Below are 451901 nucleotides of genomic sequence, written 5' to 3'. Positions count from 1 at the left end.
CTGGCGGTGCTGGCCGCAGTCGAGGCGGTGGGCGGCGATCTGGGCGCGGCGGGCCTTGCCCTTGCCGAAATGCCGGGCCTGCCGGGGCGTGGCGAGCGGTTGCGGGTGAAGGCGCGGGGCGGCGAGGCGCTGCTGATCGACGAAAGTTACAACGCCAATCCATTGTCGATGGCGGCGACGCTGCGGCAACTGGGTCGGGAGCAGGCCGACCGGCGGATCGCGGTGCTGGGCGCTATGCGCGAACTGGGCGATCAGGGCGCGGCGCTGCACGCGGGCCTTGCGCCGCTGTTGGCTGAGGGGCAGGTGGATTTCGCCATTTTGGTGGGTGCGGAAATGGGGCCTCTGGCCGATGCGCTGGACGGTCGGACCAGCTTCGTCCATGTGGAGGACAGGGATGCGGCGACGCAGGCCCTGCGGGCGGAAATGCGCGGCGGCGACGCCATATTGGTGAAGGGTTCGAACGGCGTTGGCCTTTCGCGCCTGGTGGCGGCGTTGCGCGACGGAGATAGTGACTGATGTTGTACTGGCTGGCGGACGCGCTGGATTTTGAGGGTGCTTTCAACCTTGTCCGCTATCTGAGCTTCCGGGCGGGCGCGGCGATCGCGACCGCGCTGGTCATCGGGCTGGTCATCGGCCCGCGCTTCATCGGCTGGCTGCGCGTGCGCCAGGGCAAGGGGCAGCCGATCCGCAGCGACGGCCCGCAAAGCCACCTCGCCAAGCGGGGGACGCCGACCATGGGCGGGCTGATGATCCTGACCGCGATGATCGTGTCGGTGCTGCTGTGGATGAACCTGTCGTCGCTTTATGTGTGGGCCTGCATTTTCGTGACGCTGGGTTTTGGCGCCATCGGTTTCCTCGACGATTATGACAAGGTGACCAAGGCCAGCCACAAGGGGCTGTCGGGCAAGGTGCGCCTGCTCTTCGAATTCCTGATCGCGGGCTTCGCCGCCTGGATGATCGTGCAGCAGCATGGCAATACCGCGCTTTACGTGCCTTTCTATAATGGTCCGGCGATCAACCTCGGGCCGTTCTACTTCCTGTTCGCCGCCTTCGTGATTGTGGCGTTCGGCAACGCGGTGAATCTGACCGATGGGCTCGATGGCCTCGCCACCATGCCGGTCATCATCGCCAGCCTCGCTTTCATGGCCATCGTCTACCTCGTCGGTCGCGCCGACTTCGCCAACTATCTGGGCATTCCCCATGTGCAGGGCGCGGGCGACCTGACTATATTATGTGGCGCGATCATCGGCGCGGGGCTGGCTTTCCTGTGGTTCAACGCGCCGCCCGCCGCCGTGTTCATGGGCGACACCGGATCGCTGGCGTTGGGCGGCACCATTGGCGTGATCGCGGTCGCCACCCACCATGAAATCGTGCTGGGCATTATCGGCGGCTTGTTCGTGGTGGAGGCGATGTCGGTCATCATCCAGGTCTTCTTCTACAAGCGGACCGGCCGTCGCGTGTTCAAGATGGCGCCCATCCACCATCATTTCGAACAGATCGGCTGGGCGGAACCGACCGTCGTCATCCGTTTCTGGATCATATCCTTCGTGCTGGCGCTTGCCGGCCTCGCCACGCTGAAGCTGAGGTAAGCGGATGATCGTTTCGAGCGCCTTTGCCGGAAAACGCTATGCGGTGCTGGGCCTCGCCCGGTCGGGGCTGGCGACCGTCGATTGCCTGTCGGCGAGCGGCGCGCAGGTCGTCGCCTGGGACAGCCGCGAAGAAGCGCGCGAGGCGGTGGCGGGCAAGGCGGAGATTGGCGACCCGCTGGAGATCGACCTGCGCGGTTTCGACGGCGTGGTGGTGTCGCCGGGCGTGCCGCTGAACCGTCATCCCATCGCCATGAAGGCGAAGCTGGCGGGCGTGCCGATCATCGGCGATATCGAACTGTTTGCGCTGGCGCGGCCGACCTTGCCCGCGCACCGCGTGGTCGGCATCACCGGCACCAACGGCAAGTCGACGACCACGGCGCTGATTCACCACATCCTCGAAAAGGCGGGCATCCCCACCCGCATGGGCGGCAATATCGGCCTGCCCATATTGGGGCAGGAGCCGCTGTCCGATGGCGGCGTCTATGTTCTGGAACTGTCAAGCTACCAGATCGACCTGACCCACAGCCTCGACTGCGACGTCGCGGTGCTGCTCAACATCACGCCCGATCATCTCGATCGCTATAATGGCTTTGAAGGCTATGTGGCGTCGAAGGCCCGCCTCTTCGCCATGCAGTCGGCAGAGCATGTTGCTGTCATCGCCGCGGAAGATGAGCCAAGCCGGTCCATCGTCGATCAGGCCAGCGGCTTGCCGGTGCTTGTGCGGTCGTCGGACATTGACCCCTCCGCCCAACTGGGATGGCCAGCGCTGCAGGGGCCGCACAACGCCCAGAATGCGGCGGTCGCCATGGCCGTCGCCCGTGCGCTCGGCATAGCGGATGACATGATCTTTTCCGCACTCGCCAGCTATGCCAGCCTGCCCCACCGGATGCAGGCGGTGGCGACACGCGACGGCGTGCTGTTCGTCAACGACAGCAAGGCGACCAATCCCGCCTCCACCGCGCCCGCGCTCGCGGCATGGCCGCCGGTGGACGGTAGGCCGCGCATCCACTGGATCGTCGGCGGCCTCGCCAAGACCGACAATCTGGACGAATGCGCGCCCCATTTCGGCAATATCGCCCATGCCTATACGATAGGCGAGGCGGGCCATATGTTCGCCGACCTGCTGCGCCCGCACATGGCCGTCGATGACAGCGAGATGCTGTCCGCCGCCGTCCGCCGCGCCGCGCGCTTTGCCCGGTCGGGAGACATCGTGCTGTTGTCGCCCGCCTGCGCCAGTTTCGACCAGTTCCGCGATTTCGAGGCGCGCGGCGGCGCGTTCGTCGCGGCGGTCGAGGCGCTGGACGAGAAGGAATAAAGGGATGCACAAGCAGGGACCGATCCGGACGTCGCGCGCGGGCAAGCTGGTTCAGGGGTTCAAGGGCGCGACCGTGCCGCGCGAACGCACCGCGCTCGCCATCTGGTTCTGGGAAATCGACCGGGTGCTGTTGTCGCTGATCGTCGCGTTGATGGCGATCGGGCTGGTCGCGGTCGCCGCCGCATCGCCCGTCGCCGCCATTGATCGTTCGACCGCCGAGGTTGCGGTCAACCCGCTCATCTATTTCTATCGCCAGCTTATCTGGGTGGTCATCGGCCTGCCGGTGATGCTGGTCATTTCCATGTTGCCACGCACGCAGGCGCGGCGGCTGGCGCTGTTCATGGCGGCTTTTTTCCTGGTCATGCTGCTGTTCGTGCCGGTGCTGGGCAGCACGATCAACGGCGCGAAACGCTGGATCGACCTGCCGGGGATGCGGTTTCAGCCGTCCGAGTTCCTGAAGCCTGTCTTTGTCGTGTCGGTCGCCTGGCTGCTGTCGTTGCGCGCGCGCGACCCCAATCTGCCGGTCATCCCGCTGACCGGGGTGCTGACCGCGCTCATCGCGGTGCTGCTGATGCGCCAGCCCGACTTTGGCCAGACGGTCATTTTTTGCGCCTGCTGGGGCGCGCTGCTGCTGCTGTCGGGCGTGGCGATGCGTTGGATCGCGGCGATGGGCGTGGCGGCGCTCGGCCTGCTGGTCGCGGTCTACATGTTCTATGAAAACGGGCGGCAGCGGATCAACGACTTCCTGGGCATCGGCGTCGACCACAGCGCCGGGCCGGACCAGAGCGACCTTGCCTTTCGCACCATCACCAATGGCGGCTTTACCGGCGTCGGGCCGGGCGGCGGGCAACAGAAATTCCGCCTGCCCGAAGCGCATACCGACTATATCTTCTCCGTCATCGGGGAGGAGTTCGGCCTGCTTGCCTGCATCGCCATCGCCATCGTGTATCTTGCCATCGTCGTGCGGGTGATGTTGCGCCTGCTCGATGAGGAGGATCATTTCACCCTGTTGGCGGCCGCAGGCCTGACCACCGAATTCGGGCTTCAGGCGATCATCAACATGGGCGTCAATGCCCAGATTTTTCCGTCCAAGGGCATGACGCTGCCCTTTATCAGCTATGGTGGCTCCTCTATGCTGGCGCTGTGCATCGGGGTCGGCCTGTTGCTCGCCTTCACCCGGCGCAATCCCTTCATGGGCCGACATACCGTCGTCAAATGGAGTGGTCGATGAGCATTTCCCGTCACTTCGTTCTCGCCGCCGGCGGGACGGGGGGTCATATGATTCCGGCCCATGCGGTGGCGCAGGAATTGATGGCGCGCGGCCATCATGTTGCGCTGGTGACCGATGATCGCGGCGCGAAAATTCCGGGCATATTCGACAAGGCGCAGGTCCATATCCTGCCCGCCGGGCGCATCACCGGCCATCCGCGCAGCTGGCTGTCGGGGGTGAGGGGCGTGCTGGCGGGCCGGGCAATGGCCCGGCGCCTGAACGAGGTGTTCCGCCCGACCGCCGTGGTCGGCTTTGGCGGCTATCCCGCCATGCCGGCGCTGCTCGCCGCGATGGCGGACGGCGTTCCCACCGTCATCCATGAACAGAACGCCGTGCTGGGCAGGGTCAACCGACTGCTCGCGGGGCGGGTGGCGGCCATCGCCACCGCTTACCCACAGGTCGAGCGGCTGAAACCCAAATATGTCGACAAGGTTCACCTGATCGGCAATCCGGTGCGGGAAGAAGTGCGCGAACTGCGCGATGAGGAGTTCCCCGCGCTGACCGACGAAAGCGTGTTCCGCGTGCTGGTGATCGGTGGCAGCCAGGGCGCGACCGTGCTGTCCAGCGTCGTGCCCGAAGGGCTGTCGATGCTGCCCGTCAGCCTGCGCCGCCGCTTGCAGGTGACGCAGCAATGCCGCGCGGAGGACATCGAGCGCGTTCGCAAAACCTATGCCGAGATGGAGATTCCCGCCGACCTTGCCACCTATTTCAACGATGTCCCCGAAAAGCTGGGCTGGTCGCATCTGGTGATCGCGCGGGCGGGCGCTTCGACGCTGGCGGAGCTGACCTGCGCCGGGCGGCCCGCCATATTGGTGCCGTTGCCCAGCGCCATGGACGACCACCAGACCGCCAATGTGCGCGAGATGGTAGAGGCGGGCGGCGCGCGCTCCATCCCGCAGACGAAGTTCACCGCCGTCGAACTGGCCAAGCAGATCCAAAAAATGGCGATCGAGCCGGGCGCCCTGCAAAACGCCGCAAAGCGCGCCCGCGCCTGTGGCCGACCGGACGCCGCGCGCGACATGGCCGACCTTCTGGAAAGCATCGGCCATGCGCCGATCGTTAACGATCCCGTGCGCGTGGCCCCGACGCCCGCCACGCTCAATCTTCAGGGAGTTCCCGCATGAAAGGTGTCGGCACCGACATCGGCACGATCCATTTCATCGGCATTGGCGGCATCGGCATGTCCGGCATCGCCGAAGTCATGCACAATCTGGGTTATTCGGTTCAGGGCAGCGACGTGGCGGAGGGCTATGTCGTCGAAGGGCTGCGCGCCAAGGGGATCAGGGTGATGATCGGCCACAAGGCCGAAAATCTGGGCGACGCCGCCGTCGTGGTCACCTCCACCGCGATCAAGCGCGGCAATCCGGAGGTGGAGCTGGCGCTGGAAAACCGCGTGCCGGTCATTCGCCGGGCGGAAATGCTGGCCGAACTGATGCGGCTGAAATCCACCGTCGCCATCGCGGGCACCCATGGCAAGACGACGACGACCTCGATGGTCGCGGCGCTGCTGGATGCGGGCGGGGTGGACCCGACCGTCATCAATGGCGGCATCATCAACAGCTATGGCTCCAACGCGCGGCTGGGCAACAGCGACTGGATGGTGGTGGAGGCCGACGAGAGCGACGGGAGCTTCCTGCGTCTCGACGGCACCATCGCGGTCGTCACCAACATCGATCCCGAACATCTCGACCATTATGGCAGTTTCGACCGGGTGAAGGACGCCTTTGTCGAATTTGTCGGCAATGTCCCCTTTTACGGCGCGGCCTTGCTGTGCCTGGACCATCCCGAAGTGCAGGCGATTTTGCCGCGCGTGCAGGACCGGCGGATCGTCACTTATGGTTTTTCCGCGCAGGCCGACATTCGCGGCGACAATGTCCAGCCCATCCCCGGCGGCAACCGTTTCGACGTGCAGATCCGCGAGCGTGACGGGTCGACTCGCCGGATCGACGGCATCGAAATGCCCATGCCCGGCCGCCATAATGTGCTCAACGCCATGGCGGCGATCGGCGTGGCGCTGCACATGGGCATTGACGACGCGACCATCCAGACCGGCTTCGCCAAGTTCGGCGGTGTGAAGCGCCGTTTTACCAAGGTCGGCGAGATCGCGGTGGGCGAGGGCAGCGCGACCGTCATAGACGATTATGGCCATCACCCGGTCGAAATCCGCGCCGTGCTCGCCGCCGCGCGAGAGGGGGCTAAAGGGCGCGTCATCGCTGTCGTCCAGCCGCACCGTTTCACGCGTCTCCATGACCTGATGGACGAGTTCCAGCAGGCGTTCAACGACGCCGACATCGTCTATGCCGCGCCCGTCTATCCGGCGGGCGAGCAGCCGATGGAGGGCGTGGACAGCGCCGCGCTGGTCGCGGGCCTCAAGCGCCGGGGCCATCGCGCCGCCGCAACCATAGAGGGGCCGGATGCGCTGGCCGCCGCCATCGCCGCCGATGTGCAGGCCGACGATATGATCATCTGCCTGGGCGCGGGCGACATCACCAAATGGGCGGCGGGCCTCGCCGATGCGGTGGCGCAGAAGGCGAAGGAAACCGCCTGAGATGATGCGCGCGCCTTTCCTCCATCCCGACCATGAACCGGTTTCAGCATCCATGCAGTCCCATGCGCCCTCGCGCGGTCGGGAGAAATGGACCCTGAAACAAGGTCAGGGTGACGATGCTGGACAGGGTGGAGCCTGATGAGCGGCGCCGCCCCCGCATTCGACACGATCATGCCGCCGGTGCGCGGCAAGATGACGGCGCGCGCGCCGCTGGCGCCGCTGGTCTGGTTCAAGAGCGGGGGCGCGGCGCAATGGCTGTTCGAACCGGCCGATGCCGATGATCTGTCGGCGTTTCTGGCCGCGCTTGACCCAAGCGCGCCGGTGATGGCGCTGGGTCTGGGATCGAACATGATCGTGCGTGACGGCGGCGTGCCGGGCGTGGTCGTGCGGCTGGGCAAGCCTTTTGCGAAGGTCGAGGCGGTGGACGCCACCACCCTGCGCTGCGGCGGCGGGGCATCGGGCATCCTCGTTTCCTCCACGGCGCGCGACGCCGGGGTGGCGGGCCTCGAGTTTCTGCGCTCCATCCCCGGCACGGTCGGCGGCTTCGTGCGGATGAACGGCGGGGCCTATGGCCGCGAAACCTGCGACATATTGGTCGAATGCGATGTCATTCTGCGTTCGGGCGAGCAGGTGACGCTGCCGGCGGACGCGCTGGGCTACACCTATCGCCACAGCAGCCTGCCCGAAGGATCGGTGGTCGTGTCGGCGCTGTTTCGCGGCGAACCGGGCGAACCCGCCGCGATCCAGGCGGAAATGGACCGCATCGCCGCCGCGCGCGAGGAAAGCCAGCCGCTGCGCAGCAAGACGGGTGGATCGACCTTCAAGAACCCGGACGGGCACAGGGCCTGGCAACTTGTGGACGAGGCGGGCTGTCGCGGGCTGCAACTGGGCGGCGCGCAGGTAAGCGAGAAGCACACCAATTTCCTGCTCAACATCGACAATGCGACCAGCGCCGACATCGAGGCGCTGGGCGAAGAGGTGCGGCGGCGCGTGAAGGCGAAGAGTGGAATTGAACTCGAGTGGGAAATTCAACGGGTGGGCTTGAGCAAATGACCCGCGGTCCCTGGCATGTCGCCGTCCTGATGGGCGGCTGGTCGGCGGAGCGGCCGGTGTCGCTGTCTTCAGGCGAGGGCGTCGCCAAGGCGCTGGAATCGCGCGGGCACAAGGTCACGCGCATCGATATGGACCGCAATGTCGCCGCGCGGCTTGCCGAAGCGAAGGCTGACGTCGTGTTCAACGCGCTGCACGGCGTGCCGGGCGAGGATGGCACGGTGCAGGGGATGATGGACCTGATGGGCATCACCTACACCCATTCGGGCATGGCGACTTCGGTCATCGCCATCGACAAGCAACTGACCAAGCAGGCGCTGGTCCCCCATGGCATTCCCATGCCGGGCGGCCATATCGTGCAGAGCGAAAGCCTGTATGAAGCCGACCCGCTGCCGCGCCCCTATGTTCTGAAGCCCGTGAATGAAGGCAGCTCGGTCGGTGTCGCCATCGTCATGCCGGACGGCAATTACGGCAACCCCATCGCCCGCGATAGCGCAGGCCCGTGGCGGGATTTCCCCGAACTGCTCGCCGAACCCTATATCCGGGGCCGCGAACTGACGACCGCCGTGCTGGGCGATGAGGCGCTGCTGGTCACCGAATTGCGGCCGAAAAGCGGCTTTTACGATTTCGACGCCAAATATACCGACGGGATGACCGACCATATCTGTCCCGCCGACATCCCCGATGCAATCATGCAGGCGTGCAAGGATATTGCGCTGCGCGCCCATCGGCTGCTCGGTTGCCGGGGCGCTTCGCGGTCCGATTTCCGCTGGGATGACGAGCGCGGCATGGACGGACTGTTCCTGCTGGAGGTCAATACCCAGCCGGGGATGACCCCGCTCAGCCTGGTGCCGGAGCAGGCCAAGAAGCTGGGCATCGATTATGCCGAACTGGTCGAGCGCATTTGCGAGGAAGCGATCAGCCGGGGGCAGGGCGGTAGCGGGCAGGGCGGCAGGGGGCAGGGCGATGGCTGACACACGGATCAAACGGGGCAGCGCGGCGCGCCCGGCGGCGGCGCGGGGCAAGGCGCGGGCAAAGGCGACGGTCAGCAGCGGCCGGACGCTCAAGCGCCAGTCGCGGCTCGACCGCATTCTCGACATGTTGCCGGTGAGCGACACGACGCTTCAGAAAGTGGCGAGCTGGACGATCGTGGCCGTCGTTGCCGGCTTTCTGGGGTTGACCGCGATGTTCCTGGGCCTGCCCGGCATGGCCTGGCAACAGGCGGAAGCGCTGGCGTCGCGCGCGGGTTTCGAGGTCGGGAAGGTCGAGGTCCGCGGCGTCGAGCGGATGGACGAACTGCCCGTCTACAATATCGCGCTGGGGCAGGTGGACCGGTCCATGCTGGCGCTGGACCTGCCCAAGGTGCGGGGCGAGATGCTCAAGCTCGGCTGGGTGAAGGATGCGCGGATTTCCCGCCGCCTGCCCGACACGCTGGTGGTCGACATTGTCGAGCGCGAGCCGGTGGCGATCTGGCAGCATCAGGGCAGGCTGGCGCTGATCGACGTTTCGGGCGCGGTGTTGCAGGCGGTGTCGCCCAGCGCCATGCCCGACCTGCCGCTGGTTGTCGGCCCCAATGCGAACCGCCAGACGGCGGGACTCAACCGGTTGATGGATAATGCCCCGGCATTGAAGCCCATGCTGGCGGGCGCGACCTGGGTGGGCAATCGCCGCTGGGATCTGCGCTTCCAGTCTGGCGAAACGCTGTCCCTGCCCGAAGGGGACAAGGCGTCGGCGGGCGCTCTTGTCAATTTCGCGCGGATGGACGGGGTCAACCGGCTGCTGGGCCGGGGCATCGTGAAATTCGACATGCGCGATCCCGATCGTTTCGTCCTGCGGCTGCCCGAAAAGGAGGCGGTGAAGACAGGCGCGCCATCGGATGCGGCAAAGGTGGAACCATCGGGCGAGGAGGGCTGACATCATGCCGCAACCCAGAGTCGAAAAGCTGATCACCGCGATCGACATCGGATCGTGGAAGGTTTCCGCCATGATCGCGGGGCGCACGGATACCGGCGAACTGGCGATCCTGGGCACCGGGCAGCGCGAAAGCCGGGGCGTGCGGCGCGGCTTCATCGTCGACATGGAGCGCACCGAACTGGCCGTCCGCGAGACGGTGGAGCAGGCCGAACGGGTCGCGGGCACCAATATCGAGGATGTGTGGGTCAGCTTTTCGGGCGGCAGCCTGGTCAGCGACGTCGTCACGGTCGAGCGCGACATGGGCGGCGACCGGGTCGAACAGGCCGACATCGACGACCTGCTGGCGACCGGGCGGCAGGGGATCGACCCCGATGGCCGCATCGTCCTCCACGCCCAGCCGACCTGCTTCACCTTGAATAACAAGGTGAATGTGAAGAAGCCGCTGGGCATGCACGCCGATACGCTGAGCGTCGACATCCATGTCGTGCTGGCCGATGGCGCGCCGCTCGCCAATCTCGACCTGTGCGTCCGTGGCGCCTATCTGAACGTCAATTCCATCGTCGCCGCGCCGACCGCGACGGGCCTTGCCTGCCTGTCGGAAGAGGAACGCGACCTGGGCGTGGCCCTGATTGAACTGGGCGCGGGCGTCACCAATGTCTCGCTCTATGCGGGCGGGATGCTGGTGGGGCTGCACAGCATTCCCATCGGCGCGTCCGACATCACCGACGACATCGCGTCGGCCTTCGGCATTCGCCGCAGCCAGGCGGAGCGGATCAAATGCTTTTATGGTTCGGCGATGCAGAACCGCCGCGATTTCCGCGAGATGATCGAGATCGCGCCGGTCGGCGGGGCGGATACCGCGATGAGCCAGGCGGCGGGCCCCAATGCCGATGGTGGGCGCATCACCCGCGCGGCGCTGGTCGGGGTGATTTGCGAACGATTGAATCAGATCATGGCTGAAGTGAACGGCGTGCTGGCGGGCATGGGTTTCAATTCGCCCACCGGGCGGCAGGTGGTGTTGACCGGCGGCGGCGCGGAAATGAAGGGGATTGCCGATTATGCGCAGGGCGCGCTGGGCCGGGCGGTGCGCATCGGCCGCCCGCGCGGCTTGACCGCGCTGCCCGAAGCGCATAGCGGCCCGGCCTTTGCGACGCTGGCGGGATTGGCGCTTTATGGCGCATCCAACCCGGTTGATCTCCGCACCATGGCGCCCGCGCACCAGACGGTGCATCGTGTCGGCGCACCGATGTGGTGGCAACGGATGATGCGGGCGATCAGGGCCAATTATTGACCCGAAAGATCATGGAACGAAATTAACTGGTGAAATACACCAATATTTGCTGTTAACATTTGATGACGGTTCGCTTCGCCGCACAGGAAGCTGAAGGAGCAGAGTTTATGAGCATCGAGATCAGCCCGCCGCATGTGGACGAACTGAAGCCGCGCATCGCGGTGATCGGCGTCGGCGGGGCGGGCGGCAACGCCATCGCCAACATGATCGCGGCGAGCGTCGAAGGCGTGGATTTCATCGTCGCCAATACCGATGCCCAGGCGCTCAACAGCTCGCCCGCTGAACGGCGCATTCAGCTTGGGCCGCAGATCACCGAAGGGCTGGGCGCCGGTTCGCGCCCCGAAATCGGGAAGGCCGCGGCGGAAGAAACCATCGCGTCGGTCGAAAATGCGCTGGAAGGCGCGCATATGTGCTTCATCACCGCCGGCATGGGCGGCGGCACCGGCACGGGTGCGGCCCCCGTCATCGCCAAGGCGGCGCGTGATCGCGGCATATTGACCGTCGGCGTGGTGACCAAGCCCTTCACCTTCGAGGGTAATCGCCGCATGAAGTCGGCCGAGGCGGGGATCGAGGAGCTGCAAAAGCATGTCGATACCCTGATCGTCATCCCGAACCAGAATCTGTTCCTGATCGCCAACCCCAACACCACCTTCAAGGAAGCCTTCCAGATGGCTGACGAGGTGTTGCAGCAGGGCGTCCGGTCGATCACCGACCTGATGATCATGCCGGGCCTCATCAACCTCGACTTTGCCGACGTGCGATCGGTGATGGGCGAAATGGGCAAGGCGATGATGGGAACCGGCGAAGCCGAAGGCGACGGCCGTGCGCTCCAGGCGGCGGAAAAGGCGATCGCCAACCCGCTGCTGGACGGCGTGTCGATGCGCGGCGCGAAGGGCGTGATCGTGTCCATCGTCGGCGGCGAGGACATGCGCCTGATGGAGGTGGATGAGGCCGCCAACCATATTCGCGAACTGGTGGATCCGGACGCGAACATCATCTGGGGCAGCGCCTTCAACGATAATCTGAACGGCAAGATCCGCGTTTCGGTCGTCGCCACCGGCATCGACAGCGAAGTCGGCGTGGCCGCGCCCGCTTCGCAGCCGTTCAGCTTCGCCAACCGCCCGGCGGTGTCGGTTCCCGCCGCCGCTCCTGCGCCTGCCGCTGCCGCTCCGGTGGCGCCGCCCGCTCCGGTCGAAGAGCCGCTGGAACTGGACGTGCCCGCCGCACCTGCGGCGGCTGCGCCGGTCGAAGCGCCGCAGCCTGCGCCCATGGCGCCGTCGCGCCCGGCCGCCGTCTTTTCCGATGATGGCGACGATGAACTGGTGCTTGGCGCCGACAGCGCCGCGCCCGAACCCGCACCGATCGCCGCGCCTGCGCCGCGCGTCGCCACGGGTGGCGGCACGCTGTTCGAACGGATGGCGGGCCTGACGCGCGGCGTCGACAAGCCGGCCGACGCCGATGGCGCGCCCGGTGTCGAAATCCCGCGCTTCCTCAACCGTCAGAGCAACCAGTAATCCATTGGCCAGCGGGTCGTGCGGCATGATGCCGGTCGACCCGCTGGCCTTCTGCCATCGTTGCGGTCCCTTTACGATCAACGGATCGGAAAATGCGGCGACCTCTCGCATGGGCATTTCCGCCGGGGGGCAAAAGGCTCTAAGGCGTCGTGGTGACAAAAGCGCCTTTCTGGATTCTCGTCGCCGCGTTCGCCGGCGCCCCCGCCATGGCTCAATTCAGCCAGGCTGAACTGGTTCGCCCTGCCGAAGCGCAGGACTTGAACGGCCATCTCGCCCGCCTTGCCGCCAATCCGCGCGACGTGAACGCGCTGATCGGTGCGGGCGAAGCGGCGCTGGCGCTGGACGATCCGCAGGCGGCGGCCGGTTTCTTCGCCCGCGCCGATGCGATCGAAAGCGGCAACGGCCGGATCAAGGCCGGGCAGGGCCGGGTGATGCTGGCCATGCAGAACCCGGCGCAGGCGCTGACCCTGTTCGATCAGGCGTCGCGCATCGGCTATAACGCGGCCAATTTCGCGCCCTACCGCGCGCTGGCCCGCGACCTGACGGGGGATCAGGCGGGCGCGCAGGAGGATTATCGCACCGCGTTGAAGGCGACCCCGGACGACCCCGAACTGATCCGGCGCTATGCCGCGTCGCTGGGCATATCGGGGCAGGTCGACGCCGCCGAACAGGTGCTCAAGCCCCTGCTCTACAAGAGCGACCGGGCGGCCTGGCGCTATCGCGCCTTCATCCTGGCGATGAACAACCGTCAGGACGATGCGCGCAAGATCGCCGAGCAGACATTGCCCGCCCAACTGGCGACCGGCCTTGTCCCCTATTTGCAGAAGATGCCCTATCTGACCGGCGCGCAAAAGGCGGCGGCGGTGCATCTGGGGCATTTTCCAGCGCGGATCGGGACGCAGATCGCGGCGATCACCCCGACCACGGCCGCGCCATCGGCCAATGGCGCGCCAGCCCCGGCCACCAAGGTTGCCGAGACCGCGCCCGTGGCCCCGGAAACTGGTCCGATCCGTCGCGCGGGCGTCCGCCGTTCGTCCGGCGATGGATCGCCCCGCCGGGCGGGTGATCGCCGTCGTAAGCGCGATACGCAGTTGGCCGTCAACGATGCTCCTGCGATGCCCGTCGCTCCGGCCGAGCCGGAGCCGGTTCCGCCACCCCCTCCCGCGCCGCAGCCCACCATTCCGCTGCCGTCGGCCGCAACTGCCGTGGTACAGCCTCTGCCCGAAAAGCCTGCGCCGAAGCCGGTTGCCCCGCCTGAGGTCAAAATCGCGGCCAGGGACGCCGCGCCGGGACTGTCCGCCAATAGCGCGCCTGTGCCGGCGTCGACCCCCGCCTCCGCTGAGGCAAAGGCCGATCCGGCCAAGGTCGCGGTCGCGCCTGCGCCGCTTGAGCCCGAAACGGCTGCGCCCAAACCCTCTGTGGCGACGCTCACGCCGGGCTCGTCTGCGGTTCGTGCCCCTTCGCTGGCGCCTGCCGTGCAGGTCGCGATGGCGCCCCGCCGCGAGGTGGTGCCAGGGCCGCCTGCGCCGGTCGTGGAGAAACCTGCCCCTGCGACCGAAACGCCGGCGCCGCAGGCCGCATCCTCGCCAGCGCCTGCCCCTGTGGACGCGACATCGGCGGGGGCGGTCGAACCTGCGCCAGCAACGCCAGCGGACAGCGCCACCGCTGCGCCGCCGCCCGATCCCCAAGCGACGCGCACCCTGGCCGACATCATCCGCGCCATCGACGTGCCGGATTCGGAACTGCGCCATGATGTCGCGCCGGTGGATCTGACCGAGATCGAGAAGATCCAGGCCGCGCGCCGCGCCGCGCAGGAGGCCGCCGCCGAGAAAGCGAAGAAGGTCGCCGCCGCCAGGGCCAAGGCGGAAGCCGACGCCAGGGCGAAGGCGGAAGCCGCCGAGAAGAAGCGGCTGGCGGACAATCCGTCGCGCAACTGGGTCCAGGTCGGCGTCGGCCAGAGCCGGTCGGCGCTGGGCTTCACCATGAAGAAATTGCGCGCCCGCTATTCGGTTCTGGCGCCGCAGGATGCCTGGGCGGCGAGTTGGGGCCGGACCAATCGGCTGCTCGTCGGCCCCTTCGCCAGCTTCGCCCGCGCCAAGGCGGTCGAGGAAGAGCTGAAGGCCAAGGGCGCGGATGTCTTCGCCTGGCAGAGCAAGGCGGGCGAGGAAGTCGACCGGATCGGCAACTGATCCGAACGATGCTTTATTCCTTCCTCTTTGGGCGGTAGAGGCGGGGCGATGACGAGGCCCTTCCTTGCCCCCTATGCCTGCCACCCCGACCGGAGCCGGGGTCGCCAGCACCCGGAGCCGGGCGGCGAGACGCGCGGCCCGCGCGACATGTTCCAGCGCGACCGCGACCGCATCATCCATTCCATCGCCTTTCGCCGTTTGCGCCACAAGACGCAGGTTTTCGTCGCCCCCGATGGCGACCATTATCGCGTTCGCCTGACCCACAGCCTGGAGGTCGCGCAGATCGGCCGCACGGTCGCGCGCACGCTGGCGCTGAACGAGGATCTGACCGAGGCGCTGTGCCTGGCCCATGACATCGGCCATCCGCCCTTCGGCCATGCAGGCGAAGATGCGCTGGAGCAGGCCCTCGAAGCGCATGGCGGCTTTGACCATAACGCCCATACGTTGCGGACGTTGATGCTGCTCGAATGTCCCTATCCCCGCCATCCCGGCCTCAATCTGAGCTGGGACATGCTGGAGGGGCTGGCCAAGCATAATGGCCCGGTCATCCATCCCGGCTGGGCCATGCGCGAAGTCGACGCGCTCTTCCCGCTCGACCTGTCCACCCACGCCAGTCTGGAGGCGCAGGTCGCGGCCATCGCCGACGACATCGCCTATGACAATCACGACATCGACGACGGGCTGCGCGCGGGCCTGCTGACGCTCGATCAGTTGCTGACTGTGCCGCTGGTGGCGAAAAGCTGGGAACGGGTGCGAAGCCGCTATCCCGACCTGCCCGCCGACCGGTTGCTGCGCGAACTGGTGCGCGAACAGATCGGCCTGATGGTCATGGACCTGATCGACAACAGCCGGGCGGCCATCGCGGCGGCGGGTGTAGATCGCGCCGATGACGTTCGCCACGCCGGGCGGCCGTTGATCGGCTTTTCGCCGGGGATGGCGGCGATGGAGCGGGAACTAAAACGCTTCATGTATGCCTCGCTCTATCATCACCCCTCGCAACTGGCGGCCGCCGACCGGGCGCGGGTGGTGGTGACCGACCTTTTTAACGCCTATCAGGCCGACCCCAGGCTGATGCCGGTCGAATGGGCCGCCCAGTGCGGCGGAGCGGAGCCGGAGCGCAGCCGCCACATTGCTGACTTCATCGCCGGCATGACCGATCGTTATGCCCAGAACCGCCATGCCGAACTCTTTGCATCGAGCGATTGACGCGAGCCCGTGATTCTCGCATGGCGGTGACAGTCTCCGGCTTCGAGGATTCGGCGCCGGGCATGATGCGGGAGAGCATGGCGGGCCTTTCAGGCCGAACGCCGTCGCCGAAGGAGCAACCGCCCCGGAATCTCTCAGGCCAAAGGACCGCATCATGGGCAGGCGCTCTGGAAAGCGGACGGGCGCGCCCGTCCCACCGAAGGGGTAAGCCATGCGGTCGCAAGGCCGCTGGTCAAAGCTCTCAGGTTCCGTGACAGAGGGGGTGGCAAAGGGCATGGCGGCCGTTTCGGCCTCCATTCGTTTGTCGCCATTGACCCCCTACGGAAAGGCCGCCCGATGACCGTCAACGACGACGTCGCCACATTGGAAGAAGAACTGCCCCTGATGGCGCTGCCGCTCGACGGCTGGCACCGGGAAAAGGGCGCGCGGATGGTGGGCTTTGCCGGCTATCACATGCCGATCCAGTATGAAGGCATCATGGCCGAACATGGCTGGACCCGCGAACATGCCGGGCTGTTCGACGTCAGCCATATGGGCCAGATCGCCTTTTCGGGTGAGGGCGTGGACGCGGCGTTGGAGGCGCTTTTGCCCGCCGACATCAAGGGGCTGAAACCCTTTCGTCAGCGTTATTCGATGCTGATGGACGCCGATGGCGGCATCCTCGACGACCTGATGGTGTCGCGGCCGGGCGACGGCGCGTTCGACGGCGCGGCCATTTACATGGTGGTGAACGGCGCGACCAAATATGACGACATCGGCTGGATGATCGAACATCTGCCCGACGAAGTGACCATGAACCATATGGACGAGCAGGCGCTGCTCGCGCTGCAAGGGCCGGAGGCGGGCGAGGCGCTGGCCAGCCTGATCCCCGGTGCCGCCGATCTGTTCTTCATGCAATCGGGCCTGTTCGCCTGGCGCGGCGCGCCGTTGTGGATCAGCCGGTCGGGCTATACCGGCGAGGATGGCTTTGAAATCAGCGTGCCCGCCGACTCCGTGACGCTGCTGGCCGATGCGCTGTGCGCCCTGCCGCAGGTCAAACCTATCGGTCTTGGCGCGCGCGATTCGTTGCGACTGGAGGCGGGTTTGCCGCTTTATGGGCATGATCTGACCCCCGACGTCAGCGCCATCGGCGCTGACCTGGGTTTTGCCATCGGCAAGCGCCGCCGGGCGGAAGGCGGCTTTTTCGGTCATGGCCGGGTGATGCGGGAATTGAGCGAAGGCCCGGTGCAGCGCCGCGTCGGCCTGACCATCGAAGGGCGCCTGCCCGCGCGCGAAGGCGCGCCGGTGCTGGCGGGCGACAAGCAGGTCGGCACGGTGACGTCGGGCGGCTTTGCCCCGACCGTGGGCGCCCCCATCGCCATGGCGTGGATCGACAATGATCTGGCGACCGTTGGCACTGCGCTCGCCATCGAGGTGCGCGGCAAGCGGATTGCCGCAACGGTTGCGCCCATGCCGTTCGTGCCGCACCGTTATCGCAGGGCCAGGGCCTGATCTTTCTTTGAGGGGAGCACAAAGATGAGCCGTTATTTCACTGACGAACATGAATGGATCGATGTCGAAGGCGACATCGCCACCGTGGGCATTACCGATTATGCGCAGGAACAACTGGGCGACATCGTGTTCGTCGAACTGCCCGATGAAGGCGCGACCTTCGAAAAGGGCGACGACGCCGCCGTGGTCGAATCGGTCAAGGCCGCGTCGGACGTCTACGCCCCGATTGCGGGCGAAGTCGTCGAAACCAACGGCGCGCTGGAGGATGAACCCGCGCTCGTCAACAGCGACCCCGAAGAGGATGGCTGGTTCTTCAAGCTGCGCATCGCCGATGCCGAGGAACTCAAGGGCCTGATGAACGAGGCCGCCTACAAGACGTTCGTGGCCAGCCTGTGAGAAACCCATAATAGCCCCTCCCCTTCAGGGGAGGGGTTGGGTTGGGGCTTCTCTTCCGGGCACCGCCCCACCCCCGGCCCCTCCCCTGAAGGGGAGGGGAGAAGGAGTCAGAATGCGCTACCTACCCCTTACCGACACCGACCGGCAGGAGATGCTGTCCGTCATCGGCGCCGAGACGATCGACGACCTGTTCATCGACGTGCCCGCCGAAGCCCGCCTGAGCGGCACCATCGCCGGCCTGCCCGATCATGCCAGCGAACTGGCGGTCGAGCGCCATATGGGCGCACTCGCTCGCAAGAATCTGTCGGCAGGGGAAGCGCCCTTCTTCCTGGGCGCCGGCGCCTACAAGCATCATGTGCCCGCCAGCGTCGATCATCTGATCCAGCGCGGCGAGTTCCTGACCGCCTACACGCCCTATCAGCCGGAAATCGCGCAGGGCACGCTGCAGGTGCTGTTCGAGTTCCAGACGCAGGTTGCGCGCCTGCTGGGCTGCGACGTCGCCAATGCGTCCATGTATGACGGGTCGACCGCCTGCTGGGAAGCGATCGGCATGGCGCGGCGCATCACCAGGCGCGGCAAGGCGCTGTTGTCGTCGGGCCTGCATCCCCATTATGTCTCGGTCGCGCAGACCATGGCGAAATTCACCGGCGACGCGCTGGTGCATCACGCGCCGACGCTGGACGCCGCGACCGACATCGACGCGCTGATCGCGGGTATCGACGAGGATACGTCCTGCGTCGTCGTGCAATATCCCGACATCCTCGGGCGCATAGCCGACCTGACGCCGCTCGCCGACGCCGCCCATGCGGCGGGCGCGCTGCTGGTCGCGGTGGTGACGGAGCCGGTGGCGCTGGGCGCGATAAAGGCGCCGGGCCATATGGGCGCGGACATCGTGGTGGGCGAAGGCCAGTCGATCGGAGTCGGCCTCCAGTTCGGCGGGCCCTATCTCGGTCTGTTCGCCTGCAAACAGAAATATGTCCGCCAGATGCCGGGCCGCCTGTGCGGCGAGACGGTGGACGCGGCGGGCAAGCGCGGTTTCGTGCTGACGCTGTCGACGCGCGAACAGCATATCCGCCGCGAGAAGGCGACCTCGAACATCTGCACCAATTCGGGCCTGTGCGCGCTGGCGTTCAGCATTCACATGACTTTGCTGGGCGAGAAGGGCCTGCGGGAACTGGCGACCCTCAACCATGCGATGGCCTGTCAGGCGGCCGACCGTCTGGCGAAGGTGCCGGGCGTCACGCTGCTCAACGACAGCTTCTTCAACGAATTCACGCTGGTCCTGTCGAAGGACGCGCGCGAGGTCGTCCGCAATCTGGCCGACAGGGGCGTGCTGGCGGGCGTGTCGCTGGGCCGTCTGTTCCCGGATGCGTCGCAGATCGGTCATGGTCTGGTGGTCGCTGTCACCGAAACCGTGACGCCCGAGGATATTGAAGCGCTGGCCGCCGCGCTGGAGGAGGAACTGGCATGACCATGTTGAAGGAAGGCCGCCCGACCGCGCCCCAGGCCGTCGCCACCGGCCATATGCTGCCCGCGACCGCCACGGGCAACCGCGCGCTGATGCTGGAGGAAGCGCTGATTTTCGAGATTGGCTCCACAGACACGACCGGTGTAGACTTTGCCGACGCGCCGCAGGTGGCGAGCCGCCTCGGCAGCCTCACCCGAACCGACGCCATCGGCCTGCCCGGCCTTTCGGAACAGGAAACGGTGCGCCATTATACCCGCCTGTCGCGGCAGAATTACGCCATTGACCTTGGCCTCTTTCCGCTGGGCAGTTGCACGATGAAGCATAACCCGCGCCTGAATGAAAAGGTCGCGCGGATGCCCGGTTTTGCCGACATCCATCCCTTGCAGCCGCAGTCCACGGTGCAGGGCGCGCTGGCCGTTATCCATGAACTGGCCCGGTGGCTGGTGACGCTGACCGGGATGCATTCTGTCGCCATGTCGCCCAAGGCGGGCGCCCATGGCGAATTGTGCGGGCTGCTGGCGATCCGCGCCGCGCTGGAAGCGCGTGGCGACGCGCGCAGCGTGGTCCTGGTCCCCGAAAGCGCGCATGGCACCAACCCTGCCACGGCGGCCTTTTGTGGCTACAAGGTGGAGGATATTCCCGCGACCCCCGACGGCCGCGTTGATCTGGAGGCGCTCAAAGCGCGGCTGGGGGCTGATGTAGCGGCGGTGATGATCACCAACCCCAATACCTGCGGCCTGTTCGAACGCGACATGAAGGTGATTTCGGACGCGGTTCACGCCGCCGGCGCCTTCGTCTATTGCGACGGCGCGAACTTCAACGCCATTGTCGGCCGGGTCCGCCCCGGCGATCTGGGCGTCGACGCGATGCACATCAACCTGCACAAGACTTTCTCCACGCCCCATGGCGGCGGCGGCCCCGGTTCCGGGCCGGTGGTGTTGTCGGCGGCGCTCGCGCCCTTCGCGCCCTTGCCCTTCGTCGAAAAGCAGGACGACCAGTTCATACTGGTGGAGGAGGAAACGGCGCAGGATCATCACGGCCAGACCTTCGGCCGTATGGTCGCCTTCCACGGCCAGATGGGCATGTTCACCCGCGCGCTGACCTATATCCTCAGCCACGGCGCGGACGGCCTGCGCCAGGTGGCGGGCGATGCGGTGCTGAACGCCAACTATATCCTGCGCAGCCTGGAAGACGTGCTCGACGCGCCCTTCGGCGGCAGCGGCCCGTGCATGCATGAGGCGCTGTTCAGCGACAAGGGCCTGGCCGAAGGCTTCACCACGCTCGACATCGCCAAGGGGCTGATCGACGAGGGTTTTCACCCGATGACCATGTATTTCCCGCTGGTCGTCCATGGCGCGATGCTGGTCGAACCGACCGAGACGGAGAGCAAGGTCGCGCTCGACCAGTTCATCATGGCGCTGCGCAGCCTGGCCGAACGCGCAAAGGCGGGTGACGAGGCGCTCAAGGGCGCGCCCTATCACGCGCCGCGCCGCCGCCTCGACGAAACGCTGGCCGCGCGCAAGCCGGTGCTGAGCTGGACCGATCCGGCGCTGGCGGTCGCGGCCGAATGACGGCAAGGGTTCCCGGCGAGGCGGCGGCGGCGCAGGGGCGCGACGCCCGCCGCCATGCCCCCGCCACGGCGCGGAACCGCGATGCGATATTGGCGGTGCTCCTGGAGGTTCTGCCGCCCTCCGGCCTTGTGCTGGAGGTGGCGAGCGGCAGCGGCGAACATGTCGTCCATTTCGCGCAGGCGCTGCCCTTGCTCGCATGGCAGCCGACCGATCCCGATCCGGCGGCGATCGCTTCTGTTGCGGCGTGGGCGGGCCACGCAAAACGGGCCAATATTCGTGCGCCATTGACGCTGGACGCAGCTTCGCCCGACTGGCCCGTGCAGGCAGCCGATGCGATAATGTGCATCAACATGACGCATATCAGCCCATGGGCCGCGACGGTCGGGCTGTTCACGCAAGGCGCAAGGCTCCTGCCAAAGGGCGCGCCGCTGATCCTTTACGGACCCTATTTTCGGGAAGGTTGCGAGCCCGCGCCCAGCAACCTGGCCTTTGACGAGAGTCTGCGCGCGCGCAATGCGGAATGGGGCATTCGCTGGCTGGAGGATGTGAGCGAACTGGCGCAAGGGCAGGGCTTTGCGCTCGAAGCGGTTCACGAAATGCCCGCCAACAATCTGACGCTGGTTTATCGGCGGGGCTGAGCCCGCAGCCTGAAAAAAATCAGCCTGGCCGTGCGCGACCAGGCTGTCGAGGCTTCCATCCCGTCCCGCGGGGAGTGCGCCCCCGCGGGAAGGCTCGTGAAGCGGCGCGGATGGGCCGCTAAACTGTCAAGCGGCGGCGAACTGGTTCATGGTGTTGTGGGCGCCGCCCGCCTTCAGCGCGGCTTCGCCGGCGAAATATTCCTTGTGATCGTCGCCAATATCCGAACCGGCCATGTTCTGGTGCTTGACGCAGGCGATGCCCTGGCGGATTTCCTGGCGCTGCACGCCCTTGACATAGCCCAGCATGCCCTGTTCGCCGAAATATTCCCTGGCGAGGTTGTCGGTGCTCAGCGCGGCCGTGTGATAGGTCGGCAGGGTGATGAGGTGGTGGAAGATGCCGGCCTGCGCCGCCGCGTCCCGCTGGAAGGTGCGGATGCGTTCGTCGGCTTCGATCGCGAGGTCGGTGGCGTCATAATCGACGCTCATCAGACGGGCGCGATCATAGGCGGAAACATCCTTGCCCGCTTCGGCCCAGGCGTCGAACACCTGTTGACGGAAGTTCAGCGTCCAGTTGAAGCTGGGCGAGTTGTTGTAGACCAGCTTGGCGTTGGGGATGACTTCGCGGATGCGGCTGACCATCCCGCCGATCTGGCCGATATGCGGCTTTTCGGTTTCGATCCACAGCAGGTCGGCGCCGTTCTGCAGCGCGGTGATGCAGTCTAGGACGCAGCGGTCCTCGCCCGTGCCGGCGCGGAACTGGAAAAGGTTGCTGGGCAGGCGTTTGGGCTTCACCAGTTGCCCGTTGCGGGTGATGATGACGTCGCCATGGCCCAGATTGGCCGCATCGACCGGTTCGCAGTCGAGGAAACTGTTATACTGGTCGCCAATGTCGCCCGCTTCACGCACATAGGCGATCTGCTTGGTGAGGCCAGCGCCCAGGCTGTCGGTGCGCGCCACGATGACGCCGTCGTCGACGCCCAGTTCGAGAAAGGCGTACCGGATCGCGCGGATCTTCGCCAGAAAGTCCTCATGCGGAACAGTGACCTTGCCGTCCTGGTGGCCGCACTGTTTTTCGTCGGAAACCTGATTTTCGATCTGAATGCAGCAGGCGCCCGCTTCGATAAACTTCCTGGCGAGCAGATAGGTCGCTTCGGCATTGCCGAAGCCCGCGTCGATGTCGGCGACGATGGGGACGACATGGGTTTCGTGATTGTCGATGGCGTGCTGGATCTTGGCGGCCCTGATTTCGTCACCGGCTTCGCGGGCGGCGTCGAGGTCGCGGAACATCATGCCCAGTTCGCGGGCGTCGGCCTGACGCAGAAAGGTGTAGAGTTCTTCGATCAGCGCGGGAACGCTGGTCTTTTCATGCATCGACTGGTCGGGCAGGGGGCCGAATTCGCTGCGCAGCGCGGCGACCATCCAGCCGGACAGATACAGGTAGCGGCCCTTGGTGGTGCCGAAATGCTTCTTGATCGAAATGAGCTTCTGCTGACCGATGAAACCGTGCCAGCAGCCCAGCGACTGGGTGTAGTTGGCCGGATCGGCATCATAGGCGGCCATGTCGGCGCGCATGATCTTCGCGGTGTAGCGCGCGATGTCGAGGCCGGTGTGGAAACGGTTCTGGAGGCGCATGCGCGCAACCGATTCCGGGGCGATGCCGTCCCATGCGCTCTGGCCGCTGATCAGTGCATCGGCGGTCGCGATTTCCTGCTGGTAGGTCATGTGTCGATCCTTGGTGGCTTTGAAGGGGATGGGTGCGCCCTAAACCCCGATTGTGCATTGCGGCAGGGTGCGTGAAGTTCAGTTGTCGATCTTTACAAAAATCTGGTGTAAAGTTGTAAAGGCAACACAAAGGGAGTCGCGCCATGGCCAAGGACCGGCCGGTTTATATGGGGCCAAGGCTGCGCCGGTTGCGCCGCGAACTGGGCCTGACACAGGCGGATATGGCGTCCGACCTGGAGATTTCGGCCAGCTATGTCGCGTTGCTGGAGCGCAACCAGCGGCCGTTGACCGCCGACATGCTGTTGCGGCTGGCGCGCACATACAAGATGGACATGAGCGAACTGGCCGGGGATGGCGGCGCGGAGCAGACGGCGCGGTTGCAGGCGGTTCTGAAAGACCCGATGTTTGCGGATATCGACCTGCCGCAACTGGCGACGGGGGATGTGGCGGTCAACTATCCGGGCGTGACCGAGGCGCTCATTCGCCTGCACACCGCCTATCGCGAGGAGCAGCTGGCGCTGGCCGACAAGGATGCGCAGGGCGGGCAGAATGAAGAACCGGGCGATGCCGCCGATCCGGTCGCCGAGTCGCGTCGCTTCATCGCTGCGAGGCGCAACAGCTTCCCAACGCTGGACGATGCCGCCGAACGGCTGGCGGCGCAGGTCGAGGAGACGGGCGGTTTCGCCGGATGGCTGCGCGCGCGGCATAATCTGCGCGTTCGCCGCCTGCCAACCGATGTCATGGCCGGTTCCATGCGGCGGCTGGACCGGCACCGCGACGCCGTGCTGCTGGACGATGCGCTGGACGGGGCGAGCACCCAGTTTCAGCTGGCCCTGCAAATCGCCTATCTGGAGATGCGCAAGGATGTCGACGCCATATTGAAGGACGGCCAATTCGCCAGCGAAAGCGGGCGGCGGCTGACCCGGCGGGCGCTGGCCAGCTATGGCGCGGCGGCGATATTGATGCCCTATACCCCCTTTGCCAGGGCGGTGGAGGCGCGCCGTTATGATGTCGAGGCGCTGGCCCGGCAGTTCGGCACGAGTTTTGAGCAGACCGCTCATCGGCTGACCACGCTACAAAAACCGGGGCAGGAACGGGTGCCGTTTTTCTTCCTGCGGGTCGATCCGGCGGGCAATGTGTCCAAGCGGCTGGACGGCGCGGGCTTTCCCTTTGCCCGCCATGGCGGGTCATGCCCGCTCTGGTCGGTGCATCGCGCTTTTGAACGGCCGCGCGAGGTGATTACCCAATGGCTGGAATTGCCCGACGGACAGCGTTTCTTTTCGATCGCGCGCACGGTGACGGCGGGCGGCGGCGGTTGGGGGGCCTCGCGCGTGGAGCGGGCGATTGCGTTGTGCTGCGCGGCGGAGCATGCCGACCGGCTGATCTACACCCAGGGGCAGCCGCCCGTCGAGCCGACGCCCATCGGCGTCACCTGTCGCCTGTGCCATCGCGGCCGGTGCATGGCCCGGTCGGCCCCGCCCATCGGGCGCGACATGCTGCCCGACGATTATCGCCGCAGCCACGCGCCCTTCGGGTTCAGTGATGGCTAGGATCAGGCCGGGAGGGCGGGCGCTCCGCCGGCATAGGCGGCCTCGTCCAATATCCCCTCTCGTTTGGCGACGATGGTGGCGACCAGCACCTGGCCCGCGACATTCACCGCCGTGCGGCCCATGTCGAGGATCGGGTCGATGGCGAGCAGCAGTCCCGCGCCCTCCATCGGCAGGCCAAGGGTCGACAGGGTGAGCGTCAGCATCACCACCGCGCCGGTCAAGCCAGCCGTCGCCGCCGATCCGATGACCGATACGAAGGCGATCAGCGCATAGTCCGCGATCCCCAGCGGAATGCCATAGAAGCCCGCGACGAAGATTGCGGCGATGGCGGGGTAGATCGACGCGCAGCCGTCCATCTTGGTGGTGGAGGCAAGCGGGATGGCGAAGGCGGCATAGGCGCGGTCGACGCCCATGCGCTCCGTCACCGTTTCGGTCATCGGCAGCGTGCCGACCGAGGAGCGGGAGACGAAACCAAGCTGGATGGCGGGCCATGCCTTGGCGAAGAAGGGCAGGGGCTTGAGGCCATGGAGCAGCAGCAGCGCGGGATAGACGCCCAAAAGCACGATGGCGAGACCTAGATAAACGGCGGCGGTGAAGCCGCCCAGTTGCGCCAGCGCTCCCCAGCCATAGGTGGCGATGGCCGTGCCAATCAGCGCCGCCGAACCGATGGGCGTCAGGCGGATGATCCAGCCGAGCAGCGCGCGGACGACGGCCAGCATGGAGCGGACGAAGGCGAGGAAGGGTTCGGCCCGTTCCCCGACCTTGATCGTGGCGAGACCGACGGCGATGGAAATGACCAGCAATTGCAGGATGTTGAAGGACAGGCTGGTGGTGGCGACGCCGGTGTCGGCGGCGATCTTTGTGCTGGCCGACAGGGCCAGGGCATTGGCGGGCACGAGCCCCTTGAGAAAATCGAGCCAGCCGCCGAAGGATGTCGGCTCCTCCACCGGGATCGCTGCGCCCGACAGGCCGACGCCCGGCTGCGCGACGATGCCGATGGCGAGGCCGATGACGACCGCGATCAGCGCGGTGATGGCGAACCACAGCAGGGTCTGCCCCGCCAGCCGCGCGGCATTGTCGAGCGCGCGCAGATTGGCGATGCTGGCGACGATGGCCAGGAACACCAGCGGCGCGACAATGGCCTTCAGCAGCGAGACGAAGATGGCGCCGACCGTCTTGAGCGTCGTCGCCAGCATGTTGAGTTCGCCATCTGGCCCCGCGCCGATGGACCGGGCGAGCAGACCGAGCGCCAGTCCGGCGACCATGCCGACGAGAACCTGAAAACCGAAATTGCGATAGGGGATGGTCATGGGATGATCCGCCGCTGGTTTGGATCGACTATATCGTGAACTTGAAACATCATTGCGCGATAGGCTTTCTTGCGCCCCTGCAAGCGCCGATAGCGGCGGCGGCGAAATGGCGCATTGGCGAGGGGCTGCGACCATGCCAGAAGCGGGCGATGTTCCAATGGATCGGAGTTGCCCCTCGATGACCTTCAAGCGCGTGTTGGCTGGCGCCGTCGCTGCCCTGGCCCTGTGCCCTGCGCTGGCCAATGCCGCGCCCGACCCGGCATTGGGGAAGGATGTGCTGATGCGCTCCATCGCCTTTCGCACGGTCGAGGGTGGGGGGCAGGTGCCTGCGCTGGCGGCCTATTATGCGTCGGTTTTGAAGGCCGCCGGTTTCGCCGATGCCGACATCGTCATCACGCCGATGGAGGGGACGGCGACATTTGCCGCGACGATTCCGGGCAGCGACCCTTCGCTCAGGCCGCTGCTGATGCTGGGCCATATGGATGTGGTGGAGGCGAAGCGCGAGGACTGGACCCGCGATCCCTTCGTCCCGGTCGAGGAAAATGGCTATATTTTCGGGCGCGGGTCGGAAGACAACAAATATGACGTCGCCATGATGGTGACGGTGCTCGCGGGCCTGAAAAAGGACGGGTGGAAGCCGCGCCGGACGGTGAAGCTGCTGCTGTCGGGGGATGAGGAAACCGCGATGCGCACGACCCGCGCGCTGGCGGCGCAGTATAAGGAGGCCGAACTGGCGCTGAATGGCGATGGCGGCGGCGGCCTGCTGGGCGAGGATGGCGCGCCGGTGCTCTACCTGCTCCAGGCGGGCGAGAAGACCTATGCCGATTTCGACATCGCCTTCACCGATCCGGGTGGCCATAGCAGCGCGCCGACGGCGACCAATCCGCTGTATCGCCTAGCCAAAGCCATCGACCGCATCGCCGATTACGAGTTTGCGCCGATGATCAACGAACTGACCCGCGCGTCGCTGACGCTGACGGCGCAGCGGATCGGCGGGGAGGCGGGCGAGGCGATGCGCCGCTATGTCGCGACGCAGGACAAGGATGCCGCCGCGCTGCTGTCCACCTATCCCGAATTTGTCGGGCAGATCCGCACGACGTGCGTCGCGACGATGGCGCAGGCGGGCCATGCGCTCAACGCCCTGCCGCAAAGCGCGCGGGCGCAGGTCAATTGTCGCATCTTCCCCGGCGTCGCCATCGACGCGGTGAAGGCGGAACTGACCCGGATCGTCGCCGATCCGACCGCCGCCATCACCCAGGTCGGCGACGCGACCGCCAGTGACGCCTCACCCCTGCGCCGCGACGTGACGAGCGCGGTGGAGGCGGCGGTGCGGGCGCGCTTCCCCGGCCTGTCGGTGACCCCGTCCATGTCGGCGGGGGCGACCGACAGCCTCTATTTCCGGGCGCTGGGCGTGCCCAGCTATGGCGTGTCCACCCTGTTCACCAAGGCGAGCGACGGTTTTGCCCATGGCCTGAACGAGCGCGTGCCCGCCGGTGGCATCGCGGCGTCGCAACGGCAGTGGGAGGCCATGCTGAAGGCGCTCGCCAAATAAGCAGGGCTTATCAATCAGGCGGCAAAACCGGCTGTTGCCGGAAGGGCTTCCCGACTATGCCGTGCCTGCCAGAACCGGGAGAAAAGCCATGGCCTATACGCTGATTACCGCGAACCGGAATTATTCGAGCTGGTCGCTGCGGCCATGGGTTTTGATGACCGTGCTGGGCATTCCCTTTGTCGACAGGATCGAGCCTTTTGCCGCGCCGGTCAATTATGACGCCTTCCGATCCTTCTCCCCCACCGGGCAGGTGCCCGCGCTGATCGACGGTGAGCGGACGGTGTGGGATTCGCTGGGCATCGGCCTGTACCTCGCTGACCGGCATCAGGGGGTGTGGCCGCTGGGCGAGGCGCAGCGCGCCTATGCGCAGTGCGCCACGGCGGAAATGCATTCTGGCTTCTCGACGCTGCGTAACGATTGCACCATGAATGTCGGTGTTCGCGTCGAGCCGCATGAGCATTCGCCCGCCCTGCGTCGCGACATCGCGCGGCTGGCGGAATTGTGGGGGCAGGGGCTGGACGGCTTTGGCGGGCCGTTCCTGGCCGGGCCGGAATTCTCGCTGGTCGACGCCTTCTTTGCTCCCGTGGCTTTTCGTGTGCGGACCTATCGGCTGGATGTCGGCCCGGCGGGAACGGCCTGGGTCGAGCATATGCTGGCGCTGCCCGCGATGCGCGAATGGGAAAGGCAGGCGCTGGCCGAAACCTGGCGGGAAGACAGCCATGAGGCCGAGATCGGTGCGGCGGGCCGCATCATCGCCGATTATCGCGCGGTCTGAGCCTTGGCGGGCTGTTTCCGCTGTTCCGCCACGAAATCGCTGATCGCCTGCCCGCTGGCGTTGAGCAGCGGGAAGGTGCGCGAGGTTGCCAGCCATTCGGGCCGGGCTGCGCCGCTGCCATAAAGCGTGTCGTAAACCAGCGTGAAGGCGAGGAAGAGCAGGGTCGCGCCGATCAGCCCCTTGACCGCGCCGAAGCCGCCGCCCAGCACCCGGTCGATCGGCCCCAGCACCGATTGGCGGGTCCGCTGGCCAATGGCGCGGGCGATGAGCTTGCCCGCCGTGAAGGTGACGCCGAAGACCAGCGCCAGCGCCAGGATCGCCGCGCCGCCCGCCGTCCCGACAAAGGGGGTCAGCAGGTCCGCGACCGATGCGTGGAACAGCCGCACGGCGAAAATCCCCGCCACCCAGGCGATGAGCGAAAGCGTTTCGGTGACGAAGCCGCGCAGCAGGCCGAAAATGGCGCCGCCGCCGATCAGCAGCAGCAGCACGAAGATGTCGAGCGCGGTCATGCCCCGTGCGCTATCCGCGACCGAGCATCTGGTCAACCAGCGCCGCCAAAGTCCGGTATCCCGACAGCGAAATCCCTTTCACCCCGTCGCTGACGGCGGCGGGCACGAAGGCGCGGCCAAAGCCGAGCTTCGCCGATTCGCGCAGGCGCAGCGGCGCGTGGGCGACCGGGCGGATCTCGCCCGACAGGGCGACTTCGCCGAACAGCACGACATCGGCGGGCAAGGGCCGCTCCGACAGCGCGGAAATGAGCGCCGCTGCGACGGCAAGGTCGGCGGCCGGGTCCGACAGGCGGTATCCGCCCGCGACGTTCAGATAGACTTCGCAGGTCGAGAAACTCAGCCCGCAGCGCGCCTCCAGCACGGCCAGGATCATTGCCAGCCGCCCGTTGTCCCACCCGACCACCGCGCGTCGGGGGGTCGCCCCGCTCGCCAGCCGCACGACCAGCGCCTGGATTTCGACCAGCACCGGCCGCGTGCCCTCCAGCGCGGGAAACACGGTGGCGCCCGTCACATTCTCGTCGCGATGGGTGAGGAACAGGGCGGAGGGGTTGGCGACTTCCTCCAGCCCCTCGGCCACCATCGAAAAGACGCCGATTTCGTCGGTGCCGCCAAAGCGGTTCTTGATCGCGCGCAGGATGCGATATTGGTGGCTGCGTTCCCCTTCGAAACTCAGCACCGTGTCGACCATATGTTCGAGCACGCGGGGCCCCGCGATGCTGCCATCCTTGGTCACATGGCCGACGAGCACCAGCGCGGTGCCGCGCTGCTTGGCGAAACGCACCAGTTCCTGGGCGCAGGCGCGCACCTGGCTGACCGTGCCCGGCGCCCCCTCAATGAGGTCGCTGTGCATCGTCTGGATGGAATCGATGACCAGCAAGGCGGGCGGCGGGCCTTCGCCCAGCGTTGTCAATATGTCGCGCACCGACGTGGCGCTGGCCAGTTGCACCGGCGCATTGCCGAGGCCCAGCCGCCGGGCGCGCAGGCGCACCTGATCGGCGGCTTCCTCTCCGCTGATATAGGCGACGCTCCGGCCACGCTGCGCCACCTGCGCCGACGCCTGAAGCAGTAGGGTCGATTTGCCGATGCCCGGATCGCCGCCGATCAGCGTCGCCGACCCGGCGACCAGACCGCCGCCCAGCGCCCGGTCGAATTCGGCGATGCCGGTGCTTGTTCGGTCGGGCAGGGTGACGGTGCTGTCGACCGCGGTCAGGGTGATGGCGCGGCCGCCGCCCTGAAGATCATGTCTGGCGGAAAAGGTGGTTTCGCCCGCTTCCTCGACAATGCTGTTCCATGCGCCGCAATCCTCGCATTGGCCCTGCCACCGGCTGGAGACCGATCCACAGTCCTGACAGACGAATTTGCGCTTTGCCTTGGCCATGTTGCCGTCATAAAGGAACATAGAGGGAACGCAAGGGGGCTGATGACAGCGCCCCCGCTGTCATAATTCCCACGCATTCCCGTCATCCCCACTGCATCGACCTGTCACCGCCCTGACGTTCCGTAGCGTTAATGGATAGACCCGGATCGGAAGGGCGTTGGGGGCGCTGGTTGCAGGCGTTCGCCCTTCTCGTAAGGGAGGGTCCAATGTTGAACCGCAAGCGTCTGGCGGCGCTGGCTCTGGGGGCGGTTGCGCTCGCCGGATTTTCGCCCGCCATTTCCGATACGATACCGCAGCCAGTGCGCTTTGCCGCCGCGCCAAGCCGCCTGCCCGCCGGGCAACTGGCGGTGTTGACCTACAATGTGAACGGCCTGCCTTTTCCAGCCGCATTCGACCGGCCAAGGGCGCTGGCCGCGATCGGCGATTCGCTGGCGCGGATGCGCGCGAACGGCACCGCGCCGCAAGTGGTCGTGTTGCAGGAAGCGTTTACTCCCGAAGCGCGCGCCATCGCCGCGCGGGCGGGCTATCGCTATGCCGCCTTCGGCCCGGAGAGCGGCGACGCTCAGCCTGAACTGGCCGGATTTTCGCCCGATCGCTCGTTCTGGAAGGGGGAGGCTTTCGGCCCCGCCATGTCATCGGGCCTTGTGCTGCTGTCCGATTACAGACTGAGCGCCGTCCGCCACACGCCCTTCCCGCGCGGTGCGTGCGCGGGATATGACTGCCTGGCCAACAAGGGCATATTGGCCGCGCGGGTCGATGTGCCCGGCGTGTCCGCGCCCGTGCAGGTGGTCGCCACCCACCTCAACAGCGGCAATCCGTCCGGCCAGCCCGAAGCGGTCAACCGCGTCGCCTATGCCCGTCAGATCGACGCGCTGGCCGATTTCACCGACCGGCCGGACTATCAGCGCACCGTCAGCATCTATGCCGGCGATTTCAACATGGGCCATTCGCCCGCGCGGCTCGAACTGCTGATGGGCTATATCCGCCACAAGAAGGCGAAGGTGGCGACCGCCATGGGGCGCGACAAATATGCGCCGCTGTGCCGCGAGACGCCGGACGAGTGCGACGGGCCGGCGGCGATTCCCGCCAATGTGCCGCTGCGCCACGCCAATGACTGGCAATTTTTCTCCGCGCCTGCGGGCGTGCATCTGGACGTCGTCGGGCGCGAAGTGATGTTCAAGCCGGGGCAGGGCAAAAAGCCGCTATCCGACCATATGGGGTTGAAGGTCGTCTACCGCTTTCAATGACATAGGGGAAAGGATGCACTGGAATCCGCGCGGCGGCTGGCGCATGGATGGGGGATGCCCAAGCCCCGGATTCGCGTCGCCAGCTATAATATGCGCAAGGCCATCGGCACCGACCGCCGCCGCATGCCCGAAAGGATATTGGAGGTGCTGGCGGAGGTCGACGCCGACGTCGTGGCCTTGCAGGAGGCGGACCGCCGTTTCGGCGTACGTTCCGCCGCCATCCCGCCCTGGCTGATGGAGGCGAAAAGCGATTATCGGCCGGTGCCGCTGAATATCCAGCTCGATTCCATGGGGTGGCATGGCAACGCCATATTGGTGCGCAAGGATGTCGAGATCGACGCCTTTGACGTCATTCACCTCCCCTGTCTGGAGCCGCGCGGCGCGACCATGGCGCAGGTGCGGGTGAAGGGCGTCGCCATGCGCGCATTCGGGATGCACCTTGATTTGTCGGGCCTGTGGCGGCGGCGACAGGCGGCGGCCATCGTCCATGCGGCGGCGCAGGGCGAAGCGATGCCGACCGTGCTGATGGGCGACCTCAACGAATGGAGCGCGCAGCGCGGCTGTCTGGCCGATTTTGCCCGCCATTACCGCTTTGCGGCCTGTGGGCGCAGTTTCCATGCGCGGCGACCGGTCGCGCGGCTCGACCGCATCATGCATTGCGCCCGGCTGACCCTGATCGACAGCGGTGTGCATGAAAGCGCCGCCGCCCGGCGCGCGTCGGACCATCTGCCGGTATGGGCGGACTTTGCCACCGCCTGATCCCGCTCGACAATCGCGCCGGCCTCTGCGACGTTCTGTTCCATGAGAGAGAGGGAATTGAGGCTGGCGCTGGTCTGTTATGGCGGCATCAGCCTGGCCGTCTACATGCACGGCATCACCAAAGAGATATGGCGGCTGGCCCGCGCCAGTCGCGCCTTTCACGAGGGCGAGGCCCCCGCCAGCGGCAGCCAGGGCGTCTATCATCAGTTGCTGGCCGTGATGGAGAAAGAGAGCGGGACGCGGCTGCGCATCATGCCCGACATCATCGCCGGGGCCAGCGCAGGCGGCATCAACGGCATTTTCCTGGCGCAGGCGATCGAAACCGGCCAGTCGCTCGATCCGCTGACGGACATGTGGCTGGAACGGGCCGATGTCGAACAGTTGCTTGACCCCGATGCGCGGCCGACGCGGCGCTTCACCAAATTCTGGGCGCAGCCTCTGGTCTGGATGGCGGCGCGGCGGCCGGGCGACACGGTGGAGCGCACGGTGTCGCCCGAAACGCGCGAGGAGGTGCGGCGCAAGCTGTCCAGCTTCATCCGCTCACGCTGGTTCGAACCGCCCTTTGGCGGCGAAGGCTTGCTGGCGATGCTGCTCGACGCATTCGACGCCATGGCGGGCGCGCCATGCGGGCCGCCGCTGTTGCCCGATGGGCATCCGCTCGACCTGTTCGTCACCGTCACCGATTTTGACGGCCATCCCGAAAGGCTGAACCTCAACAGCCCGCCGCAGGTGCTGGAGACGGAGCACCGGTTGTCGATCAGTTTCCAGGGACGGGGGCGGGGTGAGAGGCATTTCGCCGACCCGGTCGAACTGGCCTTCGCCGCGCGGGCGACATCCAGTTTCCCCGGCGCTTTCCCGCCCTTTACCGCGCGCGAAATGGATGGGGTGCTGCTGCGCCGCCATCGCGCATGGCCGGGGCGCGACGCATTTCTGCGCCGCATCCTGCCGCGCCGCGCGGCCGACGGGCTGGCGGACGACGCGGCGCTGATCGACGGATCGGTGCTGGCCAACGCGCCCTTTGCGCCCGCGATCGGAGCCTTGCGCAATCGTCCGGCCCGGCGCGAGGTCGACCGGCGCTTCGTCTATATCGACCCCAAGCCCGGTCGCCGCTCCATCCAGCTCAACCGCGCCGACAAGGGCGGCGCTCCTGCTGGTCCCGGTTTCCTGCGAACGCTGCTGGGCGCGATGAGCGACATTCCGCGCGAACAGCCCATCCGCGACAATCTGGAGGCCATAGATCGACATTCGGCCCAGATCCGGCGGATGCGGCGGATCATTGCCGCGCTGCGCCCGACCATCGAGGCCGACGTGGAAGCGGCCATCGGGGGGATGTTGTTCCTCGACCGGCCGACGACGCAGCGCCTGTCGAACTGGCGCGCCAAGGCGCAGCAGCGCGCCGCCGACGCCGCCGGTTTCGCCTATCCCGCTTATGGTCATTTGAAGCTGTCGGGCATCGTCGAGGGGCTCAGTCGGCTGGTCTGCGGTCTGGGCGAGGAGAAGGGCGGCGGGAATCGCGAACAGGTGCGGCGCGCCCTATGGGATCATGTGCGCGCCATCGGGGCCGATAATCTGTCTGGCGACCTGTCGCCGACTTCCCCCCCGGTCCTGTTTTTCCGGTTGCAGGATCTGGCCTTTCGCATTCGCCGCTTGCGCTTTCTGGCGCGGCGCCTGGCCGAAACGCTGGAGATCAGCAGCGCAGCCGATGAAACCGCGATCGAAGCGGTGCATGACGCCATCTATGCCGGGCTGGCCCTTTATGCCGAATGCGAGGGCACGGCCTTTTACGGCGAAGACGTGAGGGCGGCGTGCCGCGATGCGCTGAATGATCCGGCGGCGGCGATGGCCGCAGTGGCCGCCGCGCGCGATCTGCGCCAGCGCGATCAGGCGGCGGACGCCCTGTTGTGCGACGCCCTGCGCGATTTGCCGAAGGAGGATCGGCGGACGATGCTGTTCGCCTATCTCGGCTTTCCCTTTTACGATATCGCCACCCTGCCGCTGCTTCAGGGCGAGGCGCTGGACGAATATGATCCGGTGAAGGTTGACCGGATTTCGCCCGACGACTGTTTCGCGATTCGGTCTGGCGGCGCGGAGGCGACGCTGAAGGGCATCGAGTTCAACAATTTCGGCGCCTTCTTCAGCCGGGCTTATCGCGAAAATGACTATCTGTGGGGGCGTTTGCACGGAGTGGAGCGACTTCTGGACATCGTGATTTCGGCAATGCCCGCAGCAAGTCGCCTTCCACCCGACGCCGTTGACGGTTATAGGCGAAAGGCGTTCCATGCGGTGCTGGATGAGGAGGAGGAAAGGCTGCGCCATGCGGCCGACCTGATCGCCAGCCTGCGAAGGGAGATCGGGTGAAGCGTCTGTTGATCCTCGCCGCCATGTTGTCGCCCCTGCTTGTCGGGGGATGCGACGATTCGTCGGTCGAGCAGGCGGAGCAACAGAGCGGCCCGGAACGGCCGGAGGTAGCGGCGGCTCCGGTTGAAAGCAGCGTCGCGCCCGCGCCGCCCAGGCCAAGGGCGGAGGTTCGGGTCATCCCGGCCATCGCGTCCGACATCGCCCACAACGCCGCGACGCCTATCGCGCCCGTCGCCGTGGTCGATTTGCCCGCGTCGAATATCGTCGAGCCAGTCATGCCCTTTCCAGCCGAGGTGACCGCCTTCATGGTCGACCGCGACGGTTGCGATCATTTCCGGGGCGAGGAGCCATTCGATGCGGAGCGCAGGGCCTATCTGAACGAGAGCATTCGCGAATTGTGCAGCGGCACCGATGCGCGGCTGGCCCGGTTGCGCCAGCGTTATGCGGCAGACCCCGACGTGATCGCGGCGCTCGCCCCTTATGAAAGCCAGATAGAAACCGCGCTCCGCCCCTGATCGCCGGTCGCTTCCGGCACAGGCGGTTCCGACGCGCGCGATGCGGGGTTGGCGGATGCCGGAGCATCGCCAATACTGGTCAGCGATCAGGGTCGGGCGGGTCGCCCGGCGACGCGTCGACCCAGGCGCGGGCGGTGGCGTGGCTGTGCCCGGCGCGCAGGAAGGCCGCGATCATCCTTTCGCGCTGGTCGCGGTCGGGCGGCGACGCCGCATAGGGACCGATCCGCTTTCGTCGGGCAAAGGCGTCGGCGGCGGCCCAGATGGCGGCGCTTGCCTCCTCCTCCGCCTCCGCCCGGTCGGCGCCGACGATCCCGGCGCCGGTCAGCGCCTGGGCGATGCGGCGGGGGCCATAGCCGCGCCGCGAGAGCGACGCGCCCTTCATCCGCGCGAAACCGGCATCGTCGACATAGCCCAGATCGGCCATGCGCTGGACCAGCGCATCGGGATCGGCCGCCTCTTCCCCTTCCCACCCGCGTTCCTTCAGCTTGCGGCGCAGATAGGCGGTCAACCGGGCCTTGCTGGTGGCGTAGCGCGCGGCATAATGGAGCGCGAGCTCGCGGAACGACGCATCATTCAGCGGTGGACGGGGCCATTTTGTTGTCATGTCGTTCCGTTCCCGTCCGCGCGCCATGTTTATGCCACAGTCGGGCCGGATTTTGAACGCGCCTTATGCGCTAGAAGCGTCCCCTTATTAATCCGTGCGCCGCGCAGGCAAAGATGCTAGCGGGCCGCGCACAAGATATGAAGACCATTGGGTGACACCAATATGACGGGTTCGCTGACCATGACCAACGCCGAAATTCTGCCCACGCCGACCGAAGATGCGCTGCCCCGGCGCTTTTCGGATTTCGAGACATTGGGCGAGGCGCTGGATTATGCGGCGCAGGGCGCGCGCGGGCTGAATTTCCATGATGCGCGCGGCAATCTGACGCGGCCCTATCCGTTCAGCGAACTGCGGGCCGACGCCATTGCCTGCGCCCATCGCCTGATCGCCCATGGCGTGAAGCCGCAGGACCGCGTTGCCCTGGTGGCTGAAACCGGCCCGGATTTCGCGCAGCTTTTCTTCGGGATCGTCTATGCGGGCGGCTGGCCCGTCCCGCTGCCGCTGCCGACCAGCTTTGGCGGCAAGGAAAGCTATATCGACCAGTTGAACGTCCAGTTGTCGAGCTGCGACCCGATGCTGTTCCTGTTTCCGAAGGAACTAGCCGAAATGGCCGGGGAGTCCGGGCGCCAGAAGAATGTCGAGAGCATCGCGTTCGAGGATTTCATCGCGCGCGAAGCCGCGCCATGCGCGCTGCCGCAGGCGAAAGGCGATGAAATCTGCTATCTTCAATATAGCAGCGGGTCGACCCGCTTTCCCCATGGCGTCGCCGTCACCCATCATGCGCTGCTCAGCAATCTGGGCGCACACAGCCATGGCATGGAAGTGGTGGAGAGCGACCGCTGCATAAGCTGGCTGCCCTGGTATCACGACATGGGCCTTGTCGGCTGCTTCCTGTCGCCGGTCGCCAACCAGGTGTCGGCCGATTATATGAAGACCGAAGATTTCGCCCGGCGTCCCCTCGCCTGGCTGGACCTGATCAGCCGCAATCAGGGCACCTCGATCAGCTACTCCCCGACATTCGGCTATGACATTTGCGCGCGGCGCATGTCGAGCCAGACCAAGGCGGCCGACCGTTTCGACCTGTCGCGCTGGCGGCTGGCGGGCAATGGCGCCGACATGATCCGCCCCGACGTGATGCAGAGCTTCGTCGACGCCTTTGCCGACGCGGGTTTCAGCCCCAAGGCGTTCCTGCCCAGCTATGGCCTGGCTGAAGCGACGCTGGCCGTCACCATCATGCCGCCGGGCGAGGGGATCATCGTCGAACTGGTCGAGGAAACCGACCTGTCGGGCGGCCATGCCGCCGAGGGGCGTCCGCAGCGTTTCCGCTCCATCGTCAATTGCGGCAAGCCCGCGCGCGACATGATCGTCGAGATCCGCGACGAGGATGGCAGCCCGTTGGGCGAAGGCCGCATCGGCAAGGTGTGGACCACCGGTCCGTCGCTGATGGTCGGTTATTTCCGCGATCAGGAGGCGACCGACGCCTGTATGGCCGATGGCTGGCTGGATACCGGCGACATGGGTTATCTGTCCGACGGCTATCTCTATATTGTCGGCCGCGCCAAGGACATGATCATCATCAACGGCAAGAACCATTGGCCCCAGGACATTGAATGGGCGGTGGAGCAATTGCCGGGATTTAAGCAGGGCGATATCGCCGCCTTCGCCATCACCACGCCGGGGGGCGAGGAAGCGCCCGCCGTGCTGGTCCATTGCCGCACGTCCGACAATGTCGAGCGTTCGCGGCTGCGCGACCAGATCCGCGAGCGGGTGCGGGCGATCACCGGCATGAATTGCGTCGTCGAACTGGTGCCGCCGCGCACATTGCCGCGCACCAGCTCGGGCAAGCTGAGCCGATCGAAGGCGCGCAATCTTTACCTGTCGGGCGAAATTCGTCCCTATGACATCGCCGCCTGAGTTCAGAAAGGCGCAAAATTCTGCCTTAACGGTCGGCTAAGGTTACGGATTGCTAACGGCTTGCTTCTATAGGCCAGAGCATGTCGCGCGCAGAATTGAATCGAAAGGCCCAGGCAACGGCTGAGGTTGTCCAGGACAGGATCACCCTGTGGGACATGATGGGATTTCAGGCGCCGTCAAATGATGCGGGCCAGCGGATATTGGCGGCGCAACTGCGCTTTTCGGATCGCGTCGCGCCATTGCGCCAGTTCATCAATATCATTGGTCTGCTGTTCATCTGGCGGGTGTTCGATGATTCCGTCTCGGGCGTGGTCCTGATCGGGTGGACGGGCCTGATGCTGGCGGCGACGGTTGCGCCCATATTCATTGGCCGTCGGCGTCACGTCGACGATTATGCCCGGGCGTCGACGCGCGATCTTCATGGGCTGGCGCTGTCGGGACTGATTTTCGGCGTCCTGTGGGCCATTGCGATGGTCGCCTTTCCCCATGCCGACAGGCCCGGCGAAGTCATGGCGCTTTGGACCCTGCTCAGTTGCGTGATGCTGTGCGCCGCGGTCGCCTTCACGACCGCGCCGATGGGCGCGATGGGCGCTCTTATTCCCATGGCGGCGGCGTCGCCCTGGATGTTTCTGGGCGACAATCGTGATGAACTGGTCGCGCTGGTTGCGGGTTTCACGGTCGCCCTGCTCGTCGGCGTTCTTCTGGCGGCCCGCGCTTTCCTGCGCCAGCAGCAGACGAGCGAGCAGCTGGAGGAAAAGTCCGAGGTCGTCAGCTTGTTGCTGCGCGAGCATGAAGATAGCGGCGCGGACTGGCTGTGGCAGACCGATGCCGCGCGCCGGATCAGCGGCGTTTCCCCGCGCTTTGCGGAATTGCTGGGCGCTGAACCCCAGGTGCTGGAGGGAGCGCCGCTGGTTCAGGTGCTGGCCGGGGCATCGTGGGATACCGGGCGGTTCGCACCGGGCCTGCACATGCTGGCCGAAAAACTCAAGCTCAAGGAAATCTTCAGCGACCTTGTTCTGCCGATCGAAATCAACGGCAAAAGGCGCTGGTGGGAATTGTCCGCTTCGCCCCGCTATGACGAACGGGGCGCGTTCATCGGCTTTCGCGGCGTCGGGTCCGACGTAACCGAACAGCGGGAGTCGGCCGAAAAGATCGCGCAACTGGCCCGTTTCGATCCGCTGACCAGCCTACCCAACCGCGCTCATCTTTACGAAGCGCTGGAATTGGCCATGGAACGCCTGGATGTTCGCGGGCGGGGATGCGCGTTTCTGATGATCGACCTTGACCGGTTCAAGGCGATCAATGACACGCTGGGTCATCAGACGGGCGACAAGTTGCTGGTGCAGGTCGCCGGGCGATTGCGCCAGATCTGCGCGGGCGGCGAATTTTGCGGACGGATCGGCGGCGATGAATTCGGCGTCGTCATTGCCCAGCCGGTCAGCGAGCATCAGGTCGCCAACCTGGCCCAGGCGATTATCGCCGGGCTTTCGCGACCCTATCAGGTCGGGGACGATACGCTCTATGTCGGGGCCTGTGTCGGGTCCGCCATGACCCCGGCCGATGGCCGCTCATCCGAGGCGATCATCCGCAGCGCCGACCTGGCGCTCTATCGCGCCAAGGGTGAGGGCGGGGGGATGCATTGCGCCTATGAGCCGCAATTGCACGCGAAAGCCGAGGAGCGGCGCCAACTGGAACTGGCGCTGCGCGAGGCGCTGGAAAAGGACCAGTTGCACGTCGTCTATCAGCCGGTGGTGCGGGTGGAGGGTGGCGGTATTTCAGGCTTTGAGGCGCTGGTGCGCTGGACTCACCCTGAAATGGGGCCGATTTCGCCGGCCAAGTTCATTCCGGTGGCGGAGGATGCGCGGCTGATCGCGCCGATCGGCGAATGGGTGTTGCGCACCGCCTGCCGCGAGGCGGCCGGATGGCCCGGCGATGTACGCGTGGCCGTCAATGTGTCGCCTGAACAATTGACCAACCCGCAATTCCCGACGGTGGTCGCCCAGACGCTGGCGCAGAGCGGGCTGTCGGCCGATCGGCTGGAGCTGGAGGTCACCGAAAGCGTTTTCATCAATGAGGATGCCGGGGCGATCAAGGTGCTCAACCAGGTGCTGGCGCTGGGCATCCGGCTGTCGCTCGACGATTTCGGGACCGGCTATTCCTCGCTCGGTTATCTTAGCCGCACGAAGTTCAGCACGATCAAGATCGACCGCAGCTTCGTGGTCGGCGCGGCCAACAATGTCGCCGAGAGCCTGGCGATCATCCGCGCGGTGGTGACGCTGGCGCAGAGTCTGGGCATGGCGACCACGGCGGAAGGCGTCGAGACGGAGGCGGAACTGGCGATGGTCCGGAGCCTGGGCTGCAACAAGGTGCAGGGCTTCTATTATGGGCGGCCCATGTCCGCTGGCGACGCCGCCATGCTGTTTGCGCCACCCCGACGGGCGCTCGGCTGAACCGGCAGGATCGGCCCGCCGGTCAGGCCCCGATCAATTGCCGTTCGATATTTGTCCACAATTGCGAAAAGGCGCGCGCGGAGGGGGACGATGGCGCAAAGGCGCCCAGCGGCTTGCGGCGCACCGTCATCTGTTCGATCGTGCTCGCCATCGGGATGGCCGACCAGCTCGCCTGTTCCTCCAGCGCCTTGCGGTGCAGGCTGCGACGGCGGTCGACCATGGAATAGACCGGCATGATCGGCGCATGACTGCCGCCGCGCTGGACCAGATAGCGGGCGACTTCGCCCATCGCCCGTTGCGACAGCGGCGAAGGGATGACCGGAATGACGATCAGGTCGGCGGCGCGCAGCACCTGTTCGCTGGTTTCGGTGAGGCCCGGCGGACAATCGAGGATGATCCGCTCATAATCCTTCGACAGCCGTTCGATCAGCTTGGCCAAGCGCTTCTTTTTGTCCATCTCGCGGAACAGATGGTCGAGGCTGCGCAGCGAGGTGTCGGCGGCGATCAGGTCCAGCCCCGGCACGGTCGAAGGCTGGATCAGCTTGCGAACATCGACATCCTTGCTGAAGATCGCCTGCGCCGCGTCGCGGCTGGCGCTGTCGGTCGAAATCAGCCAGCTCGACGCCGCTTGCGGGTCGAGATCCCACAACAGGGTTCGTCGCTTGGAAATGCTGGCCGACGCCCAGGCAAGGTTGATGGCGAAGGTGGTTTTGCCGACGCCCCCCTTCAGGCTGTAAACGGCGATCGTCGCCAATGACGGTTCCTTTACCATGGGGGCAGAGGCTAAGTCCTCCAGCCCCCTTATGGCAAGCGAACAATCACGCCATTGTTACGATTGCGTGACGCAGCGGTGATGAATGCGCGACAGGCGCCCAATCAGAGGATTTCGAGCAGCTTTTCCGGCGGCCGGGCGATCACGGCGCCTTTTTCGGTTATCACGATGGCCCGTTCGATCAGGATCGGGTGGGCGGCCATGGCGTCCAGGATCGCGGCGTCATCGCCAGTGTCGAGGCCGATCTGCTTCACCACATCCTCGCCCTTGCGCAGCGCGTCGCGCGGGGCGATCCCGGCTTTGGCGAAGATGGCCTCCAGCTCCGCGCGGGAGGGCGGGGTCTTGAGATATTCGACCACCTCGACCTCAACGCCGGCCGAATCCTGAAGCAAGGCCAGCGCCGCGCGCGACTTGGAGCAGCGGGGATTATGCCAGATGGTGGCTTTCATTGTAATTCCTCGATGGGGGCGCAAATGTCGATAATATAGCGGGCTAGCGGATGCCGGGAACCAAGGCCCATGACATGCCACATCACCTGATAGGCGGCAGCCCATTCCCGTTGCGTGCGAGGCCCCGCCATCTCTTCGTCGCCGACGAAATTGACCAGAACCAGCCATGCCGGAACATCACGTGACCGGAAAAAGTGCAGGTGCGCAAGACGGTTTGCCATCTGATAAAAATGCTTGCTCCATGGCGCGCGATTTGCGCTCGCACCAAGCGCCTCTGCGGTTTCATCAAGCGCCCTCATGATCTTGGCGAGGGAGCCGGGAGAGGCTTGCGATGCTGGAGAGTACATCTCGCGAATATGTGCCTTGGCCTCCACCAACAATATGTCTCCACGGTCGGTCCGCGCCAAGGCGTCCCATTGCGGTCCATGCGATGGCCAGAACTCCTGAAGAGGCGCCGTCAATGACACCATGCCCAATCGTTCAAGGAAGGCTGCATCACGATATTCGGCAAATTCATCCTCGGCGAGCGGAGAGCGCCAATCAACGAATACTGCCCCGGTCCGGTCGAGGATGGGAGCCTCGAGCGATGCAGCACGACTGTTGACCGCGCGCTGTATCCATTTGAGGCTCCCCTTCTTTCCTTCCGGCTGAACGCTGCGCAACGCTTAATCGCCCTGCTGCGCCAGCCAATCCTCCAGCCATTTGATCGTATAGTCGCCGTTGAGGAAATCGGGGTCTTCCAGCAGCGCCTGATGCAGGGGGATGGTGGTTTTCATGCCCTCGATCACATATTCCTGCAACGCGCGGCGCAGGCGCATGATCGCGCCTTCGCGGGTGCGGCCATAGACGATCAGCTTGCCGATCATGCTGTCATAATAGGGCGGCACCCGGTAACCCTGATACAGACCGCTGTCGACGCGGACATGCATGCCGCCGGGGACATGATAGCGCGTGACGGTGCCGGGCGACGGCGCGAACGTCCGGGGGTCTTCGGCGTTGATCCGGCATTCGATGGCGTGGCCGGTGAATTTGAGGTCTTTCTGTTCGACCGACAGCGGCTTGCCCTCCGCCACCCGGATCTGTTCGCGGACCAGATCGACGCCGGTGATCATTTCCGTCACCGGATGCTCCACCTGAAGCCGGGTGTTCATTTCGATGAAGTAGAATTCGCCGTCTTCCCACAGGAATTCAATGGTGCCAGCGCCGCGATAGCCCATATCCGCCATCGCCTTGCGGACGATTTCGCCCATGCGCTCGCGCTCGGCGGCGGACAGGACGGGGGAGGGGGCTTCCTCCAGCACCTTCTGGTGGCGGCGCTGGAGCGAGCAGTCGCGTTCGCCCAGGTGAATGGCATTGCCATTGCCGTCGCCGAAAATCTGGAATTCGATATGGCGAGGATTGCCCAGATATTTTTCGATATAGACGGTGGCGTCGCCAAAGGCGGCCTTGGCTTCCGATCCGGCCTGCTGCATCAGCGTCTCAAGCTGGTCCGGCGAAGTGCATACCTTCATGCCGCGCCCGCCGCCGCCCGACGCCGCCTTGATGATGACGGGATAGCCCGCCTTTTCCGCGATGGCCTTTGCCTCCTCGACATCGCTGACCGCGCCGTCGGAGCCGGGGACGAGCGGCAGGCCGAGCGCGCCCGCCGTCTTCTTCGCTTCGATCTTGTCGCCCATGATGCGGATATGTTCGGGTTTCGGCCCGACAAAGGCGATGCCATGGGCTTCGACGATTTCGGCGAACTGGGCGTTTTCGGACAGGAAGCCATAGCCCGGATGGATGGCGTCGGCGCCGCTGATTTCGGCCGCCGAAATGATCGCCGCTATGTTCAGATAGCTGTCGCGCGCGGCGGGCGGCCCGATGCAGATCGCTTCGTCGGCAAGGCGCACATGCATGGCGTCGGCGTCGGCGGTGGAGTGCACCGCGACCGTCTTGATCCCCATTTCATGGCAGGCGCGATGAATACGCAGGGCGATCTCGCCGCGATTGGCGATCAGCAGCTTTTCGATGCTCATGGCGTCATCGCCCCCGTTCAGCCGATCACGACCAGCGGCTGGTCATATTCGACCGGCTGACCATTATCGACCAGGATCGCCACGATCTTGCCGGAAGCGGGCGAAGGGATGGCGTTCATCACCTTCATCGCCTCGACGATCAGCAGCGTGTCGCCTTCCTTCACCTGTGCGCCGATCCGCACGAACGGGGCGGCGCCCGGTTCGGCCGACAGATAGGCGGTGCCGACGATCGGCGACTTGACCGGCGTTCCGGCGGGGGCGGCGGCCTCTTCAGCGGCGGGCGCTGCGGCAGCCGGGGCGGCGACAGGCGCGGCAGCGACCGGCGCGGGGATATAGGCGGGCGCGGCCTGACCCCCGCCAGCCTTGCGGGCGACGCGGATCTTGCGGTCGCCATCCTCGACCTCGATCTCGGTCAGGTTGGTGTCGTCAAGCAGTGCCGCGAGATCGCGCACCAACTGAACATCGACCTGCATTGCGCCCTTTTCTTGTTTATCGCTCATTTTTTTCGCCCCTGATGGGTTGATCCCTGGAAACCTGCGCCCGCGACTATGCGTATTTGTGCCGCAGTGCAATGTTCAAAGCTCCAGCGCGGCCTCCAGCGCCAGCATGTAGGACAGGGGGCCAAAGCCCGCGATGGCGCCCTTCGCCGCCATGCCGACATAGCTTTTGTGGCGGAAAGGCTCGCGCGCATGGGGGTTGGACAGGTGGATTTCGATCACCGGCACGCTGATGGACTTGATCGCGTCGTGCAGCGCCACCGACGTATGGGTCAGGCCGCCCGGATTGATGATGACGGCATGGGCGCCCTCCGCATGGGCTTCATGCAGCCAGTCGATCAGATGGCCTTCATGGTTGGACTGGCGAAAGTCGATTTCCACATGCGCGCGGCCCGCCGCATCGTCCATCCGCTCGGCAATGTCGTCCAGCGTGTCGTAACCGTAAATTTCCGGTTCGCGCGTGCCCAGCAGATTGAGATTGGGGCCGTTCAATACGAAAATCCTGCGCGGGTTCGTCATCCCCTGTTCCCTTGCCAGTTGCGGTCGGGGCGATCGCGCCCCTATATGCGCCCGATCTTTAGCCCTTCGCGTCCCGCAAAGTCGAGACGGGTTGTGGCCTTATCCTCCAGGGGAAGGCGCATTGTGAGAACCGACGGCACCATTTCCATCCATCTGAACGGCGAACATCGCCGCGTGCGCGCGGGCATCACGTTGGCGGAACTCGCGGGCGAACTGGGGCTGGCGCCGGAAAAGGTGGCTGTGGAGCGCAATCTGGAGGTGGTGCCGCGCTCGACGCTGGCCGCAGTCGTCGTGGAGGACGGCGACGAATTGGAAATCGTGCATTTCGTCGGCGGCGGCGACGCGGCGGCGCGCGATGACGACTGGACCGTGGCGGGCAGGACGTTCCGCTCGCGCCTGATCGTGGGCACGGGCAAATATAAGAATTTCGAGCAGAATGCGGCGGCGCTGGCGGCGTCGGGCGCGGAAATCGTGACCGTGGCGGTGCGCCGCGTGAATGTGAGCGACCCCAAGGCGCCGATGCTGACCGACTATATCGACCCCAAAAAAGTCACCTACCTGCCGAACACCGCCGGCTGCTTCACAGGGGAGGAGGCGATCCGCACCCTGCGGCTGGCCCGCGAGGCGGGCGGATGGGATCTGGTGAAGCTGGAGGTGCTGGGCGAGGCGCGCACTCTCTATCCCGACATGGTCGAAACGCTGCGCGCGACCGAGGTGCTGGCGAAGGAAGGTTTCAAGCCGATGGTCTATTGCGTCGACGATCCGATCGCGGCCAAGCGGCTGGAGGATGCGGGCGCGGTGGCGATCATGCCCCTGGGCGCGCCGATCGGATCTGGCCTCGGCATCCAGAACCGGGTGACGATCCGCCTGATCGTGGAGGGCACCAAGCTGCCCGTGCTGGTCGATGCGGGCGTCGGCACCGCGTCGGAGGCGGCGGAGGCGATGGAGCTGGGCTGCACCGGCGTCCTCATGAACACCGCCATTGCCGAGGCGAAAGACCCGGTGCTGATGGCCGCGGCGATGAAGGCGGGCGTGGAAGCGGGCCGCATGGCCTATCGCGCCGGGCGCATGGGCAAGCGCATGTATGCCGATCCGTCCAGCCCGCTGGCGGGGCTGATTTAGGGCTGAGGCGCTCGTGACGCTCGTTCTTCCTTGAGGGAGGGGATGAACATTTTCACGCGCCCTTATCGCCCCCCAACTCCAGCCTGCTCGCCCGGTCGAAAATCGCCAGCACCAGCGGGTCGCTTTCCGCAGCGCGGATGGCGGCGTGGAAGTCGATGGCGGGCATGGTCGGCGCGCCCGGCACGGGGATCAGGCGGCGATCGGCCATCTCTTGACGCGCCATCGGTCGGGGGAAGATGCCGATGCCGCCGCCTTCCACCACGAAATCCATCATCGCGCGGACATTGTTGCACAAGTTGAGCGGGCAATCGGCCAGATGCGACGCGGCGATGGCGTCCTTCATCAGGCGATAGAGCGGCGAGAGGTTGGAGAGCGACCAGATAGGCGGGCGGTCGGCGTCCATCTCCGCCACTGTCGCGGGGCTGGCCAGCCAGAGCAGGTCGACGCTGCCGATCGGTGCGGTGCGCAGCATCGGGTGGGCGATCCGCCCGGCGGCGAAGGCGATGTCGCTGTGGCCGGAAGCGAGTTGCTGGATCAGGTCGGCGGTCAGCGCGATGTCGATTTCCAGGCTGACATGGGGCAGGTCGCGCCCCAGTTCCGCAACGAAGCCGGGCAGGCAACTGGCCGCCGCGATCTCGCCCGCGCCGATGCGGATGACGCCGCTGGCCCCGGCGATGTCGCCGCAGGCCATCAGCACGCCCTGAAACCGCGCCCACAGCGGTTCGCTCTCGCGCACCAGCTCGCGCCCCGCCGGGGTCAGCGCCATGGCGCGCCCCTCGCGCCGGAAAAGTGCGGCGCCAAGGTGATTTTCCAGTTCCCGCACGCGCGCGGAAATGGCAGGCTGGGACGTGTTCAATCGCTCGGCCGCCGCCGCGAAGGTGCCCAGCCGCGCGATCCACAACAGGGTTTCCAGATGATAGAAGGCGATGCGATTGATAGCCATCATTTGGATATAACCGAAAAAATAAATCATTGGTATTGATGAGTTGGCGCGCCTAATCTGGCGGAAACTGGGAAAGGATGAATGCTGATGGCCAGAAAACTCTACCCCGATGCCGCGAGCGCGCTGGAAGGATTGCTGTTCGACGGAATGCATCTGTGCGCGGGCGGCTTTGGCCTGTGCGGCATTCCCGAACGGCTGATCGACGCGATCCGCGATTCGGGGGTCAAGGATCTGACCATCGCCTCCAACAATGCCGGGATCGACGGTGAGGGGCTGGGCAAGCTGCTGCGCACCCGGCAGGTCAAGAAGATGATCTCCAGCTATGTCGGCGAGAACAAGGAGTTCGAGCGCCAATATCTGGCAGGCGAGCTGGAGGTGGAGTTCTGCCCCCAGGGGACGCTGGCCGAACGCTGCCGCGCCGGCGGGGCGGGCATTCCCGGCTTCTACACCAAGACCGGCGTCGGCACAGCGGTGGCCGAGGGCAAGGAGGTCAAGAATTTCGATGGCCAGGATTATATCCTGGAACGCGGCATTTTTGCCGATGTCGCGATCATCAAGGGCTGGAAGGCCGATGAGAGCGGCAACCTGATTTTCCGCAAGACCGCCCGCAACTTCAACCAGCCGATGGCGACCGCCGCCAAAATCTGCGTCGCCGAAGTCGAGGAAGTGGTGCCGACCGGCACCTTCGACCCCGACGCCATCCACCTGCCCGGCATTTACGTGAAGCGCATGATCGTCGGCGCGCCCTATGACAAGAAGATCGAGTTCCGCACCGTTCGCCAGAAGGAAGCCGCATAATGCCCTGGACACGTGATGAAATGGCTGCGCGCGCGGCGAAGGAATTGCAGGATGGCTTCTATGTGAACCTGGGCATCGGCATTCCGACGCTGGTGGCGAACCATATCCCTGAAGGCGTGGAAGTGACGCTGCAATCGGAAAACGGGATGCTGGGCATCGGGCCTTTCCCCTATGAAGGGGAGGAGGACGCCGACCTCATCAACGCGGGCAAGCAAACGATCAGCGAACTGCCGCAGTCGGCCTATTTCTCCAGCGCCGACAGTTTCGCCATGATCCGCGGCGGGCATATCGACCTGACCGTGCTGGGCGCGATGGAGGTCGCGGAAAATGGCGACATCGCCAACTGGATGATCCCCGGCAAGATGATCAAGGGCATGGGCGGGGCGATGGACCTGGTCGCGGGCGTCAAGAAGATCATCGTGGTGATGGAGCATACTTCCAAGGACGGCAGCCCCAAGTTCATCCCGGGCTGCACCCTGCCGCTGACCGGCAAGAATGTGGTTGACATGATCGTCACCGACCTGTGCGTGTTCCAGCGGCCCGACCATGACAGCCCGTTCCGTTTGATCGAAATGGCCCCCGGCGTGACCGCCGAGGAAGTGGCGGCCAAGACCACCGCCCATTATGTGAGCTGAAAAGGGCGCGGTGCGATGAGCCTTGACGGCGCCTATGATGAGGGCAATCCCTTTGCCCTCATCCTGGCAGGGAAAATTCCCTCGGCGAAGCTGTATGAGGACGAGCATACTTATGCCTTCCTCGACATCATGCCCCAGTCGAAGGGGCACAGCTTGGTTATTTCCAAATGGTCGAAGGCGCGTAACCTGCTGGAAATGGAGGACGACGCGCTGGCTCAGGTGATGGCGACGGCGAAGAAGGTGGCGATCGCGCTCCGCCAGGCGCTGAACCCCGATGGCATCCATATCGCCCAGTTCAACGGATCGGCTGCGGGCCAGACCGTCTTTCACCTGCATGTCCATATCGTCCCGCGCTGGGAAGGCGGGCCGGTCGGCTTTTCCACCCATGGTCAGGGCGGCATGGCCGATGCGGAAGAGTTGCGGGCTCTCGCGGAAAGCGTTCGCGCGTTTCTGTAAGTCAGCCAGACGTTTACAAGCCGGTGCTACTGGTCCACAGACAGGGACCGAAAAGCATAGGTTGGCGATTTTGTTGCTGAAGCCGTTCAAGGTGCCGGGCGTCGGGCTGGCCCTGCGATCAAAGCCCAGGGGGGCGCCATTCATCCGATCGGGGCAGCCGGCCGAAGTGGTGCTGGACCTCTCGCGCCTGCTGTGGCGCAGCTTCTATGCCGCGCCCACCGGCATCGACCGGGTGGAATATGTGTTCGCCCGCGAACTGCTCGCTCGGCTGGGCGACTTGCTGCATTTTTCGGCTGTCCATCCGGCAGGCGGCTTTTATGGCCGGCTGGACCGGGATGCGGTGCGCCGCTTCCTCGATTTCACGGCGGAACGCTGGCGATCTTCCGACACCACCGACGGCCGCAGCCGCAAGGGCGCGGTCGTCCGCCACCTGATCGCCATGCGCCCGCGCCCGGTGCCGCGCGCCACGCGCCCGCGCCTGTATGTTCAGGTGTCGCCCCATCATCTGGACGACCATGAACAGGTTGGCGGCATATTGCGGTGCGAGGGCGCCCGCTTCGTCACCCTGATCCACGATGTCATTCCCATCACCCACCCGGAATTCGTCCGGCCGCAGGGGGCGGAGGAACATGCGCGGCGCGTCCATGCGATCGACAGTTTCGCGGCGGGCATATTGGGCAACAGCCAGGCGACGCTGGACGCACTGACGCCGCATCTGGCCCATGGCCTTGCCGGGCGGCAACTGGCGGTGGCGCATTTCGGCGCGGACCCGCCCGATCCCAGCCACGCCAGCGACTTTCCGATCCCCTCGCGGCCCTATTTCCTGTATCTGGCGACCATCGAACCGCGCAAGAACCACCAGTTGCTGTTGCACATCTGGCGGCGGCTGGTGGAGCGATATGGCGACGCGGCGCCGATGCTGGTGCTGATCGGCAAGCGCGGCTGGGAGAATGAGAATGTTATCGACATATTGGAGCGATGCCATGTCACGCGCGGCCATGTGGTGGAGGCGGGGCAGCTTTCCGACCGGCAGATCGCGGCGCTGATGGCGGGCGCGCGGGCGATGCTGATGCCCTCCTTTGCCGAAGGGTTCGGGATGCCGGTGATGGAGGCGCTGTCGGCGGGCGTGCCGGTGATATGCAGCGACATTCCGCCGCATCGGGAAGTGGGCGGCGACGCGCCCGACTATATCGATCCTCTGGACGGCGCGGCATGGTTGCGCGCCATCGACGCCTATACCGTAGCGGACTCGGCCCCGCGCGCCGCGCAGATTGATCGCATCGGCCAATGGCTGGCGCCGACATGGCCCGCCTATTTCGATATTGTCATGGACCTGCTCGACCGCGTGGCGGCCGATGGCGGCGATGACTGAACCGGCGCGGGCAAGCGGCGGCGGGGAGGGGCCGCCCTTCCTGCGGTCGCCCCCGTTCCCCGGCGTTGCGGCCAGTATCGCTGCGATCAGCCTCCCCATCGGTCCCGATGATCCGCGCGAGCCGGTGGAGGACGCCTTGCTTGACCGCATCACGCAGGCGCGGGTCGGCGGCGCCTTCTGGCGGGACGACCCCTGGGCGCGGATTGCCGTGGCCGATTGCATCCATGCCTGCGCGCAGGATGATGACGCGATCATCGCGGGCTTGCTGGGCGTGCCGGTCATCGGTCCGGATGGCGCGCCGGTCCCGGCCGATGCGTTGCGCGAAGCGGCCAGAGCGCGGATCGGCGCGGCGCGCTATCGCGACTGTTTCACGGGTCAAATGGTGGATGCGGCGGCCGCCGTCGAGCAACTGGCGCTGTGGCGCAATCTGTTCGACCGCAACCGGCGCATCGCCGCCGTTTCGGGCATGACCTGGTGGAAAAGGCGCAGGATCCGCCAGTTCCTTTGGGACGGACGGCGATCGCCGCCCTCTCTGTCGCCCGCCGCCGCGCTGGACCGAGCGGCGGCGCAGGGCGGGGCGGTCGCCGTGTGGCCCTCGCGCGTGCCGGCGGCGATGATGTCGCAGGCGCAGGACCGCGGCGTTCCCTTTATCCGTGTGGAGGACGGCTTTCTGCGGTCACGCGGGCTGGGCGCCGCTCTGCACCCGCCCAGTTCCATCGTCGTCGATAGGGCTGGCCTCTATTATGATGCGCGATCGGCGAGCGACCTGGAAATGCTGCTGGCGACCACCGAATTTTCCGATGCGTTGCTGGCGCGGGCTGAGCGGCTTCGCCAGCGGATCGTGGCGACCGGCGCCAACAAATATGGCCTGACCGGCGATCAACTGACGCTGTCCTTGCCCGCCGGGCGCAGGATCGTGCTGGCGGTCGGGCAGGTGGAAGACGATCTGTCCGTCCGTTTCGGTGGGGCTGGCATTGCGGGCAATCTCGATTTTCTGCGCCGGGTGCGCGCGGTCGAGCCCGACGCCTATATCATCTATCGCCCGCACCCCGATGTGGTGGCGGGCTATCGCCGGGGGCATGTGGAGCAGGGGGCCGCGCTGGCGCTGGCCGATTGCGTGGATGCGGACGCGCCGCTGATGCCGTTGCTGAACGCGGTCGACACCGTTCACGTCCTGTCGTCATTGACGGGCTTCGAAGCGTTGCTGCGGGGGCGGGACGTGGCGGTGCACGGCCAGCCCTTCTTTGCCGGATGGGGGCTGACGCGGGATTTCGCCCCGTTATTGGAACGGCGCGTCAGAAAATTGGGGCTGGATCAACTTGTCGCTGGGACGTTGATTCTTTACCCACGCTATATTGATCCCGTCACCGATATTCCCTGTTCGCCGGAAATATTGGTGGGCCGAATAGGTGATGGCCATATGCCATCGCCCAACTGGCTTTCACGGGTTCGGGGAATGCAGGGGGCATTGCAGCGAATGTGGACCGTGGCGTCGGAGAAGCTGCGTGGCTGACACGGAGCCGAGACGCTTTCTGTTTCTTCAGGGGCCGCACGGACCCTATTTCTTCATGCTGGGGCAAGCCCTGCGCGAGCGCGGTCACGATACGTTTCGCATCAACCTCAATGGTGGCGACCGGCACGACTGGCCGGGCGAAGCGACCGATTATCGGCATAGTTTTCGCAACTGGCCGCTGTTTTTCGACGACTATGTCGTCCAGCACGGCATTACCGACCTCATTCTTTATGGCGATTGCCGCCCCTATCACGCCAGCGCGCATGGCATGGCCCGGCTGCGCGGCTTGCGCGTCCATGTGATGGAGGAGGGCTATATCCGGCCCGACTTTATGACACTCGAGGCGGACGGGGTTAACGGCAATTCCACCCTGCCGACCGATCCGCAATGGTATCTGGATCAGGCGCGCGCCTTGCCCGACGTCGAGACGCTGGCCACGCCGATCTCCTCCGACTTCAGGCGACGCGCCCAGAACACCATGCGCAACGGGCTCGCATCCACCATGGGGCGTTTGCGCTTCCCCTATTATCGCACCCACAGGCCCGACAGCTTCCTGATCGAATCCTTTGGCTGGGCTGGGCGCCTGCTGATGCGCAAGCGCGACAGGGCCGAATCGGGCAAGGCGTGGGACCAGGTCAGGGACAGGCCCTATTTCACGCTCCCGCTCCAATTGAACTCCGACTATCAGATCCGCGTCCATTCGCCTTTCGGCGACATGCGCGCCGCCTTGCGCTTCGTGATCAAGAGCTTTGCCAGCGCGGCGCCCGACACTGTCAATCTGGTGGTCAAGCGCCATCCGCTCGATGCCGGGCTGATCGGGTGGGGGCGACACACGCGGAAGCTGGCGGCGCAATATGGCGTTGCCGACCGGGTATTTTATCTGTCTGACTGGGATATCGCCGAAGTTGTCGCCCATTCGCTGGGCGTCGTGACGGTGAACAGCACTGTCGGCACTCTGGCGCTCAATAGCGGCAAGCCGGTGACGGTGCTGGGCCATGCGGTCTACAAGGTGCCCGGCATCGTTTATGAAGGCGCACTGGACGGGTTCTGGCGATCGCCGCCGGCGCCGGACATGCGCCTCTACTCGGCTTTCCGCCGGGTGCTGGAGGATCGCTGCCTTGTGAGGGGCGGCCTTTTAAGCGACGAAGGGCTGGCGATGCTGGTCGCCAATGCCGTCGAACGATTGACGGGCGCACGTGGCCTTGCCAGATCGGCGGGAGAGGACGGCGCGCCGGGCGGCATCTTTGCCCTGTCGCGACGGGCGTTGGGTCGCCAGGGGGATTGGGACGTTTGATGGCCTTGCGGGTCATCGCGCGGGATGGAATGAAGATTTTTCGGGGAGACAGAGTCGGTGGCTACTGAAATGAAGGCGTTTCCGGTCATTCTTTCGGGCGGTTCGGGAACGCGTCTGTGGCCCCTGTCGCGGGCCGAACGGCCCAAACAGTTTCTGCCCGTGGTGACCGACCGGTCGATGATGCAGGAAACGGCGCTGCGCACCGCCGTGCTGGCGCAGTTTTGCGGCCCCATCGTCGTGTCCAGCGAAGCCCATGGCGACATGGTCGGCGAACAGATGGCGCAGATCGGCGTGCAACCCTCGGCTATTCTGCTGGAGCCCCAGGGGCGCAACACCGCTGTGGCGATCGCCATCGCCGCGCACTGGATTGCGCGGGCGGAGGGCGACGGCCTGATGCTGGTAATGCCGTCCGATCACGTCATCAATGATCTGCCCGCCTTTCACGCCGCGATCGAAACGGCCATCCCTGCGGCCGTCGACGGTCGTCTGGTCACTTTCGGCATAACGCCCGACCGGCCGGAAACTGGCTATGGCTATATCGAGGCGGGATCGGCCATGGCGGGTCTGGACGGCGTGCTCGCTGCGGTGCAGTTCGTCGAAAAGCCTGAACTCGCGCGGGCGCAGGCCTATGTCGAGGGCGGGCGCCATTACTGGAATGGCGGCATATTCCTGTTCACGGCGCGCGCCTATCTCGCCGCGCTGGACGATCATGCGCCTGACATCGCCCGCGCAGCCGCCCTTTCGATGCAGAAAGCCGCGCACGAGGGCGTTGTCGTCCGGCCGGAGGCGGAGGCGTTCTGCGCCTCGCCCGATCGCTCCATCGATTATGCCGTGATGGAGCCGACCGAAAACAAGGTGGTGGTGCCGGTCGACATGGGCTGGTCCGACGTTGGATCCTGGGATGCGCTGTGGGCGATCCGCGGCCATGACGCCGATCAGAACAGCCTGCACAATGGCGCGGTGACCATCGATAGCACCGGCAACCTTATCTATGTCGACGGCGGACCGCCGGTGGCCGCTATTGGCGTGCATGATTCCGTCATCGTATCGACCAGCGTCGGCGTCCTCGTCATGCCGCGCGATCGCTCCCAGGATGTGAAGGCGGTGGTGGAAATGGTGAAGCGCGGCGCGTTTCAGCCTCCGGTCGTGCAGGCGGCGGAATAGGAACGTCGGCCCGTTCCCACCCGGCGGCGGAGATCGGGAATTGTTTTGACGGTCGCTATGGGGCGTCGTAGAGAATGCGGCTGATGATGCATTGCAGCAGATATTTCGGGCCTGCCCCCCGCCGTCCTGATCGACGCACAGTCGCGGGCCAGGTGCTTTGATGACCGCAGCAACAGCATCGCAACGCCGGGTGATCGGAGAATTTTTCCGCGGCCTGCGCGTACAGGCGAATGTCATCGGCGCTCTCATCATGCGCGAGATTCACACGCGCTATGGCCGCAAGGGGCTGGGCTTTTTCTGGATCATCGGTGAACCGATGATTCTGGCCTTGCTGGTCATGTCCATTCGTGGAACGCACGCGGCCCGTGGTCACAGCGGCATGGACCCGCTGGTGTTCATCGTGCTGGGCTACACCATGTACATGCTCTTCCGCAGCCTGTGGAACCGGGCGGATGGCGCGCTCGAATCCAATATGACATTGCTTTACCACCGCATGGTGACGATATTCGACATTCTGTTCGCGCGCGGCATATTGGATGCATTCGGGGCGGTGGGGGCGTTTCTGGTCATCGTGACAGTGCTCATCATCATGGGGATCGCCGATTTCCCGGCCCGTCCCATGGAGTTTGTGATCGGTATATTGCTGCTCTTCTGGTGGTCGTTCTCGCTGTCGATGATTATCTGCGCTGCGTCCTATGAAAACCCCGTCGTTCAGAAATTCGTGCATCCGATCAGCTATATCTTGCTGCCCCTGTCCGGCGCGTTCTTCGCAGCGGAGTGGTTCCCCTATTCCGTCCACCAATATCTCGAATGGTGGCCGATGCTGATCATTTTCGAGGAAATCCGCTACGGCTGGTTCGAAGGGGCGTCCGACAAGTTCTGTTTCATCGGCTACACCTCTCTTGTCTGTATGATTTTGACCTTTATCGGATTGCAGTCGATCCGTGCGGTCCGCAATAGGATCCATCTGTGATGCAAGAATTGTCCGCCCCATTGGGCCATGAAGGCGCGCAGTCCCGCCGGATTAGATCGGTCATCGTCCGCCGGCTTTGGCGCCTGCGCTATTTCCTGATGGTGGTGATGCTGCCGACGCTGATCGTCGGCGCTTATTTCGCCTTTTTCGCCGCCGATCAGTATGAATCCGAAGCGCATCTGCTCGTTCGTTCGGGCAGCGGCGATCGAGGCGGTTCGGGCGGCATCGAATCCATGCTCCGCTCGGTCGGCGGATCGGGGTTGGAGGGCGCGGTTCAGGCGATCCCGTTGGCCGATTATATGCGCTCGCATGATGTGGTCGCATCGCTGCGCAAGAACAACAATCTGGTCGAGCGTTATCGCAGGCCCGAAGCGGACATGATTGCGCGCCTCAATGGCGAAGACCCCGCATCGGAGACGCTGCTGAAATATTATCGCAGCCGCACCGACGTTGAACTGAACACCGATACCGGCATCCTGACGGTTCGTGTGCGCACGTTCCGCCCGAAGGATTCGTTCGAGTTGATGAACGCTCTGCTCGATCTGGGTGAGGAGCGCGTCAACGCGCTGAACGAGAGGGCCTATGAAGTGGCCATCCGCCAGGCGAAGCGGCAACTGGGTGACGCAGAGGCCGGATTGCGCAAGGCGCAGTCCGCTCTGACGGCATTCCGCAAGGGGCAAAGCGACATTGATCCCGAGGGCAGCGGTGAGGCGCAGTTGCGCCTGGTGACCGAATTGCGCAAGGATCAGGCGCTGGCCGAAGCCGAGATGCAGGCGATCGCATCGCAGATCGGCACCAACAATCCGCAATATCAGGCGCTCAGGTCGAGAGCGTCGGCGATTTCCGAGCAGCTCAATTCCCAGCAGAGCATGTTGGTCGGGAACAGCAAGTCGATTGCATCGCGCCTGGGCGACTATCAGGAACTGCAATTGAGGCAGGAATTTGAATCCAAGCGCTATTCTTCGGCGGCGGCGTCGCTGGAAGGTGCGCGCGAACAGGCGTTGCGCCAACAATTGTTCGTCGTGCGGCTGGTCCAGCCGAGCTACCCGGTCAAGGCGACCTATCCCAAGGGGCTGCGCGGCACCGTGGCGGTGTTTCTGGTGCTGATGCTGAGCTATGGCATCGCCTGGCTGCTGATTGCGGGCGTGCGCGAACACGCCGCCTGAATTTGGCGGACAGGACGGGTTGGTTAGTTGGGGGGCTACGACCATTTCGGGACCGATGCGCAAGGCCAGGGCATTGTTCAATCGCCTGCGCGGACGATATCGTTCGGCCGGCGTGTCGGTTTCGGCCGAGGTTTACCGGCTGATTTCGGCGGGCAACGCCGCGCGTTCGGCCGAGCAATGGGCCAAGGCGGCGCGGCACTATCAGGCCGCGCTGGAAATTCAGCCCTCGCTGACCCACATCTGGATCCAGCTTGGCCATATGCTCAAGGAGGAGCGGCGGCTGGACGAGGCGATGGCGGCCTATGCCAGGGCCGAGGAAAATGATCCGACCGCCAGCGAAGCGGCGGTCCATCAGGGCCATGTCGCCAAGCTGATGAAGGACGGCGCCGCCGCCACGGCCCATTTTCTGCGCGCCTATCAGCATGGGCGGGACGACCCTGACGCGCTACGCGAACTTCTGGAGTTGCTGGAACGCGGCGATTCTCGACTGTCGGACCAGCTTCTGGCGGTTCTCAAGCCCACCGCTGGACCAGCGGCTGTATCGGCTGCACCCGCCGATATCGTGGTTGAGGATGGCGTGAGCGTCGTCGTGTTCGATGCGTCCGACCTGATTTCCTATTTCGGCAATGCGCGTTTGCCCACCGGCATTCAGCGCGTGCAGATCGCCACGATCACCGGGGCGCTGGAAAACCGGCCAAAGGGCAGCGTGCGGATCTGCTGCTTCTCCGACCGCGGCGACAATTGGCGGGAAGTGCCGGTCGCCAATTTTCTGGAACTGGCGGGGCTGGCCGTCCTCAGCGGCGACCGCAGGGATCCCGAATGGATCGACGCCTATATGCGGTTGAAGGTGGAGGTGCTGCTCGCCCCGCCGCTGGTTTTCCCGCAGGGCGCCTTTCTGGTCAATCTGGGCACGTCCTGGTGGTTGCAGAATTATTTCATGTTCGTGCGCGAGGCCAAGCGCCTGCACAACATCCGCTATGTGCCCTTCGTCCATGATTTCATCCCGATCATGACGCCGGAACATTGCATCAAGCAATTGACGCAGGACTTCATAAGCTGGGCGCTGGGCGTTTACCAGCACGCCGACTTTTTCCTGGTCAACAGCCAGGCGACCAAGAAGGACCTGCTGAAGGTAGCCGACATTCTGGGCCATCAGGTGTCGCCCGATGCGGTGTCCGTGATCCCGCTCAACGCGCGTTTCGGGTCGCCCGATGCCCCGCGCGCTTCCCTTGAAAAGCTGCACAAGTGGAAAATCGAGCCTGGCAAGTTCGTGCTGTTCGTGTCGACCATCGAATCGCGCAAAAATCATATCGGCGCGCTCGATGCCTGGCTGGACATGATCCAGCGCCATGGCGCGGCGAACATCCCCAAGCTGGTCTGTGTGGGCAATCGCGGCTGGCTGAACGATGCCGTCTATTCCCGGATCGAAAATTCGCCCGCGCTGCGCAAGCATGTGGTGATGTTGCAGGGTCTGTCCGACGAAGAGCTGACGCTGCTCTATCGCCAGTGCCGCTTCACCCTCTATCCCAGCAATTATGAAGGCTGGGGCCTGCCCGTCACCGAATCGCTTTGTTACGGCAAGGTGCCGCTGCTGTCCGATTCATCGTCCCTGCCTGAAGCGGGTGGCGACTTTGCCGTCTATTTCGAAGCCGGATCGACGCCCGAGCTGATCGAGAAGGCGGAGCGGCTGATCTTCGACGATGCCGAACTGGCGCGGCTGGAGGCGAAGATCGCAACCGAGTTCCGGCCGCGCGGCTGGGAAGACATTGCGGCGCAGATCGTCGAGGAAGTTGAAGCGTTCGTAAGGCGCGCCAAAGCCGAACCGGGTCTGGATGAAAAATCGGATGCGGCCCAGCCGGTCGAACTGGGAGCCTGGTATCCGATCACGCGCAATTATGAGATGCGGATATGGCGTGGCCTGGCGCAGGCGGAGATCTATCGCCGGGGCACGGGCTGGTGGTGGCCCGATGAATGGGGATGCTGGACCAAGCCCAATGGCGGCGAGTTGGCCTTTCGCTTTCCCGACCAGGACGGGCCGCTGCGCTGTTTCCTGCGGATCCATGCGCCGGCGGGCGGGGTGACGCGCTTCACCCTGACGTCGGAGGATTTCGACCTGTCCATCGCGGGGACGATGAAGCCCGACGAATATCGCTGGATCAGTTTCGAAATGCCCGCAAACCTGCCGACTGACGGGGTCTCCATCAGGCTCCAGGGGTCGCACGCCGATGACCTGAACGACCGTAGCGGAGGCGTCGACAAGCGGATCATCGCGGCGGGCGTGGCCGGCTTCTTTTTCTGCCGGGCCGATGACATGATGGCGCGCTTCAACTTTGTCGAAATGGCCGCTTTGAATTCGCTGTCGGCGATCGCCTTCAATCAAGAGGCGCTGCCATAAGCGACGACAGATCCCTGATCGGAACCGGGTCCAGCGCCGAAGTGTGGGCGATTGATGATGACCGGGTTCTGAAACTCTATCATGCCCATGCCAATGCGATTCCGGTTGCGCTGGAGGAGGCGGCGGCGCGCGCGGCCCATGCGCTCGGGCTGAAGGTGGCTCTTCCCCTCGGCCGCGTCGAGGAGGGCGGTCGTTTGGGCATCATGTTCGAGCGCATATACGGCCCGACCATGCTGGCGCAGATGGTGCGCGATCCAGGTCGAATGTGGACGCTGGTCCGCTCGCTCGCGCTGTATCAGGCGCGTCTGCATCGCGATGCGCCGGCCTGGCCTTCAACCACGATCCCCAAGGTGCACACGGTGCTTGCGCACCGGATCGGGCTTTCCGCCGCGAGTGCGCGGGCGAAGGCGAAGGCTCTGGCGCGGCTGGATAGTCTGTCGACCGGCGACAGGTTGTGCCATGGCGATCTGCACCCGGACAATATGCTGATCGCGTCCAGCGGACCTGTGGCGATCGACTGGTCCAAGGCGATGATTGGCGATCCGGCGGCCGATGCGGCGCGGACGGCGCTCCTGATCCGTTATGGCGCGAGCGGCGCGAAAGGCGGCGCATGGGTGTGGCGTCTGGGCGCGGCGATGTCTGCGGGCTGGTATCTGTTCTGCTATTGCAGGGCGTCGGGGATGGCTGTGCGATCGATCCGCGACTGGCGCTTGCCGGTTGCGGTGGCATGGTATCGCGGCCAACCGGAACTAAACCGGTCCGGCATCGCCGCCTGGATCGAGCGGGAAGCGGCGCGATAGCTCGATTGCGGCCGGTCAGCTCAGCCGGTCAATGGCTTCCATATCAAGGCCGCCGGGAATGACCATGACGGGACAGGGCAGGGCGCCCGCATCGGCCCCCGCGAAATGCGCCACTAACGGTCCCGGCGGGCCGGAGGCCGCCGCGCCGAGCACCAATGCCGCCGTTTCATGCTCCTGAAGCATTTCCAGCACGATCTCTACCGGGTCGCCTTGTCGCACGATGGTGGTCGGACGCAGGCCGGCTTCCTCCATCAACGTGCCGGCGGCGCCGACAACCAGCGCCTCGGCGCGTTGCCGGGCTTCGTCTTCCATGGTTGCCTGAACGCTGCCCCACTGAACGAATTCGGTGGGGGGGACGAGGGCGAGGATGCGCACCGCTCCGCCCGTCTTGGCGGCGCGGCGAGCGGCAAAGCGCAGGGCGGTTTCCGCCTCGGGGCTTTCATCGAGCACCACCATATATGTCCGCATTGATCGCGCCCCTCTTCCTGACGTGAATTGTGAGGGAGAAAAGGCGGCTGCGCAAGGGCGCGGCCTTGACCATGACGCCCAAAGCGTGAAAACGAAGCCAGAAAAGACATATATGCCATCCCGCAAAAGAAAGGCCGCGAGCGCATGAGCAAGAACATTCAGATGCCCGCCCTGTCCCCTACGATGGAGGAGGGGACGCTGGCCAAGTGGCTGGTCAAGGAGGGCGATGTTGTCGCCTCCGGCGATCTTCTGGCCGAGATCGAGACAGACAAGGCGACAATGGAGTTCGAGGCGGTGGATGAAGGCACGATCGGCAAGATCATGGTGGCCGAGGGCACCGAAGGCGTGAAGGTCGGCGCGGTGATCGCGATCCTGGTGGAGGAAGGCGAGGATGCCGCATCCGTGCCCGCCGCCGCGCAGGTCGCGCCCGAGCCCGCCAAGGCGACCACGCCCAAGGCCGACCCGGTGCCCGCCAAGCCTGCCGCGCCGACCGCCGTGCCCGCGGCCGCTTCGGGCGACCGGGTGAAGGCCAGTCCGCTGGCCCGTCGCCTGGCGCTGGGCAAGGGGGTGAATTTGTCGGGTATAGAGGGCAGCGGTCCGGGCGGGCGCATTGTGAAGGCCGACGTGGAACAGGCGAAGGGCGGCGCAGCTCAACCGGCCGCGACTCCGGCCGTCGCGCCTGCTTCCTCAGCCCCGCCTGCTCCAGCCCCGGTCGCCGTCGCGGCGCAGGATTTCGGCATTCCGCACGATGCGGTCAAGCTCAGCAACATGCGCAAAACGATTGCGCGTCGCCTGACCGAATCCAAGCAGCAGGTTCCGCACATCTACCTGACGGTTGACATCCGACTGGACAGGCTGCTGAAGCTGCGCGGGGAACTGAATGCCGGGTTGCAGGGACGCGGCGTCAAGCTGTCGGTCAACGACCTGCTGATCAAGGCGCTGGGCGTGTCGCTGATGCAGGTGCCCGAATGCAATGTGCAGTTTGCGGGCGACCAGTTGCTGAAATTCCACCGCGCCGACATCTCCGTCGCCGTGTCCATCCCCGGCGGCCTCATCACGCCGATCATCGAAGGGGCCGATGGCAAGGGCGTTGCCGCCATTTCGCAGCAGATGAAGGACCTGGCCAATCGCGCCAAGGACGGCAAGCTGCAACCCCATGAATATCAGGGCGGCACTGCGTCGCTTTCCAACATGGGCATGTTCGGCATCAAGCAGTTCGAGGCGGTCATCAACCCGCCCCAGGCGATGATCATGGCCATCGGCGCCGGCGAAAAACGGCCCTATGTCATCGACGACGCTTTGCAGGTGGCGACGGTGATGAGCGCAACCGGCAGTTTCGACCACCGCGCCATCGATGGCGCTGACGGCGCCCGGTTGATGGCGGCGTTCAAGGATCTGGTCGAAAGCCCGCTGGGTATGCTGGCCTGATGGGTTCGCCCGATGAGCAGCCGCCGGCCCAGAGCCCGGCGGTTCGCGTCATCGCCATGCCCGCCGACACCAACCCCCATGGGGATATATTCGGCGGCTGGCTGATGAGCCTGATGGATGCGGCGGCGGGTTCGGTCGCCGCCCGCCACAGCCACGGCCGCGCCGTCACCATTTCCGTGGAGGGCATGTCCTTCCTGCGGCCGGTCATCGTCGGCGATGAAGTATCGGTGTTCGCAACCCTCAAATCCGTTGGGCGCACATCGATGAAGATCGACGTAGAAGCATGGCGCCGTGCGCGCCACGACGACCGCAGTTATCGCGTCACCCGCGCGACCTTTACCTTCGTGGCGATCGGAGAGGATCGCCAGCCCCGTTCCGTGCCGCCGCTGGCGGTTCAAGCATAGAGAGACTGACCATGGCAGAAAATTACGATGTCATCGTTCTGGGGTCCGGCCCTGGCGGTTATGTGGCGGCGATCCGTTGCGCGCAACTGGGCCTGAAGACCGCGATCGTGGAGCGGGAGAATCTGGGCGGCATCTGCCTCAACTGGGGCTGCATCCCGACCAAGGCGCTGCTGCGTTCGGCGGAAATCTTCCACTATATGAACCATGCCAAGGATTATGGCCTGGCCGCCGAGAAGATCAGCGCCGACATAGAGGCGGTGGTGAAACGGTCGCGCGGCGTGGCCAAACAGCTCAATCAGGGCGTCACCCACCTGATGAAGAAGAACAAGATCACCGTCCATATGGGCGAGGGCAAGCTGGTCGCGAAAGGCAAGCTGAGCGTCACCAGGGACGGCAAGACCGAGGAATTGGCCGCCAAGGACATCATCGTCGCCACCGGCGCGCGCGCGCGCGACCTGCCTTTCGCGCCGGCCGATGGCAAGCGGGTGTGGACCTATCGCCACGCCATGACGCCGGCGGAAATGCCCAGCAAGCTGCTGGTCATCGGGTCGGGCGCCATCGGCATCGAATTTGCCAGCTTCTATAACGACATGGGCGCTGACGTGACGGTCGTCGAAATGATGGATCGCATCGTGCCCGTGGAGGATGTCGATGTGTCGGCCTTCCTGGAAAAGGCGCTCAAGAAACAGGGCATGACCATTATGACCGGCGCGGGCGTCGAAAAGATCGATGTCGGCGTAAACGGGATCAAGGCGGCGATCAAAGGCAAGGACGGCAAGGTGACGCAGGGCGATTTCAGCCATGTCATCGTCGCCATCGGCATCCTGCCCAATACCGAGAATATCGGGCTGGAGACGCTGGGCGTGAAGACCGAGCGCGGTCATATCGCCACTGACGGCGCCTGCCGCACCAATGTCGAGGGCGTCTGGGCGATCGGCGACGTCACCGCGCCGCCATGGCTGGCGCACAAGGCCAGCCATGAAGGTGTGATCGTGGCGGAAGCGATTGCGGGCGGCCACCCCCATGCGATGGACCCGCGCAACATCCCCGGCTGCACCTATTGCCATCCGCAGATCGCCAGCGTCGGCCTGACCGAAGCCAGGGCGAAGGAAGCGGGTTATGAGGTGAAGGTCGGCATGTTCCCCTTCATCGGCAATGGCAAGGCGATTGCGCTGGGCGAGGCGGAAGGCTTCACCAAGACGGTGTTCGACGCCAAGACCGGTGAACTGCTGGGCGCACATATGGTGGGCGCGGAAGTCACCGAAATGATTCAGGGCTTTGTCGTGGGTAAGACGCTGGAGACGACCGAGGCCGAACTGATGGAAACGGTGTTCCCGCACCCGACCATTTCGGAATCGATGCACGAAAGCGTGCTGGCCGCCTATGGCCGGGCGCTGCACATCTGATGTTGTTTTCGTCCGGGCGGGCGCGGCCCGCGCACCGCCCGGACTCCACCGGGGATAGGCAAAGCGCCGTTCCCGTATTGAGCCCTGGCACGCGAAGCGGATCGGGTAACAGGCAGAAGGGGAGCGGGGCGTGAAGACGCAGAGCCAGTTGCGCACGGTTGTAGGCGCCAGCCTGATCGGAACCACAATCGAATGGTTCGATTTCTTCATCTATGGCGTCGCCGCCGCGCTGGTGTTCAACAAGCTGTTCTTCCCGGCTTTTGATCCGCTGACCGGCACGTTGATCGCCTTTTCCACCTATGCGCTGGGCTTTTTCGCGCGCCCGGTGGGCGGTATCGTCTTTGGTCATTTCGGCGACCGGATCGGTCGCAAGACATTGCTGATGATCTCGCTGCTGATGATGGGCCTGTCGACCACGGCCATCGGCCTGCTGCCCACATATGATCAGGTCGGGGCGCTGGCCCCCGCTTTGCTGATCCTGTTGCGATTGGTGCAGGGCTTTGCCGTGGGCGGCGAATGGGGCGGGGCGGTGCTGATCGTGGCGGAGGAAGCGCCATCTGCATCGCGTGGGTTCTGGACCAGTTGGCCGCAGGTCGGGGCGCCGGCCGGCAATTTGCTGGCGGCGGGGGTGTTCGCGCTGTCGTCCGCCTTGCTGAGCGATGCCGATTTTCTCGCCTGGGGATGGCGTATCCCCTTTCTGCTGTCGATCACGTTGGTGCTGATTGGCTACTGGCTGCGGCAGGCGGTTGAAGAAAGTCGCATCTTTGCCGAGGAGGCGGAACAGGCCCATGCCTTCCCGGCGGTCGAAGTGCTGCGCCGCAAGGGGCGGGCGCTGCTGGTCGGGGGCGGCCTGCGCTTTGGCGAGAATATCTGTTATTATGTCGCGACCACCTTTTCGCTGACATATTTCACCGAAATAAGGGGTGGGGACCGTTCGCTGGTGCTGAACGCGGTGTTGATCGGCGCGGCGCTGGAAATGGTGACGATGCCGATGTTCGCCGCGCTTTCCGACCGGGTGGGCCGCCGTTGGGTCTATGGCGCGGGCGCGGCCTTTCTGGTGGCCTGGTTCCTGGCCTTCTTCGCTTTGCTGGATACCGCCGACCCGCTGCTGGTGGGGCTGGCGATCACGGTCGCGATGATCGCCCATGGCGCGATGTATGGCCCGCAGGCCGCCTTCATCGCTGAGCTATTTCCGACCCAGTTGCGCTATTCGGGCGCGTCCATCGCCTATCAGGCGACATCGATCCTGGCTGGATCGCTGGCGCCGATCATCGCGCTGTCGCTATATCAGCTCTATCATTCGATCACCCCGGTCGCGGCCTATGTCGCAATGGGCATGGTGGTGAGCGTGATCGCGGTGTTCTTTGCGCATGAAACAAAAGGCATCGACCTGCGCGATATTGATTGAAGGCGCGAACGACTTTGCCCCGCGCGCGCGGCCACGCTATGGCTGAATGATGGCGGGCGCAGTCTATCCAGTCGAGGGGCGATCGCCCGACCCGCAGGCCGGAAAACCCCCATTGCCGCCCATCTGCGTCGATGGACGGCTGCTTGATGAACCCCGTTCGGGGGTTGCCCATTATGGCGACCGGCTGGTCCGCGCATTGGCCGCCCATGGCGATGCGCCTTGGCGGCTGGACGCACGCCTGCCCGAAGGGGATCGGCACGGATCGGACCCACGCCGTTTTCTGAAGGCGCTGCGCCCTTGGCCGCGCCCTGCGCTGGCCGAGCCGGGCACCGCGCAGGCCGGGGCGTGGCGCGGGCGGATGGAAGGGGCGGACCTGTTCCGCGAGGCCTATCTCCACTTCAAGCTGCTCGGCCGCCTGATGCCGGTGCGGACGGGGGAAGCGCCGGGCATCATGCATTGGACCTACCCGCTGCCGCTGCGCATGGCGGGATGGCGCAACATTTACACCATCCACGATCTGATCCCGCTCACGACGCCGGATCTGTCGCCGGTGAAGGGCGACCGGCTGGCCCGGCTGGTTCGCGCGATCGCGGCCAGCGCCGACCGGATCGTCACCGTGACGCAAGCGGTGCGGCGGGAGGTGATTGCCGCAACCGGCTGCGCGCCGGAACTGGTGGTCGCCTGTCATCAGGCGGTGGACGAGGGGTTGACGCCCGCGCCGCCGCCGGAAGCGGACGCGCCCTTCTTCTTCTGCGGATCAATCGAGCCGCGCAAGAATCTGGTCCGCCTGGTGGAGGCCTATCGGCTGAGCGGGAGCCGCCGCGCCCTTGTCATCGCGGGCGAGGATGGCTGGCGCGCGGACGCGGTGCGCGCCGCGATTGGCGATGCGCCGGGCGTCACCTTCAAGCCCTTTCTGGATCGGGCCGCGTTGCTGGCGCAGATGTGCGCGGCCAGGGCGCTTTTGTTCCCGTCGCTGGCGGAGGGTTTCGGCCTGCCGGTGGCGGAGGCCATGACCATGGGCGTGCCGGTGATGACATCGGCCCTGCCCGCGCTGGCGGAGGTGGCGGGGAATGCCGCCTTGCTGGTCGACCCGGCCGATGCGGGGGCGATCGCAACTGCGATTGGCGCTCTCGACCAAGACGACGCGCTGTGCGCCCGATTGCGGCAGGCGGGGCTTGCCAAAGCGGTCGACTATGGCCCGCGCGCCTATTATGACAGGCTTGAACGGATATATGCCGATGTGGCGCAATATCCCCGATCGGCGATGGCAGGGGCGTGACGGCGAACCGACTGACAATAGGCGTTGACGGCTATAATATGGCGCTGCCCGGCGGCACCGGGGTCGCCAGCTATGGCCGGGCGCTGTGCCGGGCGATCCGGGGTCTGGGCCATGGACTCGACCTGATTTACGGCGTGTCCGTGCCGTCCTCGACGCCGCCCGAAATGCGCGAGACGCAATTTTATTCGGCGCTGGGCCATGCGTTGGCGCTGGGAGAAAAGCCGCGCATGACGATGAAGCGGCGGTTGGTCCGCGCGATGTTGTTGCCCAAGGTGCGGCGGCCGCTGGCCGTGCCGATCGAGGGACGCGTCAACGCCAGCCATTTCGCCAATGCCGTGCCGCCCGCCGACCGGCTGTTCACGCGCAGCGGCCTGTTCGACACGGCGGTCAAGCATTTCCGGCGCTATGGCCGCCCGCTGCGGCTGCGCATCCCCGATCCGCCCGCGATCATGCACTGGACCTATCCGGTGCCGGTCGAACTGGAAGGATCGGCCAATATCTATACGATGCACGACATTGTGCCGCTGGTCATGCCCTATGCCAGCCTTGAGGATAAGCGCTATTACGCCGATGTGCTGCGCTGGCAGATCGAGAATGCGGCGGGCGTCTGCACGGTTTCCGAGGCTTCGGCGGCCGATATCACCCGCATGTTCGGGCTGGCGCCGGACCGGGTCGTCAACCTCTATCAAGCGGCGGACATGGCCGACGCCCGGCCCGATGAGGATCAGGCGCATCTCGCCCAATGGCTGGACACGATCTTCGATCTGGAGCGCGACGGCTATTTCCTGTTCGCTGGCGCTATCGAGCCCAAGAAGAATGTCGGTCGCCTGATCGAAGCCTATCTGCAATCGGGGGTCGAGACGCCGCTGGTGATCGTCGGCCGCGAAGGCTGGCGGGCGGAGGCGGAACTGCGGCTGCTGCGCGGCGGGGCGGGGACGGTGCTGAAGGGCGCGTCGCGCATCCGCCGGGTCGACTATCTGCCGCGCGCGGCCCTGATGCGGCTGGTGCACGGCGCGCGGGGCGTGTTTTTCCCTTCGCTTTATGAAGGCTTTGGCCTGCCGGTGCTGGAGGCGATGACCCTGGGGCGGCCGGTGATGACCACCAATGTCAGTTCTCTGCCCGAAGTCGCGGGCGATGGCGCATTGCTGGTCGACCCCTATGATGTCGACGCAATGGCTGCCGCGATCCGTCGCATGGATGGAGATTCCGCTTTGCGTCAAAGCCTGGGTGCATTAGGCCGCAGCCGGTCCGACATATTCTCGGCGGCGCGCTTTGAACAGCGGATCGACGCCTATTATCGGCATGTGCTTGAGGGAAAAGGCAGAAAATGAAGACTAGCTTTGGCTTTTCGCGCTTTGCCGCGGGTTTTTCGAACCGGAAGCCCGCCCTTGGACTGACCGCGATGGCGGGCATCGCCCTGTTGGGCGGCTGCGCCAGCCTGCCCAATAGCGGCCCGACCGCCAATGAGGTGATCAACAGCGAGCGCGAACAGGTCGCCAAGATGGGATTCACCCTGGTCGACGTCACCGCCGACACCGTGCCCGTGTCGGAGCGCGCCGCGCTGATGCAGACCGGCGGGCTGGAGGCGCTGGCGCGCGATGGCCGCGTCGACCTGCTGGGGCCGGGCGATGTGCTGTCGGTCAGCATCTTCGAAGTCGGCGTATCCCTGTTCGGCGGATCGGCCAATATCGGGGAGGGCGACACGCGCGTGTTCGATCCGACCGCCAAGACGGAGGCGATGCGTGGCGTGGTGGTCGATGATGCGGGCTACATCACCCTGCCCTATATCGGCCGGATCAAGGCGGCGGGACGCACCACCGAAGACGTGCGCCAGCAGGTCATTCGCGGTTTGCGCGGCAAGTCGCAGGCGCCGCAGGCGTTGGTCAGCATCAGCGAAAATGTGACCAACACCATATTGGTGGGGGGGCTGGTCGCCGATCCGGGCCGCCAGCGCCTTTCGCTGGGCCGGGAACGGCTGCTCGACGCGATTGCCGGCGCCGGGGGCGTGAAATCGCCCGCCAGTTGGCAGAATGCGGTGGTGCGCTTCACCCGCGACGGCAAGACCGCCGAAGCCTATTACAACCAGATCACGCCGGGATCGGCCGCGGACCTGCCATTGTTGCCGGGCGACCGGCTGGACATCGTGCATATGGAGCGCACCTTCACCGTGTTCGGCGCGGCCGGCAAGGTCGCGGAAGTGCCGTTCGAAACGGAGAATGTCTCGCTGGCCGATGCGGTCGCGCGCGCGGGCGGACCCAATTCGCAGGAGGCCGACCCGACCGGCGTCTTCGTTTTCCGCTTCGTGCCTGATGCCACCGCGCCCAATGGCGAACGGCCGGTCATCTATCGGATCAACCTGCTCAAGCCGTCCAGCTATTTCCTGGCGCAGCGGTTCATGATGCGGGACAAGGACGTGATCTATATCGCCAATGCGCGATTCAACAAGACGCGGCAGGTGGTGCAGGTCATCAACATGCTGTTCTCGCCCGTGCTTCAGGGCATGATCCTGGCGGATCGGGTCAACCGGGCGAACAACTGATCCGGCCGGGTGGCGGACTCAATCGGCCGCCACCGCCACCTCTATTGCAGCGGCGGCGATCCGCACATCAGCGGGGGTGCGCGTCAGCACTTCGCCGTCGATGGAGATGCGAAGGCGCGGGCGGGTGTCGATGCGAAAGGCGGAGGCGACAAATTCCTGCGTATGGGCGTCGCGGTCGCGCAATTTGAAGAATTTGGCGTACCAGTCGGCGCAGAGCCGCATCAGGCTGCGCCCCGTCACCGCCTGAATCATGATCCGGCCGCTGTCCACTTCGGCTGTTTCCGACAATTCGACGCCGCCGTGGAAACGGCCGTTCAGGATGCGTACTTCGGTTGACCAAAGCCGGTGTTCGACGTTGCCGTCGTCGATGACGAGGCGGAAGGGGCGCAGGTTGAAGAAGCAACGGACCGCCCAGATCAGATAGCCCAGCCGCCCCAGATAGCGTTTGAGGCCGTGGGGGACGGTCGCGCCGATCAGCGGCGACAGGCCGATGGAGGCGGAATTGACGAAATAATCGCCGTTGATGACGCCCAGGTCCACACGCCGCCGCCGTCCGTTGGCGATGGCGGCGACCGCTGCCTCCAGGTCAAGCGGCAGGCCCAGCGTGCGGGCGAAGCTGTTGGCGGTGCCCAGCGGCAGGACGGCGAAGACGCAGTCGCTGCCGACCAGTTCGTCCACCGTCCCCGACAGCGATCCATCGCCGCCGCCCACGATCACCATGGGGGCGCCCGCCTGCACGGACCGGCGCACTGTAGGCGCCATATGGGAAGGGTCGCGCAGCCCGTGCGCGGCGATCAGGCGCACGCCCGCCGCCTCCAGCGCGTCGCGCGCGCGCTTGAACATCGCCTCTCCCCTGCGCGACCGGGCGTTGACGACCAGAACGGCCTCGCGGGGCAGGGGCGTGTCATCCATCACATCGGGACAAAGCCTAAAAGCCGCTGGCCGTCCAACGGATTTTCGCTGTCAGCCGGTCAATTCCACCACATGGTCCGCCAGCCGGTCGACCTCTGCGCGGTCATGGCTCACATAAAGGATGGGGAGAGGGCTGGCGTCGCGCACTCGCTCGATGAGCGTCAATATCTCCTCGCGCCGGGCCGGGTCGACCGATGATAGCGGTTCATCCATCAGCAGCAGGCGCGGGGACGACAGCAGCGCACGGCCGATCGCCACCCGCTGGGCCTCGCCGCCCGACAGGCTGGCTGGCCAGCGGTGGAGAAGATGCGCGATGCCCAGCATGGCGACGATCCGGTCAAAATCCATATTGCCGCCGTTTCGTCCAGCGCCGAACATCAGGTTGGCGCGCACGCGCAGATGAGGGAAGAGACGCCCGTCCTGAAAGACATAGCCCGCGCGGCGACGGGACGGCGGCAGGTCAATGCGGCGGGCGGCGTCGAACAGCGTTGTCCCCGCGACGCCGATATGCCCCTCATCCGGCCGCAGCAGCCCGGCGACCATGTTGAGGATGCTGGTCTTGCCCACGCCCGACGGCCCGACCAGCGCCGTAACGCCCGGGCCGCCTGTCAGCCGCAGGGCGATGGCGCGGTCGCCCAGTCGTCTGCGCACATCGATGTCAAAGCCCATGGCCGCGCCACCCCTTGCCGGCGCGGCGCGCCAGCAGTTCCGACGCCAGCAACGCGCCGAGCGACAACAGCACCGACATGATGGCCAGCCGCGTCACTTCCGCCTCGGCCCCCGGCATTTGCAGCGCGCCATAGATCGCTATGGGCAAGGTCCGGGTTTCGCCGGGAATGTTGGATACGAAAGTGATGGTGGCCCCGAATTCGCCGATCGACCGGGCGAAGCCCAGCACCATGGCGGCTGCGATGCCGGGCAGCGACAGGGGCAGGGTGATCGTGCGGAACACCCGCCAGCGCCCTGCACCCAGCGTCGCCGCCGCGTCCTCCAGCCGCCGGTCGACCGATTCGATCGACAAGCGCATGGCGCGCACCATCAGCGGCATGGCCATGATGGCGGCGGCGATGGCGGCCCCGGTCCAGCGGAACAGCACGCTGACCCCGAACCAGCTTTCCAGCCACAGACCAACGGGCCCGCTGGCCCCGAACAGCAGCAGCAGCAGCCAGCCGGTGACCACCGGGGGCACGACCAGCGGCAGATGCACGAGGGCGTCGAGCAGCAGTAGCCCCGGAAAGCGGCCGCGCGCCAATATATAGGCCAGCGCCAGCGATATGGGCAGCATCGCCGCCACGGCGGTCAGGCCGATTTTCAGCGACAGGCCGATGACGCTCCATTCGTCGGCGCTCAGCATCGGCAGGGTCAAGGCGCGGTGAAGCCGTAGCGGGCGATGATCCCCCGGCCGCGTGCGGAGAGCAGGAACCGGCGAAACGGCTCGGCATCGCCATGGGTGCTGCGCGCCAGCCGGGCGATGGGATAGCGGATCGGCGGATGGCTGCCGGCAGGGAAAAGGGCGACGACACGCACGAGCCGCGAGGCGCGCGCATCGGTGGCGTAGACGATGCCCAGCGGGGCCGCCCCGCTTTCGACCAGGGCAAGGGCGGCGCGGACATTGTCGGCGCGGGCGACGCGCGGCTCCACTGCGCCCCACACGCCCAGCCGGGCCAGGGCGGCCTTGCCATAACGGCCCGCGGGCACGCTGTCGGGGTCGGCCATCGCCAGCCGTCCGTCGCCAATCGCGCGGGCCAGCGGGAAGCGCGGGGCTATGGCCAGGCGAACGGCGCTTTTGGCGGGGGCGATCAGGACCAGTCGGTTGCCCGCCCATGTCGCGCGGCTGCCGCGCGCCACGAAGCCCGCCTTTTCGACGCTGTCCATCCATGTCTGATCGGCGGAAATGAAAAGATCGGCCGGGGAGCCCGCCAATATCTGTCGCGCCAGCGCCGACGAGCCCGCAAAGGACAGCAGCGGCCGGGGATGGCCGCGCGCCGCCCAGTCATCGGCCGCCGCGTTCAGCGCCTCCTGCATGGACGCTGCGGCCAGCACCAGAGGCCCCCGGTCGGCGGCATGGGCGGTGGCGCCGAAAAACAGCATCAGGGCGAGGAGCGGGCGAAGGAATCGGACCATGGCGTCCTTGTGCCGCAAAGCGGCATGGCGGCACAAGCGCGCGACACAGGCACGCGGTGCAGCCGCGCTGGCTATCGACCTGCGCGGCGGGAGCATGATAGAGGCCGCGTTTGCTGGTTCATTGCGCTGGCTCGCGGGCAGGAGCGATCAGGGAAAGGGTGGCTGTCGGGCATGTATTCGGTTCGCACCACTTGCCCCCATTGCGCTGTCGGCTGCGGCATCCGCGCCATACGGGACGGCGACCGCCATGTCCTGATCGAAGGCGATCGCACCCATCCGGCGAATCAGGGCCGGCTGTGCCATCGCGGCGCGGGCATTCGCGACGAGCTGGATCTGGAAGGGCGCTTGCTGGAACCCAGGAAGGGCGGCAATGTGATCGACTGGGATCGCGCCGCCGGCCATATCGCCCGCCGCCTGTCGGGACTGGCGTCGCGCCATGGCGCCGACGCCATCGGCTTCATCCTGTCGGACGGCCTGCTGACCGAGGATTATTACGCCGCCAACAAGCTGATGAAGGGCTATATCGGCGGGGCCAATATCGACATGGATGCGGGCGGCTGGGCGGTCGCGGCACGCGCGCATGGCGATGCGCTGGGCGAAATGGTCGTGCCTGCGACCTATGAGGACGTCGACCGGGCCGACATGATCGTCGTCGCCGGGGTCGACCTGCCCGCCGCCTATCCGGTGCTGCACCGGCGGATCATGGCGGCGCGGGAGGAGCGGGGCATGGCGCTGGCCTGGCTGCATCTCCATATGCCCCCCGGCACGGAGGCGGAGCGCGGCGCGCACCTGCCGGTCGGGCCGGACCGCATCGCCATGCTGATGAACGGCCTGCTCGCCCATTGCGATCAGGCGGGGGCGGTCGATGCCGACTATCTGGACAATCATGTCGCCGCGCCCCTGGGCTTCTGGGACCATATCCGCACCGGGCACGACATCTGGTCGGTGGCGCGCGCCTGCGACCTGTCGCCCGCGCAGGTGAAGCAATATTATGAGGGCTTTGCCGCCAGTCCGCGCGCGCTGACCCTGTTCGCGAACGATCTGGGCGACGCGGCGACGCGGGCCATATTGAACGTGCATCTGGCGACCGGACGGATCGGCAAGCCGGGCGCGGCTCCTTTTCTGCTGGCCGGTTCGGCCAACGCCATGGGCGCGTCGGAGGTCGGCAGCCTGCCGGGCGAACTGGCCGCCCATCATCGCTTTGGCGATCAGGCGGCGGCGGTCGTGCAGCGATTATGGGGATCGCCGACCATGGCGCAGGGGCCGGGGCTGGACATGGCCGGGATGCTGGAGGGGCTGGAGGCGGGCCGGATCAGGGCGATCTGGCTGATGGAGGTCGATCCGGTGGCCGATCCCGTGCTGGGCGAACGCTGGCGCGCGGCGCTGACCGCCTGTCCGCTGGTCGTGCTGTCGACCGCATGGAGCGGCGCGGCGACGGCGCCGCTTGCCCATGTGCTGCTGCCCGCGGCTCCCTGGGGCGAGCGGGACGGCACGACCACCAATGCGGACCGGCTGGTCAGCCGCCATCGGGCGATTTTCCCCTGGACGGGGCAGGCGCGCCCGCATTGGTGGATGGTGACGCGCGTCGCGCGGGCGATGGGGTGGTGGGATGGTTTCACGTTCGAACGGCCGGTCGACATTTATCGCGAACATGCGCGCCTGTCGGCCTATCGCAACGATGGCGAGCGGTTGTTCAACCTGAAGCGCCACGGATCGCTTTCCAACCCCGCCTATGACGAGCTGACGCCCTGGCGATGGGGCGAGGTGCCGTTCGACCATGGCCAATTCCCGACCGGCGACGGCCGGGCCCGGCTGTCCATCGTGAAAGCCTAAACCCCCGCAATCGCGCGCAGATGGGCGACCAGCGTGTCGCCATTGGCGGCCCAGGTGAAGCGCAGCGCGGTTTCGCGCACCGCGTTTCGGTCCGGCGGGTCGGCCAGGATGGCGCGAATCGCCTCTGCAATGGCCTGCGGCGTGCGTTCGACGATCCGGCCCGCGAACGGCCGGTCGACCAGTTCGCGCGCGCCGCCGACATCGCTGATGACGATGGGCGTGCCGCAGGCCAGCGCCTCCACCCAGGCATTGGCCAGACCCTCCGACGCGGAGGGCAGCGCCATCACATCGGCGGCGGCGAACAGCCGGGGCAGGCCGCCATGCGCTACCCCGCCGAGCAGGCCGAGCCGATCCTCCACCTTGAGGTCCACCGAGAGCTTTTCCAGCGTGGTGCGATCCTGCCCCTGTCCCGCCAGCAACAGCACCGCATCGGGCAGTTCTGGCAGCGCGCGGACCAGCAGTTCCTGCCCCTTGCGCGGGATCAGCGCGCCCACCGACAGGATCACCGGCCGCCCGGCAAAACCCAGCGCCGCCTTGGCCTCGTCGCGATCCGCGATCTGAAAGCGGTCAAGGTCGACACCGGTATAATGGACGCGGATCTTGTCGCCGTCGATGCCCATGGCGATCATCGACTGGCGCATGGCTTCGGAGACGGCGAGCAGGCCGGCCGCGCCGTCGGCGGCCTTCTTGACAAGCCTGCGTGTGCCCCGGCGCTCGCCCCAATAGTGGATGTCGGCCCCCCGCGCCTTCACCGAATAGGGGATGCCCAGCGCCTTCGACAATCGCTGCGCCACCGGGCCGTCGGGGAAGAAGAAGCTGGCGTCGATGACGTCGAACGGCGTTTCCCGGTGCAGGCGGCGGACCAGCGGCAATAGGGCGCGGGTCATGGTCGTCACATTGGCGCGGCCGCCAAATTTGGGGATGATGGGAAAGCGCGGGCGATGGACGGACAGGTCTTTCCATTGTTCCTGCCGGGGCAGGGCGCGCAGCGCGGCATAATGGGGCGCGCGCGACAGCGGCCATGGCGGCAGGCCGACAGGCGCGACTACGGTGACGCTCACCCCTTCGCGGCTGGCCAGTTCGCGCGCCTGCCGTTCCACGAACACGCCGAAATTGGGGCGGCTCATGTCCGGGAACAGGGTGGAGAGCATGAGGACGTTCAGCGCCATAAATGCTGCCTATAGGCCAGGGGTTACGCGATTGTTAGCGCACGGTCACAGGGAACGGACGAGCCGTGCGGCGACCGCCATCCATGGCGGTTCGTCGATCACCTGCCTGCGGCTGCCGCTGTCGGGTGGCAATATAGCGAGCCGCCCATTCGCCCGGTCGATCAGGCGGCCGAAAAGGAATCGCCCGGCGGGGAGGGGGACAAGCACATCGCGGTCGAGCGCGCCGCCAAAGGATTCGGGCGCCAGTCGCTCGCACCAGAGCTGATCCCCGGCGCGATAATCGCCGGTGCTGGCGCCGACCTCCACGCCGATCATCGCGCCCGAAGCGACGGGCGCCGTCCAGCGGAGCGCGCGGGTCGGCGCGCGCGCGCCCTCCGGCCCGATGATCGCGGCGACGTCGATATGGTCCTGCCCCGGCATGTCGACCAGATCGGCGCTGGGCACATTCAGGGCGGCGGCGATACGGTTAAGCCATTTGACCGACACGGTGCGGACGCCGGTTTCCAGCCGCCCGATGGTCTGGGCGGTGGTCGGCGGATCGCACAGGGCGGCGACCTCCTCCAATGTCAGGCCTTTGGCCCGGCGGACGTCGCGGATTCGGGTTATCATGGGGCGTTCATAACCTATTTGGTTGTTTACCCTGTCCTACAGATGGATGGCCATGGCAAGGCTTCCCTTCCTCCATCAGCGAAGGAGTTTTGCCCATGGTCCGACGCCCCCACGCCTATGTCCAGCAGATGATCGAAGACCCCGATGGCCGGCCGCAGAGCCTGTCCGTCCATATCGGCGAATCGCCGCTGGGCTGGCTCCATGCGCGCGGGCTGCTCAGCGACCGTCACTATCATGCGGGCGACGCGCTGCGCCGCGACTGGGAGCGGGCGGGGCTGGGCGCGCGCGTCACCATGTGCTGGGACGGTGCGCCGCTGGCCGGGCGGGGCGGGCGGAACGCGGCGCGGGCGCATGATCCTTCGCTGTCGCAAATGGCGGCGCGGGAGCGGTTCGACGGCGCCATCCGGGCGGCGGGGCCGGGGCTGGCCGACATTTTGTGGCGGGTCGCCTGCGCCGGGGAGGGACTCGCGGCGGCGGAAAAGGCGCTGGGCTGGCCGACGCGGGCGGGCAAGCTGGTGCTGACGCTGGCGCTCGACCGGGTGGCGGACTGGTATAAGGTGCCGTCCTGACGATCAGCGGGGCAGGATGCCCGCGCCGAGCAACAGGAGCAATTTCACGTCCATCGCATAGCCTTCGCTACGCCAGTGGGCGATCTGCGCTTCGAGGCGCGCCAGCGGCACGCGGTGGACGATGATGTCCTCTCCCGCCACGCCCCCGCCGTCGCCGACGCGGATCAGCTCATGGGCGCGAAACAGGGTGAAGCTCTCCGACACCATGCCGGGCGAGGAAAAAAATTCGCCCAGATCCTCCATCCGCCCGGCGCGATAGCCGCTTTCCTCCTCCAGCTCGCGGGCGGCGGCGATGGCGGCCGGTTCATCGGCATCATCGTCCCCGACAAGGCCCGCTGGCAATTCGATGCAGCGGCGGCCGAGCGGCACGCGATACTGGTCGACCAGGATGACATGCGGCCCTTCCGCCGCCTGCTCCACCGCCAGGATCACGGCGGCGCGGATGCCGCGCGCGCGACCGACATATTCCCACCGGCCCCGGCGCTTCGCGGTGATGAAGCGGCCCTGCCACATGATTTCTTCAGCTTCGGTCATAATTCGATCAGCCGGTCAGGGAGTTCGTTGCTGTCGTCGGCGCTGCGCGGGAAATGCCGGGCCAGCACCGCGCCGACGCGCTGGACGGCATCCTCCATGCCGCGCGCCGGATCGCCCGCGCGCACACCGTCGATCAGCGCCGCCATCGCCTCGCCCCACACTTCGGGCGCGACCTGATCGTTGATCGCGGCGTCGGCGACCAGTTCGGCGCGATGTTCGTCGAGGGAAAGGTAGATGAGCACGCCCGTCTTCGCCCGCGTGCGCCCCTGCACCATGGCGCGGAACAGGGCGATGGCGCGCCGCCGCACGCGCCGCGATTTGGTCGCGCGCGGGGTCAGCGCCATGCGGAGCGGCATGATGGCGAGGATGTAGCGGGTAGCGAGAAATTTGACGATCAGCGCGCAGAGCAGGACCGTCAGGAACGTGCGTTCGGACAACGCATGGTCCCACCCGCCCATCACCTGCAGGATGAGGCCGCGATAAAAGTCGGGGAAGGCGGCGAAGACCGACATGGCGAGGAAGGTGACGCCGACCGCCCAATGCAGCCCGACATCATGATAGCTGTCGGACCGGCGGGTGACGATGGTGACGATTTCGCCGTCCGTGCCCGCTTCGGCGGCGGCGACTGCGCGCGTCACCCGGCCATGGTCGGCTTCGGTCAGTTCCCTGAATTGCGCCATCACCAGTCCCCCGAAGCGCCGCCGCCACCGAAGCTGCCGCCGCCGCCGGAAAATCCGCCGCCACCGCCCCAGCCCGATCCGCCGCCGCCGCCCCAGGACGAGCCGCCGCCCCAGTTGCTGTCGCCCGGCCCCCAGAGGATCACCGGCCCGCCGCCGCTGCGATAACGGCGGCCGCGCCGACCCGACCGCAGGCTCGAAAGAACGATGATGAGGATGACGACCAGCCAGAAGATGACGACGAAGGGCACTTCGCCGTCGCCCTTTTTGGCCTCCTGCTCGGCCGCCTTGGCGCGGGCGGCGGCTTCCTCCGGCGGCAGGGTGAGCAGCATGCCGATTTCATCGACCCCCGCGTTGATGCCGCCGGGATAATCGCCCGCCTTGAACCGGGGCGTGATGGCGTTGCGGAGGATGCGGGAGGACAGCGCGTCGGTCAGTATGCCCTCCAGCCCGTAACCGACCTCTATCCGCAGCTTGCGGTCGTTGGGCGCGACGATCAGCAGCGCGCCGTCATCCTTGTCCTTGGCCCCGATGCCCCATTCGCGGCCCAGCCGATAGCCATAATCGGCGATGTCATAGCCCTGAAGATCGGGAATGGTGGCGACCACCAGTTGCCGCCCGCTCTGCGTCTCCAGCGCCGCCAGCTTCTGGGTCAGCACGCTTTCCTGCGCCGGATCGAGCAGGTTGGCCGCATCCACCACCCGCCCGGTCAGTTTCGGGAAGGTCTGGCCCTGCGCCGCCGGCGCAAGCGCCAGCAGCGCGAGGAACAGGAACAGCCGGGCGATCATCGGGTCAGTTGCCGAAATCGACCTTTGGCGCTTCTTCCGCCCCCGGCGTCGTCGCCTGATAGGGGGTCATGGGCTTGGCCCCGTGGATCAGCTTGGCGCCGATCGCGTCGGGGAAGGTGCGAATGCGGGTGTTATAGGCGCGCACCGCTTCGTTATAGTCGCGGATGGCGACGGCGATGCGGTTTTCCGTGCCCTCAAGCTGCGATTGCAGTTCCAGGAAATTCTGGTTCGACTTGAGTTCGGGATAGGCCTCGACCGAAGCGAGCAGGCGGCCGAGCCCCTGGCTCAGTTGGGCCTGCGCTTCCTGAAACTGGGCGACCTTGGCCGGATCGGACAGGTCTTCGGCGCTGACCTGCACCGATGTCGCCTTCGCCCGCGCCTCGGTCACGCGGACCAGCGTATCCTGTTCCTGCTTGGCCGCGCCCTTCACCGTCGCCACAAGGTTGCCGATCAGGTTCGATCGGCGCTGATATTGCGCCTGGACATCGGCCCATTTGGCCTTGGCCTCTTCCTCTGCCGTGGGCACGCTGTTGATGCCGCAGGCCGACAGGACGAGCGCGCCCATGACGGGCAGCAGGATGGAACGAAAGCGACGCAGAAGCGACATGGGAAAAACTCCGCCTGATGATGGGAGTGGAAATAGGCGGTTGATGATGCAGGCGCAACGGGCCATGGATAATCGTCTGCATCCATTGGCATGTTCAACAGGCAAGGGACCGGGCATGGGACTGATTTCCGAATTCAAGACGTTCATCAATCGCGGCAATGTGCTGGACCTGGCCGTCGGCGTCATCATCGGCGGGGCCTTCGCCACCATCACCAAGTCGCTGACCGACGACATGATCATGCCGGTGGTCGGCTATCTTTTCGGCGGCGCTGATTTTTCCGGCTATTTCATCCGGCTGGGGGACATTCCCGATGGGTTCAAGGGCAATGCGGCCAGCTATGCCGACCTGAAGGCGGCGGGCGTCGCCATGCTGGGCTGGGGCGAATTCCTGACCGTTCTGGTCAATTTCCTGATCCTGGCCTTCATCATCTTCCTGCTGGTCAAACTGGTGAACAAGGTGATGGCGGAACCGGAAGCCGCGCCTGCGCCTGCCGAACCCGCGCCGACGCCAGAGGACATCGTGCTGCTGCGCGAAATCCGGGATTCGCTGAAGAAATAACGCCACCAAACGGGGCGCGGCCGGACGGGAACCGGCGTGCGCTCCATCGGTTCTGGATAGGGTGGGCGTCGGCGCGGACCGGCCCCATCGGCCTGGACGCCGCGATTGGCGGGCCGGGCGGGAGGAAGCGCCATGGACAAGAAATTGCTGCTCATCGGCCTGATCGCGGCGCTTGCCGGATGCGACGCGCGGCAGGCGGTCGGCAACGGGCAGGCCTATGAAAATGGCGCCGACGCCCTCGACAATCAGGCGGCGGACCTTGATGCGCGGGCCGACAATCTGGCCGCTGCGGCCGAACGCGCGGCCGAGAATGCGGCGGCGGAAATGCGGGCGAAGGCCGACGCCGACTATGCCGCCGGGGCTGGCGGCAATGCAGTGGCGCAGAACGGCAATTGAACCGAGCCGCGCTTAAAGTAGCCCCTTGGCCCGCATGCTGCTGTGCCCCTGCGCGCCGATGATGATATGATCGTGCACTGAAATGCCCAGCCTTTTACCCGCCTCGACGATCTGGCGGGTGATGTCGATATCCTGCCGGCTGGGGTCCGGCGCGCCGCTGGGGTGGTTGTGGACGAGGATCAGCGCGGCGGAGCCGAGGTCGATGGCGCGACGGATAACCTCGCGCACATAGATCGCCGCCTGGTCGATGGAGCCGTCGCCCATATGATCGTCCATGATGAGCATGTTGCGGCTGTTGAGGTGCAGCACCCGCACGCGCTCGATCGACAAAAAGGCCATGTCCGCGCGCAGATAATCGAGCAGCGCCTGCCAGCTCGCCAGCACCGGGCGCTGCGTCACCGGCTCCTTCAGCATCCGCAGGGCCGCCGCCTGCACGATCTTGATCGCCGCCGTGCTGGTGTCGCCCATGCCCGGCATTTTGGCGATGGCCCGCCAGTCGGCGGTCATCAGGCCGCCCAGGCCCCCGAAACGGTGCAACAGCGCCTTGGCCAGCGGCTTGGTGTCGCGGCGCGGGATGGCCAGCGCCAGCAGATATTCGACCAGTTCATGGTCGAGCAGCGCGTCCGGCCCCTGCGACAGGCGCTGGCGCAGGCGCGCGCGATGGCCGGTCCCGCCATGGTCGTTGCTGCCTGCGTCATCGGCCATGTTTTCTGGCTAGGCGTTGCACTTCGGCGGGGCAAGGATATTTAAGGGGCTTGGCACGTTGTGCGCCTGTCGCGCGTCGCGCGATGCGGGACCGTCAAAGCCGGGGTTGGCCATAAGCATGGATGAAGAAATCGGCGAACAGAATAATCGCCGGGGTTGGCTGCGCTGGCTGGGCATCGGCGTCGGCATGGTTCCGCTCGTGCTGGCGGGACTGTGGACGCAACGCGCGCCGATCGCTGAAAATTTCATCAACCGTGAATTCAACAAACGCGGGGTCAGGGGCAGTTATGACCTGATCGACATCGGCCTGCGCACCCAGCGGATCGAGAATATCGTGCTGGGCGACCCCAATAATCCCGATCTGACGGCGCGCTGGGTGGAGGTCGACATCAGCTTCACCGACCTGACGCCCACGGTCGCGGCGATCCGGGCGGGCGGCGTGCGGATGCGCGGGGCCTTGCGCGACAATGTGCTGACGCTGGGCGAGCTGGACAAGTTCCGGGGGGCGGCATCGACGGAACCCTTTGCGCTGCCCGATCTGGTCGTCGCGCTGAAGGACGCGCGGATGGGGCTGACCACCGATTATGGCGCGGTCGGAATCGCTCTCGACGGCCGGGGCAATCTGCAATCGGGTTTCAGCGGGCGTGTCGGCGCGGCCATGCCGCGGGGCAGGATCGCCGGATGCGGCATGACCGATGCGCGCGGCTTTTTCGACCTGTCGATCGCGGCGGGGCGGCCCCATATCGCGGGGCCGGTCAGCGCCGCTGCCCTGGGTTGCCCGCAGGCCGTTCTGGCGCGGCCGGGCGGCGCCATCGACCTGACGCTGGGCGAGGCGCTGGATCGCTGGAACGGTCGGGCGGCGTTGCGGGCCGATGCCGTGCGCGCGCAGGGCGTGGTGATGTCGCGGCCCGACCTGAAGGTGGATTTTGACGGCCACGGGCAGGACATGACGGCCAACGTCCGGCTCACGGGGCAGGCGTTTCGCGGCGGCGGCGTGCTGGCGGAAGGGGTGGCGCTCGATTCGCGCTGGTCGCTGGGCGGGGGGATGGAAGGGCGGGGCGCTCTGACCGCCCGCAATGTGCGGATGGCTAGCGCCGATCCGCTGGCGTCGCTGCGCCAATCGACGGCGGCTACGCCCGTCGGGCCGCTGATGCAAAGGCTGGCGCAGGCGGTGCGCGACGCCGGGCGCGACAATGGCCTGCGCGGGCGCTTCGCCCTGGCGCGGAGGGGCGCGGGCGGCAGCATCGTCATCGACGAAGCCGCCCTGTCCGCGCGCAGCGGGGCGCGGGTGCAACTGGCGCCGGGCGGCCGGATGCAGATCAGTTGGCCCGGCCCGGCGGGCGTCCCCATCGACTGGGCGCTGAACGGCAGCCTGACGAGCGAGGGCGGCGGCCTGCCGCGCGCGGCCCTGCGGCTGGCGCGGCGCGCGGGCGGCGGCTTTGGCGGGCAGTTGTTCGTCGATCCCTATGCGGCGGGCGATGCGCGGCTGGCGCTGGAGCCGGTGCGCTTTGTCGCCGGGGCGGACGGGCGCACCCATTTCGCAACGCATCTGCAAATGGATGGGCCGCTGGCCGACGGCGGCTTGCGGGGGCTTTCGCTTCCGCTGGAGGGCGATGTCGCGCCGGGCGGCGCGGTGCGGGTCAATCCGCGCTGCGTGCCGCTGTCGTTCGATTCGGTCCGCTATGCCGGTTTCGCGCTGGGACGCACGCGGCAGACCTTATGCCCGGCAGAGGGCGGCGCGTTGCTGGCCTATGGCCCCGGCGGCCTGCGCGGCGGGGCGGAAGTCGCCAAGCTCGACCTGCAAGGGACGAGCGGCGACAGCCCGATGCGCCTGACCGCCGACCGGGCGCGCATGGCCCTGTCTGACGGGGCCTTCGCGCTGAACGGCGCGCAATGGCTGATCGGGCCGCAGGACGCGCCCGTGCGGCTGGCCGCCGCGCGCCTGGACGGCCGGTTCGGCGCGGATGGCATCGGCGGAACGATGGCGGGCGGCGAGGGCCGAATCGGCACCGTTCCGCTGCTGATCGAAAAAGCTGAAGGGCCGTGGCGATTCGACAAGGGCGTGCTCAGCCTGAAGGCCGGTCTGACGGTGAAGGATGCGCAGACGCCGGGCCGGTTCAATCCGCTCGACGCGCGCGATTTCTCGCTGTCGATGCGCGACGGGCGAATCGTCGCCTCCGCCAGCCTGACCGCGCCGCGCAATGGCGCGACGGTTGCGGCGGTGGTGATTGGCCATGATCTGGGCAGCGGCGAGGGGCAGGCGGACCTGAAGGTTCCGGGCCTCGTCTTTGGCGAGGGCTTGCGGCCCGAAGATGTGACCGGGCTCGCCCGGGGCGTCGTCGCCAACGTCAAGGCGACCGTGACAGGCGAAGGCCAGGTCCGCTGGAAAGGCGACAAGGTGACGAGCGACGGCGTTTTCCGCACCGACAACGCTTCGCTGGCTGCGGCTTTTGGTCCTGTCGACGGGCTGAGCGGCGAATTGCGCTTCACCGACCTGATCGGCCTGGTCAGCGCGCCCGGGCAGGAAGTGCGAATCGCGTCCACCAATCCGGGCGTCGCGGTGCGCGACGGCGTCGTCAAATATCAGTTGCTGCCCGGACAGAAGGTGCGGCTGGAGGGGGGCGAGTGGCCCTTTGCCGGGGGGCGGTTGCTGTTGCTGCCCACGGTGATGGATTTCAGCGCCGATTCGGAACGCTATATGACGTTCCGCGTCATCGGGCTGGATGCGGGCGCGTTCATCCAGACGCTGGAGCTGGAGAATATATCGGCCACCGGCACGTTCGACGGCATCATGCCGCTGATCTTCAACCAGCAGGGCGGGCGTGTGGCGGGCGGCGTTCTGGTCGCGCGGCAACAGGGTATGCCGCCGCTCATCATGCCCGAAGGCGTGCTGCCGACCATCCCCTGCGACCCCAAGCGCCAGTCTGGCACATTGTCCTATGTCGGCCCGGTGTCGAACGAACAGGTCGGCGCCATGGGCAAGCTGGCCTTCGATGCGCTCAAGGATTTGCAGTATAAATGCCTCACCATATTGATGGATGGCGCGCTGGACGGGGAAATGGTGACGAACGTCGTCTTCAACGGCGTCAACCGGGGCCAGCTGGGCGGCGCGCCGGCGGGGCTGGCGGGCAATTTCACCGGCCTGCCCTTCATCTTCAACGTCCGCATTTCCGCGCCTTTCCGGGGCCTGATGGGCACCCCCCAGTCGTTGGTCGACCCCAATGCGCTGATCCGCAACAGCCTGGGCGACGATTATCAGGACAAATTGCGCGAAGGGGTTGCGGTTCAGCCTTCTGAAAGCGAAACAATGCCAAACGGGGAGCGTAAATGAGAAAATTGACCATCCTGACCGCCGGTTGCGCCGGCCTTGCCTTGAGCGGATGCATACAGGTGAAGGCCCCCGACAAGCCGATCGAAATCAACCTGAACGTCAAGGTTCAGCAGGAAGTGGTCGTGCGCCTGCAACGCGACGCGCAGGACCTGATCCAGAATAACCCGGAGTTGTTCCCGCAATGACACGCAAGTTCACGATGATCGCCGCCGGCGCGGCTCTGGCCATGGCCGGGATGCTGACGATGACCGCGCCCGTCCGCGCGCAGAGCGCAGACCTGACCGCCGCCATCGCGGCTGGCACGGTGGGCGAACAGGCCGATGGCTATATGGGCATTGCCGGGACCGTCAGCGACGCGGTGCGCGCCGCGGTCGATTCGATCAATATCAAGCGCCGGGCGGCCTATACCGACCTTGCCACCAAGCGCGGCGTAACGGTTCAAGACGCCGCCGCCGCCACCGGGTGCCAGACATTGAGCCAGCGGGTGAAGCCGGGTCAGGTCTATCGCATCGGCGCTGGCGCCTGGCAAACCAAGGGCGCGGCCCCCATCGCCCTGCCATCCTACTGCGCCACGGCGGGGTAATATCGGGCGACGAATGGCACCTTTGGCCGAGTTGGTCCGAGGTGGTTGACTATCCCGCATCCCCTTTCTAAACGGGCCGCGCCTTGACGGGTGCAGCCGCTTGAGGCCATGCCGCTCGCCAGCGACATTTTTGTCGAACTGGAGAGCGTGATGGCCAAGGATGGACCCGGGCAGGACCCGGCGGGGGAAGATGCGCGGATCACCGCTCTGCAGGAGCGGATTGCGCGCGCTGAACAAGCCGAACAGGTCAGGACTGGCACGACGCGACAGTCGGCGGACGATGGAACCCGCCTTGGCAATCGCGTGCTGGCCGAACTGATCGGGGGTCTTGCCGGTGGTGCCGTGGTGGGTGGGACATTGGACTACTTCCTGCGGACATCGCCCTGGCTTCTGCTGGTCTTCCTCGGTCTTGGCATCGTGGCGGCCTTCAGGAACATCATCAGGCTGACGACCAGGCGTTCCGAGTGAAGAACGGGACGCTTTTGTCATAGAGTAAAGAATAACGGTCAGGGGTGAACGTGGCGGAATCCGGCAAAATTGATCCGATGCACCAGTTTGCGATCGAGCCCCTGTTCGGGACCGATCATCTGGCGATTGGCGGCTTCAATATCGCCTTTACCAATAGCGCCCTCTACATGGTGCTGACGGCGGTCGTGCTGTGGATTTTCGTGATCGGCGGCATGAAGGGGCAGCAGGTGCCCGGCCGCTGGCAGATGGCCGTCGAAACCATGATCGGCTTCGTCAAGAATCTGTTGATTTCCAATGTCGGCGAAGCGGGGAAGAAATATATCCCCTATGTCTTCTCGCTGTTCATGTTCATCCTGCTCGCCAACCTGCTCGGCCTGTTGCCGCTGGGTCTGGTCGGCGTCCATCCCTTCACCTTCACCAGCCATTTCACCGCGACCGGCATCCTTGCCATCATGAGCTTCGCGATCGTGCTGGGCGTGGGTTTCTGGAAGCATGGGCTGCACTTCTTCTCGCTGTTCGTGCCGCATGGCACCCCGGTCGCGATGGTCGTGCCCCTCTTCTTCATCGAGCTTGTTTCCTTCATGGTCCGCCCGTTCAGCCTTGGCCTGCGACTGTTCGTCGCGATGACCGCCGGGCACGTGCTGCTGAAGGTTCTGGCCGGTTTCGTCATCAACAGCGCCAATGCCAGCCCGCTGCTGGGCCTGACCGTGGGGTCGGCCAGCTTCATCCTGATGATCGGGATCAGCGCGCTGGAAATGCTGGTGGCCGTCATTCAGGCCTATGTGTTCGCGCTGTTGACATCGGTGTACATCAACGACGCCGAAAACCTGCACTAAGAGATTTTCGTTCACCATTTAGACGAGTTTGGAAAAGGAGTTTACGACATGGACGCAGAAGCCGCAAAGCTGCTCGGTGCTGGCCTGGCCGCCATTGGTGCGGGCATCGCCGCCCTGGGTGTGGGCAACGTCTTCGCTTCGTTCCTGGAAGGCGCGCTGCGTAACCCCGGCGCCGCCGACGGCCAGCAGGGCCGCCTGTTCATCGGCTTCGCGGCCGCCGAACTTCTGGGTCTGCTCGCATTCGTTATCGCCATGATCCTGGTGTTCGTGGCCTGACAATGACTTGACCGGCCGGGTGGGCGGGGCAATCCGCCAACCCGGTCGATCCATTTAGCGGACGCAGACAACCATGCCTCAAATCGCGCAAATCGCCGAAACCTACTCATCCCAGATTTTCTGGTTGCTGGTCACGTTCGGCTTCGTCTTCTTCGTCGTCGGCCTGGGCATGGTGCCCAAGGTGCAGGCGACCGTCGATGCGCGCGACGGCAAGATTTCCGGCGACCTCGACGCGGCCAAGGCGGCTTTCGCTCGCGCCGACGAAGTGGAAGCGGAATATCGCGCCCGCGATACCGAAAGCCGCACCGCAGCCCAGGCGCGCGTCGCCCAGGCCAAGGCGGAAGCCGCCAAGGCTTCCGAAGCGAAGCTGGCCGCCGCCGACGCCCAGGTGGCGCAGGTGATCGGCGCCGCCGAAGCCCGAATCAAGGCGGCGAGCGACGCCGCCATGAGCGAGATCGAAACCGTCGCCGCGCAGGCCGCGCGCGACCTGGTGGTCAAGATTTCCGGCGTGGAAGCGTCGGAAGAGGCCGCCCGCAACGCAGTAAAGGCAGCACTGGCCCATGGCTGAGGCAGCACATAACAGCAGCGAAGTCCCGCATCTGGACCAGGCGATCCACGCCGAAGGCATGGAGCCGGTGGGCACCGTCGCCCATGAAGGCGTTGAGCCGCACACCGACCCCAGGGCCGTTGGCATGGACGCCACCGCCTGGGTCAGCCTGGCGATGGCGGTGTTCATCATCATCCTGCTGGTCAAGAAAGTGCCCGCCCTGATCGGCGGCGCTCTCGACGGCAAGATCGCCCAGATTAGGGCGCAGCTCGACGAAGCGTCGAAACTGCGCGCCGAGGCCGAAAAGCTGAAGGCGGAATATGAGGCCAAGATGGCCGCCGCCGCCGGTGAAGCCGAAGCGATGCGCCAACATGCCGAGCATGAGGCCGAAACCCTGATCGCCGACGCGCAGGCCAACGCCGAGGCGCTGGTCGCCCGCCGCCAGAAGATGGCGGAGGACAAGATCGGCGCGGCCGAACGCGCCGCCATCGCCGACATCCGCGCCAAGGCGGTCAATGCCGCCACCAGCGCGGCGGCAAGCCTGATCGCCAATGGCCATGACGCCACCGCCGACAAGGCGCTGGTCGACAGTGCGATCAAGGGGCTGGCCCCGACGGCCTGATCGGTCGATCCTTTGCGCATTGACGAGGAAGGCCGGGGGCGACCCTGGCCTTTTCTTTTTGCGGTCCCCCAGCCGCCAGTCCATTTGCCGTAATCCGGTCGTTGGCGCTCGCGCGCTGGCGCCTAGAGCATATGGAAATGCAACGGAGTGAAGAGGGGCATCATGCAGGTCGCGGTTCTGACATTTGACGGGTTCAACGAACTGGACAGTTTTGTCGCGGCCGCCATCGTCAACCGGCTGCGCGATCATGGCTGGCGGGCGCATATCACCGCACCGGCCGAGCAGATCACGTCGATGAACGGCGTGACCGCGCACCGGCAGAAGCCGATGGCGTTTCTGGCGGAGGCGGACGCCGTCCTGATCGGCAGCGGCGTCCGAACGCGCGAGATCGCCGCCGATCCTGCAATGATGGGGCAGATCCGCCTCGACCCCGCGCGCCAGACCATCGGCGCGCAATGTTCAGGCACGTTATTGCTCGCAAAGCTCGGCCTGTTGGGTGACCTGCCCGCCTGCACAGACCTGACGACGAAGCCCTGGGTCGTGGAGGCTGGCGTAGAGGTGGTGGAGGCCCCGTTCATCGCCCATGGCAACGTCGCCACGGCGGGCGGTTGTCTGGCCGCGCCCTATCTCGCAGCCTGGCTGATTGCGCGCCATGCGGGGCTCGCCGCCGCGCGCGACGCGCTCCATTATGTCGCCCCGGTCGGGGAAAAGCTCTCCTTCGTCGACCGGGCGATGGGCGCGATCATGCCCTATCTGCCGCTGGAGGCTGCGGCTCAGGCGGGGTAGGGCGGGCTGCCGGGGCGACCCGCCCGGCCGTCAAAGCACATATTTGCTGAGGTCGGTGTTGCGCGCGATGGCGCTCAATTGCCGCTCGACATAGGCCTGGTTGATCAGCAGCGTTTCCCCGGCGCGATCCTCCGCATCGAAGCTGACATCCTCCAGCAGCTTTTCCATCACCGTCTGAAGGCGACGGGCGCCGATATTTTCGACCTGCTCGTTCACTTCGGCGGCGATGCGCGCGATGGAACGTATGCCGTCGGGCGTCAGGTCGATGGTGACATTCTCCGTCGCCAGCAACGCCTTATACTGGGTGACGAGGCTCGCCTTGGTATCCGACAGGATCGCGACGAAATCATCCTCGGTCAGGCCTTTGAGTTCGACCCGGATCGGCAGGCGCCCCTGCAATTCGGGCAGCAGGTCGCTGGGCTTCGCGACATGGAATGCGCCCGACGCGATGAACAGGATATGGTCGGTCTTGAGCGGGCCATATTTGGTCGAGACGGTGGTGCCCTCGATCAGCGGCAGCAGGTCGCGCTGCACGCCTTCACGGCTGACGGAGCCGCCGCGCACGTCGCTGACCGCGATCTTGTCGATCTCGTCCAGAAAGACGATGCCGTTCTGCTCCGCGCTGGCGATGGCGACGCGGGCGACATCATCCTGATCCAGCCTCTTGTCCTGTTCCTCCTCGACCAGCTTGTCCCATGCCTGCGCCACCGTCATCCTGCGGCGCTTCCTGTGCTGCTGGCCAAAGGCTTTCGACATCATGTCGGACAGGTTGATCATGCCGACCTGACCCCCCATGCCGGGGATTTCCATGGGCATGGAGGGGCTGTCGGCGACTTCCACCTCCACCTCGACGCTGTTCATCTGGTCCGCCTCGATCCGCTGGCGGAAGGACAGGCGGGTAGCCTCGCTCGATTCCTTGCCGGTCAGCGCGTCGAGCAAGCGGCCCATGGCGGCTTCCGAAGCGGCTTCGCGCACCGCTTCGCGGCGACGGTCGCGTTCCAGCCGCACGGCTTCCTCGACCAGATCGCGGACAATCTGTTCCACGTCGCGGCCGACATAGCCGACCTCGGTGAATTTGGTCGCCTCCACCTTCACGAAAGGCGCGTCGGCGAGCTTGGCCAGACGGCGGCTGATCTCGGTCTTGCCGCAGCCCGTGGGGCCTATCATCAGGATATTCTTGGGCGTCACTTCCTCGCGCAGGTCGGCGCTCAGCTTCTGCCGACGCCAGCGGTTGCGCAGCGCCACCGCGACCGCGCGCTTGGCGTCCGTCTGGCCGATGATATGGGCGTCGAGCGCGGCGACGATGGCTTTGGGGGTCAGGTTGTCGTTCATGTCGGTCCTTGTGCCTTTCCGGGGGTGGACGGAAAGGGCGCTCAGGCGGCGCTGTCGAGGGTTTCGATGGTGATCTGGTCGTTGGTGTAGACGCAGATGTCGGCGGCGACGGCCATCGCCTTGCGCGCCAGCACTTCGGCGTCCTGTTCATAATCGGCCAGCGCACGGGCGGCCGACAGGGCGAAATTGCCGCCCGACCCGATCGCCGCGATGCCGCCCACCGGTTCCAGCACGTCGCCATTGCCGGTCAGGATCAATGTCACATCCTTGTCCGCGACGATCATCATCGCTTCCAGATTGCGCAGATATTTGTCGGTGCGCCAGTCCTTGGCCAGTTCGACCGCTGCGCGCATCAACTGGCCGTTATGGCGCTCCAGCTTGGCTTCGAGCCGTTCGAACAGGGTGAAGGCGTCGGCCGTCGCCCCGGCAAAGCCGCCGATTACCGATCCGTCATGCAGGCGGCGAACCTTGCGGGCGTTGGGCTTCATCACCGTCTGGCCCATGGACACCTGTCCATCGCCGACGACGACGACTTTGCCGTTGCGGCGGGCGGACAGGATGGTGGTGCCGTGCCAGACCGGCATGGCGTGGGGATCATGCGTGCTCATCGTTCAGCCATATGGTGGCGCGGTCGACATCGCGCAAGCTGTAGGGCGGTGCGACAGATTGTGGCATTTTGCCGATGGTTTTTGTGACAATGATCGTCATGCCAGGTTCGCGCGATTGACATTGTGCGATGCAGCATGAACTATGAGCGTCTGTGACCCGATTAAAAGGACTCGCGATGACGTTGAAGGCCATGGCCCAGGAGAAGGTCGAGCGCGCTGGAATCGCGAACTATTCTTTCGATCAGGACGTTCTGGTCATGTGCGGCGTTCGCTATTCGATCGAAGCCTGCACTTGCGGCGCCGCTGATTGCGATGGTGTGCGCCTGCGCAAAATCCTGCCGCCCCGCCTGCGCGCGATGCAATAAGCAGGTCTTCACTCACTTCAACTTTGCCTGCGTCCGGATTAGACGCTTAATGCATCACGTCCTTGCCCGCGCGGCCAACCGATTCGATGTCGCGGCCAACGCCCTGAACCGTATTGCAGGCGCTCAGTTGCACGATGGTGACGGCGGCGAAGGCAAGGCAGATGATGCGACGCATGACTTTTCCCGTTATTTTGCTGTTGCTTCGTCAACATAGCGAGCGCGGCGGCGGTTGGAACAGGCTTTTTCCCCGGCCATCGCCGGCGCTTGCTTGACAGGATCGCGCCGGGGTGCCAATGGGCCTCTCCTTCCCTTCAGGGGGCGCGTAGCTCAGCGGTAGAGCACACCCTTCACACGGGTGGGGTCACAGGTTCAATCCCTGTCGCGCCCACCATGTCCACCCGGTGGTCATGGTCCTATCTTCCTCCATTTCCGCCATCGGATTGATTTGCGACCGGAACGCGGTCTAGACTTTGCCTCATGATGACGGCGCTGCGCCGACCCGAGACAAGGACAAGCATGTTCCCGATCCTGAAAACCGGCGCCGCCATAGGCGCGCTGATCGCCCTTGCGCTGGCCCCCGCCGCGCTCGCCCAACAGACTTTGACGCTGGAGCGTGTGTTCGCCAGCCCCGACCTGTCGGGGCCGCAGCCGCGCGCGCTGCAATTGTCGCCCGACGGCAGCCTGGTCACGGTGCTGAAAAACCGCGCCGATGAACGCGACCGGCTCGACCTGTGGGCCATCGACACCCGCACCGGGGCGGAACGGATGCTGGTCGATTCGAAAAAGGCGGGCAGTGGGGCGGAACTGTCGGAAGCCGAAAAGATGCAGCGCGAACGCGACCGCAGCGTCGCGGGCAGCGTCGGCATCACCAGCTATGATTGGTCGCCCGATGGCAAGTCGATCCTGGTGCCGGTGGACGGCGATCTTTATCTCGCCGCGCTGGATGGCAAGGTGACGCGGCTGACCGACACGCCGGGCGGGGAACTGAACGGCGTCGTGAGCCCGAAGGGCGGCTATGTCTCTTTCGTGCGCGACGGCAATCTGTTCGCCCAGCCCTTGGGCGGCTTGGAGAAGCAGTTGACGCAGGGGGCCAGCGACACAGTCAGTTGGGGCGTGGCGGAATTCGTCGCGCAGGAGGAAATGGACCGGCGCACCGGATATTGGTGGTCGCCCGACGACGCGATGATCGCGGTCGCGCGGGTCGATGAAAGTCCGGTCGGCATCGTCACCCGCACCGCCATCGGCGGAGAAGGGGCGAAAGTCTATCAACAGCGTTATCCCGCCGCCGGCACGCCCAACGCCATCGTCGACCTCTATGTGATGAAGCCTGACGGGTCGGGGCAGGTGAAGGTCGATCTGGGGGCAGACAGCGACATCTATCTGGCGCGGGTGGACTGGGCGAAGGATGGCAAGACGCTCTATGTCCAGCGCGAAAACCGCGATCAGACCCGGCTTGACCTGCTCGCCGTCGATCCCGCCACCGGCAAGGCGCGGGTGGTGCTGACCGAAACGGCGAAAAGCTGGATCAACCTCAGCAATAATTTCAAGCCGCTCAAGGACGGCGCTTTTCTGTGGTGGTCCGAAAAGACCGGCCATGGCCATCTTTATCATGTGAAGGCGGGCAAGTGGACGGCGCTGACCACTGGGGACTGGGACGTGCGCGACATTGTCGGCGTGGATGAGGCGCGCGGCCGCGTCTATTTCACCGCCAATCGCGACACGCCGCTGGAGCAGCAGCTTTACGCCGGATCGCTGGCCAAGCGCGGGCCGCTCACCCCGTTGACAAAAAGTGGCTGGTGGAATGACGCGGTGATGGACAAGGCGGCGACCCGCATCGTCGTCGCGCGCAGCAATAGCGATCAGCCGCGCCAGCTCTACCTCGCCGACAGCGGCGGCCGGCAGTTGCAATGGCTGTCCGAAAATGCGCTGACCGGCGACCATCCCTATGCCCCCTATGTCGCCAGCCATGTGAAGAGCCAGTTCGGCACGATCCGGGCGAAGGACGGCAGTACCCTTTATACCAAGATGCTGACCCCGGTGATGGAGCCGGGCAAACGCTATCCGGTGTTCATGATCCATTATGGCGGGCCGGGCGGTGGGCGGCAGGTGACCAACCAGTGGGGCGGGGCGCTGAACCAGTATCTGGTCGATCGCGGCTGGATCGTATTTGCCATCGACAATCGCGGCACGCCCGACCGCGGCAAGGCGTTCGAGGACCAGATCCACCGCGCCATGGGCACGGTGGAGGTCGAGGACCAGTTGGCCGGGCTGGACTGGTTGAAGGCGCAGCCCTTTGTCGATGCGGGCAGGATCGCCACCTATGGCTGGTCCTATGGCGGTTACATGACCCTGAAATTGCTGGAAAAGGCGCCCGGCGCCTTTGCCGCGGGCATTGCGGGCGCGCCGGTGACGAAGTGGGAGCTTTACGACACCCATTATACCGAGCGCTATCTGGGCAAGCCGCAGGACAAGCCCAGCGCCTATCCAGCGTCCGGGGCGCTGGACGATGCGCTGAAGATCAGCGATCCCATGCTGCTGATCCACGGCATGTCCGACGACAATGTCGTGTTCGACAACGCCACCGCGCTGATGGCGAAGATGCAGGCGGGGGCGGTTCCGTTCGAACTGATGGTCTATCCGGGCCAGACCCACCGGGTCGGCGGGCCGGGCGTCAGCGTCCATCTGTGGCGCACGATCGAGGATTTCCTGGCGCGGCGGGGCGTGTCGCCCATGCCATGAGATAGCCGCCCGGCTCTGTGTCGCAGGCCCGGCTTGACCGGCGCAAAGCCCTTATTTCTGGACAAACGCCACAGTCGCGCTATGGCGCGCTCCCGCAATCATGCGTGTTAGTGGAGTTCTGTGTCATGGGTTACAAGGTCGTCGTCGTCGGAGCCACCGGTAATGTGGGCCGCGAGATGCTGACCATTCTCGCCGAACGCGAGTTCCCGATTGACGAGATTGCGGCGGTCGCCTCGCCGCGGTCGCAGGGCACCACTATCGATTTTGGGGAAACCGGCAAGACCCTGAAATGCCAGAATATCGAGCATTTCGACTTTGCCGGGTGGGACATCGCCCTGTTCGCGGCGGGCAGCGGCCCGACCAAGGAATATGCGCCCAAGGCGGCGGCGGCCGGTTGTGTGGTGATCGACAATTCGTCGCTCTACCGCATGGACCCGGACGTGCCCCTGATCGTGCCGGAAGTGAACCCGGACGCGATCGACGGTTACAAGAAGAAGAACATCATCGCCAACCCCAACTGCTCGACCGCGCAGATGGTCGTTGCCTTGAAGCCCCTGCATGACGCCGCGAAGATCAAGCGCGTCGTCGTCGCCACCTATCAGTCGGTGTCGGGCGCGGGCAAGGCGGGGATGGACGAACTGTTCGAACAGTCGCGCAACATCTTCGTCGGCGATCCGGCGGAAGCGAAGAAATTCACCAAGCAGATCGCCTTCAACGTGATCCCGCACATCGACGTCTTCCTGGACGATGGTTCCACCAAGGAAGAATGGAAGATGGTCGCGGAAACGAAGAAGATCCTCGATCCGAAGATCAAGCTGACCGCGACCTGCGTGCGCGTGCCGGTGTTCGTGGGCCACTCCGAGGCGCTGAACATCGAGTTCGAGAACGAGATTTCGGCTAGGCAAGCGCAGGACATATTGCGCGAGGCGCCCGGCGTCATGCTGGTCGACAAGCGCGAGGATGGCGGTTACGTCACCCCGGTCGAATGCGTGGGCGATTACGCCACCTTCGTCAGCCGCGTGCGCGAGGATTCGACCGTGGACAACGGCCTGTCGCTGTGGTGCGTCAGCGACAATCTGCGCAAGGGCGCGGCGCTCAACGCTGTGCAGATCGCGGAACTGCTGGGTCGTCGTCACCTCAAGAAGGGCTGAGCGAGCTCTTAAAGGCAATAGAGAAGGGCGCTTTCCCGGTTGGACGAGCGCCCTTTTTCATGGCCCTGCCGTCTCGACGGCGTCGGGCGGACCCTTTATCGCGCGGCAAGACCTGTTTTTAGAAGGATTGCATCGCTTGACCCAGCTTCCGACCGAAAAGATCGAGATCAAGGGCTTCGACGGTCAGCCCATCGCCGTGCATGTGATGGGCGAGGGGCGGGACGTGGTGCTGATCCACGGCTATTTCTCCAACGCCTGGACCAACTGGGTGCGTTATGGCCATGCCGCGCAACTGGTGGCGGCGGGTTTCCGCCTGATCCTGCCCGACCTGCGCGGCCATGGCGACAGCGCCAAGCCGCATGACGCGGCGGCCTATCCTCCCGATGCGCTGACCAGCGACAATCTGGCCGTGATCGAGCAGATGGGTCTTACCGACTATGATCTGGGCGGCTATTCGCTGGGCGCGCGCACGACGTCGCGGATGCTGGCGCGGGGAGCCAAGCCCCGGCGCGTGATCCTGAGCGGGATGGGGCTGGACGGGTTGACCCGCACCCACGGCAATGTCGGCTATTACAGGAATGTGCTCACCCATCTGGGCACGTTCGAGCGCGGGACATCGGAATGGATGACCGAGGCCTTCCTGAAAACGACCAAGGGCGATCCGGTGGCGATGCTGCACATATTGGGCGCGTTCGCGGACACGCCGATGGAGGTGATCGAGGCGCTGGAGCAGCCGGTCGCCGTCATCTGCGGCGCGGATGACCGGGAAAATGGCAATGCGCAGCAACTGGCCGATGCGCTGCCCCATGGCCGCTATATCGAAATTCCCGGCAATCACATGAATGCGGTGACGCGCAAGGAACTGGGCGCGGCGATGGTCGATTTCCTGACTGCTTGACTGTGTCGCTGCCCTAAGTCACTTTTGCCCCATATCGAAAATACAGGGGCTGTTCCCATGAAAATTGCCGTTTCTCTGGCCGCCATCGCGGCTTCGCTGGCCTTTACCCCCGTTCTCGCGCAGCAGGCGCCTCCCGCGCCCAAGGCGGCGCCCACCGCTGCGGACGCCGAAGCCTTTTTGTCCACGGCCCAGCAGGCGATGTTCGATCATTCGCTGATCGCGTCGCGCGCCGACTGGGTCAATTCCACATATATCACTGACGATACCGATGCGCTGGCCGCCTATTTCGGGGCGATCCGCACGGAAATGAATGTGAATTACGCGCTGGAGGCGGCGCGCCTTGCGACCGCGCCCGGCCTGAGCGCGGAAACGAAGCGGCAACTCGACATGCTGCGCGGGCAACTGGTGCTGCCCGCGCCGACCACCGCCGGGGCGGCGAAGGAGCTCAATGACCTGTCGACCAGCCTCCAATCCGCCTATGGCAAGGGCAAGGGAACGCTGAAGGGCGAGCCGATCCGGGGTAGCGACATCGAGGAAAAAATGGGGGTGGACCGCAACCCCGAAGAGTTGAAGGAAATGTGGCTGAGCTGGCACGACAATGTCGGCGCGCCGATGCGGGCCGATTATGCCCGGCTGGTTTCCATCGCCAACGCGGGGGCCAAGGAACTGGGCTATGCCGACACGGGCGCGATGTGGCGGTCGAAATATGACATGCCGGCCGATGATTTCGCGGCGCTGACCGACAAGCTGTGGGCGGAGGTGAAGCCGCTTTACGACGAACTGCATTGCTATACCCGGGCCAAGCTCAACGAAAAATATGGCGACGCCGTGCAGCCCAAGGCCGGGCCGATCCGTGCCGACCTGCTGGGCAATATGTGGGCGCAGGAATGGGGCAATATCTATGACATCGTCGCGCCTGCGGGGGCGGGCGACCTGGGTTATGACATTGGCGACCTGCTGGTGGCCAAAGGCTATGACCCAGTGAAGATGGTGAAGGCGGGCGAGGGCTTTTATTCCTCGCTCGGCCTTGCGCCCTTGCCCCAGACATTCTGGGAACGGTCGCAGATCGTTGCGCCGCGCGACCGTGAAGTGGTGTGCCACGCTTCCGCCTGGGACATCGACAACAAGGACGATATCCGCATCAAGATGTGCACGAAGGTCAATGGCGACGATTTCGTGACCATCCACCATGAACTGGGCCATAATTATTATCAGCGCGCCTATCAGAAGCACCCCTATCTCTATCTGGACGGGGCGAACGACGGTTTCCATGAGGCCATCGGCGATTTCATCGCGCTGTCGATCACGCCCGATTATCTGGTGAAGATCGGCCTGCTTGATCCCGCCAAGGCGCCCGGCGCCGACAAGGATCTGGGCCTGTTGCTGCGGCAGGCGATGGACAAGGTCGCCTTCCTGCCCTTTGGCCTGCTGATCGACAAATGGCGCTGGGGCGTGTTCAACGGCAGCATCGGCGAGGGCGCATATCAAAAGGGCTGGGACGACCTGCGCCTGCGTTATCAGGGCATTGTGCCGCCCGCGCCGCGCGACGAAACGAAATTCGATCCGGGCGGCAAATATCATATCCCCGGCAACACGCCCTACACCCGCTATTTCCTCGCCCGGATCCTGCAATTCCAATTCTATGAGGCTGCATGCAAACAGGCCGGATGGACCGGACCACTGCACCGCTGTTCCTTCTATGGCGACAAGGCGGTGGGCGAGAAGCTGAACGCCATGCTGGAAATGGGCGCCTCGAAGCCATGGCCCGATGCGCTGGAAGCCTTTACCGGAAAGAGAGACATTTCGGGCAAATCCATGATTGCCTATTTCGCGCCATTGCAGCAGTGGCTGAAAAAACAGAATAAGGGCAAGCAGTGCGGATGGTGATGACGGCCATGCCGTAAGGGAGAGTGCAGCGTTGAATCCGGCCTTTATCATATTGGCGCTGCTGTTTTTCACCAGCGTGGTGATGATGATCGCCATGGGCGTTGCGTGGGTCCATTTCGGTCGCAAGCGCCATGTCCTCACCTGGACGGCATCCTATGCGGTTTCGGCCATCCAATGGGTGCTGAACGCGGCCGGACTGGCGTTGCACAGCGGCATATTGATGGCGCTGGCGGCGATGACGATCATTTTCAGCAGCGTGCTGGTGCTGGTCGGCGTTCGCCAGAGGGCCGGGCGCACGGCCGGCCTGGCATGGCTGGGCCCGGTCAGCGCGCTGGCCGGGCTGGTGGCGTCCTACGCCGCTCTCAGCGAGAACCGACCGCTTCTCGGCATATTCGGGCCAGGTTATGTCGGTGTGCTGATAGCGATTTCGGCGTTGGAACTGACAAGGGTCGACCGCCGTCTGACGCCGCCCGAGCGCATGTTCGTGGCGATCCTGTCGCTTCTGGCGCTGTTTCAGATCGGCCTGGTGGTCAATTCGGCCCGCGACCTGTTCATGGCGGGCGATGCGGGATTGCAGGCCTATCGCGCCATGCTGGGCCTGGGCTTGCCGTCCATCTATGTGGCGAGTTGCGTCGCGGGCGTGATGGTCGTGGCTGGCGATCTGGCCGAACAGTTGCGGGAACAACTCGACCGCGACCCGCTTACCAACGTGCTCAACCGGCGCGGACTGGAAAGCGCGGCGCGGCGGGCGATCGCCAACGCGCATCGGCACAAGCGGCCTTTGACCATGGTCATTTGCGACATTGACGATTTCAAGTCGCTGAACGACGGGCATGGCCATATTGCAGGCGACGCCGCGTTGCGCGGCTTTGCGCAACTGCTGCATGACGGCGTGCGCCGGGGCGACGTTGTCGGCCGCCTGGGCGGCGACGAATTCGGCATTTTGCTGGTCGACACCCCTGTCGAGGCGGCGATCGAGGTGATGGAACGCATCCGCCGCAGCGTAGCGGAAGCCGACCTGCGCATCACCCTGCCACGGGCGTTGCGCGCCAGTTTCGGCCTGTCGGAACTGTTGCCGGAAGACAGCCATATGGATGATCTGGTCCACCGCGCGGACAAGGCGCTCTATGAGGCGAAAAACGCCGGGCGCGATCGTGTTATCCCATGGCGGGGCGCGGCCTGATGGGCTAGCAGAGGGCTTGCTTTATCCCAGCGAGGCCTTTCCCGTCCGTGTCCGACATGCCCCATTATGAAGACCAGTATCTGGACCTGATGCGCCATATCTGGCGGCACGGGGATGAACGGGTGGACCGCACCGGCGTCGGCACCCGGTCGATCATGGGCGCGCAGATGCGCTTTTCGCTGGCTGACGACGCCGTCCCGCTGCTGACCACCAAGCGCGTCTACTGGAAAGTCGCGGCGCGCGAGATGCTGTGGTTCCTGACCGGCGACACCAATATCCGCGAACTGGTGAAGCAGGGCGTCCATATCTGGACCGACTGGCCGCTCGACGTCTATCGCCGGGCGACGGGCGAAGACATTGATCGCGATGCGTTCGAGGCGCGGATCATCGCCGACGCCGATTTTGCGGCGCGCTGGGGCGATCTGGGCCCGGTCTATGGCGCGCAATGGGTGAACTGGCCGATCTATGAGCCTGCCGGTGACGGCCTCTATCGCAAGCGCGATAGGGGGCATAACCAGATCGCCGAACTGGTCGACAATATCCGCCGCAATCCGGGCAGCCGCCGCCTGCTCTTTACGGGCTGGAATGTGGCCGAGGTGCCGGACATGGCGTTGCCGCCCTGTCACATGACCTATCAGTTCCATGTTGCCGGCAATCGGCTGAACGGCCTGCTGTTCCAGCGCAGTTGCGATCTTGGCCTGGGCTTTGCCTTCAACATATTCGGCCTGACCATGGTGACGCGGATGCTGGCGCAGCAATGCGATCTGGAGCCGGGCGAGGTCGTCTGGCAGGGGGGCGACGTCCACCTGTACCTGAACCATGCCGACCTGGTGGAGGCGCAACTGGCGCGCAAGCCGGCCGGGGCGCCGCGCCTGAGAATCGCCCGGCGGCCGGAGAGCATTTTCGACTATCGGATCGAGGATTTCGCGGTCGAGGATTATGCGCCGCAAAGCCATATCGCCGCGCCCGTCGCCGTCTGAACCGCCGCTAAATCGCTGAAAAAATCCGGTGATCCGCGGAACGGCGGAGGGGTTCTTGCGTTCTTCAAGCATTGTAATATAATAACCGCCACAAGCAACAATAATGCAATGCAGCAAAATGGAGTCGTTGGTGACCCAGACCGGTGAGAGGACAGGCGACGCGTCCGAAATGGCGCGGCCCAATATGCCGCCCCCCAACCTGCCCCCCCTTTCGCTTCACGTGCCCGAACCGCGTTTCCGGCCGGGCGATGAGGCCGATTTTTCCGACTTCGACATCCCCGCGCCCGGCGCTACGCCGCGCCCCGACGAAAGCGCCGCGCCCGCCGACATGCGCGATCTGGCCTATGGCCTGGTCCGCGTGCTCGGTGATGACGGTCAGGCGGCGGGCCCCTGGAACCCCCGGCTTCCCGCCGAAACGCTGCTCAAGATGCTGCGCGCCATGGCGCTGACCCGCGCCTTTGACGAACGCATGTTCCGCGCCCAGCGGCAGGGCAAGACCAGTTTCTACATGAAGTCGACGGGGGAGGAGGCGGTGTCGGTCGGCGCGGCCCACGCGCTGCAGCGCGACGACATGTGTTTCCCCAGCTATCGCCAGCAGGGCATATTGATCGCGCGCGACTGGCCGATCATCGACATGATGAACCAGATTTACTCGAACAAGGGCGACCGGCTGAAGGGGCGGCAACTGCCGATCATGTATTCGGCGCGGGAGGCGGGGTTCTTCTCGATTTCCGGCAACCTCACCACCCAATATCCGCAGGCGGTGGGATGGGCGATGGCGAGCGCCGCGCGCGGCGACACGCGCATCGCGGCGGCATGGTGCGGCGAAGGGTCGACGGCGGAGGGGGATTTCCATTCCGCCTGCACCTTCGCCAGCGTCTATCGTGTTCCGGTGATCCTGAACGTCGTCAATAACCAATGGGCCATCAGCAGCTTTTCGGGCTTTGCCGGGGCCGAGGCGACAACCTTCGCCGCGCGCGCCGTGGGCTATGGCATTGCCGGACTGCGCGTCGACGGCAACGACATATTGGCCGTTCACGCCGCCACACGCTGGGCCGCCGACCGGGCGCGGGCCAATGCCGGGCCGACTCTGATCGAACATTTCACCTATCGCGCCGAGGGGCACAGCACGTCCGACGACCCCGGCGCCTATCGTTCCGCCAATGAAGGCAGCCACTGGCCGCTGGGCGACCCCATCGCCCGGTTGAAGCGGCATTGCATCGCCATCGGCATATGGGACGAGGATCGCCAGGCGGCGATGGACCGCGACCTGGCCGAAATGGTGCGCGACACCGCGCGCCAGGCGGAAAAGAACGGCATATTGGGCCATGGCCTGCACCATCCGATGGAGAGCATGTTCGAGGATGTGTTCGAGGAGATGCCCTGGCATCTGAAGGAACAGCAGCAGCAGATGCTGGACGAACAGAAGGCGGCGGGATTGTGAGGGATTTGGCGATCAAACCTTCTCCCTTGACGGGAGAAGGATACGAAGCCTTGGCGACGAAGGAGCCTAGGCGCGGTTGGATGGGGGTGATGCGCCCCGACGATAGGACGCTACCCCCTCACCAAGCTATGCTAGCCAGCAAGCTGGCAAGCTTCGCTATCCTCTCCCCCAAGGGGAGAGGGGAAGGATGGCTTCATGACTGACACTCTCATCGATCCCGAAGCCACTGCCCAGATGACGATGATCCAGGCGATCAACAGCGCGCTGGACGTGATGATGGGCCGCGACCCCGATGTCATCGTCATGGGCGAGGATGTCGGCTTTTTCGGCGGCGTATTCCGCGCCACGGCGGGCCTGCAACAGAAATATGGCAAGAACCGGGTGTTCGACACGCCGATCACCGAATGCGGCATCATCGGCGTGGCCGTCGGCATGGGCGCCTATGGCCTGCGCCCGGTGCCCGAAATCCAGTTCGCCGACTATATCTATCCCGCGCTCGACCAGTTGGTGAGCGAGGCGGCGCGGCTGCGTTACCGGTCGGCGGGCGAGTTCATCGCGCCGATGACGGTGCGCTCCCCCTTTGGCGGCGGCATTTTCGGCGGCCAGACGCACAGCCAGTCGCCCGAAGGCATCTTCACCCATGTGTCGGGTATCAAGACGGTCATCCCGTCCACCCCCTATGACGCCAAGGGGCTGTTGATCGCGGCGATCGAGGATAGTGATCCGACGATCTTCTTCGAACCCAAGCGCATCTATAACGGTCCGTTTGACGGCCATTATGATACGCCCGCGCGCAGTTGGGCCGGGCACCGCGATGCCCAGGTTCCGACCGGCCATTACCGCATTCCGCTGGGCAAGGCGCGGACGGTGCGGGCGGGCGAGGCGCTGACGATCCTGTGCTATGGCACGATGGTGCATGTGGTGGAGGGCGTGGCCGCCGCCATGGGCGTGGACGCGGAGATCATCGACCTGCGTACGCTGGTGCCGCTGGACATCGACGCCATCGAGGCGTCGGTGCGGAAAACCGGCCGCTGCCTGATCGTGCATGAAGCCACGCGGACCAGCGGCTTTGGCGCGGAGTTGCTATCCCTGGTTCAGGAACGCTGTTTCTATCATCTCGAAGCGCCGATCGCGCGGGTAACGGGATTTGACACCCCTTATCCCCACAGCCTGGAATGGGCCTATTTCCCCGGCCCGGTGCGCATCCGCGAAGCGATCAGCAAGATATTGAAGGATTGACCGGTCATGGCCCTCTTCACATTCCGCCTGCCCGACATTGGCGAGGGCATTTCATCGGCCGAAATCGTCGGCTGGCGCGTCAAGGTTGGCGACCGGGTCGAGGAAGACCAGCCCATCGCCGACATGATGACCGACAAGGCGACGGTGGAGATGGAAAGCCCGGTCGCGGGCACCATCGTCGAGCTGGCGGCACAGGAGGGGCAGGATGTCGCCATCGGCGCGATGCTGGTGGTGATCGAGGTCGAGGGCGAAGAGGCAGCCGCGCCGCCGCCGTCTGTGGAAACGATCGAAGCGGAGACGCCGGGCGAGGCGATGCTGGAGGCGGCGGCGGATGCGCCGCAGGCCAGTGCTCCTGCGGAGGCAGGAGCCCATGGCGATAACGCACAATCTGGCCCTGGGCTCCTGCCTTTGCAGGAGCACGCCGTTGCCGAACAGCCCGTCCTCGCTTCCCCCGCCGTGCGGGCGCGGGCGAAGGAATTGGGGATCGACCTGGCCCAGGTGAAGGCGGCGGGCGACCGCATCCGCCATGCCGATCTCGACGCCTATCTTCTCTATGGGGCGGGGCAGGGCTATCGCCCCGCCGGGCGCAGCGCCAAGCGTGCGGACGAGGCGGTGAAGGTGATCGGCCTGCGGCGTCGCATCGCCGAGAATATGGCGGCGGCCAAGCGGCACATTCCCCATTTCACCTATGTCGAGGAAATCGACGTCACCCTGTTGGAGGATTTGCGCGCGCAATTGAACGCCGGGCGCGGGGATCGGCCGAAACTGACGCTGTTGCCGCTGCTGATCGTCGCCATTTGCAAGACGCTGCCCGATTTCCCCATGCTCAACGCCCGCTATGATGACGAGGCGGGCGTGGTGACGCGCCATGGCGCCGTCCATATGGGGCTGGCGACGCAGACCGATGCGGGGCTGATGGTGCCGGTGATCCGCGACGCGCAGGATCGCAATATCTGGCAACTGGCGGCCGAGATCGGGCGGCTGGCTGAAGCGGCGCGCACGGGCAAGGCGAAGTCGGAGGAGCTTTCGGGCTCCACCCTCACCATCACGTCGCTGGGGCCGCTGGGTGGGATTGCGACGACGCCGGTCATCAACCGGCCGGAAGTGGCGATCATCGGCCCCAACCGCATCGTCGAGCGGCCGGTGTTCCGGGGCAGGGACGTGGTCGCGGCGAAGCTGATGAACCTGTCGATCAGTTGCGACCATCGCGTCGTCGACGGTTGGGACGCGGCGAGCTTCGTTCAGGCGCTCAAGCGCAGCCTGGAAAATCCGGTGATGCTGTTCGCTGACTGACCGCCGTTCAGCGAACCGTGGCGCGATAGGCGATGCGGCCGCCCTGGCCCGGCGCGATGGTGCCGGGCATGGGCCAGCGTATGTGGGTCACATCCTCCGCCGTGGCGCGGCGCGTGCCGCCCAGCGGCGTCGGTAGCCAGAGCTGATCGAGCCGCCCCCAGTTCGCGCCGCCATCCACCGAAACCAGCATGGCGGGATCGGCAGGATCGATTCGCAACCGGCCGGGAATGGCGTTGGTCACCGCGATGCCGGACATCGCCCGGTCCGCACGGTTGCGCCAGTTGACCACCACGACCAGCGTGTCGCCGGGCGACAGGCGATCAGCGGCGCGCAGCACCCGGCGGGCGCGACCGTTGATGTCGGTCGTCACATGTTCGACGAACATCTGGGTGTTGAGCGAGATCGGCGCGGCATGAACTGCGGTCAGTGGCGCGGTCACGCCCAGCGTCGCGGCGGCGATCGCCCCCATAAGCCCGATCATTCGTTGAAACCGCATGTCCGCCCCGTTCATGGTCTCGTGTCGGCTGTTTAGAACGGTCGCCCCAATATTTGGTTAAATCGCTATTATCCGTGAAGCGCCCGCCAACGATGATGGCCGATTGACGGCCGCCCCCGCGCCGGTGCACAGCCATGGCACAGGCGGCAACGGAGCGGCGCGGCGTGACCCAGAGGGACCAGCAGGAAGTGGATCGGCGGCGGGACCGGCTGCTGGCGTCCATCGCCCTGTCGTCTGGCCTCGGCCTGTTGCTGGCCATGCCCTTCGCCCTGCGGGCGGGCGCGGAATTCTTCCTGCCGTTGACGGCGGCGCTGGTGGTGGCGATCGCGCTCGTGCCCCTGCTGGAGTGGCTGGAGCGGCGGCATGTGCCATCGGGGCTGGCGGCGATGCTGGCGGTGGTCGGCTTTCTGGCGGTGGCCAATACGGCGCTGGTGCTGATCGTCGTGCCGGCGACCGACTGGTTCCGCATCCTGCCCGAACGCATCCCGCAAATTCAGGCCAATCTGGCGCCGGTCATCAATTTCTATTCCCAGCTTCAGCACTTCGTCGACGAAACCGTGCAGATGCTGGCGAGCGGCCCCGTGGCGGCGGCGCAGACGGCGGCGGTGGAGGCGCCCCATTCGCTGCTGCAACTGGCCGCCACATCCGCGCCCGCGGCGATCATCCAGATGGTGTTCGGCCTGCTCATCATCTACTTCTTCCTGGCGGGCTGGACCCGGTTGCGGCGACGCACGATCAACAGCCGGGGCAGTTTTGACGGCGCGCTGGCGGTGGCGCGCGTCATCCAGAATGTGGTCGATGCGACCAGCGCCTATGTCATCACCATCGCCACCATCAATTTCGGTCTGGGCGTGGCGGTGGGCGTCGCCCTGTGGCTGATCGGGATGCCTTCGCCCTGGATGTGGGGCGGCATTGTCGCGCTGCTGAACTTCATCCCTTATTTCGGGCCGATGCTGGCCGCCGTGCTGATGGGGTTGGGCGGTTTGATGGTGTTCAACGACATCTGGCTGGCCTTGCTGCCCGCCGCTATCCAGATCGGCTTTCACCTGGTCGAGGCGAATATGGTGACGCCGATGGTGCTGGGACGGCGGCTGACGATGAATCCCTTGCTGATCTTGGTGTCGATCACATTCTGGGGATGGGTGTGGGGCACGCCGGGCGCGCTGTTGGGCGTGCCGCTGCTCATCATCATCCAGACTGTGGTCGCCGCCGCCGGAACGCCGGATATCGCCGGTTTCCTGTTCGAACGGGGCACTTTGACGGTCGCGCCGCGCCAGGAAAACGACAATAATATCGACAGTCGGAAAACGGACGGTTGACAGGTGAGGCTGTGGCGCATATTCGGCCGCTCCACACCGAACGCGGGTGTAGCTCAGTTGGTTAGAGCGCCGGCCTGTCACGCCGGAGGTCGCGGGTTCGAGCCCCGTCACTCGCGCCATTTTTGCGGTTGTTTTGCGTCCCTTCACGGGGCGCTTGATCGCCGGGAATGGCGCTCCGCTGCCGCTTCGGCTGGAAAGCCCCCTCCGAAATATCGCAAGCGATGACGGTCCTGTCGGGGCCTTGTCGTAGCGCGTTGATCGCCGCGGCCAGCTTGGGGGTCCTCGCGGGATCGCCCCGGCTAGACAGCGCCTTCTCAGCCGCCGCCGGGCGCATTATGCCCGCCTGCGGGCACCGGGCCGCCGCTGGGCGCATGGCCATGGTCGGGATTGCTGTCCCATTCGATATGGTAGAGGTCGAAACGGCGGTCGCGCAGGTTGCGCACGGTGCCTTCGGCGCGGGCCCAGCTGAGGTCGGCGAGGTTCACGTCCGCCATGGTCAGCGTTTCGACATTTTCCGTCGATTCAGCGGCGATGCCATCGCGCGCGAAGGGCAGGTCGCATGGCGTCAGGATCGCGCTCTGGGCGTACTGGATGTCCATATTGTCGACGTTTGGCAGGTTGCCGACATTGCCCGACAGCACGACATAGCACTGGTTCTCGATGGCGCGGGCCTGCGCGCAATAGCGCACGCGCATATAGCCCAAGCGTGAATCGGTGCAGAAGGGCACGAAGATGATGCGCGCGCCCTGATCCACCAGTCGCCGCGCGAGTTCGGGAAATTCGCTGTCATAGCAGATGAGCACGCCGATCGGGCCGCAATCGGTCTGGATCACGTCGAGCGAATCGCCGCCCTTGATGTTCCACCAAAAGGCTTCGTTGGGCGTCGGATGGATTTTTTCCTGCGTGTGGATGGAGCCGTCGCGGAGCGCGACATAGGCGATATTGTGGATGTCGCCATCCTCTGTCTGGGTCGGGTGCGACCCGCCGATGATGTTGATATTATATTCCAGCGCCATGCGCGCCAGTTCCTTGGTCACCAGCGGCGTATAGTCGGTCAGCCGGTCGATCGCCTCCATCGGCGTCAGCTTCTTCGTTTCGAAGGATAGCAGGGGCAGGGTGAAGAGTTCGGGGAAGATGATGAAGTCCGACCGGTAATCGGCGGCGACATCGACGAAATATTCGATATTGCCGATAAATTCGGCAAAATCCTTCACCGCGCGCGCCTGGAGCTGGCAGGTGGCGATACGCACGCTTTCGACGCCGCGCGGCACCCGCATTTCGGGCGCTTCATCCGGATCGACATAGGGGTTGCGCCAGACGAGATGGGCGGCATGGCCGGCCGACGCCTTGTCTTCGGGCAGGTAGTTTTCAAGGACGCCGATGGGTTCGAACTGGTTTTTGAGCTGAAAGCTGACGACCTGGTCGCGGATCCTGCCCGACACGACCTTGTCCAGATAATCCTTCGGCCCGTCGACCCGGCGGCGCGCGCGGGAAAAGCCTGGCATCCGGCCCGCGATGACGATGCCGTGCAGGTCCAGTTCCTCGGCCAGTTCCTTGCGCTCGTCATAAAGGCGCTGGCCGATGCGCAAGCCCCGCAGCTTGGGGTCGACGGCCATTTCATAGCCGTACAGCCATTCGCCCGCCGCGCTGTGGCGCGTGCCGAAACCGTTGGCGGTGATCTCGTCCCAGTCGTGGACGGCAAAGGCCATGGACTTGCTGACCCGCATGGTCGCGCAATATCCGACCACCTTGTTGTCATAGAGGGCGACGAAACAGCCCTGGGGGAAATTGTTGATCTGGCCCCGGATGGTGGCCAGCGAATAATTGGGCATCCCCGGATAGACGCGGGCGATGAGCCGCTGGATTGCGCGCACATCGGTGGGCACGGCCACGCGCACTTCCAGCCTTTTCCTTGCTGTGGTCGTCATGGCGCTATCCCCTTCGCAGTGTGTGGCGCAATGTCTGGCATAAGCAAAAGGCGGCGCCGATGCACGGCGCCGCCCTTCGTTCCGTTACCGATTTGAAATGCCCGGAAGGCAGATCGGTTCCCTTGTCAGGCCCACTGGCCCATTTCGGTTTCCAGGTTGACGCGGATCGCCTCGAAGAACTGCTCCGTGGTCATCCATGCCTGTTCCGGACCGATCAGCAGCGCCAGATCCTTGGTCATCGCGCCATCCTCGACGGTCTTGATGCAGACCTTCTCCAGCGTTTCGGCAAAGCGGGTGACGTCGGGCGTGTCGTCGAACTTGCCGCGATAGGCCAGACCCTGCGTCCAGGCGAAGATCGACGCGATCGGATTGGTCGACGTCGCCTTGCCCTGCTGGTGCTGGCGATAATGGCGGGTGACGGTGCCGTGGGCGGCTTCCGCCTCGACCGTCTTGCCATCGGGCGAGAGCAGGACCGAGGTCATCAGGCCCAGGCTGCCAAAGCCCTGCGCCACGGTGTCGGACTGGACGTCGCCGTCATAATTCTTGCACGCCCAGACGAACTTGCCGCTCCATTTGAGCGCCGAGGCGACCATGTCGTCGATCAGGCGATGTTCGTAAACGATGCCCAACGCCTTGAACTGGTCGGCGAACTCCTCGTCGAACACCTGCTGGAACAGATCCTTGAAGCGGCCGTCATAGGCCTTGAGGATGGTGTTCTTGGTCGACAGATACAGCGGCCAGCCGCGGCCCAGCGCATAGTTCATGCTGGCGCGGGCGAAATCGCGGATCGAATCGTCCAGATTGTACATGCCCATGGCGACGCCCGCGCTGGGGAAGTCGAACACGTCCTTTTCGATCTTCTCGCCATTCTCGCCGTCCCACACCATGCGCAGCTTGCCGGGGCCGGGGACGAGGAAGTCGGTGGCGCGATACTGGTCGCCAAAGGCGTGGCGGCCGATGACGATCGGGTCGGTCCAGCCGGGGACCAGACGGGGCACGTTGCGGATGACGATGGGTTCGCGGAACACCACGCCGCCCAGGATGTTGCGGATGGTGCCGTTGGGCGACTTCCACATCGATTTGAGTTTGAATTCCTCGACCCGGGCTTCGTCGGGCGTGATCGTGGCGCACTTCACGCCGACGCCATATTCCCTGATTGCGTTGGCGCTGTCGATCGTGATCTGGTCGTTCGTCTCGTCGCGCTTTTCGACGCTGAGGTCGTAATATTTGAGGTCGACGTCGAGATAGGGGAGGATGAGGCGTTCACGGATCCATTGCCAGATGATCCGTGTCATCTCGTCGCCGTCGATCTCCACGACTGGGTTTTTGACCTTGATCTTCGCCATGCGCCTGGTTCGCTTTCTTTTCGCGTGAGTGGGATGGAATGCCCGAAAGCCACTAGGCAAAGCGTCGCCAATGTTCAACCTTTGACCAAGGTGGAAGGGCGCGCGCGCCCCGCCATTTTTGATCGGTCGTTGTCAGCGCGCGGCGCGCGCCCTAAAGACGGGTCATGCAAAATGATGACATCAGCGTCGCGCAGGGCGGCAATGTGAAATGGCGCTTCCCCCCGGTCCATCGCGAGGGGGTGAAATTCGGCCTGATCGCAGCGGCGATAACCGGCCTCTTCTTCATCATGCACTGGTCTGTCATGGGCTGGCTGATGCTGGGCGTCACCATCTGGGTTCTGGCGTTTTTCCGCGATCCCGCGCGCGCCGTGCCGCAGGATGACCGGGCGATCATCGCGCCGGCCGACGGCCTGGTGACTTTGATCCAGAAGGTGCCGCCGCCGCGCGAAATGGCGGGCGAGGCGGGGCTGGGCGACCAGCCGATGATCCGCGTGTCGATTTTCATGTCGGTGTTCGACGTGCATATCAACCGCACCCCCATTGGCGGCACGGTGAAGGCGGTCGTTTATATTTCCGGCAAGTTCCTGAACGCCGATCTCGACAAGGCGAGCGAGGAAAATGAGCGCCAGCATATTTTGGTCGAACGGCATGACGGGGTGCGAATCGGCTTCACGCAGATTGCCGGGCTTGTCGCGCGGCGCATCGTGCCCTTCGTAAAGCCGGGCGACATGGTCGCGGCGGGGCAGCGCATCGGCCTGATCCGTTTCGGCAGCAGGGTGGACGTCTATCTACCCGCGGGCACGGCGCCCCGCGTCGTGCTGGGCCAGCGGACGGTGGCGGGCGAGACGATCCTGGGCCGGATGGGTGACGCGGAGCCGGTGACGGGCATCATCCAATGAGCCGTCGGCGCGCTGTGCCCCGCGGCTTGCGGCGCGGTATCACCTTGCGGATGCTGGCGCCCAATGCGGTGACGGCGATGGCGCTGTGCTTTGGCCTGACCGGTGTTCGGTACGGCATATCGGGCGACTGGGAGCGGGCGGTGCTGTCCATCCTTTTCGCCGGTGTGCTGGATGGGCTGGACGGGCGCATCGCCCGTTTGCTGCGCGGGGAAAGCCGGTTTGGCGCGGAACTGGATTCATTGTCCGATTCGATTGCCTTCGGGGTGGCACCGGCGCTGATCCTCTATCTCTGGTCGCTGCACGCCATGCCGAAATTCGGCTGGATCATTGCGCTGGCCCATGCCTTGACCTGCGCGTTGCGGCTGGCGCGGTTCAACGCCAATATTGACGTCAAGGAACAGCCGCACAAATCGGCGGGTTACCTGACCGGCGTTCCGGCGCCTGCGGGGGCCGGCATCGGCTTTGTGCCGCTCTATTTGTGGCTGGTGACGGGCGAGGATATTTTCCGCCAATGGTATGTGGTGGCGCCCTGGACCGCCTTTACCGCCTTCCTGATGATTTCCAGCATCGCGACCTATAGCTGGTCGGCGCTGCGGCTGCGCAAGCGCATCAGGCTGGAGGTGATCGCGTTCGCTGGCCTGCTGGCGGCGCTGCTGGTGACCGATCCCTGGCTGACGCTGCTGGCGATCTGCACCGTCTATATCCTGCTCATCCCCTTTGGCATGATGAGCTATGCGCGCACCCGGCGTCAGCAAGCCGCCGCCCCGAACGAATAGACAGGATCAGGCGGCGAAGGCGACCGGGCGGGCGAGGGCATGGCTCCGACGCCGCGCCGCGACGCGCGGGCGACGGACTATCACGCGATAGGCGACGGGTTCGCGCGGCATCGGCTCGAACAGCAGGGCGGCGGCGATACGGTCGCGATAGGCGTCGAACATCAGCACGATCACGCCCAGCGCGAAGAGGAAGGAGAGCGAGAAGACCAGACCGGCAAGGAGAGTGAACATAGCGCGAACTTTCATCTTGCCGTTTGCACGGCTTGCCCTAAACTGACGACACGAACGCCGGAAAACCGCATTTCGTTCCGTATGTTCTCTTTATGTTCTCATTTGATCGGGCTGTCAACCCTTGCCTTTCGCGGCCGCTGTCGTTAAAGGCGCGCCCATTCCACATGGGAATCGACATATCCGGTGGCGTTCCGGCCTTTAAGGCCATCCGCTTCCTGATTCCCAGAGGTTCAACCGGAAGGAGAAAGACTCATGGCGGCCCCTGTCGTCACCATTCAGCAATTGATCGAGGCTGGCGCCCATTTCGGCCACCAGACCCACCGCTGGAACCCGCGGATGAAGCCGTATATCTTCGGCGACCGCAACGGCATCCACATTCTTGACCTGTCGCAGACCGTGCCCCTGTTCGCGCGCGCGCTCGATTTCGTGTCGGCGACCGTCGCCGCCGGCGGCAAGGTGCTGTTCGTCGGCACCAAGCGCCAGGCGCAGGATCCGATCGCCGAAGCCGCCCGCAAATCGGGCCAGCATTTCGTCAACCATCGCTGGCTGGGCGGCATGCTGACCAACTGGAAGACCATTTCCGGTTCGATCAAGCGCCTCAAGACCCTGGAGGAAAAGCTGTCGGGCGACACCCACGGCCTGACCAAGAAGGAAGTGCTTCAGATGACGCGCGAGCGCGACAAGCTGGAGCTGTCGCTGGGCGGCATCCGCGACATGGGCGGCATTCCCGACATCATGTTCGTGATCGACGCGAACAAGGAAGAACTGGCGATCAAGGAAGCCAACACGCTGGGCATTCCGGTCGTCGCGATCCTCGATTCGAACGTGTCGCCCGACGGCATCGCCTTCCCGGTGCCGGCGAACGATGACGCCAGCCGCGCCATCCGCCTCTATTGCGACGCTGTCGCCGCCGCCGCCACCAAGGGCAGCCGTGGCGCGCAGCAGGCCGCCGGCGTCGACCTCGGCGCGCTGGACGAGCCGGTCGCCGAAGAGGTTGCCGCACAGGCCTGATCCGCGGTCTTCGAACTGCAAGAATGACAGGCTAGGGCGCGCTCCATCAGGACCGCGCCCTAATGCCTTTAAAAGACCCTTATATCTAGACCCCTCTCAGAATTAGGAGCCTTAAACATGGCCGAAATTACCGCTGCCGCCGTCAAGGAACTGCGCGACCGTTCGGGCGCGGGCATGATGGATTGCAAGAAGGCGCTGTCCGAAGCCAATGGCGACATGGAAGCCGCCGTCGACTGGCTGCGCGCCAAGGGCCTGGCCGCCGCGCAGAAGAAGTCGAGCCGCACCGCCGCCGAAGGCCTGGTCGGCGTCGCCGTCGCCGGGACCAAGGGCGTCGCCGTCGAAGTGAACAGCGAAACCGACTTCGTCGCCAAGAACGACCAGTTCCAGGACTTCGTCCGCACCGCGGCCGACATTGCCCTGTCGAGCGGCGCCGCCGATGCCGAAACGCTGTCGGCGCAGGCTTACCCGGCTGGCGGCACCGTCGCTGAAAAGCTGGTCGCCAACATCGCCACCATCGGTGAAAACCAGAATCTGCGCCGCGTCGCCCAGTTGGAAGTGAGCCAGGGCGTGGTCGTCCCCTATGTCCACAACGCCGCTGCGCCGGGCCTGGGCAAGATCGGCGTGCTGGTCGCGCTGGAAGGCGACGCCCCCGCCGACGTGCTGGAGCCGCTGGGCAAGCAGCTCGCCATGCACATCGCCGCCGCTTTCCCGCTGGCGCTGTCGGCCGCCGACATCGACCCCGCGCTGCTGGAGCGTGAACGCGCCATTGCGACCGAAAAGGCCGCCGAAAGCGGCAAGCCCGCCGAAATCGTCGCCAAGATGGTCGACGGCGCGGTCGCCAAGTTCGCCAAGGAACAGGCGTTGCTGTCGCAGCTGTTCGTGATGGACAACAAGACCCCGGTCGCCGACGTCGTCGCCAAGGCGGCGAAGGAAGCGGGCGCTTCGATCACGCTGAAAAACTATGTCCGCTTCCAGCTGGGCGAAGGCATCGAAAAGGAAGTCAGCGACTTCGCGGCGGAAGTCGCGGCGGCTGCTGGCGTCTGATCGCTCGCGACAGACTATGCAAATCGGAGGGGCGTCTCGCGGGGCGCCCCTTTTTTTGGGCGCTGCTGCGCTGAATATGTAGGCCGGGAGTCGACGTGCGCTGATGTGCCACCCGTCCTGGCCTTACCTGTTCTACATTCCGAACAATTTCATCACAGCGTCCATCAACCCTTCCATGCCCCGCCGCGCATGTCCGCCGCGTTCCGCCGACAACGGGGCTTCCTCGATCACGAGCACGCCTTCGCCAGCGCGGATATGATCCTTGAACAGCGAGGTGCGGCCCAGAAAATAGGGCCAGAATGTTTCCGCACGGGTCACGGAATAGGCAAGATCGGCAGAAAATCCGATCAACTGGTCCTGTTCGAAGATGCGCCCTTGTTCGGCAAGTTCCACCCGGACGCCACGGCCACCCTTTATCACCAGCCGGGCGGGACCGTGAAAGACGACATAGCGCAGTTGCAGGGTCAGCCATGCGCTGAGCGAGGCGATGCGCCAGTGGGTGACGATGCGCAGCGGGCGGCCGCGCGGCTGCGCCACCGCTGCCAGCGCGCGAGGGCGCAGTACGCACGATGCGCCCGCCGGCAGGGTCAGGACGGAGACTTCGGCAAAGGGATCGCGCACGGCCGATACAGTGGTCAACTGGCCGACCCCGCGGATCCGGGTGAGGAAGGAGAGGCCGGTCGCGATGCTGGTGATCGGGTGTCGCCAGTCGAGGAACCACTGGGTCCCCTTTGCCCCTTCATGGCTGCTGGTCTGGAGATAATCCTGCCTCACGAGTAATTCTTCGTCATCCTCCAGCCGGATTCCGACCGAGGTTGCTGACCGCGCGGTCAGGGGAATGGCGCGACCCGCACCGCCCGGTATGTTCAGACGGATGGCCGGACGCCGCATGGCGATGGGCGCGACGCCATAATAGCAGAACAGGCGGATCAGAAAGGGGCTGATAGTGATGATGAGCAAGGCGACACCGGCCTTCCACAACAGCGCGCGGAGGCCGACCTGCGCTGACCATATGCGCAGTTTGGCCCGCCAGGAGCCTTTCCATTCGGTTGTCGCGCGCTGGGCGTCCTGCCTAAGGCCGGCGTCGGCATGGCGGACGGCGCTCGCTGCGTCGGTGATGCTACGGCTGTAGGCTTCATCCATCCGGTAGCGAGTCAGATCGGCGGCCTTATGGGCATCGGCCAGGCGTTTGAGTGTCTGTTCAGCGGATCGGGCCGTGTCGCATTGAGCCCTTTGGTTCGCAACGATCCGGCGATGTTCGGCGTTTTCCCACCAAGACCGCCATTTCCAGCGCCAGCGATTTTCATAATCCTGTCTTTTCTTCGTCGCGGCGCTGCACTGGGCCTTTGCTCGTTTTAAGTCCCTTGCCTGTCGGTCCTTATCGGCTGCGGCGGTCAGAGCCGCACCATTGCTGACTACCAGCTTGCGTGCGGCGCGAAGGCCGACAAGCTCCTGCTCCGCGACGGCCAGTTGCAGACGTAACTGTTCGACCCTTAATACAGCCTCGCTGCCCTCCAGCGCCAATCGCCATCGCGGCGGAGCGGCGTCGATCTGGCGCCGCAGTTGGATAGCCTTGTTCTGTCGGGCCCGGACCCACCCGTCGATCTCGCGAAGGCTGGCCCCTTTCCAGCGCGCCCCGTCGGCTTGCAGCGTGGCGGTGGCGGCCTCGCGCTCGCGCGTCATTTGATCGACGGCCGTAGCAAGAGCGACCTGTCGTCGCTCAGCATGGGCGCCGCCATGCCATAACTGCATCATCCAGGGTTGTGCCATGCTGGCCGCCCATATCGCCAACACCAGGATGGTATAGAGAACCGCCTTCCGCCCAAACCATCCGAAAAGACGTCGAACCGCTGCCATCCATGCCCCCTAACTGACGCTCATGCAGCAGAGCATCGATGAGTTAAAGAGGTAAAGCGGGCTTTCGTTCATGCCGCAGGGCGGGCGTCGCGCGCAAACGCACAATCGCCCTTCCCATTGCGCCCTTGCCCCTCTAATGTCCCGGCCGCTTCCCGCCCACCTGCAAGGATGATCCAAAGCCTATGACCCGGCCCGCCTTCAAGCGCATATTGCTGAAACTGTCGGGCGAGGTGTTGATGGGGCAGGGGCAGTTTGGCATCGAGCCTGAAACGGTGGCGCGTGTCGCGGGGGAAATCGCGGCGGCCAAGGATGCGGGGTTCGAACTGTGCATCGTCGTTGGCGGCGGCAACATCTTTCGCGGGCTGGCTGGCGCCGCCGCCGGGTTCGACCGGGCGAGCGCCGATTATATGGGCATGCTGGCGACGGTGATGAACGCGCTGGCGGTGCAGAATGCGCTGGAAAAACTGGGTTATGACACGCGCGTCCAGTCGGCCATTCCGATGGCGTCGGTCTGCGAGCCCTATATCAGGCGCAAGGCGGTGCGACACATGGAAAAGGGCCGGATCGTCATCTTCGCCGCCGGCACCGGCAGCCCCTTCTTCACCACCGACACCACCGCGGCGTTGCGCGCGGCGGAAATGAACTGCGACGCGCTGTTCAAGGGCACCAGCGTCGATGGCGTTTACGACGCCGATCCCAAGAAGGTGACAGGCGCCGTGCGTTATGACCGGATCAGCTTCGACAAGGTGCTGAACGATAACCTGAAGGTCATGGACGCCAGCGCCATCGCGCTGTGTCGCGAAAACAATATCCCCATCGTCGTCTTCAACATCCGCGAAACCGGCAATCTGGCCACCGTGCTGGCCGGGCAGGGCGTGGCGACGGTCGTTCAAAATCAGGAGTCCTGAACATCATGCCCCAATATGACAAAGCCGACCTGGAACGCCGCATGGCGGGCGCGCTCGAATCGCTGCGCGGCGACCTTACCGGCCTGCGCACTGGCCGCGCCAATGTGCAGCTGCTCGATCCGGTGACTGTCGAGGTCTATGGCGCGCACATGCCCTTGAATCAGGTGGCGACCGTATCCGCGCCCGAACCGCGCATGTTGTCGGTGCAGGTGTGGGACAAGACCAATGTCGGCCCGGTCGACAAGGCGATTCGCTCCGCTGGCCTGGGCCTCAACCCCATTGTCGACGGCCAGACGCTGCGCCTGCCCATCCCCGACCTGACCGAGGAACGCCGCAAGGAACTGGCGAAGCTGGCCGGCAAATATGCCGAAGGCGCGCGCGTCGCCGTCCGCAATGTCCGCCGCGACGGCATGGACAGCCTGAAGGCCGACGAGAAGAAGGGGGAGATCAGCGAGGACGAGCGCAAGCGCAAGGAAACCGAGGTCCAGAAGCTGACTGACGCCATCATCGCCGACATCGACACGCTGACTGCCTCGAAGGAAAAGGAAATCATGGGCCAGTAATTTAGGCCTGGTCCATGATGACGATCTTCGTTCACCCCAAGCACAGGGCCTGATATGGCCAGCCGGATGCAGGCTTCCTTTCCCAAGGCCGCGACCGACCAAGGCGCGCGCCATGTCGATGGCTCCGGATCAGGCTCCCCCGGAGCCCGCCATGTCGCCATAATCATGGACGGCAATGGCCGCTGGGCGAAGAAGCGGCTGTTGCCGCGCATCGCCGGGCATCGCGCCGGGGTGGAGGCGGTGCGCCGGGTGGCGCGCGCCGCCCGCGAACTGGGGCTGGAATGCCTGACGCTCTATGCCTTTTCTTCCGAAAACTGGAAAAGGCCCGCAAGCGAGGTCGCCGACCTGATGGGCCTTCTGCGTCATTTCATTCAGGCTGATCTGGATGAATTTCACGCCAATGGCGTGCGGTTGCGGGTGATCGGCGATTATCGCGCGCTTGACCCCGCGCTGGTCGGGATGATCGATGGCGCCATCGCCCGCACCGCCGAAAACAGCGGCCCGGTGATCGCCATCGCGCTCAACTATGGCGCGCAGGATGAAATGGTGCGCGCGGCGCAGCGGCTGGCGCGCCGGGTGGCGGATGGCGAACTTGATCCGGCGGCGATTGACCCGGCTGCGATTGAAGGCGCGCTGGATACCGCCGACCTGCCGCCGCTCGACCTGCTCATCCGCACGTCGGGCGAACAGCGGCTCAGCAATTTCATGCTGTGGCAGGCGGCCTATGCCGAGCTGTATTTCACCGACATTCTGTGGCCCGATTTTGACGCCGACGCATTGGCGCGGGCGCTGGCCAGCTTCAACCGGCGCGATCGCCGCTTCGGCGGGCTGTAGGCGATGTCGGAGGAACTGAAAAAGCGGATCGTCGTCGGCCTGATCCTGATCGCGGTCGCCATCGCGGCTTTGCTGGCGGGGGGCATCGCCTTCTGGATGCTGCTGTCGGTCGCGGGCGTGCTGATGATGGGCGAATGGGGCGCGCTCGTCGGGGCTGACGCCAACTGGCGAAAGCTCGCCATGTATGCGGTTTCGATTCCCCTGGCGCTGCTGTGTCCGGTGGCGGCGGGGCTTGCCTGGATCGTGCTGGCGGCGGTCATTGGCGCTTTCGCTTTCCTGTTGGCGACGACCCGGTCGCTGCCGCTGGCGATGGGCGTCGTCTATATCTGCGCGCCAGTGGTGGCGCTCAGCTTCCTGCGGGGGCAGGAGCCGGGCGGGCTGCTGCTGGCGCTGTGGGCGCTGGCGCTGGTGTGGGCGACGGATATTGGCGCCTATTTCGCCGGGCGCGCCATTGGCGGGCCGAAGCTGGCCCCACGCGTCAGCCCGTCCAAAACCTGGTCGGGGCTGGCGGGTGGCGTGGCTGCCGCGCTGGCGCTGGGCTTTGCGCTGCACCTCTGGGCCGGGCTGCCGGTGCGGCTGGCGGCGGCCAGTGGCCTGCTGGCGGTGGCGGCGCAATTGGGCGACCTGCTGGAAAGCGCGATGAAGCGGCGCGCGGGCGTGAAGGACAGCGGCTCATTGCTGCCCGGCCATGGCGGCGTGATGGACCGGCTGGACGGGGTGGTGGCCGCCGCGCCGCTGGCCGCCATCATTTTTTGGACCGGGGCGGGCGCATGAGGACGGTCAGCATATTCGGCGCGACCGGATCGGTCGGCACGTCCACGCTGGACCTGATCGCGCGGGAGCCCGATGCGTTCGAGGTGGTGGCGCTGACCGCGAACGGCGATGTCGACAAGCTGGCCGCGATTGCCCGCGCAACGAACGCGCAGATCGCGGTGATCGCCGACGAGAGCCGCTATGCCGCGCTGCGCGACGCCCTGGCGGGCTCGGGCACGGAGGCGGCGGCGGGCGAAGCCGCGCTGGTCGACGCGGCGCGGGCCGGGGCCGACTGGACCATGGCGGCGATCGTCGGCTGTGCGGGGCTCGCCCCCACCATGGCGGCGCTGGCTGCGGGCGGCACGGTGGCGCTGGCCAACAAGGAATCCCTGGTGTCGGCCGGCGCGCTGATGATGGGCGCGGCGACGGCATCGGGCGCGACCCTGTTGCCGGTCGACAGCGAGCATAACGCCATATTCCAGTGTCTGGCGGGCAGCGACCTGAGCGAAGTCGCCCGGATCATCCTGACCGCCAGCGGCGGGCCGTTCCGCACCCGGTCGCGTGAGGATATGCGCGCGATGACGCCCGAACAGGCGGTGGCTCACCCCAATTGGTCGATGGGGGCCAAGATCAGCGTCGACAGCGCGACGATGATGAACAAGGGGCTGGAACTGATCGAGGCGGCGCATCTGTTCCCCGTCGGGCTCGACCGCATTGAAATATTGGTGCATCCGCAGTCGGTGATCCATTCGCTGGTCGAATATCGCGACCGTTCGACGCTGGCGCAACTGGGTTCTCCCGACATGCGGATTCCCATCGCCAGCGCGCTCGCCTGGCCCCGGCGCATGGATACGCCGTGCCAGCCGCTCGACCTCGCCCGCATCGGCAGGCTGGATTTCGAGGCGCCCGACCTTGATCGCTTTCCCGCGCTGCGGCTGGCGCGCGCGGCGGCGGCGGCGGGCGGGGCGGCTCCGGCGATCCTGAACGCGGCCAATGAAGTGGCGGTCGCCGCCTTTTTGGCCCGGCGCATCGGCTTCCTTGATATTGCCATGATTGTCGAGGATGTTCTGGAACGCTATACCGCGCCCATGCCCGACCGGATCGAAGATGTTCTGGAGGCTGACGCCAGGGCGCGGGGTGAGGCGCGGCACGTGATGGAAAGATTGGCTGCTTGATCGAAACTCCCGGTTTCCTGTTCACTTTGGTAGCCTTTGTCGCGGCCATCGGCCCTCTGGTCTTTGTCCACGAACTGGGCCACTATCTGGTCGGCCGCTGGTGCGGGGTGAAGGCGGAGGTTTTCTCCATCGGCTTTGGCCATGAACTGGCGGCATGGACCGACAGGCGCGGCACGCGCTGGCGCATCGGCGCGTTTCCGCTGGGCGGCTATGTAAGGTTCAAGGGCGACATGAACGCCGCCAGCCAGACCGATCCGGCCTGGCTGCAACTGCCCGCCTCGGAACGGGCCGAGAGCTTCCCGGCCAAGCCGCTTTGGCAACGCGCGCTGATTGTGGCGGCCGGCCCAGCGATCAATTTCCTGTTTGCTATCTTGTTGCTTGGCGGACTTGCCTGGCTCAACGGAGAACCGATCAGTCAGCCGGTGGTTCATACCGTTGAGGAAGGATCGGCCGCGGCGAGGGCAGGCCTGCGGCAGGGTGATCGTATCGTTTCCATCATGGGACGACGCATCGAGAGCTTTGCCGAAATTGCATACATTGTGCGGTTGCGCCCGGCCGAACCACTGGCCTACGAAATCCATCGTGACGGCAGAGTTGTGTCGATGACGATTGCTGCGGGCGTGCATGTTGAGAAAGACCGGTTTGGCAATGTCTTTCGCCTTGGTCAGCTCGGCGTCAGGTCCAACACCGTCACCTTGCGCGAGGTGGCATTTTGGGAAATCCCAGTTGTCGGCGCGCGCCGCACGGGACAGATTTTTGTGTCGGCCATCGACGGCTTGGGTCAGATCGTTACCGGACGCCGTTCGATTAAGGAAATGGGCGGTCCGTTGAAGATTGCCCAGATTTCGGGGCAGGCGGCCACTTTGGGCGTCCAAAGCTTCGTCTTCTTCGTCGCTTTCGTATCGATTAACTTGGGGTTCATCAACCTGTTGCCAATCCCCATGCTGGATGGCGGGCATCTGCTGTTTTACGGGATCGAGGCGGTGCAGCGGCGGCCGGTCAGCCCGCGCGCGCAGGAATGGGCGTTCCGGTCGGGGCTGGCGGTGCTGATGACCATGATGGTGCTGGTGACTTTCAACGATTTGTCGTCTTTCGGGTTGTGGAAAAGCCTGTCCGGCTTGATCGGCTGACGCGCTTGGGGCAGGGAAGCCCGGTTCGACGTCGTCTGTTGCGGCGGAAACAATTTTTTTCGAGGGTGGAGCGGTGACAGCGATGAACAGCAGCAACAGGCAGCGCCAGATTGTCGTGGCCCTGATGGCCGGCACGATGATCGCGGGCCTTGCCGCCGCGCCCGGCGTCGCGCTGGCGCAGGCGACGGCCGCCGCGCCGCCGCCCGCCGCCCTCGCGACCGGCCCGTCCGCGACGGAAGGGGCGATCCGCTCCATCGCCGTCACCGGGCAGCAGCGCCTGGAGCCGGACACCATCATGTCCTACACCAAACTGCGTATCGGCCAGCCGTTCAGCCAGGAATCGCTGGATCAGGCGCTGCGCGACCTGTTCGAGACGGAATTGTTCGCGGACGTGCAGATCCGCAACGACAATGGCGCGCTCACCATCGAGGTGAAGGAAAATCCGGTCATCAACCGCATCGTGCTGGAAGGCAATAAGCGGTTGAAGGAAGACAAGATCCGCCCGGAAATCAAGCTGGCGCCGCGCCAGATCTATACAAGGTCCAAGGTGCGCGCCGACGTCGCCCGCATCATCGAACTCTATCGCCGCCAGGGCCGTTTCGCCGCTACGGTCGAGCCCAAGATGGTGCAACTCGACCAGAACCGCGTCGACATCGTGTTCGAAATCAGCGAAGGCCCCAAGTCCAAGGTCCGCCAGATCAACATCATCGGCAACGACAAGTTCAAGGACAGCCGCCTGCGCAGCGAGATGGTGACCAAGCAATCGCGCTGGTTCCGCCTGTTTTCGTCCGGCACCAGCTATGATCCCGACCGTCTGGCCTATGACCAGCAGAAGCTGCGCCAATTCTACCTGACCGAAGGCTATGCCGACTTCCGCGTCATTTCCGCCGTCGCGGAGCTGACCCCGGACAAGCAGGACTTCATCATCACCTATGTGGTGGAGGAAGGCGACCGGTATAAATTCGGCCCGGTGAAGGTCGAATCGGACATTCGCGACCTGTCGGGCGAAAGCCTGACCAAGCGCCTGCCGATGAAGCAGGGCGACTGGTATAACGCCAAGCTGGTCGAGGATACGGTCGACACGCTGTCGGAAACGGCGGGCCTGTTCGGCTATGCCTTTGCCGATGTGCAGCCCGATTTCAACAGGTCGAAGGATGACCTGACGATGGGCATCAATTTCCGCATCGGCAACGCCCCGCGCGTCTATGTCGAACGGGTCGACATCAACGGCAACACGCTGACGCAGGACAAGGTGATCCGCCGCGAGTTTCGTCTGGCCGAAGGCGATGCGTTCAACAGCTTCCTGGTCAAGCGGTCGAAGGACCGCATCAATTCGCTCGGCTTCTTCCAGGAAAAGCTGGACATCGAACAAAAGCCCGGCTCCGCGCCCGACCGCATCGTGCTCGAAACCAATGTGCAGGAAAAATCGACCGGCGAACTGTCGCTGTCGGCCGGTTTCTCTTCGCTGGAACGCTTCATCGTCGCGGCGTCCGTCACCCAGCGCAATTTCCGCGGCAAGGGCCAGGAACTGCGCACCAGCATCAATTATTCGGCCTATTCCAAGTCGGTGGAAGTCGGGTTCACCGAACCCTATTTCATGGACAAGAATATCGCGCTGGGCGGCGACATCTATCGCCGCGACATGAACAGCTTCCGTTACCTTAACAACACCAACAACCGCGACACCACCTATGAGCAGACAACGACCGGCTTCCAGCTGCGCGCCGGTGTTCCGCTCACCGAATATATGTCGCTGGCGCTGCGCTACACGCTCAACTTCGATGACGTAACGCTGGACAGGAACACCTATTATACCGACATCGGTAATGACGGCATATTGGGCAACAACCCCGCCGACACCTGCGATCCGATCCGCGCCGGCCGCTATCTGTGCGACGCCATCGGCAAGCGGACGACGTCCTCGCTCGGCTACTCGCTGATCTACGACAATCGCGACAACCGCATCCGCCCGACGCGCGGCCACAATATCGTGCTGAGCCAGGATTTCGCCGGTCTGGGGGGCAGCGTCCGCTATGTCCGCACGCGCCTCAACGGCGGGCAATATTTCCCGCTGGGCAGCGGCTTCATCCTGGGGCTGACGGGCGAGGCGGGCTATATCCACTCGCTGGAGAAGCAGCGGCTGGACGCGGCGGGCGACCCGGTCGAGAAAATCCGCCTGGTCGACCGCTTCTTCCTGGGCGAACCCAATATGCGCGGCTTCGACATTCGCGGCATCGGCCCGCGCGTGAAGCGTTATTATCTGGTGGCGGAAAAGGATGCCGATGGCGATCCCACCGGTGAATATATCCGCGCGACCGGCAACAACCGGGCGCTCGACGACGCGCTGGGCGGCCGCATCTATTATATGGCGCGGGCCGAGGTGGAAATTCCGCTGGGTTCGGGCGCGCGTGAAATGGGCCTGCGTCCGTCGGTCTATGTCGATGTCGGCGCCGTGGCGGGGATCAAGGATCCCAAGCTGACGCCCTTTCCGGGCAGCTGCTCCGTAACGACAGGAACCGGGGAAACCGCCACGACGACCACCGTGCAGGCGGAATCGCTGGGCGTCTGCGCAACGCCCCCGGCCGGCTCCACGGCGACCTATCTCGACGGGTCCGGTTTCGAGGAAGTCTATCTGGGCGATACGTTGAAGCCGCGTGTTTCGGTCGGATTCGGCGTCAACTGGAACTCGCCGTTCGGCCCATTCCGCATCGACGTCGCCCGCGCATTGCTCAAGGAACCGGGCGACGACGACAAGCTCATCACCTTCAACGTAGGGACACAATTCTGATGAAGACGATTTTCAAGGCCGCGGCGATCGCCCTGGCCCCCATGACCGCCATCCCCCTCGCCACCACCGCTCCGGCCGTGGCGCAGACCAAGTCCGGCATCGCCGTCGTCGACCTGGAAGAAGCTGTCGCCAAGAGCGCGGCCTACACCACCGCGATCACGCAGATGCAGACCACCTACAAGCCCCAGATCGACACGATGAACACGCGCCGCAATGCGCTGGAAGCCGATCTCAAGACCAAGGGCGACGCGCTGCAGGCCGCCTTCAAGGCCGCCGGCAACAAGCCGACCCCGGCCATCGAGACGCAGGCCCAGCAATATCAGCAGGCCCAGCAGGCCGCCCAGGCCGAATTGCAGCGCCTGAGCCAGCCCATCGGCCTTGCCCGCGCCTATGTCGAGGAACAGATCGTCGCCAAGCTGGATCAGGCGCTGACCTCCGCAACCGCCAAGACCAAGTCGGAGATCGTCTTCAAGAAGGCGGCGACCGAAAGCTTCGGCGCCGGCGCCGACATCACCGACGAAGTGACCGCCGAACTCAACACGCTGGTCCCCAGCGTCGGCATCGTGCCGCCGGCCGGCTGGCAGCCGGGCCGTCAGGGTCAGGCCGCCGCACCGGCTCCCGCCGCCGCGCCCGCCAATCCGCAGCAGCCCAAGTCGCGCTGACCCGCGATGACCGCCGAAGTTGAAGGCAGCGGCGTCATCGGCCCCATGGACATCCGTGGGGTCATGGCGGCGCTGCCGCATCGTTATCCGATGCTGCTCGTCGACCGGGTGGAAACGCTGATCCCGCACAAGTTCATTCATGCGGTCAAGGCGGTCACCATCAATGAAAGCTTTTTCCAGGGGCATTTCCCCGGTCGGCCGATCATGCCCGGCGTTCTGGTGGTGGAAGCCATGGCGCAGGCCGCAGGCGTGCTGGCGTCGGTTTCCATGGAGTTGGTGGGATCGGGCAAGCTGGTTTACTTCATGAGCATCGACGGGGCGAAATTCCGTTCGCCGGTCGAGCCGGGCTGCCTGCTCGACCTCAAGATCGATTTCACCCAGGTGCGCGGCCGGGTGTGCAAGTTCGATGGCAAGGCGTTCATCGGCGATCGACTGGCCGCCGAGGCGCAGTTCGTGGCGATGATTGCCGATCCGCCCAAGGATTGACCGGCTTTTCCCGCCCGGCCAGACGGGAATGTCGCGGTGGGCAATGGCCCTTGCCTTGCGCACGAAAAGCCGGTAACGGCCCCCTTCGCTTTATCCGCATCCCAGGCCGGTCGGAAACCGGCCACTATTGGAGCACGAAACGCCATGAAGGCCAACACCCACCCCGACTACCACTTCATCACCGTCCAGATGACCGATGGCACGACTTTCCAGACCCGTTCGACCTGGGGCAAGGAAGGCGACACCATGGCGCTCGACATTGATCCCAAGTCGCACCCGGCGTGGACCGGCGGCACCCGCCAGCTCGACACTGGCGGCCAGGTGGCGCGCTTCAACAAGCGTTTCGGCGGTCTGACGCTGAAGAAATAAGCCGAACGCCTTTGCGCGGCTTCATGAAAAGGGCGTCCGTTCGCGGGCGCCCTTTTTCGTCGCTCTTGACAGCGGCCGGGCCTTCTTCCCGGATGCTCAATCCTCGACGATGCGCAGCAGCTTGCGTTCCACCGGGGCGAGCACCGCCTGCAATTCCTGCCCGCGTTTGAGCACCATGCCCGCTTCCCCGATCAGCGCCCACATGCCCTGGCGATGGCGCAGGGCGGGGCGTTTTTCGATACGATATTCGGGGCGTTCGGCGGTGCGGCGAAAGGCGGAAAAGGCGGCGACGTCGCGGTGTAGGTCGATGGCGTAATCGCGCCAGTGCCCGGCGGCGACCATGCGGCCATACAGATCCATGATGCGCATGAGTTCGAGACGTTCAAACCCGGTCTGCGTCGCGCCTGCGGCCTGACCGGGAAAAGGCGTCACATCCCCCATCAGGCGCGGTCACGCTCCCTGAAGAGCGGCCCGTCATCGCGACCGGCGCGTTCTTCCAGCAGGGCGTTCAGCCTTTGCTGCAACTGTTCCATTTCGGTCTGCAACGCCTCGATCTTCTGCTTGTCGGGGTCGGGGCAATCGCTGCACGGGGTGCCATAGGGCAGGAATTCGCGCTGATAGGCGGTGACGTCGACCAGCATCTGGCGGGCCGGGATGCCGACCATGGTCGCGCCCTTGGGCACCGTCTTCGTCACCACCGCATTGGCGCCGATTCGCGCGCCTTCACCCACGACAATGGGGCCGAGCACCTGCGCGCCCGAACCGACGATGACGCCGTCGTTCAGGGTCGGGTGGCGCTTGCCCGCGATGCCGTTCGCCGGATCGGTGCCGCCCAGCGTGACATTCTGATATAGCGTCACATCATCGCCGATCTCGGCGGTTTCGCCAATGACGGTAAAGCCGTGGTCGATGAAGAATCGTTTGCCGATTCGCGCGCCGGGATGGATGTCGTTGCCGGTCAGGAAGCGCGAGAGGTGATTGACGGCGCGCGCCAGGAAGAAGAGCCGCCGCCGGTAGAGCCGATGTGCGATCCGGTGAAACGCCAGCGACCAGACGCCGGGATAAAGCAGGATTTCCGCGCGGGATCGCGGCGCGGGATCGCGCGATTTGACCGAATCCAGATAGGACAGAAGGTTGTGCAGCATCAAAAAGCCCTGAAGCACTCCATCGTGCGATGCACCATATAGGCGAGCGGCGAAAAAATTTCCAGATCAGGCCTTTCGGGGGGTCGTTTCGGTGCGATGACAAAGGTGCTTGACGGCGGCATAAATTATCATCAGATCGGTAGACAAATAAATTGAAAGGCCTTCTCTCAATGATTGACCTGTTGACCCAACATGCGGGCGACATCTGGCCGTTCATCCTGATCGGCTTCGGCGCGCAGATGATCGATGGCGCGCTGGGCATGGCCTATGGCGTTATATCCAGCACACTGTTGCTGGCGCTCGGCGTGCCGCCCAGCCGGGCGTCGGCCAGCGTCCACGCGGCAGAGACCTTCACCACCGGCGCGTCGGCGATCAGTCATATCCTGCACAAGAATGTCGACTGGAGCCTGTTCGCCCGGCTCATCATTCCCGGCGTCATTGGCGGCTGCGCGGGCGCCTATCTGCTGTCGAACATCGATGGCGGTATCATCAAGCCCTATGTCCAGACCTATCTGGCGGCCATCGGCGCCTATCTGATCTGGCGCGGTTTCCACTTTCCGCCGCAGTCGCGCAATCCCAAGCTGGTAGCGCCGCTGGGTCTTCTGGGCGGCTTTGTCGATGCGTCTGGCGGCGGCGGCTGGGGGCCTGTGGTCACGTCCAACCTGCTGATCCAGGGGGCAAGCCCGCGCCACACGATCGGCACGGTCAACACGGTCGAATTTTTCCTGACCCTGTCGATCAGCCTGACATTCCTGTTCAATCTGGGATGGCAGACCTTCACCGTCTATACCGTCGGCCTGCTGGTCGGGGGCGTGGTCGCGGCGCCCTTTGGCGCGATGCTCGCCCGCCATGTCGCGCCCAAGGTGCTGATGATCGCGGTGGGCACGATCTTGACGCTGACATCGGCCTTTGGCGTCGCCAAGCAATTTGGCGTTTTCGGATAATTCGCTTATATTCGCTCCACTGATCGAAAGGGGCGATAAATGTCGAGTTACCTGCCAACGCTCAAGCAACTCCAATATCTGGTGGCGCTTAAAGAGCATGGCCATTTCGGCAAGGCGGCCGACAGTTGTTTCGTGACCCAATCGACACTGTCGGCCGGCATCCGAGAACTCGAAACGCTGATCGATGTGGTGCTGGTGGAGCGCACCCGCCGCGTGGTGCGCTTTACCGCGCTGGGCGACCGGATCGTGGAAAAGGCGCATCGCGTGCTGCGCGAGGCCGAGGAACTGGCCGCAATCGCGCAGGCTTCGGCCAAGCCGCTGACCGGCGAGTTGCGGATGGGCGTGATCCCGACCATCGCGCCCTTTCTGCTGCCGCGCCTGCTGCCCCGGTTGCGTCGCGACCGGCCCGAACTCAAGCTTTATCTGCGCGAGGAGACCAGCCATGCGGCGGTCGATTCGTTGCGCCACGGTCATGTCGATTGCGTGCTGCTGGCGCTGCCCTATGCGACGGGGGAGGTGGACAGCGAGATGCTGTTCCGCGACCGGCTGTTCGTCGCCTTTCCCAAGGATGACCCGCGCGATCCGCCGGCCTATATCGGGCCGGAGATGATCGATGAGAGCCGCCTGTTGTTGCTGGAGGACGGCCATTGTCTGAAAGACCATGCGCTGGCCGCGTGCAACCGGCCTGAAATGCGGGCGGAAGCGACGATGATGGGCACGTCGCTCCATACGCTGGTGCAGATGGTCGACAACGGACTGGGGCTGACGATGTTGCCGGAAATGGCGATTGATGGCGGGATATTGAACCATACCGACATCGTCGCGCGGCCGTTGCGGTCGGATCACCCCTGGCGCGACATCGCTCTCATCTGGCGGCGCAACAGCCCGCGTGAAAAGGAATTTCGCCTGCTTGCCGGAATATTGCGCGACGCCGCGCAGGAAAATCGTCAGTTGCCCGACGTGGCCTGATCGTTCCAGGCGGCGGCGCGGGCGTCATCCTCCACCCGCGCCTCGACCCAGCGGGTGGACCCGTCGGCGAAATGCTCCTGCTTCCAGAACGGGGCATGGCTTTTCAGCCAGTCGATCAGGAAGGCGCAGCTTTCCAGCGCGGCGGTGCGGTGGCGTGACGCGGTGCCGACGAAGACGATCCGCGCGCCCGGTTCCAGCCGCCCGACGCGATGGATGACGCGCACGCCCAGCAACGGCCAGCGCGCCTGCGCCTGTGCGACGATGCGTTCGACCTGCGCCTTCGTCATCGCCGGATAATGATCGAGTTGGAGGGCGATGAGGCCATTGTCGCCCCGGACGATGCCGGTGAAGGTCGCCACCGCGCCGCCGCCCATCGCCTCCAGCGCGGCGCATTGCGCGGCCGCGTCGAAATCATCCGGGCCGATGACGACGGCGCTCATCCTCCGGTGACCGGCGGAAAAAGCGCCAGTTCGCGGGCATTTCCGATGGGGGTATCCAGGGCCACGAAATTCTGGTCGAGCGCGGCGCGCAGCTTTTCGGGTCGGGCCATGGCCTGCGCATAGCCGCCGCCACGCGCGGCGAGCAGGGCGATGACATCGGCGACGCTGGCGCCGGGGGGCGGGGCGACCATGTCTTCGTCCCGGCCGATCATTTCACGCACCCAGGCGAAATAGAGGATGGAAAGCTCCGCCATTGCCCCGGTCAATCCATATGCTTCAGGCCGACGCGCAGATAGTCCCAGCCCGTCACCAGTGTCAGGATCGCCGCCGCCCACAGGGTGACGAGGCCGACCGCCTGGACAAAGGGGAATTGCGGCACCGCTCCGGCCAGGATCAGCGCGCCCAGCGCAATGATCTGAAACGTCGTTTTCCATTTCGCCAGCTTCGACACCGGCACCGAAACCTGCAACCCCGCCAGAAATTCGCGCAGGCCCGATACGGCGATTTCACGCAGCAGGATAATCATCGCCGCCACGATGTGCATCCCGGCAATGTCGCGGGTGGCGGCGAGCATCAGGATGACCGCGCCGACCATGATCTTGTCGGCGATGGGATCGAGGAAAATGCCCAATTTCGACACCGTACCCTGTGCGCGGGCCAGGTAACCGTCGAAATAGTCGGTCACGCCCATCAGGCAATAAAGTCCGAAGGCCAGCATATAGCCTGTCGTCCAGCGCGCGCCAAGTTCGGCCGGCCACAGCAGGGCGACCAGCAGCGGCACGGTGACGATACGCGACAGCGTCAGCAAATTGGGCAGCGTCAGCATGGCCGAACGCCTGCCACAGTCCCGGCCGTTGCACAACATCCGATGGGGTTGGACAGAGCCGCCGCCAGCCGCTAGACCCGCCGCAGAATTTTCACAGCGAAAAGATCCACGCGCTTATGCAAGCCTCCTTCAGGCTCCTTCAGAAGCGACGCTTCCTGCCTCTCTTCGTCACCCAGCTGCTCGGCGCGTTCAACGACAATCTGTTCAAGAACGCGATGGTGCTGTTCGTCGTCTATTCGGTTTACAACGACGAAGCGTCGGAGACCTGGTTCAGCGCCGTGGCGACGGGCGTGTTCATCCTGCCCTTCTTCCTGCTGTCCGCGCTGTCGGGTCAGTTGGCCGACCAGCGCGACAAGGCGGCGATCATCCGGGTGGTGAAGGCGGCCGAAATCCTGATCATGCTGGTCGGGGCCGCCGGCCTTGCCCTGATCTGGAGCGGGCAATGGGTGCAGACGCTGGCCATTCCCCTGTTGTTGCTGGCGCTGTTCGCCATGGGCATCCATTCGACATTTTTCGGACCGATCAAATATGCGATCCTGCCCCAGCATCTGCATGACGATGAAGTGCTGGGCGGCACCGGGCTGGTCGAGGCGGGCACCTATATCGCGATATTGGCGGGCACGATCCTGGCCGGGATCATCCCCATCGAAATCGCCGCCTGTGCGGTCGTCGTCACCGCCATCATCGGCTATCTGGCGGGGCGGCGGGTGCCCCCCGCGCCGTCGCTGATGGTGTCGCAGCCGATCGACCTGCACATCATCCGGGCCTCCACGACGCTGGTGCGGGGCACCATGCATATTCCCCGCCTGTTCCTGGCGATCATGTCGATCAGCCTGTTCTGGGCGATCGGGTCGGTGCTGTTCATCCAGTTCCCGCCGCTGGTCAAAAATGTGCTGACCGCAGACAAGGCGGTGGCCAGCCTGTTCCTGGCGATCTTTTCCATCGGCATCGCGATCGGGTCGGTGGCGATCAACCGGCTGCTGGGCGGGCATGTGTCGGCCCGATACGCCCCGGCGTCGGTCGTCGGCATGGGCGTGTGCGTCATCGGTTTTCACATCGTGTGCCGCATGTGGACGCCCGCGCCATCGGGCGAGATGCTGATGCTGATGGATTTCATTGAACATCCCATGGCGATCCCGCTGGGGTTGAGCCTGCTGGGCGTGGCGACCTTTGGCGGCATGTTCGTGGTGCCGCTTTACGCCTTCCTGACGACCACGGTGGAAAAATGCGAGGCGGCGCGGACCGTCGCCGCCAACAACATCGTTAATTCGGGCGCGATGGTGGTGGGGTCGGTGATCGCCATCGGCCTGTCGGTCGCGGGGTTGCCCGTTATCGACCAGTTGCTGCTGGTGGCGGCGATGACGGTGCCCTGCGCCTGGCTCGCCTGGCGGCTGCACTGCGCCTGCGATTGAGGCCCGAGGCCGACTTTCAGGCGATGAAGCTGTAGAAGGCCGTGAAAAAGGCCGAGAAGCTCAGCGCGAATAATTTCCAGTCCTGATCGTCGTTGCGCGTCGCCGGCATCTTGCCGACCGCCGCCTTCGCTTCGGGCTCTTCCCAGCGCAGGACATGGGCGGGCAGGCTGCGCCGAAAGGGGTGGCGGGCCGATTCCGTGGAGAGGACAAGGGTTCTTTTCAGCATGGCGACAGGGTTAACGCATAATTTACCATTTCGGCCATGGCGAAAGAAGGTTAACGGCAGGCTGTCCCGCCACGGGACAGGCTTGACTGTATCGTTTATATAATACAGCTTTAACGGAACCGATGAGCGACAGCCTTTCCCCCGAATCGCCTGCGCCCGGCGCTATGCCCCCAGCGGCCGAAGCGCCCTTTGGCGCCGGACCGCCCAGTTCCTTTCCCCCGCCCATGCCGTGGCGGCGCAAGCTGAAGATCGCCGGGTGGATCGTGGCGGCCTTTCTGGCGCTGTTCATGGCGCTGATAGCCTGGCTGGCGATCACGGCGCCGTTGTCCCGGTCGCTCCAGCCCATCGCACCGCCCAGCATCAGCCTGATGTCGGCCGACGGAAAGCTGATCGCGCGGCGCGGGGCGATCATCGACAAGCCGGTGACGATGGCGGACCTGCCCGCCCATGTGCCGCAGGCGTTCATGGCGATCGAGGACCGCCGGTTCCAGACCCATTGGGGCATCGATCCGCGCGGCATCGCCCGCGCCCTGTGGCACAATATCTGGTCCGACGGCGCGTCGCAGGGCGGCAGCACGATCACCCAGCAACTGGCGAAGGGCGTGTTCCTGTCATCCGACCGCACCTTCGGGCGCAAGGCGCGCGAGGCGATGATCGCGCTGTGGCTGGAAGCCTGGCTGACCAAGGACCAGATCATGGAGAGATACCTCTCCAACGTCTATTTCGGCGACAATGTCTATGGCCTGCGCGCGGCATCGCTCCACTATTTCAACCGCCGCCCGGAACGGCTGACGGTGGCGCAGGCGGCGATGCTGGCGGGGCTGCTGAAAGCGCCGTCGCGGCTGGCCCCGACCAGCAATCTGAAGGGCGCGCGTGCGCGTGCCGACCTTGTGACGCAGGCGATGGTGGAGGCGGGCTACCTGACGCAGGCGGAGCGCAACGCGCTGCGCCCCGTGCGGCTTGACCTGCGGGCGGAGGCGGAGGCGACCAGCGGCACCTATTTCGCGGACTGGGTGCTGCCGCAGGCGCGCGACCGGGCGGGGGCCGTCTATGGCGCGCAGGAGGTTGCGACGACGCTGGACAGCCGGATGCAGCGATTTGCCGAGGGGGCGGTGCGACGCGCCGGACTGGGCGGGGCGCAGGCGGCGCTGGTCGCGATGAAGCCGGACGGCAGCGTGGTCGCCATGGTCGGCGGCAAGAATTACGAGAAGAGCAGCTTCAACCGCGCGGTGCAGGCCCGGCGCCAGCCCGGATCGACATTCAAGCTGTTCGTCTATCTGGCCGCGTTCCGATCAGGGATGACGCCCGACGACATGATCGACGACACACCGATCACGACGGGCGCATATCGCCCGGCCAATCATGGCGGCCAATATCGCGGGCGCATCACCCTGCGACAGGCCTTCGCCATTTCCTCCAATGTCGCCGCCGTAAGGCTGACGCAGAAAGTCGGCGTCGACGCGGTTATCAAGGTCGCCCGCGACCTGGGCGTCACCGCGCCGCTGACGCAGGATCTGAGCCTGGCGCTGGGGACGTCGGAAATCCCGCTGATCGAACTGGCGCAGGCCTATGCGGCGGTGGCGGCGGGGGAGTGGCCGGTCATGGCCCATGGCCTGCCGCCCGAAGAGCGCGGCTGGTTCGAAAGCCTGATGGACCGGCAGCGCAAGTTCGACAGCAGCGATCTGGAGATGATCCGCGACCTGCTGTCGTCGGCGGCCAATCGCGGCACCGGCAGCGCGGCGGCGCTGCGCACCAGCACGTTCGGCAAGACCGGCACGACGCAGGACAGCCGCGACGCCATCTTCGTGGGCTATGCGGGCGGCATCGTGACGGCGGTGTGGGTGGGCAATGACGACAACAGCCCGTTGCCGGGCGCGGCGGGCGGCGGCCTGCCCGCGCATATCTGGCGCGACTTTATGAGCCGGGCCATCGACGAGCCGGTCGAGGAAGCAGCGCCGGAGGAACTGGACGGCAACCTCGTCAACGCCATCGCCAATGTGACGGTGGAAACCGACATCGGCAATGTCTCTCTGGGCGTCGAGGGCAATGGCCTGCGGCTCGACATCGGCCCGGCCACGGTGCGGATTCCCATCGATCAGGCGACGCCCGCCACGCCGCCGCCAGCCGTCGCGCCGACCCGGCCTGCGGACAATGCGCCTGCCGGGCCGTGAGGTTCAGGGGGCAGGCGGCGTGGACGAGTTCATTGCCAACAGGAATGTTTGAAATTGATGATTAGCGGAAATTCGTTGTAGATGGCAGCGATGACCGAAAACCGCTCCGAAGCCGCAGATTTCCGACATGATTGGACAAAGTTTTATCCGACCTGTCTACCTCTTGGATGGATGCTGCGCAGTCGCGCAGACTCTCCATGGGTTCGCTTTCACGCGCTCCCCTATTCAAAGCGGTATGCCGACAATCAAGTAGAGCGGGAAATCATCCTTGCCCGAGCGAATAAGTGTGGCGATCGGTTGCTTGGTCCCGGCCAGTGGTGCTGGGTCGTTGAGGCTGAATTCAGCGGCCCAACTGTTCCGAACGACGTAGTACTTTCCGGGCCAGACACCGACGATCCCGATAAGACATGGAACTTTTATGCTCGCAGGGAGCGGTGGCTAGCGGGGAAATACAATCGACTGTTGCTGTCGATTGCTGACGATGGACCAGGGACCACTATTTGGATGAGGTGCGATAACGGTGCTGTGTTTGCTCCTTATGACGGCGGATTCGACCTGTTCCCAGTCTCATGGGATATTGTGAGCGATCTCAAAGCTGAATGGCCGGATTGGCTTTCCGACCATCCTAAAGGGCTTTGACTGCCTGATCTAAGCGTCCGATACGGGGCGAAACCAGAAGCCCAAGCTCGCCCACGCCGCCTCAGTGTTGCAGGCCGCCAGAACCGAATGCCGATCCGCCCTACAGCCAGCCCTTGGCGTGATAGGCCTGCGCCGTCGTGCGCAGCCCCTCTTCGGTCGATACCTGCGGCGTCCAGAGCGGAGAGGGGGGCGCAAGGCGCGAATTGCTGACCCAGTCGGGGTGGCAGAAATAGCGGACGCGGTCGGGCGTCAGCCGGGCGCGTTGGCCGCGCACCAGCCGGTCGATGGCTGCGCCCATGGTCATCAGCGCGCGGGGCATCGACACTGGCCGCACCCGCCGGTCCAGCGCCCGGCCGAGCGCCAGCGCGAAATCGCGATGGTCCCAGCCATCGGGCGCGCCATCGTCAATCTCATAACATTGGGTCAGGCTGATCTCCCGATCTGTCGCCAGCGCCAGCAGCAGGCGCGCAAGGTCCGCCACATGGATGACGGAAAAACGCCCGCCCGGCGGCAGCAACACCAGTCCGCGCTTGGCCATCTGGAACAGTTCCAGCATCTCGCGATCGCCGGGGCCATAGATGGCGGGCGGGCGCACGATGGTCCAGTCAAGGCCGCTGGCCTTCACATGGCGTTCGGCCAGTTCCTTCGACCAGCCATAGTCGGACAGGTCGGGTTCCCGCGCGGCGAGCGAGGACACATGGATCAGGCGGCGAACGCCCTGCCGCCGCATCGCGTCGACCAGCGCCATCGTGCCGGTGGCGTTACCGGCTTCAAAAGCCGCGCGGTCGGGCGCGTTGACCACGCCCGCAATGTGGATGACGGCGTCGGCCTGCGCCACCAGCCGGTCGAGCGAATCGCCTTGGTCCAGCGCGCCGGGCATCCATGTCAGGCGCGCTTGAGGGGGTTGCGCGCGGCGGGTGAGGGCATGGACATGATGCCCGGCGGCCAGCGCCTGCGCCAGCGTTTCCCCGCCGACGAAGCCTGTCGCGCCGGTCATGGCGATGGTCATCGTCATGGGGTCAGATCATGGCCATATGGTCGCGATGGACCAGCACCGACCGGGGCATTTCGCCCAGCAGGGCGGCTATGTCCTCGCTGCGGCGACCGGCGATCTTCGTGGCGGCGTCGCTGTCATATTCGATCAGGCCACGGGCGATGACGCGCCCGTCCTGCGTCGCGATGTCGACCACGTCGCCGCGCGCGAAGCTGCCCTCGACGCCGCGCACCCCGGCGGGCAGCAGGCTGTTGCCGCGCGCCAGAGCGCCTTCCGCGCCCGCGTCGACGATGATCCGCCCGCGCACCGTCAGCCGCCCGGCGAGCCAGCCCTTGCGCGCGCGCTTGGCCGGGGCGGCGAGGAAGATGGAGCCGCGTCCGCCATCGGCCCAGTGGGACAGGGGCGAATCGACCTTGCCCGATATGATGGCGAGGTGCGCGCCCGCGCCGGTGGCGATACGCGCGGCCTGGATCTTGGACGTCATGCCGCCCGACCCCATGCCGGAGGCGGAGCCGCCGTCCGCCATGGCGGCGATGCGCGCGTCGATCTTGTCGATGGTTTCGATCAGCATCGCGCTGGCATCGACATGCGGGTTGGCGGTGTAAAGCCCGTCCACGTCGGACAGCAGCACAACCGCGTCGGCCTGAGCCGCCTGGCCGATGCGCGCGGCCAGCCGGTCATTGTCGCCAAAGCGGATTTCGGCGGTGGCGACGCTGTCATTCTCGTTCACCACCGGCACGACGCCCAATTGCATCAGCCGTTCCAGCGTTGCCGACGCATTGAGGTAGCGGCGGCGGTTTTCAAGGTCGTCCAGCGTCACCAGCATCTGCGCGGCGGTGATGCCCTGTTCCCCCAGCAGCCCGGCCCAGCATTGCGACAGGGCGATCTGGCCCGTGGCCGCCGCCGCCTGCGCATCCTCCAGGCTGCCGCGCCCGCCCCTGGGCAGTTTCAGGCGGCGCGCGCCGAGCGCGATGGCGCCGGATGAAACGATGATGATCTGTTGCCCGGCCGCGCGCCGCGCCGCGACATCGGCGACCAGCGTTCGCAGCCAGCCCTCGCGCACTTCGCCTGCAGGATCGACCAGCAGGGCCGATCCGATCTTGATGACAAGGCGGCGGACAAGGGCAGGGGGAAAGCCGGGGAGCGCGGTGGTCATGCAACGGTCCGGGAAAAGGGCGTGCCGGTCAAAGCGGCGACCAGGGCTTGTCTTCCTCGCCGCTGGCCTCTTCTTCCTGCGCCACGCCTTCGTCGAGCAGCGGCAGCACGGCGTCGAGCAGTTCGGGCATCCCTTCGCCGGTCGCGCCGGAAATGATGAACACATGCTCCACGCCCGCCTCGTCGCGAAGCTGTGCGGCGATGTCTTCCATCAATTCGGGGCCGAGCAGGTCGCCCTTGTTCAGCACCACCAACTGCGGCTTTTCATCCAGCCCGCCGCCATAGGCCGCCAGTTCGTCCTGGACGATGCGGAACGCCTGAACCGGGTCGTCGCCGGTCGCGTCGATGAGATGCAGCAGCACGCGGCAGCGTTCGATATGGCCGAGGAACCGGTCGCCAATCCCCGCGCCTTCCGCCGCGCCCTCGATCAGGCCGGGAATGTCGGCCAGCACGAATTCGCGGTCGCGGTGCAGCACGACGCCCAGCTGCGGCTTGGTGGTGGTGAAGGCGTATGCGCCGACCTTTGCCTTGGTATTGGTGATCTGGTTGATGAGGGTGGACTTGCCGGCATTGGGCATCCCGACAAGGCCGACATCGGCCAGTAGCTTGAGGCGCAGCCACACCCACATTTCCTGCCCCGGCCACCCGGTGCCGTGCTGACGCGGGGCGCGGTTGGTGCTGGTCTTGTAGGACAGGTTGCCCCGGCCGCCGTCGCCGCCGCGCAGCAGGACGATGCGCTGGCCCACTTGCGTGAAGTCGGCGAGCAACTCCTGCTCATATTCCATGCTGCCGTCTTCCTCGTCCTCCGTCCCTGCAATGGGGACGGGGTCGGACAGGATCTGGGTGCCGACGGGAACCTTGACGACCAGATCGTCGCCGCCCGCGCCATAGCGGTTCTTGCCCATGCCGGGCTGGCCCCGCTGGGCCTTGAAATGCTGGGTATAGCGAAAGTCGATGAGGGTGTTGAGGCCCGCCACCGCTTCGAAAATGATGTCGCCGCCCTTGCCGCCATTGCCGCCGTCGGGGCCGCCATATTCGACATATTTTTCGCGTCGGAAACTGACCGCGCCGGGGCCGCCCCAGCCGGATTTGATAAATATCTTGGCTTGATCGAGAAAATGCATGGCGCCCCATAGCGCCAAGCGGGCCAAAGGGGAAGTTTTGCGGTTCGGTGCGGCGTGGAAAAGCGCATGGTTGACCGCTGGGTGCGGGACGGTCCACATCCTGTCGCATGATCGCGCCCACGCTCCAGACCGACCGGCTGACGCTCCGCGCCCATCGGGCCGATGATTATGAGCATCTGAAGGCGTTGTGGGGCGATGCCGAAGTCGTGCGCCATATCGGCGGCCATGTGCAGGACGCGCAGACCGTGTGGTTCCGCCTGTTGCGCTATGCGGGCCTGTGGGCGTTGCTGGGCTTTGGCATGTGGGCGGTGGAGGATCGCGCGACCGGCGCCTTTCTGGGCGATGCTGGGTTGATGGACGCGCGGCGCGGCATCGCCGAACTGGATGGCGTGATCGAGGCGGGATGGGCCTTTGCGCCCGCCGCTTGGGGGCGGGGCATCGCCAGCGAGGCGATGGCGGCGGTGCTGGCCTGGGCCGACGCGCAGCGGCCGGGCGAGGCCGTCCGCTGCATCATCGAGCCGGGCAATGGCGCCTCCATCCGCGTGGCGGAGCGGCTGGGCTTCCTGCCCTATGCAGAGGCAATGTCGGGCGGCGCGCCGATCCGGGTGATGGATCGGCGCGCCGGTTGACCGGCGTTCAGGCGGCGAGGGCGTCGGGATAGAGTTCGATCGCGCTGTCGCGCATCATGGCGCGGCCTTCATCCTGTTCGAACAGCAGGCAATCGACATCGGCGCCGCGCCCGATGCTATGACGCCGCTCGATGCGCCCAGTGGAGCGAAAGCCGATTTTCCGCAGGACATGGCCCGACGCCGGGTTGTCGACGAAATGGGCGGCGTGGACCGGGCCGATGCCGCTGGCGCGCGCGACCTGCATCAACGCCTGCGCCGCTTCGGTGGCGAAGCCCAGGCCCCAGCAGGGGCGCGCGATCCAATAGCCCAGTTCATGGCCGCCCCGGCCATCGTCGTGAATGCCGCATCCGCCCACCAGCCGAGGCGCGCCGCGCGTCCGGCTGAAGATCAGGAATTGCGGCTGGGCCGGGTCATAGAAGCTGGACAGGAACTGTTCGGCATCCTCCAGCCCATAGGGCCAGGGGGCGTGGAGCAGGTTGCGGACCACCGCTTCATCGCCGATCGCGCGGGCCAGGGCCGGGGCGTCCTCCATCCAGCCGGGACGCAGCAGCAGGCGGTTCGTTCGAGCGAACATCTTATACTCCTCATTCGCACGCGCCATTGACCGCAATCTGTTACGGCATGACGACAGGTTGTCCGGTGACGGCCCCTTTGCCCGCACGACGCACAAAAAGGCCAAGGGTTCCAGCCGGTTGAGGGAAATGAGACGGGCGCGAACAAAAAAGGGACGCTCCCGGAGATGGGGCGTCCCGTTTTTCCCTCGATGCTGTCCCTGAACTGGCGGCTTGCGCCTTTGTTCAGTTGACCGGATCGCCCCGTGAAGGACGACCCGTCATCAAGTCGTCCGATTTATTCGGCCGCTTCGGCCATGGCGTCGACCGACACATATTTGCGGCCGAGCTTGCCAGTGTGGAACACCACGCGGCCTTCGCCCAGGGCGAAGAGCGTGTGATCCTTGCCCATGCCGACATTGCGGCCGGGATAGACGCGGGTGCCGCGCTGGCGAATGATGATGTTGCCGCCGATCACTTCCTGACCGCCGAACTTCTTGACGCCAAGGCGCTTCGATTCCGAATCGCGACCGTTGCGCGACGAACCGCCAGCTTTCTTATGTGCCATGACCTAAACTCCTCGAAATCTTGCTGTTGGCTCAGGCGCCGATCGACACGATCTTCAGGATCGTGTGACGCTGGCGGTGGCCGTTGCGGCGGCGATAATTGTGGCGGCGGCGCTTCTTGAAGACGATGACCTTCTCGCCCTTCGCCTGCGCGACGATTTCGGCTGCGACGGTCAGGCCGCTGACGTCCTTGAGCTCGCTGCCTTCACCGGCGAGCAGGACGTCGTCCAGGGTCACCGAATCGCCAGCCTCACCGGCCAGCTTTTCAACGACGATCTTGTCTCCGGCGGCGACGCGATACTGCTTGCCGCCTGTGCGCACGATAGCGAACATGGCTTGTCTCTTCTCGTTCAAATCTGCTTTACGCAGATCATCAAGGACTAAGCCTATCGGACCCGCGCGGGAAAGTGGGCCGTTAGTGGAATGACTCGCTTCTGTCAACCAAGGGCGGCCGGTTTCACCCGAGATTGTCGAGGAAATTTGCCGCCTGTCGCCGGATCGCCTGTCGCTCTTTCGGCTCCATTCGCTCCCAGTTGCGATAGGGCATGGCGAGCCGGGGGTTTGGGGCGAGCGTCTTCTGGTTGCGGGCCAGAAAATCCCAGTAGAGGCTGTTGAAGGGGCAGGCGTTCTCGCCGGTGCGTTGCCGGACGTCATAGCGGCATTTTCCGCAATAATCCGACATGCGATCGATGTAGGCGCCGCTCGCCGCATAGGGTTTGGATCCCAGCAGGCCGCCATCGGCAAACTGGCTCATGCCCAGCGTGTTGGGCAATTCCACCCATTCGAAGGCGTCGGCGTAAACCTCCAGATACCAGATATGCACCTGATACGGGTCGACGCCGGCCAGCAGCGCGAAATTGCCGGTAATCATCAGCCGCTGGATGTGATGGGCATAGCCATGGTCGATGGTCTGGCCGATCGCCTGCGACAGGCAATGCAGGTCGGTCATGCCCGTCCAGTAAAAGCCGGGCAGGTCGCGCCGCGCGTCCAGCGCGTTGCGCCGGGCATAATCGGGCCCTTCATGCCAGTAGATGCCGCGCACATATTCGCGCCAGCCGATGATCTGGCGGATGAAGCCTTCGGCGCAATTGAGCGGCGCCCGGCCCGCAAGATAGCGTTCTTCGACTTTCCGGCACAGATCGAGCGGGTCGAGCAAGCCGACATTGATATAGGGCGAGAGGACGGAGTGCCACAGGAACGGCTCGCCGGTGAGCATCGCGTCCTGATAGTCGCCAAAACGGGGCAGGGCTTCGTCCAGGAAACGCTGTTGCTGGCGCATCGCTTCCTCATGCGTCGCCGCGAAATGAAAATGGTCGAGGCTGCCGATATGATCGGCGAATCGTTCCGCGACCAGAGCTAGCACGTCGCTGGTGATCGCGTCGGGCAGGAAGCGGACCGGCCGGGGCGTCAGCAGGTCGCGGGACGGCGCGGGCCTGCGATTGTCCGCGTCATAATTCCACTGGCCGCCCTCCGGCTTGCCGTCATCGGCCATCAGCAAGCCGGTCTTGCGCCGCATGTCGCGGTAGAAATATTCCATCCGCAACTGTTTGCGCGCCGATGCCCAGCTATCGAATTCAGCGTGGGAACACAGGAAGCGGTCATCCTCATGGATCGTCACGGGAATGGCGAAGCGATCCCGCCAGCTTTCCAGCATGGCGCGAACCCGCCATTCGCCCGCCTCCGTCACATGGATGGCGCGGGGCTTGCGCCGTTCCACGGCACGGGCGACCTCGGCGGTGAAGCTGCCTTCATTGTCGGGATCGTCCAGCCGCACATAGTCGAAGCGCCAGCCCAGATCGCGCAGCCGGCCGGCATGATGGCGCATGGCCGAAAGGATGAAGGCGATCTTGGCCTTGTGATGTTTCACATAGGTCGTTTCGTCGGCGACCTCCATCATCAGCAAGATGGCATCGTCCGGCCGGACGGCGCGTAGGGCGGCGATGTCAGGGGTCAGTTGGTCGCCGAACAGGGGAACAAGCAGGGGGCCATCGGTCATCCCGCAAGGAATGACCGATGGCCCCGCAATATCCCAGCCTGTCCAAAGGGTCAGGCCCCAGGCGTCAGCCGCGGCCGCGCGGCGGCCCCTTGCGCGCGCCGCCGCCCTTGAACGGGCGGGCGCTGTGGGGCGGACGGGGCCGGTTGGGCCGATCGCCATTGGCGGGGCGGGCGCCCTGGCGCTTATGCTCACGGGCCTGTTCGCGCGGGGCGCCCTCGATCGCTTCGATGGCGACGTCCGCGCCCTCGTCGCCCGCCTGGCCGGTGCGCTTCACCGCCGCGAAGAAGCGCGAGGCGAGGGCGGAGGGGATTTCGAACATGGTTTCATTGGCGGCGATGCGGATCGCGCCGATTTCCCCGCGCGTCACATGGCCCCGGCGGCAGATGAGCGGCAATATCCAGCGCGGATCGGCGTTCTGGCGACGGCCGATGTCCATGCGGAACCACTGGGTATCCTCAAAGCCTGGGCGCGGCCCGTCGCGGCGCGGCGGCGCTTCGCTGGCGTCGAGCAGTTCCTCAGGCGCGGGCAGGGCGGCGCGGGCGCTCTTCACCAGCATGGCGGCGATTTCCTTGGCGCTCTTTTCCGCCAGCAATTCCGCGCCCAGCGCCCAGTCGGCCTCGTCCAGCTCCGCCTGTTCCATCAGGCTGGCGCGCAGGCGGGCATTGTCCTGCTCCAGGATCGCCTCGCGGCTGGGGGCGGAGACCCATTCGACCGGGATTTTCGCGCCGCGCAGCATCGATTCGACGCGGCGGCGGCGAGGATAGGGGACGATCAGGACCGCCGTCCCCTTCTTTCCCGCGCGGCCGGTACGGCCCGAACGGTGCTGCATCGTTTCCGCGTCGCGGGGCAGCTCGACATGGACGACCAGCGTCAGCGTGGGGAGGTCGATGCCGCGCGCCGCGACGTCGGTCGCCACGCACACCCGCGCGCGCCTGTCGCGCAGCGCCTGAAGCGCGTGGTTGCGTTCATTCTGGCTATGTTCGCCCGACAGGGCGACGGCCGCAAAGCCGCGCTCCGTCAGGCTGGCGTGCAGGTGGCGGACATTGTCGCGCGTGGCGCAAAACAGGATCGCGGTTTCCGCCTCATGGTAACGCAGCAGGTTGACGACGGCGTTTTCGATGTCGGCGGGGGCGACGGTCATCGCCTGATAGCTGATGTCGCCATGGCCGCGTTCGGCCGACACGGTCGTGACCTGAAGGGCGTTGGTCTGGTAACGGCGGGCCAGCGCCACGATGGGCTTGGGCATTGTGGCCGAAAAGAGCAGCGTCCGGCGGCCTTCGGGCGTCGAATCGAGAATGCCTTCGAGATCCTCGCGAAAGCCCATGTCGAGCATTTCGTCGGCTTCGTCGAGCACAGCGGTCTTGAGCGCCGACAGGTCGAGCGCGCCGCGTTCCAGATGATCGCGCAGGCGGCCGGGCGTGCCGACGACGATATGCGCGCCATGGGCCAGCGCCCGGCGTTCCTTGGCCGCGTCCATGCCGCCGACGCAGGTCGCGATGCGCGCGCGCGCGCCGGCATAGAGCCATTCCAGCTCGCGGCTGACCTGCAGCGCCAGTTCGCGCGTCGGCGCGATGACCAGCGCCAGCGGCCAGGCGGGCGGCGGCAGGCGACCGTCATCGCCCAGCAATTCGGGCGCCATGGCAAGGCCAAAGGCGACGGTCTTGCCCGATCCGGTCTGCGCCGACACGATCATGTCGCGTCCGGCCGCTTCGGGCTGAATGACGGCGCTCTGCACCTCGGTCAGGCTTTCATAGCCCTTGGTCGTCAGCGCCTGCGCAAGGAGAGGGGGGAGAGTTTCAAAAGACATGTTCTTGTTATCCATCGGTAAAAGCGACCCGCCATAACCGACGGATACTGAATGACCTTTTATGCTTCCCAATGGGAAGCCCAGGGGCCGGTCGTCCCCTGGTTCCAAAATCCTCCCACGCATGGGGAGGCATCACGCAAAACAAGAAAGCCTCCTTCCCACATTCCGAGGAAGGAGGCTTTCCTGTTGCTTATAGCGCAAGGATCAGATCGTGGCGACTTCCGCCACGTCGACCTTCACGCCCGGACCCATCGAGGACGACAGTGCGATCTTGCGGACATATTTGCCCTTCGAACCCGACGGCTTCGCCTTGACGATCGCGTCGACGAAGGCGTCGAAATTTTTGCGCAGGTCTTCGGCCGAGAAGCTCGCCTTGCCGAGGCCAGCGTGGATGATGCCGGCCTTTTCGACGCGGAATTCGATCTGGCCACCCTTGGCGGCCTTCACGGCTTCGGCGACGTTGGGCGTCACGGTGCCGAGCTTGGGGTTGGGCATCAGGCCCTTGGGGCCCAGAACCTTGCCCAGGCGGCCGACCAGGCCCATCATGTCGGGCGTGGCGATGACGCGTTCGAAGTCGATATTGCCGCCCTGGATCGATTCCAGCAGGTCTTCGGCGCCCACGACTTCGGCGCCCGCCGCCTTGGCGGCTTCGGCCTTGTCGCCACGGGCGAACACGGCGACGCGAACGTCCTTGCCGGTGCCGGCGGGGAGCGTAACGACGCCACGGACCATCTGGTCGGCGTGACGCGGGTCGACGCCCAGGTTGATCGCGATTTCGACGCTTTCGTCGAACTTGGCGGTGGCATGGGTCTTGATCAGGCCCAGCGCCTCGTCAACGCCGTGCAGCTTTTCCTTGTTGATCGCGGCGGCCAGGGCCTTTGCCTTCTTGGTCAGCTTCGCCATGGTCTTAGCCCTCCACCACTTGGAGGCCCATCGCGCGAGCGGAGCCTTCGATGATCTTCGTTGCAGCGTCGATGTCGTTCGCGTTGAGGTCGACCATCTTGGCCTGCGCGATTTCGGCGAGCTGGGCGCGGGTGATCTTGCCGGCGACGACCTTGCCCGGTTCCTTGGAGCCCGACTTCAGGTTGACGGCCTTCTTGATGAGGTAGGTGGCCGGCGGCTGCTTCGTCACGAAGCTGAACGAGCGGTCGGCATAGACGGTGATGATGGTCGGCAGCGGGGTGCCCTTTTCCATCTTTTCCGTCGACGCGTTGAACGCCTTGCAGAATTCCATGATGTTCACGCCGCGCTGACCCAAGGCAGGGCCGATCGGCGGGGAAGGATTGGCGGCTCCGGCGGGCACCTGGAGCTTGATATAGCCCGTAATTTTCTTGGCCATTGTCACTCACTCTGTTGCTGGGCGCGCCCAAGGGCACGCCCGGTTCAAGTTTAGCGGTTCAAGCGGAGGCCCGAAGGCCGCCTCCCGCGCTTTTCCCTTATCGTCATGCCAGCGGATGCTGGCATCTCAGGCCGCAAGGGAGGGGGCCTGAAGGCACGAGGCCCCGGCCTGCGCCGGGGTAACGTGAAATTATTTCGACAGTTCGACCTGTTCGAAATCCAGTTCGACCGGGGTGGCGCGGCCGAAGATCGACACCGACACCTTGACCCGGTTCTTTTCGAAATCCAGTTCCTCGACCGTGCCGTTGAAGCTGGCGAAGGGGCCGTCCAGCACCTTGACCGCATCACCGATTTCATAATCGATGCTGATCTTGTGCTTGGGCGCGGCGGCGGCTTCTTCCTTGGTGTTGAGGATGCGCGCGGCCTCCGCTTCGCTGATCGGCTGCGGCTTGCCGCTCGACCCCAGGAAACCGGTCACCTTAGGCGTGTTCTTGACGAGGTGATAGACGTCGTCGTTCATGCCCAGCTTCGCCAGGACATAGCCGGGAAAGAATTTGCGTTCCGACTGCACCTTCTTGCCGCGGCGGACCTCGGTCACGGTTTCGGTCGGAACCTCGACCGATTCGACCAGTTGCGACAGGCCCAGACGCTCGGCCTCCGCCACGATCGAATCGCGGACCTTGTTTTCGAAGCCCGAATAGGCGTGGATGATGTACCAGCGCGCCATGATGCGTCCTTAAACTCCCGAAATCAGCCCTGGGCCGTGGCCAGGCTCAACAACCAGCGAACGATCGTTCCAAAGAACGTGTCGATGCCAAAGAAGAACAGGCCCAAAAGCGACGTCATGATGAGCACCATGATGGTGGTCATCCAGGTTTCGCGCCTGGTGGGCCACACGATCTTCGACGCTTCCGTCTTCACCTGGTTGACGAAATCGCCAGGGGATGTCTTGGCCATCTTCAACTGTCCAGCTCGTTAAAAACCAACGCCAAACCGCGAAGCAACAGTCCGCCCTCCCGATCCCGCCCTGTGCGGCGTCCGGGGGTGCGGCCGCATGCTTCGCGACCCGTTCCTTCGCCGATCCGGTCGGACATTTCCACCGGAATTGGCGGAAAATGGCAGGAGTGGAGGGACTCGAACCCCCGGCATTCGGTTTTGGAGACCGACGCTCTACCAGCTGAGCTACACTCCTGCGTCCGGCCCCGGAGCCAGCGAAGGAGCGCGCTTTAGCGCGGCCCGCCCCGCAGGGCAAGGGTTATAAATGGCGCGCTCTGGCGCCGTCGATTTCCAAACGATCACACGCCGCGCGGAACAAAATGCCGTGCCACGGCGTAAATGGCGACACCTGGGGGTGATGAGAAGGAGAGGCCCTGTGGCTGACTATCAAGACCAACCCAACACGCATACGACCATCATCGAGCGTCGCGGCGGCGGTGGAACCGCGATTGCGCTGGTGCTGCTGGCGCTGGTTGCCGCGATCGCCGCTTTCTTCATCATCAGCAACGAAAATCGCGAAACGAGCGCGATCGAGGGCGCGGCCCAACAGGTCGGCGCGGCTGCCGAGCAGGCGGGCGACGCGGTGAGCGATGCGGCCAAGCCGATCAGCAACTGATCGGGATACCCGCCCGGAAGGGGTGGACGGACATGAAAAAGGGGCGCCTTCTGACGGGCGCCCCTTTTTCATTTCGCGCCGGCGCAAAGGCTGGGGAAGATCAGGCTTCGGCCTTGTAATGGCGCGGCGCGGCCTCGTTCAGGATGAACAGGATTTTCTTGAGCGCGGCAGGCTCGTCAATCTGTTCCATCGCAGCCAGTTCGCGGGCAAGGCGGCTGGAGGCGGCTTCGAAAATCTGACGCTCCGAATAGCTCTGTTCGGGCTGATCGTCGGCACGGAACAGATCGCGGGTCACTTCGGCGATCGACACCAGGTCGCCCGAATTGATCTTGGCTTCATATTCCTGAGCGCGACGCGACCACATGGTGCGCTTCACCTTCGGCTTGCCCTTGAGCGTGTCGATGGCTTCTTCCAGCGTCTTGTTGGACGACAGCTTGCGCATGCCAACGCCTTCGGCCTTGTTGGTCGGCACGCGAAGGGTCATGCGTTCCTTTTCAAACCGGAGCACATAGAGTTCCAACTCCATGCCGGCGATCTGTTCTTTTTGCAGTTCCACGACGCGGCCGACACCGTGCTTGGGGTAGACAACATAATCACCAACGTCGAAGGACAGCGCCTTGGCAGCCATTTGAAACCTTTCCATTCTAAAACGGGGATGCGGTGCGTTGCGAGGCATGCTGTGCGAAGCGACAGATGCCGGAAATGAAAGCGGCGCCACCGTCAGGTCATCAGAATAATACTCCGTGCGTTTGCATTAGGGGATGCAACCGCCTGAACCCTGTTCTAGCAGATTCGTAACAAAATTGCCACCCCCGGACACAAATGCGCCAAGGGGCGGGCGCAAAGGCCCTTCATGGGACGATTTTCGCCGCGTTGCAGCGATCAGTCGCCCTTGCCGGGCTCGGGCGAGAAGAATTTTTCGAACTTGCCCTCTACGCCCTTCATAGCGTCGGCGTCGGCCGGGGCTTCGCCCTTCACGGTGATATTGGGCCATTCGGCCGAATATTTGGTGTTGATCTCCAGCCAGTGCTCCAGACCGCTTTCTGTGTCGGGCAGGATGGCTTCGGCCGGGCATTCGGGTTCGCACACGCCGCAATCGATGCATTCGCTGGGGTTTATGACCAGCATGTTTTCGCCCTCATAAAAGCAATCGACAGGGCAGACCTCCACGCAATCCATGAATTTGCAACGGATGCAGTTGTCGGTCACGACGTAGGTCATTGTCTGATACTCTTGGGTTACGGGCGAAAAATCGGCCTCCTGCTATGCGCGCCGCCCGCGAAGGTCAATGAGGATATTCTTGTCGCCTCACTGGCCCAGCTTCAGTTCCTCGTAACACTCCTGCGCTTCGGGGGCGGGGCCGCGCCGGGCGGGAAGCTGGATCACGCGCACCACGCGCACCGTGTCGAAATGGGGAAAGGTAATGAGGTCGCCCGCGCGGATGGGGGCGTGGGACCGTTCGATCCGGCGGCCGTTGATGCGGATATGGCCCGCTTCGGCCAGTTGCTGCGCGGCCGACCGGCTCTTGGCGAGCCGCGTGAACCACAGATATTTGTCGAGGCGCAGGGTCGGTCCCACGGCCGACCCTTGCGCGACCGCGCCGCCGCGATCAGCCATTGCGCCCCAGCAGCTCGGCCAGACCCGCAAAGGCGCTGTTGCCGGTGGGGGTGGCGGGGCCGGCGGTCGCTGCCGGAGCGTTCCGTCTGGGAGCGGGGCCGCGCTTGCCGCCGGGCGCGCGGTCGTTCTGGCCCGGCTTCTGGCCTGGGCGGGGCTTTTGCCGTCCCTTGAACACCCAGTTCGCGCCGGGCGCGGGTGCGGGCGGCGTTTCGGCGCCCTCAACGGGTTCCACGCCCTCAAGCGCTTCAGCGATCTCAGCGTTTTCGGCGCTCTCGGAGACTTCAGGCAAGGGCGCAGGCGTCGCAATCGGGCGGAAGCCCGCTAGGCGCATGAGTTGCAGGAAGGACGCCTCCGACAGGCCCAGCGACACGACCGGGGCGCTCTGGGCGGTGAACGGCTCGTTCTTCGCAATGGTTTCATGCGCGGTGCGGGCCATGCGTTCGGCCATGTCGATGCGCAGCATCTGTTCGCCAAAGCCCCGGAAACCGGCGATGCGCGCGCCCATCTGTTCCAGCTTGTCGCCAGCCACGATCAACGTCAGGCCGGGCTGGGGCAGGGGCAGGCAGGGCTTGCCCGTGCGCGCCGCCGACAGCGCCGCGCGCCAGCGGGCCGATCCGGGCTTCAGCAGGCCGGGGTGATAAATGTCGAGCACGCCGATATCGATCCCCGCCCGGCGAAGCAGATGGCGCTGATCCTTGTCCAGATGCGCCAGCGACGAATCGAGATCGATCCGCGCCATCACGCCGCCGCCATCGCCCAGTTGCGCGAACATGGCGCGCACCACGGCGGGCACGGCCGGATCGGCAGCGCTCTGCGCCATCTTGACCAGCGGCAGCAGGTGGCGGGTCTTTTGCGCCTCGAACCAGTTGCTCAGCCGCGTCGCGACCTGCCGCTGCATATCCTGCCCCAGCGCCATCAGCGCGCGATCCAGCCGGATTTCAGGGGTCAGCAGCGTGGGGCCGGTCATCAGCGTGGCGACGCGATCGCCGCGCCAGCCGATGCCGGGGGCGTCGCCCGCCATGTCCAGCAGCGCCAGATCCTCGTCCGGTCCGCCCACCAACTCTTCCGCCTTCACTCTCAATATCCTTCCCAGATGGCGTTCAGCCGCCGCCAGCAACATCTTGCGATCCTGCATAGTGGCGTCGGGATCGACCGAGAAACGAAATCCGTCAAGTCGGCCGATCGATTCTCCGTCGACTTCGACATGGCCAGCATCGGTCAGTTCCACCGGCAACAGCCTCGCATTCTGGCCGATGTCGCGCAGCAATACCGACGTGCGCCGGTCGACGAAACGCTGGCGCAGCGCGGCGTGGAGCGCATCGGACAGCTTTTCCTCCAGCGCCCGTGTGCGTTCGGCCATTTCGGCGGGGAAAGCCAGCCAGTCGGCGCGATGGGCGATGTAGGACCATGTCCGCGCCGCCGCGATCCGGCCTGACAGGGCGGCGATGTCGCCCTGAATCGAATCGAGTCGGGCGACATGCTGGGCGAACCAGTCGCGGGGAATGTGGCCGCCGCCTTCCGACAAGAAGCGCCAGATACGCATGACCATGCGGGCATGATGATCCGCGCCCAGTTTCTGGAAATCGGGCAGGCCGCAGGCGTCCCAAAGCCGCCCGACCTGCCTGCGGCCCCGCGCCCGTTCGATGACCAGCGGATCGGCGGCCATCCGGCGCAGCACCGCCAGGTCGACCGCTTCGGGCGCGGCGCGCAGTTCGGGGCGGTCGGGGCGCTGCTCCAGATCGGCAATCAACAGTTCCACGCTGTCGAGCCGCGGCGCGCCATTGCGCCAGAACAGCGACTCCAGCCGGGGGAAACGATGCTGTTCGATCGCTTCTATTTCCTCCGGCGTGAAGGCGGCGTCGCCATCCTCCGACCCCAGGCTGCCAAAGGTGCCGTCGCGATGATGGCGGCCCGCGCGCCCGGCGATCTGCGCCATTTCCGTTACGGTGAGCCGCCGGGTGCGATGGCCGTCGAACTTGCGCAGCGACGCGAAGGCGACATGGGCGACGTCGAGGTTGAGGCCCATGCCGATGGCGTCCGTGGCGACCAGATAGTCGACATCGCCATTGAGGAACATCTGCACCTGCGCATTGCGGGTGCTGGGCGACAATGCGCCCATGACCACCGCTGCGCCGCCCCTGAAGCGCCGCAGCATTTCGGCGACGGCATAGACTTCCTCGGCCGAGAAGGCGACGATGGCGGACCGGCGCGGCAGGCGGGAGAGTTTCTTCGCGCCCGCGTAACTCAGCGTCGAAAAGCGCGGTCGGCCGATGATTTCGACGTCGGGGACCAGTGATTTGACGAGGCCCGACATGGTGGCTGAGCCCAGGAACATGGTTTCTTCCCGCCCGCGCGCGCGCAGCAGCCGGTCGGTGAACACATGGCCGCGTTCCGGGTCGGCGCCCAGTTGGGATTCATCGAGCGCGACGAAGGCATAGTCGGTGCGCTCGCCCGTCGCCTTGCCATCGCGACCGGGGCCGACCGGCATGGATTCGGCGGTGCACAGGAAATAGGGCGCGTCGCGGGGCACGATCTTTTCCTCGCCGGTGACAAGCGCGACCTGGTTCGCGCCCTTGATCGCGACGACCTTGTCATAAACCTCGCGCGCCAGCAGGCGCAGGGGAAAGCCCATCAGGCCGCTGCTGTGGCCGCACATGCGCTCGACGGCCAGATGGGTCTTGCCGGTGTTGGTCGGGCCCAGCACAGCGGTAATCGGCGATCGGGCGAAACGAACCATGACCCCGCCCTTGTCGGGCAAGCGGTCCGCTTCCGCAAGGGCCAGTTCCGCAAAGGGGAGTCCATCCCCTTGCCGCCACGCCCCGTCGCAAGCCGCGCGTCATCGCCGCTTCATTAGTTTGACTTTAACCCTGTTGGCTCACAAGAATTCGGCTCACGCGCGGCGCGGGGGTCGTGTCGGTTTCGTCAACGGACATGAATGCGGGTTCCCGGGGGGTCGCCGGTCTTGTTTCAGGATAGCCAGTTCGATTCTCACAGCGGCGGGGCGGCCGTGTCCCTCTGGATGGCGGAGGCTGCGCGCAAGGGGCCGGCGGCGCAGTCCAGGGGCTGGCGCGCGCGCATCAGCCAATGGGCGGAGGAAGTCGACCTCGTCCCCGACCTTGGCCGCGATGTCGGCAGCGCCAAATGGTTTCGCGGCCTTGCAACCTGTTTCGGGCTGATCGCCGCCACCCTCTATCTGTCGCCCGGTTTCCAGCCGATCCCCGGCGCGCCGCCGCCATTGATGTCGCAAGCGAGCTATGACGAGGTGCGCAGCCAGATGATCACGCCGCTGGCGCTGGGCGCGGACAGCGGGCGGCATATGGGTTCGACCGACGCGGTGCTGCCGCTGGCCCAGACGCCCGAACGGCCGCAGATCGAACTCAACGCCCAGATCGGCAGCAGCGACAACCTCGCCCGCGCCCTGTCGCGCGCCGGGGTTTCGGGCGGCGATGTCGCGACGGTGATGGCGATGGTCGGCGGCGACATAGCGGGCGGCATGAAGCCAGGCACGCGGCTGGACATCATTCTGGGCCGGCGCGCCAGCCGCGACCGGCCCCGGCCGCTCGACAAGCTGGCCTTTCGCGCGCGGCTCGACTTGGCGCTGGAACTGGCGCGGACGGGCGACGGCGCTTTGCAGGCGAAGCGCATTCCGATCCATGTCGATAACACGCCGCTGCGCATTCAGGGCGTGGTGGGCGACAGCATCTATCGTTCCGCCCGCGCGGCGGGCGCGCCGCCCAAGGCGATCCAGTCCTTCCTGCGCGTCATCACGCAACAGGTCGATCTGGGCGCGATCGGCGCGGGCGACCGTTATGACCTGATCGTCGATTATCGCCGCGCCGAAACCGGCGATGTCGAGGTGGGCGACCTTCTCTATGCCGGGTTCAGGCGGCTGCGCGGCAAGCAGGTCGACATGCTGAAATGGACCGTCGACGGCCGCACCGAATGGTTCGAGGCGTCGGGCGTGGGCGAACGGCGCGGGGTGCTGGCGCAGCCGGTCGCCGGTCGCCAGTCGTCCAGTTACGGGATGCGGCGTCACCCGATCCTGGGCTATACGCGGATGCACGCGGGCATCGACTTCGCCGCCGCTTATGGTTCGCCCATCTATGCCGTGACCGATGGCGTCATCAGCTATGCCGGGCGTCATGGCGGCCATGGCAATTATGTCCGCATCGAACATGGCGGCGGGCTGGCCACCGGCTATGCTCATATGAGCCGCATCGCAGCCTCGCCGGGCCAGCGGGTGCGGCGCGGGCAGGTGATCGGCTATGTCGGCTCCACCGGCCTGTCGACCGGACCGCATCTCCATTATGAACTTTATCGCAACGGCGCGACGGTGAACCCTAATTCGGTGACCTTTACCACCACGGCGCAGCTTGCCGGGCGCGATCTGGCGGCGTTCCGGGCGCGGCTGGCGCAGCTCAAGGGGCTGCGCGCCGGGCCGCGTGAGGCGCCGGCCGATGCAGGGTCGACCGTTCACGCCAAATGAAGGCGCTTTGCGCGGCGCGATTGCCTGCCCAGAGCATTTTCAAGATGACCCAATCGGGTCATCGGCCCGGAAAATGCGGCAATGAAAGACAAGAGCATTTTCGCTCATAGCGGAAATGTTCTAGACGCGCCGGGATGAAAAACGCCGCGCCGCGCGCCACCGCCATCTTGCTTGCCGGGCACCGCCCCGGCGTCGATCCGCTGGCGCAGGCCGCCGGAGTTCCGGTCAAGACGCTGATCCCCGTCGCGGGCGATGCGATGATCAACCGGCCCGCCCGGGCGCTGCTGGCTCATCCCGCCATCGACCGGCTAATCGTGCTGACGCAGGACGCCGCGCTGTTTGCCGACGATCCGGCGACCGCCTGGCTGGCGGCCGATCCGCGCGTCATGTTCCTGCCCAGCGGAGCCGGAATTGCGGGGACGCTCATCGACCTGATCGACGGGCGGGGCGCGCCATTCCCGCTGCTGGTGACGACGGCGGACCATGTGCTGCTCAGCGCCGCGATGCTGGACCAGTTCGTGGCCGAAGCCGATGGCGCGGACCTGGCCATCGCCATGGTCGAACGGGCGCGGTTGCTGGCGCGCTACCCGGACTCGCGGCGCACATGGCTCAAATTCCGTGACGGCTGGTGGTCGGGCGCCAACATCTTCTGGCTGGGCGGCGCGCGGGTGCGCGACGCCATCGCCATCTGGCGCGAGGTGGAGCAGGACCGCAAGAAGGGCTGGAAGATCATCGCCGCCTTTGGCCCTGTCGTGCTGATCGGCGCGGTCCTACGCCTCCTGTCTCTGCGTGGCGGCCTGCGGCGGATCGGGCGGCGCATGGGGATGGACGCGCGGCTGGTGGCGATGGAGCCGGCCGAAGCCTGCATCGACGCCGACAAACCCGCGGACATCGTGTTGATCGAGAGGATTTTGGCGGCGAGCGCGCGCCCCTCTGGCCGGTAAAGAGTGCGGTGGTCCCGCCTTCAGAGGCGCCGTGCGATGGAGCCTGCCGCCCAGCCCATGGCGCAGGCCATGATGATCGCGACCATGCCATAGGCGAAGGGCCAGTCGCTCGCGGCGTCCGCCATGAACTGTTCGAAGCCCGATTTGCGGATCGTGATGTCGCGCACGGCGGCGGCGACGACGCGGCCGTCCTGCACCAGAAACGTCTCGGCGGTATAAGGGCCGACGATCACCCGCGCCGACAGCGGCAGTCGCGCCTGATACAGGACGCCGTCGGTAATCTCCACGGCGCCGGGCCGTTCCACGAACAGCCCGTAACGGTGGCGCAGATCGGCGAGCCCGGCCTGGAACCGCTCCAGTTCGGCATTGGCGTTCAGGGACGCGGGCGAGAGTTGCAGCTTGTCGAGGCCCAGTTCGTAAATCGCGGCGGTGCGATCGTCGACGATGGCGTCGATCGGGCGGGACGAGGCCATGGCGTAGTAGCTTGGCGCAGAGCGGAAACGGGCGCTGGCGGCGTTGACCCATATGCCCGCCACCTTTTGCTTTTCGCGCATGGTGATGGATTGTTCCGGCCCCTTGAGCACGACGACGATGTCGGCGGGTTTGTCCGGCGCGCGCCCATCGGGATAGACGATGGCGCCGAACAGCAGCAGTTCAGCGCCGGAGAAGCTGTAGCGAATCTCGACTTCGCGTTGCGACACATCGGGCACCAGCATGGGTTCGGCCGCCCCGGTCAGCGGCCACGCCAGCAGCGGCAACAGCGCACGGAACAACCGCTTCACTGGACCTGCACCGAATAGATTTCATCGGGCCGCCAGCCCAGGCCTAGCGCCATGCGGAACGCCACGACCAGCACGATCAGCGCCAGGATGACGCGCAGATTTTCCGGCCGCATCTTCATCGAAATGCGCGTGCCGACCTGTGCCCCGATCACGCTGCCCACCAGTAGCAGCAGCGCCAGCACCAGGTCCACCGCCTTGGTCGTCATGGCGTGGATCATGGTGGTCGCCATGGTCACGAACAATATCTGGAACAGCGATGTGCCGACGACGACCTGCGTCCCCATGCCCAGCAGATAGATCATGGCGGGGACCATGATGAAGCCGCCGCCCACGCCCAGCAGCATCGTCAATATGCCGGTCATCATCCCCAGAAGCAGCGGGGCGAGGGGCGAGATATAGAGGCCCGAGCGATAGAAGCGCCAGCGCATCGGCAACGCCGCGACCAAGGGGTGGTGACGGCGTTTGCGCGCCGTCCGCGCTCGCCCGGTGCGGGCGGCGATCAGCGTTTCGATGGATTCCTTGGCCATCAGACCGCCGATCGACCCCAGCAGCACGACATAGAGGATGGCGATGACCGTATCGATCTGGCCCAGCGCCTGGAGCAGGCGGAACAGCAGCACGCCAATGCCAGCGCCGACGACGCCGCCGCCGACCAGCACGCCGCCCATGCGGACGTCGACGGTGCCGCGCGCCATATGGGTGAACACGCCCGACACCGACGCGCCCGTCACCTGCGACGCCGCCGAAGCCGCCGCCACGGTGGGGGGGATGCCATAAAAGATGAGCAGCGGCGTCGTCAGAAACCCGCCGCCCACGCCGAACATGCCGGAGAGCAGGCCGACGACGCCGCCCAGGCCGATGATGACCAGCGCGTTGACGGAGAGATTGGCGATCGGCAGGTAAAGGTCCATGCCCCCGCAGGACTAGCCCCAAAGCGGCGAGATAGAAAGCGCCGAGGGACTCAAAAATCGGCGGCCAGCGTCAGCGCCAGGCCGGATCGGGGACGGGCCTGTCCCGACACACGTTCGCGCCATTCCACGGTCATGCGGGCGGCGACGGGAGCGGTGGGCAGGCGCAGGTGGAGCGCGGGGCCGACATCGACCCGGTGAACGCCCGGCTGCGCCCCGCCCGACAGGCTGGCGCCGACCGCCATCGCGGTCCGATCGACGGGATGGGTGATCGACAATCGACCGTCGATGAAGGCGTCGAGGGATCGGGCGCCGACCATGCCGGTCTGGGCATAGCCCTCGGCCATCAGGCCGGGCAGCGCCTCGCGCGGGCCAAAGCCGCCCGCGATCACCACAGCCATCGCGTTTCGCGCGGTCCGATCAAGCGCGATGCGGCGTTCCACCGCGATGCTGACGGGCAAATGGCGGGATGGCTGAAAGGCGAGACCCAGCGCCGCCTCCGGCTGGGCGGGGCGGATCAGGGCGGCGCTCGCCCGCGCATAGGCGGCAAGGCGGGATGGCGATCGGGGCGACAGGTCATAATCGACGCGGGCGCCCATCTGGGAAGCGCCAAGCTGACCGCCGGGCAGGCTGACGGGGGCGCCGCCATCGGGTCGCCACAGCACCCAGGCGCTGGCGCGCCAGCGATCGTTGCGGGGCGGCTGCCCGCTCGGTATCGCGATGGGCCAGGGCGCGTGCGCGCTTTCGGTGTCGGCAAGGGCGGCGAGGCCGTTTGCCTCCCCATAATGGCGACTGTTGAAGGCCGTGGTGAAGCGGATGAAATCCATGAGATCGACCGCGCCGCCGATGGGAGCTGGGATCGGTTGTCGCGGCATTGCAGCATGGCGGGGCAAAGGCATTATGCGGGGCGATGCGGCCATGGGGGAGATGGCTGGAGAAGCAGGGCCTTTCGCAACCTGGACAGGCGCTTGTCGGAGCGGCGTTGACCGGGCAACGGGTGCGGCTGCGGGCCACTCCATCCCCACGCGACCGCCGACCCACGCGGCGATCACCAGCAGGAAGAAGCGAAGCGGGCGGCCGCTGCCGAACGGGCCGGTCATGGGCGCTGTTCCATGTCCGGGAAGCGATGCTGCGTCTTGTCCCAGCGCAGCGGCTCGCCCAGCAGCGACCGGCAATACAGGGTGATTGCGCGCCGCGCCGCCAGCATCGCGACCAGATTGGCGATGAAGGTGCGGGGAATGGCGGCCAGCCCCTGCCGCCAGCCATAGCTGCGCCCGACAAACAGCAACCGCACCGCAAAGCGCCATAGCATCAGCGCGAAGGTGATGAGCAGCAGCGTTTCAAGCACTGGCCCCAGCGGCATCGGCGGCACCGGCCGGAACAGGGCGATCGTGCCGATCAGCCCCCAAAGGGCGACGGCGAGATAGGCGGCGAACAGGATCAGCGCCGCCAGCGCCGCGCGGCGATCGCGAAAGCGCATCCACCATTCGCCCGGACCGCCGCGCCACCCCATACGGTCCCACCCGGACAGGGCGATGCCGACCATCCACCGCGCCTTTTGCCGGACGGCGGCCGAAAGGCTGTCGGGGAAATGTTCGCGGATGCACACCAGTTCGCCGCGCGCGTCGCGGATGCGCAGGAATATGCCGCGCCCGCCATGGGCGGTGATCCGCAGGCCCGTTTCATAATCCTCCGTCAGCGAAGCGGCGTCGAAGGGGCCGTCGTCGCCGTCGAGCGCCGCCAGCGCGTCGCGGGAAAAGGCGCAGCCGACGCCCGCCGAAGGAATGGACGCGCCCAAAGCCTCCCGCACGGTCAGATATTTGCCATGTTCCTCTGCAAATTCGTCGCAATAGTGATCGGCGATGGCGCGCCGCCAGCGCGACCCTTCGCCCGGCAGCGGCAGGACGGGCAATTGCACCAGATCGAACCGGTCGATCATTTTGTCGAACAGCGCGATTTCATCGACGTGGACGACATCTTCCGCATCGTGCAGCACCACCGCCTTGAACCGGCGACCGGTCCGCTGTTCCTCCGCCAGCATGGTGCGCCACAGGCCGTTCAGGCAATCGGCCTTGGTCGTCGGGCCGGGGCGATCATGGATGCGGATGATCGCCTGTTCCTGTTCTCCCGCCGCCGCGATGGCGGCCAGAGACGTTGCCGGATCATTGGGATAGGCGCCAACGAACAGACGGAAATCCGCGCCTTTCCATTGGCGCAGCGCATGGCGGACCATGGGGCCGATCACCTCGGCTTCCTGCCAGGCGGGAACGAATATGGCGATGCAGCCAGGATGGTCCGATCGCGGCAATGTGGCCATGGTCATGCGCGCGTGGCGCGAATAGACGGCGATCCGTCGCCAGCCGCGCCGAAAAAGGAAAACAAGGTCGATGACCAGATCGTCGATGCCGCCGATGGCTAGCCCGGCCGCCGCGAACAGCGTCAGTTCGTGCCGCACCACAACCAGCAGATTGATCGCCCCGTCGATCAAGAACAGCTCCCCGCCCCGGTTGCCCGATTGATGCCTCAAATACGGATGGTTGCAAGCGCGCAAATGCCGGTTTGGTTTGACCCCCAGGCGCGACCTTCCTAGGATCTTGCCCATCATCCCCCATCGGTCAAAGGAGCGAACCGTTGATCCAAAGTCAGCGCCCGCGATCCAATTTGCGCGAATTTCTGTCCGGCGAAGCGGCAGGCGGCATATTGCTGATGACTAGCGCCGCTCTGGCCTTGCTGCTGGCCAATCTGTCGGAGGAAACGGCGCATCTCTATCATCTGCTGGTCCATGCGCAGACCGGACCGACGCTGACCCCCAAGCTGGGGCCGATGACCGTGCATCTGTGGATCAACGACGGTCTGATGGCGATCTTCTTCCTCCTCGTGGGCCTGGAGATCAAGCGCGAGTTCGTCGACGGTCGGCTCTCTTCATGGGAAAGGCGGCGCCTACCGGTGATTGCGGCGGCGGCGGGCATGGTCTTCCCTGCGGTCGTCTATCTGGCCTTTACCTCTGGCGACGCGACCCTGACCAATGGCTGGGCCATTCCCGCCGCGACCGACATCGCCTTCGCCATCGGCGTGCTGGCGCTGCTCGGTCCGCGCGCGCCGACTTCGCTCAAGCTGTTCCTGACGACGGTCGCCATCGTCGACGACATGGGCGCGGTGGCGATCATCGCGGTCGCCTATACCGCCGGTCTCAACAGCCTGGCGCTGTTCGCCGCCGCGATCATCCTGGTGGCGATGTACGTGATGAACAAGAGCGGGGTGAAGTCTCTGCCGCTCTACCTGATCGGCTTTGCGCTGCTATGGTATGCGATGTTGTTGTCGGGAGTCCATGCCACCATTGCCGGCGTGCTCGCGGCGATGATGGTGCCGATCCGCAAGACCCCGGCCGCCCCTGACGCCATAGACAGCCCGCTGCACAGGCTGGAGCATGCCATCCACCCCTGGAGCGCCTATGCCATCGTGCCGCTGTTCGGTTTCGCCAATGCCGGCGTATCGCTGGGCGGCGGCGCGGCCGGCCATCTGGTCGCGCCCTTGCCTCTGGGCATTGCCGCCGGCCTGTTCCTGGGCAAGCAATTCGGCGTGTTCGGCGCGATCTGGCTCAGCGTCCGCATGGGGCTCGCCACGCGGCCAAAGGGAGCAAACTGGGCGCAGATCTATGGCGTGTCGTTGCTGTGCGGCATCGGCTTCACCATGAGCCTGTTCATCGGTGCGCTGGCCTTCCCGCACTCGCCTTTGCTGATCGAGGAGGCCAAGATCGGCACGCTGGCGGGATCGGTGCTATCGGCGGTGGTGGGCTTCCTGGTGTTGCGTTTTGCGCCCACGCGAAAAGCGCCGGTGCCGTCCCGCAAGCCCGCATGAGGCAACTTTCCGGCGGTTCGAAGGTTCGGACTGTCGGAAACGCATAACGAGGAGAAAACCCATGCGCGCACCCGTCATCGCCGCCGTCATCGCCGCCATGCTGCCCATGGCCGCCTGCACATCCGATAATTATGGCGGCGGCTATGGCTATGACCGTCCTGGCGACCGTCCGCCGCCCGCGCGCCGTTATCGGCCCATCGGCGACAATGACTATATCTATCGCGACCGTGACGGCCGCTATTATTGCAAGCGCGACGACGGCACCACCGGCACCATCGTCGGCGCGATTGCGGGCGGCGTGCTGGGCAACATCATTGCGCCGGGCGGATCCAAGACGCTGGGCACCATCCTGGGCGCGGGCGGCGGCGCGCTGGCGGGCCGGGCCATCGACAAGGGGGACATCAAGTGCGAATGATCGCACTGGCATGATGACGGGAACGGGCGTTGGCCACTTGCCGTCGACGCCCGTTCGCGCCACAAACGGGGCCATGAAAACCGCGCCCGCTCTGATCGCCCTCGCTCTGGCCGCCCATCCCCTTGCCGCACTGGCGCAGGAGGTCTCGGCCGATCCAGCGCGCCTGAAGACGAATGTCGAGCATCTGGTGGGCTTTGGCACGCGGCACACATTGTCGTCCGCGACCGACCCCAAAAGGGGCATTGGCGCAGCCCGGCGATGGGTTGCAGGGGAATTTGAGAAAATCGGCAAGGCCTGCAAAGGCTGCCTGTCGGTCGAGACCGTGGCTGACCGATTTACCGGCCCGCGCGCGCCCGACGGCGTTGAGGTCGTCGACCTGCTCGCCATTCAGAAGGGCGCGGGCGACCCGGATCAGGTGGTGATCGTCGCAGCCCATATCGACAGCCGCGTCAGCAATGTGATGGACGCAACCAGCGACGCGCCGGGCGCGAATGACGATGGTTCGGGCGTCGCGCTGGTGATGGAGGCGGCGCGCTTGCTTGCTGGCGAAAAATTCGACGGCACAATTGTCTATGCCGTGCTTTCGGGCGAGGAACAGGGCCTTTGGGGCGGCAAATTGCTGGCCGCGACGGCCAAGGCGCGGGGATGGAAAGTGCGCGCGATGTTGAACAACGACATTGTCGGCAACACGGTCGGCCAGAACGGGCAGGTGGTGGCCAACCGCGTGCGCGTCTTTTCCGAAGGCGCGCGATCCTCGGAGGATCAGCAGGCGGCGATGGCGCGCCGGGCCATAGGCGGCGAGGATGACGGCCCGTCGCGCGCGCTGGCCAAGAAGATCGACGCCATAGCGCAGGATAATCCCCAGATTGGGCTTGACGTGTTCGCGGTGCGCAGGCCCGACCGTTTCGGACGCGGGGGCGATCATACGCCGTTGCTGGAACTGGGCTATCCGGCGGTGCGCTTTTCGGTGGGCATCGAAAATTACGACCAGCAGCATCAGGATCTGCGCACCGACAAGGGCCGCGTCTATGGCGACACGGTCGATGCGATGGATTTTGCCTATCTGGCGCGAGTGACGGCGCTAAATGTCGCGGCCTTGCGGGAACTGGCGGGCGCGCCCGCCGCGCCCGCCGCCGTGATGCTGGACGGCGCGCTGTCGATGGATACCAAGGTGACGTGGGAACCGGCGCCGGGCGCGGTCGCCTATCGCGTCAGTTGGCGCCGGGCGGACCAGAGCGGCTGGACCGACAGCCGGGTCGTGCGCGGCGCCGAGACCATTTTGAAGGATATTGTCGTCGACGATCATTTCATCGGCGTGTCCGCCATCGCCGCCAATGGCGCGGAGAGCATCGTGACCTTTGGCGGCATGGCGCCGCGCCGCTGACATATAATGGCCCGATAAGGGCGCAACGAGACTGCAACGGAGCCTGTCATGCCGCCTTCCCCCTGGACCCATCACCGCAACGCCGCGCTGGCCGACGACATTGATTTCGAGATCAAGGGGCAGGAACTCCAGTTCCTTGAAATCGAGCTGGATCCGGGCGAAAGCGCGATCGCCGAAGCGGGCGCGATGGTTTGGAAGGACGCCAGCATCGGCATGACCACCGTGTTCGGTGATGGCGGCGGCGGCGAGGGCGGCGGCTTCATGGGCAAGCTGCTGGGTGCGGGCAAGCGGCTGGTGACGGGGGAAAGCCTGTTCACCACGGTCTTCACCCATGGCGGCCATGGCAAGGCGCGCGTCGCCTTCGCCTCGCCCACGCCCGGCGCGATCCTGCCGCTGAAGCTCGACCAATATGGCGGCACTTTGATCTGTCAGAAGGACGCATTTCTGGCGGCGGCGCGCGGGGTGTCCATCGGCATCCATTTCCAGAAGCGGGTGATGACCGGCCTGTTCGGTGGCGAGGGTTTCATCATGCAGCGGCTGGACGGCGATGGATGGGTGTTCGTGCAGATGGGCGGCACCGTGGTCGAACGCGAACTGGCGGCGGGCGAGGAACTGCATGTCGACACCGGCTGTCTGGCGGCGATGACGCCAAGCGTCGATTTCGACCTGGTGACGGCGGGCGGGGTCAAATCGGTTCTGTTCGGCGGGGAGGGTCTGTTCTTCGCGCGGCTGCGCGGGCCGGGCCATGTGTGGATCCAGTCGCTGCCCTTCTCGCGCCTTGCCGGGCGGATGCTGGCCGCTGCGGGCAGCCGGGGCGGACAGAACCGGGGCGAGGGATCTGCGCTTGGCGCGCTGGGCGACTTCATCGGCGGCAACAACTGAACAGCTTGTGGCGGGAGGCGGCGATGGCGCGGGCGGATTTCGCGGCAGGGATCACGGCGCTGATCGGCTGGCTGGCCGCCGCGCCCGCCATGGCCCAGCCACCCGCCGAAGTGACCGCCGCCGTCGAACGCCAGCTGGAGGATAGCGAGGCCGACGACCTCGATCTGGGGCAGGCGCGCAGGCTTTACAGCAATGTCGACCTGACCGGGCAGGAGGCGGGCGACTGGATCGTCGATTTCGCCCGTATGCCCGCGGCGATGATGTGCGGCACGGGTGGTTGCACATTGCAGATCTATGTGGCCGGGCCGGACGGATACAGGCTGGCCTTTGACCGGCAGGTTCTGGGTTACAAGATCGAGCGCGGCGAGGGCGCGCCGCGGCTGGTGACGGCCGAACATGGCGTGCATTGCGGCGGGACGGGATCGGACGAATGCCGCTATGCCTATGGCTGGGTCGCGGGCGCTGACGGGCGCGGGTGGTTTCTGCCCGCTGATCCGGGCGGGCCGCGCCATGGCTATTCAGGTCCGCTGGCGCAGCCGTTGCCGGGGGCGGACAGGGCCATCACGGCGCTGGCCGCGATGGCCGACGCCTATATCGCGCAATGCAAGGCCGATGGTGGCGCGGCGGAGACCGGGGAGGCGCTGGCGCTGCTGCCCGACCTCAATGACGATGGCCTGCCCGAAGCCTTGTTCGACGCCGCTCGGGCCATGTGCGCGCGGGCCGGCGCGGCCGCCGCCCCCTGCGCCGAACCGGCCTGTCAGAGCGCATTGCTGGCGTCCGGCCCCGAAGGCTGGGTGGTGGACTGGCGCGGGCCGCCGTTCGATTATGCGATCCGCTTCGATGGCGGCAAGGCGGTGATGAGCGTCGCCGCGCCCGATTGCGGCATGTGCGATGCGCGTGCGGTGCGGCTGGCGGAGGGGCGTTTGTCGCCCGATTGAGCCGGGCCGCTGGCGCGATCGACCGCCGGTCATGCTCTTTCCATTCCCCGCACAAGGTGCGAGAAGGCTGGTTTCGGGGGGGCAGGGAGGCTCTGGGCAGGCCATGACGACGTCCGCGCCATTGGTGATGGCGATCCTCTATGTCGCGTTGATGTTCGGCGGCGCGGCGCTGGCGCATCGGCATCGCGAGCGGTTGCAACAGTCGCGCGCGCGCATCCACGCCTATGCGCTGGCGCTGGCGGTCTACTGCACAAGCTGGACCTATTTCGGCACGGTCGGCACGGCGGCGACCGGGGGGCTGCATTACCTGCCCATCTATGTCGGGCCGATCCTGATGATGGTGCTGGGCGGCCGCTTCCTGCGCCGCATGAACGTCGAGGTGCAGAGCGAGGGCGCGACCTCCATCTCCGATTTCATCGGGTCGCGCTTTGGCAAGAGCCGCAGCGTCGCCGCGCTCGTGACCCTGATCGCACTGTTCGGCACCATACCTTATATCGCGCTCCAACTGCGGTCCGTGGCCGTCAGTTTCGCGCTGGTGTCGGGCACGAAGGAGAGCGTCACGCCCCTATTGGGCGCGGCCGTCGCGCTCGCCCTGTTCGCGATCATCTTCGGCGTGCGCCGGTACGAGGTGGCGGCCCGTAACGAGGCGGTGCTGTTCGCGGTCGCGGTGGAATCCATCATCAAGCTGACGGCGCTGGGCGGGGTCGCGCTGCTCGCCCTGTGGCTGCTGTGGACGACGCCTTCGCTGCCCGACCATGGCTTTGGCCTGTTGCAGCAGCGGTTCAATGTCAGCGATATCGATGCCGATTTCCTGACCGCCTCGCTCCTGTCGATCGGCGCGATTTTGTGCCTGCCCCGGCAATTTTACGTGACCGTCATGGAGGCGCGCGAGCCGGACGATATTTTGCGGGCGCGTTGGGGCTTTTTCGCCTATCTGTTGCTGACCGTCCTGGCGGTGCCGCCGATCGCCATTGCGGGCCTCACCATGCTGGGCGGCGACGCGCCGCCCGATTTCTTCGTGCTCAGCCTGCCCGGTTCCATCGGCGCGGAGGGCTTAGCCATCCTGGTTTTCCTGGGCGGGCTGTCGGCGGCGCTGGCGATGGTGGTGACGGAGGCCATCGCCCTGTCCAGCATGATTTCCAACGATCTGTTCGCGCCCATATTGCTGCGCCGCCAGGGCAATGACGCGCATCTGGGCGAACAGTTGCTGTGGGTGCGGCGCGCGGCGATCATTGCGCTGATCGCGTCTTCGGTCGGCTTTGCGCTGATGACGCCGGGCGGCGCGCAATTGGCGTCGGTCGGCCTGATCGCCTTTGTCGCCATATCGCAATGCGCGCCCGTGCTGATCGTGGCGGTGCGCCGCACCGGCAATGAGGCGGCGGCGGCGAAAGCGGGATTGAGCGTCGGCTTCGTGCTGTGGCTGGCGACGTTGTTCATACCGGCTGTCGCGGGGACGGCGCTGCCGGCGCTGCTGCGCGATCCAAGGCTGTTGCTGGGCATGGACGGGATCAGCCCGGTTACCTTTGGCGCCACGGTCAGCCTGTCGGGCAATATCCTGTCCTATGGGCTGGTCGGCTGGATCATGGCGCGGCGCGGGCGCGGATCGGGTCGGCCTTCCACCCAGCATGGCATCGCGCGCATTTCCGACATGGGCGCGCTCGCCGATCTGGTTGTGCGCTTTGTCGGGCCGGAACGGTCGGCGGAGCTGTTCGGGACCGACATTGACCCGGCCGCCGGCATCGACCTGACCACCGCGCGCGCGGCTGAACGGCTGATCGGCAGCGTCGTGGGCGCCTCGTCCGCCCGCGCGATCATGGCGTCGGCCATGTCGGGCCGGGGCCTTGGCCTGTCGGAAGTGGCGCAGATGCTCGACGCATCGGGCCAGTCGCTGCATTTTTCGCAAGGATTGCTGGCCGCGACGCTGGAAAACATCGACATCGGCGTCAGCGTGATCGACCGCAACCTGCGTCTGGTGGCCTGGAACAGCCGCTATCTGGAACTGTTCGCCTATCCCGCCGGGCTGGTGCGCGTGGGGGTGCCGGTGGCGGACCTGATCCGCTTCAACGCGCAGCAGGGCGAGTGCGGGCCGGGCGAGGTCGAGGGGCATGTCGAGCGGCGGCTGGCCCATATGCGGGTGCGGCGGCAGCATAGCTTCGAGCGCGAGCGGTCGGATGGCCGGGTGCTCAAGACCGTGGGCGGACCGATGCCCGATGGCGGCTATGTCATGTCCTTTACCGACATCACGCTGGAAGCCCAGGCGCGCGAAGCGACCGAGACGGCGCGGCGCGACCTGGAACGGGCGGTGGCGGAACGCACGGCGCAACTGTCGGACGTGAACGCCAGGCTGGCGCGCGCCAATGCCGACAAGACCCGCTTCCTGGCGGCGGCGAGCCATGACCTGTTGCAGCCGCTCCACGCCGCGATGCTGTTTTCGGGCGCTCTGCGGCGGACGCTGCCCGAGCAGGGGCTGGCGATGCTTTCGCGCATAGACCGGTCGATCGAGGCGGCCAACGATCTGCTGCGCGCGTTGCTCGATATTTCGAAGCTGGATGCGGGCGGCATCGTGCCGCAACCCGCCGTCTTTTCGGTGCGATCGGTGCTGACCGACCTGATCGACGGGTTTCAGCCGCTGGCCGCCGAAAAGGGGCTGCGCCTGCGGATCGCGGGCGGCGATGCGATGGTCGAAACCGACCGCACCTTGCTGCGCTCCATCCTCCAGAATTTCCTGTCCAACGCCATACGCTACACCAAGGACGGGCGCGTGGTGATCGGGGCGCGGCGGCGCGGCGGACAGGTGCGGGTAGAGGTTTACGACACCGGCATCGGCATTCCCGACGACAAGCTGGCGCTGATCTTCCGCGAGTTCGAGCGGCTCGGGCAGGGGACCGAGTCGGGCATTGGCCTCGGCCTCGCCATTGTCGAGCGGGCGGCGCCGCTGATCGGCGGGACGGTCGAGGTCCGGTCGACGGTCGGGCGGGGCAGCCGTTTCACCCTGACCCTGCCGATGGCGCAGACCGGGGCCGTTCCTGGCAAGGCGCGGGCTGCGGCGGCCTTTTTCCCCGTCACTGGCCTAAAATTGCTGGTGGTCGACGACGATGCGGTCAATCGTGAAGGCATGAAGGCGCTGCTGTCGGCGGGCGGCCATCAGGTGCTGGCCGCCGCCGATGAGGCGACGGCGCTGGCGGCGCCCGGCCCGTTCGACGCCGCGATCATCGACTATCATCTGGGCGACGGTGGCGACGGCATCGACCTGATCGACGCGCTGCGCGCGCGCGATCCCGGATTGCCGGCGCTGCTGGTCACGGCCGAGCGGGGATCGGCCATGCTGGCGCGGGCGGCGCAGCGGCGGGTGGATGTGCTGCCCAAGCCGTTGGAGGCGCAGCGGCTGGACCAGTGGCTGGCCGAAGAGGTCGCGGCGGCGCGGGCGGCCGAATAATCAGTAGAATCAGTCTCGCGGCTGAAGGCCAAGGGCGCGGGCGGCGAGCGCGGCCTGCGTGCGGTTCTGCACCCCCAGTTTCGACAGCACGATGGTCATGTGCGACTTGATCGTCGATTCCGCGACGCCCAGTTCATAGGCGATCTGTTTGTTGAGTTGCCCGTCGAGCACGCCCAGCAGCACGCGCAACTGGGTGGGCGTGAGCGAGGCGACCTTCCCCGCCATGTCGTCCACCGCATCGTTGACGGGCGGCGGCGGCACGGGCGGGGCATCGCCCGCGAGCGCGGCGGCGATCGCCTGCTCGATCGTTTCCAGATCCTGATCCTTGCCGATGAACCCGACCGCGCCGTAACGACGCGCTTCGGGACCGGCGATCTGCGCCTGGGCGCTGGACACCACCAGGATGGGCACCGACGGCCGTTCCGCATGGAGCAGGGCGACGCCGGAATAGCCCGCTGATCCCGGCATTTTAAGGTCGAGCAACATCAGGATGAGATCGCTCGCGGCCGAAGCCAGCACCGCGCTGTCCAGCGTGGCGGCCTCCACGATGCGCGCCTGTGGCGCTACCGTGGACGCCGCCATGACCATCGCCTGGCGGAACAGCGGATGATCGTCCGCCACCAATATGGTGCCGCGGGAGTCCAGCTTGGCGTCCTCTCTGTCGTTTCGATAAGATTGGCGTCTTTTTTAACGTCTTTTTTCAGGCATTCACAAGCCGGCTGTCGGCGATCAGATGATCGACGACGGAAGGATCGGCGAGGGTCGACGTATCGCCCAGCGAGGAGACGTCGCCTTCGGCGATCTTGCGCAGGATGCGGCGCATGATCTTGCCCGACCGGGTCTTGGGCAGGCCCGGCGCGAACTGGATGACGTCGGGCGTCGCGATCGGGCCGATTTCGCGGCGGACCCATGCGACCAGTTCCTTGCGCAGGGCATTGTCGCCCTCTTCGCCGGCGTTCAGCGTGACATAGGCGTAAATGCCCTGTCCCTTGATTGCGTGCGGCATCCCGACCACGGCGGCTTCGGCCACCTTGGCATGGGCGACCAGCGCGCTTTCGACTTCGGCCGTGCCCATGCGGTGACCTGACACGTTGATGACGTCGTCGACGCGGCCGGTGATCCAGTAATAGCCATCGGCATCGCGGCGGCAGCCGTCGCCGGTGAAATAATAGCCCGGATAGGTCGAGAAATAGGTCTGGAAGAAGCGGTCATGGTCGTTGTAGACCGTCCGCATCTGGCCCGGCCAGCTTTGCGCGATGCACAGGTTGCCGTCGGTCGCGCCTTCCAGCACCTTCCCCTCGGCATCGACCAGCACCGGTTCCACGCCGAACAAGGGCTGGGTGGCCGAGCCGGGTTTGAGGGCGGTGGCGCCGGGCAGCGGCGCGATCAGGATGCCGCCGGTCTCCGTCTGCCACCAGGTGTCGACGATGGGGCAGCGATCCTCGCCGACGACGCGGTGATACCATTCCCAGGCTTCCGGATTGATTGGTTCGCCCACGCTGCCCAGAATGCGCAGCGATTTGCGGCTGGACGACTTCACATAATCGTCGCCTTCGCGCATCAGCGCGCGCAGCGCCGTGGGGGCGGTGTAGAAGATCGCGACGTTCCACTTGTCGCACACCTGCCAGAATCGGCTGTGGTCGGGATAGTTGGGGACGCCTTCGAACATCAGGGTCGTCGCGCCATTGGCGAGCGGGCCATAGACGACGTAGCTGTGACCCGTGACCCAGCCGATGTCGGCGGTGCACCAGTAGACTTCGCCCGGCTTGTAATCGAACACATAGTCATGGGTGAGCGAGGCCCAGAGCAGATAGCCGCCGGTCGTATGCAGTACGCCCTTGGGCGTGCCGGTGGAGCCCGACGTGTAGAGGATGAACAGCGGGTCTTCCGCGCCCATCGCTTCATAGGGGCAATCGACGGACGCCGCGTCGCGCAGCGGGGCGTAGAACAGGTCGCGTCCTTCCACCATCTTCACCGCGCCGCCGGTGCGCTGCACGACGATGACCTTTTCGACCGAGGCGCAATGGTCGAGCGCCGCGTCGACATTGGCCTTTAGGGGGACGGATTTGCCGCCGCGCAATCCTTCGTCAGCGGTGATGACCAGGCGCGAATCGCAATCCCTGATGCGGCTGGCGAGGCTGTCGGGGGAAAATCCGCCAAAAACGATGGAGTGAATCGCGCCGATGCGGGTGCAGGCCAGCATCGCGAAGGCGGCTTCGGGGATCATCGGCAAATAGATGGTCACGCGGTCGCCGCGACGGACGCCCTGATCCTTCAGCACATTGGCGAAGCGGCACACTTCCTCATGCAACTGGCGATAGGTGATGACGCGGCTTTCGGCAGGGTTGTCGCCCTCCCAGATGATCGCCGCCTGATCGCCGCGGGTTTCCAGATGCCGGTCGAGGCAATTGGCCGAAACATTGAGCTGACCGTCGGAAAACCAGCTGATCGCGAAATCGGCTTCGTTGAAATTGCTGTCGTTGACGCGGGTGAAAGGCGTGATCCAGTCGAGCCGCCGGGCCTCCTGCCGCCAGAAGGCGTCGGGATCCTGCTGCACCGCAGCGCGCATCACGGCGGCTTTTTCAGCCGTGATCGTCGCGCTGGCCGCGATGTGTGCGGGAACCGGGTAAACTGCCTCGCTCATCCATACCACTCCTGACCATTTTGCACGCTTTTAGCCTCTGGGGCCAAGGCGTGCAGCCCATACCAAAGTGGGATCGGTCTACTACCATCGTCGTCCTTCTCATACCCCCCCGGTCCAAGGGATGATGCGGACCATCCGGCGAACCGGGCCAGAACAATAATCGGCCCGGCACGATGAACCAGGGAGAGGATGATGCGGAAATCGCACCAATATGTTCAGTGGATGGCCGGCATCGCGCTGGTCGCGATGTGCCCCGGTCTTGCCCAGGCGGCCGAGCCGACTGCCCGCGAGGCGGAATTGGAGGCGCGTCTCAACCAGTTGGAAGCGGCGGTCAGCGCCCTGCGCGGCGAACTGGCGGCAGCGCGCGCGCAGCAACAGGACACCGCGCAGCAGGCGGCGATGTCCGCTGAGGTCGCGCAGAAGGCCGACACCCGGCTCGCCGCGCTGGAAGCCAGGCCCTCCGCCCCGGCCGAAGGGTTCAGGGTCGGCGCCACCACCTTCAAGATGGGCGGTTTCGTCAAAGTGGTGGCCAGCGCGACCCGATATGACGATGGCGAGGTTGCTGGCGGGTCGCTGGGCAAGGAGTTTTTCCTGCCCCAGACCATCCCCGTGGGCGGCGGCCACAGCAGCAAGGACGTGATCGGCCATGCCCGCCAGACCCGTCTGTTCTTCGACACCGCGACGCCGCTGGGCGGCAAGGAACTGAAGAGCCATATCGAGTTCGATTTCGCGCTGGCTGCGGCGCCGCTCGGCGCGCAGCGGGCGACAAACGCCTATACGCCGACCTTTCGCCGTGGTTTCCTGACCTATGGCGACTGGCTGGTCGGGCAGGAATGGACGACGTTCCAGAATGCGGGGCATCTGCCCGAAACCACCGATTTCGTGGGGCCGATGGACGGCGCGATCTTCGTGCGGCAGATGATGATCCAGTATCGCCAGCCATTGAGCAGCGAACTCAGCCTCTATCTGGCGGCCGAAAATCCGCAGACCGAAACCATGACGACGACCGCGCCCGCGCTGGTCGACACCGATCAGGACCGGATGCCAGACCTGATCGCCAAGCTCGCCTACAAGGGCAGGCTGGGCGAAATCCATGTGGCCGGGCTGGTGCGCGAATTGTCATTCCACAGCAATGGCGCGGGCGACAAGGCGATGGGTTGGGGCGCGACCGTGGGCGGCAAGATTCCTTTCGGCCCCAAGGGGCGGCATGATGTGCGGTTCCTGGCGACTTATGGTCATGGGCTGGGCCGTTATCTGACGGTCGGTTATGCGCCGGACGCCATTTATGACGCGACGGTCGACGGCCGGCTGCATGTGGTCGACAATTTCGCCGGTTTTGCGGCGGTCAAGCTGGGCTGGACGCCGACCGTCCGGTCGACCTTCATGGTCGGGTATCAGCACGCCGATTATCCCGGCGGCATCCTTGCGCCGGATCTCGCCAACGCGGAAGCCTATAGCTTCGCGGGCAACCTGTTCTGGTCGCCGGTCAGGAATCTGGACCTGGGCATCGAATATCGCCACGCTCAGCGCGAAGTGGTCAGCGGCTTGAAGGGGCAGATGGACCGCGTCGAAATGGCGGCGAAATATACGTTCTGATTTTTTTGGTGAGGAGAGGATCAATGGCATCGACCTATGACAGTCTGCCAAAGCATCATCAGGCCACGCAGGGGGAAAAGCTGGTCATCGCCGCTTCCTCGCTGGGCACGGTGTTCGAATGGTATGATTTCTACCTTTACGGCCTGCTGGCCACCTATATTTCGGCCCAGTTCTTTTCGGGCGTGAACGAAACTACCGCCTTCATCTTTGCGCTGGCGGCGTTCGCGGCGGGCTTTGCCGTGCGTCCCTTCGGCGCTTTGGTGTTCGGGCGGATCGGGGACCTTGTCGGGCGCAAGAACACGTTCCTCGTCACCATGGGCATCATGGGCCTGTCGACCTTTGCGGTCGGCTTGTTGCCGAACTATGCCAGCATCGGCGTGGCGGCGCCCATCATCCTGGTGGTCATGCGACTGGCGCAGGGGCTGGCGCTGGGCGGCGAATATGGCGGCGCGGCGACCTATGTCGCGGAGCATGCGCCGGAGGGCAAGCGCGGCCTTTATACCAGCTGGATTCAAACCACGGCGACCTTCGGCCTGTTCGCGGCGCTGCTGGTGGTCATCGGTTTCCGCTTTGCGCTGGGCGAGGAGGCGTTTGCGGCATGGGGATGGCGTCTGCCCTTCCTGATCTCCATCGTGCTGCTGGGCGTTTCGATGTGGATCCGTCTGCAGCTCAACGAAAGCCCGGTTTTCCAGAAGATGAAGGACGAGGGCACGACGTCGAAGGCGCCGCTGACCGAAGCCTTTGGCCAGTGGGGCAATCTGCGCTGGGTCATCATCGCGCTGCTGGGGGCGGTCGCGGGTCAGGCGGTCGTCTGGTATGCGGGCCAGTTTTACGCCCTGTTCTTCCTGGAAAAGACGCTGAAGGTGGATGGCGCGACCGCGAACATCCTGATCGCCATCGCGCTGGCGCTGGCCACGCCCTTCTTTGTCTTCTTCGGCTGGCTGTCGGACAGGATCGGCCGCAAGCCGATCATCCTGGGCGGCTGCGCCCTGGCCGCCATCGCCTATTTTCCGCTGTTCGGGGCGCTGACCGACGCCGCCAACCCGGCGCTGGCGCAGGCGCAGAAGGCGTCGCCGGTGACGATTTTTGCCAGCCAGGCCGAATGTTCGTTCCAGTTCGACCCGGTGGGCAAGAACAAGTTCGACCAGTCGAGCTGCGACATCGCCAAGGCCTACATGGCCAAGACCGGCGTCAGCTATGCCAACGAAGAAGCGACGGCGGGCGCTGCGGCGGTCGTCAAGGTCGGTTCGGTCAGCTTCACCGCGCCCGACCCCAAGGGGTTGACCGGCGAGGACAAGAAGGCGGCGATCGCCGCGTTTCAGGACAGCCTGAAAGCCGGCCTTGCCGAGGCTGGCTATCCCGCCAAGGCGGACAGCGCCCGGATCAACAAGGTGGCGGTCGTCGCCATCCTGTGGGCGCTCGCGATGCTGGTGACGATGGTCTATGGCCCGATCGCCGCCATGCTGGTTGAACTCTTCCCCAGCCGCATCCGCTACACCTCCATGTCGTTGCCCTATCATATCGGCAATGGCTGGTTCGGCGGCTTCCTGCCGACCACGGCCTTCGCCATGGTCGCGGCGACCGGCGATATCTACTATGGCCTGTGGTATCCGGTCGTGGTCGCGGCGCTGACCGTTGTCGTGGGCCTGATGTTCCTGCCCGAAACCTTCCGTCGCAATATCGACGACTGATCGGACGAAGCCGCAAGGCGACGAAAAAGGGCGGCGGCTTCCACTTGGAGGCCGCCGTCTTATTTTCAGTACGTAACAACCCGGCCCGACCATGGTCGAATAGCGGCGATGGGCGATTTGCTGCATGATGGTGACCAGTAAGGGAGAGAGCCATGTCGCAAGCCTATATGGAAAGCTATGCCGCGAGCCGCGCTGACGCCAACGGCTTCTGGCTGAAGGCTGCCGAAGCGATAGTTTGGCAGGTGAAGCCGCAAGCCGGATGGCGGGATGGCGAGGGCTGGTTCGCCGACGGGGTGATGAATACGTGCCACAATGCGGTCGACCGCCATGTCGAGGCGGGCCGGGGCGACGACATTGCGCTCATTTACGAAAGCCCGGTGACCGACACGCGCACGACGTTCACCTTCGCGCAATTGCGCGACCATGTGGCGCGGACGGCGGGCATGATCGCGGCGCAGGGCGTGGGCAAGGGCGACCGCGTCATCATTTACATGCCGATGATCCCGCAGGCGCTGTTCGCGATGCTGGCCTGTGCGCGGATCGGCGCGATCCATTCGGTGGTGTTCGGCGGGTTCGCCGCGCCGGAATTGGCCAAGCGCATTGACGACGCGACGCCCCAATTGCTGCTGACCACATCCTGCGGGATCGAGGGCGGCAAGGTCATCCCCTATAAGCCGCTGGTCGACCATGCGCTGCAACTGGCGCAGCACAAGGTAAGCGGCGTCATCCTGTTGCAGCGGCCGCAGGCGACGGCGCCGATGCAGGACGGGCGCGACATCGACTGGGCGGGCGCGCTGGCGCAGGCGGAACCGGCCGATTGCGTGCCGGTGAAGGCCACCGATCCGCTCTACATCCTCTATACGTCCGGCACGACGGGGATGCCCAAGGGCGTGGTGCGCCAGAATGGCGGCCACGCGGTGGTGCTCGCGTGGAGCATGGCCAATATCTATGGCATCCAGCCGGGTGAGGTGTTCTGGGCCGCGTCCGACGTGGGATGGGTCGTCGGGCACAGCTATATCGCCTATGGCCCGTTGATCGCCGGGGCGACGACATTGCTGTTCGAGGGCAAGCCGGTGGGCACGCCGGACGCGGGCACATTCTGGCGCACCATTGCGCGCAATGATGTGCGGATATTCTTCACTGCGCCGACCGCCATCCGCGCGGTGCGCAAGGAGGATCCGGACGGGCGCTTCATCGCCGATATCGGCACGGGCAATCTGCGCGCCATGTTCCTGGCGGGCGAGCGGGCGGACCCCGACACCATCCACTGGGCTGAAGAGCATCTCAAACTGCCGGTGATCGACCATTGGTGGCAGACCGAACTGGGCTGGCCCGCGCTGGCGACCTGCCTGGGGCTGGGCGATACGCGGCGCAAGGCGGGCAGTGCGGGCTTCCCCGTGCCCGGCTTCGCTTTCCGCATCGTTGACGATGGCGGCGAGGATGTGCCGGCCGGCGAGACGGGCAAAGTCGTGATGACGATGCCGCTGGCGCCGGGCTGCTATGCTGGGCTGTGGAACAATGAGGCGGGCTACGCCAAGGCGTTCGCGACCTTCCCCGGCCATTATGAGACGGGCGACGCCGGGCATATCGACGCCGACGGCTTCGTCAACATCATGGGCCGCACCGACGACATCATCAACGTGGCGGGTCATCGCCTGTCGACCGGGCAGATGGAGCAGATCGTCGCCAGCCACCCGGCCATCGCCGAATGCGCGGTGATCGGCGTCGACGATGCGCTGAAGGGGATGATCCCCATGGCCTTTGCCGTGGCCAAGGTCGGCCAGTGGGACAATGCGGCGCTGGAGCGCGAGATCGTGAAGATGGTCCGCGACGAACTGGGTCCGGTGGCGGCGCTGAAGGAGGTGCATGTCGTGGGCGCGCTGCCAAAGACGCGGTCGGGCAAGATTTTGCGCGCGGCGCTGCGGAAGGTGGCGGCGGGCGAGAAGATCGCCATGCCGCCGACGATCGAGAGCCCGGCGGCGCTGGAGGCAATCATGGCGCTGTTCGATCAGGCGCCCGCCTGAACCATTCATCGGGTCGCACCGAGAGAAAAGGGCTGCGGAGACGATCTCCGCAGCCCTTTTTGCTGGCCGGTGCCGAGGCGAGGCGGGCTTAGATCGCGGCCTTCAGCGCGTCGACGAGGTCTGTGCGTTCCCAGGGAAAATAATCGCCATCCGCCTTGCGGCCGAAATGGCCATAGGCGGCCGTCGGGCTGTAGATCGGCTTGTTGAGGCCCAGCCCCACGCGGATGCCGCGCGGGGTGAGACCGCCCAGCTTGTCCTTCGCCACGCTTGCGATGGCGGCTTCCAACGCGTCGTCGGGGGCCGTGCCGGTGCCGTGGGTGTCGACATAGAGCGACAGCGGTTCGGACACGCCGATGGCGTAGGCGACCTGGATCGTGCAGCGCCTGGCAAGGCCTGCGGCAACGACATTCTTCGCCAGATAGCGGGTGACGTAAGCGGCCGAGCGGTCGACCTTGGTCGGATCCTTGCCGCTGAACGCGCCGCCGCCATGGGGTGATGCGCCGCCATAGGTGTCGACGATGATCTTGCGGCCGGTGAGGCCCGCGTCGCCATCGGGACCGCCGATTTCGAAGCTGCCGGTCGGGTTGATATGATAGACGGTGGCGTCCGACAGCAGGGCGGCCGGGATCACCCTGGCCACGACCGACTTCACATAGGCGTGGAGCTGAGCCTCGTTCGCGCCTTCGTCATAGCCCGGCTTGTGCTGGGTCGACACGACGATGGCGGTGGCGGCGACGGGCTTGCCGTTTTCGAAACGGAGCGTCACCTGGCTCTTGGCGTCGGGTTCCAGGAAGGGGGCGGCGCCGCTGTGGCGGTCGGCTGCCATGGCTTCCAGAATCTTGTGGCTGTAATCCAGCGTCGCTGGCATGAGATCGGGGGTTTCGTCACAGGCGAAACCGAACATGATGCCCTGGTCGCCCGCGCCTTCATCCTTGTTGCCGCTGGCGTCGACGCCCTGGGCGATGTGGGCGGACTGGCCATGGAGATTGTTTTCGAAGCGCAGGCTTTCCCAGTGGAAGCCTTCCTGTTCATAGCCGATGCGCTTGACGGTATCGCGCACCGCCTTTTCGATTTCGTCCTGCGCCCCCGGCGCCCAGGCGCCATTTTCATAGACGCCCTTGCAGCGGATTTCGCCAGCCAGCACGACAAGCTGCGTCGTCGTCAGCGTTTCGCAGGCGATGCGGGCTTCGGGGTCCTTCGACAGGAACAGGTCGACGATGGCGTCGGAAATCTGGTCGGCGACTTTGTCGGGATGGCCTTCGGAGACGGATTCCGACGTGAAGAGATAATTGCTGCGCATGGGACTCCCGATAGCTGATGGCGCAAGGGCAGGATATAAAGAAAATGTTATATGCGCTTTAGCCCCGGCTTGCGCGTCTGGCAATTGCAAAGGCCAGCGCGCCAAGCGCGGCCGCGACAATCAGCACCATCCAGTTGCCGATCCGGGCGAACAGCGTCGGCGGCAGGGGCGGCGGCAGGCCGGTGTCGAGATAGCCCGCGCGGTTATGGGCGATGGCGGCGCGGACATGGCCGCGCGCGTCGATGACGGCGGAAATGCCGGTCGGCGTCGAGCGGACGATGGGCAGGCCTTCCTCGATGGCGCGCAGCCGCGCCTGCGCCAGATGCTGGACCGGCCCCCAACTGCCGAACCAGGCGTCGTTGGACGGGTTGAAGAGGAAGGCGGGGCGATTGGCGGCGTCGACGACATGGCCCGAAAAGATGATTTCGTAACAGATTTGCCCGCCCATCAGCATCGTCGGGCGGCCGGGCGCGCCGGGCAGGGTCATGCTTTGCGGGCCGGGGCCGGGCCAGAAATCGGCGTCGCCGGGGACAAGGCGCGACAGGCCGATGGGCGAGAGGATCGAGCGCATCGGCAGATATTCGCCATAGGGGACGAGGTGGGACTTGTCGTAACGGCCGAGCAGGCGGGCGTCGGGGGTGACGATGAACAGGCTGTTGTTCGCGCCAGCCAGCACCCGGTCGGTGTAGAAGCCCTTGTCGGTTTCCTTGAAATAGACCTTGGTCCCGCCAGTCATCAGCAGGTCGCCGGGGCCGAGCAGGCTGGCCAGCCGCTCCCGCCATTCCGGTTCCATGTCGAGCCAGGCGGGAATGGCGTCTTCGGGCCAGAAAATGAGGCGCGGGGCCGGGCGGCGCGGGCCGGAAAGCGCGGCGAGCTTGCGGAAATTGGCTTCTTCCAAAGCGGGCGAGTGTTTGTCCTGCTGGCCAATATTGGGCTGGACCACGCGAATGCGCGGCGCGCCGACCGGGGTTTCTGGCGGCGGGGTCAGCAAGCCCCAGAGCGCGATGGCGGCGATGGGCGCGAACAGCGCGGCGGCGGGCTTCCAATGGCCGGTAAAGGCGAGCCTGACTGCGCCTGCCGACAGTGCGACGAGCGCGCCGAGCGCATAGGTGCCGACCAGCGTCGCGGCGATGGCGAGGCCCGTGGGCAGGGCGACGGCGCCCAGCGGGTTCCAGGCGAAGCCGGTAAACAATGTCGCGCGCAGCCATTCCGACACCAGCCAGCAGGCCGCGAACAGGATGACGAATGCGGCGGGAGGCGCGGCGATGCGGCGCGCGGTCCACCATGTCGCGAGCGCCGCGAGGCCGGGATAGACCGCCAGATAGAGCGAGAGGAGCGCCACGGACGGATAGCCGAACCAGTGCGGCATCGCGTCCTGAAAGGTGAAGGCGTGGGCGATCCAGTTGAGGCCGATGGTGAAATGGCCAAGCCCGAACAGCCAGCCGCGCAGGAAGGCGGAGCGGCGGTCCGGCGCGCTTTCGATCAGGCCCAATAATATGGCGAAGCAGATGAGGGCGACGGTCCACAGCGACAGCGGTTCGAAACCGGTGGCCGACGCCGCGCCGATAAGGAGCGCGGTGAGCCGGGGGCGGCGGCGCGCGGGCGCGGCCAGCCGCTCTAGCGGAGCGAGGAGAGAGTGGCCTGGCTGCACTTGTCGCTCCTTGAATTGCCGCCGGACAGCATCGACGCGGCGATGAAGCCGCCCACCACCAGCACCAGGAACAGGGCCGACAGGAGGGCCAGATATTTTTCGATGAACGCCTTGATCGGGCGGCCGAATTTCCAGAACAGGAAACCCACCAGCATGAATTGGAACGCGCGGGAGAGGATGCTGGCCCACAGGAAGGTGAACAGCGACAGGCCGATGAAGCCCGCCGTGATCGTGATGAGCTTGAACGGGATCGGCGTCGCGCCTTTGGCCAGAATAATCAGCGCGGCATTGTCTCGTAGATAGCAGGCCGCGACAGGGAATTTCGCCGACAGGCCGAGCGCCGAGAGAATCTGTTGCCCGACCGCTTCGTAGACGAAGTGGCCGATACCATAGCCGAGCAGGCCGCCCAGTACCGAGGCGATGGTGCAGATGAGGCCGTAGCGCAGCGCCCGTTCCGGCCGCGCGAGGCACATGAGGCCGAGCAGCGGATGTGGCGGAATGGGGAAGAAGCTGGATTCCATGAAGCTGATGGCGAACAGCCAGCGTTCCGCATGGGCATGGGCGGCCTTGGCCAGCGTCCATTGATAGAGGCGGGTGAGCATCGGGCGACGGCCTAGCCGAGATGCGCCGGGGCCGCCAGCGATTTTGCCAGCACGACCATGGACAAGGGCGGGTCCGTCAACAGCGGGAAGGGACGGGTTTCGCCGGTGAGGACATAGCCGCGCCGCTGATAATAGGCGATGAGTTCGGCGCGGGCGTCGATGACCGTCATTTCCATCGTTCGCGCGCCGAAATGATGGACGGCATGGTCCTCGGCCGCGGCGATCAGGCGGCGGCCGAGCCCGGCGGCCTGAAGCGTCGGTTCAATACTGAGCATGCCCAGATAGGCGATGCCGTCGCCAAGGTTTGCGACCACGACCGAGCCGATGGGCTGGCCATCTGGGCCGGTCGCCATCAGCAGCGCTTGCGCCGGATCGTCGAGCAGCGATTGCAGTTCGGCAAGGTCGGTGCGCGGGCCAGTGAGGAGATCGGCTTCAAAGGTCCAGCCCTGCCGGGCGCTGTCGCCGCGATAGGCGCGTTCGATGACGGCGTGGAGGGCGGGCAGATCGTCAGGCGTGGCGGGGCGGATATGCATCGGCCGGGCCATAGCGGCGGATGATGACAGGATAAAGCCGCAGACTTGATCGCGGTGGCGGCTGTGGTTAGCTGTGCGGCAGAGAGGAGAATGCAACGATGCAAGGCATGGGTGAGGGCGGTTGCCCGTTCACGTTCAACACGGACCCGGCGACGTTCAAGGCGGGCGATTCGGTCAGTTACCGCGTGACCGGCAGCCTGGAGGGGTTCCCTTTCGCCGGGGTGCTGCTGGAGGTGCATGAGGATCATGTCGTGCTGACTTCGGACCCCAATGATGCCGCGAGCCGGATGCGGGCGACACGCGAGGCGCGGCCGGTGGTGCGCGAGGAGGATGTGTGCTGACGCAGCCTGTCATATAATAATAGTTGCATATTGAAACTGATATGGCATGACCGGCGCCGTTGAAAACGGCAAAAGGAGTGATGCCATGATTCTCTATGGAATGCGGGCCTCGCCCTTTGTCCGCAAGGCGATCGTCGTCGCGGCGGAAAAGGGGATTGCGCTGGACGTGGTGCCTGCGGGCTTTGGGCAGGGCGGCGATGCGTTCAGGGCCGCGTCGCCCTTTGCCAAGATGCCCGCGCTGGCCGACGGTGATTTCACCCTGTCCGACAGCAGCGCCATCGTCGCCTATTGGGAGGCGTTGCAGCCCGAACCGGCGATGATCCCCGCCGATCCGCGCGCCCGCGCCAAAACCATCTGGTTCGAGGAATTTGGCGACACCATCCTGCAACCGGCGGGCGTCAAAATCGTGTTCAACCGCATGGTCGGGCCGCTGCTGGGCATGCCGGTGGACGCGGCGGTGGCCGACGCCGCCGAAACGAAAGAGTTGCCGCCGCTGATGGACTATATCGAAACCGTGCTGGCGCAGACGGGCTGGCTGGTGGGCGACGGGCTGACGCTGGCGGATATTGCCGTGGCCTGTCCGCTGCTGACGGTTGCCTATTGCAGCGAAACGCCCTTTTCCGCGCAGTGGCCCGGGGTTCGGGCCTGGCTGGACAGGCTGGTGGCCCGCGAGAGCTTTGCCGGGGCGCTGGCGGCGGAAAAGGCGATGATGGGGCGTGATTTGATGAAATAACCCATTTGGTTATTTTATATTGACATCGTCACGCTGATATGGCACAAATGACGATATTGGGAATTGTGAGTCGCCGACGCGGCGGTGGGATCGAACAACGGGCGGCGAGGTCGCCCGATCCTGCCGTCCCGTCGGTTTTTTGATGCCGGGCGGGCGCGGGGCGCTGGCGGTCATCAAATTTCTGAGAGGGTGAGCGAGATGAGCCTGGCCTTGATGGCCGGGGCCTTTCGCGCGCCTTTTGCACGGGGAGAGGCCATGGCGGATGAGGAGGAGGCGCGCGGGATGACCGTGGCGCGCACAAGGATCGCCAGCGGCGACGCCCCGGCGCAGTTGCGCACGGTGCGCAAGGACGGGTGGACGACCGCGCGGCGGCGCAAATTCATGGAGACGCTGGCGGCGACCTGCAATGTGACGGAGGCGGCGCGGGCTGCGAAGAAGTCCAGTTCCAGCGCCTATGAGCAGAAGCGGCGCGACCCGGCCTTTGCCCGTGAATGGGCGCAGGCGTTGAGCATCGGTTATGCCGAACTGGAGGCGTTGCTGCTGCGCCAGACGCTGTTCGGCAGCGAGCAGGAAGACATCGTCCTGGACAGCGAGGGGGCGGTGAAGAGCCGCAAGATCCGGCGCGGCGTGCCTTTGCAGGTGGGGGTGCGGCTGTTGCTGGCGCATCGGGGTACGGTGGCGGCGTTGCGCGCCGAGGAGATGCGCGACCGGCCCGATGGCGAGGATGCGCTCGCCCGGATGCGCCGGGTGCTGGATGAGGTGCGGCAGCGGCGGCGGGCGACCGGCGACGACGGCGATTGAGAGTGGTGATTTCGGGGGAAGCAGATGCCGCGTTCGGACATGGAATGGCTGGCGGCGCAACCTCCGGAGGAGCGCGAGCGGTTGCTGGCGGGGCTGGACGCGGCGGCGGCCGAGCGGCTGGCGCATGAATGGGCGTGGACGGCGCGGCCCGAACAGATGGCGCCGCCGGGCGACTGGTCGACATGGCTGATGATGGCGGGGCGCGGTTTCGGCAAGACGCGGGCCGGGGCGGAATGGGTGCGCGGCATTGCGGAACAGGACGGCAAGGCGCGGATCGCGCTGGTGGCTGCGAGCCTGCACGAGGCGCGCAGCGTGATGGTGGAGGGGGCATCGGGGCTGCTGGCCATTGCGCCCTGGTGGAACCGGCCCGCCTTTGCCCCGGCGCTGCGCCGGTTGATCTGGCCAAACGGCGCGATGGCGACATTGTTCGGCGCGGCCGACCCCGAGGCGCTGCGCGGGCCGCAGTTCAGCCATGGCTGGGCCGACGAGATCGCCAAATGGCCGCATGGCGAGGCGGCCTGGGACAATCTGATGATGGGGATGCGGCTGGGGCGGCGGCCGCGCGTGGTGGCGACGACGACGCCGCGTCCGGTGCCGCTGGTCCGCGCGCTGATGGCGCGCGCCGCGGCGACGGAGGCAGGCGACGTGGTGGCGACGCGCGGGCGGACGGGCGACAATATGGCGCATCTGGCCCCCGATTTCCTGACGCGGATGATGAAATATTATGGCGGCACCCGGCTGGGGCGGCAGGAACTGGACGGCGAGCTGATCGAGGAGATTGCCGGCGCGCTGTGGAGCCGCGCGCTGATCGAGCGGTGCCGCGCAGCGCATGTGGCGGGCTTGGCGGATGCCGGGGCGCTGCTGGTCCGGGTGGTGGTGGGGGTCGATCCGCCCGCCGGGATCGGGCGGGACGCTTGCGGCATTGTCGTCGCCGGGCAGGATGCCGACGGGCGCGGCTATGTGATCGCCGACGCCAGCGTCGAGGGGCTGGGGCCGGAAGGCTGGGCGCGGGCGGTGGCGGGCGCGGCGGCGGCACACGGCGCGGACCGGGTGATAGCCGAAGCCAATAACGGCGGCGCGATGGTGGAGAGCGTGCTGCGCGCGGCGGAAGCGAACCTGCCGGTGCGGCTGGTCCATGCGACGCGGGGCAAGGTGGCGCGGGCCGAGCCGATAGCGGCGCTCTATGAGGTCGGGCGGGTGATGCATCTGGGCGCTTTCCCGATGCTGGAGGACCAGCTTTGCGGTTTTGTGAGCGGGGGCGGTTATCAGGGGCCGGGGCGCTCCCCCGACCGGGCCGACGCGCTGATCTGGGCCTTGAGCGAGATCATGCTGGCCCAGCGCGGAGAGGCGCGGGTGCGGGGGATGTGAGCGGGAACCACAAGCCGATCCGCTCGTTTTCCGTTCGTGAAGTGTAACGAACGGAGACTGGTTATGAAATGGGCGGCGATATGGGGCGCGGCGGTGGGCATCAGCCTGATCGCGACCCCGGCGATGGCGGCGAGCCTGAACGCCAAGGAAAAGGCGCGGGTGGCGCGCGCAACGCCGCGCGACCGGGACGATGTGCGTTATTGTCTGCTTCAGGCGAAGAAGGGCCGCGACAAGGGCACGGTGATCGGCGCGGCGGGTGGCGCGGGCGTCAGCGTGCTGGCGGGCGGCGGCCTGGGCGAAACGCTGCTCGCTGGCGCGGCGGGCGCTGTCGCGGGCCGGGTGATCGGCAAGAGCGAAGGCACCAATAAGGTGTGCGACCGGGTATTGCGGCGCAATCCGTAAAGGGGCGCTGATCCCCGATAGTGCGTTTCGACAGCCGGCGCTGTCCGCTGGCCTTCCTTGATCCTCTCCCCCGGTGGGGAGGGGATTTTTGCATTATGGGGATGCTGATATGAAATGGTTCGGGACGAAGGCGGCCGCGCCGGTGGTGCGGCCGGTGCTGGCGCGCGCCTGGGGCACGGGTGCGGTGGCGCTGGGCGAATGGCCCGCCAGTTACGAGGCGCAGTTGCGCGCCGGGGTGATCGGCAATCCGGTGGCGCAGCGGGCGGTGCGGCTGGTGTCCGAAGGGGCGGGGGCGACGGCGCTGAAGGCCGGGGGACATGAGGAGGCGGAACGCGCGCTGGCGCTGGTGCGTCATTGTTCCGCCGGGCAGGGGCTGGTCGAGACTTTGGCCTGTCACCTGTTGCTGCACGGCAATGGCTATGTGCAGATTTTGCCGGGAGCCGACGGGATGCCCGCCGAGCTGTTCGCGCTGCGCCCCGAACGGGTGCGGGTGGAGCCGGACGGGCGCGGCTGGCCCGCCGCCTACAGCTATCGCGTGGCCGACAGCGTCACCCGACTGACGCCGCAGGACGGGGCGGGGCGCACCAGCATCGTGCATTTGAAGGCGCTGCATCCGCTGGACGACCATTATGGGTTGGGTTGCGCCGGGGCGGCGGCGGGCGCGGTCGCCATCCACAATGCGGCGACGGTGTGGAACAAGGCGCTGCTGGACAATGCGGCGCGGCCGAGCGGGGCGATGGTCTATGATCCGGGCGATGGATCGGTGATGACGCCCGACCAGTATGAGCGGGTGAAGCGCGAGATGGAGGCGGCCTTTGCGGGCGCGGCCAATGCCGGGCGGCCGATGTTGCTGGAAGGGGGGCTGAGCTGGAAGGCGATGAGCCTGACCCCGGCGGAGATGGATTTCGTGGGGTTGAAGGCGGCGGCCGCGCGGGAGATCGCGCTGGCCTTCGGCGTGCCGCCGATGTTGCTGGGGCTGCCGGGCGACAACGCCTACGCCAATTATCGCGAGGCGAACAAGGCGCTGTGGCGGCAGGCGATATTGCCGCTGGTCGCGAAGATCGCGGGCGCGCTGGGGCAGGGGTTGGGCGACTGGTGGCCGGGGGTGGAGATTGCGCCGGACCTGGACGCTGTGCCCGCCCTGTCGGACGAGCAGAGCGCGCTGTGGGAGCGGATCGCGGCGGCCGATTTCCTGAGCGCCGAGGAGAAGAGGGCGCTGCTGAAGCTGTGAGGGGAGCGGGCGATGGGCGTTGAGGGCGAGATGCTGGCGCGGCTGGTGGCGCAGGCGGAGCCGGACATGGTGATGATCCGCGCGCTGATCGAGGAGGCGAGCGAGCTGGGCGCTGAGCGGGCGCTGGCGCGGCTGGGCCTGTCGGACCGGCGGGCGGCGGCGGACATGCGCGAACTGCGCGAATTGCTTTCCGCCTGGCGCGACGCGAAGAAGGCGGCGCGGGGCGCGGTGATCGGGTGGGTCGTGCGGATCGGGATGGCGCTGCTGTTGCTGGGGATTGCGGTGAAGGCGGGGCTGGTCGGGCTGGTGAAGGGATGAGCGGCGATGTGCGCTTTGCCGGTTATGCGGCTTTGTTCGACCGGGTGGACCGGGGCGGGGACGTGGTGCGGCGCGGGGCCTTTGGCGGCAGGCTGGCGGCGGCGGGGGTGCCTTTATTGTGGCAGCATGGGCCGGGGCAGGTGATCGGCGCGGTCGAGCGGCTGGAGGAGGACGCGCGGGGCCTGCGCGTGATCGGCCGGGTGTCGGCGCGCGGGGCGCTGGGTCGGCGGGCGGCGGCGATGCTGCGCGCGGGGGAGGTCGACGGGCTGTCCTTCGGTTACCGGGTGAAGGCGGCGCGGGGGACGGGACCGCGCGAATTGCTGGCGCTGGAGCTGGTGGAGGTGAGCCTGGTCAGCCATCCGATGCAGCCGATGGCGCGGGTGGTGGCGGTGGAGGGTCAGACGCCGAGCCACTCCAGTCCGCCGGGCAGGGCATCGGCGCTGTAGTCGAGTTGCAGGACGCGGCGATGCCGGGGATTGGCGGCGGCTTCCGACGCATGAAGGATCGGCGTGGCGTAGAGCCAGATGTCGCCGCGCTGCGCGATGCAGGCATGGACGCCGCAGCGGAGGACGAGGGCGGGCACATCCGCTTCGGCGACCCGGCCATGGCGGTGGGAACCCGGCGCGATGAGGAGCGGGGCGTTGCCCGCATCCACATCGTCGAGATGGACGCGCAGGGTGAGCATATCGTCGAGCAGCGACTGGGGCGGGGCGACATGGTGGATGCCCTGCTTCACCGTCCAGGGGCCGAAGCCGGGCGTTTCGACCGGGGCGGTAACGGCGATGGTGCGATCCTGATGCCAGCCGAGCGCCCAGTTGGTTGCTGCGCTCTTGTCGAAGAAGAGGGCCCGGACGGGGCGGGCGGCGTCGCCCAGATGGGCGGCGGCGTGGCGGCCGATGGCGCCCGTTGGCGCGAGGAGCGGCGCGAGGGTCGCAAGGCCGGTGAGGCGCTGGCCCGCGCGGTCGGCCGGGAGCGCGGCGAAGGCGGCTTCGAGGGTAGCGAGGGCGATGGCGTCGAGGGCGGCGGGGATATGCTGCGCGCCGTCGCGGGTGAGGTTCATCATGGCTGGCGTGGGTCGGGGCCATAGGCGTTCGGGCCCTTGGTGCCGGGCCAGTAGAGGAGCGCGAGGAGAAGGATCACGACGGCGATGTGGGCGAGGTTGTAGACGCGCGTAAAGACTGCGGTGGTTCCGCAAAACTGCCCCTGAAAATGGCTGAGGCCGACACCGATTGGCAATATGATGAGCCAAAAGTTTGAACGGCTCTGGTCGTGGAGGCGGCGGGCGAAGAGGGCCACCATCGGGACAAAGGCGATCAGTTGAAACAGCGCGATCAATGGCCCGGCGATGGCTTGTGGAAGAACAACGCCTCCGACGAAACCGAGCACCACGCCTGCCAGGGCGCTGAATATGTGGTAGAGCAGGACTTCGGTTCGGCGGGCGCGGCCGGTGAAGGCGAAACTGCTTTTGATCGTATGAAGGAAGAGCTGGGCTTCGGCTTTGGCGCCCGATGGATAGGTCATTTGGGGTCCTTGTTCCGACGGAGCAGCGCGCGGAGTTTGGCGGCTTTGGTGGCGCTGTGGGTGTCGGCATATTCGGGGGGCAGCATATGCTTCGTCCGTATGTCGTAGATGCGGTCTGATTTGGCCGCGAAGCGGCGCATGGCGCGGATGTAGCGCCAGGTCCAGAAGATCGCCAGCAGGGCCATAATGCAGAGGGTGATGGCCCAGATCGGTCGATGGGGCAGGCTCAGGCTTTCGCCCGCGATGGCGAATGGAACCGGCAGGAAGATGATGACCATCGACGCGGGTTTCTGGCCTGGGCGGAAGCTGTGGTCCAGATCGCGGTCCATCCAGGCGATGATCTTTTTCGAGCGCGACATGGATGCTCCGATGAAGGATCAAGAATTACGGTGAATGGATGACGGGGGCAATGGCCGTTCGTTCGACTTCGCCTGACAAACATTGCTGGCGATTTCGTTGCGGCTGGATCAGTTCTTTCTTTGTTGGGCCGTCCCGTTTGGGGCGGCCTTTTTGTTTTTGGCGAGCGGGAGATGATTATGGATGTGCGGGTGACGGATGATCTGGAGGGGGCGTTTGACGCTGTGCTTCAGGGGGAGAGGATCGACGGGATCGCAGCGGAGGTCGCGGCTTTGCGCGGGCGGATGGATGCGGCAGTGGTGGCGGCCGGGCGGCCGGCGCTGGACGGAGTGAAGGGCGGAGCCGTCGATCCGGCGCGGGCGGCCTTTGTCGACCGCTATCTGCGCCAGGGCATGGAAGCGGGCGTCGAGTTGAAAAGCTTTTCGGGCGCGACCGGCGCTGCGGGCGGCTATGCGGTGCCGCGCGAGATTGACGGGATGATCGACGCGACGCTGAAGAGCGTTTCGCCGATCCGCGCCATCGCCAATGTCGTGCGGACGGGCACGGCGGGCTATCGCAAGCTGGTGACGTCGGGCGGCATCGTGTCGGGCTGGGCCAGCGAGACGGGCGCGCGGGCCGAGACGGGGACGCCGACCTTCAACGAGATCGCGCCGCCCGCGGGCGAGCTTTACGCCAATCCGGCGGCGAGCCAGGCGATGCTGGACGATGCGGCGTTCGATGTCGAAAGCTGGCTGGCGGGCGAGATCGCGCGCGAGTTCGCGGCGGCGGAGGGTGCGGCCTTCGTCAACGGCAATGGGACGAACAAGCCCAAGGGCTTTTTGACCTATGCCACGAGCAGCGCGGCGGACGGCGCGCGGGCGTTCGGCACGCTGCAATATGTGGCGTCGGGCGCGGCGGGCGCTTTTGACGCGGACCCGGCCGACCGGCTCATTGACCTGGTGCAGAGCCTGCGCGCGCCCTATCGTCAGGGGGCGAGTTTCGTGATGAACTCCGCCACGCTGGCGGCGATCCGCAAGCTGAAGACCGATGACGGCGCGTTCCTGTGGCAGCCTTCGCTCAGCGCGGGGCAGCCCGCGAGCCTGCTGGGATACCCGGTGGTCGAAGCCGAGGACATGCCCGATATCGCCGCCGACAGCCTGTCCATCGCCTTTGGCAATTTCGCGGCGGGCTATGTGATCGCGGAGCGGGGCGAGACGAGCATCCTGCGCGACCCGTTCAGCAACAAGCCGTTCGTGCATTTCTATGCGGTGAAGCGGATCGGCGGCGCGGTGGCCAATTCGGAAGCGATCAAATTGATGAAGTTCGCCGCGTCTTAAGCGGCGGCATTTTCGTCGGAATCATGCGGCCCCCTTCCCGGATGCGGAAGGGGGCCGTTTTCATGTTTGAGCGGGGGCGGGGATGGAGCCGATCATATTTGCCGACCTGGTGCTGGAGGTCTGCCACGCCGGGGGTGCGGGGCCGCTGGCGCTGGGCGGGGCGGTGGCGGGCTATCGCCGCTTTGCCGACGCGGTGGAGGCCGAGGCGCGTTTTCCCTATGCGATTTTCGGGGTGGCTTCGCCGGGCGAGTGGGAGACGGGCATTGGCTGGCTGGACGGCGAAGGCCTGCTGGCGCGCGAGCCGGTGGCGTCGAGCGCGGATGGCGCGGCGGTGGATTTCAGCGTCGGGGAGAAACATGTCGCGCTGACGCCGACTGCCGACTGGCTGGCGCAGATCGTGGGCCATGGTCATGGCGTCGGGGATGTCGATGGGCTGGACGCGGCGCTGGCGGCGGGCGTGGCGGCGACCGATGCGCTGGCGAGCGATGTCGCGGCGCTCGGCGCGGCGCAGGCGGGGCAGCAGGATAGTATTGACGCGCTGGCTGGTGGGTTGGCTGTTCAGGCCGACGCCATCGCGGCGGTCGAGGCCGGGTTGGCGGGCAAGCAGGCGGCGAGCGCGGACCTGAGCGCTATTGCGGCGGCGGGCACTGCGGCGTTCGGGCGGGGCGTGTTGACGCAGGGCGATGCGGCGGCGGCGCGGGCCTATATCGGCGCGGGGACGAGCAGCGCGGCGGGCACGGTGACCAGCGTCGACGGGTCGGGAGGGACGACCGGGCTGACCCTCACGGGCGGGCCGGTGAGCGTGAGCGGGACTTTGACGCTGGGCGGAACGCTGGCGCTGGCCCATGGCGGGACGGGCGCGAGTGATGCGGCCGGGGCGCGGGCGGCGCTGGGGCTGGGCAGCGCGGCGACCCATGCCAGCGGCGATTATCTGGCGTCGACCGGCGGGACGGTGACGGGCGTGGTGACTGTGGACACGACCAGCGCGACCGGCGCAGCGCAGGTGAACGCCATGGCCAATAATTTTGCCCAGTGCACGGTGATTTCCTATCGCAGTTCGATCGCCACCCACTGCAATTTCGTGGGGCAGGCGGCCTATGGCACGCTGGCGGCGCCAGAACAGATCGGCGCGGCCAATGTGAGCCTGTTCGAACTGTCGTCGCGGCCCTGGACGGGCAGCGCCTTTGGCCAGCAGGCGCGGATCGTCTTTTCATCGACCAGCGCCCATTCGCCGACCAATCTAGGCATTTATGCGAGCATCGACCTGACCGCCGACGGATCGACCACGCGCACGCAGGTGGCGCGGTTCGACGCGGGCACGGGCGTGACGGTGACGGGCATTGTGCGGCCCGACGCTGACAACAGCCGGACATTGGGCGAGGCGGCGCGGCGATGGTCGGTCGTCTATGCCGGGACGGGGACGATCAACACGTCCGACGCGCGCGACAAGGTGGATGTGGGCGCGCCGGATGAGGCTTTGCTGGACGCCTGGGGCGGGGCCGCGTGGCGGCGATACCGCTTTGCCGATGCGGTGGCGGCCAAGGGCGCGGATGCGCGTTGGCATATGGGCATGGTGGCGCAGGAGACGCGCGACGTGATCGACGGGGTGCTGGGCGCGGGCGCGGCGGTCCGATGGGGGCTGGTGTGTCATGACGCCTGGGACGCGGAGGACGAGGCGCGCGACGCCGATGGCGCGCTGGTGCGGCCGGGGCGGGCGGCGGGCGATCGTTGGGGGCTGCGTTATGACGAGTGTCTGGCGCTGGAAGCCATGTGGCTGCGGCGGGAGATCGCCCGGCTGACCGCGCGGGTGACGGCGCTGGAGATGGCCCATGCTGCTGAATGATCCGATAGGCGGGCGGCCGGTGGCGGCGAGCGACGAGCCGCGGCCGCGCGGCTGGGGCGGGGCGTGGGTCGGCGGGATGCGGCCGGGGCATGGCGCGCGGTTGCGGCCCGGCGAGGCGGCGGCGCGGCCGGAGCGGGAGAAGGAGGAGACGATCCGATGAGCCTGATGTGCAAGGATCCGCAGGCGCGGGTCGACCATGGTTTCGACTGGTCCGCCTATCTGGCCGGGCAGAGCATTGTCGCGAGCCAATGGACTGTGACGCCCGACGAGGCGGGCGGCGTGATGGTCGAGGCCGATGCGCACGAGGCGCAGCGGACCAGCGTGCGGCTGTCGGGCGGGGCGGTGGGGCGGCTGTATCGCGTGACCAATCGCGTCACCCTGTCCGACGGGCAGGAGGATGAGCGGTCGACGCTGCTGCGGGTGGAGGAGCGGTGATGGTGGAGCAGGATGTTGTTGCGATGGCCAGCCCGCTGGAGGTGCTCAAGGCTTACCTGCGGATCGAGAGCGGTGACGAGGATGGATTGCTGGCCGGACTGCTGCGGTCGGCCGAGGGGGTGTGCGAAGCCTTTGTCGGCCAGTGGCTGATCGAACGGCAGGCGCGCGAGACGGTGATCGCGGCGCGGGAATGGACGCGGCTGTCGGCGCGGCCGGTGGTGGCGATCGAGGCGGTCGAGGGGCTGGACGCGGCGGGTGGCGCGGTGGCGTTGTCGGTCGAGAGCTATGCGATCGACATTGACGGGGCGGGCGACGGGTGGGTGCGGGTGATCGCGCCGACCGATGCGACCCATTTGCGCGTCAGCTATCGCGCCGGGATGGCGGCCGACATGAACGGCCTGCCCGAAGCGGTGCGGCAGGGGATCGTGCGGCTGGCGGCGGACTATCATGCGACGCGGACGGGCGACGACGCGGCGATGCCGGCGGTGGTGACCGCGCTGTGGCGGCCCTGGCGGCGGATGCGGCTGGCATGATCGGGTGGATCGTGGCGCTGGTCGAGCGGCGGGCGCAGCGGCGGCGGGCCGATGTGGCGGCGGCGTTGCGGGCGGCGGGCGTAGGCGAGGTGACGATTGAGGGTGAGGCGGTGCGGGCGTCGGGGCGTGGTCTGATGGCGCGGTGGATGCGTGAGGCGCGGCTGCGCGACGCGGGAAGGGGCGAAGCATGAGCGCGGAGATGGCGGTGCGGGGCGCGGTGCTGGCGGCGTTGCGGGCGGACGGCGACCTTGCCGGGCGGGTCAATGGCGTGAGCGATGGCGACGTGGGGCAGGCGAGCGGGCCGTATGTGATGCTGGCCGAATGTTCGGGCGCGGACTGGGGCGGCAAGGGGCTGGACGGGCGCGAGGTGCGGATCGCCATCGAGTTGCGTGATCCGGGCGAGGGCGCAGGCGGCATCGCGGCGATGCTGACGCGCGTCGACGGCGCGCTGCATGGGCTGGCGGGGCTGGCGCGCGATGGGTGGCATATGGTCGGCGTGGCGCTGATCCGGTCGCGCATCGCCCGGCCGGGACCAGGGCATAGGCGCGAGGGCGGCTGGCGCGGCGTGGTGGACTATCGCGTGCGGGCGCTGCGCGCCGAGGGGTGAGGGTCTGTTTGAAAATGCGCGGAAGAGCGCATTTTCGATGCGGCGCCGGCCCACGCAGACGAGTCACGCGCCTCGGCTGCGTGGGCCGGTGCGGATGCGCCAAAGGCGCATTTCCAGACAAACTCTGATTCCAGACGAGATTATCGGGTCGCCAAGGGGGCGGCCTTGATCCTGCAAGGACGGGAGGATGGACCATGGGTGTGGAGAAGGGCAGCGCATTTCTGCTGAAGGTCGGCGATGGGGGCAGCCCTGTCGCTTATGCGACGGTGGCGGGGATGCGGACGACGCAATTGTCGGTGAACGGCGAGGCGGTCAACGTGACCAGCAAGGATTCGGGCGGGTGGCGCGAATTGCTGTCGGGTGCGGGGGTGCGATCGGTGAGCGTATCGGCGGCGGGCCTGTTCACCGGATCGGCGGCGGAGGTGCGCATCCGCAACCATGCGCTGGCCGGGACGATCGACGAATATGAATTGTCGTTCGAGAGCGGCGAGCGGATGCGTGGCCGGTTTCTGGTCACGCGGCTGGACTATGCCGGGGATTATAATGGCGAACGCAACTATGCGCTGGGGCTGGAAAGTTCCGGCCCGGTGGTGAGCGAATGAGCGCGGCCAATCCGGCGCGCGGCGAGGCGGCGCTGACCGTGCGGGGCGAGGCGGTGACGTTGCGCCCCAGTTTTGCCGCGCTGGTGGCGGCGGAGGGCGAACTGGGATCGCTGTTCGCGCTGGTCGAGCGGGCGGCGGCGGGCGAGTTGACGCTGGCGGAGATGGCGGGGCTGTTCTGGCATTGCCTGGTCGATCCGCCCGAGGGGCTGGACCGCGAGGCGCTGGGCGAGGCGGTGGCCGCCGCCGGGCTGGCGCAGGCTGCGCCGGTGCTGAAAGCGATATTGCGCCAGATATTGGCGGGGCGGTGAGCGAGGCCTTTGCCACGCGGGCGGCGCGGCTGGCGGGGGTGGCCGGGTTGCTGCTGGGGTGGCGGCCCGACGAATATTGGCGCGCGACGCCCGATGAGCTGGCGGCGGTGATGGAGGCGGCTCGCGGCGGCGAGGATGTCGCCGGCGTGGATGGCGAGGCGCTGGCGCGGATGATGGCGGCGATGCCGGATTAGAGCAGTCGACCCGACTGAGTCGGCTCGACTGCTCTAAGTTTCTGATTTGTCGCGTTTTCCGAGTCATCAGGTGATTCCACCTGATTAGAAAACGCTCTAGCGCCCACGGGAGAAGCGACATGGATGAGGAAATCGAGACGCTGGTGGTCAGCGTCCGGGCCGACACGCAGGCCTTTGCCCGCGATGTGGCGGCGATGCGCGAGGGGATGGAAGGGCCGCTGGCGGCGGGGGCCGAGCGGGCCGGGCAGCGGATCGAGGCGGGGTTGCTGCGCGCGGTCAAGACCGGGAAATTCGGGTTCGAGGATCTGCGCCGCATCGCCATGAGCGTGCTGGACGAGATTGCGGCGAGCGCGTTGCGGTCGGCGGTCGGGAGCCTGGGCGGCGGCGGGGGTGCCGGCGGCCTACTGGGGCTGGGCGCTTCGCTGCTGGGGTCGGTGCTGGGCCTGCCGGGGCGGGCGACGGGCGGGCCGGTGGCGCCGGGGCGGGCCTATCTGGTGGGTGAGCGCGGACCGGAGGTGTTTGTGCCGACGAGCAGCGGGCAGGTGGCGACCGGCTTCGGCGCGGGGCGCGACGTGCGGGTGAGCATCGCGGTGCGCGGCGCGGGCGGCGGAGAGGATGGCCCGCGCCTGCTGGCCCGCAGCGCCCGGCAGGTGGCGCGGGCGGTGAAGGGGGCGCTGGCATGAGCGGGGGCATGAGCGGGGGCATGAGCGGGGGCATGAGCGGGCGGCGGCTGGATTACTGGCTGGCGGACGCGCGGGGCGGGCAGGAGACGGGCTTCCTCAAGCGGTTTGCGCCGACGCACTGGACGGTCAATTTTCCCCGGCCGATGATGGCGAGCGTCGTCACCACCGCGCCCGATGCGTTGCGGGTGGATGCGGTCTTTTATGGATCGGGCGATCTGGCGGGGCTGATCTGGGAAGCGGAGGACAAGTGGAGCCATCCTCTGCTGGCGTATGAAACCGCGCGGGATTTTCGCGCCTGCCGGTTGCGGTTCCGCTGGCGCAGCGGCGGGATCAGGCGGCTCGATGAGACGCATGGGCCGACGCTGACCATCGAGGGGCGGGACGCGGCGGGCAATCCGCGCGCCTGGTATGTGCGGCTGTGGAACTATGCCACGGGCGCAGCCGAAGATGCCGAGATTGCGCTGGATTTCGGCGATCTGGTCGGCGGCTATCTGTTGCCCGACGAGGCCGATCCGGTGTGGGCGGGCGATGTCGACCGGATGTTCATTTCGCTGGTTCCGCCCGGTTATGACGCGGGGGACACGCCCTTTGCGGTCGGGCAGGCGGGCTGGGCGGAACTGAGCGAACTGCGCTGCGACGGTTCCGGGTCGGTGCTGGTGGTGGGCGATGTGATGCTGCCCGAACATGGGCTGTCGATGGCGACGGGCTATGACGACGCCTATAACCAGACGCCCGAACGGCTGGTCGCGGCGATCCATGCGCTGGGCTATCGCGGCGACATCAACCATTATGTCGGCATGAGCCATTATTTCCGGCTGGAGCGGGCCGGGGACGGGGGCCTCTATGCCAGTCTGGCGGGCGGGGTGCTGAACGGGCCGTGCGCGGCCTGGCATGACGATTTCGCGCGACGGGCGAAGGCGCTGGGGTTCGGCGTCATCTGGTCGCTGTCCTATGAACTGTTCGACGCCCATTGCTGGGGCGACTGGAAGCAGCGAGCGGAAAATGGCGATCCGGCGCTGACCGGATGGGAGCCGCCATCGACATTGCTGTCGCCCGCCCATGCCGGGGCCATGGCCTATTTGCAGGCGGTGGCGGGGGCGTTTGTCGCGCTGGCGCTGGAGGCGGGCCTGCCGGCCAAATTTCAGGTAGGCGAGCCATGGTGGTGGGTGATCCCCGCCGACGGGCGGCCATGCCTGTATGACGATGCCGCGCGGGCGGCGCTGGGCGGGGCGCTGGTGTCGATCCCCGACATAAGGGGGCCGAAGGACGCCGGGCAGCAGGCGATGCTGGACGCGGCGGGGGCGTTGCTGGCGGGATCGACGGCGGCTTTGTGCGCGGCGGTGAAGGCGATGGCGCCTGCCGCGGTGACGCATCTGCTCGCCTATCTGCCGACGATATTGGACCCGGCCGCGCCGGAGGCAAAGCGGGCGAACCTCCCGACTGGATGGGCGGCCCCGGCGTTCGACGTGCTGCAACTGGAAGATTATGACTGGGTGACCGGCGGCCATGAAGGGTTGACCGCGCGGGGCGTGGCCGAGGCGACGGCGCGGCTGGGCTATCCGATTGAAGAGCAGCATTATTTTTCGGGTTTCGTGCTGATGCCGGAGGATGCCGCGCAATGGCGCGCCATCGCGCGGGCGGCGCAGGCGGCGGTCAGGCGGGGGACGGCGGCGACCTTCATCTGGGCGCTGCCGCAGGTGGCGCGCGACGGCTTTACCTGTTTCGCATGGGAGGAGGGGGACGATATGCAGGCGTTTGACGATGTGGCCTTTCCCCTGGCCATCGGGCGCGAGGCGAGCGTGGCTCCCGCCTTTTCGACGCAGGTCATCGAGAGCGTGAGCGGGCATGAGCGGCGGTCGAGCGACTGGGCCGACGCGCGCCTGTCGTTCGATGCGGGGCCGGGCGTGCGGTCGGAGGCGGACATCGCCGCGTTGATCGCCTTTTTCCGGGCGCGACGGGGCGCGGCGCGGGGCTTTCGCTTCACCGATCCCTATGACGATCGCAGCGGCGACGCTGGCAGCGCGCCGAGCCCGGTCGACCAGTGGCTGGGCGTGGGCGACGGGGTGCGGACGACATATCAACTGCTGCGTCATTATGGCTTGGGCGCGGAGGCGCAGCAGCGGCGGATCACCCGGCCGGTGGCAGGCACGATCCGGGTGGCGATCGACGGGGTCGAGCAGCATGGCGGGTGGAGCCATGAGGGTCTGGGCGTCATCGCATTCGACGCCGCGCCGGGCGACGGCGTGGTGGTGACGGCGGGATACCGGTTCGACGTGCCGGTGCGCTTTGCCGAGGACAGGCTGGAGATCAACCGCGCGACCTTTGCCGCCGGGGAAGCGCCGTCCGTGCCGCTGGTGGAGATACGCGAATGAGCCTGGCCGACGACGGGAGCGTCGCGACGCTGGCCTTTTGCTGGCGGCTGGAGCGGCGTGACGGGGTGACGATCGGGCTGACCAGCCATGATCGCGACATGGAGATTGGCGGTCTGGTCTATCGCGCTGCACCGGGGATGAGCCCCGGCGCGATCCGCGAAGGGATCGGGCTGGAGGCGGAGAGCATGGACCTGGCGGGCGCGCTGTCGAGCGATGCGATAAGCGCCGATGACCTGACCGCCGGGCGATGGGATGGGGCTGCGTTGTTCCTGTATCTGACCCAGTGGGAGGCGTCCGGCGCGATGTGGCAGTTGCTGGCGCGCGGGGCGCTGGGCGCGGTCGAGCGGCGCGGGGGGAGCTTCACGGTGGAATTGCGCGGCCCGGCGGCGGTGCTGGACATGGCGGTGGCGCCGGTCACCAGCCCGGATTGCCGGGCGCGGCTGGGCGATCGCCAGTGCCGTGTCGCCATGGCGGGGCGGCGGCGGGTCGTGCGGGTCGAGGCGGGGAGCGGGGCCGATGTGACGGTGACCGGCGGCGGGCTGGCACCGGGCGACTATGTCTATGGCGCGTTGCGCTGGATGAGCGGGGCCAATTGCGGGATTGCGCAGGCCGTTATCGGCAATGACGCGGACAGCATTGCGCTGAGCGATCCGCCGCCGCGCGCGGTGGAGGCGGGGACGCTGGCGATGCTGAGCGAGGGGTGTGACCGCCAACTGGCGACCTGTGCCGGGCGTTTCGGCAATGCCGTCAATTTCCGGGGCGAGCCATGGTTGCCAGGCATGGACTTGCTGACCCGCTATCCTGGTGGTTGAGGACGGGGCGGGCCAGCGTATCGCGGCGGCGGCGCGGGCGATGCTGGGCGCGCCGTTTCGGCTGCATGGCCGTGACGCGCAGGGCGTGGATTGCGTGGGGCTGGCGATGGCGGCCTTTGCGAGGGCGGGGTGGAGCGGACGGGCCGCGCGGCCCTATGGCTTGCGGAGCGGCGACGCGGCGCGGGCCTGTGGGTGGATCGATGAGACAGGGCTGGTCCGGGTGGCGGACGCGGCGGTCGGCGACCTGATGCTGGTGCGGCCCGGCCCTTTGCAACTGCATCTGATGATCCGGGTGGAGGGCGGCCATGTGCACGCCCATGCGGGCATCGGCCGGGTGGTCGAGACGCCGGGGGCGTGCCCATGGCCGGTGATCGGCGTCTGGCGGATGCCGCGACAAGGGGAATAGGCGATGGCGACGGTGGTGCTGACGACGGTGGGGCAGCTGCTGGGCGGGCCGATCGGCGCGGCGATAGGCGCGCTGGCGGGGCGGGCGTTCGATCAGGCGGTGCTGTTCAAACCCAAGGGGCGCGAGGGGCCGCGGCTGACCGATCTGGCGGTGCAGACGTCCAGCTATGGCAGCCAGATTCCGGCGCTGTTCGGCACGATCCGGGTGGCGGGGACTGTCATCTGGGCGACGGACCTGAAGGAAAGCAGGGAAAAGAGCGGGGGCGGCAAGGGGCGGCCGAGCGTGACCAGCTACGCCTATTCGGCGAGTTTTGCCGTCGCGCTGTCTTCGCGGCCGATCCGCGCGATCCGGCGGATATGGGCGGACGGCAATCTGCTGCGCGGAGCGGCGGGCGACTTCAAGACCGAACTCGGCGCGATGCGCGTCCATCTGGGGCACGAGGACCAGCCGGTCGACCCGCTGATCGCTGCGGCGCAGGGCGTTGGGGAGACGTCGGCGCATCGCGGCACCGCCTATGTGCTGTTCGAGGATCTGGCGCTGGGCGACTATGGCAATCGCATTCCTTCGCTGACGTTCGAGGTGGAGGCGGATGAGGGCGCTGTGTCGATTGGTGCGGTGGCGCAGGCGTTGACGGGCGGCGCGGTGGCGGGCGACGGACTGGCGACGGTGGCGGGATATGCGGCGAGCGGGGGTGATGCGCGGGCGGCGCTCAGTCCGCTGTTCGAGGCGCATGGGCTTTCGCTGGCGGGGGATCGGCTGGTGGCCGATGGCGAAGCGGTGGCGCAGGTCGGCGGCGACGCATTGGTGCGTGCGGTCAACGGCAAGCGGCGGGAGCCGGCCGAGCGGCGGTCGGCGGCGGCCGATGGCGTGCCGGTGACGCTGGCGCTGGGCCATCATGATGCGGCGCGCGATTATCAGGCCGGGGTGCAGAGGGTGACGCGGCCGGGGCCGGGGCGGATCGAGACGGGGATGGACCTGCCCGCGGTGATCGGCCCGGCGCGGGCGCGGCAACTGGCCGCGCAACGGCTGGACGCGGCGTGGGCAGGACGTGATGAGATGACGCTGTGCTGCGGGTGGGATGCGCTGGATCTCGCCCCCGGCGCGATGGTGACGGTCGCGGGGGAAGGTGGAAGCTGGCGAATCGAGGCGCGCGAATGGGAGGCGATGGCGGTCGTCCTGACCTTGCGCCGTGCGGCGGGAGGAGGCGCGCCGTCGGGCGAGGTGGCGTCCGGGGGGATCGTGCGCGAAGTCGATGCGCCCCACGGCCCGACGATCCTGATGCTGGTCGACCTGCCGCCTTTGGGCGAGAGCGCCGCCAGCGGGCCGGTGATCGTCGCGGCGGCGAGCGGGGGCGCGGGCTGGCGGCGGGCGAGCCTGCTGGCCCTCTCCGACATGGGCGAGGCGACGCCGCTGGGCCGCACGGCGCCGCCTGCGGTGATGGGCGTGGTGGATGCGCCGCCCGGCGTCGCCAGCAGCCTGCTGATCGACCGGATCGGCGCGATGGAGGTCAGCCTGTTGGCGCAGGACATGGTTCTGGCCGATGCGGAGGAAGCGGCGCTGGAGGCCGGGCGCAATGTGGCGATGGTCGGGCGCGAACTGATCCAGTTCGCGCGGGCCGAGGCGATCGGCCCGGCGCGCTGGCGGCTGTCGGATTTGCGGCGCGGTTTGCGCGGCACCGAATGGGCGATGACGGAACCGGCGGCGGGCGACCCTTTCCTGCTGCTGGAGGAGGACCGGCTGTTTTCTCTGCCCGATGCCCTGCTGTCAGCGCCGTCGGTGCGGATCGCGGCGCTGGGCATTGGCGATGTCGAACCGGTCGAGGCGGTCGTCGCCATCGACGGCGCGGCGATCCGGCCGCCGTCGCCGGTGCATCTGGCGGCGCGCGACGACGGCGCGGGCGGAGCGTCGTTCAGCTGGACCCGGCGCAGCCGGGCGGGGTGGCGCTGGATCGACGGGGTCGATGCGCCGCTGGTCGAGGAGGCGGAGCGTTATATGGTGGAGCTGGCCGACGGGGCGGGCATCTTCCGCCGGGCGGAGGTCGCCGCGCCGACATGGACATGGGACGCGGCGGCGCGGGCGGAAGACATGGCGGCGGGGCATGGCGGGCCCTGGACATTCACTGTGCGGCAGATGGGCGTTCGGGCGATAGGGCGTCCGGCCGTGATGACCATAAATCCCTGATAAAAATGAAAAGGATCGGCGATGAGCGGAGAAGCGACACCCCGATGGGCCTTGCCCCTGTTGCACAGCGGCCAGGCGATGAAGGAATTGTTCCACAACGAAGCGCTGACCATCGTCGACATGCTGGTCGGCGGTCGGGTTGAAAGCGCGGACGAGACGGCCCCGCCGCCTTCGCCGGACATGGGGCAATGCTGGATCGTCGGCAGCCCGGCGAGCGGCGCTTGGGAGGGCCGCGAGGGGGAATTGGCGGGATGGAGCGAGGGCGGCTGGCGGTTCGTTTCGCCACGGAGCGGGCTGCGAATGTTCGTCGCGGATCGCGATCATGCGATGCAGCATGACGGCAGCGCATGGCGCGACGATCCGGTCCGTCCGGACGGCCTGTTTATTGCGGACGCGAAGGTGGTGGGCGAGCGGCTTTCGGCCATTTCCGACCCCGTGGGCGGCGCGACCGCCGACACAGAAGCGCGCGCCGCCATTTTGGCGATACTTTCCGCCATGCGCACCCATGGGCTGATTGCATCTTGACGCGCGCCTGCATTTGCTATCTCATTCATAATGAAGGTCATGTTTTACTTAAATGAGACCCTCAACCGGGCGGAAATGGTGCATTTTTGCAACTGTTTTCGGAATTTGTGCGCTTGCCATGAAACTTTCGTCCGGGTAGAGGGTTTCAGCAGTCCTTCGTGACTATTTTGAAAGGGGATTTTTATGCGGAAGCTTGCCCTCGCGGCTGTGCTTGCGACGTCCGCCCTGGCCACTCCGGCCCTGGCACGTGACGACAGCTGGTACATCGGCGTCGATTCCGGCGTCACCATCACCGAAGACCAGGACATCACCTACACGCCCGGCTACGCGCCCGCGGCAAGCCAGACCACAACGGCCGACTACCACAAGGGTTGGGACGTTGACGGCGTGATCGGTTATGACTTCGGCGGTTTCCGTCTGGAAGCCGAAGCCGCCTACAAGCGCGCCAAGGTCGATCTGGACAACAGCGGGTTCGGCGGCGCCGCCTCGGCTCTGTCGTTCATGCTGAACGGTATGCTGGACTTCGGTCCCGATGACGGCCTGCAGGGCTTCGTCGGCGGCGGCGTCGGCGTGTCGCGCGGCAAGTTGGCGACGGACATCGTCAACGACAGCGACACCGGCTTCGCCTGGCAGGCGATCGCTGGCGTTCGTTACCCGCTGACCGACAATATCGACGTGTCGCTGAAGTATCGCTACTTCAACCAGGACGATATCAAGCTGGTTTCGGCCTACAACACCACCGGTGGTCCGGCTGGCGCGACCGTCGACACCAAGCTGCGCACGCACAGCCTGCTGCTCGGCCTGGCCTACAACTTCGGTGGTGCGGAAGCGCCTCCGCCGCCCCCCCCGCCGCCTCCGCCGCCCCCGCCCCCGCCGCCGCCTCCGCCGCCGCCTCCGGTTGCGGAATGCAGCCCCGGGCCGTACATCGTGTTCTTCGAATGGGACAAGTCGGACATCACGCCTGACGCCGCCACCATTCTGGACAACGCCGTGTCGGCCTATGCCAACTGCGGCAGCGCGCAGGTCATGCTCGCCGGTCACGCTGACCGTTCGGGTTCGGCCAAGTATAACGTCGGCCTGTCTCAGCGCCGTGCGGACGCCGTCAAGGCCTACATGGCTTCGAAGGGCATCCCCGATGGCGTGATGAGCACCGAAGCCTTCGGTGAATCCAAGCCGCGCGTCGACACCGCCGACGGCGTTCGCGAAGTCCAGAACCGCCGTGTGGAAATCTCCTACGGTCCGGGTTCGGGCATGTAAGATATGCCCTGCTTCCTTCGGGAGCGGGGAACGGAGAGGGCCGGTCGAAAGACCGGCCCTTTTTCGTTTCGAGTTGGCGTGGCGCGGGCCAAATGCGCACATGGCCATTGAGGGAGGCTTTTCGCCGGTCTCCCGCCGATGAGCCGGATGCTGACAGGAAGCCCATGGACAGGGTTGGCCAGAGCTGGCGCGAGAACAATTTCGTGACTTGCCCGTTTGCATCGGCAACAATGGCGGCGTGAGGGCGTTGCCCGATGAGCAAGTCCACGAAATGAGGAGTTCCCCATGAAAGCCATCGCGATCGCAGCCGCCATCCCCTTCGTCATGCTGGGCGGTTGCGCGACGCAGGGGGCGAGCGGGCCTTCAAGCCTTCCGCCCGCACCGGCGGCGCGCGCGGACCTGGCGGCTGGCGATGGCGCTGCGCGCGGGACTGCAACCGTGACCGAGGCTGCCGATGGGCTGCATGTGCGGGTGAGCGCATCGGGGCTGACGCCGGGCATCCATGCGGTGCATGTCCACACTATAGGCGATTGCACCGCGCCGGCCTTCACCAGCGCCGGCGGTCACTGGAATCCGACCGGAAAACAGCATGGGCGTGACAATCCGCAGGGCATGCATATGGGTGACATGCCCAATATGACGGTCGCGGGCGATGGCGCGGGCCTGCTGGAATATGTCATTCCCGGCGGCCTGCTGGCGACCGGCGCCATGCCTTTGCTGGATGCCGATGGCGCGGCGGTGGTGGTTCACGCCGGCCCCGACGACAATGTCAGCGATCCGGCGGGCAATGCGGGCGGGCGGGTCGCCTGCGGCGTACTCAAAGTCGGCTGACGATGGGGTAGGGGAGCTGCGCCCCGGGGGCGAACAGGGTCAGGATTGCGCGATGAGGCCCGTCACCCGGACTTGATCCGGCTTTGGGGGGGCGCCATCTTTGTCACGGCTGAAAGGAAGCTGGACCCCGGGTCAAGCCCGGGGCGACGAACGCGTTGTCCGTGCCTCCCTAATCGAATGTGGGGTTGGTTCGTTCAAGCGCCGCTCGGACTGTGCACTGGCCTGTTTAACTGCCCTGCGCGGGATATTGGGCTGCTTGCCGGTAGATGGCGCCGTTATGGCTGAGATGGCTTTCGAAAAGCGTGACCGTGGAAACGGTGAATGCGGGCAAAGAAAGCCCCGCATTTTCCGCCAGAAAAGGTGTGACCGGTCCCGCCGCGCGGCCCATGCGCGCCAGCGTCATATGGGGAAGATAGGCGCGGCGTTCGGAAGCAAGCCCGCATCGCACGCACATGCGATCGATCTTGCGATGGAGATGGGCCAGCGGTTCGTGCGGTTCGACGCCCGCCCAGAGCGCGTCGGGATAGCCACGTGCGTCGAACATGCCGACCCCTTGCAAGGCAATGGCAAAGGGATGGAATCGGAGCCGGTCCAGTTCCCCGGCAATGTCCCTGGCGATATCGCCATCCACTTCTCCGATGAAGCGCAGGGTGATGTGGAGCTGCGATTCCTGTTGCCAGCGGGCGCCGGGCACGCCGTGCATGAGGGGCAAAAGTTGCTGGAATGTTTCTGGCGGTGGCTGGATGCCGACAAAGAGCCTGTACATTGTAAAAGGATAGCCGATTGCGGCCGGGAACACGAGTTCGAGGCCCGGTTTCGCTTGAAAAAAGACCCCGGCGATCCGATAATAGGGGCAACGGCAAGAGGTTTTGCCGCATAGGAGTAAGAAGTCATGGCCAATTGGTCCGACCCTCGTCCCGACGTGCGGGGCTTTGGCGCAGTCGCCACCGGCGCGCGCAGCGAAGCCTTTGACGCGGGCCTGCGGTCCTACATGCTGTCAGTCTATAATTATATGGCGAGCGGCGTGCTGTTGACCGGCATCGTCGCTCTGCTGTTCGCGTCGAGCGGGCTTGCCGCCCAGATTCTGGGCGGTCCGGGCATTTTGAAATATGTCATCATGTTCGCCCCGCTGGCGTTCGTGATGGTGCTGAGCTTTGGCATCAACCGGCTGTCGACGGTGGCGGCGCAGGCACTGTTCTGGGCCTATGCCGCGGTCATGGGTCTGTCGCTCTCATCGATTTTCCTGGTCTATACCGGCACGTCGATCGCGCAGACCTTCTTCGCGACGGCGGCCGCTTTCGCGGGCCTCAGCCTGTGGGGCTACACGACCAAGAAGGATCTGTCGGGTTTCGGCACCTTCCTGATCATGGGTCTCATTGGCCTGATCGTCGCGATGCTGATCAACCTGTTCCTGCAGTCGACGGTGATGGATCTGGCGATCAGCGCCATCGGCGTGCTGCTGTTCGCGGGCCTGACCGCTTACGACACGCAGAAGATCAAGAGCATGTACGCCTATGTGGCGGGTACGGACATGGTGGGCAAGTCGGTGGTGATGGGGGCGCTCAACCTCTATCTCGACTTCATCAACATGTTCATGTTCCTGCTGCGCTTCATGGGCAGCAGCCGCGACTGACCTGGTGACGCGCTGAAACGAAAAAGGCCCGGTGGAGCGATCCGCCGGGCCTTTTTCTTGTCCGGCGCGGTTCAGGCGGGGGTGGCGGCCTGTGCCTGTTCGATCAGGGCGTTGTCGATGGCCTTCTGCCGCTGATAGGCGGGGCGTTCGCGCAGGCGTGCAGCATAGGCTTCGAAGGCCGGGCGTGTGGGGATGGTGCCGAAGGCCAGCCCCCAGTCGACCTGCGAGCCCACATAGACGTCGGCGGCGGTAAACTGGTCGCCGCAGATCCACGCATCGCCAGATACCGCCTGTTCGAGCGTGTCCAGCACTGCGTCGAGCGAGCCATAGCCCGCGCTGCGATCACGCCCTTCGGGTAGGACGAAGCCCATGGCTGTGTTGGTGATGGCGGCTTCGACGGGGCCAGCGGCGAAGAAGAGCCAGCGATAATAATCGGCGCAATCCTCCAGCGCGGGAGCAAGGCCCGCCTGCGGGAAGGCGTCGGCCAGATAGGCGCAGATGGCGGCGCATTCCGTCACCACCTTGCCGCGATGGACAATGGCGGGAACCTTGCCCATCGGGTTGATCGCCAGATAATCGGCGCCCTTCATGGTCGTGCCATAGTCAAGCAGCACCTGCTCATAGGGCGCTGCGGCTTCCTCCAGCATCCAGCGGGCGATCTGCCCGCGCGACATAGGGTTGGTGTACAGGGTGACGCTGTCGGTCATGGGTCGGTCCTTTCACTGATCGTCGTTCATGGCGGCGATGACGCGCATCATGGCCGCCATGGGGCCGGGCGCGGCGGGGGGAGCGGTGGCGCCGCGCAAAGGAAATTTGTGTTCATGGCATCTGCTCCTGGAAAGGAGGGGAAGAGATGCGACCATGTGCATTTTTTGAGATAACGCCGTGTAGCAGAGATTGCGGTGCCGGGGGAGCGAAACAAGCAATCCCTATTGCCGGTTGAAAGCGCCATGGCGCAGGAAATGCACAACCTGCTGCGCGACAGGGCGGCTGTAGATCATCGCCGTATGGGCCACGGCCATGACCAGATGATCGCTTTGGTCCGGGCAATGAGTCGCGGCAACACTGACCTTGCCGTCATTGGGCGCGCGAAAGACAAGCCCGGAAATGGCTGCATTATCGGGCGGTCCCCCGCAATGACGCCTAGCGGATAGTTGACCTGACCCAGCGCGGTCTCGACCATGGTGTCGCGCCGTGTGCGCAATGCCGGAGCGGCGCGATTGAGGATCAGAGGGTGGAGGCGCAGTCGGTAGAGCAGATCGGCCAGTTCGCTACCGCCATTGGGTGTCCCAAGCATCACCACGCGACCCAGATTGGAAGGCCGGTGGCGGGTGATAAGGGTGCGAAGGACCAGGCCGCCCATGGAATGGCCCACAAAATGCAATGTCGGGGCTGTTGCGACAGGCGAGTGGCGGATGCGGCGCTCGACATGGTCTGCGACGCGGTCGAGCGGCCAGCGCCAACTGGGGTAGCCGACATTGGCGACGGCAAAGCCCGTTTGCCCGAGGCGACGGGCCAACAGCGCAGTCTGAACCGGCAGGCCGCCAAAACCATGAAGAAGGACGACGCCATCAGGCGCCGTCCCTTCTTTCTCAGCCATTGTCACCGCGCGTTCCGGGGACAAGCCCTATTTCGTCTCTTCGGTCGTCTTCGCCTTGCCGCCCTTCCGGCCTTTCTTGGGCGCGGCGGGGGTGATTTCGAAGGCGAGGGCGTCGTCCTTCAGCCGGACATGGACTTCGCCGCCATGGACCAGCTTGCCAAACAGCAATTCCTCGGCCAGCGGTTGCTTGACCTTTTCCTGCATCAGGCGGCCCATCGGGCGCGCGCCATAAAGCTTGTCGTAACCGCGTTCGGTGAGCCAGGTCTTGGCGTCGTCGTCCAGGGTGATGTGGACGTCGCGGTCGGCCAGTTGCAGTTCCAGTTGCAGGATGAACTTGTCGACGACGCGGGCGACGACCTCCGGCGGCAGATAGCCGAAGGGCACGATCGCATCGAGACGGTTGCGGAATTCGGGGGTGAAGAGCTTCTTCACCGCGTCTTCCTGCACATCGTCGCGCGACAATTCGCCGAAACCGATGCTTTCCTTCGCCATGTCCGACGCACCGGCATTGGTGGTCATGATGAGGATGGTGCTGCGGAAATCCACGGTCTTGCCGTGATGATCGGTCAGGCGGCCATTATCCATCACCTGCAAGAGGATGTTGAACAGGTCGGGATGCGCCTTTTCGATTTCGTCGAGCAGCAGCACGCTGTGCGGATTCTGGTCGACCGCATCGGTCAGCAGGCCGCCCTGATCATAGCCGACATAGCCCGGAGGCGCGCCGATCAGGCGGCTGACCGAATGGCGTTCCATATATTCCGACATGTCGAACCGCTGGAGCGGAATGCCCAGCAGATGCGCCAGTTGCCGCGCGACCTCCGTCTTGCCGACGCCGGTGGGGCCGGAGAAGAGATAGTTGCCGATCGGCTTGTCGGGATCGCGCAGGCCCGCCCGCGACAGCTTGATCGCGGACGAGAGCACCTCGATGGCCTTGTCCTGCCCGAACACGACGCGCTTCAGGTCCGTGGTCAGCGACTCCAGCACGCCCTTGTCGTCCGACGACACGGTCTTGGGCGGGATGCGCGCCATGGTGGCGATCACCGCTTCGATCTCCTTGGGGGTGATCGTCTTCTTGCGCTTTGACGGGGCGACCAGCATCTGCATGGCGCCGACCTCATCAATCACGTCGATCGCCTTGTCCGGCAATTTGCGGTCGTTGATGTAACGGGCGGACAGCTCCACCGCCGCCTTGATCGCGTCGGGCGTATATTTGACGCTGTGATGCTCCTCGAACGCGGAACGCAGGCCTGCGAGGATCTTGATCGTGTCCTCGATCGTCGGTTCGTTAACGTCAATCTTCTGGAACCGGCGCAGCAGGGCGCGGTCCTTTTCGAAATGGTTGCGGAACTCCTTGTAAGTGGTCGAACCGATGCAGCGGATCGTGCCGCCCGACAAAGCCGGCTTCAGCAGGTTCGAGGCATCCATCGCCCCGCCGCTGGTCGCGCCCGCGCCGATGACGGTGTGGATCTCGTCGATGAAGAGCACCGCGTGCGGCATTTTCTCAAGCTCGGTGACGACCGCCTTCAGCCGTTCCTCGAAATCGCCGCGATAGCGGGTTCCAGCCAGCAGCGCGCCCATGTCGAGCGAGTAGATGACCGCTTCCTTCAGCACGTCGGGCACTTCGCCCTCGACGATCTTGCGCGCAAGGCCCTCCGCAATGGCGGTCTTGCCCACGCCCGGATCGCCGACATAGAGCGGATTGTTCTTTGACCGGCGGCACAGGATCTGGATGGTCCGGTCAACCTCCGCCGAACGGCCGATCAGCGGGTCGACCTTGCCCCGCAACGCCTTTTCATTGAGGTTGACGGTGAACTGATCGAGGGCGCTGTCCTTCTTACCCTTGCCATCCTGCACCTTCTTCTCCTCTTCGGCGGCGCCCTTTGTCTCCTGACGTTCGGGCGTGGGGGTGCCCTTGCCGACCCCGTGGCTGAGGTAGGAAACGGCGTCGAGGCGGCTCATGTCCTGCTGTTGCAGGAAATAGACGGCATAGCTTTCCCGCTCGGAAAAGAGCGCGACCAGCACATTGGCGCCGGTCACTTCATCCTTGCCGGAGGATTGCACATGCAGGATGGCGCGCTGGACCACGCGCTGGAACCCGCTGGTGGGCGAGGGGTCGGTGTCGCCCTCGACCTTCAGGCTTTCAAGTTCGGTGTCGAGATATTGGGTGACCGCATCGCCCAGTTCGCCCAGGTCGACGCCGCACGCCTGCATCACTTTCGACGCATGGTCGTCGTCGATCAGCGCGAGCAGCAGATGTTCGAGCGTCGCATATTCATGGTGACGGTCCGACGCATGGCTGAGCGCGTTGTGCAGCGTGGTTTCGAGAGCAGCGGCGAAAGAAGGCATATGGTCTACTCCTGTCCCCGATAGAGGGGGGTGGCGAACCTGATGTCGGCATTGCTCGCCAGCGAAACAAGGGCCAGCCCCGTTCCGCGTGAATTGCCAGACTGCCGCTGCCCGATAAGGCCCTTGAGAGGCCGGGATGGGACAGGACGGTGGTTCATCGTCTGAATAACGCCTCGGCGCTTGCCTTATGGTTAACGGCGTCTTTCATTTTTGCCCGGATGCGGGCGATCTCGCCTTCCAGCGCGGCGATGCGCGATTCCAGTTCGGCGAGGGACATCGGGTCCAGATCCTGCGTCAGCAGTCTGGCCAGAGGATCATCAGCCTTTTTCGGCAGATAGTCTTCCATGTCCATGACGCCAATGTTGACCCGGAAAGCCAGTCTGTCAATAAGGACGCGTGCGGCAAATGGTTAAAATATTGCGTCGCACCATAGGGGCAGCCGGGGGCAGGGCATGACGGCGCAAATGGACGAAATGGCGACGGGCGCGATCCCGGCGGAAATGACGGCTATCGGCATCGCCGAACCGGGCGGGCCGGAGGCGCTGGTTCCGGAGGTGCGGCCGGTGCCCGCGCCGGGCGCTGGCGAAGTGCTGATCCGGGTCGCGGCGGCGGGCGTCAACCGGCCCGACATGCTCCAGCGGCAGGGCAAATATCCCCCGCCGCCGGGCGCTTCCGACATTCCGGGACTGGAGGTTTCGGGCACCGTCGTCGCGGCGGGCGAAGGGGCGGACATGCTGGTGGGGCAGCGGGTCTGCGCGCTGCTTTCGGGCGGCGGCTATGCCCAATATGCCGTCGCGCCCATGGGGCAATGCCTGCCCGTGCCCGATGGCTATGATCTGGTCGAGGCGGCGGCTTTGCCCGAAACGCTGTTCACCGTGTGGACCAACCTGTTCGAGCGCGCCTATGCGGTGGAAGGCGACGTCGTGCTGGTGCATGGCGGCGCCAGCGGCATCGGCACCATGGCGATCACGCTGTGCAACCTGTTCGACATAGAGATCATCGTCACCTGCGGCAGCGACGAAAAATGCGCGCAGGCCATGGCATGGGGCGCAAACCACGCAATCAATTACAAGACGCGGGATTTTGTGGCGGAGGTGAAGCGGATAACCGGGGGCGCGGGGGTGCAGGCGGTGCTGGACATGGTGGGCGGCGATTATCTGCCCCGCAATATCGAATGCCTGGCCGAAGAGGGGCGGCATGTGTCCATCGCCGTGCTGGGCGGGGCGAAGGCGACCATATTCCTGCCCACGCTGATGAGCCGCCGCCTGACGCTGACCGGATCGACGCTGCGCGGGCGCTCTTCCGGCTTCAAGAGCCTGGTGGCGGACGAGATTATGCGGACCGTCTGGTCCTTCGCGGGCGAGGGCAAGCTCCGCCCGGCGATGGATATGCGTTTTGCCCTGGAGGACGCCGCCAGCGCCCATGCGCGCATGGAGGCGGGAGAGCATTTCGGGAAGATCGTGCTGGTGGTTTGATGTCCGTTCCGTTTGTCGAAAGAGAATGTTGGTGCCCTATGAATAATGATGTGAATGAAAATGAAGGGCGGCCGGGTAGGTCAAAGCTGCTGATTTGTTTTGGCATTCTTTTTATTATATATGGTTTGAAGCTGCTGACATTGGGATCTCCTGGTGAAACGGGCGCAAATGTCAAAGACGAAGTTTCGTCTATCGCAGGTGCCTGGCTGCTGCTGTGTGGAGCAGGGATAGCAGCCCATCGGATGGCGGGCTTTCAGCTGTTTCTGGCGGGTTTGGCCATTGTGGAGCTGAAAATTGTAATTGGGCTATATGCTTTCTACGGAACTATCGCTGCTATTGCCTTTGGAGTGGCGATAACGGCGATTCCATTTGCATTGGTGGCGCTTTGTATTTGGTCGCGCGCTAATTATTTGCGACCTTGGTTTGAGGCGGCGGACCCTCCAGAATCGTAGCATTTCCGTCATATTCGGCGCGGACTTGTAACATAGTTCCGCTAGGAATCACCTCCCGAGGACAACAGCCTTGGGGGCCATTGCATGAACGCCATCACACGCCTGCCCTTTGCGGCGGACATGGGTGACGGACAGGAAGGAACGCTGCATATCCCGGAACGGGAAGGGCAGCGCCGCCGGTATCGTACGATCTGGATTTCGGACATCCATCTGGGCACGCGCGGCTGCAACGCGAAGATGCTCATCGATTTTCTGGACAGCGTCGACAGCGAGACGCTGTATCTGGTCGGCGACATCATCGACGGCTGGCGCCTGAAAAAGCGCTTCTACTGGCCCGCCGCGCATAATGACGTGGTGTGGCGGGTGATGAAGCGCGCCAAGCGCGGCACCCGCGTCGTCTACATCCCCGGAAACCATGACGAAATGTTCCGCCAGTTCACCGGCATGAGCTTTGGCGGCGTCGAAATCCGGCGCAAGGCGCTGCATGTGACCGCCGACGGGCGCAAGCTGCTGGTGCTGCATGGCGACGAGTTCGACACGATCATGCTCGCCCATCGCTGGCTGGCCTTTGTCGGCGACGCCGCCTATTCGATGATGATGCGCCTCAACGTCGTGGTGAACGCGGTCCGCCAGCGGCTGGGCCTGCCCTATTGGTCGCTCTCCAAAATGGCCAAGCACAAGGTCAAGAACGCGGTCGAGTTCATTTCCAAGTTCGAACATGTTGTGGCGCACGAGGCGGCGATGCGCGGCGTCGATGGCGTTGTGTGCGGCCATATCCACAATGCCGAATATCGCGAGATTGCGGGCATCGAATATTATAATGACGGCGACTGGGTGGAAGGCTGCACCGCGCTGGTCGAACATTTCGACGGACGCATGGAAGTGCTGCACTGGGCGGACGAGATCGCGAAGCGCGACAAGGCGAGCGAACCGGCCCGGATCGCTGCGTAAACTGTCCGGCGCCCCTGTTCGGTTCGGGGCGCCGATGGAAATGAGCCAAGGGATTCGCCTTATGCGTATAGCCATCGTCACCGACGCCTGGAGCCCGCAGGTCAACGGGGTCGTGCGCACGCTCCAGACGATCCAGCACGAACTGGAGACGATGGGTCATGTGGTCAGCGTCCATTCCCCCGACCAATATGGCTCGCTGCCTTGCCCGACCTATCCCGAAATCCGGCTGGCCATGGCGCGCCCGACGGTGGTGGGCCGGGCGATAGCCGCTTTCCGGCCTGACGCGGTGCATCTGGCGACCGAAGGCCCCCTGTGCCTCGCCGCGCGGCGCTGGTGCCTGCGCAACGGCGTGCCCTTCACCACCGCCTATCACACCCATTTTCCCGATTATGTCGCCCAGCGCACCGGGCTGCCGGCCTCCTGGTTCTGGCGCTATATCCGCTGGTTCCACGGCCCGGCGCAGGCGGTGCTGGTGTCGACCCAGTCGGTGCGCCAGCAATTGCGCGCGCACGGCGTGGCGCAGGTGCGCCATTGGGGGCGGGGGGTCGACCTGTCGGCCTTCACCCCCGATGCGCCGCCGCCCGCGCTGTTTGCTGACCTGCCTCGCCCGATCCAGCTCTATGTCGGGCGCGTGGCGGTGGAGAAAAATCTGGAAGCCTTCCTGTCCACCGATGGTCCGGGGACCAAGGTGGTGGTGGGCGACGGGCCGGCGCGCGAGGCGCTGGAGCGGGCATATCCGCAGGCGCGGTTCATGGGACCGCTGTTCGGCCGTGAACTGGCGGGCGCCTATGCCGGGGCGGATGTGTTCGTCTTTCCCAGCCGCACCGACACTTTCGGGCTGGTGATGATCGAGGCGCTCGCCTGTGGGACGCCGGTGGCGGCCTTCCCGGTGACGGGGCCGGTGGACATCGTGACCGAAGATGTGGGCGCGCTCTCCGAACGGCTGGACGACGCGATCGATCTTGCGCTGACCCGTGATCGCGCGGCCTGTGTCGATTATGGTCGCCGCTTCACCTGGGACGCGAGCGCCCGGCAGTTTCTGGCCGGGCTGCATCCGATCGAGCCGGATCTGGTCGATCAGGCCGCCTAGGACCAGGAGCCTGACGCTTTTCCTTGCCCCGGCGGGGCGGATGCACTATCTCTACAACGGCGTGGCCGCCCTGATTGGGCGGCCCTTGTCGTTTTTAGTGCCGGAGAATGCCCCGTGTCCCAGCCCCTGATGCCCCATGCGACCGCCAGCTGGCTGGTCGACAACACCGCGCTGAGCTTTGAGCAGATTGCGGAATTCTGCGGGCTCCACATTCTGGAAGTGCAGGCGATCGCCGACGATACCGCCGCCACCAAATATACCGGCCGCGATCCCGTGCGCGCCCATGAAATCACCATGGACGAGATCCACAGGGGCGAGGCCAACCCTGATCACAAGCTCAGGATGCTGAAGGGCCCCGAGCCCGTCCGCCGGACCAAGGGGCCGCGCTATACCCCGGTCAGCAAGCGCCAGGACAAGCCCGACGGCATCGCCTGGATCCTGCGCAACCATCCGGAAATTTCGGACGGCGCCATCGGCAAGCTGATCGGCACCACCCGCACCACCATCGCCGCCATCCGCGATCGCACCCATTGGAACATCTCCAACATCGTGCCCAAGGATCCGGTGACGCTGGGCCTGTGTTCGCAGCGCGAACTGGATGCGCTGGTGACGCGCGCAGCCAAGAAGGCGGGCATCGAAGCGCCGACCGATTCGCGTCTGGACGGCGACCGCGAGGCGCTGATCGAGGAGCTGCGGCGGGAACGCGAAGCCGCCGCCCGGCGCGCCGAGACGGCCCTGGCCGGCGGGTCGGACCTGATCTCCGATGTCGCCAAGGTCATCGACCCGTTCAGCAACAATCAAGGCCATGTCTGATTGCCGTAGCGTCGCCGCCAAACGGCGCTAAATCACCGCAATGCAGCAATTTTCAAAGGTCGCGCCCGACAATGGCGCGGCCTTTTTTGTGGCGCTTGACGCTTGCGTAAAGTGCGCGTTCGCCATAGATTCCTGTCCATGGAGAGCATGGAAAACATCCTGAAGGATAGATATCGTCATCCCACTGCGTGGGACCAGACATTCCCGCCGATGTCGATGGCCGACATGGTCGAAAGCAGCGCGGGGGCGCATCCCGCTGCGGCGATGATTGATTTCATGGGTCGTCGCTTCACCTATGGCGACATGCTGGGCCAAATCCACCGGGTCGCCGCCGGGTTGCAGGCCATGGGCGTGAAAAAGGGCGACCGGGTGGGTCTTTATCTGCCCAATACGCCCCACTATGTCGCCGCCTATTATGGCGCGCTGATGGCCGGCGCCATCGTCGTCAACTTTTCCCCCCTCTATACCGCCGCTGAACTCGAGCATCAGGTCGAGGACAGCGGAACCACAATCCTTTTCACCTTGTCGGCCAAGGCGTTGCTGCCCACCGCGCTTGATGTGCTGGAGCATAGCTCGCTGGAAAAGCTGGTGGTGGGATCGGTGGCGGAGGCGCTGCCGCCGGTCAAATCCTTCCTGTTCCGCATGTTCAAGGCCAGCGAGACCGCGCCGATCCCCGACGATCCGCGCATCCGGCGCTATGATCGCCTGATCGACAATGCGGGCGAATATGTCGCGCCGTCGATCGACCCGGTGCACGACATCGCGCTGCTGCAATATACCGGCGGCACCACCGGCACGCCCAAGGGCGCGATGCTGACGCACCAGAACCTGACCGCCAATGCCCGGCAGGTGCAGATGATCGACCCGCATAAGCATGAACCCGACCGGATCATCGCGGTGCTGCCCTTTTTCCATGTGTTCGCCAACACCTGCACGCTCAATCGCACCGTGCTGAATGGCGGCGAGATGGTGATGCTGCCGCGTTTCGACGCCGCTCAAGTGCTGGCCGCAGTGCAGCGGGTGAAGGCGACATCGCTGCCCGGCGTGCCGACCATGTTCCAGGCGCTGCTGGATCATCCGTCCATCCGCAATGTCGATTTTTCCTCTCTGCGGGCCTGTATTTCGGGCGGCGCGCCGCTGCCGCTGGAACTGCGGCAGCGGTTCGAGGCTGCGACCGGCGCCACGCTGATCGAGGGTTATGGCCTCACTGAAACCAGCCCGGTCGTCTGTTCCAACCCCTATGAAGGGTTGAACAAGACCGGCACGGTGGGGCAACCGGTGCCGGGCACCCATGTCAGACTGGTCGACCGCGAAGATCCGACCAGGCCGCCGCCGCCGGGCGAACCGGGCGAATTGCTGTTCGCCGGGCCGCAGATCATGAAGGGCTACTGGAACCGGCCGGATGCCGACGCGCAGGTCTTCGTCGGCGATTATGTCCGCACCGGCGATGTCGGCGTGATCGACGAGGACGGTTATGTGAAGATCGTCGACCGATTGAAGGACATGATCGCGGTCGGCGGGTTCAAGGTGTTCCCCAGCCAGGTGGAGTCGGTCCTTTATCATCATCCCGCAGTCAAGGAGGCATTGGTGATCGGCGTTCCCGATCATTATCGCGGCGAACAGCCCAAGGCGTTCGTGACCCTGAACGAGGGGCAGGAGGCGACGGGGGAGGAACTGAAGACGTGGCTCAACGCGCAACTGGGCAAGCATGAGCGGGTGTGCGCGGTGGAATTGCGCGACAGCCTGCCCAAGACGCTGGTCGGCAAGCTGTCGCGCAAGGAACTGGTGGCCGAGGAGCGCGAGAAGGCGCAAAAGGCGCGCGGCGATGCTGGAACCATGGCCTGATCCTTCCTATCTTCGCGCTTTGACGATGGAAGGACGGGATTGAAATGGCGCAGGATGTCGCGACTTTGGCGGGCGGCTGTTTCTGGTGCACGGAGGCGGTCTATCAATCCTTGGCGGGCGTGAGCGCGGTCGAAAGCGGCTATATCGGCGGGTCGATGCCCAATCCCACCTATGAAGCGGTCTGTTCCGGCGCGACCGGCCATGCCGAGGCGATCCGGGTGACATTCGATCCGCAGGTCATTTCCTACGCCGACCTGCTCGACATCTTCTTCGCCACCCATGATCCCACGACGCTGAACCGCCAGGGCAATGATGTCGGCACCCAATATCGCTCGGCCATCTTCCCCCATTCGCCCGAACAGGAGGCGCAGGCCCATGCCGCCATCGCCCGCGCGCAGGTGGACCAGCCCCGGCCCATCGTCACCGCGATCGAGCCGGACGCGCCATGGTATCGCGCGGAGGATTATCATCAGAAATATTGGGAGCGCGTGGGCGACCGCAACCCCTATTGCATGGCGGTGATCCCGCCCAAGCTCGCCAAGCTGCGCAAGGGCTTTGCCGACCGCCTTACGGATTGAGCGGCAACGGTTCGTCGCATCCATTGCCGTCCTTATGACGGGGTTCATATCGGCCATGCTATGCGTGCGCTCAGGGAATCAGTCGGGGATGAGCAGAATGAACGGAAAAGTCGGGTTGATGATCGTGCCGGTGCTGCTGCTGACGCTGCCGGGTTGTGTCCGCACCGTCGCCAGTATCGTGACCGCGCCGGTGCGGGCAGGCGCGCAGGCGGCGGACTGGGCGACGACCAGCCAGGATGAAGCCGACCGCAATTACGGCCGCAAGATGCGCAAGCAGGAAGAGAAGGAAGGGCGAGAGGCCAGGAAGGCGGAGAAGGAACGCCGCCAAAAATGCCGGGACGCCGGTTATGAGGATTGTTGAAGCGGCTCAGAACTCCAGGTTGAAGCGCGCATAATAAAGGCCGCCGCTGCTTCCCCATGGCGAATAGGGATTGTAGAGCCAGAAACCGTTGGCCCGCAGAGCCTCCGGCAATTTGTCGGGGTAGGTGTCGAACAGGTTGTTGGCGCCCAGGCTGATCCGCGCGCCCGGCGCAAGCGCCAGCGTTCCCTCCAGATCGACGATGATGCGGGGGGAGACAGGGGCGTCGAGCGCCGGATCGGTGGGATGGACCTGCGTCACGCGGCCATATCGGGTGGCGCGCAGGTTGATGGAAGCGGCCTCGCCCGACCAGAGCAGATTCGCGATCAGCTTGTCACGCGGGGTGCCCATGGACACATCGCCCTGACGCGCCCGGCCGATCAGCGCGCCCGGCGGATCGGTGGTGGACAATATGGCCGGGGCGGCGTCGATATGGGTGAAACGGGTGCGGTTGATATTGGCCGAAAAGGTGATGGCCGCCGTTCCCCAGGGGCCGGGCGACGAGCGCCAGTTGGCGACCAGGTCTAACCCGCGCGTGCGCGTGTTCGCAGCGTTGGAAAAATAGAAGGCGCCTGCCGACCCGGTAAGCCCGGCGCTGTCCAGCGCGGCGCGCACGGCGGGACCTGTCAGCACGTCGCTCAGCAATATCCGGTCCCTTATGTCGATCTGATAGGCGTCGACGGTCAGGTTGAGGCCCCCGCCGGGACTGGCCACCAGCCCGGCCGCCCAATGGGTTGATCGTTCAGGCCGCAGGGGCGCCGCGCCCAGCGCCTGAGCCGCCGCCGACCGGGCGGGCAGGGCCGATACCGGCAGCAATGCGCCGCCCACGTTGATGGTGCTGGCGGAGGCATAATGTTGCTGTTGCAGCGTAGGCGCGCGAAAGCCGGTGCTGATCGTGCCGCGCAGCGCCAGCCCCGGCGCAAGAGCAACGCGCGCCGACGCCTTGCCGCTGTTGGCCACGCCGAAATCGGAATAATCCTCATGCCGCCCGGCCAGCGCCAGTTCCAGACTGTCGCCGATCGCCTGTTCGGCGCTGGCATAGGCGGCCCAGCCATGGCGGCTCCAGCGCCCGGCTGCGGAGGCGGGAAAGCCGGACACCCCCTGCGCGCCCGGCGCGCGCGGAACGCCGGCATGGACGCCATCGGCTGAAACCCAGCCGCCATCCTGCCAGGATGCCGGTTCGCCGGCGCCAACGCTATAGCGATTGCCGCGATATTCGACGCCGATGCCGATCGTCATCGGATCGTCCAGTCCCCCATCGACGGAGCGGCGCAGGTCGAGATCGGCGATCCATTCCCGCGTTTCCGCCGAGCCAAGCGCCATCGTCGACGGACTGGCCGCCCCCAGCGACGCATTGAGCGTCGAGCTTTCGCCATAGCGGGCGAGGTTGCGGGCGAAGGAGGTGCTCAGATCATAGTCCCACCCGCGCCATTCTCCCCGCAGGCCCGCCACCCATTGGGCGTCGCTCTCGTTGATATGCAGCCGGGGGCTGTAGCCGAGCGGATAGAGGGCGGGCACATTGTTCAGGGCGTCGGGCGTGCGATAGGTGAGCCAGGCGTCGGCGTTGCGACGCGACATCGTGCCAAAGCTATAGAATTCATTGGCGTCGCCCAGCGGCGCGGAGGCGTCCAAAGCGATGGTCAGGCTGGCCAACTGGGGCTGGCCGCCGCGGTTTACGACACGGTTCAGATTGCGTTCGCTTGTGCTGGCAAGACCCGCGACCGTCTCGAAAAACGGCCCATTATTTGCGGCGGACCGAAAGGCATGGCCCTGAAGGTGCCCGTCAAGCGTCAGATGGATATGGCCTTCTTCGCCGATGGCAAGGCCCTGGCTCCATTCGATCCGTCCTTCCTCGCCATCGCCGCGCGCCGTCAGGCCCGCTGTCCAGCGCGCCTGGCCGCCCGCATCGTCCTTCAGCAGGATGTTGATGACCCCGGCCAGCGCGTCCGACCCATATTGCGCGGACGCGCCGTCGCGCAGCACCTCGATCCGCCTGATCGCGGCGGCGGGAATGAAATCGAGGTCGGGGGGCGACTGGCCGCTCTGGGTCGTGCCGTTGATGAACAGCGTCGCCATATTGTGACGTCGCTTGCCGTTGACCAGCACCAGCAGATGATCGCCCGCCAGACCGCGCATCGACAGGGTCTTGATCGCGAAACTCGCACCCGAACCGCTGTTCGACACCGTCAGGGACGGCACCAGCCCGCCCAGCAGGTCGCGTGTGGAGAGGCGGCCGCCCGCCGCCAGGTCGGTCGCCAGCAAAATGTCTATGGGCGAAAGACTCCCCGTCAACGACCGTGTCGACAGGCGCGTTCCGGTGACGATCAGCGCCGCCGCCGGCGCCTCCTCCGCAATGGCCGCCTGCGCAACGGGGGGGCGCTGGCGCCTGACGGCGGGCGCATCGGTGATGGCCAGCGCGCGGCTCGCCTCGCGCTCGTTGGCGATGCTGTGGCCTGGGCGGGTGAGGGCGATGACGCCATGGCCGGTTTCGGACAGGGCCAGGCCCGTGCCCGCCAGCAGGCGTTTCAGCGCCTCCTGCGTCGTGAACCAGCCGCGCAGGGCGGGGCTGCGCAGACGCGATACATCATCATAGGGAAAGAGAATCCTGACGCCCGCCTGCGCCGCCAGCTGGTTGAGCGCAGTGTTGAGCGGCTGCGCGCCAATCTCGAACTTGTGCCGTTGCGACAGGATGGATGAAGGAACGGTCCTGGCCGTGGCTGTGAAGGCCGATGCCCCGGCAAGGCCCATGGCCAGCGCCAGCAAGGCGGCGTTGAGGCGCATTGTATCTTTCCCCTGCGCTCGCCGGTCAGGGCGAGCCCCAAAGACGGACAACGAAGCAGACCGGAGGCCCCGCCATGCGGCGCGCAATCATCCAGCCGCGCCCCGCGCTTGCACATACCAGCGGTCAGCGCCCTCCAGCGCGATCGCGGTCAACAGTCCGCTGCGCCAGGCGCCGGTGTCTATGCCGATGCGGTTCGCCTGTTCGTCGACGTCGGGCGTAATCGTGTGGCCGTGGATCACCATGCGGGGAAAGGCGCGTTGATGGCTGAGAAATGGCTCGCGTATCCAGCGCAGATCCTCCCCCTTTTGCCGCGCCAGATCGACATGGGGGCGGATGCCCGCATGGACGAACAGATAATCGCCGATTTCGACCCAGTCGGGCAGATCATCCAGAAAATCGACATGGTCGCGTGGAACATGGGCCAGCATCCAGGTCGCCAGCGCCGCATCATCCATGGCGCGGGCTGTTTCCGGCGGCAGGCCATAGCTGGCGCAGCTTTCGACGACGCCATAGCGGCGCATCAGCCCGACCGCGCGCTTGTCGCCACGCGCGGCGGCGGCGAACATTTCCTCGTGATTGCCCTTCAGCACGATCGCGCCATTGGCCGCCAGCGCCATGGCGTAGCGCACCACCTGCGCGGAACTGGGGCCCCGGTCTATGAGGTCGCCCAGCAGGATCAGGCTGGTTTTCGCCGGTGGCCGGGCTGCGTCGTCGGCTTCGATCAGCGCCAGCAAAGACCGCAACAGGCCCGCGCAGCCATGAATGTCGCCAATGGCGTAGACGCGCTCGCCCTCCCCGATATGGGGGGAGGGAGGATTATCGCCGCCGCTATCGCCAAAGCCGAACATGGCCCTTTATCCCATGCCGCTACAGCCGGGGCAATGTCACGCCCTGCTGCCCCATATATTTGCCCGCGCGGTCGGCATAGCTGACCTCGCAAGGCTCGTTGCCCTGAAGGAACAGGAACTGGCAGGCGCCCTCATTGGCGTAGATTTTCGCGGGCAGCGGCGTGGTGTTGGAAAATTCCAGCGTCACATGGCCTTCCCAGCCCGGCTCCAGCGGCGTCACGTTCACGATGATGCCGCACCGCGCATAGGTGGATTTGCCAAGGCAGATGACCAGCACGTCGCGCGGCACGCGGAAATATTCGACCGTGCGGGCAAGGGCGAAGCTGTTGGGCGGGATGATGCAGCAGTCGGTCTTGCGGTCGACGAAACTGTTGGCGGCAAAATCCTTGGGGTCCACCACGGCGCTGTCGACATTGGTGAAAATCTTGAACTCGTCCGCCACCCGCGCGTCATAGCCATAGGAGGACAGGCCGTAGCTGATGCAGCCATCGCGCCGCTGGCTTTCCACGAACGGCTCGATCATGCCGGTTTCCAGCGCCTGCTGGCGGATCCATTTGTCGGAAAGAATGGCCATGGCGTCTCTCAGTCCTTTGGTGTTGGGGCGATGCCCAGATCGGCCGGGCCGAAGGCATGGGGCAGCAAGTCAGCGACCTTCAGATGCAGGACGCGGTCGCCGCCGGGCGTCGCGCAATGGATGGCGAGCGTGCGGCCCGCCATCTGTTCGACCTCGTTCATCACCTGCCGACACCGGCCGCAGGGCGTGACGAGCGCCTCTTCCGCCGCATCCATCGCGCCGCCCACCACCGCAATCGCGGTGACATCGCGCAGCCGACCCTGCGCGTTGACGCTGGCCAGCGCCACGGTCTCGGCGCACAGCGACAGGCCGTAGCTGGCATTTTCGAAATTGCAGCCGGTGACGATGGCGCCGTCGGCAAGCCGCACCGCCGCGCCCACGGCAAAGCGGCTATAGGGCGCATGGGTGTTGGCCATCGCCGCGCGCGCCGCCGCGATCAGCTCCTGCACCGAACTTGCTTCGTCCGTCATGGCGCCACCACATTCCAATGGACCGGACCGTCCACGCCATCGATATGCCGCATGTCGCTGGCCGTCCACATCACCCATGGGCGGCTGGCATAGTCGGGCGGGAAGAAATTGCCGTCCAGCCACAATGTCCGGTTGATGCCGCCGCCAATGTCATATTGCTTGTCGAAGGCTTCGGACACGTTGAGCACGACCGGCTTCCCGGCATGGCCCTCGACCAGATTGACCAAGGTGTTGAGGTCTGCGAGCAATTTGTCCCGTTCCGGCCGGATGGCGCAGCCCGGCGCGAAATCCAGCCGGATGACCGGGGGCAGGGCGGCGTTGTCGCGCGGCACGGTGGTGACGAACAGGGTGGCGAGGTCCGATATGCTGCGGCAGGCGCTATAGTCCAGCACCGCGCCGAACCGCATGCCCGCCGCCCGCGCGGCGACGCGACTGGCGGCATAGGCCGGGTCGCGCCCGGCGCCGCTGGCCGCGCGGATATAGGCGAAATCGGCGCCCTGCGCGGCGACCGTGCCCCATTCGATGTCCCCGTCGGCGCTGCTGACGGAAACGCCCTGCACCGGATAATCCGAACGTGAAGGCGCCCATGACCGGGCATAGAGCCAGGTTCCCGACGCGATCAGCGCGACCACCGTCAGCGCCACCGCCGAACGGCCGATGATATGCGCCGGGGTCAGGCTCGCCATGATCCGTCAGGCCTTGATATGGAGAACGCAGATCAGCGTGAACAGCCGCCGGGCGGTGTCGAAATCGACCTTGATCTTGCCGTCTAGCCGCTCGATCAGCATGTCGGCGGCGTCGTTATGGATGCCACGGCGCGCCATGTCGACGGTTTCGATCTGTTGGGGCGAAGCGTTGCTGATCGCCTGATAATAGCTGTCGCAGATGGCGAAATATTCGCGGATCGGGCGACGGAAACGGCCCAGGCCCAGGATCACCGCCTCCAGCGGCGCGCCATCCGCCCGGTCGATGGCGATCACCAGCCGCCCATCCTCGACCGAAAGGCGAACCTTGTAGGGACCGGCATAGCCATCGGCATGGACGCGCGCTGGTTCGAAATAATTTTCTTCCAGCAGGTCGAATATCGCGATGCGCCGCTCCTGCTCCACATCGGCGCTGCGCCACAAGATGGTCCGCTCGTCCAGCGAGATGTCTATGATACGGGGGTCGGCCATGGCGCAGTCTGCCGTCACTGCGGCCTTGGGCGGCGAATTGCAAGCGGGACTTATCCACAATTCCTTTGGGCCTTTGTCCAACGGGCCTTGCGCGGGCAGGGCGGTAGGAGGAAGAGGGAGGGATGGTTGAACTGTTGAAAATCAATCCCGCCGAAACCGGCGGTCAGGAATTGCCGCGCAATGTGGAGGCGGAGGCCGCGTTGCTGGGCGCGATCATGATCGACAACCGCATTGCCGAGGATGTTCAGCTCAAGCTGAAGGCCGAGCATTTCTTCGAACCGCTGCATGGCCGCATCTACGAATCGATCATGCGCCTGCTCGACCGCGACATGGTCGCCAATCCTGTCACGCTCAAACCCATGCTGGAACAGGATGCCGCGCTCAAGGAACTGGGGGGCGCGGCCTATCTGGCGCAATTGACGGGCAATGGCGCGGCGCTGATCGGCGCGCGCGATTTCGCGACGCAGATCTATGACCTCGCACTGCTCCGGCAACTGGTCAGCGTCGGCCGCGACCTGGTCGAAAGCGCGCTGGACACCAGCGAGGACGTGAACCCGCGCGAACAGATAGAGATGGCGGAAATCGCCCTCTACAAGGTGTCGGAGGGCGAAGGGGAGACCGGCTCGGTCAAGAGCTTTTCCGCCGCCACCACCATGGCGGTGCAGATCGCAGAACGCGCGCTCAACAGCGGCGGCCATGTGTCGGGGATCACCACCGGCATCAACAGCCTCAATGCCAAGATCGGCGGTCTGCACAACAGCGACCTGATGATTCTGGCCGGGCGTCCGGGCATGGGCAAGACGTCGCTGGCCACCAACATCGCCTATAATGCCGCCTCGCGCTGGCTTCGGGACGAGGCGGAGGGCATCCCGCGCGAAAAGAATATGGGCGCCAAGACCGCCTTCTTCAGTCTGGAAATGTCGGCGGATCAGCTCGCCACCCGCGTTCTCGCAGAACAGTCGGGGATCAGCGGCGAAGCGCTGCGCATGGGCAAGATCAGCCGCACCGATTTCCAGAACCTGTCGCGCGCCGCGCGCGAATTGCAGGAATTGCCGCTGTTCATCGACGATACGCCGGGCCTGACGATCGCGGCGTTGCGCACCCGCGCGCGCCGGTTGAAGCGGCGGCACGACATCGGCTTCATTGTCGTCGACTATCTGCAACTGTTGCAGGGCAGCGGCCGGGGCAATGACAACCGTGTGAACGAAATTTCGGAGATTTCCCGTGGCTTGAAAACGCTGGCGAAGGAGCTGCACGTCCCCGTGCTCGCCCTGTCGCAGCTCAGCCGCGCGGTCGAACAGCGCGAGGACAAGCGGCCGCAACTGTCGGACCTGCGCGAATCGGGCTCGATCGAGCAGGACGCGGACATGGTCTGGTTCGTGTTCCGCGAGGACTATTATGAAGCGGCCAAGGAACCCAAGCCCGAGGACGAGGCCGCCTATGCCGTGTGGAAGGAGAATATGGAGCGCATCTATGGCCTGGCCGAAGTGATCGTCGCCAAGCAGCGCCATGGCTCCACCGGCCGCATCCGCATGAAGTTCGATGCGAAGATCACCCGCTTCTCGGACCTGGCCGACGATGGTTATGCCGACCTGTCCTATGAATAGGGTGGGTCAGCCAGTCAGCAGCGGCCAGATGACCAGCGTCAGCCCGGCCAGGCTGGCCATGAAGGCCAAAGTCCGCACCATCGGCACGCCGATGGCATAAAGCGGCAGATAGAGGACCCGCGCGCCCAGCCAGATCCAGCCGCCCAGCGCGGTCATGTCGCTGGTCCGCCCGGCCAGCACAACGCCCAGCAGGGCGACGATGGCGATGGGGAATGTCTCCTGAAAATTGGCCTGCGCCCGCGCCAGCCGTCCGGCGACGGGGTTAAGCGGCGGCAAAGCCTCGTCACGCGCGCCCATATTCCATTTTGCGCCATATTGCCGGGTCTTGAGGTGCACGGCCGCAAAAATATGCGCCATCAACAGCAGCGCGCCCCAGGCGAGAATGCGGATTTCGGCGGGCATGGCATGATCCTTCCTTGCGTGTCGCCGCCATGGCGGGCGGCCATCTTTTCATAACCTCATCTGCATGGTCGCGCCAAGGCTGCGGCCCCTGATGACGCCAGTGGATCATTCTCGCCATCGGGGGCCGTCATGTCAGGCGATGGCGGCGCGCGCCCGCGCCTCGATGCGCTTTTCCAGCAGCGACAGGGGCATCACGCCTTCCTCCAGCACGCCATGGAAATGCCTGATGTCGAACTTGTCGCCCATGATTGCTTGTGCATGGGCGCGGGCCTTGGTCCACACGCCATGGCCGACCTTGTAACTGGTCGCCTGCCCCGGCTGGGTGCAGTAACGCTCGACCTCGCGCTGGCAGCGGGGGCGGGCAAAGCCGGTCGTCTGGACCATATAGTCGGTCGCCTGTTCGCGGCTCCATCGCTTCGCATGGATGCCGGTGTCGATGGCAAGACGCGCCGCGCGGAACAGGAAGGACTGGAGATAGCCCGCCCGGTCGATGTCGCTGGCATAGCCCTTGAGTTCATCGGCCATCTGTTCGGCATAGAGCGCCCAGCCTTCGCTATAGGCGCTCATAAAGGCGATGCGGCGCAGCATCGGCACGTCGCCCGCCGTCTGGGCGATGGAGATTTGCAGGTGATGGCCCGGCACGCCCTCATGGTAATTCAGCGCGGGCAGGGTGTAGCGCGGCCAGTCGCCAATTTCCTTCTGGTTGATGAAGAAGATCGCCGGGCGCGATCCGTCCAGCGCGGCGCGAATATAATAGCCGTTCGACGCTCCATCCTGAATTTCAATCGGCACCGCGCGGATTTCCAGCGGGGTGTCGGGTATGGTGGCGAAGGCCTGGGGCAGCTTGGCGGCCATGAGCTTGGCTTCGGCGTTGAGGTCGGCGATCATCTGCGCGCGGCCCTCGGTCGTGTCGGGGTAAAGCTGCGACCGATCGGCGTTGAGCGCGGCCAGCCGTTCGCCAACCGTGCCCTTGGTGAAACCGGCGGCCTTCAGGATCACGTCCAGCTTCGCGCTGATGTCGGCGACCTGCTCCACGCCCATTTTGTGGATGTCCTCGGCCGACAATTCGGTGGTCGTCGCCTGTTTGAGCGCGGCGGCATAGATTTCATCGCCGCGCGGGGCGCGCCATACGCCATCGCCCGCCGCCGTGGTCGGCCGCAGCGTCTCCACCAGCGCGATCTGAGCGTCGAGCGCGGGATAGACGGCGCTTTCCACGATCTTCGTGGCGCGCGCCCGCCAGTCGCCCGCAATGCCCTTTGCGGCGGCGCGTTTGGAGAGAGATTCGACCATGGAGGCGGTGGCGGCGGGCTGTTCGCGCAGCTTCCGCATCTGGCCCAGCGTCAGGTCCAGCGACCAGCCCGGCGCCAGATAGCCGCGCGCCGCCTCTTCCTTCTGCACGGCGCTGTCGGTGGCGAGATTGCCTGCAAAGGCCTCCAGCCGCGACAGATAGGCCTCGCAATCGGCGGCGCTATTGATGGTGTGGGCGGTGTTCAGGAAATCGGGGGTCGAGAAATAGGCGCCGCCCTGCTGAAAGATGCGATAGGGCCGCTGGACCGCGTTCAGGCCGAACCTGGCCGCCGGAACCGTCTGCTGCTCCAGCGAATATTGGATGACCTCCAGATTGAGGCGCTGGGCGGGCGACAGGTCCGCCTTGTCAAAGGCGGCGAGGTCGGCCAGCGCCTTCTGCGTCATGGCAAGGCGCTGTTCCATCCCCGCCTTGCTGTTGTCGTCCAGCTTGCCCTTGGCGGCGGCGCGGGCGCCCTTGTCCAGCCCCAGGCTGGTGGTCAGGCCCGGCGACATGTCCAGCGCCTGCTCGAAAATGGCGGTGAACAGCGTGTTGAGGCGCGCGTCGTCCGCACCGGCGGTCGCGGTTTGCGCCCACAGGCGCGGCGCGGCGGCGGTCAGCGCGGCCGCGCCGGTGGTGGCGAGAAACTGGCGGCGGTCCATGGCGATCACTCCCTTCCATGATGTGGCATGGCGGAGTGTTTTAGACCGCTTATACGATCCGTCCAGTGGATTGTAATAATATTACGCCGCGGTAACGGATCAGAACACCGGCATATTGGCCGGGTCTTCGGGGTCTGTAATCGGCGTCACCGGCGAATGGATGCCGCATTCCACCTTGTCCCACCCGCGCCAGCGCCCGGCGCGCGGGTCTTCGCCCGGCAGAACCTTCGACGTGCACGGTTCGCAGCCGATGGACAGATAGCCCTGGGCCTCCAGCGGATGGCGGGGCAGGTCATGCTCGGCGAACCAGGCCTCCAGATCGTCCTTCGTCCAGTCGCCCAGCGGGTTGATCTTCAGGCGGCCGTCCTCCACCTCGAACCGGGGCAGGTTCTGCCGGGTGACCGACTGGAACGCCTTGCGCCCAGAAATCCAGGCGTCGAGGCCGTCCTTGGCGCGCTTCATCGGTTCGACCTTGCGAATGTCGCAGCAGCCGTCGGGATCATAGGACCAGCGCAGGCCGGTCGCATCCTTTTCCGCCAGCACCTTGGCGTCGGGCGCGACCACGCGGCTGTCGGTAAAGCCCAGCCGCGCGATCAGCGTGTCGCGATAGTCCAGCGTCTCCGCGAACATCTTGAGCGTGTCGACAAAGATTACCGGCACGGTCGGATCGGCCTTTGCGATCAGGTCGAGCAGGACCGCGCTTTCGGTGCCGAAGGAGGATACGACGGCGACATTCCCCGCCAGCCCTTCGGCAAAGACGGTTTTCAGCATGGTCAGCGTGTCGACGCCCTCAAACCGGGCGTTGAGCGCGTCTGCCTCCGCCTGGGTGAAGGCGGGGCGGGCGTCGATGATGTCGACCTTGCGGGCGGCGTCAGCCATTTTGCGTCTCCGGGCGCCGCTTGGCCCACACCGGGCTGCGGCCGTCGATCGTCCTTTGATAGACGTCGGCATAGCGATTGAGGGCGCGTTCGACCGCGGCATCGTCCAGCGGCTTGTCGGGGCGGAAACTGTCGAAGCCGCAACGGCGCATGGCGACGATCTGGTCGACCAGCACGTCGCCCACCGCCCGCAATTCGCCGTCATAGCCCGATTCGCGCAGGATGCGGGCGGCCGAATAGCCGCGCCCATCGCCGAACACGGGGAAATTGACCTCCACCAGCGCGATCCGGCCCAGATGCGGCAGCAATTCGCGGGCATCGTCGCCCGGTTCGATGCGGACGGCGGTGGCGTTGGACTGGCCGGTGAAGGCCTCGACCGTCACCGCCGGTTCCTGTGCGGCGTCGCCGTCGCGGAAAGAAAGGAACTCAGCCATAGATCGCCTCCTTGAAGGGCTTCATGCCGATGCGGCGATAGGTGTCGAGGAAGCGTTCGCCATCCTGCCGCTGTTCCAGATAGATGTCCGTCACCTTCTCGATGGCCTCGACAACGCCATCCTCGCTGAAGCCGGGGCCGGTGATCTGGCCGAGCGAGGCGTCCTGCGCGCCCGATCCGCCCAGCAGCAACTGGTAATTTTCCACGCCCTTCCGGTCGACGCCCAAAATGCCGATATGACCGGCATGATGGTGGCCGCAGGCGTTGATGCAGCCCGAAATCTTGAGCTTCAATTCGCCCAGGTCGCGCTGGCGCTGCGGATCGGCAAAGCGCGCCGCGATCTTCTGCGCCACCGGAATGGCGCGGGCGTTGGCGAGCGCGCAATAATCAAGGCCGGGGCAAGCGATGATGTCGGTGATGAGGTCGAGATTGGCCTCGGCCAGCCCGGCTTCCTCCAGCGCCTGCCAGACCGCCGGCAAATCGGCCTTGCGGACATGGGGCAGGACCAGATTCTGCGCATGGGTGACGCGGATTTCGCCCAGCGAATAACGGTCGGCGAGGTCAGCGACCAGTTCCATCTGCTCGGCCGACGCATCGCCCGGAATGCCGCCCTGCGGCTTCAGGCTGATGTTGACGATGGCGTATCCCGCCGCCTTGTGCGCGGCGACATTGCGGTCGACCCACAGGGCGAAGGCCGGGTCGGCGCGGTCGATTTTGTCGGACAGGCCCGTTTCATAGGCGGGCGGGGCGAAGAAGGCGCGGATGCGGGCCAGTTCCTCGACCGGCGGGTTCAGCCCCTGCTGCCGCATATGGGCGAATTCTTCCTCGACCTGGCGGCGATATTCCTCGACGCCGATTTCGTGGACCAGGATCTTGATGCGCGCCTTATACTTGTTGTCGCGGCGGCCATAGCGGTTGTAGACGCGCAGGCACGCTTCGAGATAGGCGACAATCTCGTCCTCGGTCACGAAATCGCGGATCAGCGGCGCGACCATCGGCGTGCGGCCCATGCCGCCCCCGGCATAGACTTCGGCGCCGATCACCCCGTCGCGCGACACCAGTTTAAGGCCGATGTCGTGCAGGCGCATGGCGCTGCGGTCCTCGTCCGCCGCGATCACCGCGATCTTGAACTTGCGGGGCAGATAGGTGAATTCCGGGTGGAAGGTCGACCATTGGCGCAGCAATTCGGCCCAGGGGCGCGGATCGGCCACTTCGGCGGCGTCGACCCCGGCATATTGGTCGGACGAAATATTGCGGATGCAATTGCCGCTCGTCTGGATGGCGTGCATCTCCACCTTGGCCAGTTCCGCCAAAATGTCGGGCGCGTCGGACAGCTTGATCCAGTTATATTGCAGGTTCTGGCGCGTGGTGAAATGGCCATAGCCCTTGTCATATTTGCGCGCGATCCCGCCCAGCACGCGCATCTGCGCGGCCGACAATGTGCCATAGGGGATGGCGACGCGCAGCATATAGGCGTGGAGTTGCAGATAGAGGCCGTTCATCAGCCGAAGCGGCTTGAACTGGTCCTCGGTCAGTTGCCCGGCCAGCCGCCGTTGCGTCTGGTCGCGAAATTCCTCGACGCGGGCGTCGACAATGGCCTGGTCATAGCTGTCGTAACGATACATGGTCAGATCACCCATTTGCCAATGTCGGCATCGGCCGGTTTCAGGGTCAGGTCGGGACGGATGGTGGGGCCAAGGGCGCGGATGCGGTCCTTGATATGGGCGGGGCGGGGGCCTTCTTCGGTCAGCGTCCCGTCGATGACATAGGCGCCCACGACGCGCAGCGCCGCTTCTTCCGTGCGGGCGAGGTCGTCGCCGCGCTCGCCCACGTCGACGGCCTCGGCCACCAGCCGCGACCAGCCGTCGCCGGCCCACCAGATCACGTCGCCGGACTGCAAATCATTGCCGGTCAGAATCTTCACCCGATAGTCTCCCCTTGAGCGGTCCACGCCGCCAGCACGTCCCGCGCGATGGCATGGGACGCCACATCGCCCACGACGATCAACGCCGGACTCTTTACAGTTTCGCGCGCCACCATCTCGCCCAGATCGGTGAGCAAAGTGCGCAATATCCGAGCGTCGGCGCGGGTGCCATTCTCGATCACCGCGACCGGCATGGCGGGCGACACCCCGTCCGCGATCAGCTTGTCGGCGATGTCGGCGGCCGTCGCCACGCCCATATAGATGACGAGCGTGCGGCCATGGCCCGCAAGGCCCGACCAGTCCTGTTCCGACAGGCCCTTGCATTGGCCCGCGACGAAGGTCACGGCGCTGGCCGCGTCGCGATGGGTGAGCGGCAGTTGCGCCTGCGCGGCGGCGCCAATCGCGGCGCTGATGCCGGGGACGACCTCCACCGGCACGCCCGCCGCGCGGCAGGCCTCCACTTCCTCGCCGCCCCGGCCAAAGATGAACGGATCGCCGCCCTTCAGCCGCACGACCTTGCGCCCTTCGCGCGCCAGATCGACCAGCAGGGCGTTGATCGCCTCCTGCGGCATCGAATGGCGGCTGCGCTGCTTGGCGACGGAAATCAGGTCCGCGTCATCGGGGGCCAGCGCCAGTATCTCGCGCGATACCAGCCCGTCATGCACGATCACATCCGCCCCGCCAATCAGCCGCGCGGCGCGCAGCGTCAGCAGTTCCGGGTCGCCGGGACCGGCGCCGACCAGAAAGACGGTGGCAGGGAGGGCATTTTCCATGAGGCGCAAATGGCGACCGCGCAGGCAAAGTGCAATTCAGATTGGTTTGCCCGCGCCGTAGGAAATATTTGAGGGGTGCATCAAAAGGCCGCATGGGCCGCCCGCTGTGCGTCGTTCGCCCGGCGAAGCTGGTCCTGATACCGCTGCGCCACCTCTGACTTCTTCCGCTGTGCGTCGGTGAACTTCTGGCCCGCCTCGCGGCTTCCTTCTATGCCTTCTCGGCTGTGGTCGCTTCGATGATTTCGCGGTATCTCATGTGAATATTTAGATGAATCGCGGCGGTGGAGTGTGGGCCGGTGGTGCGGGGATTTATTTCACGAGTTTTTGGAGTGACTGGTGGTCAACGCGATGATGGTCCTGCGCCGACCCCTTCTTCAATAGAGGCCGGACAAGTCTACTCATTCCAAACTCGTCCCTATTCGGAGTTCGGTCCAGCCAACACGGGCCGGTTTGCGGCCATCAAGATTCTCGGCGTTGATGACCGGCATGTCGTTGTCGCGGTGCTGGACCGCGTTTGGCCCGACGCTCCAACCGGCAGCGATATCCGCGGCATCTCGATAATCAACGAGCATCGGTTCGCGCATACGGGGAGGCCCGCCGTGTTCGGTGTAAATCGCGATTGGTGGAAGCCGGAGAGTGATCTGGACGAGTTCAACTTCGCCGGAACGCTACCAGTTTCCCGCGCAGAGCAGTCGCATGTCGATGCGGTTGCGAACTACGCGCCGGGCTCGCGGCTCTCCACGCTTCACGCGGCCAATGATGCTGCTGAAGGAGAGTGGCGTTGGGCGAATGATCGAGATGCGTTCGTAGTCGAGGCCGAGAAGAAGAAAGCCAAAAATGAGGCCGAGCGTGCGGCCAAGGAGGAACGGTATCGCACGCGGTTGAGCAAACTGACATGGGCGCAGCTTCGATCCGAAATACCCTTTGAGCGATGGACCCCATCGCCGCCGTTCCCGCCGGAAGAGTTTACGATGGCTGCGCGAGCAACGATCCGCAGCGCTTGCAATGCTCTTGAACAGCTTGGGCCGAAACCCCGCCGGACGGATGTCCGGGTGATCCTGAAAAAGACGGTGATCTGGTTTAACGAAGCGGATGAAGAGGCCGGAGGCGTCATCGAGACAGAGGAGCGCGAAGATATATGCGCAGTCCTCGAAGAGATGGCGCATGTAGCGCGACAGAAGGTTCTCGTCGATGAAATAGACGAGTGGCGCGAATGGTAGGGCTCGACATCCACAACATCGTCATCCTGACCGGCGCGGGCATCTCCGCTGAGTCCGGGCTTGCCACCTTTCGCGGGCCCGATGGCTTGTGGGAGGGGCATCGGGTGGAGGATGTCTGCACGCCGCAAGCCCTCGCGCGCAATGCGGCGCTGGTGCATCGCTTCTACGACGAGCGCCGGGCGAAGCTGAGCGAGGTGACGCCCAATCCCGCGCATGAGGCGCTTGCGGCGCTCGACCGGGCCTGGCCGGGCGACCTGCTGATCGTGACGCAGAATGTCGATGATCTGCATGAGCGCGCCGGGGCGGCGCGGCTGCTGCACATGCACGGGGAATTGAAATCGGCCCTGTGCGCCGCCTGCGGCCGGGCGGTTCCGTGGCGCGGTCCGCTGCCGCCCGGATCGGTCTGCGGCGGCTGCGGACAACCGCGTCTGCGGCCCGACATCGTCTTCTTCGGGGAAATGCCCTATGAGATGGAGCGGATCGACGCGGCGCTGGCCGATGCCGACCTGTTCGTGTCCATCGGCACATCGAGCGCGGTCTACCCCGCCGCCGGTTTCGTCCAGACCGCCCGCCACCATGGCGCCCGCACGCTGGAGCTTAATCTCGATCCGTCGGCGGGCAGCTTCTATTTCGAGGAAAGCCGGCTTGGCCCGGCGAGCGAGCTGGTGCCCGCGTTGGTGCGGGAATTGCTCGGCTAAAGGGCTTTGCTCTTCGCGCTTTCCGCCGGTTCGTCGCGATAGAGCAGCATGACCGATCCATCCTCGCCATTGACCGCGCGGACGGGCAGGCTGGCCTGAAGCGCGGAGAGGAATTCGCCGCTGTCCGAAATGCGGAAGCGGCCGCCGATGCGCAGGCCCGAAACGCGGGTGTCGCCGATCAGGATCGGGGCGGTGCGGTAACGGTTGAACTCCTGCGTCGCCTGTTCGATGGTTTCGCCATTGAGTTCGACCATTTGCTCGCGCCAGGCGGTGCGCTGGCTGACGAGGCCGGGATCGAGCCGGGTCAGTTCGATCGTCTGCGGCCGGATGATGGCACCCTGACCCGCGCTCACCCTGCGCAGCACATGGTCGCCCGCATGGACGGACACGCTGCCTTCCGTGACGGTCAATTCGATCAACTGGTCGCGCATCCGCACGTTGAAGGCGGTGCCGGTGGCGCGGATGACGGCTGACCGCGCCTCCACCTCGAACGCGCGGTCGGCTTCATGGGCGACCCTAAACGAGGCTTCGCCATGCAGGACGCGGACGCGGCGGCCATTGTCGGTGAAGCGCACCTCCGCCTCGCTGCCGCTATTGAGGTGCAGGCCCGATCCGTCGGCGAGCGCAATGTCGCGGATTTCGCCCACGGCGGTTTCATAGCGGTCGACGCCGCTGAACGTATGGATGGTGACGATGGCGGCGACGATGAACAGCAGCACCGCGGCGGCGGCGGCGACCATGATGTTGCGCGATAGGCGGGCCTGCTGCGCCTCCGTCATCATCAGTTCGGGCGGGGGCAGGCGAATTTCGGCGGCGGCGGATTTCAGCCGGTCAGCGGATTCCCAGGCGACTTCGGCCTGGGCGAAGGCGACGGCGTGGCGTGGATCCGATTCGATCCAGGCGCAAATTTCCGATTCTTCTTCGGGAGAAGGCTCGCAATGGAGCCTAGCCAGCAGGCGCGCGGCTTCCGCCTCGATCCTGCTCCGCTCCTCGCTTGACCCTGGAACCCACGCCTGCACGCTCGAAATCCGTTTCTTCACGTTCTGCCCAGGCTCGCATAACTATCGCAATCGCTTTGGCCAGATGTTTTTCAACAGTAGAAACGGATAGGCCCATTTCCTCCGCTATTTCCAGCATGGATTTTTCGTGGACGCGGCGAAGAACAAAGACGCGGCGACATTGAACCGGCAGCGAATCGACGATGGTCTGCACCTGGCGCAAGGCTTCGCGAGCGTGCAATTGGGCTTCGGTGTTGCTTTCGCCCTGCAATAATTCAAGGTCGGCGATCGTTTCGAAACTGACCACCTTGTTGCGGCGGGCGGCGTCGATCACCAGATTGCGGGCGATGGTGAAGAGATAGGCGCGGCCGGTGGTGACATTGGTCCAGTTTTCGGTGGCGTAGGCGCGGGTCAGAACCTCTGCGACCATGTCCTCCAGTTCATGTCCGGTGGGCAAAATGCGACGCAGGCGGCCCCGCAGCGCCGCTTCATGCGGCAGAATGACGGTTTTGAACCAGTCCAGTTTTGCGCGAACCCCTTGCACGTCGACCCCCACTTCATTGTCAGCCGTGCCTCTCCAGCGACGTTATGTTTTTGTGTCGTTCATATTTCAATCATGGATTCATCAGGCTGTCCAGCGCGACGAGGGGCAAATTTGCTGCAATGCGGGACGAGGGGCAACGCTATTTCAAAAACCTGTGGATAACGCGCAACATTAAGCGCCTGAGCCGTGCGGAATCTCGTCCGGTGTTTCGTTGGGATGCTTCTCGTCGGGGGCGGGAGGGGCGATTTCTGGCGGATGCGCGCCCGGCGTTTCCGGCGGAGTCGACGGCGACGGCGCTTCGGGCGGGGCCTGCGGCTCGATCCGGTCGGGCGGCGGGGTCAGGGGCGCGTCATCATCGGTCGCTGGCATCATCTTGCTCCTCTGGTCAGGGTTACGCTTGGGCGGGCGGGACGGTTCCCTGACGCGAATCGACTATCCCTTGCCCTTGGCGATGCTTTTCTCTATGCCGCGCCGACCGGCGACCGATGCGGGCGTGGCGAAACTGGTAGACGCGCCAGATTTAGGTTCTGGTATCGCAAGATGTGGGGGTTCGAGTCCCTTCGCCCGCACCAGTTGCGACCATGACTGGTTGTCGCCAACGATATTCAGCTGAAGAAAGCGTTTGAGAAAAGAGATGCAGACTGTCGAGACGTTGAATGAAGGCCTGAAGCGCGCCTACACCGTGACCATCACGTCGAAGGATATCGACGCCCGCGTCGAAAAGGAAGTGAAGGCGATCGCCCCGCAGGTGAAGATGCCCGGCTTCCGCCCCGGCAAGGTTCCCGCGAATCTGGTCAAGAAGATGCACGGGGAATCGTTGCAGCGCGACGCGCTCAACAGCTCGATTCAAGAAAGCATCCAGAAGCTGATTGCCGATCAGAAGCTGCGTCCCGCGATGCAGCCGTCGGTGGAGCTGGACGAAGGCTTCGAGTTCGGCAAGGACGCCGAGGTCAAGGTCGCGCTGGAAGTGCTGCCCGAAATCGCGGCGCCCAGCATCGAAGGGCTCAAGCTCGAGCGGCTGACCGTTGCGGTCGCCGACGAACAGGTTCTCGAAGCCGCCGGCCGCATCGCCGCCCAGCAGGGCGCGCTGGAAGCCCATGGCGAAGACCATGAAGCCGCCGATGGCGACACGCTGCTCATCGATTTCGTCGGCAAGGTCGACGGTGAAGCGTTCGAGGGCGGTTCCGCCGAAGGCGTTCGCCTGACCATCGGGTCGGGCCAGTTCATCCCCGGTTTCGAGGAGCAGCTGACCGGCGTGAAGGCGGGTGAGGAAAAGACCATCGAGGTCACCTTCCCGGAAGATTATGGCGCCGCCCATCTGGCCGGCAAGGCCGCGACCTTCGACATCACCGTCAAATCGGTTCTGGACGCGTCCAAGCCCAAGGTCGACGATGAGTTCGCCAAGTCTCTGGGCCTGGAAGGGCTGGACCAGCTCAAGGATCTGCTCAAGGGCCAGATCGAGCAGGAACATAACGGCCTGACCCGCACCCACATGAAGCGCAAGCTGCTCGACCAGCTCGCCGCCGCCCATGATTTCGACGTGCCGCCGAGCATGGTCGAGGCCGAATTCGGCCAGATCTGGGCGCAGTTGCAGCATGAAGCCAGCCATGAGGCCGACCCCGAAGCGGCGCTGAAGGAAATGGAAGCGGAAAAGGAAGACTACCGCGCCATCGCCGTTCGTCGCGTCCGACTGGGCCTGTTGCTGTCGGAAATCGGTCAGGCCCATGGCGTGACCGTTTCGGATCAGGAAATGAACCGCCTGATCATGCAGGCCGCCCAGCAATATGGCCCGCAGGACCGTGAGCGTTTCGTCCAGTATGTCCGCCAGGATCCGATGGCCGCCGCCCAGCTGCGCGCGCCGCTTTATGAGGACAAGGTCGTCGACTTCCTGTTCGACAAGGCCGAAGTCACCGACCGCGCCGTGACCCGCGAAGAGCTGGAATCGGCGATCGAGGCCGAAGATGGCGACATCAAGCCGCACGTCCATGGCCCGGACTGCGGCCATGATCACGCCCATGAGGAAGAGCCCAAGGCCAGTAAGGCGACCGGGAAGGCCGCCGACCAGGCTGAGGACGCTCCCGCCGCCGAGGACGTAAAGGCCGAGGAAGCCGCCGAGGCGCCCGCCAAGCCCAAGAAGGCGCCGGCGAAGAAGGCTGCCGCCGCCAAGGAGGGTGATGAGGCCGCTGAAGCGCCCGCCAAACCGAAGAAGGCGCCGGTGAAGAAGGCTGCCGCCAAGGCCGAATGATCCGTTCCTGATATGGGAACCACGGCGCCCGGCTTTCCCGAAGGGGATGGCCGGGCGCTTTGCATATCCGGCCAGTCATGGCAGACGAAATATTAATCATGGTGCGCCATGGATCGGGAGCCGACAGAAAGATGTGCGGGGACGGAAGGGCGTCAGCGATGAAGGAATTTCCAGCGCTTCAGGGCGCGCAGGCACTGGGTGGACCGCGCATCGCCGTCATCCTGCCCTGCTATAATGAAGCCGGGGCGATCGTGCAGACGATCGAGGGTTTTCGTCAGGCGCTGCCCCAGGCGGATATTTATGTGTTCGACAACAACAGCAGCGACGGCAGCCGCGAACTGGCGGCCGGGGCGGGGGCCATCGTCCGCCGCGTGACGCAACAGGGCAAGGGCCATGTGGTGCGCCGCATGTTCGCCGACGTCGACGCCGACATCTATATCATGGCCGATGGCGATGCGACCTATGAGGCCGCCGCCGCCCCGCGCATGATCGCCGCCATGCTGGAAGACAATCTCGACATGGTGGTCGGCTGTCGCAAGAGCGATGAGGAAGATGCGTATCGCCGTGGCCATCGCTTTGGCAACTGGGCGCTGACGACCCTGCTCAAGCAATTGTTCGGCCGCAGCTTCACCGACATATTGTCGGGCTATCGCGTCTTTTCGCGCCGGTTCGTGAAGAGTTTTCCGGTGCTGTCGGCTGGTTTCGAAATCGAAACCGAAATCAGCGTCCACGCGCTGGAACTCGCCATGCCCGTGGCCGAGGTGATGACCGCCTATGGCGCGCGGCCGGAAGGGTCGGTCAGCAAGCTCTCCACCTATCGCGATGGCTGGCGCATATTGCGCACCATCATCACCCTTTACCGGATCGAACGGCCGGTGCTGTTCTTCGGCCTGATCGCGGCGTTGCTGGCTGTGACGGGCCTCGCGCTGTCGGTCCCGCTGATCCTGACCTATCTGGAAACCGGCCTGGTGCCGCGCTTTCCGACCGCGATCCTGGTGACGGGGCTCATGATCCTGGCGACATTGTCGGGCATGTGCGGCCTCATCCTTGATACGGTCGTGCGCGGTCGTCGCGAAGTCCGCCGCCTGTCCTATCTCGGTTTTCGCGCGCCGTCGGACTATGCCGCGCGGGCGTGATTGGGCGAACGCGGACTCTTCCCCCCTTGAACCATCGGCCTTTTGTGCCGATGTAGGACATGGGCAAAAGCACTTACCCCGGAAAAGAGCACAATGACCAATATCATGTCTGACCCCATGGCCGCGCTGGTTCCCATCGTCATCGAACAGTCGAATCGTGGCGAGCGCAGCTTCGACATCTATTCGCGCCTGCTGCGCGAACGGATCATCTTCATCACCGGCCAGGTGGAAGATCATATGGCGTCGCTGATCGTCGCCCAGTTGCTGTTCCTGGAATCGGAAAATCCGAAGAAGGACATCTGGATGTACATCAACTCGCCCGGCGGCGTGGTGACGGCCGGCATGGCGATCCACGACACGATGAAATATATCCGGCCCCAGGTCGGCACCGTCTGCATCGGTCAGGCCGCCTCGATGGGCAGCTTCCTGCTCGCTGCGGGCGAACCGGGCAAACGCATCGCCCTGTCCAACGCGCGGATCATGGTTCATCAGCCTTCGGGCGGGGCGCAGGGCATGGCGTCGGACATCGAGATTCAGGCGAAGGAAATCCTGCGTATCCGCCGCCGCCTCAACGATCTTTATGTCCAATATACGGGCCAGACGCTGGAGGCGGTGGAGCGCGCCATGGACCGCGACACCTTTCTGGAAGCGGACGAAGCCAAGGCATTCGGTCTGGTCGACGAAGTGTTCGATCGCCGTCCCGGCGCCGTCGAAGCGGCCGACGCCTGACGAAAGCTTTGCCGCGCCGGCCCATTTTCGCCTCTTGTGAAAATGGGCCGGCGCGGTCTAAGATGTAATTTGGACTAAAAATATCCCGGCCCATTGCGGCAATTCGGCCAGATCGCCGGGAAGGAAGAAATAGATGACCAAGCTGACCGGCTCCGATTCCAAGAGCACGCTCTACTGCTCCTTCTGCGGCAAATCGCAGCATGAAGTGCGCAAGCTGATCGCGGGGCCGACCGTATTCATCTGCGATGAATGCGTCGAACTGTGCAACGACATCATTCGCGAAGAGACCAAGGGCGGCCTTGTCGGCAAGAAGGATGGCGGCGTTCCCACTCCGCAGGAAATCTGCGACGTGCTGGACGATTATGTCATCGGCCAGAACCGCGCCAAGCGCGTCCTGTCGGTCGCGGTCCACAATCACTATAAGCGCCTGAACCACGGTTCGCGCCCCGGCGAGGTGGAACTGGCCAAGTCGAACATCCTGCTTGTCGGCCCCACCGGCTGCGGCAAGACCTTGCTGGCGCAGACGCTGGCCAAGACGTTCGACGTTCCCTTCACCATGGCCGACGCCACCACGCTGACCGAAGCCGGCTATGTCGGCGAGGACGTGGAAAACATCATTTTGAAGCTGCTTCAGGCGTCCGACTATAATGTCGAAAAGGCGCAGCGCGGCATCGTCTATATCGACGAGATCGACAAGATCAGCCGCAAGGCGGAAAATCCCTCCATCACCCGCGACGTGTCGGGCGAGGGCGTGCAACAGGCGCTCCTGAAGCTGATGGAAGGCACCACCGCCAGCGTTCCGCCGCAGGGCGGGCGCAAGCATCCGCAGCAGGAATTTCTTCAGGTCGACACGACCAACATTCTGTTCATCTGCGGCGGCGCTTTCGCGGGTCTGGAAAAGATCATCGGCGACCGGCTGGAGGCCAAGTCCATCGGCTTTGGCGCCCATGTCGCCGCGCCGGAGGAGCGCAAGACCGGCGAATTGCTGCGTCAGAGCGAGCCGGAGGATCTGCTCAAATTCGGTCTGATTCCCGAATTTGTCGGCCGCCTGCCCGTCATCGCGACGCTCGAGGATCTGGACGTGACCGCGCTGGTCAAGATTTTGGTCGAGCCCAAAAATGCGCTGGTCAAGCAATATGCCAAGCTGTTCGACATGGAAAATGTCGAACTGAGCTTCACCGACGACGCGCTGACTGCGATCGCGAAGAAGGCGATCGAACGCAAGACCGGCGCGCGGGGCCTCCGCTCGATCCTGGAAGCGATCCTGCTCGACACCATGTTCGACCTGCCCTCCATGCAGGGCGTGGGCGAAGTGGTGGTCGACAAGGATGTCGTTGCGGGCACCAAGGAACCGATTCGCGTGTTCAGCGAGACGGAAAAGCGGGCGGGCGACGCCGCCTGACAAAGCTGCCTTTCCGTAACGGAAGGCCAGAAAAGGGGTCGGCAGTCTCTGCCGGCCCCTTTTGCGTCAATGCCGCGCCTGCACAAAATATCCTGCTGTGTTGCAAATCTGCATCACCGCTCGCCGGGGTTCGCGATCCCCTATAATATCAAATAAAAACAAATATTTGTGGATATGCTGGCCGGTGATTCCGCTGGGCCGGATCGCGTCCCCCTCCATTGTGGCACTGCAGGCGATGCACTGTAGCAAAAGCGCCACCAGAGCATCACAGAACTGTCGCCCCAGGTCGCCAGACGCTGCCCCGGCTTGATCGGTAAAGCCAGGGCGCACCCCCGCGCCGCTCTTGAAAAAGGGACAAGGGTAATATGAAGCAGTTTCTCAAGTGCAGCGCCGCGCTGATCGCGATGGCCGCACCCGCCGCCGCCTTCGCACAGTCGACCGGCTCGCAAGATTTCGAAGACACGATCATCGTCACGGGTGCCAAGGTCAACGCCGGTATTGACGGCGTCGTCCTGCCGGACACCACCAAGGCGAAGGGTGTTCTGACCCAGGAAATCATCGCCAAGCAGGGTTCGGGCAACACCATCCTGAACGCAATCAACCTGATCCCGGGCGTCAGCTTCACCAACAACGACCCTTATGGCTCGGCGGGCGGCACGCTCAACATTCGCGGCTTTGGTCCGGATCGCGTTTCGCTGACGTTCGATGGTATGCCGCTCAACGATACCGGCAACTATGCGATCTATTCCAACCAGCAACTCGATCCGGAACTGATCGAGGAAATCAACGTCAACCTGGGTTCGACCGATGTCGACAGTCCGACGGCGGCGGCCTCGGGCGGCACGGTCAACTATCGTTCGATGAACGGTTCGGACGATTTCAGGGTAACGATGGTCGGCGCGGCCGGCGAATATGATTTTTTCCGCCTGTTCGGCCTGGTCGAAACCGGCGTGTTTACGCCCTTCGGCACCAAGGCGTGGTTCTCCGCCTCGACCACGCGCAACGACAATGTGTTCAACAATTTCGGCCAGATCGACAAGCAGCAATATAACGCCAAGATCTACCAGCCGATCGGCAGCAATGGCGACTTCGTCTCGATCGCCGGCCATTATAACGCCAACCGGAACAACTTCTTCGGCTCGCTGCCGCTGCGCACGGACACCGATCAGGGTCGCGTTGTTGGCCCCAACTCCAGCAACCGCTATCCGATGAACAAGGATGAGCGCTTCTACACGCTCGCTCCCTGCACGGTCCCGACCGGTGTCTCAGGCGTTGCGGACTCGGCGGGTAGCTGCGGCACCGTGTTCGACTATCGCTTCAATCCTTCGAACACCGGCAACATCCGCATCAACTCGCGCTTCACGCTGGCGGACGGCCTGATCCTGACGGTCGATCCCAGCTATCAATATGTGAAGGCGAACGGCGGCGGCACTGCGGCCGCGCGCGAAGGTTTTTTTGATCTCGACAGCGGTGCGGGGGTGACCAATGTCGCCGGCTATTTCGGCGGCGCGCCCTATTTCGGTCGCGACATCAATGGTGACGGCGACATCCTCGATCAAGTCAACGTGCTGGCGCCCAGCCAGACCCAGACCCATCGCTTCGCGGTGATCAGTTCGCTGCGCTACGACATCAGCGACACGCAGCGCGTCCGCGTCGCCTATACCTTCGATCATGGCCGTCACCGCCAGACCGGTCAGGTCGGCCTGCTTGGCAACACCGGCGAAGCGCTGGACGTGTTCCCGGTCGACGATCCGCAGCTCGACGTTGCCGGCAACGTGCTCCAGAAGCGTGATCGTCTGTCCTATGCTATCCTGCACCAGTTCTCCGCCGAATATCTGGGCAAGTTCTTTGACGAGGCGCTCACCGTCCAAGCGGGGCTGCGCGCGCCCTTCTTCAAGCGCAAGCTGGACAATAACTGCATGACCAGCAGCGCGTCGGGCTTCGTTGAATGTTTCGGCTCGGGCGTTGATATCCCGTCGAACATCGCCACCCTGCGTCCGACCTGGGCGGCTGCGCAGGAACGCACCTACAAATATGACAAGCTGCTCCCCAGCGTCGGCCTGAATTACAAGATCACGCCGCAGGCCGCCGTGTTCTGGAACTATTCGAAGGGTCTGTCTGTGCCGGGCACCGACTCGCTCTACAACGCCTTCTTCTTTGCCCGCGACACCGATGGCGCCAATCCGTCGCCGGAAACCACCGACAGCTTCGACCTGGGTGCACGCTACACCACTTCGCGCCTCCAGGCCCAGTTCTCGCTCTGGTACACCAATTACGAGAACAGGCTCGCGTCCTCCTATGATCCGGAGCTGAACGCGAGCGTCTATCGCAACCTTGGCAAGGTCGAAAAATACGGCATCGATGGCAGCATCAGCTACTCGCCGATCGAATATTTCACCCTCTACGCCTTCGGTTCGTACCTGAAATCGAAGATCAAGGATGATATCGCGATCGGCGTTCTGGACGGAACGACCATCTATGCCCCGACCGCCGGCAAACGTGAATCGGGCGCCCCGGTCTACACGCTGGGTGGGCGTGCGGAGGTCAACTTCGAAGGCGTCACCATCGGCGTCCAGGCCAAGCGTACCGGCAAGCGTTATGTTTACGACACCAACCTGCCGACCTATCGCGGCACCACTGCGGCGCCGGTCGAAATCTACGGCGCGGCCGCTCCTGCCTACACGTTGGTCGATCTTGACGCGCGCATCTCGCTCGAGCGTTGGGGCGCCAAGAACACCTGGTTCCAGCTCAACGTCAGCAACCTGTTCGACAAATTCTATGTCGGCGGTTTCGGCGGCGGCCTGAACCAGTCGCTCACCCTGTCGAGCGGCGCTTATGGCAGCCCCGGCTTCGTGCAGATCGGATCGCCGCGCGCCGTTTCCGGCTCGCTGCACGTCAGTTTCTGATCGTCGGTCAGGTCAATATCCAGAGAAAGGGCGGGGCGCAAAACCCCGCCCTTTTTCATTTCAAACAGGCGTCGAGGCCATCGCGCTGGACCACGCCGATGCGGGCGGCGATGCTGTTGCCATAGCGGCGGGTGAAGCCCTTTGGGGCGACCGCCCCGCGCTTCTTGGGCAGGGGGAGGACGGCGGCGATGCGGGCCGCTTCGGTGCGGGTCATGCTGGCTGCGCCATGATGGAAATATCGGATTGATCCCGCCTGCACGCCATAGGTGCCGATCCCGGTCTCCGCGACGTTCAGATAGACTTCCATGATCCGCCGCTTGCCCCAGATCGCCTCGATCAGCACGGTGAACCACGCCTCGAACCCCTTGCGGATGAAGCCGCCGCCCTGCCACAGGAACACATTCTTCGCGGTCTGCTGGCTGATGGTGGAGCCGCCCCGGATGCGGCCGCCGCTGGCGTTGTGGATCGCCGCCCTGGCGATGGCGTCGACGTCGAAGCCATGATGGGTGCAGAATTGGCTGTCCTCCGCCGCGATGGCCGCGCGGGCCATGTCGGGGTCGATCCGCGACAGGGGCGTCCAATCCTTGGTGATGCCGTTGCCGTCCATGATCATCGTCATCGTGACCGGCGGCGGCGCGAAGCGGAACAGCACCACCAGCAGCAGTGAGAGCAGGATGAAACCGCCAATGATCTTCAGCGGAATGCGGATCCAGCGCGAACGGCGCTTGCGGCGGGGACGGGCAGGGGAAGGGGCGGCTGCGTCTGGCTTGTTCATGCCGATAAGGTAACGGGACTGATGGCCGCCGTCATCCGTCCATCGTGGGTCAGGCCATGGCGATTTTTCGTTCGCCCGAACCGCGCCCTATCATCAGCACCAGCAGCGCGGCGGCCAGACACAGCAGCCCCGCGCCGATGAAGGCGGGCATATAGGATTGCCACAGGGTGCGCGACAGGCCGCCGCCCAGGGCGGCGCTGGCCGCGCCAAGCTGATGCCCCATGAATATCCAGCCAAAGACGATGTTGGCCCGCTCCGCCCCGAAACGCTGCGCCGTCAGCTTCACCGTCGGCGGCACCGTCGCCACCCAGTCGAGGCCATAAAAGGCGGCGAAGATCGACAGGCTGTAGAGCGAGAAGTCGCTGAACGGCAGGTAGAGCAGCGACAGGCCGCGCAGGCCATAATAAACGAACAGCAGCCAGCGATTGTCGAACCGGTCCGACAGCCATCCCGATCCCAGAGTGCCGGCGAAATCGAATAGCCCCATCATCGCCAGCATGGAGGCGGCGCCCACCGCCGCCAGCCCGAAATCGCCGCACATGGCGATGAAATGGGTCTGAACCAGCCCATTGGTGCTGGCGCCGCAGACGAAGAAGGAGAGGAAGAGTATCCAGAACACGCCATCGCGCGACACATCGCGCAGCACGCGCAGCGGGCCGAGCAGCAGCGCGCCCAGGCTGGCGGGCGGGGCGGCGAGGGCGTCGGCTTCGGTCCCGCCATAGGGCGCAAGGCCCATGTCGGCGGGCCGGTCCCGCATCAGCGCCAACACCGCAATCGCCGCGATGCAAAGCGCCCCGCATACGACCAGCGCGGCCGCGCGCCAGCCCAGCCCATCGGTCATCCCGGCGAGCAGCGGCAGGAAGACAAGCTGCCCCGTCGCCGTGCTCGCCGCCAGCATCCCCATCACAAGGCCGCGCCGCGCCACGAACCAGCGCGTCGCGATGGTCGCGCCCAGCACCATGGCGGTCAGGCCCGTGCCAACGCCGATCACCACGCCCCACAACAGCACCAGTTGCCACCAATGCGCCATGCCCAGCGACAACAGCAGTCCGCCAACAATGATCGCCAGCGAGATCAGCACCATGCGCTGCACGCCAAAACGGTTCATGAAGGCGGCGGCGAAGGGCCCCATGCCGCCGAACAGCAGGAAACGGATGGCGAGCGCGCCGGAAATATCGGCCGCGCTCCACCCAAATTCCTGTTGCAACGGGCGGATGAACACGCCGGGCGCGCCGACCGCGCCCGCCACCGAAAGCATCGTCAGGAAAGTGGCAGCCGCCACCACCCAGCCATAATGCCAGCCTCGGGCGCGGAAGCGGAGGGCGAGAGCGTTGGAGATCGTCATATCCTAGCCATTGGGAAGATGCAGGCCCTTGTCAAAGGGCCAATCGGCATGTGCCGGCATCGCCACCATCCTGTCGACTGGGGGAACCGCTCCCCCGACGGAGATTTATGCCCTGTAGCGGAGAATGGATGACGGGATGGCGGATTGGGTGCTTGCCGCTTTGCAATATTATGGCGCGGCCACAGCGACGCTGGCGGCGCTGCTGGTGTCGCTCAATCTGGGGCGACGCGTGACCGGCTGGGCCTTCGTCCTTTTCGTCACATCGTCGATCACGTTGATCCTGTGGGGCTTTCTGTCACCGGACAGCGACGGCATCGGCTATCAGAATGTCGCACTGCTCATCATCAACGCGGTTGGCGTCTGGCGCTATCTGCTGCGTCCGGCGCGATCATGCGAAGCGCGTCGGGACGGGGAATGAAGGACACGGGCTTTGCCGCCTTCGGCCATGATGACGGTGTGCTCAGCGTTGGGATTGCGCCTGAAACCAAGGGATCATGCGGGTGAGCGCATCCTCCACCCGGTCGGTCGACACGGCGAAGCTGATTCGGATGAACCGGCGGCCGTCGACCGGATCGAAATCGACGCCCGGCGCCGTCGCCACCCCGGTATCGGCCAACAGGCGTCGGCAGAAGGACAGGCTGTCATTGGTCAGGTGACCGACATCGGCATAGATGTAAATGGCGCCGTCGGGCGGCGCGATGCTGGACAGGCCGAGGGCAGGCAGCGCCGCCAGCAACAATGCCCGGTTGCGCCGATAGGTGGCGACATGGCCGTCCAGTTCGTCCGCGCAATCGAAGGCGGTCAGCCCCGCCCGCTGCGCCAGCACCGGCGGCGTCAGGAACAGATTGCCCATGCGCGCCCGCGCCGCGTCGACCAGCGCAGGGGGCACTACGATCCAGCCCAGCCGCCACCCGGCCATGCTGAAATATTTGGAAAAACTGTTCACGATGATGGCGCCGGGCGCATGTTCCAGCATGGACGCGGCGGGTGCGTCGAAACTCAGCCCATGATAGATTTCGTCGGAGATGATGCGGATGCCCCTGTCCGCGCACAGTCGCGCGATGGCGGCCAGTTCGTCGGGCGGGATGATCGTGCCGGTGGGATTGGCGGGACTGGCGAGGATCAGGCCGTCGGGCGCGGGGTCGAGCGCCGCCAGCGCCTTCGCGCTGATCTGGTATCGCTCCGCCGGGCCGCAGGCGACCTCGACCGGCTCCAGATAGAGGGCCTTCAGCGTGTTCCGATAGGCGACATAGCCCGGCCGGGCCGTCGCCACCCGCATTCCCGGCGTGAACAGGCAGGTGAGCGCCAGCACCAGCCCCGGCGATGCGCCACAGGTCAGGATGACCTGTTCCGGGTCCACCGCCACGCCATGCCGCTCGCGATAGAGGCCCGCTATCCGCTGCTTCAGCGCCGGGCTTTCCCAATAGCCCATGGGATCGGTGTCCAGCACATGATGCGCGGTCGCGATGGCGGCCGCAGGCGCGCCTGTCGACGGCTGGCCGAACTCCATATGGATGACCGACCGCCCCGCCGCCTCCATGGCATGGGCCTCGCGGCTGATGGCGATGGCGTGGAACGGTTCAATGGCGGCGATCATGGACTGGTCGCCTAATTCATCGGCGCGCGCGGGACAAGAATGACCGGCGGCGGCGTGCAAATGCTGAAGGTGGCGCCGCCCTACAGGTTGCGCATCGACCGAATGGCCCTAGAAGATGGGGCCTGTCGTCGACGCGGCGCGACATCCACCGGGGGCAGGACCAATCGCATCATGGCAAAGCCGCTTTCCAAAACTTCAGGCAGCAGGATCCGCCCATGAAATTCGGCGTATTGGGCTTCAGCTATCACGGGTTCGATACCTTCCGTGCCGATCTCGCGGACCGGGGCAGCTATTCCATCAATCTGGGCGACAATGCCCAGTCCATCGCCGCACGCCATGTCTATCGCCAGCTTGGCGTAAACGATGCCGACATGGTGACGTTGGATCGCGATACGCTGACCAGTTATGATGGCCCGCCCGCGACACTGATCATGAACGGCGTGTTCTGGGCGCATCATCTGCCGCCGCCGCCGCAGGTCAGGCCGATATTTGTCGGCTTTCGCGTTAATCACCCCGCCGCCATCCGCCAGCATCGCGACTGGCTGGCCGCGCATCAGCCCATAGGCTGCCGCGACCCTGCGACAGCGGCATGGCTGGCGAAGGTGGGGGTCGAGGCCTTCGTCACCGGATGTATCACCATGTGCCTGCCGCCGCGCCCGGCGCCGCTGGAGGATGGCAAGCTGCTGGTGGTTTTTGGCGAAAAGGCGGGGCATCTGCCCGCCGAAATATTGCGGACCATTCCCGATCAACTGCTAGGCCGGACGGAATATGTCGCGCATCGGCTGCCGGTGTTTGAATATCCTTTGTCGGCGCAAGCGATGATGCAGGTGGAGCAATATGAACATTCCATCCTGGACCGCTATCGCGACGAGGCGGCAATGGTGGTGACGTCGCTGCTGCACGTGGCGTCGCCCTGTCTGGGGCTGAATGTGCCGGTGATCCTTTGCCGAAAGGATCGGGATGCCCGCTTTGGCCTGCTGGAAAAGAAAATCCCGCTCTACACGCCCGATCAAGTGGGGGATGTCGACTGGTCGCCCTCCATCCCCGACGTTCGGCCGGATGCCGCGCGGATCGTCGAACTGGTGGGGCAAGCGCTTGGCTGAAGACGCGCGCCCGGAAATCAGTTCGGAGCTGTTGGACCGGACAGCGGCAATCACGCGCGCGCGTGAGGCAAGCGGGGCGCAGGATATTACGACCGCCGCTGACCTGTGGACGGATTTGCTTTCCGGGGGGGCGCTCGCGCAGCCGGACATGCGCGTCGCCGCGCAGACCTTGTTGCTGGCGGGGCGGCTCCATAGGGGGCTGCGGGTTTTGACGGACGCGCGGTGGAAGCAGAAGGGCTCGCTCTGGTTCGTCACCCAATTGGCGAAATTGGCGACCAACAGCCCTGAAATATGGCGGGCGGAGGGCGATGCCGACAATTGGTGGGGCGTTGCCAAGGCCGCCATGCGCGATGCCGCCGACTGCCGCTTCGACGATTGCCGGGACAAGGTGGAGCGCGCCGTGCGGCTGGTGCGAGCGGAGGGCGGCGCGGTCCTGCTGTCGGGCATGATCTTCCTCATCACGACCAGGCTGATCGCGCTGGACCAGCATGGGCTGGCCCATGCGTTGCGCGCGCGGCATATGGAACCGGCGACGCCAGAATGGGCGCGCGTGCAGGAGGATGTGCTGCTGCTCAACCTGTGGCGGCGTTTCGATGACGAGGCCGACGATGTCGTGCGGCGCGCCCAATTGGCGCCTTGCTGGGCGGACATGAACTGTCGCGGCGCGATTTACCGCTATCGCTGGTTGCGCGAGGGGCCTTCGGCGTCGTTGATTGCGGATCTGCGGCAAGCCCACGCCGAGCGCCCCGCAAACCTGGTGTTCCGCGACCTGCTCTACGCCACAGCCGGAGAAGCGGGCCTGTTGGCCGACGTGCTGGGGCCGATGGATGATGAACAGCATCGCTGGCGGCTGGAGGAGGATGCGGCGAGGTCGCTTCCGCTGGCGCAATATCTGGCCAGCCATGGCTTCGCGCGGAAGATGCACAGCCATCGTTTCCGCCTGATGTTCGACGCGATGCAGCGGGAAGCGACGCATTTTTTGTCGGTCCTGGCCGATCCCGCGCAATCGGTTGCGGTCGTAGGCAATTCGCCGATCGAGGTGGGGAAAGGACGGGGCGCCGCCATCGACGCTCACCGCCAGGTCATCCGCTTCAACGACTATAGCGTCGCGCCGCCTTTTGACCGCGATTATGGCGTGCGCACCGACTTTGCGGTGCGCACCATCATCAACAAGGACACGCTGAAACCAGACAGCTATCCCCAGGATACGGTGGTGTTGCTGCGCCATGTCGTTTTTCGCATGAGCCGCGATTGGGACCATATCCTCGACCTGTATGAAGGGGGGATGCGTTTTGGCTATTTGCCGTGGTCCTGCTACCACGCCGCCGCCATGCGGGTGCGCGCCACGCCCAGCGTCGGCCTGATCGTGGCCACGGCGCTGGCCGAACGGCGCGGCGCGTTGTCGCGCGACGACTTTTTCGGCTTTTCCTTCCTCGACCAGTTGGAGGGAGAACGTCGCGCCCATTATTTCAGCGCCGAACGCCCGTCGATGATCCACGACTGGGAAGCCGAAGCTGCGATTTTCGAGAGCCTCTTCGGATAGCTGGTCCGAGGGCAGCCAATCAGGCGCTGATCCAAACCTCGACGGGCACATCATCCTGACACAGGGCCAGACGGATGGGGAGTTCCGCCACAGGGCCGCCAGCGCGCGCGCGCTCATAGACGGCCCGCTTGGCCGCGCCGCCGATCTGCAACAGGATATGGCGGCTGGAGAGGATCGTCCGGGCGCTGAGCGACAGGCGCTGGTGCGGCGCGGCGGGCGGGGATATAGCGAGCGTCATCGCCCGGGTCGCCAGCCCCTCGGCCAGTTCGGCGGCATCGGGGAACAGGGAGGCCGTGTGCCCATCCTCACCCATGCCCAGCACGACGATGTCGAGCGGCCATGGCAGGGCGGCGATGGCCGTTTCGCATTCCGCCTGCCCGGCATGGGCGTCGGCGGCGCCATTCTTCATCGACACGAACCGGGCGGCGGCGGCCGCGCCATGGAGCAGATTTTCGCGGACCAGCCGTTCATTGCTGTCGGCGTGGTCGGGCGCGACCCAGCGTTCATCGACCAGCGTGACGATGACTTTCGACCAGTCCACATCGCTGACCGACAAGGCGCGCAGCATAGGAATGGGGGATCGCCCGCCCGACAGGGCCAGCGTCGCGACCCCACGCGCTGCAATGGCCTCGTTCAGCAGGGCCGCAATCCGCCCGGCCATCGCCGCAGCCGCCGTTGCGCCATCGGCGCAATGATGCTCGGTCAGCATGGCTCGCCCGCGTCCGGCAGGGTGCAGATGTCGATCCAATCCGCCCCCGTCAGCGCCGCCAGACGGTCAGGCGTGATCTCGACCGAAGCGGTGCGCGATCCCGCCGCCGGGAACACCGTTTCGAACGCGCGCAGCGATATGTCGCAATAAACCGGCAGGGGCGTGGCCAGCCCGAATGGACAGACGCCGCCGACCGGATGGCCGGTGATCGCCTCCACTTCATCCGCGCCCAGCATACGGGGCTTGGCGCCCAGCGCGGCCTTGGCCTTGCCATTGTTGAGCCGCGCGTCGCCCCGCGCGCAGACCAGCACCACCCGGTCGCCCGCGCGCAGCGACAAAGTCTTGGCGATGCGCGCCGGTTCGACGCCCAGCGCTGCGGCCGCCTCGATAACGGTGGCGGTGCTGGCCCCCTGATCGATGACGGCAAGATCGGGGGCCTTCGCCGCCAGGAATGCGATGACCGATTGCGCGCTCATTCACCGCGAATTTCATTGAGCTTGCGCTCCCATGCCAGCGCATGGGTGACGATCTGGTCGAGGTCGGCATGGCGCGGCTGCCAGGGGAAGGCATCCATGATCGCGCGATTATCGGAAATCAGCGCGTCGGGATCGCCCGGGCGTCGGCCTTCCATCCGCCGGTCGATCTTCCTATTGGTGACGCGGTCCACCGCATCGAGCACTTCGAGCACGGAGAAGCCCCGGCCATAGCCGCAATTGAGCATGTAATTGCGGTCAGGCTCCGCCATCAGCGCGTCGAGCGCCAGCACATGGGCGTCGGCCAGATCGCTGACATGGATATAGTCGCGCACCCCGGTGCCGTCGGGCGTGTCGAAATCCGTCCCGAACACGCCGACATGGCTGCGCTTGCCCAACGCCGCCTCCACCGCCACCTTGATCAGGTGGGTGGCGCCCGCCGTCGATTGTCCCGTGCGACCCTGCGGATCGGCGCCCGCGACGTTGAAGTAACGCAGCGCGCAGAAGTTCATGGGGTGCGCCGCCGCCACGTCGCGCAGCATAAATTCGGTCATCAGCTTCGACATGCCATAGGGATTGATCGGCCGTTGCGGCGTCGTCTCTTTCACCGGGCTTTCGTCGGGAATGCCATAGGTGGCGGCGGTCGAGGAGAAGATGAAATGGGGCACGCCCACGCGCACCGCGCTCTCGATCAGGTCGCGGGTCTTGGCGCTGTTGTTATGATAATATTTCAGCGGGTTTTCAACGGATTCGGGGACGACCACCGATCCTGCAAAATGCATGATCGCGCCCACGCCATGGTCGCGCAGCGTCGCTTCCACCAGCGGCTGGTCGGCGATGTCGCCCCGGACCAACGGCACGTCGTCGGGCACCGCCCATGCAAAGCCGGTGACCAGATTGTCGATCACCACCACGCCATGGCCAGCATCCTTCAGCGCCAGCACCGCGTGACTGCCGATATAGCCCGCGCCGCCCGTGACAAGGACCGTGGTTTTGCCGCTCATGGATGGAGGTCTCCCGACGATGATGATGCCGGGAGACCTAAACCATGACCGTTACGATTTATAGCCCCATCATGCTGCGGCGCGGGAAGGCGCCGGGCGATAGAATGCGGCGCCGCTGGCCGCCATGTCCCGCAATTGCTGTGTCGGCGCAAAGCGATCACCATGGGCGGCGGCGAGCCGGTCGAGCACGGCCACGACATGGGCGATCCCCACCGTGTCCATGTGCGAAAACGGCCCGCCGGTATAAGGCGCAAAGCCCCAACCGAAAATGGCGCCGATGTCGCCATCCTCCGGCGTTTCCAGCACGCCTTCGGCAAAGCAGCGGGCGCATTCGATCAGCTGGCGATAGAGCAGCCGCTCCTTCACCCCCTCGACATCGGGCTGGTCACCGGTCCGCGGGAACAGGTCGGCAAGGCCGGGCCACAGATGCTTCTTCCCGCCTTCGGGATAATCATACCAGCCCTTGCCATTCTTGCGGCCCAACCGCCCCAGTTCGACCATCCGCCCCATCAGTTCGTCGGAGCGTTGCGGCACATAGGCGTCGCCCAGTTCCTTCTTCGCGGCGAGGACGATCCTGTTGCCCAGTTCGATCGACACTTCGTCGCCCACCGCCAAAGGCCCGACCGGCATGCCCAGTTGCCGCCCGGCATTTTCGATAAGGGCGGGGTTGATGCCTTCAGCCACCATTTCCACACCCTCCTGCACATAGGTGCCGAAACAGCGCGAGGTGTAGAAGCCGCGCGAGTCATTGACGACAATCGGCGTCTTCCTGATCTGGGCGACGAAATCGAGCGCCTTGGCGATGGCGGCCGGGCCGGTCTTTTCGCCCAGGATGATTTCCACCAGCGGCATTTTTTCGACCGGCGAGAAGAAATGAACGCCGATGAAATTTTCAGGCTTGCTCCAGGCCTTCGCCAGTTTCGTGATCGGCAGGGTGGATGTGTTGGAGCCGAAGATCGTGTCCGCGCCCAGCACCGCCTCGACCTTCTTCGTGACCTCGGCCTTGATGCTTGCATCCTCGAACACCGCCTCGATGACGAAATCGCATCCGGCGAGCGCGGCGAAATCGGTGGTCGGCGTGACGCGGGCGAGGGTGGCCGCCATCTTTTCGGGCGTCATGCCGCGGCCCAGCCGCTTTTTCAGAACCTCCTCGACATGGGCCTTGCCTTTTTCCGCATAGGCCATGTCGCGGTCGAACAGGATGACCTCCATGCCCGCCTGCGCCGCGACGGTGGCGATGCCGGCCCCCATCATGCCCGCGCCCAGCATGGCGAGCTTCATGGTCGGGGCCCTGGGCTCGTCCTTGGGCCGCCGCGCGCCGCGTTCTGCCGCCTGCTTGTTGACGAACAGGCTGCGGATCATGTTGCCCGCCTGCGGATCGGCCGCGACCTTGGCGAAATATTTGCTTTCCACCCGGATCGCCCGGTCGAAGGGCAGGGACGCGCCTTCGTAAACAGCCGACAGCAGGGCGATGGGCGCGTTCATGTTCCGCTGCGTCTGTTTCAGCGTCATCGGCAGCGCGCCGACCATGGTCTGCACGAAGCCGGGGTTGAATTGCCCCGCGCCGCCGGGGAATTTGAATCCCTTGACGTCCCATGGCTGGGTGCTGGCGGTCGGGTTGGCCTTCACCCATGCGCGCGCGGCCTCGACCGCCGTGCCCTGCGGCACGACCTGGTCAACGACCTTCATCATGCCCGCTTCGGCCGGGCGCATCAGCTTGCCCTGCAACATCGTCATCAGCGCCATCTGCACGCCCATGATGCGCGGCAGGCGCTGCGATCCGCCGCCGCCGGGGAACAGGCCGATCAATATTTCGGGCAGGCCCAGTTGCGTCTTCGGGTTGTCGCCCACAACCCGGTGGTGGCAGGCGAGCGCCAGTTCAAAGCCGCCGCCCGCGCAGGTGCCCTCAATGGCGCAGGCGACCGGCTTGCCGCATGTCTCCAGCCGCCGGAACAACTGATTGAGCACGAAAACCTTGTCGAAAATATCGGCCGGGGCGGGTGGCCTGCCGCCCGCGCTGACCAGCATCGACCCGAAATATTTAAGGTCCATGCCGGCCATGAAGCCGCTGTCCTTGCCCGACGCGATCACCGCGCCCTTGATGGCCTCCTCACTCGAAATGCGGGTGATCGCCGCGTCCAGATCGGCCAGGAAATCGGGACCGATGACGTTCATCGACTGGCCCGGCACGTCGATGGTCAGCGTGGCGATGCCGTCGGCGTCGATATCGAAGCGGATGGTTTCCATGATAAATCTCTCCTGTTCGCCGCCGCTCATATACGCTCGATGATGATGCCGGTGCCCATCCCAGCGCCCACGCACAGGTTGATGAGCGCCGTGCCTTTGCCCGATCGTTCCAGTTCGTCGAGCGCGACGCCCAGCACCATCGCCCCGGTCGCGCCCAGCGGGTGGCCCATGGCGATGGCCCCGCCATTGACGTTGATCTGGCTGTGGTCGAGGTCCATCGCCTGCATGTAGCGCAGCACGACGCTGGCAAAGGCTTCGTTCAGTTCCCACAGGTCAATGTCGGCGGCGGCCATCCCTGCGCGGGCGAGCAGCTTACCCGCCACGAATTCCGGCCCGGTCAGCATGATCAGCGGTTCCGACCCGATGGAGGCCATGGCCCTGATCCGCGCACGGGGCTTCAGCCCATATTTGTCGCCGATGTCCTTGCCGCCCACCAGCACGGCGGCCGCGCCATCGACGATGCCCGACGAATTGCCCGCATGATGGACATGGTTCACCCGCTCCAGTTCGGGATAGCGCAACAGGGCGACGATATCGAAGCCGGGCATGTCCTCGCCCAGAGCGGCGAAACTGGGCTTGAGCGCGGCGAGCGACTGCATGGTGGTTTCGGGGCGCATATGTTCGTCATGGTCGAGCACGACTGCACCCATCACGTCCTTCACCGGGATGATCGACCGGGCGAAGCGGCCTTCGTCCCATGCCATTTTCGCACGCTTCTGGCTTTCGACGGCATAGGCGTCGGCGTCGTCGCGGCTGATGCCGAATTTGGTGGCGATGACGTCCGCGCCAATGCCCTGCGGCGCGAAATAGGTTTTGTAGGCGACGGCCGGGTCCATGGCGATGGCGCCGCCGTCCGACGCCATGGGCACGCGGCTCATGGACTCAACGCCGCCGCCGATGGCGAACAACGCCTCGCCCGATAGCACCTTGGCCGCCGCGATGTTCACCGCCTCCAGCCCCGACGCGCAGAAACGGTTGACCTGAACGCCTGGCGTCGTCTGCGCATAATCGGCGTTCAGCGCGGCCGTGCGGGCGATGTCTGCGCCCTGTTCGCCCACCGGCGTGACGCAGCCCAGGATCACATCGTCGACATCGGCGGTGTCGATGCCGGTGCGGTCGCGCACCGCGGCAAGCACCTGAGTGGCCAGTTGCACGGACGTGATTTCGTGCAGGGCGCCATCGGGCCGCCCCCGCCCGCGCGGCGTGCGCACGGCATCATAGATATAGGCTTCCATTGCGCGCATCCTCTCCATGAGACGAACATTCTGCGTCAAAATTTATTTACGTTTACGTAAAGTGCAAGGGGTTTTTGTCAGAAATGGCGGCTGGAGGAAGCGGAAATCGGGGGCAAAAGCGCAGGCTTGGCAGTGCCGTAGCGTCGGTGGCCCGGCGCCGGGTTGAGCGAGAAGCGACTGGGTTGGCAGCCTTCCCGGTTCAACAGGGGGCAGGACGCTCGGGAGAAAAGAAAATGCCGCCCCGGTTAAGGGCGGCATTTTCCAGATAGGCAGGTCAATGAACCGCCCGGCCGACCCGCTGACGGGCGTTGGCCGGGCCGTCAGATCAGATCACCACGAAATCCGCATTGGTGAGCGCCAGTCCCGCCGTCAATTTTGCGAACAACACCGGCGCCAGTGCGCCATTGCCGTCCTGATCGTAGAAGACGAAGCCGCTGACGCTGTTGTAGAAGATGCGGTCGTCGGCATCCAGCGCGCTGGTGCCGATGCGGAAGGCGTTGGCGTTGAGCGTGCCGAGCGGCCCGATCGCGGTGAAGATCGCGTCATCCAGATCCATCGTGTCCGCCGGCACGCTGAAGTCGAGGATGCGGTCGACGTTGGAGGCGCCCAGCGCGGTGTCGAACACGAAATGGTCGGCTCCGCCGCTGCCGGTCAGATTGTCACTGCCCAGACCGCCGTTGATGGTGTCGCCGCCATTGGCGCCGGTGATGGTGTTGTTGAGCGTATTGCCGTTCAGCGTCTGGCCGGCGCTCAGCGAGCCGATCAGATTCTCGACATTGGCGCCCAGCGTGTAGCTGGCAAGGCCGGTGCGAACGGTGTCGCTGCCTTCAGCGGCCGCTTCCGTCACCACGTCGCCGGCATTGTCGACGACATAGGTGTCGTCGCCCAGGCCGCCGATCATCGTGTCTGCGCCGGTTCCGCCATTGATCGAGTCATTGCCCGCGGCGCCGGTGATGGTGTTGGCCAGCGTGTTGCCGGTCAGCATCTGTCCGGCGGCCAGCGTGCCGCGCAGATTTTCGACATTGGCGGCCAGCGCATAGCTGGACAGGGTGGTGCGCACCTCGTCCGTGCCCTGACCGGCAGATTCCACGACCACGTCGCCGACATTGTCGACGATGAAGATGTCGTTCCCGGCAAGGCCGGTCATCGTGTCCGCGCCGACGCCGCCGTTGATGGTGTCGTTGCCGCTGAAGCCGCGGATGATGTTGTCGAGCGTATTGCCGACCAGCAATTGCCCGGCCGCCGACGTGCCCGTCAGCTTTTCGACATTGGCGGCCAGCGCATAGCTGGCCAGCACCGTGCGCACTTCGTCGGCGGTGCCTTCGTCGAGCAGTTCGGTCACCACGTCGCCGGCATTGTCGAGATAATAGGTGTCGTTGCCGCGCCCGCCGATCATCGTGTCGGCGCCCGATGCGCCGTTGATGATGTCGGCGCCGATCGCGCCGGTAATGGTGTTATCGAGCGTGTTTCCAGTGAGCGACTGGCCCGCGCTGAGCACGCCCTGCAGATTTTCGACATTGGCGGCCAGCGCGTATGTGGCAAGGCCAGTGCGGACGGTATCGATCCCTTCGCCGGCCGCTTCGGTCACGACATCGCTGGCATTGTCGACGACGTAGATGTCGTCGCCCAGTCCGCCGATCATCGTGTCGATGCCAGCCCCACCGTTGAGCGTATCGTTGCCTCCGCCTGCGGTGATAATGTTGTTCAGCGTGTTGCCGACAAGGTTTTGACCGCTGTCCAAGGTACCGATCAGACGTTCGACATTGGCGGTAAGCATATAGGCAGCTGTTGAGGCATGGACGATGTCATTGCCTTCACCGGCATTTTCGACGACGACATCGCCGTCATTGTCGACATAATATCTGTCGCTGTCCGCACCGCCGAACATATAGTCGGCGCCCTGGCCGCCATCCAATATGTCGCTGCCGGCATAGCTGCGGATGGTGTCGCTGCCGCGCATGCCCATCAATTGGTTCGCAAGGCTGTTGCCCTGGATCAGGTCGTCGCCGTCGCCGGTCACTGCATTTTCAATGTCGGTGCCATTGGCGATGCGGATGAACTGGGTGCCGTTGATCGACGAATAGGCGTTCTGGTCGAGGCGCAGGACGATGTCGCCGCTGATCGCCGCCATGTTCAGCCAGTCGGTGCCGCCATCGGTATCGCTGACGGTCCGGCGGCTGGGGTCCAGCATCGCCATCAACTGGAATTCGTCGGTGAAGTGATAGGTGTCGCTGGAATCGTTTGTGGTGCCATGGAAGGTGATCTGCACGGAATTGAGCGTGCCCGAATCCGCGCCGACGACGTCGTTGATGGACAGTATCCAGTTGCCCGCCGTATTTTCGCCGCGCAGCCCCTGGATGCCATAGGTCCAGGTCAGGCCACCGTCGGCCGCCGAGGAATTGCCCGCCGTGCGGTCCTCCAGAATATAGCGGTCGCCGGTCGGCGAGATCAGCGAGATGATGAGGTCGCTCATGAAGCTGTGCGTGTAGTTGAGCGTGACCTGCACATTCTCCATCGTCTGATCGAAGGGAATGTTGAACGCGTAGGTATTGTCGGTCAGGTCGGCCAGCGCCATGGCGGGCGACGCGAAGAAGCTGATCGTGTTGTTGCCCGCCGTCGACGTATGGGCGCTGTCGAACAGGCTCCATACTTCGGCCATGCGCACGGCGTTATAGGCGTTGACCATGCCAAAACCGTAATTGTTGTGGAAATGCATGCCGCCGCCGTTCCAGTTGGTGGCGCCGTTGATTTTCCAGATGTCGTTTTCGAACGTGCCGGGCGTGGTCGACACCAGCGAGCTGCCGGTATGGGTCGCCGACATCGCCAAAATGTCCTGCACGTCGCGCCAGCCCAGCCCCGCATTGGCGTCGAGCATCAGGGTGACGACGCCGCTGACGATCGGCGTGGCGGCCGACGTGCCGCCGAAATCGTCGGTATAGTCATAGCTGCCGGCCGGATCGCCGCGCAGATTGTAACCAGCAGTGCCGGTCAGGTCGGTGGTGACGATGCCCAGCCCGCCGTTGGATTCAAATTCGCTGCCCGGCGCGGACACCAGGATGTTGGCGCCATGGTTGGAATAGGATGCGGCAAAGCCGGAATCGCCGACCGCCGCCACGTCGATGACGAAGCGGGCGGAGTTGGAGCCTTCGGCATTGGCGTTGCGCGATTCATTGCCCGCCGCCTTCAGGACGATCGTGCCCAACCCGCCGCGGCCGGTGTCGGCGACATTCTGCCAGCCCGCCACGGTTTCGGCGGCGAAGCTGCCCGCCGTGTTGCGGTTCTGGAACGCGGCATAACCCGGCGTCGATCCCCAGCTGTTGTTGACGACATCGAACGCATTATAGGCGACCGCCGCGAAGAAGCCGGTCGGCGTCCCCGCGTTGATGAACAGGTCGCTCGACGAATCGAAGATGTTGACGCTGGTCAGGCTGGCGCCAAAGGCGATGCCGACCGTGCCTTCGTCATTGGCTTCCGCGCCGATCAGGCCCGCGACGGATGTGCCGTGCGGCCCGGTCGCGCCGGTATTGGGGATCGAGCCGTTATAGGAAAATTCCAGCGCGGCGTTGTAATTGTCGTTCAGATCCGTGTGGGTCTGCTCGATGCCCTCGTCATAAACGCCGACATTCACGCCCGAGCCGTTATATTCTTCCCAGATGGCGCGGATGTTGCCGATCCGGTCGAAATGCCACTGTCTGTCGAACAGCGGATCTGTGGGGTTAAAAGGCATCGCTTTATCCTTTCGTTATAATGGCGCGCGCCTGTGGGACTGTGCGTGCCGCCATGTTGGATTTTTTAGCTGGAGGATGAGGGTGTTATGATGCGCGCGACCAGAAAGGCCGGGCCTTGTTGACAGGTGGACATCATGATGGGCCGCCCGACGACCGTCACGGAAGCGCCGACCGGCGCATCCTTGCGATTGACGCCCTGAAGCGCGAAGACGCGGCCATCCGACAGATGCAGCAGGGGACAGACCACGCCGGCCTGCACCGTGCCGCTGATCGTCTGTTCAGGTTCTGCCTGCACGATGGCCACCGGCGGCATCATGGCGAAGGTATCGGGTGGAACAAGCCGCCCGTGCGCACCTTACCGGAAATCTGGCATTCCAAGTCAAGCATGGCCTGCATCCCTTTCAGGGCGTAAAACAGCAGCGCCGGAAAAGGCGCACATGCGACTCGATTTATGTTGTGGCGTCAGATTGCGGCATCATCACCGCCATTTCAAGCACTATACGCTGTAACCCGGGGTAGAATTGGCTTTTTCTTCGGAACAGGCGCAAGCCGCAAGATCAATGTCGGGCGACGGTCCGGCTGGGCTGCCTGGCGTTTGACGATGGCGCCGGATTGGGGTTGAAGGGGCCGTGCCCCAAACTCCCTCGCCCCAGCCCGCTGTCTCGCCTTTCGCCAGCCCCCTGTTCAAGCGCGTATGGCTGGCCAGCATCCTGTCCAATTTCGGCGGGCTGATCCAGTCCGTGGGCGCCGCATGGCTGATGACGGCGTTGACATCGTCTTCCCAGATGGTGGCGCTGGTCCAGGCCTCCACGGCCTTGCCCTTGATGCTGCTGTCGCTGCTGTCGGGGGCCATGGCCGACAATCTGGAACGGCGCACGGTCATGCTGGCGGCGCAGTTTTTCATGCTCGTGACGTCATTGTTGCTGACCTGGTGCGCATGGGCGGGGTGGCTGACGCCCTGGATTTTGCTGGCCTTCACCTTTGCCATCGGCTGCGGAACGGCGATCCATGCCCCGGCATGGCAGGCGTCCGTGGCCGACATGGTTCCGCGCGCGGCGCTCCCCCGCGCGGTCGCCTATAACAGCATGGGATTCAACATCGCGCGCAGTGTCGGGCCGGCGCTGGGCGGCTTCATTGTCGCGGCGGCCGGCGCCGGCTGCGCCTTCATGGTCAATACGGTCAGCTATGTCGCGTTGATCCTCGTCCTGCTGCGCTGGCGGCCGGCGCCGCGATCGGGTGGCGCGGGCAGGGAGCCGCTGGCGCGCGCGATGGCGGCGGGGATACGCTATGCCGCGATGTCGCCCAATATGCGCCTGGTGCTGCTCCGCGCCGCGCTGTTCGGCGGCGTGGGCAGCATCATGCTGGCGCTGATGCCGTTGATCGCGCGCGACCTGGTGGTGGGCGGGCCGACGATATTTGGCCTGCTGCTGGGCGCTTTTGGCGTCGGAGCGGTTGCGGGAGCCTTGTCGACAGGTCGTTTGAGCGCCCGGTTGTCCACCGAAGCGATGGTGCGGACCGGCGCCGCGCTGATGGCCGTCGGCTGTGCGGGGGTGGCGCTGGGCGGGTACATGATTGTCTGCGTCATGGCCGTCGCCGCTGCTGGCGCGGGATGGGTGATGTCGCTATCCACCTTCAACGTGACAATACAGTTGTCGACGCCGCGCTGGGTGGCGGCGCGGGCGCTGGCGCTTTATCAGATGTCCGCCTTTGGCGGGATGGCGGCGGGTAGCTGGCTCTTCGGGCTGCTGGCGGAGCATGAAGGCGTCGCGACAGCCCTGCTTGCGGCGGCGGCCGGGCAGGTCGCCGTCCTGTTGCTCGGCGTCATCCTGCCCATCGTGGATGTTGGCGATGACAATCTGGACCCTCTGGGATCCTGGCGCGAGCCGGAGGTGGCGGTTCCCATCGAACCGCGCAGCGGGCCGATCGTCATTTCCATCGAATATCGGGTCGACCCTCACGACGCTAACGCCTTTGTCGAGGCGATGGGGGAGAGGCGTCGCATCCGCCTGCGCGATGGGGCGCGGGGTTGGACGCTCATGCGCGACCTGGGCGACCCCGCCCTGTGGATCGAGCGTTATCATGTCGCGACCTGGGCCGATTATGTCCGCCACAATCTGCGCCGCACGTTGGCCGACACGGAAAACGGCGACAGGCTGCGGTTGCTGCATCGGGGCGACTGGCCGCCGACCGTCCACCGCATGCTCGAACGTCCGGCCGGGGCGCATCACGGCGCGGATGCAACGGACGTGCGCACGCTGTCCGATGCGATGACCGACCCCAGTCGTTCAAGCTAGGGCAGAGTAACCCTATACGTAAAAGTCCTGCTTGTCCGCCTGACGCCAAATGGAAACAAAGGCATGTTTCCATGATTTGCATGAAGATCGTCGTCCCGTTTTGATCCTTTGGTCGCATGTCTGTTGCCATGGCGAGGGCGGCGACCGATGATCGGCGCGGTTTTATTGCATTTTCGGTTGGAGAGTCGTGATGGCTGGTCGGTTCAATGTCGCCAGGGGCGGAATGCCGGAACGGGACGCGCGCTCGTCCATCGGCTATGCGCCGCTCAATGCGCAACCGCTGTCGAACGCGACGCCATCCTTATACGAAGACTCCAACTATCACTATGCGCTGGGCGATCCGCCGCTGACGATCAGCGATACGACTCATGGCTTGGACAGCATAATCTTCGGCGCGGGCATCAACTTTTCCGACCTGCAACTGGTGCGCAATGGGGACGATCTTATTATCTCGGTCGGAGGCAACCCCGCCGTCCTGGTGGTGGGTCACTTCGAGATCGAATATTATTATGACGAGGGCGGATCTTACAGATGGATGCTCAACAATGCCCCGCATATGGTCGAGCAGCTTCGCTTCGCCGATGGAAGCATGTGGCGTCTGCGGGATATCAGCTTCCCCTTGACCGGAACCGAGGATGACGATGTCCTGACCGGCGTAACCTTTGGCGGCAATCCCCATGACGTGATTCATAGCCTGGGCGGAAATGATATCATCACCGGTGGAGAGGGTGATGACCAGATGTTTGGCGGCGACGGGAACGACTTGATCCGCGGTGGCGGCCTGGATCATGGTGTGAGCGACACAGGCGACGATCGGCTCGATGGCGGTGCGGGTGACGACGGTCTTTATGGCGAAGGCGGCAATGATACCTACATCGTCGGAACCGGCCATGATCGGGTTTGGGAGGCTCCCAATGAGGGCGAGGACACCCTCATCCTTTGGAACGGGATCACCAACGCGGATCTGACTTTCTCGCGCTACGTGCCGCCTGGCGCTACAAGCACGACCACAGATATTGTCATCACCAATAACCTGACGGGCGACTCTGTCCGCATAATCGACTATTTTGAAAGATTTCTGATCGACAACACTTACCAATATGCCGTGTTGTTCGAACATATCCTTTTGGGTGACGGAACGCCGATCAATGATCTGTCGACCCAGATGTGGGTGACCTATGGTTCCGATGGAGACGACCGGCTGCTTGGTACGGAGTTCAACGACGAGTTCGTGGCCAGCGCCGGGCATGACCGCATCTATGAACGGGTGGGGGAAGGCAATGACACGCTGACGCTATGGGCCGGAGCGACCTTGGCGGACATCAGCTTTGAACGGGTTGCGGACGAAAACTGGCGCGAGTCGTTCATCGATTTGCTGATCACCAACCGCCTGACTGGCGACACGATCCGAGTCGCTGACTATTTCGAAACCGGCTTCATCACGGGCGAGATCGAACGATACCGTCTGGCCGACGGCACGACCATCAACATGCGCGCGCGCAGCTGGGTGACCAACGGCACAGCTGGCTCGGACACGATTTATGGGGTCGATCCGGCCACCGGCGGAATGAACGACGTCATCAATGGCTTGGGCGGCAGCGACGCCATTTACGGGCTTGGCGGCAACGATATTTTGAACGGCGGAGACCATTCCGACACGATTTTCGGTGGCGACGGCAACGATATCCTCGATGGCGGGACGGGCAACGACACGCTCGACGGCGGGCTCGGCGACGACATCTTCCATGACGGCGCTGGCGATGACCGCCTCATCGGGCGCGACGGCAATGACGTGTTTTACATCCAGTCGGGACATGATGTCGTCGACGACATTTCCGGCACAGCCGATAAGCTCTATCTTTGGGCGGGCGTCACGTTCGCCCAACTTGAATTTTCGCGCATAGGCAATACCGATGGCCTGATCCGCAACAGCCTGACGGGCGATACCATACAGATTGCCAAATTCTTCATTATCCCCAATGGCGGGCTGGAGCAGATATGGCTGGGCGACGGCACGTTGATGCCCAGCATCGCCAACATGAACTTCGTCAATCGCGGTACGGACGGTGACGATACGATCTTCGGGGTCAGGGTGACCGGCGGTCGTAACGACGTGCTGCAGGGACTGGGCGGCAACGACCGTATGGAAAGCTTCGACGGCAATGACACGCTGGATGGCGGGGCCGGAGCCGACATGATGAAAGGTGGCGCAGGTCACGACCTTTATGTCGTCGACGATACGCGCGACCAGGTGATCGAGCTTGCCAATCAGGGCACCGACACCGTCCGCTCGCTACTGTTCCGTTACGCGCTGCCCGACAATGTCGAGAACCTGATCGCGTGGACGGCGGATGGGCAGACGCTGATCGGCAATGGCCTGGCCAACCGGGTCAGCGGCAATGCCGGGAACGACATATTGAACGGCGCGGGCGGCGCGGACGTGATGGTGGGCGCGGCGGGCGACGACCTCTATTATGTCAACGACGCGGGCGACGATGCGATCGAGGCCGATGGGCAGGGCGACGACAGCATCATCTCGGCTGTCACCTACAGCCTGACCGGCCGCTCGGTCGAAACGCTGACCCTGGTCGGCAATGCGGCGCTCAACGCCTTTGGCAATGAAGCCGCCAACACGCTGAACGGCAATGTCGCCGCCAATCTGCTGATGGGCAATGGCGGCAAAGACGCGCTGAACGGCTATGCTGGCGACGACATATTGAACGGCGGCGCGGGCGCGGACCGGATGGCTGGGGGCGTCGGCAATGATGTCTTCATCGTTGACCATACTACCGATCTGGTGATCGAACTGGCCGGGCAGGGCGTCGACGAAGTGCGGACCGGCCTCGGCAGCTATTGGTTGGCGGACGGGGTCGAGCGGTTGACCGGGACATTGAGCGGCGGCCAGACGCTGGTCGGCAACATGCTGGCGAACCGGATCATCGGGCGCCACGGCGATGACACCATCAACGGCCTGGCTGGCGCCGACGTGATGATCGGCGGGTTGGGCGATGATCTCTACTATGTCGACAACAGCAATGACCGCGTGGTCGAGGAGGCCAATGGCGGCAACGACAGCGTTTGGACCAAGGTCAGCTTCTCGCTCGCCGGGCAGCATATCGAAAATCTTACCCTGAATGGCCGGGGCGACATCGACGCCACGGGCAACGGCCTCGCCAACCGGTTGGGCGGCAATGGATATGACAACGACCTGCACGGCATGCTGGGCAACGACATCATGGGCGGCGGCTCGGGTCGTGACAATTTCTTCTTCGAAACGGCGCTGGGAGCCAACAACATTGACAGGATCTACGATTTTGCGGTCGCGGACGACAGCATCATGCTCGCCGCGTCGATCTTCACGGCGGCGGGCGCAGGCGGCATGCTGGGCGCTGCGGCCTTTCATGTCGGCGCGAGGGCGGCGGAAGCCGATGACCGCATCATCTATAATCCGCTGACCGGCTTCCTGTCCTACGACGCTGACGGCAATGGCGCAGGCGCGGCGGCCGTTTTCGGGCAGCTTGCCCCCGGCCTTGCCCTGACCCATGCCGATTTCGTGATCTTCTGATCGTTTGTTGCCCCACCATTGAAAGACAGCACGCTCATTCCACCGGCGATGGGCGCAATGGCTGGCGGACCGAATTGACGCTCTGAGCACCTACGTAAAATCCCGAATTGGATGCGCGGGCCGAAAGATAAATAATGCATATTTCCATCGTAATTGACGGAAATATGTATTTCATGACTATTTCGTAATTTTATTGCCGTCATGAGCATGGAGATAAAGCAGTTCCCCATTTTATTGCATTGCCGTTTGGAGGGTGATCATGGCTGTTCGGATGAATGGCGTTAAATCTGTTGTGTTCGAACGGGACGCGCTGTCGTCCATCGGCATGGCACGAATCCAGCCTGTTTCTGCGGCGGAAAGGGCATGGCTCGTCCTCGACGATCCGATCGAGGGTGGTGACAGCAACGACCGGCTCGACGGGACGGCTGGCGACGACACGCTCTATGGCTATGCGGGCAATGACATCCTTCATGGCTTTGACGGCAATGACCTGCTGGACGGAGGCTTGGGTATCGACGCGATGTATGGAGGGCGCGGCGACGATCTTTTCATTGTCGACAATATGCGCGACCGGGTGATGGAACTGGCCGGAGAAGGCGTCGACACCGTGCGTTCCCTGGCGCTTCGTTACATCCTGCCCGAAAATGTGGAGAATATGGTCGCGGGCCTGACGGTCGGGCAGGCATTGATCGGAAACGTCCTCGCCAACCATCTGAGCGGCAATGTCGGCAACGACATCCTGAACGGCGGCGGCGGCAGCGACGTGATGGCGGGCGCTGCGGGCGACGACCTCTATTATGTCAACGATGCTGGCGACAATGTGGTCGAGGACGAAGGCCAGGGCAACGACAGCATCATGTCGTCGGTCACCTATAGTCTGGAGGGGCGCTTCGTCGAAGCGCTGACGCTGCTCGGCACCGCCGTGCTCAACGCCTATGGCAATGACGGCGCGAACATATTGAACGGCAATGTCGCCGACAACCTGTTGATGGGCAATGGCGGCAACGACGTTTTAAATGGCGGCATCGGAGAAGACATATTGAACGGCGGCACGGGCGCTGACCGGATGGACGGCGGCGTCGGCAACGACATCTACATTGTCGACAATGTCGGCGACATCGTCATCGAACTACCCGAAAGCAGCCGTCCCGAAAACAGCCGTGACGAAGTGCGCACCAGCCTCGCCCGCTACACACTCCCTGCCGAAGTCGAACGGTTGACGGGAACAATGAGCAGCGGCCAGACGCTGATCGGCAATGGGCTGCGGAACGTCATCATCGGGCGTCATGGCGATGACGTCATTAACGGCGGAGCCGGGACGGACCTGATGGTCGGCGGGCTGGGCAATGATGTCTATTATGTCGACAATAGTGGCGACCGCATGGTCGAGAAGGTCAATGGCGGCGAAGATGTCGTCAAGTCGTCGGTCAGTTTCTCCCTCGCCGGGCAGCATATCGAAGATCTTGTGCTGATGGGCTTCGGAGACATCGACGCCACGGGCAACCCCCTCGCCAACCGGTTGTTCGGCAATGAGAATGACAATGATCTGCACGGGATGGCGGGCAACGACGTTATGACGGGTGGGGGTGGGTCCGACCGCTTTTTCTTCGAAACGATGCTTGGCTCCAGCAATGTCGACCGGATCACCGACTTCAACGTCGCGGACGACACCATCATGCTGCAATATCCCCCGTTCAAGACCGGATCGTACGGCGTGCTGGAGGAATCGCGGTTCCACATCGGCACTGCGCCGCAGGACGCGGACGACCGTGTCATTTATGATCCGGCCAGCGGGAATTTGTTCTATGACCGGGATGGCACGGGCGTGGCTGCGACAATCCTCTTTGCCCAGATTTCGCCCGGCCTTGCCCTGACCCATGCCGATTTCATCATCTTCTGATCGCTGACCGGGCGGCCGGGTCATTCCGGCGGCGGCGACGGCGGTCGCCAATCGGGCAGGTCCTGCGGCTCGTTGACGTCGTGCAGCATGGCGCCGCTGGTTTCGACCTGGACGCCGTGGCTCAGCAACGCGCGCGGCCCCTGATCGCCGCGTAGCGCCTGTAATTCGGGGAAATGCTTGCGGCCGATGAAGGCCGGGGCGGATGAGGAGAAGCCGTCCGTGCTGGCGACGACCGACCTTATGTCCTCCGCCGCCAGGCAGATGCGGTTATAATGGGTCTGGGGCACGTCGGGCATGTCAGCCAGGCACAGCAATATGCCGCGCACCCGCCGCATCGGCATCAGATGCTCGACCGCCATGGCGATGCTGGCGGCGATCCCGTCCTGCGGCCGATCATTCACCAATATCGTGTAGCCGCGCCGCTCCAGCTTGCGATGGATGACCGGTGCCAATGCGATCGGGCGGGCGACGGCGACCATTTCCGCAAAGGCCATGGAGGCCACCGTTTCCAGCACATGCGCGACCATCGGCTTGCCGCGAATGGCGGCCATCAATTTGTCGTCATCGCCAAAGCGCGCTGACTCGCCTGCCGCCAGCAATACGGCGGCGATCCGGTCAGTTCGCATGTGGTGGGAGAAGAAAGCAGGCGGTCGGCATGAAGGAAAACCGTTATGCAGCCCTGGAAAGACGCAAAGAGAATAAGTGCTGGCGCAATCGTGCCATTCCTGCTTCGGGCTGTCCAGTGCTCTCAAGGGAAAGGCGTCATGGGTGGTAATCCGGCGCAGTGGACGCCATATGCGCCCTCACTTTGGAGAGTGTGAGGAGTGAAAGGCAAATGGCAGTGAGCGAAATGCGGGATGCGCAGGCCGGGCCGGACAAATTGCCAGTGCCCGCTGAAGTGGCCGAAGCGGTCCGCACAATCATAAACTGGGTCGGGGATGATCCGATGCGCGAAGGCCTGCTGGACACGCCCGAGCGGGTGGCGCGGGCCTGGGCCGAATATTGCCGCGGTTATGGCGACGATCCGGCCTATCATCTGTCGCGCATCTTCCACGAAGTGGGCGGTTATGACGACATCATTCTGCTCAAGGATATTCCGTTCCAGTCGCATTGCGAACATCATATGGCGCCGATCATCGGTCGGGCGCATATCGCCTATCTGCCCGGCGAATATGTTGTCGGCATTTCCAAACTGGCGCGCGTTCTCCACGCCTTCGCCCATCGGCTTCAGGTGCAGGAGCGGCTGACGGCGGAGGTCGCCAACTGCATCTGGGAGCATCTGAAACCCCAGGGCGTGGCCGTGGTGATCGAAGCGACCCATGGCTGCATGACCGGGCGCGGCGTGCGCACGCCAGGGGTCACCATGAAGACCAGCCGTATGCTGGGCGTGTTCCGGGAGGATAGCAAGAGCCGCGAAGAGGTCATGGCCCTCATCGAGGCTTAAGTCCGATCCCGGGCAGAAATTGCACTATCGACAGGTGACCTTCTCTTCGCGCGACGCTATGCGGTCGGCGATAGAGAGCTTCATGGAAAAGGGATGTCCCGATGACGTATGAAATGATCCTGGTCGAACAGCGCGGCGCGGTGACGTTGATCACCCTCAACCGTCCCAAGGCGCTCAACGCCCTCAACAGCCAGGTTCTGGCCGAACTCAGCGATGCCTTTGCCGCGTTCGACGCCGATCCGGCGCAGCACTGTGCGGTGTTGACGGGTAGTGGCGAAAAGGCTTTCGCGGCGGGCGCCGACATCAAGGAAATGGCGGACAAGCCCGCCGCCGACTTCTTCCTCGAAGATTTCTTTTCCGGCTGGCAGACCGGCGTGGTCGCGACCCGCAAGCCGTGGATCGCGGCGGTGGCCGGCTTTGCGCTGGGCGGCGGCTGCGAACTGGCGATGATGGCCGATTTCATCATCGCCGCCGATACCGCGAAATTCGGTCAGCCCGAAATCAAGCTGGGCGTCGCGCCGGGCATGGGCGGTTCGCAGCGCCTGACCCGCGCCGTCGGCAAGGCGAAGGCCATGGAAATGTGCCTGACCGGCCGGATGATGGGCGCGGAAGAAGCCGAGCGTTCGGGTCTGGTGTCGCGCATCGTGCCCGCCGCCGACCTGCTGGAAGAGGCGCTCAAGACCGCCGCCGAGATCGCCGCCATGCCGCCCATGGCCGCCATGGTGAACAAGGAAATGGTCAACACCGCGTTCGAAACCGGGCTGGCGCAGGGATTGCTGACCGAACGCCGCATGTTCCAGATATTGACCGCGACGCAGGACAAGATGGAGGGCATGGCCGCCTTTATCGAGAAGCGGCCGGGGGTCTGGCAAGGGCGCTAGACGCCTGTCAGCCCCGCCATCGGGGCTTTCATGCAACAGTCATAAAATTCGGGCGGCGGCATGGAGGGTCATGCCGCCGTTTTCGTTTCTATTGAAAACGAACCCGTGCGCCAAGCGCATGGCCGACCGCGTTGGCGTGTCGGTAACCAACCGGAGAGAGGATGATTGCAGCGCCCCGCCGCCCAAAGGCGGGGGGGACGCCGCCCTGAATGGCCGAAAATGAATTTCCCGTCAGGGACATACAGGGAAGGCCCGCCATGCAAACAGCAATTTTCCGCCGCGCTTTGCTCGCTTCCACGCCGTTGATCGCTCTGGGCCTCGCTTGGACGGCGACGCCCGCCATGGCGCAGGCGCCCGGCGCGGACGACGAGAATATCGTCGTGACCGGCCGCCGCATCTCGCAATCGTCCGAAGCGATCGGCGAGGACAAGGTGAGCAATGTCGTGGCCGTCACGCGCGAGGCGCTGCTGTCGGCGCCATCGGGCATTTCGGGCCTCAAGATGCTGGAGCAGTTGCCCGGCTTCAACGTCCAGACCGACGGTGCGCTCGGCCTCTATGAGTTCGGCAACAGCGTTCAGGTCCGCGCCTTCAACCTCGACCAGATCGGCTTCGTGGTCGACGGCATCCCCACCGGCCGCAGCGACGCCTTCGGCGGCAGCCCGGTGTTCCGTTATGTCGACAATGAAAATCTGGGCGTGGTGGAGGCCGCCATCGGCGCGGGCGACGTGTCGCTGCCCAGCTATTCGACGCTCGGCCCGGTGGTGCAGTATAACAGCATCACGCCGCAGGACGGGATGGGGCTGTTCGTCTCCCAGAGCTTTGGCGACTTCAACATGAAGCGCACCTTCATCCGCGCCAGCACGGGGCAGGTCGGCCCGTTCCGCGCCTATGTCAGCCGCACCAAGCTCGACAACGATCTGTGGCGCGGCCCCGGATCGGTCGACCGCGAACATTGGGAAGGCCAGATCCATGCGAACCTCGGCGGCGACAGTTGGGCGCGCTTCAAATTCGTGTCGAACAACTTCTTCGATTATGACTCGCCGACGATAACTCGCAACCAGTATAACTGCGTCAATGTCGATGCAGCGGGTCGCTGCGGTCGCGACTACGCCTACATAGGCATCGTCCCCAACACGACGGTCGTGCCCGGCTTCGGCAATTTCGCGCCGCTCACAACCGCGCCAAACATCTATTATTCCAACCCCAATTATGCGCAGGTCTACAACCTCGCCATCAACGTGCGTAAGGACAAGCTGTATGGCGCGACCTTCCATGCCGGCATTGCGGAAGGCGTATGGGCGGAATCGACCCTCTATTGGGAAGACAAGGGCGGCTATGGCGTGTCGCCTGACACCTATGGCAACTCGCTGACCCGCTATAATGGCCAGGTGGCCGTTGGCCTGCCCGTCACCGCGCCCAAGGGCATCCAGTTCGGCCGGTCAGGCGTGGGCGGCGACCGCTATGGCATCACCAGCAAGCTGCATTGGGAAATGGGCGTCAACACGGTCGAGGCGGGCCTGTGGGCCGAGGTCGACAAATATCACCGCACCCAGGCCCGTTACAACACGGTCGACGGCGCGCCCGATGGCGCGCCGCTGCTCGATGAACTCGTCTATCTGCGCCGCGACTATCGGTCCAAGCGCGACACGCTTCAGGTCTTTCTGAAGGACACGCTCAAGCTCGCCGACGAGCAACTGGTGCTCGACTTCGGGTTCAAGGGGCTGATGCTCGATTATCTCTACAACGGCTATCGCGACTTTGACGATTATTACCGCGTCGTGGGCGGCGTGGCTCAGCCGGGCTGGGGGGTAAGCCGCAACACCGCCCAATATCGCGACATGTTCCTGCCGATGGCGGGTGTGCTCTACAAGTTCGACGGCCGCACCCAGATGTTCGCCTCCTACGCGGAAAACATGGCGCTGCCCAAGGGGATGGACGACATCTATTCCGTCATCCGTCCGGGCGGCGCGCTGGTGCCCCAGCCAGCGCCGGAACGCTCGCAGAATATGGAAATCGGCATCCGCACCAATCAGGGGCAGCTCTATGCCAGCCTCGCGGGCTTCTACACCAAGTTCAAGAACCGCATCCAGTCGATCACCACCATCCTGCCGGGCAGCGGCGGCGCGGCGACCGAAACCTTCTTCCAGAATGTTGGGCGGGTGCGGTCCTATGGCGTGGAATTCAGCGGCACCTACAAGCCGTCCTTCCTCAACGGGCTGGCCTACTCCAACCTTAACGTCACCTATAACAACGCCAAGTTCAAGGATGATATTGCGGCCGCCGCGCCGATCCTGATCGCCGGCAAATATATCCCCGACAGCGCCAAGTGGATCGTCAGCGGCGGCGTGACCGTCGAACCGGCGAGCTGGCTGGTCGCCAACATCTCCGGCAAATATACCAGCAAGCGTTATTCCAGCTTCACCAACCTGCGTCCAAACCCAGGTGATCCGACAGGTGCGCAAATTTCGTCGGCCATTCCGGGCTTCACCGTGTTCAGCGCCTATGTCGACATTGGCGACGGCCTGTCCTTCGGCCCGATCAAGGGCGTCAAGGCGCGGTTCAACATCGACAATCTGTTCGACAAGGATACGTTGTCCTACATCTCGTCTTCGGTGACGGGCGACGGCTTCTTCCGCCCGCTCAGCCCGCGCACCTTCCAGTTCACCATTTCAGGAGAAATCTGATCGTGCGGACGTATTGGATGGGGGCAGCGTTGATCGCGCTGCTCCCCGGCATTGCCGGGGCGCAGGCCGTGTCGAAGAAGGACATGGCGCTGCACCAGAAGCTGCTGACGCTCGACAGCCATCTCGACACCCCCGCCTCGCTCGACCTTCCCGGCTGGTCGATCGAGGATGAGCATGACGTGCTGCACGATTATACCCAGGTCGACCTGCCCCGGATGAAGAAGGGCGGGCTCGATGGCGGCTTCTGGGCGATCTACACGAGCCAGGGGCCGCTGACGGTCGAGGGGTTCCGCAAGGCGCGCGATTTCGCCATTCTGCGCGGCCTGTCTATCCGCAACATGGTAGCGGCCGACCCGGCCAATTTCGCGCTGGCGCTGGAGGCGAAGGATGCCGCGCCCATCGCCGCGTCGGGCAGGCGCGTCGTCTACATGTCCATTGAAAACGCCTATCCGCTGGGCGAAGACGTGTCGCTGCTCAAGACCTTCCACGACATGGGCGTGCGGCTGGTGGGCTTTGCCCATTTCGCGCACAACCAGTTCGCGGACAGTTCCACCGATCCATCGAAGAAGCCGCGCTTCGGCGGGCTTTCGCCGCTGGGCAAGGAATTGCTGAAGGACATGAATCGCCTGGGCATTGTGCCCGATGCGTCGCACAGCAGCGATCAGGTGCTGGACGACCTGCTGGCGCTGTCGACCACGCCGGTCCTGCTGTCCCATTCGGGATGCAAGGCGGTCTATGACCATCCCCGCAATATCGACGACGACCATCTCAGGGCGCTGGCCGCCAAGGGCGGCGTCATCCAGATGAACGCCTATGGTTCCTATCTGCGCGCCATCAAACCCAACCCCGAACGGCAGAAGGCGATGATGGCGCTGTTTGCGCAGATGCGCGAGGGGGCGAAGATTTCGGCCGAAACGCGCGCCGAACTGCTCAAGAAGCGGCAGGAGATCGACCGTCTCTATCCCGAAACGGACAGGCCGACCTTCGACGATTTCATGGCGCACATGCTCCATGCGCTCAAGGTCGTCGGCCCCGACCATGTCGGCATCGGCGCGGACTGGGATGGCGGCGGCGGCGTGGTCGGCATGGAGGATGTGGTCGACCTGCCAAAGATCACGGCGGCGTTGCTGAAGGCGGGCTACTCCGAAAGCGACGTGGCCAAAATCTGGTCGGGCAATGTGCTGCGCGTGCTGGCGGCTGCGGAGGCCGGCAAGGCCAAGTGACGAGAAGAGGGAAGGGGACGGCATCCGTCGCGGGATGACGGCGATTGTCAGTGGCCATTCATAAATCTGCCGCTAGGCTGCGCCGCCTATGACTGTCCTTTCCCGGCGCTTTTCCGCATCCCTCCTCGTCCTGTCCCTGCTGATCGGCGGGGTCAGCCCCGTCGCCGCCGCTGATCGCGCGGCGGAATCCAGTCCGGCAGGGCATGTCGCGCCACAGGCGCGGCCCTGGCTTTATGAAAATAGCGACGTTCCGATCGACCCGGCCTGGCGGTTCGGGACGCTCGCCAACGGCCTGCGCTATGCGGTTCGGCGCAACGGCGTGCCGCCGGGTCAGGTGAGCATCCGCCTGCGGATCGACGCGGGTTCGCTGATGGAGCGGCCCGACGAGCTGGGCTACGCCCATTTCATGGAGCATCTGACCTTCCGGGGCTCGCGCTATGTGCCCGATGGCGAATCCAAGCGCATCTGGCAACGGCTGGGCGTCAGCTTCGGCAGCGATTCCAATGCCCAGACGACGCCGACCGGCACCACCTATGCGCTCGACCTGCCACAGGCGACGCCCGATGGCCTGCATGAAAGCATGAAGATATTGGCGGGCATGATGGCCGATCCCAATATCGTCGACGAAGCCGTGAAGGCGGAACAGGCGGTGGTGCTGGCCGAAATGCGCGAATCGGTAGGGCCGCAATTCCGCCTGTCGGACGCCAGCCGCAAATTGTTCTTCGCGGGGCAACCGATGGCCGATCATGCGCCCATCGGCACGGCGGAAACATTGAACGCCGTGACCGCCGCGAAGATGGAGGCGTTCCACCAGCGCTGGTATCGCCCCGAAAACGCCGTCATCTCGATTGCGGGCGACATGGATCCGGCGGACGCGGAAAAGCTGATCCGCGACCATTTTTCCGATTGGCAGGCGCCCGGCAAAGGCGCGGCCCTGCCTGATTTCGGCGCGCCCGACGCCGCCGCCGCGCCCGCGACCCGCGTCTTTGTGGAGCCGGGCGTATCCAAGGGCGTCACCATGGCCTGGCTGCGCCCCTGGAAACCGCGCGCCGACACCATCGCCTATAATCAGGCGAAGCTGACCGACATGCTGGCGCTTCAGATCGTCAATCGCAGGCTGGAACAGGCGGCGCGCGCGGGCGGCAGCTTCCTTCAGGCGTCGACCGAGCAGCAGGATGTCAGCCGGTCGGTCGACGGCACGTTCGTCTCCATCGTGCCGACGGGCGACAATTGGGAAGCGGCGCTGAAGGATGTGCGCGCGATCATCGAGGACGCGGTGACGACGCCGCCGTCTCAGGCGGAAATCGACCGCGAATATGCGCAGCTCGACACGGCGCTCGGCATCCGCGTCGAAAATGCCGACACCGAAGCGGCGGCAAGCCAGGCGAGCGACCTCGTCAGCGCGGTCGACATTCGCGAAACGGTGGTCAGCCCGCAGGCGGCGCTCGACATCTATCGCGGCGCGCGGCCCATGATGACGCCCGATAACCTGCTCGCCTCGACCAAGCGCCTGCTGTCGGACGGGGTGTTCCGCGCCCTGCTGGTGTCGGGCGCGGCCGATCCGGGCGCGGAATCGAAACTGGCGTCGGCGCTGGCCGCCCCGGTCGCCGCCGCGGCCCCTGCGCGTCAATTGGCCAGGGCTGTGACCATGGACGACCTCCCCAAATTGGGCGCGCCGGGCGCGATCGTCTCGCGCAAGCCCGTCGGCCTGCCGGGCATGGAGGAGATCGCCTTCGCCAATGGCGTGAAGCTGATCCTGTTCGCCAATGACGTCGAAAATGAAAAGGTGCGGATCGCCGTGCGCTTCGGCCATGGCCAGCAGGATTTTTCACCCACCCGTCCGGCGCCCGGCTGGGCGGCGGGCTATGCGCTGATGGCGAGCGGCATAGGAACCCTGGGGCAGGATGCGCTGGATCAGTTGACCAATGGTCGGCGCATGGAACTGGATTTCAAGACAGACGAAGACGCGTTCGAAATGACCGCGCTGACTCGTCCCGCCGATTATCGTGACCAGTTGCGCCTGTTCGCGACGAAGCTCGCCGCGCCGGGTTGGGATCCTGCGCCGGTGGCGCGGGTCAAGGCGGGCCTTTCATCCGCGATCGATTCGCTGTCGCGCTCGCCCGACGGCGTCATGCAGCGCGATCTGGATTGGCTGCTGCGCGACAAGGATGTCCGTTTCCGCACGCCAGGCCGAGCCGAGATTGATGCGCTGACGCCAAAGGCTTTCCGCGCGACATGGGAACCGATCCTCGCATCCGGCCCCATCGAGGTGGAAGTTTTCGGCCATGTGAATGCCGAAGAAGCGGTGCAGGCTGTGGCCGGAACATTCGGCGCGTTGCCCCCGCGCAAGGAACGGGCGGTCGCCGCCGCCAGCCGGACGATGCGCTTCCCCGCGCCGGTCAGCACGCCGGTCGTGCTGCGCCACAAGGGCGACAAGGATCAGGCCGCCGCCGTGCTGGCATGGCCCACCGGCGCAGGCTTTGCGGGCATGAAGGATGCGCGCCAGCTCGAGATGCTGACGCAGATATTCAACGACCGGCTGTTCGACCGGTTGCGCTCGGCGGAGGGGGCGGCCTATTCGCCTACGGTGCAGAATAACTGGCCGTTTGGTTATGACGCGGGCGGCTATGTGCTGGTGTCGAGCCAGTTGCGGCCCGACCGTGTCGCCTATTTCTATCAGGTGGCGCGCGACATCGCCGCCGATCTCGCCAAAAATCCGGTGAGCCCCGACGAATTGCAGCGCGCCATCGCGCCAATGCGGCAATTGCTGGCGCGGGTGTCGACGGGCAACGCCTTCTGGATGAAGCAGATGGAGGGGGCGACGCGCGATCCACGCTATGTCGAGGCGATGCAGACCATGGGCCGCGACCTGCTGAACGTCTCCGCCGCCGATTTGCAGGGTCTGGCCGCCAAATATCTTGCGCCGGGTAAAAGCTGGTCTGCGGTGGTGTTGCCGGAGGGCGTGGAGGCGAAGTGAAGGTTTATCGAGGCAGGAACGAAGCTCGGGTTGGGCATTGCGGACAAATTCCCTATTGGTTGGATGGCGGGCCTTGGGGTGGGGAGGAGACTGACAGCTTTTAAGTTGAGCTTGTCGCATTGCGGACATTGGTTCGCTCGACCAAGCTGGACTCTCCGCACATCTTGCCTGATCGGCTGAACTGGTGCGGTCGATGTCTCCCCTCATCTGGCATTGGATGATGCTCAGTAGCGCCATGGCGGCGTATGAAGGAGGAGCATCCGGCGAATGCACACATGCTGTCGATCGACCTGGCAAAGCGCAGCTTCTAGGTCTGCGCGACTGATCGAGCAGGGCAGGTTTGAAGCGCCCCGGCTTTTCAGGAGGCAGTTTTTATTGGACTATGCAGCCATATCGACGTTCTCGAGTGCTGCATAGTAATTGTCTTCGGCCTCAGCGGGCGGGTTGTGCCCGATAGAGCCGAAGAGCCGGTGATTATTGTACCGATCGACCCAGCGCAGCGTTGCCATTTCCACGGCCGAATCGCTTGGCCATGACCGCTGCCGCCAGATGACCTCGGCCTTGTAAAGGCCGTTGATCGTCTCGGCCAAGGCGTTGGGGCGATCGCCAGCTCGCGGCAGATCGGCTCGATCCCCAAATTCTCGCGATGGGCGTCGATAAACGCGATCATCATCTGCCGGGGCGGTCGAGCCCCGCCATCGCAATATATGCGGAAGCCTTGCGCAAAATCTTTTTGGCCCGGCGCAGTTCCTTCCCTTCGCGCTCAAGGAGCCTCAGCCGTTCCCGGTCATTAGCGGCCTGCGCCGCCGGCCCCGCTCGTCGGCTCGCCTCGTCGCGGCGCCAGCCGCGTAGCGTCTCGGTTGTGCAGCCGATCTTACCGGGAAACGACTTCATCGCCGCCCACTCCGACGGGTAGTCCCCTCGATGCTCGTCCACTATCCGGACCGCACGGTCACGAAACTCGGGCGAAAACTTGTTCCTCGTAGCGCTCATCGTAGCTCCGCCTCACAAGTGGGAGCCTCCGGAAAAGCCGGGGCGCTTCAGACCGATAGTTGGGGACTGGAAGTGATTGAAGCCGGTATCGTGATCGGCCAGGGCGATGACGAACGCGACTGTGGCAAGTTTGAATTCGTTGCCCTGCCGCGCATTGGTGAAAATTTGCTCATCCGCCTGTTGGGTGATCTCATATCTCTGCGCGTCGCAGAGGTCTTTCATCATCCCTCTCGGGACGGAGAAGATCCAGCCCGTCGGTCGTATTGTGCGCTGAGAAGCGCTAACCCAGTTCATAATCGTATGATCTTGCGACGCCAAGTTGATCGCTTCGATCAAATCTCCACCTGACTGCCCAATTCGATCACTCGGTTTGTCGGCAGTTTGAAGAACTCCATCGCGCTTTCGGCGTTGCGAACCATCCAGGCGAACAGCTTCTCGCGCCAGATTGCCATTCCCGGGCGGGTTGAGGCGATCAGCGTCTGCCGAGCCAGGAAATAGCTGGTGTCCATGGGGCGGAATGGACCGCCGGCTCTGTTTTCCTGCGCCAGCTCGGTCGGGATATCGACTTCGTCCATAAAGCCGTAATGAAGCATGATCCGAAAGAAGCCGTGCCCCAAATCCATGACCTCCCGCCTGTTTTCCGGAACAACGTGCGGTACACCTTCGGTAATGACGGTCAGGATGGCGACGCGCTCATGCAGGATGTGATTGTGCTTGAGGTTGTGGAGCAGTGCCGGAGGAATGCCCTCGCTCGACGAGGCGAGGAAAACCGAGCTCCCGGAAACGCGCCGGACCTTCTCACCCACGGAATTCAGGAAGACATCGATCGGCATGGCGCCCTCTTCGAGCCGCTCGCGCATCAGGCGCCTACCCGTTGCCCAAGTCGTAAGCAACGTGAAGGTAACCAGGGCCACCAGTAGCGGAAACCATCCACCGTCGGGGATCTTGGTCATATTCGAGGCGAAGTAGGCGCCATCGACGATCAGGAAAGCGCCCGTCACAAGCGACGCAAGCAACGGATGCCATTTCCACACCGCAAATGTCAGCACGCCAACCATGCAAGCCGTAATGAACATCGTGCCGGTAACGGCGATGCCGTAGGCTGCAGCCAGGTTGGTGGAACTCTCAAACCCGATCACGAGCAGGATGACCAGGGCCAGCAGCCCCCAGTTGACCAGCGGAACGTAAATCTGTCCGAATGCCTTTGCGCTGGTGTGCAAAATCTTGATGCGGGGCAGAAACCCCAGTTGCACGGCCTGCCGAGAAACCGAGTAGGCGCCTGAGATGACCGCCTGGCTCGCGATGATCGTCGCCATCGTAGCCAGGAAAACGAGCGGCAGGCGCGCCCATTCCGGTGCCATCAGAAAAAACGGATTCTGGGCTGCATCCGGATTGACTAGCAAGAGTGCGGATTGCCCAAGGTAGTTGAGCATCAGGCACGGGAACGCGACGTACAACCACGAAACCATGATGGCCTTGCGTCCAAAGTGCCCCATATCGGCGTACAGGGCCTCGGCACCGGTCACAGCGAGCACCACAGAACCAAGCGCCAGGAATGCCAGCCCCGGATCAATCGCAAAGAACGCTACCGCATAATGCGGACTAAGTGCCCACAGCACCTCGGGCGCGGCCATGATGCCCCGGATGCCGAGCACGGCGAGGACCAGGAAGTAGACCACAATTATCGGCCCGAAGAGGCGGCCAACAGCCGCGGTACCGTGCTTCTGGATAGCGAAGAGACCGATGAGAATGGCAATCGAGATCGGCAGGACGAACCGCGCCAGATCCTCGTTGACGACAGTAAGCCCTTCCACTGCCGAAAGCACCGAAATTGCTGGCGTGATGATAGCGTCGCCATAGAACAGGGACGTTGCGACCAAACCGAGCATGGTGATCATCGCACCACGATGTCCGGCATTCCCCAGCTTGCGTTCGATGAGCGCCAACAGCGCGAGACTGCCACCCTCGCCCTTGTTGTCCGCGCGCAGCACGATGAAGACGTACTTGATCGTGACCACCAACATCATCGTCCAGAACACGAGCGACAGCACGCCAAAGATATGAGCCTTGTCGACCGCCAATGGATGGTGGCCAATGAAGCTCTCCTTCAACGCGTAGAGCGGCGAAGTTCCGATATCCCCGAATACCACCCCGATTGCGCCCAGCGCGAGTACCGGGAGGCTGTCAGGATGGCCATGCGATGTGTCAGATTCACTCATTCGGACACGCCTATTCGCGCGCGCGCGAGGACGCCATGAACTTTACGAAATCTTTATGGCGAAGCCCGAATTCCCCGTGGAACCTTAACGCCTGGGTGGCGCACATGGGACACCGCATTTGAAATGCGGGAGTTTGTCCATGTCACTTCATTTCGATCGTCTGCGCCGGGGTGAGCGCTGGTGGGCGGCAGAAATTGTTCTGCGCGCAATCGGTCTCATGCTGCTCGTCGGTTGCTACAGGCTCGCACTTGTTGCGCACCGGATGGTAACCGCGCCACCACCGCATCAGGCGACACTTGGCGAGTTCGCGATCTGCACTGCTATCGTCGTGACTTTGACTAGCGGGCTTGCCTTCACGCTCTTTGGCCCTGGCCTGTTCGAGGAAGTGCCAATCCCCCGCAATAGCGCCTACTTTCCGGGCAAGGGACCACTATGACCGGCTACGCACGCCCCAGATGGGCGCCCAAAATCATGCAGTTAATCCAACGATTGAAGCCGTTCAGTGCAAGTCGGCAGTTTGCGGCCAGCTTCTGCAAAGTCGGCAAATTCGAGGCGGAAAGAGGAAAAACCAATGACCGATCTGATGTGGTTGGCGGTGCTGGGCGGGCTGTTCCTGCTGACACTCGCCTATGTACGCCTCTGTGACGAGGCCTGAGGGGGTTGCGATGACTTTACCACTCGCTCTTGCCGGTTTCACCGCACTCGGCTTGCTCGTCTATCTGGTGGCCGTGCTCGTCCGGCCCGAACGCTTCTAAGGGGGGCTGACATGACCATTCAGGGCTGGACGCTGATCCTCGCCTTCACCGGCATTCTTATCGCGCTGACAAAGCCGATGGGGATGTTGCTTTTCGCCGTCTACGAAGGCAGGCGAACCTTGCTTCATCCTGTGCTCGGTCCGGTCGAGCGCGGCTTCTACAAGCTTGCCGGCATCGATCCCAATGCCGAGCAGAGCTGGCGCCGCTATGCGTTGCACATGTTGCTGTTCCAGTTGGTCCTGTTGCTGTTCACCTATGCGATCCTGCGCCTGCAGGCGTTCCTGCCGATGAACCCACGCGAACTTCCCGGCCTTGGCGCGGACGGGGCGCTGAATACGGCGGTCAGCTTTACGACCAACACCAACTGGCAATGGTATTCCGGGGAGGTCGCGCTGTCCGACCTCAGCCAGATGCTGGGTTTGACGATCCACAACTTCCTCTCCGCCGCCACAGGCATTGCGATCGCCTTCGCCCTGTTCCGCGGCTTTGCGCGGCGCGAAATGGCGAGCATCGGCAATTTCTGGGCCGATTGTACGCGGGTGACGCTCTACATCCTGCTGCCGATCTGCCTGGTCTATGCGCTTTTCCTGATCGCTAGCGGCGTGCCGCAGACCTTTGCCTCGTCGGTGGATGCGACAACGCTTGAAGGGGTCAAGCAGACCATCGTGCTCGGGCCTGTCGCCAGCCAGGAAGCGATCAAGATGCTCGGAACCAACGGCGGCGGCTTCTTCAATGCCAATTCCGCCCATCCGTTCGAGAATCCGACGGCCCTGACCAATCTGGTGCAGATGCTCTCGATCTTTGTGATCGGCGCCGGGCTGACCTGGTGCTTCGGCAAGGCGGTCGGCAACACCCGCCAGGGCTGGGCAATCCTCTCGGCGATGATGGTGATCTTCTTCGCCGGCGTCAGCATAGTCTATTGGCAGGAAGCCGCCGGCAATCCGATCCACCATGCTCTGGGCCTCGCCGGTGGCAATATGGAAGGCAAGGAAGTCCGCTTCGGCATCGCGGCCAGCGCGCTGTTCTCGGTCATCACCACCGCAGCCTCCTGCGGCGCAGTCAACGCCATGCATGACAGCTTTACCCCGCTCGGTGGCATGATCCCGCTTTTCAACATGCAGCTTGGAGAGATTGTCGTCGGCGGTGTCGGAGCGGGCATCTATGGCTTCCTGCTCTTCGCGATGCTGGCGGTGTTCGTCGCCGGGCTGATGGTGGGCCGCACGCCGGAATATGTCGGCAAGAAGATCGAGTCGCGGGAAGTGAAGCTGGCGGTGCTGGCGATTGCCGTGCTGCCGCTGTGCATCCTCGGTTTCACCGCCATCAGTGCCGTGCTGCCGGATGGGCTTGCAGGTCCACTCAACAAGGGACCGCATGGCTTTTCGGAGATCCTCTACGCGTTCAGTTCGGGCACCGGCAACAATGGCTCTGCATTCGCGGGACTGACAGCTGGCACCCCGTTCTACAATGGCCTGCTTTCGGTAGCGATGTGGATCGGAAGGTTCTTCGTGATCGTGCCGGTGCTGGCCATCGCCGGCAGCCTTGCGGCCAAGAAGTACACGCCGGAAAGCGCCGGTTCGTTCCCCACCACCGGTCCGCTGTGGATCGGTCTGCTGATCGCGATCATCCTGATCGTCGGCGGGCTGACCTTCCTTCCCAGCCTCGCGCTCGGCCCGATCGCCGATCATCTCGCGATGATCAATGGCCAGCTTTTCTGAAGGCGAAAAACCGTGACCACAACATCATCCATGTTCTCGGCCAAACTGGTCGTTCCGGCGATCGGCGACGCCTTTCGCAAGCTCAATCCGGCTGAACTGATCCGCAATCCGGTTCTGTTCACGACTGCGGTCGTGGCGCTCCTGCTCAGCTTGCTGCTTGTCATCGGCGGCAGCGGCCTCGCTGTCAGCTTCCAGGTGCAGCTGATTATATGGCTGTGGCTGACTGTCCTGTTCGGCACTTTCGCCGAAGCACTGGCCGAGGGCCGCGGGCGGGCCCAGGCGGCGTCGCTCCGGGCGACCAAGTCCGAACTCAGCGCGAAGTTACCGGATGGGAGGGTCGTTCCCGCCTCGCAACTGAAAATGGGCGAGATCGTGCTCGTCCAGACCGGCGACCTGATCCCTGCCGACGGTGAAGTGATCGAGGGCGTCGCCTCGGTCAACGAATCCGCCATTACCGGCGAGAGTGCGCCAGTCATCCGCGAAGCCGGGGGCGACCGCTCGGCGGTCACTGCGGGCACCCGGGTGATCTCGGACTCGATCAAGGTGCGGGTGACGCAGGAACCCGGCAAGGGCTTTCTCGATCGCATGATCGCACTGGTCGAAGGCGCGGAGCGGCAGAAGACGCCCAATGAGATTGCGCTGACGATCCTGCTGGTCGGGCTGACGATCATCTTCCTGATCGCGGTTGCCACCATTCCCGGCTTCGCCAGCTATGCGGGCGGAAGCATTCCGGTGGCTGTGCTGGCTGCCTTGCTGATCACGCTAATCCCGACCACCATCGCCGCGCTGCTTTCGGCAATCGGGATTGCAGGCATGGACCGCCTGGTGCGCTTCAACGTGCTCGCCAAGTCCGGGCGCGCGGTGGAGGCTGCCGGCGACGTCGATGTCCTGCTACTCGACAAGACCGGCACGATTACCATCGGCGACCGCCAGGCGGCCCAGTTCGTCGCGCTTAGCGGAGTGGATGCGAACGAAGTCGCCAAGGCAGCGTTGATCGCCAGCCTCGCCGACGAGACACCCGAAGGCCGCTCGATCGTCACGCTGGCGCGCGAAAAGTTCGGGATAGCCATGCGAGACCTGCCCGACCACGCCGAGGTCATCCCGTTTTCCGCGCAGACCCGCATTTCCGGCGTGAAGCTGAACAGCGTCCTGATCCAGAAAGGCGCGGTCGATGCGATCTTCAGAGCCAACCCGGGCTCCGAATCCTCGCTGCAAGCGGTGGAAATGCGCCGGATCACCGAGGAAATAGCGCGTTCAGGCCAGACACCGCTGGCAGTTGCGCTCGACGGCAAGCTGCTGGGCGCGGTGGCGCTCAAGGACGTGATCAAGGCCGGCGTGCGCGAACGCTTTGCCGAACTGCGCCGCATGGGCATCCGCACCGTGATGATAACCGGCGACAACCCGCTCACCGCAGCCGCGATCGCAGCCGAGGCCGGAGTCGACGATTTCCTCGCCGAGGCCACGCCCGAGGACAAGTTGGCACTGATCCGCAAGGAGCAACAGGGTGGCAAACTGGTCGCGATGTGCGGCGACGGCACCAATGATGCGCCTGCACTGGCGCAGGCCGATGTCGGCGTGGCGATGAACACTGGCACTCAGGCTGCGCGCGAGGCGGGCAACATGGTCGATCTGGACAGCGATCCGACCAAGCTGATCGAGATCGTCGGGCTCGGCAAGCAGCTGCTGATGACGCGCGGCGCGCTGACCACATTCTCGGTCGCCAACGATGTCGCCAAATACTTCGCGATCATCCCTGCGATGTTCGTGGTGCTTTATCCGGGCCTGGCAGTGCTCAACGTGATGAATCTGGCTTCGCCCAACAGCGCAATCCTCTCGGCGATCATCTTCAATGCCCTGATCATCCCATGCCTTGTGCCGCTGGCTCTGAGGGGTGTCACCTACAAGCCGATGGGGGCAGGCCCGCTGCTGGCCCGCAATCTAGCCGTCTACGGTCTTGGCGGCCTCGTGGCGCCGTTCGTTGGCATCAAGCTGATCGACCTTACCGTCGCCGGCCTTAATCTCGCCTGAGGACAAGAACAATGTTCAAGGATTTCACCACCGCCGTCCGTCCAGCCCTGGTGTTCACCGTGCTTTTCGCCGTGCTTCTTGGCCTTGCCTATCCGGCTGCGCTCACAGGGTTTGGCCAGATTCTGTTTCCCAAGCAGGCGAACGGCAGCTTGCTTCGTGACGGCGAACGCGTGATCGGCTCTGAGCTGATCGGACAGGGCTTTGCGAGCCCCAGCTATTTTCACGGTCGCCTTTCTGCCGCCGGCCAGGGATATGACGCTGCCGCGTCTGCCGGATCCAATCTCGGCCCGACCAGCCAGGTTCTCGCCGACCGCGTCAAGGCAGACACCGCCGCAATCAAAACCTCACCGGGCGCTATCGTCCCGCCTGACCTGGTGACAACTTCCGCCTCGGGGCTTGATCCCCATATCACGCCCGAGGCGGCCTATTTCCAGGCAGCCCGCGTAGCACAGGCGAGGCAGGTGAACGTGACCGAGTTGCGCAGGCTCATCGCAGATCACACCGATGGGGCAATGCTCGGCTTCATCGGTGAACCCCGTGTCAATGTCCTCGAACTCAACCTTGCACTCGACAGAAAGGCCGCAGCGCGCGCAAATACCAAGCAATGAACGATCAGCGCCCCGATCCAGACGCCCTGCTGAGAGCAGCTGCCCGGGAGGGCAAGGGCCGCCTCAAGGTGTTTCTCGGGGCGGCTCCGGGTGTCGGCAAGACTTACGAGATGCTTACGGATGGCGCTGCGCGGCGCGATGCGGGCATCGATGTCGTGATCGGCATAGTCGAGACGCATGGCCGCCGCGAGACCGAGGACAAGGTCCATGGTTTCGAAGTCGTGCCGCGCAAGACGATCGAGTACCAGGGGCACATCCTCGACGAGATGGACATCGATGCTATTCTTGCGCGCAAGCCTGCGCTTGTCCTCGTCGACGAACTGGCCCACACCAACGCGCCTGGCAGTCGTCACGACAAGCGCTATCAGGATATCGAGGAACTGCTCGAAGCGGGCATCAATGTCTATTCGACGCTCAATATCCAGCATCTGGAAAGCCTCAACGACCTGATCGCCTCATTCACCAGAGTTCGTGTCCGCGAGACACTGCCCGATCGGGTGATCGAGGACGCGGAACTGGAAATCGTCGATATCCCGCCTGACGAACTCATCGAGCGGTTGCGCGAGGGAAAGGTCTATATTCCCGAAGTCGCCACCCGAGCGCTTGGCCACTTCTTCTCCAAGTCGAACCTTTCGGCGCTGCGCGAACTTGCCTTGCGTCGCGCCGCTCAGGCGGTCGATGCACAGATGCTCGACTACATGCGGGCAAATGCAGTTGCTGGCACCTGGGCGGTCAACGATCGGCTCGTATTAGCGATTAGCGAACAGCCGGGTGGGCCTGAACTGGTCCGTGCGGCCAAGCGCCTCGCCGATGCCCTCCGCGCGCCATGGACCGCGGTTCATATCGAAACACCGCGCAGCACGGGTTTCACCAAGGCCGAGCATACCCAGTTGGCCGAGACAATGCATCTCGCTGCCCAACTGGGCGCACAGGTGGCGACCGTGCCGGCCACGAGTGTGCTGGAGGGCCTGAAGCAATTCGCTGCGGACGCACGCGCGACCCAACTTATTGTGGGAAAGTCCGTGCGTTCTCGCTGGTTCGAAATACGTCATGGCTCGGTTGTCGACAGGCTCGTGCGAGAGACGCCGGGCCTTGCAGTGCATGTCCTTCCGTTCGAACCATCGCAATTCCGGCGGTCCTTGCCGCCGGAGAGGTCTGGCGGCGCGTGGGGTGCACCGTCCGGCTATGCCGTTTCGCTGGGTCTGGTTTTCGTAGTCACAGTGCTCGGCATGGCGATCTTCGCGCGCGGCAACATCACGAACATCGGCTTGCTGTTTCTCATTCCGGTGATGGTCGCGGCCACACGTTACGGCCTGCGCACGGGCATCGTCACTGGGTTGATTTCCTCGCTCGCCTACAACTTCTTCTTCATCCCGCCGACCCATACCTTCACCATTGAGGATCCACAGAACATCATCACGGTGCTGGTGCTGCTGGGCGTCGCCATCGTCGGCAGCCAGCTTGCATCCCAAGTGCGCGAGCAAGCCTTGCTGGCGCAGGCCAGTTCCGCGCAGAACAGCTCACTCGCCGGCTTTGCACGCCAATTGACAGGCATCAGCACGACCGACGAACTGGCTCAAGTGTTGTGTGCCGAGGTCGCGCGATTGCTTGACGGCAACACCATGATCCTCATTCCTGAAAAGGATAGCCTGAGCATCCGCGCGTCGTGCCCGTCGGGGTACAAGCTGGAGTTGCTCGACGAGGCCGCAGCGCGGTGGACGCTCGACAACAACAAACCAGCAGGACGGGGGTCTGACACTCTGACGGCATCGGAATGGCTGTTCTATCCCGTGGGCACGGCGGGCAAGGTCATGGCCGTGTTCGGATTGTCCCGGTCAGACGCACGCGCACCGATCCGCTCGGACCAGTTGCCGCTCTTGCTCAGCCTGCTTGACCAAGCGGGGCTTGCCCTTGAACGCATCGCGCTGGAGGAGGAAATGTCAAACCTCGCCCACGTGCGCGAGCGTGACCGGCTTCGCCATGCGCTTTTGTCGTCGGTCAGCCATGACCTACGCACCCCGCTGACGACGATCCTGGGCTCGCTAAAGGAAATCCGCGCTACCTCGCCGGAGCAGGAGCAGCAGCTTCTGGCCACCCGTTCCGAGGCCGAGCGGCTCCATCGCTTCGTCGCCAACCTCCTCGACATGGTCCGGATCGAGGCCGGTTCACTGCACCAGAGCATTGAACCAGTCGACCTCTCGGAAGCGGTTGCCAGTGCACTTCACGATCTTGGAGCAACACTTCTCGATCATCCGACCCACATGAATATCCCCGCCGATTTGCCCTTCGTATTGGTTGACCCGCAACTGTTCCATCACTGTCTGATCAACCTGATCGAGAATGCCGCCAAATACGGTCAACCGGGTACTCCTGTAACGATCGCAGCGCATCGCGACGCGCACGGTCTTGCGCTTTCGGTCGAGGATGAAGGTCCTGGCATTCCCGAGGGGCAGGAGAAACGCATCTTCGAGACTTTCACCCGGATCGAGGGGTCCGATCGCAAGGGTGGAACAGGCCTTGGTCTAGCGATCGTCAAGGGCTTTGCCGAAGCGATGGGGCTTGAGGTGCTGGCAGCCAATCGCACGGATGGAATGGGCGCATCGTTTGCAATCCGGTTCCGTCCCGGACAGCTCAAGGAGTGGCCACGGGAATGAGCAATCCGTTGACAATTCTGGTGGTCGATGACGAACCCGCGATACGGCGGCTGCTCCACGCGGGCCTAACCCGAGCAGACTATCGGGTGGTCGAAGCTGGTTCCGCGAAGGAAACACTTTCGGCGATTCGGATCGACAAGCCGGAGGTCGTTCTCCTTGACCTTGGCCTTCCCGACCGGGACGGTCTGGAGCTGATCCCGATCATCAAAAGCGTCGGCCCTGCGGTTATCGTGGTCTCGGCGCGAGACGCGACGGATCAGAAGGTCGCAGCCCTGGATCTTGGTGCCGACGACTATGTATCCAAGCCTTTCGATAGCGAAGAGGTGCTGGCCAGAATACGGACGGCCCTGAGGCACCGGCTCGCGAACGAGACAGCTCATCCGATCGTGCGCTGCGGCGAAATCGAGATCGATCTCGCTGGTCGGATAGTCCGCAAATCCGGCGTGGAGATACACCTTACGCCTAAAGAATACGGCCTTCTGGCCGAGTTGGCCAAATCGCCCGGCAGGGTCGTGACTCATGCTCAATTGCTTCGATCCGTCTGGGGGCCAGGGCACGAGTCAGATGTTGAATATCTGCGCGTAGCGGCTCGGGGCATCAGACGAAGACTGGAAGATGATCCTTCACAGCCGACACTGATCCGCAACGAGCCGGGAGTTGGCTATCGTCTCATTCTCTCGTGAGGCAGCGAAAGGAATGATCCAATGAGATGCGCACTTTCGCAGGCGGACGCTGTTTTTGGGCTACTGCCGAGTTGGGCTGGCCGACGCGGACCATCTTGCCGCGCTCAAGCCGGAATTTGTCCATCGTCGCCCTGGGCTTGGCCTCGGCGAACTCGATCCTCCGCCGCGCGTCCTGCTGCTCTAAGGCTCGATGTGCGAGCGGTCCTACTTACGTTTGGCCGTTGAGGAAGCAGCGTGCCTGCTCCAGTTCTTCGGTTGCGAGACGCGGATTTTCAATCCTTTCGACCTGCCCTTGCCAGATTCGGTCAAGGACGACGATCATCCCGCCGTCCACGAACTGCGCGAACATACCCTTTGGTCCGAAGCGCAAGTCTGGTGCAGCCCGGAACGACACGGCCAGATCACTGGCATATGAAGACTCAGATCGATCACCTGCCGCTCGCCTACAAGGGCCTGCGACCGCCCCGGGGACGCACCCTGTCGAGCTCGCCAATCTGGCATAGGCGGCTTCCAGCCAATCCGCCAGCTTGTAGACCCGTCAAGGGTGCAGGGTCGGCCATGCCGACCCTGCAGCTCGATCAGAACTTTCTTGTAAGCGACAATTCGACGCTCCTCGGTGCGCCGATAAACAGCAGCCCGGAGGCATAACCCGACCAGTCGGCGTAGAACTTGTCAGTCAGGTTGCGGCCTCGCAGGGTCAGCGTGCCGAACGAGGCATTCCATGCAATCGCTGCATCGACGGTGGTAAACGCGTTCACCCGCACCGTATTCGCATTCGACGTGTAGAAGCCGCCATTGTGCCGCACGCTGCCAGTGAGCGTGATCGGCAGGGCCTTGGGCGACCAGGTCACGACGGCATCGGCAAGTCGTTCCGGCACGTTGGGCGGGCGGTTGCCGCTGCGGTTCGCGCCGCCCGCTTCGACCAACTGGCCATATTCGGCATCAAGAAGTGTGCCGCTCAGCGCAATGTCGAGGTCCTCGGTAGCCGGGAGGTTCAGCGAAACTTCCACGCCCTTCGACTGGAGGTTGCCGCCCTGCAGGACCACCGCCGGATTGACCGGATCGCGGGTCAGGATGTCATCCTGCCTGATCTTGAAGGCCGAGGCGGTCAGTTCGACGCCGCTCCCGGTCAGCGAGGTCTTGATCCCCGCTTCGTAGGAATAGCCGGTCGTCAGTTTGAAATTGGCATTGGTCGCGCTCATGAACAGCAGACCGCTCAGCGGCGTTACCGCGCGGGTGTATTGTGCAAAAAGCTGGGTGCGCGGCGTGATGCTGTAGACCGTGCCGGCGCGCCACGAGACGGCATCATAATCCTGACCATAGTTTTGCGTGGTGTTCGCCGTGACGTTGAGCACGGAGCGGTCGAGCTTGAAGTTGTCGAACCGGATACCGCCGACGAGCAGCCAATCGGGCGTCAGGTTGAGCGCATCTTCAGCGAAGACAGCAAAGGCCTTCACGTCTGCGGATACATTCTGGCGTGTGCCGAAATTGGCCGGGGTGTCGGCCGGGAATGTGCCGCGCACGGGATTGAAAGGATCGGCCGAGGCCGCCGTGCCGAAGCGTCGCACGGTGAAGAAATCGGTCTTGCCGAATTCCACGCCGAGCGTGAACCGGTTGCGCAGGCCAGCCACCTTGCCGTCGAAGGCCAGATGCAGACGCTGGTTCCAATACTGATGATCGTGAGTGATGAGCGTCAGATAGCGATCGATCAGGCCGGTTCCGGCATTGAAACCATATTCATCGGAGTCCTGCCATTGGCGATCCGACGTATACCAGCTCGTATCGCTCACGATATGCAGAGTATCCGTCAGCTCATAGTCCGCACGCGCCCGCAGCCAGATCGTGTCTGAGCCCATGTCGCCATCGGTCAGGTTGAAGTTGACTCGGCGCATGGCCTTGTCGAGCACCAGCCCCGCGCTGCCCGAAACCGCATCCGACGGATCTCGTGCAACATCACGGGAAACCACCGGCGTGCCGTAGTAGATCGTCGAATATTTGTCGCGGAAATAGTCCGCTGAGACCGTCAGCGAGAAGCGCTCGGTCGGCTTGAACAGCAGCGAACCGCTCACCGCAAAGGTGTTGGAGTCGGTATCGTCGATCCATCCTGACGTACGCGACCACGACGCGTTCACGCGGGCAGCGACGGTGTCGCCCAGAGGCAGGTTGACGTCGCCCGCGAGCCTGGCCGTGTCGAAGCTGCCGTAGCTGGCGAGCATCTCGCCGCTTGTCTCACCCAGCTTCGGCCGACGCGGCACGAAGTTGATGGCGCCTGCAAGCGCGCCTTCGCCGGAGGTGACCGAGGCAGGCCCCTTGATCACCTCGATCCGCTCGAACGACCAGCTATCCCAGTTGCGTACGCCAACGTCGGAGTTGGCCATCCGCACGCCGTCGTAGAGATAGTTCACCGCGCGGTGGAAGCCACGCATCGAGACCGAACCCATCGAGCCTGGCAGCGTGCCTGAGGCAACCCCGGGCGCGGCATTCAAAGCCTCGATCGCATTGCGCACGCCCTGCGCCTGGAAATCTTCCTGCGTGACAACATCGACGATCGCCGGTGTTTCCCGGTTGGTCAGGCCCAGCCGTCCGGCAGCTTCGGCCTGACGTTCCAGCAGGCCGGTGACGACGATCTGGTCCCGGGCCGCTTCATCGCTCGCCTCATCGGCAAGCGCCGGGGTTGCGACCAGGCAGGCCGCAATGGCCAAAAGTGAAGTTCTCATGATTTACTCCCTGTTGAATGGTGATGGATGGATGGCTTGTGCCGCCGGGCGGTCCGCCTTCGGCGCCAGTGCAGCAATCCCGTGACCAGCAGTGCGGTCGGCGAGAGGCCGATCAGAACGGCCAAAATTCGGGTGGGCAGGCCCGCGATCGAGCCGTCATGAACCGGACGAATCCAGCTGGCGGTTGCCGTTCCCGCATTGCCTCGGCGCACGTCATGGACTGCCAGAACCCGGCCCGAATATTGGTCGACGAAGACAAAGCTGCCGGGAAATCGCCGATGCGGATCACCGGAGACCTGGACTCGGAAGCGAATCGGAGCCGAGCCACCGTCGGGCACATCGATGAAGGCCAGCCGGGCATCGGGCAGCGCTTGATGAGCAGCGTTCAGCGCCTGTCGGATCGAGATTTGGTAACCGGATTCTTGTGTTGAGACGGGCTTTGGCACCACATCGGGCCGGGCGATGGCGACACTGAGCAGGTTGGCCTTCACATCGGGCAATGCGAGCAACGCGCCCGTCAGGACCAGAAGGAACAGGAACAGCGCGCTCCACAGTCCGAAATGCTTGTGCAAATCCCGCAATCGGCGCTGTGAAACGGCGCGTCGCTTGAACGCCAGCGCCTTGCGCCAGGACCCGCGCGGCCACCATGTCGCGATGCCGCTGATCAGCAGCGCCAGCATCACGAAGCCAAACCAGCCCACGACCTGACTGCCGATTTCCCCGGCAAGCAGGTGCATGTGCAGCTCGTAAATCCAGCTCATCAGGTAATCGCCCCAGGTCGCTGTCCGGGCGATTGTTCGGCCGTCAGCCGTGAACCAGACCATCTCGCGCTCTGCGTGGTGGCCGTGATGTTCTGATGGCGGATAGTAACGGGCAGGAATGAGGCCGCCTTCGCCGGTGGCTTCGAACGACCATTCGCCCCCCCGCTCGGGCCAATGCTGGCGGCCGGTGGCGAGCGCGCGATCCCATTCTGCCGATTGCCAGCCGGCCGCCGGCCCCGCACCTTGCGAGGCGGCAGGCAGGTTCAGCGCCTGATCGATCTCGATATAGAACACCAGGGCGGACCCGGTCAGCCCGAGCAGGGCGAACAGGACGCCAAGTCCCAACCCGAGCCAGAGGTGAACCTGGCGCAGGATCAAACGGGGCCGGAGCCCACTAAATGATGTTGTGGACGCCAAAGTGGTCAGCTCTTGGCCATCGCGCGGAACATGCTGGCGACAGGCGCGAACATCTCGCTCATCATCTCGCCCACCGGCGCAGATGTCGTGGCCAGCGTGCCGCCCTTGATCGAGGGATCGGGGGCATATTCCCCCTGCAGGACCAGGGCCTCGGCATAGGCCCGCCCGCGGAGCTGCTCGACCAGGGCTATCGCGAAATCGAGGCCTGCCGAAACGACAGCACCGGTCAGGATGTTGCCGTCCCTGCCCGACACGCGAAACGCGGCAGCTTCGCCAAGCGGCAGATTGATGTCGGCATCGCCGCCCCAGGTGTTGAAGCTGCCGGCGCGCAGGCCGACGCTGGCTGACAGTTTTGCGGTCGAAGGGTCCCGAGAAACGAGGTTGACCAGACCCGACAGCGGCGCCCCGGCACCGCCGCCATAAAGCGTTGCTGTCGGCCCCTTGGCGACCTCGATCCGGTCGACGAAAACCAGCGTGGCCGGATCGGCGGCCCCTTCCGGCAGCTGATAAGTCGGGATGCCATCGACGAAGTAGTTGACCTTGAAGCCTCGGACCAGGGTCGGCTGGAGCACGGCCTGGGCCTGGCTGGTCGGGACCACGCCTGACACGTTGACTAGGGCATCGGTCAGGTTCTGCAGATCCTGGTCCTCGATCAGCTGGCGCGTTAGCGCCTGGATCGATTGCGGGATTTTTTCGACCGGGGTGGCGACCCGCGTGGCCGAGGCCGCCGCAGGCACGTCATAGCCGTCGCGCAGGCCCGTTACGACGATCTCCGGGGTCCAGCCGGGGGTGGTAGAGGCGTCCTGGGCCAAGGCCGGTGATGTGGCAGCCAGCGCGCTGGACAATGCAATGATCGAAGTTCTCATGGTATTTCCCCTGTTCAAATCTGGATTGATTCAGGCGATCAGGCGCTTGAGCTTCTCAATCGCAGTCGCGTCGGATTCCTGGGTGTCGATGATCCCCGAAAACTCGCCCCTGGCAGTCATCAGGTAGATCGCGGCAGTATGGTCGATGGTATAATCGCCGCCCGGCTGCGGCACCTTGGCCGAATAAACGCCGTAACCTTTCTTGATCTTCTCGAGCTGGGCGTCGGTCCCGGTCAAACCGAGGATCGGCGTGCCGAACAGCGCAACGTAGTTACCGAGGTCCGCCGGCTTGTCGTGGCCGGGATCGACCGAAACGAAGACGATGGCGAATTTCATACCGTCCGGACCGAGCTGCTTTCGCAACCGCGCCATGCGGGCGAGGCTGGTCGGGCAGACATCGGGACATCGCGTGAAGCCGAAGAAGATCGCATAGGGCTTGCCCGCCAGCGTCTTGTCCGTGACCGCCGAGCCGTCTGACGCGGTAAGGGTGAACGGTCCGCCAAAGGTACTGGCATAGCCACTGGCAGAATCTCCTGCACCGGCACCACCGCGCGTGATGGCGGCAGCGGCAATGCCTGCCGCGACGAGAAGCAGGACGAGCCAGAGAATCCAGCGAGGCGAGCCACTGGTTTCGACATCGCCTTCGGGCGCAATCGGTTCGGGATCAGTGGCCTGCATGCCCACCCTCCATTGGCCCCGTCGTGCTGACCGGCTGCACAGCGAATTGAACAGTCACATTGCCCGCGCGCAGAAAGCGCAGCGTCACGGGCACGCGCCCGCCCTGGCGAAGCTGCCGCTTCAGGCCCATGAACATGATGTGATAGCTGCCGGGCTTCAGTTCGACCGAGCCTCGGGCCGGGATGGCGATACCATCCGCAACCTGCCGCATCCTCATGATGCCGCCATCCATCGTCATAGTGTGAAGCTGGACTTCGGCGGCGACAGGCGTGGTACCGGAAAGGAGGCGGTCCTCACGGGATCCACTGTTGGTGATGGTCAGGAAACCGCCGCCTACGGCCTGTCCCACTGCGGTCTCGCGCGACCAGGGGTGCTGGATGGAAAGCGGGCCAGCTCGATAGCCATGAGCCATGGCTGCGGTGGCCATCAGCCCGATAGTGGCGCCAAGCGCCAGCGCATTGGAGGAAATGCCGATCATATGCGGTGCTCCGCGTTGGCGGAGCAGGCCGGAACTTCCTGCGCCGCAAGTTGATGAGTGGGTTCGATGAGGCCAAGGCTGAACGCGGCGTCAGCGCCCCGCGCAAACATGCACAGGGCGATCAGCAGCCAGGTCCGGCGGCGGAAGCGCTGCCACTGGCGGTGACGCTCTTCTGAAACGAAAAGGATTCCCATGATTCAGCACCCCCGCGTCTGCGCGAGGGCCGCAGCCACCAGCGGGGCGACGGCGCGGCGCTCATCAAGGCTGAGGCAGCGCCCGAATTCGATCGACCCGTCTCGGCCCCGCAGAAACAGGCGCAGATCGGACGGGCTTCGACGTTCCGCGGCAAGCCTCATCCAGAATGCTGGCAGTTCGATCTGCTGTCCGGCGCTGTCGCGATGACGCACCCTGCCTTCGGCAAGTTCGAGCGTCTCGCTCGCGGGCCGTGACTTGCCATGCCGTTCGAGCGCGAAAGTCAGGCCTGCCATCGCAAGGATGGAAAAGGCGGGGACCAGCCAATGGCCATGCAGGGCCGGTCCGATGCTGGTTACCAGGAACAGAATAGCAATGACGCTGAAACATACCCGGGCATCCTGCGTCAGGTGAGAGCGGTTCTCCTGCATGTGCAGGATGAGGGGCCTAAAATTGCCCCGGTCGGGCACTGCAACCAGCTTTTCAGGCTGGGCTGCCCAGGGCCGTTCGGATGAACGGCATAGCAGTTCATACATGGAATCGTGCTCCGGCTAGGCCGGCGCACGCAAAGGGAAGGCGCGCACGCCGGCCGGTCCGACAAATCGGTTAGATTGTCAGGCTAAAGCCGGTGGTCCGCGCAGCGGCGGACGCAGATGGAATACGCGTTTGGGAAGAGTGATGCGGGCAGGCGCAAAGCCGAGCGCGAGGATGAAGGCCAGTGCTAGCGCCAGAAGCGCAGGATTGGCGCCCATCATCGAGGCCATCGACAGCGAGGCGAAAGGACATTCGCCCTTGCTCTGCTTCTGACCCGATTCGCTCCCGCCATCCTTCATCGGAATGACGATCTGTTTCACCGCGTGATTAACGAAGGCCTCATCGCAGATCTGGACCGTCAGAACCTTAGAATTCTGCCCGATCATGAAACCTGTGGGCACGACGATCTTCATGCACAGCGCCGCCAAGACCACCATTAGGGCCAAAGCGCGGTGTCGCATCAGAAGGGCACGCATCAAAGACATTCACAGGCGCCACTAATCCCTGCAAGGTCAATTGTCATCCGGTTTGCGTGGCCTGCGGCATTATCCGCGAACGCTCAATGACTTGGGGCATAGTGTTCAGGCCGTAAACGCATAAATGGTCTTGAGGTTTTTGGGTCTGCGTGATTCAGGCTCTCTATTGCGATGGAGGCTTGATGGCACGGCGGCGATACGAACTCACGGACGGGGAATGGTCGATCATCGAGCCGCTGCTGCCCAACAAGCCGCGCGGTGTTCCACGGGTTGATGACCGGCGGGTCCTGAACGGCATTCTCTGGCGGTTCCGCACTGGCTCGCCATGGGCCGAGATACCCGAGCGCTACGGCCCCTCGACCACCTGCTACAACCGGTTCGTGCGCTGGCGCAAAGCCGGAGTGTGGGACCGGCTGCTCGCCGCGGTTTCCGCCGCCTTCGAAGGCGAGATCGTCATGATCGACTCCACCCGTGTCCGCGTCCACCAGCACGGTGCGACGGGTAAAAAGGGGAGCCGCAGATCGCGGCATGGGGCGTTCCCGAGGCGGTCTCACGAGCAAGATCGATGCCCTCGTTGACGCTGACGGTCGTCCCGTCGCCCTGCGCTTGACCGGCGGGCAGGTCCACGACAGCCAGGAAGCCGAAGCCCTGCTGGAGGCTATGCCAGAAGGCGCCACGCTGCTGGCCGACAAGGGATACGACAGGCAACGCCATCCGTGAAGCCGCCGCCGCCAAGAACGCCTGGGCCAACATCCCATGGCGGTCCAATCGCAAGCAACGGTTCGCCTTCTCGGGCCGGCTTTATCGGCAGCGCAACCTCGTCGAACGCTTCTTCAACCGTATCAAGCACTTCCGGGGCATCGCCACTCGCTATGACAAGTGCCCCGAAAACTACCTCGCCGCCTTCAAACTCATCTGCACCCGCATCTGGTGTGCAGCGTAATGAGTCAACACCGCCTAGCTCTGCAATTACAGATCTACGGCCTAATCGGGTGCTTGCCGGGGCTTGCACATTCAGCATCGCCACAGAATGAGATGGGGCTTCCCCACACTCGGAGAATTCCCCGCAACTTAATGCGGCTGTAGGCAAATTTCAACGAACGGTAGCGAGCATTCACGGTCATAAATCCCGCATAATTCTGCGGCTTTCGGCAACTGTCGGCGAACATTGGTGAATGAGATAATGGCGGAGCGGGAGGGATTCGAACCCTCGATACGCTTTTGACGTATACTCACTTTCCAGGCGAGCGCCTTCGACCACTCGGCCACCGCTCCGCATATCGCTGGAAGGCGGCTCCCTATCGTGGCGCGGGGCGGGTGGCAAGGGGGCTGCTTTACTTTCCTGCGCTGTCGTTGTGTGATGCCGCCATGCGCTTTCATTCGATCGTCCATTCCGCCGTAGCCATTGCTCTTGCGGCTACCTTTTCCCTCGCGCTCGCCGCCGATGGCCCGCCCGTTACGCCCGCGCAGGTCGTGGATCGCGCGCCCGCGTCCCACTGGCGCGCGATCGCCCCGGATGATCTGCTGGTCATGGATCTGGGAGGGGGGAGGCGCGTCGTGATTCAGATCGCGCCAACGCTGTCGCCCGCGCATGTCGCCAATATGCGGGTGCTGGCCCGCGCCCATTGGTGGGACGGGACCAGCATTAACCGGGTGCAGGACAATTATGTCGTGCAATGGGGCGATGCGACCGAGGAAAAGCCGATGCCGCCGGGCATGGCCCCGACCGGAGAGGGGGATTATGTTCAGCCGATGGGGCTTGTGCGGGCGCGCATCACGGCTTTGCCCTATGCCGATTCCTATGCGCCAAAGGCCGGCTTCGTCGACGGCTGGCCGGTTGCGGCTGATGAAGACCATGTCTGGTTGCCGCATTGCTATGGCTTTGTCGGTGTCGGCCGGAACATGTCGCCGGACGCGGGGACAGGGGCGGAGCTTTATGCCGTCATCGGTCAGGCGCCGCGCCAGTTGGACCGCAACATCGCCGTGGTCGGCCGCGTGATCGCGGGAATCGAGCATCTGTCCAGCCTGCCGCGCGGCTCTGGTCCTCTGGGATTTTACAAGAATGACGAAAAGAGGGTGGCGATCCTCTCGGTCCGGCTGGCGAGTGAACTTCCCGATGGGGAACGGCCGCGGTTCGAGGCGATGGACACGGGCTCCGCAAGCTTTGCCGATTATCTGCGGCTGCGGGCCAATCGAAAGGACGACTTCTACATTCGTCCGGCCGGCGGGGTCGATCTGTGCAATGCGCCGGTGCCGGTGCGTCCCACGCCTCAGGATGTTATGCCTCGCACCCGATAGCCTTGCCAATCGCGGATGCGGCGAATGACGAAGCTGGTGCGGATCGCCGATACGCCGGGCAACCGGGCCAGGCAATCGCGGTGGATGGCGTCGAAGCCGGAAAGGTCGGCGGCGGCGACGCGCAACAAATAGTCGGCGCGGCCGGCCATCAGCGCGCATTCCAGTATTTCTGGAAAATCGGCGACCGCCGTTTCGAACCGCTCCATGGTGTCCTGGCTCTGGCTGGTCAGCGATATTTCGACAAAGGCGTGCAGGCCAAGGCCCATCCGCTCGGGTGAGAGGCGCGCGCCATAGCCCATAATATGGCCGCTGTCCTCCAGCGCACGAATGCGGCGATGGCAGGCAGAACCGGACAAGCCGATGGCTTCCCCAAGATCGGCTATCGAGCGGCGCGAGTCGGCTTGCAACGCTTCGAGAAGGGCGATGTCAAAACGGTCCATGCAAAATCATCCCGAAAATTCGCTGATGTCTGGAATTTTATCCCGACATTCTTTGCAAATGAAGACGAATAAGGGACCATTTGCCCGCTGAGATGCGGTATGTTGCGACCATGGGGCGCTTCAGCGGCATGGCCGATGATTGAGCCAGGCGCGATCGCCCGCCATCGACATGGAGAGCATGATGATCGTCGGCACTGTGAAGGAAATCAAGAATCACGAATATCGGGTCGGCTTGACCCCCGAGAGCGTCCACGAACTGGCGGCGCATGGGCACGCCGTTCTGGTGGAAAGCGGCGCGGGCGAGGGGATTGGAGCGAATGACGCGCTCTATGAGCGGGCAGGGGCGACGATTGTCGCCGCCGCGGCTGAAGTGTTCGCAAAGGTCGAGATGATCGTGAAGGTCAAGGAACCGCAGCCGGTCGAACGGGCCATGCTGCGCCCCGGGCAGATACTCTACACCTATCTCCACCTTGCGCCCGACCCGGAACAGACCCGCGACCTGATCGCCAGCGGGGCGACCTGCATCGCCTATGAAACGGTGACGGACGCCGCAGGCGGCCTGCCGCTGTTGAAGCCGATGAGCCAGGTGGCGGGGCGCATGTCGATTCAGGCGGGGGCGACCGCGCTGGAAAAGGCGAATGGCGGTCGCGGCGTGCTGCTGGGTGGGGTGCCCGGCGTGTTGCCGGCGAAGGTCGCTGTGATCGGCGGCGGCGTCGTCGGTTTCAACGCGGCGCAGATGGCGGCGGGCCTCGGCGCGGACGTGACGATCCTCGACCGTAATCCCGAAGTTCTGGAAAAGCTGGGCATCCATTTCGAGGCGCGGGCCAAGACCCGCTTTTCCAATCGCGCCAATCTGGCCGAATGTGTGGCCGAGGCCGATCTGGTCATCGGCGCGGTGCTGATCCCCGGGGCGGCCACGCCCAAGCTGGTCAGCGCCGATATGCTCAAGAGCATGAAGAAGGGCGCGGTGCTGGTCGATGTCGCCATCGATCAGGGCGGTTGTTTCGAAACCAGCCATGCGACCACGCATGCCGATCCGACCTATATCGTCGAAGGCATTGTCCATTATTGCGTCGCCAACATGCCCGGCGCGGTCGCGCGAACCAGCACCTATGCGCTGAACAATGTCACGCTGCCCCATGCGCTGCGCATCGCGGACTTGGGTTGGAAGGCGGCGCTGGCGCGCGATCCGCACCTGCTGGCGGGGCTGAATGTGTGGGAAGGAAAGGTTACCTATCGCGCGGTCGCTGACGACCTGGGATTGCCCTACACGGCGGCGGATGAGGCCATCGCCTGAACCAGGCAAAGCATTTTTGGGCGGGCCGGCGCCCGTCCGCGAGGTCGGCGCCGGTTCTTCCCGCGGAACCGGCGCCTCTCTTTTTTTCGACGGCGAGCGGCCAGGCATTTCCGGGATTCGCCATGCGTCGATCCGGGGCTTTGGGATAAAGGGGTGCGGGTTCCCACCCTTTGTTCGTCTAGCTGGGCAGGGGATATGATTACATGCTCCTATGCAGATTGGTTCCGCCGCAGAGAGGCAAGTTCAACATCATGCTCGACACTTCCGCATTCGCCGCCTTCATAAACACAGGCGATGACAGCAACATGCGCGCGCCAAACGCGCGTGATCGTGGCATTGGCCGGAAGGGAGGGCGCTGATGTCGGCTGATTTGACGACCTGGCTGGCGCCGCTTGTCGCCATGCTGGCCGCTGGCCTGCTGGCTGGTTTCGCGGCGGGCATTTTCGGTATTGGCGGGGGTTTTGTCGTCGTGCCCGCGCTGCTCGTCGTGCTGCCGCTGCTGGGCGGGACGAAGGACGCCATCGCCCATGTCGCCATCGGCACGTCGGCGGCGACCATTATCGTCACATCCATCCGGTCGCTGATGGCGCACTCGAAGCGCGGGGCGGTGGAGTTCGAAGTGCTCAAGAACTGGGCGCCATGGATCATCCTGGGCTGCGGCGCGGGCGTTCTTTTGGCCAGCCATGTCGACGGGCGCACGCTGAAGATGATATTCGGTTGCGGCGTCCTCCTGATGTCGCTGAACTTCCTGCTGCCCCGGGTCAGCGGCAAGGTGCTGAGCGACACCATGCCGTCGGGCCTGACGCGCGTCGGCATCGCCGGGGGGCTTGGCACCTTTTCCTCACTGCTGGGTATTGGCGGCGGCACCATCGCCATCATGGTGATGACGCTGTGCGGCCGCTCCATCCACCGCGCCATCGCCACCGCTTCGGGCGTCGGCACCCTGATCGCCATTCCGACCACCATCGGTTTCGCGATCATCGGCCTGAAGGAGGGCGGCCTTCCCTGGGGTTCGCTGGGCTATATCAACATTCCCGCGACGCTGGCCATTTCGTCCATGTCGATGCTGACCGCGCCGCTGGGCGTCGCTGCCGCGCACAGCCTGCCGGCCGGTCCGCTCAAGAAGATCTTTGGCGTCTATCTGCTCATCATCGGCGCTTTGATGCTGCGCAACGGCCTCAAGGTCTGAAGAAGCCAATAGGGGCTGTTTCCGCCTGCAACAGTAACAGGCTTTGTCACTGGCCCCCCGCCCCGCTATCTGCGACGGCGGGGGGTATGATTATGGACGATAGCGCACAGATCGCCGTTCTGCTGGCCGAGGACGACCCGTCGCAGGCGGCGAATGTGATCGCGATATTGAACGCCGCGTCGATGCGGGTCGACCATGCGGCCGACGGCGGCGAAGGGCTGCGCCGCGCGGCGGCGGGCCGTTATGACGTCATCATTCTCGACCGCATGCTGCCCACTCTGTCGGGCATCGACATCATCACCAGGCTTCGGAGCGCGGGTGTCGGTGCGCCGGTGCTGATGCTGTCGGCGCTGGGGCGCGCGGAACATCGAGTGGAGGGACTGGAAAGCGGTGTCGACGATTATCTGACCAAGCCGTTCGAGCCGGTCGAACTGGTCGCCCGCGTTCGCGCCCTCTGGCGCCGGGCGGGCAACCAGCAACATGGCGCGGTGCTGCTGCACGGAGACCTGGAATGCCATTTGAAGGCGCGGACGGCATGGCGGCAGGGTCGGCACCTGCCGCTGTCGCCCAAGGAATTCGAACTGTTCCGTTATCTGATGGAACATGCTGGGGAGGTGGTGACGCGCGAAATGCTGCTGCGCCATGTCTGGAAGCTGAGCTTCGATCCGCAGACCAATGTCGTGGACGTCAATGTCGGCCGCCTGCGCCGCAAGTTGGAGGAAGGGTTTGACGCGCCGGTGCTGGAAACCGTGTGGGGCACGGGATACCGGCTGATCGCGGCGGAGCCGGGCGGTGCCTGACTTCGGCCTGTTCCGGTCGGTGTTCGGGCGGGTCACCTTGTCGGCCCTGCTCGTCAGCCTGGTTTCGACGCTGATCCTGTTCGCCATCGTCGATCAGATCGTGCGGGCCGACGCCCGCGCCATGCTGGGGCGCGAGGTCGACACCGATCTGGCGGGACTGGCCGACATCTATGTCAGCGGCGGTCCAGCAGAACTCACCGCCCGCATTGCCGATCGGCTGTCGGTCGAGCGGATCGATGGCGAGCGCGCCTTCTATTTGGTGACGGACGGGCGCGGACGGCGACTTGCGGGGAACCTGACGCGCTGGCCCGACCTGTCGGCCGATGTGTCGGAGGCGCGCTTCGTGACCTTGCCCGATGGCGAGCCGGTTTTCGCGCGCGCCACGATATTGGGGCCGGACAGCCGTCTGGTCGTCGGGCGCAGCGACCGGCGGGGAGAGAGTCTGCGCCGTCGTCTGGCGACGGCTTTTGCTTCCGCCGGCGCCTTGGTGGCGCTGGTCAGCCTGTTCGCCGGGCATCTGGCTGCTCGGCGGCTGCGCAGTCGGGTGGAGGCGGTGAACGCCACCTTCGCTGCGGTGCGCGACGGCAGGATCGAGGCGCGCGTCCCCGAACATGGCGAGCGCGACGAACTGGGGACGCTTGCCGGGCACAGCAACGCCGCGCTGGACCAGATCGGTCGCCTGATCGAGGCGCAGCGAGCCGTGTCGGATCAGACCGCGCATGAAATCCGGACGCCGCTGATGCATCTCGATACGCGGATATTGCGGGCTTTGGAATGCACGGCCGATCCCGCTCTGGCGGCCATGCTGGGCCAGTCCCGTGAGGAAATCAGGGGCGTTGTCCGCCTTCTCGATTCGCTGCTGGATATTGCGGGGACGGAGGCGATGCGCGGCGACATGCGCGGCCTGGAGGAGATCGACCTCAGCGATCTGGCCGATGCGCTGGCCGATCTTTATACCGCCAGTGCCGAGGATATGGGCATCGGTTTTCGCGCGATGATCGCGCCGGGCGTGACCATGCGGGGCGACCCGATGCAGATGTCGCGCCTTATGTCCAACCTGCTCGACAACGCTTTCCGCCATGCGCCGCCGGGCGGGACGGTCGTGTTCACCATAGCGCCCGGGCCGCAGATCATGGTCGAGGACAATGGCAAGGGCATCGCCCCGGAGGACCGGGAGCGTATCTTCGAGCGCTATACCCGGATCAATCCGCAGCAGGGCGTGGGGCATGGACTGGGGTTGGCGCTTGCCAAGGCCATCGCCGAACGTCATGCCCTGCATATCGAGGTCAGCGATGCCGCGCCCGGCGCGCGCTTCAGGGTGTTGGGGGAAGAAACGACATGAAGTCCATCGCCGCCGCGATTTTCCTTGGCCTGTCTGGCGCGGCCGCAGCGCAGCCGCCTGCGGCTGGAGACGCCGTGTTGCAAACGCTGGCCGCCGGGGAAGCGGCGCGGGGACAGGGCGATTATGCCGCCCTGCTGCGCGCGGGCCAGGCATTGCGCCTGCTGGGCGCACACCCGGCGGAGGGCGAGGTCGACCTGGCCGCGGAGTGGACGCAGGAGGCCACCGGTCATGGTGCGACCCTGCCTTCGGACGCCACCTATCGCGGGGCGGCGCTTGGCCCCGCCTACAAGCGCGGCGCGCTCGCGGGAGGGGACAGCTTCAGCGTGAAGCAACTCTTCCTCGCGGGGCAGCCTGCGCGGATCGCCGTCGCCCCGGTGGATGGCGAAGCGGCCTTGTCCGTCAGCGTCAAGGGCATGGATGGCACGACGCTGTGCACCAAATCCATCGTCGGGCAGGGGGCCGAATGCGCATGGATGCCGGTATTCACGGACCGTTACGCCATCACCATCGAAAATGAAGGCCCGCGCCCGGCGGCCTTTTTCCTGACAATGAAGTGAGGCGACTATCAGCGCGGCTGGCCGTTGTTGCGGAAGTTGAGGCGGCGCGTGACCGTATAGTCGAGCACGCCGACCAGGAAATAGCTGATCCACTGCTTGGCGAGCGTCAGCAGACCGCGGCCTTCGACATGGGATTGCAGGCTGACCGGGCGGCTTTGATCGGCATATTGGTCGACGCGATGCCGCATGGCGGCGGCAAAGCCGCAGTCGTCGATCCGCAGCATGAGTTCCAGATTGAGGAACAGGCTGCGCATGTCGAAATTGGCGGAACCGATGAAGGTTGCGTCGTCGATGACAAGCAACTTCATGTGCAGCTTGCAGGGCTGATATTCGCGGATCTGCACGCCACGGCGCAATAATGGGCCATAGAGAAGGCGGGCGGCGGCGACGGTCGCGCCATTGTCGGACCGCTCGGGCAGGATCAACCGGGCATGGCCGCGCCGCGCCGTCCGGCCGATGCGTCGCAACATGCCCTGACCGGGCGAGAAATAGGCGATGACCATGTCGACCCGGCGGCCATGCTCCAGATCATGCTTCACCGCCTTCGCCCAGGGGCTGAGCAGCCGGGTCGGCCCGCCGATCAGCCAGCGGAAGGCGGATTTGGGATCATGGTGCAATGTCGGCTGCCAGCCGCGCACCATGCGGCGCAAGGTGCGGAACCGCTGTCCCCGGGTCGATGCCCATCGCCAGAGCTGACCATACCAGCGCACCATGGCTTCCGTTTGCGGGCCTTCCACGATCAGGGCGAGATCGCGCCATCCGTCCTTTTCCGCAAAATAATCGTCGGCGACGTTGAACCCGCCGATCATTACGCGGCTGTCGTCGGCAATGGCCATCTTCTGATGGTTGCGGATCAGATACCGTGTGGAACGACGGGCGCCGAACCAGTGGAACTGGCCGCCCGCCTGCACCAGTTGATCAAAGAAGGCGGTGGGCGTGCGGCCGCTGCCGAAAGCGTCGACCATCAGGGTCACGGCCACGCCCCGCCGACATGCGGCCATCAGGCGGTCCAGCACCAGCGCGCCGCTGCCGTCCGCGGCGAAGATATAATAATAGAGTTTGAGCGACTGATGGGCGCCGTCGATCAGGGCGACCAGCGCGTCGCGGATCGCCGGTCCATTGTCGATCATGGTCAGCCTGTTGCCCTGCACATGATGGACCAGCGGCGCGTGGCCTTGCGTCGATCCGCTGGCAGCGAGGGGGGCGTCGGCCGTCATTGCGCCTTCATGCCCTTTGTTGGCATAGGGGGCCAAGCGCAATATTGGCCGGAGCGAACACCGCGCAATCATTGACTTGCATCGGGGCTGATGCTAGGCGCTTAAGCCACGAATCCTACCAGAATTTCAGGAGGCCCTATTGGCCCGCGTTACTGTCGAAGATTGCGTCGACAAGGTTACCAACCGCTTTGACCTCGTTCTGCTCGCTGCGCAGCGCGCCCGTGAAATTTCCGGCGGCGCAGAACTTACCGTTGATCGTGACCGCGATAAAAATCCGGTCGTCGCGCTGCGCGAGATCGCGGAAGAAACCATCCTGCCGGTCGAACTGCATGACTCGCTCGTCGGATCGCTCCAGAAGGTGCAGATCGACGACGACGATACGCCGGACGAAATCGGTTCCATCGCCCAGTCCGCGGAGGCCCTGCGCCTGACCGCCGCCGCTCCGCCGCGCAACCAGAATATTGGCGGCGACTACGACGGCTGAGCCCTGACCGGTTTGGAGAGGGAAAGAGGCCCGGCCCGCGCAAGCGGGACCGGGCCTCGCCATTTTGGGCGGATGGCGCAGTTGCCCAGGCTTTTCCAGCCTGAATGTTCAGGCGGGGGCGCCGACCGGCGGCAACGCCCAGTCGATCGCGCCGCGCCGCTTTTCCGTGAGGAACGCATTGGCGCGGGAAAAATGGCGGCACCCCAGAAAGCCGTTATGCGCCGACAGTGGCGAAGGGTGGGCGGCCTTCAGCACCAGATGGCGGCTGGCGTCGACAAAGGCGGCCTTGCGCTGCGCATAGGCGCCCCACAGCATGAACACGACCGGATCGGGCCGTTCATTGACCAGGCGGATGACCGCATCGGTGAATTTTTCCCATCCCTTGCCCTGATGCGATGCGGCCTTGCCCATTTCCACGGTCAGCACGCTGTTGAGCAGCAGGACGCCCTGTCGCGCCCAATGTTCAAGGAAACCGTGACGCGCGGGTTCGATGCCCAGATCGGCCCTCAATTCCTTGTAGATGTTGACCAGCGATGGCGGTGTGCGGACGCCGGGCTGGACGCTGAAGCACAGGCCGTGCGCCTGCCCCTGTCCATGATAGGGGTCTTGCCCCAATATCACCACCTTGACCTTGTCCAGCGGCGTCAAGTCCATGGCGCGGAAATATTCGCTGCCGCGCGGGAAAATATGCTTTCCCTGCGCCTTTTCAGCAACCAGAAACTGTTTGAGCGCCTGCATATGCGGCGCGACAAATTCGGGGGCCAGCGGCGTGCGCCAGCTTTCGTCCAGTTTGATGGCGTCGCTCATGGCATGGTGATGGCCCCAAGGCGCCGGCCAAGTCAATTGCTGCCGCAGTGCGGTAAACAGGCTTGCCGTTGCGGCGCGGATCGGGAAGAACGGATGGGATGAAGCCCGCCAGCCTGTTCGCCATCGTCCTTGCCCTTGGCTTCTATGCGACGCCGCTGCCGACGGCCGACGCCTTCGGCCCTGAACGTCCCGTCTGGCAGGATACGGCCGACGCCCGCTGGCAATCGGAAATGCAGCGCTTTGCGGGGCTTTCCGACGGAACGGTCGGTGTCGCCGTCCACAATCTTTCGACCGGCCAGACGCTGTCGTTCAACGGCGACACCCTGTTTCCGATGGCGTCGACATACAAGGTGGCCGTCGCGGGCAAGATCTTCTCGATGATCGACGCTGGCGCCATCAGCCTGCAACAGGTCGTGACCGTAGATCGGGCGCTGATGAGTTCGGGCGGGATTGCCGACCTTCTCCCGCATTCGGGCGCGGCTCTGTCCGTCTATAATCTGCTCGACCTGATGCTGACGCGCAGCGACAACAGCGCGACCGATGTGCTTGTCGCGCTGGCGGGCGGGGCCGGGGCCGTCAATGATTGGGTGAAGGCCGCCGGGGTGCAGGGGCTGCGCGTCGACAGCAACACCGCCCAGCTTCTCTATCGCGCGATGGGCATCAATCCGCCGAGCGGCGCGTTCCAGGCCAATGTCAACGCGGCGCTGGCGGCCGACCCCGCCCTGCGAGAACGGGACGCGCATGACATGCCGAACATGGCGTTCGCTTCTGATCCGCGTGACAGCACGACGCCGCGCGCCATGGCGGACCTGCTTGTCGCGTTGCGGACGGGCAAGCTGCTGACGCCACAGAGCACATCGATTTTCCTGTCGATCATGGAGCGGTGCCGCACCGGCGCGAAACGCCTGGCGGGCATGTTGCCGCCGGGCGCGACCGTGGCGCACAAGACCGGGTCGCTCAACGGTCTGGGCGCGGATGTCGGCCTTGTCACCATGCCCGATGGTCAGATTTTTGCGATCAGCGTCTATGTGATGAAGGATTACAAGGGGCATGAGGCGCGCGATCAAGTCATGGCGCACGCGGCCCGCGCCGCTTATGATTATTTTCTCTTTTCGGCCGATCATACAGGCGCCTGATCGGAAGGACACTTAACGCGACCGCCACCTTCATTTAAACTGACGCCATAATGAAAGGACGAGGATGGTGCGCATTACCCGATTCGGGGACTTCTGGCTCTATTATCTTCAGGAACATGCGCGCCCTTCAACGCGGGCGCTGCATTATGTGGGCACATCCCTGGTCGTTGGAATCATGGTGATGATGCTGTGCCAGGGGCATTGGTATCTGACGCTCAGCCTGCCGGTCGCGGGATATGGCTTTGCCTGGATCGGGCATTATTGGTGCGAACGGAACCGGCCGGCGACGTTCCGCTACCCCCTATGGTCGCTCGGCGCGGATTTCCTGATGTGGTATCGCTTCATCGTTGGTCACATGTCCCGCGACCTGCGCCGTGCCGGGGTTGGCCCCGATGGCCGGGTCGACCCCGCACGACGGATCGCTGGTTGAACGGCGTTCAACGACCGGTTGCGCACTCCATGCACATCGCCGCTTCGGGTAGGGCGGCAAGCCGTGCCGGCGCGATGGGCTCGCCGCATTCGATACAGACGCCATAAGCGCCCTGATCGATGCGCTCGATAGCCCGGTCGATCTGGCCGATTTCGGCCAGTTCCACCCGGGAAAGCCGGTCGAGAGCCTCATCATCCTCGCGCTCGACAGCCTGTTCGGCAAAGTCGGCTTCCATGGGTTGGCCCAGATCGGCCTCAAGGCTGGCGACATGGGCGAGCAACTGCGCGCGACGATCAGACAGTCGCGCGCGTATTGTCGCCAGATCGGGGCTCACGCTTCCGCCCGTTCGGCGATCAGCGCGGCGACTTCATCCAGCAGCGCCAGCCGTTCCTTCTTGAACTGCTCCAGCATGTCGTCGCCCATCGGCGCTTCGCCGCTGTCGGCGCGCACGATTTCGCGGGTCAGATCATGGTACCGATCCGCCAGCACACGGAAATGAGGATTGTCGACCTTCAGCGCGTGCAGCGCCGCCTGCGCCTGCGGGAACATGCTGTGCAGGTCGTGGCCCATTTCGCTCATTGATATGTCCTTCCACTCTCGTCTCGCGCTTCCTGTCATCGGGAAGCGTCGAAAGGCAGATTGACAGGAGGATGGCGCCGCGTCGTTACGATAAAGTCCTTATGGTCAGCCCCGTGGCGGGATCATTCCTCGCCGAACTTGTCCTCGACCAGGGCGACTAGTTGGCCGACCGTATGTTCGGCATCGGGGCCGGCGGCGCGAATGACGATATGGTCGCCCATCGCCGCACCAAGCATCATCAGGCCCATGATGGAGGTGCCGGTGACTTCCGATCCATCCTTGCTGACCGTGACGGGCGCGGGCAGCCCGCTGGCCAGAGTCACGAACTTTGCGCTCGCCCGCGCATGAAGCCCGCGTCGGTTGCTGATCCTGACCTGCCGACTGATTTCGTCCGTCATGTGCTACCCAAGAGTTCCGATGCAACGCTGATATATTTCTGGCCCGCTTCGCGTGCGGCGGCGACGGCTGCGCGCACGTCCATGACCTTGCGCGCGCTTTCCAGGCGGATCAGCATGGGCAGGTTGATGCCCGCGATGACTTCGATTTCGCCGGCCTTCAGCAGCGATATGGCGAGATTGGACGGCGTGCCGCCGAACAGGTCGGTCAGCAATATGACGCCCGAACCGTCATTGACGCGCTCGACCGCGGCGGCGATGTCCGCTCGGCGCAATTCCATATCGTCTTCAGGGCCGATGCAGATCGTTGCGATCTGCTGTTGCGGGCCGACCACATGTTCCATCGCCACGACGAATTCCGTCGCCAGCGCGCCATGGGTGACAAGGACTAATCCGATCATCGGTTGAGGCGGCCCCTTTGCTTCATGATTTTGCTTTCGGGCCTCCCGTTCGGCGCTTCTCCAGGGCGTCCTGGGGCGCTGATTCCATATTGCGGTGCGAGACCGTGGGCGAAAAGCCCGCGTCTTGCAAGTGGCTGGCGATACGTTCAGCGACATGAACCGAACGATGGCGTCCTCCGGTGCAGCCGAAGGCGATGGTGATATAAGCCTTGCCCCCCTCCGCATAGCGCGGCAGCAGGACGCAGAGCAGTTGTTCAATCCGGCCGACCGCGTCCTCATAGGCCGGATCCTGCGCGATATAGGCGGCTACCCTTTCATCCTGGCCGGTCAGCGGACGCAGGGCGTCGTCCCAATGCGGGTTGCGCAGAAACCGCATGTCGAAAACCAGGTCGGCATTGCGCGGCATCCCGCGCGAATAGCCGAAGGAGAGGATGGTCAGCACCGGATCGGATGAGCGTTGCTGGCCGAAACGGGTGCGGATTTCCTGTTGCAGGGCGTTGCTGCTCATCGCCGTCGTGTCGATGACATGGGTGGCCCAGCGGCGCAGCGGTTCGGTGATTTCCCGCTCGCGCGCTATGCCGTCGGCGGCGGGGCGGTCCTGCGCAAGAGGGTGGCGGCGGCGGGTTTCGGCGAAGCGGCGCTCCAGTTCCACGCCCGCGCAGTCCAGGAACAGGGTTTCGATGTCATGGCCATGGCGTTCGCGCAGCGCCTTGATTCGCTGGACGATGGCGTTTGCGTCGAAGCCGCGCGTGCGCGCGTCGATGCCCAGCGCGATCGGGCGTTCCTGCGCACCTTCATGGCCTTCGGGCAAGGGCGTGTCGAGCAGCCGGTCAAGCAGCACGAGGGGCAGATTGTCGACAACCTCCCACCCCATATCCTCCAAAGTCTTAAGCGCGGTGGTCTTGCCCGCGCCCGACAGGCCCGAAAGCAGCAATATGGTCTTTGGCTGGGTCATGCGACGCCAAATCGTTGCAGCGCCATTTCCACCTTGATCGGGGCGGAAGGTTCGAGCGGCGACAGGCGCACGACGGGGATGGCCACGCCCGCAATCACCCGGCGCTCCGGGTCCGCAGGCAAGCGTTCCACCACGTCCGTCAGTTCTACGATCAGGGCGACGGGGACGTCGCTGTCATATCCCATGGTCATAAGGCCGACGCCGCGCACTTCCATATGTCCCGCTATGGTCGTCGGGGGCGACGCCAGCAAGGCCGATCCCTGCCGTCGAAGCAGCGTATAGTCATCGCTGACCAGGCGCGCGCCGCGGTCGATGAGGCGCAGGCCGAGGTCCGATTTCCCCGCGCCGCTTGGCCCGGACAGCAGGATCGTGCGTCCGCCAATGGCGACCGCCGTTGCATGGATGGACTCATAGGACAGGGCGCGAACCATTATTCGTCCAGTCTAGCCATTATCGGCGGCGGTAGAAATGGCGTTAACCTGTCGGCGGCGTTTCAATCCGGGGCGATGCCGGGATCCCTGGCGAGCGCCATGGGCAGGTGCACGATGAAGCAGGCGCCCTGCCGGGCATCCTCGCGATCGGCGATGCTGATCCGGCCCTGATGCCCCTCCACGATGGAGCGGGCGATGGCGAGGCCAAGGCCGCTGTGCTTGCCAAAGGCTTCGTCCGCCGGGCGAACGCTGTGGAAGCGGCGGAATACGGTTTCGCGCTCCGCCTCGGGGACGCCGGGGCCTTCATCCTCGACCCGCACCAGCACTTCGTCGTTGGCGACTGTGGCGACGATCTGGACCAGCCCGTTGTCGGGAGAGAAGGAGACGGCGTTGTCGATCAGGTTTTCCAGCACCCGGACCAGTCGCTGTTCCTCGCCCATCACTACCGCCAAATCCCGGCGCGGGCGGGCAAAGGCGATGCGGACGCCGCGCGGCACGCCGCGTGCTTCACGGGCGACGACCATGCGTTCGATCAGCATCCCGATGTCGACGGGTTCAAATCGTGTGCGCGAGAGTTGCGCGTCGATGCGCGACGCTTCGGCAATGTCGGTAACCAGCCGGTCGAGCCGACGCACATCGTCCCGGGCGATGGCCATCAACTGTTCGCGCAGGTCCGGCCGGGCGACTGCATCGATCCGGTCGAGCGAGTCGAGGGCGGAGCGCAGGGAAGCGATCGGGTTTTTCAGTTCATGGCTGACATCGGCGGCGAAGGCGTCGGTGGCGTCGATTCGGTGGCGCAGCGCCTGGCTCATGTCCGACAGGGCGCGGGCCAGCATCCCGATCTCGTCGCGTCGGGCGGGCAGGCGGGGCACGGTGACCTCGCGCGCGCGGCCCAGGCGCACCCGGATCGCGGCGCGGGCCAGCTTGCGCAGCGGCGACACGATGGTCCGCGCCAGGAACAGCGAAAGCAGGATCGATGCGAGAACAGCGGCGGCGAGCACCATGCCCAGGCGCAGTCGCTCGGCCCGAACTGTGCGGGTGATGTCCCGCGCATTTTCCGTCGCCAGCAGGGCGCCGCCATCGGGCATGATGACTGCCGCCGAAATCATGAAGGTGCGGTCGGGTGCATAGCGATTATAGGCGGCAGGCTTGCCGGTCTGGCGGGCCGCCACCACTTCCGGCCAGTTTTCCGCCCGGTCGACGGCCGGTTCGATGAAATTGGGTGGACGATCGGCAAAGACCGCGCGGTCCATCACCTTGTCCAGAAAGCGCGCGACATGGCGCTGCCAGCTTTCCTCTGACGGCTGACGCAACCGATAACGTGGCGCGTCCATGTCGAAGCTGTCGTTCATCAACCGGCCATCGGGACGATAGCGGCGAACGCGGTCGCCTGTTCTGCGGGCATAGGCGCGGACCAGAGCCGCCTGCTGGTCGGGCCGCGCATATTGCAAGCCGACCGATAGCAGCGATAATTCGCGCGCCGACTGGTCCAGCCGGTCGTCGACGATGCGGGTGCGATAACTGTCGAGATAAAAGAACCCGCCGGCCAGCAGCGCCAGCGCGAAGATGTTGACCGCCAAAATCCGTGGCGTCAGGCTGACGCGCCCCGACCATCGCAAGGCGACGTCCGGTTCGTCAGCTCTCCGAAAAACGATAGCCAGCGCCATAGAGAGTTTCGATTGCGTTGAATTCAGGGTCAATCTCGCGGAATTTGCGCCGCAGACGCTTGATATGGCTGTCGATGGTCCTGTCGTCGACATAGACATCATCCTGATAGGCGGCGTCCATCAACTGGTTGCGGCTTTTCACCACATCGGGGCGCATGGCCAGCGTTTCCAGGATCAGAAATTCGGTGACGGTGAGGGTCACGTCTTTCCCGCTCCACTTCACCCGGTGGCGTGGGGGGTCCATCTCCAGCCGCCCCCGAATGATCGGTTCGGATGGCGGTTCTTCGGCCGAAGGCGGCGTTTTGCTGACCTCCGCACGGCGTAAAATGGCGCGGATGCGGGCGATCAGCAGCCGTTGGGAAAATGGCTTGGCGATATAATCGTCGGCGCCCATGGCGAGGCCCAGCGCCTCGTCCAGCTCATCGGCCTTGGACGTCAGGAAGATAACCGGCATCTGGCTTTTTTCGCGAAGCCTGCGCAACAGTTCGATGCCATCCAACTGCGGCATCTTGATGTCGAACACGGCGAGGTCGGCGGGATTGTCGAGCAAGGCGCGCAAGGCGGCTTCCGGATCGGAATAGATGCGCGTGATGAAGCCTTCGGCCTGAAGGGCGATCGACACCGACGTCAGGATATTCTTGTCGTCATCCACCAGAGCGATGGTTGCGGTCATGCGGGCTTCCAGGGGGCGGGCATAGGGATGCGTCCGTGACTAGACCATGGCGTCGCGGCCCGCAAGCGGCCGTGGCGCAGGGCAGGGCGTGCCACCTTGGGAAGGCGGGCGAAACGGCGCAATTTGACGATGCTGTCGCAAATGCTTATGCGCGATGATGCTAGTTTGAAAAAAGATGTCGCATGTGGGGCGAACAGCGACACGAAATCGGAAGCATCGGGACCACAGCAGCCCGAGTTGACAGTCAGGAGCATTGTGCGTGCAGGCCAAATCCTCTCTCACCCTTGATAAACAGGGTATTACCGTAACAGCCGAGCAGTTCTGGAACCTCGGCACCGCGCCGCTGGTCGAAGCGGCGGTTCGCAATGGCGAAGGCATCTTGTCGAAGGACGGCCCTCTGGTCGTCAAGACCGGCAAGCACACCGGCCGCAGCGCCAAGGACAAGTTCATCGTCCGCGACGCCGAAACCGAAAATACCGTGTGGTGGGGCAACACCAACGTGTCGATGACGCCGGAGCATTTCGCCGCGCTGAAGCAGGATTTCCTTGCTGCGCTGGCCGAAAAGGACAAGCTCTACGTCGCCGACCTGTTCGGCGGTTCGCAGCCGGAACATCGCGTGAATGTGCGCGTCATCAACGAATTTGCCTGGCACAATCTGTTCATCCGCACCCTACTGGTGCGTCCGACCGCCGATGAGCTGGTCGATTTTGCACCGGAATACACCATTATCGACCTGCCCAGCTTCCGCGCCGACCCGGCTCGTCATGGCTGCCGCACGGAAACGGTGATCGCGGTCAACCTCAGCGAAAAGCTGATCCTGATCGGCGGCACCGCCTATGCCGGTGAAATGAAGAAGTCGGTCTTCGGCATCCTCAACTATCTGCTGCCGGCCAAGGGCGTGATGCCGATGCACTGTTCGGCCAATATCGGCCCGAACGGCGACACCGCCGTGTTCTTCGGCCTGTCGGGCACCGGGAAGACCACCCTGTCGGCTGATGCCAGCCGTACGTTGATCGGTGATGACGAGCATGGCTGGTCGGACACCGCCGTCTTCAACTTCGAAGGCGGCTGCTATGCCAAGATGATCAACCTTTCGGCCGAAGCCGAACCGGAAATCTTCGCCACCACCCGGCGTTTCGGCACGGTGCTGGAAAATGTCGTCATCGACGAGGACACGCGCGCCATCGATCTGGACGACAACAGCCTCGCTGAAAACAGTCGTGGTTCCTACCCCATCGATTTCATTCCCAATGCGTCGAAGGACAACCTTGGCCCCGTTCCGCAGAACATCATCTTCCTGACCGCCGACGCCTATGGCGTGTTGCCGCCGATTGCGCGGCTGACCCCGGAACAGGCGATGTATCACTTCCTGTCGGGTTACACGGCGCGTGTCGCCGGCACCGAAATCGGCGTGACGGAGCCGACGGCGACCTTCTCGACCTGCTTTGGCGCGCCGTTCATGCCGCGTCATCCTTCGGTCTATGGCAATCTGCTCAAGGACCGGATCAACAAGGGCGGCGTGACCTGCTGGCTGGTCAACACCGGCTGGACCGGCGGCAAATATGGCGTTGGCAAGCGTATGCCGATCAAGGTGACCCGCGCGCTGCTCAACGCCGCGCTCGACGGCAGCCTGAACAGCGCTGAGTTCCGCACCGATCCCAATTTCGGTTTCGAAGTGCCGGTCGCCGTGCCGGGGGTCGATTCGCAGATCCTCGATCCGCGCGAAACTTGGTCGGACAAGGCGGGTTATGACGAAACGGCGGCCAAGCTGGTCAAGCAGTTCGTCGACAATTTCGCCCAGTTCGAAGATCATGTGGACGCTTCGGTTCGGCAGGCCGCGCTGACCGCCGCCTGATCCTTTTCGGGAACGCAGCGTTGATGGAGCCGGGAAGGGAACTTCCCGGCTCTTTTTGTTTCGGTTGCCCCGCCGGAATGATAAACTGGCCACCAATCAAAAGCGGGGATTCGTGATGAGCATGTTTGACAATCTGATCGGCAATCTGGGTGGACTGGAAGCCATCGCTGACAAAATCGGGATGGAGCCGGCGCAGATGCAGGCGCTGATGACCGAAATCGGCGCCAAGATCGCGTCGGGCGAAACCAACGTCGCGGCGCTGGCGACCACTGCGGCGGAACATGGCGTGTCGGCTGACAAGCTCCAGGAACTGATGGGCCAGTTTGGCGGTCCAGAGGCGATTATGGGCAAGCTGGGCGGGCTGTTCGACCGCGATGGCGATGGCAATCCGCTCAACGAACTGGGCGGTTTGGCCAAGGGCCTGTTCGGCTGACCATGGCTGGCGGCGCGGCGGCTGTCAGGCTGCTGAGCTTTCCTGCCCCCAAGTTTTTTTCACCTTGCCTTCGCGCGGTGCAATGTTCATTCGCGGGACCGATCCAGTTTCGGTAGCCGGCCGTCGCCGCATTGTCGGGGCGGACGCAGGCAGGGGAAAGGCGTTGAACGACGTGACGATTGAAAAGCCGGTGCTCGAACCCACAGGCGCATTGTCGGTGGAGACGGTGCTGTCCGTGCACCATTGGAACGAGCGGCTGTTCAGCTTTCGCATTTCCCGCCCGGCCAGTTTCCGTTTCCGGTCGGGCGAGTTCGTGATGATCGGCCTGCAGGGCGAAAACGGCAAGCCGCTGCTGCGCGCCTATTCGGTGGCCAGTCCGTCCTGGGACGAGGAGCTGGAGTTTCTGTCGATCAAGGTGCAGGACGGGCCGCTGACGTCGAAGCTGCAGCTTATCCAGCCAGGCGATCAGATCTATCTGGGCCGCAAGCCGACTGGCACGCTCGTCACCGACGCGCTGCTGCCCGGCAAGCGGCTGTTCATGCTGTCGACCGGCACGGGGCTGGCGCCCTTCCTCAGCCTGGCGCGCGACCCCGATGTCTATGAATTTTACGAGCAGGTCGTGATCGTGCATTCGGTGCGGCAGGTCAGCGATCTCGCCTTCCGCGAAATGCTGGAGAGCCGTTTTGCAGGCGATCCGCTGGTGCAGGATCAGGCGCTGCTCCAGTTCGATTATGTACCGACCGTAACGCGCGAACCCTTCCACACCACCAAGCGTATCGACAAGCTGGTGGAGGATGGCACGCTGTTCGGCGGCCGCATTCAGGGGGCCAAGCATTTTGACCCGGAAACCGACCGGATCATGATGTGCGGCAGCATGGAAATGATCAAGCAGTTCGCCGCCTATTTCGAAAGCATCGGCTTTACCGAAGGCTCCAATGCGGCGCCGGGGCAGTTCGTGATCGAACGCGCCTTCGTCGGCTGATTCGATCAAAATCTGAGAATTATAAGGGGACTGGTGGCGACACCGGTCCCCTTTTCTATGCGCGGCTTTCAGCGCCCGGTCATCGTCCGCGCATTGGCCAGATAAGTGCGCCCGATGCGGATTTCGCCGCCATCGGCCAGGCAGGCGAACCAGACGCCGCTGCCATCGTGGCGCAACCGCGCGATATAGTCGCGCCGCACGATGTGCGAACGGTGGAGGCGCACGAAATGTTGCGGGTCCAGCCGCTCTTCCAGCGAACTGATGGTCTGGTGCAGCAAATAGCTGTGCGCGCCGACGTGCAGGCGCATATAATCGCGCTCAGCCTCGATCCGGTCGATCTGGCTGGCGGCCACACGGATCAGTTCGGACCGGTGCGGCACCCAGAATTCCTCGGCCCATTCCGGTTGCGCCTCTGCCGTCCGTTCGATATCGGCCGCCGCCGCCGGGCGCTTCGACAGGGCGATTTCCACCCGGTCGATGGAGCGGGTCAGCCGGTCATGGGCGACCGGCTTCAACATATAGTCAATTGCGGCGAGATCGAAGGCTTCTACCGCAAAGCCTTCAAAAGCGGTCACAAAAATAATGGCAGGGCGTAGACCCATACGCCCCACCGCGCGGGCCACGCCGACGCCGTCCAGCAACGGCATGGCGATGTCGAGCATGACCAGATCGGGCTTCAGCGCCTCGATCAGGCGCAAGGCCGCCTCGCCATCGCTGGCGGTGCCCACCAGCGAGATACGTGGCTCGCGTGCGCACAACATCTGAAGCCTCTCTACGGCCAGAGGCTCGTCGTCGACGATCATCGTACGAATGGTCATTGGCTGATCAACACCCCTTGCGAACGATCGGCATGGCCAGTTTCACGACAAAGCCGCCCCCTTCGCGGGGACTATAATCAATTCGTCCCTTGTCGCCATAGCGGGCGCTCAGCCGGTCACGCACATTGGCAAGGCCGATGCCATTGCCCTTGTCGGCTTCCGTCGGCGGCTTGTCGCCATCGTCACTGACGCTGATCTTCAGCAGGCCTTCCTCCTCCCAGGCGCGGATCAGGATGGTGACGGGGCGGGATGTGCGCGAAACGCCATATTTGATCGCATTTTCGACCAGCGGCTGCAGGATGAGGCCGGGGACGCAGCACGACATCAGGGCGTCGGGAATGTCGATGCGGGTTACCAGCCGATCGGGGAAGCGGACGCCCTCAATGTCGAGATAGAGCTTCTGCAACTGCACTTCTTCGGACAGCGGCACATCGTCCAGAGGATCGCCGGTCAGGCTGGTGCGGTAGAAGTTGGAGAGCGACATGATCATCTGTTCCGCCTCGTCCCGCCGGTCGCGCATCACCAGCGTCGACAGCGAATTGAGCGTGTTGAACAGGAAATGGGGATTGACCTGATAACGCAGGGAGCGGAGCTCGGCGGCCTGTGCGGCGCGTTCCAGCCGGGCGGCGCGGCGCTCCACGCGATGGGCTTCGCTGGCATAGGAAAGGGCGAGGTACAAGCTGGCCCAGGCGGCCAGAAAGAAATAGCGGCTGATCGCGTCTTCCGCGATCTGTTTCAGCGCATAGCCATGTTCGTGAACCATGCGGCTGCTGTCCATGTCCGGTAGGATGCTGACCGGATCATAGATGTTGAAGATATAATAGTTGGCCGCCGCCATGGCGAGGGCAAAGGGCGCAGCGAAGGAGAAAGCGACGACGATGCGCAGCGGCAGAGCCCGGCCGTCAAAATGGCGAATGCCCAGATAAAGCACCCAGGTGATGACGATGCCGATGACGGTCACCACGGCGCGGCGGGAGGCCAGTTCGCCCTGCGATGCAAAGCCCATCACCGTGGCGCGCAATGTGACCAGCAAGGCGTAGAACAGCCAGAAGCCGAGAATGGAATAGAGAGCGATGGCCGGTGCGACCCCCGGTTCGCCATCATCATTATTATGTGCGTTCATGGCCGCAGTTTAGTCCCGACAAGCGTCGATGTCGCCTGTTTCCGTGGGTTGCTGGTCGAACCGGCATGGACGTTTGTCGATGCGATGGCCGGAAAACGGGAAAGGGCCGCCCCCCATGATGGGATGCGGCCCTTTCGTCAGTTTGGCGGACCGCCGGGATCAGAAGCGGAACTTGGCGCTCGCGCGATAGCTCTGATATTTGATGTCCTTGCGCCAGAGGGTCGTATCGGCCGACAGGCTGATGTCGACGCTGCCGGTGGTGAAGGTCAGGCCGCCGCCCACTTCACCCCAGTCCTTGTCCGTCACGCCCAGGGCGAAGGGGACGTTCGGGCCGGTTCCGCCGACCAGATTGGCGGTGAAGAAGGCCGGCTGCTTTTCGAATTCATGGGCGTAGTTGACGGTCAGGAACGGCTTGATGCCGCCCATTTCCGACTTGATCGTCGCGCCCGCGCGGCCCTGGAGGCTGTTGGCGCTCTTGCGGTCGATCATCAGGCCGGCGTCGCCGCCGCTTTCCGCGACGTTCGACCAACTGATATAGGCGCCGCGCATCGACGCGCGCGGCGTGATCGACAGGGCGTCGCCGCCCAGCTTCGTGCTGACGCCCAACTCGCCGGACAGCGCCAGCGACTGGTCGCGGCCGACCAGCGTGTATGGCGTGGCGCCCACTGAGAAGCCGCGCACGGTGCGCATGTCGAGCGCGCCCGCGCTGACAATGCCATCGAGGGCGACTGAGCCGAGGTTCCACACGCCATAGACCGTGCCCTGATACAGCCGGGCCGTCCCGGTGTCGCTGGTGCGGGCCTTTCCGTCCATTTCGCTGTAGGAGAGGCCAAGGCCGATGACCGCATTGTCGCCCACCGTCTTTTCAACGCCCAGCGCCGCATACCAGCCGTCGAACTGATCGCGACCCAGCGGCAGGGCGGTCCGCATCGGCGCGCTCGACCCGTCGAGATAGCCGCCCGCCAGGAACATGCTGACATCTTCGGGTAGGGCGTTTTCCTGCGTCGTGGTTTCGCTGCCACCCGCGCCCATATCCATGCCCAGGTTCATGCCGGCCAGACTGGCCGCTGCCAACTGGATCGGCTGGCCGACCATGGTCAACGTGCCGCCCATCGCGCCGCCGTCAACCTTGGTCAGGCGGTCGCGATAGAAGCGCGCCATATTGTCGGTCAGCACTTCGGCCATCGACGTCTTGAGCGTTTCGGTGCGCGGCGCCATCGATTCGAAGGTCGCCTGGACGCCCGCCACGCTCAGCAGATCCGCTTCGCCAAAAAGGGTCGAAAACTTGCTGTAGAGCGAGCGGTTCTGGTCGAGCAACTGGGCAAAACCGCGCTGCACCGGCGACGCAGTGTTGATGACGTCCGCATAAAGTCCCGCGTCGATCGTCACCGACACGCTGTTGGCGCCATAGCTGAGCACCGGCTTGAGCACCGCCGAGATGTTGGTGGGTGTGTCGAACGCGCCTTCAACGCCGCCTTCCGCCGTCAGGAAGGTATAGCTGTTGCCAAAGCGCAGGCGCGAACCGGTTGCCGCGCCGAACACGACCTTGCCACCCAAAGCGGCGATGCCGTTCAGTGGATCGCCGACGGCCAGCGTGGCTGCTGCTGCGGCGGCTTCGCTGCCGCCATCGCCTTCGCCCGCGCCGTCATCTTCGACATATTCGGTTGCATGGACGGCAAGGACATCGGACACGCCATTGGCGCCCAGGTCGATCTGCAGGGTGCTGCCCGACGACAGCAGGGCGTTGCCCTCGATATTCAGCGTGCCGATCGTGCCCACGCCGCCGGGCGCGATCGTGCCCATGACGTTGGTGAAATAAGGCGTATTGAGCGTGCCGGAGCCCGACAGCAGGCCCGTGAGCATCATGTAATCGCCCGGCGTGGTCACGGCGCCGTCGATGTTCACGGCGCCCGCCAGATGGGAGATATCCATCAGGCTGGTCAGCGAACCTTCCGCCGTGACGTTCAGCTTCGCGCCCGTTCCGGCCATGGTGAAACGGTCGACGGTGGCGTCGATGTCCAGCGTGGTCGTGCCCGCCGTTGCCAGCGTGACGTCATAATAGCGGCCGACGATATTATCGATGGCGACCGGGTCGATGTTGTTGGGAACGAAAGCCGAAGCGCCCGGCAGGCCGTTGGCCAGCGAAGGCGCGGGCAGGGCGGGACTTTCGCTGTCGCCTTCCTGTGCTTCGTTGTCGGCGCCGGACAGCAGCGTGGCGCTGTTCGACGATGCGCTGCGTTCGGCGATTTCGACGCGTCCGCGGGCGTTGGCCACGGTCGTGCCGCCCGTCGTTGCGGCGGTCGGCTCACCGGCGTCGGTAACCAGAACGCCATCGACATAGGTGTCGCCAGTGCCGACATCATAGCAGACGTCGACGGCTTCATAGTTGGGCTGATAGCAGAGCTGGCCAAACTTCTGGGTGCTGTCTTCGCCAAAGGCGCCAGCGCCCGGCGTCGTCGGGATGCCGTTGACCAAAGCGCCGTTGCTGTCGATCACCCGGTAATTGGGGTCGAGCGCGGTGACCCAATGGTTCGGATCGCTCCACTTGCCATCGCCTTCCTTGGCCGTGGCGTAGCGATAGGGGTTGTTGGCGGCGATCCAGTCCCAGAACAGGTAGAGCGGCTGATAGAAGGAGGAACCGCCATAGGAGCTGAATTCCTGACCGAAGAAATAGCGGCTGCCGCCCGACAGGACGCCGATGACGGTCTTTTCGTCAAAGGTCTGATCGAGGATCAGCGGACCGCCGGAATCGCCCCCCGCCGTAATGCCTTCATTGGGCAGCGCACCGTCCTTGAAGACGTTGAAGTCGAAGATATTCTCGCCTTCGGGATCGTCGAAATCGAGCTGATAAAGATTCTGGGTATATCCCCCCGCGGAACCGAACAGGAAGCTGTCAATGTCGTCCAGCGAACCCAGCATCCCCAGGAAGTTTTCCGCCACCTTGCGGCGGAAATCGATGCCATAGGAAGAACCGGTGGTGCCGCTGCCGCTGCGGCCATAGCCGGTGACGGTGACATGATAGCCGGTGCCGGTCGTGTCGCTGATCGAGGCGGGGGCGGGCAGGGCCGAAAAGAGCATCGTCCAGGCCGGCACATCCGACGCGGGCGTGTCGAGCGTCGCAATCGCCACGTCGCCATAGAGGAAGCTGAGCGCCGGCGGATCCAGCGAGTCGGGGTTATAGGCAATGTTGTTGACGTTGTAGACGCTGAGCGCGGTGTTGGTCTGAAAGCCGTTGCTGAGCCAGTTGATAAGGCCGGGGCGCGCATCGTTCTGGAACGCGAAGGCGACAGGAACGCCGCCATTGACCGTGCCATAATCGGGTGTCGACAGGTCGTTCACGCAGTGCGCGGCGAAAATGACGGTGCGCGGATTGACCAACGTGCCGGTGCAGACAAAACCGTCGGCGCGATACATGATGCCAACGCCATTGACGTCTTCGCTGTCGATGATGTCGGTCGGGCTGCTGCCGTCATTGGGAACAACCGCGCTTGCCGTAGAGGAAATGCAAAGGCTGGCAAGGGCCGCCGAAGCAAGAAGAAGGGACTTGCGCGCTCCGGAAAGATGGGCGCGCGAAAGGGTGGACTGTTTCATGGACTGTAACTCCCCTGCAATTTTTAAAGGCTAGGCTTGGGGCAATCCGTTGGCAACTCTTCTGTCAGACATGTCAAAGACTTGGTTGGTTCAGCGTTGAAATTTTGTCACATGTTGGCGCGGCCAACATGTTGACTTGGCGCAACGATGGCTGAATTGCAGCGATGTCGCGACAGCGTCAGGCAACGCGCATATGCCGGACATCTTTTTCATGTTGCGCCGCACAAAAAAATCTGATCCCATATGAATGCGAGCCGAACACGCCCTTAAGCCTTCGGTAACCATGGTGGGCGCAATGTTCTATGGTTCGACCATGGAGTCGGAGGGCTAGAATATGGGTGCCAGTGCAAGACCAGCCGATGGGGCCGTCACGCTCGCTGAACTGCGCGAGTTTGCGAGCTTCCCATCCTCTACGCAACGCTATATCCGCCGATCGCTGGATATCGGGCTGCATCGCCGCGACGCGATGAAGCTATGGTCGCGCGACATGGTGGAGGAAGCCAGTATCCGCGCGCAGGCCCGCATTTATGGCCGGCTCGACGAGATCAAGTCGCTGGTCCCCGACGACAGCGGGCTGGATCAGGTGGAGCCGTTCATGGCGCCGCTGGTCACCGTATCCGCCTTTGACCTGGGACAGGATCGGCTGGGCAGCTTTTCCGCCTATCGCTTTCTTTACGAACGGCTGATCGGCGCGGGTGCGCGACCATGGCTCCCCGGCGCTTTCTGCGCGGCGGCCAGCCTGCCGCATCTGCATCCCGAAAAGCGCCGCCTGTTGCTTCAGTCGATCAGCGAGGCGGCGGCGACGGCGGCCGGATGGTCCAACCGCGAACCGACTTTCTATCCCGAATGGGTCGATAAGGTCGACCTGAGCAAGGCCAACTGAGGCATTTTGCGACTGCTGGCGGGGGGCGGGCGCTGCTGATTATGCGGCCGTTCGCTTGGGCCTCAATCGGACGATGCCGGCCTTAACAGGCGCGCCATCCCATGCCGGGTCACGACCCGCACATAGGCGGCGACATGCGCCGGATCGCGACGCCCTGCGTTCCGTTCCCGGTCGCCGCCTGCTCCATCCACTGGACCCGGACGGCGTTGTTCACATGCCCGGCACGTCGATATGCCCGGCCTGCGCCGTGAACGTGCGGCGATATGTCGACGCCGACGCCATCACTCGGCCATGCCCAGTTGCCACAGGATGAAGGCGAACTCCTCCGCCGTTTCGTGCAGCGATTCGAACCGGCCCGACTTGCCGCCATGCCCTGCGCCCATATTGGTCTTGAGCAGCAGGGCGTTGGCGTCCGTCTTGGTCGCGCGCAGCCGGGCGACCCATTTGGCCGGCTCCCAATAGGTGACGCGCGGATCGTTCAGCCCCGCAGTCACCATCAGCGGCGGATAGTCCTGCGCCTTCACATTATTATAGGGGTCGTAGGACAGGATCGTCTCGAACGCCGCCTTGTCGTCTATCGGGTTGCCCCATTCGGGCCATTCGCCCGGCGTCAGCGGCAATGTCTCGTCCAGCATGGTGTTCAGCACATCGACAAAGGGCACATGCGCCACCACCGCGCCCCACAGGTCCGGATCGCTGTTGATGACCGCGCCCATCAGCTCGCCGCCCGCCGATCCACCCGAAATGCTGATCCGGCCCTTGGCTGTATAGCCAAGGTCGATCAACCCCTTGGCCACATCGACGAAATCGTTGAACGTGTTGGTCCGCTTGTCGAGCTTCCCGTCCAGATACCATTGCTGGCCCAGGTCATCGCCGCCGCGAATATGCGCCAGCGCAAAGGCGAAGCCCCGGTCGAGCAGCGACAGCCGCGCGGTCGAAAAGCCCGGCTCCATCGCAATGCCATAGGCGCCATAGCCATAAAGATGCAGCGGCGCGCTGCCGTCGCGCGGCAGGCCGGCGGGATAGACGATGGATACGGGGATTTCCGTCCCGTCGCGCGCGGGGATCATCAGCCGCTCGGTCGCATAACGGCTGGCGTCATAGCCAGACGGGATTTGCTGAACCTTCAGCACCTCCAGTTCGCCGCTGTCGAGATGATAGTCGAAAATCGTGTCGGGCGTGACCATCGATTCATAACCGATGCGTAATTTGGTCACATCATATTCGGGATTGTCGTCGAGCGAGGCGGAATAGCTCGCCTCCGGGAAGGGGATGCGCTTGGGAGTGTGCGTCGCATAATCGCGCAATTCGACCTGATCCAACCCATCCTGACGCCCTTCAGTGACGTAGAATTGCTTGAACAGGGTGAAATCGGTCAGATAGAAATGATCGTCGGCGCCGATCACCTCTTCCCACTGGTCGGGCGCGGCCAGCGCCGCCTTCACCAGCCGGAAATTGGGATGGATGTCATTGGTGCGGATGTAGAGCGTGCCCTCATGCTCATCGACATCATATTCCCGCCCCGGCTTGCGCGCCGACACCAGCAACGGCTTGGCCGTGGGATCATCCGCCGGGACCAGCCAGGCCTCGGTCGTCACATGGTCGCCGGTGGCGATCACGATCCATTTTTCCGATGAGGTGAGGCCGACCGAAACGCGAAACCCCTCGTCATCCTCATGGAACAGCTCGACATCGCTGTCCACATCCTGCCCCAGCCAGTGGAGCCGGGCATTGTCGGTGCGCCAGTTGTCGTTGGCGACGCCGTAAAGCAGCCCCCGGCTGTCGCTCGTCCACACGAGCGCCGACAGCGTGTCGGGGATGATTTCGGGCAGCAGTTCGCCCGTCGTCAGATCCCTGATCCGCGCCTCGAACCGTTCCGACCCATCATTGTCGATGGCATAGGCCAGATATCGGCCGCACGGGCTGACCGACATCGCTCCCAGCCTGAAATAATCATGCCCCTCCGCCAGCGCCGGCTCGTCGAGGATCAACTCGTCCTCGCCCCCTGCCAGGGGCCTGCGATACCATTTGCGATATTGCGCTCCGGTTTCGAAGGCGCGCCAATAGATATAGTCGCCATCCTTCTGCGGCACCGACTGGTCGTCTTCCTTGATCCGGCCCTTCATCTCCGCAAACAGCCCGTCGATCAGCGGCTTGCGCGCCGCCATCGCGTCCTCGAACCAGTCATTTTCGGCCGCCAGATAGGCGAGCACATCCTTGTCCTTCACATCGGGATAACCCGGATCGCGCAGCCAGGCCCAGGGATCTTCGATGGTGACGCCATGCCGGGTGAAGCTGTGCGGGCGGCGATCGGCGACGGGGGGCTGGGTCATTCACGGTCCTGATGAAAGGGAAGAATAAGGCGGGCGCTGGCATAAGCGCTATGCCCTGCTTATGTTGTGCCCTTTGCGGCCTGCGCAAGGGGGCCGATGCAGCAAGGAAAACTGAATGTCCACCTATGAAGACCGGCTGAAGGCGCTGCGCGCGGAACTGGCGCGCGTGACGCTCGACGGCTTTGTCGTGCCGCTGACCGATGAACATATGAGCGAATATGTCGGCGCATACGCCCAGCGGCTCGCCTGGCTGACCGGCTTTCAGGGGTCGGCGGGCAGCGCCGTGGTGCTGCCGCAGGAAGCGGCGATCTTTGTCGACGGCCGCTACACGCTTCAGGTCCGCGAACAGGTGGACGCCGCCCACTGGCAATATGAAAGCGTGCCGCAAACCTCCATCGCCGCCTGGCTGAAGGATCATGCGGGCCAGGGTGCGCGCATCGGTTACGATCCATGGCTGCACACAAGCGCATGGGTGGCGCAGGCGAGCGAGGCGCTGGCGGAGATCGGCGCGACTTTGGTCCCGGTCGACACCAATCCCGTCGACCGCGTGTGGCCCGACCGACCCGCCCCCAGCGCCGCGCGCCTGACCGTGCATGACGACATCTATGCCGGGCGCAGCGCGGCGGAAAAGCGGCAGGATATCGCCGACTGGCTGAGCAGCCGCCACGCCGACGCGGCCGTGTTGTCGGCGCTCGATTCCATCGCCTGGACCTTCAACATCCGTGGCGCAGACGTGGATCGCACCCCGGTTGCGCTCGCCTATGCCATCGTCCATGCCGACGCCACCGCCGACATCTATGTCGCGCCCGAAAAGATGGATGACGTCGTCGCCCAGCATCTGGGCAACGCCGTGCGCGTCCATGATCGAGCAGATTTCGCCGGCGCCCTCGCGACGTTCGACGGCAAGACCGTGGCCGCCGACCCCGAACGCGCAGTCGCCGCAATCTTCGAACGGCTGGAACAGGGCGGCGCCCATGTGCTCGCCCTGCGCGATCCCGTCGTCCTGCCCAAGGCGATCAAGAACCCCGTCGAAATCGCCGGGCACAGGGCGGCGCAGGCGCGCGACGGCGCGGCCTTGAGCCGCTTCCTCCACTGGCTGTCGGTCACCGCGCCGCAAGGCGGCCTCGATGAAATGACCGCCGCCGACCGGCTGGAGCAATTTCGCCGCGACACCGGCCTGCTTGTCGACCTGTCCTTCGACACGATCAGCGGCGCCGGCCCCAATGGCGCCGTGGTGCATTACAAGGTCGAGGAAAAGACCAACCGGCCCATCGAGAGCGGATCGCTCTATCTGGTCGATTCGGGCGGGCAATATCGCGACGGCACCACCGACGTCACCCGCACCATCGCCATCGGCGCGCCGACCGCCGAAATGCAGCAACGCTTCACGCTGGTGCTGAAGGGGCATATCGCCCTTGCCCGCGCGCTCTTTCCAAAGGGCACGCGCGGCGGCCAGCTCGACGTGCTGGCGCGGCAATATCTGTGGGCGCAGGGGCTGGATTACGCCCATGGCACCGGCCATGGCGTCGGCAGCTTCCTGTCGGTGCATGAAGGGCCGCAGCGCATCGCAACATTCGGCGGCGGCGATGAACCGCTACAGGCGGGCATGATCCTGTCGAACGAGCCGGGCTATTACAAGACCGGCGAATATGGCATCCGCATCGAAAATCTGGTGCTGGTGGTCGAGCGCGACGTGCCCGGGGCGGAGCGCGAGATGCTGGGCTTCGAAACGCTGACCCACGCCCCCATCGACCGCAACGCCATCGCCATCGACCTGCTGACCGTGGACGAGCGCGCCTGGGTCGACGCCTATCACGCCCGCGTGATGGAGATTGTCGCGCCGCAGCTTGATGGCGATGCGCTCGCCTGGCTGAAGGCCGCCTGCGCGCCGCTCTGACCCCCGCGTCAGTCGGCGGGCCGGTCCGTCGCGGGGGGCGCATCCTCCCGCGACGTATCCCGGCTCTGCGCCTTGCGGCGGCGCAGATTGTCGCGCAGCGCCTGCGCCAATCGTTCCTGCCGTTCATCCTTGCCCCGGGTCATGGGGCGGATTTAATGCGATTTTCCGGCAAATCAAACCGCCGTTCTGGCAGCGCGCAGATTTTCTTCGTCCCCCCTTTTTTCGCGTCGCCCCACCCGCCTCCACCAAAATGCGCGAAGCGTCCAGACCCGCCTTGACATGCCCGCCAATCACCGCCATAGGCCCGGCTCCAACGCCGGTCAGCGGCGCGGAAGTGGTGGAATGCTGCCGTAGCTCAGTGGTAGAGCGCATCCTTGGTAAGGCTGAGGTCGCGAGTTCAATCCTCGCCGGCAGCACCATTCTTCGTTCTGAAAGTAAAGAAATAAACCCCTCTAGGGGCTGATCGGATTGCTTACAGATTGCGATCCGGCGTGCATCCACCTGACCCGCTCCTTCCGGGAGATTCTACTCGCCGGAGCGCTAGTGACCCGAATCTGAAGTTCGCCACATTGGATGGATAGGTCGGAGCGAACTTCAGAGTCAAAAGGGTCACTAGCAACTATACGACTCTAGTGTGGTTTAAGGATTTGAAATTCGCTCCGCGCCTGGCCGCTTAATGTGGCGAATTTCAAATCCACCACACTAGGAGATGTCCGCTTTGCGCTCCAAAGCGGTAGTCATTTGCCTCGCCGTGCAGCCCAGCGGTTTCTATGCCTGGCAGAAGAGCCCGCTGAGCCAGCGGGCTCGGGAAGATGCCCGGCAAACGGCGCTGCTGCGGCGGGCCTGGAGGACTTCGCCTATCCGGCCGCGGCTTTGCCATGGTCCCCCGGACCATTGCGCCGCCTTGCGGTGTGATCGACCTGTACTCCCGCCGCGTGATGGGCGGAGCAGCCAAAGGTTCCGGCGATGCGGAGCATCGTTGGAAAGGCTGCGGAGGGTGGTCGATGCACAGCCGACAGACCACCGATGTGGTGCTCCAGGCGTTGCCCAAGGCGTTGGTGGACATGCCAAGATCGACCGCCGCCGCACGGACCGAGTTCCTGCGCATGATCGCAATGATCGCATCGCGTTCGATCAGGCTAGCTCGGCTCATTGTAATGCCAATCGCAATGCCTCATTGCCGCCGGATCGCGGTCAGCGAGGAGACCCATCATCGCTGGTGCAAGAAGCGTGGCGGCCTGAAGACCGACCAGGCGCGGCAAATGAAGGATCTGGAGAAGGAGAGCCAGCGTTTGCGCCGGGCGATCTCTGACCTTGCGCTGGACTGATCAGCGCCCTGCTGTGTCAGCCCATGGGATCAGCGATCAATGCCCCTGTCTAAGCCCAGCCGCCCAAGGGTTTCTCAATGGCGTTGACCGACGCCGATGGCAAGGTGACCGTGGGCGCGCGATCAACCTGGGCGATGATCGACCAGTCGACCGGCCGCCTGATGCGGGTGCCGCCGGAGGTGGCGGCGGTGTTTCTGGGTTGAGCGGGGGTTTAGCTGCCGTTCGGGCCAGGGCCGGTATTGCCGCCAGCGCCGCCGCCCATGCCGCCGGCGCCGACTGCGCCGATATTGCCGAAGATTTCCTGGAACAGGCTGCGGTTGCGGCCAAGCGTGGGCGTCTTGTCGCCTTCGGGCGAGATTTTCGCGACCTGATCGAGGCCCATGCGATCAACGGCGACGACATTGCCCGCCGCATCGAAACGCACGCGCAGCACCGTCTGGTCCACCGGACGCGGATTGGCGAAGGCCAACTGGCGCATGTTGCGCGAGACATAATACCAGTCCTGCTCGCCAAATTGCGAGGTGAAGGACGGACGGCCCAGCGTGCCTTCCACCGAGGCGCGGTTGTCGATGCCCGGCTGGACCGAATCGACCAGCAGCTTGTCCACCTGATACCCCTGATGCGTGCGGATGCGGGTGCAGCCCGACGCGCCCAGCACGACCAGGCACAGGCCGGCGGCGAGCATCATGCGCCCGCTGGGGCTGGGACGGTGGAATGGGAACATCCGTTTACTCCTGGTGGGCGCTTTACCCGCCCGCATTTGGGCGATAGGGGCGCAGCCATTGCATTGCGTCGCCCGGCAATCAATATGGAATTGCACAACGGCCGACAAGGGCGATGCGTCAGGACGCGCCGTTCCGGGCCGCAACAGGACAGAAAACTCCATCCATGGCCGCCCGATCTTCCCTGTTCGACCGTCTGTTCCGCCGATCCGACCCGAAGGAGGGGCTGAAGCCGCTTTACGCCGCCCTGGTCGCGGCCGGGCGCGAGCCGCACTGGTATCTGGCGGGGGCTGTGCCCGACACGGTCGACGGGCGGTTCGACATGATCGTCGCGGTGCTGGCGCAGGCGTTGTTGCGGCTGGAGCAACTGGGCGCGGCGCAGGAGTCGGTATGGCTGACCGAGTTGTTCGTCGACGACATGGACGGGCAGTTGCGGCAGGAAGGCGTTGGCGATGTGGTGGTGGGCAAGCATGTCGGCCGGATGATGAGCGCGCTGGGCGGGCGCATTGCCGCCTATCGCCCCGGGTTGCTGGACGGCGGCGACCTGTCCGATGCGCTGGCGCGCAACCTCTATCGCGGGGCTGCGCCTGACCCCGCCGCCATGGCCCATGTCGAACGCGCATTGCGCGCGCGTTGGGATGCATTGGCGGCTGTGCCGCTCGACCGGTTGATCGATGGAGAATTGGCATGAACGGGCCTGCACCCGAATTTTCGCGTGTCGTCCGCATCGACCAGCTTGGCCGCTACGCCGACAAGGTGACGATTGTCGCGGAAGAAGGCGAGCGCGCCGCATTGGCGAAACGCTTTGGCCTGTCGTCGCTCGACCGGCTGGAGGCCGACTATGCCCTGTCGCAGGAAGAGGGCGCGATCATGGCGCGGGGGCAGATGCGTGCGACCCTGGCGCAGCCCTGCGTCGCGACTGGAACGCCGGTGCCCGAAGAGATCGACGCGCCTTTTACCTTGCGATTCGTGCCTGAATCGGCCGTGGATGTCGAGGAAATCGAGCTGGACGCGGATGATTGCGACACCATCGGCTATGCGGGCGAGGCGATCGACATGGGCGAGGCGGTGGCGGAGACGATGGCGCTGGCCATGCAACCTTACCCCCGCGCGCCCGACGCCGACCGGATATTGCGCGAGGCGGGCGTGCTGAGCGAGGAACAGGCCAGCCCCTTCGCCGCGCTGCTGGCGCTCAAGGCCGACAAGACATAGGCGTTCAGAGCCTGTCTGGAAATGCGCCTTTGGCGCATCCGCACCAGCCCACGCCCCCGCCCGACATCCCACAGAGTGTATCCTGATTGGGAGGTCGGGTGGGGGCGCGGGCCGGCGCCGCATCGAGACTGCGCTCTTCCGCGCATTTTCCAGACAGGCGTTCAGGCGGCTTTCGGGCGGCCCGGCATGGCGAGGTTGAGGACGACCGCGACCAGCGCGGCGGGCAACACCCCCGACGTCAGCATGATCCGCGCGGTTTCGGGCAGATGGCCGACAGCGTCCGGCTCCAGTTCCAGCCCGATGCCCAGCGACAGCGCGACGCCGAAGATCAGCATGTTGCGCTGGCTCCATTCGACGCCTGACAGGATGGAGACGGCGGCGGATGCGACCATGCCGAACATCACGATCACGCCGCCGCCCAGCACTTCGATGGGGATGGTGGTGATCGCTGCGCCGACCTTTGGCGCAAGCCCGCACAGGATGAGGAACAGCGCGCCGATGGTCACGACATGGCGGCTCATGACGCCGGTGATCGCGATCAGGCCGACATTCTGGCTGAAGGACGTATTGGGCATCGCCCCGAAAGTGGCGGCGAGCGCGGTGCCGACGCCATCGGCGCAGGTCGCGCCCACCAGTTCGCGGTCGGTGGCCGGGCGTCCAGCGCTGCCCTCGCAGATGGCGGAGACGGCGCCGATGGATTCGATGGCGGAGATGAAGCCCATCAGGCAGAAGCCCATGACCGCCGCCGCCGACAGGGCGAAGCCGAAATGGAAGGGCATGGGCAGCATGATCCAGCCGGCGTCGGCCACCGGGGCCAGCGAGACGCGGCCCATCAGCGCGGCGGCGGCATAGCCCGCCAGCAGGCCCAGCAACACGGCGGCCGTCGACCATATGCCCCGGCCAAAGAAGCTCAATCCCAATGTCGTCGCCACGACGATGGCGGCGAGCAGCCAGCTTGTCCCCGCGCCATAGGCGGGGGTGCCCTGCGCCGGGACGCCGCCCGCCGCATATTGGATGCCGACCCGCATCAGGGAGAGCCCGATCATCAGCACGACGAGGCCGGTGACCATCGGCGGCAGGGCGAAACGGATGCGGCCGACGAAGACGCTGAGGCCGGTGTGGAACAGGCCGCCGATGATCGCGGCGGTGGTGAGTTCCGCCATCGCCTCCACTCCGCGCCCGGCGACGATGGGGATCATCACGGGGAGGAAGGCGAAGCTGGTCCCCTGAACAATGGGCAGGCGCGCGCCGACCGGCCCCGCGCCCAGCGTCTGGAGCAAGGTGGCGATGCCCGCGAACAGCATCGCCATCTGGATCATGTAGATCATCGCCGACGGGTCGGGCGATCCGAAGCCGAAACCGGCCGCCCCCGCAACGATGATGGCGGGGGTCAGGTTGCTGACGAACATCGCCAGCACATGCTGAATGCCCAGCGGAATGGCGATGGCGAGGCCAGGGAAATAATCGGGGTCGCGGGCCTGATCCGTCGTCATCATGCCGTTATGGGGCGCAGTTCCATGGTCGGTCATGGTTGCGGACGATGCGGTCATGCGAGGCTCCGGCGTTGGCGGTGAGGCATCAGGCGAGCGCCATCAGCCGGTCGAGGGACTGGCGCGCGGCGCCCAGCACGGCGGCGCGCTGGACGCGGACAAGTTCGCCTTCGCGCACCACGGCGCGCCCTTCGACGATCAGGTCGAGGACGCCCGCGGGAGGCGAGAGGATGAGGCCCGCCACCTTGTCCCACGCGCCCATGGAGGGGATGTCCGACACGTCCCAGATGGCGATGTCGGCGCGCTTGCCCGGTTCCAGCGATCCGCAGTCCTGGCGGCCCAGCACAGCCGCGCCGCCGCGCGTCGCCAGATAAAGCGCCTGACGCGGGTCGAACGCCGCCGGGCCGCCGATGGCGCGCTGCATCAGCAAAGCCTGCCGCGCTTCGTTCAGCAAATGGCCGCTGTCGTTGGAGGCAGAGCCGTCGACGCCCAGCCCGACCGGCACGCCCCGGTCGACCATGGCGCGGACCGGCGCGATGCCCGAGCCAAGGCGGCAATTGGAGCCGGGGCAATGGGCGATGCCGGTGCGGGTGCGGGCGAACAGGTCGATTTCCTGCCCGTCCAGTTGCACGCAATGGGCGTGCCACACATCCGGCCCGGTCCAGCCCAGATTTTCGGCATATTGGCCGGGGCGACAGCCGAAGCGCGCGAGCGAGAAGGCGACGTCATCGGCGTCTTCGGCCAGATGGGTGTGCAGCATGACGCCCTTGTCGCGCGCCAGCAGGGCGGCGTCGCGCATCAATCCCTGACTGACGGAAAAGGGCGAGCAGGGCGCGACTCCGATGCGCAGCATCGCGCCGTCGGCGGCGTCGTGATAGCGGTCGATCAGGCGGATGGCGTCGTTCAATATGGCGGGCTCGCGTTCGACCAGGCTGTCGGGGGGCAGGCCGCCGTCGCTTTCGCCCACGCTCATCGCGCCGCGCGTCGCATGGAAACGGATGCCGATCCCCTGCGCGGCGTGGATGCTGTCTTCCAGCGTCACGCCATCGGGGAAGAGGTAGAGATGGTCGGAACTTAAGGAACAGCCCGACAGCGCCAGCTCCGCCAGCCCCAATTGGGTGGCGGCGAACACATCTTGCGGCCGATAGCGCGCCCAGATGGGATAGAGCGTCTTGAGCCAGCCGAAGAGCGGGGCGTTGATCGCGCCGGGCAGGGCGCGGGTCAGCGTCTGGTAGAGATGATGGTGGGTGTTGACGAGGCCGGGCGTCACCACGCATCCGCGCGCGTCGATGGCCTCGTCCGCCTGTTCGATCAGCGGCGCGAGGTCCGTGGTCGTCCCGACTGCGCAGATCATGCCTTCGCGAAAGGCGATGGCGCCATCGGCGATTTCGCGCCGGGCGTCATCCATGCAGACGAGAGCGTCGGCATGGGTGATGACGGTCAGGCTCATCCGCGCGACGCCCGGTTTGGTGGGTGGCGGCGCGGAGGGGCTATCATCGCGGCGGCGCCTGTTCGTAACGATCCCAATGGTTCAGGATTTCATCGACCACCTTCGACCCCACGGCATAAAGGCTTTCGAGCGCGGCGGTCATGCCGGCATAGCCTTCATTTTCGCTGAGCAGATAATGGGCGGCATTGTCGTCGGGCGGGGGCATGGTGAAATTGCTGCCCGCGCGCAGCACCATCACCCGGTCCTTGTCGACCCGGCCGATCTTGTCGAGATAGGTGATCGCCTGGAACGTGCCCGTCTCCTCCATCGCGGAGGTGACGAACTCGCCCTTGCCTTGCGTCCAGTAATCCACCCAGCCATTGGCCCAGTCGGTCAACAGCTTGCCATGCCAGAAGGTCATGGCGGCAAGCTGGTCGCCCTTCAGCACGAAGGGGGGCAGTTGCGCCTTGGGATGGCTGGTGAAGCGGGCGCGCTCCTTTTGGATCGATGGGTCGTCGGGCAATGTCATGTCCTTGGTCAGATCATAGGCCCAGTCGCGCAGGGCGACGTTCGCCTCGAACACTTCGCCCTGGCCGACCGGCGGGCTGGGGTCGTTCGGCCCCTTGCTGTGCAGCGGGAAATAGCCGGTTTTCCAGTCGGCGGGGATTTCGCGCGGGTCGATCTCATGCGACAGGTCGCCGTCGATCAGATAATGGGCCCAGGCCGCCGAGCCGATGGAGGCGTCCTCCGGGTCGATCCCGGCAATGCCCGCGACCAGCCAATAGGCTTTGGAAAGGTCGAACCGCTGGTCGAGGCCCAGCGCCATGGTGGCGGTCGCCGATTTGATATTCCCCATGCCGGTGACGATGCCCAAGACCTGGGTGTCGGGGTTGTAATATAGATCATGGTGCGACTGGGGGAAGGGGATGCGAACGTCGAGTTTGCGCCGTTCCTTCCACAACTGGAACTCGCCCGGCTTGTCGCCGCTGTCCGCGCCGATTTCGAACAGGGTGACGATGACCATACGGACGGGCAGGGGTTTGGCGCAGGCCGCGCCCGGCGCGCAGGCGGCGATGGTGGCGGCGACATCGGCGGCGGTGACGGGCGTGGCTGTTGTGGCCATGCCCGGTTGCGCGAGCGACAGGCTGAACAGGCTGGCAAGGGCGATCAGCATCGAGCGGGGCTGGAAGGTCATCGGGCGCGACGCTCTTTTCATCATTGGGGGAAGTCAGGAAAATGGGGGCGGCGACACGCGGCCGACGCCCCCATGATGCAACATCAGAATTTGTAGACGGCCGACGCCTGGAAGCTGCGCGGCTTTTCGGGCAGGACGATGGTGCTGCCGAACAATTCGGTGAAGTTGGCGCGGAAATATTTCTCGTTGGTCGCGTTCTTCACCACCACGCGGAACAGGAACGGCCCGGTTTCGAACGAGGCGCCCAGGTCCACCGTGGTGTAGGAGGGCAGCTTCACCGCCTGGCTCTGGCCCGAATAGACCGAGGCGACATGCACCGCGCTGGCCGACAGGGCGAGGCCGAAGTCGAACGCATAGGTGGCGGTCGCCGAGAACATGTCTTCGGGGATGCCCGCGCGCTTCGAATCGCTCTTGCTGGCGATCGGCACCAGACCGATGGGCTGGCCGCCCAGATACAGGGTCGGATCGGATACGTTCGTCAGATCCTCGATGCCGAAGAAGCTGAACAGCACGCCATCGTTGAGCGCCGTCAGATTATACACATTGGTATGCGTATAGGCGCCGGTGATGAGCAGGTGGCGATCGACCGACCAGCGGAATTCCGCCTCCAGACCCTTGGTCTCGACCGCCTGGTTGACGGTGATGGACTGGATGTTGAAGTCGTTGCGCTTCTGTTTGTAGACTGAAACGGCGGCATAGAGCGTGTTGTCCAGCCAGCTGCCCTTCAGGCCCGCTTCATAGAGTTTGGACGCCGAAATGAAGCTGTTGGTGGCCGCCAGATCGGGATAGATTTCCGCGCCCTGACCGGCGATCACGACCGACTGCTTGGCGATCGTCGCATAGGGGATGAGGCCAAAGGGCAGTTCGTAGGAGGCGCTGGCCGAATAGGACCATGCGCCCTTGCTGCCGCTGCCGATATTGATCGCCGGGATCGCCGCAGGCTCCATTTTGGTCGTGAGGTTGGTCGCCTTCACGTCGAAATAGTCGTAGCGGGCGCCCAGGGTCAGATCGAGGCCGAAGGCAAAGTCGAGGTTGGCCAGACCGGCGAATGCGAGGTCGGAATAATGGCCGACGACATTGTTGGTGTAGTTGCAGTCGCATTCGGTCGACAGCAGCCGATCCGACAGCGCGTCATAACCCACGGTCAGGTCGACGCGGTGGAAATATTCATAGTTGAAGTCGTCGCCATGCTTGAACTTGGTGTAGCGCACCGACGGCGAAAGCTGGAACGCGAATTTGCCCGCGCTGTTTTCGAACGTCTTGGACGCGACGATCTTGTCCTCGATCACCCAGCTATCGTGGAATTGCGAGAAGCCATAGGCGTTTTCGTTGAGATTTTCGTAGCTGTCGTAGAAGAGCTGGTTCTTCAGCTCAAAGCCGCTGTCGGCGGTGTAAATGGCGTCGAAATAGAGCGCCGTGCCGCGGTTGATGAGCTTGTCGTCCTTGCCGGTCAGCGTGTTGCGGCGGCTGAGCTTGGCGGTGCCGGTGTTGGTCAGCGCCAGCGAGGGATAGGTTTCGGTGAAGCAGGCGTCGGTAAAGCCTGTCGCAAAGGGGCTGAAGCTGCTGTCCGGGCAGGTGAAATTGCCGAAGATCGAATTGCCGCCGGGGATCACGGCGTTGATTTCGCCCTGCGAAATCTGGCCGTCGCCGTCGGTGTCGAGCGGCTGGGCCTGGCCGGTGATATAGGTGCCGTTGTCGACCAGATCCTGGGTCAGACGGTTCCAGCCGCCATTTTGCTGGCCCTTGAAATTCTGATACTGGCCGCCCCATTCGATGCGGACATGGTCGGACAGGTCGGTGTCGAACGAGGCTTGAAGGACCGTCTGCTTGGTTCCCATGTTGCGGTAATAGCTGCCGTCATCCTCATATTGGCCGAACAGGCTGTAGCCGAATTCCTGACCGCCGATGTTGAGCGGGCCGGAGATATTGCCCTTGAAGATGTTCATGTCCCAGCTGCCGCGGGTGTAGCTGAGTTCGCCCGAAGCCTTGCTGGCCAGCTTGCCGTCGGCGACGCGCGCCGATTTGGGCACGAAGTTCATGTAACCGCCGGTCTTGGACGGGCCATAGATGGGCGAAGCGGGGCCGCGCACGATGTCGATGCGGTCGGACGCGGCGATGGGCGTGGGATAGTTGCCGGGGTTGTCGAGCCGGCGCATGCCCCGGAAATAGACTTCGCCGGGCGTGCCGCGAATGTCGAGCGCGCCGCCGACGCCGAAGAAGCTGTTGGTGAAGGTGCCGGGTGCCTGCGCGACCAGATCATAAATGTCGTTGATGCCGAAGCGTTCGATCTGTTCGCTGGAGATGGTCGAGGCCGAGCGCGGCGTTTCGACGATGGTCTTGTCGAAGCCGAAGATGGAGCCGACATTCTTGACCGGCAGCGCGTCGAGCGCGCCGGTGATGACGATGTCCTCGCCTTCGCCTTCCGGGGCGGGTTCCTGCGCCCAGGCCTGCGTCGTCAGCGCGGTGCAGGAGAGCAGGCCCGCCGCCAGCGCCAGCATCGGTTTGCGAATGCGGACATGCTGCGCCGCAGTGGAGAAGTCATCATGCTTAAGCTGATCTTTTTTCATCGAAATAACCCCCTTGAATGACCGAGAAAACCGATTTTGTTGCTTCGGCTTCACCTGTCAGTGACCCGCTGTCCGCCTCTCCTGCTTCCATCTTTTATGTTGCGATGCGTCATCGTAATATTGCAGTCGCTGCACTGCAAAGAAAAACTCATGGGACGGTCGCGTTCTTGTCTTCATGCGTTCTGCCCAGCATTTTTGCCTGAGCGGGAACGATAACCTCTTCAAATTGACGATATTGTTGTTCGAGAATCCATTGGAGCTTCGCCTTGGCGCTATGGTCGACCAGCGCCCTGCAGGCCGCCGCCTCGAGCGACGGCGCGCAGGCGGCGACCGGCGCGCCGACCCTGCCATCGGCCCAGAGGCTGTCGCCCGCGACGAAAGCATATTCGAGGCTGGCGCGCGCCATGGCCTTCAGGTCGGCATAGCCCAGCCCCTGTTCGCCCACGGCGCGGGCATATTCCTGCGTCATGTCGGTCCGCAAAATGCCCTCGTCATCGGTCGACAGGGCGACCGGAACGCCCAGCTTGCGATAGAGGGCGAGAGGATGCTCCGCGCCTTTCAAGCCCAGGATGACGGCGTTGCTGGTCAGGTTGATTTCGACGGCGACGCCCTCGCGCGCCATGCGATCCATCGTCGCCAGCGCGTCGTCCTCCAGCGCGATGGCGGCGCCATGGCCGATGCGCTGCGCGCCTGCATCAATCGCCTTGCGGATATGATCGCGCAGGGCGGCGGGCGGCACGCGCCCGAAGGCGAGTTCGCCCGCGTGAAGTGTGCGATGGACGCGCGGATAGCGTTCGCCCAAAAAGCGGATCATCGCCATGTGCAGATCATAATCGCGCAGGGCGATCACCCAGTCTTCAGGCTGGACGATGTTGATGCCGACATAGCGCGGGTCGCGGTCGGCCAGGGCGAAGGCGAGGATCAGCGAACGGAACGCTTGCGCGGGGGGCAGGTCGCGCCAGCCCCAGGCCAGATAGCGGACGGCGACGGCGCAGCCGGCATCGGCGCCCTTGCCGTCGCAGCCCATTTCCTTGCGCGCGGCGGCTTCGGTCCGGTCGAGTTGCGCCATCGCCTGATCGACGACCGGGGCGATGGCGGCGCTTTCGCGGCGGTAGAAGGCGGCTAGGCCTTCGACGGTCAGCGGCGTTTCATCGGGGGCCAGCGTGGCCGCGATCAGCGCGGCGGGATTGTGGATCAGTTCGACATAGCCGACCCGGTCGCCCGCCGCATTTTGCAGCGTCACCGCCATGGCGCCGCCATGGACCCGGTCGCTGGCGGGGCCGAAGCGTTCGAAGCTGGCGAAGAACTGGCTGTGGCCCGCGACATCGTTCGCGCCGACGCCCTGTTGCCAGCCGCGCGTCGACAGCGCGTCGATCAGCCTGTCATAAGCGAGCGAATCGCGTTCGCCCAGATGCCGCACCGTCCGTTCGGGCGGGCAGGGCGGGGGCGTGATGCGGTCCAGCGCCTGCGACGCGCATAGCCCCGCCTCGGCCGCCCAGCGCAGATAATCCTCCGCCCACACGCTGCCGCCCAGATGATTGTGCAGGTCGCCGCCCTTGGGCATGGGTTTGAGGAAGATGCGGAGCGCCGTGGGGCTGTCGGCAATTTGCTGAAGGAGCGTGGCGGCGGCGCGTTCGCCCGCCGTTTCGGCCCGCGCGACCGTCGGCGTCAGGGCGCTGAGCGCCGTCAATGTGGCGATCAGGCCGCGCCTCACGGAGTTGGAGTTCCGGGAATGGCGTCTTTGTAACGATCCCAATGGACCAGAAGTTCGTGGATGACCGGCGCGCCGACGCGGTAATTGGCTTCATAGGCGGCGACCTGCCCCGCGCCTTCATCCGCGACGCTATCGACGGCGGAAACGCCGGGCGGCGGCATGGACGGGTTGCTGCCCGTGCGCAGCACCAGCACCCGGTTCATGTCGACAAGGCCCTGTTTGGCGGCGATCGCCATTGTTCCCGCCAGCGACTGGCTTTCCATGTTGGTCATGGCGAAGCGGCCCTTGCCGCCGGTCCACAGCTTTACCCAGTCGCGCGCCCATTGGGTGCGGCCCGGCCCGTGCCAGTAACGCAGCGCGCCCAGCGTTTCGCCCATCAGCACGAAGGGCGGTTTTTGCGCGTTGGGATAGCCTTTCCAGGCGGCGCGCGCCTTTTGCAGGGCGGGCGAATCGGGGATGGCGACATTTTTCGTCATGTCGAAAGCCCACTGCGCCAGCGACTGGTTGAGGCTGATCGCCATGGCGAGCTTGCCGGTGTCGGTGAAGCCCGCGAAATCCTGCGTCGCGGCGGGCAGCTTGTTCGGCGCGTCGGCGCCGATGGCGAACAGGCCATAGGGCCAGTCCTTCGGGGTTTCGCGGTCGTCAAATTCGCGCAGCGTGTCGCCCTGCACCACCCAGCGCGACCAGGCGGCGCTGCCCACCGACGCGAGTTCCGGGTCGACGCCCGAAATGCCGGTGAACAGCCAGTAGGTTCTGGTGAAATCGAAGCGCGGGTCGAGCAGCAGGGCCATCAACTGTTCCGCGACGCCGCCCAGCATCGTGTCGGGACTGCCCCAGACCATGCCGTACAGCCCGGCCGCATTGCGGCGCAGCGGGTGCAACGCGCCCCTAATCGGGATCACTTCGTCCAGATTTTCGCGTTCCGCCCAGAGCTGGAATTCGCCCGGCGCATCGCCCTTGTCCTCGCCCGGTTCGAAATTGGCGATGACGATCACCTTGACCGGAATGGGCGTGACGGCGGCAATGGCGGAAACGGGCGGTTCCGCGGCATGGATGGGGGCGGCGACCGAAAGGGACAGGAAAGCAGCGTCCGCCAGCGCGCGCGCCATCCTTCCGATCCAGGCTCCTGTTTTCACCCTGTCACCCCGAAAATTCTTGTGTGCGCTGCAACTAGGGGCTTGACCTGCTGCGATCAAACGCAATGAACTCGACGGAGTGTTGCAAAAATTAGAGTGGGTAAATGCCAGCCTTTTCACGCTTCCTGCGCTACTTCATGGCGGTCGGCCGGCTGGGCTCCATTCGCAAGGCCGCGGACGAACTCAATATCTCCGCGTCCGCCATCGACCGCCAGATATTGAATGTGGAAGCGGACCTGGGGATGCCGCTGTTCGAACGGCTGCCCACCGGCCTGCGGCTGACGGCGGCGGGCGAGATCATGATGGCGGCGGGCGCGCGATGGCAGAAGAACCTGATCGACGTGCGGGCGCAGATCGCCGACCTGCGCGGATTGAAACGCGGCCATGTCGACATCGCCATTATTGACGCGCTGGCCAAGGGTTATATCCCGCGCGCGATCACGTCGATCCAGAGCCGTTATCCCGGCATCACCATCGGCGTCAAGGTGCTGGAAAATGACGCGGTGCGCGCGGCGATCAACAATGGTTCGGTGGATTTCGGCATATTGTTCGAACCGCAATCCTTCCGCGACCTGACCGTGCGCGCCTTTGTCGAGGTGGTGCTGGGCTTCCTGACGCCCGCCGGGCACCCGTTCGGCCGCCAGCGCGAGGCGCGTTTTTCCGCCGGCGTGGGATCGGCGCTGATCGTGCCGGGCGAGCCGCTGGCCGTGTGCCAGCAGATCGCGGTGCTGGAGGGGACGAGCGGCGTCGTGATGGACAGGGCGGTGACGTCGGACAATATCCAGATGGTGACGTCGCTGGTGCTTCAGGGCGCGGGCATCGGCATATTGACGTCGCTGGACGTGATAACGGAGGTGCGGCGCGGGCTGCTGTCCTTCACCCGGATTTCGGACCCCATTTTGCGGCCGATGACGCTGGCGCTGTGCACGGCGACGCCGCGCACGCCATCCTATGCTGCGGGGATCGTGCTGGGCGAGCTGGAAAACGGCTTTGCGGAACTCAGCTACCCCGCATCCATGGAACCGTTGGTCGAGGCCGATCTCTAGCGAGAGGGTCGATTGCCCCGGTGCGGAAGAATGATTAGGCGAAAGGATCGTCCCATCTTCATCGTGACTGGATTCGCGATCTATGAGCAGCGCTGCCGAACCCCAACTCCACTATATCGCCTATGACGACTTCCTGACCGATGTGCGCACCGTCGCGCGCAAGGTGGGGGCTGATGAATGGAGGCCCGATTTCATCATCGGCATCGGCCGGGGCGGGCTGGTCCCCGCCGTCTATATCTCGCACTGGCTGAAGCTGCCGATGCTATCCATCGACCATAGTTCGAAGGTGCCGGGTTTCGCCGACGAGTTGCTGGGCAAGGTCGCGGCGAAGAGCGTGGCGGGCACGCGGTTGCTGTTCGTCGACGACATCAACGACAGCGGCGGCACCATCGACTATATTCGCGGCCTGCTGGGCGACAATGGGTGCGAGGCGAGCAATCTGCGTTTCGCCGTGCTGCTCAACAACAGCCGCTCGCGCGCCTGCGTCGATTATTGGGCAGACATGATCGACCGGGACGAGGACAAGCGCTGGTTCGTTTTCCCGTGGGAAGCGATGGGCGCCAACGAGACCATCGTTGAGGAAGCCCTGTCCGTTCCCGAACGGCTGGCCTGATCGCTCATGCGGATATGTGTCTATCTTGGGTCGTCGCCCGGCCGCTCGCCCGTTTATCGCGAAGCGGCCGAAGCGTTCGGCACATTGCTGGCGAAGCGGGGCATCGGCCTTGTCTATGGCGGCGGCACCGTCGGCCTGATGGGCGCGGTGGCCGATGCGGCCTGCGCGGCGGGGGGCGAGGTGATCGGCGTCATCCCCGAAGCCTTGCGCGCGCGCGAGCATGACCATCAGGGCATCACCGAACTGCACGTCGTCCAGACCATGCACGAGCGCAAGGCGATGATGGCGAAGCTGGCCGACGGCTTCGTCACCCTGCCGGGCGGCATCGGCACGTTCGAGGAAATGTTCGAAGCCTGGTGCTGGTCGCAGCTTGGCTATCACGCCAAGCCCGTCGGGTTGCTGGACGTGAACGGATTTTACAGCGGCATGTCGGGCTTTATCGACCATGTCGTGGCCGAAGGCTTCCTGAAACCCGAACATCGCGCGATGTTGCTGGTCGAAAAAGACCCCGAAGTGATGCTGGACCGCATCGCCCAATATCTGCCCCCGCGCACCGAGCATTGGCTGGACGAGGAGGATCTTTAACCCACCGGAATGCGCAGGCGCGGATAGCGGGTGAGCCAGTTTTTTTCCGCCACCCGCGCGTCGAATATCGGGCGGCGTGTCGTGCGGAAATGCGCGCCGGGCGTCAGCCGTAGCACGAACAGGTCATCGAGGCCGAGCGGGGCGTTAATTTCCACCTTGCCCGCATTGTTCAGGCGGACGGCGACCATGGTGGCGGTTTCGGGCCAGTAGGTCATGGCGTCGGCGACTTCGCGATAGGGGCGGTCGCCGTTGCGGATGTGCATCCGCGCCTGATTGCGGGCGGACCAGTCGAATTGCGGCGCCATGGCGCGCAGCCGTTGCTCCAGCGCCGCGTCCTCCTCCGGGTCGATGCGGGCGGGATCGAACCAGAGCAGGTCTACATCGCCGACCGGGGCTTGCGGGGGCAGGCCGTGGAGATGATCCCACACCGCATCGCGCACGAAGCCCGCGCCGATCCATCCGTCCGGCAGGCGAAGCGCGCGCGCCGCCTCCAGCGCGATCATCCGGTGCGCGTCGCCCGCGATCAGCGCGGCAAGATCAGGCTCCAGCGCCATGATCGCGGATCATTGCGCCGCCCTATAGGCGTCGATGCGCGCCAGATGGCCCGCCACCGCGTCGGCGGGCAGGAAGGAGCCGGTGAAGCTGTTGCGGGCGAGGGCGGCGAGATCGTCTTTGTTCAGGCCCCGCGCGGCGGCGATGGCGCGGTAATTGTCGGCGACATAGCCGCCGAAATAGGCCGGATCGTCGGAATTGACGGTGGCTTTCAATCCCAGTTCCAGCATCCCGTCGATGGGATGATCGGCCAGATCGCCGACCACGCACAGTTTCAGGTTGGAAAGGGGGCAGACGGTCAGCGTCATCCCCTCCGCCGCCAGCCGGTCGATCAGGGCGCCATCCTCCAGCGCGCGGTTGCCATGGTCGATGCGGTCGACATGGAGCAGGTCGAGCGCCTGCCACACATAGTCCGGCGGCCCTTCCTCCCCGGCATGGGCGACCAGTTTCAGCCCCTTTTCGGCGGCGGCGGCAAAGACGCGGGCGAATTTTTCGGGCGGGTGGCCAAGTTCGGAGGAATCGAGGCCGACCGCGATGATGTGGTCGAGCCATGGCTGCGCCTGCGCCAGCGTCGCGAACGCCTCCTCCTCGCTCAGGTGGCGCAGGAAGCTCATGATGAGGGCGCTGGTCATGCCATGGCGGGCCTGCGCGTCGGCCATGGCGTCGAGCAGCCCTTCGATCACATCGGCAAAGGGGATGCCGCGCGCCGTGTGCGTCTGGGGATCGAACATGATTTCGGCATGGACGACGCCGTCGGCGGCGGCGCGATCGAAATAGGCGGCGGCGAGATCGCGGAAATCGGCGCGCGTTCGCAGCACGTCGGCCCCGGCATAGTAGATGTCGAGGAAGTCCTGAAGATTGCCGAAATCATAGGCGGCGCGGACTTCATCGACACTGGCGTAGGGGATGGCGACACCGTTGCGACGTGCCAGCGCGAACATGAGGTCGGGCTCCAGGCTGCCCTCGATATGCAGGTGCAGTTCCGCCTTAGGCAGGCCGGTGATGAAGGCGTCGAGGTCGGTCATGCTGCATCCCTGTTCCACGCGCATTGCCCCATTATGTAGGTGCGGGCGACGGCGCGGTCGTCGCCCAATATCTGAAGCGCGAACAGGGTTTCGGCAAGGGTCGCGCCCGCCGTGCGCCGGGCGAGCAGCGGTGTGGCGGCGGGATCGAGCAGGACGAAGTCGGCCTCCTGCCCCACTTCCAGCGCGCCGACGCGGTCGCCGATGTGGAGGAGGGCGGCGCTGCCTGCGGTGGCGAGGTAAAGCGCGCGGAACGGGTCGAGGCGATAGCCCCGCATCAACGCCGCCTGATAGGCGACGCCGGCGGTGTGCAGCATCGAAAAGCTGGTGCCCGCGCCGATGTCTGTGCCTAGGCCGAGCTTCACGCCATGGGCGGCGGCCCGCGTGAAATCGAAAAAGCCTGAACCCAGGAACAGGTTGGAGGTCGGGCAGACGGCGATGCCCGAGCCGCTTTCCGCCATGCGGGCGCAGGCGCGGTCGGACAGGTGAATGCCATGGGCGAAGACCGACCGGGGGCCGACAAGGCCGAAGCGGTCATAGACGTCGAGATAGTCTATGGCGTCGGTGAAGCGCGCCGCAACCGCTGCGCATTCCCGCTCATTTTCGGCAAGGTGCGTGTGCATCAGCACGTCGGGATGGGCGGCGATCAGGTTGCCCGCCACCTGCAACTGCGCGTCGGAAGAGGTGAGGGCGAAACGCGGCGTCACCGCATAGCTCAGGCGCCCGCGCCCCCGCCATTTGCGGATCAGCGCCTCGCTGGCCTCGCGCGCGGTTTTCACCGTGTCGCACAGCCCTTGCGGGCCAAGGTCCATCAGCACCTTGCCCGACGCGATCCGCATGTCGCGGGCCAGCGCGGCTTCGAACAGGGCGTCGACCGAATGGTCGTGGACGGTTGGAAAGACGAGCGCGCTGGTCGTGCCGTTGCGCAGCAATTCGCCTAGGAACAGGGCCGCTGCCCGGTCGGCATGGGCGCGGTCGGCAAAGGCCGTTTCGGCGGGGAAGATGTGCCGGTCGAGCCAGTCGAGCAATTGTTCGCCATGGGCGGCGATGCGGTCCATCTGCGGATAATGGACATGGGCGTCGATGAAGCCGGGGACGATCAGGCCGGGCAGGGCCTCGACCGCGACGCCGGGATGGCGTTCGGCAAGGTCGGCATAGGGGCCGCGCGCAACGATTATGCCGTCCTCGACCAGCAGAAGCCCGTCCGGCTCATGGCGCACGGTTTGCCGCGCATGGGCGGGGTCGTGCGGGACGGAGAGAATGGCGCCGCGAAAGGCCCGGACGCTCATGCCGCCCGCCTTTCCCGCCCCAGTTGCAATATCTGCGCGAGCGCGGCGATGGCGATGACGTCAGGCTCCTTGCCGGTGATGCCCGACACGCCGATGGGGCAGGTGAGGCGCGCGCGGGCTTCGTCCGCGATGCCGTCGCCGGTCAGGCGGGAAAGGAAGCGCGCCCGCTTGGTCGCCGATCCGATCAGGCCGACAAAGGCGACCGGGCCGCGCCGCAACGCCGCCAGCGTCAGCCGGTAATCGAGCGCGTGATCGTGCGTCAGGATCAGGATGGCGGCGTCATCGGGCGCTTCGTCCACGCATTGTTCGATGGCGGCTTCCGGCACGATGGCGACGCCCTCGATGGTTTCGAACACCGGCCGCGTGTCGAACCAGGCGAGGCGGATGGGGAGAGGCGTGGCGTGGCGGGCGATGGCCTGGCCGACATGGCCCGCGCCGAACAGGTAGAGCGGGCGGCTGTGCTGGCCGATGGCCTCGACCAGGGTCGCGCCCTCGCGCGGGCGGTCGCCGCGCGCGGAGATCGGCGCGGGCAGAGCCTGGCCGCTGACATGGCGCAGGATCGCGCCGGGGCGCAGGGTGGACACCAGCACGCGGTCGTCGCGCGCGTCGGCCAGCCAGTCCAGCGCCGCCGGGTCGACATGCTCGACCAGCAGCCGCACCCGGCCGCCGCAACATTGGCCGAGCAGCGGCCCCAGCGGATAATCCTGCACCCGCCAGCTTCCCGGCGGCAGCGCCAATATGGCCCGGGCCTGTTCGATGGCGCGATATTCGAGTTGGCCGCCGCCGATGGTGCCGTGCAGGCCATCGGCCGTCACCAGCATCCGCGCGCCCGGCCCGCGCGGCGCGGACCCTTCGGTCGCGAGCACGCTCACCATGGCGGTGGGCATGGCGGGCGCGATGTCGCGCAGCCAGAGGAGCCAGTCGCTCATGCGGCGCGATGCCCGGCGATGGCGCGCAATATGGCTTCGGGCGTCGCGGGGGCGTTGAGCGGGGGCAGGGCGCGTTTGTCGGGCGCGGTCGCGGCGATGGTGCGACCCAGCGCCGAAAAGACCGAGATCGCCAGCATGAAAGGCGGCTCGCCCACCGCCTTCGAGCGGTTGATGGTGGGCTGCACATTGTCGCCATCCCACAGGTGGATGGCGAAATGGCGGGGGCGGTCGGAGGCGGTGGGAATCTTGTAGGTGGCGGGCGAATGGGTCAGCAACCGGCCGTTGGCGTCGAAAACCAGTTCCTCCGTCGTCAGCCAGCCCTGTCCCTGAAGGAAGCCGCCCTCGATCTGGCCCATGTCGATGGCGGGATTGAGCGAACGGCCGACATCATGGAGAATGTCGACGGCCAGCACCCTATGCTCGCCGGTCAGCGTGTCGACCACGACCTCGCTGACCGCCGCGCCATAGGCGAAATAATAGAAGGGGCGGCCCTTGTGGCTTTCCCGGTCGTAAACGATGCCCGGCGTCGCATAATAGCCGGTCGAGGACAGCGATATGCGGCCGATATGCGCTTTGCGGCAGAGGGTGGCGAACGACAGGCATTGGTCGCCGAACCTCACGCCATCGGGGGTGAAGCGCACATCGCCCGCCGCGCAGCCATGGGTGCGCGCGAGGAAGGCGGCCAGCCGGTCGCGGATCGTGGTTGCGGCTTCAAAAGCCGCCATGCCGTTGAGGTCGGCGCCCGATGAGGCGGCGGTGGCCGATGTGTTGGGCACCTTGTCCGTCCGCGTCGCGGTGATCCGCACGGTCGAGACGGGCACGGCGAACACGTCCGCCACCACCTGTGCGACCTTGATATAGAGGCCCTGGCCCATTTCGGTGCCGCCATGATTGATCTGGATCGACCCGTCTGCATAGACATGGACCAGTGCGCCGGCCTGATTGAGGTGGGTGGTGGTGAAGCTGATGCCGAACTTGACCGGGGTCAGCGCGATCCCTTTTTTGAGGACATTGTTGCGGGCGTTGAACGCCTCCACCGCCGCCTGCCGCTCGTCATAGCGGGCGGTTTCGCGCAGCCGGGCGATCATCTGCGGCGCGATATTGTCCTCGACCCGCATGGCGTAGGGGGTCACATCGCGATCGGGGCCATAGAGATTGGCGATCCGCACCGCCAGCGGATCGCGGCCCGTGCGCGCGGCGACATCGTCGATGATCCGTTCGATCGCCAGCATCCCCTGCGGCCCGCCGAACCCGCGAAAGGCGGTGGCGGAGACGGTATGGGTCTTCAGCCGTTCGGAGACGATCTCGACATCGGGCAGCCAGTAACAATTGTCGGCATGGAACATCGCCCGGTCGTTGATCGCGGGCGAGAGGTCGACAGTTACGCCACAGCGCGAGGCGAGGCGCAACGACAGCGCCAGGATGCGCCCTTCATCGTCGAAGCCGACATCATAATCGACGCGGAAGTCATGGCGCTTGCCGGTCATCGCCATGTCGTCGTCCCGGTCGCAGCGGAACTTGGCCGGGCGGCCGGTCTTGCTCGCCACCAGCGCGGCGGCGGCGGCGAACAGGGCGGCCTGCGTCTCCTTGCCTCCGAACGCGCCGCCCATGCGGCGCACCTCCACCGTCACATCGGCCGACGGGCGGTGGAGCATATGGGCGACCAGATGCTGGATTTCGCTGGGATGCTGGGTGGAGGAGAGGATGTGCATCTGGCCATCCTCACCGGGGGTCGCGATGGCGACCTGTCCCTCCAGATAGAAATGATCCTGCCCGCCCATGTCGAAGCCGCCGGTCGCGCGGCGGGGGGCGGTCGCCAGCGCGGCGGCGGCATCGCCGCGCGCCATGCGCTGGGTCGGTTCGATCAGCGATCCGGCCGCGCGCGCTTCCTCTATCGTCACCAGCGCGGGCAGCGGCTCATAGTCGATGCGGCCAAGCCTTGCCGCGCGGCGCGCGGCGTCCCGGCTGGTCGCGGCGACCAGAAAGACCGACTGGCCAACGCAGATCACCTCGCCATCGGCGAGCAGCCGATCATCGCCCGCCATGGGGCTGACATCGTTCGCGCCCGGAATGTCGGCGGCGGTGTAGACCGCGACGACGCCCGGCGCGGCGCGCACGGCGGACAAATCCATGGCGGCGATCCGCGCATGGGCCTGTTCGCTCTGCCCGAAGGCGAGGTGCAGCATGTCGGCCGGCTCCGCACCGTCATCGACATAGCGGGCGAGGCCGATGACGTGCAGATGCGCGCTGTCATGCGGATGGGACGGCTTGTCGATGGCGGGCCAGAGGGGGGCGCGATCAGCCAAGCTGCGCCTCCAGCACCGACACCGCCTCGCCCTGCGCGCCGTGCCACAGCCGCCAGAGCAGGCCGACCGCCGCGTCGATCCGATAGGCTGCGGTCCCGCGCACGTCGGTCAACGGGGCATAGTCTTCGCGCAGGGCATCGGCGGCGGCGGCGATGGTCTCTTCGGTGAAAGGCTGGCCAGTCAGCGCCGCTTCGCACAAGGGCGCGCGGCGCGGGGTCGCCGCCATGCCGCCAAAGGCGACCCGCGCCTGCGTGACGACGCCATCGGCCATGTCGAGCCGGAAAGCGCCGCACACCGCCGAAATATCGCTATCGAAGCGGCGCGACAATTTGGAGATATGGACGATGCTGTCGGGGGCGGGGCGGGGGATGTGGACGCTTTCCACATATTCCCAACTGCGCCGGTCCTGCTTGCCATAATCGAGGAAATAATCCTCCAGAGGCATCGTCCGCCGCCCCATGTGGCTGCGCAGGGTGAGCGTCGCGCCCAGCGCGATCAGCGCGGGCGGGCCGTCGCCAATGGGGGAGCCGTTGGCGATGTTGCCGCCGATGGTCGCAGCGTTGCGGACCTGCAAGCCGCCGATCCGGCGGACGAGTTCGCCAAGGTCGGGGTGCAGCCGGGCGCAGGCGGCATGGGCCTGCGCATAACGCACGCCCGCGCCGATGGTCAGGCCCTCGTCCGTTTCGGCCATGGTCCGCAGTTCGGCTATGTCGCCCACGAAGATCAGCGTGTCGATGACGCGCAGGCCCTTTGTCACCCACAGGCCCACATCGGTCGCGCCGGCCACCATGCGCGCGTCGGGATGGGCGGCGAGCAGGTCGGCGAGCGCGTCGGCGGTGCGGGGGACGAACCAGCGGCGGTCGCCATATATCCCCGCCACCGTTTCGCCGCTGGCCAGATCGCGCAACTGTTGGGCCAGCGCCGCATCGTCCCGCGTCAGCGCGCCGGTGGTGGCCGCGGCCTCCAATATCGGGCCATAGCCGGTGCAGCGGCACAGATTGCCCGCCAGCACATCCTCGACCGGCAGGTCATGGCCGCTGGCCCCGACCGCGCGACCATAGAGCGACATGACGAAACCGGGGGTGCAGAATCCGCATTGCGAACTGCCATTGGCGGCCATGCAGGCCTGCAACGGGTTGAGCGCGCCGCCATCGGCCAGGCTCTCGACCGTCAGCAGCGCCTTGCCATGAATCATCGGCAGGAAGAGGATGCAGGCGTTGACCGCGCGCCAGTCGACGCGCGTTCCGTCCGCGTCCAGTTCGCCCACCAGCACGGTGCAGGCGCCGCAATCGCCCTCCGCGCAGCCTTCCTTCGTGCCGGTGCGGCTCATGCGATAGCGCAGATGGTCGAGCAGGGTGGCGGTGGGATCGACATCGGAGATATCCACGATCTCGCCGTCAAGGATGAAGCGCACGCTCATTTCAACTGCCCCGATAGGTGGAATAGCCATAGGGCGAGACGAGCAGCGGCACATGATAATGGCCGTCCGGGTTGGCTATGCCGAAATCAATGGCGATGATGTCGAGGAAGGGCGGTTCGGGCAGGTCGACGCCCGCCGCGCGGAAATAAGCGGCGACCGCGAAGACGATATGATAGCGGCCGGGAGCAAGCGGCGGGATGCCGGGACAGCGGCCATCGGCATCGGTCACGCCGCTGAACAGGCAATCGCCATCCTCGTCCAGCAATTGCAGCGCAACTCCGGCGGCCGGGCGGCCATGGGCGGTGTCGAGCACATGGGTGGAAAGGCTGCTCATGCCGCCGCCTCTCTGGGCCAGTCACCGATAAATTCGGCTTCCTCATAGGCGAGGAAGTCGGCGACCAGCGCGTCGCGATCATCGAGGAACAACTGATCCGCCACCCCGGTCAGCAGCTTTGGCAACGCATTGTGTAATCCCGACAGGGCCGAGGCGGACAGGCCCAGGCTGGCGAGCGCGGAATAGTTGAAGGCGAACAGGCCATGCAGCATCGCCCCGTTCGCCCCGTCGCGCGGCAGGAACTCGAAGGCCGGGCCAAGATAGGGATGGGCGTCGAGCAGGGCGTTGGCCATGTCCGGCGGCGTGTAGCGGTCGGCCCAGCGGGCGATGCCGTCCGCCACCATCCGCAATTCGGGGCGCAGGCCCGGGTCGCTCAGCAGGCCGGTGGAGATGATCGCGAAGTCGAACATCATGGCGCCATGGGGCGTGGTGATCTCCACGCCGCCGTCCTTCGCGGCCACATTCAGCCAGGGCGACCCCAGATGCAGCGCGAAACCGGGCCAGGATGCCGCCCGTTCGAACGTGTCGTTGGTCGGCGGCTGGTTATGGGCGAGGAACGCCGCCATCACCGCATATTTGGTGGCGTCGTCCAATGCCGGATAGCGGGCGGCGAAGCCCACCCGTTCCATGAAGCGTATGGGGTTGATCCGCGGCATCGCCTTGCGCCGCATGAACACTTCGGCCGCCGCCACGCCTTCGCCGAGCGCATGGTTGGCGTTGTCGAAGGCCGACGCGCCGCCGCCCAATATGGCGACGCGCTTGCCCCGGAGCGCGGCGAAATCAATCGGCTCGCTGGTGTGCGCCCACAGCGATTTGGGCAGGTTGTCGCGGATCATGGCGGGCGTGTGCCATTCGCCGCCGCCTTGGATGCCGGTCGCCAGCACCACCTTGCGCGCCAGCAGCGGCTCGCCGCCCGCGATATGCAGCCGGTGCAGCCCGGCGTCGGGGATCGGTTCGATGAGGTCCAGCCGCGCATTGTTGCGCACGGGCAGGGCCAGAACGTCGCGATACCAGCGCAGATAGGCCATCCAGTCGCCCCGCGCGATCTTGTCCACCGCCTCCCACCCGGCGGCGCCATGCTGCGCCTCCCACCAGGCGCGGTAGGTGAGCGAGGGGATGCCATAGTCGATGGGATTGAGCGTCTTGGGCGTGCGCAGCGTCACCATGCGGGCATAGGTTTCCCACGGGCCTTCATAACCCGCCGGATTTTCGTCGAGGATGAGGACGTTGGCGATGCCCTGCGCGCGCAGGCCAAAGGCCGTGGCGAGGCCGCATTGCCCGCCGCCGATGATGGCGACATCCAGCACCGGCGCGCCGTCATGGCTGCGCGGCCGCACCCAGGCGGGCCGGTCATGGCCGATCAGGTCGAGATCATGGCGCAGCCGCGCTTCGAGCGCGGGCAGGCCAATGGCGTCGGTGGGCGTCATGCTCATGCCATATCCTTCAGGCGCAGGCGGACGATTTCGCCGATTTGTTCAATGGCCGTGGCGATTTCGGCGTCGCGGTCGTTTGCGAGGCGCGCCGCCATCGCCGCGAGTATCCCCGCCTTGTCGGTCAGGCGGACACAGATGATGAAGGGGAAGTCGAACTTCGCTCGATAGGCGGCGTTGAGGTCGTGGAAGCGGGCATATTCGTCCGGCGTCATCCGGTCGAGCCCGGCGGAGGCCTGTTCCGCCGCCGACGCCGCCGTCAGCGTGCCGTCGATGGCGGCTTTGCCCGCCAGTTCGGGGTGGGCGCGGATCAGGGCGAGTTGCTCTTCGGTGGACGCATCATGCACCACGGTCATCAGGTCCGCCCAGCGATCGCCGGAGGACGGCCGCGCGTCGGCGCGCGCCTCCACCCAGGGACTATGTTCGAACAGGGCGGTCCCGGCGGGCATCAGTGGCTGTTCCCTTCCAGCGAGACATGGGCGGAGACGACTTTCCAGCCGTCGGGGAATTTCACCCAGCTTTGCGTCTGGCGGCCGCGCCGGTCGCTGTTTTCGCGGAAGAATTCGGCGTCGGCGGTGGCGAAGGAATCGCCGTAAACAGTGATCGCGACCTTCCCCAGCTTGCGCTGCGGCGATCCGCCACGGCCCTTGCGGAATTCGCGTATCGCCTCAATGCCATAGAGGACTTCGCCCACGCCATAGCGGTTGGTGGTCGGCGCTTCGTGGAACAGCGCGTCCATCGCCGGAATGTCATCCTCCATCAGTGCGCGCTCATATTCCATGAAGGCGGCGGTGACTTGCGCCAGCAGTTCGGGATCGTCGATAGTCATAGGGGGTGAACCTCCATCCAGTGGCGGGCGATGTCGATGCGGCGGGCGACCCAGGCGTCGCCGCTGGCGATCACATGGTCGAGGAAGCGGGCGAGCGCGCGGGCGCGGCCGGGTCGACCGGCGATGCGGCCGTGCAGGCCGACGGACATCATCCGCCCGCCTTCCTCACGGAGCTGGTCGAACGTGTCGCGCAGATAGCGGAAGAACTGTTCGCCTTCGGTAAAGCCGTTATAGGCGACGATCTTCATGTCGTTGGCGTCGAGCGTATAGGGGACAATGAGTTGCCCCTGCGCATAATAGGGTAGGTCGTCCGCGTAGCTGTCGGCGTCGTAGATAAAGCCGCCTTCCTCCCGCACCAGCCGCGCGGTGTTGGGCGATGTGCGGCCCTGATACCAGCCCAAGGGGCGGCTGCCGGTCAGGCGGGTGTGGATGGCGATGGCCTGCGCGATATGGTCGCGCTCCACATCTTCGGGCACATATTGATAATCGATCCATTTGAGGCCGTGGCTGGCGATTTCCCAGTCGGCCGCCAGCATCGCATCGACCGCTTGGCCGTTCATCGCCATGGCGTTGGCGACGCCGAAGACGGTGACGGGCAATTGCCGTTCGGTAAATATGCGATACAGCCGCCAGAACCCCGCGCGGCCGCCATATTCATAGAGGCTTTCCATCGCCATCGCACGGGCGGGATGGCTGGCTGCGCCGACCATTTCGGACAGGAAGGCTTCGGAGCCCTTGTCGCCGTTGAGGACGCTGTTCTCCGCACCTTCCTCATAATTGACGACGAACTGCACGGCGACCTTCGCGCCGCCGGGCCAGCGCGGATCGGGCGGGGTGGGGCCATAGCCGATGAGGTCGCGCGCCATCATGCCCATCCTCCCCTGACAGGGGAGGTCGCGGACCGCAGGCCTGACGGAGGGGTGTCGCCCCCGCGACAGGGAGATACCCCTCCACCACCGCCTTGGGCGGCGGTCTCCCTCCCCCTGTGGGGGAGGATGACGGAAGATCGCGCGCTCTTCATCCCCAAGCCTCCATCGCGGCGGCGACGGCCTTGCCGGGCGGCAGGGCGAAGCCTTCGCGCAGCAGGCAGGCTTCGAGCGCGCCGAGCGTCAGCAGCACCTTATGCCGCATGGCGTTGTAGCCCATCGCGCCGATGCGCCAGATCTGGCCCGCCAGCGGGCCGAAGGCGGTGCCGATCTCGATCTCGAAGGCTTCGCGCATCATCCGGCGGATCGCTTCGCCATCGACGCCATGGGGGATATGGACGCCGGTGACATTGGTCATGCGGGTGGCGTCGGCGCCGAACACGGTCAGTCCCATGGCGCGCAGCCCGGCGGTCATCGCCCGCCCGGCGGCGGCGTGGCGGGCATAGCGGGCGTCCAGCCCTTCGCCCAGGACGATCCGCGCGCATTCCCGCGCGGCATAGAGCATGGAGGTCGCCTCCGTATGGTGATTGAGGCGCTTTTCGCTCCAATAATCCATGATCATCGCAAGGTCGAAATAGTTGGAGCCGATGCGCGGCCCCGCGCCATCCTCCAGCCCCGCCATGCGGATGCCCGCTTCGGTGTGTCGGCGGGCGAAGATATGCTCCGCCGCTGCGTCGGAAATGGTGATCGGTGCAGAGCCGGACGGGCCGCCGAGGCATTTCTGAAGGCCGCCGGTGACGATGTCGACGCCCCAGCGGTCAGCGGCGATTTCCATGCCGCCGATGGTGGCGGTGGCGTCGACATAGGACAGCGCGCCCGCCGCTCGGCACAGGTCGCCCAGGCCATCGAGCGGCTGGGCCATGGTGGTCGACGTGTCGCCATGGACGCACGCGACCAGTTTCGGCGCGGTGCGTTCGATGGCGGCGGCGATGGCCTCCATAGGCACGGTTTCACCCCAGGGCGCATCGACGGTTTCGATGACCGCGCCGATCCGGCTGAGGATTTCGGTCAGCAACAGGCCGAAGCGGCCGAAGTTGACCACCAGCACCCGGTCGCCGGGCGCGACGAGGCTGACCAGCGACGCTTCGATGGCCGCGCGCGCGGTGCCGTCGATCAACATGGTCCAGCGATTGGCCGTGCCGAAGATCGGGCGATAGAGCGCCATCACCTGATTCATATAGCCGGTCATTTCCGGGTCGAACTGGCCCAGAAGATCGGCCGACATGGCGCGCAGCACGCGGGGATGGGCGTTGACCGGCCCCGGCCCCATCAGCAGGCGCTGGGGCGGGTCGATCTCGCCGAAGAGGGTCGGATCAAGCGGCAACGGACTCTCCCAATTTTCTTATGAAGCCCAGCATAGCCTGAAATGCGGCTTCCGCATCGGCCGGGTCGATATGCTCGGCGGGGTTGTGGCTGATGCCCGCGCGGCAACGGATGAAGAGCATGGCGGTGGGGCACAGCGCAGCCATCGCCATCGCGTCATGCCCCGCGCCGGACACGAGGCGGAAGGGGGGATGGCCGGCATCGGCCAGCGCGGCGTCCATCATGTCCATCAGCGCCGGGTCGCAGGGGCTGGCGGGCAGATCGTGGACCTGTTCGACAGCGACCGCCAGCCCGCGCGACGAGGCGACATGCTCCAGCGCGACCAATATGGCTTGCGCCGCGCGGTCGCGGCGGGCCGGGTCGCCCGAACGGATGTCGATGGAAAAGCGGACCTCGCCCGGCACGACATTGGGCGCGCCGGGCAGCGCCTCGATCCGGCCGACGGTCGCCACCAGATCGGAGGCGTCGTCGCGCGCGATTCCTTCGATGGCCAGCATCATTTCCGCCGCGCCGGTCAGCGCGTCGCGGCGCAGCGCCATGGTGGTTGTGCCGGCATGATTGGCCTGTCCGGTGACGATGGCGGACAGGCGCAGTTGCGCGGCGATGCCGGTGACCGTGCCGAGCGCGAGGCCCTTCGCCTCCAGCACCGGACCTTGTTCGATATGCGCTTCGAGATAGGCGAGGGTCGCGCCCGGTGCGCGGCGCGCCGCCAGATAATCCGTCACCCCAGCGAAGGCTGGGGTCTTTGCGTTTCGAGGCATGAGACCCCAGCCTTCGCTGGGGTGACGGAAGGAGGCCAGGGCGTCATGCAGGGTGACGCCGTCGCGATCCGCCACCTCCAGCGCATCAGCCTCCAGCACCCCCGCCACTGCGCGGCTGGTCAGCATCGCGGCGGGGAAGCGGGAGCCTTCCTCGTCGCCAAAGGCGATGATCTCGATAGGGAAGGGCAGGCGTCGTCCGGCGCGGTTCAGCGCGTCGACCGCCTCGATCCCCAGCATGACGCCCAGCGGCCCGTCATAAAGGCCCGCGTCGCGCACGCTGTCGATATGGCTGCCGATCAGCAAAGCGGGGGCGTCGCGCGTCGCACCCTCATAACGGCCGATCAGGTTGGCGGCGGGGTCGAGGCGCACGGTCATCCCGGCCTGCTCCATCCATTCCGTCAATGCGCGTTGCGCGGCGGCATAGGCGGGCGTCAGATAGGCGCGATAGAGGCCGCCCGCCATGTCGCTATAGGGCGCTGCGCCCAGCATGTCGCATCGCGCCACCGCGCGCGCGCCGCCGGGGGGCAGGGCGCTCACCATGAAGCGACCTCGCCATCGCTGCGCGGATCGGTTGCGCCATCCAGACGGCCGTCGGCATGGCGGACGATGGCCCCGGCATGGCCCATGGTCGCGGTGAGCGGGCCGATACGCTCGATATCATGGCCCGCCGCCGCCAGCGCCGCGTAAATCCCTTCGTCAAAACCGTCCTCCAGCTTCAGCGTCAGGCTCTGTTCGCCCCATGTGCGGCCAAGCAGCCAGCGCGGGCGGCTGATCGCCTGCTGGAGGTCCACGCCATAATGGGCGTAGCGGGTGAAGAGCGCCGCCTGCGTCTGGGGCTGGCCCTCGCCGCCCATCGTGCCATAGGCCATGGTGCGGCCATCGTCGAACCGGGCGAGCGCGGGGTTGAGCGTGTGGAAGGGCTTGCGGCCGGGCCTGAGCGCGTTCCAGCCGGTTGTCGCAAGGCGAAAGCTCGATCCCCGGTTCTGCCAAGTGATGCCGGTGCGCGGCAGGACGATGCCCGATCCGAATTCGAAATAGGTGGACTGTATGCAGGAAACGACGCGCCCGTCCTTGTCCGCCGCCGCGAACCAGCAGGTGTCGCCCCATTGGGTGGGCTGGGGCCAGGGCAGGGCGCGGGCCGGGTCGATCCGCGCCGCCAGCGCGTCAAGTGCGGCGGGATCGTCGAGCAGGCCCTGATAATCATAATCATGGTAAGCGGGATCGCCGACATGCGCGTCGCGCAGCAGAAAACCCTGCTTGGTCGCCTCCACCACGCTATGGACATGGGCGAAGCTGTCGGCGGCGCCCTTGTCCCGCAGCCGGTCGAACAGGGCGAGGATCAGGAGCGAGGCGAAGCCCTGGGTCGGCGGCGCGCTGTTGTAGAGGATCGCGCCCGCGATCGGCACATGCAGCGGCGCGGGGCGGGTGGCGGCATGGGCGGCAAGGTCGGCGGCGGAGACGGGGCTGCTCAACGCGGCGAGATCGGCGGCGATGTCGGCGGCGAGGGCCCCGGTGTAGAAGCTGTCCAGCCCCTCGGCCACGAGCCGCTCCAGCGTTTGCGCCAGAGCGGGCTGGCGCAGCATGTCGCCCTCGACCAGCGGGCGGCCTTCGGGTTCGAAGGTCGCCGCCCATGCGCCAGGCTGGCCGCGCAGTTCGCCGCCCTTGGCCGCCGCGATGGCCGCGCCCCCGGCGGTGACGGCGACGCCCGCCTTGGCATGAGCGATGGCGTCGCGCAGCAGACGTTCGAGCGGCATCGTCCCGCCCGCACTCTCCAGCGCCGCTGCCCAGCCCGAAATCGTGCCCGCGACAGTGTTGGCCGCCAGCGGCCCGCGCGTGGGAACTGCATCCAGCCCCGCATAAAGCGACAGGTCGGCGCTCGCCGCCGCGCCGCCGCAGCCATGGACGCCATGCACCCGGCCGTCCGGCTCCGCGATCACCCAGAAACCGTCGCCGCCCATGCCGGTCATGTGCGGATAGACGACCGCCAGTGTCGCGGCGACGGCGACGCAGGCCTCGACCGCATTGCCGCCGTCGCGCAGCACATCGCGCCCAGCGCGGGAGGCCAGAAAATGGGGCGATGTCGCCATCCCGTTCGCGCTGGTCACGGTCGTCAGCATCGGCCTATCAATCCGGCAGCGCCGCGACAAAGGCGCGGACGACATGGGCGGAATTGACCGAGGCGAGATGCTCGAACGTATCCTCCATATTCTTGTGCCGGTCGCCGCCCGCCAGGTCCGACAGGCTGCGGAAGGCGATGGCGGGCACGCTGTTGGCATAGGCGACCTGGAGCACGGCGGCGGATTCCATGTCGAGCAGCCGGGCGTTCCATGCCTTTTGCAAGTAGATGCGGAAGGCGGCGTTGTCGGCGAAGACGCCCGCGCTGACCCCCGTGCCCCCCACCACGACCTTGGGCGTTCTGGGCAGGCAGAGTTCGGAGCCGGGCAGCGCCTTTTCACTGGCGGGGACACAGCGTTCCATCGCCACCTGCGGCGCCACCTGCCGCGCCAGCGTCAGCAGGGCGGGGTCGACATGGAAGACATAATGGCGGCTGGGCGCTTGCGTGGCGCTGCCCACGCGCACGCCGCGCGGGAACATGAAGTTCCAGTTGAGCGGCGCCTCCGGGTCGATCTTTTCGGGCGGCTCATACCCTTTCCTGGTGCGGCGGGCGAAGGAGACTTCCAAATATTGCCCCCAACTGTCGGCCACGATCACGTCGCCGATGTTGAGCACCGGGTCGACGCCGCCCGCGATGCCGGAAAAGACGATGCGCTTGACGTTGAAATGATCGAGCACCAGTTGCGTGTTCATGGCGGCGTTGACCATCGAAACGCCGCTCTGCATCAGCAGCACGGGCTTGCCCGCCATCGCGCCCGTCAGGAAGGTCATGCCGTTGATCTGGTGCTTCTGGGGATCGTCGATCGACGGCTCCAGCGCATTCCATTCGGGATAATAGGCGGTCATCAGCACGGTGCGCGGCGTCTCGTCCAGCTTTTGCGCGTGCGCGGCGGAGAGCGGCGCGATGAGCGCGGCGGCGAGGATCAAAATGCGGCGCATCAGGCGGCTCCCATCCAGATGAAGCGAACGACGAACAGCCCGGCGAGGATGAAGAGGAACCAGTCCTTGCGCGTTGCCGTGCCGCGCACGAGCTTGAGCGCGGCATGGGCGGTGATGCCAAAGGCAAGGCCGTTGGCGATGGAGAAGGTCAGCGGGATCATCGCCACGGTCAGGAAGGCGGGGATGGCCGACATCGGGTCTTCCCACTCCACTTCGGTCAGCGGCAGCAGCATCAGGCCGCCGACGATGATGAGCGCGGGCGCGGTCGCCGCCAGCGGCACCAACTGGGCATAGGGCGCGACGAACATGGTGGCGAGAAAGAGGATGCCGGTGACAATGGCGGTTAGGCCGGTGCGCCCGCCCGCCTGCACGCCGGCCGCGCTTTCGACATAGGATGTGACGGTGCTGGTCCCCGCCATGGAGCCGACGATGGTGGCGACCGCGTCGGTCATCAATATGCGGTTGAGGCCGGGGATTTTTCCGGCGGCGTCGATCAGCCCGGCGCGCTTCGTCACCGCGACCAATGTGCCGATATTGTCGAACAGGTCGACGAACAGGAAAACGAACAGGATTTCGACAAGGCCCAGACCATGGCTGCCCGACAGGCCGAACACGCCCGCTAGGTCAAGCTGGAACGCGGTGCCGGTCAGCGCGTCGAGGCTATAGGGTTCGGGCTTCACCTCGACCTGCCCGAACAGCCAGCCCGCGATGGTGGTGGCGACGATGCCGATCAGCATCGCGCCGCGCACGTTCCACACGCTGAGTGCGCCGATCACCAGCATGCCGAACAGGGCCAGCACCGCGCCCGGCGCTTTGAGGTCGCCCAGCGCCACGAAGGTCGCCGGGTTGCTGGCGATGATGCCCGCGTTTTTCAGGCCGATGAAGCCGATGAACAGGCCGATGCCGCCCGCCACCGCTGCGAACAGATAAGGCGGGATGACCGACACGATCAGTTGCCGAACGCCCGTCAGCGTCAGGACGAGGAAGGCGACGCCCGAAACGAACACGCAGCCGAGCGCCACGGGCCATGGCACGCCCATCTGGCCGACAACGGTGAAGGCGAAATAGGCGTTGAGGCCCATGCCCGGCGCCAGCGCCAGCGGCACATTGGCGGTCATGCCCATGAGGATGGAGGCGAAGGCGGCGGCGAAGCAGGTGGCCGCCGCGACCGAGGCGACCGGCATCCCCGCCGCGCTCAGGATCGCGGGGTTGACCAGCACGATATAGGCCATGGTCAGGAAGGTGGTGAATCCGGCCAGCACCTCTGTTCGTGCGCTCGTGCCCCGTTTCGATAATGCGAAATAGCGGTCGAGCCGCCCCGCCTCAGCCTCTGTCATGTCATGTCCCCCTGCGCCGCCATGGCCGCTGGCGGCGACGCGCCGACCAGCCCTTGCCTTTCCAGCATAGCGGCAAAATAAATCAACATGGCTTCGCTGCCCGGCTTGCCGATCAGTTGCAGGCCGAGCGGCAATTGGCCGGGGCGCAGCAGCGGCGCGGCGAGCGAGGGCAGGCCGGTGAAGCTGATCGGCTGGCTGTGAATGCCCAGGTCCGCGCGCGCGGGCGCCATCGCGCCGTCGATCAGGATTCGCGGGTCGTCCACTGTTGGCGCGACGCAGGGCGTGGCCGGGGCCAGCAGCACGTCATGGTCGGCGATCAGGTCGACGATCCGGGCGCGGAAGGTCGCGCGGAACGCCTGCGCCTTGTCGTAAAGGGCGCGCGGCAGCAGCGATCCGGCGATCAGCCGGTCGCGCGTCGCCGGGTCGAAGGCCATGGCGTCGCTGGCCAGCGCATCGCGGTGCAGCGCCCCGCCTTCATAGGCGGTGATGAGGAAGGCGGCGGAGCGCGCCCGCGCGATGTCGGGCAGCTCCAGCATCGGGCTGTCGGGGGCGATTGCGTCGATGGCGGCGACCTGATCCGGGTCGATATTGTCGCGGAAACGCCCGCCCATGCGGGCCAGGCGGAAAGAAGCGGGCGGCGGGGGGGCTTCGACCCCGGCCAGCACCTGCCAGACGGCCAGCATGTCCGCGGCCGAGCGGGTGAACGGGCCGATGTCGTCGAAACTGTCGGCAAAGGGGAAAACGCCGCCCATGGGCAGGGCGCCATGGGTGGGTTTGAGGCCATAAAGCCCGGTCAGGCTGGCGGGGACTCGGATGGAACCGTTGGTGTCCGACCCCAGCGAGAAGGGCAGCAGGTCCGCCGCGACGATGGCGGCCGATCCGCCCGACGATCCGCCCGCCAGCCGGGATAGGCCGTGCGGGTTGCGGGTCGTGCCATGGCGGGCGTTGATGGTGGCGAAGCCATAGGCGAACTCGTCCATGTTGAGCGTTGCGACCAGCACCGCCCCTGCCGCGCGCAGGCGGGATATGGCCTCTGCGTCCGCGCTTGCCGGAGGCGCGTCGGCATAGAGGCTGGAACCGGCGGTGGTGGGCAGGCCAGCGACGTCGAACAGATCCTTGACGCCATAGGGCACGCCCGCCAGCGGGCCGGGGTCTTGGCCCGCTGCGATCATGGCGTCGACCTGCGCCGCTTCCTGTCGCGCCCTGTCGGCCAGCAGGCGGGTGACGGCGCAGAGCGGCTCGGCATGGGCGTCGATGGCGGCCAGACAATTTTCCAGAATCTCGGTGGCGGTCGCGCGACCCTCGCGCACCGCCGCGGCCATGGCGATGGCGTTCATCATGCGGCTGCATCCTCCGCGGGAGCCAGCAAGATGGCCGCATGACGATCCAGCAGGGCCATGTTGGCGACGACCCCGGCCATGCAGGCCGGGGGGATGGTCATGCCGATCGCGCAAGCGGCCTCGGCGATCTCCACCTCTGTCTGGGGCAGGGTCGGGATGGCGGGGATGCTTGTCGCCTTTGTCGCTTCGTCCAATTGGCGTCGAAAGCGTCCGGCCAGCGCGGCGCAGAGGAAAAGCTGCAACTGGTGAAAAATCATCAGCGGCAGCACCAGCATGCCGACCTGCGCGGGCGGGAACAGCGCGCCGGCCATCGGAACGCCCGACACCAGGCTCTTTTTCGATCCGCAGAAGAGGAGGACGATGGCGTCCTCCCGCGCCAGCCCCGCCCAGCGGGCGATCAGCATGTTGGCGGCCATGATGAAGGCGAGGATGACGGCGCTCAAGCCCAGCAGCATGAGAAGGTCGACAGCGTTCACCCGCGTCCAGATGCCGCCGACCACCGCCGCGCTGAACGCTGAATAGACAACCAGCAATATGGATCCCCGGTCGACCGGCGTCAGCATCCCCTTGTTGCGGTCAATGAAGCCGCCGATCAGCGGGCGAAGCACATGGCCCGCCACGAACGGCGCGAGCAGTTGCAGGGCGATGGTTTGGATCGAGTGAAGCGAGGAGAGTCCGCCGCCATCGACTTGCATCACAAGGCCGACGAGCAAAGGCGTCAGCATGATGCCCAGAAGGTTGGACAGTGACGCGCTGCACACCGCCGCCGCGACATTGCCGCCCGCCATGGCGGTGAAGGCGATGGACGATTGCACGGTGGAAGGGAGCAAAGTGAGGTAGACGATGCCCGACAACAGCACCGGATCGATCGCGTTGCCCAACAGGGCGAACAGGATGATTCCGGCGGCGGGGAATAGCATATAGGTCGAACCGAGCACCATCAGGTGCAGCCGCCAGTGCCCGGCGCCCTGAAGAATGGCGGCGCGCGACAATTTCGCTCCGTGCAGAAAAAACAGCAGGGCGATGGCGATGTCCGCCAATATGTCGACAGCCTGCGCCGCCTGCCCGCGCGCAGGCAGCAAGGACGCGGCGACGACCGTGCCGATCAGCCAGGGCAGGAAGGGATCGATGCGAAGGGAAGCGATGGACGGGCGCGCCATGGCGGCCCTTATGCCCGGCCTTCCCCGATCTATCCAATAGAATGACTTGGACGGATCGTTGCAAAAATGAGAGCGGTTGATGCGCGCCCGATCAACCTGTCCGCTTTCTGACATTCGTCGTCAGATTTCGTTCATATTTGCCGCGTCATATAAGGGCCGTCGCCCGGCTTACCCCCTTTTGACGGGCGACCCTCCCTGAACCTCGGCCCCGCCGTTGAGCTTGCTCCGGCGGGGTTCCTTTTGTCCGGGCTTTGCGCGGGCCCTTTCCCATGGCAAAGGCTGAACGTCATGCCCGATCCCGACCTATCCGCCCGGCCGGCAGCCACCGTGGTCATTGTGCGCGATCGTGCCGATGGCGCAGCCGAGTTGTTGATGATGGAACGCGCGGCGACGATGGCCTTTGCCGCCAGCGCACTGGTTTTCCCCGGCGGCCGTGTGGACGATGCCGACCATGAACTGGCCGCTTCCATCGATCATGGTCTGGCGATGGAGGATGCCGTCGCGCGGGTCGCCGCCATTCGCGAGACGCTGGAGGAAAGCGGCCTGGGTGTTGGCTTTCCGGCCGATTTCGGCGGCGCCCGCTTGTTGGCCATGCGCAAAGCCATGGTCGGTGGGACGAGCTTCGCAAGCGAAGTAAAGGCGCACGGCCTGTCTCTCGACCTGACGACCTTGGTGCCCTTTGCGCGGTGGCAACCCAGCGGCCGTTCAGGCGACGATCCGTCCCGCGCCTTTGACACGCGCTTCTATGTTGCCCGCGCGCCGCTGGACCAGGAGGCCAGCGTCGATGGCACCGAAAATGTCCGCCTGTTCTGGCGAAGCGCCGCGGCCATCCTTGAGGATTGCGATGCAGGGGATGGGCAGATCATATTTCCCACGCGTCGCAATCTGGAGCGACTGGCGCAATTCGACGATTTCGACTCGATCGCCGCCCATGCCCATGCGATTCCGGTCGAAAAGGTGACCGCCTGGATCGAGGAGCGCGATGGCGTGCGCCATCTGTGCATTCCGCCACATCTGGGCTATCCGGTCACATCGCAGGCCCTGGACGGCGTTGAGCGCGGTTGATCGGTCCTGATTCGGAGCATTTCTCCCCCTTGTCATTGTTGGCGGCGAAGCGCAGGGAGCGGCCATGGACTTGCCTCTTTTCAGCCGCCCGCCCGCCGCCGCGCCGCGCCCTCTGGCCCTGTCCCGCTGGTTGCTGGCCGTTGCCTTCCTGGTGTTTTGCATGGTCGTTGTCGGCGGGATCACCCGGCTGACCGAATCGGGCCTGTCGATCACCGAATGGAAGCCGATTACCGGCGCCATCCCGCCGCTGACCCGTGAGCAATGGATGGCGGCGTTCGAAGCCTATCAGAAGATACCCGAATATCAGCAGATCAACCGGGGCATGACCCTTTCGGATTTCCAGTTCATCTTTTTCTGGGAGTGGATTCACCGGCTGCTGGGGCGGGTCATCGGCCTGGCCTTCGCATTGCCGCTCGCTTGGTTCGCATGGCGGCGGCAGGTGCCGCCGGGCTATGGCGCGCGGCTGCTGGCGCTGCTGGCGCTGGGCGGGCTCCAGGGGGCGATCGGCTGGTGGATGGTGAAGTCGGGCCTGTCGGTGCGCACCGATGTCAGCCATTACCGGCTGGCCGTGCATCTGCTGACCGCCCTGTTCATCATCGGCGGGCTGATCTGGACCGCGCTCGACCTTGCCGACTTCGCCCGCACCCGCGCCAGGCCCGCGCGCCTGACCGGCTTTGCGCTGATCGCGCTGGCGGCGCTGGCCGTGCAATTGCTGTTCGGCGCGTTCACCGCCGGGCTGGATGCGGGCTATGTGGCGAGCGACTGGCCGTTGATGAACGATCATCTGGTCCCGGAGGGGATCAGCTGGATGGGATCGCTGTGGTCGACGCTGTCGAGCGATCCCTATCTCGTTCACTTCATTCACCGCTGGTGGGCGTGGGTCGCGGCGGCAATGCTGATCCTGCTGGCGCGCCGGGCGAAGGCGGCGGGGAGCCGGGGCGCGTCCATCGCGATCAACGCGGCGGTGGGGGCGCAGGTGCTGCTGGGCATCGCCACGGTGATGAGCGGCATCGCGCTATGGCTGGCGGTGCTGCACCAGGCGGTCGGCGCCATCGTCGTCGCAACGGCGGCCTGGGGGGCGCACGCCATCGGGCGGGTGCGGCAGGGATGATCCAGCTTGTCTACACGCTGTTCGGGTCGGCGGAGGCGGCCGAGCGGGTGGCGGGACGACTGGTGGCGGAGCGGCTGGCGGCCTGCGCCAATATGCTGGCGCCCTGCATATCCCTGTATGAATGGCAGGGCGAAATGCAGCGGCAGACCGAATTTCCCGTGCTGTTCAAGACGGGTTCGGATCGCCGGGCGGCGCTGGTGGCGCGGCTTGGCGAACTCCATGATTATGATGTGCCCGCGATTGTTGCGCTGGACGCCGAAGCAACGCCCGGCTTTGCGCAATGGGTGTCGGGGCAGGCCGGTTGAGGGCGTTGTGGCCAGCGATACTGCTGTGCGCGGCGGCTGTTCCCGCCCGCGCCGGGACCATCGCCATCGGCTTTGCGCCGCCGGTCGGGCAAGACCTTCTCTATCATATCGAACAATTGCGGCCGATTGCGGGGGAGGAAAGGCGTTTCGTCAGCGACCGGCGGTTGCGTTTCGAGCGGGCGGGCGATGGCTATATATTGCATATGACGCTGACCCGGATCGACAGCGATGCGCCGCCGGACATGGCGGCGTCCTATATGGCGGCGCTGTCGCCCCTGCTGGACGTGACCCATGATTTCCGCGTCGACCGGAGCGGGCGCATCACTGCGCTCGACAATCTGGACGCGGTATGGAGCAAGGCCCGGGCCGGGCTGGACCGGATGGCTGCCCGCGAAAAGCCCGATAGCGCGCCATGGCGGGCGGCGCGCAATGTGCTGGCCTTGTTCGACGCGCTTTCGCCCGATGCCCGGATCGACCTGCTGGCCGGGGAGGTGCGGCCCATGCTGCTCTTTGCAGGCGCGGTGGTCGAGGATGGCGCGGGCCGGGGCGTGTCGACCGTGGCTGGCGCGCCGCTGGGCCGCCCGGCGCCGGTCAGGGGGAGCGTGGCTGTCATGGGCCGCGATGGCGACGCGCTGGACATCAGCGAAAATCTGGCGGGAGAGGGCGTGAGCGTCGCCATGCGTTATCGGGTGTCGGCGCGAACCGGGTTGATCGAGCGGCAGGATCGCGCGCTGAAATTGGGGACGGTGGAACTGCGCGAGCGGCGGACGATCACGTCCGCCTTCTGACAATGGTATCATAATACCCGTCAGCAAAGCCGCGCCAAGCCTTGACTTGTCGCACTCGAATCGTCATTAGCGCGCATCTTCCGGTCGCCCCTGGGTGGCCGGTTCCTTTTTCATTCTGGAGAATTGGCACCATGAAGGCGCTGATGAAGACCACCAAGTCGGCGACCCCGGCGACGGTCGAAAAGAAATGGCTGCTGATCGACGCGGAGGGCCTGGTTGTCGGTCGTCTCGCCTCGACCGTGGCGAACATCCTGCGCGGCAAGCACAAGCCGAGCTTCACCCCCCATGTCGATTGCGGTGACAATGTCATCATCATCAACGCTGGGAAGGTGAAGTTCACCGGCAAGAAGCTGACCGACAAGGTTTACTACAAGCACACCGGCTATGCCGGCGGCATCAAGGAAACCACGCCCGCCAAGATCCTGGAAGGCCGTTTCCCCGAGCGCGTTCTGGAAAAGGCGATCGAGCGTATGATCCCCCGTGGTCCGCTGGGCCGCCAGCAGATGCGCAACCTGCGCATCTTTGCGGGCGCCGAGCATCCGCATGAAGCCCAGAACCCCGAAGTGCTCGATTTCGCGTCGCGCAACCGCAAGAACAAGGTGGGTGCATAATGTCCGATAACCGCCAGTCCCTGTCCGACCTCGCGTCGCTGACCGCCAACGCCCCGGCGCCCGTCGCCGCTCCCGAAGCCGGCGAAGCCGCCGCTCCGGTCGCGCCTTCGGCCCCTGCCGCTCCCCTGCGCCAGCAGGAAATCGACAGCCTGGGCCGCGCCTACGCCACCGGCCGCCGCAAGGACGCCGTCGCCCGCGTGTGGGTGAAGCCCGGCACCGGCAAGATCACGGTCAACGGCCGCGATCAGGAAGTCTATTTCGCGCGCCCCACGCTGCGCCTCGTCATCAACCAGCCCTTCGGCGTCACCGACCGCGAAGGCCAGTATGACGTTATCTGCACCGTCAAGGGCGGCGGCCTTTCGGGTCAGGCCGGTGCGGTCAAGCACGGCATCGCCCAGGCGCTGACCAAATATGAACCGGCGCTGCGCAGCGCGGTCAAGGCCGAAGGTTTCCTGACCCGCGACAGCCGCACCGTCGAACGCAAGAAGTATGGCAAGGCCAAGGCTCGCCGCAGCTTCCAGTTCTCGAAGCGTTAATTCGCCGACGAACGACGATTTTTGGGAAGGGGCCGGTTTTCCGGCCCCTTTTTCTTTGCGCCTGACCGGGAAGACTGACTTTCGTACATGCCCGTACGACTTGTTCTTGAGTGGTCGTGTCGGATGCCATAGCCTTGCCCTGACGCATTTCCCCGCATGACAGGACGACCCCTATATATGAGCAAATTGGGATGGCTGGCGGCCAGCGCCGCGATGATGGTGGTCGCGCCCGCCTTTGCCGGGGAAACGCCGCTGTATCAGGCCGCGCCCGGCTGGGTCGAAAAGGCGGCGATGCCCACATTGCCCGCCGCCGGCGATCCGCCGTCGATGATGATCCTCGACAGCCAGATCCGCATCGAAAAGGGGGTGCTGTGGTCCTATGCCGATGTCGCCACCCGCGCGGGATCGGCCGAGGAACTGACGCAGCTTTCGTCGCTGACCCTGCCCTGGCTGCCGGACAAGGGCGACCTCATCATCCATGAACTGTCGATCCAGCGCGGCGAAGAGGTGATCGACGCGTTGGCGGGCGAAAAGCGCTTTGAGGTGCTGCGCCGCGAGCAGCGGCTGGAATCCTTGCAGATCGACGGCATATTGACCGCGACGATGGCGGTGCAGGGCGTGCGCGTCGGCGACATCGTGCGCCTGCGCTATTCGACGACCAGCAAGGATGCCGCGCTGAACGGTCATGTCCAGAATGTCGAACTGCTGCCCGCCGCGCCATTGCGTCTGGGCTTTGGCCGCATCCGGATGCAGTGGGCGGACGACGCCACCGCGCAATGGAAAGTGCTGGCCACCGGCGTGGCGGCGAAGCCGCAGAAGAAGGGCGGCTTTACCGAACTCAACCTGGCGCTGCCGATCGTCAAGCAACCCGAAATGCCTGCCGACGCCCCGGTCCGTTTCACCCATCCGCCGCTGGTCGAATTGTCGACCTTCGCCACCTGGGCTGACGTGTCGAAGACGATGGCGCCGCTTTACGCCACCGACGGGTTGATTGCCGACGGGTCGCCGCTGGCCGCTGAACTGGACAAGCTGAAGGCGCTGTCTGGATCGCCGCGGGAAAAGGCCGCCGCCGCCCTGCAACTGGTGCAGGATCATGTCCGCTATCTGGCGGTCAGCATGAATGGTGGCAATTACACGCCGCAAAAGCCCGCCGACACCTGGACGCTGCGCTATGGCGATTGCAAGGCCAAGACGCTGTTGCTGCTGGCGCTGCTGCGCGGCCTGGGCATAGAGGCGGAGCCGGTGCTGGCCAATTCCGGCATGGGCGATTTCGTGCCCGAACGGCTGCCGAGCGCCGCCGCGTTCGACCATGTGCTGGTGCGCGCGGTGATCGACGGGCGTTCGCTGTGGCTCGACGGCACCGGACTGGGCAGCCGTCTGGAGGATCTGGACGATACGCCGCGTTTCGGATCGGTACTGCCGGTGCGGATGGCGGGGGCGGACCTGATGCCGATCATCCCCCATGCCGACGCGCGGCCGATGGTGGACATGTTCGTCGATGCCGATGAAAGCGGGCATGAGAAGCTGCCCAGTGTTTTCGACGCCACCGCCATTGTGCGCGGCCGCGCGGCCCAGATGATCAACAGTGCGCTGGGGCGGATGGACGCCAAGCAACGCGACGAGATGATCCAGGGCTTTTTCGCGCAGCAGATCGGTACGGCCCAGTTCAGCGCCGTCAGCGTCGCCATCGACAATGCCGCCGCCACCGTGACCCTGAAGGGACATGGCGTGACGACGACGCCCTGGCAGATGAAGGACCGGCGTTACCGCCGAAGCCTCACCAAGCTGGTCCCCGACATCAATTTCGAGCCGGATCGCGCGCGCCCCGCTTGGCTGTCGGTTCCCGTGGCGACGCCCGCGCCATCGGGCGTGCGCTATCGTTTGCGCCTGCGCCTGCCCCAGGGCGGCAAGGGTTATAGCGTTGAAGCCGGCGAGAGCCTGAGCCGCAATGTCGCCGGTTTCGATGTCCGCCGCACCATCGCGTTGAAGGATGGCGTGGTCGAGATGGACGAGCGGCTCGACGCGACAGGCGCGGAGATAGCGGCTGACAAGGCGCCCGGCGAGCGCGATGCGCTGGCCATGGTGCAGGCGCAGTCGCCCTATGTCGTGGGACCGGCCAAGCCCAGTTTCCTGTGGGATTCCGCCAGCGCGACGATTGCCGGCTGGTCCCAGAGCAAGGCGGCCGAAGCGACCTTCGCCAAGGCGATCGCCGCCGATCCCGAAAAGGTCCACGGCTATACAAGCCGAGCGAACTTCTATTGGGGCATTGGCGAATATAAGAAGGCGCTGGCCGATACCGACAAGGCGATAGAGGTCGAGCCGAGCGCCGACCTTTACCTCCAGCGGGCCTATCGCCGTTTCCAGACCGGCGATCTGCCCGGCGCGCTGGCCGATGGCCGGATGGCGCGGCAGCTTGATCCTGCTTCGTCGGCAGCCATCGGGGCGATCGCCACCTATCTGGCCGAGGGCAACAAGCTGGATGAGGCGACCAGCCTGGTCGACCAGAAGATCGCCATCGGCGGCGACCAGCGCGACAGCTATCGAAGTTTGAAGGCGTCGTTGCTCGGCACCTATGGCGACCCGGCGCAGGCCATAGAGATCATCTCCGCCCAACTCGCGGAAAAGCCGGGCCAGACGCATTTGTTCAACGAACGATGCTGGGTGAAGGGATCGCGCAACGTGCAGATCGACAGCGCGCTGGAGGATTGCACCAAGGCGGTCGAGACGAGCGCGGGCAGCATGGCGGCGCTCGACAGCCGCGCGATGCTGTGGTTCCGCCTGGGGCGGCTGGACGATGCGCTGCGCGATCTGGACGTGGTGGTCGCGCAGGAACCGGGGAAGGACGCCAGCCGCTATATGCGCGGCATCGTGCTCCGCCGCATGGGACGGACGGCGGAGGGCGACGCCGAACTGACGATTGCCCGCCGGATCGATCCCAAGGTGGATGCGCAATATGCGCGTTATGGCATCAAGCCATAGGGCGCGTGGGGGCGTTGCGGATGGCCGGGAGCCGAGCACCAGCGCAACGGTCAACCCCGGAACCGACATCTCTCCATCGTCATCCCGGACTTGATCCGGGATCCATTGGCGCAACGGACACGACCCTGCGAAAAGTTGAGCCAATGGATCCTGACTTTCGTCAGGATGACGGCAGCAGGGATATGGCGGGTAGCGATCAAACTTAGTCATTCCGCCAGATGATTCTCATCCTTGAAACCGGCCGCTCATGCCGACGGCAACGAGAGGGCTGAATGACGAAATCTGATGGAAAGCCTTCGTGCGCCTGCTACCATGGCGACATGGAAGAAACAGTCGGGTCATGGCAGCAAGAAGGACGCATTAGCCTTTGGCGCTACCGCAAGGCTCCGAAGATGTATCACGGTTGGCATTTCACAGCAGATCAAGAAGGCTGCGCCAGCCTAATCGAATTGTTCAATATTCTGTCCAGTTCGACTAACCCTGCTCATCGAACTATCTCGCTAACTGATCCCCAAGAGGTGGGAGCGGATCGCATTTTCGGTAGTCACGGATTCCGGCTCGATGTTCCTGCCAAACTCCGCATTGCCAATGATCTTGATGAAAGCGGATCCATTGGCCTTGCCGCCAATGTTTTTGTCATGCCGCTGAGATCAGAAGATATAGGCCAATTCGCAGATGCAGTGAGGGACATATCTGGTGATCATGCTGACTTCGGCGTGAGCTTTGGCAGCAACGACATCATAATCAACTTCTGGTGGTGGCCGAACAAGCGCTAGGTGCTGAATTTTGGCGGACGGCGATTTTTGCCGGACGATTTTACTGCTCAAGGTCAGCTACTGTGGATCAGATGTCCAACACCCGACATTCCGCTTCCCACCCATATCTGCCCTTTAACGAGTGCTGAATTTGTCGACCCGGCCCTCGGCATCTCGTTACGCCGTCGTATCTGTGGCAACCTTCTGACCGCCCCATGGGTTTAGCCTGCAACATCAACAAGCAGGAGATTTCCCGTGGGTGAAATGATCGACAAGGCGAAGGCCGCCGGCAACAAGGTCGCAGGTAGCGTGAAGGAACAGGTCGGCAAGGCCACCGACAATGAGCGGCTGGAGGCCGAAGGCAAGGCGCAGAAGCTGAAAGGCACGGCGCAGGATATGGCGGGTTCCGTCAAGGGCGCCTTTGGCGAAAAGATCTGATTTTTCGCTGCGCGCCAAAGCGAAACAGCGGCCCCGGCTTCCTGGTGAAGCCGGGGTCTTTGCTTGTCTGAAAGCCTGTCTCTGCTGGTGGAAAGTGCGGGAAAGATTGCTATGGGGGAGGGGTAGTTCACGGCGCGATCATGGCGGCGCGATCATGGCGATCAGGGGCTTATGAGCAGAAAATATTTCGGCACGGACGGCATTCGCGGGCGCACCAACCAATGGCCGATGACCGCCGAACTGGCGATGAAGGTCGGCATGGCTGCGGGCACGCATTTTCTGCGCGGCCAGCACCGGCACCGCGTCGTCATTGGCAAGGACACGCGCCTGTCGGGCTATATGGTCGAAAATGCGCTGGTCGCCGGGTTCACCGCTGTGGGCATGGACGTGGTGCAGTTCGGCCCGATTCCGACGCCCGCCGTCGCCATGCTGGCCCACTCCATGCGCGCCGACCTGGGCGTGATGATCTCCGCCAGCCACAACCCCTATTTCGACAATGGCATCAAATTGTTCGGCCCCGACGGCTACAAGCTGTCGGACGAGGATGAATTGCGGATCGAGGCGCTGCTGGAACAGGATATTGCGCTCGCCGCGTCCAAGGACATTGGCCGCGCCCGCCGCGTGGAGGATGCGCGCGGCCGTTATATCCATGCGGTCAAGTCCAGCTTTCCCGCCGATCTGCGGCTGGACGGGCTCAAGATCGTGGTCGATTGCGCCAATGGCGCGGCCTATCAGGTCGCCCCTTCGGCCCTGTGGGAACTCGGCGCGACGGTGGTGGCGGTCGGCGTCAGCCCCAATGGCACCAACGTCAATGACGGGTGCGGGTCGACCGCGCCGATGCTGTGCCAGGAAACGGTGGTGTCGTCGGGCGCGGACATCGGCATCGCGCTGGATGGCGACGCCGACCGGCTGATCGTGGTCGATGAAAAGGGCCAGATCGTCGATGGCGACCAGATCATGGCGCTGATCGCGTCCAACTTCGCCCGAGCGGGCATGCTGCGCGGCGGCGGGCTGGTGGCGACGGTCATGTCCAATCTGGGCCTGGAGCGGCATCTGGCGGGGCAGGGCATCGGGCTGGAGCGGACCAGGGTCGGCGACCGTTATGTGCTGGAGCGGATGCGGCAGGGCGGCTTCAATGTCGGCGGCGAACAATCGGGCCACATGATCCTGTCCGACTATGCGACCACCGGAGACGGCACGGTGGCGGCGTTGCAGGTGCTGGCCGCGCTGGTGCGCGCGGGCATCCCGGCCAGCGAATTGCTGCACCAGTTCGACCCGGTGCCGCAATTGCTGAAAAATGTCCGCTTTGCCGGCGGCAAGCCGCTGGAGCATGACGAGGTGAAGCGCGTGATCGCGCAGGCCGAAAAGGAACTGGATGGCGCCGGGCGGCTCGTCATCCGCCCGTCGGGCACGGAGCCGGTGATCCGCGTGATGGCCGAAGGCGACAGCGCCGATCAGGTGCGCGACGTGGTCGACCGCATCTGTGCGGCGGTGGAAAAGGTCGCCGCGTGAGTGGCGAATTCACCGAGAAGGATCGCGTGGAATTGCTGGCGCGCGAATGGGAGTATCGCCACCGCACATTTTGGCTCTCTTTCAACATTTGGGGGGCGCTGGTCGGAGCAGCAATTCTGGGGCCGTTCGTAAAGCCCGACCTGATTGACATCGGCTGGCCCATTCTTGTCGTTCCTCTCTATGGCACCGGTATTGCTTTGTTCGCGAGCTATCATTTGGCATCGGAAGCCAAGCGCATGGTCATCACGTTCAACGGCTACAAGGATAGTCGGGGCGTTCCGGAATGGTCAGCGGTGGCATCGCGATCTGACCGAAAGTTCCATCTGCACAGTCTTTCCAGCGCGAAGGTCATAGCCAATCTATTTCTATATGTTCTTGCCCCATCATGCGTATCGTCAGCGCTCATATTGGCGGTCAGAATTTATGACAGCTATGGATTTTATTTCTCTCTTGAAACAACCGGGCTGTTGCGCGGGCTTGTTTTCCTGGCGGCGATTCTCGCGCCAGTGGTGGGTTTTATGTGGGGCTGGCGAAATACAATGATGGCCATGGCTAGGAAGGAACGGGAAGGCGAGTCGATGCGGGCCGGCGTCGTGAGTGCACCGGGCGCCGATATATCCGCCAAGGCAGACCATGCGGACGAAGAACGGATTAATCCACATGCTTGATATGCGGCCCGATTGCGAACGCTGCGGCGTCGACCTGCCGGCCGATGAGCCGGGGGCGTTTATCTGTTCGTTCGAATGCACATGGTGCGCGCCCTGCGCCGAGGCGCTGGACGACCGATGCCCCAATTGCGGCGGCGAACTGATGGACCGGCCGACCCGCACCGGCAAGGCGCTGGCCGCCAACTCCGCCTCGACGGAGCGGCGCTTCAGGGGATGAGCGTCGCGCGCATCCTTGTCATTGCCGGGTCAGACAGCGGCGGCGGCGCGGGCATTCAGGCGGACATGCGCGCGGTGACGCTGCTGGGCGGCCATGCCATGACAGCGATCACCGCCATAACCGCGCAGAATACGCTGGGGGTGCAGGGCGTGCATCCGGTGCCGACCGACATGGTGCTGGCGCAGATGGAAAGCTGTATCGGCGACATCGGCGTCGACGCGGTGAAGATCGGCATGATCGGATCGGCGGCCACGGCGGCGGCGGTTGCGCAAAGATTGGCGCGGCTCGACGGCGTGCCGATTGTCTTTGACCCGGTGATGGTGGCGACCAGCGGATCGGCGCTGGCCGATGCCGACACTGTCGCCGCGTTCGAGCAACTGATGGGGCTGGCCACGCTGGTGACGCCCAACCTGCCGGAACTGGCCGCGCTGGGCGGGGAGGGGATTGCGGCGCGCCATGCCACCCATGTTCTGGCCAAGGGCGGCCATGGCGAGGGGGCGATGCTGGTTGACCGGCTGCTGGGGCCTGATGGGCTGGTGACGGAGTGGCGTGATCCGCGCATCGACACGCCGCACACCCATGGCACCGGCTGCACGCTGGCCAGCGCGATCGCGACCGGACTGGGGCAAGGCATGATGCTCCCGCAAGCCATTGCGCGGGCGCGCTTGTTCGTCCGGGCGGCGCTTGTCTGCGCGCCGGGGCTGGGCGGCGGCCATGGCCCCATGGGCGCGCCGCTGGATTTCGCGCGCCATGCCTGATTTCGCCCATGAACTGCTCCACCATCCCGCCCTCGTCGCGGGCGTGGACGAAGCCGGGCGCGGGCCGCTGGCCGGGCCGGTCGTGGCCGCCGCGGTGATACTCGACCCCGCCAATTGCCCCGATGGCCTGAACGACAGCAAGAAGCTGAGCGCGGCGCGCCGGGCGAGGCTGGAGGCGGAGATCAAGGCGCGGGCGCATTGCTGGGCGGTCGCGATGGCGAGCGTGGACGAGATCGACAGCCTCAATATCCTGTGGGCGACGATGCTGGCCATGACCCGCGCGGTCGAGGCGTTGACGGTGGAATGCGACCATGTGCTGGTCGACGGCAATCGCTGCCCGGCCTGGCGCTGGCCATCGACGGCGATTGTCGAGGGCGACGCGAAAAGCCTGTCTATCGCGGCTGCATCCATCCTGGCGAAGGAGGCGCGCGACCGCATCATGGTCGCCGCCGCCGCCGACCATCCCCATTATGGCTGGGAAATGAACAAGGGCTATGGCAGCGCCCGCCACATGGCCGCGCTGCGCGAACATGGCCCGACCCCGCTGCACCGCCGCAGCTTTGCGCCCGTCGCGCAACTTGTTCTTATTTAGGCCGGTTCCAGTTCCTCCAGCGCCGCGAAACGCTGTGACCAGAGCGCGCCATAGACCGCCATCCACTGCGCGACCGGGGCCATGCCCTTGGCGCGGGCGGCGAACCAGGTTTCGCGACCGGCGCGGCGGGCCGTCACCAGTCCGGCACGTTTCAGCTTGCCCATGTGGCGCGACACCATGGGTTGCGATACGCCCCCGACGGCGGTCAGCGCGACGACATTCTGTTCGCCTTCGCGCACCAGATGTTCGAGCAGGGCGCGGCGGGTGCCGTCGGCCAGCGCCTTGAAAATGGCGTCGCACGGGTCGTCGGAACGCCCGGTCTGTAATGCTTCGGTCATGGAACTGTCATAACCATGCGGTTATGATTTGGTCAAGTCCGGCCCGCCTCTCGCCGGCGCAAGCGGCGTTAACCAAAAAAATCCGCCGCCGCGCAGCTTTGAGTCTTTTCGGCCACACCACTTCATATGGAGTCATGCCGAGTCGCTGCGACTCTATATCTCGTGGTTCCCCGCTTCGTTCTCATCGCGTTAACCATTTCGCGAAAGATTTGCCCTAAGCTGCTGATCTTGACGGCTGACTCCGCGGGACTCATCGCTGATCCCCAAGGCGGACAGAGGGGCGCATTTCATGGGTGTATTGGAACGGGTTGCGCCGCGGCGCAAAAAGGCTGCGGCGGTAAACAGCGTGGAGGCTAACCGCCTGCTGCGCGGCGATTGCATCGCGCACATGGCCAGCCTGCCCGACGCCTGCATCGACATGATCTTTGCCGACCCGCCCTATAATCTTCAGCTTGGCGGCGACCTCAACCGGCCCGACGGCAGCCATGTCGACGCGGTGACCGACGATTGGGACAAGTTCGACAGCTTCGGCGCCTATGACCGTTTCACCAAATCATGGTTAAAGGAGGCGCGCCGCATCCTGAAGCCCAACGGCACCATCTGGGTCATCGGCAGCTATCACAACATCTTCCGCGTCGGCACGGCGTTGCAGGATGAAGGCTTCTGGATCCTTAACGACATCATCTGGCGCAAGGCGAACCCGATGCCCAATTTCCGGGGCACGCGCTTTACCAATGCGCATGAAACGCTGATCTGGGCCAGTCAGGGTGAGGACAGCAAATATACGTTCAATTACAAGGCGATGAAGACGCTGAACGACGAGCTTCAGATGCGGTCGGACTGGGTGCTGCCGATCTGTGGCGGGCAGGAACGGTTGAAGAAGGGCGGGCACAAAGTGCACCCGACGCAAAAGCCCGAGGCGCTGCTCTATCGCGTGATGCTGGCCTGCACAAAGCCGGGCGACATCGTGCTCGATCCGTTTTTCGGCACCGGCACCACCGGCGCGGTGGCCAGGCGGCTGGGCCGCCAGTGGATCGGCATCGAGCGGCAGGAGGATTATATCGAGGCGGCGCTGGAGCGGATCGAGGCGGCGTTGCCGCTCGATGAATCGGCGTTGTCGATCATGCAGAGCCCGCGCCAGCAGCCCAAGGTCGCCTTTGGCACTTTGGTGGAAACTGGCTATATCGCGCCGGGCGCCGTGCTGACCGACATCAAGCGCCGCTGGCGCGCGACGGTGCGGGCGGACGGCTCGCTGACCATGGGCGCGGAAGGCGCCTCCATCCACAAGATGGGCGCGACGTTGCAGGGCGCGCCCTCCTGCAACGGCTGGACCTTCTGGCATTATGAGGCGACCGACGGGCTGAAACCGATCGACGCGCTGCGCCAGACCTATATTTTGGCGACGGAGCCCTGAGGGCGGCCATGCAGTTTCCGGCCATCCCTGCCGACGCGCGGCTTTACCTGCGGCCGATCTGGTTTGCCGACAGTCCTTTCGGACTGGAGGGGCGGGTTGCGCGGCTGGGGAACGGGCTGCTGTGGTTTCAGGGTTATGAGCTGATCGCGATGCGCGGGCGGGGGCGGGTGGCGAAGGTCGCCGTGCCGGTCGCGCGGTTCGACGATTGCCTCGCGAGCCTGCCTGATGCGCTGGCGGAGCGGGCGCGGATGCTGGCCGCCGCCATTTCGGCGCAGCGTCCGCCAATGGCGCTGGGCGACCGCACCATTCGTTTCGACGCGCCGCAGGTGATGGGCATACTCAACATGACGCCCGACAGTTTTTCGGACGGCGGCCGATATCTTGACGATCCGCAGGCGGCCGCCGACGCCGGTTTCGCCATGGTCGCGGCGGGCGCGGCGCTGGTCGATGTGGGCGGCGAATCCACCCGGCCGCGCGCCGAAAAAATCTGGGAAGGCGACGAGATCGCGCGGGTCGCGCCGGTGATCGAGCGGCTGGCGGCGGCGGGCGTGCCGATGTCCATCGACACGCGCAAGGCGACGGTGATGGAGGCGGCGCTGGCCGCTGGCGCGCGCGTCATCAACGATGTCAGCGCCTTGCAGCATGATCCGCGCAGCACGGATGTCGCGGCGCGCGCGGGTTGCCCCGTCATCCTGATGCACGCGCCATCATCGGGCGACGATCCGCATGTCGGCCCGACGGGCGGCTATGCCGATCCGGTGACCGATGTGTTCGACGCGCTGGAGGCGCGGATCGCCGCCTGCGTCGCGGCGGGCATCGGGCGCGAGAAGATCATGGTCGATCCCGGTCTGGGTTTCGGCAAGTCGCTGGCCGACAATCTGGCGCTGGTGAACCGGCTGGCGATGCTCCAGGGGCTGGGCGTGCCGTTGCTGTTCGCGGGCAGCCGCAAGCGGATGATCGGCGCATTGTCCAACGAAGTGCCCGCCGCCGACCGGCTGGGCGGGTCGCTGGCGCTGGCCGTCAAGGCGGCGGATTTCGGCGCGCAGATGGTGCGCGTGCATGACGTGCCCGAAACGGTGCAGGCGCTGCATGTGTGGCGGGGCCTGCGCGACGCGGCGCTGACCGGCGGCTGAAGTCGTCAGCGGGCGGCGCTGTTGCCGTCCGCCGCCGCGCTTTCCGCCTTTACGGGCGCGCCCAGTTTCAGGCTGTCGAGCACCTGCTGCGCGATCGGCCGATATTGTTCGCCCAGCATTTCGGGATAGACGAATGTCGCGGTGACGATCGACCCGTCCGCCTGTTTCAGCAGGCGCACGACCACGGCGTTGCCTTCGCCATCGGTGGCGGAGCCGCGATATTCATTGTCGCCCAGAAAATCGCCTTCGACCGAGTCCGAACCGTCGTTCACCGCCTCGACAATCTGTTGCAGATCCTGGTCATTGGCGTTCGCCTGCCAGAAGACGCGCACGTCCGCGCCTGCGCCGGGATCCTTGTAGACGACGCCATCGGCATTGTCGGCCGATGCGTCGCGGATCCAGCCTTCGGGCATGGTGACCGAAAAGCCATGTTTGGGGTCGACATAGATGCGATCGGCCGGGGGCGTTTGCGCGATGGGTGCGGCGGCGGCGTTGACGGCGGCGGCTATGGCGTTGTCGTCGGGCAGGTTGCCGACCGGTTCCTGCCGCGCGCAGGCGGCCAGCAGGATCAGGGGCAGGGCGGCGATCAGGGGGGAGGCGCGGTTCATCATGGTGACTGAACTCAAAGCATAGGCGGGCGGGCTTTTCAACGTCACAGGCTGTATCCCCCGTCGCAGACCAGCACGGTTCCGGTCGTCGGCCCGGCGGCCGTGGACAGCAGGAAGGCGGCCTGCGCCGCGATTTCCTCCGCCCGGGCGAACCGGCCGAGCGGCGTATCCTGCGACAGGGCGGCATAGGCTGCGTCCTCGCTCCCCAGATCGGCGACCATGTCGCGGAAAAAGGGCGTGGTTGACCAGATCGGGGTCTCCACGCCCCCCGGCGCGATGGCGTTGACGCGGATGCGATGCGGCGCGCCCTCCTTTGCGGCGACGCGCATCAGGTGCAGGGCCGCCGCCTTGGATGCGGCATAGGCGGCTGTGCCGGGTTCCGCCTTCATGCCCGAAACCGACGCGGTGACGATGATCGATCCACCCTGTTCCCCGGCGATCATCGCCAGCATCATGGCCTGAAGCGACAGGAAACAGCCGTCGAGATTGACGCCCAGCACCCGCCGCCAGGCGTCGAAATCCATAGTGTCGATGGCGCCATTGTCGGCGATGCCGGCATTGGCGACGCCCAATGTGATGCCCGCCAGCAAGGGGGTAGCCGCCCGCCAGAGCGCCGGATCGTCGACGGAACCGGGCAACAGGTCGATGGCGAGGCCGGGCCGCGCCAGCGCGTCGCGCGCCTGCGCCAGCCTGTCTGCATCGCAATCGTTCAGCACCAGCCGGGCGACGCCGCCATCGGCCAGCGCCTGCGCGATCGCCAGCCCGATGCCCGATGCCGCGCCGGTGACCAGCGCGCTCTGTCCGTGGAAAATCCCTGCCATGGCTGTCGGTTACGGGGTCGCCGCCGGATTGGCCAGTTCCGCGATGGTCAGGCGGCCGATTCAATGCCCAGTTCGGCGAGTTTGCGATAGAGGGTCGACCGGCCGATGCCCAGACGCCGGGCGACTTCGGTCATGCGGCCGCGATAATGGCCGATGGCGAGGCGGATGACGTCGGCCTCGATTTCGGCAAGCTGGCGGACATGGCCGTCCCCTTCGAACAGGGTGATGCCGCCCGCATCCTCCGCCGCCGGGCCAGGGGCGGGGCGCTGGGTGTCGCTGGTCTTGAGTTCGATCTGCGCGGCGATCTGCGGGAAATCCTGCGGGGTCAGGGCGTCGCCTTCACACAGCACGGCGGCGCGGAACAGGGCGTTCTGCAACTGGCGGACATTGCCCGGCCAGTCATGCCGCATCAGCAGCGCCAGCGCATCGCCGGTCAGGCCCAGGCTGCGCAGGCCGGGTTGGGTCGCGATCCGCGCCATCAGGTGGCGGCACAGCGCGGGTATGTCGCCCATGCGTTCGCGCAGCGGCGGCACGGTCAACTGGACGACATTCAGGCGATAATAGAGATCCTCGCGGAAGCGGCCGGCCTCGACCTCCTGCGCCAGCCGCTTGTTGGTCGCGGCGATCACGCGGACATCGACATGATGGCTCATGCGCGCGCCGACGGGCTGAACCTCGCCATCCTGAAGCACGCGCAGCAGCTTGACCTGCGCGTCGAGCGGCAATTCGCTGACCTCGTCCAGAAAGATGGTGCCCGTGTCGGCGGCGACGAATTTGCCGACATGCCGTTCGAATGCGCCGGTAAAGGCGCCGCGTTCATGGCCGAACAGCTCCGATTCGACCAGATTGACGGGAATGGCGCCGCAATTGACGGCGACCATCGCCTGACGATGGCGGGGCGACGCGGCGTGGATGGCGCGGGCGATCACATCCTTGCCGACGCCGCTTTCCCCTTCGATCAACACGGGCACGCGCGCGCGCGCCGCCTTTGCCGCGACGGCCAGCGCCGCGCGAAATTGGGGGGCGGAGCCGACGACATCCTCGAAGGAGAGGGGCGCGGTGATCTTTTCGGTCAACGGGCGAAGCTCGCCCTTGGGCGCGCCTTCCGCCAGGGTCGCGTTGAGCGCGGCGAGCAGGCGGTCGGGCGCGATCGGCTTGGAAAGATAATCGGTCGCCCCCGCGCGCATCGCCGCAACCGCGACGGCGACATCATTATGCGCGGTCAGCACCAATACGGGCAGAGCAGGTCGTCTTTCGCGAATCGCACGGATCGTGATGACGGGATCAAAATTGGGACTCCACTGATCCAGCACCACCGCATCGAGCTGCATCCCGTCCTGCGTGCCCAGCATGGCGATGGCGGTTTCCTCGTCGCCGGCATGGATGGTGCGCCACCCCGCGCGCGCCGCAAGCGCCGAAACCAGCCGCCTCTGGGCCGGTTCGTCGTCTATCAGCATCAGCATCGGTATGCCGTCGCGTGTCATTGAACCCCTCAATTACCCTAGGCGACGGATAGTAGGGGCAGGGGGTAAAGGGGCGCTTAACCTGATAGATTTTCTTGTGCCCAAGCCGGGTTGTTGAGGGGGGAGGTTGACGATAAGAGGAATGCGGAATCGCGTTTTACAGGGGAAAATAAATGGCTTCGGGCATGGATATGAAGAGCGCCAACTCGACCTATTCGAGCTTCATCACCTTTGTGAAGGTGGGCACGGCTGTATCTGTCGCCGTCGCGGCGCTGGTTGTTTTGCTGATCTCCGGCTGATCGACGGAGGGGAGGGGATATAATGAAAATAGCAATATTGCGGGAACAGGCCGCTGGCGAGCGGCGCGTTTCCGGCACGCCTGAAACGGTCAAGAAGTTCAAGGCTCTGGGCGCCGAAGTTGCGGTGGAGGCCGGCGCCGGCCTGACCGCGTCCATCGCCGACGCCGATTATGCCGCCGCAGGCGCCGCCGTTGGCGACCGCGCCGCCACCGTGGCGGGCGCCGACATCATCCTGGGCGTGCAGGGGCCTGCGCCCGACAGCATCACCGGCGCGAAGCCGGGCGCATGGATCGCCGCCGGGCTCAATCCCTTTGGCGATCGCGCCCGCGTCGACGCCTATGCCGCCGCCGGTTTCGAGGCGCTGGCGATGGAGTTCATGCCGCGCATCACCCGCGCCCAGTCGATGGATATATTGTCGTCGCAGTCGAACCTGTCGGGTTACAAGGCGGTTCTGGACGCGGCCTATGAATATGGCCGGGCCTTCCCGATGATGATGACGGCGGCGGGCACCGTTTCGGCCGCCAAATGTTTCGTCATGGGCGTCGGCGTCGCGGGCCTTCAGGCCATCGCCACCGCCCGCCGTTTGGGCGCGCAGGTCAGCGCCACCGACGTGCGCGCCGCGACGAAGGAGCAGATCGAATCGCTGGGCGCCAAGGCGATCTTCGTGGAGAAGGTCGCAGGGATCGAGGGCGAGGGCGCTGGCGGCTACGCCACGGAAATGTCCGACGAGTATAAGGCCGCGCAGGCGGAACTGGTGTCGAGCCACATCGCCAAGCAGGACATCGTTATCACCACCGCGCTGATCCCCGGGCGCGCCGCGCCGCGCCTCATCACCGATGCGCAGATCGCGTCGATGAAGCCCGGTTCGGTCATCGTCGATCTGGCCGTCGAGCAGGGCGGCAATGTCGAAGGCGCGGTTGCGGGCGAAGTGGTGGAACGCCACGGCGTCAAGATCGTGGGGCATCGCAACGTGCCGAGCCGTCTGGCCGCCGACACGTCGGCCCTGTTCGCGCGCAACCTCTATAATTTCCTGTCCGCCTTCTGGGACAAGGAAAAGAATGCGCCGGTGCTGGACGATGAAATCGGCAACGCCATCCGCCTGACGCAAGGGGGCAAGGTCGTCAACGAACGGCTGCTGGGCTGATACTAATGGCCCGCCGCTCGTCCCGATGGACGGGGTGGCGGCGGGCGACGTTCCCGATGCAAAGGCTGGGAACGAACGGGGAGTAGGAACGATGGACTTCATCTCCATCCTGTCGATTTTCGTGCTGGCGTGTTTCGTCGGCTATTATGTGGTCTGGTCGGTGACCCCGGCGCTCCACACGCCGTTGATGGCGGTCACCAACGCCATTTCATCCGTGATCATTGTCGGCGCGCTTGTCGCGTCGGCTGAAGCGGGCAGCGCGGCGGCGAAATATCTCGGTCTGCTGGCCGTTGTGTTCGCCAGCGTCAACATCTTCGGCGGCTTCGCTGTCACTGAACGCATGCTCGCCATGTACAAGAAGAAGGAGCGCAAATGATGCTCTCCACCATCATTTCCATGGCGGCTGCGGGCGCCGACGGCGTCGCCGCATCGCCCATCGTCGCGCTGGCCTATCTGGTCGCGGGCGTCCTCTTCATCCTGGCGCTGCGCGGGCTTTCCAGCCCCGCGTCGAGCCGTCGCGGCAACCGCATGGGCATGGCGGGCATGGCGATCGCCGTCGCTACCACGCTTTACACCCATGATGTCGTCAGCCTGCCCGAAATCGTCGGCGCCATCGCCATTGGCGGCGTGATCGGGTTTGTGATCGCGCGCAGGATCGCGATGACGGACATGCCGCAGTTGGTCGCCGCCTTCCACTCGCTCGTCGGCCTCGCCGCCGTGCTCGTGGGCGCCGCCGCCTATCTCAACCCCGGCGCGTTCGGCATTCTCGACGCGCTGACCGGTGAGATCCACAACGCCAGCCGCATTGAAATGGGGCTGGGCGTCGCCATCGGCGCGATCACCTTTTCCGGGTCGGTCATCGCCTTCCTGAAGCTCAATGGCAACATGTCGGGCAAGCCGATCATGCTGCCCGCCCGGCATGTCATCAACCTGGGCACGCTGGCCGCGATCCTGGGCCTGATCGCCTATTTCGTGACCGACCAGTCGCCCTGGGTGTTCTGGACGGTGACGGCGCTCAGCTTCATCATCGGCTTCCTGCTCATCATCCCCATCGGCGGCGCGGACATGCCCGTCGTCGTGTCGATGCTGAACAGCTATTCGGGCTGGGCGGCCGCGGCCATGGGCTTTACGCTCGGCAACACCGCGATGATCGTCACCGGCGCGCTGGTCGGCTCTTCGGGCGCGATCCTGTCCTACATCATGTGCAAGGCGATGAACCGCAGCTTCATCAGCGTGATCGCCGGCGGCTTCGGCGCGGAAAGCGGCCCGTCGGGCGGCGGCGCGGCGGCGGTCGACCGCCCCTACAAGCGCGGCAGCGCGGAGGATGCGGCGTTCCTGATGAAACAGGCCGACAGCGTCATCATCGTCCCCGGATACGGCATGGCCGTTTCCCAGGCGCAGCACGCGCTGCGTGAAATGGGCGACCTGCTGAAGAAGGAAGGCGTTTCGGTCAAATATGCGATCCACCCTGTGGCGGGTCGTATGCCGGGCCATATGAACGTGCTGCTGGCCGAAGCGAACGTGCCCTATGACGAGGTGTTCGAACTGGAGGACATCAACAGCGAATTCGGCCAGGCCGACGTCGCCTTCGTCATTGGCGCCAATGACGTCACCAACCCGGCGGCCAAGACCGACAAGACGTCGCCCATCTATGGCATGCCGATCCTGGACGTCGCCAACGCCAAGTCGGTGCTGTTCGTGAAGCGCTCCATGGGCGGGGCGGGCTATGCCGGCGTCGACAATGAAGTGTTCTACATGGACAACACCATGATGCTTCTGGCCGACGCCAAGAAGATGGTGGAAGAGATCGTCAAGGGGCTTGCCCACTAACGCGCGCTTCCCCTAACCATGAACGGGACGGCGGGGCAGGGCGCTCCGCCGTCCCTTTTCATATGCGGGCGCAAGGAAGAATATATGCGTAAGATCGGTTTGATCGGCGGGATTAGTTGGACGTCCACCGCCCGTTATTATGAAATCATCAACAAGGCGGTTCATCGCGCGCTGGGTGGGCAGAGCAGCGCGCCGCTGCTGATCGAGAGCCTGAATTTCGCGGATGTCGCCCGTTGCGCCACGCAGGATGACTGGGATTGCGCGGCGGGGCAGTTGATCGGCGCGGCGCAGCGGCTGGAGCAGGCCGGGGCCGAGCGCCTGATGATCTGCGCCAATTCGATGCACCGCGTTTATGATGCGGTGCAGGCGGCGGTCGACGTTCCCATCATTCATATCGCCGAGGCGGTGGGGCAGAAGATGCAGGCGGACGACATCGAGCGCGCCGCGATCATCGGAACGCGCAATGTGATGACCGAAAAATTCTATCGCCAGCGGCTGGTCGCCCATGGCGTGTCCTTGCTGCCGCCCGACATGGAACTGGCCGAACGCATTGACGCGATCGTCTATGGCGAGTTGACGGTGGGCAAGGTCAGCAAGGAATCCGAACGGTTCATGAAGTCGGAACTGACCGACATCGCCAAGCAGGATGTGCAGGCGGTGGTGCTGGCCTGTACCGAACTGGAACTGATCGTCGATGTGAAAGCCAATGTCCTGCCCATTTACGACAGCACGGCGATTCATGCGCGGGCGGGGGTCGACTTCATTCTGGGATGATGCGGCGAAGTCGAGGAAAAGCACAAGCAAGGAAAGGCGTGCATTCCGGCCGGGAATGCACGCCTTTTCGATCGGCCTGCGAAGGAACGCTACGGCAGCGTCCCTTCGCCAGTGCGATTGTCAGAAGGCGGTGCTGATCGAGCAGGCCGCCGGACCCAGGATGACGACGAACAGGGTCGGCAGGATGAAGAGGATCAGCGGCACCGTCATGATGGCGGGCAGGCGGGCGGCCTTTTCTTCCGCGCGCATCATGCGTTCGTGGCGGAATTCGGCCGACAGCACGCGCAGGGCCGAGGCGAGCGGCGTGCCATATTTCTCTGTCTGGATCATGGTGGTCACCACGCCCTTCACCGCGTCCAGCTTGACGCGGGTGGCGAGGTTTTCAAACGCCATGCGCCGTTCGGTGAGGAAGGACAGTTCGATGGCGGTCAGTTGAAACTCGTCGCCCAGTTCCGGATAGGCCTTGCCCAGTTCGCGCGCCACGCGGTTGAAGGCGGCGTCGACGGTCAGGCCCGCTTCGGCGCAGATGACCAGCAGGTCGAGCGCGTCGGGCAGGCCCTTGCGGATCGCGGCCGACCGCTTCTGCACCTTGTTGTCGATATAGATGTCGGGCGCCTTGTAAGCCAGGAGCAGCGCGAAGGCGAAGGCCATGAAGCGTTTGAACGGACCCCAGTCGGGCCAGAAATCGACGCCATAGATCAGCAGCGCGGCGGTGCCGCCGATGACGATGGGCAGGATCATGCGGCCGAAAATGACGGCGACCGCCCAGTCCTTCGACCGGATGCCGGCCTGCGCCAGTCGGATCTGGGCGTCCTTCAACTGGTCGTCCTGCAATACCTTGAGGTTCGACAGGAAGGACCGCATCTGATCGGTCGTCTGGTTCTTCTTCACCAGCTTGGCGCGGCGCTTGGTCACCGACGCGGTGATGCCCGCCTTGAGCTGCTCCCGCCGTTCGTTCAGCGCCTTGACGCGCTTGGCCATCGGGTCGCGCACGGTCATCACCATATAGATCGCGATCAGCACGGCCAGGGTCGCCAGCGCCGCCAGCAATGTGCCGAAATCGGTGGCCGTCATGCCCATCAGGGTGGTGCCGGGAGGAGGTGCTGCGTCCATGGATCAATCCTCCCCTTCAGATCTCGAAATTGACCATCTGCGCCATGATGAAGGCGCCGATGCCCATCCAGCACATGCCGCCAATGCCCACCAGCTGCATCGTGGACAGACCGAACAGGCCGGTCGGGTCGGGCGTGAAGAAGGGGCTCATATAGTTGTAGTTGATATAGCAGATCATGCCGAACACCAGGAACGGCAGCACGCCGATGATATAGGCCGACGCCTTCGATTCCGACGACATGGCGCGGATCTTGAGCTTCATCTGCGCGCGCTGGCGCAGCACGGTGGCCAGGTTCGACAGGGTTTCGGCAAGGTTGCCGCCGGTTTCCCGCTGGATCGCCAGGGTAATGACGAAAAACTGGAATTCGGGCGTGCCCAGCCGGTCGGCGGTTTCCTGAAGCGCCTGCTCCATCGTCCGGCCGATCTTGATGCGTTCGGTGATAAGGCGGAATTCCTCGCCCACCGGCCCCGGAATTTCGCTCGACACGATACCCAGCGTTTCGGCGATCGGCAGGCCCGAGCGCAGACCGCGGGTCAGCAGTTCCAAAGCATCAGGGAATTTGGCGGTGAATTTCTGGACGCGGCTGGAAATCAGGCGGCCCACCCACCAGTGCGGCAGGCCAAGGCCGCCGGCCAGCCCGACGAACAGGGCCAGCAGCGGCGGGAAGCCGCGCAGCATCAGCAGCGCGGCGAGAACCAGCGCAATGATCGCGCAGGTCATCATATACTGGCTGAGCGTCCATTTGCGGCCCGTCATCAACAGGCGCTTGGTCATGTTTTCCGGATTGGGCACCAGCGAAGTGAGCATTTTCAGCTCGGTGCCGGACGGGCGCGACGAAATCGCCTTGCGCATCCGCGCTTCCAGCATCGCTTCGGCCGAATCGCTGTGCCGCCCGCGGATCAGGGCCATGCGGCGCTTGCGCGCCTTGTCGGGCGACGGGCCGGCCAGCGCCAGGAACAGCAGGCCGACCATGCTCACCAGCAGTACCGCCATTATGATGACATTGCCGTCCATGTTTCAGCCTGCTTCCTCGAAAAACATCATGTTGGCGCGTCTGGCGCCGGTGGTCGCGGGATCAGTCGCCCAGCGGCACCTTTTCCTTGTTACGGGCCGGGATCAGGCTCTTGAGATCGCTGATCTTGCCCAGCAGCGAGTCGCCCTTTTTCTTACCCGTCTTGGCGGCGTCGCCGGTACTGTCCTCGGCTGCGCCCAGCGCCAAATCCGTCAGAGTGGCGAAGGCGGCGCCGATCTTGCCGCCCTTGGCGGTTTCGGCCAGCGTCTTGCCCAGCTTGGCCGCCTGCGCGCCGAGTTTCTGGTCATAGGGGATGATGACGTCGATCTTGCGTTCGATCGACTGTTCGAAATCCTTGCGGCTGATTTCGGGCGTCGGCGCCTGCACGCGGTTGGCGACGACCAGCACCTGCGCCTGGGGCGCATTGGTCTTCATCCACGACAAAAGCCGGATCGTATCGCGCGCTGCGGCCAGCGTCAGTTCCGTGGCGATGACGGCGACATTCACGTCGGACATCAGGTGCGGGTGCTGGATCAGCATGGAGCGCGGCATGTCGATGACGCTGCATTCGAAGGCGAGGCGGAATTCCTCCAGCAACTGGTAGAAAGCGCCGCCGTCGGTCATCAACGCCTGGCTGATCGGCGCTTCGGCCGACAGGATCGCCAGCGTGTCGCTGGCGCGGACCATGGCGCGTTCAATGAACAGCCCGTCGATGCGGCTGGGATTTTCGATGGCGTCGGTCAGGCCGCGGCCCGGCTCCAGGTCCATCGCCAGCGCCGCCGTGCCGAAATGCACATCCAGGTCAAGCAGCGCAGTGGGGCGCTTCTTCTTTTCGCTGAGCATCCAGGCCATCGAGGTGGCGATGGTCGATGCGCCAGCGCCGCCACGCGTGCCGATGACGGCGACGGTGACGTGCGGGCGTTCGGGCGCAGCGTCGCGCGGCGCCATGAACACGGCCTGCGCCTGCGTCAGCGCGTCGCGCAACTGGTCGGCGCCAAAGGGCTTGAGCAGATAGTCCTGAATGCCGCTGGCGACGAGGTCGCGATAGAGGCGCACGTCGTTGACCTGACCGGCGGCGATCACCACCGTGCCCGGCTCGCACACTTCGGCCAGGCTGTTGATGTCGTTCAGCGGATCGCCGCTTTCCGACATGTCGACGAACAGGATCTGCGGGCTGGCGCTGATCGACAGGCTCTGAACCGCGTTGCGCAGGCCGCCCTTGTGGACCTTTTCCGGCGCCCAGCCCATTTCGGCGGTGACGACGCGCAGCAGATCATAGCTGTGATCGTCGCAGACAAAGGCATGAAAGGGGTCGCGCGGCGCGTTGAGGCCGGGTTTCCAGGGTGCGTTCATCTTAATTGCCCTCCGCCTGGAGTTGCTTGAGGTCGCCCGCGCCGGTCGGGGCCTTTTCGCGATAGATGGTGATGGCGCGGTTCGACGTCGCCGTGCGCAGGTCGCTCTCGCTGCCCTGGCCGCGCACCAGATCTTCCGGATTGGCGACCATGGCGGCCCAGTTGCTGTTCACGCCGCAGCCGAAATTGGAGGATGTCGGCAGCGACATGTTCGTTTCCGCCTTTGATCGCCAATTGGGGCAACCAGGCACGCTGGCGTTGGCGCGGCGCACGATGATGCGAACGCTGCCTTGCGGCGCGGCGCCGGCGGCGGCGGAACTGTCTTCGCCGATCAGCAGGCCGTGGCGGGCCACGACATTCGCCACGCCTTCCTGAAGCGAGGGGCTGAAATAGCCTGCGTCGGTCACGATGGCGACCTGATCGCCATAGCCAAGGCCGATGGAAACCAGCCAGTCTTCAAGCAGCTGGGCCTCTGCGCCGGTCAGGCCGCCATCGGCGGCAGACCGCACGTCATAAGTATAGGCGGCATAGCTGACCACCGGTTGATGCACCGAACCGACGCCGCGATTCTCCTTGGGCGGTGCGGCATGCGCGGGCACGGCCAGCGCAGCGATCAGCGCCAGGGGGACGATGGTGAAAGGGGCTTTGCGCGACATCGTTATCGTCCTTCCGATCAGAAGCTGAAGCCGGGCGCGGCGGCGCCGGATTTGCCCGAACGCTTGGGTTCGTTGCGGGCGAGAGTGGCGGGCGTGGCGGCGCTGGCCTGCGGTCCGGGATTGGGAACTGGAGCGCCCGGCGCGCGGGTGGGTTGTTCGCCCCTGGCGCCGGACACGCCGTCGGCGCCCTGCTGCAGGAGGAGCCCCTGCGCCACCGTGCCGTTGCGGAAGCCATCGGTCGGCAGGTGCACGTCGGACGCGTTCATCGGCTTCACCAGGTAAGGGGTGACGACGATGACCAGTTCCGTTTCGTTGCGCTGGAAGCTGCGCGATTTGAACAGGCTGCCCAGAATGGGGATGTTGCCAAGGCCGGGCACCTTGTTGATCGAGTTGCTGGTCTTGTTGTCCAGCAGGCCCGCGATCATGAAGGCCTGACCCGACCCCAGTTCCACCGTGGTTTCGGCTGAGCGGCTGCGCAGCGCGGGGACGCTGGCGTTGACGGTGAAGTCCAGTTCGGAAACGGTCGGCCGGACCCGCAACGAGATGCGGCCGTCCGAAAGCACGGTCGGCGTGAAGGCCAGCTGCACGCCATATTGCTTGAATTCGATGCTGTTGCCCGAACTGGGGCCGTTGTTGATGGTGTAGGGATATTCGCCGCCAGCCAGGAAGCTGGCGGTTTCACCCGACAGCGACGTCAGGTTCGGTTGCGCGAGCGAGGTCGCAAGGCCGCTGTTTTCGGCCAGATCGAGCGCGCCCGCCACGTCCATGCCGAACATCTTGGCCAGGAAGCCGATGGTCGTGGAGCTGTCAGCAGGCTGGTTGAAGGTCACCGAGCGGGTGATGTCGCCCGGCGCGCCGGGAAAGGCGCCATTGTCGGTGATGGCGTTGCGCGTCGAACGGCCGATATAGCCGGTGAAGCTGCCCGAACCGGTGCCAAGGCCCGTGATGTTGGTGCCGATCTTGTGCACCAGATCGCGGCTGACTTCCGAAATCTTGACCTGCAACATCACCTGCAGCGGGGTCGCCATGCGCAGGCGGCTGACGACGGTCACGTCCTTGCCGACGAAGGCTTGCGTGAGGCGTTCGGCCTCGGCCGCGTCCTCTGGCGCCTTGATCGTGCCGGTCAACAGGACCATGCCGTTCATCTTGCTGACGGTGATGGCGGCTTCGGGCATGGCGAGCCGGAGCATCTGGTCGATGCTGGTCAGGTTGTTGCCGACCCGGACGACGCCGGAAAACAGCACCTTGCCATCCTTGGCGGTCGCATAAACCGTGGTTTCGCCCGGCTTTTTCGCGATCAGGTAAAGCTGGTTCTGCGAACGGACATGCACGTCGGCGACTTCAGGATCGCCGATCACCACGTCCGACATCCGGCCCGGCAGGTTGACGACGCGGCTGCCGCCGACCGACAGCAGGATCGCATTGTCCTGCATGGCGGGCGCGGCCTCAACCGAAGCGGTGGGCAGGGCGACCGATCCGAAGATCAGGCCGATGGCGGCGGTTGCGCCCAGCATGGGGCGCAGGGCGCCCAGGCCGGAAAATTTGGTGGTCCCCTTCATCTTACTTACCCCCGACCGGAACAACGGTCACGTTGGTGCCGCGTGCGACGCGGATCACTGGTCCCTGATAGGCGACGGACGCGGCGCCCGCCGGAGCGCCACCGGCCGGCAGAACGGCCGTGATGGGCTTGGCCGGAACCGAGCTGCGCTGGTAGCGCGACACGTCGGCGCCCGTCGAATAGGTGCTGCCACGCTCGACCGGAGCGGCCGCCAGCTTGGCGATGATCTGCTTTTCGTTCGCCGGATTGGCGCCGTCGGGCAGGTTGATGCTGCCGCCGGCAATCGCGGCATCCAGGTCCGACGCATTGTCGGCGATGGAGCGCAGCGAGAGCGAGAGGGTGCCGATGGTCTGCGCGACGGCGACCTTTTCGGCGATCTTGGGCGTCACTTCGACGGTGACGTTGGAATAGGTGCGGACTTCCGGCTTGCCATCGGCGCCCATCGCATCGGTGCGCTGGTCGGTGGCCAGCACGCGCAGGTTGCGCAGGATGGTTTCGGACACCTTCAGCGGTTCGCCGTCGCCGCCGCCCGACACCGACTGGGTGAGCACCAGGTCGACGCGGTCGCCGGGGAAGATGAAGCCCGCGACGGAGCTTTGCGCCGAAACCGGCACGGTGATGGCGCGCATGCCCGGCCCGAGAGCGGCGGCCAGGAAGCCGCGATCGCCCGGCTTGATGAGGGCGCCCTGCGTCAGCGGCTGGCCGGCGGTGATCGCGTTGCGAACGACGCTGCCCGCCAGCTTGGCGGGATCGGCCTGACCCTTGAGGTAATAGACCTGTTCGATCAGTTCCTTGGGCCAGGGCTGAAAGCGGAAGCTTTCCGCGTCAAGGATGGTGCCGACCGGCAGCGCCTTGGTCGCGACCAGCACATGGGGCAGGTCCGCCTCCGGCATGGACGCGGCGTTCACCTGCGGCGCGCTCGACGAGCTGAACATGTTGCGGGCCAGTAACGCTGTGGTCACGGCGATGACCAGCGCCCCCAACAACAGCACGATTTTCTTAGCATCCATGACGACGTTCGCCTCCCTGAAGCGGGTATCTCAATCCCCGACCCGCACTCATCACGCAAAATGGTTAAGATATGGTTCGCCAACCAACCACAGCGCCGCCAATGCTATGGCGACGCCATAGGGTATTTCGGGCTGGCCCAGACGCCGGGTCGCGCGGTGGTGGATGACCGTGGCCAGCGTCACCACGCCGCCCAGCACCGCCATCAGCACCAGCAGGCTGACCATCCCCTGCCAGGGGAACCACAGCGCCAGCGCGGCAAGCAGTTTCACATCGCCGCCGCCCATCCAGCCAAAGGCGAACAGGATCGAAAACAGCCCGAACACGCCCGCGCCCAGCAGCAGTTGCACCGCCATGTCCGGCCATGGCGCAAGGCCATAGGTCAGCCAGTAAAGCGGCGCGAGCAGCGCGATGGCGATGTTGAGCCGGTTGGAAATGATGCGGGAACGCAGATCGGTGATCGCCGCCATGATCAGCAGCGCCGCAAGAAGGGCCATCAGCCCATATCTGAAATATTCCCCCGTCATGTCGCACGGCTCTAGACCTAATGGCTTACCAAAGCGTAACCATGCGGCCATGGATTCCCGGCCCTATCCCCCGGCGCCCGAATGGGACCGTCGATCCTGGCCAGACGGCGGCCGCGTGGACCAGTTTAGCGCCGCCGACGGATGGCCGTTGCGGCGCTATCGGCTGGGGTCCGGCGCGCGAGGGCATATGCTGGTCATGGGCGGGCGTGGCGACATGATCGAGAAATTCCTGGAGGTGATCGTCCATTGGGCGGGGCTGGGCTGGGCCGTCACCAGCTTCGACTGGCGGGGGCAGGGCGGATCGGGACGACTGGCCGCCGATCCCTTGACCGGCCATATCGAGGATTTCAGCCAGTGGCTGGATGACCTTGGCGGGATAGCGCAGGCATGGGAGAGGGATGCCGGACCCGCGCCAAGGGCGATGATCGGCCACTCTATGGGCGGCCACCTGCTTTTGCGGGCGCTGGCGGAGCGGCGGGTCGCGCCCGATGCGGCGGTGCTGGTCGCGCCGATGCTGGGCGTGCACAGTGCGCCGCTGCCCGCGCGTGGGGCCTGGGCGTTGGCGCGGCTGGCCTGTGCGGTCGGGCTCGCCAAGCGGCAGGCGTGGACGCAGCGGGAAGAATCGGCCCATCAGCGGCGAATGCGGGAACAGCGCCTGACCCATGACCCTGCGCGCTATGCCGATGAACTCTGGTGGCGGGCGCATGACCCCGCCATCGCGTTGGGGCCGCCAAGCTGGCGATGGGTGGAGCAGGCCTTTGCCTCCATGGCGGCGCTCGAACGGCCCGGTGTGCTGGAAAATGTGGCGACGCCCCTGCTGCTGCTGGCGGCGCGGCGGGACAAGCTGGTGCGCACCGACGCCATTTGCGCGGCGGCGGCGCGCCTGCCTGACGCCCGGTTGCATGTTTATGGGCCGGAATCGGCGCATGAAATCTTGCGCGAATGGGATTGGGTACGGCTCGACGCTCTTGCCCGGATCGACTCTTTCCTCGATGAACGCGCGCCATGACGAGGGCGGACATCATCATCGTGGGCGGCGGCATGGCGGGCGCCAGCCTGGGCGCGGCGCTGGCGGAGCGGGCGAAGGTGGTGATCCTGGAGATGGAGGATCGCGCCGGTTATCACGCGACCGGCCGTTCCGCCGCCTTTTGGGAGGAAAGCTATGGCGGGCCGCTGGTCCAGCCGCTGACCACCGCTTCCGGGCCGTTGCTGGCCCATCCTGCGCCCGATTTTGCTGAAGCATCCTTTCTGTCGCCGCGCGGCACGCTGCATATCGGGCGGGTGGGCGACGCGGATCAGCGCGACGCCATGATCGCGACCTTTGGCGACCGGGTGGAGCTGACGCCCGTCGATCCCGCGGCCCTGGTGCCGGGGTTGCGGCCGGAATGGACCATCGGCCTGTTGGAGCGAAGCTGTCAGGATATCGACGTGGCGGCCCTGCATCATGCCTATCTGCGCCAGTTCCGGCGGCGGGGGGGCGAGGTGCGGCTGGCGACCGCGCTGCGTTCGGCGCGGCGGGTGGCGGGCGGCTGGGAGGTCGAGAGCGACGCCGGCGCGATAAGCGCCGCCATGATCGTGAACGCCGCTGGGGCCTGGGCGGATCGGGTCGCGGCGGCCTGCGGCGTTGCGCCGGTCGGCATCATGCCGTTGCGGCGGACCATGGTGCAGTTGCGGGTGCCGGGCCTGCCTTCGCCCGATCTGCCGCTGGTCATGGACATGCGCGGGCAATTTTATTTCAAGCCCGAGGGCGCGGGGCGGCTGTGGCTGACCCCCCATGACGAGGACTATTGCGAGCCGGGCGATGTCGCGGCCGAGGAAATGGCCGTGGCGGTGGCCATGGATCGGTTTGCGGGGGCGGTCGACTGGACCGTTGCGGCGCTGGAGCATCGCTGGGCGGGATTGCGCAGTTTTGCGCCTGATCGCGCGCCCGTTTATGGTTTTGAGCCGGATGAACCCGGCTTCTTCTGGTTCGCGGGGCAGGGCGGCTTTGGCATACAGACAGCGCCCGCCGCCGCCATGCTGGCCGCATCGCTGATTGATGGTCGAGCCGTGTCCGAAACGATTGCCAGCATTGATGCCACGCCCTATTCTCCGGCGCGGTTTCGATAGGGGAGTTCAGGGATGGCGCACAAATTCGTGATCGAAAAGAACAAGGCTGGCGAGTTTGTCGCCAAGTTCAAATATAATAGCGAAGTGATTTTCTGGACGGAAGGTTATTCGAGCCGCGCCAACGCGCGCAACGCCATCGAATCCATTCTGAAGAATGGCCCGACCGCCCCAGTCGAGGAAGTCGAATAGCTTTTAGATGACGGCCCTGCGCCGTCCGGCGCGGGGTGTCGACCGGTCAGTGGGGCGACTGTTTGGCCGCCGCCGCGCGCGTTGCGGCGGGGTTGAGCTGTGTTCTGGGCTTTTCCGCCGACCCCTGTTGTGCATCCAGCCTGGCGGCGGCGGCGTTCAGCGCCTCGGCTTCGGAGGCGCTGACCCCGCCCACGCCATCATTGCCGCCCGACCCGCAGGCGCTGGCCAGAGACAGGAGCAGCATGGCCGCGATGCGCGGAACGAAGGGCGAATAGCTGTTCATAGGCGTTTTTCTAAACCGTTTGCGGGCAAGAAAAAAGGCCGCTCCATGCCGGAGCGACCTCTTTCCTTCGTCCGAAAACGGCGAAATTACATCGCGTTGGCGGCGTTGTTCGCCACGTTGGCGGCGTTTTCAGCAGCGTTGCCGGCGTTTTCGGCAGCGTTCATCGCGTTTTCAGCGGCGTTTTCGACGGCGTTGACAGCGTTGTTGGTCGTGTTGTTTTCAGCACCGCCGGTGCAAGCGGCCAGGCCGAGCGAAGCGGCGAGTACGAACGAAAGAGCGATCGTCTTGGTCATGGAAACCCCTCTCTGAGAATAAACATGTGCAGACAACTCTCGGAGAAAGTTTCACCCCCATTTGCGCCTGCACGCTGATTCGTAATGCTTCGGCCCGATCAAGGCAATCCCATTCCTGCATGGAACATGAATTCCTGAGACGGATGGTTGAGAATAAGCCCGTCAGGCAGGCGTCTTGACGTATATAAAGATTTCTTTATATAAGCGGGCCATGAGCGCGATGCTGGATATTTTCCGGGCCCTGGCGGACCCGACGCGGCTGCGCATCGTCTGTCTGTTGCGCGCCATGGAGCTGGCGGTCGGGGAAATCGCGGTGGTGGTGGGGCAGAGCCAGCCGCGCGTTTCCCGCCATGTGCGCATTCTGGCCGAAGCTGGGCTGGTCGATCGGCGCAAGGAAGGAAACTGGGTTTTCCTGCGGATCGCTCGCAGCGATGCGGCGGCGGCGCTGCTCGATATGTTCGACCGCTTGCCCCCTTCGGAAAATGAGGATTTGTGGCAGCGGGCGGACCTTGCCCGGCTGGCGGCGGTGCGCAACGACCGTTCGCGCGCGGCCGAGGCCTATTTCGCGCAATATGCCGAACAATGGGACGCCATCCGGTCGCTGCATGTCGCCGAAGCCGATGTCGAAGCGCGCATGGGGGCGATTCTGGGCGGACAACCCGTAGGGCGGCTGCTCGACATCGGCACCGGCACCGGGCGCATGATCGAACTGTTCGGGCCGCAGGCCGATCAGGTGACCGCCATTGATCGCAGCCCGGACATGCTGCGGCTGGCGCGGGCCAAGCTGCCCGCGGATGCCGGCGACAAATATGCGCTGGTGATGGGCGATTTCATGGCCTTGCCGCTGGCGGAGGAGAGCGCCGACACGGTTGTCTTGCATCAGGTGCTCCATTATGCGCCGGCGCCGGAAGCGGTGATCGCGGAGGCGGCGCGGGTGTGCGGCGGCGGCGGGCGTGTGCTGATCGCCGATTTCGCGCCGCATCAGCGCGAGGAATTGCGGACGCGGGACCAGCACGCCCGGCTCGGCTTTGCCGACGACCAGATTGAACGCTGGTTCGACGCGGCCGGGCTGGACCTGGAGCGGACGGATTCGCTGCCGGGGCAGGAATTGACGGTGAAATTATGGCTGGGCCGCCGCCGCGCATCGGCGCAGGTTCCGCCGATCGAAGGACGACGAGTGACATGACCCAATCCAACGAGGCGCCATGGTTCGCCGATCTGGCCGGCGACATCCGGGTGAGCTTTGAATTTTTTCCGCCCAAGACGGAGAAGATGGAGGAGCAGCTCTGGTCCGCCATCGGCACGCTGACGCCGCTGGCGCCGCAGTTCGTCTCCGTCACCTATGGCGCGGGCGGCTCCACGCGGGAGCGGACGCACAACACGGTCGCCCGCATCGCGCGCGAAACGCCGCTGGCCGCCGCCGCGCACCTGACCTGCGTTGCCGCCAGCAAGGACGAGATTGCCGCCGTCGCCGACGCCTATTGGGAGGCGGGAGTGCGCCATATCGTCGCATTGCGCGGCGATCCGCCGCAGGCGGGCGAGCGGTTCCAGCCGCATCCCCAAGGCTATCAGGGCGCAGCCGACCTGGTCCAGGGGCTGGCGAAGCGGCACCCGTTCGAAATTTCCGTCGCCGCCTATCCCGAAATCCACCCGGAAGCGGCGAGCGCGCAGAGCGACATCGACAATTTGAAGCGCAAGCTCGACGCCGGGGCGACCCGCGCGATCACGCAATTCTTCTTCGAACCCGATTGCTTCTTCCGCTTTCGCGACACGGCGGCCGCCGCCGGGATCGATGCGGAAATCATCCCCGGCATCATGCCGGTCAGCAATTTCGCGGCGGTCCAGCGCATGTCGGCGATGTGCAACACCAGCGTTCCCAACTGGATGGGCCGCCTGTTCGACGGGCTGGACGATCATCCGGCCGCGCGGCAACTGGTGTCCGCCACGCTGGCGGCGGAATTGTGCCGCAAGCTTTATGCGGGCGGGGTCCGCGACCTGCATTTCTACACGCTCAACCGGGCGGAGCTGAGCTATGCCATTTGCCATATGCTGGGGCTGCGCCCGAAAGCACAGGCCGAGGTTGCGGCGTGACTTTTGTTTCCCGTTCGTCCTGAGTAGCCATTGAGCGAAGTCGAAATGGCGTATCGAAGGATCCTCGATACGGAGCCTTCGACAAGCTCAGTCTCCTGCTCTGGACGAACGGATTTTGTCGGATAGACGGAGTTTTGATGATGAGCGCCGAACAAGAATTTCGCGCCCTGGCGGCCGAGAAGATCCTGATCTTCGACGGCGGCTATGGCACGTCGATCCAGAAATATGGCCTGACCGAGGCGGATTATCGCGGCGACCTGCCGCTCGAAAAGGACCAGAAGGGCAATAACGACCTTCTGTGCCTGACGCGCCCGGATATCGTGGAGGCGATCCACACCGCCTATCTGGACGCCGGGGCGGACATGATCGAAACCAACACCTTCAGTTCCACGAAGATCGCCATGGCCGATTATGGCTGCGAACATCTGGTGCGGGAATTGAACGTCGCGGCCGCCCATATCGCCCGCAAGGCTTGTGATGCGGCGACGGCAAGGGATGGCCGCCGCCGTTTCGTCGCCGGGTCGATCGGGCCGACGAACAAGACGCTGTCGATCTCGCCCGACGTCAACGACCCGGCCTATCGCGAGGTCGATTACGACACGCTCAAGGCCGATTATCGCGAACAGTGCGACGCGCTGATCGAAGGCGGGGTCGATTTCCTGCTGGTCGAAACCTGCTTCGATACCCTCAACGCCAAGGCGGCGGGCATGGCCGCGCGCGAGGCGGAAGCTGCGGTGGGGCGGCCTGTGCCGCTGATGCTCAGCTTCACCATCACCGACATGTCGGGCCGCAACCTGTCGGGTCACACGATCAACGCCTTCTGGTATTCGCTCCGGCATTTGAAGCCGCTGACCATCGGGGTGAACTGCGCCTTTGGCGCGGATTTGCTGCGGCCCTATCTGTCCGACCTGTCGAAGAACGCCGACACGCTGATCCTCGCCTATCCCAATGCGGGCCTGCCCAATGAACTGGGGCAATATGACGAGTTGCCGGAAACCACGGCGCAGCTGATCCGCGACTGGGTCGATGAAGGGCTGGTCAACGCGGTCGGCGGCTGCTGCGGCACGACGCCCGCGCATATCGGCGCGGTGGCGAAGGCGCTGGCCGGGCACAAGCCGCGGCAGGTGCCGGAATTGCCGGTGGTGACGCGGCTCGCGGGCCTGGAACCTATGCATATCGCGGCGTAAGAATACACCGTCATCCCGGCGCAGGCCGGGATCTCGCGCCTCTTGGGGCGCACTTCAACACGGGGAGACCCCAGCCTTCGCTGGGGTGACGAGCTAGACAATGACCACCCAGACCACCGCCACCTTCGTCAACATCGGCGAACGCACCAACGTCACCGGATCGGCCAAGTTCAAGAAGCTGATCATGGCGGGCGACTATGCCGCCGCCATCGACATCGCGCGCGATCAGGTGGAGAATGGCGCGCAGATCGTCGACGTCAACATGGACGAGGGGCTGCTCGACGCGGTCGAGGCGATGACGACCTTCCTCAAGCTGATGACCGCCGAGCCGGACATCAGCCGCGTGCCGGTGATGATCGACAGCTCCAAATGGGAGGTGATCGAGGCGGGGCTGAAATGCGTATCCGGCAAGCCGGTGGTCAACTCCATCAGCATGAAGGAAGGCGAAGCGATCTTCCTGGAACATGCCCGCAAGTGCATGGCCTATGGCGCGGCGGTGGTCGTCATGGCGTTTGACGAGACGGGGCAGGCGGACACGAAAGACCGCAAGGTCGAAATCTGCGAGCGCGCCTACAAGCTGCTGCTGTCCATCGGCTTTCCGCCCGAGGACATCATCTTCGATCCCAATATCTTCGCCGTCGCGACGGGGATCGAGGAGCATAATAATTACGGCATGGACTTCATCGAGGCGTGCCGGGAGATCAAGGCGCGCTGCCCGCATGTCCATATTTCGGGCGGGCTTTCCAACTTCTCCTTCTCCTTCCGCGGCAATGAGCCGGTGCGCCGCGCGATGCACAGCGTGTTCCTGTATCACGCCATCCCGGCGGGCATGGACATGGCCATCGTCAACGCGGGCCAGCTCGACGTCTATGACGCCATCGACCCGGCGCTGCGCAAGGCGTGCGAGGATGTGCTGCTCAACACCGATCCGGAAGCGGGCGACCGGCTCGTCGCGCTCGCCGAAAGCTACAAGGGCAAGGACGCCGCGTCCGAGAAAGCCGCGCAGGAATGGCGCGGCTGGCCGGTGGCCAGGCGCCTGGAACATGCGCTGGTCAAGGGCATCGACATGTATGTGGTGGAGGATACGGAGGAAGCGCGCCTCGCCGCCGACAAGCCGATCGAGGTGATCGAAGGCCCGCTGATGGACGGCATGAACGTGGTCGGCGACCTGTTCGGCGCGGGCAAGATGTTCCTGCCCCAGGTGGTGAAATCCGCCCGCGTGATGAAGAAGGCGGTCGCCCATCTTCTGCCCTATATCGAAGCGGCGAAGGAGCCCGGCGCCAAGGGCAAGGGCAAGATCATCATGGCGACTGTCAAGGGCGACGTCCACGACATCGGCAAGAACATCGTCGGCGTCGTGCTCCAGTGCAACGGCTTTGAAGTCATCGACATGGGCGTCATGGTGCCCTGGCAGGACATCATCAAGGCCGCGAACGAGAATGAGGCCGACATGATCGGCCTGTCCGGCCTCATCACCCCCAGCCTTGACGAGATGGTGACCGTCGCCGCCGAAATGCAGCGCGCCAACATGACCATGCCGCTCCTCATCGGCGGGGCGACCACGTCGAAGGTCCACACCGCGCTGCGCATCGACCCGGCCTTTACCGGCCCGGTCGTCCATGTGCTGGACGCCAGCCGCGCCGTGGGGGTCGCCACCGCGCTGGTTTCGGAAACGCAGAAGGATGATTTCGTCCGCAAGACCAAGGACGATTATGAACATGTCCGCGTGGCCCGCGCCAACAAGGGGCAGAGCGCGCTGGTCAGCATAGAGGATGCGCGCGCCAATGCGTTCGAGATCGACGAGAGCCTGAAGGCGCCCCGGCCGCTGCTGCCCGGCGTGCACAGCTTCCCCGACTGGGATTTGAAGGATCTGGTCCACTATATCGACTGGACGCCCTTCTTCCGCGCATGGGAGCTGGCGGGCAATTATCCCGCAATCCTGGAGGATGCGGTGGTCGGCGAAAGCGCGAAGAGCCTGTTCGCCGACGCGCAGAAGATGCTGGACCGGATCGTCAGCGAAAAATGGCTGACGGCGCGGGGCGTCGCGGGCTTGTGGCCCTGCCGGCGGGAGGGGGACGACATCATCGTCCATGTCGAGGATGAAAAGCATGTCCGGCTGCCGATGCTGCGCCAGCAGATCAGCAAGCGGGAAGGGCGGGCCAATATGTGCCTCGCCGACTTCATCAGCCATGATGGCGACTGGATGGGCGGGTTCGCCGTGTCGATCCACGGCATCGAGCCGCATCTGGCCCGGTTCAAGGCGGCGATCGACGATTATTCGGATATTTTGCTGAAAGCGCTGGCCGACCGCCTGGCCGAAGCCTTTGCCGAGCGGCTGCACCATTATGTCCGCACCGCGCTATGGGGCTATGCGGAGGGCGAGCAGCTCACCAACGAAGCGCTCATCAAGGAACAATATCGCGGCATCCGCCCCGCGCCCGGCTATCCCGCCTGCCCGGAACACAGCCTGAAGCCGATATTGTTCGACATGCTCGACGCGCATCATGCGACCGGCATTTCGCTGACCGAAAGTTTCGCCATGCTGCCGACGGCGGCGGTCAGCGGCTTTTATTTCGGCCACCCGCAGGCCGAATATTTCGGCGTCGCGCGCGTGGGCCGCGACCAGTTGGAGGATTATGCGGCGCGGCGCGGCATCGATCTGGAGACGGCGGAGCGATATCTGCGGCCGAATCTGGATTGAGGGGCGCCTTTCCCTCAGCGGAGGAGGCCAGCGAACAGCCCGGCCGCCACCCTTCCACTGTCATGCTGAACTTGTTTCAGTATCCATCGTGCGGCCAAAGCCCCGACTTGTGGATGCTGATCGGTCGGTGCCTTCATAGCTTGCAAATCGAAGATTGCGGTCATCAGGGTAGCGGCATAGCGCTTGTCTAAGGCGAAAATCCCGCTGCGGGAACGCAATGAACGGGAAAGCTGGATCGCCGCCATCCGCGCCGAAATCCTTGCGCTGACCGCCGAAATCGCCCTGCTGGAGGCGAATATCTGACGGATCGCTGGCGCCCCCCCCGGCGCAACAAAAAAGGGCGGCGCCCGCAGACGCCACCCTCTTTTTCGCGGCCACCGGCTGACGCCGGGGCCAGGCCATGAAAAGCCTTACTTGAGTTCGACGGTCGCGCCGGCTTCTTCAAGCTGCTTCTTGACCTTCTCGGCTTCGTCCTTGCTGACGCCTTCCTTGATCGCCTTGGGAGCCGATTCCACCAGGGTCTTGGCTTCGGTGAGGCCAAGGCCGGTGATGGCGCGGACTTCCTTGATGACGTTGATCTTCTTGCCGCCGTCGCCGGTCAGGATGACGTCGAATTCGGTCTGTTCTTCAACAGCGGCGGCGGGGGCGGCAGCGGCCGGGCCAGCGACGGCGACGGCGGCGGCGGCCGAAACGCCCCACTTTTCTTCCAGAGCCTTCGACAGCTCAGCAGCTTCGAGGACGGTGAGGGCCGAGAGCTGGTCGACCAGTGCGTTGATGTCTGCCATGATGTTTTTCCCTTCGGGGGTCGTTCAATGACCCGTGATGTTGCAATGAAATTTAAGGTCGGAACCGGGCCGGTCAGGCCGCTTCCTTCTCCGCATATGCGTTGAAGACCCGCGCCAGCTGCGCAGCCGGAGCCTGGGTGACGGTTGCGAGCTTGGTCGCCGGGGCCACGATAAGGCCGACGAGCTTTGCGCGCAGTTCATCCAGCGACGGCATCGACGCCAGGGCCTTCACGCCCTCCGCGTCGAGCAGCATGGTGCCCATCGCGCCGCCAACGATCTCGATCTTGTCGTTGGTCTTCGCGAAATCGATCGCAACCTTGGCGGCGGCGACCGGATCGACCGAAGTGGCGAGGCCGACGGGGCCGGTCAGCAGGTCGCTGAGGCCGGTATAGTCGGTGCCATCCAGGGCGATCTTGGCGAGGCGGTTCTTCGTAACCTTGTAGGACGCGCCCGCTTCCCGCATCTTCTGGCGCAGGACGGTCGACTGTGCGACGGTCATGCCCAGGTTGCGCGTCACAACGACGACGCCGACCTGGCCCAGCTCTGCGTTCAGCGCGGAAACGACCTCAGCTTTCTGATTACGATCCATGCCATACTCCCATACAAGCATGGCGAGACAATCCCGCCATGCGACTGAAACCCGCGAATCGGCATTGCTGCCGCGCCACGGGGCATTGGTCCGAAGGGGAAGGCGGTCGACTGGCCCGTTCCAAAGAGGAAGGGCAGACCCGGCAATGGGCCAAAGCCCTGCCGGCAAAGAACTTTTCCCCGTCTAGGCTGGGCATTAAGAAGGGCATATACCCTTCACCAACTGTCTCGGACGGTGGACCCGTCATGGGTCCGGTGGCGCGCCTTTACACGACCGCGCCCGGCATGTCACCCCCTTTGCATGGCGTGCGGGATGTTTGCCGGCGAAGTTGCGCGCGCGCCATTGCGCCGCTCGCCGCGCCGCCCTAGATGCAGGATCGTTATGATCCGTTCGCGCATCCTGCCTTCGCTCGCCCTGTTGCTGTCCGGTTGCGCGGGTGCGCCCGGCAATTATCCCTCGCTCGCCAAGCGCGCGGTGGAAGGCGCGCCGACGGCCAGCCCATCCGCGCCCGCCGTTCCGGCTCCTGCCGACAGCGCATTGGCGGCGGAACTGGCCCGGTTGACCGCGCAGGCGCAGTCTGGCCGCGATGCCTTTGACGGCCGCTATGCCGGGGCGGAAAGGCTGGCCCGCGCGGCGTCGGGTTCGGTCATATCCAGCGAAGCGTGGGTCAGCGCGCAACAGGCGGTCAGCGCGCTCGAATCCGCCCGCAACGACAGCGTGTCGGCGCTCGCCAGCCTGGACGTCCTCTATGTCGATCGCCTGTCCGCCATTGCAGAAGGCAGGGCTTCGGGCGGCGCGGCGGAGATAGACAGCGCGCGGGCCGCCGCCCTTGCCATCGTCGATAGCCAGAATGACCGGATCGACGCGCTGAAGGCCCGCCTCGCTCAACCCTGACGGGGCGTTATCAGCCCAGTTCCGCCTCCACCGCCGCCTTGTGCTGGGCGGCATAGCCGACATAGCGTTCAGCGCCGCCGCGCAGCCGGGCGACGGCGGCGTCGCTCAGTTCACGCATAAACTTTGCCGGACGTCCCGCCCATAGCTGGCGGGCGGGCACGGTCTTGCCGGGGGACAGCAGCGCGCCCGCCGCGATCATCGCATCGCTCTCCACCATGCAACCGTCCATCACGATGGCGCCGAGGCCTACAAAGGCGCGGTCCTTGAGCGTGCAGCCATGGATCATCGCCATATGGCCGATCAGCACATCCTCTCCGATCAGGGTCGGGAAGCCGCCGGGATTTTCCTCGTCCGGGCTGTCGCAATGAATGACCGTGCCGTCCTGCACATTGCTGCGCGCGCCGATGCGGATCTGGTTCACGTCGGCGCGGATCACGCAATTATACCAGATGCTGGCGCCTGGTCCGATCTCCACGTCGCCGATCAGGCGGCATCCGGGCGCGACGAAGGCGGTTTCGTGGATGACCGGGGTCTTGCCCTTGAACGGGATGATGGAAACATCGGGAAATCGCGCCATGGCGTCAGGCTCCCAGAAGGCGCGCGGCGTGCAGCGCGTGATAGGTCAGGACGCCGGAACAGCCCGCGCGCTTGAACGCCATCAGCGTTTCCAGGACCAGCGCGTCGCGGTCGCCCGCGCCGACCGATGCCGCCGCCTCGATCATCGCATATTCGCCCGACACCTGATAGGCGAAGACGGGGATGTTGAAGGCGGCCTTCACCCGCGCGACGATGTCGAGATAGGGCAGTCCCGGCTTCACCATCACGCTGTCCGCGCCCTCGGCGATGTCGAGCGCCACTTCGCGCAGCGCCTCGTCGCTGTTGGCCGGGTCCATCTGGTAATTTTTCTTGTCGCCCTTGAGCAGCCCGCGCGAACCGACGGCGTCGCGGAAGGGGCCATAGAAGGCGCTGGCATATTTGGCGGAATAGGCCATGATCTGGACATTGGCGTGGCCGGTTTCCTCCAGCGCCTCGCGGATCGCGCCGACCCGGCCGTCCATCATGTCGCTGGGCGCGATGATGTCCGCGCCCGCCGCCGCCTGATTGAGCGACTGGCCGATCAGCATGTCGATGGTGGCGTCGTTGACGACATAGCCATTTTCATCGAGCAGCCCGTCCTGCCCATGGGCGGTATAGGGGTCTAGCGCCACATCGGTCAGGATGCCGATGTCGGGCACGGCATCCTTGATCGCGCGGATCGCCCGGCACATCAGATTGTCGGGATTGAGCGCCTCCGTTCCGTCATCGCTGCGGCGGTCGGGCTGGGTGTTGGGGAAGAGGGCGAGGCAGGGTATGCCCGCGTCCCGCGCCTCTTTCGCACGCGACGTCATCAGGTCCACCGACCAGCGCGACACGCCCGGCAGCGACAGGATCGGCTCCTCGACGCCATCGCCATCGGTAACGAACAGCGGCCAGATCAGATCGGCGGGCGACAGGCGGTTTTCGGCGTGCAGCGTCCGGCTCCAGGCCGAAACGCGGGGGCGACGCAGGCGAAGCGCGGGATAGGCGGCATGAGTCATGGCCGGGGTTTAGGCCCCGGTCCGGCGAGGATCAAGCGCGCCCGTCTACAGATCGTCGGGCAGGGCGAAGCGCAGCAACAGGGTGCGCTGGAAAAATTCATGGTTGTCGTCCGACACGATCCACAGATTGCGTCTTCCCGCATGGTCGCGCGACAGGGCGATCCCTTCATAATTGTCGGCCAGCAGGGGCGGGGCGAGCCGCGCCAGCGTGCGCCCGACGATGCGGTCGCCGGCGCGCGGATGGTCGGGCAGGGTGACAATGGCCACCGCCCCGGTGAACAGCTCCGCCAGCGTCAACCGGCGGCCCAGAATCAGGAGCCGCCGCTCATCCAGCGCCACCGCATCGGTCGGGCGGAACCCCTGTGGCGGAACAAGGCCGAGCGGGATCGGGTCGGCCGTCGCCGGATCGGCCGGATCGCCGGGAAACAGCAGCGCCTGATGCGCGCCTTCGCGCGTCATCGCCATTTCACCGATGGCGAGGAAACGGCCATCGGACAGCCGGGCGAGGCTTTCGATCGACCCGGTCTTGGGCCAATCGGCCATTTGCGGCCAGCCGCGGCAGGATTCGACCCGCGCGAAGCCGGGGGAATAGCGGCAGATACGGTTCTGCAATTCAAAACCGACCCAGTATCGGCCGCTTTGGGGATCGTGGGTCAGGCTTTCCGAATCCCACCACCACCATGGCTTGTCCCGTTCGGCCGGGCTGATCGGCAGGGGGGCGATGAAGGGGCGGCGCTGATCGTCGGCGCGCATGTTGAAGCCCATCAGCGTGCCGGAATCGCTCAATGCCAGCACCCGGTCGCCCGGTTCGACCAGCAACGCCGACAGGCCGCCAAAGGCCGGGTTATCGCTGGTCAGTTCCCACGCGCCCAGAAAGGGCAGGGCGCCCGCCATCGTCCGGCCCGGGTCGCCCGCATGAAGCGGCAGGGGCCGCATGGCGACCAGCAATGTGCCCGCGCGCAGCGGCGCCGGCTTATGCTTGTCGGGTGCGGGCAGCAGCGCGACGGCCAGGGCCAGGATGATGAGGATTCGGCGCATCGGTCATCGCGATAGGGCATTTGCGGCGAGAGCACAGCCCGGAAGGATGAATGCAGGATAACTGAACCACGGCTGTCACCCCCATTCAGCATCGGCTCAAAGCGAATCGATCATAAGGGCATCAATCGATGGAGGGTCCGTCGAGTTGGGTTTCGATTTTTTTCAGTTGTGAGGAGCAACGCCATGAAGACGAAGATGCTGATCAACATGAGCGCGGCGCTGGCCATGGGCGTTGCGTCGCTGGCCGCAACCGCCACCCCTGCCATGGCGCGGGACGGCTATCACCGCGATTATCGCGCGGGCGACTATTATCGGAGCGACCGGGGTTATCGCGGCTATCGCGGCGATGTTTACCGGGGCGACCGCTATTATCGCGGCGGCGGTCGTTACTACAGCAACAACTATTATCGCGGCTATCGCGGCGGTTATCGCTGCCGGGACAATGGCACAGGCGGCACCATCATCGGCGCGATCGCCGGCGGCCTGCTGGGCAATGAAATCGCCAAGGGCGGCGGCCGCTATGATCGCGGCGACGGCACCGCTGGCGCCATCATCGGCGCGGGCGTCGGCGCTCTGGCGGGTCGCGCCATCGACCGCAACTGCTGAACAGCCCGATCGCGTCGGGCGTGGGGAGGGCCGGTTCCAATAGGGGACCGGTCCTTTTCCATGTCAGGCGGCCAGGCCCCGCAGGCGCAACAGCGCGTCGATCTGTGGCGGGCGTCCGGCGAAGGCCTCGAAATTCTCGGCCGCGCTGCGGCTCGCGCCCGCCGCCAAAATCTCCCGGCGGAAGGCGCTGGCCCCGCCACCGGGCAGGTCGCCATGGGCGAACAATTCGAACGCATCGGCCGAGAGCAGTTCCGCCCACAAATAGCTGTAATAGCCCGCCGCATAGCCGCCCGCGAAGATATGGCCGAAACCATGGGCAAAGCGGTTCCATTCGGGCGGCTGGATGACGGCGACGGCGGCGCGCACCTCCGCCAGCATCTGGTTGACCCGCGCGCCTTCGACCGGGTCATAATCGCGGTGCAGGCGCAGGTCGAAGGTGGCGAACTCGATCTGGCGCAATATGGCAAGGCCCGACTGGAACTGCCGCGCGGCCAGCATCGCGTCGAACAGGGCGTCGGGCAGGGGGCCGCCATGTTCCACATGGCCCGACAGCGCCACCAGCGTGTCGCGATCCCAGGCGAAATTTTCCATGAACTGGCTGGGCAGTTCCACCGCGTCCCACTCCACGCCGGAAATCCCGCCGATGGAGGGAATGTCGACCTGCGTCAGCAAATGATGCAGCACATGGCCGAATTCGTGGAACAGGGTGACGACATCGTCATGCGTCAGCAGCGACGGCTGGTCGCCCGCAGGCGGCGCGAAATTGGTGGTGAGATAAGCGATCGGGCGATGCAGCCGGTCTGCATCGCGAAAGCGGGATCGGCACACGTCCATCCATGCCCCGCCGCGCTTGCCCGCGCGGGCGAAAAGGTCGCAATAGACGCCCGCGACGACCGCGCCATCGGCATCGACCAGGTCATAAAAGATCGCGTCTCTGTGCCATGTCGACACGCCCGTCCGTTCGCGCAGGGTGACGCCAAACAGATTGTGGATCAGCGCCTGTGTCCCCGCCAGCACGCGCGGTAGCGGGAAATAGGGCCTGATTTGCTGCTGGTCGACGCCGTGCAGCGTGCGCCGCATCGCTTCGCCGACGAAATTGACGTCCCAGGGTTGCAGGTCGTCTAGGCCAAGCCTGTCGGCCGCAAAGGCGCGCGATTCCGCCAGTTCGCGCTCGGCCACCGGCCGCGCCCGCTTCGCCAGGTCGGCGAGGAAGGCGAGCGCTTCGTCCGCATCCTCCGCCATCTTGGTTTCCAGCGAATGGGCGGCGGCGTCGGCAAAGCCCAATATGCCCGCCGCCTCATGCCGCAGGCGCATGATCGCTTCGATCCGGTCGCTATTGTCGAAGCTCATGTCGTCCGCCTGATCGGATGCGCGGGTGGCGTTGGCGCGATAGACGCGCGCGCGCAGGTCGCGGTTGCGGGCATGGTAGAGGATGGCGAGCACGCTGGGCTGACGCAGGGCGACGAGCCAGCCATCCAGCCCCTTTTCAGCGGCATAGGCGGCGAGGATCGCGCGGTCGCTCTCCGGCACGCCGTCGAGCAGGGCTTCGTCGGTGATATGTTCGCTCCACGCCTCGGTCGCGTCCATCACGGCGTTGCCAAAGGCGGTGGAAAGCTGGCCCAGTTCGACGCCGATCTCCAGAAAACGCTGCCGCGCCTCGCCCTCCAGCGCGACGCCGGCCAGATGGAACCCGCGCAAGGCAAGGTCGACCGCGCGCCGCTGCGCCACGGGCAGGCTCGCAAAATCGGGTCGCGCGGCGACCCGCGCCACCGCCTGCTGCTGGTCGCGATTCTGCCCCGCCTCCATCATATAGGCGGTCAGCTTCGCCTGGGCATCGGCATGGGCGGCGCGCAGTTCGGGCGTATCCGCGACGGAGGCGAGATGGCCGACCGGCGACCATGTGCGCGACAGGGCGAAATCGGCGCGTTCGGCGGCCAGCATCACCGCGTCGAAACTGTCCGCCCCCGAAGCCGTCATCGCGTCGATGGCGCGCTTGTGGTCGGCAATGGCCTGTTCGACCGCCGGGACGACATGGTCGGGGCGGATGGCCGCGAAATCGGGCAGGTCGCTGTCTTCGAGCAGGGGATTGATGTCGGTCATGGTCACTCGCGCCGGTGAAAAGGTCGGACCGTCGATGTCGGGGGCGCCGTCCTCTCCGTCAAGGGGGGGGCTTGGCGGGGAGGGGGACGGCGCGCCGCCCCCGACGCCTCAATCCTTGAAGTCGTCCCACATCTCGCGGATCTTGCTGAAGAAGCCGCTGGACTGCGGGCACTCCTCGCCGGTTTCGGTTTCGCGGAAGGCTTCGAGCAGTTCGCGCTGCTTGGCCGTCAGGCGCGACGGCGTTTCAACATCGATCTGCACGACCAGGTCGCCATGGCCGCGGCCATTGAGCACCGGCATGCCGATGCCGCGCTGACGGATCTGCTTGCCCGACTGGATGCCGGCCGGAATCCGGATCTCATGCCGCTTGCCGTCAAGCCCCGGCACATCGATCATCCCGCCCAGCGCCGCCGTCGTGAAGCTGATCGGCGCGCGGCAGAACAAAGTGGTGCCGTCACGTTCGAAGATCGTGTGGCGCTTCACATGCAGGAATATGTAGAGGTCGCCGGCAGGCGCGCCGCGCGCGCCGCATTCGCCCTCGCCCGACAGGCGGATGCGCGTCCCTTCGTCCACGCCCGGCGGAATGGTGACGGACAATGACTTGGGCTTGTCGACCCGGCCTTCGCCCCGGCAGGACTTGCAGGGGCTTTCGATCACCTGGCCCGCGCCATGGCAGGACGGGCAAGTCCGTTCGACGACGAAGAAGCCCTGCTGCGCGCGCACCTGGCCATGGCCGCCGCATGTGCCGCAGGTCTTGACCCCGGTGCCCGGCTGCGCGCCCGAACCGTCGCAATCGTCGCAGGCGGCCGACACTTCGATGTCGATCTGCGTCTGCTTGCCATGATAGGCGTCGTCGAGCGTGATTTCGAGGTCGTAGCGCAGGTCCGCGCCGCGCCGCTGGGCCTGACGCCCGCCGCCACCGCCAAAGCCGGACTGGCCGAATATCGTCTCGAAAATGTCGCCCAGATCGGAAAAGCCGCCCTGGCCGCCGCGAAAGCCGCCGCCGCCACCGCCGCCCGACTGGGCATTGGTGTAGGCGGCATGGCCATAACGGTCATAGGCCGCGCGCTTCTGCGGGTCTTTCAGGCATTCATAGGCTTCGGATACAGCCTTGAACTTCGCCTCGCTGTCAGTGCAGCCCCCGGTGCGATCCGGGTGATATTTCATCGCCATTTTGCGATAGGCGCTCTTGATGGCGGCGGCGTCGGCCGTCTTTTCCACCTCAAGCAGCGAATAATAGTCGATTTCGATCGTCATGCCAGAAGCCCTCTCCCCTTCAGGGGAGAGGGTTTGGGAGAGGGGGCCATCGCGACCGTCAATTCAGTCATAGACATGGCCCTGCTCTTCCCCCTCTCCCCGGCCCTCTCCCCTGCAGGGGAGAGGGAGGGAAGTCCTTACGCCTTGTTGTCGTCCACTTCCGAAAATTCGGCGTCGACGACATCGTCGTCGGCCTTCGGCGCGTCGCCGCCCGGAGCAGCCGCGGCGGCCTGTTCCTTTTCGTAAATGGCCTGGCCCAGTTTCATGGCGACACTCGCCAGTTCCTGCGCCTTGGTCTTCATGGCTTCGGGCTCGCCGCTTTCGATGGCCGACTTGGTGGCCGCGATCGCGGTTTCGATTTCGCCCTTCAGCGCGTCGTCCACCTTGTCCTTATGCTCTTCGAGCTGGCGTTCGGTGGTGTGGACCAGGCTTTCGGCGTTGTTCTTCGCCTCGGCCGCGTCGCGCTTCTTCTTGTCTTCCTCGGCAAAGCGCTCGGCGTCCTTCACCATCTGGTCGATGTCGGCGTCGGAGAGACCGCCCGAAGCCTGGATCTTGATCTGCTGTTCCTTGCCGGTGCCCTTGTCCTTCGCGGACACGTTGACGATGCCGTTGGCGTCGATGTCGAACGTGACCTCGATCTGCGGCACGCCGCGCGGCGCGGGGGGGATGCCGACCAGGTCGAACTGACCCAGCAGCTTGTTGTCGGCCGCCATTTCACGCTCGCCCTGGAACACCCGGATCGTCACCGCCTGCTGCTTGTCGTCGGCGGTCGAATAGACCTGGCTCTTCTTGGCGGGGATGGTGGTGTTGCGGTCGATCATGCGGGTGAACACGCCGCCCAGCGTCTCGATGCCCAGCGACAGCGGGGTCACGTCGAGCAGCAGCACGTCCTTGACGTCGCCCTGCAGCACGCCCGCCTGAATGGCGGCGCCCATGGCGACGACTTCGTCCGGGTTCACGCCGGTATGCGGTTCCTTGCCGAAAAATTCCTTCACGGCTTCGCGCACCTTGGGCATGCGGGTCATGCCGCCGACCAGCACCACTTCGCTGATGTCGCTCGCCGTCACGCCCGCGTCGGCCATCGCCTTCTTGCAGGGCTCCATGGTGCGCTTGATGAGGTCGGCGACCAGACGTTCCAGATCGGACCGGGTGATGGTCTTGACGAGGTGCTTGGGGCCGTTCTGGTCGGCGGTGATGAAGGGCAGGTTGACTTCGGTCGACTGGGCCGAGGACAGCTCGATCTTCGCCTTTTCGGCCGCTTCCTTCAGGCGCTGAAGGGCGAGCTTGTCCTTGGTCAGGTCAATGCCTTCCTCCTTCTGGAAGCCGTCGGCCAGATATTGCACGACCTTGGAGTCGAAATCCTCGCCGCCCAGGAAGGTGTCGCCGTTGGTCGACTTCACCTCGAACACGCCGTCGCCGATCTCCAGGATCGAAATGTCGAAGGTGCCGCCGCCAAGGTCATAGACCGCGATGGTCTTGCCGTCCTGCTTTTCCAGGCCATAGGCGAGCGCGGCCGCGGTCGGCTCGTTGATGATGCGCAGCACTTCCAGGCCAGCGATCTGGCCGGCGTCCTTGGTCGCCTGACGCTGGGCGTCGTTGAAATAGGCGGGCACGGTGATGACCGCCTGCGTCACGGTTTCGCCCAGATAGCTCTCGGCCGTTTCCTTCATCTTCTGAAGAATGAAGGCGCTGATCTGCGACGGGCTGTAATCCTGGCCACCGGCCTTGACCCAGGCGTCGCCGTTCGGGCCCTTGGCGATGGAATAGGGGACGAGTTCCATGTCCTTCTGGGTCATGGGATCGTCGAAGCGGCGGCCGATCAGGCGCTTCACCGCAAAAATCGTGTTGTCGCCGTTGGTCACCGCCTGGCGCTTGGCCGGCTGGCCGATCAGGCGTTCGCCATCCTTGGCGAAGGCGACGATGGAGGGCGTGGTGCGCGCGCCTTCCGCATTTTCGATCACCTTGGGCTTGCCGCCGTCCATCACGGCGACGCAGCTGTTGGTGGTGCCCAGGTCAATACCGATAACTTTAGCCATTTCTTCCTCTTCAACCCCAAATCATATTCAGCGGTTAGCGGCCCCATACCTCACGAAAGCGCCAAGGCAAGGCCGGTTTGCAGGAGGGATATAGGCGCGCTTTTCCTTGGCACAAGACGCTGCGGTCATTACCTAGACATCGACCGGAATTGAGACAGTGGATGGAGTCCCCTTCGATGCGCGCAATCTTCCCCGCTCTGGCGTTGTTCAGCCTTGCTTCGCTGGCTGCCTGCGGCGATCCCGCCCCCACCTATGTCGACCAGGCGTGGATCCGCGTCAGCCCCAATGCCGACAGCCCGTCGGCGGGTTATTTCACGGTGCATGGCGGTGACGCGCCGGTTACGCTGCGCGGCGTGCTGACCGACCGGGCGCAGCGGGTGGAGATGCACGAAACGATCAATGATGGGGGCATGATGAAGATGCAGGCCGTCGACAGCGTGGATGTGCCCGCCAAGGGCACCGTGACCTTCGCGCCGGGCGGCAAGCATATCATGTTGTGGGGGATCAACCCGGCGGCGGTCGAGCAGGGCAAGATGCCGCTGACCTTCCTCTTTTCCAACGGCGACCGGATTATCGTCGACGCCGTGGTGCAAAAGCCCAAAGACGCCATAGCGGACGAAGGGGCGGCCAAGGCCATGAGCGGTCACGAAGCCATGAACATGAGCGGGAACATGGCCGGGCATAGGGGCCATTGACCGCCCGGGCGCTGACTGGCGCCGAAGTGGCGTTGGCGCGCTCCATATTCGGCGCGGCGATCGACTATGGCCGGGTGCGCGTCCACCAGCGCAAATGGTGGCCGCTCCACCCGCGCCGCGTCGCCATGGCGCCCGACGGCCATTTATGGTTTCATCCGCAAGGCGACCTGTTCTGCGACGATTTCTGCGCCGCGCCTGGCCAGATGCAGGGGCTTTTCATCCACGAAATGACCCATGTGTGGCAGGCGCAGAGCAAGGGGCGATGGTATCTGCCGCTGATGCGCCACCCCTTTTGCCGCTATGCCTATGACATTGAACCGGGCAGGCCCTTCGAACGCTATGGCATAGAACAGCAGGCGGAAATCGTCCGCCACGCCTTCATGCTGCGGCGGGGGCATGCGGTGGCGGGCAAGCCGTCGCTGGCGGTCTATGAGGCGTTGTTGCCCTTTGGCGAGGGCGGAGATTGCGCGCGGCCCATGGCCTGACCATCAAAAAAGGCCCCGATGTTTCCACCGGGGCCTTCCTTATCCTTGCTCGATCGCGTCAGAGCTTTTCAGTGAGTTCCGGCACAACCTTGAAGAGGTCGCCGACGAGGCCGATGTCGGCGACCTGGAAGATCGGGGCGTCCTCGTCCTTGTTGATGGCGATGATGGTCTTGCTGTCCTTCATGCCGGCCAGATGCTGAATCGCGCCGGAAATGCCGATGGCGACATAGACTTCCGGGGCGACGATCTTGCCGGTCTGGCCCACCTGATAATCGTTGGGGACATAGCCCGCGTCGACCGCCGCGCGCGAAGCGCCCACGGCCGCGCCCAGCTTGTCGGCCAGCGGGAAGATGGTCGCCTCGAACGTCTCGCTGTCCTTCAAAGCCCGGCCGCCCGACACGATGATCTTGGCGGACGTCAGTTCGGGACGCTCCAGCTTGGCGATTTCCGCGCTCACGAAGCTGCTGATCCCCTTGTCGCCGGTCGACGCCACCGCTTCCACCGCGCCCGCGCCGCCCTCGCTCGCCGCCTTTTCAAAGGCGGTGCCGCGCACGGTCATCACCAGCTTGGCGTCCTTGCTCTGGACGGTGGCGATGGCGTTGCCCGCATAGATGGGGCGGGTGAAGGTGTCGGCGCTTTCGACCGACAGGATGTCGGACAACTGCATCACGTCGAGCAGCGCGGCGACGCGCGGCGCGATATTCTTGCCGTTGGAGGTGGCGGGCGCGACGAAGGCGTCATGATGCCCCATCAGCTCCACGATCAGCGGCGCGACATTTTCCGCCAGCGCATGGCCGAAAGCCGAGTCGTCGGCGACATGGACCTTGCCCACGCCGGCGATCTTCGCGGCGGCTTCCGCCACGCCCGACACGCCTTCGCCCGCGACCAGAAGATGGACTTCGCCCAGCTTCGATGCGGCGGTGACGGCGGAGAGGGTCGCGTCCTTGACGGCGCCGCCCTCATGTTCAACCCAAACGAGAGTTTTCATATCCTTATATCCTTTATCGGGCCGGGTCAGGCGGCGACGCCCATGGCCTTCAGCTTCGCAACCAGTTCATCGACATCGGCAACCTTGACGCCAGCCGACCGCTTGGGCGGCTCGGCGACCTTCAGCGTCGTCAGGCGCGGGGTGATGTCGACGCCGTAATCGGCAGGCGCCTTGGTCGCGAGCGGCTTGCTCTTGGCTTTCATGATGTTGGGCAGCGAGGCATAGCGCGGCTCATTCAGGCGCAGGTCGGTGGTGATGATCGCGGGGGTGCTGAGCTTGACCGTCTCCAGGCCGCCGTCGACTTCGCGGGTCACGCTGACGCTGTCGCCCTCAACCTCGATCTTCGATGCGAAAGTGCCCTGCGCCAGGCCCAGCAGCGCCGCCAGCATCTGCCCGGTCTGGTTGCTGTCGTCGTCAATCGCCTGCTTGCCCAGGATGATGAGGCCCGCGCCTTCTTCTTCCTGCACCTTGGCCAGCAGCTTGGCGACGCCCAGCGGTTCGACCTCGTCATCGGTCTGGATCAGGATCGCACGGTCCGCGCCCATGGCCAGCGCCGTGCGCAGCGTTTCCTGCGCCTTCGCAACGCCGATGGAAACGGCCACGACCTCGGTCGCCACGCCCTTTTCCTTCAACCGAATGGCTTCCTCGACCGCGATCTCGTCGAACGGGTTCATGCTCATCTTGACGTTGGCGAGATCAACGCCCGTCCCGTCCGCCTTCACACGAGGCTTCACATTATAGTCGATCACCCGCTTCACGGGCACAAGGATCTTCATCTTTAACATCCTCCGTTTTCAATGCCAGCGCGGGCGCGGGCGGTCCGTTTCCGGACCACCCGCACCCTCAGATATTTTTTCAGGCTACGCTCTGTATCAGGCCGCCTTCCTCACTTCCGCCACGATCTTCTTGGCTGCGTCGCCCAGATCGTCCGCAGGGACGATGGCCAGGCCGGACGAAGCCAGGATTTCCTTACCCTTTTCAACATTGGTGCCTTCCAGGCGCACGACCAGCGGAACCGACAGGTTCACGTCCTTCGCGGCGGCGACGATGCCCTCCGCGATAATGTCGCACTTCATGATGCCGCCGAAGATATTGACCAGGATGCCCTTGACCGCCGGATCCTTCAGAATGATCTTGAAGGCCGCCGTCACCTTTTCCTTGTTGGCGCCGCCGCCGACGTCCAGGAAGTTGGCGGGGAATTCGCCGTTCAGCTTGATGATGTCCATCGTCGCCATGGCGAGACCCGCGCCGTTCACCATACAGCCGATATTGCCGTCCAGCTTGATGTAGGCGAGGTCATATTCGCTCGCTTCGACCTCGGCCGGGTCTTCTTCGGTCAGGTCGCGCAGTTCGGCGATGTCCTTGTGACGGAACATGGCGTTGCCGTCGAAGCCGACCTTGGCGTCCAGAACCAGCAGGTTGCCCTGCTCGGTCAGCGCCAGCGGGTTGATTTCGATCTGCGAGGCGTCAGTGGCCTCGAATGCCTTGTAAAGCGCGCCGGCAACCTTGGCGGCCTGCTTCGCCTGATCGCCCGATAGGCCCAGCGCCGCCGCGACGGTGCGGCCATGATGCGGCTGGAAGCCGGTGGCCGGGTCGACGGAGAAGGTGTGGATCTTTTCGGGGGTCGAGTGGGCGACTTCCTCAATATCCATGCCGCCTTCGGTCGACACGACGAAAGCGATGCGGCTGGTGGTGCGATCAACCAGCAGCGCCAGGTAGAATTCCTTGGCGATGTCGGCGCCGTCGGTGATGTACAGGCGGTTGACCTGCTTGCCCGCTTCGCCGGTCTGGATGGTGACCAGCGTGTTGCCCAGCATGTCGGTCGCGTGCGCCTTCACTTCATCCAGGTTGAAGGCCAGGCGGACACCGCCCTTGGCTTCGGGGCTAAGTTCCTTGAACTTGCCCTTGCCGCGGCCGCCGGCGTGGATCTGCGACTTCACGACATAGAGCGGCCCGGGCAGCTTCTTGGCGGCTTCCACCGCCTCGTCGACGGAGAAGGCGGCGTAGCCCGCAGCGATCGGCGCGCCAAATTTCGCCAGCAATTCCTTCGCCTGATATTCATGGATATTCATGGGCCCAGCTCGTCCTTTCCGAGACATGTTTGCGTGCCGCGGCTAGAGCATAGGGCTGCGGTCATGGCCAGAATAATTTCGCAAAAAGACTTTGCAAAATTGCAAAACCGATTTGGGGGCAAGATGGGCAATGACGCGCTTTATGAGGGGCGCGTCACATTGCACAGCGCATTGCAGCTTTGCTTGCGACCGCAAAAATCTCCGGATCTTCAAGCGCGCGGATCTTGTATAGAAAGCGGTCGACGCTCATCTTGCCCATGTCGGAGTTGCGGAGCGAGGCCAGCGAAGACAGCCTGCGCAATTGCAAAATGCTGAGCCTGTCGACCATGTCGGACGCCATGCAGGCGGACATGCGCGGCGACAGCCCCGCCTCCATCAGCCCGTTGCGCAAACGCGATTCGGGCGAAACAGTCGCGCAGGCGGTGGTCAGAGCGGCCAGAATGAATATGGTCGCGGCTCGAGCGGCGAAGGAGGATGAGAGACGCATGGGCGCTCTCATCGCTCCGATCGCATGAACGCGGGCTTTATGCCGCCTGCAGCGCCGCACAATTCCGCATTTTGTAGGCATGGACGCGGTCGGCGTAGTTGCGCGCCATGTCTTCATAGGCGGCCCGGCCCTGTGCGGAGCGGGCGGCATTGGCGTGGATCAGCGACATCTGCTGCCGGTGCAGCAGGTAATTAATGTCGAACTCGGCATTCTTCTCCATGAACCGCCTCCATTGCTGCTTGACACTGGATTGTGCGGTCACGCGGGCCTTCAGCCTGCGTGATGAGATTCTGTTAACATGAATGGCGGGAACATGCCATGGTTGTTTTGCCTTGCGCGCTGGCGCTGCGGCAGGGCGGTGTCGCCGTGACGCGAGTCGCTTGCGGAGCCCGCCATCACGCTTTGTAGGCTTGCGCTTGGCCCGGCTTCGCGCAACTGTCGGCCCCGCCATAAAAGGGAAGGCAGACGCCATGAGCTGGACGCGCCGCAAGCCGATGGAGACGATGACGCCGGCGCATGAAGGGCGCCGGCTGGCCCGCACCTTGTCATGGCCGCACCTGCTGGCGCTGGGCGTCGGCGCGATTGTCGGCACGGGCATATTGACGCTGATCGGGGTGGGCGCGGACCGCGCCGGGCCAGCGGTGCTGTTGTCCTTCGCCATCGCCGGGGCAATCTGCGCCTGCGCGGCGCTCGCCTATGCCGAATTGTCGACGATGATGCCGGCGGCGGGCAGCGCCTACAGCTACAGCTATGCCGTGCTGGGGGAGGGGGTGGCCTGGATCGTGGGATGGAGCCTGATCCTGGAATATTCGCTGGTCGTCTCCACCGTGGCTGTGGGCTGGTCGGGCTATGCCGCGCCGCTGCTGACGGCCATCGGTTTCCCCGAGGCATTGACGCAGGGGCCGGAACTGGGCGGGCTCATCAACCTGCCCGCCATCTTCATCATCGCGGTGGTCGCGGGGCTGCTGATGCTCGGCACGCATGAGAGCGCGCGGATCAACAGCCTGCTGGTGCTCGTCAAAATCGCGACGCTGACCCTGTTTGTCGCGGTCGCGCTGCCCGCGTTCGATGCGCAGCATCTGGAGCCTTTCATGCCCTTTGGCTTTGCCAAGCATATGGGGCCGGACGGGGTGGAGCGCGGGGTGATGGCGGCCGCCGCCATCATCTTCTTCGCCTTTTACGGTTTCGACGCCATTTCGACCGCAGCGGAGGAGGCGAAGAATCCGGATCGCGATCTGGCCATCGGCATCGTCGGGTCGCTCATCGTCTGCACGCTCATCTATGTCGCGGTGGCCGCCGCCGCCATCGGGGCGATGCCTTTCACCCGCTTTGCCGACAGCCCGGAGCCGCTGGCGCTGATCCTGCGCGAAATGGGGCAGGGGGGCGTTGCGCGCATCGTCGCCATTGCAGCCGTGATTGCTCTGCCAACGGTATTGCTCGGCTTTCTCTATGGCCAGAGCCGCATCTTCCTGGTGATGGCGCGCGACGGCTTCCTGCCGCGCTCGCTCGCCCGCATCTCGCGGCGGGGCACGCCCGCGCGCATCACCGCCGTCACCGCCCTGCTGGTGGCGATCATCGCCGGGGTGTTGCCCATCGACGAGATCGCCGCGCTGGCCAATGCGGGGACGCTGATCGCCTTCGCCGCCGTCGGCCTGTGCCTGATCGTCCTGCGCCGCCGCGCGCCCGACATGAAACGGCCTTTTCGCGCGCCAGCCGCCTGGTTTGTGGGGATCGGCGCGATGGCGGGCTGCGCCTATCTGTTCGTCAGCCTGCCGATGCAGACGATCATCGCCTGCGGCCTATGGAATGCGGTCGGACTGATCGTCTACATCGCCTATGGCCGCGCCCGCGCGACGGCGGTGCTGGAGGCAGGAGGCTGATCCGGCCCCCGGTAGGGCCTCTGGTCTTTTGCCCCCGCATCCCCTAAATGCGCGGCCATCATGGGACGCTTTTCAAAGATGCATGGCCTGGGCAACGACTTTGTCGTGATCGACGCGCGCGATGACGCGGTGGCGATGACGCAGGCGCGCGCCCGCGCCATTGCCGATCGCCACACCGGCATCGGCTGCGACCAGTTGATCGTCATTGGCGCCGCCGACGACGCCGATGTGTCGATGCAGATTTTCAACGCCGATGGCAGCGAGGTGGAGGCATGCGGCAACGCCACGCGCTGCGTCCCCCTGTTCGTCGGCCGCGACGTGACGATCCGCACGAAGGCGGGGCTGCTCGACGCGAAGGCGGTCGATGGCGGCGTCAGCGTCGACATGGGGGCGCCGCGTTTTGACTGGGACGCGATTCCGCTTAGCCTTCCCATGGACACGCTGGCGATGAGCGCAAGCTGGGAAGACCTGCCCCCGCCCGCCGCCGTCAATGTCGGCAATCCCCATGTCATCTTCTTCGTCGAAGATATGGACGGTGTGAACTTTGACCGACTGGGGCCATTGATCGAGCATGATCCGCTGTTTCCCCAGCGGGTGAACGTCAATTTCGCGCAGGTCACGGGCGACAACCACATCCGCCTGATCGTGTGGGAGCGCGGCGCTGGCCTGACGCGCGCCTGCGGAACGGGCGCCTGCGCCACCGCCGTCGCCGCCATCCGCCGCCGGTTGATGGCGGGGCCGGTGACGGTCAGCCTGCCGGGCGGCGATCTGGTCGTCGACTGGGCGCCGGGCGGAACCATCCGCATGACCGGCCCTGCAACGCATGTTTTCGATGGCGAGGCCGACTGGACCCGCTTCTGACCATGGCTGGTCCCGACATCATCACCATGGGGTGTCGCCTCAACATCGCGGAGAGCGAGGCGATCCGCCAGTTGGCGGCGGAGCAGGACGACCTGATCGTCGTCAACAGTTGTGCCGTGACGGCCGAAGCCGTGCGCCAGACGCGCCAGGCGATCCGTCGCGCGAAGCGGGATCGGCCCGACGCCCGCATCCTCGTCACCGGCTGCGCCGCGCAGACGGAGCCGCAAACCTTCGCCGCGATGGCGGAGGTCGATGGGGTGATCGGCAATCGGGAGAAGATGGAGGCAAGCTACTATTCGTCATCCCAGCGAAGGCTGGGATCCCAGGCGATAGGGCGCAGTTTTGGGCCTGAGACCCCAGCCTTCGCTGGGGTGACGGAAAGAGTGAAGGTTTCCGACATCATGGCCGTGCGCGAGACAACGCCGCATATGGCCAGCGCCTTTGCCGAACATGCCCGCGCGTTTCTGGAGGTGCAAAATGGCTGCGACCATCGCTGCACCTTCTGCATCATCCCCTATGGCCGGGGGAACAGCCGGTCGGTGCCTGCGGGGGCCGTGGTCGACAAGGCGCGCGAACTGGTCGATGCGGGCTATCGCGAAATCGTGCTGACCGGCGTCGACGTGACCAGCTATGGCCCCGATCTGCCGGGCTCGCCTTCGCTGGGGCAACTGGTGGAGCGGATATTGAAGCATGTGCCGGGCCTGCCCCGGCTGCGCCTGTCCTCGCTGGACAGCGTGGAGATCGACGCGCGATTGTTCGACCTGATCGCCCATGAACCGCGGCTTATGCCGCATCTTCACCTGTCGCTTCAGGCGGGCGACGACATGATCCTGAAGCGGATGAAGCGCCGCCACAATCGCGCGCAGGCCATCGCCATGGTCGAACGGCTGAAAGCCGCCCGGCCGGACATCGGCATCGGGGCCGACATCATCGCCGGTTTCCCGACCGAGGATGAGGCGATGTTCGCCAATAGCCTGGCGCTGGTCGATCAGTGCGACATCGTGCACGGCCATGTCTTCCCCTATTCGCCGCGAGAGGGCACGCCCGCCGCGCGGATGCCGCAGGTAGACCGCGCGACCGTCAAGCAGCGCGCCGCGCGCCTGCGCGCCGCCTGCGAAGCGCGCCGCGCGCACTGGCTGGCGGGCCTTGTCGGCTCCGTCCAGTCGGTGCTGGTCGAACGCAGCGGCATGAACGGCCACGCCGAAAATTTCGCGCCGGTGCGCTTTGCCGCGCCGCAACCGCCCGGCGCCATCGTGCGGGCGGCCATCACGGGACTTGAGAAGGGCGCGCTGATCGCGCAAGAGGCGCTCGCATGAACGACAAGACTAGCTGGCGCGACCGCCTCTTCGGCGGATTGAAGCGCACGTCCGACAAGCTGGGCGAAAATCTGACCGGCCTTTTCAACAAGGCCGCGCTGGACGACCAGACGCTCGACGAGATCGAGGAGGCGCTGATCCTCAGCGATCTTGGTCCAGCCATGGCCGCGCGGGTGCGTGACCGGCTGGCCGAGGGGCGCTATAATCGCGAACTGACCGAGGAATATCTGCGCGAGATCATCGCGGAGGAGATCGAGAAGGTTCTGGCTCCGGTGGCGCAGCCGCTGGAGATCGAGGCGTTCCCGCGTCCGCAGGTCATATTGGTGATCGGTGTCAACGGATCGGGCAAGACCACGACGATTGCGAAACTTGCCCATAACTATCTGGAACAGGATTATGGCGTGATGCTGGCGGCGGGCGACACCTTCCGCGCGGCCGCCATCGGTCAGCTCAAAGTTTGGGCCGACCGCCTGGGCGTCCCCATCGTCGCGGGCAAGGAGGGCGGCGACGCTGCCGGGATCGTTTTCGACGCGGTGAGGCAGGCGACGGCTACTGGCATCGACGTGCTGATCGTCGACACCGCCGGGCGGCTTCAGAACAAGACCGAATTGATGGACGAATTGGCCAAGGTTCGCCGGGTGCTGGGCCGGTTGAACCCGGCGGCGCCCCATGACGTTATATTGGTGCTGGACGCCACGACAGGACAGAATGCGTTGAACCAGATCGAAGTGTTCAAGGAAACCGCGCAGGTCACGGGGCTGGTGATGACCAAGCTGGACGGCACCGCGCGTGGCGGCGTGCTGGTCGCGGCGGCGGAGAAGTACAAGCTGCCTATTCATGCCATCGGCGTGGGCGAGAAGATCGAGGATCTGCGCCCCTTCGACGCGCGCGACATGGCCCGGGCGATAGCGGGGACAGCCTATGCCCGCTGACGCCCCCGCCAGGCCCGCCCATGGCGGAACGCTTAGCCTTGCGCTCGATTTCGGGCCGCTGCTGGTCTTTTTCCTGGGTTACAAGTTCGCAGGCGCAATCACGGGCACGGCGGTCTTCATGGCGGCCATCGTTATTGCGGTGCTGGTGTCGAAATGGAAACTGGGCCGCGTGTCGCCGATGCTGTGGCTTTCGGCGCTGCTGGTGCTGTTTTTCGGCAGCCTCACGATCTATTTTCATGACGAGAAATTCATCCAGATCAAGCCGACGATCATCTACACCTTCTTCGCGGCGATGCTGTTCGCCGGGCTGATGCGTGGCAAGCCGCTGCTCAAATATCTGCTTCAGGCCGCCTATGACGGGCTGTCGGAGGAAGGGTGGCGCAAGCTGTCGCGCAACTGGGCGTTTTTCTTCGTCGGCATGGCGGTAGCCAATGAAGCGATGCGCGCCTTGCTCAGCTTCGACACATGGCTGGCGGTCAAGGTGTGGGGCGTGACCATCGTGTCGATGCTGTTCGCCGCCGCCAATGTGCCCATGCTGATGCGCCATGGCCTGAATATCGGCGAGAAGCTGGACAGCGACGAAATCGGCGGGACGGCCCCGCCCCAGGGTTGAAGACTGGCGTAGCCCGCCCGCCCTGTGTAGCGTGGCGACGATGATGAAGCTGACCGAATTTCCCGACGCCGCCAGCCCGCGCCGCCGCCAGATATTGGAAATCGCTGCGCGCCTGTTCGCGCGCAACGGCTATCGCGGCACATCCATCCGCGACATTGGCGAACAGGCCGGGGTGCTGGGCGGTTCGCTCTACCATCATATCAAGTCGAAGGACGCGCTGTTCGTCGAACTGCACAATGCCGCGCTCGATGCGGCGGAACGGCGGATCGCGGACGCGGCCAACCGCCATGTTGCGCCATGGGACAGGCTGGCGGCGGCGGTCAGCACATTGGTCGACATTCAGCTTGACCCGGACTCCATCACCCTGCCGCTGATGAACGATTTTCGTGACGTGCCCGAAGATGTGCAGCGGCAGTTGAGCACCCGGCGAGACGCCTTCGAGGACTTGTTCCGGGGGCTGGTCGACGCGCTGCCGCTGCCCGCCGACATTGACCGTTCCATCTATCGCAACCTGCTCCTCTCGCTCATCAACTCCGCTGGCGACTGGTATAGGCTCGGGCGTATGACCCCGTCTGAGATCGCCGCGCAGATCAACCGCATTTTCCGTCACGGCTGAAACCGCCGGGAGAGCGGTTGGGACCGACCCGACCAAGGTGCAGTTGATACTGTAACAAGTGTTTGGTATAAGTGTACGGACAAAGGCCGTGGAAGAAGACAGAGAGGTTCATCATGCAGGATTATGTTGCGCCGATTGCGGACTATCAGTTCCTCCTGCGCGAGGTTCTGGGCTTTGACGCGGCGATGGCGGACCTGGGCAAGGACGTTGACAGCGATCTGGCGACGGCGGTTCTGCAGGAAGCGGGCAAACTCTGCTCGCAGACCCTGCACCCCATCAACCGCAGCGGCGATGAAGAGGGGAGCCGGCTGGTTGACGGCGTCGTCCATGTGCCGGCCGGCTTCACCGAAGCCTATCGCACCTTTGCCGAGGGCGGCTGGGCTGCGCTGTCGGCCGCACCTGAACATGGCGGGCAGGGATTGCCCTTCATCCTGCAACTCTGGCTGGACGAGATGATGTCGGCGGCCAACCTGTCCTTCGGCCTGTTCCCCGGCCTGACGCGCGGCGCGACCGAAGCGATCACCGCCCATGCCAGCGACGAACTCAAGGCGATCTGGTTGCCGCCGCTGGTCAGCGGCGAGTGGATGGGGGCCATGGCGCTGACCGAAGGCGGGGCGGGCACCGACCTTGCCCTGCTCAAGACCCGCGCCCAGCCCAATGGCGACGGCAGCTACGCGGTCACCGGGCAGAAGATCTTCATCTCGTCGGGCGACCATGAAATGACGCCGAATATCGTGCATCTGGTGCTCGCCCGCCTGCCAGACGCGCCTGCGGGCGTGAAGGGGATCAGCCTGTTTCTCGTGCCCAAATATCTACCCGATGACAGCGGCGGCTTCACCGTGCGCAACGCCATGTCGGCGGGCGCGCTGGAAAAGAAGATGGGCATCCATGCCCAGCCGACCTGCGTGATGAATTATGATGGCGCCACCGGCTGGCTGGTGGGCGAACCGCACCGGGGCCTTGCCGCCATGTTCACGATGATGAACGCTGAACGGCTAATGGTCGGCATTCAGGGGCTGGGCATCGCCGGGGCCGCTTATCAGCAGGCCGTCGCCTATGCGAAGGATCGGTTGCAGGGCCGCAGCGCCGATGGCGCGCGTGGGCCGGTGCCGATCATCGAACATGCCGATGTGCGCCGGATGCTGCTCAATGTCCGCGCCTTTGTGGAGGCGGGCCGCGCGCTCGCGGGGTGGACCGCGCTTCAGCATGACCGCGCCCATGGCCATGCCGATGCGGGGGAACGGGCGAAGGCCGACGCACTCGTTGCGCTGCTGACCCCGGTGGTGAAGGCGGCCTTCACCGATTTCGGCTTTGAAAGCGCGGTTCAGGCGCAGCAGGTATTCGGCGGCCATGGCTACATCCGCGAATGGGGCATGGAGCAATATGTCCGCGATGCCCGCATCGCCATGATCTATGAAGGCACCAATGGCGTGCAGGCGATGGACCTTGTCGGCCGCAAATTGTCGATGGCGGGCGGCGCGGTGGCGCAGGGCTTTTTCGACATAGTCGCTGCCGATCTGGCCGATGCGGCCAGGGTGGATGCCGCGACGCTGGTGGCGCAGCGCACGCTGGCCGCGCTCGACCTGCTGCGCGACGTGACGGCGGGGGTCCAGGGCGGCAACATCGACAGCCTCGGCGCTGCTGCGGTCGATTATCTGCGCCTGTTCGCGCTCGTTTCCTTCGGCTGGATGTGGGCGCGCATGGCGGCAGCCGCAGCGCAGGGCGATACGCCGTTCCACGATGCGAAGGTCAAGGTCGCGACCTATTTTGCCGAGCGCGTCCTGCCCCAGGCGCAGGGACTCGCCGTCCAGATCAAGGCGGGCGCCGCGCCGCTGATGGCGCTGTCGACCGACGCATTCTGATTCTGCCACATGCGCCGGCACAGTGTCGGCGCATGTGGCGATGCGGAATAAACCGGGTTGCATCTGCGGTCGCTTGGGTGCGATGACCATGGCTCTTGGCGGGGGAGTTTTCATATGCAGCGTCGCGTAGTCGTCGGCGGCGTTATCATTGCCGTTACGGCATTGGCGGCTTTGGCGGGCTGGAGCATGGGGCTTTTCGGCGGTGACGACCATCGACTCGCGCTCTATGGCAATGTCGATGTGCGACAGGTTGACCTCGCTTTCCGCGTAGGCGGTCGGATTGCGACCATCGGACCGGAGGAAGGCGCGAAGGTCAGGGCGGGCGACATGCTTGCCACGCTCGATGCCCGGCCGCTCGGCGATGCGTTGTCAGCGGCGCAGGCTCGGCTGGATGTGGCCCAGGCTGAACTGGCCAAGGCGCAGGCGGGCAGCCGTCCCCAGGAAATCGAGCAGGCGCAGGCCCGGCTGGCCGAAGCGCAGGCGGGCCTTGCCCGTGCGTCCGAAGATATGGCCCGGCGCAGCGAACTGGTGAAGACCGGCGCGGTCAGTCAGCAGGCCTATGACGCGACCGCCGCCCAATATCGCGCGGCGCAGGCGCAGGTTCAGGTGGCGACGCAGGCCTTGTCGCTGGCGCTTGCCGGGGCAAGGGAAGAGGACAAGGCCGCCGCCGCCGCGCAGGCCGCCGCCGCCCGGGCCCAGCGCGACGGGGCGCAAACCAGCCTGTCCGACGCGACGCTGCGCGCCCCCCATGGCGGCGCCATATTGACCCGCGCGCGCGAACCGGGCGCGATTGTTCAGCCGGGCGAAACCGTGTTGACGCTGACCATCGACCGGCCGATACGCCTGCGCGCCTATGTCGGCGCGCGCGACCTGTCGCGGATCGCGCCGGGAATGAAGGTGACCGTCAGCACGGACGGCAATCCGCGCACCTATCACGGCGCCATCGCACAGATTTCACCGACCGCCGAATTCACCCCCAAGACGGTGCAGACGCAGGATTTGCGCACCGAACTGGTCTATCGTGTCCGCGTGCTGATCGACGATCCTGATGACGGATTGCGGCAGGGTCAGCCGGTGACCATCGACGTGCCTGGCGCGCGCCCCCGCGCAGGAGACTGACATGGATGACGACCGCACCGCGGCGGTCGCCATCGGCCGGGGTGTGTCCAAGCGTTTCGCGCCTGACGCGCCGATGGCGCTCGATGCCGTCGACATTGCAATACTGCCCGGCCGGATGACGGGATTGGTCGGGCCGGATGGGGCGGGCAAGACGACATTGATCCGGATGCTCGCAGGCCTGATCGCGCCCGACAGCGGCGATGTGACCGTGACCGGCGTCCCCGTCGACCGGGTGGACCGCAGCCTGATCGGCTATATGCCGCAACGCTTCGGCCTGTATGAAGACCTGACCGTCATCGAAAATCTGCGCCTTTATGCCGATTTGCGCGCGCTGCCGCTGGAGGAGCGCGCAGATCGCTTCGCCAGGCTGCTGGAATTTACCGACCTCGCCCGGTTCCGGAACCGGCTGGCGGGCAAATTGTCGGGCGGCATGAAGCAGAAGCTGGGCCTCGCCTGCGCTTTGGTGCGCGATCCGGCGTTGCTGCTGCTGGACGAGCCGGGAGTCGGCGTCGATCCTGTGTCGCGGCGCGAATTATGGGCGCTGGTGCGTGGGCTGGTGGGCGATGGCATCGGCGTGTTGTGGTCGACCGCCTATCTGGATGAAGCCGAACAATGCGACACCGTTTTCCTGCTGAGCGAAGGGCGGGTGCTGCACAGCGGCCTGCCCGAAGACCTTACCGGGCGGGCGGCCGGTCGCATCTGGCAGGCGCCGGTCGAACAGGCGCGGCGGCGGGCGATGCTGCGCGAGGCGCTGGACCTTGCGTCCGTTATCGACGGGGCGGTGAAGGGCGATGCGATCCGCCTGATGCTGGCCGATGGCGCCGGGCGGGACGATGTGGCGATGCTGGAGCAAGTTGCGGGCGGGCCGCTGACCCCGGCGACGCCCCGGTTCGAAGACGCCTTCATCGACCTGCTGGGAGGCGGGCCGGGGGGCACATCGGCGCTGGCGCGTGACTATCGCACCATAGCTGACGATGGCGGCGCAGCGATAGAGGCGGTCGGCCTGACCAAGCGTTTCGGTGATTTCACCGCCGCCAGCGACATATGTTTTTCCGTCCCCCGCGGGCAGGTATTCGGGCTGCTCGGCCCCAATGGCGCGGGCAAATCGACCACGTTCAAGATGTTGTGCGGCCTGCTGACCCCGACCGAAGGCACCGGATCGGTCGCCGGCAAAGACCTGCGCCACGCGCGCGCCGACGCCCGCCAGTCGCTCGGCTATATGGCGCAGAAATTCTCGCTCTATGGCGATTTGTCGGTGCGGCAGAATCTGCGCTTCTTCGCGGGCGCCTATGGCCTCTCGGGGCGGGCGGCGGCTGACGCCATCGACCGGATGATCGCGATCTTCCATCTGGAAGGACAGGTCGACGTCAATAGCGGCGGCCTGCCGCTGGGGTTTCGTCAGCGGCTGGCGCTGGCCTGCGCGGTGATGCACCAGCCGCCCGTCCTGTTTCTCGACGAGCCGACCTCGGGGGTCGACCCGATAGTACGACGCGAATTCTGGTCCCATATCAACGGGCTGGTCGAAAGGGGCGTGTCGGTTCTGGTAACAACTCATTTCATGGAAGAGGCCGAATATTGCGACCGCATCGCCCTCATCTACCGCGCTGAGCAGATCGCGACCGGAACGCCCGATGAATTGAAAGCGCAGGTCGGGCGGCCCGACGCGACGATGGAGGACGCCTTCATCGCGCTGATCGAGGCCTCCGATGCACGGAGGCAGGCGGCATGATGCGCGGCCGCCGGTTCGCCGCCATGCTGATGAAAGAGGCGCGGCAGATATTGCGCGATCCTTCGACCTTCATCATCGCCTTCCTTTTGCCGGTGATGTTGCTGTTCCTCATGGGCTTCGGCGTCAATCTGGACGCCTCGCGCACCCATATCGGCCTGTCGATTCAGGATGATGGCGCGGCGGCCCGATCATTGGCCACCAGCTTTCAGAACTCGCGCTATTTCGACGTGCGGATGGTCGGCACGGCGTCGCGGATGACCGATGCGCTGATCGCGGGCCACATTCGCGCGATCATCGTCATCCCTCAGGATTTCGGGCGACAGGTGGCCAAGGGCGGGGGCGACATACAGATCATCACTGACGGATCGCTGCCCAACACCGCCAGTTTCATCGCCGCCTATGCCGAAGGGGTGCGCGCGCATTGGGCTGCGGCCCGCGCGGCGGATGGCGGCGCGGCCATGACCCCGCCCATCGCCGTGTCCAGCCGTTTCTGGTTCAACCCGGAACTGGCCAGCCGCAATTTCCTGGTCCCCGGTTCGATTGCTGTGGTGATGACAATGATCGGTTGCCTGCTGACCGCGCTCGTCATCGCGCGGGAATGGGAGCGCGGCACGTTAGAGGCGTTGATGGCGACGCCCATCGGCATGGGCGAGTTCCTGCTGACCAAGGTCATCCCCTATTTTGCGTTGGGGCTGATGTCGATGGCGCTTTGCACGATATTGGCGGTCACCCTGTTCCATGTGCCGTTTCGCGGGTCGATCTTCGGGCTGGTCGCCATTTCCTCCGTCTATCTGATCCCCGCGCTCGGCCAGGGGCTGCTGATTTCGGCGGTGTTCAAGAACCAGTTCGTCGCCAGCCAGGTGGCGTTGCTCACATCTTTCATGCCGACGATGCTGTTGTCGGGCTTCGTGTTCGAAATCTCCTCCATGCCCCGGATCATTCAGGGGCTGACCTATATTGTGCCCGCCCGTTACCTGATCCCGCAATTGCAGACGGTGTTCATCGCCGGTGACGACTGGCGCTTGTTTCTGCCCAATATGGCGGTGTTGCTCGGCTTTGGCCTGCTGTTCTTCCTGCTTTGCGTTCGCGCGACGCGGCGGAGGATCGCATGATCGGGCCGCGCCTTCGCGCCATCATCCTCAAGGAAATACTGGCGGTGCTGCGCGATCCGCGCGCGCGCCTGATCCTCATCGCGCCGCCGCTGATCCAGTTTTTCCTCTTCGGCTTCGCCTCGACCATGGAGGTGAACAATATCCGCGTGGGCGTGCTGGATCTCGACGGCGGGCAATGGAGCCGCGAGATCATCGAGCGACTGGCGGCCAGTCCCAATGTCCGCCAGGTCGTGGCGCTGCGCTCCGACGATGAACTGCGCGCTGCCATCGACCGGCAACGGGTGATCGCCGCCCTGCGGTTCGACCCGCATTTCTCGGCCGATGTCGCGGCGCGGCGTGGCGCGATGGTCGGCGCCGTCTATGACGGGCGCCGATCCAACGCGGCGCAGATCGTGTCGGGCTATGTCGAACGCATCGTGGGTGAGGTGGGCGCGAGCGCGGTCCCGCGCATGATGGCGGGGCGGGGCGGGCGATCCTTAGCCAGCCACTGGTTCAACCCCAATCTGGAATATATGCTGTTCGTCATGCCTGCTCTGGTCGCGGTGATCGCCGCCGTGTCAGCGCTGGCCGTGGTGGTCCAGTCGGTCGCGCGCGAGCGGGAGTTGGGCACGTTCGACCAGTTGATGGTGTCGCCGCTGCGCGTGCACGAGATATTGGTGGGCAAGATGCTGCCGCCGATGCTGGTCGGGCTGGTCAACGTCACCCTGTTCGTCATCCTGTTGCCGTCGGTCTTCCGCGTGCCGCTGACGGGCTCGCTGCCGCTCTTCTATCTGGCGCTGCTCTTCTACCTTCTGGCGCTGACAGGCCTAGGCATGTTGATTTCCACCCTGTCCGCCACCCAGCAGCAGGCCTTTCTGGGCATGTTCGCCGTGGTGGTGCCGATGATCATCCTGTCGGGCTATGCCAGCCCGATCGACAACATGCCCGGTTGGTTGCAGGTCGTGACCTGGATCAATCCAACCGCCTGGTTCCTGACCATATCGGAAGGGACGTTCCTTAAAGCCATGCCGCCAGGCCAGATGCTGGCCAATATCTGGCCGCTGGCGCTGATCGCCGCCGGTTCGACGCTGGCGGCGTCCGCCCTTTTTCGATCGCGGATGGAGTAGACCCCTTGCGCATCATTTGTCTGTTCGCCCTTGCTCTGCCCACATTGACCGCTTGCACGGTCGGGCCGGATTTCGAACGCCCGGCCGTCACAGGCGCCGATGGCGGCTGGACCGAGCCGGGAGGGGAGGGGCCGGAAGGGGTGGGGCCGGACGCGCCGGGACCGGTCGATGCCGAACCGTGGCGCGCCTTGGGGGATCCGGTCCTCACTGACCTGGTCGAAGCCGCGATAGCCGCCAATCTGGACATCAGGCAGGCCGATGCGCGCCTGCGCGAAGCGCGCGCTGGCATGGATGCGGCGGCGGGCGCGCGATTGCCGCAATTGCGCGCCGGGGCGTCGGCCACGCGTCAGCAATTGTCGGAAAATGGCCAGTTGCCCATTGGCCAGATTCCCGGTGTCGACCGGCAATTTTCGCTGTTTGACGCAGGGTTCGATGCGTCCTGGGAAATCGATCTGTGGGGCGGCGCGCGCCGCGCAGTCGAGGCTGCGGCCGCCCGTGGTCGCGCGGCGGAGGCGATGGCGCGCGAGGCGAAGCTGCGCATCGTCGCCGAGGTGCAGCGCAGCTATGCCGAATTGCGCGGCGCACAGGCGGAGGAAGCGACGCTGCAGTCCGATGCGCAGGCCTATCGCCAGATCGCCGCCCTGATGCGACAAAGCCATGAGGCGGGCGAAATCGCGCGGTCCGACGACGCAGACGCCATCGCCGCCGCACAGCGGGCGCAGGCGGCTCTGCCAGGCGCGCAGGCGCGGATCAGGGCGGCGATGTTCGGGCTGGCGCTGCTGACCGGGCGGCCACCCGAGGCCTGGCTGGAGCGGCTGTCGGCGCCCGCGCCCGTGCCCGAACCGCCCGCGCAAGTGGCGGTGGGCCTGCGGTCCGACATTTTGCGCCGCCGCCCGGACATAATCGCCGCCGAAGCGCAACTGGCCGCCGCCACAGCCGACGTCGGCGTGGAAACGGCGCGGCTGTTCCCGCAATTTTCGTTGATGGGCGGCATCGGGCAACAGGGCCGTTCTGTCAGCGATCTGGGATCGGGCGCCAGCACGATGTTTCAGGTCGGCCCGTCGCTCAGTTGGCCGATCTTTTCGGGCGGTCGCGTACGTGCGCAGATCAGGGCCGCCAAGGCCCGCGCAGATGGAGCCGCCGCCGCCTATGAACAGGCGGTTCTGGGCGCGCTGACCGACAGTGAGACGGCGCTGAACCGTTATAATGCCGCCATCAACACGGCCCGGATGATCGCGCAGGCGCGGGCGCAAAGCGCCGTGGCGAGGGATCTGGCCGGACAACGCTATCGCGCGGGCGAGGATTCGCTGGTGCAGATGGCGCAGGTCACCGTGCGCGACAATGCCGCTGAACGCGCCGCCGCGCAGGCGCGGATGCAGGCGTTGCAGGCCCATGCCGCGCTGGGGAAGGCGCTGGGCGGGGGTTGGATACAACACGGCAAGGGGCTTGAGGCGTCCCCGCAGCAATAGGCCCCGCCAAAGCGGAAAGGCGCGGCGCAATGCGGTTTCTACGGAGTGCCTTCACCGCGTCGCGGCATTAGGTCGGAAATGCATGGAAGGAGGCCCTCCGTTGACCCTGAAGCCGACAGCCCAGCCGCCAGCGCCCGATCCGCTGGACGGCGTGGCGGAGACCATGGATCGCGCCGCCTTCGCCGCGATTGCCCAGGCGACCCATGGTCTTTCTCCCGCCACGATGACGCAGTCCTTCGCCGACTGGGCGATGCATCTGGCGGTGTCGCCGGGTAAACAGGCGCAACTGGCCGCCAAGGCGGGACGCAAGATGGTGCGGCTTGCCGATTATCTGACCCATATGGGCGACCCGCAGGACGGGCGCCCCGCCATTGAGCCGCTGCCGCAGGACCACCGGTTCGACGATCCCGCGTGGAAGCATTGGCCTTATAATCTGTTCAGCCAGTCATTCCTGTTGAACCAGCAATGGTGGCATGCGGCGACCACCGGCGTCATGGGCGTGACGAAGCACCATGAAGCGGTCGTGTCCTTTGCCATGCGCCAGATGCTCGACACGCTGGCGCCCACCAACTTCGTCGCCACCAACCCGGTGCTCCAACAGAAGATCATCGACACCAAGGGTCGGTGCCTGATCGAAGGCGGCAAGCTGTGGCTCGAGGATGTGAAGCATCTGTTGCGCGGCGACGGCAGCGCGGAGAACAGTGCGTTCCGGCCGGGGCAGGAGGTCGCGATCACGCCCGGCAAGGTCGTCTATCGCAATGCCCTGATGGAACTGATCCAATATGCGCCGACGACCGATCAGGTCCGGCCTGAGCCGGTGCTGATCGTGCCTGCCTGGATCATGAAATATTATATTTTGGACCTCGCCCCCGACCATTCGCTGATCCGCTGGCTGGTGGGGCAGGGCTATACCGTCTTTGCGATCTCCTGGCACAATCCGGACAGCGCCGATCGTGACAGGGACATGGACGACTATCGTCGCATGGGCGTGATAGCCGCGATGGACGCCATCGCCGCGACCACGGGCGCGCGGGGCATCCATGCGCTGGGCTACTGCCTGGGCGGCACATTGCTGTCGATCGCGGCGGCGGCGATGGCGCGCGATGGCGATGATCGGCTGGCCAGCCTGACTCTGCTCGCCGCGCAGACCGAATTCAGCGAGCCGGGGGAACTGGGTCTCTTCATCGACGAGGCGCAACTCAACCTTCTCGACAGCATGATGTGGAGCCGGGGCTATCTCGACAGCGCGCAGATGGGGGGCGCATTCCAGATGCTGCGTTCCAACGACCTGGTCTGGTCGCGCATCCTCAAAACCTATCTGATGGGAGAGCGGGATCAGCCCAGCGACCTGATGGCGTGGAATGCGGACGGCACCCGTATGCCCTATGCCATGCACAGCCAGTATCTGCGGCAATTGTTTCTGAACGACGATCTGGCCGAGGGGCGATACCTTGTCGATGGTCGGCCGATCAGCCTGTCGGCGATCAAACAGCCGATGTTCGTCGTCGGGACGGAGACAGACCATGTCGCGCCGTGGCGCTCCGTGCATAAGATCCACTGGTTGACGGACGCGCCGATCCGCTTCGTTCTGACCAGCGGCGGGCACAATGCCGGCATCGTGTCCGAACCGGGCCACCCCCACCGCCACTACCGGATGATGGACCGTCCGGCCGGCGCGCCCGCCATCGGCCCGGACGAATGGCTGGCGCGGGCGGAGGCGCATGACGGGTCGTGGTGGATCGCCTGGGGTGAGTGGCTGGGCGCCCATTCGGGCGCGCCCGTGCCGCCGCCGCCCATGGGCAATGCGATCATGGATGCGCCCGGAAACTATGTGCTGGAGCATTGAGCGATGAACACGCCTGACATGACTGGCGACGACTTGATCGAAAACCGCACCTTCGACGAAATCGCCGTGGGCGACAGCGCCTGCCTCTCCCGCACGCTGGGGCTGGAGGACATCCAGCTCTTTGCACTGGCCTCTGGCGACACCAACCCGGCTCATCTGGACCCGGACTATGCGGCGACCGACATGTTCCACCGCGTCATCGCCCATGGGCTGTGGGGCGGGGGCCTGATTTCGGCGGTGCTGGGAACGGAATTGCCGGGGCCGGGCGCAATCTACCTCAACCAGACTCTGGCGTTCAGGCGGCCGGTCGGGCTGGGCGACACCATTACCGCCAGCGTGACGGTGACCGCCAAACAGGTCGAACATCATATCGTCACCTTCGATTGCCGCTGCGCCAACCAGAATGGCGAGGAGGTCATCAGCGGCGAAGCCGTCGTCAAGGCGCCGCTGGAGAAAGTGCGCCGCCCCCGCGTCGCGCTGCCCGACATACGCCTGTCCGACCATGACGGCTATCGCCGGTTGATGCAGGCGGCGCGCGGCGGGCAGGCAGTGACGACGGCCGTCGCCCACCCTTGCAGCGCCGCAGCTATTACCGCCGCAGTCGAGGCGGCGGAGGCCGGATTGATCGAACCGATACTGGTCGGGCCGCGCGCGCGGATATTGGCGGCGGCGCAGGACGCGGGGCTGGATGTCGGCTCCTATCGCATCGTCGACGCTCCCCACAGCCATGCCGCCGCACAGCAGGCGGTCGATCTGATTCGCTCGGGCGAGGCGAAACAGTTGATGAAGGGATCGCTGCACACCGACGAGCTGATGGGTGCGGTCGTCAATCGCGCCACGGGCCTGCGGACCGAACGGCGGATCAGTCATGCCTATCTGATGGACGTGCCGGGCCATGCCAAGCCCATCCTGATTACCGATGCCGCCATCAACATCGCGCCCACGCTGGAGGAAAAGGCTGACATCATCCGCAACGCGATTGACCTCGCCCATGTGATCGGCATCGAATGCCCACGCGTCGCGATATTGTCGGCGGTCGAGACGGTAAATCCGGCCATCCCGTCGACGCTGGATGCGGCGGCGCTTTGCAAGATGGCTGATCGCGGGCAGATTACGGGCGGTCTGCTCGACGGGCCGCTCGCCTTCGACAATGCGATCAGCGCGGCTGCGGCGAAGGAGAAGGGTATCGTGTCGCCAGTCGCGGGGCAGGCGGAGATATTGGTCGTGCCCAATCTGGAATCGGGCAACATGCTGGCCAAGCAACTGACCTTTCTGGGCGGGGCGGATGCGGCGGGCATCGTGCTGGGCGCGCGGGCGCCGATCATCCTGACCAGCCGGGCGGACAGTCTGCGCACGCGGCTCGCCTCCTGCGCGGTGGCGGTGCTGCTGGCGCGTGCAGCGACCAAGGCGGCGCCGGGACTTCCCACGGACGCGGCGGGCGCATGAGCCGCGCGATCATTAGCCTGAACGCCGGGTCGTCCAGCATCAAATTCGGCCTGTTCCTGCTGACGGCGGAGGGGCCGGTCCATGCGGCGGGCGGCAAGCTGGAGGGGATCGGCACGGCCCCCCGCCTTATCGTGCGCGATCAGGATGGTGTTGTGCTGGCGCAGCGCAATTGGCCCGATGGCGGGGCGATGACGCATGAGGGCCTGCTCGACGATCTTTATCATTGGGCCGACGCGCATCTGCCCCATCACCGGATCGTGGCGGTCGGTCACCGCGTTGTCCATGGCGGCACGCATTTTGCCGCGCCTGTCCGCATCGACGCCGCCGCGCTGGAGGCGCTGGAGGCGCTCAGTCCGCTCGCGCCGCTGCACCAGCCGCATAATCTGGCGGCAATCCGGGCGATTGCAGCCATGGCGCCGGACCTGCCCCAGATCGCCTGTTTCGACACCGCCTTTCATCATGACATGCCGGCCGTCGCCGCGCGCATGGCGCTGCCCCGCGCCTATGCCGACCGGGGTTATCGCCGCTATGGCTTTCATGGCCTGTCCTATGAATATATCGCCGACCGCCTGGGTGCGGTCGATCCTGCCCTAGCCGCCGGTCGGGTGATCGTTGCTCATCTGGGCAATGGCGCCAGCATGTGCGCCATGCGCGGCCTGCGCAGCATTGATACCACCATGGGTTTTACCGCGCTCGATGGGCTGATGATGGGCACGCGAACCGGATCGCTCGACCCCGGCGTCGTCGTCCACCTGATGGAGCAGGAGGGGTTGAGCGGCAAGGCGATCGAAGACCTGCTCTATCGCCAGTCGGGCCTGCTGGGCGTATCGGGCGTGTCGAGCGACATGCGCGCACTCCACGCCAGCAATGATCCCCGCGCCGCAGAGGCCATCGAGCTGTTCGTGTGGCGCGCCGCCCGCCATACCGCCGCGCTGATGGCGGGGCTGGAGGGGCTGGACGGCATCGTCTTTACCGCCGGGATCGGGGAGAATGATCCGGTCATCCGGCGGATGATCTGCGCGCGGCTTGCGTGGACCGGGATTCGCATCGACGATGCCGCCAACGAGGCGAACGAACCCGTTATCAGCGCGCCCCACAGCGCTGTCGCCGTGCGCGTCGTCCCCACGGATGAAGAACGGATGATCGCCCGCCATACTGCCCGGTTGCTGGGCGAAGCGGCCTGAGGATCAGGACGCGGGCGGCACCAGAACCGCCGCACCGCTGAGCGCGCCAGACCGCAGGTCGGCCAACGCTTGGTTCGCCTGCGCCAGCGGATAGGTTTTCGTCAGCACATGCAGCGGGGCCTGCCCCGCCATGGCGAAGAAGGATACGCCATCCTCCCGCGTCAGATTGGCGACGGAGACGATTTGGCGTTCGCCCCAAAGGTCGGCATAGGGGAAGGCGGGGATGTCGCTCATATGGATGCCGCCGCATATCACGCGTCCACCCTTGCGCACCGCCTTCAGCGCCAGCGGCACCAATGCGCCCACCGGCGCGAAGATCAGCGCGGCGTCCAGTTGCTGCGGCGGCATGTCGGTCGATGCGCCTGCCCAGGCGCAACCGAGCGACAGGGCGAGCGCCTGAGCGCGATCATCGCCGTCGCGGGTGAAGGCATAAACCGTGCGCCCCTGCCAAACCGCAATCTGGGCCAATATATGTGCAGCCGCGCCAAAGCCATAGAGGCCGATCACCGGCGCGTCCCCCGCCATCCGCAGCGATCGCCAGCCGATCAGCCCCGCACAAAGCAGCGGCGCCGCCTCCACATCGCTGTAACGGTCGGGTAGCGCGAAACAATAATGGGCGTCGGCGACGACATGGCTGGCATAGCCGCCATCGCGGGTCGCTCCGGTGAATTCGGGGTGATCGCAAAGATTTTCCTGGCCTTCCCGGCAATAACGGCACTGGCCGCAGCTATGACCCAGCCATGGGATGCCGACCCGTTGCCCGATGGCAAAGTCTTTGACGGCGCCGCCCATGGCGATCACGCGCCCGACAATTTCGTGGCCTGGAACGATCGGATAATGCGCCATGATCTCGCCATCCACGACATGCAGGTCGGTGCGGCAGACGCCACAGGCGGATATGGCGACCAGCATCTGGTTTGCGTCGGGATGGGGAAGAGCGCGTTCGGCCGCGTGCAGCGGCTCGCCCGGCCGGTCGACCTGCATCACCTGGAATGTTACGGACATCCGCCTCTTCTCCCTCACGCTGGAGGAGCAATAGCAAATCGGGGCTATGAGAGCGAAGGCCCCTGCATTCAAAATAATTGGCGTGACGGCGCGAATCTGTTACCAACGATTAGTTAGATCATGCGCCAACGGCATGGCTATGATGATATGGAGAGGATTGATGGACGAAGTCGGCCCGGGATTGGTTGAATGTGACGACCGATCCCTGTTGCTGTTCAATCTGGTCGCATTGGTGATCGCTGGTCTGACCTGGGCGCTGCTCGTCTGACTTAACCTGTGCCTTGCCCCTTTAATACGGGGCAAAAGATCAGCGCTCTTGCGCCGATCGACTCAAATCGCCTGCATCTCTCGCTTTTTTTATCCTGGCCAGAAGCGCCGTCATTGGTTTGTCGGCAAAGCGCGGCAGCTTTTCCCGCTTTGGTCGCGCTGATGTCGGCAGGGCTGAGCTTAGCTTGCCCACCTGCCCCATAGCGACCATTCCCACCGAGTAATGGGGCATGCCCTTGACGCCATCCAGACCCGGCTGGCGTCCGGTCATCGGATCGAAGGCGCAGCTTTGCAATAGGCCTTTGGTGTTAGTGCGCCGGTTCGGCGGCGGGACGCACATCGACAAGGGGCAGTCCCAGGCCGCGCCAGCCATCGGTTCCCTCCGCCATCCACCAGACATTGCCGTACCCCCAATCGCGCAGGCGCATCGCCGCGTTCCAGCCCATCCAGCAGTCCGACAGGCAGTAGGTGATGATCATGCGATCCCGCCGGCCATGGGTCAGCCGGTCGACGCCGCGCCTGAACCAGTCGGTTATCGCCGGGTCGGGCGCCCCCCGACCTGCTTCGGGGAACCAATGCGATCCGGCGATGCCGTCATGCGGGCGGGCAAGGCGCCATCCGCCCGCACCGTCGTGCGCTGCGCCTTCGGCCGGCAGCACGTCGATGAACAGGGCATCGACGTCGGGGCGAAGCTGGGCCGCCGCCGCCGGGGCGATGCGGCCGACGCGGGGCGGAGCGTTGCGTGCAGGCGCGCGATAGCGGGCGATGCGATAGCCCTGCTGATCGAACAGCCGCTCCTGAGCAACAGTTGCGCCAACGGTCGCCCCGAACCCCAGCATTAGCAAGGCGATCGCGCCCATGCGCCTTGAAGCCACCATGCCGCTCCCATCCCTGACTGACATCACTCCAAGGTCCAATGGTAGCGCAAGACCCAAGGCTTTAGACCAGCACCAAGGGACAAGGATGTGAAACGAGGCGACCGCCGTTCCATCATGCTTGCGCTGACCCTCATGGCCGCAGCGCAATCGGCCGCTCATGCGCGCACGGCTCCGGTCGATCCCCTGGGGTCGCCCATGTGGAATGCTCATGCGGCGACATTGTTCGGCGCCGATCCGGTGCGCTTCGATCCGCGCGTCAAGGTGCAGCACCCGATGATCGCGGAGAACCAGCGCGCCTTTCCGGTCGCGATCGACGCGCGCGGCATCGAAGGGGTGAAGCGGATCATCCTGTTCGCCGATCTCAATCCCATACCCGTCGCCATCGATTATCGGCCGGAGGGAGCGGAACCCTATATCGCCACCCGCATCAAGCTGGACCAACGAACGCCGGTGCGCGGTGCGGTGCAGTTGGCGAGCGGGGAATGGCTGGTTTCGGGCGAATGGGTCGATGCGGCTGGCGGCGGCTGTTCGGCCCCGCCGGTCAGCCGGGTGAAGGGCGACTGGGCCGAGCATCTGGGCGAGATACGCGGGGAGGCATGGCCTGTGGCTGACGGCAACGCCCGGTTGCGGCTCAGTTTCCGTCATCCCATGGACACGGGCCTGGTCGAAAATATCGCGACCTATCATCTTGAGGCGTTGAGCGTGAAGGGCGTCGGCCGCGAGCCCCTGGGGACGATGGAAATCTGGGCCAGCGTGGCGGAGGATCCGGCCATCACGCTGATGCCCGCCGCGCAACCCGGCGAGATGCTGACCGTCGAGGCGCGCGATACCAACGGTCGCGACTATCGCGCGCGAGTGGCCGTGGCGAAACAATCTCCCCACCCGCTGGCGTCGGCGCCTTGACGATGGCGCGCATATGGCTGTCCCGCCGCGCTATGATGATGGGCGCCGCCGCAACCTTCACTGCCGGCGTCGGCCGCGCGGGCCACGATTACGCCATCAACCCTGTCGCCGTCGCGGATGGCATATGGATGGTGCGCGGCGCTGACGAACCCATCGCTTTCGACAATGGCGGGGCGATCGCCAACATCGCCATCATCGCAACACCGGCAGGCGCGGTTCTGTGCGATTGCGGGCCTTCCATCCGCTATGCGGCGAAGCTGAAATCCGTTGCCGAACAATTGACGGGCAAGCCGGTGATCCGCGTTTATGTGACGCACATCCACCCCGATCATGGCATGGGCATTGCGGCGTTCGATCCCGCCATCGTTGCGGCTCTGCCCGGCACGATTACGGCGATGCGGCGGGATGGCGGCGGTTATTCCGATTCCATGTATCGCATTTTGGGCGACTGGATGCGGGGCACTGATATTGCCGTGCCGGGGTTGGCGATTACGACGGCGCATGAGGAATTTGGCGGGCGGGGCCTGCGCCTGCTGAGCCTTTCGGGCCATAGCGACGCGGATCTGGCGCTGGTCGACGAGACGACGGGCCTGATGATCGGCGGCGACCTGGTGTTCCATGATCGCGCGCCCAGCACGCCCAATGCGGACCTTGCCTTATGGCGCGCCAGTCTGGACCGGCTGAAGAGCGAGAAACATGGCGGGATGCTGCCCGGCCATGGTCCGCTCGACCCCGAAGGCGTTACCGCCATCGACCAGACCCGCGACTGGATCGACTGGCTGGAACCGGCGTTGAGCGCGGCGGTGCAATCCGGGCTCGACATGGTGGAGGCGGGGATGATCGCCATTCCCGATCGCTTCGCTTCGTTGAAGCTGGCGCGCTATGAATTGCAGCGCAGCGTGTCGCACCTTTATCCCGCGCTGGAGGGCCGGCTGTTGCCGCGCGTCGATCTTCCCTCCAACTGAGAAAGAGGGCGGGATGACCCCGCCCATTTGTTCTTGTCTCAGTCGACGCCCTCTATGATGAACGTCTGATAGTCCGCGCCCTTCAGGCGATAGGCGAGCGCCTCCTGATAGGCAGGGCTGTCATACCATGCTTCGGCTTCCGCAAAGCTGGGAAAAGCGATGATGACGGCGCCGTCGGTGGCCGGCCCGTCGGTCGCACGGACCTTGCCATAGACGGCCAGCGGCGTGATCGCGTGGCCCGCCATGGTGGGCGGCACCATTTCGCCATAGGTCTGCATGGCGTCAGCGTCCTTAATCGCCGTGCGAACGGCCACGAAATAGGCAGTCATCAGTATCTCTCCTCTTCTTTCGCTCTTTTCAGAATCTGGCCCTCACCCCTCCATACCAGCGGCGCGGCGCGCCGGGGCCATAGGCGCGCGGATCGGATGCGCCCGGCGCCTCGGCCAGGTCGACCTCGTCCACTTCGCTGAATGTGCCGAAGGTCGCATAGCGCCGGTTGAAGGCGTTGCGGACTTCGCCGAACAGGCTGACGCCGGGCAGGAGGGTGATGCTACCGCGCAGATTGACGATGACGTAGCCGGGGATTTTGGGATTGTCGTTGCCCTCGTCACCGACAAGATACTGGCCGGACCGGGCGATCAGCTCGCCGCCGACCGACCACCCCCTGGCCGCATAGTCGAGGCTGAGCGTCGCGCTGTGGTGCGGGATGCCGGGCAGATGGTCGCCCTTTGCCACCCCAATTGCGCCATCGTCGTCCGCCGCTGGATTGGCGGGACTCGAAAGCTTCAGGTCGTCCAGATAACGCGCATCGGTGAAGGCATAGCTCAGCCCGGCGGAAAGGCCGCCGCGCAACGCCTTCAGGCCCAGTTCGACCCCTTGTCGCCGGGTCGCGCCGATATTGCGAAAATAGGCGCGGCCGCGAATGTTTGAGGCGACGAACTGAATATCGTTGCGGTTGCGCGTGCGATAGGCCGAGGCCAGCCAGTCGATGCGAAAGCCGCCCAGCCTGGCATGGCCGCGCGCGCCCGCTTCCCAGCTCTTTGCCACCACCTGCCTCAGCGGCGGATCGGCGATGAAGAAATTGGCGAGGCTGCAAGGCGCATTTTCGTCGGCGCAGGACAGTTCCGCCGGGGTCGGCGCGCGGTTGCTTTCGGCATAGCCCGCGCGCAGGTTCAATCCTTCACTAACCGCATAATCCAGTTCGACGCCGGGGTTGAGGCGACGGAAATGGTGCAGGCCGTTGAGCGCGGCGCCGATCTGGTCCTTGAGTTCAATGCGCGCATGATTGTAGCGCAGGCCCAGTTCCGCCGACAGGCCGGGCGCGATGGGCAGGCGATCCTGCGCGAACACGCCCCAATAGTCAGTATGGGCGACAAGACCGACCGGTGCGATGGCGCCATCGGCCTGCACGATCATCGCGGCCAGCCCCTCGACGCTGCGGTCCTCGGTCATTGCGCCCAGTTCAACCGATGTATCAAAGCGCGTCCGGCCGCCATCATAGCTGACGCCCAGAGCGAAATGGTTGTCGCCCGCCAGCATCGGGCGTTCGTCGATGATCTGGAACAATGCGCCCATCGCCTTTGTCACGGTGCGGCCGCGATTGAGCACGCCATAATCCTCGCCATCCAGCATGTCGGCTATGGGATTGCCGGCCGCGTTGGTCAGCACCGCCTGGTCCTCCTCATCGTCGCTCGCGCCGACGGTTTCGAGGCAAAGATAGCCCTGTGCATCCTCGTCCTCGCACCCTTCGATGTCGGCGGCGTCGCCGTTCAGCGACCGCAGCTTCAGGCGTTGGGCATAGAGCGTACCCTCGATTCGGGTGCGGTCGGACAGCGCGACCCACGGATGGAGGCTGATCCTTTCATAGCGAGCGCGGCTGTTGTCGGGCCAGGTGAAGACAGCGCGCCGGTCGGCCGCCAGCAATTCGACCGGGGCGACGCCATTACCGGTCAGGTCGGTGTCTGCCGCAATGACCTTCATGTGCAGGCCGCCAGTCGCGGTGTCGAAGCCCAGGTCCAGATAGCCGTTGTAAAGCGTGGAGGGCGAATAATCGCGCCAGCCATCCTCATGCCGATATTCGAACGCGCCAAAGGCGCTGAACGCGCCGCTGGCGAAGCCGCCCGCGATGCTGGCCTGCCGCGCATCAAAGCGCCCGCCGGTCAGGCTCGCCTCCAGCCCCGGATCGCTTCGGCCGTTGCGGGTTTCGACCAGCATCGACCCGCCCAGCGCGTTGAGGCCATAGACCGGGCTGGCGTCGAGGATCGAAGCCTTGCGGATCGCGGCTTGCGGCAACAGGTCGAAGCCCACCGTATCGCCAAAGGGCTGGTTGAAGCGGGCGCCGTCGAGGTAGACGGCCAGCCCCTGCGCCTGCCCCTGAAGCGGGGAGGCTGTGAAGCCGCGATAGACGAGATTGGGTTGCCATGGATTGCCCTGCGCGTCCTGAAGGGTCACGCCCGCCATGGTGCGGGTCAGAGCGGCCAGCAGATCGGGTGCGCCCGCCCGGCCGATGTCGTCGGCGGAAACGGCCAGCGCATCGTCGACGTCGATGGCGCCGCCCGGCGCGGTCACGATGATCGTCTGGGCATTGGCGACGTTGTCCTGCTTTTGCGCCGCCGCTTGCCCCGCCAATAACAAACCGGCCGTTCCGGCCAGCAGGGCGGCAATCCCGTTCATGCGCATCCTCCGATTATCGTTCTCGATTTTCGGGATGCTAGGAAGGGGGCGGGGCTGCCTCCATGCTACTTTGGGTCGGCGGTCAGCGGGCGAAGCGCACGCCGATCCACAAGGTGCGCGGCGTGCCCAGGTCCATGGAGCCGCCCGCATTGCGCGTTACAACGGTTTCGTCGAACAGGTTTTCGCCGCGCGCGACCAGCGTGACGCCATGGCCGACGGGCATCCGCGCCACCGCGTCCAGCGTTAGCGCGTCGGGCAGGACATCGCTTTGCAGGTCGTCCTCATATTGCTTCGAAACATAACGCAGCGTCGCCGACAGGGCGGGGCCGTGGGTCGGCTCCCAGGCCAGCGTCGCACTGGCGGCGTGGCGCGGGCTTTGGTTGGGGGTCAGCCCGTCGAAGGGCTCACCCGGCGCCTTCACCGTCGAATGGCTATAGGCATAGGATGCCGACAACAACATCGCGCCCATCCGGCCGCTGGCGGTCAGTTCCACGCCCTTGGCGACGATGGCGTCGACATTGCGCCGCTCGCGCGTGACGGCGTCGATGGTCACATTGGCGATGGCGTCGTCCAGCCGGTTGTAGAAACCGGTGGCGGACAGGGTCAGGCCGGGCAGGGGGGTCAGGTCAATTCCGGCTTCCGCGCCTTTCAGCTTTTCGGGCGTGAGCGCGGCGTTGGCGCGCGTTGTGATGGGGAAAACGGTGAAGGGCCGATACAGCTCATTGAGCGTCGGCAGGCGGAAGCCGGTATAGCCCGCCGCGCGGACGGCGACCGCGTCGCTGAAGCGATAGAGCGCGCCCGCCCGGCCCGAAAACTGCCAGTCGGACCGGTCGGCATAGCGGTCGTTCCGTGTGATCGCGCCCGCTGGCGTCACCTGCTGATAGAAGCCGTTGCTGATCGACCAATGGTCGGCGCGGACGCCACCCGTTAGGACGAGGTTGCCAATGGTCCAGTCATCCTCGGCAAAGACGCCGGTGGTGATCTGGTCGCCCCCCGCATGGCGCAGCGAGGTGAGCGGATTGGCTGGATCGCCCGCATTATAGGCGTTTTCGAACATATCGCCCGTGGCGAAGCGGGTGTCCGCGCCCAGCCGCAGCACATGATCCTCACCCACCGGCGGGCGCAGCTCGATCTTGCCGCCGACGCCGGTCGACGGCGTGTTGCGCTGATCCAGCGATTTGCGGAAGGACGAGGAGGAAATAACGATGTTGGAGAAATTGCGCGATTGAATATAGGCGAGGGCATCGACCTGCCATGCGCCGCGATGGATATAGTGGATGCTGGCGTCCTGGCCTTCGCTGCTGCTGTCCGCGCCTGAAAAGCGCAGCGTGCGTTCGTCGCGGAACAGGGTGGCGCGGAATTGCAGTTCGGAATGGGCCGAAATGGACGCGACCGCGCGCAAATTGGTCGACCAGCCGTCATAGGCGGCCGGAACGGTCGCGGCGGTGCGCTGGTCGCCTGGCGTTGTCTGGAAGCCGTCGCCACGGTCCCACCGCCCCGACAGCGTCGCATAGCCGCCGCCCAGATCGGCGGTCAGCGCGCCCGACATTTCGGTCGCGTCGCGGCTGCCGTAAAAGGCGCTGGCGGCGAAATTGGGCAACTGGTCGCGCGTGGCGCTGGCCAGTTCGATCGACCCGGCGACCGCGCCAGCGCCGAAAGCGCCAATGCCGCCGCCGCGCGTCACCCGCACCACCGACAGGCGGTCGGGCACCAGCGCGGAAAAGGGAATATAACCGAAAAACGGGTCCGCCATCGGCACGCCGTCGAGCAGCACCAGCGTCCGGCTGGACGCATTGCCGCCCAGCGCGCGAAGTGTCGCCCCTTGCGCCGACGGATTGGCTGACCGGCTGTCGGAGCGGCGGAACTGCTGGAATCCGGCGACGTCGCCCAGAACTGTCTCGATACGGCCCGACGCGCTGTTTTCCAGCCGCTCGCGCGCGATCACCACGGACCCGTAGGCGGGCGTCCCCGGCGGCAGCGGCAGGCCTGCGCCCGTAACGATGATGGGCGTGTCTGAACCGTCATCCGCTGGCGCCTGCGCCCAAGCAGCGGCGGGTGCGGTCAACAACATGGCAGGCAAAATGATGGTCTTCATGGCGATCCCCTCAGGCGGCCCTCCCTTTCCGATTTTTCATGGGCTTTGCAAACGGAAAGGGCCGCACCCCTTTTTAGGATGCGGCCCGTCCCCCGTGACATTGGTCCTTGGGTCGGATCAGAAGAAGAGGATGGCTCCGGCTGCAATGGCGTCGGACGACGCCTTGTTGCCGTTATGCGCCTTCGACGTGGTGCTGATATATTCGCCCAGCAGCGTGACCCAACTGTTCAGGCCATAGCGGACCTGACCGACCCAACTGCTGTTCTTCGACACCAGGGCGGGATTGGCCAGCGCGTCGGCGACATTGGCATGGTCGAGATTGCTCTCGCCATAGCTGCCGCCAACCGAGAATTTGCCGAAGCTGGCAAGGCTCTGGAGGTAGAAGCCATGGCTGTCGCGCTTGTCGCCAGCGCCATCGGTGTCGAACAGGTTGAGGGCGGTCGTACCCAGCCCCGAAGCGTCATAATAGGTGCCGACGAAGGTCACCGGACCAAAGGTGACCTTGGCGCCCGCGTCCCAGCCCCAGCCGGTATAGTCGGGGCCGACAATCACATTATGCTTCTGGGTGATGCCCGACAGCCACAGGCGTGTCGCGACGTCGCCGAACTGGCCATCATAGACGAACTTGGCCTGGAAACCGGGCTGCTTGTTCGATTCGGCCGGACCGGTCAGCGAGGACAGCGGTTCAAAGATGCCGACGCTGGCGGTGAAGCCGCCGAAATGGGGCGTCGTGTAAGTGATCTGCGGCTGGAAGTCGGTGTAGATATAGCCCACGCCGATGCGACCCAGCGTCGTGTTGGACGGCGCGACATTGCCCGCCGGCGTGCCCGACGACAGCAGGGTGATGTCGTTGAGGATCGCTTCCGAACCGAACAGGCCGATGTCGCGACCGATCTTCACCTCGCCAAAGCCTGCCCGGCCGAAGGTCAGGTATGTCTGACGGAAATCGATCCCAGCCGTTTGCAACGCGCGGGGGTTGCCGCCGCTGTTGGCGCCGCCGCCGACATAGCTGACCGAGTTGATGCCGGGATACATGCCGAAATGCGCGCCGACATCCCAGCCGCCCTGATTGGTGGTCGCTTCCACCTTCAGGAAACCAGGCAGCAGACCGTTGCGGATGGCCGACGTGTTGCCGCCCACCGTTGCGACGCCGCCGACCACGGTATTGGTAGCGTTGGGCGCCTCGCCATTGTCATGGACATAGAAGCCGTTGACCGAACCCGAAAATTTGAGCGTGACGTCGCCCATTTCAAGACCGATGCCGCTATCGGCCATGCGGACCAGCGGCTTGCCGCCCGAAGCGTCCGGGGTTACGGCCGGGGCCTGCGCCGTTTCCGCGGCCTCGCCCTTCAGCAATTCCTGATATTCCTCGTCGGTGAGGATGCCCTTTTCGTGCAGTCGCTTGAGAAGGTCGGCGGTCGTGCCCGCCATTGCCGGCGTTGCGCTTGCGGCCAGCATCAACGCCATCGCCGCTCCATGGAAGAGCCTTGCCTTCTTCATAATATCCTCCCTCAAATTGTCGGCCGTCTGAATGCTGGCCGTTTCGTCTTCGGCCGTTTCGGCCTGCGTGGGAGGATGGGCCCGGTTGCGGGGACGCTAAATTGAACTTTGGTTCTCGTTCCTTGGGATCATGCCGCCTTTGTCACGGCGCAATCGCGATGCCCCAGGGGGCTGCGCCGGTTGGCACCGTGGCGACAGCCCTTGCGTTGGCGAGGTCGATCACCGACACCTGATCGGACAGGCCGTCGGCCGTATAGGCGAAGGCGCCGTCTGCGCTGACCGCCAAGTGCCATATGCGACGGCCGACCGGTACATAGGCGCGCACCTTGCGTGTCGCGACATCGACCAGCGCGACATGGTCGGCCCGGCCCAGCGCAACGATGGCCGTCTTGCCATCGGGCGTGAAGCGGATGCCGCAGGGCAGGATGCGATGTTCGGGAATGCCGGGGATCGCGAAGTGGAGCGTTGCGACGATTTTCCGGGTCGCCGGGTCTGCGATCTGCACTGTGCCGCCCACTTCCGCCGCGATCCACAATTCCTTGCCGTCGCCGGTAAATTCAACGTGGCGGGGGCGCAGGTCGGTCGGCGTTTCGCCGATCATTTCGTGCGATCGGCTGTCGATCCAGTTGACGACATTATCCTCTTCGGACGTCACCGCGATCCATCGCGAGTCCGGGCTTTGCGCCACGCCCTCGGGTTCGCCGCCGACATCGACCTGAAATGCGACGGTGCGGGTTTTCAGATCGACGGCGGTCAAGGCCGCATTGTCTTCATTGGCGATGAACAGCATCGCGCCGTCCCGCGACAGGAAGAATTGTTCGGGATCCTGTCCCGATGGCAGGTCGGCGACAACCTTGCCCGTCGCCCGGTCGATCACCTGCACCGCATGGTCGGCGCTGGCGCAGACATAGATGTAACGTCCGTCCTTCGACACCGTGATGCCGCGCGGCCGACCGCCGACCGGCCAGGTCGCAACGACTGCCCTGGACGCCGCGTCGATAACGGTGATGCTGTCGCCCCGTTCGTTGGAGACATAGAGCGTCTCGGCCTGGAGCGCGCCCGGCAAGAACATCAGACCGGCGCAGATACCGGCAAAGGCAAGGCGGTTCATCGGGCAATCCTCTCCAGATCGGCTTTTCATCCCTTGGGATTATTCGCGGTCTACAGGGCGCTTGCCCGCGACGGCATTGTACCAATGGTCAATGGGGTCGCCCGCCCGCTTCGCCTAACATCATCCCCAACAGGGACGTTCAGTTTTTCTGGGTAGAGGATGATGGAGATGCAATTCGGGAAAGCGGCCCTGCTGGGCGCTGCCGCAATTCTGGGCGTTACGGCGAGCGCGAGCGCGTTGATGGCCCATGGCGATGTGACGCCGCAGGCGGTTGATACGTCGGCCCTGCCCGACATCGGTCAGGAATGGCTGGCCGCCAACCCCTATACCGGCAACGCCAAGGCGATCGAGATCGGCCAGTCGGCCTATGGGCAGAACTGCGCCCGTTGCCATGGTCTGGACGCGGAGAGCGGCGGCATTGCGCCTGATCTGCGCTATCTGGAGCTGGGCGAGTCGGGCGACCAGTGGTTCCTGGAGCGGTTCCGCCATGGTTCCAGCCATGACGGGAAGGTCTACATGCCGCCGTTCGGCGACGTGCTGGGTCAGAAAGCGGGCTGGGCCATTCGCGCCTGGCTTGAAACCAAGCATCAGGAATGACGCCATGATCGACCGGCGCGGATTGATCGGCGGCATGGGCGCGGCGCTTGCGCTGGGCCTGTTGCCGGGCATGGCTCGGGCGGCGCCATTGGCAAAGGTCAAGGCGCTGGGTGTCCTTCGGGTCGTCGTTTACAAGGATAACCGGCCATGGTCGTGGGAAGAGGGCGGCAAACTGGTCGGCCTTGACGTCGATATCGCCCATGCGATCGCCGAAAAGCTCGGCGTCCGCGCCGATGTGGCGCAGATCGCGGCTGACGAAAGCGTCGACGACGATCTGCGCAACGGCGTGTGGAAAGGGGGCCTGCTCGGCTTCGTGCCCGGCGACCTGATGCTGCATGTGCCGTTCGACCGCGTTTTTGCTTCGCGCAACGATCAGGTCGCGATCATCGCGCCCTATTATCGCGAAAGCTTCCAGTTCGCCGGGATCAAGAGTCAGCTCGATCTGGAGGGAATGCCGCCCCAGTGGCGCGGACGGAAGCTTGCGGCGGAACTCGACAGCATCCCCGATTTCTACCTGCTCGGCTCCTTCGGCGGCCTGCTGGCAAGGGATGTCGCCCATTATATGAGCGGTTCCGAAGCCGTTGCAGCGGTGAAGGACGGAAAGGCCGACGCCGTGCTCGCCAGCCGCGCCCAGATCGAGGAGGCGCTCAGTCACGGCGGCGCTGATCGCGTCGCGGTGCGCAGGGGGCCGTTGCCCGCTTTCACCTCGCCGGGCTGGGACATCGGCATGGCGGTCAAGGAAAACAGCCGCACGCTGGGCGACGCTGTCGAGGACATCATCACCGCCATGGCGGCCAGCGGCCAGATGAAGGCGCTGTTCGCCGCGCGCGGCGTCAGCTGGGCGCCTGCGCTCGCGATGGGCTGAAAAAGAGGCGACGGCGGCGACCCAAGGTTCAATTGCCGCCCGCGCCTTACATCATAGTCTGACGGCAACAGGGGGCGCTGGTTCGCGCTTCTGCAACAAGGGAGGATGGTTATGAAGGGACAAATCTTGCGGAGGCTGTCCGGCGTTGCCGCGCTGGCGCTGACGCTGAGCGCCGCGCCGCTGCTGGCCGAAGGGCCGACCGACGCCGATCTGATGAACGACGCGGCTTCGACCGGCGACGTTCTCACCTATGGCATGGGTCCGCAGGCGCATCGCTTCAGCGCGCTGAGCGCCATCAACGCCGGCAATGTCGCCAGGCTGGTTCCCGCCTTCGCCGCTTCGCTGGGCGGCGAAAAGCAGCGTGGTCAGGAAGCGCAGCCGATCGTTTATGATGGCATGATCTACGTCACCGGCTCCTATTCCCGCCTGTTCGCCTTCGACGCCCGCACCGGTGAGGAAAAATGGCAATATGACGCCCGCCTGCCCGACGGCATCATGCCCTGCTGCGACGTCGTCAACCGCGGCGCCGCCATTTATGGCGACAAGATCATCTTCGCCACGCTTGACGCGCGGCTCGTGGCGCTGAACCGCCACACCGGCAAGGTCATCTGGAACAAGCAGACCGCCGATTATCAGGCCGGCTATTCGGCCACCGCTGCGCCGATCATCGTCAAGGGCAAGGTCATTTATGGCAATTCGGGCGGTGAATTCGGTGTCGTCGGCGCTGTCGAAGCGCGCGACGTCAACACCGGCGAACTGGTGTGGCGTCGTCCGACGATTGAGGGGCATATGGGTGCCCTGAACGGCAAGGATAACGGCATCACCGGCAAGACCAACGCCACCTGGGCCGGCGACCTTTGGAAGACCGGGGGCGGCGCGACCTGGCTGGGCGGCACCTATGACCCGGAAACCAACCTGCTCTTCTTCGGCACCGGCAACCCGTCGCCGTGGAACAGCCACTTGCGGCCCGGCGACAATCTCTACACCAGTTCGACGCTGGCGATCGACCCGGACACGGGCGTCATCAAATGGCATTACCAGACCACGCCGCACGACGGCTGGGACTTTGACGGCGTGAACGAATTCATTCCGTTCGACGCGACGATCAACGGCAAGCCGATGAAGCTGGGCGCTAAGGCCGACCGTAACGGCTATTTCTTTGTGCTCGACCGCACCAACGGCAAGTTCATCGGGGCGCACAAGTTCGTCATGCAGACGACCTGGGCCGATGGCTTCAATGCCAAGACCGGCCGTCCCAACTATATCGCCGCCAACCGTCCCGGCGCTCCGGGCGCGGCGGGCGAAAAGGGCGGTTCGGTCTTCGCCAGCCCGTCCTTCCTGGGCGGCAAGAACTGGATGCCGATGGCCTATAGCCAGGATACCGGCCTGTTCTACATCCCGTCGAACGACTGGGGCATGGACATCTGGAACGAGGGCATCGCCTACAAGAAGGGCGCGGCCTATCTGGGCGCGGGCTTCACCATCAAGTCGATTGCGGACGACCATATCGGCGCCCTGCGCGCCATGGACCCCAGGACCGGCAAGATCGTTTGGGAATATAAAAACAAGGCGCCGCTGTGGGGCGGGGTGCTGACGACCGGCGGCAATCTGGTCTTCACGGGCACGCCCGAAGGCTATCTGAAGGCCTTTGACGCGAAAACCGGGCAGGAACTGTGGAAGTTCCAGACGGGTTCGGGTGTGGTCGGATCGCCCGTCACCTGGGAACAGGATGGCGAACAATATGTGGCGGTGATGTCCGGCTGGGGCGGCGCGGTGCCGCTGTGGGGCGGCGAAGTCGCCAAGTCGTTCAAGGACATCAACCAGGGCGGTTCGCTCTGGGTGTTCAAGCTGCCGAAATAAGGAGGCGGTCGGCATGATCATCATGGGGCGTGGACATCAGGGACAACAGGCGGCGGCGGGCATCGCCCCGGTCGCGATGCGCCTTGCCACGCCCCGTGCTTTGATCGATGATCGGGATAGGGCAGGGGAGATGATCGACGAAATGGGCGCCGCTGCGATCATGGAACGGGTTTTGATCGTCGACGATCATCCACTGGTGCGCGATGGCCTTCGCAGTGTGATCGCCATCAGTTTCGATTCCTGCGAAGTGCTGGAGGCCGCCAGCCTGGATGAAGCGGTGTCCTTGCTGGAAAAGCAGGACAGTTTCGACCTTGTCCTGCTCGATCTCAACATTCCCGATGTCCGTCGGCTCGACGGATTGCGGCTGCTCCGCTCCCGCTTCCCGATCCTGCCCGTTGTCATGGTGTCCGGCGCCTTCGATCGCGCCATCGTTCAGGAGGCGCTGGCGGCCGGCGCGGCGGGCTTCATTCCCAAATCCATGAAGCGCAGCGGCATCGTCCAAGCGCTGCACCGCATCGTTGCGGGCGAAATCTATCTGCCTGAAACCACGGGAGAGGCCGCTGCGCCTTCGCCTGACGAGGAAGACATCAACCGCCGCATCGAAACGCTGACGCCGCAGCAGCGCACCGTGCTCGCCCATCTGGTTCGTGGTCGCCTGAACAAGCAGATCGCGCATGACCTTGGCGTGTCGATGACCACGATAAAGGCGCATGTGTCGGCCATTTTGCAGAAGCTGGGCGTGCTGAGCCGCACCCAGGCGGTCATCAAGGCCAACCGCGTCCATTTCATCGCTGAAGGCAACGACTGATCCCGTCTGCCTGGGCGCACGGGATAAAGTGCGTCCGCCAGTGTCGCCCTGATTAACGACGTGACCGCGCGGCCGCGCGGCCCTGGCCCTAATCCGTCATGGTGCGCAGCAGGGCGCGCAACTGGGCCGGCTTTACCGGCTTGTTGAGAAGGGGGATGCCGCGTTCGTCGAGCCTGGCCTTCAATTCTTCGCCGCGGTCCGCCGAAATCATGATTGCGCGCACGGCCATGCCGAAATGGACTGCCAGTCGATCAATCGTTTCGTCGCCCGTCTCGCCATTGTTCAGATGATAGTCGACCAGCACCACATCGGGCGCTTTCTCGCGCGGGAAGTTGGCCGTGGCCTCGTCATAGCTGGCGGTGACCGTGACGCGGCAGCCCCAACCCTCCAGCAATGTGCGCATTCCGCTCTGGATCGAGCGTTCATTGTCGATGACCAGCACCGACAGGCCGCGCATGGAACGGTCGCGCCCGGCGCTATCGGTCGGTCCGCCGTCCTGCTGCACGGGCTCGCCACGCGGCACGTCGATGGAAAAGGTCGATCCGCGCCCCGGCATGGATTCGAGCAGGATCGGATGGCGCAGCATGTCGCTGGCGCGCTTGACGATGGCCAGACCCAGCCCTTTGCCGCCCTGACGGGTGTCGAACCGGCGGAATTCCTCGAAAATCAGTAACTGGTTGTCGGGTGCGATGCCGGGGCCGGTATCCGACACGCTGACCCGGACATGGCTCGACCCCACAGCGCAGCGCACCCGCACCGATCCGCGCTGGGTATAGCGGACCGCATTGGAAACGAAATTCTGGAGGATGCGGCGCAACAGGCGGATGTCGGACCGCACCCAAGCGGGGCCGCTTTCCACCACCAGTTCAAGGCCCGCTGATCGCGCCATCGGTGCGAATTCGACGCGCAATGTTTCAATCAACTGATCGAGCAGGAAATTGGATATTTCAGGCTGGATCGCCCCTGCGTCGAGGCGGCTGATTTCGAGCAACGCCTCCAGCAAGTCCTCGACCGAATCCAGCGCCGTCGACGTCTGGTTGACGAGCGCCCGGGTGGGCAGGGCGAGGCGACGGTCGGCCAGCGCGGCGACGAACAGGCGGGCGGCGTTCAGCGGCTGCAACAGGTCGTGGCTGGCGGCGGCCAGAAAGCTGGTTTTCGACAGATTGGCGCGTTCCGCGACGGTCTTGGCTTCCAGCAACTGTGCCTCCACCTGCCGCCGCTCGGCAACTTCGCCTTCCAGTCGGGAATTGACCTCGACCAGTTCGGCTGTCCGCTCCGCGACGCGGCGCTCGAGCGTTTCGGCCGTTTCCTGCAAACTGGCCTGCGCGCGCAGCATGTCGGTGATGTCGGTAAAGCCGATCACCTGACCGCCCCGTTCCATGGCGTTGCTGCGCACTTCGAAACAGCGGGAATCGATGTTCACCCGACGCTGGATTCGTTCGCCCAGGCGACGGTCGCCGCGCCAGTCGAGGCAGCCGTCATCCTGCATACCCAGTTCGCCGCGGCACCATGCGATCAGATCGGCATGGGTGCTAACGCCCTGGCCCCAGTCCGCGGGCAGGCCAAGCAAGCGTTGCAATGCGTCGTTCCAGGCCGCCAGCCGCCCTTCGGCATCAAACAGGCACACGCCCTCAGACAGATTGTCGAGCGTCGCCTGCAACACGATGTTGCGTTCCGCCAGTTCGCGAGCGCGGTTGCGAGCGTCCTCCGCCTTGACCTCGGTAATGTCGGTATAGATGCCGACAATGCCGCCCTCGCTGGTCCGCAACTCGTTGACCTGGACCCAGCGGCCATCAGCCAGCGCCTGCACATGGCCGCCGCTGGCGACGCTGTGGCGGGCGAGGCGATCGGAGACCCAGCGATCAGGGCCGACGATCGAGCCAGGGGGGCGGTGCTGCGCCGCCGCCAGCTTGGCGATGGCGTCGAACGCCATGCCTTCCTCCACCTGATCGGCGATTTCCGGCCAGAAGCCGAGATATGCCTCGTTGAACAGGACAAGCTTGTCCTCTGCATCGAACAGCACGAAGCCTTCGTTGATGGAATCAATCGCGTCGCGCAGGCGCATCCGCATGGCGTCGGCGGCGGCATGGGCCTTCGCCAGATCGGCATTGGCCGTCGCCAGCCGGGACAGGGCGTCCTCCAGTTCGACGGTGCGTTTGCGGACCTTGGATTCCAGCGAGATCGCGGTTTCGAACATCGCAAAGGCGTTGCCGGCCATATCGCTCGACCGTTCGACCCGGTCCATCAGCGCCGCGTTGATCTTGCGCAGCTTGCGCACTTCCTCGCGCAGGCTTTCCTTTTCCGGGTCAAGGTCTTCCGGCGCAAGCCGGGCTTTGCCGCTCATCGCCCGATGGCCAGCCCGCTGAACGTCTGGTTCACATGCAGGGCGTGATATTGTTCGCCATAGGTGTTGAAGCCGATGACCCGATGCCGGCCGTAGAGTTCGGAGACCAAGCGGCCGATCTGGCGCTGTTCGGCGTCGATGCGGTTGAGCACGCAGTCAAAGGCGATGATCCGGTCGACCTTGCCCACGCGCCTTTCGATGTCAGTGAACAGCTTTTTCATGCCATCGATCCGGTCGACCGGTTCGCCCACGGCCAGCACGATGCCTTCATCTATGGCGCAATAGAATGTCAGGCTGCCGTCGGCATTGGCGCTCTGGATGGAGCGCACATGATATTCGCCGCCCGCGCGGACCATAGGCGGATGGGCGGCGTAAAATTCTATGCCCAGTTCCTCGCCTGCATGGCCGGCCAGGCGCAGATATTCCTGCGCGGCCGGTTCAGCGTTGATTTCGGTGACGATCCGATCATGCGGCAGGGCGCCGGTCACCACCATCTTTTCCGCGCTCGGACGGTAATGCTGCGCCTTGAACACATGCACCGGGCGCGGCGTTGACAGGATGGCGACGACGCCGGCATGGGTCTGAAACCGGCCGCCTTCGAATATCGCGGTTTCCCGGAACATGAGGCCATCGCCCGACGACCCGCCGATCAAAGGAATGTCTCCCAGCGCATCCTGTATGGTCATGGTCAGCAATTCTTCGCTGTGCGACAGGCCATCGACCAGGAACAGGGCGACATGATTGACCTTGTCGCCCAGATGACGGCTGTCGCGTTCGGCGACCGCCACAAGCGTCCGGATCGCGTCGCGCGCGGCAACAGGATCGAAATTGTCGACATCGTCGAAATGCTGGGACAGCAAACGGAAACCATCCGCGGGGAAGCCGATGACGCTCAGGCTGTCCTGATCATAGCCATGGTTCGTCAGTTCGCCCGAACTGGTGCAACCGATGGTCACCACGCCTTCGCTGCGCAGGTTGATGGCCCGGGCCAGATCGCCCCGATCAAAACGGTGGGAACAGAACATCAACATGCCCGCCAGCGGTTCATCGCCAAGCTGCGCCATGACATCGTCCATCGCCTGAACCGGATCGGCGGCGTGACTGGAGGCGAATCCAATGCCGCGAGCCAATAAGGTCATCCCCTCATCCCCTCATCTTTATGGCCTTTTATGAACCTTCTTGCGGGCGATTGTCACCGGTTGAAATCAGCTTGCGACGCATTCGTCCCATCAGCGCGGAAATGGTCAGAACAACGATGGGGGCGGCCAGGCCCAGCGCCAGGGTGGACGACAGTGCGGGCGCGATCTTTTCGACCGCTTTCAGGGGATAGGACAGCAGGCCCAGCGCATAATAGCTGATCGCGACGACCGACAGGCCCTCGACCAGATGTTGCAGCCGCAACTGCATCCGGGCGCTGGCGTCCATGGATGTCAGCAGGCGGGCGTTCTGATTTTCGATATGCGTCTCGATCCGCGTGCGCAGCAGCCCGGTGAATTGCGCCGCCCGCCCGCCGAGCAGCGCCAGCCGCTCGGCAAAGGCGGAACAGGTGCGCATCGCCGGGTTGAAGCGGCGGCCGGTGAAATCGCTGAGCGACTGGAAGCCCGCAATGGGGCGCACGTCCAGTTCCGCCAGGCGATCGGCGACGATGCGGGCATAGGCGGCGGTCGCGCTCATCCGGAAATCGCAGGCGCTGGCGATCGACAGGAGGGTGGCGCTCTGCATGGTCAGCGCGTCCAGCAGATCGTCGTCGCGCTCCCGTCCATCGCGAAGGGCGCGGCCCGTACGTTCCAGAGCCTCGCCGATGCTCGCAAGCTGCGACCAGCCATTTTGCGCCACCGGCAGGCCAGTGAGCGCCATGTTGCGATAATTGCCCAGTTCCTGAAGTTTCTGGACGCAGCGGGCAAGATCGCCGGAGGACAGGCCGTTGGCGGCGATCACCAGTCGGCCATAGCCGTCGGCATGAATGCGAAAGTCGCTCCATATCCTTGCCCCGCCGCTGACATGGCAGGACACGAGATGGGACGGGCTGAACGCCGCCGCGTCGACGATGGCCTGCGCCGTGGCCTCGTCATCCACCATGATGACATGGGTTGCGCGGATTGCCTGGCCGGGCAATTGTTCGATCCAGCGCAGCGCCTGCGCCGCCGGGCCTTCATCGGGCAGCCGCCAGTCGAGGGGCAGGGCGTCCGGCCCGGTCAACGTCAGGGTGGCGGTGCCCGCCTCGCTATGCCCTTCCCATGTGATCCGGGCATCGTCCGACCAGCGCGCCTCCAGATGGCGGGCGCCGTCCGACCGGCAGGGGCAGGTGAGGGTGGCAAGGGCTTCCATCTCCCGCGCGCGTTCCCCTTCCTCGAGCATATGGACGATTTGCAAAGCCTGCGCGGGCAGGGTGAGCAGGGGAAAGCGGCGCAGATGCATCTCGCCGACCACCTGCCGCCTTTGGGGATGTTCGACGAAGCGCATGGCGGCCTCAGCCCCCACGGGGCGGTTCGCCCGCCGCCGTCAGCGCGCGATTCTCCGCATCGGAAAAGAGGCGCGACCGCACGATGAAGCGTTGCCCCTCGGGACTTTCGAGCGACATGCCCGCGCCCCGCCCCGGAACGACGTCGATCGTCACTTGCGTGTGACGCCAATATTCGAATTGCGCCGCGCCGATCCAAACCGGTACATCGCCTGCGACATGGCCGAGCAGCACGTCCTGCGCGCCGACCCTGAACTCGCCGCGCGCAAAGCACATCGGCGCGGAGCCGTCGCAGCAGCCGCCGGACTGGTGAAACATCAACGGGCCGTGGCGCGTCGTCAGCCGCGCTATCAGCGCCTCCGCTTGCGCCGTAGCCAAAATGCGCGGGGGAATGTCGTCCGTCATGCCGACCTCCTTGCAATATGGGGACGGTGAAATGCCAGACGGCGGGCATCGGGAAGATGCCCGCCGTCGGTCGAAGGATGGAGAGGGAGTAGAGAGCCTTCGACCCGGACAGCCATAGCGTTTCCCGGCCGTCGGGCGGAAACGCCCGGCGACGGGGAGGACGCGATCAGAAAAAGCCCAGCGCCTTGGGGCTGTAGCTGACCAGCAGATTCTTGGTCTGCTGATAATGATCCATCATCATCTTGTGGTTTTCGCGGCCGATGCCCGACTGTTTGTAGCCGCCGAACGCCGCATGGGCGGGGTAAGCGTGGTAGCAGTTGGTCCACACGCGGCCCGCCTGGATCGCGCGGCCCATGCGATAGGCGCGGCTGCCATCGCGGGTCCACACGCCCGCGCCCAGGCCATAGAGCGTGTCGTTGGCGATGGCGAGTGCTTCGGCTTCATCCTTGAAGGTCGTGACCGACAGGACGGGGCCAAAGATCTCCTCCTGGAAAATCCGCATCTTGTTGTGGCCCTTCAGCACGGTCGGGGTCACATAATAGCCTTCGGCCAGTTCGCCATCGAGGCTCGCGCGTTCGCCGCCCGTCAGCAGTTCTGCGCCTTCATCGAGGCCGATCCTGATATAGGACAGGATCTTTTCGAGCTGATCGTTCGACGCCTGCGCGCCGATCATGGTCGACGGATCGAGCGGGCTGCCCTGCCTGATCGCCTTCACGCGGGCAATGGCGCGGTCGATGAACTTTTCGAAGATCGACTCCTGGATCAGCGCGCGGCTGGGACAGGTGCAGACCTCACCCTGGTTAAGGGCGAACATCGCAAAACCTTCCAGGCACTTGTCGAAATAATCGTCGTCGGCGTCCATCACGTCTTCGAAGAAGATGTTGGGCGACTTGCCACCCAGTTCCAGCGTGACCGGGGTCAGGTTTTCCGACGCATATTGCATGATCAGCCGGCCGGTGGTGGTTTCGCCTGTAAAGGCGATCTTGCTGATGCGCTTGTTGCTGGCGAGCGGCTTGCCCGCTTCGACGCCAAAGCCGTTGACGACGTTCAGCACGCCCGGCGGCAGCAGGTCGCCGATGATTTCCATCAGCACCATGATCGACATCGGCGTCTGTTCGGCGGGCTTGAGCACGATGCAGTTGCCAGCGGCCAGAGCCGGGGCCAGCTTCCACACGGCCATCAGCAGCGGGAAGTTCCAGGGGATGATCTGACCCACGACGCCCAGCGGTTCATGGAAGTGATAGGCGATGGTGTCATGGTCGATTTCGCAGATCGACCCTTCCTGCGCGCGGGCGCAGCCGGCGAAGTAGCGGAAATGGTCGATGGCCAACGGAATGTCGGCATGGGTGGTTTCGCGGATCGGCTTGCCGTTGTCGATGGTTTCGGCCATCGCGATCAGGTCGAGATTGGCCTCCATGCGGTCGGCCATCTTCAGCAGGATGTTCGACCGTTCGGTCGGCGATGCCTTCGCCCAAGCGTCCTTCGCCTTGTGCGCGGCGTCCAGCGCCAGTTCGATATCGGCAGCGCCGCCACGCGCGATCTTGCACACCACCTGACCGGTCACCGGCGAGATATTGTCGAAATATTCGCCGCCTGCCGGGGCGACCCACTGGCCGCCGATGTAATTTTCATATGTGTCGCGGATCAGCGTCTTGCCGGCAAACCGCTCCATGGCCTGTTGCAACATCATCCTACTCCCAGGTTGATTGGAATTGGCGTTGAAAATGGCATTGCGGGCCAGGGAGGCAATTGGACCTTCGGTCAATGTGGTTGGCGATCCCGGATTGCGCGACGTCAATGTTCCTTTTTCGTTCCGGCTATGGCATGGAACCAGATCATGGACTCGCCGCCATCCCCGCCGCGCAAGATCATCCATATCGACATGGACGCCTTTTATGCTTCGGTGGAGCAGCGGGATAATCCCGACCTTCGCGGGCAACCCATTGCGGTGGGCGGCGGCGGGCCGCGCGGCGTGGTGGCCACGGCAAGCTATGAAGCGCGCGCCTTTGGCGTCCGATCCGCCATGCCGGGCGCGCGGGCGCGGCGGTTATGCCCTTCGCTGATCTTCGTCCCGCCCCGGTTCGAAGCCTATCGGGCGGTGTCGGCGCAGGTGCGCGCCATCTTCGCCCGCTTCACCGACATCATCCAGCCCCTGTCGCTCGACGAAGCCTATCTGGACGTGACGGAAAACAAGCCCGGCATCGCGTCGGCCACCCGCATCGCTGAGGAAATTCGCCGCATGATCCGCGAGGAAACGGGTCTTACAGCATCGGCGGGCGTGTCCTATAACAAGCTGATCGCCAAGCTGGCGTCGGACCAGAACAAGCCCGACGGCATCTGTGTCGTGCGACCGGATCAAGGCGCCGATTTCATGGCCGCCATGCCCGTGCGGCGCATCCATGGCGTCGGCCCGGTGACTGCGGCAAGGATGCAGCAATTGGGCATAGAGACGGGCGCCGACCTGCGCGCGCGCGACCTGCCATTCCTTCAGGCGCATTTCGGCAGCGCCGCGCCTTTCTACTATCGCGCGGCGCGGGGACAGGACGATCGACCGGTGCACGAGCGCCAGGGGCGCAAGTCGATCAGTGTCGAGGATACGTTTTTCGACGATGTGACGGACCGGGACAGGCTGGTGGCCGAGATCGACCGGATCGCCGCCAATTTATGGGGCCGGGCGGAGAGGGCGCGGGCGCGCGGGCGAACCGTGGTGCTGAAAATCAAGTTCGCGGATTTTCGGATCATCACCCGTTCGCACAGCCTGCACGCGGCGGTGGCGTCATCCGACCTGCTGGCGCAGATCGGGCGCGATTTGCTGCTGGCGCAATTGCCGCTGCGCATGGGTGCCCGTCTGCTGGGCCTTGGCATCCACAATCTGGAGGATGATGGCGACGAGGACGGGGCGGGCGGCCAACTGGCGCTCGCCATCTGATGGTTACAGGCGCGGGTCGGCGTCCCGCCATGTTCCGGGCTCCAGATCGTCCAGCGACCAGTCGCCGATGCGCCACCGCACCAGTCGCAGCGTCGGGTGGCCGACGGCCGCCGTCATCCGTCGCACCTGCCGGTTGCGGCCCTCGCGGATCGTGAGTTGCAACCAGCCGTCGGGGACGCTCTTGCGAAATCGCACCGGCGGATCGCGAGGCCACAAAGCCGGGTCGTCGATGCGTTCGGCCTCGGCCGGGCGGGTCATGCCATCGTTCAATTGCACGCCGCTTCGCAACTGCGCCAGCGCCTCGTCGGTGACATCGCCTTCGACCTGCGCCAGATAGGTCTTGGGCATCTTGAACCGGGGTTCTGCGATCCGCGCCTGCAAGCCGCCATCGTCGGTCAGCAGCAACAGCCCCTCGCTGTCGCGGTCCAGTCGCCCGGCGGGGTAGACGCCGGGCGCGTCAATGAAGGCCGAAAGGGTGGGGCGGGGCGACCCCGCCGTCCCCTTGTCGGTGAACTGGCTCAGCACCCCATAGGGCTTGTTGAACAGGATAAGGCGCATCGGGCGCGGATCAGAAGGGCAGCCAGGTCCGCTTTTCGGTGAATTTCATGTAACCCGCATTGACGCCCAGCCGGTATCCCACACCCAGCCGGATCGGGATAAGCACTACATTGCCCCAGCGCAGATAGGTGGCGGTGAAGCCGCCGACTAGATAGGCCGTGCCCTCCGCAGCCGGGAAGCGGTGGAAGAGATCCTGCGTGTCATACAGATTATAGACGAGGACGAAGGTGTTGGAGGCATTGCCGCCGACATCAAAGCCGATGGACGGGCCGGTCCAGTAAACCTCGCGCTTGCCCTCGACCTTGTGATTGAGCGTGCCCGAGCCGTAGCGAAGCCCGACGACGAAGGCTCCCGACGCCTCACGCCCGGCGATATAGGCGTTGGGTCGCCCCTGATCCTTCAGAACCTTTTCGATCAGCCCGGCCAGCCCTTCGGCGCCCTTGCCGAACACGCCCTCGGCCGCGCCGATCAGATCGTCTTCCTGATAGGATATGGCGGCGTCTGGCGCTGATGGCGGGGAATTGGCTGTGACAGGCGCGCCGGTCGCCGTGCTCCCGGCTGAAGCACCGGTGTCGGCATTGCTGTCATAGATGCTGCTGTCGGTGCTGACCCCCGGTTCGGTCGGCATCGCATTGGCGGGGGGCGGCGGCGCCAGGTCGGCGTCGATCGCGCTGTTGGGGTCGATGGTGCGCACCTGCGCCCTTGCGGGCGCGATCGCCATGGCCGCCAGCGCGACGATCATCATGCCCGCCGGGCCGATGCGGCTGACCCATTGCATTGCGTTGCCCGACATATTTGTGCTCCCCGGCCATTTTGGCGTTTGATCGGCGCAGTTAACCGTCCTGAAGCTGAAACGACAATGAACGAACGGCGACCCGAGTCGATTTCGCGGCAGACTGAATCGGCATTATGGCGGCCTGTCAGTGCGCAAAGGCAAATATGGCCGTTGCCATGTGCCCAGCCGCTCGTTATAGGCGCTCTCCACACAGCCATTGCCCGCCCTGCGCGGTGGGTGCACGGCGTGCGGAGACGTGGGTGAGTGGCTGAAACCAGCGGTTTGCTAAACCGTCGTGCCCTGAATGGGGCACCCCGGGTTCGAATCCCGGCGTCTCCGCCAGAACTTAGACTAGTGCCATGATTTTCCTGCGCTTTTCTAAGCGGCCTGAAATCATCCCCACCAAATACACCACATCAAAAATTCGCCGGCAGTTCATGAGGCGCGTGTAGCGATATCGCTACGCAAGCTGGCTGAAAGTGGCGAGCGTTTCAGTTGTCACCATATAGTGACGCACATAGTTCAGGCGCTTTTAGGGCTTCCGAAAATTCGAAATAATCTCGCATTGTTCGATCCTGGCTGCGCCCGGCGCTTGGTAATCAGGGCTAAACCTCATCCCTGACGGAAGGCCAGAAAAATGAACTTCGGAAAGGAAAGTGAATATGGACAAGAATGACTTCGCCAGCCTGAAGCGGGCCATGGCCCAGATCGACGATTATCAGGGCTGGTGCTCTGCCACCTGAAAACTGGATCGCTTTGAGCTAGAGTTTTCAGCCTCAGATTTCCTTGGCTGGGCAAGGAGGCGCGGCATGAAGGCATCGAA

428 protein-coding genes, 7 tRNA genes, 5 pseudogenes, 1 riboswitch and 1 other annotated feature (1 of these 442 running past the window's edge) are annotated in these 451901 nt (G+C 65.1%); of the genes and pseudogenes, 247 read left to right on the top strand and 193 right to left on the bottom strand.

Going from position 1 to position 451901, the window contains the following annotated elements:
• The 18 genes from GGR44_RS06495 to GGR44_RS06410 form a co-directional block, all read left to right on the top strand.
• Positions 1 to 516: the end of a UDP-N-acetylmuramoyl-tripeptide--D-alanyl-D-alanine ligase gene (locus GGR44_RS06495; RefSeq protein WP_183954671.1), read on the top strand. The gene continues 864 nt to the left of window position 1, outside the view; only the last 516 of its 1380 coding nucleotides appear in the window; its start codon lies beyond the left edge, outside the window; the stop codon is at positions 514 to 516.
• Positions 516 to 1589 (top strand): phospho-N-acetylmuramoyl-pentapeptide-transferase, encoded by a 1074-nt coding sequence (mraY, locus tag GGR44_RS06490; RefSeq protein ID WP_183954669.1) that lies wholly within the window; start codon positions 516 to 518, stop codon positions 1587 to 1589. Before GGR44_RS06495 ends, mraY begins: the two co-directional genes overlap by 1 nt.
• Positions 1590 to 1593: 4 nt before the next feature.
• Entirely contained in the window at positions 1594 to 2904 is a 1311-nt protein-coding gene (gene murD / locus GGR44_RS06485; protein WP_183954667.1) for a UDP-N-acetylmuramoyl-L-alanine--D-glutamate ligase, read from the top strand.
• Positions 2905 to 2908: 4 nt separating this feature from the next.
• The gene (gene ftsW / locus GGR44_RS06480; protein WP_183954665.1) at positions 2909 to 4135 is read left to right on the top strand and encodes a putative lipid II flippase FtsW; all 1227 of its coding nucleotides are present in this window, start codon (positions 2909 to 2911) and stop codon (positions 4133 to 4135) included.
• The gene (gene murG, locus GGR44_RS06475; RefSeq protein WP_183954663.1) at positions 4132 to 5298 is read left to right on the top strand and encodes an undecaprenyldiphospho-muramoylpentapeptide beta-N-acetylglucosaminyltransferase; all 1167 of its coding nucleotides are present in this window, start codon (positions 4132 to 4134) and stop codon (positions 5296 to 5298) included. The genes ftsW and murG overlap by 4 nt, the downstream gene beginning before the upstream one ends.
• Positions 5295 to 6722 (top strand): UDP-N-acetylmuramate--L-alanine ligase, encoded by a 1428-nt coding sequence (gene murC, locus GGR44_RS06470; protein WP_183954662.1) that lies wholly within the window; start codon positions 5295 to 5297, stop codon positions 6720 to 6722. Before murG ends, murC begins: the two co-directional genes overlap by 4 nt.
• 138 nt (positions 6723 to 6860) lie before the next feature.
• On the top strand, positions 6861 to 7775 hold the full coding sequence (gene murB / locus GGR44_RS06465; protein ID WP_183954661.1) for a UDP-N-acetylmuramate dehydrogenase: 915 nt from the start codon (positions 6861 to 6863) through the stop codon (positions 7773 to 7775).
• Positions 7772 to 8746 carry a D-alanine--D-alanine ligase gene (locus GGR44_RS06460; RefSeq protein WP_183954659.1) on the top strand — a complete coding sequence of 325 codons (975 nt, stop codon included), beginning with the start codon at positions 7772 to 7774 and terminating at the stop codon, positions 8744 to 8746. The genes murB and GGR44_RS06460 overlap by 4 nt, the downstream gene beginning before the upstream one ends.
• A complete protein-coding gene (locus GGR44_RS06455; RefSeq protein WP_183954657.1) occupies positions 8739 to 9686 on the top strand; it encodes a cell division protein FtsQ/DivIB in 948 nt (315 codons plus the stop codon). The genes GGR44_RS06460 and GGR44_RS06455 overlap by 8 nt, the downstream gene beginning before the upstream one ends.
• A gap of 4 nt (positions 9687 to 9690) precedes the next feature.
• Positions 9691 to 10977, top strand: coding sequence for a cell division protein FtsA (ftsA, locus tag GGR44_RS06450; RefSeq protein ID WP_183954655.1), 1287 nt, complete (start codon positions 9691 to 9693; stop codon positions 10975 to 10977).
• Positions 10978 to 11084: 107 nt separating this feature from the next.
• Complete coding sequence (gene ftsZ / locus GGR44_RS06445) at positions 11085 to 12491, top strand: cell division protein FtsZ (protein ID WP_183954653.1); 1407 nt, start codon at positions 11085 to 11087, stop codon at positions 12489 to 12491.
• Between the two features lie 206 nt (positions 12492 to 12697).
• On the top strand, positions 12698 to 14680 hold the full coding sequence (locus GGR44_RS06440) for an SPOR domain-containing protein (protein ID WP_183954651.1): 1983 nt from the start codon (positions 12698 to 12700) through the stop codon (positions 14678 to 14680).
• Between the two features lie 48 nt (positions 14681 to 14728).
• Positions 14729 to 15886, top strand: coding sequence for a deoxyguanosinetriphosphate triphosphohydrolase (locus GGR44_RS06435; RefSeq protein WP_183954649.1), 1158 nt, complete (start codon positions 14729 to 14731; stop codon positions 15884 to 15886).
• 58 nt (positions 15887 to 15944) lie between these two features.
• Positions 15945 to 16046, top strand: a riboswitch (glycine riboswitch).
• Positions 16047 to 16222: 176 nt separating this feature from the next.
• Positions 16223 to 17377 (top strand): glycine cleavage system aminomethyltransferase GcvT, encoded by a 1155-nt coding sequence (gene gcvT / locus GGR44_RS06430; RefSeq protein ID WP_183954647.1) that lies wholly within the window; start codon positions 16223 to 16225, stop codon positions 17375 to 17377.
• Between the two features lie 24 nt (positions 17378 to 17401).
• On the top strand, positions 17402 to 17773 hold the full coding sequence (gcvH, locus tag GGR44_RS06425) for a glycine cleavage system protein GcvH (RefSeq protein WP_183954645.1): 372 nt from the start codon (positions 17402 to 17404) through the stop codon (positions 17771 to 17773).
• 112 nt (positions 17774 to 17885) lie between these two features.
• Positions 17886 to 19244 (top strand): aminomethyl-transferring glycine dehydrogenase subunit GcvPA, encoded by a 1359-nt coding sequence (gene gcvPA, locus GGR44_RS06420; protein ID WP_183954644.1) that lies wholly within the window; start codon positions 17886 to 17888, stop codon positions 19242 to 19244.
• Positions 19241 to 20812 carry an aminomethyl-transferring glycine dehydrogenase subunit GcvPB gene (gene gcvPB, locus GGR44_RS06415; protein ID WP_183954643.1) on the top strand — a complete coding sequence of 524 codons (1572 nt, stop codon included), beginning with the start codon at positions 19241 to 19243 and terminating at the stop codon, positions 20810 to 20812. Before gcvPA ends, gcvPB begins: the two co-directional genes overlap by 4 nt.
• Positions 20809 to 21450, top strand: a complete 642-nt coding sequence (locus tag GGR44_RS06410) for a DUF938 domain-containing protein (RefSeq protein ID WP_183954641.1) — start codon at positions 20809 to 20811, stop codon at positions 21448 to 21450. Before gcvPB ends, GGR44_RS06410 begins: the two co-directional genes overlap by 4 nt.
• A gap of 126 nt (positions 21451 to 21576) precedes the next feature.
• On the opposite strand, the gene GGR44_RS06405 is transcribed toward GGR44_RS06410, so the two are convergent.
• Complete coding sequence (locus GGR44_RS06405; RefSeq protein ID WP_183954639.1) at positions 21577 to 23172, bottom strand: isocitrate lyase; 1596 nt, start codon at positions 23170 to 23172, stop codon at positions 21577 to 21579.
• 143 nt (positions 23173 to 23315) lie between these two features.
• On the opposite strand from GGR44_RS06405, the gene GGR44_RS06400 reads away from it, so the two are divergent.
• On the top strand, positions 23316 to 24722 hold the full coding sequence (locus GGR44_RS06400; RefSeq protein WP_183954637.1) for a helix-turn-helix domain-containing protein: 1407 nt from the start codon (positions 23316 to 23318) through the stop codon (positions 24720 to 24722).
• A 2-nt stretch (positions 24723 to 24724) separates the two neighbouring features.
• Here GGR44_RS06400 and GGR44_RS06395 read toward each other — a convergent pair whose 3' ends face one another.
• The gene (locus GGR44_RS06395) at positions 24725 to 26032 is read right to left on the bottom strand and encodes a dicarboxylate/amino acid:cation symporter (RefSeq protein ID WP_183954635.1); all 1308 of its coding nucleotides are present in this window, start codon (positions 26030 to 26032) and stop codon (positions 24725 to 24727) included.
• Positions 26033 to 26210: 178 nt separating this feature from the next.
• Here GGR44_RS06395 and GGR44_RS06390 point away from each other — a divergent pair, with 178 nt between their 5' ends.
• Positions 26211 to 27584 carry a M20/M25/M40 family metallo-hydrolase gene (locus GGR44_RS06390; RefSeq protein ID WP_183954633.1) on the top strand — a complete coding sequence of 458 codons (1374 nt, stop codon included), beginning with the start codon at positions 26211 to 26213 and terminating at the stop codon, positions 27582 to 27584.
• 88 nt (positions 27585 to 27672) lie between these two features.
• Positions 27673 to 28359, top strand: a complete 687-nt coding sequence (locus GGR44_RS06385; RefSeq protein ID WP_183954631.1) for a glutathione S-transferase family protein — start codon at positions 27673 to 27675, stop codon at positions 28357 to 28359.
• Here GGR44_RS06385 and GGR44_RS06380 read toward each other — a convergent pair.
• A complete protein-coding gene (locus tag GGR44_RS06380; RefSeq protein WP_183954629.1) occupies positions 28344 to 28868 on the bottom strand; it encodes a CvpA family protein in 525 nt (174 codons plus the stop codon). The genes GGR44_RS06385 and GGR44_RS06380 overlap by 16 nt on opposite strands.
• Before the next feature lie 10 nt (positions 28869 to 28878).
• On the bottom strand, positions 28879 to 30246 hold the full coding sequence (radA, locus tag GGR44_RS06375) for a DNA repair protein RadA (protein WP_183954869.1): 1368 nt from the start codon (positions 30244 to 30246) through the stop codon (positions 28879 to 28881).
• A gap of 206 nt (positions 30247 to 30452) precedes the next feature.
• Here radA and GGR44_RS06370 point away from each other — a divergent pair, with 206 nt between their 5' ends.
• The 4 genes from GGR44_RS06370 to GGR44_RS06355 are packed head-to-tail and all read left to right on the top strand — an operon-like array spanning position 30453 to position 35125.
• On the top strand, positions 30453 to 31493 hold the full coding sequence (locus tag GGR44_RS06370) for an endonuclease/exonuclease/phosphatase family protein (RefSeq protein ID WP_183954627.1): 1041 nt from the start codon (positions 30453 to 30455) through the stop codon (positions 31491 to 31493).
• A 54-nt stretch (positions 31494 to 31547) separates the two neighbouring features.
• Positions 31548 to 32252, top strand: coding sequence for an endonuclease/exonuclease/phosphatase family protein (locus tag GGR44_RS06365; RefSeq protein WP_183954625.1), 705 nt, complete (start codon positions 31548 to 31550; stop codon positions 32250 to 32252).
• Positions 32253 to 32294: 42 nt separating this feature from the next.
• Positions 32295 to 34610, top strand: coding sequence for a patatin-like protein (locus tag GGR44_RS06360; RefSeq protein WP_183954624.1), 2316 nt, complete (start codon positions 32295 to 32297; stop codon positions 34608 to 34610).
• The gene (locus GGR44_RS06355) at positions 34607 to 35125 is read left to right on the top strand and encodes a hypothetical protein (protein ID WP_343052301.1); all 519 of its coding nucleotides are present in this window, start codon (positions 34607 to 34609) and stop codon (positions 35123 to 35125) included. The genes GGR44_RS06360 and GGR44_RS06355 overlap by 4 nt, the downstream gene beginning before the upstream one ends.
• 79 nt (positions 35126 to 35204) lie before the next feature.
• Here GGR44_RS06355 and GGR44_RS06350 read toward each other — a convergent pair whose 3' ends face one another.
• Complete coding sequence (locus tag GGR44_RS06350) at positions 35205 to 35729, bottom strand: regulatory protein RecX (protein ID WP_183954622.1); 525 nt, start codon at positions 35727 to 35729, stop codon at positions 35205 to 35207.
• Positions 35730 to 35891: 162 nt separating this feature from the next.
• Here GGR44_RS06350 and GGR44_RS06345 point away from each other — a divergent pair, with 162 nt between their 5' ends.
• Together GGR44_RS06345 and GGR44_RS06340 are read left to right on the top strand one after the other, a co-directional pair.
• Positions 35892 to 37643, top strand: coding sequence for a fatty acyl-AMP ligase (locus tag GGR44_RS06345; protein WP_183954620.1), 1752 nt, complete (start codon positions 35892 to 35894; stop codon positions 37641 to 37643).
• Positions 37644 to 37798: 155 nt separating this feature from the next.
• Positions 37799 to 40093 (top strand): putative bifunctional diguanylate cyclase/phosphodiesterase, encoded by a 2295-nt coding sequence (locus GGR44_RS06340; RefSeq protein WP_183954618.1) that lies wholly within the window; start codon positions 37799 to 37801, stop codon positions 40091 to 40093.
• Positions 40094 to 40115: 22 nt separating this feature from the next.
• Here GGR44_RS06340 and GGR44_RS06335 read toward each other — a convergent pair whose 3' ends face one another.
• From GGR44_RS06335 to aroQ, 6 genes are all read right to left on the bottom strand, one after another.
• Entirely contained in the window at positions 40116 to 40865 is a 750-nt protein-coding gene (locus GGR44_RS06335; RefSeq protein ID WP_183954617.1) for a ParA family protein, read from the bottom strand.
• A 104-nt stretch (positions 40866 to 40969) separates the two neighbouring features.
• Positions 40970 to 41314 carry an arsenate reductase (glutaredoxin) gene (gene arsC / locus GGR44_RS06330; protein ID WP_183954615.1) on the bottom strand — a complete coding sequence of 115 codons (345 nt, stop codon included), beginning with the start codon at positions 41312 to 41314 and terminating at the stop codon, positions 40970 to 40972.
• Entirely contained in the window at positions 41311 to 41976 is a 666-nt protein-coding gene (locus GGR44_RS06325; RefSeq protein ID WP_183954613.1) for a hypothetical protein, read from the bottom strand. The genes arsC and GGR44_RS06325 overlap by 4 nt, the downstream gene beginning before the upstream one ends.
• Before the next feature lie 3 nt (positions 41977 to 41979).
• Positions 41980 to 43329, bottom strand: coding sequence for an acetyl-CoA carboxylase biotin carboxylase subunit (gene accC, locus GGR44_RS06320; RefSeq protein ID WP_183954612.1), 1350 nt, complete (start codon positions 43327 to 43329; stop codon positions 41980 to 41982).
• A gap of 17 nt (positions 43330 to 43346) precedes the next feature.
• Positions 43347 to 43829 (bottom strand): acetyl-CoA carboxylase biotin carboxyl carrier protein, encoded by a 483-nt coding sequence (gene accB / locus GGR44_RS06315; protein WP_183954611.1) that lies wholly within the window; start codon positions 43827 to 43829, stop codon positions 43347 to 43349.
• A 75-nt stretch (positions 43830 to 43904) separates the two neighbouring features.
• Positions 43905 to 44345 carry a type II 3-dehydroquinate dehydratase gene (gene aroQ / locus GGR44_RS06310; RefSeq protein WP_183954609.1) on the bottom strand — a complete coding sequence of 147 codons (441 nt, stop codon included), beginning with the start codon at positions 44343 to 44345 and terminating at the stop codon, positions 43905 to 43907.
• A gap of 123 nt (positions 44346 to 44468) precedes the next feature.
• Here aroQ and thiS point away from each other — a divergent pair, with 123 nt between their 5' ends.
• The gene (gene thiS, locus GGR44_RS06305; RefSeq protein WP_183954607.1) at positions 44469 to 45467 is read left to right on the top strand and encodes a sulfur carrier protein ThiS; all 999 of its coding nucleotides are present in this window, start codon (positions 44469 to 44471) and stop codon (positions 45465 to 45467) included.
• 52 nt (positions 45468 to 45519) lie between these two features.
• Here the strand turns inward: thiS and GGR44_RS06300 are convergent, their stop codons facing one another.
• A complete protein-coding gene (locus GGR44_RS06300) occupies positions 45520 to 46410 on the bottom strand; it encodes a LysR family transcriptional regulator (protein ID WP_183954867.1) in 891 nt (296 codons plus the stop codon).
• Between the two features lie 87 nt (positions 46411 to 46497).
• Between GGR44_RS06300 and GGR44_RS06295 the strand changes: the two genes are divergently transcribed.
• The 11 genes from GGR44_RS06295 to GGR44_RS06245 all read left to right on the top strand — a co-directional run bounded on the left by GGR44_RS06295 (position 46498) and on the right by GGR44_RS06245 (position 58976).
• Entirely contained in the window at positions 46498 to 47208 is a 711-nt protein-coding gene (locus tag GGR44_RS06295) for a CoA transferase subunit A (RefSeq protein ID WP_183954605.1), read from the top strand.
• Positions 47208 to 47843, top strand: coding sequence for a CoA transferase subunit B (locus GGR44_RS06290; protein ID WP_183954603.1), 636 nt, complete (start codon positions 47208 to 47210; stop codon positions 47841 to 47843). The genes GGR44_RS06295 and GGR44_RS06290 overlap by 1 nt, the downstream gene beginning before the upstream one ends.
• Positions 47844 to 47858: 15 nt before the next feature.
• Positions 47859 to 48299 (top strand): HIT family protein, encoded by a 441-nt coding sequence (locus GGR44_RS06285; protein ID WP_183954601.1) that lies wholly within the window; start codon positions 47859 to 47861, stop codon positions 48297 to 48299.
• Between the two features lie 70 nt (positions 48300 to 48369).
• Positions 48370 to 49671: a glycosyltransferase family 4 protein gene (locus GGR44_RS06280; protein ID WP_183954866.1), complete on the top strand. Its 1302-nt coding sequence runs from the start codon at positions 48370 to 48372 to the stop codon at positions 49669 to 49671.
• Positions 49664 to 51184, top strand: a complete 1521-nt coding sequence (locus GGR44_RS06275; RefSeq protein WP_183954865.1) for a capsular polysaccharide export protein, LipB/KpsS family — start codon at positions 49664 to 49666, stop codon at positions 51182 to 51184. Before GGR44_RS06280 ends, GGR44_RS06275 begins: the two co-directional genes overlap by 8 nt.
• A complete protein-coding gene (locus tag GGR44_RS06270; RefSeq protein ID WP_183954600.1) occupies positions 51177 to 52478 on the top strand; it encodes a capsular polysaccharide export protein, LipB/KpsS family in 1302 nt (433 codons plus the stop codon). The genes GGR44_RS06275 and GGR44_RS06270 overlap by 8 nt, the downstream gene beginning before the upstream one ends.
• Positions 52479 to 52535: 57 nt before the next feature.
• A complete protein-coding gene (locus GGR44_RS06265; protein ID WP_343052300.1) occupies positions 52536 to 53642 on the top strand; it encodes a mannose-1-phosphate guanylyltransferase/mannose-6-phosphate isomerase in 1107 nt (368 codons plus the stop codon).
• Positions 53643 to 53802: 160 nt separating this feature from the next.
• The gene (locus GGR44_RS06260; protein ID WP_183954599.1) at positions 53803 to 54615 is read left to right on the top strand and encodes an ABC transporter permease; all 813 of its coding nucleotides are present in this window, start codon (positions 53803 to 53805) and stop codon (positions 54613 to 54615) included.
• Complete coding sequence (locus GGR44_RS06255; RefSeq protein WP_183954598.1) at positions 54615 to 55781, top strand: KpsE/RkpR family capsule polysaccharide export protein; 1167 nt, start codon at positions 54615 to 54617, stop codon at positions 55779 to 55781. Before GGR44_RS06260 ends, GGR44_RS06255 begins: the two co-directional genes overlap by 1 nt.
• A 55-nt stretch (positions 55782 to 55836) precedes the next feature.
• Positions 55837 to 58176: a glycosyltransferase family 4 protein gene (locus tag GGR44_RS06250; protein WP_183954596.1), complete on the top strand. Its 2340-nt coding sequence runs from the start codon at positions 55837 to 55839 to the stop codon at positions 58174 to 58176.
• Positions 58173 to 58976 carry a phosphotransferase family protein gene (locus GGR44_RS06245; protein ID WP_343052306.1) on the top strand — a complete coding sequence of 268 codons (804 nt, stop codon included), beginning with the start codon at positions 58173 to 58175 and terminating at the stop codon, positions 58974 to 58976. Before GGR44_RS06250 ends, GGR44_RS06245 begins: the two co-directional genes overlap by 4 nt.
• A 15-nt stretch (positions 58977 to 58991) precedes the next feature.
• On the opposite strand, the gene GGR44_RS06240 is transcribed toward GGR44_RS06245, so the two are convergent.
• Complete coding sequence (locus tag GGR44_RS06240; RefSeq protein WP_183954592.1) at positions 58992 to 59444, bottom strand: universal stress protein; 453 nt, start codon at positions 59442 to 59444, stop codon at positions 58992 to 58994.
• Between the two features lie 144 nt (positions 59445 to 59588).
• On the opposite strand from GGR44_RS06240, the gene GGR44_RS06235 reads away from it, so the two are divergent.
• The 7 genes from GGR44_RS06235 (at position 59589) to GGR44_RS06205 (ending at position 67908) form a co-directional block, all read left to right on the top strand.
• Positions 59589 to 60872 carry a pyruvate dehydrogenase complex dihydrolipoamide acetyltransferase gene (locus GGR44_RS06235; protein WP_183954590.1) on the top strand — a complete coding sequence of 428 codons (1284 nt, stop codon included), beginning with the start codon at positions 59589 to 59591 and terminating at the stop codon, positions 60870 to 60872.
• On the top strand, positions 60872 to 61276 hold the full coding sequence (locus GGR44_RS06230; RefSeq protein ID WP_183954588.1) for an acyl-CoA thioesterase: 405 nt from the start codon (positions 60872 to 60874) through the stop codon (positions 61274 to 61276). The genes GGR44_RS06235 and GGR44_RS06230 overlap by 1 nt, the downstream gene beginning before the upstream one ends.
• An 11-nt stretch (positions 61277 to 61287) precedes the next feature.
• On the top strand, positions 61288 to 62682 hold the full coding sequence (lpdA, locus tag GGR44_RS06225) for a dihydrolipoyl dehydrogenase (RefSeq protein ID WP_183954586.1): 1395 nt from the start codon (positions 61288 to 61290) through the stop codon (positions 62680 to 62682).
• 130 nt (positions 62683 to 62812) lie between these two features.
• A complete protein-coding gene (locus GGR44_RS06220; RefSeq protein ID WP_183954584.1) occupies positions 62813 to 64090 on the top strand; it encodes an MFS transporter in 1278 nt (425 codons plus the stop codon).
• A 46-nt stretch (positions 64091 to 64136) separates the two neighbouring features.
• A complete protein-coding gene (locus GGR44_RS06215) occupies positions 64137 to 65369 on the top strand; it encodes a glycosyltransferase family 4 protein (protein ID WP_183954581.1) in 1233 nt (410 codons plus the stop codon).
• Positions 65366 to 66700, top strand: a complete 1335-nt coding sequence (locus GGR44_RS06210; RefSeq protein WP_343052299.1) for a glycosyltransferase family 4 protein — start codon at positions 65366 to 65368, stop codon at positions 66698 to 66700. The genes GGR44_RS06215 and GGR44_RS06210 overlap by 4 nt, the downstream gene beginning before the upstream one ends.
• On the top strand, positions 66697 to 67908 hold the full coding sequence (locus GGR44_RS06205; protein WP_183954580.1) for a polysaccharide biosynthesis/export family protein: 1212 nt from the start codon (positions 66697 to 66699) through the stop codon (positions 67906 to 67908). Before GGR44_RS06210 ends, GGR44_RS06205 begins: the two co-directional genes overlap by 4 nt.
• Positions 67909 to 67926: 18 nt before the next feature.
• On the opposite strand, the gene GGR44_RS06200 is transcribed toward GGR44_RS06205, so the two are convergent.
• The 4 genes from GGR44_RS06200 to modA are packed head-to-tail and all read right to left on the bottom strand — an operon-like array spanning position 67927 to position 70944.
• Positions 67927 to 68820, bottom strand: a complete 894-nt coding sequence (locus GGR44_RS06200; RefSeq protein WP_183954578.1) for a diacylglycerol/lipid kinase family protein — start codon at positions 68818 to 68820, stop codon at positions 67927 to 67929.
• A gap of 51 nt (positions 68821 to 68871) precedes the next feature.
• Positions 68872 to 69489: a molybdenum ABC transporter ATP-binding protein gene (locus GGR44_RS06195; RefSeq protein WP_183954576.1), complete on the bottom strand. Its 618-nt coding sequence runs from the start codon at positions 69487 to 69489 to the stop codon at positions 68872 to 68874.
• Positions 69479 to 70174 carry a molybdate ABC transporter permease subunit gene (gene modB, locus GGR44_RS06190; protein ID WP_183954574.1) on the bottom strand — a complete coding sequence of 232 codons (696 nt, stop codon included), beginning with the start codon at positions 70172 to 70174 and terminating at the stop codon, positions 69479 to 69481. Before modB ends, GGR44_RS06195 begins: the two co-directional genes overlap by 11 nt.
• 8 nt (positions 70175 to 70182) lie before the next feature.
• Positions 70183 to 70944 carry a molybdate ABC transporter substrate-binding protein gene (gene modA / locus GGR44_RS06185; protein ID WP_183954572.1) on the bottom strand — a complete coding sequence of 254 codons (762 nt, stop codon included), beginning with the start codon at positions 70942 to 70944 and terminating at the stop codon, positions 70183 to 70185.
• Between the two features lie 171 nt (positions 70945 to 71115).
• On the opposite strand from modA, the gene GGR44_RS06180 reads away from it, so the two are divergent.
• Positions 71116 to 72777, top strand: a complete 1662-nt coding sequence (locus GGR44_RS06180) for a molybdopterin oxidoreductase family protein (protein WP_183954571.1) — start codon at positions 71116 to 71118, stop codon at positions 72775 to 72777.
• Here the strand turns inward: GGR44_RS06180 and GGR44_RS06175 are convergent.
• Both GGR44_RS06175 and GGR44_RS06170 read right to left on the bottom strand, forming a co-directional pair.
• Entirely contained in the window at positions 72774 to 73946 is a 1173-nt protein-coding gene (locus GGR44_RS06175) for a glycosyltransferase (RefSeq protein WP_183954570.1), read from the bottom strand. The genes GGR44_RS06180 and GGR44_RS06175 overlap by 4 nt on opposite strands.
• Before the next feature lie 45 nt (positions 73947 to 73991).
• Positions 73992 to 74555: a helix-turn-helix domain-containing protein gene (locus tag GGR44_RS06170; RefSeq protein WP_183954569.1), complete on the bottom strand. Its 564-nt coding sequence runs from the start codon at positions 74553 to 74555 to the stop codon at positions 73992 to 73994.
• Between the two features lie 95 nt (positions 74556 to 74650).
• Here GGR44_RS06170 and GGR44_RS06165 point away from each other — a divergent pair, with 95 nt between their 5' ends.
• Positions 74651 to 75124 (top strand): DUF6456 domain-containing protein, encoded by a 474-nt coding sequence (locus GGR44_RS06165; protein WP_183954568.1) that lies wholly within the window; start codon positions 74651 to 74653, stop codon positions 75122 to 75124.
• 3 nt (positions 75125 to 75127) lie between these two features.
• Here the strand turns inward: GGR44_RS06165 and GGR44_RS06160 are convergent, their stop codons facing one another.
• Genes GGR44_RS06160 through GGR44_RS06145 form a run of 4 tightly spaced genes read right to left on the bottom strand, consistent with a single transcriptional unit; the run spans position 75128 to position 77730 of the window.
• Positions 75128 to 75658 carry an NUDIX hydrolase gene (locus GGR44_RS06160; protein ID WP_246344329.1) on the bottom strand — a complete coding sequence of 177 codons (531 nt, stop codon included), beginning with the start codon at positions 75656 to 75658 and terminating at the stop codon, positions 75128 to 75130.
• Positions 75655 to 76338, bottom strand: coding sequence for a TPM domain-containing protein (locus GGR44_RS06155; protein ID WP_183954567.1), 684 nt, complete (start codon positions 76336 to 76338; stop codon positions 75655 to 75657). Before GGR44_RS06155 ends, GGR44_RS06160 begins: the two co-directional genes overlap by 4 nt.
• Positions 76338 to 77123, bottom strand: a complete 786-nt coding sequence (locus GGR44_RS06150) for a TPM domain-containing protein (protein WP_183954566.1) — start codon at positions 77121 to 77123, stop codon at positions 76338 to 76340. The genes GGR44_RS06155 and GGR44_RS06150 overlap by 1 nt, the downstream gene beginning before the upstream one ends.
• A gap of 4 nt (positions 77124 to 77127) precedes the next feature.
• The gene (locus GGR44_RS06145; protein WP_183954565.1) at positions 77128 to 77730 is read right to left on the bottom strand and encodes a LemA family protein; all 603 of its coding nucleotides are present in this window, start codon (positions 77728 to 77730) and stop codon (positions 77128 to 77130) included.
• A 115-nt stretch (positions 77731 to 77845) separates the two neighbouring features.
• On the opposite strand from GGR44_RS06145, the gene mscL reads away from it, so the two are divergent.
• Both mscL and GGR44_RS06135 read left to right on the top strand, forming a co-directional pair.
• Complete coding sequence (mscL, locus tag GGR44_RS06140; RefSeq protein ID WP_183954564.1) at positions 77846 to 78289, top strand: large conductance mechanosensitive channel protein MscL; 444 nt, start codon at positions 77846 to 77848, stop codon at positions 78287 to 78289.
• Positions 78290 to 78421: 132 nt separating this feature from the next.
• A complete protein-coding gene (locus tag GGR44_RS06135; RefSeq protein ID WP_183954563.1) occupies positions 78422 to 78685 on the top strand; it encodes a hypothetical protein in 264 nt (87 codons plus the stop codon).
• Positions 78686 to 78697: 12 nt separating this feature from the next.
• Here the strand turns inward: GGR44_RS06135 and radC are convergent, their stop codons facing one another.
• The gene (gene radC, locus GGR44_RS06130) at positions 78698 to 79390 is read right to left on the bottom strand and encodes a RadC family protein (RefSeq protein ID WP_183954562.1); all 693 of its coding nucleotides are present in this window, start codon (positions 79388 to 79390) and stop codon (positions 78698 to 78700) included.
• 118 nt (positions 79391 to 79508) lie between these two features.
• On the opposite strand from radC, the gene GGR44_RS06125 reads away from it, so the two are divergent.
• The 9 genes from GGR44_RS06125 to GGR44_RS06085 all read left to right on the top strand — a co-directional run bounded on the left by GGR44_RS06125 (position 79509) and on the right by GGR44_RS06085 (position 86839).
• Complete coding sequence (locus GGR44_RS06125) at positions 79509 to 82721, top strand: intermembrane phospholipid transport protein YdbH family protein (RefSeq protein ID WP_183954561.1); 3213 nt, start codon at positions 79509 to 79511, stop codon at positions 82719 to 82721.
• Positions 82718 to 82906, top strand: a complete 189-nt coding sequence (locus tag GGR44_RS06120) for a YnbE family lipoprotein (RefSeq protein ID WP_183954560.1) — start codon at positions 82718 to 82720, stop codon at positions 82904 to 82906. Before GGR44_RS06125 ends, GGR44_RS06120 begins: the two co-directional genes overlap by 4 nt.
• The gene (locus tag GGR44_RS06115) at positions 82903 to 83304 is read left to right on the top strand and encodes a YdbL family probable chaperone protein (protein ID WP_183954559.1); all 402 of its coding nucleotides are present in this window, start codon (positions 82903 to 82905) and stop codon (positions 83302 to 83304) included. The genes GGR44_RS06120 and GGR44_RS06115 overlap by 4 nt, the downstream gene beginning before the upstream one ends.
• A 150-nt stretch (positions 83305 to 83454) precedes the next feature.
• Positions 83455 to 83772: an AtpZ/AtpI family protein gene (locus GGR44_RS06110; RefSeq protein ID WP_183954861.1), complete on the top strand. Its 318-nt coding sequence runs from the start codon at positions 83455 to 83457 to the stop codon at positions 83770 to 83772.
• Between the two features lie 77 nt (positions 83773 to 83849).
• Positions 83850 to 84608 carry a F0F1 ATP synthase subunit A gene (locus GGR44_RS06105; protein WP_221214299.1) on the top strand — a complete coding sequence of 253 codons (759 nt, stop codon included), beginning with the start codon at positions 83850 to 83852 and terminating at the stop codon, positions 84606 to 84608.
• Between the two features lie 48 nt (positions 84609 to 84656).
• Positions 84657 to 84884, top strand: coding sequence for a F0F1 ATP synthase subunit C (locus tag GGR44_RS06100; RefSeq protein WP_183954557.1), 228 nt, complete (start codon positions 84657 to 84659; stop codon positions 84882 to 84884).
• Positions 84885 to 84957: 73 nt separating this feature from the next.
• A complete protein-coding gene (locus tag GGR44_RS06095; protein ID WP_183954556.1) occupies positions 84958 to 85452 on the top strand; it encodes a F0F1 ATP synthase subunit B family protein in 495 nt (164 codons plus the stop codon).
• Positions 85445 to 86053 (top strand): F0F1 ATP synthase subunit B family protein, encoded by a 609-nt coding sequence (locus GGR44_RS06090; protein WP_183954555.1) that lies wholly within the window; start codon positions 85445 to 85447, stop codon positions 86051 to 86053. Before GGR44_RS06095 ends, GGR44_RS06090 begins: the two co-directional genes overlap by 8 nt.
• 162 nt (positions 86054 to 86215) lie before the next feature.
• Positions 86216 to 86839, top strand: a complete 624-nt coding sequence (locus tag GGR44_RS06085) for a DJ-1/PfpI family protein (protein WP_183954860.1) — start codon at positions 86216 to 86218, stop codon at positions 86837 to 86839.
• Positions 86840 to 86869: 30 nt separating this feature from the next.
• On the opposite strand, the gene hslU is transcribed toward GGR44_RS06085, so the two are convergent.
• Positions 86870 to 88171: an ATP-dependent protease ATPase subunit HslU gene (hslU, locus tag GGR44_RS06080; RefSeq protein WP_183954554.1), complete on the bottom strand. Its 1302-nt coding sequence runs from the start codon at positions 88169 to 88171 to the stop codon at positions 86870 to 86872.
• A gap of 41 nt (positions 88172 to 88212) precedes the next feature.
• Complete coding sequence (gene hslV / locus GGR44_RS06075) at positions 88213 to 88755, bottom strand: ATP-dependent protease subunit HslV (protein WP_183954859.1); 543 nt, start codon at positions 88753 to 88755, stop codon at positions 88213 to 88215.
• Positions 88756 to 88955: 200 nt separating this feature from the next.
• Between hslV and GGR44_RS06070 the strand changes: the two genes are divergently transcribed.
• Positions 88956 to 89144, top strand: a complete 189-nt coding sequence (locus tag GGR44_RS06070; RefSeq protein ID WP_183954553.1) for a hypothetical protein — start codon at positions 88956 to 88958, stop codon at positions 89142 to 89144.
• A gap of 46 nt (positions 89145 to 89190) precedes the next feature.
• Here the strand turns inward: GGR44_RS06070 and GGR44_RS06065 are convergent, their stop codons facing one another.
• Entirely contained in the window at positions 89191 to 89319 is a 129-nt protein-coding gene (locus GGR44_RS06065; RefSeq protein WP_183954552.1) for an entericidin A/B family lipoprotein, read from the bottom strand.
• A 141-nt stretch (positions 89320 to 89460) separates the two neighbouring features.
• Between GGR44_RS06065 and GGR44_RS06060 the strand changes: the two genes are divergently transcribed.
• From GGR44_RS06060 to GGR44_RS06015, 10 genes are all read left to right on the top strand, one after another.
• A tRNA-Val gene (locus GGR44_RS06060) sits at positions 89461 to 89535 on the top strand.
• Positions 89536 to 89660: 125 nt separating this feature from the next.
• Entirely contained in the window at positions 89661 to 91883 is a 2223-nt protein-coding gene (locus GGR44_RS06055; RefSeq protein ID WP_183954551.1) for a S9 family peptidase, read from the top strand.
• Positions 91884 to 92008: 125 nt separating this feature from the next.
• Positions 92009 to 93034 carry an aspartate-semialdehyde dehydrogenase gene (locus GGR44_RS06050; RefSeq protein ID WP_183954550.1) on the top strand — a complete coding sequence of 342 codons (1026 nt, stop codon included), beginning with the start codon at positions 92009 to 92011 and terminating at the stop codon, positions 93032 to 93034.
• 136 nt (positions 93035 to 93170) lie between these two features.
• Positions 93171 to 93932 carry an alpha/beta fold hydrolase gene (locus tag GGR44_RS06045; protein ID WP_183954549.1) on the top strand — a complete coding sequence of 254 codons (762 nt, stop codon included), beginning with the start codon at positions 93171 to 93173 and terminating at the stop codon, positions 93930 to 93932.
• A 57-nt stretch (positions 93933 to 93989) separates the two neighbouring features.
• Positions 93990 to 95819 carry a M2 family metallopeptidase gene (locus GGR44_RS06040; protein ID WP_183954548.1) on the top strand — a complete coding sequence of 610 codons (1830 nt, stop codon included), beginning with the start codon at positions 93990 to 93992 and terminating at the stop codon, positions 95817 to 95819.
• Between the two features lie 31 nt (positions 95820 to 95850).
• Positions 95851 to 97002, top strand: coding sequence for a GGDEF domain-containing protein (locus tag GGR44_RS06035; RefSeq protein ID WP_183954547.1), 1152 nt, complete (start codon positions 95851 to 95853; stop codon positions 97000 to 97002).
• Between the two features lie 56 nt (positions 97003 to 97058).
• Complete coding sequence (gene thyA / locus GGR44_RS06030; protein ID WP_183954858.1) at positions 97059 to 97982, top strand: thymidylate synthase; 924 nt, start codon at positions 97059 to 97061, stop codon at positions 97980 to 97982.
• A gap of 169 nt (positions 97983 to 98151) precedes the next feature.
• Positions 98152 to 99426 (top strand): 3-methyl-2-oxobutanoate dehydrogenase (2-methylpropanoyl-transferring) subunit alpha, encoded by a 1275-nt coding sequence (locus tag GGR44_RS06025; RefSeq protein WP_425511304.1) that lies wholly within the window; start codon positions 98152 to 98154, stop codon positions 99424 to 99426.
• A gap of 234 nt (positions 99427 to 99660) precedes the next feature.
• Positions 99661 to 100665, top strand: a complete 1005-nt coding sequence (locus GGR44_RS06020) for an alpha-ketoacid dehydrogenase subunit beta (protein WP_183954856.1) — start codon at positions 99661 to 99663, stop codon at positions 100663 to 100665.
• 6 nt (positions 100666 to 100671) lie between these two features.
• Positions 100672 to 101958 (top strand): dihydrolipoamide acetyltransferase family protein, encoded by a 1287-nt coding sequence (locus tag GGR44_RS06015; RefSeq protein WP_183954546.1) that lies wholly within the window; start codon positions 100672 to 100674, stop codon positions 101956 to 101958.
• Positions 101959 to 101965: 7 nt separating this feature from the next.
• Here GGR44_RS06015 and GGR44_RS06010 read toward each other — a convergent pair whose 3' ends face one another.
• Complete coding sequence (locus GGR44_RS06010) at positions 101966 to 102439, bottom strand: hypothetical protein (RefSeq protein WP_246344328.1); 474 nt, start codon at positions 102437 to 102439, stop codon at positions 101966 to 101968.
• 179 nt (positions 102440 to 102618) lie between these two features.
• On the opposite strand from GGR44_RS06010, the gene GGR44_RS06005 reads away from it, so the two are divergent.
• Positions 102619 to 103773 carry an AI-2E family transporter gene (locus tag GGR44_RS06005; protein ID WP_183954545.1) on the top strand — a complete coding sequence of 385 codons (1155 nt, stop codon included), beginning with the start codon at positions 102619 to 102621 and terminating at the stop codon, positions 103771 to 103773.
• 42 nt (positions 103774 to 103815) lie between these two features.
• A tRNA-Asp gene (locus GGR44_RS06000) sits at positions 103816 to 103892 on the top strand.
• Positions 103893 to 104087: 195 nt separating this feature from the next.
• Here GGR44_RS06000 and GGR44_RS05995 read toward each other — a convergent pair.
• Together GGR44_RS05995 and GGR44_RS05990 are read right to left on the bottom strand one after the other, a co-directional pair.
• Positions 104088 to 105701, bottom strand: a complete 1614-nt coding sequence (locus GGR44_RS05995; protein ID WP_183954544.1) for a bifunctional GNAT family N-acetyltransferase/carbon-nitrogen hydrolase family protein — start codon at positions 105699 to 105701, stop codon at positions 104088 to 104090.
• A gap of 125 nt (positions 105702 to 105826) precedes the next feature.
• Positions 105827 to 107047: an NADP-dependent isocitrate dehydrogenase gene (locus GGR44_RS05990; RefSeq protein ID WP_183954543.1), complete on the bottom strand. Its 1221-nt coding sequence runs from the start codon at positions 107045 to 107047 to the stop codon at positions 105827 to 105829.
• A gap of 164 nt (positions 107048 to 107211) precedes the next feature.
• On the opposite strand from GGR44_RS05990, the gene GGR44_RS05985 reads away from it, so the two are divergent.
• Positions 107212 to 107946 (top strand): phosphatidylserine decarboxylase, encoded by a 735-nt coding sequence (locus tag GGR44_RS05985; RefSeq protein WP_183954542.1) that lies wholly within the window; start codon positions 107212 to 107214, stop codon positions 107944 to 107946.
• On the top strand, positions 107943 to 108722 hold the full coding sequence (locus tag GGR44_RS05980) for a CDP-alcohol phosphatidyltransferase family protein (RefSeq protein ID WP_183954541.1): 780 nt from the start codon (positions 107943 to 107945) through the stop codon (positions 108720 to 108722). The genes GGR44_RS05985 and GGR44_RS05980 overlap by 4 nt, the downstream gene beginning before the upstream one ends.
• Positions 108723 to 108728: 6 nt before the next feature.
• On the opposite strand, the gene GGR44_RS05975 is transcribed toward GGR44_RS05980, so the two are convergent.
• Positions 108729 to 108953, bottom strand: a complete 225-nt coding sequence (locus GGR44_RS05975) for a hypothetical protein (protein ID WP_183954540.1) — start codon at positions 108951 to 108953, stop codon at positions 108729 to 108731.
• Positions 108954 to 109205: 252 nt separating this feature from the next.
• Between GGR44_RS05975 and rpsB the strand changes: the two genes are divergently transcribed.
• Both rpsB and tsf read left to right on the top strand, forming a co-directional pair.
• The gene (rpsB, locus tag GGR44_RS05970) at positions 109206 to 109964 is read left to right on the top strand and encodes a 30S ribosomal protein S2 (RefSeq protein WP_183954539.1); all 759 of its coding nucleotides are present in this window, start codon (positions 109206 to 109208) and stop codon (positions 109962 to 109964) included.
• Positions 109965 to 110081: 117 nt separating this feature from the next.
• Positions 110082 to 111008, top strand: coding sequence for a translation elongation factor Ts (gene tsf / locus GGR44_RS05965; protein ID WP_183954538.1), 927 nt, complete (start codon positions 110082 to 110084; stop codon positions 111006 to 111008).
• 132 nt (positions 111009 to 111140) lie between these two features.
• Here tsf and GGR44_RS05960 read toward each other — a convergent pair whose 3' ends face one another.
• Entirely contained in the window at positions 111141 to 112691 is a 1551-nt protein-coding gene (locus GGR44_RS05960) for a hypothetical protein (protein ID WP_183954537.1), read from the bottom strand.
• Between the two features lie 356 nt (positions 112692 to 113047).
• Between GGR44_RS05960 and pyrH the strand changes: the two genes are divergently transcribed.
• The 10 genes from pyrH to rpmE all read left to right on the top strand — a co-directional run bounded on the left by pyrH (position 113048) and on the right by rpmE (position 122533).
• A complete protein-coding gene (gene pyrH, locus GGR44_RS05955; protein ID WP_183954536.1) occupies positions 113048 to 113773 on the top strand; it encodes a UMP kinase in 726 nt (241 codons plus the stop codon).
• A gap of 5 nt (positions 113774 to 113778) precedes the next feature.
• Positions 113779 to 114336, top strand: a complete 558-nt coding sequence (frr, locus tag GGR44_RS05950) for a ribosome recycling factor (RefSeq protein ID WP_183954535.1) — start codon at positions 113779 to 113781, stop codon at positions 114334 to 114336.
• 66 nt (positions 114337 to 114402) lie between these two features.
• Entirely contained in the window at positions 114403 to 115170 is a 768-nt protein-coding gene (locus GGR44_RS05945; RefSeq protein WP_183954534.1) for an isoprenyl transferase, read from the top strand.
• 3 nt (positions 115171 to 115173) lie between these two features.
• Entirely contained in the window at positions 115174 to 115944 is a 771-nt protein-coding gene (locus GGR44_RS05940; RefSeq protein WP_183954533.1) for a phosphatidate cytidylyltransferase, read from the top strand.
• Positions 115941 to 117098 (top strand): 1-deoxy-D-xylulose-5-phosphate reductoisomerase, encoded by a 1158-nt coding sequence (locus GGR44_RS05935; RefSeq protein WP_183954532.1) that lies wholly within the window; start codon positions 115941 to 115943, stop codon positions 117096 to 117098. Before GGR44_RS05940 ends, GGR44_RS05935 begins: the two co-directional genes overlap by 4 nt.
• Positions 117095 to 118228, top strand: coding sequence for an RIP metalloprotease RseP (gene rseP / locus GGR44_RS05930; RefSeq protein ID WP_183954531.1), 1134 nt, complete (start codon positions 117095 to 117097; stop codon positions 118226 to 118228). The genes GGR44_RS05935 and rseP overlap by 4 nt, the downstream gene beginning before the upstream one ends.
• 82 nt (positions 118229 to 118310) lie before the next feature.
• Positions 118311 to 121016, top strand: a complete 2706-nt coding sequence (bamA, locus tag GGR44_RS05925) for an outer membrane protein assembly factor BamA (RefSeq protein ID WP_183954530.1) — start codon at positions 118311 to 118313, stop codon at positions 121014 to 121016.
• A complete protein-coding gene (locus tag GGR44_RS05920; protein ID WP_183954529.1) occupies positions 121016 to 121678 on the top strand; it encodes an OmpH/Skp family outer membrane protein in 663 nt (220 codons plus the stop codon). Before bamA ends, GGR44_RS05920 begins: the two co-directional genes overlap by 1 nt.
• Before the next feature lie 6 nt (positions 121679 to 121684).
• Entirely contained in the window at positions 121685 to 122164 is a 480-nt protein-coding gene (gene fabZ, locus GGR44_RS05915) for a 3-hydroxyacyl-ACP dehydratase FabZ (RefSeq protein WP_221214285.1), read from the top strand.
• A 144-nt stretch (positions 122165 to 122308) separates the two neighbouring features.
• The gene (gene rpmE, locus GGR44_RS05910; RefSeq protein WP_183954528.1) at positions 122309 to 122533 is read left to right on the top strand and encodes a 50S ribosomal protein L31; all 225 of its coding nucleotides are present in this window, start codon (positions 122309 to 122311) and stop codon (positions 122531 to 122533) included.
• A 96-nt stretch (positions 122534 to 122629) separates the two neighbouring features.
• On the opposite strand, the gene GGR44_RS05905 is transcribed toward rpmE, so the two are convergent.
• Positions 122630 to 122974, bottom strand: coding sequence for a DUF2794 domain-containing protein (locus GGR44_RS05905; RefSeq protein WP_183954527.1), 345 nt, complete (start codon positions 122972 to 122974; stop codon positions 122630 to 122632).
• Positions 122974 to 123678 carry a serine O-acetyltransferase EpsC gene (gene epsC, locus GGR44_RS05900; protein ID WP_183954526.1) on the bottom strand — a complete coding sequence of 235 codons (705 nt, stop codon included), beginning with the start codon at positions 123676 to 123678 and terminating at the stop codon, positions 122974 to 122976. The genes GGR44_RS05905 and epsC overlap by 1 nt, the downstream gene beginning before the upstream one ends.
• Before the next feature lie 170 nt (positions 123679 to 123848).
• Here epsC and GGR44_RS05895 point away from each other — a divergent pair, with 170 nt between their 5' ends.
• Together GGR44_RS05895 and GGR44_RS05890 are read left to right on the top strand one after the other, a co-directional pair.
• Positions 123849 to 124622 carry a sulfite exporter TauE/SafE family protein gene (locus GGR44_RS05895; protein ID WP_183954525.1) on the top strand — a complete coding sequence of 258 codons (774 nt, stop codon included), beginning with the start codon at positions 123849 to 123851 and terminating at the stop codon, positions 124620 to 124622.
• Between the two features lie 39 nt (positions 124623 to 124661).
• Entirely contained in the window at positions 124662 to 125591 is a 930-nt protein-coding gene (locus GGR44_RS05890) for a hydrogen peroxide-inducible genes activator (RefSeq protein WP_183954524.1), read from the top strand.
• Here the strand turns inward: GGR44_RS05890 and GGR44_RS05885 are convergent.
• Genes GGR44_RS05885 through pgsA form a run of 3 tightly spaced genes read right to left on the bottom strand, consistent with a single transcriptional unit; the run spans position 125570 to position 126857 of the window.
• Positions 125570 to 126031 (bottom strand): molybdenum cofactor biosynthesis protein MoaE, encoded by a 462-nt coding sequence (locus GGR44_RS05885; protein WP_183954523.1) that lies wholly within the window; start codon positions 126029 to 126031, stop codon positions 125570 to 125572. The two genes, GGR44_RS05890 and GGR44_RS05885, sit on opposite strands and share 22 nt — an antisense overlap.
• Entirely contained in the window at positions 126028 to 126285 is a 258-nt protein-coding gene (locus GGR44_RS05880; protein WP_183954522.1) for a MoaD/ThiS family protein, read from the bottom strand. Before GGR44_RS05880 ends, GGR44_RS05885 begins: the two co-directional genes overlap by 4 nt.
• A gap of 8 nt (positions 126286 to 126293) precedes the next feature.
• The gene (pgsA, locus tag GGR44_RS05875; protein WP_183954521.1) at positions 126294 to 126857 is read right to left on the bottom strand and encodes a CDP-diacylglycerol--glycerol-3-phosphate 3-phosphatidyltransferase; all 564 of its coding nucleotides are present in this window, start codon (positions 126855 to 126857) and stop codon (positions 126294 to 126296) included.
• Positions 126858 to 126973: 116 nt separating this feature from the next.
• Between pgsA and GGR44_RS05870 the strand changes: the two genes are divergently transcribed.
• The gene (locus tag GGR44_RS05870; protein ID WP_183954520.1) at positions 126974 to 128269 is read left to right on the top strand and encodes an MFS transporter; all 1296 of its coding nucleotides are present in this window, start codon (positions 126974 to 126976) and stop codon (positions 128267 to 128269) included.
• 16 nt (positions 128270 to 128285) lie between these two features.
• Here the strand turns inward: GGR44_RS05870 and GGR44_RS05865 are convergent, their stop codons facing one another.
• Complete coding sequence (locus tag GGR44_RS05865; RefSeq protein WP_183954519.1) at positions 128286 to 128495, bottom strand: hypothetical protein; 210 nt, start codon at positions 128493 to 128495, stop codon at positions 128286 to 128288.
• Positions 128496 to 128617: 122 nt separating this feature from the next.
• Between GGR44_RS05865 and GGR44_RS05860 the strand changes: the two genes are divergently transcribed.
• Positions 128618 to 130666 (top strand): transglycosylase domain-containing protein, encoded by a 2049-nt coding sequence (locus GGR44_RS05860; RefSeq protein ID WP_183954518.1) that lies wholly within the window; start codon positions 128618 to 128620, stop codon positions 130664 to 130666.
• Positions 130667 to 130747: 81 nt separating this feature from the next.
• On the top strand, positions 130748 to 131305 hold the full coding sequence (locus GGR44_RS05855) for a DUF3885 domain-containing protein (RefSeq protein WP_183954517.1): 558 nt from the start codon (positions 130748 to 130750) through the stop codon (positions 131303 to 131305).
• Positions 131306 to 131405: 100 nt separating this feature from the next.
• Here the strand turns inward: GGR44_RS05855 and GGR44_RS05850 are convergent, their stop codons facing one another.
• From GGR44_RS05850 to obgE, 3 genes are read right to left on the bottom strand one after another with little or no spacing between them, the layout of a single operon-like run.
• Entirely contained in the window at positions 131406 to 132320 is a 915-nt protein-coding gene (locus GGR44_RS05850) for an NAD-dependent epimerase/dehydratase family protein (RefSeq protein WP_246344327.1), read from the bottom strand.
• Positions 132321 to 132324: 4 nt separating this feature from the next.
• Positions 132325 to 133455: a glutamate 5-kinase gene (gene proB, locus GGR44_RS05845; protein ID WP_183954516.1), complete on the bottom strand. Its 1131-nt coding sequence runs from the start codon at positions 133453 to 133455 to the stop codon at positions 132325 to 132327.
• Positions 133456 to 133483: 28 nt separating this feature from the next.
• Positions 133484 to 134578, bottom strand: a complete 1095-nt coding sequence (obgE, locus tag GGR44_RS05840) for a GTPase ObgE (RefSeq protein ID WP_183954515.1) — start codon at positions 134576 to 134578, stop codon at positions 133484 to 133486.
• Positions 134579 to 134685: 107 nt separating this feature from the next.
• Between obgE and GGR44_RS05835 the strand changes: the two genes are divergently transcribed.
• Positions 134686 to 135207, top strand: a complete 522-nt coding sequence (locus GGR44_RS05835) for a GNAT family N-acetyltransferase (protein ID WP_183954514.1) — start codon at positions 134686 to 134688, stop codon at positions 135205 to 135207.
• Between the two features lie 7 nt (positions 135208 to 135214).
• Here the strand turns inward: GGR44_RS05835 and GGR44_RS05830 are convergent, their stop codons facing one another.
• The 10 genes from GGR44_RS05830 to GGR44_RS05785 all read right to left on the bottom strand — a co-directional run bounded on the left by GGR44_RS05830 (position 135215) and on the right by GGR44_RS05785 (position 142657).
• Positions 135215 to 135781 (bottom strand): GNAT family N-acetyltransferase, encoded by a 567-nt coding sequence (locus GGR44_RS05830; RefSeq protein WP_183954513.1) that lies wholly within the window; start codon positions 135779 to 135781, stop codon positions 135215 to 135217.
• A 275-nt stretch (positions 135782 to 136056) separates the two neighbouring features.
• Positions 136057 to 136326 carry a 50S ribosomal protein L27 gene (gene rpmA, locus GGR44_RS05825; RefSeq protein ID WP_007683600.1) on the bottom strand — a complete coding sequence of 90 codons (270 nt, stop codon included), beginning with the start codon at positions 136324 to 136326 and terminating at the stop codon, positions 136057 to 136059.
• A 31-nt stretch (positions 136327 to 136357) separates the two neighbouring features.
• Entirely contained in the window at positions 136358 to 136657 is a 300-nt protein-coding gene (gene rplU, locus GGR44_RS05820) for a 50S ribosomal protein L21 (RefSeq protein WP_183954512.1), read from the bottom strand.
• A gap of 124 nt (positions 136658 to 136781) precedes the next feature.
• On the bottom strand, positions 136782 to 138320 hold the full coding sequence (locus GGR44_RS05815) for a cryptochrome/photolyase family protein (RefSeq protein WP_183954511.1): 1539 nt from the start codon (positions 138318 to 138320) through the stop codon (positions 136782 to 136784).
• Positions 138321 to 138384: 64 nt separating this feature from the next.
• Positions 138385 to 140127: a DEAD/DEAH box helicase gene (locus GGR44_RS05810; RefSeq protein ID WP_183954510.1), complete on the bottom strand. Its 1743-nt coding sequence runs from the start codon at positions 140125 to 140127 to the stop codon at positions 138385 to 138387.
• Positions 140128 to 140331: 204 nt separating this feature from the next.
• The gene (gene rplA, locus GGR44_RS05805) at positions 140332 to 141030 is read right to left on the bottom strand and encodes a 50S ribosomal protein L1 (protein WP_183954509.1); all 699 of its coding nucleotides are present in this window, start codon (positions 141028 to 141030) and stop codon (positions 140332 to 140334) included.
• A 4-nt stretch (positions 141031 to 141034) separates the two neighbouring features.
• Positions 141035 to 141466, bottom strand: coding sequence for a 50S ribosomal protein L11 (gene rplK, locus GGR44_RS05800; protein WP_183954508.1), 432 nt, complete (start codon positions 141464 to 141466; stop codon positions 141035 to 141037).
• A 189-nt stretch (positions 141467 to 141655) separates the two neighbouring features.
• Entirely contained in the window at positions 141656 to 142192 is a 537-nt protein-coding gene (gene nusG / locus GGR44_RS05795; RefSeq protein ID WP_183954507.1) for a transcription termination/antitermination protein NusG, read from the bottom strand.
• A gap of 23 nt (positions 142193 to 142215) precedes the next feature.
• A complete protein-coding gene (secE, locus tag GGR44_RS05790; protein ID WP_183954506.1) occupies positions 142216 to 142422 on the bottom strand; it encodes a preprotein translocase subunit SecE in 207 nt (68 codons plus the stop codon).
• A 159-nt stretch (positions 142423 to 142581) separates the two neighbouring features.
• Positions 142582 to 142657, bottom strand: a tRNA-Trp gene (locus GGR44_RS05785).
• Positions 142658 to 142837: 180 nt separating this feature from the next.
• On the opposite strand from GGR44_RS05785, the gene GGR44_RS05780 reads away from it, so the two are divergent.
• Positions 142838 to 143077 (top strand): hypothetical protein, encoded by a 240-nt coding sequence (locus tag GGR44_RS05780; RefSeq protein ID WP_183954505.1) that lies wholly within the window; start codon positions 142838 to 142840, stop codon positions 143075 to 143077.
• Between the two features lie 100 nt (positions 143078 to 143177).
• Here GGR44_RS05780 and GGR44_RS05775 read toward each other — a convergent pair whose 3' ends face one another.
• The 4 genes from GGR44_RS05775 to GGR44_RS05760 form a co-directional block, all read right to left on the bottom strand.
• Positions 143178 to 143705, bottom strand: a complete 528-nt coding sequence (locus tag GGR44_RS05775; RefSeq protein ID WP_183954504.1) for a CarD family transcriptional regulator — start codon at positions 143703 to 143705, stop codon at positions 143178 to 143180.
• A gap of 254 nt (positions 143706 to 143959) precedes the next feature.
• Positions 143960 to 144298, bottom strand: coding sequence for a ferredoxin FdxA (fdxA, locus tag GGR44_RS05770; protein ID WP_183954503.1), 339 nt, complete (start codon positions 144296 to 144298; stop codon positions 143960 to 143962).
• Positions 144299 to 144385: 87 nt separating this feature from the next.
• On the bottom strand, positions 144386 to 144694 hold the full coding sequence (locus GGR44_RS05765) for an RNA-binding S4 domain-containing protein (protein ID WP_183954502.1): 309 nt from the start codon (positions 144692 to 144694) through the stop codon (positions 144386 to 144388).
• Positions 144687 to 147431: a helicase-related protein gene (locus GGR44_RS05760; protein ID WP_183954501.1), complete on the bottom strand. Its 2745-nt coding sequence runs from the start codon at positions 147429 to 147431 to the stop codon at positions 144687 to 144689. The genes GGR44_RS05765 and GGR44_RS05760 overlap by 8 nt, the downstream gene beginning before the upstream one ends.
• A gap of 225 nt (positions 147432 to 147656) precedes the next feature.
• Here GGR44_RS05760 and GGR44_RS05755 point away from each other — a divergent pair, with 225 nt between their 5' ends.
• Positions 147657 to 149180 carry a peptidoglycan DD-metalloendopeptidase family protein gene (locus GGR44_RS05755; protein ID WP_484592873.1) on the top strand — a complete coding sequence of 508 codons (1524 nt, stop codon included), beginning with the start codon at positions 147657 to 147659 and terminating at the stop codon, positions 149178 to 149180.
• A gap of 134 nt (positions 149181 to 149314) precedes the next feature.
• A complete protein-coding gene (locus tag GGR44_RS05750) occupies positions 149315 to 150124 on the top strand; it encodes an NTP transferase domain-containing protein (RefSeq protein ID WP_183954499.1) in 810 nt (269 codons plus the stop codon).
• 20 nt (positions 150125 to 150144) lie between these two features.
• Here the strand turns inward: GGR44_RS05750 and GGR44_RS05745 are convergent, their stop codons facing one another.
• The 4 genes from GGR44_RS05745 to GGR44_RS05730 all read right to left on the bottom strand — a co-directional run bounded on the left by GGR44_RS05745 (position 150145) and on the right by GGR44_RS05730 (position 154302).
• A complete protein-coding gene (locus tag GGR44_RS05745) occupies positions 150145 to 150840 on the bottom strand; it encodes a TIGR02186 family protein (RefSeq protein ID WP_183954852.1) in 696 nt (231 codons plus the stop codon).
• A 62-nt stretch (positions 150841 to 150902) separates the two neighbouring features.
• Positions 150903 to 151817, bottom strand: coding sequence for a sulfite exporter TauE/SafE family protein (locus GGR44_RS05740; protein ID WP_183954498.1), 915 nt, complete (start codon positions 151815 to 151817; stop codon positions 150903 to 150905).
• Between the two features lie 50 nt (positions 151818 to 151867).
• A complete protein-coding gene (locus GGR44_RS16680) occupies positions 151868 to 152689 on the bottom strand; it encodes a hypothetical protein (RefSeq protein WP_246344326.1) in 822 nt (273 codons plus the stop codon).
• 221 nt (positions 152690 to 152910) lie between these two features.
• A complete protein-coding gene (locus GGR44_RS05730) occupies positions 152911 to 154302 on the bottom strand; it encodes a glycosyl transferase family protein (RefSeq protein WP_246344325.1) in 1392 nt (463 codons plus the stop codon).
• Between the two features lie 143 nt (positions 154303 to 154445).
• Here GGR44_RS05730 and nhaA point away from each other — a divergent pair, with 143 nt between their 5' ends.
• The 6 genes from nhaA to GGR44_RS05700 all read left to right on the top strand — a co-directional run bounded on the left by nhaA (position 154446) and on the right by GGR44_RS05700 (position 162727).
• Positions 154446 to 155672: a Na+/H+ antiporter NhaA gene (nhaA, locus tag GGR44_RS05725; RefSeq protein WP_183954497.1), complete on the top strand. Its 1227-nt coding sequence runs from the start codon at positions 154446 to 154448 to the stop codon at positions 155670 to 155672.
• 61 nt (positions 155673 to 155733) lie between these two features.
• Positions 155734 to 156087, top strand: a complete 354-nt coding sequence (locus GGR44_RS05720) for a glycine zipper 2TM domain-containing protein (protein ID WP_183954496.1) — start codon at positions 155734 to 155736, stop codon at positions 156085 to 156087.
• A 73-nt stretch (positions 156088 to 156160) separates the two neighbouring features.
• Positions 156161 to 157471, top strand: coding sequence for a M20/M25/M40 family metallo-hydrolase (locus tag GGR44_RS05715; protein ID WP_183954495.1), 1311 nt, complete (start codon positions 156161 to 156163; stop codon positions 157469 to 157471).
• 48 nt (positions 157472 to 157519) lie between these two features.
• Positions 157520 to 158353, top strand: a complete 834-nt coding sequence (locus GGR44_RS05710) for a TIGR00266 family protein (protein WP_183954494.1) — start codon at positions 157520 to 157522, stop codon at positions 158351 to 158353.
• Positions 158354 to 158376: 23 nt separating this feature from the next.
• Positions 158377 to 159291 (top strand): hypothetical protein, encoded by a 915-nt coding sequence (locus GGR44_RS05705; RefSeq protein ID WP_183954493.1) that lies wholly within the window; start codon positions 158377 to 158379, stop codon positions 159289 to 159291.
• Between the two features lie 103 nt (positions 159292 to 159394).
• On the top strand, positions 159395 to 162727 hold the full coding sequence (locus GGR44_RS05700; RefSeq protein WP_183954492.1) for a PAS-domain containing protein: 3333 nt from the start codon (positions 159395 to 159397) through the stop codon (positions 162725 to 162727).
• 9 nt (positions 162728 to 162736) lie between these two features.
• Here the strand turns inward: GGR44_RS05700 and GGR44_RS05695 are convergent, their stop codons facing one another.
• Complete coding sequence (locus tag GGR44_RS05695; RefSeq protein WP_281374195.1) at positions 162737 to 163351, bottom strand: response regulator transcription factor; 615 nt, start codon at positions 163349 to 163351, stop codon at positions 162737 to 162739.
• Positions 163352 to 163427: 76 nt separating this feature from the next.
• Positions 163428 to 165371: an acetate--CoA ligase gene (acs, locus tag GGR44_RS05690; RefSeq protein WP_183954491.1), complete on the bottom strand. Its 1944-nt coding sequence runs from the start codon at positions 165369 to 165371 to the stop codon at positions 163428 to 163430.
• Between the two features lie 189 nt (positions 165372 to 165560).
• On the opposite strand from acs, the gene GGR44_RS05685 reads away from it, so the two are divergent.
• The 3 genes from GGR44_RS05685 to GGR44_RS05675 all read left to right on the top strand — a co-directional run bounded on the left by GGR44_RS05685 (position 165561) and on the right by GGR44_RS05675 (position 170682).
• Positions 165561 to 166967 (top strand): DcaP family trimeric outer membrane transporter, encoded by a 1407-nt coding sequence (locus GGR44_RS05685; protein ID WP_221214283.1) that lies wholly within the window; start codon positions 165561 to 165563, stop codon positions 166965 to 166967.
• Positions 166968 to 166990: 23 nt separating this feature from the next.
• Positions 166991 to 168658 carry an MFS transporter gene (locus tag GGR44_RS05680; protein ID WP_183954490.1) on the top strand — a complete coding sequence of 556 codons (1668 nt, stop codon included), beginning with the start codon at positions 166991 to 166993 and terminating at the stop codon, positions 168656 to 168658.
• A gap of 152 nt (positions 168659 to 168810) precedes the next feature.
• Positions 168811 to 170682 (top strand): AMP-binding protein, encoded by a 1872-nt coding sequence (locus GGR44_RS05675; protein WP_183954489.1) that lies wholly within the window; start codon positions 168811 to 168813, stop codon positions 170680 to 170682.
• 88 nt (positions 170683 to 170770) lie between these two features.
• Here GGR44_RS05675 and metK read toward each other — a convergent pair whose 3' ends face one another.
• From metK to GGR44_RS05655, 4 genes are read right to left on the bottom strand one after another with little or no spacing between them, the layout of a single operon-like run.
• Positions 170771 to 171982 (bottom strand): methionine adenosyltransferase, encoded by a 1212-nt coding sequence (gene metK / locus GGR44_RS05670; protein ID WP_183954488.1) that lies wholly within the window; start codon positions 171980 to 171982, stop codon positions 170771 to 170773.
• A 58-nt stretch (positions 171983 to 172040) separates the two neighbouring features.
• Positions 172041 to 173594, bottom strand: a complete 1554-nt coding sequence (gene lnt / locus GGR44_RS05665) for an apolipoprotein N-acyltransferase (protein ID WP_183954847.1) — start codon at positions 173592 to 173594, stop codon at positions 172041 to 172043.
• A gap of 5 nt (positions 173595 to 173599) precedes the next feature.
• Positions 173600 to 174235: a YqaA family protein gene (locus GGR44_RS05660; RefSeq protein ID WP_183954487.1), complete on the bottom strand. Its 636-nt coding sequence runs from the start codon at positions 174233 to 174235 to the stop codon at positions 173600 to 173602.
• A gap of 11 nt (positions 174236 to 174246) precedes the next feature.
• Entirely contained in the window at positions 174247 to 174768 is a 522-nt protein-coding gene (locus GGR44_RS05655) for a GNAT family N-acetyltransferase (RefSeq protein WP_183954486.1), read from the bottom strand.
• 98 nt (positions 174769 to 174866) lie between these two features.
• Here GGR44_RS05655 and GGR44_RS05650 point away from each other — a divergent pair, with 98 nt between their 5' ends.
• From GGR44_RS05650 to GGR44_RS05615, 8 genes are all read left to right on the top strand, one after another.
• Complete coding sequence (locus GGR44_RS05650) at positions 174867 to 175109, top strand: reeler domain-containing protein (protein WP_183954485.1); 243 nt, start codon at positions 174867 to 174869, stop codon at positions 175107 to 175109.
• A gap of 85 nt (positions 175110 to 175194) precedes the next feature.
• The gene (locus GGR44_RS05645; RefSeq protein ID WP_183954484.1) at positions 175195 to 175842 is read left to right on the top strand and encodes a glutathione S-transferase family protein; all 648 of its coding nucleotides are present in this window, start codon (positions 175195 to 175197) and stop codon (positions 175840 to 175842) included.
• Positions 175843 to 176040: 198 nt separating this feature from the next.
• On the top strand, positions 176041 to 176643 hold the full coding sequence (locus tag GGR44_RS16820; protein ID WP_246344344.1) for a hypothetical protein: 603 nt from the start codon (positions 176041 to 176043) through the stop codon (positions 176641 to 176643).
• A 24-nt stretch (positions 176644 to 176667) separates the two neighbouring features.
• On the top strand, positions 176668 to 178011 hold the full coding sequence (locus tag GGR44_RS05635) for a DNA-packaging protein (protein WP_183954483.1): 1344 nt from the start codon (positions 176668 to 176670) through the stop codon (positions 178009 to 178011).
• A gap of 63 nt (positions 178012 to 178074) precedes the next feature.
• Positions 178075 to 178413 (top strand): hypothetical protein, encoded by a 339-nt coding sequence (locus GGR44_RS05630; protein ID WP_183954482.1) that lies wholly within the window; start codon positions 178075 to 178077, stop codon positions 178411 to 178413.
• Between the two features lie 109 nt (positions 178414 to 178522).
• Entirely contained in the window at positions 178523 to 179644 is a 1122-nt protein-coding gene (locus tag GGR44_RS05625; protein ID WP_183954481.1) for a phage portal protein, read from the top strand.
• Positions 179645 to 179656: 12 nt separating this feature from the next.
• Positions 179657 to 179962, top strand: a complete 306-nt coding sequence (locus GGR44_RS05620; RefSeq protein ID WP_183954480.1) for a DUF6127 family protein — start codon at positions 179657 to 179659, stop codon at positions 179960 to 179962.
• The gene (locus tag GGR44_RS05615; RefSeq protein ID WP_183954479.1) at positions 179959 to 180408 is read left to right on the top strand and encodes an HK97 family phage prohead protease; all 450 of its coding nucleotides are present in this window, start codon (positions 179959 to 179961) and stop codon (positions 180406 to 180408) included. Before GGR44_RS05620 ends, GGR44_RS05615 begins: the two co-directional genes overlap by 4 nt.
• Here GGR44_RS05615 and GGR44_RS05610 read toward each other — a convergent pair.
• From GGR44_RS05610 to GGR44_RS05600, 3 genes are read right to left on the bottom strand one after another with little or no spacing between them, the layout of a single operon-like run.
• Positions 180360 to 181025, bottom strand: coding sequence for a phytanoyl-CoA dioxygenase family protein (locus GGR44_RS05610; protein WP_183954478.1), 666 nt, complete (start codon positions 181023 to 181025; stop codon positions 180360 to 180362). The genes GGR44_RS05615 and GGR44_RS05610 overlap by 49 nt on opposite strands.
• Positions 181022 to 181483, bottom strand: a complete 462-nt coding sequence (locus GGR44_RS05605; protein WP_183954477.1) for a DUF805 domain-containing protein — start codon at positions 181481 to 181483, stop codon at positions 181022 to 181024. The genes GGR44_RS05610 and GGR44_RS05605 overlap by 4 nt, the downstream gene beginning before the upstream one ends.
• Positions 181480 to 181842, bottom strand: coding sequence for a hypothetical protein (locus GGR44_RS05600; protein WP_183954476.1), 363 nt, complete (start codon positions 181840 to 181842; stop codon positions 181480 to 181482). Before GGR44_RS05600 ends, GGR44_RS05605 begins: the two co-directional genes overlap by 4 nt.
• A gap of 177 nt (positions 181843 to 182019) precedes the next feature.
• Here GGR44_RS05600 and GGR44_RS05595 point away from each other — a divergent pair, with 177 nt between their 5' ends.
• The 18 genes from GGR44_RS05595 to GGR44_RS05510 all read left to right on the top strand — a co-directional run bounded on the left by GGR44_RS05595 (position 182020) and on the right by GGR44_RS05510 (position 196745).
• Entirely contained in the window at positions 182020 to 183156 is a 1137-nt protein-coding gene (locus tag GGR44_RS05595; protein WP_183954475.1) for a phage major capsid protein, read from the top strand.
• 82 nt (positions 183157 to 183238) lie between these two features.
• The gene (locus tag GGR44_RS05590; RefSeq protein WP_183954474.1) at positions 183239 to 184999 is read left to right on the top strand and encodes a tail fiber domain-containing protein; all 1761 of its coding nucleotides are present in this window, start codon (positions 183239 to 183241) and stop codon (positions 184997 to 184999) included.
• Positions 184986 to 185159 carry a hypothetical protein gene (locus tag GGR44_RS05585; protein WP_183954473.1) on the top strand — a complete coding sequence of 58 codons (174 nt, stop codon included), beginning with the start codon at positions 184986 to 184988 and terminating at the stop codon, positions 185157 to 185159. The genes GGR44_RS05590 and GGR44_RS05585 overlap by 14 nt, the downstream gene beginning before the upstream one ends.
• Positions 185156 to 185434 carry a phage fiber-tail adaptor protein gene (locus GGR44_RS05580; RefSeq protein WP_183954472.1) on the top strand — a complete coding sequence of 93 codons (279 nt, stop codon included), beginning with the start codon at positions 185156 to 185158 and terminating at the stop codon, positions 185432 to 185434. The genes GGR44_RS05585 and GGR44_RS05580 overlap by 4 nt, the downstream gene beginning before the upstream one ends.
• Complete coding sequence (locus tag GGR44_RS05575; protein WP_246344324.1) at positions 185434 to 185967, top strand: head-tail connector protein; 534 nt, start codon at positions 185434 to 185436, stop codon at positions 185965 to 185967. Before GGR44_RS05580 ends, GGR44_RS05575 begins: the two co-directional genes overlap by 1 nt.
• The gene (locus GGR44_RS05570; RefSeq protein WP_183954471.1) at positions 185964 to 186158 is read left to right on the top strand and encodes a hypothetical protein; all 195 of its coding nucleotides are present in this window, start codon (positions 185964 to 185966) and stop codon (positions 186156 to 186158) included. The genes GGR44_RS05575 and GGR44_RS05570 overlap by 4 nt, the downstream gene beginning before the upstream one ends.
• Positions 186155 to 186574: a tail completion protein gp17 gene (gene gp17, locus GGR44_RS05565; protein ID WP_183954470.1), complete on the top strand. Its 420-nt coding sequence runs from the start codon at positions 186155 to 186157 to the stop codon at positions 186572 to 186574. The genes GGR44_RS05570 and gp17 overlap by 4 nt, the downstream gene beginning before the upstream one ends.
• 194 nt (positions 186575 to 186768) lie before the next feature.
• Positions 186769 to 187176 carry a phage tail tube protein gene (locus tag GGR44_RS05560; RefSeq protein ID WP_183954469.1) on the top strand — a complete coding sequence of 136 codons (408 nt, stop codon included), beginning with the start codon at positions 186769 to 186771 and terminating at the stop codon, positions 187174 to 187176.
• Positions 187173 to 187484 carry a GTA-gp10 family protein gene (locus tag GGR44_RS05555; protein WP_183954468.1) on the top strand — a complete coding sequence of 104 codons (312 nt, stop codon included), beginning with the start codon at positions 187173 to 187175 and terminating at the stop codon, positions 187482 to 187484. The genes GGR44_RS05560 and GGR44_RS05555 overlap by 4 nt, the downstream gene beginning before the upstream one ends.
• Positions 187481 to 187678 (top strand): phage tail assembly chaperone, encoded by a 198-nt coding sequence (locus GGR44_RS05550; protein ID WP_183954467.1) that lies wholly within the window; start codon positions 187481 to 187483, stop codon positions 187676 to 187678. Before GGR44_RS05555 ends, GGR44_RS05550 begins: the two co-directional genes overlap by 4 nt.
• A gap of 119 nt (positions 187679 to 187797) precedes the next feature.
• On the top strand, positions 187798 to 188361 hold the full coding sequence (locus GGR44_RS05545) for a tail tape measure protein (RefSeq protein ID WP_183954466.1): 564 nt from the start codon (positions 187798 to 187800) through the stop codon (positions 188359 to 188361).
• Between the two features lie 32 nt (positions 188362 to 188393).
• A complete protein-coding gene (locus GGR44_RS05540) occupies positions 188394 to 190733 on the top strand; it encodes a DUF2460 domain-containing protein (RefSeq protein ID WP_183954843.1) in 2340 nt (779 codons plus the stop codon).
• Positions 190730 to 191545, top strand: a complete 816-nt coding sequence (locus tag GGR44_RS05535) for a DUF2163 domain-containing protein (RefSeq protein ID WP_183954465.1) — start codon at positions 190730 to 190732, stop codon at positions 191543 to 191545. The genes GGR44_RS05540 and GGR44_RS05535 overlap by 4 nt, the downstream gene beginning before the upstream one ends.
• A 40-nt stretch (positions 191546 to 191585) precedes the next feature.
• Positions 191586 to 191951 carry an NlpC/P60 family protein gene (locus tag GGR44_RS05530; protein WP_183954844.1) on the top strand — a complete coding sequence of 122 codons (366 nt, stop codon included), beginning with the start codon at positions 191586 to 191588 and terminating at the stop codon, positions 191949 to 191951.
• A gap of 3 nt (positions 191952 to 191954) precedes the next feature.
• Complete coding sequence (locus tag GGR44_RS05525; RefSeq protein WP_183954464.1) at positions 191955 to 194132, top strand: phage tail protein; 2178 nt, start codon at positions 191955 to 191957, stop codon at positions 194130 to 194132.
• Between the two features lie 21 nt (positions 194133 to 194153).
• A complete protein-coding gene (locus GGR44_RS05520; protein WP_183954463.1) occupies positions 194154 to 194657 on the top strand; it encodes a DUF2793 domain-containing protein in 504 nt (167 codons plus the stop codon).
• Positions 194658 to 194840: 183 nt separating this feature from the next.
• Positions 194841 to 195914 (top strand): OmpA family protein, encoded by a 1074-nt coding sequence (locus tag GGR44_RS05515; protein WP_183954462.1) that lies wholly within the window; start codon positions 194841 to 194843, stop codon positions 195912 to 195914.
• 285 nt (positions 195915 to 196199) lie between these two features.
• Positions 196200 to 196745, top strand: coding sequence for a superoxide dismutase family protein (locus GGR44_RS05510; protein WP_183954461.1), 546 nt, complete (start codon positions 196200 to 196202; stop codon positions 196743 to 196745).
• A gap of 226 nt (positions 196746 to 196971) precedes the next feature.
• On the opposite strand, the gene thpR is transcribed toward GGR44_RS05510, so the two are convergent.
• Entirely contained in the window at positions 196972 to 197511 is a 540-nt protein-coding gene (gene thpR / locus GGR44_RS05505; RefSeq protein WP_183954460.1) for an RNA 2',3'-cyclic phosphodiesterase, read from the bottom strand.
• A gap of 126 nt (positions 197512 to 197637) precedes the next feature.
• On the opposite strand from thpR, the gene GGR44_RS05500 reads away from it, so the two are divergent.
• Positions 197638 to 198378, top strand: coding sequence for a Bax inhibitor-1/YccA family protein (locus GGR44_RS05500; protein ID WP_183954459.1), 741 nt, complete (start codon positions 197638 to 197640; stop codon positions 198376 to 198378).
• 71 nt (positions 198379 to 198449) lie between these two features.
• On the opposite strand, the gene GGR44_RS05495 is transcribed toward GGR44_RS05500, so the two are convergent.
• The 4 genes from GGR44_RS05495 to GGR44_RS05480 form a co-directional block, all read right to left on the bottom strand.
• Positions 198450 to 199085 (bottom strand): glutathione S-transferase family protein, encoded by a 636-nt coding sequence (locus GGR44_RS05495; RefSeq protein ID WP_183954458.1) that lies wholly within the window; start codon positions 199083 to 199085, stop codon positions 198450 to 198452.
• Positions 199086 to 199375: 290 nt separating this feature from the next.
• Positions 199376 to 199978: an esterase/lipase family protein gene (locus tag GGR44_RS05490; protein ID WP_246344323.1), complete on the bottom strand. Its 603-nt coding sequence runs from the start codon at positions 199976 to 199978 to the stop codon at positions 199376 to 199378.
• A gap of 27 nt (positions 199979 to 200005) precedes the next feature.
• Positions 200006 to 202324, bottom strand: coding sequence for an ATP-dependent Clp protease ATP-binding subunit ClpA (clpA, locus tag GGR44_RS05485; protein WP_183954457.1), 2319 nt, complete (start codon positions 202322 to 202324; stop codon positions 200006 to 200008).
• A gap of 154 nt (positions 202325 to 202478) precedes the next feature.
• Complete coding sequence (locus GGR44_RS05480; RefSeq protein WP_183954456.1) at positions 202479 to 202676, bottom strand: DUF1192 domain-containing protein; 198 nt, start codon at positions 202674 to 202676, stop codon at positions 202479 to 202481.
• Positions 202677 to 202776: 100 nt separating this feature from the next.
• On the opposite strand from GGR44_RS05480, the gene GGR44_RS05475 reads away from it, so the two are divergent.
• The 8 genes from GGR44_RS05475 to GGR44_RS05440 all read left to right on the top strand — a co-directional run bounded on the left by GGR44_RS05475 (position 202777) and on the right by GGR44_RS05440 (position 209889).
• Positions 202777 to 203799, top strand: a complete 1023-nt coding sequence (locus GGR44_RS05475) for an NAD(P)H-quinone oxidoreductase (protein ID WP_246344322.1) — start codon at positions 202777 to 202779, stop codon at positions 203797 to 203799.
• Positions 203800 to 203837: 38 nt separating this feature from the next.
• Entirely contained in the window at positions 203838 to 204251 is a 414-nt protein-coding gene (locus GGR44_RS05470; protein ID WP_183954455.1) for a hypothetical protein, read from the top strand.
• Between the two features lie 84 nt (positions 204252 to 204335).
• Positions 204336 to 205202 carry a UDP-2,3-diacylglucosamine diphosphatase gene (locus GGR44_RS05465; protein ID WP_183954454.1) on the top strand — a complete coding sequence of 289 codons (867 nt, stop codon included), beginning with the start codon at positions 204336 to 204338 and terminating at the stop codon, positions 205200 to 205202.
• Between the two features lie 61 nt (positions 205203 to 205263).
• Positions 205264 to 206292, top strand: coding sequence for a glycosyltransferase family 4 protein (locus GGR44_RS05460; RefSeq protein ID WP_183954453.1), 1029 nt, complete (start codon positions 205264 to 205266; stop codon positions 206290 to 206292).
• Positions 206293 to 206421: 129 nt separating this feature from the next.
• Complete coding sequence (locus tag GGR44_RS05455; protein WP_183954841.1) at positions 206422 to 207105, top strand: DUF1013 domain-containing protein; 684 nt, start codon at positions 206422 to 206424, stop codon at positions 207103 to 207105.
• A 138-nt stretch (positions 207106 to 207243) separates the two neighbouring features.
• Positions 207244 to 208950, top strand: coding sequence for a long-chain-fatty-acid--CoA ligase (locus GGR44_RS05450; protein ID WP_183954452.1), 1707 nt, complete (start codon positions 207244 to 207246; stop codon positions 208948 to 208950).
• 44 nt (positions 208951 to 208994) lie between these two features.
• Positions 208995 to 209528, top strand: a complete 534-nt coding sequence (msrA, locus tag GGR44_RS05445) for a peptide-methionine (S)-S-oxide reductase MsrA (protein WP_183954451.1) — start codon at positions 208995 to 208997, stop codon at positions 209526 to 209528.
• A gap of 97 nt (positions 209529 to 209625) precedes the next feature.
• Positions 209626 to 209889: a hypothetical protein gene (locus tag GGR44_RS05440; protein WP_183954450.1), complete on the top strand. Its 264-nt coding sequence runs from the start codon at positions 209626 to 209628 to the stop codon at positions 209887 to 209889.
• 6 nt (positions 209890 to 209895) lie between these two features.
• Here GGR44_RS05440 and GGR44_RS05435 read toward each other — a convergent pair whose 3' ends face one another.
• The 6 genes from GGR44_RS05435 to GGR44_RS05410 form a co-directional block, all read right to left on the bottom strand.
• A complete protein-coding gene (locus GGR44_RS05435; protein ID WP_183954449.1) occupies positions 209896 to 212667 on the bottom strand; it encodes a TonB-dependent receptor in 2772 nt (923 codons plus the stop codon).
• A gap of 87 nt (positions 212668 to 212754) precedes the next feature.
• On the bottom strand, positions 212755 to 213516 hold the full coding sequence (locus GGR44_RS05430; RefSeq protein ID WP_183954448.1) for a metallophosphoesterase family protein: 762 nt from the start codon (positions 213514 to 213516) through the stop codon (positions 212755 to 212757).
• A gap of 19 nt (positions 213517 to 213535) precedes the next feature.
• On the bottom strand, positions 213536 to 214090 hold the full coding sequence (gene dcd, locus GGR44_RS05425; RefSeq protein WP_183954447.1) for a dCTP deaminase: 555 nt from the start codon (positions 214088 to 214090) through the stop codon (positions 213536 to 213538).
• Between the two features lie 8 nt (positions 214091 to 214098).
• A complete protein-coding gene (locus GGR44_RS05420) occupies positions 214099 to 214560 on the bottom strand; it encodes a cytidine deaminase (RefSeq protein ID WP_183954446.1) in 462 nt (153 codons plus the stop codon).
• Positions 214557 to 215246: a GH25 family lysozyme gene (locus tag GGR44_RS05415; protein WP_183954445.1), complete on the bottom strand. Its 690-nt coding sequence runs from the start codon at positions 215244 to 215246 to the stop codon at positions 214557 to 214559. Before GGR44_RS05415 ends, GGR44_RS05420 begins: the two co-directional genes overlap by 4 nt.
• Before the next feature lie 6 nt (positions 215247 to 215252).
• Positions 215253 to 215735, bottom strand: coding sequence for a UPF0262 family protein (locus GGR44_RS05410; protein WP_183954444.1), 483 nt, complete (start codon positions 215733 to 215735; stop codon positions 215253 to 215255).
• 122 nt (positions 215736 to 215857) lie between these two features.
• On the opposite strand from GGR44_RS05410, the gene GGR44_RS05405 reads away from it, so the two are divergent.
• Positions 215858 to 217342, top strand: coding sequence for a replicative DNA helicase (locus GGR44_RS05405; RefSeq protein WP_183954443.1), 1485 nt, complete (start codon positions 215858 to 215860; stop codon positions 217340 to 217342).
• Between the two features lie 6 nt (positions 217343 to 217348).
• On the opposite strand, the gene GGR44_RS05400 is transcribed toward GGR44_RS05405, so the two are convergent.
• From GGR44_RS05400 to cobA, 7 genes are all read right to left on the bottom strand, one after another.
• Positions 217349 to 217744 carry an MAPEG family protein gene (locus GGR44_RS05400; RefSeq protein ID WP_183954442.1) on the bottom strand — a complete coding sequence of 132 codons (396 nt, stop codon included), beginning with the start codon at positions 217742 to 217744 and terminating at the stop codon, positions 217349 to 217351.
• A 132-nt stretch (positions 217745 to 217876) separates the two neighbouring features.
• Entirely contained in the window at positions 217877 to 219691 is a 1815-nt protein-coding gene (locus GGR44_RS05395; RefSeq protein WP_183954441.1) for a DUF885 domain-containing protein, read from the bottom strand.
• 99 nt (positions 219692 to 219790) lie between these two features.
• A complete protein-coding gene (locus GGR44_RS05390; protein WP_183954440.1) occupies positions 219791 to 220570 on the bottom strand; it encodes a phosphoadenylyl-sulfate reductase in 780 nt (259 codons plus the stop codon).
• Complete coding sequence (locus GGR44_RS05385) at positions 220563 to 221003, bottom strand: DUF934 domain-containing protein (protein ID WP_183954439.1); 441 nt, start codon at positions 221001 to 221003, stop codon at positions 220563 to 220565. Before GGR44_RS05385 ends, GGR44_RS05390 begins: the two co-directional genes overlap by 8 nt.
• Complete coding sequence (locus GGR44_RS05380) at positions 220996 to 222627, bottom strand: nitrite/sulfite reductase (RefSeq protein WP_183954840.1); 1632 nt, start codon at positions 222625 to 222627, stop codon at positions 220996 to 220998. Before GGR44_RS05380 ends, GGR44_RS05385 begins: the two co-directional genes overlap by 8 nt.
• A gap of 2 nt (positions 222628 to 222629) precedes the next feature.
• Positions 222630 to 222926, bottom strand: a complete 297-nt coding sequence (locus tag GGR44_RS05375; protein ID WP_183954438.1) for a DUF2849 domain-containing protein — start codon at positions 222924 to 222926, stop codon at positions 222630 to 222632.
• Positions 222923 to 223699, bottom strand: a complete 777-nt coding sequence (gene cobA, locus GGR44_RS05370) for a uroporphyrinogen-III C-methyltransferase (RefSeq protein ID WP_183954437.1) — start codon at positions 223697 to 223699, stop codon at positions 222923 to 222925. The genes GGR44_RS05375 and cobA overlap by 4 nt, the downstream gene beginning before the upstream one ends.
• Positions 223700 to 223995: 296 nt before the next feature.
• On the opposite strand from cobA, the gene GGR44_RS05365 reads away from it, so the two are divergent.
• Both GGR44_RS05365 and GGR44_RS05360 read left to right on the top strand, forming a co-directional pair.
• Positions 223996 to 224919, top strand: a complete 924-nt coding sequence (locus tag GGR44_RS05365) for a hypothetical protein (protein ID WP_183954436.1) — start codon at positions 223996 to 223998, stop codon at positions 224917 to 224919.
• Positions 224913 to 225617 carry an NAD-dependent deacylase gene (locus GGR44_RS05360; protein ID WP_183954435.1) on the top strand — a complete coding sequence of 235 codons (705 nt, stop codon included), beginning with the start codon at positions 224913 to 224915 and terminating at the stop codon, positions 225615 to 225617. Before GGR44_RS05365 ends, GGR44_RS05360 begins: the two co-directional genes overlap by 7 nt.
• Here the strand turns inward: GGR44_RS05360 and GGR44_RS05355 are convergent.
• From GGR44_RS05355 to GGR44_RS05345, 3 genes are all read right to left on the bottom strand, one after another.
• Positions 225614 to 226636 carry a FecR domain-containing protein gene (locus GGR44_RS05355; protein ID WP_183954839.1) on the bottom strand — a complete coding sequence of 341 codons (1023 nt, stop codon included), beginning with the start codon at positions 226634 to 226636 and terminating at the stop codon, positions 225614 to 225616. The genes GGR44_RS05360 and GGR44_RS05355 overlap by 4 nt on opposite strands.
• Positions 226563 to 227159, bottom strand: a complete 597-nt coding sequence (locus GGR44_RS05350) for a sigma-70 family RNA polymerase sigma factor (protein ID WP_183954434.1) — start codon at positions 227157 to 227159, stop codon at positions 226563 to 226565. Before GGR44_RS05350 ends, GGR44_RS05355 begins: the two co-directional genes overlap by 74 nt.
• 171 nt (positions 227160 to 227330) lie before the next feature.
• The gene (locus GGR44_RS05345; RefSeq protein ID WP_246344321.1) at positions 227331 to 227531 is read right to left on the bottom strand and encodes a hypothetical protein; all 201 of its coding nucleotides are present in this window, start codon (positions 227529 to 227531) and stop codon (positions 227331 to 227333) included.
• A 115-nt stretch (positions 227532 to 227646) separates the two neighbouring features.
• On the opposite strand from GGR44_RS05345, the gene GGR44_RS05340 reads away from it, so the two are divergent.
• The 6 genes from GGR44_RS05340 to GGR44_RS05315 all read left to right on the top strand — a co-directional run bounded on the left by GGR44_RS05340 (position 227647) and on the right by GGR44_RS05315 (position 235577).
• A tRNA-Leu gene (locus GGR44_RS05340) sits at positions 227647 to 227731 on the top strand.
• Between the two features lie 62 nt (positions 227732 to 227793).
• Positions 227794 to 229404, top strand: a complete 1611-nt coding sequence (tig, locus tag GGR44_RS05335) for a trigger factor (RefSeq protein WP_183954433.1) — start codon at positions 227794 to 227796, stop codon at positions 229402 to 229404.
• Positions 229405 to 229562: 158 nt separating this feature from the next.
• The gene (locus GGR44_RS05330) at positions 229563 to 230540 is read left to right on the top strand and encodes a glycosyltransferase family 2 protein (RefSeq protein ID WP_183954432.1); all 978 of its coding nucleotides are present in this window, start codon (positions 229563 to 229565) and stop codon (positions 230538 to 230540) included.
• 93 nt (positions 230541 to 230633) lie between these two features.
• A complete protein-coding gene (gene clpP, locus GGR44_RS05325) occupies positions 230634 to 231269 on the top strand; it encodes an ATP-dependent Clp endopeptidase proteolytic subunit ClpP (protein WP_183954431.1) in 636 nt (211 codons plus the stop codon).
• Positions 231270 to 231402: 133 nt separating this feature from the next.
• Positions 231403 to 232671, top strand: coding sequence for an ATP-dependent Clp protease ATP-binding subunit ClpX (gene clpX, locus GGR44_RS05320; protein ID WP_183954430.1), 1269 nt, complete (start codon positions 231403 to 231405; stop codon positions 232669 to 232671).
• Positions 232672 to 233036: 365 nt separating this feature from the next.
• A complete protein-coding gene (locus GGR44_RS05315; protein WP_183954429.1) occupies positions 233037 to 235577 on the top strand; it encodes a TonB-dependent receptor in 2541 nt (846 codons plus the stop codon).
• A 55-nt stretch (positions 235578 to 235632) separates the two neighbouring features.
• Here the strand turns inward: GGR44_RS05315 and mtgA are convergent, their stop codons facing one another.
• The gene (gene mtgA / locus GGR44_RS05310) at positions 235633 to 236352 is read right to left on the bottom strand and encodes a monofunctional biosynthetic peptidoglycan transglycosylase (RefSeq protein WP_183954428.1); all 720 of its coding nucleotides are present in this window, start codon (positions 236350 to 236352) and stop codon (positions 235633 to 235635) included.
• Between the two features lie 49 nt (positions 236353 to 236401).
• Positions 236402 to 237697: an MFS transporter gene (locus tag GGR44_RS05305; RefSeq protein ID WP_183954427.1), complete on the bottom strand. Its 1296-nt coding sequence runs from the start codon at positions 237695 to 237697 to the stop codon at positions 236402 to 236404.
• A gap of 136 nt (positions 237698 to 237833) precedes the next feature.
• Here GGR44_RS05305 and GGR44_RS05300 point away from each other — a divergent pair, with 136 nt between their 5' ends.
• A complete protein-coding gene (locus GGR44_RS05300) occupies positions 237834 to 238115 on the top strand; it encodes a hypothetical protein (protein ID WP_183954426.1) in 282 nt (93 codons plus the stop codon).
• Between the two features lie 42 nt (positions 238116 to 238157).
• Here GGR44_RS05300 and GGR44_RS05295 read toward each other — a convergent pair whose 3' ends face one another.
• On the bottom strand, positions 238158 to 239294 hold the full coding sequence (locus tag GGR44_RS05295; RefSeq protein ID WP_183954425.1) for an aminotransferase class I/II-fold pyridoxal phosphate-dependent enzyme: 1137 nt from the start codon (positions 239292 to 239294) through the stop codon (positions 238158 to 238160).
• Positions 239295 to 239509: 215 nt separating this feature from the next.
• Here GGR44_RS05295 and GGR44_RS05290 point away from each other — a divergent pair, with 215 nt between their 5' ends.
• Both GGR44_RS05290 and GGR44_RS05285 read left to right on the top strand, forming a co-directional pair.
• Positions 239510 to 240397: a polysaccharide pyruvyl transferase family protein gene (locus GGR44_RS05290; RefSeq protein WP_183954424.1), complete on the top strand. Its 888-nt coding sequence runs from the start codon at positions 239510 to 239512 to the stop codon at positions 240395 to 240397.
• A complete protein-coding gene (locus GGR44_RS05285) occupies positions 240390 to 241940 on the top strand; it encodes a glycosyltransferase family 29 protein (RefSeq protein WP_183954423.1) in 1551 nt (516 codons plus the stop codon). Before GGR44_RS05290 ends, GGR44_RS05285 begins: the two co-directional genes overlap by 8 nt.
• Positions 241941 to 241959: 19 nt before the next feature.
• On the opposite strand, the gene pgl is transcribed toward GGR44_RS05285, so the two are convergent.
• The 7 genes from pgl to GGR44_RS05250 all read right to left on the bottom strand — a co-directional run bounded on the left by pgl (position 241960) and on the right by GGR44_RS05250 (position 251652).
• Positions 241960 to 242649 carry a 6-phosphogluconolactonase gene (pgl, locus tag GGR44_RS05280; protein WP_183954422.1) on the bottom strand — a complete coding sequence of 230 codons (690 nt, stop codon included), beginning with the start codon at positions 242647 to 242649 and terminating at the stop codon, positions 241960 to 241962.
• A complete protein-coding gene (locus tag GGR44_RS05275; protein ID WP_183954421.1) occupies positions 242643 to 243125 on the bottom strand; it encodes a YbaK/EbsC family protein in 483 nt (160 codons plus the stop codon). Before GGR44_RS05275 ends, pgl begins: the two co-directional genes overlap by 7 nt.
• Positions 243122 to 244126 (bottom strand): UDP-glucose 4-epimerase GalE, encoded by a 1005-nt coding sequence (gene galE / locus GGR44_RS05270; protein WP_183954420.1) that lies wholly within the window; start codon positions 244124 to 244126, stop codon positions 243122 to 243124. Before galE ends, GGR44_RS05275 begins: the two co-directional genes overlap by 4 nt.
• A gap of 69 nt (positions 244127 to 244195) precedes the next feature.
• Entirely contained in the window at positions 244196 to 246373 is a 2178-nt protein-coding gene (locus GGR44_RS05265) for a 3-hydroxyacyl-CoA dehydrogenase NAD-binding domain-containing protein (RefSeq protein ID WP_183954419.1), read from the bottom strand.
• A gap of 26 nt (positions 246374 to 246399) precedes the next feature.
• Entirely contained in the window at positions 246400 to 247608 is a 1209-nt protein-coding gene (locus GGR44_RS05260; RefSeq protein WP_183954837.1) for an acetyl-CoA C-acetyltransferase, read from the bottom strand.
• A 325-nt stretch (positions 247609 to 247933) separates the two neighbouring features.
• On the bottom strand, positions 247934 to 251335 hold the full coding sequence (locus GGR44_RS05255; protein ID WP_183954418.1) for a S8 family serine peptidase: 3402 nt from the start codon (positions 251333 to 251335) through the stop codon (positions 247934 to 247936).
• Between the two features lie 65 nt (positions 251336 to 251400).
• Positions 251401 to 251652, bottom strand: a complete 252-nt coding sequence (locus GGR44_RS05250; protein ID WP_183954417.1) for a hypothetical protein — start codon at positions 251650 to 251652, stop codon at positions 251401 to 251403.
• A 313-nt stretch (positions 251653 to 251965) separates the two neighbouring features.
• Here GGR44_RS05250 and GGR44_RS05245 point away from each other — a divergent pair, with 313 nt between their 5' ends.
• The 3 genes from GGR44_RS05245 to GGR44_RS05235 all read left to right on the top strand — a co-directional run bounded on the left by GGR44_RS05245 (position 251966) and on the right by GGR44_RS05235 (position 259095).
• The gene (locus GGR44_RS05245; RefSeq protein WP_183954416.1) at positions 251966 to 253630 is read left to right on the top strand and encodes an MFS transporter; all 1665 of its coding nucleotides are present in this window, start codon (positions 251966 to 251968) and stop codon (positions 253628 to 253630) included.
• 190 nt (positions 253631 to 253820) lie between these two features.
• Positions 253821 to 257195, top strand: coding sequence for a calcium-binding protein (locus tag GGR44_RS17075; RefSeq protein WP_183954415.1), 3375 nt, complete (start codon positions 253821 to 253823; stop codon positions 257193 to 257195).
• 259 nt (positions 257196 to 257454) lie between these two features.
• Positions 257455 to 259095 carry a calcium-binding protein gene (locus GGR44_RS05235; RefSeq protein WP_183954414.1) on the top strand — a complete coding sequence of 547 codons (1641 nt, stop codon included), beginning with the start codon at positions 257455 to 257457 and terminating at the stop codon, positions 259093 to 259095.
• Positions 259096 to 259115: 20 nt separating this feature from the next.
• On the opposite strand, the gene GGR44_RS05230 is transcribed toward GGR44_RS05235, so the two are convergent.
• Positions 259116 to 259721 (bottom strand): nucleotidyltransferase family protein, encoded by a 606-nt coding sequence (locus GGR44_RS05230; RefSeq protein ID WP_183954413.1) that lies wholly within the window; start codon positions 259719 to 259721, stop codon positions 259116 to 259118.
• Positions 259722 to 259930: 209 nt separating this feature from the next.
• Between GGR44_RS05230 and folE the strand changes: the two genes are divergently transcribed.
• The 5 genes from folE (at position 259931) to GGR44_RS05205 (ending at position 268304) form a co-directional block, all read left to right on the top strand.
• Positions 259931 to 260539 (top strand): GTP cyclohydrolase I FolE, encoded by a 609-nt coding sequence (gene folE / locus GGR44_RS05225; protein ID WP_183954412.1) that lies wholly within the window; start codon positions 259931 to 259933, stop codon positions 260537 to 260539.
• A gap of 101 nt (positions 260540 to 260640) precedes the next feature.
• Positions 260641 to 261420: an enoyl-CoA hydratase-related protein gene (locus GGR44_RS05220; protein ID WP_183954411.1), complete on the top strand. Its 780-nt coding sequence runs from the start codon at positions 260641 to 260643 to the stop codon at positions 261418 to 261420.
• A 341-nt stretch (positions 261421 to 261761) separates the two neighbouring features.
• Entirely contained in the window at positions 261762 to 264104 is a 2343-nt protein-coding gene (locus tag GGR44_RS05215; protein WP_425511303.1) for a TonB-dependent receptor domain-containing protein, read from the top strand.
• Positions 264105 to 264121: 17 nt separating this feature from the next.
• Positions 264122 to 265327 carry a dipeptidase gene (locus tag GGR44_RS05210; protein WP_183954836.1) on the top strand — a complete coding sequence of 402 codons (1206 nt, stop codon included), beginning with the start codon at positions 264122 to 264124 and terminating at the stop codon, positions 265325 to 265327.
• Positions 265328 to 265415: 88 nt separating this feature from the next.
• Positions 265416 to 268304: a M16 family metallopeptidase gene (locus tag GGR44_RS05205; protein ID WP_183954409.1), complete on the top strand. Its 2889-nt coding sequence runs from the start codon at positions 265416 to 265418 to the stop codon at positions 268302 to 268304.
• 380 nt (positions 268305 to 268684) lie between these two features.
• Here GGR44_RS05205 and GGR44_RS05200 read toward each other — a convergent pair.
• From GGR44_RS05200 to GGR44_RS05190, 3 genes and pseudogenes are all read right to left on the bottom strand, one after another.
• Positions 268685 to 269297 (bottom strand): annotated as a pseudogene (locus tag GGR44_RS05200) (transposase).
• Positions 268900 to 269016 (bottom strand) — a sequence feature (AL1L pseudoknot). It overlaps the preceding pseudogene by 117 nt.
• Before the next feature lie 12 nt (positions 269298 to 269309).
• Positions 269310 to 269633, bottom strand: coding sequence for a hypothetical protein (locus GGR44_RS05195; RefSeq protein ID WP_183954408.1), 324 nt, complete (start codon positions 269631 to 269633; stop codon positions 269310 to 269312).
• Positions 269630 to 271516 (bottom strand): potassium transporter Kup, encoded by a 1887-nt coding sequence (locus GGR44_RS05190; protein ID WP_183954407.1) that lies wholly within the window; start codon positions 271514 to 271516, stop codon positions 269630 to 269632. The genes GGR44_RS05195 and GGR44_RS05190 overlap by 4 nt, the downstream gene beginning before the upstream one ends.
• Before the next feature lie 139 nt (positions 271517 to 271655).
• Between GGR44_RS05190 and GGR44_RS05185 the strand changes: the two genes are divergently transcribed.
• From GGR44_RS05185 to GGR44_RS05150, 8 genes and pseudogenes are all read left to right on the top strand, one after another.
• Entirely contained in the window at positions 271656 to 271952 is a 297-nt protein-coding gene (locus tag GGR44_RS05185) for a hypothetical protein (protein ID WP_183954406.1), read from the top strand.
• 229 nt (positions 271953 to 272181) lie between these two features.
• Positions 272182 to 272271: a potassium-transporting ATPase subunit F gene (locus GGR44_RS05180; protein WP_183954405.1), complete on the top strand. Its 90-nt coding sequence runs from the start codon at positions 272182 to 272184 to the stop codon at positions 272269 to 272271.
• 11 nt (positions 272272 to 272282) lie between these two features.
• Positions 272283 to 273986: a potassium-transporting ATPase subunit KdpA gene (gene kdpA, locus GGR44_RS05175; protein ID WP_183954404.1), complete on the top strand. Its 1704-nt coding sequence runs from the start codon at positions 272283 to 272285 to the stop codon at positions 273984 to 273986.
• Between the two features lie 30 nt (positions 273987 to 274016).
• A complete protein-coding gene (kdpB, locus tag GGR44_RS05170) occupies positions 274017 to 276014 on the top strand; it encodes a potassium-transporting ATPase subunit KdpB (RefSeq protein WP_183954835.1) in 1998 nt (665 codons plus the stop codon).
• A gap of 11 nt (positions 276015 to 276025) precedes the next feature.
• On the top strand, positions 276026 to 276622 hold the full coding sequence (kdpC, locus tag GGR44_RS05165; protein ID WP_183954403.1) for a potassium-transporting ATPase subunit KdpC: 597 nt from the start codon (positions 276026 to 276028) through the stop codon (positions 276620 to 276622).
• Positions 276619 to 279276: a sensor histidine kinase gene (locus tag GGR44_RS05160; RefSeq protein ID WP_183954402.1), complete on the top strand. Its 2658-nt coding sequence runs from the start codon at positions 276619 to 276621 to the stop codon at positions 279274 to 279276. The genes kdpC and GGR44_RS05160 overlap by 4 nt, the downstream gene beginning before the upstream one ends.
• Positions 279273 to 279959 (top strand): response regulator, encoded by a 687-nt coding sequence (locus GGR44_RS05155; protein ID WP_183954401.1) that lies wholly within the window; start codon positions 279273 to 279275, stop codon positions 279957 to 279959. Before GGR44_RS05160 ends, GGR44_RS05155 begins: the two co-directional genes overlap by 4 nt.
• Positions 279960 to 280035: 76 nt before the next feature.
• Positions 280036 to 280442: pseudogene (locus tag GGR44_RS05150) on the top strand (NAD(P)H-dependent oxidoreductase); the annotation flags it as partial.
• A gap of 95 nt (positions 280443 to 280537) precedes the next feature.
• Here GGR44_RS05150 and GGR44_RS05145 read toward each other — a convergent pair.
• Genes GGR44_RS05145 through GGR44_RS05125 form a run of 5 tightly spaced genes read right to left on the bottom strand, consistent with a single transcriptional unit; the run spans position 280538 to position 285876 of the window.
• Complete coding sequence (locus GGR44_RS05145; protein ID WP_183954400.1) at positions 280538 to 282676, bottom strand: TonB-dependent receptor; 2139 nt, start codon at positions 282674 to 282676, stop codon at positions 280538 to 280540.
• Positions 282673 to 283815 (bottom strand): PepSY-associated TM helix domain-containing protein, encoded by a 1143-nt coding sequence (locus GGR44_RS05140; protein ID WP_183954399.1) that lies wholly within the window; start codon positions 283813 to 283815, stop codon positions 282673 to 282675. The genes GGR44_RS05145 and GGR44_RS05140 overlap by 4 nt, the downstream gene beginning before the upstream one ends.
• A gap of 44 nt (positions 283816 to 283859) precedes the next feature.
• Positions 283860 to 284720: a TonB-dependent receptor plug domain-containing protein gene (locus GGR44_RS05135; protein ID WP_183954398.1), complete on the bottom strand. Its 861-nt coding sequence runs from the start codon at positions 284718 to 284720 to the stop codon at positions 283860 to 283862.
• A 30-nt stretch (positions 284721 to 284750) separates the two neighbouring features.
• Entirely contained in the window at positions 284751 to 285398 is a 648-nt protein-coding gene (locus GGR44_RS05130; protein WP_183954397.1) for an SCO family protein, read from the bottom strand.
• Positions 285385 to 285876, bottom strand: coding sequence for a copper chaperone PCu(A)C (locus GGR44_RS05125; protein WP_183954396.1), 492 nt, complete (start codon positions 285874 to 285876; stop codon positions 285385 to 285387). Before GGR44_RS05125 ends, GGR44_RS05130 begins: the two co-directional genes overlap by 14 nt.
• 53 nt (positions 285877 to 285929) lie before the next feature.
• Here GGR44_RS05125 and GGR44_RS17070 point away from each other — a divergent pair, with 53 nt between their 5' ends.
• Positions 285930 to 286052: a hypothetical protein gene (locus GGR44_RS17070; protein WP_281374193.1), complete on the top strand. Its 123-nt coding sequence runs from the start codon at positions 285930 to 285932 to the stop codon at positions 286050 to 286052.
• Between the two features lie 21 nt (positions 286053 to 286073).
• On the opposite strand, the gene GGR44_RS05120 is transcribed toward GGR44_RS17070, so the two are convergent.
• Both GGR44_RS05120 and GGR44_RS05115 read right to left on the bottom strand, forming a co-directional pair.
• Positions 286074 to 286499 carry a DUF2244 domain-containing protein gene (locus GGR44_RS05120; RefSeq protein ID WP_183954395.1) on the bottom strand — a complete coding sequence of 142 codons (426 nt, stop codon included), beginning with the start codon at positions 286497 to 286499 and terminating at the stop codon, positions 286074 to 286076.
• A gap of 183 nt (positions 286500 to 286682) precedes the next feature.
• The gene (locus GGR44_RS05115) at positions 286683 to 287039 is read right to left on the bottom strand and encodes a DUF2946 family protein (protein ID WP_343052304.1); all 357 of its coding nucleotides are present in this window, start codon (positions 287037 to 287039) and stop codon (positions 286683 to 286685) included.
• 221 nt (positions 287040 to 287260) lie between these two features.
• Here GGR44_RS05115 and GGR44_RS05110 point away from each other — a divergent pair.
• A pseudogene (locus GGR44_RS05110) lies at positions 287261 to 288021 on the top strand (IS5 family transposase).
• Between the two features lie 241 nt (positions 288022 to 288262).
• Here GGR44_RS05110 and GGR44_RS05105 read toward each other — a convergent pair.
• Positions 288263 to 288353: transfer RNA gene (locus GGR44_RS05105), tRNA-Ser, on the bottom strand.
• Between the two features lie 93 nt (positions 288354 to 288446).
• On the opposite strand from GGR44_RS05105, the gene GGR44_RS05100 reads away from it, so the two are divergent.
• Positions 288447 to 289376: a peptidylprolyl isomerase gene (locus GGR44_RS05100; protein WP_183954393.1), complete on the top strand. Its 930-nt coding sequence runs from the start codon at positions 288447 to 288449 to the stop codon at positions 289374 to 289376.
• Here the strand turns inward: GGR44_RS05100 and GGR44_RS05095 are convergent.
• The gene (locus GGR44_RS05095; RefSeq protein ID WP_183954392.1) at positions 289349 to 289816 is read right to left on the bottom strand and encodes an Lrp/AsnC family transcriptional regulator; all 468 of its coding nucleotides are present in this window, start codon (positions 289814 to 289816) and stop codon (positions 289349 to 289351) included. The two genes, GGR44_RS05100 and GGR44_RS05095, sit on opposite strands and share 28 nt — an antisense overlap.
• Positions 289817 to 289997: 181 nt before the next feature.
• On the opposite strand from GGR44_RS05095, the gene ald reads away from it, so the two are divergent.
• The 5 genes from ald to GGR44_RS05070 all read left to right on the top strand — a co-directional run bounded on the left by ald (position 289998) and on the right by GGR44_RS05070 (position 295001).
• Positions 289998 to 291113, top strand: a complete 1116-nt coding sequence (ald, locus tag GGR44_RS05090) for an alanine dehydrogenase (RefSeq protein WP_183954834.1) — start codon at positions 289998 to 290000, stop codon at positions 291111 to 291113.
• 358 nt (positions 291114 to 291471) lie between these two features.
• Positions 291472 to 292302: a sulfite exporter TauE/SafE family protein gene (locus GGR44_RS05085; protein WP_183954391.1), complete on the top strand. Its 831-nt coding sequence runs from the start codon at positions 291472 to 291474 to the stop codon at positions 292300 to 292302.
• Between the two features lie 92 nt (positions 292303 to 292394).
• Positions 292395 to 293102, top strand: coding sequence for a response regulator transcription factor (locus tag GGR44_RS05080; RefSeq protein ID WP_183954390.1), 708 nt, complete (start codon positions 292395 to 292397; stop codon positions 293100 to 293102).
• Positions 293095 to 294444, top strand: coding sequence for an ATP-binding protein (locus tag GGR44_RS05075; RefSeq protein WP_183954389.1), 1350 nt, complete (start codon positions 293095 to 293097; stop codon positions 294442 to 294444). Before GGR44_RS05080 ends, GGR44_RS05075 begins: the two co-directional genes overlap by 8 nt.
• Complete coding sequence (locus tag GGR44_RS05070; protein ID WP_183954388.1) at positions 294441 to 295001, top strand: hypothetical protein; 561 nt, start codon at positions 294441 to 294443, stop codon at positions 294999 to 295001. Before GGR44_RS05075 ends, GGR44_RS05070 begins: the two co-directional genes overlap by 4 nt.
• A gap of 8 nt (positions 295002 to 295009) precedes the next feature.
• On the opposite strand, the gene GGR44_RS05065 is transcribed toward GGR44_RS05070, so the two are convergent.
• The gene (locus GGR44_RS05065) at positions 295010 to 296218 is read right to left on the bottom strand and encodes a phospholipase D-like domain-containing protein (protein ID WP_183954387.1); all 1209 of its coding nucleotides are present in this window, start codon (positions 296216 to 296218) and stop codon (positions 295010 to 295012) included.
• Between the two features lie 139 nt (positions 296219 to 296357).
• On the opposite strand from GGR44_RS05065, the gene rpoZ reads away from it, so the two are divergent.
• Positions 296358 to 296702, top strand: coding sequence for a DNA-directed RNA polymerase subunit omega (rpoZ, locus tag GGR44_RS05060; RefSeq protein ID WP_183954386.1), 345 nt, complete (start codon positions 296358 to 296360; stop codon positions 296700 to 296702).
• Between the two features lie 108 nt (positions 296703 to 296810).
• On the opposite strand, the gene ung is transcribed toward rpoZ, so the two are convergent.
• Positions 296811 to 297509, bottom strand: a complete 699-nt coding sequence (gene ung / locus GGR44_RS05055; RefSeq protein ID WP_183954385.1) for a uracil-DNA glycosylase — start codon at positions 297507 to 297509, stop codon at positions 296811 to 296813.
• A gap of 98 nt (positions 297510 to 297607) precedes the next feature.
• Between ung and bla the strand changes: the two genes are divergently transcribed.
• Both bla and GGR44_RS05045 read left to right on the top strand, forming a co-directional pair.
• Entirely contained in the window at positions 297608 to 298645 is a 1038-nt protein-coding gene (bla, locus tag GGR44_RS05050) for a class A beta-lactamase (RefSeq protein WP_183954384.1), read from the top strand.
• Positions 298646 to 298709: 64 nt separating this feature from the next.
• Positions 298710 to 299075 carry an Mpo1-like protein gene (locus tag GGR44_RS05045; protein ID WP_183954383.1) on the top strand — a complete coding sequence of 122 codons (366 nt, stop codon included), beginning with the start codon at positions 298710 to 298712 and terminating at the stop codon, positions 299073 to 299075.
• Positions 299076 to 299082: 7 nt separating this feature from the next.
• On the opposite strand, the gene GGR44_RS05040 is transcribed toward GGR44_RS05045, so the two are convergent.
• The 8 genes from GGR44_RS05040 to GGR44_RS05005 form a co-directional block, all read right to left on the bottom strand.
• A complete protein-coding gene (locus GGR44_RS05040; RefSeq protein WP_343052297.1) occupies positions 299083 to 299409 on the bottom strand; it encodes a TraR/DksA family transcriptional regulator in 327 nt (108 codons plus the stop codon).
• A complete protein-coding gene (locus tag GGR44_RS05035; protein WP_183954382.1) occupies positions 299406 to 299654 on the bottom strand; it encodes an HP1242/YdcH family protein in 249 nt (82 codons plus the stop codon). Before GGR44_RS05035 ends, GGR44_RS05040 begins: the two co-directional genes overlap by 4 nt.
• Before the next feature lie 122 nt (positions 299655 to 299776).
• A complete protein-coding gene (locus GGR44_RS05030) occupies positions 299777 to 300052 on the bottom strand; it encodes an HPr family phosphocarrier protein (protein WP_183954381.1) in 276 nt (91 codons plus the stop codon).
• Complete coding sequence (locus tag GGR44_RS05025; protein WP_183954380.1) at positions 300049 to 300450, bottom strand: PTS sugar transporter subunit IIA; 402 nt, start codon at positions 300448 to 300450, stop codon at positions 300049 to 300051. The genes GGR44_RS05030 and GGR44_RS05025 overlap by 4 nt, the downstream gene beginning before the upstream one ends.
• A 22-nt stretch (positions 300451 to 300472) precedes the next feature.
• Complete coding sequence (rapZ, locus tag GGR44_RS05020) at positions 300473 to 301405, bottom strand: RNase adapter RapZ (RefSeq protein ID WP_183954379.1); 933 nt, start codon at positions 301403 to 301405, stop codon at positions 300473 to 300475.
• Complete coding sequence (locus tag GGR44_RS05015) at positions 301402 to 301836, bottom strand: HPr kinase/phosphorylase (protein WP_183954378.1); 435 nt, start codon at positions 301834 to 301836, stop codon at positions 301402 to 301404. Before GGR44_RS05015 ends, rapZ begins: the two co-directional genes overlap by 4 nt.
• A 62-nt stretch (positions 301837 to 301898) precedes the next feature.
• On the bottom strand, positions 301899 to 303503 hold the full coding sequence (locus GGR44_RS05010; protein WP_183954377.1) for a sensor histidine kinase: 1605 nt from the start codon (positions 303501 to 303503) through the stop codon (positions 301899 to 301901).
• A complete protein-coding gene (locus tag GGR44_RS05005) occupies positions 303472 to 304176 on the bottom strand; it encodes a response regulator transcription factor (protein WP_183954376.1) in 705 nt (234 codons plus the stop codon). Before GGR44_RS05005 ends, GGR44_RS05010 begins: the two co-directional genes overlap by 32 nt.
• A gap of 259 nt (positions 304177 to 304435) precedes the next feature.
• Between GGR44_RS05005 and GGR44_RS05000 the strand changes: the two genes are divergently transcribed.
• The 3 genes from GGR44_RS05000 (at position 304436) to GGR44_RS04990 (ending at position 307446) form a co-directional block, all read left to right on the top strand.
• On the top strand, positions 304436 to 306031 hold the full coding sequence (locus GGR44_RS05000) for a phosphoenolpyruvate carboxykinase (RefSeq protein ID WP_183954375.1): 1596 nt from the start codon (positions 304436 to 304438) through the stop codon (positions 306029 to 306031).
• A 115-nt stretch (positions 306032 to 306146) separates the two neighbouring features.
• Positions 306147 to 306464, top strand: coding sequence for a hypothetical protein (locus tag GGR44_RS04995; protein WP_183954374.1), 318 nt, complete (start codon positions 306147 to 306149; stop codon positions 306462 to 306464).
• A gap of 163 nt (positions 306465 to 306627) precedes the next feature.
• Complete coding sequence (locus GGR44_RS04990; protein WP_183954373.1) at positions 306628 to 307446, top strand: ferredoxin--NADP reductase; 819 nt, start codon at positions 306628 to 306630, stop codon at positions 307444 to 307446.
• 68 nt (positions 307447 to 307514) lie between these two features.
• On the opposite strand, the gene GGR44_RS04985 is transcribed toward GGR44_RS04990, so the two are convergent.
• The 3 genes from GGR44_RS04985 to GGR44_RS04975 all read right to left on the bottom strand — a co-directional run bounded on the left by GGR44_RS04985 (position 307515) and on the right by GGR44_RS04975 (position 312978).
• On the bottom strand, positions 307515 to 308264 hold the full coding sequence (locus tag GGR44_RS04985; protein ID WP_183954372.1) for a LytR/AlgR family response regulator transcription factor: 750 nt from the start codon (positions 308262 to 308264) through the stop codon (positions 307515 to 307517).
• 7 nt (positions 308265 to 308271) lie between these two features.
• Complete coding sequence (locus tag GGR44_RS04980; protein WP_183954371.1) at positions 308272 to 309387, bottom strand: sensor histidine kinase; 1116 nt, start codon at positions 309385 to 309387, stop codon at positions 308272 to 308274.
• Between the two features lie 159 nt (positions 309388 to 309546).
• Complete coding sequence (locus GGR44_RS04975) at positions 309547 to 312978, bottom strand: autotransporter domain-containing protein (RefSeq protein WP_183954370.1); 3432 nt, start codon at positions 312976 to 312978, stop codon at positions 309547 to 309549.
• A gap of 334 nt (positions 312979 to 313312) precedes the next feature.
• Here GGR44_RS04975 and GGR44_RS04970 point away from each other — a divergent pair, with 334 nt between their 5' ends.
• Positions 313313 to 313861: a hypothetical protein gene (locus tag GGR44_RS04970; protein ID WP_183954369.1), complete on the top strand. Its 549-nt coding sequence runs from the start codon at positions 313313 to 313315 to the stop codon at positions 313859 to 313861.
• 281 nt (positions 313862 to 314142) lie between these two features.
• On the opposite strand, the gene GGR44_RS04965 is transcribed toward GGR44_RS04970, so the two are convergent.
• Complete coding sequence (locus tag GGR44_RS04965; RefSeq protein WP_183954368.1) at positions 314143 to 316194, bottom strand: S9 family peptidase; 2052 nt, start codon at positions 316192 to 316194, stop codon at positions 314143 to 314145.
• A gap of 115 nt (positions 316195 to 316309) precedes the next feature.
• Here GGR44_RS04965 and GGR44_RS04960 point away from each other — a divergent pair, with 115 nt between their 5' ends.
• Positions 316310 to 318091 (top strand): aminopeptidase P family protein, encoded by a 1782-nt coding sequence (locus tag GGR44_RS04960; RefSeq protein ID WP_183954367.1) that lies wholly within the window; start codon positions 316310 to 316312, stop codon positions 318089 to 318091.
• Between the two features lie 8 nt (positions 318092 to 318099).
• On the opposite strand, the gene GGR44_RS17065 is transcribed toward GGR44_RS04960, so the two are convergent.
• Entirely contained in the window at positions 318100 to 318234 is a 135-nt protein-coding gene (locus tag GGR44_RS17065; protein ID WP_281374192.1) for a hypothetical protein, read from the bottom strand.
• A 201-nt stretch (positions 318235 to 318435) separates the two neighbouring features.
• On the opposite strand from GGR44_RS17065, the gene GGR44_RS04955 reads away from it, so the two are divergent.
• From GGR44_RS04955 to GGR44_RS04945, 4 genes and pseudogenes are all read left to right on the top strand, one after another.
• Positions 318436 to 318510 (top strand) — tRNA-Thr (locus tag GGR44_RS04955).
• 308 nt (positions 318511 to 318818) lie between these two features.
• A pseudogene (locus GGR44_RS16800) lies at positions 318819 to 318938 on the top strand (IS3 family transposase); the annotation flags it as partial.
• Between the two features lie 331 nt (positions 318939 to 319269).
• A pseudogene (locus tag GGR44_RS04950) lies at positions 319270 to 319416 on the top strand (transposase); the annotation flags it as partial.
• 80 nt (positions 319417 to 319496) lie between these two features.
• Positions 319497 to 319622, top strand: a complete 126-nt coding sequence (locus GGR44_RS04945) for an acyl-ACP thioesterase domain-containing protein (RefSeq protein WP_183954366.1) — start codon at positions 319497 to 319499, stop codon at positions 319620 to 319622.
• 8 nt (positions 319623 to 319630) lie between these two features.
• On the opposite strand, the gene GGR44_RS04940 is transcribed toward GGR44_RS04945, so the two are convergent.
• Positions 319631 to 320143: an outer membrane protein assembly factor BamE gene (locus tag GGR44_RS04940; RefSeq protein WP_246344319.1), complete on the bottom strand. Its 513-nt coding sequence runs from the start codon at positions 320141 to 320143 to the stop codon at positions 319631 to 319633.
• A 164-nt stretch (positions 320144 to 320307) separates the two neighbouring features.
• On the opposite strand from GGR44_RS04940, the gene GGR44_RS04935 reads away from it, so the two are divergent.
• Together GGR44_RS04935 and GGR44_RS04930 are read left to right on the top strand one after the other, a co-directional pair.
• Complete coding sequence (locus GGR44_RS04935) at positions 320308 to 320832, top strand: ubiquinol-cytochrome C chaperone family protein (protein WP_183954364.1); 525 nt, start codon at positions 320308 to 320310, stop codon at positions 320830 to 320832.
• The gene (locus GGR44_RS04930; protein ID WP_183954363.1) at positions 320829 to 321353 is read left to right on the top strand and encodes a YceD family protein; all 525 of its coding nucleotides are present in this window, start codon (positions 320829 to 320831) and stop codon (positions 321351 to 321353) included. Before GGR44_RS04935 ends, GGR44_RS04930 begins: the two co-directional genes overlap by 4 nt.
• 161 nt (positions 321354 to 321514) lie before the next feature.
• Here the strand turns inward: GGR44_RS04930 and GGR44_RS04925 are convergent, their stop codons facing one another.
• The 6 genes from GGR44_RS04925 to GGR44_RS04900 all read right to left on the bottom strand — a co-directional run bounded on the left by GGR44_RS04925 (position 321515) and on the right by GGR44_RS04900 (position 330857).
• Positions 321515 to 322903 carry a uracil-xanthine permease family protein gene (locus GGR44_RS04925; protein ID WP_183954362.1) on the bottom strand — a complete coding sequence of 463 codons (1389 nt, stop codon included), beginning with the start codon at positions 322901 to 322903 and terminating at the stop codon, positions 321515 to 321517.
• Positions 322904 to 322931: 28 nt separating this feature from the next.
• Positions 322932 to 324293 carry an 8-oxoguanine deaminase gene (locus tag GGR44_RS04920; protein WP_183954361.1) on the bottom strand — a complete coding sequence of 454 codons (1362 nt, stop codon included), beginning with the start codon at positions 324291 to 324293 and terminating at the stop codon, positions 322932 to 322934.
• Positions 324294 to 324336: 43 nt separating this feature from the next.
• Positions 324337 to 325467, bottom strand: coding sequence for a purine nucleoside permease (locus tag GGR44_RS04915; RefSeq protein ID WP_183954360.1), 1131 nt, complete (start codon positions 325465 to 325467; stop codon positions 324337 to 324339).
• 83 nt (positions 325468 to 325550) lie between these two features.
• The gene (locus GGR44_RS04910) at positions 325551 to 328034 is read right to left on the bottom strand and encodes a TonB-dependent siderophore receptor (RefSeq protein ID WP_183954359.1); all 2484 of its coding nucleotides are present in this window, start codon (positions 328032 to 328034) and stop codon (positions 325551 to 325553) included.
• Positions 328035 to 328182: 148 nt separating this feature from the next.
• Positions 328183 to 329748 (bottom strand): adenosine deaminase family protein, encoded by a 1566-nt coding sequence (locus GGR44_RS04905; RefSeq protein WP_343052296.1) that lies wholly within the window; start codon positions 329746 to 329748, stop codon positions 328183 to 328185.
• Positions 329745 to 330857, bottom strand: coding sequence for a purine-nucleoside phosphorylase (locus tag GGR44_RS04900; RefSeq protein WP_183954358.1), 1113 nt, complete (start codon positions 330855 to 330857; stop codon positions 329745 to 329747). Before GGR44_RS04900 ends, GGR44_RS04905 begins: the two co-directional genes overlap by 4 nt.
• 131 nt (positions 330858 to 330988) lie before the next feature.
• Between GGR44_RS04900 and GGR44_RS04895 the strand changes: the two genes are divergently transcribed.
• From GGR44_RS04895 to GGR44_RS04885, 3 genes are all read left to right on the top strand, one after another.
• Positions 330989 to 331930 (top strand): LysR family transcriptional regulator, encoded by a 942-nt coding sequence (locus GGR44_RS04895; protein ID WP_183954357.1) that lies wholly within the window; start codon positions 330989 to 330991, stop codon positions 331928 to 331930.
• Between the two features lie 82 nt (positions 331931 to 332012).
• Positions 332013 to 332543 (top strand): phosphoribosyltransferase, encoded by a 531-nt coding sequence (locus GGR44_RS04890; RefSeq protein ID WP_183954356.1) that lies wholly within the window; start codon positions 332013 to 332015, stop codon positions 332541 to 332543.
• 6 nt (positions 332544 to 332549) lie between these two features.
• On the top strand, positions 332550 to 333128 hold the full coding sequence (locus GGR44_RS04885) for an LOG family protein (RefSeq protein ID WP_183954355.1): 579 nt from the start codon (positions 332550 to 332552) through the stop codon (positions 333126 to 333128).
• Here GGR44_RS04885 and GGR44_RS04880 read toward each other — a convergent pair.
• The 18 genes from GGR44_RS04880 to GGR44_RS04795 all read right to left on the bottom strand — a co-directional run bounded on the left by GGR44_RS04880 (position 333125) and on the right by GGR44_RS04795 (position 353140).
• Positions 333125 to 333682, bottom strand: coding sequence for a nucleotidyltransferase family protein (locus GGR44_RS04880; protein ID WP_183954354.1), 558 nt, complete (start codon positions 333680 to 333682; stop codon positions 333125 to 333127). The two genes, GGR44_RS04885 and GGR44_RS04880, sit on opposite strands and share 4 nt — an antisense overlap.
• A gap of 9 nt (positions 333683 to 333691) precedes the next feature.
• Entirely contained in the window at positions 333692 to 334705 is a 1014-nt protein-coding gene (locus GGR44_RS04875; protein WP_183954353.1) for an adenosine deaminase, read from the bottom strand.
• Positions 334702 to 335991 (bottom strand): guanine deaminase, encoded by a 1290-nt coding sequence (guaD, locus tag GGR44_RS04870; protein ID WP_183954352.1) that lies wholly within the window; start codon positions 335989 to 335991, stop codon positions 334702 to 334704. Before guaD ends, GGR44_RS04875 begins: the two co-directional genes overlap by 4 nt.
• Entirely contained in the window at positions 335988 to 336920 is a 933-nt protein-coding gene (gene xdhC, locus GGR44_RS04865) for a xanthine dehydrogenase accessory protein XdhC (RefSeq protein ID WP_183954351.1), read from the bottom strand. Before xdhC ends, guaD begins: the two co-directional genes overlap by 4 nt.
• A complete protein-coding gene (gene xdhB, locus GGR44_RS04860; RefSeq protein WP_183954350.1) occupies positions 336917 to 339226 on the bottom strand; it encodes a xanthine dehydrogenase molybdopterin binding subunit in 2310 nt (769 codons plus the stop codon). Before xdhB ends, xdhC begins: the two co-directional genes overlap by 4 nt.
• The gene (gene xdhA, locus GGR44_RS04855; protein WP_183954349.1) at positions 339219 to 340646 is read right to left on the bottom strand and encodes a xanthine dehydrogenase small subunit; all 1428 of its coding nucleotides are present in this window, start codon (positions 340644 to 340646) and stop codon (positions 339219 to 339221) included. Before xdhA ends, xdhB begins: the two co-directional genes overlap by 8 nt.
• 1 nt (position 340647) lies before the next feature.
• Complete coding sequence (uraH, locus tag GGR44_RS04850) at positions 340648 to 340980, bottom strand: hydroxyisourate hydrolase (RefSeq protein WP_183954348.1); 333 nt, start codon at positions 340978 to 340980, stop codon at positions 340648 to 340650.
• The gene (locus tag GGR44_RS04845; RefSeq protein ID WP_221214280.1) at positions 340977 to 342413 is read right to left on the bottom strand and encodes an NAD(P)-binding domain-containing protein; all 1437 of its coding nucleotides are present in this window, start codon (positions 342411 to 342413) and stop codon (positions 340977 to 340979) included. The genes uraH and GGR44_RS04845 overlap by 4 nt, the downstream gene beginning before the upstream one ends.
• A complete protein-coding gene (gene uraD / locus GGR44_RS04840; protein WP_183954347.1) occupies positions 342410 to 342859 on the bottom strand; it encodes a 2-oxo-4-hydroxy-4-carboxy-5-ureidoimidazoline decarboxylase in 450 nt (149 codons plus the stop codon). The genes GGR44_RS04845 and uraD overlap by 4 nt, the downstream gene beginning before the upstream one ends.
• On the bottom strand, positions 342859 to 343239 hold the full coding sequence (gene hpxZ, locus GGR44_RS04835; protein WP_183954346.1) for an oxalurate catabolism protein HpxZ: 381 nt from the start codon (positions 343237 to 343239) through the stop codon (positions 342859 to 342861). Before hpxZ ends, uraD begins: the two co-directional genes overlap by 1 nt.
• Entirely contained in the window at positions 343236 to 344105 is an 870-nt protein-coding gene (puuE, locus tag GGR44_RS04830) for an allantoinase PuuE (RefSeq protein WP_183954830.1), read from the bottom strand. Before puuE ends, hpxZ begins: the two co-directional genes overlap by 4 nt.
• Before the next feature lie 151 nt (positions 344106 to 344256).
• A complete protein-coding gene (locus GGR44_RS04825; RefSeq protein WP_183954829.1) occupies positions 344257 to 345435 on the bottom strand; it encodes a pyridoxal-phosphate-dependent aminotransferase family protein in 1179 nt (392 codons plus the stop codon).
• A gap of 43 nt (positions 345436 to 345478) precedes the next feature.
• The gene (locus GGR44_RS04820; RefSeq protein ID WP_183954345.1) at positions 345479 to 346789 is read right to left on the bottom strand and encodes an allantoate amidohydrolase; all 1311 of its coding nucleotides are present in this window, start codon (positions 346787 to 346789) and stop codon (positions 345479 to 345481) included.
• Positions 346783 to 348366, bottom strand: coding sequence for a gamma-glutamyltransferase family protein (locus GGR44_RS04815; RefSeq protein WP_183954344.1), 1584 nt, complete (start codon positions 348364 to 348366; stop codon positions 346783 to 346785). Before GGR44_RS04815 ends, GGR44_RS04820 begins: the two co-directional genes overlap by 7 nt.
• Before the next feature lie 7 nt (positions 348367 to 348373).
• On the bottom strand, positions 348374 to 349303 hold the full coding sequence (locus GGR44_RS04810; protein ID WP_183954343.1) for a 5'-methylthioadenosine/S-adenosylhomocysteine nucleosidase: 930 nt from the start codon (positions 349301 to 349303) through the stop codon (positions 348374 to 348376).
• Positions 349303 to 350640, bottom strand: coding sequence for an NCS2 family permease (locus GGR44_RS04805; RefSeq protein WP_183954342.1), 1338 nt, complete (start codon positions 350638 to 350640; stop codon positions 349303 to 349305). The genes GGR44_RS04810 and GGR44_RS04805 overlap by 1 nt, the downstream gene beginning before the upstream one ends.
• Positions 350637 to 351980 carry an AtzE family amidohydrolase gene (locus GGR44_RS04800; RefSeq protein WP_183954341.1) on the bottom strand — a complete coding sequence of 448 codons (1344 nt, stop codon included), beginning with the start codon at positions 351978 to 351980 and terminating at the stop codon, positions 350637 to 350639. Before GGR44_RS04800 ends, GGR44_RS04805 begins: the two co-directional genes overlap by 4 nt.
• Positions 351977 to 353140, bottom strand: a complete 1164-nt coding sequence (locus GGR44_RS04795; RefSeq protein WP_183954340.1) for a bile acid:sodium symporter — start codon at positions 353138 to 353140, stop codon at positions 351977 to 351979. Before GGR44_RS04795 ends, GGR44_RS04800 begins: the two co-directional genes overlap by 4 nt.
• 288 nt (positions 353141 to 353428) lie before the next feature.
• Here GGR44_RS04795 and GGR44_RS04790 point away from each other — a divergent pair, with 288 nt between their 5' ends.
• The 14 genes from GGR44_RS04790 to GGR44_RS04725 all read left to right on the top strand — a co-directional run bounded on the left by GGR44_RS04790 (position 353429) and on the right by GGR44_RS04725 (position 365475).
• Positions 353429 to 354205: an NUDIX hydrolase gene (locus GGR44_RS04790; RefSeq protein ID WP_183954339.1), complete on the top strand. Its 777-nt coding sequence runs from the start codon at positions 353429 to 353431 to the stop codon at positions 354203 to 354205.
• A 64-nt stretch (positions 354206 to 354269) separates the two neighbouring features.
• Positions 354270 to 355316, top strand: coding sequence for a COX15/CtaA family protein (locus GGR44_RS04785; RefSeq protein ID WP_183954338.1), 1047 nt, complete (start codon positions 354270 to 354272; stop codon positions 355314 to 355316).
• Positions 355313 to 355621, top strand: coding sequence for a divalent-cation tolerance protein CutA (gene cutA, locus GGR44_RS04780; protein ID WP_183954337.1), 309 nt, complete (start codon positions 355313 to 355315; stop codon positions 355619 to 355621). Before GGR44_RS04785 ends, cutA begins: the two co-directional genes overlap by 4 nt.
• Positions 355597 to 356409, top strand: coding sequence for a hypothetical protein (locus tag GGR44_RS04775; RefSeq protein ID WP_183954336.1), 813 nt, complete (start codon positions 355597 to 355599; stop codon positions 356407 to 356409). The genes cutA and GGR44_RS04775 overlap by 25 nt, the downstream gene beginning before the upstream one ends.
• 131 nt (positions 356410 to 356540) lie before the next feature.
• Positions 356541 to 357020, top strand: coding sequence for a 50S ribosomal protein L13 (gene rplM, locus GGR44_RS04770; protein ID WP_183954335.1), 480 nt, complete (start codon positions 356541 to 356543; stop codon positions 357018 to 357020).
• Positions 357020 to 357556, top strand: coding sequence for a 30S ribosomal protein S9 (gene rpsI / locus GGR44_RS04765; protein ID WP_183954334.1), 537 nt, complete (start codon positions 357020 to 357022; stop codon positions 357554 to 357556). The genes rplM and rpsI overlap by 1 nt, the downstream gene beginning before the upstream one ends.
• 177 nt (positions 357557 to 357733) lie before the next feature.
• Positions 357734 to 360535: a DUF3857 domain-containing protein gene (locus GGR44_RS04760; protein WP_246344318.1), complete on the top strand. Its 2802-nt coding sequence runs from the start codon at positions 357734 to 357736 to the stop codon at positions 360533 to 360535.
• A 272-nt stretch (positions 360536 to 360807) separates the two neighbouring features.
• Positions 360808 to 361311, top strand: a complete 504-nt coding sequence (locus GGR44_RS04755; RefSeq protein ID WP_183954333.1) for a hypothetical protein — start codon at positions 360808 to 360810, stop codon at positions 361309 to 361311.
• Positions 361312 to 361545: 234 nt separating this feature from the next.
• Complete coding sequence (locus tag GGR44_RS04750) at positions 361546 to 361728, top strand: CsbD family protein (RefSeq protein ID WP_183954332.1); 183 nt, start codon at positions 361546 to 361548, stop codon at positions 361726 to 361728.
• Between the two features lie 171 nt (positions 361729 to 361899).
• Positions 361900 to 363240, top strand: coding sequence for a phosphoglucosamine mutase (gene glmM, locus GGR44_RS04745; protein WP_183954331.1), 1341 nt, complete (start codon positions 361900 to 361902; stop codon positions 363238 to 363240).
• Positions 363237 to 363908, top strand: coding sequence for a hypothetical protein (locus GGR44_RS04740; protein WP_183954330.1), 672 nt, complete (start codon positions 363237 to 363239; stop codon positions 363906 to 363908). The genes glmM and GGR44_RS04740 overlap by 4 nt, the downstream gene beginning before the upstream one ends.
• The gene (locus tag GGR44_RS04735) at positions 363901 to 364125 is read left to right on the top strand and encodes a DUF1272 domain-containing protein (RefSeq protein WP_183954329.1); all 225 of its coding nucleotides are present in this window, start codon (positions 363901 to 363903) and stop codon (positions 364123 to 364125) included. The genes GGR44_RS04740 and GGR44_RS04735 overlap by 8 nt, the downstream gene beginning before the upstream one ends.
• Positions 364122 to 364883 carry a bifunctional hydroxymethylpyrimidine kinase/phosphomethylpyrimidine kinase gene (gene thiD, locus GGR44_RS04730; protein ID WP_183954328.1) on the top strand — a complete coding sequence of 254 codons (762 nt, stop codon included), beginning with the start codon at positions 364122 to 364124 and terminating at the stop codon, positions 364881 to 364883. The genes GGR44_RS04735 and thiD overlap by 4 nt, the downstream gene beginning before the upstream one ends.
• Positions 364876 to 365475 carry a ribonuclease HII gene (locus GGR44_RS04725; RefSeq protein WP_183954327.1) on the top strand — a complete coding sequence of 200 codons (600 nt, stop codon included), beginning with the start codon at positions 364876 to 364878 and terminating at the stop codon, positions 365473 to 365475. Before thiD ends, GGR44_RS04725 begins: the two co-directional genes overlap by 8 nt.
• Here the strand turns inward: GGR44_RS04725 and GGR44_RS04720 are convergent.
• Positions 365472 to 365813, bottom strand: coding sequence for an ArsR/SmtB family transcription factor (locus GGR44_RS04720; protein ID WP_183954326.1), 342 nt, complete (start codon positions 365811 to 365813; stop codon positions 365472 to 365474). The two genes, GGR44_RS04725 and GGR44_RS04720, sit on opposite strands and share 4 nt — an antisense overlap.
• 289 nt (positions 365814 to 366102) lie before the next feature.
• Here GGR44_RS04720 and GGR44_RS04715 point away from each other — a divergent pair, with 289 nt between their 5' ends.
• Both GGR44_RS04715 and folP read left to right on the top strand, forming a co-directional pair.
• Positions 366103 to 367227, top strand: a complete 1125-nt coding sequence (locus GGR44_RS04715; protein ID WP_183954325.1) for a site-specific DNA-methyltransferase — start codon at positions 366103 to 366105, stop codon at positions 367225 to 367227.
• 8 nt (positions 367228 to 367235) lie between these two features.
• Positions 367236 to 368360 carry a dihydropteroate synthase gene (gene folP, locus GGR44_RS04710; protein WP_183954324.1) on the top strand — a complete coding sequence of 375 codons (1125 nt, stop codon included), beginning with the start codon at positions 367236 to 367238 and terminating at the stop codon, positions 368358 to 368360.
• A gap of 5 nt (positions 368361 to 368365) precedes the next feature.
• Here folP and GGR44_RS04705 read toward each other — a convergent pair whose 3' ends face one another.
• Genes GGR44_RS04705 through GGR44_RS04695 form a run of 3 tightly spaced genes read right to left on the bottom strand, consistent with a single transcriptional unit; the run spans position 368366 to position 371273 of the window.
• Positions 368366 to 368971: a hypothetical protein gene (locus GGR44_RS04705; RefSeq protein ID WP_425511297.1), complete on the bottom strand. Its 606-nt coding sequence runs from the start codon at positions 368969 to 368971 to the stop codon at positions 368366 to 368368.
• A gap of 41 nt (positions 368972 to 369012) precedes the next feature.
• Positions 369013 to 369789, bottom strand: a complete 777-nt coding sequence (locus GGR44_RS04700) for an SDR family NAD(P)-dependent oxidoreductase (protein ID WP_183954323.1) — start codon at positions 369787 to 369789, stop codon at positions 369013 to 369015.
• Between the two features lie 47 nt (positions 369790 to 369836).
• Positions 369837 to 371273, bottom strand: a complete 1437-nt coding sequence (locus GGR44_RS04695; RefSeq protein ID WP_183954322.1) for a sigma-54-dependent transcriptional regulator — start codon at positions 371271 to 371273, stop codon at positions 369837 to 369839.
• Positions 371274 to 371425: 152 nt separating this feature from the next.
• On the opposite strand from GGR44_RS04695, the gene GGR44_RS04690 reads away from it, so the two are divergent.
• From GGR44_RS04690 to GGR44_RS04670, 5 genes are all read left to right on the top strand, one after another.
• The gene (locus GGR44_RS04690; RefSeq protein WP_343052295.1) at positions 371426 to 371551 is read left to right on the top strand and encodes an aa3-type cytochrome c oxidase subunit IV; all 126 of its coding nucleotides are present in this window, start codon (positions 371426 to 371428) and stop codon (positions 371549 to 371551) included.
• 22 nt (positions 371552 to 371573) lie between these two features.
• Positions 371574 to 372695 (top strand): NAD(P) transhydrogenase subunit alpha, encoded by a 1122-nt coding sequence (locus GGR44_RS04685; protein WP_183954320.1) that lies wholly within the window; start codon positions 371574 to 371576, stop codon positions 372693 to 372695.
• Positions 372696 to 372786: 91 nt separating this feature from the next.
• Positions 372787 to 373071 carry an NAD(P) transhydrogenase subunit alpha part 2 gene (locus GGR44_RS04680; RefSeq protein WP_009823552.1) on the top strand — a complete coding sequence of 95 codons (285 nt, stop codon included), beginning with the start codon at positions 372787 to 372789 and terminating at the stop codon, positions 373069 to 373071.
• 20 nt (positions 373072 to 373091) lie between these two features.
• Positions 373092 to 374525, top strand: a complete 1434-nt coding sequence (locus GGR44_RS04675) for an NAD(P)(+) transhydrogenase (Re/Si-specific) subunit beta (RefSeq protein ID WP_183954826.1) — start codon at positions 373092 to 373094, stop codon at positions 374523 to 374525.
• A gap of 84 nt (positions 374526 to 374609) precedes the next feature.
• Positions 374610 to 375299: an aspartate/glutamate racemase family protein gene (locus GGR44_RS04670; protein ID WP_183954319.1), complete on the top strand. Its 690-nt coding sequence runs from the start codon at positions 374610 to 374612 to the stop codon at positions 375297 to 375299.
• 120 nt (positions 375300 to 375419) lie between these two features.
• Here GGR44_RS04670 and GGR44_RS04665 read toward each other — a convergent pair whose 3' ends face one another.
• The 7 genes from GGR44_RS04665 to GGR44_RS04635 form a co-directional block, all read right to left on the bottom strand.
• Positions 375420 to 376412 carry a type II secretion system F family protein gene (locus GGR44_RS04665; RefSeq protein WP_183954318.1) on the bottom strand — a complete coding sequence of 331 codons (993 nt, stop codon included), beginning with the start codon at positions 376410 to 376412 and terminating at the stop codon, positions 375420 to 375422.
• Positions 376413 to 376428: 16 nt separating this feature from the next.
• Positions 376429 to 377427: a type II secretion system F family protein gene (locus tag GGR44_RS04660; RefSeq protein ID WP_183954317.1), complete on the bottom strand. Its 999-nt coding sequence runs from the start codon at positions 377425 to 377427 to the stop codon at positions 376429 to 376431.
• A gap of 61 nt (positions 377428 to 377488) precedes the next feature.
• A complete protein-coding gene (locus GGR44_RS04655; protein WP_183954316.1) occupies positions 377489 to 378778 on the bottom strand; it encodes a nucleotide-binding protein in 1290 nt (429 codons plus the stop codon).
• 1 nt (position 378779) lies between these two features.
• Positions 378780 to 379433: a CpaD family pilus assembly lipoprotein gene (locus GGR44_RS04650; RefSeq protein WP_183954315.1), complete on the bottom strand. Its 654-nt coding sequence runs from the start codon at positions 379431 to 379433 to the stop codon at positions 378780 to 378782.
• 17 nt (positions 379434 to 379450) lie between these two features.
• The gene (locus tag GGR44_RS04645) at positions 379451 to 380992 is read right to left on the bottom strand and encodes a type II and III secretion system protein family protein (RefSeq protein WP_183954314.1); all 1542 of its coding nucleotides are present in this window, start codon (positions 380990 to 380992) and stop codon (positions 379451 to 379453) included.
• A gap of 1 nt (position 380993) precedes the next feature.
• Positions 380994 to 382001, bottom strand: a complete 1008-nt coding sequence (cpaB, locus tag GGR44_RS04640; RefSeq protein ID WP_183954313.1) for a Flp pilus assembly protein CpaB — start codon at positions 381999 to 382001, stop codon at positions 380994 to 380996.
• Positions 382002 to 382052: 51 nt separating this feature from the next.
• Positions 382053 to 382526, bottom strand: a complete 474-nt coding sequence (locus tag GGR44_RS04635) for an A24 family peptidase (RefSeq protein WP_183954312.1) — start codon at positions 382524 to 382526, stop codon at positions 382053 to 382055.
• Between the two features lie 49 nt (positions 382527 to 382575).
• On the opposite strand from GGR44_RS04635, the gene GGR44_RS04630 reads away from it, so the two are divergent.
• The 3 genes from GGR44_RS04630 to GGR44_RS04620 are packed head-to-tail and all read left to right on the top strand — an operon-like array spanning position 382576 to position 384824.
• Positions 382576 to 383535, top strand: coding sequence for an alpha/beta fold hydrolase (locus GGR44_RS04630; RefSeq protein ID WP_183954311.1), 960 nt, complete (start codon positions 382576 to 382578; stop codon positions 383533 to 383535).
• Positions 383532 to 384635, top strand: coding sequence for an NAD(P)/FAD-dependent oxidoreductase (locus GGR44_RS04625; RefSeq protein ID WP_183954310.1), 1104 nt, complete (start codon positions 383532 to 383534; stop codon positions 384633 to 384635). Before GGR44_RS04630 ends, GGR44_RS04625 begins: the two co-directional genes overlap by 4 nt.
• Positions 384636 to 384647: 12 nt before the next feature.
• On the top strand, positions 384648 to 384824 hold the full coding sequence (locus tag GGR44_RS04620; protein WP_183954309.1) for a YegP family protein: 177 nt from the start codon (positions 384648 to 384650) through the stop codon (positions 384822 to 384824).
• A gap of 46 nt (positions 384825 to 384870) precedes the next feature.
• Here GGR44_RS04620 and GGR44_RS04615 read toward each other — a convergent pair whose 3' ends face one another.
• A complete protein-coding gene (locus GGR44_RS04615; RefSeq protein WP_246344317.1) occupies positions 384871 to 385107 on the bottom strand; it encodes a hypothetical protein in 237 nt (78 codons plus the stop codon).
• 86 nt (positions 385108 to 385193) lie between these two features.
• Positions 385194 to 385400 (bottom strand): circumsporozoite protein, encoded by a 207-nt coding sequence (locus GGR44_RS04610; RefSeq protein ID WP_183954308.1) that lies wholly within the window; start codon positions 385398 to 385400, stop codon positions 385194 to 385196.
• A gap of 211 nt (positions 385401 to 385611) precedes the next feature.
• On the opposite strand from GGR44_RS04610, the gene GGR44_RS04605 reads away from it, so the two are divergent.
• The 4 genes from GGR44_RS04605 to metH all read left to right on the top strand — a co-directional run bounded on the left by GGR44_RS04605 (position 385612) and on the right by metH (position 391379).
• Positions 385612 to 386586, top strand: coding sequence for an ArsR/SmtB family transcription factor (locus tag GGR44_RS04605; RefSeq protein WP_183954307.1), 975 nt, complete (start codon positions 385612 to 385614; stop codon positions 386584 to 386586).
• The gene (gene metF, locus GGR44_RS04600; protein ID WP_183954306.1) at positions 386583 to 387491 is read left to right on the top strand and encodes a methylenetetrahydrofolate reductase; all 909 of its coding nucleotides are present in this window, start codon (positions 386583 to 386585) and stop codon (positions 387489 to 387491) included. The genes GGR44_RS04605 and metF overlap by 4 nt, the downstream gene beginning before the upstream one ends.
• Before the next feature lie 140 nt (positions 387492 to 387631).
• Entirely contained in the window at positions 387632 to 388678 is a 1047-nt protein-coding gene (locus GGR44_RS04595) for a homocysteine S-methyltransferase family protein (RefSeq protein WP_183954824.1), read from the top strand.
• Positions 388679 to 388778: 100 nt separating this feature from the next.
• A complete protein-coding gene (gene metH / locus GGR44_RS04590) occupies positions 388779 to 391379 on the top strand; it encodes a methionine synthase (protein WP_183954305.1) in 2601 nt (866 codons plus the stop codon).
• A 410-nt stretch (positions 391380 to 391789) separates the two neighbouring features.
• Here metH and rplL read toward each other — a convergent pair whose 3' ends face one another.
• A complete protein-coding gene (gene rplL, locus GGR44_RS04585; protein ID WP_183954304.1) occupies positions 391790 to 392164 on the bottom strand; it encodes a 50S ribosomal protein L7/L12 in 375 nt (124 codons plus the stop codon).
• Positions 392165 to 392237: 73 nt separating this feature from the next.
• Positions 392238 to 392753, bottom strand: a complete 516-nt coding sequence (rplJ, locus tag GGR44_RS04580) for a 50S ribosomal protein L10 (RefSeq protein ID WP_183954303.1) — start codon at positions 392751 to 392753, stop codon at positions 392238 to 392240.
• A 381-nt stretch (positions 392754 to 393134) separates the two neighbouring features.
• Between rplJ and GGR44_RS04575 the strand changes: the two genes are divergently transcribed.
• Positions 393135 to 393647 carry a hypothetical protein gene (locus GGR44_RS04575; RefSeq protein ID WP_183954302.1) on the top strand — a complete coding sequence of 171 codons (513 nt, stop codon included), beginning with the start codon at positions 393135 to 393137 and terminating at the stop codon, positions 393645 to 393647.
• Positions 393648 to 393657: 10 nt separating this feature from the next.
• Here the strand turns inward: GGR44_RS04575 and GGR44_RS04570 are convergent, their stop codons facing one another.
• Genes GGR44_RS04570 through GGR44_RS04560 form a run of 3 tightly spaced genes read right to left on the bottom strand, consistent with a single transcriptional unit; the run spans position 393658 to position 396262 of the window.
• Positions 393658 to 394224 carry a gamma carbonic anhydrase family protein gene (locus tag GGR44_RS04570; protein ID WP_183954301.1) on the bottom strand — a complete coding sequence of 189 codons (567 nt, stop codon included), beginning with the start codon at positions 394222 to 394224 and terminating at the stop codon, positions 393658 to 393660.
• Positions 394225 to 394228: 4 nt separating this feature from the next.
• On the bottom strand, positions 394229 to 395224 hold the full coding sequence (gene hemB, locus GGR44_RS04565; protein WP_183954300.1) for a porphobilinogen synthase: 996 nt from the start codon (positions 395222 to 395224) through the stop codon (positions 394229 to 394231).
• Positions 395225 to 395269: 45 nt separating this feature from the next.
• Positions 395270 to 396262: an esterase-like activity of phytase family protein gene (locus tag GGR44_RS04560; protein ID WP_183954299.1), complete on the bottom strand. Its 993-nt coding sequence runs from the start codon at positions 396260 to 396262 to the stop codon at positions 395270 to 395272.
• A 183-nt stretch (positions 396263 to 396445) separates the two neighbouring features.
• Here GGR44_RS04560 and GGR44_RS04555 point away from each other — a divergent pair, with 183 nt between their 5' ends.
• Positions 396446 to 396868: a glycine zipper 2TM domain-containing protein gene (locus tag GGR44_RS04555; protein WP_183954298.1), complete on the top strand. Its 423-nt coding sequence runs from the start codon at positions 396446 to 396448 to the stop codon at positions 396866 to 396868.
• A 63-nt stretch (positions 396869 to 396931) separates the two neighbouring features.
• Here the strand turns inward: GGR44_RS04555 and GGR44_RS04550 are convergent, their stop codons facing one another.
• The 3 genes from GGR44_RS04550 to dnaK form a co-directional block, all read right to left on the bottom strand.
• Positions 396932 to 398968 (bottom strand): M3 family metallopeptidase, encoded by a 2037-nt coding sequence (locus GGR44_RS04550; protein ID WP_183954297.1) that lies wholly within the window; start codon positions 398966 to 398968, stop codon positions 396932 to 396934.
• Between the two features lie 108 nt (positions 398969 to 399076).
• The gene (gene dnaJ / locus GGR44_RS04545) at positions 399077 to 400225 is read right to left on the bottom strand and encodes a molecular chaperone DnaJ (RefSeq protein WP_183954296.1); all 1149 of its coding nucleotides are present in this window, start codon (positions 400223 to 400225) and stop codon (positions 399077 to 399079) included.
• A 137-nt stretch (positions 400226 to 400362) separates the two neighbouring features.
• On the bottom strand, positions 400363 to 402261 hold the full coding sequence (dnaK, locus tag GGR44_RS04540; protein ID WP_183954295.1) for a molecular chaperone DnaK: 1899 nt from the start codon (positions 402259 to 402261) through the stop codon (positions 400363 to 400365).
• 176 nt (positions 402262 to 402437) lie between these two features.
• Between dnaK and GGR44_RS04535 the strand changes: the two genes are divergently transcribed.
• Positions 402438 to 402956, top strand: a complete 519-nt coding sequence (locus tag GGR44_RS04535; RefSeq protein ID WP_183954294.1) for a copper chaperone PCu(A)C — start codon at positions 402438 to 402440, stop codon at positions 402954 to 402956.
• Positions 402953 to 403441 (top strand): vgr related protein, encoded by a 489-nt coding sequence (locus tag GGR44_RS04530; RefSeq protein ID WP_183954293.1) that lies wholly within the window; start codon positions 402953 to 402955, stop codon positions 403439 to 403441. Before GGR44_RS04535 ends, GGR44_RS04530 begins: the two co-directional genes overlap by 4 nt.
• A 58-nt stretch (positions 403442 to 403499) precedes the next feature.
• Here GGR44_RS04530 and GGR44_RS04525 read toward each other — a convergent pair whose 3' ends face one another.
• The 5 genes from GGR44_RS04525 to GGR44_RS04505 form a co-directional block, all read right to left on the bottom strand.
• Positions 403500 to 404429, bottom strand: a complete 930-nt coding sequence (locus tag GGR44_RS04525; protein WP_183954292.1) for an electron transfer flavoprotein subunit alpha/FixB family protein — start codon at positions 404427 to 404429, stop codon at positions 403500 to 403502.
• 26 nt (positions 404430 to 404455) lie between these two features.
• Positions 404456 to 405205 (bottom strand): electron transfer flavoprotein subunit beta/FixA family protein, encoded by a 750-nt coding sequence (locus GGR44_RS04520; protein WP_183954291.1) that lies wholly within the window; start codon positions 405203 to 405205, stop codon positions 404456 to 404458.
• Positions 405206 to 405301: 96 nt separating this feature from the next.
• Positions 405302 to 406501 (bottom strand): ADP-forming succinate--CoA ligase subunit beta, encoded by a 1200-nt coding sequence (gene sucC, locus GGR44_RS04515; RefSeq protein ID WP_183954290.1) that lies wholly within the window; start codon positions 406499 to 406501, stop codon positions 405302 to 405304.
• A 154-nt stretch (positions 406502 to 406655) separates the two neighbouring features.
• Positions 406656 to 406988 carry a hypothetical protein gene (locus GGR44_RS04510; RefSeq protein ID WP_183954289.1) on the bottom strand — a complete coding sequence of 111 codons (333 nt, stop codon included), beginning with the start codon at positions 406986 to 406988 and terminating at the stop codon, positions 406656 to 406658.
• A gap of 37 nt (positions 406989 to 407025) precedes the next feature.
• A complete protein-coding gene (locus tag GGR44_RS04505) occupies positions 407026 to 407208 on the bottom strand; it encodes a hypothetical protein (RefSeq protein WP_183954288.1) in 183 nt (60 codons plus the stop codon).
• A gap of 250 nt (positions 407209 to 407458) precedes the next feature.
• Between GGR44_RS04505 and GGR44_RS04500 the strand changes: the two genes are divergently transcribed.
• The 15 genes from GGR44_RS04500 to GGR44_RS04430 all read left to right on the top strand — a co-directional run bounded on the left by GGR44_RS04500 (position 407459) and on the right by GGR44_RS04430 (position 426079).
• Positions 407459 to 408868, top strand: a complete 1410-nt coding sequence (locus GGR44_RS04500; RefSeq protein WP_183954287.1) for an amino acid permease — start codon at positions 407459 to 407461, stop codon at positions 408866 to 408868.
• Positions 408869 to 408928: 60 nt separating this feature from the next.
• Positions 408929 to 409729, top strand: a complete 801-nt coding sequence (dapF, locus tag GGR44_RS04495; RefSeq protein WP_183954286.1) for a diaminopimelate epimerase — start codon at positions 408929 to 408931, stop codon at positions 409727 to 409729.
• A 2-nt stretch (positions 409730 to 409731) separates the two neighbouring features.
• Complete coding sequence (mtaB, locus tag GGR44_RS04490) at positions 409732 to 411045, top strand: tRNA (N(6)-L-threonylcarbamoyladenosine(37)-C(2))-methylthiotransferase MtaB (RefSeq protein ID WP_183954285.1); 1314 nt, start codon at positions 409732 to 409734, stop codon at positions 411043 to 411045.
• Positions 411042 to 411977: a signal recognition particle-docking protein FtsY gene (gene ftsY / locus GGR44_RS04485; RefSeq protein WP_183954284.1), complete on the top strand. Its 936-nt coding sequence runs from the start codon at positions 411042 to 411044 to the stop codon at positions 411975 to 411977. The genes mtaB and ftsY overlap by 4 nt, the downstream gene beginning before the upstream one ends.
• On the top strand, positions 411967 to 412590 hold the full coding sequence (gene ispZ, locus GGR44_RS04480) for a septation protein IspZ (RefSeq protein WP_183954283.1): 624 nt from the start codon (positions 411967 to 411969) through the stop codon (positions 412588 to 412590). Before ftsY ends, ispZ begins: the two co-directional genes overlap by 11 nt.
• 40 nt (positions 412591 to 412630) lie before the next feature.
• Positions 412631 to 413206, top strand: a complete 576-nt coding sequence (locus GGR44_RS04475) for a TetR/AcrR family transcriptional regulator (protein ID WP_183954282.1) — start codon at positions 412631 to 412633, stop codon at positions 413204 to 413206.
• Between the two features lie 113 nt (positions 413207 to 413319).
• Positions 413320 to 415068, top strand: a complete 1749-nt coding sequence (locus GGR44_RS04470; protein ID WP_183954281.1) for an acyl-CoA dehydrogenase C-terminal domain-containing protein — start codon at positions 413320 to 413322, stop codon at positions 415066 to 415068.
• Positions 415069 to 415182: 114 nt separating this feature from the next.
• Complete coding sequence (locus GGR44_RS04465) at positions 415183 to 416187, top strand: HlyD family secretion protein (protein WP_183954280.1); 1005 nt, start codon at positions 415183 to 415185, stop codon at positions 416185 to 416187.
• A gap of 1 nt (position 416188) precedes the next feature.
• Positions 416189 to 417916 (top strand): ATP-binding cassette domain-containing protein, encoded by a 1728-nt coding sequence (locus GGR44_RS04460; protein ID WP_183954279.1) that lies wholly within the window; start codon positions 416189 to 416191, stop codon positions 417914 to 417916.
• Complete coding sequence (locus GGR44_RS04455; RefSeq protein WP_183954278.1) at positions 417913 to 419028, top strand: ABC transporter permease; 1116 nt, start codon at positions 417913 to 417915, stop codon at positions 419026 to 419028. The genes GGR44_RS04460 and GGR44_RS04455 overlap by 4 nt, the downstream gene beginning before the upstream one ends.
• Positions 419025 to 420134 carry an ABC transporter permease gene (locus GGR44_RS04450; protein ID WP_183954277.1) on the top strand — a complete coding sequence of 370 codons (1110 nt, stop codon included), beginning with the start codon at positions 419025 to 419027 and terminating at the stop codon, positions 420132 to 420134. Before GGR44_RS04455 ends, GGR44_RS04450 begins: the two co-directional genes overlap by 4 nt.
• Before the next feature lie 5 nt (positions 420135 to 420139).
• The gene (locus GGR44_RS04445) at positions 420140 to 421603 is read left to right on the top strand and encodes an efflux transporter outer membrane subunit (protein ID WP_246344316.1); all 1464 of its coding nucleotides are present in this window, start codon (positions 420140 to 420142) and stop codon (positions 421601 to 421603) included.
• A 163-nt stretch (positions 421604 to 421766) separates the two neighbouring features.
• Positions 421767 to 423449: a PHA/PHB synthase family protein gene (locus GGR44_RS04440; RefSeq protein ID WP_425511302.1), complete on the top strand. Its 1683-nt coding sequence runs from the start codon at positions 421767 to 421769 to the stop codon at positions 423447 to 423449.
• A gap of 18 nt (positions 423450 to 423467) precedes the next feature.
• Positions 423468 to 424895 (top strand): bifunctional enoyl-CoA hydratase/phosphate acetyltransferase, encoded by a 1428-nt coding sequence (locus GGR44_RS04435; protein ID WP_183954822.1) that lies wholly within the window; start codon positions 423468 to 423470, stop codon positions 424893 to 424895.
• Positions 424892 to 426079 carry an acetate/propionate family kinase gene (locus tag GGR44_RS04430; protein ID WP_183954275.1) on the top strand — a complete coding sequence of 396 codons (1188 nt, stop codon included), beginning with the start codon at positions 424892 to 424894 and terminating at the stop codon, positions 426077 to 426079. The genes GGR44_RS04435 and GGR44_RS04430 overlap by 4 nt, the downstream gene beginning before the upstream one ends.
• Before the next feature lie 3 nt (positions 426080 to 426082).
• On the opposite strand, the gene GGR44_RS04425 is transcribed toward GGR44_RS04430, so the two are convergent.
• The 3 genes from GGR44_RS04425 to GGR44_RS04415 form a co-directional block, all read right to left on the bottom strand.
• Positions 426083 to 427084, bottom strand: a complete 1002-nt coding sequence (locus GGR44_RS04425) for a zinc-dependent alcohol dehydrogenase family protein (protein ID WP_183954274.1) — start codon at positions 427082 to 427084, stop codon at positions 426083 to 426085.
• A gap of 307 nt (positions 427085 to 427391) precedes the next feature.
• Complete coding sequence (locus GGR44_RS04420) at positions 427392 to 427622, bottom strand: cupredoxin domain-containing protein (protein WP_183954273.1); 231 nt, start codon at positions 427620 to 427622, stop codon at positions 427392 to 427394.
• A 37-nt stretch (positions 427623 to 427659) separates the two neighbouring features.
• A complete protein-coding gene (locus GGR44_RS04415) occupies positions 427660 to 428211 on the bottom strand; it encodes a rhodanese-like domain-containing protein (protein WP_425511301.1) in 552 nt (183 codons plus the stop codon).
• Between the two features lie 132 nt (positions 428212 to 428343).
• Here GGR44_RS04415 and GGR44_RS04410 point away from each other — a divergent pair, with 132 nt between their 5' ends.
• Positions 428344 to 429132 (top strand): quinoprotein dehydrogenase-associated SoxYZ-like carrier, encoded by a 789-nt coding sequence (locus GGR44_RS04410; protein ID WP_183954821.1) that lies wholly within the window; start codon positions 428344 to 428346, stop codon positions 429130 to 429132.
• An 11-nt stretch (positions 429133 to 429143) separates the two neighbouring features.
• Positions 429144 to 430097 carry a quinoprotein relay system zinc metallohydrolase 1 gene (locus GGR44_RS04405; RefSeq protein ID WP_425511300.1) on the top strand — a complete coding sequence of 318 codons (954 nt, stop codon included), beginning with the start codon at positions 429144 to 429146 and terminating at the stop codon, positions 430095 to 430097.
• Between the two features lie 38 nt (positions 430098 to 430135).
• On the opposite strand, the gene GGR44_RS04400 is transcribed toward GGR44_RS04405, so the two are convergent.
• The 5 genes from GGR44_RS04400 to GGR44_RS04380 form a co-directional block, all read right to left on the bottom strand.
• Positions 430136 to 430426, bottom strand: a complete 291-nt coding sequence (locus GGR44_RS04400) for a DUF1330 domain-containing protein (RefSeq protein ID WP_183954270.1) — start codon at positions 430424 to 430426, stop codon at positions 430136 to 430138.
• Between the two features lie 28 nt (positions 430427 to 430454).
• The gene (locus GGR44_RS04395) at positions 430455 to 432770 is read right to left on the bottom strand and encodes a TonB-dependent receptor (protein ID WP_183954269.1); all 2316 of its coding nucleotides are present in this window, start codon (positions 432768 to 432770) and stop codon (positions 430455 to 430457) included.
• A gap of 82 nt (positions 432771 to 432852) precedes the next feature.
• Complete coding sequence (locus tag GGR44_RS04390; protein ID WP_183954268.1) at positions 432853 to 434865, bottom strand: TonB-dependent receptor; 2013 nt, start codon at positions 434863 to 434865, stop codon at positions 432853 to 432855.
• A gap of 117 nt (positions 434866 to 434982) precedes the next feature.
• Positions 434983 to 436365 (bottom strand): porin, encoded by a 1383-nt coding sequence (locus tag GGR44_RS04385; RefSeq protein WP_183954267.1) that lies wholly within the window; start codon positions 436363 to 436365, stop codon positions 434983 to 434985.
• A 142-nt stretch (positions 436366 to 436507) separates the two neighbouring features.
• Positions 436508 to 437437 (bottom strand): PQQ-dependent catabolism-associated beta-propeller protein, encoded by a 930-nt coding sequence (locus tag GGR44_RS04380; protein WP_425511299.1) that lies wholly within the window; start codon positions 437435 to 437437, stop codon positions 436508 to 436510.
• A gap of 201 nt (positions 437438 to 437638) precedes the next feature.
• Here GGR44_RS04380 and pedF point away from each other — a divergent pair, with 201 nt between their 5' ends.
• From pedF to GGR44_RS04360, 4 genes are all read left to right on the top strand, one after another.
• Positions 437639 to 438073, top strand: coding sequence for a cytochrome c-550 PedF (gene pedF, locus GGR44_RS04375; protein ID WP_425511298.1), 435 nt, complete (start codon positions 437639 to 437641; stop codon positions 438071 to 438073).
• Positions 438074 to 438077: 4 nt separating this feature from the next.
• Positions 438078 to 438938 carry a substrate-binding periplasmic protein gene (locus GGR44_RS04370; protein WP_183954264.1) on the top strand — a complete coding sequence of 287 codons (861 nt, stop codon included), beginning with the start codon at positions 438078 to 438080 and terminating at the stop codon, positions 438936 to 438938.
• Between the two features lie 111 nt (positions 438939 to 439049).
• The gene (locus tag GGR44_RS04365) at positions 439050 to 440798 is read left to right on the top strand and encodes a methanol/ethanol family PQQ-dependent dehydrogenase (protein WP_183954263.1); all 1749 of its coding nucleotides are present in this window, start codon (positions 439050 to 439052) and stop codon (positions 440796 to 440798) included.
• Positions 440799 to 440811: 13 nt separating this feature from the next.
• Entirely contained in the window at positions 440812 to 441606 is a 795-nt protein-coding gene (locus GGR44_RS04360) for a response regulator (protein ID WP_183954262.1), read from the top strand.
• Between the two features lie 88 nt (positions 441607 to 441694).
• Here the strand turns inward: GGR44_RS04360 and GGR44_RS04355 are convergent, their stop codons facing one another.
• From GGR44_RS04355 to adh, 5 genes are all read right to left on the bottom strand, one after another.
• Complete coding sequence (locus GGR44_RS04355) at positions 441695 to 443950, bottom strand: NahK/ErcS family hybrid sensor histidine kinase/response regulator (RefSeq protein WP_183954261.1); 2256 nt, start codon at positions 443948 to 443950, stop codon at positions 441695 to 441697.
• Positions 443947 to 445089, bottom strand: a complete 1143-nt coding sequence (locus tag GGR44_RS04350; RefSeq protein WP_183954260.1) for an FIST N-terminal domain-containing protein — start codon at positions 445087 to 445089, stop codon at positions 443947 to 443949. Before GGR44_RS04350 ends, GGR44_RS04355 begins: the two co-directional genes overlap by 4 nt.
• Positions 445090 to 445117: 28 nt before the next feature.
• Complete coding sequence (locus GGR44_RS04345) at positions 445118 to 446413, bottom strand: DUF3422 domain-containing protein (RefSeq protein WP_183954259.1); 1296 nt, start codon at positions 446411 to 446413, stop codon at positions 445118 to 445120.
• Between the two features lie 7 nt (positions 446414 to 446420).
• Complete coding sequence (locus GGR44_RS04340) at positions 446421 to 446816, bottom strand: DUF779 domain-containing protein (RefSeq protein WP_183954258.1); 396 nt, start codon at positions 446814 to 446816, stop codon at positions 446421 to 446423.
• Between the two features lie 166 nt (positions 446817 to 446982).
• Positions 446983 to 448503 (bottom strand): aldehyde dehydrogenase, encoded by a 1521-nt coding sequence (adh, locus tag GGR44_RS04335; protein ID WP_183954820.1) that lies wholly within the window; start codon positions 448501 to 448503, stop codon positions 446983 to 446985.
• A 150-nt stretch (positions 448504 to 448653) separates the two neighbouring features.
• On the opposite strand from adh, the gene dinB reads away from it, so the two are divergent.
• Positions 448654 to 449745, top strand: coding sequence for a DNA polymerase IV (dinB, locus tag GGR44_RS04330; protein WP_183954819.1), 1092 nt, complete (start codon positions 448654 to 448656; stop codon positions 449743 to 449745).
• A gap of 3 nt (positions 449746 to 449748) precedes the next feature.
• Here the strand turns inward: dinB and GGR44_RS04325 are convergent, their stop codons facing one another.
• Both GGR44_RS04325 and GGR44_RS04320 read right to left on the bottom strand, forming a co-directional pair.
• Positions 449749 to 450303 (bottom strand): pseudouridine synthase, encoded by a 555-nt coding sequence (locus GGR44_RS04325; protein ID WP_183954257.1) that lies wholly within the window; start codon positions 450301 to 450303, stop codon positions 449749 to 449751.
• Between the two features lie 10 nt (positions 450304 to 450313).
• A complete protein-coding gene (locus GGR44_RS04320) occupies positions 450314 to 451096 on the bottom strand; it encodes a DUF1134 domain-containing protein (RefSeq protein ID WP_183954256.1) in 783 nt (260 codons plus the stop codon).
• Between the two features lie 232 nt (positions 451097 to 451328).
• Here GGR44_RS04320 and GGR44_RS04315 point away from each other — a divergent pair.
• A tRNA-Ser gene (locus GGR44_RS04315) sits at positions 451329 to 451420 on the top strand.
• Positions 451421 to 451901: the final 481 nt, after the last annotated feature.

The sequence above is a fragment of the Sphingobium fontiphilum genome (genome assembly GCF_014196635.1).
Lineage (GTDB): Bacteria > Pseudomonadota > Alphaproteobacteria > Sphingomonadales > Sphingomonadaceae > Sphingobium > Sphingobium fontiphilum.
This window is presented reverse-complemented; position numbering and strand designations above follow the sequence as displayed.

Excerpts from the sequence above, each read along its gene's own strand:
- mraY (WP_183954669.1), top strand. The coding sequence starts at position 516 with ATGTTGTACTGGCTGGCGGACGCGCTGGATTTTGAGGGTGCTTTCAAC.
- murD (WP_183954667.1), top strand. The coding sequence starts at position 1,594 with ATGATCGTTTCGAGCGCCTTTGCCGGAAAACGCTATGCGGTGCTGGGC.
- ftsW (WP_183954665.1), top strand. The coding sequence starts at position 2,909 with ATGCACAAGCAGGGACCGATCCGGACGTCGCGCGCGGGCAAGCTGGTT.
- murG (WP_183954663.1), top strand. The coding sequence starts at position 4,132 with ATGAGCATTTCCCGTCACTTCGTTCTCGCCGCCGGCGGGACGGGGGGT.
- murC (WP_183954662.1), top strand. The coding sequence starts at position 5,295 with ATGAAAGGTGTCGGCACCGACATCGGCACGATCCATTTCATCGGCATT.
- murB (WP_183954661.1), top strand. The coding sequence starts at position 6,861 with ATGAGCGGCGCCGCCCCCGCATTCGACACGATCATGCCGCCGGTGCGC.
- GGR44_RS06460 (WP_183954659.1), top strand. The coding sequence starts at position 7,772 with ATGACCCGCGGTCCCTGGCATGTCGCCGTCCTGATGGGCGGCTGGTCG.
- GGR44_RS06455 (WP_183954657.1), top strand. The coding sequence starts at position 8,739 with ATGGCTGACACACGGATCAAACGGGGCAGCGCGGCGCGCCCGGCGGCG.
- ftsA (WP_183954655.1), top strand. The coding sequence starts at position 9,691 with ATGCCGCAACCCAGAGTCGAAAAGCTGATCACCGCGATCGACATCGGA.
- ftsZ (WP_183954653.1), top strand. The coding sequence starts at position 11,085 with ATGAGCATCGAGATCAGCCCGCCGCATGTGGACGAACTGAAGCCGCGC.
- GGR44_RS06440 (WP_183954651.1), top strand. The coding sequence starts at position 12,698 with ATGGCTCAATTCAGCCAGGCTGAACTGGTTCGCCCTGCCGAAGCGCAG.
- GGR44_RS06435 (WP_183954649.1), top strand. The coding sequence starts at position 14,729 with ATGACGAGGCCCTTCCTTGCCCCCTATGCCTGCCACCCCGACCGGAGC.
- gcvT (WP_183954647.1), top strand. The coding sequence starts at position 16,223 with ATGACCGTCAACGACGACGTCGCCACATTGGAAGAAGAACTGCCCCTG.
- gcvH (WP_183954645.1), top strand. The coding sequence starts at position 17,402 with ATGAGCCGTTATTTCACTGACGAACATGAATGGATCGATGTCGAAGGC.
- gcvPA (WP_183954644.1), top strand. The coding sequence starts at position 17,886 with ATGCGCTACCTACCCCTTACCGACACCGACCGGCAGGAGATGCTGTCC.
- gcvPB (WP_183954643.1), top strand. The coding sequence starts at position 19,241 with ATGACCATGTTGAAGGAAGGCCGCCCGACCGCGCCCCAGGCCGTCGCC.
- GGR44_RS06410 (WP_183954641.1), top strand. The coding sequence starts at position 20,809 with ATGACGGCAAGGGTTCCCGGCGAGGCGGCGGCGGCGCAGGGGCGCGAC.
- GGR44_RS06405 (WP_183954639.1), bottom strand. The coding sequence starts at position 23,172 with ATGACCTACCAGCAGGAAATCGCGACCGCCGATGCACTGATCAGCGGC.
- GGR44_RS06400 (WP_183954637.1), top strand. The coding sequence starts at position 23,316 with ATGGCCAAGGACCGGCCGGTTTATATGGGGCCAAGGCTGCGCCGGTTG.
- GGR44_RS06395 (WP_183954635.1), bottom strand. The coding sequence starts at position 26,032 with ATGACCATCCCCTATCGCAATTTCGGTTTTCAGGTTCTCGTCGGCATG.
- GGR44_RS06390 (WP_183954633.1), top strand. The coding sequence starts at position 26,211 with ATGACCTTCAAGCGCGTGTTGGCTGGCGCCGTCGCTGCCCTGGCCCTG.
- GGR44_RS06385 (WP_183954631.1), top strand. The coding sequence starts at position 27,673 with ATGGCCTATACGCTGATTACCGCGAACCGGAATTATTCGAGCTGGTCG.
- GGR44_RS06380 (WP_183954629.1), bottom strand. The coding sequence starts at position 28,868 with ATGACCGCGCTCGACATCTTCGTGCTGCTGCTGCTGATCGGCGGCGGC.
- radA (WP_183954869.1), bottom strand. The coding sequence starts at position 30,246 with ATGGCCAAGGCAAAGCGCAAATTCGTCTGTCAGGACTGTGGATCGGTC.
- GGR44_RS06370 (WP_183954627.1), top strand. The coding sequence starts at position 30,453 with ATGTTGAACCGCAAGCGTCTGGCGGCGCTGGCTCTGGGGGCGGTTGCG.
- GGR44_RS06365 (WP_183954625.1), top strand. The coding sequence starts at position 31,548 with ATGCCCAAGCCCCGGATTCGCGTCGCCAGCTATAATATGCGCAAGGCC.
- GGR44_RS06360 (WP_183954624.1), top strand. The coding sequence starts at position 32,295 with ATGAGAGAGAGGGAATTGAGGCTGGCGCTGGTCTGTTATGGCGGCATC.
- GGR44_RS06350 (WP_183954622.1), bottom strand. The coding sequence starts at position 35,729 with ATGACAACAAAATGGCCCCGTCCACCGCTGAATGATGCGTCGTTCCGC.
- GGR44_RS06345 (WP_183954620.1), top strand. The coding sequence starts at position 35,892 with ATGACGGGTTCGCTGACCATGACCAACGCCGAAATTCTGCCCACGCCG.
- GGR44_RS06340 (WP_183954618.1), top strand. The coding sequence starts at position 37,799 with ATGATGGGATTTCAGGCGCCGTCAAATGATGCGGGCCAGCGGATATTG.
- GGR44_RS06335 (WP_183954617.1), bottom strand. The coding sequence starts at position 40,865 with ATGGTAAAGGAACCGTCATTGGCGACGATCGCCGTTTACAGCCTGAAG.
- arsC (WP_183954615.1), bottom strand. The coding sequence starts at position 41,314 with ATGAAAGCCACCATCTGGCATAATCCCCGCTGCTCCAAGTCGCGCGCG.
- accC (WP_183954612.1), bottom strand. The coding sequence starts at position 43,329 with ATGAGCATCGAAAAGCTGCTGATCGCCAATCGCGGCGAGATCGCCCTG.
- accB (WP_183954611.1), bottom strand. The coding sequence starts at position 43,829 with ATGAGCGATAAACAAGAAAAGGGCGCAATGCAGGTCGATGTTCAGTTG.
- aroQ (WP_183954609.1), bottom strand. The coding sequence starts at position 44,345 with ATGACGAACCCGCGCAGGATTTTCGTATTGAACGGCCCCAATCTCAAT.
- GGR44_RS06300 (WP_183954867.1), bottom strand. The coding sequence starts at position 46,410 with ATGGCTATCAATCGCATCGCCTTCTATCATCTGGAAACCCTGTTGTGG.
- GGR44_RS06295 (WP_183954605.1), top strand. The coding sequence starts at position 46,498 with ATGGCCAGAAAACTCTACCCCGATGCCGCGAGCGCGCTGGAAGGATTG.
- GGR44_RS06290 (WP_183954603.1), top strand. The coding sequence starts at position 47,208 with ATGCCCTGGACACGTGATGAAATGGCTGCGCGCGCGGCGAAGGAATTG.
- GGR44_RS06285 (WP_183954601.1), top strand. The coding sequence starts at position 47,859 with ATGAGCCTTGACGGCGCCTATGATGAGGGCAATCCCTTTGCCCTCATC.
- GGR44_RS06275 (WP_183954865.1), top strand. The coding sequence starts at position 49,664 with ATGACTGAACCGGCGCGGGCAAGCGGCGGCGGGGAGGGGCCGCCCTTC.
- GGR44_RS06260 (WP_183954599.1), top strand. The coding sequence starts at position 53,803 with ATGACCGCAGCAACAGCATCGCAACGCCGGGTGATCGGAGAATTTTTC.
- GGR44_RS06255 (WP_183954598.1), top strand. The coding sequence starts at position 54,615 with ATGCAAGAATTGTCCGCCCCATTGGGCCATGAAGGCGCGCAGTCCCGC.
- GGR44_RS06250 (WP_183954596.1), top strand. The coding sequence starts at position 55,837 with ATGCGCAAGGCCAGGGCATTGTTCAATCGCCTGCGCGGACGATATCGT.
- GGR44_RS06240 (WP_183954592.1), bottom strand. The coding sequence starts at position 59,444 with ATGCGGACATATATGGTGGTGCTCGATGAAAGCCCCGAGGCGGAAACC.
- GGR44_RS06235 (WP_183954590.1), top strand. The coding sequence starts at position 59,589 with ATGAGCAAGAACATTCAGATGCCCGCCCTGTCCCCTACGATGGAGGAG.
- GGR44_RS06230 (WP_183954588.1), top strand. The coding sequence starts at position 60,872 with ATGGGTTCGCCCGATGAGCAGCCGCCGGCCCAGAGCCCGGCGGTTCGC.
- lpdA (WP_183954586.1), top strand. The coding sequence starts at position 61,288 with ATGGCAGAAAATTACGATGTCATCGTTCTGGGGTCCGGCCCTGGCGGT.
- GGR44_RS06215 (WP_183954581.1), top strand. The coding sequence starts at position 64,137 with ATGATGGCGGGCGCAGTCTATCCAGTCGAGGGGCGATCGCCCGACCCG.
- GGR44_RS06205 (WP_183954580.1), top strand. The coding sequence starts at position 66,697 with ATGAAGACTAGCTTTGGCTTTTCGCGCTTTGCCGCGGGTTTTTCGAAC.
- GGR44_RS06200 (WP_183954578.1), bottom strand. The coding sequence starts at position 68,820 with ATGGATGACACGCCCCTGCCCCGCGAGGCCGTTCTGGTCGTCAACGCC.
- GGR44_RS06195 (WP_183954576.1), bottom strand. The coding sequence starts at position 69,489 with ATGGGCTTTGACATCGATGTGCGCAGACGACTGGGCGACCGCGCCATC.
- modB (WP_183954574.1), bottom strand. The coding sequence starts at position 70,174 with ATGCTGAGCGCCGACGAATGGAGCGTCATCGGCCTGTCGCTGAAAATC.
- modA (WP_183954572.1), bottom strand. The coding sequence starts at position 70,944 with ATGGTCCGATTCCTTCGCCCGCTCCTCGCCCTGATGCTGTTTTTCGGC.
- GGR44_RS06180 (WP_183954571.1), top strand. The coding sequence starts at position 71,116 with ATGTATTCGGTTCGCACCACTTGCCCCCATTGCGCTGTCGGCTGCGGC.
- GGR44_RS06175 (WP_183954570.1), bottom strand. The coding sequence starts at position 73,946 with ATGGCGCTGAACGTCCTCATGCTCTCCACCCTGTTCCCGGACATGAGC.
- GGR44_RS06170 (WP_183954569.1), bottom strand. The coding sequence starts at position 74,555 with ATGATAACCCGAATCCGCGACGTCCGCCGGGCCAAAGGCCTGACATTG.
- GGR44_RS06165 (WP_183954568.1), top strand. The coding sequence starts at position 74,651 with ATGGTCCGACGCCCCCACGCCTATGTCCAGCAGATGATCGAAGACCCC.
- GGR44_RS06160 (WP_246344329.1), bottom strand. The coding sequence starts at position 75,658 with ATGACCGAAGCTGAAGAAATCATGTGGCAGGGCCGCTTCATCACCGCG.
- GGR44_RS06155 (WP_183954567.1), bottom strand. The coding sequence starts at position 76,338 with ATGGCGCAATTCAGGGAACTGACCGAAGCCGACCATGGCCGGGTGACG.
- GGR44_RS06150 (WP_183954566.1), bottom strand. The coding sequence starts at position 77,123 with ATGATCGCCCGGCTGTTCCTGTTCCTCGCGCTGCTGGCGCTTGCGCCG.
- GGR44_RS06145 (WP_183954565.1), bottom strand. The coding sequence starts at position 77,730 with ATGTCGCTTCTGCGTCGCTTTCGTTCCATCCTGCTGCCCGTCATGGGC.
- mscL (WP_183954564.1), top strand. The coding sequence starts at position 77,846 with ATGGGACTGATTTCCGAATTCAAGACGTTCATCAATCGCGGCAATGTG.
- GGR44_RS06135 (WP_183954563.1), top strand. The coding sequence starts at position 78,422 with ATGGACAAGAAATTGCTGCTCATCGGCCTGATCGCGGCGCTTGCCGGA.
- radC (WP_183954562.1), bottom strand. The coding sequence starts at position 79,390 with ATGGCCGATGACGCAGGCAGCAACGACCATGGCGGGACCGGCCATCGC.
- GGR44_RS06125 (WP_183954561.1), top strand. The coding sequence starts at position 79,509 with ATGGATGAAGAAATCGGCGAACAGAATAATCGCCGGGGTTGGCTGCGC.
- GGR44_RS06120 (WP_183954560.1), top strand. The coding sequence starts at position 82,718 with ATGAGAAAATTGACCATCCTGACCGCCGGTTGCGCCGGCCTTGCCTTG.
- GGR44_RS06115 (WP_183954559.1), top strand. The coding sequence starts at position 82,903 with ATGACACGCAAGTTCACGATGATCGCCGCCGGCGCGGCTCTGGCCATG.
- GGR44_RS06110 (WP_183954861.1), top strand. The coding sequence starts at position 83,455 with ATGGCCAAGGATGGACCCGGGCAGGACCCGGCGGGGGAAGATGCGCGG.
- GGR44_RS06105 (WP_221214299.1), top strand. The coding sequence starts at position 83,850 with ATGCACCAGTTTGCGATCGAGCCCCTGTTCGGGACCGATCATCTGGCG.
- GGR44_RS06100 (WP_183954557.1), top strand. The coding sequence starts at position 84,657 with ATGGACGCAGAAGCCGCAAAGCTGCTCGGTGCTGGCCTGGCCGCCATT.
- GGR44_RS06095 (WP_183954556.1), top strand. The coding sequence starts at position 84,958 with ATGCCTCAAATCGCGCAAATCGCCGAAACCTACTCATCCCAGATTTTC.
- GGR44_RS06090 (WP_183954555.1), top strand. The coding sequence starts at position 85,445 with ATGGCTGAGGCAGCACATAACAGCAGCGAAGTCCCGCATCTGGACCAG.
- GGR44_RS06085 (WP_183954860.1), top strand. The coding sequence starts at position 86,216 with ATGCAGGTCGCGGTTCTGACATTTGACGGGTTCAACGAACTGGACAGT.
- hslU (WP_183954554.1), bottom strand. The coding sequence starts at position 88,171 with ATGAACGACAACCTGACCCCCAAAGCCATCGTCGCCGCGCTCGACGCC.
- hslV (WP_183954859.1), bottom strand. The coding sequence starts at position 88,755 with ATGCCGGTCTGGCACGGCACCACCATCCTGTCCGCCCGCCGCAACGGC.
- GGR44_RS06070 (WP_183954553.1), top strand. The coding sequence starts at position 88,956 with ATGACGTTGAAGGCCATGGCCCAGGAGAAGGTCGAGCGCGCTGGAATC.
- GGR44_RS06065 (WP_183954552.1), bottom strand. The coding sequence starts at position 89,319 with ATGCGTCGCATCATCTGCCTTGCCTTCGCCGCCGTCACCATCGTGCAA.
- GGR44_RS06055 (WP_183954551.1), top strand. The coding sequence starts at position 89,661 with ATGTTCCCGATCCTGAAAACCGGCGCCGCCATAGGCGCGCTGATCGCC.
- GGR44_RS06050 (WP_183954550.1), top strand. The coding sequence starts at position 92,009 with ATGGGTTACAAGGTCGTCGTCGTCGGAGCCACCGGTAATGTGGGCCGC.
- GGR44_RS06040 (WP_183954548.1), top strand. The coding sequence starts at position 93,990 with ATGAAAATTGCCGTTTCTCTGGCCGCCATCGCGGCTTCGCTGGCCTTT.
- thyA (WP_183954858.1), top strand. The coding sequence starts at position 97,059 with ATGCCCCATTATGAAGACCAGTATCTGGACCTGATGCGCCATATCTGG.
- GGR44_RS06025 (WP_425511304.1), top strand. The coding sequence starts at position 98,152 with ATGGCGCGGCCCAATATGCCGCCCCCCAACCTGCCCCCCCTTTCGCTT.
- GGR44_RS06020 (WP_183954856.1), top strand. The coding sequence starts at position 99,661 with ATGACGATGATCCAGGCGATCAACAGCGCGCTGGACGTGATGATGGGC.
- GGR44_RS06015 (WP_183954546.1), top strand. The coding sequence starts at position 100,672 with ATGGCCCTCTTCACATTCCGCCTGCCCGACATTGGCGAGGGCATTTCA.
- GGR44_RS06010 (WP_246344328.1), bottom strand. The coding sequence starts at position 102,439 with ATGATCGGGCTTATGGGGGCGATCGCCGCCGCGACGCTGGGCGTGACC.
- GGR44_RS05995 (WP_183954544.1), bottom strand. The coding sequence starts at position 105,701 with ATGACGACCACAGCAAGGAAAAGGCTGGAAGTGCGCGTGGCCGTGCCC.
- GGR44_RS05990 (WP_183954543.1), bottom strand. The coding sequence starts at position 107,047 with ATGGCGAAGATCAAGGTCAAAAACCCAGTCGTGGAGATCGACGGCGAC.
- GGR44_RS05985 (WP_183954542.1), top strand. The coding sequence starts at position 107,212 with ATGCAAAATGATGACATCAGCGTCGCGCAGGGCGGCAATGTGAAATGG.
- GGR44_RS05980 (WP_183954541.1), top strand. The coding sequence starts at position 107,943 with ATGAGCCGTCGGCGCGCTGTGCCCCGCGGCTTGCGGCGCGGTATCACC.
- GGR44_RS05975 (WP_183954540.1), bottom strand. The coding sequence starts at position 108,953 with ATGTTCACTCTCCTTGCCGGTCTGGTCTTCTCGCTCTCCTTCCTCTTC.
- rpsB (WP_183954539.1), top strand. The coding sequence starts at position 109,206 with ATGGCGGCCCCTGTCGTCACCATTCAGCAATTGATCGAGGCTGGCGCC.
- tsf (WP_183954538.1), top strand. The coding sequence starts at position 110,082 with ATGGCCGAAATTACCGCTGCCGCCGTCAAGGAACTGCGCGACCGTTCG.
- GGR44_RS05960 (WP_183954537.1), bottom strand. The coding sequence starts at position 112,691 with ATGACGCGCGAGCGCGAGGCCGCCACCGCCACGCTGCAAGCCGACGGG.
- pyrH (WP_183954536.1), top strand. The coding sequence starts at position 113,048 with ATGACCCGGCCCGCCTTCAAGCGCATATTGCTGAAACTGTCGGGCGAG.
- frr (WP_183954535.1), top strand. The coding sequence starts at position 113,779 with ATGCCCCAATATGACAAAGCCGACCTGGAACGCCGCATGGCGGGCGCG.
- GGR44_RS05945 (WP_183954534.1), top strand. The coding sequence starts at position 114,403 with ATGCAGGCTTCCTTTCCCAAGGCCGCGACCGACCAAGGCGCGCGCCAT.
- GGR44_RS05940 (WP_183954533.1), top strand. The coding sequence starts at position 115,174 with ATGTCGGAGGAACTGAAAAAGCGGATCGTCGTCGGCCTGATCCTGATC.
- GGR44_RS05935 (WP_183954532.1), top strand. The coding sequence starts at position 115,941 with ATGAGGACGGTCAGCATATTCGGCGCGACCGGATCGGTCGGCACGTCC.
- bamA (WP_183954530.1), top strand. The coding sequence starts at position 118,311 with ATGAACAGCAGCAACAGGCAGCGCCAGATTGTCGTGGCCCTGATGGCC.
- GGR44_RS05920 (WP_183954529.1), top strand. The coding sequence starts at position 121,016 with ATGAAGACGATTTTCAAGGCCGCGGCGATCGCCCTGGCCCCCATGACC.
- fabZ (WP_221214285.1), top strand. The coding sequence starts at position 121,685 with ATGACCGCCGAAGTTGAAGGCAGCGGCGTCATCGGCCCCATGGACATC.
- rpmE (WP_183954528.1), top strand. The coding sequence starts at position 122,309 with ATGAAGGCCAACACCCACCCCGACTACCACTTCATCACCGTCCAGATG.
- GGR44_RS05905 (WP_183954527.1), bottom strand. The coding sequence starts at position 122,974 with ATGGGGGATGTGACGCCTTTTCCCGGTCAGGCCGCAGGCGCGACGCAG.
- epsC (WP_183954526.1), bottom strand. The coding sequence starts at position 123,678 with ATGCTGCACAACCTTCTGTCCTATCTGGATTCGGTCAAATCGCGCGAT.
- GGR44_RS05895 (WP_183954525.1), top strand. The coding sequence starts at position 123,849 with ATGATTGACCTGTTGACCCAACATGCGGGCGACATCTGGCCGTTCATC.
- GGR44_RS05890 (WP_183954524.1), top strand. The coding sequence starts at position 124,662 with ATGTCGAGTTACCTGCCAACGCTCAAGCAACTCCAATATCTGGTGGCG.
- GGR44_RS05885 (WP_183954523.1), bottom strand. The coding sequence starts at position 126,031 with ATGAGCGCCGTCGTCATCGGCCCGGATGATTTCGACGCGGCCGCGCAA.
- GGR44_RS05880 (WP_183954522.1), bottom strand. The coding sequence starts at position 126,285 with ATGGCGGAGCTTTCCATCCTCTATTTCGCCTGGGTGCGTGAAATGATC.
- pgsA (WP_183954521.1), bottom strand. The coding sequence starts at position 126,857 with ATGCTGACGCTGCCCAATTTGCTGACGCTGTCGCGTATCGTCACCGTG.
- GGR44_RS05870 (WP_183954520.1), top strand. The coding sequence starts at position 126,974 with ATGCAAGCCTCCTTCAGGCTCCTTCAGAAGCGACGCTTCCTGCCTCTC.
- GGR44_RS05865 (WP_183954519.1), bottom strand. The coding sequence starts at position 128,495 with ATGCTGAAAAGAACCCTTGTCCTCTCCACGGAATCGGCCCGCCACCCC.
- GGR44_RS05860 (WP_183954518.1), top strand. The coding sequence starts at position 128,618 with ATGAGCGACAGCCTTTCCCCCGAATCGCCTGCGCCCGGCGCTATGCCC.
- GGR44_RS05855 (WP_183954517.1), top strand. The coding sequence starts at position 130,748 with ATGGCAGCGATGACCGAAAACCGCTCCGAAGCCGCAGATTTCCGACAT.
- GGR44_RS05850 (WP_246344327.1), bottom strand. The coding sequence starts at position 132,320 with ATGACGATGACCATCGCCATGACCGGCGCGACAGGCTTCGTCGGCGGG.
- proB (WP_183954516.1), bottom strand. The coding sequence starts at position 133,455 with ATGACCACCGCGCTCCCCGGCTTTCCCCCTGCCCTTGTCCGCCGCCTT.
- obgE (WP_183954515.1), bottom strand. The coding sequence starts at position 134,578 with ATGCATTTTCTCGATCAAGCCAAGATATTTATCAAATCCGGCTGGGGC.
- GGR44_RS05835 (WP_183954514.1), top strand. The coding sequence starts at position 134,686 with ATGATCGCGCCCACGCTCCAGACCGACCGGCTGACGCTCCGCGCCCAT.
- GGR44_RS05830 (WP_183954513.1), bottom strand. The coding sequence starts at position 135,781 with ATGTTCGCTCGAACGAACCGCCTGCTGCTGCGTCCCGGCTGGATGGAG.
- rpmA (WP_007683600.1), bottom strand. The coding sequence starts at position 136,326 with ATGGCACATAAGAAAGCTGGCGGTTCGTCGCGCAACGGTCGCGATTCG.
- rplU (WP_183954512.1), bottom strand. The coding sequence starts at position 136,657 with ATGTTCGCTATCGTGCGCACAGGCGGCAAGCAGTATCGCGTCGCCGCC.
- GGR44_RS05815 (WP_183954511.1), bottom strand. The coding sequence starts at position 138,320 with ATGACCGATGGCCCCCTGCTTGTTCCCCTGTTCGGCGACCAACTGACC.
- GGR44_RS05810 (WP_183954510.1), bottom strand. The coding sequence starts at position 140,127 with ATGTCTTTTGAAACTCTCCCCCCTCTCCTTGCGCAGGCGCTGACGACC.
- rplA (WP_183954509.1), bottom strand. The coding sequence starts at position 141,030 with ATGGCGAAGCTGACCAAGAAGGCAAAGGCCCTGGCCGCCGCGATCAAC.
- rplK (WP_183954508.1), bottom strand. The coding sequence starts at position 141,466 with ATGGCCAAGAAAATTACGGGCTATATCAAGCTCCAGGTGCCCGCCGGA.
- nusG (WP_183954507.1), bottom strand. The coding sequence starts at position 142,192 with ATGGCGCGCTGGTACATCATCCACGCCTATTCGGGCTTCGAAAACAAG.
- secE (WP_183954506.1), bottom strand. The coding sequence starts at position 142,422 with ATGGCCAAGACATCCCCTGGCGATTTCGTCAACCAGGTGAAGACGGAA.
- GGR44_RS05775 (WP_183954504.1), bottom strand. The coding sequence starts at position 143,705 with ATGGCTGCCAAGGCGCTGTCCTTCGACGTTGGTGATTATGTTGTCTAC.
- fdxA (WP_183954503.1), bottom strand. The coding sequence starts at position 144,298 with ATGACCTACGTCGTGACCGACAACTGCATCCGTTGCAAATTCATGGAT.
- GGR44_RS05765 (WP_183954502.1), bottom strand. The coding sequence starts at position 144,694 with ATGGCTGATCGCGGCGGCGCGGTCGCGCAAGGGTCGGCCGTGGGACCG.
- GGR44_RS05760 (WP_183954501.1), bottom strand. The coding sequence starts at position 147,431 with ATGGTTCGTTTCGCCCGATCGCCGATTACCGCTGTGCTGGGCCCGACC.
- GGR44_RS05750 (WP_183954499.1), top strand. The coding sequence starts at position 149,315 with ATGAAAAACGCCGCGCCGCGCGCCACCGCCATCTTGCTTGCCGGGCAC.
- GGR44_RS05745 (WP_183954852.1), bottom strand. The coding sequence starts at position 150,840 with ATGCTGGTGCCCGATGTGTCGCAACGCGAAGTCGAGATTCGCTACAGC.
- GGR44_RS05740 (WP_183954498.1), bottom strand. The coding sequence starts at position 151,817 with ATGGACCTTTACCTGCCGATCGCCAATCTCTCCGTCAACGCGCTGGTC.
- GGR44_RS16680 (WP_246344326.1), bottom strand. The coding sequence starts at position 152,689 with ATGCCGCGACAACCGATCCCAGCTCCCATCGGCGGCGCGGTCGATCTC.
- GGR44_RS05720 (WP_183954496.1), top strand. The coding sequence starts at position 155,734 with ATGCGCGCACCCGTCATCGCCGCCGTCATCGCCGCCATGCTGCCCATG.
- GGR44_RS05715 (WP_183954495.1), top strand. The coding sequence starts at position 156,161 with ATGAAAACCGCGCCCGCTCTGATCGCCCTCGCTCTGGCCGCCCATCCC.
- GGR44_RS05710 (WP_183954494.1), top strand. The coding sequence starts at position 157,520 with ATGCCGCCTTCCCCCTGGACCCATCACCGCAACGCCGCGCTGGCCGAC.
- GGR44_RS05705 (WP_183954493.1), top strand. The coding sequence starts at position 158,377 with ATGGCGCGGGCGGATTTCGCGGCAGGGATCACGGCGCTGATCGGCTGG.
- GGR44_RS05700 (WP_183954492.1), top strand. The coding sequence starts at position 159,395 with ATGACGACGTCCGCGCCATTGGTGATGGCGATCCTCTATGTCGCGTTG.
- acs (WP_183954491.1), bottom strand. The coding sequence starts at position 165,371 with ATGAGCGAGGCAGTTTACCCGGTTCCCGCACACATCGCGGCCAGCGCG.
- GGR44_RS05685 (WP_221214283.1), top strand. The coding sequence starts at position 165,561 with ATGATGCGGAAATCGCACCAATATGTTCAGTGGATGGCCGGCATCGCG.
- GGR44_RS05680 (WP_183954490.1), top strand. The coding sequence starts at position 166,991 with ATGGCATCGACCTATGACAGTCTGCCAAAGCATCATCAGGCCACGCAG.
- GGR44_RS05675 (WP_183954489.1), top strand. The coding sequence starts at position 168,811 with ATGTCGCAAGCCTATATGGAAAGCTATGCCGCGAGCCGCGCTGACGCC.
- metK (WP_183954488.1), bottom strand. The coding sequence starts at position 171,982 with ATGCGCAGCAATTATCTCTTCACGTCGGAATCCGTCTCCGAAGGCCAT.
- GGR44_RS05660 (WP_183954487.1), bottom strand. The coding sequence starts at position 174,235 with ATGCTCACCCGCCTCTATCAATGGACGCTGGCCAAGGCCGCCCATGCC.
- GGR44_RS05655 (WP_183954486.1), bottom strand. The coding sequence starts at position 174,768 with ATGCATATCCGCCCCGCCACGCCTGACGATCTGCCCGCCCTCCACGCC.
- GGR44_RS05650 (WP_183954485.1), top strand. The coding sequence starts at position 174,867 with ATGCAAGGCATGGGTGAGGGCGGTTGCCCGTTCACGTTCAACACGGAC.
- GGR44_RS05645 (WP_183954484.1), top strand. The coding sequence starts at position 175,195 with ATGATTCTCTATGGAATGCGGGCCTCGCCCTTTGTCCGCAAGGCGATC.
- GGR44_RS16820 (WP_246344344.1), top strand. The coding sequence starts at position 176,041 with ATGAGCCTGGCCTTGATGGCCGGGGCCTTTCGCGCGCCTTTTGCACGG.
- GGR44_RS05635 (WP_183954483.1), top strand. The coding sequence starts at position 176,668 with ATGCCGCGTTCGGACATGGAATGGCTGGCGGCGCAACCTCCGGAGGAG.
- GGR44_RS05630 (WP_183954482.1), top strand. The coding sequence starts at position 178,075 with ATGAAATGGGCGGCGATATGGGGCGCGGCGGTGGGCATCAGCCTGATC.
- GGR44_RS05625 (WP_183954481.1), top strand. The coding sequence starts at position 178,523 with ATGAAATGGTTCGGGACGAAGGCGGCCGCGCCGGTGGTGCGGCCGGTG.
- GGR44_RS05620 (WP_183954480.1), top strand. The coding sequence starts at position 179,657 with ATGGGCGTTGAGGGCGAGATGCTGGCGCGGCTGGTGGCGCAGGCGGAG.
- GGR44_RS05615 (WP_183954479.1), top strand. The coding sequence starts at position 179,959 with ATGAGCGGCGATGTGCGCTTTGCCGGTTATGCGGCTTTGTTCGACCGG.
- GGR44_RS05610 (WP_183954478.1), bottom strand. The coding sequence starts at position 181,025 with ATGATGAACCTCACCCGCGACGGCGCGCAGCATATCCCCGCCGCCCTC.
- GGR44_RS05605 (WP_183954477.1), bottom strand. The coding sequence starts at position 181,483 with ATGACCTATCCATCGGGCGCCAAAGCCGAAGCCCAGCTCTTCCTTCAT.
- GGR44_RS05600 (WP_183954476.1), bottom strand. The coding sequence starts at position 181,842 with ATGTCGCGCTCGAAAAAGATCATCGCCTGGATGGACCGCGATCTGGAC.
- GGR44_RS05595 (WP_183954475.1), top strand. The coding sequence starts at position 182,020 with ATGGATGTGCGGGTGACGGATGATCTGGAGGGGGCGTTTGACGCTGTG.
- GGR44_RS05590 (WP_183954474.1), top strand. The coding sequence starts at position 183,239 with ATGGAGCCGATCATATTTGCCGACCTGGTGCTGGAGGTCTGCCACGCC.
- GGR44_RS05585 (WP_183954473.1), top strand. The coding sequence starts at position 184,986 with ATGCTGCTGAATGATCCGATAGGCGGGCGGCCGGTGGCGGCGAGCGAC.
- GGR44_RS05580 (WP_183954472.1), top strand. The coding sequence starts at position 185,156 with ATGAGCCTGATGTGCAAGGATCCGCAGGCGCGGGTCGACCATGGTTTC.
- GGR44_RS05575 (WP_246344324.1), top strand. The coding sequence starts at position 185,434 with ATGGTGGAGCAGGATGTTGTTGCGATGGCCAGCCCGCTGGAGGTGCTC.
- GGR44_RS05570 (WP_183954471.1), top strand. The coding sequence starts at position 185,964 with ATGATCGGGTGGATCGTGGCGCTGGTCGAGCGGCGGGCGCAGCGGCGG.
- gp17 (WP_183954470.1), top strand. The coding sequence starts at position 186,155 with ATGAGCGCGGAGATGGCGGTGCGGGGCGCGGTGCTGGCGGCGTTGCGG.
- GGR44_RS05560 (WP_183954469.1), top strand. The coding sequence starts at position 186,769 with ATGGGTGTGGAGAAGGGCAGCGCATTTCTGCTGAAGGTCGGCGATGGG.
- GGR44_RS05555 (WP_183954468.1), top strand. The coding sequence starts at position 187,173 with ATGAGCGCGGCCAATCCGGCGCGCGGCGAGGCGGCGCTGACCGTGCGG.
- GGR44_RS05545 (WP_183954466.1), top strand. The coding sequence starts at position 187,798 with ATGGATGAGGAAATCGAGACGCTGGTGGTCAGCGTCCGGGCCGACACG.
- GGR44_RS05540 (WP_183954843.1), top strand. The coding sequence starts at position 188,394 with ATGAGCGGGCGGCGGCTGGATTACTGGCTGGCGGACGCGCGGGGCGGG.
- GGR44_RS05535 (WP_183954465.1), top strand. The coding sequence starts at position 190,730 with ATGAGCCTGGCCGACGACGGGAGCGTCGCGACGCTGGCCTTTTGCTGG.
- GGR44_RS05530 (WP_183954844.1), top strand. The coding sequence starts at position 191,586 with ATGCTGGGCGCGCCGTTTCGGCTGCATGGCCGTGACGCGCAGGGCGTG.
- GGR44_RS05525 (WP_183954464.1), top strand. The coding sequence starts at position 191,955 with ATGGCGACGGTGGTGCTGACGACGGTGGGGCAGCTGCTGGGCGGGCCG.
- GGR44_RS05520 (WP_183954463.1), top strand. The coding sequence starts at position 194,154 with ATGAGCGGAGAAGCGACACCCCGATGGGCCTTGCCCCTGTTGCACAGC.
- GGR44_RS05515 (WP_183954462.1), top strand. The coding sequence starts at position 194,841 with ATGCGGAAGCTTGCCCTCGCGGCTGTGCTTGCGACGTCCGCCCTGGCC.
- GGR44_RS05510 (WP_183954461.1), top strand. The coding sequence starts at position 196,200 with ATGAAAGCCATCGCGATCGCAGCCGCCATCCCCTTCGTCATGCTGGGC.
- thpR (WP_183954460.1), bottom strand. The coding sequence starts at position 197,511 with ATGTACAGGCTCTTTGTCGGCATCCAGCCACCGCCAGAAACATTCCAG.
- GGR44_RS05500 (WP_183954459.1), top strand. The coding sequence starts at position 197,638 with ATGGCCAATTGGTCCGACCCTCGTCCCGACGTGCGGGGCTTTGGCGCA.
- GGR44_RS05495 (WP_183954458.1), bottom strand. The coding sequence starts at position 199,085 with ATGACCGACAGCGTCACCCTGTACACCAACCCTATGTCGCGCGGGCAG.
- GGR44_RS05490 (WP_246344323.1), bottom strand. The coding sequence starts at position 199,978 with ATGGCTGAGAAAGAAGGGACGGCGCCTGATGGCGTCGTCCTTCTTCAT.
- clpA (WP_183954457.1), bottom strand. The coding sequence starts at position 202,324 with ATGCCTTCTTTCGCCGCTGCTCTCGAAACCACGCTGCACAACGCGCTC.
- GGR44_RS05480 (WP_183954456.1), bottom strand. The coding sequence starts at position 202,676 with ATGGACATGGAAGACTATCTGCCGAAAAAGGCTGATGATCCTCTGGCC.
- GGR44_RS05475 (WP_246344322.1), top strand. The coding sequence starts at position 202,777 with ATGACGGCGCAAATGGACGAAATGGCGACGGGCGCGATCCCGGCGGAA.
- GGR44_RS05470 (WP_183954455.1), top strand. The coding sequence starts at position 203,838 with ATGAATAATGATGTGAATGAAAATGAAGGGCGGCCGGGTAGGTCAAAG.
- GGR44_RS05465 (WP_183954454.1), top strand. The coding sequence starts at position 204,336 with ATGAACGCCATCACACGCCTGCCCTTTGCGGCGGACATGGGTGACGGA.
- GGR44_RS05460 (WP_183954453.1), top strand. The coding sequence starts at position 205,264 with ATGCGTATAGCCATCGTCACCGACGCCTGGAGCCCGCAGGTCAACGGG.
- GGR44_RS05455 (WP_183954841.1), top strand. The coding sequence starts at position 206,422 with ATGCCCCATGCGACCGCCAGCTGGCTGGTCGACAACACCGCGCTGAGC.
- GGR44_RS05450 (WP_183954452.1), top strand. The coding sequence starts at position 207,244 with ATGGAGAGCATGGAAAACATCCTGAAGGATAGATATCGTCATCCCACT.
- msrA (WP_183954451.1), top strand. The coding sequence starts at position 208,995 with ATGGCGCAGGATGTCGCGACTTTGGCGGGCGGCTGTTTCTGGTGCACG.
- GGR44_RS05440 (WP_183954450.1), top strand. The coding sequence starts at position 209,626 with ATGAACGGAAAAGTCGGGTTGATGATCGTGCCGGTGCTGCTGCTGACG.
- GGR44_RS05435 (WP_183954449.1), bottom strand. The coding sequence starts at position 212,667 with ATGCGCCTCAACGCCGCCTTGCTGGCGCTGGCCATGGGCCTTGCCGGG.
- GGR44_RS05430 (WP_183954448.1), bottom strand. The coding sequence starts at position 213,516 with ATGTTCGGCTTTGGCGATAGCGGCGGCGATAATCCTCCCTCCCCCCAT.
- dcd (WP_183954447.1), bottom strand. The coding sequence starts at position 214,090 with ATGGCCATTCTTTCCGACAAATGGATCCGCCAGCAGGCGCTGGAAACC.
- GGR44_RS05420 (WP_183954446.1), bottom strand. The coding sequence starts at position 214,560 with ATGACGGACGAAGCAAGTTCGGTGCAGGAGCTGATCGCGGCGGCGCGC.
- GGR44_RS05415 (WP_183954445.1), bottom strand. The coding sequence starts at position 215,246 with ATGGCGAGCCTGACCCCGGCGCATATCATCGGCCGTTCGGCGGTGGCG.
- GGR44_RS05410 (WP_183954444.1), bottom strand. The coding sequence starts at position 215,735 with ATGGCCGACCCCCGTATCATAGACATCTCGCTGGACGAGCGGACCATC.
- GGR44_RS05405 (WP_183954443.1), top strand. The coding sequence starts at position 215,858 with ATGGTTGAACTGTTGAAAATCAATCCCGCCGAAACCGGCGGTCAGGAA.
- GGR44_RS05400 (WP_183954442.1), bottom strand. The coding sequence starts at position 217,744 with ATGCCCGCCGAAATCCGCATTCTCGCCTGGGGCGCGCTGCTGTTGATG.
- GGR44_RS05395 (WP_183954441.1), bottom strand. The coding sequence starts at position 219,691 with ATGGACCGCCGCCAGTTTCTCGCCACCACCGGCGCGGCCGCGCTGACC.
- GGR44_RS05390 (WP_183954440.1), bottom strand. The coding sequence starts at position 220,570 with ATGGCTGACGCCGCCCGCAAGGTCGACATCATCGACGCCCGCCCCGCC.
- GGR44_RS05385 (WP_183954439.1), bottom strand. The coding sequence starts at position 221,003 with ATGGCTGAGTTCCTTTCTTTCCGCGACGGCGACGCCGCACAGGAACCG.
- GGR44_RS05380 (WP_183954840.1), bottom strand. The coding sequence starts at position 222,627 with ATGTATCGTTACGACAGCTATGACCAGGCCATTGTCGACGCCCGCGTC.
- cobA (WP_183954437.1), bottom strand. The coding sequence starts at position 223,699 with ATGGAAAATGCCCTCCCTGCCACCGTCTTTCTGGTCGGCGCCGGTCCC.
- GGR44_RS05360 (WP_183954435.1), top strand. The coding sequence starts at position 224,913 with ATGGTAGGGCTCGACATCCACAACATCGTCATCCTGACCGGCGCGGGC.
- GGR44_RS05345 (WP_246344321.1), bottom strand. The coding sequence starts at position 227,531 with ATGATGCCAGCGACCGATGATGACGCGCCCCTGACCCCGCCGCCCGAC.
- tig (WP_183954433.1), top strand. The coding sequence starts at position 227,794 with ATGCAGACTGTCGAGACGTTGAATGAAGGCCTGAAGCGCGCCTACACC.
- GGR44_RS05330 (WP_183954432.1), top strand. The coding sequence starts at position 229,563 with ATGAAGGAATTTCCAGCGCTTCAGGGCGCGCAGGCACTGGGTGGACCG.
- clpP (WP_183954431.1), top strand. The coding sequence starts at position 230,634 with ATGACCAATATCATGTCTGACCCCATGGCCGCGCTGGTTCCCATCGTC.
- clpX (WP_183954430.1), top strand. The coding sequence starts at position 231,403 with ATGACCAAGCTGACCGGCTCCGATTCCAAGAGCACGCTCTACTGCTCC.
- GGR44_RS05315 (WP_183954429.1), top strand. The coding sequence starts at position 233,037 with ATGAAGCAGTTTCTCAAGTGCAGCGCCGCGCTGATCGCGATGGCCGCA.
- mtgA (WP_183954428.1), bottom strand. The coding sequence starts at position 236,352 with ATGAACAAGCCAGACGCAGCCGCCCCTTCCCCTGCCCGTCCCCGCCGC.
- GGR44_RS05305 (WP_183954427.1), bottom strand. The coding sequence starts at position 237,697 with ATGACGATCTCCAACGCTCTCGCCCTCCGCTTCCGCGCCCGAGGCTGG.
- GGR44_RS05300 (WP_183954426.1), top strand. The coding sequence starts at position 237,834 with ATGGCGGATTGGGTGCTTGCCGCTTTGCAATATTATGGCGCGGCCACA.
- GGR44_RS05295 (WP_183954425.1), bottom strand. The coding sequence starts at position 239,294 with ATGATCGCCGCCATTGAACCGTTCCACGCCATCGCCATCAGCCGCGAG.
- GGR44_RS05290 (WP_183954424.1), top strand. The coding sequence starts at position 239,510 with ATGAAATTCGGCGTATTGGGCTTCAGCTATCACGGGTTCGATACCTTC.
- pgl (WP_183954422.1), bottom strand. The coding sequence starts at position 242,649 with ATGCTGACCGAGCATCATTGCGCCGATGGCGCAACGGCGGCTGCGGCG.
- GGR44_RS05275 (WP_183954421.1), bottom strand. The coding sequence starts at position 243,125 with ATGAGCGCGCAATCGGTCATCGCATTCCTGGCGGCGAAGGCCCCCGAT.
- galE (WP_183954420.1), bottom strand. The coding sequence starts at position 244,126 with ATGAGCGGCAAAACCACGGTCCTTGTCACGGGCGGCGCGGGCTATATC.
- GGR44_RS05265 (WP_183954419.1), bottom strand. The coding sequence starts at position 246,373 with ATGGAAACCATCCGCTTCGATATCGACGCCGACGGCATCGCCACGCTG.
- GGR44_RS05260 (WP_183954837.1), bottom strand. The coding sequence starts at position 247,608 with ATGGAAGCCTATATCTATGATGCCGTGCGCACGCCGCGCGGGCGGGGG.
- GGR44_RS05255 (WP_183954418.1), bottom strand. The coding sequence starts at position 251,335 with ATGCCTTTTAACCCCACAGATCCGCTGTTCGACAGACAGTGGCATTTC.
- GGR44_RS05250 (WP_183954417.1), bottom strand. The coding sequence starts at position 251,652 with ATGATGCCGCCGGTGGCCATCGTGCAGGCAGAACCTGAACAGACGATC.
- GGR44_RS17075 (WP_183954415.1), top strand. The coding sequence starts at position 253,821 with ATGGCTGGTCGGTTCAATGTCGCCAGGGGCGGAATGCCGGAACGGGAC.
- GGR44_RS05235 (WP_183954414.1), top strand. The coding sequence starts at position 257,455 with ATGGCTGTTCGGATGAATGGCGTTAAATCTGTTGTGTTCGAACGGGAC.
- GGR44_RS05230 (WP_183954413.1), bottom strand. The coding sequence starts at position 259,721 with ATGCGAACTGACCGGATCGCCGCCGTATTGCTGGCGGCAGGCGAGTCA.
- folE (WP_183954412.1), top strand. The coding sequence starts at position 259,931 with ATGGCAGTGAGCGAAATGCGGGATGCGCAGGCCGGGCCGGACAAATTG.
- GGR44_RS05220 (WP_183954411.1), top strand. The coding sequence starts at position 260,641 with ATGACGTATGAAATGATCCTGGTCGAACAGCGCGGCGCGGTGACGTTG.
- GGR44_RS05215 (WP_425511303.1), top strand. The coding sequence starts at position 261,762 with ATGGCGCAGGCGCCCGGCGCGGACGACGAGAATATCGTCGTGACCGGC.
- GGR44_RS05210 (WP_183954836.1), top strand. The coding sequence starts at position 264,122 with ATGGGGGCAGCGTTGATCGCGCTGCTCCCCGGCATTGCCGGGGCGCAG.
- GGR44_RS05205 (WP_183954409.1), top strand. The coding sequence starts at position 265,416 with ATGACTGTCCTTTCCCGGCGCTTTTCCGCATCCCTCCTCGTCCTGTCC.
- GGR44_RS05190 (WP_183954407.1), bottom strand. The coding sequence starts at position 271,516 with ATGAGTGAATCTGACACATCGCATGGCCATCCTGACAGCCTCCCGGTA.
- GGR44_RS05185 (WP_183954406.1), top strand. The coding sequence starts at position 271,656 with ATGTCACTTCATTTCGATCGTCTGCGCCGGGGTGAGCGCTGGTGGGCG.
- GGR44_RS05180 (WP_183954405.1), top strand. The coding sequence starts at position 272,182 with ATGACTTTACCACTCGCTCTTGCCGGTTTCACCGCACTCGGCTTGCTC.
- kdpA (WP_183954404.1), top strand. The coding sequence starts at position 272,283 with ATGACCATTCAGGGCTGGACGCTGATCCTCGCCTTCACCGGCATTCTT.
- kdpB (WP_183954835.1), top strand. The coding sequence starts at position 274,017 with ATGTTCTCGGCCAAACTGGTCGTTCCGGCGATCGGCGACGCCTTTCGC.
- kdpC (WP_183954403.1), top strand. The coding sequence starts at position 276,026 with ATGTTCAAGGATTTCACCACCGCCGTCCGTCCAGCCCTGGTGTTCACC.
- GGR44_RS05160 (WP_183954402.1), top strand. The coding sequence starts at position 276,619 with ATGAACGATCAGCGCCCCGATCCAGACGCCCTGCTGAGAGCAGCTGCC.
- GGR44_RS05155 (WP_183954401.1), top strand. The coding sequence starts at position 279,273 with ATGAGCAATCCGTTGACAATTCTGGTGGTCGATGACGAACCCGCGATA.
- GGR44_RS05145 (WP_183954400.1), bottom strand. The coding sequence starts at position 282,676 with ATGAGAACTTCACTTTTGGCCATTGCGGCCTGCCTGGTCGCAACCCCG.
- GGR44_RS05135 (WP_183954398.1), bottom strand. The coding sequence starts at position 284,720 with ATGAGAACTTCGATCATTGCATTGTCCAGCGCGCTGGCTGCCACATCA.
- GGR44_RS05130 (WP_183954397.1), bottom strand. The coding sequence starts at position 285,398 with ATGCAGGCCACTGATCCCGAACCGATTGCGCCCGAAGGCGATGTCGAA.
- GGR44_RS05125 (WP_183954396.1), bottom strand. The coding sequence starts at position 285,876 with ATGATCGGCATTTCCTCCAATGCGCTGGCGCTTGGCGCCACTATCGGG.
- GGR44_RS17070 (WP_281374193.1), top strand. The coding sequence starts at position 285,930 with ATGAGTGGGTTCGATGAGGCCAAGGCTGAACGCGGCGTCAGCGCCCCG.
- GGR44_RS05120 (WP_183954395.1), bottom strand. The coding sequence starts at position 286,499 with ATGCAGGAGAACCGCTCTCACCTGACGCAGGATGCCCGGGTATGTTTC.
- GGR44_RS05115 (WP_343052304.1), bottom strand. The coding sequence starts at position 287,039 with ATGGTGGTCTTGGCGGCGCTGTGCATGAAGATCGTCGTGCCCACAGGT.
- GGR44_RS05100 (WP_183954393.1), top strand. The coding sequence starts at position 288,447 with ATGCGCTTTCATTCGATCGTCCATTCCGCCGTAGCCATTGCTCTTGCG.
- GGR44_RS05095 (WP_183954392.1), bottom strand. The coding sequence starts at position 289,816 with ATGGACCGTTTTGACATCGCCCTTCTCGAAGCGTTGCAAGCCGACTCG.
- ald (WP_183954834.1), top strand. The coding sequence starts at position 289,998 with ATGATCGTCGGCACTGTGAAGGAAATCAAGAATCACGAATATCGGGTC.
- GGR44_RS05085 (WP_183954391.1), top strand. The coding sequence starts at position 291,472 with ATGTCGGCTGATTTGACGACCTGGCTGGCGCCGCTTGTCGCCATGCTG.
- GGR44_RS05080 (WP_183954390.1), top strand. The coding sequence starts at position 292,395 with ATGGACGATAGCGCACAGATCGCCGTTCTGCTGGCCGAGGACGACCCG.
- GGR44_RS05070 (WP_183954388.1), top strand. The coding sequence starts at position 294,441 with ATGAAGTCCATCGCCGCCGCGATTTTCCTTGGCCTGTCTGGCGCGGCC.
- GGR44_RS05065 (WP_183954387.1), bottom strand. The coding sequence starts at position 296,218 with ATGACGGCCGACGCCCCCCTCGCTGCCAGCGGATCGACGCAAGGCCAC.
- ung (WP_183954385.1), bottom strand. The coding sequence starts at position 297,509 with ATGAGCGACGCCATCAAACTGGACGAAAGCTGGCGCACGCCGCTGGCC.
- bla (WP_183954384.1), top strand. The coding sequence starts at position 297,608 with ATGAAGCCCGCCAGCCTGTTCGCCATCGTCCTTGCCCTTGGCTTCTAT.
- GGR44_RS05045 (WP_183954383.1), top strand. The coding sequence starts at position 298,710 with ATGGTGCGCATTACCCGATTCGGGGACTTCTGGCTCTATTATCTTCAG.
- GGR44_RS05035 (WP_183954382.1), bottom strand. The coding sequence starts at position 299,654 with ATGAGCGAAATGGGCCACGACCTGCACAGCATGTTCCCGCAGGCGCAG.
- GGR44_RS05030 (WP_183954381.1), bottom strand. The coding sequence starts at position 300,052 with ATGACGGACGAAATCAGTCGGCAGGTCAGGATCAGCAACCGACGCGGG.
- GGR44_RS05025 (WP_183954380.1), bottom strand. The coding sequence starts at position 300,450 with ATGATCGGATTAGTCCTTGTCACCCATGGCGCGCTGGCGACGGAATTC.
- rapZ (WP_183954379.1), bottom strand. The coding sequence starts at position 301,405 with ATGACCCAGCCAAAGACCATATTGCTGCTTTCGGGCCTGTCGGGCGCG.
- GGR44_RS05015 (WP_183954378.1), bottom strand. The coding sequence starts at position 301,836 with ATGGTTCGCGCCCTGTCCTATGAGTCCATCCATGCAACGGCGGTCGCC.
- GGR44_RS05010 (WP_183954377.1), bottom strand. The coding sequence starts at position 303,503 with ATGGCGCTGGCTATCGTTTTTCGGAGAGCTGACGAACCGGACGTCGCC.
- GGR44_RS05005 (WP_183954376.1), bottom strand. The coding sequence starts at position 304,176 with ATGACCGCAACCATCGCTCTGGTGGATGACGACAAGAATATCCTGACG.
- GGR44_RS04995 (WP_183954374.1), top strand. The coding sequence starts at position 306,147 with ATGAGCATGTTTGACAATCTGATCGGCAATCTGGGTGGACTGGAAGCC.
- GGR44_RS04985 (WP_183954372.1), bottom strand. The coding sequence starts at position 308,264 with ATGACCATTCGTACGATGATCGTCGACGACGAGCCTCTGGCCGTAGAG.
- GGR44_RS04980 (WP_183954371.1), bottom strand. The coding sequence starts at position 309,387 with ATGAACGCACATAATAATGATGATGGCGAACCGGGGGTCGCACCGGCC.
- GGR44_RS04975 (WP_183954370.1), bottom strand. The coding sequence starts at position 312,978 with ATGAAACAGTCCACCCTTTCGCGCGCCCATCTTTCCGGAGCGCGCAAG.
- GGR44_RS04970 (WP_183954369.1), top strand. The coding sequence starts at position 313,313 with ATGGGTGCCAGTGCAAGACCAGCCGATGGGGCCGTCACGCTCGCTGAA.
- GGR44_RS04965 (WP_183954368.1), bottom strand. The coding sequence starts at position 316,194 with ATGACCCAGCCCCCCGTCGCCGATCGCCGCCCGCACAGCTTCACCCGG.
- GGR44_RS04960 (WP_183954367.1), top strand. The coding sequence starts at position 316,310 with ATGTCCACCTATGAAGACCGGCTGAAGGCGCTGCGCGCGGAACTGGCG.
- GGR44_RS17065 (WP_281374192.1), bottom strand. The coding sequence starts at position 318,234 with ATGACCCGGGGCAAGGATGAACGGCAGGAACGATTGGCGCAGGCGCTG.
- GGR44_RS04945 (WP_183954366.1), top strand. The coding sequence starts at position 319,497 with ATGGCGTTGACCGACGCCGATGGCAAGGTGACCGTGGGCGCGCGATCA.
- GGR44_RS04940 (WP_246344319.1), bottom strand. The coding sequence starts at position 320,143 with ATGTTCCCATTCCACCGTCCCAGCCCCAGCGGGCGCATGATGCTCGCC.
- GGR44_RS04935 (WP_183954364.1), top strand. The coding sequence starts at position 320,308 with ATGGCCGCCCGATCTTCCCTGTTCGACCGTCTGTTCCGCCGATCCGAC.
- GGR44_RS04930 (WP_183954363.1), top strand. The coding sequence starts at position 320,829 with ATGAACGGGCCTGCACCCGAATTTTCGCGTGTCGTCCGCATCGACCAG.
- GGR44_RS04925 (WP_183954362.1), bottom strand. The coding sequence starts at position 322,903 with ATGACCGCATCGTCCGCAACCATGACCGACCATGGAACTGCGCCCCAT.
- GGR44_RS04920 (WP_183954361.1), bottom strand. The coding sequence starts at position 324,293 with ATGAGCCTGACCGTCATCACCCATGCCGACGCTCTCGTCTGCATGGAT.
- GGR44_RS04915 (WP_183954360.1), bottom strand. The coding sequence starts at position 325,467 with ATGACCTTCCAGCCCCGCTCGATGCTGATCGCCCTTGCCAGCCTGTTC.
- GGR44_RS04910 (WP_183954359.1), bottom strand. The coding sequence starts at position 328,034 with ATGAAAAAAGATCAGCTTAAGCATGATGACTTCTCCACTGCGGCGCAG.
- GGR44_RS04900 (WP_183954358.1), bottom strand. The coding sequence starts at position 330,857 with ATGGCGCGCGCGCTGGCGGACGCTGCTTTCCTGTCCCTTTCGGTCGCC.
- GGR44_RS04895 (WP_183954357.1), top strand. The coding sequence starts at position 330,989 with ATGCCAGCCTTTTCACGCTTCCTGCGCTACTTCATGGCGGTCGGCCGG.
- GGR44_RS04890 (WP_183954356.1), top strand. The coding sequence starts at position 332,013 with ATGAGCAGCGCTGCCGAACCCCAACTCCACTATATCGCCTATGACGAC.
- GGR44_RS04885 (WP_183954355.1), top strand. The coding sequence starts at position 332,550 with ATGCGGATATGTGTCTATCTTGGGTCGTCGCCCGGCCGCTCGCCCGTT.
- GGR44_RS04880 (WP_183954354.1), bottom strand. The coding sequence starts at position 333,682 with ATGGCGCTGGAGCCTGATCTTGCCGCGCTGATCGCGGGCGACGCGCAC.
- GGR44_RS04875 (WP_183954353.1), bottom strand. The coding sequence starts at position 334,705 with ATGACCGACCTCGACGCCTTCATCACCGGCCTGCCTAAGGCGGAACTG.
- guaD (WP_183954352.1), bottom strand. The coding sequence starts at position 335,991 with ATGAGCGTCCGGGCCTTTCGCGGCGCCATTCTCTCCGTCCCGCACGAC.
- xdhC (WP_183954351.1), bottom strand. The coding sequence starts at position 336,920 with ATGAGCGACTGGCTCCTCTGGCTGCGCGACATCGCGCCCGCCATGCCC.
- xdhA (WP_183954349.1), bottom strand. The coding sequence starts at position 340,646 with ATGAGCGTGCGCTTCATCCTTGACGGCGAGATCGTGGATATCTCCGAT.
- uraH (WP_183954348.1), bottom strand. The coding sequence starts at position 340,980 with ATGAGCAGCCTTTCCACCCATGTGCTCGACACCGCCCATGGCCGCCCG.
- GGR44_RS04845 (WP_221214280.1), bottom strand. The coding sequence starts at position 342,413 with ATGAGCATGACGCCCACCGACGCCATTGGCCTGCCCGCGCTCGAAGCG.
- uraD (WP_183954347.1), bottom strand. The coding sequence starts at position 342,859 with ATGCCCGCCGGGACCGCCCTGTTCGAACATAGTCCCTGGGTGGAGGCG.
- hpxZ (WP_183954346.1), bottom strand. The coding sequence starts at position 343,239 with ATGACTATCGACGATCCCGAACTGCTGGCGCAAGTCACCGCCGCCTTC.
- puuE (WP_183954830.1), bottom strand. The coding sequence starts at position 344,105 with ATGGCGCGCGACCTCATCGGCTATGGCCCCACCCCGCCCGATCCGCGC.
- GGR44_RS04825 (WP_183954829.1), bottom strand. The coding sequence starts at position 345,435 with ATGGGGCCGGGGCCGGTCAACGCCCATCCCCGCGTGCTGCGCGCCATG.
- GGR44_RS04820 (WP_183954345.1), bottom strand. The coding sequence starts at position 346,789 with ATGGTGAGCGCCCTGCCCCCCGGCGGCGCGCGCGCGGTGGCGCGATGC.
- GGR44_RS04815 (WP_183954344.1), bottom strand. The coding sequence starts at position 348,366 with ATGCTGACGACCGTGACCAGCGCGAACGGGATGGCGACATCGCCCCAT.
- GGR44_RS04810 (WP_183954343.1), bottom strand. The coding sequence starts at position 349,303 with ATGCGCCGCATTTTGATCCTCGCCGCCGCGCTCATCGCGCCGCTCTCC.
- GGR44_RS04805 (WP_183954342.1), bottom strand. The coding sequence starts at position 350,640 with ATGACAGAGGCTGAGGCGGGGCGGCTCGACCGCTATTTCGCATTATCG.
- GGR44_RS04800 (WP_183954341.1), bottom strand. The coding sequence starts at position 351,980 with ATGATGAACGCCATCGCCATGGCCGCGGCGGTGCGCGAGGGTCGCGCG.
- GGR44_RS04795 (WP_183954340.1), bottom strand. The coding sequence starts at position 353,140 with ATGGCGCGCCCGTCCATCGCTTCCCTTCGCATCGATCCCTTCCTGCCC.
- GGR44_RS04790 (WP_183954339.1), top strand. The coding sequence starts at position 353,429 with ATGCCCGATCCCGACCTATCCGCCCGGCCGGCAGCCACCGTGGTCATT.
- GGR44_RS04785 (WP_183954338.1), top strand. The coding sequence starts at position 354,270 with ATGGACTTGCCTCTTTTCAGCCGCCCGCCCGCCGCCGCGCCGCGCCCT.
- cutA (WP_183954337.1), top strand. The coding sequence starts at position 355,313 with ATGATCCAGCTTGTCTACACGCTGTTCGGGTCGGCGGAGGCGGCCGAG.
- GGR44_RS04775 (WP_183954336.1), top strand. The coding sequence starts at position 355,597 with ATGGGTGTCGGGGCAGGCCGGTTGAGGGCGTTGTGGCCAGCGATACTG.
- rplM (WP_183954335.1), top strand. The coding sequence starts at position 356,541 with ATGAAGGCGCTGATGAAGACCACCAAGTCGGCGACCCCGGCGACGGTC.
- rpsI (WP_183954334.1), top strand. The coding sequence starts at position 357,020 with ATGTCCGATAACCGCCAGTCCCTGTCCGACCTCGCGTCGCTGACCGCC.
- GGR44_RS04760 (WP_246344318.1), top strand. The coding sequence starts at position 357,734 with ATGAGCAAATTGGGATGGCTGGCGGCCAGCGCCGCGATGATGGTGGTC.
- GGR44_RS04755 (WP_183954333.1), top strand. The coding sequence starts at position 360,808 with ATGACGAAATCTGATGGAAAGCCTTCGTGCGCCTGCTACCATGGCGAC.
- glmM (WP_183954331.1), top strand. The coding sequence starts at position 361,900 with ATGAGCAGAAAATATTTCGGCACGGACGGCATTCGCGGGCGCACCAAC.
- GGR44_RS04735 (WP_183954329.1), top strand. The coding sequence starts at position 363,901 with ATGCTTGATATGCGGCCCGATTGCGAACGCTGCGGCGTCGACCTGCCG.
- thiD (WP_183954328.1), top strand. The coding sequence starts at position 364,122 with ATGAGCGTCGCGCGCATCCTTGTCATTGCCGGGTCAGACAGCGGCGGC.
- GGR44_RS04725 (WP_183954327.1), top strand. The coding sequence starts at position 364,876 with ATGCCTGATTTCGCCCATGAACTGCTCCACCATCCCGCCCTCGTCGCG.
- GGR44_RS04720 (WP_183954326.1), bottom strand. The coding sequence starts at position 365,813 with ATGACCGAAGCATTACAGACCGGGCGTTCCGACGACCCGTGCGACGCC.
- GGR44_RS04715 (WP_183954325.1), top strand. The coding sequence starts at position 366,103 with ATGGGTGTATTGGAACGGGTTGCGCCGCGGCGCAAAAAGGCTGCGGCG.
- folP (WP_183954324.1), top strand. The coding sequence starts at position 367,236 with ATGCAGTTTCCGGCCATCCCTGCCGACGCGCGGCTTTACCTGCGGCCG.
- GGR44_RS04705 (WP_425511297.1), bottom strand. The coding sequence starts at position 368,971 with ATGATGAACCGCGCCTCCCCCCTGATCGCCGCCCTGCCCCTGATCCTG.
- GGR44_RS04700 (WP_183954323.1), bottom strand. The coding sequence starts at position 369,789 with ATGGCAGGGATTTTCCACGGACAGAGCGCGCTGGTCACCGGCGCGGCA.
- GGR44_RS04695 (WP_183954322.1), bottom strand. The coding sequence starts at position 371,273 with ATGACACGCGACGGCATACCGATGCTGATGCTGATAGACGACGAACCG.
- GGR44_RS04690 (WP_343052295.1), top strand. The coding sequence starts at position 371,426 with ATGGCTTCGGGCATGGATATGAAGAGCGCCAACTCGACCTATTCGAGC.
- GGR44_RS04685 (WP_183954320.1), top strand. The coding sequence starts at position 371,574 with ATGAAAATAGCAATATTGCGGGAACAGGCCGCTGGCGAGCGGCGCGTT.
- GGR44_RS04680 (WP_009823552.1), top strand. The coding sequence starts at position 372,787 with ATGGACTTCATCTCCATCCTGTCGATTTTCGTGCTGGCGTGTTTCGTC.
- GGR44_RS04675 (WP_183954826.1), top strand. The coding sequence starts at position 373,092 with ATGGCGGCTGCGGGCGCCGACGGCGTCGCCGCATCGCCCATCGTCGCG.
- GGR44_RS04670 (WP_183954319.1), top strand. The coding sequence starts at position 374,610 with ATGCGTAAGATCGGTTTGATCGGCGGGATTAGTTGGACGTCCACCGCC.
- GGR44_RS04665 (WP_183954318.1), bottom strand. The coding sequence starts at position 376,412 with ATGGACGCAGCACCTCCTCCCGGCACCACCCTGATGGGCATGACGGCC.
- GGR44_RS04660 (WP_183954317.1), bottom strand. The coding sequence starts at position 377,427 with ATGGACGGCAATGTCATCATAATGGCGGTACTGCTGGTGAGCATGGTC.
- GGR44_RS04655 (WP_183954316.1), bottom strand. The coding sequence starts at position 378,778 with ATGAACGCACCCTGGAAACCCGGCCTCAACGCGCCGCGCGACCCCTTT.
- GGR44_RS04650 (WP_183954315.1), bottom strand. The coding sequence starts at position 379,433 with ATGTCGCGCAAAGCCCCTTTCACCATCGTCCCCCTGGCGCTGATCGCT.
- GGR44_RS04645 (WP_183954314.1), bottom strand. The coding sequence starts at position 380,992 with ATGAAGGGGACCACCAAATTTTCCGGCCTGGGCGCCCTGCGCCCCATG.
- cpaB (WP_183954313.1), bottom strand. The coding sequence starts at position 382,001 with ATGGATGCTAAGAAAATCGTGCTGTTGTTGGGGGCGCTGGTCATCGCC.
- GGR44_RS04635 (WP_183954312.1), bottom strand. The coding sequence starts at position 382,526 with ATGACGGGGGAATATTTCAGATATGGGCTGATGGCCCTTCTTGCGGCG.
- GGR44_RS04630 (WP_183954311.1), top strand. The coding sequence starts at position 382,576 with ATGGATTCCCGGCCCTATCCCCCGGCGCCCGAATGGGACCGTCGATCC.
- GGR44_RS04625 (WP_183954310.1), top strand. The coding sequence starts at position 383,532 with ATGACGAGGGCGGACATCATCATCGTGGGCGGCGGCATGGCGGGCGCC.
- GGR44_RS04620 (WP_183954309.1), top strand. The coding sequence starts at position 384,648 with ATGGCGCACAAATTCGTGATCGAAAAGAACAAGGCTGGCGAGTTTGTC.
- GGR44_RS04615 (WP_246344317.1), bottom strand. The coding sequence starts at position 385,107 with ATGAACAGCTATTCGCCCTTCGTTCCGCGCATCGCGGCCATGCTGCTC.
- GGR44_RS04610 (WP_183954308.1), bottom strand. The coding sequence starts at position 385,400 with ATGACCAAGACGATCGCTCTTTCGTTCGTACTCGCCGCTTCGCTCGGC.
- GGR44_RS04605 (WP_183954307.1), top strand. The coding sequence starts at position 385,612 with ATGAGCGCGATGCTGGATATTTTCCGGGCCCTGGCGGACCCGACGCGG.
- metF (WP_183954306.1), top strand. The coding sequence starts at position 386,583 with ATGACCCAATCCAACGAGGCGCCATGGTTCGCCGATCTGGCCGGCGAC.
- GGR44_RS04595 (WP_183954824.1), top strand. The coding sequence starts at position 387,632 with ATGAGCGCCGAACAAGAATTTCGCGCCCTGGCGGCCGAGAAGATCCTG.
- metH (WP_183954305.1), top strand. The coding sequence starts at position 388,779 with ATGACCACCCAGACCACCGCCACCTTCGTCAACATCGGCGAACGCACC.
- rplL (WP_183954304.1), bottom strand. The coding sequence starts at position 392,164 with ATGGCAGACATCAACGCACTGGTCGACCAGCTCTCGGCCCTCACCGTC.
- rplJ (WP_183954303.1), bottom strand. The coding sequence starts at position 392,753 with ATGGATCGTAATCAGAAAGCTGAGGTCGTTTCCGCGCTGAACGCAGAG.
- GGR44_RS04575 (WP_183954302.1), top strand. The coding sequence starts at position 393,135 with ATGATCCGTTCGCGCATCCTGCCTTCGCTCGCCCTGTTGCTGTCCGGT.
- GGR44_RS04570 (WP_183954301.1), bottom strand. The coding sequence starts at position 394,224 with ATGGCGCGATTTCCCGATGTTTCCATCATCCCGTTCAAGGGCAAGACC.
- hemB (WP_183954300.1), bottom strand. The coding sequence starts at position 395,224 with ATGACTCATGCCGCCTATCCCGCGCTTCGCCTGCGTCGCCCCCGCGTT.
- GGR44_RS04560 (WP_183954299.1), bottom strand. The coding sequence starts at position 396,262 with ATGCGCCGAATCCTCATCATCCTGGCCCTGGCCGTCGCGCTGCTGCCC.
- GGR44_RS04555 (WP_183954298.1), top strand. The coding sequence starts at position 396,446 with ATGAAGACGAAGATGCTGATCAACATGAGCGCGGCGCTGGCCATGGGC.
- GGR44_RS04550 (WP_183954297.1), bottom strand. The coding sequence starts at position 398,968 with ATGACCGACATCAATCCCCTGCTCGAAGACAGCGACCTGCCCGATTTC.
- dnaJ (WP_183954296.1), bottom strand. The coding sequence starts at position 400,225 with ATGACGATCGAAATCGACTATTATTCGCTGCTTGAGGTGGAAAAGACG.
- dnaK (WP_183954295.1), bottom strand. The coding sequence starts at position 402,261 with ATGGCTAAAGTTATCGGTATTGACCTGGGCACCACCAACAGCTGCGTC.
- GGR44_RS04535 (WP_183954294.1), top strand. The coding sequence starts at position 402,438 with ATGCGCGCAATCTTCCCCGCTCTGGCGTTGTTCAGCCTTGCTTCGCTG.
- GGR44_RS04525 (WP_183954292.1), bottom strand. The coding sequence starts at position 404,429 with ATGAAAACTCTCGTTTGGGTTGAACATGAGGGCGGCGCCGTCAAGGAC.
- GGR44_RS04520 (WP_183954291.1), bottom strand. The coding sequence starts at position 405,205 with ATGAAGATCCTTGTGCCCGTGAAGCGGGTGATCGACTATAATGTGAAG.
- sucC (WP_183954290.1), bottom strand. The coding sequence starts at position 406,501 with ATGAATATCCATGAATATCAGGCGAAGGAATTGCTGGCGAAATTTGGC.
- GGR44_RS04510 (WP_183954289.1), bottom strand. The coding sequence starts at position 406,988 with ATGCGTCTCTCATCCTCCTTCGCCGCTCGAGCCGCGACCATATTCATT.
- GGR44_RS04505 (WP_183954288.1), bottom strand. The coding sequence starts at position 407,208 with ATGGAGAAGAATGCCGAGTTCGACATTAATTACCTGCTGCACCGGCAG.
- GGR44_RS04500 (WP_183954287.1), top strand. The coding sequence starts at position 407,459 with ATGAGCTGGACGCGCCGCAAGCCGATGGAGACGATGACGCCGGCGCAT.
- dapF (WP_183954286.1), top strand. The coding sequence starts at position 408,929 with ATGGGACGCTTTTCAAAGATGCATGGCCTGGGCAACGACTTTGTCGTG.
- mtaB (WP_183954285.1), top strand. The coding sequence starts at position 409,732 with ATGGCTGGTCCCGACATCATCACCATGGGGTGTCGCCTCAACATCGCG.
- ftsY (WP_183954284.1), top strand. The coding sequence starts at position 411,042 with ATGAACGACAAGACTAGCTGGCGCGACCGCCTCTTCGGCGGATTGAAG.
- ispZ (WP_183954283.1), top strand. The coding sequence starts at position 411,967 with ATGCCCGCTGACGCCCCCGCCAGGCCCGCCCATGGCGGAACGCTTAGC.
- GGR44_RS04475 (WP_183954282.1), top strand. The coding sequence starts at position 412,631 with ATGATGAAGCTGACCGAATTTCCCGACGCCGCCAGCCCGCGCCGCCGC.
- GGR44_RS04470 (WP_183954281.1), top strand. The coding sequence starts at position 413,320 with ATGCAGGATTATGTTGCGCCGATTGCGGACTATCAGTTCCTCCTGCGC.
- GGR44_RS04465 (WP_183954280.1), top strand. The coding sequence starts at position 415,183 with ATGCAGCGTCGCGTAGTCGTCGGCGGCGTTATCATTGCCGTTACGGCA.
- GGR44_RS04460 (WP_183954279.1), top strand. The coding sequence starts at position 416,189 with ATGGATGACGACCGCACCGCGGCGGTCGCCATCGGCCGGGGTGTGTCC.
- GGR44_RS04455 (WP_183954278.1), top strand. The coding sequence starts at position 417,913 with ATGATGCGCGGCCGCCGGTTCGCCGCCATGCTGATGAAAGAGGCGCGG.
- GGR44_RS04450 (WP_183954277.1), top strand. The coding sequence starts at position 419,025 with ATGATCGGGCCGCGCCTTCGCGCCATCATCCTCAAGGAAATACTGGCG.
- GGR44_RS04440 (WP_425511302.1), top strand. The coding sequence starts at position 421,767 with ATGGATCGCGCCGCCTTCGCCGCGATTGCCCAGGCGACCCATGGTCTT.
- GGR44_RS04435 (WP_183954822.1), top strand. The coding sequence starts at position 423,468 with ATGACTGGCGACGACTTGATCGAAAACCGCACCTTCGACGAAATCGCC.
- GGR44_RS04430 (WP_183954275.1), top strand. The coding sequence starts at position 424,892 with ATGAGCCGCGCGATCATTAGCCTGAACGCCGGGTCGTCCAGCATCAAA.
- GGR44_RS04425 (WP_183954274.1), bottom strand. The coding sequence starts at position 427,084 with ATGTCCGTAACATTCCAGGTGATGCAGGTCGACCGGCCGGGCGAGCCG.
- GGR44_RS04420 (WP_183954273.1), bottom strand. The coding sequence starts at position 427,622 with ATGACCGGACGCCAGCCGGGTCTGGATGGCGTCAAGGGCATGCCCCAT.
- GGR44_RS04415 (WP_425511301.1), bottom strand. The coding sequence starts at position 428,211 with ATGGGCGCGATCGCCTTGCTAATGCTGGGGTTCGGGGCGACCGTTGGC.
- GGR44_RS04410 (WP_183954821.1), top strand. The coding sequence starts at position 428,344 with ATGCTTGCGCTGACCCTCATGGCCGCAGCGCAATCGGCCGCTCATGCG.
- GGR44_RS04400 (WP_183954270.1), bottom strand. The coding sequence starts at position 430,426 with ATGACTGCCTATTTCGTGGCCGTTCGCACGGCGATTAAGGACGCTGAC.
- GGR44_RS04395 (WP_183954269.1), bottom strand. The coding sequence starts at position 432,770 with ATGAACGGGATTGCCGCCCTGCTGGCCGGAACGGCCGGTTTGTTATTG.
- GGR44_RS04390 (WP_183954268.1), bottom strand. The coding sequence starts at position 434,865 with ATGAAGACCATCATTTTGCCTGCCATGTTGTTGACCGCACCCGCCGCT.
- GGR44_RS04385 (WP_183954267.1), bottom strand. The coding sequence starts at position 436,365 with ATGAAGAAGGCAAGGCTCTTCCATGGAGCGGCGATGGCGTTGATGCTG.
- GGR44_RS04380 (WP_425511299.1), bottom strand. The coding sequence starts at position 437,437 with ATGTTCTTGCCGGGCGCGCTCCAGGCCGAGACGCTCTATGTCTCCAAC.
- pedF (WP_425511298.1), top strand. The coding sequence starts at position 437,639 with ATGGAGATGCAATTCGGGAAAGCGGCCCTGCTGGGCGCTGCCGCAATT.
- GGR44_RS04370 (WP_183954264.1), top strand. The coding sequence starts at position 438,078 with ATGATCGACCGGCGCGGATTGATCGGCGGCATGGGCGCGGCGCTTGCG.
- GGR44_RS04365 (WP_183954263.1), top strand. The coding sequence starts at position 439,050 with ATGAAGGGACAAATCTTGCGGAGGCTGTCCGGCGTTGCCGCGCTGGCG.
- GGR44_RS04360 (WP_183954262.1), top strand. The coding sequence starts at position 440,812 with ATGATCATCATGGGGCGTGGACATCAGGGACAACAGGCGGCGGCGGGC.
- GGR44_RS04355 (WP_183954261.1), bottom strand. The coding sequence starts at position 443,950 with ATGAGCGGCAAAGCCCGGCTTGCGCCGGAAGACCTTGACCCGGAAAAG.
- GGR44_RS04350 (WP_183954260.1), bottom strand. The coding sequence starts at position 445,089 with ATGACCTTATTGGCTCGCGGCATTGGATTCGCCTCCAGTCACGCCGCC.
- GGR44_RS04345 (WP_183954259.1), bottom strand. The coding sequence starts at position 446,413 with ATGCGCTTCGTCGAACATCCCCAAAGGCGGCAGGTGGTCGGCGAGATG.
- GGR44_RS04340 (WP_183954258.1), bottom strand. The coding sequence starts at position 446,816 with ATGACGGACGACATTCCCCCGCGCATTTTGGCTACGGCGCAAGCGGAG.
- adh (WP_183954820.1), bottom strand. The coding sequence starts at position 448,503 with ATGTTGCAACAGGCCATGGAGCGGTTTGCCGGCAAGACGCTGATCCGC.
- dinB (WP_183954819.1), top strand. The coding sequence starts at position 448,654 with ATGGACTCGCCGCCATCCCCGCCGCGCAAGATCATCCATATCGACATG.
- GGR44_RS04325 (WP_183954257.1), bottom strand. The coding sequence starts at position 450,303 with ATGCGCCTTATCCTGTTCAACAAGCCCTATGGGGTGCTGAGCCAGTTC.
- GGR44_RS04320 (WP_183954256.1), bottom strand. The coding sequence starts at position 451,096 with ATGTCGGGCAACGCAATGCAATGGGTCAGCCGCATCGGCCCGGCGGGC.